This is a genomic window from Agrococcus lahaulensis DSM 17612, from assembly GCF_000425105.1.
Lineage (GTDB): Bacteria > Actinomycetota > Actinomycetes > Actinomycetales > Microbacteriaceae > Agrococcus > Agrococcus lahaulensis.
The window spans coordinates 330830-776521 of sequence record NZ_AULD01000005.1 but is presented as its reverse complement, the minus strand read 5'-3'; the positions used below and the strand labels follow the sequence as shown (position 1 = coordinate 776521).

Annotated in this window: 443 protein-coding genes, 3 tRNA genes, 5 pseudogenes and 1 riboswitch (2 of these 452 only partly in view); of the genes and pseudogenes, 211 read left to right on the top strand and 240 right to left on the bottom strand. The window is 72.2% G+C overall.

What is annotated here, in order from left to right; all coding sequences use genetic code 11:
• The 4 genes in view from lplAB to H508_RS0104335 are tightly spaced (at most 27 nt apart) and all read right to left on the bottom strand, a layout consistent with a single transcriptional unit that may run on beyond the window.
• A protein-coding gene (gene lplAB, locus H508_RS0104350) for a lipoate-protein ligase LplAB (RefSeq protein ID WP_026373170.1) crosses the window boundary here: on the bottom strand, positions 1 to 593 show its 5' portion. Its footprint begins 457 nt before the window's first position; 593 of the gene's 1050 nt are visible here — the first part of the coding sequence; the start codon lies at positions 591 to 593; its stop codon lies beyond the left edge, outside the window.
• 9 nt (positions 594 to 602) lie between these two features.
• Positions 603 to 1625 (bottom strand): alpha/beta hydrolase, encoded by a 1023-nt coding sequence (locus H508_RS0104345; RefSeq protein ID WP_026373169.1) that lies wholly within the window; start codon positions 1623 to 1625, stop codon positions 603 to 605.
• A gap of 9 nt (positions 1626 to 1634) precedes the next feature.
• Positions 1635 to 2522, bottom strand: a complete 888-nt coding sequence (locus H508_RS0104340; protein ID WP_026373168.1) for an alpha/beta hydrolase — start codon at positions 2520 to 2522, stop codon at positions 1635 to 1637.
• A 27-nt stretch (positions 2523 to 2549) separates the two neighbouring features.
• Positions 2550 to 4808 carry an ATP-binding cassette domain-containing protein gene (locus H508_RS0104335; protein WP_026373167.1) on the bottom strand — a complete coding sequence of 753 codons (2259 nt, stop codon included), beginning with the start codon at positions 4806 to 4808 and terminating at the stop codon, positions 2550 to 2552.
• A gap of 297 nt (positions 4809 to 5105) precedes the next feature.
• Here H508_RS0104335 and H508_RS0104330 point away from each other — a divergent pair, with 297 nt between their 5' ends.
• Positions 5106 to 6782 carry a thiamine pyrophosphate-dependent enzyme gene (locus tag H508_RS0104330; protein WP_026373166.1) on the top strand — a complete coding sequence of 559 codons (1677 nt, stop codon included), beginning with the start codon at positions 5106 to 5108 and terminating at the stop codon, positions 6780 to 6782.
• Here the strand turns inward: H508_RS0104330 and H508_RS14490 are convergent.
• The gene (locus H508_RS14490) at positions 6776 to 7294 is read right to left on the bottom strand and encodes a VanZ family protein (RefSeq protein ID WP_051222669.1); all 519 of its coding nucleotides are present in this window, start codon (positions 7292 to 7294) and stop codon (positions 6776 to 6778) included. The two genes, H508_RS0104330 and H508_RS14490, sit on opposite strands and share 7 nt — an antisense overlap.
• Before the next feature lie 106 nt (positions 7295 to 7400).
• Between H508_RS14490 and H508_RS0104320 the strand changes: the two genes are divergently transcribed.
• From H508_RS0104320 to H508_RS16600, 5 genes are all read left to right on the top strand, one after another.
• Positions 7401 to 8717 (top strand): uracil-xanthine permease family protein, encoded by a 1317-nt coding sequence (locus H508_RS0104320; protein WP_026373165.1) that lies wholly within the window; start codon positions 7401 to 7403, stop codon positions 8715 to 8717.
• Positions 8718 to 8879: 162 nt separating this feature from the next.
• On the top strand, positions 8880 to 10061 hold the full coding sequence (locus H508_RS14485) for an LLM class flavin-dependent oxidoreductase (protein ID WP_051222746.1): 1182 nt from the start codon (positions 8880 to 8882) through the stop codon (positions 10059 to 10061).
• Positions 10058 to 10675, top strand: coding sequence for a CE1759 family FMN reductase (locus tag H508_RS0104310; RefSeq protein ID WP_026373164.1), 618 nt, complete (start codon positions 10058 to 10060; stop codon positions 10673 to 10675). Before H508_RS14485 ends, H508_RS0104310 begins: the two co-directional genes overlap by 4 nt.
• Positions 10672 to 11154, top strand: a complete 483-nt coding sequence (locus tag H508_RS14480; protein WP_051222667.1) for a MarR family winged helix-turn-helix transcriptional regulator — start codon at positions 10672 to 10674, stop codon at positions 11152 to 11154. The genes H508_RS0104310 and H508_RS14480 overlap by 4 nt, the downstream gene beginning before the upstream one ends.
• Before the next feature lie 90 nt (positions 11155 to 11244).
• Positions 11245 to 12363 carry a phosphotransferase gene (locus tag H508_RS16600; protein ID WP_026373163.1) on the top strand — a complete coding sequence of 373 codons (1119 nt, stop codon included), beginning with the start codon at positions 11245 to 11247 and terminating at the stop codon, positions 12361 to 12363.
• Between the two features lie 15 nt (positions 12364 to 12378).
• Here the strand turns inward: H508_RS16600 and H508_RS0104295 are convergent, their stop codons facing one another.
• Positions 12379 to 13041 carry a response regulator transcription factor gene (locus tag H508_RS0104295; RefSeq protein ID WP_026373162.1) on the bottom strand — a complete coding sequence of 221 codons (663 nt, stop codon included), beginning with the start codon at positions 13039 to 13041 and terminating at the stop codon, positions 12379 to 12381.
• Positions 13026 to 14588: a sensor histidine kinase gene (locus tag H508_RS14470; protein ID WP_051222665.1), complete on the bottom strand. Its 1563-nt coding sequence runs from the start codon at positions 14586 to 14588 to the stop codon at positions 13026 to 13028. Before H508_RS14470 ends, H508_RS0104295 begins: the two co-directional genes overlap by 16 nt.
• A gap of 100 nt (positions 14589 to 14688) precedes the next feature.
• Here H508_RS14470 and H508_RS0104285 point away from each other — a divergent pair, with 100 nt between their 5' ends.
• From H508_RS0104285 to H508_RS14465, 4 genes are all read left to right on the top strand, one after another.
• Positions 14689 to 15927 (top strand): phosphotransferase family protein, encoded by a 1239-nt coding sequence (locus H508_RS0104285; RefSeq protein WP_026373161.1) that lies wholly within the window; start codon positions 14689 to 14691, stop codon positions 15925 to 15927.
• Between the two features lie 56 nt (positions 15928 to 15983).
• Positions 15984 to 16316 (top strand): hypothetical protein, encoded by a 333-nt coding sequence (locus tag H508_RS0104280; protein ID WP_026373160.1) that lies wholly within the window; start codon positions 15984 to 15986, stop codon positions 16314 to 16316.
• Between the two features lie 76 nt (positions 16317 to 16392).
• Positions 16393 to 16812, top strand: coding sequence for a MarR family winged helix-turn-helix transcriptional regulator (locus H508_RS0104275; protein WP_026373159.1), 420 nt, complete (start codon positions 16393 to 16395; stop codon positions 16810 to 16812).
• Positions 16809 to 18074 (top strand): MFS transporter, encoded by a 1266-nt coding sequence (locus H508_RS14465; RefSeq protein ID WP_051222662.1) that lies wholly within the window; start codon positions 16809 to 16811, stop codon positions 18072 to 18074. Before H508_RS0104275 ends, H508_RS14465 begins: the two co-directional genes overlap by 4 nt.
• Before the next feature lie 17 nt (positions 18075 to 18091).
• Here H508_RS14465 and H508_RS0104265 read toward each other — a convergent pair whose 3' ends face one another.
• From H508_RS0104265 to H508_RS0104240, 6 genes are all read right to left on the bottom strand, one after another.
• Complete coding sequence (locus tag H508_RS0104265) at positions 18092 to 18706, bottom strand: hypothetical protein (protein WP_026373158.1); 615 nt, start codon at positions 18704 to 18706, stop codon at positions 18092 to 18094.
• The gene (locus H508_RS0104260) at positions 18703 to 19497 is read right to left on the bottom strand and encodes a sulfite exporter TauE/SafE family protein (protein ID WP_026373157.1); all 795 of its coding nucleotides are present in this window, start codon (positions 19495 to 19497) and stop codon (positions 18703 to 18705) included. The genes H508_RS0104265 and H508_RS0104260 overlap by 4 nt, the downstream gene beginning before the upstream one ends.
• 35 nt (positions 19498 to 19532) lie before the next feature.
• Entirely contained in the window at positions 19533 to 20348 is an 816-nt protein-coding gene (locus H508_RS0104255) for a hypothetical protein (RefSeq protein ID WP_026373156.1), read from the bottom strand.
• A gap of 90 nt (positions 20349 to 20438) precedes the next feature.
• Complete coding sequence (locus H508_RS17790) at positions 20439 to 21326, bottom strand: cytochrome b/b6 domain-containing protein (RefSeq protein ID WP_026373155.1); 888 nt, start codon at positions 21324 to 21326, stop codon at positions 20439 to 20441.
• A 1085-nt stretch (positions 21327 to 22411) separates the two neighbouring features.
• Positions 22412 to 23377 carry an electron transfer flavoprotein subunit alpha/FixB family protein gene (locus H508_RS0104245; protein WP_026373154.1) on the bottom strand — a complete coding sequence of 322 codons (966 nt, stop codon included), beginning with the start codon at positions 23375 to 23377 and terminating at the stop codon, positions 22412 to 22414.
• Complete coding sequence (locus tag H508_RS0104240) at positions 23374 to 24165, bottom strand: electron transfer flavoprotein subunit beta/FixA family protein (RefSeq protein ID WP_026373153.1); 792 nt, start codon at positions 24163 to 24165, stop codon at positions 23374 to 23376. Before H508_RS0104240 ends, H508_RS0104245 begins: the two co-directional genes overlap by 4 nt.
• Positions 24166 to 24228: 63 nt before the next feature.
• Between H508_RS0104240 and H508_RS0104235 the strand changes: the two genes are divergently transcribed.
• Positions 24229 to 24777 carry a MarR family winged helix-turn-helix transcriptional regulator gene (locus H508_RS0104235; RefSeq protein ID WP_026373152.1) on the top strand — a complete coding sequence of 183 codons (549 nt, stop codon included), beginning with the start codon at positions 24229 to 24231 and terminating at the stop codon, positions 24775 to 24777.
• Positions 24778 to 24885: 108 nt separating this feature from the next.
• On the opposite strand, the gene H508_RS0104230 is transcribed toward H508_RS0104235, so the two are convergent.
• The 3 genes from H508_RS0104230 to H508_RS0104220 are packed head-to-tail and all read right to left on the bottom strand — an operon-like array spanning position 24886 to position 27913.
• Positions 24886 to 25662, bottom strand: coding sequence for an enoyl-CoA hydratase-related protein (locus H508_RS0104230; protein WP_026373151.1), 777 nt, complete (start codon positions 25660 to 25662; stop codon positions 24886 to 24888).
• Entirely contained in the window at positions 25659 to 26723 is a 1065-nt protein-coding gene (locus H508_RS14455; protein WP_035254041.1) for a 3-hydroxyisobutyryl-CoA hydrolase, read from the bottom strand. The genes H508_RS0104230 and H508_RS14455 overlap by 4 nt, the downstream gene beginning before the upstream one ends.
• A gap of 11 nt (positions 26724 to 26734) precedes the next feature.
• Positions 26735 to 27913, bottom strand: coding sequence for an acyl-CoA dehydrogenase family protein (locus tag H508_RS0104220; RefSeq protein ID WP_245569439.1), 1179 nt, complete (start codon positions 27911 to 27913; stop codon positions 26735 to 26737).
• Between the two features lie 184 nt (positions 27914 to 28097).
• Between H508_RS0104220 and H508_RS17645 the strand changes: the two genes are divergently transcribed.
• The 3 genes from H508_RS17645 to H508_RS0104205 are packed head-to-tail and all read left to right on the top strand — an operon-like array spanning position 28098 to position 31235.
• A complete protein-coding gene (locus H508_RS17645; RefSeq protein WP_026373149.1) occupies positions 28098 to 28856 on the top strand; it encodes an SDR family NAD(P)-dependent oxidoreductase in 759 nt (252 codons plus the stop codon).
• 6 nt (positions 28857 to 28862) lie between these two features.
• A complete protein-coding gene (locus H508_RS17640) occupies positions 28863 to 30023 on the top strand; it encodes an acyl-CoA dehydrogenase family protein (protein WP_026373148.1) in 1161 nt (386 codons plus the stop codon).
• Positions 30024 to 30053: 30 nt separating this feature from the next.
• The gene (locus H508_RS0104205) at positions 30054 to 31235 is read left to right on the top strand and encodes a thiolase family protein (protein ID WP_026373147.1); all 1182 of its coding nucleotides are present in this window, start codon (positions 30054 to 30056) and stop codon (positions 31233 to 31235) included.
• 10 nt (positions 31236 to 31245) lie between these two features.
• Here H508_RS0104205 and H508_RS0104200 read toward each other — a convergent pair whose 3' ends face one another.
• The 6 genes from H508_RS0104200 to H508_RS0104175 all read right to left on the bottom strand — a co-directional run bounded on the left by H508_RS0104200 (position 31246) and on the right by H508_RS0104175 (position 36052).
• Positions 31246 to 31725 carry a glutathione peroxidase gene (locus H508_RS0104200; protein WP_026373146.1) on the bottom strand — a complete coding sequence of 160 codons (480 nt, stop codon included), beginning with the start codon at positions 31723 to 31725 and terminating at the stop codon, positions 31246 to 31248.
• 93 nt (positions 31726 to 31818) lie between these two features.
• Positions 31819 to 33114, bottom strand: coding sequence for an MFS transporter (locus H508_RS0104195; RefSeq protein ID WP_026373145.1), 1296 nt, complete (start codon positions 33112 to 33114; stop codon positions 31819 to 31821).
• 84 nt (positions 33115 to 33198) lie between these two features.
• On the bottom strand, positions 33199 to 33828 hold the full coding sequence (locus tag H508_RS16590) for an ArsR/SmtB family transcription factor (protein ID WP_051222653.1): 630 nt from the start codon (positions 33826 to 33828) through the stop codon (positions 33199 to 33201).
• A 2-nt stretch (positions 33829 to 33830) separates the two neighbouring features.
• Complete coding sequence (locus H508_RS17340; RefSeq protein WP_156905978.1) at positions 33831 to 33971, bottom strand: hypothetical protein; 141 nt, start codon at positions 33969 to 33971, stop codon at positions 33831 to 33833.
• 171 nt (positions 33972 to 34142) lie between these two features.
• Positions 34143 to 35207: a 2,3-butanediol dehydrogenase gene (locus tag H508_RS0104180; protein WP_026373144.1), complete on the bottom strand. Its 1065-nt coding sequence runs from the start codon at positions 35205 to 35207 to the stop codon at positions 34143 to 34145.
• Positions 35208 to 35275: 68 nt separating this feature from the next.
• Complete coding sequence (locus H508_RS0104175; RefSeq protein WP_026373143.1) at positions 35276 to 36052, bottom strand: SseB family protein; 777 nt, start codon at positions 36050 to 36052, stop codon at positions 35276 to 35278.
• Between the two features lie 101 nt (positions 36053 to 36153).
• Here H508_RS0104175 and H508_RS0104170 point away from each other — a divergent pair, with 101 nt between their 5' ends.
• Both H508_RS0104170 and H508_RS14445 read left to right on the top strand, forming a co-directional pair.
• Positions 36154 to 36510 (top strand): ArsR/SmtB family transcription factor, encoded by a 357-nt coding sequence (locus H508_RS0104170; RefSeq protein ID WP_021011526.1) that lies wholly within the window; start codon positions 36154 to 36156, stop codon positions 36508 to 36510.
• Positions 36511 to 36512: 2 nt separating this feature from the next.
• The gene (locus tag H508_RS14445) at positions 36513 to 37223 is read left to right on the top strand and encodes an SRPBCC domain-containing protein (RefSeq protein ID WP_051222651.1); all 711 of its coding nucleotides are present in this window, start codon (positions 36513 to 36515) and stop codon (positions 37221 to 37223) included.
• A gap of 67 nt (positions 37224 to 37290) precedes the next feature.
• On the opposite strand, the gene H508_RS14440 is transcribed toward H508_RS14445, so the two are convergent.
• The 4 genes from H508_RS14440 to H508_RS0104145 form a co-directional block, all read right to left on the bottom strand.
• Positions 37291 to 38832, bottom strand: coding sequence for a flotillin family protein (locus H508_RS14440; protein ID WP_021011528.1), 1542 nt, complete (start codon positions 38830 to 38832; stop codon positions 37291 to 37293).
• Between the two features lie 151 nt (positions 38833 to 38983).
• Positions 38984 to 39130 (bottom strand): hypothetical protein, encoded by a 147-nt coding sequence (locus H508_RS17335; protein ID WP_156905977.1) that lies wholly within the window; start codon positions 39128 to 39130, stop codon positions 38984 to 38986.
• A 110-nt stretch (positions 39131 to 39240) separates the two neighbouring features.
• The gene (locus H508_RS0104150) at positions 39241 to 40221 is read right to left on the bottom strand and encodes an NAD(P)H-quinone oxidoreductase (RefSeq protein WP_026373142.1); all 981 of its coding nucleotides are present in this window, start codon (positions 40219 to 40221) and stop codon (positions 39241 to 39243) included.
• Positions 40222 to 40225: 4 nt separating this feature from the next.
• Positions 40226 to 40555: a cupin domain-containing protein gene (locus H508_RS0104145; protein WP_026373141.1), complete on the bottom strand. Its 330-nt coding sequence runs from the start codon at positions 40553 to 40555 to the stop codon at positions 40226 to 40228.
• Between the two features lie 55 nt (positions 40556 to 40610).
• Here H508_RS0104145 and H508_RS0104140 point away from each other — a divergent pair, with 55 nt between their 5' ends.
• Positions 40611 to 41009, top strand: coding sequence for a cupin domain-containing protein (locus H508_RS0104140; protein ID WP_051222649.1), 399 nt, complete (start codon positions 40611 to 40613; stop codon positions 41007 to 41009).
• Between the two features lie 76 nt (positions 41010 to 41085).
• Positions 41086 to 42087, top strand: coding sequence for a citrulline utilization hydrolase CtlX (gene ctlX, locus H508_RS0104135; protein WP_026373139.1), 1002 nt, complete (start codon positions 41086 to 41088; stop codon positions 42085 to 42087).
• Between the two features lie 59 nt (positions 42088 to 42146).
• Here the strand turns inward: ctlX and H508_RS0104130 are convergent, their stop codons facing one another.
• The 5 genes from H508_RS0104130 to H508_RS0104110 form a co-directional block, all read right to left on the bottom strand.
• Positions 42147 to 43124 (bottom strand): NAD-dependent epimerase/dehydratase family protein, encoded by a 978-nt coding sequence (locus tag H508_RS0104130; protein WP_026373138.1) that lies wholly within the window; start codon positions 43122 to 43124, stop codon positions 42147 to 42149.
• The gene (locus H508_RS0104125; protein ID WP_425393443.1) at positions 43121 to 45985 is read right to left on the bottom strand and encodes an alpha/beta fold hydrolase; all 2865 of its coding nucleotides are present in this window, start codon (positions 45983 to 45985) and stop codon (positions 43121 to 43123) included. The genes H508_RS0104130 and H508_RS0104125 overlap by 4 nt, the downstream gene beginning before the upstream one ends.
• The gene (locus H508_RS0104120; RefSeq protein WP_026373136.1) at positions 45982 to 47010 is read right to left on the bottom strand and encodes a 3-oxoacyl-ACP synthase III; all 1029 of its coding nucleotides are present in this window, start codon (positions 47008 to 47010) and stop codon (positions 45982 to 45984) included. Before H508_RS0104120 ends, H508_RS0104125 begins: the two co-directional genes overlap by 4 nt.
• A gap of 102 nt (positions 47011 to 47112) precedes the next feature.
• The gene (locus H508_RS14435; RefSeq protein ID WP_035253761.1) at positions 47113 to 47511 is read right to left on the bottom strand and encodes a VanZ family protein; all 399 of its coding nucleotides are present in this window, start codon (positions 47509 to 47511) and stop codon (positions 47113 to 47115) included.
• A 103-nt stretch (positions 47512 to 47614) separates the two neighbouring features.
• Positions 47615 to 48547 (bottom strand): SDR family oxidoreductase, encoded by a 933-nt coding sequence (locus tag H508_RS0104110; protein WP_026373135.1) that lies wholly within the window; start codon positions 48545 to 48547, stop codon positions 47615 to 47617.
• 150 nt (positions 48548 to 48697) lie between these two features.
• Here H508_RS0104110 and H508_RS0104105 point away from each other — a divergent pair, with 150 nt between their 5' ends.
• The 3 genes from H508_RS0104105 to H508_RS17980 are packed head-to-tail and all read left to right on the top strand — an operon-like array spanning position 48698 to position 49915.
• Positions 48698 to 49345 (top strand): hypothetical protein, encoded by a 648-nt coding sequence (locus H508_RS0104105; RefSeq protein ID WP_026373134.1) that lies wholly within the window; start codon positions 48698 to 48700, stop codon positions 49343 to 49345.
• A 55-nt stretch (positions 49346 to 49400) separates the two neighbouring features.
• On the top strand, positions 49401 to 49661 hold the full coding sequence (locus H508_RS0104100) for a type II toxin-antitoxin system Phd/YefM family antitoxin (protein ID WP_026373133.1): 261 nt from the start codon (positions 49401 to 49403) through the stop codon (positions 49659 to 49661).
• Complete coding sequence (locus H508_RS17980) at positions 49625 to 49915, top strand: type II toxin-antitoxin system RelE family toxin (protein WP_342663253.1); 291 nt, start codon at positions 49625 to 49627, stop codon at positions 49913 to 49915. Before H508_RS0104100 ends, H508_RS17980 begins: the two co-directional genes overlap by 37 nt.
• On the opposite strand, the gene H508_RS0104090 is transcribed toward H508_RS17980, so the two are convergent.
• The 6 genes from H508_RS0104090 to H508_RS0104065 all read right to left on the bottom strand — a co-directional run bounded on the left by H508_RS0104090 (position 49906) and on the right by H508_RS0104065 (position 57304).
• On the bottom strand, positions 49906 to 51024 hold the full coding sequence (locus H508_RS0104090; RefSeq protein WP_169514153.1) for a Wadjet anti-phage system protein JetD domain-containing protein: 1119 nt from the start codon (positions 51022 to 51024) through the stop codon (positions 49906 to 49908). The two genes, H508_RS17980 and H508_RS0104090, sit on opposite strands and share 10 nt — an antisense overlap.
• Positions 51025 to 51050: 26 nt before the next feature.
• The gene (locus tag H508_RS0104085; RefSeq protein ID WP_035254033.1) at positions 51051 to 54374 is read right to left on the bottom strand and encodes an ATP-binding protein; all 3324 of its coding nucleotides are present in this window, start codon (positions 54372 to 54374) and stop codon (positions 51051 to 51053) included.
• A 2-nt stretch (positions 54375 to 54376) separates the two neighbouring features.
• Complete coding sequence (locus tag H508_RS14430) at positions 54377 to 55087, bottom strand: DUF4194 domain-containing protein (RefSeq protein ID WP_051222645.1); 711 nt, start codon at positions 55085 to 55087, stop codon at positions 54377 to 54379.
• Positions 55084 to 56538, bottom strand: coding sequence for a DUF3375 domain-containing protein (locus tag H508_RS0104075; protein ID WP_026373129.1), 1455 nt, complete (start codon positions 56536 to 56538; stop codon positions 55084 to 55086). The genes H508_RS14430 and H508_RS0104075 overlap by 4 nt, the downstream gene beginning before the upstream one ends.
• 89 nt (positions 56539 to 56627) lie before the next feature.
• The gene (locus tag H508_RS0104070) at positions 56628 to 57065 is read right to left on the bottom strand and encodes a type II toxin-antitoxin system VapC family toxin (protein ID WP_026373128.1); all 438 of its coding nucleotides are present in this window, start codon (positions 57063 to 57065) and stop codon (positions 56628 to 56630) included.
• Entirely contained in the window at positions 57062 to 57304 is a 243-nt protein-coding gene (locus H508_RS0104065) for a hypothetical protein (protein WP_021065117.1), read from the bottom strand. The genes H508_RS0104070 and H508_RS0104065 overlap by 4 nt, the downstream gene beginning before the upstream one ends.
• 63 nt (positions 57305 to 57367) lie before the next feature.
• On the opposite strand from H508_RS0104065, the gene H508_RS0104060 reads away from it, so the two are divergent.
• The 5 genes from H508_RS0104060 (at position 57368) to H508_RS0104040 (ending at position 62299) form a co-directional block, all read left to right on the top strand.
• Positions 57368 to 58069, top strand: a complete 702-nt coding sequence (locus tag H508_RS0104060; protein WP_026373127.1) for a FadR/GntR family transcriptional regulator — start codon at positions 57368 to 57370, stop codon at positions 58067 to 58069.
• 125 nt (positions 58070 to 58194) lie between these two features.
• The gene (locus H508_RS0104055; protein ID WP_026373126.1) at positions 58195 to 59526 is read left to right on the top strand and encodes an MFS transporter; all 1332 of its coding nucleotides are present in this window, start codon (positions 58195 to 58197) and stop codon (positions 59524 to 59526) included.
• Positions 59527 to 59573: 47 nt separating this feature from the next.
• Complete coding sequence (locus H508_RS0104050) at positions 59574 to 60833, top strand: alpha-hydroxy acid oxidase (RefSeq protein ID WP_026373125.1); 1260 nt, start codon at positions 59574 to 59576, stop codon at positions 60831 to 60833.
• A gap of 15 nt (positions 60834 to 60848) precedes the next feature.
• Positions 60849 to 61124: a fumarylacetoacetate hydrolase family protein gene (locus H508_RS17910; protein WP_026373124.1), complete on the top strand. Its 276-nt coding sequence runs from the start codon at positions 60849 to 60851 to the stop codon at positions 61122 to 61124.
• Positions 61125 to 61234: 110 nt separating this feature from the next.
• The gene (locus tag H508_RS0104040; RefSeq protein WP_035253759.1) at positions 61235 to 62299 is read left to right on the top strand and encodes a Fic family protein; all 1065 of its coding nucleotides are present in this window, start codon (positions 61235 to 61237) and stop codon (positions 62297 to 62299) included.
• 24 nt (positions 62300 to 62323) lie between these two features.
• Here H508_RS0104040 and H508_RS0104035 read toward each other — a convergent pair whose 3' ends face one another.
• The gene (locus H508_RS0104035; RefSeq protein WP_035253757.1) at positions 62324 to 63220 is read right to left on the bottom strand and encodes a LysR family transcriptional regulator; all 897 of its coding nucleotides are present in this window, start codon (positions 63218 to 63220) and stop codon (positions 62324 to 62326) included.
• Between the two features lie 136 nt (positions 63221 to 63356).
• Here H508_RS0104035 and H508_RS0104030 point away from each other — a divergent pair, with 136 nt between their 5' ends.
• The 4 genes from H508_RS0104030 (at position 63357) to H508_RS17330 (ending at position 67626) form a co-directional block, all read left to right on the top strand.
• Entirely contained in the window at positions 63357 to 64517 is a 1161-nt protein-coding gene (locus tag H508_RS0104030) for an iron-containing alcohol dehydrogenase (protein ID WP_026373121.1), read from the top strand.
• A gap of 90 nt (positions 64518 to 64607) precedes the next feature.
• The gene (locus H508_RS0104025; RefSeq protein ID WP_026373120.1) at positions 64608 to 66122 is read left to right on the top strand and encodes a CoA-acylating methylmalonate-semialdehyde dehydrogenase; all 1515 of its coding nucleotides are present in this window, start codon (positions 64608 to 64610) and stop codon (positions 66120 to 66122) included.
• Between the two features lie 8 nt (positions 66123 to 66130).
• The gene (locus H508_RS14425) at positions 66131 to 66991 is read left to right on the top strand and encodes an SDR family NAD(P)-dependent oxidoreductase (protein WP_084155018.1); all 861 of its coding nucleotides are present in this window, start codon (positions 66131 to 66133) and stop codon (positions 66989 to 66991) included.
• 110 nt (positions 66992 to 67101) lie between these two features.
• Entirely contained in the window at positions 67102 to 67626 is a 525-nt protein-coding gene (locus tag H508_RS17330) for a hypothetical protein (protein WP_156905976.1), read from the top strand.
• A 4-nt stretch (positions 67627 to 67630) separates the two neighbouring features.
• On the opposite strand, the gene H508_RS0104010 is transcribed toward H508_RS17330, so the two are convergent.
• Positions 67631 to 68065 carry a hypothetical protein gene (locus H508_RS0104010; protein ID WP_026373118.1) on the bottom strand — a complete coding sequence of 145 codons (435 nt, stop codon included), beginning with the start codon at positions 68063 to 68065 and terminating at the stop codon, positions 67631 to 67633.
• A 38-nt stretch (positions 68066 to 68103) separates the two neighbouring features.
• A riboswitch (SAM riboswitch) is annotated at positions 68104 to 68218 on the bottom strand.
• 110 nt (positions 68219 to 68328) lie between these two features.
• On the opposite strand from H508_RS0104010, the gene H508_RS0104005 reads away from it, so the two are divergent.
• Together H508_RS0104005 and H508_RS0104000 are read left to right on the top strand one after the other, a co-directional pair.
• Positions 68329 to 68877 (top strand): NYN domain-containing protein, encoded by a 549-nt coding sequence (locus tag H508_RS0104005; protein ID WP_026373117.1) that lies wholly within the window; start codon positions 68329 to 68331, stop codon positions 68875 to 68877.
• Between the two features lie 101 nt (positions 68878 to 68978).
• Entirely contained in the window at positions 68979 to 69362 is a 384-nt protein-coding gene (locus H508_RS0104000; protein ID WP_156905975.1) for a hypothetical protein, read from the top strand.
• 29 nt (positions 69363 to 69391) lie between these two features.
• On the opposite strand, the gene H508_RS14420 is transcribed toward H508_RS0104000, so the two are convergent.
• Positions 69392 to 70666: a hypothetical protein gene (locus tag H508_RS14420; RefSeq protein ID WP_051222641.1), complete on the bottom strand. Its 1275-nt coding sequence runs from the start codon at positions 70664 to 70666 to the stop codon at positions 69392 to 69394.
• Between the two features lie 239 nt (positions 70667 to 70905).
• Here H508_RS14420 and H508_RS0103990 point away from each other — a divergent pair, with 239 nt between their 5' ends.
• Together H508_RS0103990 and H508_RS0103980 are read left to right on the top strand one after the other, a co-directional pair.
• Positions 70906 to 74226 (top strand): DEAD/DEAH box helicase, encoded by a 3321-nt coding sequence (locus tag H508_RS0103990; RefSeq protein WP_026373115.1) that lies wholly within the window; start codon positions 70906 to 70908, stop codon positions 74224 to 74226.
• Positions 74223 to 76208, top strand: a complete 1986-nt coding sequence (locus H508_RS0103980) for a helicase domain-containing protein (protein WP_156905974.1) — start codon at positions 74223 to 74225, stop codon at positions 76206 to 76208. Before H508_RS0103990 ends, H508_RS0103980 begins: the two co-directional genes overlap by 4 nt.
• 234 nt (positions 76209 to 76442) lie before the next feature.
• On the opposite strand, the gene H508_RS14415 is transcribed toward H508_RS0103980, so the two are convergent.
• The 8 genes from H508_RS14415 to H508_RS0103940 form a co-directional block, all read right to left on the bottom strand.
• Entirely contained in the window at positions 76443 to 77090 is a 648-nt protein-coding gene (locus tag H508_RS14415; protein ID WP_051222639.1) for a DUF429 domain-containing protein, read from the bottom strand.
• On the bottom strand, positions 77072 to 77485 hold the full coding sequence (locus tag H508_RS0103970; protein ID WP_026373112.1) for a hypothetical protein: 414 nt from the start codon (positions 77483 to 77485) through the stop codon (positions 77072 to 77074). The genes H508_RS14415 and H508_RS0103970 overlap by 19 nt, the downstream gene beginning before the upstream one ends.
• A gap of 21 nt (positions 77486 to 77506) precedes the next feature.
• Positions 77507 to 78394 carry a hypothetical protein gene (locus H508_RS0103965; RefSeq protein WP_026373111.1) on the bottom strand — a complete coding sequence of 296 codons (888 nt, stop codon included), beginning with the start codon at positions 78392 to 78394 and terminating at the stop codon, positions 77507 to 77509.
• 133 nt (positions 78395 to 78527) lie between these two features.
• Positions 78528 to 79712 (bottom strand): PD-(D/E)XK nuclease family protein, encoded by a 1185-nt coding sequence (locus H508_RS0103960; RefSeq protein WP_169514152.1) that lies wholly within the window; start codon positions 79710 to 79712, stop codon positions 78528 to 78530.
• On the bottom strand, positions 79702 to 81270 hold the full coding sequence (locus tag H508_RS0103955; protein WP_026373109.1) for an SIR2 family NAD-dependent protein deacylase: 1569 nt from the start codon (positions 81268 to 81270) through the stop codon (positions 79702 to 79704). Before H508_RS0103955 ends, H508_RS0103960 begins: the two co-directional genes overlap by 11 nt.
• A gap of 9 nt (positions 81271 to 81279) precedes the next feature.
• Positions 81280 to 82104, bottom strand: a complete 825-nt coding sequence (locus H508_RS14410; RefSeq protein WP_211220833.1) for an N-formylglutamate amidohydrolase — start codon at positions 82102 to 82104, stop codon at positions 81280 to 81282.
• Complete coding sequence (locus H508_RS0103945; protein WP_026373108.1) at positions 82101 to 82820, bottom strand: TY-Chap2 family putative peptide chaperone; 720 nt, start codon at positions 82818 to 82820, stop codon at positions 82101 to 82103. Before H508_RS0103945 ends, H508_RS14410 begins: the two co-directional genes overlap by 4 nt.
• Positions 82817 to 84238 (bottom strand): ADP-ribosylglycohydrolase family protein, encoded by a 1422-nt coding sequence (locus tag H508_RS0103940; RefSeq protein WP_026373107.1) that lies wholly within the window; start codon positions 84236 to 84238, stop codon positions 82817 to 82819. The genes H508_RS0103945 and H508_RS0103940 overlap by 4 nt, the downstream gene beginning before the upstream one ends.
• A gap of 93 nt (positions 84239 to 84331) precedes the next feature.
• Between H508_RS0103940 and H508_RS0103935 the strand changes: the two genes are divergently transcribed.
• The 5 genes from H508_RS0103935 (at position 84332) to H508_RS0103915 (ending at position 91944) form a co-directional block, all read left to right on the top strand.
• Positions 84332 to 84973, top strand: coding sequence for an NUDIX hydrolase (locus H508_RS0103935; protein ID WP_026373106.1), 642 nt, complete (start codon positions 84332 to 84334; stop codon positions 84971 to 84973).
• Between the two features lie 257 nt (positions 84974 to 85230).
• Positions 85231 to 85869 (top strand): N-6 DNA methylase, encoded by a 639-nt coding sequence (locus tag H508_RS0103930; RefSeq protein WP_026373105.1) that lies wholly within the window; start codon positions 85231 to 85233, stop codon positions 85867 to 85869.
• Entirely contained in the window at positions 85866 to 87527 is a 1662-nt protein-coding gene (locus tag H508_RS0103925; RefSeq protein ID WP_026373104.1) for an Eco57I restriction-modification methylase domain-containing protein, read from the top strand. Before H508_RS0103930 ends, H508_RS0103925 begins: the two co-directional genes overlap by 4 nt.
• Entirely contained in the window at positions 87520 to 90069 is a 2550-nt protein-coding gene (locus H508_RS0103920) for a GIY-YIG nuclease family protein (protein WP_026373103.1), read from the top strand. The genes H508_RS0103925 and H508_RS0103920 overlap by 8 nt, the downstream gene beginning before the upstream one ends.
• 81 nt (positions 90070 to 90150) lie before the next feature.
• Positions 90151 to 91944 (top strand): GmrSD restriction endonuclease domain-containing protein, encoded by a 1794-nt coding sequence (locus H508_RS0103915; RefSeq protein ID WP_035253754.1) that lies wholly within the window; start codon positions 90151 to 90153, stop codon positions 91942 to 91944.
• A gap of 1018 nt (positions 91945 to 92962) precedes the next feature.
• On the opposite strand, the gene H508_RS14400 is transcribed toward H508_RS0103915, so the two are convergent.
• Positions 92963 to 94042 carry a LacI family DNA-binding transcriptional regulator gene (locus H508_RS14400; protein WP_035253752.1) on the bottom strand — a complete coding sequence of 360 codons (1080 nt, stop codon included), beginning with the start codon at positions 94040 to 94042 and terminating at the stop codon, positions 92963 to 92965.
• Positions 94043 to 94205: 163 nt separating this feature from the next.
• On the opposite strand from H508_RS14400, the gene H508_RS0103895 reads away from it, so the two are divergent.
• The 5 genes from H508_RS0103895 to H508_RS0103875 all read left to right on the top strand — a co-directional run bounded on the left by H508_RS0103895 (position 94206) and on the right by H508_RS0103875 (position 98932).
• Entirely contained in the window at positions 94206 to 95057 is an 852-nt protein-coding gene (locus H508_RS0103895) for an ABC transporter substrate-binding protein (RefSeq protein ID WP_026373100.1), read from the top strand.
• Between the two features lie 69 nt (positions 95058 to 95126).
• A complete protein-coding gene (locus H508_RS0103890) occupies positions 95127 to 95915 on the top strand; it encodes an amino acid ABC transporter permease (RefSeq protein WP_026373099.1) in 789 nt (262 codons plus the stop codon).
• The gene (locus H508_RS0103885) at positions 95912 to 96682 is read left to right on the top strand and encodes an amino acid ABC transporter ATP-binding protein (protein ID WP_026373098.1); all 771 of its coding nucleotides are present in this window, start codon (positions 95912 to 95914) and stop codon (positions 96680 to 96682) included. The genes H508_RS0103890 and H508_RS0103885 overlap by 4 nt, the downstream gene beginning before the upstream one ends.
• Entirely contained in the window at positions 96682 to 97734 is a 1053-nt protein-coding gene (locus tag H508_RS0103880; RefSeq protein WP_026373097.1) for a Gfo/Idh/MocA family protein, read from the top strand. The genes H508_RS0103885 and H508_RS0103880 overlap by 1 nt, the downstream gene beginning before the upstream one ends.
• A gap of 31 nt (positions 97735 to 97765) precedes the next feature.
• Positions 97766 to 98932 (top strand): NAD(P)/FAD-dependent oxidoreductase, encoded by a 1167-nt coding sequence (locus H508_RS0103875; protein ID WP_026373096.1) that lies wholly within the window; start codon positions 97766 to 97768, stop codon positions 98930 to 98932.
• Between the two features lie 90 nt (positions 98933 to 99022).
• Here the strand turns inward: H508_RS0103875 and H508_RS14395 are convergent, their stop codons facing one another.
• Positions 99023 to 99865, bottom strand: coding sequence for a nitrilase-related carbon-nitrogen hydrolase (locus tag H508_RS14395; protein WP_051222633.1), 843 nt, complete (start codon positions 99863 to 99865; stop codon positions 99023 to 99025).
• A gap of 142 nt (positions 99866 to 100007) precedes the next feature.
• Here H508_RS14395 and H508_RS17510 point away from each other — a divergent pair, with 142 nt between their 5' ends.
• Genes H508_RS17510 through H508_RS14390 form a run of 4 tightly spaced genes read left to right on the top strand, consistent with a single transcriptional unit; the run spans position 100008 to position 103425 of the window.
• Positions 100008 to 100241: a hypothetical protein gene (locus tag H508_RS17510; RefSeq protein WP_026373095.1), complete on the top strand. Its 234-nt coding sequence runs from the start codon at positions 100008 to 100010 to the stop codon at positions 100239 to 100241.
• The gene (locus tag H508_RS0103860) at positions 100238 to 101683 is read left to right on the top strand and encodes a purine-cytosine permease family protein (RefSeq protein WP_026373094.1); all 1446 of its coding nucleotides are present in this window, start codon (positions 100238 to 100240) and stop codon (positions 101681 to 101683) included. Before H508_RS17510 ends, H508_RS0103860 begins: the two co-directional genes overlap by 4 nt.
• Positions 101680 to 102771, top strand: coding sequence for an alcohol dehydrogenase catalytic domain-containing protein (locus tag H508_RS0103855; protein ID WP_026373093.1), 1092 nt, complete (start codon positions 101680 to 101682; stop codon positions 102769 to 102771). The genes H508_RS0103860 and H508_RS0103855 overlap by 4 nt, the downstream gene beginning before the upstream one ends.
• 24 nt (positions 102772 to 102795) lie before the next feature.
• On the top strand, positions 102796 to 103425 hold the full coding sequence (locus H508_RS14390) for a TetR/AcrR family transcriptional regulator (protein ID WP_051222632.1): 630 nt from the start codon (positions 102796 to 102798) through the stop codon (positions 103423 to 103425).
• A 25-nt stretch (positions 103426 to 103450) separates the two neighbouring features.
• Here H508_RS14390 and H508_RS0103845 read toward each other — a convergent pair whose 3' ends face one another.
• The 6 genes from H508_RS0103845 to H508_RS0103820 are packed head-to-tail and all read right to left on the bottom strand — an operon-like array spanning position 103451 to position 110579.
• Positions 103451 to 103756, bottom strand: a complete 306-nt coding sequence (locus H508_RS0103845) for a putative quinol monooxygenase (RefSeq protein WP_035253750.1) — start codon at positions 103754 to 103756, stop codon at positions 103451 to 103453.
• A complete protein-coding gene (locus H508_RS0103840; RefSeq protein WP_084155008.1) occupies positions 103753 to 104349 on the bottom strand; it encodes a glycerol-3-phosphate responsive antiterminator in 597 nt (198 codons plus the stop codon). Before H508_RS0103840 ends, H508_RS0103845 begins: the two co-directional genes overlap by 4 nt.
• A gap of 10 nt (positions 104350 to 104359) precedes the next feature.
• Positions 104360 to 105892: an FAD-binding oxidoreductase gene (locus H508_RS0103835; RefSeq protein WP_026373090.1), complete on the bottom strand. Its 1533-nt coding sequence runs from the start codon at positions 105890 to 105892 to the stop codon at positions 104360 to 104362.
• On the bottom strand, positions 105889 to 107607 hold the full coding sequence (locus H508_RS14385) for a glycerol-3-phosphate dehydrogenase/oxidase (RefSeq protein ID WP_245569437.1): 1719 nt from the start codon (positions 107605 to 107607) through the stop codon (positions 105889 to 105891). Before H508_RS14385 ends, H508_RS0103835 begins: the two co-directional genes overlap by 4 nt.
• Before the next feature lies 1 nt (position 107608).
• On the bottom strand, positions 107609 to 109132 hold the full coding sequence (locus H508_RS0103825; RefSeq protein ID WP_026373089.1) for an FGGY family carbohydrate kinase: 1524 nt from the start codon (positions 109130 to 109132) through the stop codon (positions 107609 to 107611).
• 10 nt (positions 109133 to 109142) lie between these two features.
• Positions 109143 to 110579 (bottom strand): MFS transporter, encoded by a 1437-nt coding sequence (locus H508_RS0103820; RefSeq protein ID WP_026373088.1) that lies wholly within the window; start codon positions 110577 to 110579, stop codon positions 109143 to 109145.
• A 371-nt stretch (positions 110580 to 110950) separates the two neighbouring features.
• Between H508_RS0103820 and H508_RS0103815 the strand changes: the two genes are divergently transcribed.
• Positions 110951 to 111349 carry a GlcG/HbpS family heme-binding protein gene (locus tag H508_RS0103815; protein ID WP_026373087.1) on the top strand — a complete coding sequence of 133 codons (399 nt, stop codon included), beginning with the start codon at positions 110951 to 110953 and terminating at the stop codon, positions 111347 to 111349.
• Between the two features lie 7 nt (positions 111350 to 111356).
• Here H508_RS0103815 and H508_RS14380 read toward each other — a convergent pair whose 3' ends face one another.
• The 7 genes from H508_RS14380 to H508_RS0103785 form a co-directional block, all read right to left on the bottom strand.
• Positions 111357 to 111965, bottom strand: coding sequence for a hypothetical protein (locus tag H508_RS14380; protein WP_051222628.1), 609 nt, complete (start codon positions 111963 to 111965; stop codon positions 111357 to 111359).
• Between the two features lie 46 nt (positions 111966 to 112011).
• Positions 112012 to 112533, bottom strand: a complete 522-nt coding sequence (locus tag H508_RS0103805) for a hypothetical protein (protein WP_026373086.1) — start codon at positions 112531 to 112533, stop codon at positions 112012 to 112014.
• A gap of 249 nt (positions 112534 to 112782) precedes the next feature.
• The gene (locus H508_RS0103800; RefSeq protein ID WP_026373085.1) at positions 112783 to 113379 is read right to left on the bottom strand and encodes a 4Fe-4S single cluster domain-containing protein; all 597 of its coding nucleotides are present in this window, start codon (positions 113377 to 113379) and stop codon (positions 112783 to 112785) included.
• Positions 113376 to 113996 carry a ComEA family DNA-binding protein gene (locus H508_RS0103795; RefSeq protein WP_156905972.1) on the bottom strand — a complete coding sequence of 207 codons (621 nt, stop codon included), beginning with the start codon at positions 113994 to 113996 and terminating at the stop codon, positions 113376 to 113378. The genes H508_RS0103800 and H508_RS0103795 overlap by 4 nt, the downstream gene beginning before the upstream one ends.
• Before the next feature lie 40 nt (positions 113997 to 114036).
• Positions 114037 to 114252, bottom strand: a complete 216-nt coding sequence (locus tag H508_RS14375) for a hypothetical protein (RefSeq protein ID WP_035253742.1) — start codon at positions 114250 to 114252, stop codon at positions 114037 to 114039.
• Between the two features lies 1 nt (position 114253).
• Positions 114254 to 114679: a hypothetical protein gene (locus tag H508_RS0103790; RefSeq protein WP_026373083.1), complete on the bottom strand. Its 426-nt coding sequence runs from the start codon at positions 114677 to 114679 to the stop codon at positions 114254 to 114256.
• A 3-nt stretch (positions 114680 to 114682) separates the two neighbouring features.
• A complete protein-coding gene (locus tag H508_RS0103785) occupies positions 114683 to 116230 on the bottom strand; it encodes an AAA family ATPase (RefSeq protein WP_245569436.1) in 1548 nt (515 codons plus the stop codon).
• A 301-nt stretch (positions 116231 to 116531) separates the two neighbouring features.
• Here H508_RS0103785 and H508_RS14370 point away from each other — a divergent pair, with 301 nt between their 5' ends.
• From H508_RS14370 to H508_RS17325, 5 genes are all read left to right on the top strand, one after another.
• Positions 116532 to 117047, top strand: coding sequence for a hypothetical protein (locus tag H508_RS14370; RefSeq protein ID WP_051222626.1), 516 nt, complete (start codon positions 116532 to 116534; stop codon positions 117045 to 117047).
• 144 nt (positions 117048 to 117191) lie between these two features.
• A complete protein-coding gene (locus H508_RS0103775) occupies positions 117192 to 117956 on the top strand; it encodes an HNH endonuclease family protein (RefSeq protein ID WP_026373081.1) in 765 nt (254 codons plus the stop codon).
• Between the two features lie 149 nt (positions 117957 to 118105).
• A complete protein-coding gene (locus H508_RS14365; protein ID WP_051222621.1) occupies positions 118106 to 119557 on the top strand; it encodes a phytoene desaturase family protein in 1452 nt (483 codons plus the stop codon).
• A 68-nt stretch (positions 119558 to 119625) separates the two neighbouring features.
• The gene (locus H508_RS14360) at positions 119626 to 120867 is read left to right on the top strand and encodes a Fic family protein (protein WP_035253738.1); all 1242 of its coding nucleotides are present in this window, start codon (positions 119626 to 119628) and stop codon (positions 120865 to 120867) included.
• 98 nt (positions 120868 to 120965) lie between these two features.
• Entirely contained in the window at positions 120966 to 122489 is a 1524-nt protein-coding gene (locus tag H508_RS17325) for a lipase maturation factor family protein (protein ID WP_035253736.1), read from the top strand.
• Between the two features lie 110 nt (positions 122490 to 122599).
• Here the strand turns inward: H508_RS17325 and H508_RS17320 are convergent, their stop codons facing one another.
• Both H508_RS17320 and H508_RS0103750 read right to left on the bottom strand, forming a co-directional pair.
• A complete protein-coding gene (locus H508_RS17320; RefSeq protein ID WP_026373079.1) occupies positions 122600 to 123736 on the bottom strand; it encodes an FUSC family protein in 1137 nt (378 codons plus the stop codon).
• 46 nt (positions 123737 to 123782) lie between these two features.
• Positions 123783 to 123998, bottom strand: coding sequence for a hypothetical protein (locus H508_RS0103750; RefSeq protein ID WP_026373078.1), 216 nt, complete (start codon positions 123996 to 123998; stop codon positions 123783 to 123785).
• A gap of 138 nt (positions 123999 to 124136) precedes the next feature.
• On the opposite strand from H508_RS0103750, the gene H508_RS0103745 reads away from it, so the two are divergent.
• Positions 124137 to 124943: a serine hydrolase gene (locus H508_RS0103745; protein WP_026373077.1), complete on the top strand. Its 807-nt coding sequence runs from the start codon at positions 124137 to 124139 to the stop codon at positions 124941 to 124943.
• Between the two features lie 55 nt (positions 124944 to 124998).
• Here H508_RS0103745 and H508_RS0103740 read toward each other — a convergent pair whose 3' ends face one another.
• Positions 124999 to 125190, bottom strand: coding sequence for a hypothetical protein (locus H508_RS0103740; RefSeq protein WP_026373076.1), 192 nt, complete (start codon positions 125188 to 125190; stop codon positions 124999 to 125001).
• Positions 125191 to 125731: 541 nt separating this feature from the next.
• Here H508_RS0103740 and H508_RS0103735 point away from each other — a divergent pair.
• Both H508_RS0103735 and H508_RS14355 read left to right on the top strand, forming a co-directional pair.
• Positions 125732 to 126256 carry a hypothetical protein gene (locus H508_RS0103735; RefSeq protein ID WP_156905971.1) on the top strand — a complete coding sequence of 175 codons (525 nt, stop codon included), beginning with the start codon at positions 125732 to 125734 and terminating at the stop codon, positions 126254 to 126256.
• A 356-nt stretch (positions 126257 to 126612) separates the two neighbouring features.
• On the top strand, positions 126613 to 127083 hold the full coding sequence (locus tag H508_RS14355; RefSeq protein WP_051222619.1) for a hypothetical protein: 471 nt from the start codon (positions 126613 to 126615) through the stop codon (positions 127081 to 127083).
• Here the strand turns inward: H508_RS14355 and H508_RS14350 are convergent.
• Entirely contained in the window at positions 127080 to 127331 is a 252-nt protein-coding gene (locus H508_RS14350; protein ID WP_051222617.1) for a glycine zipper domain-containing protein, read from the bottom strand. The genes H508_RS14355 and H508_RS14350 overlap by 4 nt on opposite strands.
• A gap of 71 nt (positions 127332 to 127402) precedes the next feature.
• Between H508_RS14350 and H508_RS0103720 the strand changes: the two genes are divergently transcribed.
• The gene (locus H508_RS0103720; RefSeq protein WP_026373074.1) at positions 127403 to 128386 is read left to right on the top strand and encodes a Gfo/Idh/MocA family protein; all 984 of its coding nucleotides are present in this window, start codon (positions 127403 to 127405) and stop codon (positions 128384 to 128386) included.
• Between the two features lie 26 nt (positions 128387 to 128412).
• Here the strand turns inward: H508_RS0103720 and H508_RS0103715 are convergent, their stop codons facing one another.
• Positions 128413 to 128697 carry a DUF2277 domain-containing protein gene (locus H508_RS0103715; RefSeq protein WP_026373073.1) on the bottom strand — a complete coding sequence of 95 codons (285 nt, stop codon included), beginning with the start codon at positions 128695 to 128697 and terminating at the stop codon, positions 128413 to 128415.
• Between the two features lie 157 nt (positions 128698 to 128854).
• Here H508_RS0103715 and H508_RS0103710 point away from each other — a divergent pair, with 157 nt between their 5' ends.
• The gene (locus H508_RS0103710) at positions 128855 to 130468 is read left to right on the top strand and encodes an HNH endonuclease signature motif containing protein (RefSeq protein ID WP_026373072.1); all 1614 of its coding nucleotides are present in this window, start codon (positions 128855 to 128857) and stop codon (positions 130466 to 130468) included.
• 28 nt (positions 130469 to 130496) lie between these two features.
• On the opposite strand, the gene H508_RS0103705 is transcribed toward H508_RS0103710, so the two are convergent.
• Genes H508_RS0103705 through H508_RS0103695 form a run of 3 tightly spaced genes read right to left on the bottom strand, consistent with a single transcriptional unit; the run spans position 130497 to position 134001 of the window.
• Positions 130497 to 131342, bottom strand: a complete 846-nt coding sequence (locus tag H508_RS0103705; RefSeq protein ID WP_026373071.1) for a transglutaminase family protein — start codon at positions 131340 to 131342, stop codon at positions 130497 to 130499.
• Positions 131339 to 132268, bottom strand: a complete 930-nt coding sequence (locus H508_RS0103700) for an alpha-E domain-containing protein (protein WP_026373070.1) — start codon at positions 132266 to 132268, stop codon at positions 131339 to 131341. The genes H508_RS0103705 and H508_RS0103700 overlap by 4 nt, the downstream gene beginning before the upstream one ends.
• The gene (locus tag H508_RS0103695) at positions 132268 to 134001 is read right to left on the bottom strand and encodes a circularly permuted type 2 ATP-grasp protein (protein WP_026373069.1); all 1734 of its coding nucleotides are present in this window, start codon (positions 133999 to 134001) and stop codon (positions 132268 to 132270) included. Before H508_RS0103695 ends, H508_RS0103700 begins: the two co-directional genes overlap by 1 nt.
• An 84-nt stretch (positions 134002 to 134085) precedes the next feature.
• On the opposite strand from H508_RS0103695, the gene H508_RS0103690 reads away from it, so the two are divergent.
• Complete coding sequence (locus H508_RS0103690; protein ID WP_026373068.1) at positions 134086 to 134604, top strand: adenine phosphoribosyltransferase; 519 nt, start codon at positions 134086 to 134088, stop codon at positions 134602 to 134604.
• Positions 134605 to 134619: 15 nt separating this feature from the next.
• Here H508_RS0103690 and H508_RS0103685 read toward each other — a convergent pair whose 3' ends face one another.
• The 9 genes from H508_RS0103685 to H508_RS14335 all read right to left on the bottom strand — a co-directional run bounded on the left by H508_RS0103685 (position 134620) and on the right by H508_RS14335 (position 144301).
• Complete coding sequence (locus tag H508_RS0103685; protein WP_026373067.1) at positions 134620 to 136215, bottom strand: xylulokinase; 1596 nt, start codon at positions 136213 to 136215, stop codon at positions 134620 to 134622.
• The gene (locus H508_RS0103680) at positions 136212 to 136934 is read right to left on the bottom strand and encodes an L-ribulose-5-phosphate 4-epimerase (protein ID WP_026373066.1); all 723 of its coding nucleotides are present in this window, start codon (positions 136932 to 136934) and stop codon (positions 136212 to 136214) included. Before H508_RS0103680 ends, H508_RS0103685 begins: the two co-directional genes overlap by 4 nt.
• A 2-nt stretch (positions 136935 to 136936) precedes the next feature.
• Positions 136937 to 137806, bottom strand: a complete 870-nt coding sequence (locus H508_RS0103675; protein ID WP_035253734.1) for a sugar phosphate isomerase/epimerase family protein — start codon at positions 137804 to 137806, stop codon at positions 136937 to 136939.
• A gap of 21 nt (positions 137807 to 137827) precedes the next feature.
• Complete coding sequence (locus H508_RS0103670) at positions 137828 to 138598, bottom strand: class II aldolase/adducin family protein (protein ID WP_026373064.1); 771 nt, start codon at positions 138596 to 138598, stop codon at positions 137828 to 137830.
• Positions 138595 to 139728, bottom strand: a complete 1134-nt coding sequence (locus tag H508_RS14345; protein WP_051222615.1) for an ABC transporter permease — start codon at positions 139726 to 139728, stop codon at positions 138595 to 138597. The genes H508_RS0103670 and H508_RS14345 overlap by 4 nt, the downstream gene beginning before the upstream one ends.
• Entirely contained in the window at positions 139725 to 140738 is a 1014-nt protein-coding gene (locus H508_RS0103660) for an ABC transporter permease (RefSeq protein ID WP_051222613.1), read from the bottom strand. The genes H508_RS14345 and H508_RS0103660 overlap by 4 nt, the downstream gene beginning before the upstream one ends.
• On the bottom strand, positions 140735 to 142294 hold the full coding sequence (locus H508_RS14340; protein ID WP_051222611.1) for a sugar ABC transporter ATP-binding protein: 1560 nt from the start codon (positions 142292 to 142294) through the stop codon (positions 140735 to 140737). Before H508_RS14340 ends, H508_RS0103660 begins: the two co-directional genes overlap by 4 nt.
• A gap of 118 nt (positions 142295 to 142412) precedes the next feature.
• A complete protein-coding gene (locus H508_RS0103650) occupies positions 142413 to 143462 on the bottom strand; it encodes an autoinducer 2 ABC transporter substrate-binding protein (RefSeq protein ID WP_026373062.1) in 1050 nt (349 codons plus the stop codon).
• Positions 143459 to 144301, bottom strand: a complete 843-nt coding sequence (locus H508_RS14335; RefSeq protein WP_051222609.1) for a DeoR/GlpR family DNA-binding transcription regulator — start codon at positions 144299 to 144301, stop codon at positions 143459 to 143461. The genes H508_RS0103650 and H508_RS14335 overlap by 4 nt, the downstream gene beginning before the upstream one ends.
• 176 nt (positions 144302 to 144477) lie before the next feature.
• On the opposite strand from H508_RS14335, the gene H508_RS0103640 reads away from it, so the two are divergent.
• Genes H508_RS0103640 through H508_RS0103615 form a run of 6 tightly spaced genes read left to right on the top strand, consistent with a single transcriptional unit; the run spans position 144478 to position 152290 of the window.
• The gene (locus H508_RS0103640) at positions 144478 to 144864 is read left to right on the top strand and encodes an L-rhamnose mutarotase (protein ID WP_035253732.1); all 387 of its coding nucleotides are present in this window, start codon (positions 144478 to 144480) and stop codon (positions 144862 to 144864) included.
• 1 nt (position 144865) lies between these two features.
• Positions 144866 to 146026: an L-rhamnose isomerase gene (rhaI, locus tag H508_RS0103635; RefSeq protein WP_026373060.1), complete on the top strand. Its 1161-nt coding sequence runs from the start codon at positions 144866 to 144868 to the stop codon at positions 146024 to 146026.
• Positions 146027 to 146059: 33 nt separating this feature from the next.
• The gene (locus tag H508_RS0103630; protein WP_026373059.1) at positions 146060 to 148093 is read left to right on the top strand and encodes a bifunctional rhamnulose-1-phosphate aldolase/short-chain dehydrogenase; all 2034 of its coding nucleotides are present in this window, start codon (positions 146060 to 146062) and stop codon (positions 148091 to 148093) included.
• Positions 148090 to 149511, top strand: a complete 1422-nt coding sequence (locus H508_RS0103625; protein WP_026373058.1) for a rhamnulokinase — start codon at positions 148090 to 148092, stop codon at positions 149509 to 149511. The genes H508_RS0103630 and H508_RS0103625 overlap by 4 nt, the downstream gene beginning before the upstream one ends.
• Before the next feature lie 31 nt (positions 149512 to 149542).
• Positions 149543 to 151549 (top strand): S9 family peptidase, encoded by a 2007-nt coding sequence (locus H508_RS0103620; RefSeq protein WP_026373057.1) that lies wholly within the window; start codon positions 149543 to 149545, stop codon positions 151547 to 151549.
• Between the two features lie 39 nt (positions 151550 to 151588).
• Positions 151589 to 152290 carry a FadR/GntR family transcriptional regulator gene (locus H508_RS0103615; RefSeq protein ID WP_026373056.1) on the top strand — a complete coding sequence of 234 codons (702 nt, stop codon included), beginning with the start codon at positions 151589 to 151591 and terminating at the stop codon, positions 152288 to 152290.
• Between the two features lie 3 nt (positions 152291 to 152293).
• On the opposite strand, the gene H508_RS0103610 is transcribed toward H508_RS0103615, so the two are convergent.
• From H508_RS0103610 to H508_RS0103595, 4 genes are read right to left on the bottom strand one after another with little or no spacing between them, the layout of a single operon-like run.
• Positions 152294 to 152713 carry an RbsD/FucU family protein gene (locus tag H508_RS0103610; RefSeq protein ID WP_026373055.1) on the bottom strand — a complete coding sequence of 140 codons (420 nt, stop codon included), beginning with the start codon at positions 152711 to 152713 and terminating at the stop codon, positions 152294 to 152296.
• 1 nt (position 152714) lies between these two features.
• The gene (locus tag H508_RS14330; RefSeq protein WP_035253731.1) at positions 152715 to 153542 is read right to left on the bottom strand and encodes an amidohydrolase family protein; all 828 of its coding nucleotides are present in this window, start codon (positions 153540 to 153542) and stop codon (positions 152715 to 152717) included.
• Positions 153539 to 154519 carry an aldo/keto reductase gene (locus H508_RS0103600; protein ID WP_026373054.1) on the bottom strand — a complete coding sequence of 327 codons (981 nt, stop codon included), beginning with the start codon at positions 154517 to 154519 and terminating at the stop codon, positions 153539 to 153541. The genes H508_RS14330 and H508_RS0103600 overlap by 4 nt, the downstream gene beginning before the upstream one ends.
• A 4-nt stretch (positions 154520 to 154523) precedes the next feature.
• Positions 154524 to 155831, bottom strand: coding sequence for an L-fuconate dehydratase (locus H508_RS0103595; RefSeq protein WP_026373053.1), 1308 nt, complete (start codon positions 155829 to 155831; stop codon positions 154524 to 154526).
• A 146-nt stretch (positions 155832 to 155977) separates the two neighbouring features.
• Here H508_RS0103595 and H508_RS0103590 point away from each other — a divergent pair, with 146 nt between their 5' ends.
• Both H508_RS0103590 and H508_RS0103585 read left to right on the top strand, forming a co-directional pair.
• Positions 155978 to 156823, top strand: coding sequence for a fumarylacetoacetate hydrolase family protein (locus H508_RS0103590; protein ID WP_026373052.1), 846 nt, complete (start codon positions 155978 to 155980; stop codon positions 156821 to 156823).
• A complete protein-coding gene (locus tag H508_RS0103585) occupies positions 156820 to 157560 on the top strand; it encodes an SDR family NAD(P)-dependent oxidoreductase (RefSeq protein WP_026373051.1) in 741 nt (246 codons plus the stop codon). The genes H508_RS0103590 and H508_RS0103585 overlap by 4 nt, the downstream gene beginning before the upstream one ends.
• A gap of 7 nt (positions 157561 to 157567) precedes the next feature.
• On the opposite strand, the gene H508_RS14325 is transcribed toward H508_RS0103585, so the two are convergent.
• The gene (locus tag H508_RS14325; RefSeq protein ID WP_035253729.1) at positions 157568 to 158221 is read right to left on the bottom strand and encodes a transaldolase family protein; all 654 of its coding nucleotides are present in this window, start codon (positions 158219 to 158221) and stop codon (positions 157568 to 157570) included.
• A 150-nt stretch (positions 158222 to 158371) separates the two neighbouring features.
• Here H508_RS14325 and H508_RS0103575 point away from each other — a divergent pair, with 150 nt between their 5' ends.
• From H508_RS0103575 to H508_RS0103535, 9 genes are all read left to right on the top strand, one after another.
• Entirely contained in the window at positions 158372 to 159295 is a 924-nt protein-coding gene (locus H508_RS0103575; RefSeq protein WP_245569435.1) for a ribokinase, read from the top strand.
• Entirely contained in the window at positions 159295 to 159699 is a 405-nt protein-coding gene (rbsD, locus tag H508_RS0103570; RefSeq protein ID WP_026373049.1) for a D-ribose pyranase, read from the top strand. The genes H508_RS0103575 and rbsD overlap by 1 nt, the downstream gene beginning before the upstream one ends.
• Positions 159699 to 160508, top strand: a complete 810-nt coding sequence (locus H508_RS14320) for a GntR family transcriptional regulator (protein ID WP_211220832.1) — start codon at positions 159699 to 159701, stop codon at positions 160506 to 160508. Before rbsD ends, H508_RS14320 begins: the two co-directional genes overlap by 1 nt.
• A gap of 72 nt (positions 160509 to 160580) precedes the next feature.
• The gene (locus H508_RS0103560) at positions 160581 to 161156 is read left to right on the top strand and encodes a glucose-6-phosphate isomerase family protein (protein ID WP_026373048.1); all 576 of its coding nucleotides are present in this window, start codon (positions 160581 to 160583) and stop codon (positions 161154 to 161156) included.
• A 1-nt stretch (position 161157) separates the two neighbouring features.
• The gene (xylB, locus tag H508_RS0103555; protein ID WP_026373047.1) at positions 161158 to 162654 is read left to right on the top strand and encodes a xylulokinase; all 1497 of its coding nucleotides are present in this window, start codon (positions 161158 to 161160) and stop codon (positions 162652 to 162654) included.
• Positions 162654 to 163643, top strand: coding sequence for an NAD(P)-dependent oxidoreductase (locus H508_RS14315; protein ID WP_051222738.1), 990 nt, complete (start codon positions 162654 to 162656; stop codon positions 163641 to 163643). The genes xylB and H508_RS14315 overlap by 1 nt, the downstream gene beginning before the upstream one ends.
• Entirely contained in the window at positions 163640 to 164293 is a 654-nt protein-coding gene (locus H508_RS0103545) for a bifunctional 4-hydroxy-2-oxoglutarate aldolase/2-dehydro-3-deoxy-phosphogluconate aldolase (RefSeq protein WP_051222602.1), read from the top strand. Before H508_RS14315 ends, H508_RS0103545 begins: the two co-directional genes overlap by 4 nt.
• Complete coding sequence (locus tag H508_RS14310; RefSeq protein ID WP_035253727.1) at positions 164290 to 165198, top strand: shikimate dehydrogenase; 909 nt, start codon at positions 164290 to 164292, stop codon at positions 165196 to 165198. The genes H508_RS0103545 and H508_RS14310 overlap by 4 nt, the downstream gene beginning before the upstream one ends.
• The gene (locus H508_RS0103535; protein WP_026373045.1) at positions 165198 to 166145 is read left to right on the top strand and encodes a phosphotriesterase family protein; all 948 of its coding nucleotides are present in this window, start codon (positions 165198 to 165200) and stop codon (positions 166143 to 166145) included. Before H508_RS14310 ends, H508_RS0103535 begins: the two co-directional genes overlap by 1 nt.
• Before the next feature lie 51 nt (positions 166146 to 166196).
• Here H508_RS0103535 and H508_RS0103530 read toward each other — a convergent pair whose 3' ends face one another.
• The 6 genes from H508_RS0103530 to H508_RS14305 form a co-directional block, all read right to left on the bottom strand.
• Positions 166197 to 167201 carry an ABC transporter substrate-binding protein gene (locus H508_RS0103530; protein WP_026373044.1) on the bottom strand — a complete coding sequence of 335 codons (1005 nt, stop codon included), beginning with the start codon at positions 167199 to 167201 and terminating at the stop codon, positions 166197 to 166199.
• 139 nt (positions 167202 to 167340) lie between these two features.
• The gene (locus tag H508_RS0103525; RefSeq protein ID WP_035253725.1) at positions 167341 to 168363 is read right to left on the bottom strand and encodes an ABC transporter permease; all 1023 of its coding nucleotides are present in this window, start codon (positions 168361 to 168363) and stop codon (positions 167341 to 167343) included.
• Complete coding sequence (locus H508_RS0103520) at positions 168360 to 169877, bottom strand: sugar ABC transporter ATP-binding protein (protein WP_026373042.1); 1518 nt, start codon at positions 169875 to 169877, stop codon at positions 168360 to 168362. Before H508_RS0103520 ends, H508_RS0103525 begins: the two co-directional genes overlap by 4 nt.
• Positions 169878 to 170191: 314 nt before the next feature.
• Positions 170192 to 171829 (bottom strand): fucose isomerase, encoded by a 1638-nt coding sequence (locus tag H508_RS0103515; protein WP_035253724.1) that lies wholly within the window; start codon positions 171827 to 171829, stop codon positions 170192 to 170194.
• 21 nt (positions 171830 to 171850) lie between these two features.
• A complete protein-coding gene (locus H508_RS0103510) occupies positions 171851 to 173323 on the bottom strand; it encodes an FGGY-family carbohydrate kinase (RefSeq protein WP_026373040.1) in 1473 nt (490 codons plus the stop codon).
• A gap of 131 nt (positions 173324 to 173454) precedes the next feature.
• Positions 173455 to 175035 carry a stealth family protein gene (locus H508_RS14305; protein WP_245569454.1) on the bottom strand — a complete coding sequence of 527 codons (1581 nt, stop codon included), beginning with the start codon at positions 175033 to 175035 and terminating at the stop codon, positions 173455 to 173457.
• Positions 175036 to 175309: 274 nt separating this feature from the next.
• On the opposite strand from H508_RS14305, the gene H508_RS0103500 reads away from it, so the two are divergent.
• Positions 175310 to 176200 (top strand): phosphodiesterase, encoded by an 891-nt coding sequence (locus H508_RS0103500; protein WP_026373039.1) that lies wholly within the window; start codon positions 175310 to 175312, stop codon positions 176198 to 176200.
• Between the two features lie 40 nt (positions 176201 to 176240).
• Here H508_RS0103500 and H508_RS0103495 read toward each other — a convergent pair whose 3' ends face one another.
• Complete coding sequence (locus H508_RS0103495) at positions 176241 to 177080, bottom strand: hypothetical protein (RefSeq protein ID WP_026373038.1); 840 nt, start codon at positions 177078 to 177080, stop codon at positions 176241 to 176243.
• Between the two features lie 108 nt (positions 177081 to 177188).
• Here H508_RS0103495 and H508_RS14300 point away from each other — a divergent pair, with 108 nt between their 5' ends.
• Complete coding sequence (locus tag H508_RS14300; RefSeq protein ID WP_084154998.1) at positions 177189 to 177704, top strand: VOC family protein; 516 nt, start codon at positions 177189 to 177191, stop codon at positions 177702 to 177704.
• Positions 177705 to 177893: 189 nt separating this feature from the next.
• Here the strand turns inward: H508_RS14300 and rocD are convergent, their stop codons facing one another.
• Entirely contained in the window at positions 177894 to 179174 is a 1281-nt protein-coding gene (gene rocD, locus H508_RS0103485) for an ornithine--oxo-acid transaminase (RefSeq protein ID WP_026373037.1), read from the bottom strand.
• Positions 179171 to 180061, bottom strand: a complete 891-nt coding sequence (gene ddaH, locus H508_RS0103480; protein WP_084154996.1) for a dimethylargininase — start codon at positions 180059 to 180061, stop codon at positions 179171 to 179173. Before ddaH ends, rocD begins: the two co-directional genes overlap by 4 nt.
• A 91-nt stretch (positions 180062 to 180152) precedes the next feature.
• Here ddaH and H508_RS0103475 point away from each other — a divergent pair, with 91 nt between their 5' ends.
• Complete coding sequence (locus H508_RS0103475; RefSeq protein ID WP_021010510.1) at positions 180153 to 180590, top strand: Lrp/AsnC family transcriptional regulator; 438 nt, start codon at positions 180153 to 180155, stop codon at positions 180588 to 180590.
• Positions 180591 to 180618: 28 nt separating this feature from the next.
• Here H508_RS0103475 and H508_RS0103470 read toward each other — a convergent pair whose 3' ends face one another.
• The 6 genes from H508_RS0103470 to H508_RS0103445 all read right to left on the bottom strand — a co-directional run bounded on the left by H508_RS0103470 (position 180619) and on the right by H508_RS0103445 (position 184251).
• Complete coding sequence (locus tag H508_RS0103470; protein ID WP_021010511.1) at positions 180619 to 181209, bottom strand: hypothetical protein; 591 nt, start codon at positions 181207 to 181209, stop codon at positions 180619 to 180621.
• Positions 181200 to 181805, bottom strand: coding sequence for a hypothetical protein (locus tag H508_RS0103465; protein WP_021010512.1), 606 nt, complete (start codon positions 181803 to 181805; stop codon positions 181200 to 181202). The genes H508_RS0103470 and H508_RS0103465 overlap by 10 nt, the downstream gene beginning before the upstream one ends.
• Positions 181802 to 182293: a hypothetical protein gene (locus H508_RS16580; RefSeq protein ID WP_026373035.1), complete on the bottom strand. Its 492-nt coding sequence runs from the start codon at positions 182291 to 182293 to the stop codon at positions 181802 to 181804. Before H508_RS16580 ends, H508_RS0103465 begins: the two co-directional genes overlap by 4 nt.
• Complete coding sequence (locus H508_RS0103455; RefSeq protein ID WP_026373034.1) at positions 182290 to 183579, bottom strand: hypothetical protein; 1290 nt, start codon at positions 183577 to 183579, stop codon at positions 182290 to 182292. Before H508_RS0103455 ends, H508_RS16580 begins: the two co-directional genes overlap by 4 nt.
• Positions 183576 to 183881, bottom strand: coding sequence for a hypothetical protein (locus H508_RS0103450; protein ID WP_021010515.1), 306 nt, complete (start codon positions 183879 to 183881; stop codon positions 183576 to 183578). Before H508_RS0103450 ends, H508_RS0103455 begins: the two co-directional genes overlap by 4 nt.
• An 82-nt stretch (positions 183882 to 183963) precedes the next feature.
• Complete coding sequence (locus tag H508_RS0103445) at positions 183964 to 184251, bottom strand: WXG100 family type VII secretion target (protein WP_021010516.1); 288 nt, start codon at positions 184249 to 184251, stop codon at positions 183964 to 183966.
• 117 nt (positions 184252 to 184368) lie between these two features.
• Between H508_RS0103445 and H508_RS0103440 the strand changes: the two genes are divergently transcribed.
• A complete protein-coding gene (locus tag H508_RS0103440; RefSeq protein ID WP_026373033.1) occupies positions 184369 to 184851 on the top strand; it encodes a DUF2087 domain-containing protein in 483 nt (160 codons plus the stop codon).
• Positions 184852 to 184873: 22 nt separating this feature from the next.
• Positions 184874 to 185287, top strand: a complete 414-nt coding sequence (locus tag H508_RS0103435) for an NUDIX hydrolase (protein ID WP_026373032.1) — start codon at positions 184874 to 184876, stop codon at positions 185285 to 185287.
• Positions 185288 to 185632: 345 nt separating this feature from the next.
• On the opposite strand, the gene H508_RS0103430 is transcribed toward H508_RS0103435, so the two are convergent.
• Together H508_RS0103430 and H508_RS0103425 are read right to left on the bottom strand one after the other, a co-directional pair.
• Positions 185633 to 186949: an FAD-dependent monooxygenase gene (locus H508_RS0103430; RefSeq protein ID WP_026373031.1), complete on the bottom strand. Its 1317-nt coding sequence runs from the start codon at positions 186947 to 186949 to the stop codon at positions 185633 to 185635.
• A 90-nt stretch (positions 186950 to 187039) separates the two neighbouring features.
• Positions 187040 to 187390: a nucleoside triphosphate pyrophosphohydrolase family protein gene (locus tag H508_RS0103425; RefSeq protein ID WP_021010520.1), complete on the bottom strand. Its 351-nt coding sequence runs from the start codon at positions 187388 to 187390 to the stop codon at positions 187040 to 187042.
• Positions 187391 to 187419: 29 nt separating this feature from the next.
• Between H508_RS0103425 and H508_RS0103420 the strand changes: the two genes are divergently transcribed.
• Together H508_RS0103420 and H508_RS0103415 are read left to right on the top strand one after the other, a co-directional pair.
• Positions 187420 to 187917, top strand: coding sequence for a beta-class carbonic anhydrase (locus H508_RS0103420; protein WP_026373030.1), 498 nt, complete (start codon positions 187420 to 187422; stop codon positions 187915 to 187917).
• A 27-nt stretch (positions 187918 to 187944) separates the two neighbouring features.
• The gene (locus H508_RS0103415) at positions 187945 to 189132 is read left to right on the top strand and encodes a MalY/PatB family protein (RefSeq protein WP_245569434.1); all 1188 of its coding nucleotides are present in this window, start codon (positions 187945 to 187947) and stop codon (positions 189130 to 189132) included.
• A gap of 33 nt (positions 189133 to 189165) precedes the next feature.
• Here the strand turns inward: H508_RS0103415 and H508_RS0103410 are convergent, their stop codons facing one another.
• Entirely contained in the window at positions 189166 to 190113 is a 948-nt protein-coding gene (locus H508_RS0103410) for a nucleoside hydrolase (RefSeq protein ID WP_026373028.1), read from the bottom strand.
• 63 nt (positions 190114 to 190176) lie between these two features.
• On the opposite strand from H508_RS0103410, the gene H508_RS16575 reads away from it, so the two are divergent.
• Complete coding sequence (locus H508_RS16575) at positions 190177 to 190881, top strand: GNAT family N-acetyltransferase (RefSeq protein ID WP_051222600.1); 705 nt, start codon at positions 190177 to 190179, stop codon at positions 190879 to 190881.
• Positions 190882 to 190884: 3 nt separating this feature from the next.
• On the opposite strand, the gene H508_RS0103400 is transcribed toward H508_RS16575, so the two are convergent.
• Both H508_RS0103400 and H508_RS14290 read right to left on the bottom strand, forming a co-directional pair.
• Positions 190885 to 191253 (bottom strand): VOC family protein, encoded by a 369-nt coding sequence (locus tag H508_RS0103400; protein WP_026373027.1) that lies wholly within the window; start codon positions 191251 to 191253, stop codon positions 190885 to 190887.
• Between the two features lie 45 nt (positions 191254 to 191298).
• The gene (locus tag H508_RS14290) at positions 191299 to 192090 is read right to left on the bottom strand and encodes a CPBP family glutamic-type intramembrane protease (RefSeq protein WP_051222734.1); all 792 of its coding nucleotides are present in this window, start codon (positions 192088 to 192090) and stop codon (positions 191299 to 191301) included.
• A 202-nt stretch (positions 192091 to 192292) separates the two neighbouring features.
• Here H508_RS14290 and H508_RS17050 point away from each other — a divergent pair, with 202 nt between their 5' ends.
• Positions 192293 to 193195 carry an ABC transporter ATP-binding protein gene (locus H508_RS17050; RefSeq protein ID WP_156905970.1) on the top strand — a complete coding sequence of 301 codons (903 nt, stop codon included), beginning with the start codon at positions 192293 to 192295 and terminating at the stop codon, positions 193193 to 193195.
• Positions 193174 to 194499, top strand: coding sequence for an FtsX-like permease family protein (locus H508_RS0103385; protein WP_051222598.1), 1326 nt, complete (start codon positions 193174 to 193176; stop codon positions 194497 to 194499). The genes H508_RS17050 and H508_RS0103385 overlap by 22 nt, the downstream gene beginning before the upstream one ends.
• Positions 194500 to 194705: 206 nt before the next feature.
• Here the strand turns inward: H508_RS0103385 and fgd are convergent, their stop codons facing one another.
• Positions 194706 to 195713, bottom strand: coding sequence for a glucose-6-phosphate dehydrogenase (coenzyme-F420) (gene fgd, locus H508_RS0103380; protein ID WP_035253721.1), 1008 nt, complete (start codon positions 195711 to 195713; stop codon positions 194706 to 194708).
• 31 nt (positions 195714 to 195744) lie between these two features.
• On the bottom strand, positions 195745 to 199356 hold the full coding sequence (locus H508_RS14280; protein ID WP_425393448.1) for a proline dehydrogenase family protein: 3612 nt from the start codon (positions 199354 to 199356) through the stop codon (positions 195745 to 195747).
• A 1220-nt stretch (positions 199357 to 200576) separates the two neighbouring features.
• Between H508_RS14280 and H508_RS0103370 the strand changes: the two are divergent.
• Positions 200577 to 202166: pseudogene (locus H508_RS0103370) on the top strand (phytoene desaturase family protein); the annotation flags it as partial.
• A gap of 7 nt (positions 202167 to 202173) precedes the next feature.
• Here H508_RS0103370 and H508_RS0103365 read toward each other — a convergent pair.
• On the bottom strand, positions 202174 to 202743 hold the full coding sequence (locus tag H508_RS0103365) for an acyl-CoA thioesterase (RefSeq protein ID WP_245569452.1): 570 nt from the start codon (positions 202741 to 202743) through the stop codon (positions 202174 to 202176).
• 91 nt (positions 202744 to 202834) lie between these two features.
• Here H508_RS0103365 and H508_RS16570 point away from each other — a divergent pair, with 91 nt between their 5' ends.
• Complete coding sequence (locus tag H508_RS16570; protein WP_051222596.1) at positions 202835 to 203320, top strand: GNAT family N-acetyltransferase; 486 nt, start codon at positions 202835 to 202837, stop codon at positions 203318 to 203320.
• Between the two features lie 159 nt (positions 203321 to 203479).
• Here H508_RS16570 and H508_RS0103355 read toward each other — a convergent pair whose 3' ends face one another.
• The 5 genes from H508_RS0103355 to yczE all read right to left on the bottom strand — a co-directional run bounded on the left by H508_RS0103355 (position 203480) and on the right by yczE (position 208292).
• Positions 203480 to 204268: a histidine phosphatase family protein gene (locus H508_RS0103355; protein WP_026373022.1), complete on the bottom strand. Its 789-nt coding sequence runs from the start codon at positions 204266 to 204268 to the stop codon at positions 203480 to 203482.
• Positions 204265 to 206271, bottom strand: a complete 2007-nt coding sequence (locus H508_RS0103350; RefSeq protein WP_026373021.1) for a bifunctional copper resistance protein CopD/cytochrome c oxidase assembly protein — start codon at positions 206269 to 206271, stop codon at positions 204265 to 204267. The genes H508_RS0103355 and H508_RS0103350 overlap by 4 nt, the downstream gene beginning before the upstream one ends.
• A 22-nt stretch (positions 206272 to 206293) precedes the next feature.
• Positions 206294 to 207049: a hypothetical protein gene (locus tag H508_RS14270; RefSeq protein ID WP_245569432.1), complete on the bottom strand. Its 756-nt coding sequence runs from the start codon at positions 207047 to 207049 to the stop codon at positions 206294 to 206296.
• Between the two features lie 79 nt (positions 207050 to 207128).
• Positions 207129 to 207413 (bottom strand): HU family DNA-binding protein, encoded by a 285-nt coding sequence (locus H508_RS0103340; protein ID WP_021010536.1) that lies wholly within the window; start codon positions 207411 to 207413, stop codon positions 207129 to 207131.
• Positions 207414 to 207608: 195 nt separating this feature from the next.
• Positions 207609 to 208292: a membrane protein YczE gene (yczE, locus tag H508_RS0103335; RefSeq protein WP_245569431.1), complete on the bottom strand. Its 684-nt coding sequence runs from the start codon at positions 208290 to 208292 to the stop codon at positions 207609 to 207611.
• Between the two features lie 113 nt (positions 208293 to 208405).
• Between yczE and H508_RS0103330 the strand changes: the two genes are divergently transcribed.
• From H508_RS0103330 to H508_RS16565, 3 genes are all read left to right on the top strand, one after another.
• Positions 208406 to 209386 (top strand): TIGR03885 family FMN-dependent LLM class oxidoreductase, encoded by a 981-nt coding sequence (locus tag H508_RS0103330; RefSeq protein WP_026373019.1) that lies wholly within the window; start codon positions 208406 to 208408, stop codon positions 209384 to 209386.
• Complete coding sequence (locus H508_RS0103325; RefSeq protein WP_026373018.1) at positions 209383 to 211065, top strand: alpha-amylase family protein; 1683 nt, start codon at positions 209383 to 209385, stop codon at positions 211063 to 211065. The genes H508_RS0103330 and H508_RS0103325 overlap by 4 nt, the downstream gene beginning before the upstream one ends.
• A gap of 74 nt (positions 211066 to 211139) precedes the next feature.
• Positions 211140 to 212693: an HNH endonuclease signature motif containing protein gene (locus H508_RS16565; RefSeq protein WP_051222594.1), complete on the top strand. Its 1554-nt coding sequence runs from the start codon at positions 211140 to 211142 to the stop codon at positions 212691 to 212693.
• A gap of 94 nt (positions 212694 to 212787) precedes the next feature.
• Here H508_RS16565 and rpsN read toward each other — a convergent pair whose 3' ends face one another.
• The 9 genes from rpsN to H508_RS0103275 form a co-directional block, all read right to left on the bottom strand.
• Positions 212788 to 213093: a 30S ribosomal protein S14 gene (rpsN, locus tag H508_RS0103315; RefSeq protein WP_026373017.1), complete on the bottom strand. Its 306-nt coding sequence runs from the start codon at positions 213091 to 213093 to the stop codon at positions 212788 to 212790.
• Positions 213094 to 213264 (bottom strand): 50S ribosomal protein L33, encoded by a 171-nt coding sequence (gene rpmG, locus H508_RS0103310; protein ID WP_021010541.1) that lies wholly within the window; start codon positions 213262 to 213264, stop codon positions 213094 to 213096.
• Positions 213264 to 213500 carry a 50S ribosomal protein L28 gene (rpmB, locus tag H508_RS0103305; RefSeq protein ID WP_026373016.1) on the bottom strand — a complete coding sequence of 79 codons (237 nt, stop codon included), beginning with the start codon at positions 213498 to 213500 and terminating at the stop codon, positions 213264 to 213266. Before rpmB ends, rpmG begins: the two co-directional genes overlap by 1 nt.
• A gap of 178 nt (positions 213501 to 213678) precedes the next feature.
• A complete protein-coding gene (locus tag H508_RS0103300; RefSeq protein ID WP_026373015.1) occupies positions 213679 to 214860 on the bottom strand; it encodes a hypothetical protein in 1182 nt (393 codons plus the stop codon).
• Between the two features lie 81 nt (positions 214861 to 214941).
• On the bottom strand, positions 214942 to 215376 hold the full coding sequence (locus H508_RS0103295) for a Fur family transcriptional regulator (RefSeq protein ID WP_026373014.1): 435 nt from the start codon (positions 215374 to 215376) through the stop codon (positions 214942 to 214944).
• Positions 215358 to 216194, bottom strand: a complete 837-nt coding sequence (locus tag H508_RS14260) for a metal ABC transporter permease (protein WP_051222592.1) — start codon at positions 216192 to 216194, stop codon at positions 215358 to 215360. Before H508_RS14260 ends, H508_RS0103295 begins: the two co-directional genes overlap by 19 nt.
• Positions 216191 to 217087 carry a metal ABC transporter permease gene (locus tag H508_RS14255; protein WP_169514150.1) on the bottom strand — a complete coding sequence of 299 codons (897 nt, stop codon included), beginning with the start codon at positions 217085 to 217087 and terminating at the stop codon, positions 216191 to 216193. Before H508_RS14255 ends, H508_RS14260 begins: the two co-directional genes overlap by 4 nt.
• Complete coding sequence (locus tag H508_RS14250) at positions 217084 to 217893, bottom strand: metal ABC transporter ATP-binding protein (protein WP_084154988.1); 810 nt, start codon at positions 217891 to 217893, stop codon at positions 217084 to 217086. Before H508_RS14250 ends, H508_RS14255 begins: the two co-directional genes overlap by 4 nt.
• Positions 217890 to 218951 carry a metal ABC transporter substrate-binding protein gene (locus tag H508_RS0103275; RefSeq protein WP_035253718.1) on the bottom strand — a complete coding sequence of 354 codons (1062 nt, stop codon included), beginning with the start codon at positions 218949 to 218951 and terminating at the stop codon, positions 217890 to 217892. Before H508_RS0103275 ends, H508_RS14250 begins: the two co-directional genes overlap by 4 nt.
• 126 nt (positions 218952 to 219077) lie before the next feature.
• On the opposite strand from H508_RS0103275, the gene nadE reads away from it, so the two are divergent.
• Positions 219078 to 219935, top strand: a complete 858-nt coding sequence (nadE, locus tag H508_RS0103270; RefSeq protein WP_051222590.1) for an ammonia-dependent NAD(+) synthetase — start codon at positions 219078 to 219080, stop codon at positions 219933 to 219935.
• Between the two features lie 72 nt (positions 219936 to 220007).
• On the opposite strand, the gene H508_RS0103265 is transcribed toward nadE, so the two are convergent.
• The 4 genes from H508_RS0103265 to H508_RS0103250 are packed head-to-tail and all read right to left on the bottom strand — an operon-like array spanning position 220008 to position 224502.
• Entirely contained in the window at positions 220008 to 221330 is a 1323-nt protein-coding gene (locus H508_RS0103265) for a dihydrolipoamide acetyltransferase family protein (protein WP_026373011.1), read from the bottom strand.
• 30 nt (positions 221331 to 221360) lie between these two features.
• The gene (locus H508_RS0103260; protein WP_026373010.1) at positions 221361 to 222341 is read right to left on the bottom strand and encodes an alpha-ketoacid dehydrogenase subunit beta; all 981 of its coding nucleotides are present in this window, start codon (positions 222339 to 222341) and stop codon (positions 221361 to 221363) included.
• Entirely contained in the window at positions 222338 to 223447 is a 1110-nt protein-coding gene (locus tag H508_RS0103255) for a thiamine pyrophosphate-dependent enzyme (protein WP_026373009.1), read from the bottom strand. The genes H508_RS0103260 and H508_RS0103255 overlap by 4 nt, the downstream gene beginning before the upstream one ends.
• Complete coding sequence (locus H508_RS0103250) at positions 223444 to 224502, bottom strand: histidinol-phosphate transaminase (protein WP_026373008.1); 1059 nt, start codon at positions 224500 to 224502, stop codon at positions 223444 to 223446. Before H508_RS0103250 ends, H508_RS0103255 begins: the two co-directional genes overlap by 4 nt.
• Before the next feature lie 60 nt (positions 224503 to 224562).
• Here H508_RS0103250 and H508_RS0103245 point away from each other — a divergent pair, with 60 nt between their 5' ends.
• On the top strand, positions 224563 to 224967 hold the full coding sequence (locus H508_RS0103245; protein WP_021010553.1) for a phage holin family protein: 405 nt from the start codon (positions 224563 to 224565) through the stop codon (positions 224965 to 224967).
• A gap of 93 nt (positions 224968 to 225060) precedes the next feature.
• Here H508_RS0103245 and H508_RS14245 read toward each other — a convergent pair whose 3' ends face one another.
• From H508_RS14245 to H508_RS0103215, 4 genes are read right to left on the bottom strand one after another with little or no spacing between them, the layout of a single operon-like run.
• Complete coding sequence (locus H508_RS14245; RefSeq protein ID WP_035253975.1) at positions 225061 to 227436, bottom strand: glycoside hydrolase family 65 protein; 2376 nt, start codon at positions 227434 to 227436, stop codon at positions 225061 to 225063.
• Positions 227433 to 228365 carry a PfkB family carbohydrate kinase gene (locus H508_RS0103230; RefSeq protein WP_051222588.1) on the bottom strand — a complete coding sequence of 311 codons (933 nt, stop codon included), beginning with the start codon at positions 228363 to 228365 and terminating at the stop codon, positions 227433 to 227435. The genes H508_RS14245 and H508_RS0103230 overlap by 4 nt, the downstream gene beginning before the upstream one ends.
• 48 nt (positions 228366 to 228413) lie before the next feature.
• On the bottom strand, positions 228414 to 229889 hold the full coding sequence (locus H508_RS14240; RefSeq protein ID WP_035253716.1) for a serine/threonine-protein kinase: 1476 nt from the start codon (positions 229887 to 229889) through the stop codon (positions 228414 to 228416).
• Positions 229886 to 230146: a hypothetical protein gene (locus tag H508_RS0103215; protein WP_021010559.1), complete on the bottom strand. Its 261-nt coding sequence runs from the start codon at positions 230144 to 230146 to the stop codon at positions 229886 to 229888. Before H508_RS0103215 ends, H508_RS14240 begins: the two co-directional genes overlap by 4 nt.
• 126 nt (positions 230147 to 230272) lie before the next feature.
• Between H508_RS0103215 and H508_RS0103210 the strand changes: the two genes are divergently transcribed.
• Positions 230273 to 230785: a low molecular weight protein-tyrosine-phosphatase gene (locus H508_RS0103210; RefSeq protein ID WP_021064997.1), complete on the top strand. Its 513-nt coding sequence runs from the start codon at positions 230273 to 230275 to the stop codon at positions 230783 to 230785.
• Between the two features lie 9 nt (positions 230786 to 230794).
• A complete protein-coding gene (purB, locus tag H508_RS0103205; protein ID WP_026373002.1) occupies positions 230795 to 232174 on the top strand; it encodes an adenylosuccinate lyase in 1380 nt (459 codons plus the stop codon).
• 33 nt (positions 232175 to 232207) lie between these two features.
• On the opposite strand, the gene H508_RS0103200 is transcribed toward purB, so the two are convergent.
• The 4 genes from H508_RS0103200 to H508_RS0103185 form a co-directional block, all read right to left on the bottom strand.
• Positions 232208 to 232654 (bottom strand): hypothetical protein, encoded by a 447-nt coding sequence (locus tag H508_RS0103200; protein ID WP_144061053.1) that lies wholly within the window; start codon positions 232652 to 232654, stop codon positions 232208 to 232210.
• A 28-nt stretch (positions 232655 to 232682) separates the two neighbouring features.
• On the bottom strand, positions 232683 to 233177 hold the full coding sequence (locus tag H508_RS16560) for a hypothetical protein (protein ID WP_021010563.1): 495 nt from the start codon (positions 233175 to 233177) through the stop codon (positions 232683 to 232685).
• Positions 233178 to 233202: 25 nt separating this feature from the next.
• Entirely contained in the window at positions 233203 to 233742 is a 540-nt protein-coding gene (locus tag H508_RS14230; protein WP_026373001.1) for a hypothetical protein, read from the bottom strand.
• A gap of 78 nt (positions 233743 to 233820) precedes the next feature.
• Positions 233821 to 234372: a hypothetical protein gene (locus H508_RS0103185; protein WP_156905969.1), complete on the bottom strand. Its 552-nt coding sequence runs from the start codon at positions 234370 to 234372 to the stop codon at positions 233821 to 233823.
• A 10-nt stretch (positions 234373 to 234382) separates the two neighbouring features.
• On the opposite strand from H508_RS0103185, the gene H508_RS0103180 reads away from it, so the two are divergent.
• A complete protein-coding gene (locus H508_RS0103180; RefSeq protein ID WP_156905968.1) occupies positions 234383 to 234931 on the top strand; it encodes a hypothetical protein in 549 nt (182 codons plus the stop codon).
• Positions 234932 to 234977: 46 nt separating this feature from the next.
• The gene (locus H508_RS0103175; RefSeq protein WP_026372998.1) at positions 234978 to 235994 is read left to right on the top strand and encodes a zinc-binding dehydrogenase; all 1017 of its coding nucleotides are present in this window, start codon (positions 234978 to 234980) and stop codon (positions 235992 to 235994) included.
• A 61-nt stretch (positions 235995 to 236055) separates the two neighbouring features.
• Here the strand turns inward: H508_RS0103175 and H508_RS14225 are convergent, their stop codons facing one another.
• The 6 genes from H508_RS14225 to H508_RS0103145 form a co-directional block, all read right to left on the bottom strand.
• Positions 236056 to 237558: a catalase gene (locus tag H508_RS14225; RefSeq protein WP_035253715.1), complete on the bottom strand. Its 1503-nt coding sequence runs from the start codon at positions 237556 to 237558 to the stop codon at positions 236056 to 236058.
• A 107-nt stretch (positions 237559 to 237665) separates the two neighbouring features.
• On the bottom strand, positions 237666 to 238097 hold the full coding sequence (locus H508_RS14220) for a Fur family transcriptional regulator (RefSeq protein ID WP_035253714.1): 432 nt from the start codon (positions 238095 to 238097) through the stop codon (positions 237666 to 237668).
• A gap of 54 nt (positions 238098 to 238151) precedes the next feature.
• Complete coding sequence (locus H508_RS0103160; protein WP_026372997.1) at positions 238152 to 238991, bottom strand: sulfurtransferase; 840 nt, start codon at positions 238989 to 238991, stop codon at positions 238152 to 238154.
• A gap of 37 nt (positions 238992 to 239028) precedes the next feature.
• Positions 239029 to 239589 carry a hypothetical protein gene (locus H508_RS0103155; protein ID WP_026372996.1) on the bottom strand — a complete coding sequence of 187 codons (561 nt, stop codon included), beginning with the start codon at positions 239587 to 239589 and terminating at the stop codon, positions 239029 to 239031.
• Positions 239586 to 239867: a hypothetical protein gene (locus H508_RS14215; protein WP_035253713.1), complete on the bottom strand. Its 282-nt coding sequence runs from the start codon at positions 239865 to 239867 to the stop codon at positions 239586 to 239588. Before H508_RS14215 ends, H508_RS0103155 begins: the two co-directional genes overlap by 4 nt.
• Complete coding sequence (locus H508_RS0103145; RefSeq protein WP_026372995.1) at positions 239864 to 240451, bottom strand: hypothetical protein; 588 nt, start codon at positions 240449 to 240451, stop codon at positions 239864 to 239866. Before H508_RS0103145 ends, H508_RS14215 begins: the two co-directional genes overlap by 4 nt.
• A 74-nt stretch (positions 240452 to 240525) precedes the next feature.
• Here H508_RS0103145 and H508_RS0103140 point away from each other — a divergent pair, with 74 nt between their 5' ends.
• The 3 genes from H508_RS0103140 to H508_RS0103130 all read left to right on the top strand — a co-directional run bounded on the left by H508_RS0103140 (position 240526) and on the right by H508_RS0103130 (position 242811).
• A complete protein-coding gene (locus H508_RS0103140) occupies positions 240526 to 241746 on the top strand; it encodes an amidohydrolase (protein WP_026372994.1) in 1221 nt (406 codons plus the stop codon).
• Positions 241747 to 241872: 126 nt separating this feature from the next.
• Complete coding sequence (locus tag H508_RS0103135; RefSeq protein WP_026372993.1) at positions 241873 to 242448, top strand: NADPH-dependent FMN reductase; 576 nt, start codon at positions 241873 to 241875, stop codon at positions 242446 to 242448.
• Between the two features lie 93 nt (positions 242449 to 242541).
• Complete coding sequence (locus tag H508_RS0103130) at positions 242542 to 242811, top strand: YciI family protein (protein WP_026372992.1); 270 nt, start codon at positions 242542 to 242544, stop codon at positions 242809 to 242811.
• 12 nt (positions 242812 to 242823) lie between these two features.
• On the opposite strand, the gene H508_RS0103125 is transcribed toward H508_RS0103130, so the two are convergent.
• The gene (locus H508_RS0103125; protein WP_026372991.1) at positions 242824 to 243696 is read right to left on the bottom strand and encodes an Fpg/Nei family DNA glycosylase; all 873 of its coding nucleotides are present in this window, start codon (positions 243694 to 243696) and stop codon (positions 242824 to 242826) included.
• Positions 243697 to 243845: 149 nt separating this feature from the next.
• Here H508_RS0103125 and H508_RS0103120 point away from each other — a divergent pair, with 149 nt between their 5' ends.
• Complete coding sequence (locus tag H508_RS0103120; RefSeq protein ID WP_026372990.1) at positions 243846 to 244304, top strand: hypothetical protein; 459 nt, start codon at positions 243846 to 243848, stop codon at positions 244302 to 244304.
• Positions 244305 to 244355: 51 nt separating this feature from the next.
• Here H508_RS0103120 and H508_RS0103115 read toward each other — a convergent pair whose 3' ends face one another.
• The gene (locus H508_RS0103115; protein ID WP_026372989.1) at positions 244356 to 245345 is read right to left on the bottom strand and encodes an NYN domain-containing protein; all 990 of its coding nucleotides are present in this window, start codon (positions 245343 to 245345) and stop codon (positions 244356 to 244358) included.
• A gap of 133 nt (positions 245346 to 245478) precedes the next feature.
• Here H508_RS0103115 and H508_RS0103110 point away from each other — a divergent pair, with 133 nt between their 5' ends.
• The gene (locus H508_RS0103110; RefSeq protein WP_026372988.1) at positions 245479 to 245760 is read left to right on the top strand and encodes a hypothetical protein; all 282 of its coding nucleotides are present in this window, start codon (positions 245479 to 245481) and stop codon (positions 245758 to 245760) included.
• Positions 245761 to 245907: 147 nt separating this feature from the next.
• Here H508_RS0103110 and dnaB read toward each other — a convergent pair.
• The 6 genes and pseudogenes from dnaB to H508_RS0103080 all read right to left on the bottom strand — a co-directional run.
• Positions 245908 to 247257, bottom strand: a pseudogene (dnaB, locus tag H508_RS14210) (replicative DNA helicase); the annotation flags it as partial.
• A 393-nt stretch (positions 247258 to 247650) separates the two neighbouring features.
• Complete coding sequence (rplI, locus tag H508_RS0103100; RefSeq protein WP_026372987.1) at positions 247651 to 248103, bottom strand: 50S ribosomal protein L9; 453 nt, start codon at positions 248101 to 248103, stop codon at positions 247651 to 247653.
• 12 nt (positions 248104 to 248115) lie between these two features.
• Entirely contained in the window at positions 248116 to 248373 is a 258-nt protein-coding gene (rpsR, locus tag H508_RS0103095; protein WP_021010585.1) for a 30S ribosomal protein S18, read from the bottom strand.
• Between the two features lie 56 nt (positions 248374 to 248429).
• The gene (locus H508_RS0103090; RefSeq protein ID WP_026372986.1) at positions 248430 to 248966 is read right to left on the bottom strand and encodes a single-stranded DNA-binding protein; all 537 of its coding nucleotides are present in this window, start codon (positions 248964 to 248966) and stop codon (positions 248430 to 248432) included.
• Between the two features lie 2 nt (positions 248967 to 248968).
• Positions 248969 to 249325 (bottom strand): 30S ribosomal protein S6, encoded by a 357-nt coding sequence (gene rpsF / locus H508_RS0103085; RefSeq protein ID WP_026372985.1) that lies wholly within the window; start codon positions 249323 to 249325, stop codon positions 248969 to 248971.
• A gap of 167 nt (positions 249326 to 249492) precedes the next feature.
• Positions 249493 to 250953, bottom strand: a complete 1461-nt coding sequence (locus tag H508_RS0103080; RefSeq protein ID WP_026372984.1) for a CCA tRNA nucleotidyltransferase — start codon at positions 250951 to 250953, stop codon at positions 249493 to 249495.
• A gap of 77 nt (positions 250954 to 251030) precedes the next feature.
• On the opposite strand from H508_RS0103080, the gene H508_RS0103075 reads away from it, so the two are divergent.
• From H508_RS0103075 to trxA, 5 genes are all read left to right on the top strand, one after another.
• Positions 251031 to 253037: a DUF6049 family protein gene (locus tag H508_RS0103075; RefSeq protein WP_026372983.1), complete on the top strand. Its 2007-nt coding sequence runs from the start codon at positions 251031 to 251033 to the stop codon at positions 253035 to 253037.
• Positions 253034 to 254683, top strand: coding sequence for a murein biosynthesis integral membrane protein MurJ (murJ, locus tag H508_RS0103070; RefSeq protein ID WP_026372982.1), 1650 nt, complete (start codon positions 253034 to 253036; stop codon positions 254681 to 254683). Before H508_RS0103075 ends, murJ begins: the two co-directional genes overlap by 4 nt.
• A gap of 149 nt (positions 254684 to 254832) precedes the next feature.
• Positions 254833 to 255225: a hypothetical protein gene (locus H508_RS0103065; RefSeq protein ID WP_026372981.1), complete on the top strand. Its 393-nt coding sequence runs from the start codon at positions 254833 to 254835 to the stop codon at positions 255223 to 255225.
• Between the two features lie 45 nt (positions 255226 to 255270).
• On the top strand, positions 255271 to 256245 hold the full coding sequence (gene trxB, locus H508_RS0103060) for a thioredoxin-disulfide reductase (RefSeq protein ID WP_026372980.1): 975 nt from the start codon (positions 255271 to 255273) through the stop codon (positions 256243 to 256245).
• Positions 256242 to 256553, top strand: a complete 312-nt coding sequence (gene trxA / locus H508_RS0103055) for a thioredoxin (protein ID WP_021010593.1) — start codon at positions 256242 to 256244, stop codon at positions 256551 to 256553. The genes trxB and trxA overlap by 4 nt, the downstream gene beginning before the upstream one ends.
• Positions 256554 to 256609: 56 nt before the next feature.
• On the opposite strand, the gene H508_RS0103050 is transcribed toward trxA, so the two are convergent.
• The 8 genes from H508_RS0103050 to rpmH all read right to left on the bottom strand — a co-directional run bounded on the left by H508_RS0103050 (position 256610) and on the right by rpmH (position 262735).
• Positions 256610 to 257653, bottom strand: coding sequence for a ParB/RepB/Spo0J family partition protein (locus H508_RS0103050; RefSeq protein ID WP_026372979.1), 1044 nt, complete (start codon positions 257651 to 257653; stop codon positions 256610 to 256612).
• Entirely contained in the window at positions 257650 to 258483 is an 834-nt protein-coding gene (locus H508_RS0103045) for a ParA family protein (RefSeq protein WP_084155086.1), read from the bottom strand. Before H508_RS0103045 ends, H508_RS0103050 begins: the two co-directional genes overlap by 4 nt.
• 1374 nt (positions 258484 to 259857) lie before the next feature.
• Positions 259858 to 260508: a 16S rRNA (guanine(527)-N(7))-methyltransferase RsmG gene (gene rsmG, locus H508_RS0103040; protein ID WP_026372977.1), complete on the bottom strand. Its 651-nt coding sequence runs from the start codon at positions 260506 to 260508 to the stop codon at positions 259858 to 259860.
• Between the two features lie 4 nt (positions 260509 to 260512).
• Complete coding sequence (locus H508_RS0103035) at positions 260513 to 260995, bottom strand: Jag family protein (protein ID WP_035253712.1); 483 nt, start codon at positions 260993 to 260995, stop codon at positions 260513 to 260515.
• Positions 260995 to 261957, bottom strand: a complete 963-nt coding sequence (gene yidC / locus H508_RS0103030; RefSeq protein ID WP_026372975.1) for a membrane protein insertase YidC — start codon at positions 261955 to 261957, stop codon at positions 260995 to 260997. The genes H508_RS0103035 and yidC overlap by 1 nt, the downstream gene beginning before the upstream one ends.
• A gap of 4 nt (positions 261958 to 261961) precedes the next feature.
• Positions 261962 to 262264: a membrane protein insertion efficiency factor YidD gene (gene yidD, locus H508_RS0103025; RefSeq protein WP_026372974.1), complete on the bottom strand. Its 303-nt coding sequence runs from the start codon at positions 262262 to 262264 to the stop codon at positions 261962 to 261964.
• A complete protein-coding gene (gene rnpA, locus H508_RS0103020; RefSeq protein ID WP_026372973.1) occupies positions 262261 to 262587 on the bottom strand; it encodes a ribonuclease P protein component in 327 nt (108 codons plus the stop codon). Before rnpA ends, yidD begins: the two co-directional genes overlap by 4 nt.
• Before the next feature lie 10 nt (positions 262588 to 262597).
• Positions 262598 to 262735, bottom strand: coding sequence for a 50S ribosomal protein L34 (gene rpmH / locus H508_RS0103015; RefSeq protein ID WP_021010601.1), 138 nt, complete (start codon positions 262733 to 262735; stop codon positions 262598 to 262600).
• Positions 262736 to 263071: 336 nt separating this feature from the next.
• Between rpmH and dnaA the strand changes: the two genes are divergently transcribed.
• The 19 genes from dnaA (at position 263072) to H508_RS0102920 (ending at position 284007) form a co-directional block, all read left to right on the top strand.
• The gene (gene dnaA, locus H508_RS0103010; protein ID WP_026372972.1) at positions 263072 to 264481 is read left to right on the top strand and encodes a chromosomal replication initiator protein DnaA; all 1410 of its coding nucleotides are present in this window, start codon (positions 263072 to 263074) and stop codon (positions 264479 to 264481) included.
• 630 nt (positions 264482 to 265111) lie between these two features.
• Complete coding sequence (gene dnaN / locus H508_RS0103005; protein ID WP_026372971.1) at positions 265112 to 266254, top strand: DNA polymerase III subunit beta; 1143 nt, start codon at positions 265112 to 265114, stop codon at positions 266252 to 266254.
• 31 nt (positions 266255 to 266285) lie between these two features.
• A complete protein-coding gene (gene gnd / locus H508_RS0103000; RefSeq protein ID WP_026372970.1) occupies positions 266286 to 267170 on the top strand; it encodes a phosphogluconate dehydrogenase (NAD(+)-dependent, decarboxylating) in 885 nt (294 codons plus the stop codon).
• Positions 267171 to 268262, top strand: coding sequence for a DNA replication/repair protein RecF (recF, locus tag H508_RS0102995; RefSeq protein WP_026372969.1), 1092 nt, complete (start codon positions 267171 to 267173; stop codon positions 268260 to 268262).
• Entirely contained in the window at positions 268255 to 268749 is a 495-nt protein-coding gene (locus H508_RS0102990) for a DciA family protein (protein ID WP_026372968.1), read from the top strand. Before recF ends, H508_RS0102990 begins: the two co-directional genes overlap by 8 nt.
• A gap of 71 nt (positions 268750 to 268820) precedes the next feature.
• Positions 268821 to 269519: a FadR/GntR family transcriptional regulator gene (locus tag H508_RS0102985; RefSeq protein WP_026372967.1), complete on the top strand. Its 699-nt coding sequence runs from the start codon at positions 268821 to 268823 to the stop codon at positions 269517 to 269519.
• A 98-nt stretch (positions 269520 to 269617) separates the two neighbouring features.
• Complete coding sequence (locus H508_RS0102980; protein ID WP_026372966.1) at positions 269618 to 271018, top strand: four-carbon acid sugar kinase family protein; 1401 nt, start codon at positions 269618 to 269620, stop codon at positions 271016 to 271018.
• A gap of 64 nt (positions 271019 to 271082) precedes the next feature.
• Positions 271083 to 271982, top strand: a complete 900-nt coding sequence (locus tag H508_RS0102975; protein WP_026372965.1) for an NAD(P)-dependent oxidoreductase — start codon at positions 271083 to 271085, stop codon at positions 271980 to 271982.
• Positions 271982 to 273412 (top strand): GntP family transporter, encoded by a 1431-nt coding sequence (locus H508_RS0102970; protein WP_035253711.1) that lies wholly within the window; start codon positions 271982 to 271984, stop codon positions 273410 to 273412. Before H508_RS0102975 ends, H508_RS0102970 begins: the two co-directional genes overlap by 1 nt.
• A gap of 276 nt (positions 273413 to 273688) precedes the next feature.
• Positions 273689 to 275728, top strand: a complete 2040-nt coding sequence (gene gyrB / locus H508_RS0102965; protein ID WP_026372963.1) for a DNA topoisomerase (ATP-hydrolyzing) subunit B — start codon at positions 273689 to 273691, stop codon at positions 275726 to 275728.
• Between the two features lie 100 nt (positions 275729 to 275828).
• Positions 275829 to 278492 (top strand): DNA gyrase subunit A, encoded by a 2664-nt coding sequence (gene gyrA / locus H508_RS14205; protein ID WP_051222585.1) that lies wholly within the window; start codon positions 275829 to 275831, stop codon positions 278490 to 278492.
• Positions 278489 to 278896 carry a DUF3566 domain-containing protein gene (locus H508_RS0102955; protein WP_026372962.1) on the top strand — a complete coding sequence of 136 codons (408 nt, stop codon included), beginning with the start codon at positions 278489 to 278491 and terminating at the stop codon, positions 278894 to 278896. The genes gyrA and H508_RS0102955 overlap by 4 nt, the downstream gene beginning before the upstream one ends.
• A 62-nt stretch (positions 278897 to 278958) precedes the next feature.
• Positions 278959 to 279035: transfer RNA gene (locus H508_RS0102950), tRNA-Ile, on the top strand.
• Between the two features lie 32 nt (positions 279036 to 279067).
• A tRNA-Ala gene (locus H508_RS0102945) sits at positions 279068 to 279143 on the top strand.
• 37 nt (positions 279144 to 279180) lie between these two features.
• A complete protein-coding gene (locus H508_RS14200) occupies positions 279181 to 279975 on the top strand; it encodes an SDR family oxidoreductase (RefSeq protein WP_051222583.1) in 795 nt (264 codons plus the stop codon).
• A gap of 42 nt (positions 279976 to 280017) precedes the next feature.
• Positions 280018 to 281409 (top strand): threonine/serine exporter family protein, encoded by a 1392-nt coding sequence (locus tag H508_RS0102935; protein WP_026372961.1) that lies wholly within the window; start codon positions 280018 to 280020, stop codon positions 281407 to 281409.
• 80 nt (positions 281410 to 281489) lie between these two features.
• Positions 281490 to 283349, top strand: a complete 1860-nt coding sequence (locus H508_RS14195) for a BCCT family transporter (RefSeq protein WP_084154980.1) — start codon at positions 281490 to 281492, stop codon at positions 283347 to 283349.
• A 34-nt stretch (positions 283350 to 283383) separates the two neighbouring features.
• Positions 283384 to 283818 carry an NUDIX hydrolase gene (locus H508_RS0102925; RefSeq protein ID WP_026372960.1) on the top strand — a complete coding sequence of 145 codons (435 nt, stop codon included), beginning with the start codon at positions 283384 to 283386 and terminating at the stop codon, positions 283816 to 283818.
• 3 nt (positions 283819 to 283821) lie between these two features.
• Positions 283822 to 284007 carry a hypothetical protein gene (locus tag H508_RS0102920; RefSeq protein WP_026372959.1) on the top strand — a complete coding sequence of 62 codons (186 nt, stop codon included), beginning with the start codon at positions 283822 to 283824 and terminating at the stop codon, positions 284005 to 284007.
• 79 nt (positions 284008 to 284086) lie between these two features.
• Here H508_RS0102920 and H508_RS0102915 read toward each other — a convergent pair whose 3' ends face one another.
• A complete protein-coding gene (locus tag H508_RS0102915) occupies positions 284087 to 284686 on the bottom strand; it encodes a hypothetical protein (RefSeq protein WP_026372958.1) in 600 nt (199 codons plus the stop codon).
• Positions 284687 to 284826: 140 nt separating this feature from the next.
• Between H508_RS0102915 and H508_RS0102910 the strand changes: the two genes are divergently transcribed.
• Positions 284827 to 285366 (top strand): peptidylprolyl isomerase, encoded by a 540-nt coding sequence (locus tag H508_RS0102910; protein WP_026372957.1) that lies wholly within the window; start codon positions 284827 to 284829, stop codon positions 285364 to 285366.
• Between the two features lie 144 nt (positions 285367 to 285510).
• Entirely contained in the window at positions 285511 to 286239 is a 729-nt protein-coding gene (locus H508_RS0102905) for a rhomboid family intramembrane serine protease (protein WP_156905966.1), read from the top strand.
• Between the two features lie 55 nt (positions 286240 to 286294).
• On the opposite strand, the gene H508_RS0102900 is transcribed toward H508_RS0102905, so the two are convergent.
• Positions 286295 to 286555: a cell division protein CrgA gene (locus H508_RS0102900; RefSeq protein ID WP_026372955.1), complete on the bottom strand. Its 261-nt coding sequence runs from the start codon at positions 286553 to 286555 to the stop codon at positions 286295 to 286297.
• Between the two features lie 40 nt (positions 286556 to 286595).
• Here H508_RS0102900 and H508_RS14190 point away from each other — a divergent pair, with 40 nt between their 5' ends.
• The 3 genes from H508_RS14190 to H508_RS0102885 are packed head-to-tail and all read left to right on the top strand — an operon-like array spanning position 286596 to position 288207.
• Positions 286596 to 287354, top strand: a complete 759-nt coding sequence (locus tag H508_RS14190) for a class E sortase (protein WP_051222581.1) — start codon at positions 286596 to 286598, stop codon at positions 287352 to 287354.
• Positions 287351 to 287542, top strand: a complete 192-nt coding sequence (locus H508_RS14185) for a hypothetical protein (RefSeq protein WP_245569430.1) — start codon at positions 287351 to 287353, stop codon at positions 287540 to 287542. Before H508_RS14190 ends, H508_RS14185 begins: the two co-directional genes overlap by 4 nt.
• Positions 287539 to 288207 carry an anthranilate synthase component II gene (locus H508_RS0102885; RefSeq protein WP_026372954.1) on the top strand — a complete coding sequence of 223 codons (669 nt, stop codon included), beginning with the start codon at positions 287539 to 287541 and terminating at the stop codon, positions 288205 to 288207. The genes H508_RS14185 and H508_RS0102885 overlap by 4 nt, the downstream gene beginning before the upstream one ends.
• An 18-nt stretch (positions 288208 to 288225) precedes the next feature.
• Here the strand turns inward: H508_RS0102885 and pknB are convergent, their stop codons facing one another.
• The 7 genes from pknB to H508_RS14170 form a co-directional block, all read right to left on the bottom strand.
• A complete protein-coding gene (pknB, locus tag H508_RS14180; protein ID WP_156905965.1) occupies positions 288226 to 290028 on the bottom strand; it encodes a Stk1 family PASTA domain-containing Ser/Thr kinase in 1803 nt (600 codons plus the stop codon).
• Positions 290029 to 290126: 98 nt separating this feature from the next.
• Positions 290127 to 291866 carry a protein kinase domain-containing protein gene (locus tag H508_RS14175; protein ID WP_051222579.1) on the bottom strand — a complete coding sequence of 580 codons (1740 nt, stop codon included), beginning with the start codon at positions 291864 to 291866 and terminating at the stop codon, positions 290127 to 290129.
• A complete protein-coding gene (locus tag H508_RS0102870; RefSeq protein WP_342663250.1) occupies positions 291863 to 293341 on the bottom strand; it encodes a peptidoglycan D,D-transpeptidase FtsI family protein in 1479 nt (492 codons plus the stop codon). The genes H508_RS14175 and H508_RS0102870 overlap by 4 nt, the downstream gene beginning before the upstream one ends.
• The gene (locus tag H508_RS0102865; protein ID WP_051222577.1) at positions 293338 to 294744 is read right to left on the bottom strand and encodes an FtsW/RodA/SpoVE family cell cycle protein; all 1407 of its coding nucleotides are present in this window, start codon (positions 294742 to 294744) and stop codon (positions 293338 to 293340) included. The genes H508_RS0102870 and H508_RS0102865 overlap by 4 nt, the downstream gene beginning before the upstream one ends.
• Positions 294741 to 295982: a PP2C family protein-serine/threonine phosphatase gene (locus H508_RS0102860; RefSeq protein ID WP_026372951.1), complete on the bottom strand. Its 1242-nt coding sequence runs from the start codon at positions 295980 to 295982 to the stop codon at positions 294741 to 294743. The genes H508_RS0102865 and H508_RS0102860 overlap by 4 nt, the downstream gene beginning before the upstream one ends.
• A gap of 2 nt (positions 295983 to 295984) precedes the next feature.
• On the bottom strand, positions 295985 to 296518 hold the full coding sequence (locus H508_RS0102855; RefSeq protein WP_026372950.1) for an FHA domain-containing protein FhaB/FipA: 534 nt from the start codon (positions 296516 to 296518) through the stop codon (positions 295985 to 295987).
• Positions 296515 to 297195 carry an FHA domain-containing protein gene (locus H508_RS14170; RefSeq protein ID WP_035253700.1) on the bottom strand — a complete coding sequence of 227 codons (681 nt, stop codon included), beginning with the start codon at positions 297193 to 297195 and terminating at the stop codon, positions 296515 to 296517. The genes H508_RS0102855 and H508_RS14170 overlap by 4 nt, the downstream gene beginning before the upstream one ends.
• A gap of 96 nt (positions 297196 to 297291) precedes the next feature.
• On the opposite strand from H508_RS14170, the gene H508_RS0102845 reads away from it, so the two are divergent.
• Positions 297292 to 297375: transfer RNA gene (locus H508_RS0102845), tRNA-Leu, on the top strand.
• A 271-nt stretch (positions 297376 to 297646) separates the two neighbouring features.
• On the opposite strand, the gene H508_RS0102840 is transcribed toward H508_RS0102845, so the two are convergent.
• The 8 genes from H508_RS0102840 to H508_RS0102805 all read right to left on the bottom strand — a co-directional run bounded on the left by H508_RS0102840 (position 297647) and on the right by H508_RS0102805 (position 306827).
• Entirely contained in the window at positions 297647 to 298819 is a 1173-nt protein-coding gene (locus H508_RS0102840; protein WP_026372949.1) for a zinc-dependent alcohol dehydrogenase, read from the bottom strand.
• 73 nt (positions 298820 to 298892) lie between these two features.
• The gene (locus tag H508_RS0102835; RefSeq protein ID WP_026372948.1) at positions 298893 to 299720 is read right to left on the bottom strand and encodes a TIGR03620 family F420-dependent LLM class oxidoreductase; all 828 of its coding nucleotides are present in this window, start codon (positions 299718 to 299720) and stop codon (positions 298893 to 298895) included.
• The gene (locus H508_RS14165) at positions 299717 to 301204 is read right to left on the bottom strand and encodes an MFS transporter (RefSeq protein WP_084154978.1); all 1488 of its coding nucleotides are present in this window, start codon (positions 301202 to 301204) and stop codon (positions 299717 to 299719) included. Before H508_RS14165 ends, H508_RS0102835 begins: the two co-directional genes overlap by 4 nt.
• 121 nt (positions 301205 to 301325) lie before the next feature.
• Complete coding sequence (locus tag H508_RS0102825; protein WP_026372947.1) at positions 301326 to 302525, bottom strand: M20 family metallopeptidase; 1200 nt, start codon at positions 302523 to 302525, stop codon at positions 301326 to 301328.
• Positions 302522 to 303697 carry a M24 family metallopeptidase gene (locus H508_RS0102820; protein ID WP_026372946.1) on the bottom strand — a complete coding sequence of 392 codons (1176 nt, stop codon included), beginning with the start codon at positions 303695 to 303697 and terminating at the stop codon, positions 302522 to 302524. Before H508_RS0102820 ends, H508_RS0102825 begins: the two co-directional genes overlap by 4 nt.
• 47 nt (positions 303698 to 303744) lie before the next feature.
• Positions 303745 to 304326, bottom strand: a complete 582-nt coding sequence (locus H508_RS0102815; RefSeq protein ID WP_026372945.1) for a protein-L-isoaspartate O-methyltransferase family protein — start codon at positions 304324 to 304326, stop codon at positions 303745 to 303747.
• Between the two features lie 196 nt (positions 304327 to 304522).
• Entirely contained in the window at positions 304523 to 305272 is a 750-nt protein-coding gene (locus H508_RS0102810; protein ID WP_245569429.1) for a DUF3159 domain-containing protein, read from the bottom strand.
• 175 nt (positions 305273 to 305447) lie between these two features.
• Positions 305448 to 306827 carry a glucose-6-phosphate dehydrogenase gene (locus tag H508_RS0102805; RefSeq protein WP_026372943.1) on the bottom strand — a complete coding sequence of 460 codons (1380 nt, stop codon included), beginning with the start codon at positions 306825 to 306827 and terminating at the stop codon, positions 305448 to 305450.
• 75 nt (positions 306828 to 306902) lie between these two features.
• On the opposite strand from H508_RS0102805, the gene H508_RS0102800 reads away from it, so the two are divergent.
• Positions 306903 to 307379 carry a hypothetical protein gene (locus tag H508_RS0102800; protein WP_026372942.1) on the top strand — a complete coding sequence of 159 codons (477 nt, stop codon included), beginning with the start codon at positions 306903 to 306905 and terminating at the stop codon, positions 307377 to 307379.
• Between the two features lie 18 nt (positions 307380 to 307397).
• On the opposite strand, the gene H508_RS0102795 is transcribed toward H508_RS0102800, so the two are convergent.
• The gene (locus tag H508_RS0102795; protein ID WP_021010640.1) at positions 307398 to 307652 is read right to left on the bottom strand and encodes a hypothetical protein; all 255 of its coding nucleotides are present in this window, start codon (positions 307650 to 307652) and stop codon (positions 307398 to 307400) included.
• A 263-nt stretch (positions 307653 to 307915) separates the two neighbouring features.
• Here H508_RS0102795 and H508_RS0102790 point away from each other — a divergent pair, with 263 nt between their 5' ends.
• Genes H508_RS0102790 through H508_RS0102780 form a run of 3 tightly spaced genes read left to right on the top strand, consistent with a single transcriptional unit; the run spans position 307916 to position 310086 of the window.
• Complete coding sequence (locus H508_RS0102790; RefSeq protein WP_026372940.1) at positions 307916 to 308488, top strand: HhH-GPD-type base excision DNA repair protein; 573 nt, start codon at positions 307916 to 307918, stop codon at positions 308486 to 308488.
• Positions 308489 to 308513: 25 nt separating this feature from the next.
• The gene (locus H508_RS0102785) at positions 308514 to 309443 is read left to right on the top strand and encodes a hypothetical protein (RefSeq protein ID WP_026372939.1); all 930 of its coding nucleotides are present in this window, start codon (positions 308514 to 308516) and stop codon (positions 309441 to 309443) included.
• A 55-nt stretch (positions 309444 to 309498) separates the two neighbouring features.
• Positions 309499 to 310086: a GNAT family N-acetyltransferase gene (locus tag H508_RS0102780; protein WP_026372938.1), complete on the top strand. Its 588-nt coding sequence runs from the start codon at positions 309499 to 309501 to the stop codon at positions 310084 to 310086.
• Between the two features lie 13 nt (positions 310087 to 310099).
• On the opposite strand, the gene H508_RS0102775 is transcribed toward H508_RS0102780, so the two are convergent.
• Genes H508_RS0102775 through H508_RS14160 form a run of 3 tightly spaced genes read right to left on the bottom strand, consistent with a single transcriptional unit; the run spans position 310100 to position 312698 of the window.
• Complete coding sequence (locus H508_RS0102775; RefSeq protein ID WP_026372937.1) at positions 310100 to 311101, bottom strand: pirin family protein; 1002 nt, start codon at positions 311099 to 311101, stop codon at positions 310100 to 310102.
• 23 nt (positions 311102 to 311124) lie between these two features.
• A complete protein-coding gene (locus tag H508_RS0102770) occupies positions 311125 to 311352 on the bottom strand; it encodes a hypothetical protein (protein WP_035253699.1) in 228 nt (75 codons plus the stop codon).
• On the bottom strand, positions 311352 to 312698 hold the full coding sequence (locus H508_RS14160; RefSeq protein WP_084154976.1) for an inorganic phosphate transporter: 1347 nt from the start codon (positions 312696 to 312698) through the stop codon (positions 311352 to 311354). Before H508_RS14160 ends, H508_RS0102770 begins: the two co-directional genes overlap by 1 nt.
• A gap of 125 nt (positions 312699 to 312823) precedes the next feature.
• On the opposite strand from H508_RS14160, the gene H508_RS0102760 reads away from it, so the two are divergent.
• Genes H508_RS0102760 through H508_RS14155 form a run of 3 tightly spaced genes read left to right on the top strand, consistent with a single transcriptional unit; the run spans position 312824 to position 314975 of the window.
• Positions 312824 to 313525 (top strand): GOLPH3/VPS74 family protein, encoded by a 702-nt coding sequence (locus H508_RS0102760; RefSeq protein ID WP_026372935.1) that lies wholly within the window; start codon positions 312824 to 312826, stop codon positions 313523 to 313525.
• Between the two features lie 50 nt (positions 313526 to 313575).
• Entirely contained in the window at positions 313576 to 314247 is a 672-nt protein-coding gene (locus H508_RS0102755; RefSeq protein WP_026372934.1) for a GOLPH3/VPS74 family protein, read from the top strand.
• Positions 314244 to 314975: a hypothetical protein gene (locus tag H508_RS14155; protein ID WP_051222573.1), complete on the top strand. Its 732-nt coding sequence runs from the start codon at positions 314244 to 314246 to the stop codon at positions 314973 to 314975. Before H508_RS0102755 ends, H508_RS14155 begins: the two co-directional genes overlap by 4 nt.
• 10 nt (positions 314976 to 314985) lie before the next feature.
• On the opposite strand, the gene H508_RS14150 is transcribed toward H508_RS14155, so the two are convergent.
• Positions 314986 to 315993: a LacI family DNA-binding transcriptional regulator gene (locus H508_RS14150; RefSeq protein ID WP_035253698.1), complete on the bottom strand. Its 1008-nt coding sequence runs from the start codon at positions 315991 to 315993 to the stop codon at positions 314986 to 314988.
• Between the two features lie 257 nt (positions 315994 to 316250).
• Between H508_RS14150 and H508_RS0102740 the strand changes: the two genes are divergently transcribed.
• The 3 genes from H508_RS0102740 (at position 316251) to H508_RS14145 (ending at position 320208) form a co-directional block, all read left to right on the top strand.
• Positions 316251 to 317612: an ABC transporter substrate-binding protein gene (locus H508_RS0102740; RefSeq protein ID WP_035253690.1), complete on the top strand. Its 1362-nt coding sequence runs from the start codon at positions 316251 to 316253 to the stop codon at positions 317610 to 317612.
• 731 nt (positions 317613 to 318343) lie between these two features.
• Positions 318344 to 319237 carry a carbohydrate ABC transporter permease gene (locus tag H508_RS17635; protein ID WP_245569451.1) on the top strand — a complete coding sequence of 298 codons (894 nt, stop codon included), beginning with the start codon at positions 318344 to 318346 and terminating at the stop codon, positions 319235 to 319237.
• Positions 319234 to 320208 (top strand): carbohydrate ABC transporter permease, encoded by a 975-nt coding sequence (locus H508_RS14145; protein WP_021010649.1) that lies wholly within the window; start codon positions 319234 to 319236, stop codon positions 320206 to 320208. The genes H508_RS17635 and H508_RS14145 overlap by 4 nt, the downstream gene beginning before the upstream one ends.
• 138 nt (positions 320209 to 320346) lie before the next feature.
• Here the strand turns inward: H508_RS14145 and H508_RS14140 are convergent, their stop codons facing one another.
• From H508_RS14140 to H508_RS14135, 3 genes are all read right to left on the bottom strand, one after another.
• Positions 320347 to 322371 carry a glycogen debranching N-terminal domain-containing protein gene (locus tag H508_RS14140; RefSeq protein ID WP_051222571.1) on the bottom strand — a complete coding sequence of 675 codons (2025 nt, stop codon included), beginning with the start codon at positions 322369 to 322371 and terminating at the stop codon, positions 320347 to 320349.
• Between the two features lie 136 nt (positions 322372 to 322507).
• Positions 322508 to 323935 carry an MFS transporter gene (locus H508_RS0102720; RefSeq protein WP_245569428.1) on the bottom strand — a complete coding sequence of 476 codons (1428 nt, stop codon included), beginning with the start codon at positions 323933 to 323935 and terminating at the stop codon, positions 322508 to 322510.
• Positions 323932 to 325305: a glutamyl-tRNA reductase gene (locus tag H508_RS14135; protein WP_035253681.1), complete on the bottom strand. Its 1374-nt coding sequence runs from the start codon at positions 325303 to 325305 to the stop codon at positions 323932 to 323934. Before H508_RS14135 ends, H508_RS0102720 begins: the two co-directional genes overlap by 4 nt.
• 101 nt (positions 325306 to 325406) lie before the next feature.
• On the opposite strand from H508_RS14135, the gene H508_RS0102710 reads away from it, so the two are divergent.
• The 9 genes from H508_RS0102710 to H508_RS0102670 all read left to right on the top strand — a co-directional run bounded on the left by H508_RS0102710 (position 325407) and on the right by H508_RS0102670 (position 334230).
• Positions 325407 to 326639: a saccharopine dehydrogenase family protein gene (locus H508_RS0102710; RefSeq protein WP_026372930.1), complete on the top strand. Its 1233-nt coding sequence runs from the start codon at positions 325407 to 325409 to the stop codon at positions 326637 to 326639.
• Positions 326636 to 327286 carry an alpha/beta hydrolase gene (locus H508_RS16555; protein ID WP_026372929.1) on the top strand — a complete coding sequence of 217 codons (651 nt, stop codon included), beginning with the start codon at positions 326636 to 326638 and terminating at the stop codon, positions 327284 to 327286. The genes H508_RS0102710 and H508_RS16555 overlap by 4 nt, the downstream gene beginning before the upstream one ends.
• An 83-nt stretch (positions 327287 to 327369) precedes the next feature.
• Positions 327370 to 328482 carry a uroporphyrinogen decarboxylase gene (gene hemE, locus H508_RS0102700; protein WP_026372928.1) on the top strand — a complete coding sequence of 371 codons (1113 nt, stop codon included), beginning with the start codon at positions 327370 to 327372 and terminating at the stop codon, positions 328480 to 328482.
• On the top strand, positions 328479 to 330116 hold the full coding sequence (gene hemG / locus H508_RS14125; RefSeq protein WP_051222569.1) for a protoporphyrinogen oxidase: 1638 nt from the start codon (positions 328479 to 328481) through the stop codon (positions 330114 to 330116). The genes hemE and hemG overlap by 4 nt, the downstream gene beginning before the upstream one ends.
• The gene (gene hemQ / locus H508_RS0102690; protein ID WP_035253680.1) at positions 330113 to 330805 is read left to right on the top strand and encodes a hydrogen peroxide-dependent heme synthase; all 693 of its coding nucleotides are present in this window, start codon (positions 330113 to 330115) and stop codon (positions 330803 to 330805) included. The genes hemG and hemQ overlap by 4 nt, the downstream gene beginning before the upstream one ends.
• A complete protein-coding gene (locus H508_RS17780) occupies positions 330802 to 332100 on the top strand; it encodes a ferrochelatase (RefSeq protein ID WP_245569427.1) in 1299 nt (432 codons plus the stop codon). The genes hemQ and H508_RS17780 overlap by 4 nt, the downstream gene beginning before the upstream one ends.
• Positions 332097 to 333038 carry a hydroxymethylbilane synthase gene (gene hemC / locus H508_RS17775; RefSeq protein ID WP_026372925.1) on the top strand — a complete coding sequence of 314 codons (942 nt, stop codon included), beginning with the start codon at positions 332097 to 332099 and terminating at the stop codon, positions 333036 to 333038. Before H508_RS17780 ends, hemC begins: the two co-directional genes overlap by 4 nt.
• Before the next feature lie 7 nt (positions 333039 to 333045).
• Positions 333046 to 333744, top strand: coding sequence for a uroporphyrinogen-III synthase (locus tag H508_RS14120; RefSeq protein WP_035253679.1), 699 nt, complete (start codon positions 333046 to 333048; stop codon positions 333742 to 333744).
• A gap of 9 nt (positions 333745 to 333753) precedes the next feature.
• Positions 333754 to 334230, top strand: coding sequence for an aminoacyl-tRNA deacylase (locus tag H508_RS0102670; RefSeq protein ID WP_026372924.1), 477 nt, complete (start codon positions 333754 to 333756; stop codon positions 334228 to 334230).
• A gap of 29 nt (positions 334231 to 334259) precedes the next feature.
• Here the strand turns inward: H508_RS0102670 and H508_RS0102665 are convergent, their stop codons facing one another.
• Entirely contained in the window at positions 334260 to 334523 is a 264-nt protein-coding gene (locus tag H508_RS0102665; protein WP_026372923.1) for a hypothetical protein, read from the bottom strand.
• Positions 334524 to 334735: 212 nt separating this feature from the next.
• Between H508_RS0102665 and H508_RS0102660 the strand changes: the two genes are divergently transcribed.
• The 5 genes from H508_RS0102660 (at position 334736) to H508_RS0102640 (ending at position 340695) form a co-directional block, all read left to right on the top strand.
• The gene (locus tag H508_RS0102660) at positions 334736 to 336400 is read left to right on the top strand and encodes an ABC-F family ATP-binding cassette domain-containing protein (RefSeq protein ID WP_026372922.1); all 1665 of its coding nucleotides are present in this window, start codon (positions 334736 to 334738) and stop codon (positions 336398 to 336400) included.
• A gap of 33 nt (positions 336401 to 336433) precedes the next feature.
• Positions 336434 to 337465 (top strand): serine hydrolase domain-containing protein, encoded by a 1032-nt coding sequence (locus tag H508_RS0102655; protein ID WP_026372921.1) that lies wholly within the window; start codon positions 336434 to 336436, stop codon positions 337463 to 337465.
• Positions 337466 to 337563: 98 nt separating this feature from the next.
• Entirely contained in the window at positions 337564 to 338568 is a 1005-nt protein-coding gene (gene hemB, locus H508_RS0102650; RefSeq protein ID WP_084154972.1) for a porphobilinogen synthase, read from the top strand.
• A complete protein-coding gene (gene hemL, locus H508_RS0102645) occupies positions 338565 to 339869 on the top strand; it encodes a glutamate-1-semialdehyde 2,1-aminomutase (RefSeq protein WP_026372919.1) in 1305 nt (434 codons plus the stop codon). Before hemB ends, hemL begins: the two co-directional genes overlap by 4 nt.
• Before the next feature lie 124 nt (positions 339870 to 339993).
• A complete protein-coding gene (locus tag H508_RS0102640; protein ID WP_026372918.1) occupies positions 339994 to 340695 on the top strand; it encodes a hypothetical protein in 702 nt (233 codons plus the stop codon).
• A 40-nt stretch (positions 340696 to 340735) separates the two neighbouring features.
• Here H508_RS0102640 and nucS read toward each other — a convergent pair whose 3' ends face one another.
• Together nucS and H508_RS14115 are read right to left on the bottom strand one after the other, a co-directional pair.
• The gene (gene nucS, locus H508_RS0102635; RefSeq protein ID WP_021009562.1) at positions 340736 to 341431 is read right to left on the bottom strand and encodes an endonuclease NucS; all 696 of its coding nucleotides are present in this window, start codon (positions 341429 to 341431) and stop codon (positions 340736 to 340738) included.
• A complete protein-coding gene (locus H508_RS14115) occupies positions 341428 to 342606 on the bottom strand; it encodes an MFS transporter (protein WP_211220830.1) in 1179 nt (392 codons plus the stop codon). The genes nucS and H508_RS14115 overlap by 4 nt, the downstream gene beginning before the upstream one ends.
• Before the next feature lie 76 nt (positions 342607 to 342682).
• On the opposite strand from H508_RS14115, the pseudogene H508_RS14110 reads away from it, so the two are divergent.
• Both H508_RS14110 and H508_RS14105 read left to right on the top strand, forming a co-directional pair.
• Positions 342683 to 343568, top strand: a pseudogene (locus tag H508_RS14110) (ABC transporter ATP-binding protein); the annotation flags it as partial.
• Between the two features lie 178 nt (positions 343569 to 343746).
• Positions 343747 to 345381, top strand: a complete 1635-nt coding sequence (locus H508_RS14105; protein ID WP_051222564.1) for a hypothetical protein — start codon at positions 343747 to 343749, stop codon at positions 345379 to 345381.
• Positions 345382 to 345528: 147 nt separating this feature from the next.
• Here H508_RS14105 and H508_RS0102615 read toward each other — a convergent pair whose 3' ends face one another.
• Positions 345529 to 346845 (bottom strand): MATE family efflux transporter, encoded by a 1317-nt coding sequence (locus H508_RS0102615; RefSeq protein ID WP_026372917.1) that lies wholly within the window; start codon positions 346843 to 346845, stop codon positions 345529 to 345531.
• A 49-nt stretch (positions 346846 to 346894) separates the two neighbouring features.
• Between H508_RS0102615 and H508_RS0102610 the strand changes: the two genes are divergently transcribed.
• The 4 genes from H508_RS0102610 to H508_RS0102595 all read left to right on the top strand — a co-directional run bounded on the left by H508_RS0102610 (position 346895) and on the right by H508_RS0102595 (position 349967).
• Positions 346895 to 348835, top strand: coding sequence for a M13 family metallopeptidase (locus H508_RS0102610; protein WP_026372916.1), 1941 nt, complete (start codon positions 346895 to 346897; stop codon positions 348833 to 348835).
• Positions 348836 to 348964: 129 nt separating this feature from the next.
• Positions 348965 to 349267 carry a hypothetical protein gene (locus H508_RS14100; protein ID WP_035253675.1) on the top strand — a complete coding sequence of 101 codons (303 nt, stop codon included), beginning with the start codon at positions 348965 to 348967 and terminating at the stop codon, positions 349265 to 349267.
• Positions 349264 to 349752: a phage holin family protein gene (locus H508_RS14095; protein ID WP_051222562.1), complete on the top strand. Its 489-nt coding sequence runs from the start codon at positions 349264 to 349266 to the stop codon at positions 349750 to 349752. Before H508_RS14100 ends, H508_RS14095 begins: the two co-directional genes overlap by 4 nt.
• The gene (locus H508_RS0102595; RefSeq protein WP_021009552.1) at positions 349749 to 349967 is read left to right on the top strand and encodes a DUF3618 domain-containing protein; all 219 of its coding nucleotides are present in this window, start codon (positions 349749 to 349751) and stop codon (positions 349965 to 349967) included. Before H508_RS14095 ends, H508_RS0102595 begins: the two co-directional genes overlap by 4 nt.
• Positions 349968 to 350174: 207 nt before the next feature.
• On the opposite strand, the gene H508_RS0102590 is transcribed toward H508_RS0102595, so the two are convergent.
• Both H508_RS0102590 and H508_RS0102585 read right to left on the bottom strand, forming a co-directional pair.
• Positions 350175 to 350486, bottom strand: coding sequence for a GIY-YIG nuclease family protein (locus H508_RS0102590; RefSeq protein ID WP_026372915.1), 312 nt, complete (start codon positions 350484 to 350486; stop codon positions 350175 to 350177).
• A 194-nt stretch (positions 350487 to 350680) separates the two neighbouring features.
• Positions 350681 to 351493 (bottom strand): class II glutamine amidotransferase, encoded by an 813-nt coding sequence (locus tag H508_RS0102585; protein ID WP_169514149.1) that lies wholly within the window; start codon positions 351491 to 351493, stop codon positions 350681 to 350683.
• Between the two features lie 172 nt (positions 351494 to 351665).
• Here H508_RS0102585 and H508_RS14090 point away from each other — a divergent pair, with 172 nt between their 5' ends.
• A complete protein-coding gene (locus H508_RS14090; protein ID WP_084154970.1) occupies positions 351666 to 353069 on the top strand; it encodes an ATP-dependent DNA helicase in 1404 nt (467 codons plus the stop codon).
• On the opposite strand, the gene H508_RS14085 is transcribed toward H508_RS14090, so the two are convergent.
• Positions 353066 to 353638 (bottom strand): MarR family winged helix-turn-helix transcriptional regulator, encoded by a 573-nt coding sequence (locus tag H508_RS14085; RefSeq protein WP_051222559.1) that lies wholly within the window; start codon positions 353636 to 353638, stop codon positions 353066 to 353068. The two genes, H508_RS14090 and H508_RS14085, sit on opposite strands and share 4 nt — an antisense overlap.
• A gap of 61 nt (positions 353639 to 353699) precedes the next feature.
• Between H508_RS14085 and idi the strand changes: the two genes are divergently transcribed.
• From idi to H508_RS0102530, 9 genes are read left to right on the top strand one after another with little or no spacing between them, the layout of a single operon-like run.
• Positions 353700 to 354248, top strand: a complete 549-nt coding sequence (gene idi / locus H508_RS0102570; protein WP_026372913.1) for an isopentenyl-diphosphate Delta-isomerase — start codon at positions 353700 to 353702, stop codon at positions 354246 to 354248.
• Positions 354245 to 355264 carry a polyprenyl synthetase family protein gene (locus H508_RS14080; protein ID WP_051222557.1) on the top strand — a complete coding sequence of 340 codons (1020 nt, stop codon included), beginning with the start codon at positions 354245 to 354247 and terminating at the stop codon, positions 355262 to 355264. Before idi ends, H508_RS14080 begins: the two co-directional genes overlap by 4 nt.
• A complete protein-coding gene (locus tag H508_RS17505) occupies positions 355261 to 356169 on the top strand; it encodes a phytoene/squalene synthase family protein (RefSeq protein WP_035253673.1) in 909 nt (302 codons plus the stop codon). Before H508_RS14080 ends, H508_RS17505 begins: the two co-directional genes overlap by 4 nt.
• Positions 356166 to 357746 (top strand): phytoene desaturase family protein, encoded by a 1581-nt coding sequence (gene crtI / locus H508_RS17500; RefSeq protein WP_026372912.1) that lies wholly within the window; start codon positions 356166 to 356168, stop codon positions 357744 to 357746. Before H508_RS17505 ends, crtI begins: the two co-directional genes overlap by 4 nt.
• Complete coding sequence (locus H508_RS0102550) at positions 357743 to 358081, top strand: hypothetical protein (RefSeq protein WP_026372911.1); 339 nt, start codon at positions 357743 to 357745, stop codon at positions 358079 to 358081. The genes crtI and H508_RS0102550 overlap by 4 nt, the downstream gene beginning before the upstream one ends.
• Positions 358078 to 358425 carry a lycopene cyclase domain-containing protein gene (locus H508_RS14070; protein ID WP_051222555.1) on the top strand — a complete coding sequence of 116 codons (348 nt, stop codon included), beginning with the start codon at positions 358078 to 358080 and terminating at the stop codon, positions 358423 to 358425. Before H508_RS0102550 ends, H508_RS14070 begins: the two co-directional genes overlap by 4 nt.
• Positions 358418 to 359317 (top strand): prenyltransferase, encoded by a 900-nt coding sequence (locus tag H508_RS0102540; RefSeq protein ID WP_026372910.1) that lies wholly within the window; start codon positions 358418 to 358420, stop codon positions 359315 to 359317. The genes H508_RS14070 and H508_RS0102540 overlap by 8 nt, the downstream gene beginning before the upstream one ends.
• The gene (locus H508_RS0102535; RefSeq protein ID WP_051222553.1) at positions 359314 to 360846 is read left to right on the top strand and encodes an SDR family oxidoreductase; all 1533 of its coding nucleotides are present in this window, start codon (positions 359314 to 359316) and stop codon (positions 360844 to 360846) included. Before H508_RS0102540 ends, H508_RS0102535 begins: the two co-directional genes overlap by 4 nt.
• Positions 360843 to 361262, top strand: a complete 420-nt coding sequence (locus H508_RS0102530; RefSeq protein WP_026372908.1) for a pyrimidine dimer DNA glycosylase/endonuclease V — start codon at positions 360843 to 360845, stop codon at positions 361260 to 361262. The genes H508_RS0102535 and H508_RS0102530 overlap by 4 nt, the downstream gene beginning before the upstream one ends.
• Here H508_RS0102530 and H508_RS14065 read toward each other — a convergent pair.
• The 3 genes from H508_RS14065 to H508_RS14060 form a co-directional block, all read right to left on the bottom strand.
• Entirely contained in the window at positions 361259 to 361849 is a 591-nt protein-coding gene (locus H508_RS14065; RefSeq protein WP_084154968.1) for a MarR family winged helix-turn-helix transcriptional regulator, read from the bottom strand. The genes H508_RS0102530 and H508_RS14065 overlap by 4 nt on opposite strands.
• A 103-nt stretch (positions 361850 to 361952) precedes the next feature.
• On the bottom strand, positions 361953 to 362600 hold the full coding sequence (locus H508_RS0102520) for an NUDIX hydrolase (RefSeq protein ID WP_051222551.1): 648 nt from the start codon (positions 362598 to 362600) through the stop codon (positions 361953 to 361955).
• Between the two features lie 4 nt (positions 362601 to 362604).
• Positions 362605 to 364056, bottom strand: coding sequence for a DNA recombination protein RmuC (locus H508_RS14060; protein WP_051222549.1), 1452 nt, complete (start codon positions 364054 to 364056; stop codon positions 362605 to 362607).
• Positions 364057 to 364106: 50 nt separating this feature from the next.
• Between H508_RS14060 and H508_RS0102510 the strand changes: the two genes are divergently transcribed.
• A complete protein-coding gene (locus H508_RS0102510; protein WP_026372906.1) occupies positions 364107 to 364853 on the top strand; it encodes an MBL fold metallo-hydrolase in 747 nt (248 codons plus the stop codon).
• A gap of 16 nt (positions 364854 to 364869) precedes the next feature.
• On the opposite strand, the gene H508_RS0102505 is transcribed toward H508_RS0102510, so the two are convergent.
• From H508_RS0102505 to H508_RS0102485, 5 genes are all read right to left on the bottom strand, one after another.
• Entirely contained in the window at positions 364870 to 365085 is a 216-nt protein-coding gene (locus H508_RS0102505; protein ID WP_026372905.1) for a DUF5302 domain-containing protein, read from the bottom strand.
• Positions 365082 to 365963: a DUF998 domain-containing protein gene (locus H508_RS0102500; RefSeq protein WP_026372904.1), complete on the bottom strand. Its 882-nt coding sequence runs from the start codon at positions 365961 to 365963 to the stop codon at positions 365082 to 365084. Before H508_RS0102500 ends, H508_RS0102505 begins: the two co-directional genes overlap by 4 nt.
• Positions 365964 to 366201: 238 nt before the next feature.
• Positions 366202 to 367281, bottom strand: coding sequence for a DUF998 domain-containing protein (locus tag H508_RS14055; RefSeq protein WP_156905963.1), 1080 nt, complete (start codon positions 367279 to 367281; stop codon positions 366202 to 366204).
• 42 nt (positions 367282 to 367323) lie between these two features.
• Positions 367324 to 367950 carry a LysE family translocator gene (locus tag H508_RS0102490; RefSeq protein ID WP_026372903.1) on the bottom strand — a complete coding sequence of 209 codons (627 nt, stop codon included), beginning with the start codon at positions 367948 to 367950 and terminating at the stop codon, positions 367324 to 367326.
• An 82-nt stretch (positions 367951 to 368032) separates the two neighbouring features.
• A complete protein-coding gene (locus tag H508_RS0102485) occupies positions 368033 to 368803 on the bottom strand; it encodes a DUF2382 domain-containing protein (RefSeq protein ID WP_026372902.1) in 771 nt (256 codons plus the stop codon).
• A gap of 196 nt (positions 368804 to 368999) precedes the next feature.
• On the opposite strand from H508_RS0102485, the gene H508_RS0102480 reads away from it, so the two are divergent.
• Together H508_RS0102480 and H508_RS0102475 are read left to right on the top strand one after the other, a co-directional pair.
• Positions 369000 to 369479, top strand: coding sequence for a DUF2975 domain-containing protein (locus H508_RS0102480; RefSeq protein WP_026372901.1), 480 nt, complete (start codon positions 369000 to 369002; stop codon positions 369477 to 369479).
• Positions 369479 to 369706, top strand: a complete 228-nt coding sequence (locus tag H508_RS0102475; RefSeq protein ID WP_026372900.1) for a helix-turn-helix domain-containing protein — start codon at positions 369479 to 369481, stop codon at positions 369704 to 369706. Before H508_RS0102480 ends, H508_RS0102475 begins: the two co-directional genes overlap by 1 nt.
• A gap of 14 nt (positions 369707 to 369720) precedes the next feature.
• Here H508_RS0102475 and H508_RS0102465 read toward each other — a convergent pair whose 3' ends face one another.
• Entirely contained in the window at positions 369721 to 370134 is a 414-nt protein-coding gene (locus tag H508_RS0102465; RefSeq protein WP_026372899.1) for a hypothetical protein, read from the bottom strand.
• Complete coding sequence (locus H508_RS0102460) at positions 370131 to 371159, bottom strand: TerC family protein (protein WP_026372898.1); 1029 nt, start codon at positions 371157 to 371159, stop codon at positions 370131 to 370133. The genes H508_RS0102465 and H508_RS0102460 overlap by 4 nt, the downstream gene beginning before the upstream one ends.
• A 244-nt stretch (positions 371160 to 371403) precedes the next feature.
• On the opposite strand from H508_RS0102460, the gene glsA reads away from it, so the two are divergent.
• Positions 371404 to 372615 (top strand): glutaminase A, encoded by a 1212-nt coding sequence (glsA, locus tag H508_RS14050; protein WP_051222547.1) that lies wholly within the window; start codon positions 371404 to 371406, stop codon positions 372613 to 372615.
• 107 nt (positions 372616 to 372722) lie between these two features.
• Here the strand turns inward: glsA and H508_RS0102450 are convergent, their stop codons facing one another.
• The 7 genes from H508_RS0102450 to H508_RS14045 all read right to left on the bottom strand — a co-directional run bounded on the left by H508_RS0102450 (position 372723) and on the right by H508_RS14045 (position 379479).
• Positions 372723 to 373721, bottom strand: a complete 999-nt coding sequence (locus tag H508_RS0102450) for a histidine kinase (RefSeq protein ID WP_156905962.1) — start codon at positions 373719 to 373721, stop codon at positions 372723 to 372725.
• A 140-nt stretch (positions 373722 to 373861) separates the two neighbouring features.
• Positions 373862 to 374479, bottom strand: coding sequence for a hypothetical protein (locus tag H508_RS0102445; RefSeq protein ID WP_156905961.1), 618 nt, complete (start codon positions 374477 to 374479; stop codon positions 373862 to 373864).
• A 26-nt stretch (positions 374480 to 374505) separates the two neighbouring features.
• Entirely contained in the window at positions 374506 to 375621 is a 1116-nt protein-coding gene (gene nrdF / locus H508_RS0102440) for a class 1b ribonucleoside-diphosphate reductase subunit beta (protein WP_084154964.1), read from the bottom strand.
• A 40-nt stretch (positions 375622 to 375661) separates the two neighbouring features.
• Positions 375662 to 377812, bottom strand: a complete 2151-nt coding sequence (gene nrdE / locus H508_RS0102435; RefSeq protein ID WP_169514148.1) for a class 1b ribonucleoside-diphosphate reductase subunit alpha — start codon at positions 377810 to 377812, stop codon at positions 375662 to 375664.
• Positions 377800 to 378198: a class Ib ribonucleoside-diphosphate reductase assembly flavoprotein NrdI gene (gene nrdI / locus H508_RS0102430; protein WP_021009528.1), complete on the bottom strand. Its 399-nt coding sequence runs from the start codon at positions 378196 to 378198 to the stop codon at positions 377800 to 377802. The genes nrdE and nrdI overlap by 13 nt, the downstream gene beginning before the upstream one ends.
• Before the next feature lie 25 nt (positions 378199 to 378223).
• The gene (gene nrdH / locus H508_RS0102425; protein ID WP_021009527.1) at positions 378224 to 378451 is read right to left on the bottom strand and encodes a glutaredoxin-like protein NrdH; all 228 of its coding nucleotides are present in this window, start codon (positions 378449 to 378451) and stop codon (positions 378224 to 378226) included.
• 326 nt (positions 378452 to 378777) lie between these two features.
• Positions 378778 to 379479, bottom strand: coding sequence for a DNA alkylation repair protein (locus H508_RS14045; RefSeq protein ID WP_051222545.1), 702 nt, complete (start codon positions 379477 to 379479; stop codon positions 378778 to 378780).
• Positions 379480 to 379572: 93 nt separating this feature from the next.
• On the opposite strand from H508_RS14045, the gene H508_RS0102415 reads away from it, so the two are divergent.
• Positions 379573 to 380112 (top strand): type 1 glutamine amidotransferase domain-containing protein, encoded by a 540-nt coding sequence (locus tag H508_RS0102415; protein WP_026372893.1) that lies wholly within the window; start codon positions 379573 to 379575, stop codon positions 380110 to 380112.
• Positions 380113 to 380172: 60 nt separating this feature from the next.
• On the opposite strand, the gene H508_RS0102410 is transcribed toward H508_RS0102415, so the two are convergent.
• A complete protein-coding gene (locus H508_RS0102410; RefSeq protein WP_026372892.1) occupies positions 380173 to 381195 on the bottom strand; it encodes an LLM class flavin-dependent oxidoreductase in 1023 nt (340 codons plus the stop codon).
• Positions 381196 to 381371: 176 nt separating this feature from the next.
• Here H508_RS0102410 and H508_RS0102405 point away from each other — a divergent pair, with 176 nt between their 5' ends.
• The 7 genes from H508_RS0102405 (at position 381372) to H508_RS0102375 (ending at position 388185) form a co-directional block, all read left to right on the top strand.
• On the top strand, positions 381372 to 382811 hold the full coding sequence (locus tag H508_RS0102405) for a dicarboxylate/amino acid:cation symporter (protein WP_245569426.1): 1440 nt from the start codon (positions 381372 to 381374) through the stop codon (positions 382809 to 382811).
• Between the two features lie 92 nt (positions 382812 to 382903).
• A complete protein-coding gene (locus H508_RS0102400) occupies positions 382904 to 383350 on the top strand; it encodes an iron chaperone (protein ID WP_026372890.1) in 447 nt (148 codons plus the stop codon).
• 64 nt (positions 383351 to 383414) lie between these two features.
• Entirely contained in the window at positions 383415 to 383636 is a 222-nt protein-coding gene (locus H508_RS0102395) for a hypothetical protein (protein WP_026372889.1), read from the top strand.
• Positions 383633 to 384016 carry a type II toxin-antitoxin system VapC family toxin gene (locus tag H508_RS0102390; RefSeq protein WP_026372888.1) on the top strand — a complete coding sequence of 128 codons (384 nt, stop codon included), beginning with the start codon at positions 383633 to 383635 and terminating at the stop codon, positions 384014 to 384016. The genes H508_RS0102395 and H508_RS0102390 overlap by 4 nt, the downstream gene beginning before the upstream one ends.
• Positions 384017 to 384128: 112 nt before the next feature.
• Positions 384129 to 386636, top strand: coding sequence for an ATP-dependent Clp protease ATP-binding subunit (locus H508_RS0102385; RefSeq protein ID WP_051222543.1), 2508 nt, complete (start codon positions 384129 to 384131; stop codon positions 386634 to 386636).
• A 94-nt stretch (positions 386637 to 386730) separates the two neighbouring features.
• Positions 386731 to 387168 (top strand): SAM-dependent methyltransferase, encoded by a 438-nt coding sequence (locus tag H508_RS0102380; RefSeq protein ID WP_026372886.1) that lies wholly within the window; start codon positions 386731 to 386733, stop codon positions 387166 to 387168.
• Positions 387169 to 387228: 60 nt separating this feature from the next.
• Entirely contained in the window at positions 387229 to 388185 is a 957-nt protein-coding gene (locus tag H508_RS0102375) for an FAD-dependent oxidoreductase (protein WP_026372885.1), read from the top strand.
• Positions 388186 to 388218: 33 nt separating this feature from the next.
• Here H508_RS0102375 and H508_RS14040 read toward each other — a convergent pair whose 3' ends face one another.
• From H508_RS14040 to paaA, 10 genes and pseudogenes are all read right to left on the bottom strand, one after another.
• A complete protein-coding gene (locus H508_RS14040) occupies positions 388219 to 388845 on the bottom strand; it encodes a DUF805 domain-containing protein (protein WP_051222541.1) in 627 nt (208 codons plus the stop codon).
• A 35-nt stretch (positions 388846 to 388880) separates the two neighbouring features.
• Positions 388881 to 389519: pseudogene (locus H508_RS14035) on the bottom strand (maleylpyruvate isomerase family mycothiol-dependent enzyme); the annotation flags it as partial.
• 205 nt (positions 389520 to 389724) lie between these two features.
• A complete protein-coding gene (locus H508_RS0102360; RefSeq protein ID WP_021009516.1) occupies positions 389725 to 390273 on the bottom strand; it encodes a hypothetical protein in 549 nt (182 codons plus the stop codon).
• Positions 390267 to 390671: a hypothetical protein gene (locus H508_RS17310; RefSeq protein ID WP_169514147.1), complete on the bottom strand. Its 405-nt coding sequence runs from the start codon at positions 390669 to 390671 to the stop codon at positions 390267 to 390269. Before H508_RS17310 ends, H508_RS0102360 begins: the two co-directional genes overlap by 7 nt.
• Before the next feature lie 261 nt (positions 390672 to 390932).
• On the bottom strand, positions 390933 to 391706 hold the full coding sequence (locus tag H508_RS0102355) for an enoyl-CoA hydratase/isomerase family protein (RefSeq protein ID WP_026372884.1): 774 nt from the start codon (positions 391704 to 391706) through the stop codon (positions 390933 to 390935).
• Between the two features lie 14 nt (positions 391707 to 391720).
• Positions 391721 to 392863, bottom strand: coding sequence for a 1,2-phenylacetyl-CoA epoxidase subunit PaaE (gene paaE, locus H508_RS0102350; RefSeq protein ID WP_051222539.1), 1143 nt, complete (start codon positions 392861 to 392863; stop codon positions 391721 to 391723).
• Position 392864: 1 nt separating this feature from the next.
• A complete protein-coding gene (paaD, locus tag H508_RS0102345) occupies positions 392865 to 393341 on the bottom strand; it encodes a 1,2-phenylacetyl-CoA epoxidase subunit PaaD (protein ID WP_026372882.1) in 477 nt (158 codons plus the stop codon).
• Positions 393342 to 393448: 107 nt separating this feature from the next.
• A complete protein-coding gene (gene paaC, locus H508_RS0102340; RefSeq protein ID WP_425393447.1) occupies positions 393449 to 394303 on the bottom strand; it encodes a 1,2-phenylacetyl-CoA epoxidase subunit PaaC in 855 nt (284 codons plus the stop codon).
• Positions 394304 to 394389: 86 nt separating this feature from the next.
• Entirely contained in the window at positions 394390 to 394695 is a 306-nt protein-coding gene (paaB, locus tag H508_RS0102335; protein ID WP_026372880.1) for a 1,2-phenylacetyl-CoA epoxidase subunit PaaB, read from the bottom strand.
• A gap of 75 nt (positions 394696 to 394770) precedes the next feature.
• A complete protein-coding gene (paaA, locus tag H508_RS0102330; RefSeq protein ID WP_084154958.1) occupies positions 394771 to 395760 on the bottom strand; it encodes a 1,2-phenylacetyl-CoA epoxidase subunit PaaA in 990 nt (329 codons plus the stop codon).
• A 139-nt stretch (positions 395761 to 395899) separates the two neighbouring features.
• On the opposite strand from paaA, the gene paaI reads away from it, so the two are divergent.
• The 4 genes from paaI to H508_RS0102310 all read left to right on the top strand — a co-directional run bounded on the left by paaI (position 395900) and on the right by H508_RS0102310 (position 399429).
• Complete coding sequence (paaI, locus tag H508_RS0102325) at positions 395900 to 396367, top strand: hydroxyphenylacetyl-CoA thioesterase PaaI (protein WP_026372878.1); 468 nt, start codon at positions 395900 to 395902, stop codon at positions 396365 to 396367.
• 128 nt (positions 396368 to 396495) lie between these two features.
• Positions 396496 to 397803 (top strand): phenylacetate--CoA ligase PaaK, encoded by a 1308-nt coding sequence (gene paaK, locus H508_RS0102320; RefSeq protein ID WP_245569424.1) that lies wholly within the window; start codon positions 396496 to 396498, stop codon positions 397801 to 397803.
• A 103-nt stretch (positions 397804 to 397906) separates the two neighbouring features.
• Positions 397907 to 398518: a TetR/AcrR family transcriptional regulator gene (locus H508_RS0102315; protein WP_026372876.1), complete on the top strand. Its 612-nt coding sequence runs from the start codon at positions 397907 to 397909 to the stop codon at positions 398516 to 398518.
• A 218-nt stretch (positions 398519 to 398736) separates the two neighbouring features.
• Complete coding sequence (locus H508_RS0102310; RefSeq protein ID WP_026372875.1) at positions 398737 to 399429, top strand: transglycosylase family protein; 693 nt, start codon at positions 398737 to 398739, stop codon at positions 399427 to 399429.
• Between the two features lie 76 nt (positions 399430 to 399505).
• Here the strand turns inward: H508_RS0102310 and paaZ are convergent, their stop codons facing one another.
• The 5 genes from paaZ to H508_RS17305 form a co-directional block, all read right to left on the bottom strand.
• On the bottom strand, positions 399506 to 401614 hold the full coding sequence (paaZ, locus tag H508_RS14030; RefSeq protein WP_035253649.1) for a phenylacetic acid degradation bifunctional protein PaaZ: 2109 nt from the start codon (positions 401612 to 401614) through the stop codon (positions 399506 to 399508).
• Positions 401615 to 401740: 126 nt separating this feature from the next.
• Positions 401741 to 402658, bottom strand: a complete 918-nt coding sequence (locus tag H508_RS0102300) for a 3-hydroxyacyl-CoA dehydrogenase family protein (RefSeq protein ID WP_084154956.1) — start codon at positions 402656 to 402658, stop codon at positions 401741 to 401743.
• Entirely contained in the window at positions 402655 to 403419 is a 765-nt protein-coding gene (locus H508_RS0102295) for an enoyl-CoA hydratase/isomerase family protein (protein ID WP_026372873.1), read from the bottom strand. The genes H508_RS0102300 and H508_RS0102295 overlap by 4 nt, the downstream gene beginning before the upstream one ends.
• Positions 403416 to 404600, bottom strand: coding sequence for a thiolase family protein (locus H508_RS0102290; RefSeq protein ID WP_026372872.1), 1185 nt, complete (start codon positions 404598 to 404600; stop codon positions 403416 to 403418). The genes H508_RS0102295 and H508_RS0102290 overlap by 4 nt, the downstream gene beginning before the upstream one ends.
• A 114-nt stretch (positions 404601 to 404714) precedes the next feature.
• On the bottom strand, positions 404715 to 404864 hold the full coding sequence (locus H508_RS17305) for a hypothetical protein (RefSeq protein WP_156905958.1): 150 nt from the start codon (positions 404862 to 404864) through the stop codon (positions 404715 to 404717).
• Positions 404865 to 405031: 167 nt separating this feature from the next.
• Between H508_RS17305 and H508_RS0102280 the strand changes: the two genes are divergently transcribed.
• From H508_RS0102280 to H508_RS17300, 4 genes are all read left to right on the top strand, one after another.
• A complete protein-coding gene (locus H508_RS0102280) occupies positions 405032 to 405268 on the top strand; it encodes a BrnT family toxin (RefSeq protein ID WP_026372871.1) in 237 nt (78 codons plus the stop codon).
• An 11-nt stretch (positions 405269 to 405279) separates the two neighbouring features.
• Positions 405280 to 405519 (top strand): hypothetical protein, encoded by a 240-nt coding sequence (locus H508_RS0102275; RefSeq protein ID WP_026372870.1) that lies wholly within the window; start codon positions 405280 to 405282, stop codon positions 405517 to 405519.
• A gap of 27 nt (positions 405520 to 405546) precedes the next feature.
• Positions 405547 to 406065 carry a DinB family protein gene (locus H508_RS0102270; RefSeq protein ID WP_026372869.1) on the top strand — a complete coding sequence of 173 codons (519 nt, stop codon included), beginning with the start codon at positions 405547 to 405549 and terminating at the stop codon, positions 406063 to 406065.
• 83 nt (positions 406066 to 406148) lie between these two features.
• A complete protein-coding gene (locus H508_RS17300) occupies positions 406149 to 406325 on the top strand; it encodes a hypothetical protein (protein WP_156905957.1) in 177 nt (58 codons plus the stop codon).
• A 169-nt stretch (positions 406326 to 406494) separates the two neighbouring features.
• Here the strand turns inward: H508_RS17300 and H508_RS14025 are convergent, their stop codons facing one another.
• Entirely contained in the window at positions 406495 to 407679 is a 1185-nt protein-coding gene (locus H508_RS14025; RefSeq protein WP_051222537.1) for an RsbRD N-terminal domain-containing protein, read from the bottom strand.
• A 255-nt stretch (positions 407680 to 407934) separates the two neighbouring features.
• Between H508_RS14025 and H508_RS14020 the strand changes: the two genes are divergently transcribed.
• From H508_RS14020 to H508_RS0102230, 6 genes are all read left to right on the top strand, one after another.
• Positions 407935 to 409359: an MFS transporter gene (locus H508_RS14020; protein WP_051222535.1), complete on the top strand. Its 1425-nt coding sequence runs from the start codon at positions 407935 to 407937 to the stop codon at positions 409357 to 409359.
• Positions 409356 to 409760, top strand: coding sequence for a RidA family protein (locus H508_RS0102250; protein ID WP_245569423.1), 405 nt, complete (start codon positions 409356 to 409358; stop codon positions 409758 to 409760). The genes H508_RS14020 and H508_RS0102250 overlap by 4 nt, the downstream gene beginning before the upstream one ends.
• A complete protein-coding gene (locus H508_RS0102245; protein WP_026372867.1) occupies positions 409760 to 410392 on the top strand; it encodes an RraA family protein in 633 nt (210 codons plus the stop codon). Before H508_RS0102250 ends, H508_RS0102245 begins: the two co-directional genes overlap by 1 nt.
• On the top strand, positions 410389 to 412050 hold the full coding sequence (locus H508_RS0102240) for a thiamine pyrophosphate-dependent enzyme (RefSeq protein ID WP_245569422.1): 1662 nt from the start codon (positions 410389 to 410391) through the stop codon (positions 412048 to 412050). Before H508_RS0102245 ends, H508_RS0102240 begins: the two co-directional genes overlap by 4 nt.
• Before the next feature lie 50 nt (positions 412051 to 412100).
• Positions 412101 to 413375, top strand: a complete 1275-nt coding sequence (locus tag H508_RS0102235) for a M20 family metallo-hydrolase (RefSeq protein ID WP_026372865.1) — start codon at positions 412101 to 412103, stop codon at positions 413373 to 413375.
• A 68-nt stretch (positions 413376 to 413443) separates the two neighbouring features.
• Positions 413444 to 414808, top strand: coding sequence for an aldehyde dehydrogenase family protein (locus tag H508_RS0102230; RefSeq protein WP_026372864.1), 1365 nt, complete (start codon positions 413444 to 413446; stop codon positions 414806 to 414808).
• Between the two features lie 65 nt (positions 414809 to 414873).
• On the opposite strand, the gene H508_RS0102225 is transcribed toward H508_RS0102230, so the two are convergent.
• Positions 414874 to 415149 carry a hypothetical protein gene (locus tag H508_RS0102225; RefSeq protein ID WP_026372863.1) on the bottom strand — a complete coding sequence of 92 codons (276 nt, stop codon included), beginning with the start codon at positions 415147 to 415149 and terminating at the stop codon, positions 414874 to 414876.
• Positions 415150 to 415262: 113 nt separating this feature from the next.
• On the opposite strand from H508_RS0102225, the gene H508_RS0102220 reads away from it, so the two are divergent.
• Positions 415263 to 416582: an ArgE/DapE family deacylase gene (locus H508_RS0102220; protein ID WP_051222533.1), complete on the top strand. Its 1320-nt coding sequence runs from the start codon at positions 415263 to 415265 to the stop codon at positions 416580 to 416582.
• Between the two features lie 62 nt (positions 416583 to 416644).
• Here H508_RS0102220 and H508_RS0102215 read toward each other — a convergent pair whose 3' ends face one another.
• The 4 genes from H508_RS0102215 to ku all read right to left on the bottom strand — a co-directional run bounded on the left by H508_RS0102215 (position 416645) and on the right by ku (position 422771).
• Positions 416645 to 417802 carry an acyl-CoA dehydrogenase family protein gene (locus H508_RS0102215; protein WP_026372861.1) on the bottom strand — a complete coding sequence of 386 codons (1158 nt, stop codon included), beginning with the start codon at positions 417800 to 417802 and terminating at the stop codon, positions 416645 to 416647.
• Positions 417799 to 419022: a CaiB/BaiF CoA transferase family protein gene (locus H508_RS0102210; protein WP_026372860.1), complete on the bottom strand. Its 1224-nt coding sequence runs from the start codon at positions 419020 to 419022 to the stop codon at positions 417799 to 417801. Before H508_RS0102210 ends, H508_RS0102215 begins: the two co-directional genes overlap by 4 nt.
• 223 nt (positions 419023 to 419245) lie before the next feature.
• Entirely contained in the window at positions 419246 to 421720 is a 2475-nt protein-coding gene (locus H508_RS0102205; protein WP_026372859.1) for an ATP-dependent DNA ligase, read from the bottom strand.
• A 1-nt stretch (position 421721) separates the two neighbouring features.
• A complete protein-coding gene (gene ku, locus H508_RS0102200) occupies positions 421722 to 422771 on the bottom strand; it encodes a non-homologous end joining protein Ku (protein ID WP_026372858.1) in 1050 nt (349 codons plus the stop codon).
• 109 nt (positions 422772 to 422880) lie between these two features.
• Between ku and H508_RS0102195 the strand changes: the two genes are divergently transcribed.
• The gene (locus H508_RS0102195) at positions 422881 to 423987 is read left to right on the top strand and encodes a carboxylate-amine ligase (RefSeq protein WP_051222531.1); all 1107 of its coding nucleotides are present in this window, start codon (positions 422881 to 422883) and stop codon (positions 423985 to 423987) included.
• Positions 423988 to 423997: 10 nt separating this feature from the next.
• Here H508_RS0102195 and H508_RS0102190 read toward each other — a convergent pair whose 3' ends face one another.
• Together H508_RS0102190 and H508_RS16550 are read right to left on the bottom strand one after the other, a co-directional pair.
• On the bottom strand, positions 423998 to 426631 hold the full coding sequence (locus tag H508_RS0102190) for an ATP-binding protein (RefSeq protein ID WP_026372856.1): 2634 nt from the start codon (positions 426629 to 426631) through the stop codon (positions 423998 to 424000).
• Between the two features lie 90 nt (positions 426632 to 426721).
• Entirely contained in the window at positions 426722 to 427378 is a 657-nt protein-coding gene (locus tag H508_RS16550) for a dienelactone hydrolase family protein (protein WP_026372855.1), read from the bottom strand.
• A 57-nt stretch (positions 427379 to 427435) separates the two neighbouring features.
• Between H508_RS16550 and H508_RS0102180 the strand changes: the two genes are divergently transcribed.
• Positions 427436 to 428281: a DUF1206 domain-containing protein gene (locus tag H508_RS0102180; protein ID WP_051222529.1), complete on the top strand. Its 846-nt coding sequence runs from the start codon at positions 427436 to 427438 to the stop codon at positions 428279 to 428281.
• Between the two features lie 212 nt (positions 428282 to 428493).
• Here H508_RS0102180 and H508_RS0102175 read toward each other — a convergent pair whose 3' ends face one another.
• Positions 428494 to 428988 carry a hypothetical protein gene (locus tag H508_RS0102175; RefSeq protein ID WP_026372853.1) on the bottom strand — a complete coding sequence of 165 codons (495 nt, stop codon included), beginning with the start codon at positions 428986 to 428988 and terminating at the stop codon, positions 428494 to 428496.
• Between the two features lie 86 nt (positions 428989 to 429074).
• On the opposite strand from H508_RS0102175, the gene dcd reads away from it, so the two are divergent.
• Entirely contained in the window at positions 429075 to 429713 is a 639-nt protein-coding gene (gene dcd / locus H508_RS0102170; RefSeq protein WP_026372852.1) for a dCTP deaminase, read from the top strand.
• Between the two features lie 10 nt (positions 429714 to 429723).
• Positions 429724 to 430614 (top strand): hypothetical protein, encoded by an 891-nt coding sequence (locus H508_RS0102165; protein ID WP_026372851.1) that lies wholly within the window; start codon positions 429724 to 429726, stop codon positions 430612 to 430614.
• Between the two features lie 6 nt (positions 430615 to 430620).
• Here the strand turns inward: H508_RS0102165 and H508_RS0102160 are convergent, their stop codons facing one another.
• The 10 genes from H508_RS0102160 to H508_RS16545 all read right to left on the bottom strand — a co-directional run bounded on the left by H508_RS0102160 (position 430621) and on the right by H508_RS16545 (position 439141).
• Positions 430621 to 431151, bottom strand: a complete 531-nt coding sequence (locus H508_RS0102160) for a 2'-5' RNA ligase family protein (protein WP_026372850.1) — start codon at positions 431149 to 431151, stop codon at positions 430621 to 430623.
• A gap of 84 nt (positions 431152 to 431235) precedes the next feature.
• Entirely contained in the window at positions 431236 to 431988 is a 753-nt protein-coding gene (locus H508_RS0102155) for an SDR family NAD(P)-dependent oxidoreductase (RefSeq protein ID WP_026372849.1), read from the bottom strand.
• Between the two features lie 125 nt (positions 431989 to 432113).
• Positions 432114 to 432920 (bottom strand): hypothetical protein, encoded by an 807-nt coding sequence (locus H508_RS0102150; RefSeq protein ID WP_026372848.1) that lies wholly within the window; start codon positions 432918 to 432920, stop codon positions 432114 to 432116.
• Entirely contained in the window at positions 432917 to 433528 is a 612-nt protein-coding gene (locus H508_RS0102145) for a hypothetical protein (protein WP_026372847.1), read from the bottom strand. Before H508_RS0102145 ends, H508_RS0102150 begins: the two co-directional genes overlap by 4 nt.
• Entirely contained in the window at positions 433528 to 434139 is a 612-nt protein-coding gene (locus tag H508_RS0102140; protein ID WP_026372846.1) for a hypothetical protein, read from the bottom strand. The genes H508_RS0102145 and H508_RS0102140 overlap by 1 nt, the downstream gene beginning before the upstream one ends.
• Positions 434140 to 434169: 30 nt before the next feature.
• Positions 434170 to 435402 carry a hypothetical protein gene (locus H508_RS0102135; protein ID WP_156905954.1) on the bottom strand — a complete coding sequence of 411 codons (1233 nt, stop codon included), beginning with the start codon at positions 435400 to 435402 and terminating at the stop codon, positions 434170 to 434172.
• An 8-nt stretch (positions 435403 to 435410) separates the two neighbouring features.
• On the bottom strand, positions 435411 to 435710 hold the full coding sequence (locus tag H508_RS0102130; protein ID WP_026372844.1) for a hypothetical protein: 300 nt from the start codon (positions 435708 to 435710) through the stop codon (positions 435411 to 435413).
• Positions 435711 to 435816: 106 nt separating this feature from the next.
• Positions 435817 to 437259: an MFS transporter gene (locus tag H508_RS14010; RefSeq protein ID WP_084154950.1), complete on the bottom strand. Its 1443-nt coding sequence runs from the start codon at positions 437257 to 437259 to the stop codon at positions 435817 to 435819.
• A 192-nt stretch (positions 437260 to 437451) separates the two neighbouring features.
• On the bottom strand, positions 437452 to 438387 hold the full coding sequence (locus H508_RS0102120) for an endonuclease domain-containing protein (protein WP_035253646.1): 936 nt from the start codon (positions 438385 to 438387) through the stop codon (positions 437452 to 437454).
• Positions 438388 to 438451: 64 nt separating this feature from the next.
• The gene (locus H508_RS16545; protein WP_026372842.1) at positions 438452 to 439141 is read right to left on the bottom strand and encodes a DUF1345 domain-containing protein; all 690 of its coding nucleotides are present in this window, start codon (positions 439139 to 439141) and stop codon (positions 438452 to 438454) included.
• 236 nt (positions 439142 to 439377) lie between these two features.
• Between H508_RS16545 and dnaK the strand changes: the two genes are divergently transcribed.
• The 7 genes and pseudogenes from dnaK to H508_RS18005 form a co-directional block, all read left to right on the top strand.
• Positions 439378 to 441237: a molecular chaperone DnaK gene (dnaK, locus tag H508_RS0102110; protein ID WP_026372841.1), complete on the top strand. Its 1860-nt coding sequence runs from the start codon at positions 439378 to 439380 to the stop codon at positions 441235 to 441237.
• 2 nt (positions 441238 to 441239) lie between these two features.
• The gene (locus tag H508_RS0102105) at positions 441240 to 441917 is read left to right on the top strand and encodes a nucleotide exchange factor GrpE (RefSeq protein WP_026372840.1); all 678 of its coding nucleotides are present in this window, start codon (positions 441240 to 441242) and stop codon (positions 441915 to 441917) included.
• Between the two features lie 54 nt (positions 441918 to 441971).
• On the top strand, positions 441972 to 442937 hold the full coding sequence (locus tag H508_RS0102100) for a DnaJ C-terminal domain-containing protein (RefSeq protein ID WP_026372839.1): 966 nt from the start codon (positions 441972 to 441974) through the stop codon (positions 442935 to 442937).
• Positions 442937 to 443371, top strand: a complete 435-nt coding sequence (locus tag H508_RS0102095; protein ID WP_026372838.1) for a heat shock protein transcriptional repressor HspR — start codon at positions 442937 to 442939, stop codon at positions 443369 to 443371. The genes H508_RS0102100 and H508_RS0102095 overlap by 1 nt, the downstream gene beginning before the upstream one ends.
• A gap of 68 nt (positions 443372 to 443439) precedes the next feature.
• Complete coding sequence (locus H508_RS0102090) at positions 443440 to 444654, top strand: hypothetical protein (protein ID WP_026372837.1); 1215 nt, start codon at positions 443440 to 443442, stop codon at positions 444652 to 444654.
• Positions 444651 to 445250 (top strand): hypothetical protein, encoded by a 600-nt coding sequence (locus H508_RS0102085; RefSeq protein ID WP_026372836.1) that lies wholly within the window; start codon positions 444651 to 444653, stop codon positions 445248 to 445250. Before H508_RS0102090 ends, H508_RS0102085 begins: the two co-directional genes overlap by 4 nt.
• A 27-nt stretch (positions 445251 to 445277) precedes the next feature.
• Positions 445278 to 445692, top strand: a pseudogene (locus tag H508_RS18005) (dihydrofolate reductase family protein); its annotated part runs 167 nt beyond the window's last position; the annotation flags it as partial.

Below are 445692 nucleotides of genomic sequence, written 5' to 3'. Positions count from 1 at the left end.
TGCACGAGGTCGCCCGGCACGTAGAGCGAGTAGGTGATGGCGTTGTCGGGCTCGGAGAACATCGCGCCGCCGCCCGTGATGCGGCGGATGACCGGGATGCCGTGGCGCTCGGCGTTCTCGGGGTCGACCTCGTTGCGGTACGACTGGAACGAGCCGAGGTAGACGGCGGGCCCCGCGAGGTTCCAGAAGCGGAGGGTCGGCCCGCGGGACCCCGCGCCGACGGCCTCGGTGAGCACCTCGTCGAGCGCGACGTGCACGATCGGCAGCCGCGGCTCGTCGTCGATGATGGTCCACTCGTAGTCGCTGAACGAGCTCGCGTGCTGGAGCGCGCGACGGATGGCGACGCCGACCGACTCGGGCGTGAAGCCGAGCAGCACGGCCTCCGGCGGCAGCGCCCGCTTGATCGCCTCGCCGATCTCGGCGGCGGTCGCGGTGACGGGGAGGCCGTTGACAGCCGCGTCGATCGTGCCGAGCGCGTCGTCGGGCTCGAGGAAGAAGTCGCCCGCGAGCCGGAAGCCGGCGATGCGGCCGTCCTGCTCCTCGAGGTCGACCACCACGAGCTTGCCGCCGGGGACCTTGTACTCGCCGTGCATGGCCTCAGCCTAGGCGGATGCGCTGCTCGAGCGCGGGCGGGCGGACGCTCTCCCGCGCAGCGTCGCCGTGGACCACGCGCGCATGACGCGGTACGCCTCGGCCCGCGGCTGCGGCCACGACAGGAAGACGTCGTGGATTGCGCCCTCGATCCGCGCGATCGTGACGAGGGAGCCGATCCTCGTCGCCGCGCGCGCGATGTCGTCGACGGTGAGCACCGAATCGGAGCTCGTGAGCTCGTCGACCCACCGGAACGGCGGCATCGAGCGCGTGGAGAGCAGCACGAGCACGGGGCAGCCGACGTCGACGCCCGCCGCGATCCGCTGGTGTCCCGCGAGCACGGCATTGAGCCATCCGGGGTGGATCGCGAACGCCTCGGCGGGTCGCCAGCGCTCGCGCCCCGCCGCGATGGGGAGGGAGCCGATCTCGGCCTGCGCTCGCGCGTAGGTGCTCAGCTCGATCGCGGGCGGCGCGCTGAGCGGCGCGACCCGCGCGTGCGCCCGCAGCAGCGGCGCGATCGCCTGCCGCGCGAGCGCGCCGGTCTGCAGCTCGAGCCACGGGCTGTTGAGCACGAGCGCGGCGGCGATGCCCGGGTGCCGCGCGGCCCAGAGCGTGAGCGTGAGCCCGCCGGTCGAGTGGCCGAGCAGCACCAGCCGGCGCGAGCGCTCCCCGCCGCCGTGGCCCATCGCGTCGAGGGCCGCGGCGATGTCGGCGTCGTAGGCGTCGAGCGAGTCGACGTAGCCGGGCGTCTGGCCGTCGCGCAGCGAGCGGCCGTACTTGCGCAGGTCGAGGGCGTAGAAGCGCGCCCCGAGGCCGTTCCACGCCTGCGCGAGCTCGGTCTGGAAGAAGTAGTCCGACCAGCCGTGCACGTACAGCACGTCGACGTCGCGGAGCGGCCCGAGCATCCGCTCTCGCCATCCCGGGAGGCTGCGCACGAGCGTCGCGACGAGGTCGCCCTCGGCATCGTCGCCGAGCGGGAGCGTGCGCTGCTCGAACGGGGCGCCGAGCACGTCGGGGATCCACGGCTCGGCCACCCGGACAGCCTAGGCGCCGGGCGTCTCGACCCGCGGCTCGAAGAGGCGCTCGTCGAGCCACGCGACGAGGTCGTCGAGCACCTTCTGGCGGTTGATCTCGTTGTAGATCTCATGCCGCGCGCCGGGATAGATCGTGAGGGTCACGTCGTCGAGCCCGCCGCGCCGACGGTAGGCCTCGGCGAGCCGTCGCATCGACTTCGAGCCGCCGAGCGAGTCGTCGGAGCCGCCCGCGATGAGCAGCGGGATGGGCGGCTGGATGCGCTTGGGCACGCCGTAGAGGCGCGTGCCGTCGGCGACGCCGAAGAGCGGGAGCACCTTCGCGGGGAAGGTGAGCGGGTCGTCGACGAAGGCGCTGATGATCGCGGGATCCCGCGAGAGCCACTCGTAGCCCGTCGTGCCGAGGTGCGCGTGCCGGGCGTTGAGGTCGCCGGCGTTCACCCAGCCCGGCACGCGGTAGGCGGTGCCGCTCAGCACGGCCGCGTCGACGAGGTCGCTGCGGCTGTTGAGCAGGATCTGCGTCGAGAGCGAGCCCCAGGAGTGGCCGACGATCGCGATCGGGATCGTCGGGTGCTCGGCCCGCATGCGCTTCAGCACGTTCACGAGGTCGCCGACGACGGCGCGCATGCCGCCGGGCCCGAGCCGGCCGAGCTTCGTCAGGTCGCCGCCGTGCTGCTCGACACCCGTCGCGCCGTGCCCGCGCTGATCGATCGCCCACACCGCGTAGCCGGCCTGCACGAGCCGCTGCGCGACGTGCTCGTAGCGCAGCGCGTGCTCGCCGAGGCCGTGCGCGATCAGCACCGCCGCCTTCGGCCGGCCCGGCTGCCACTTGTAGAGGTGGATCGTGACGCCCTGGAGGTCGACGAACGTCGACTCGTCGCGGAGGGCGGTGATCTGCATGCCGCGGAGTCTAGCCGCGAGAACTCCTCAGACCGCGGCGAGCCGCTTCGCGAGGTGCTGGCCGGTGAGCGAGTCGCCCGGCTCGGTCGCGAGCGCGATCGGCGTGCCCTCGAACACGACGCGCCCGCCCTGGGCGCCCGCGCCCGGGCCGAGGTCGATGAGCCAGTCGGCGCGCGAGACGACGTCAAGGTTGTGCTCGATGACGATGACCGTGCGCCCGGCGTCGACGATGCGGTCGAGGAGGCCGATGAGGTTGTCGACGTCGGCCATGTGGAGGCCCGTCGTCGGCTCGTCGAGCACGATGACATCGGCGGCCGTGCCCATCTCGATCGCGAGCTTGAGCCGCTGCCGCTCGCCGCCCGAGAGCGAGGTGAGCGTCTGCCCGAGCGTGATGTAGCCGATGCCGACGTCGACGAGCCTGCCGAGCATCGGCTGCACCTGCTTCTCGGTGAAGAAGTCGGCGGCCTCCTCGATCGACATGTCGAGCACGTCGCCGATCGACTTGCCTCGGAGCTCGTACTCGAGCACCTCCGCCGTGAAGCGCCGGCCGCCGCACAGCTCGCACGGCGTCGTGACGCCGGCCATGAAGGCGAGGTCGGAGTAGATGACGCCGAGCCCCTTGCACTCGGGGCACGCGCCTTCGGAGTTCGCCGAGAAGAGCGCGGGCTTCACGCCGTTGGCGGTCGCGAAGGCCTTGCGGATGGGCTCGAGGATGCCGGTGTAGGTCGCCGGGTTCGACCGCCGTGAGCCCTTGATGGCGGATTGGTCGACGAAGGCGACGCCGTCGCGCGGCAGCGAGCCGTGGATGAGCGACGACTTGCCCGAGCCCGCGACCCCCGTGACGGCCACGAGCACGCCCGTGGGCACATCCACGTCGGCGCCCTGCAGGTTGTGCTCGCGCGCGTCGCGGATCTCGAGCCGGCCCGACGGCGTGCGCACCTCGGCCTTGAGCTGCTGCCGGTGCTCGAGGTGCTCGCCCGTGCGCGTGCCCGACGCGCGCAGCTCGTCGAACGTGCCCTCGAACACGACCTGCCCGCCGTGGACGCCCGCGCCGGGGCCGAGATCGAACACGCGGTCGGCGATCGCCATCGCCTCGGGCTTGTGCTCGACGACGAGCACGGTGTTGCCCTTGTCGCGCAGCCGCTGCAGCAGCCCGTTCATGCGCTGCACGTCGTGCGGGTGCAGCCCGGCCGTCGGCTCGTCGAAGACGTAGGTGACGTCGGTGAGCGCCGAGCCCATGTGGCGCACCATCTTCGTGCGCTGCGACTCGCCGCCCGAGAGGCTGCCCGCCGGGCGGTCGAGCGAGAGGTAGCCGAGCCCGATGGCGTCGAAGGTCTCGAGCAGGTCGATGAGCTTCGCCCGCAGCGGCGCGGTCGCGGCGCCGCCCGCGTCCGGCGGGATCGCCGCGACGAAGGCGGCGAGGTCGGTGAGCTGCATCGCGGTCGCCTCGGCGATCGTCACGTCCTGCACGCGCACCTCGCGCGCGGCGGCGTTGAGCCTCGAGCCGCCGCACTCGGGGCACGCCTCGAAGGTCGCGGCGCGCTCGACGATCGCGCGGAGGTTGGGCTTCATCGAGTCGACGTCCTTGACGAAGACGCTCTTGCGGAGCTTCGGGATCAGGCCCTCGTAGGTCATGTTGAAGCCGGCGAAGGCGACCTTCCGCTCCTCGCCGTGCAGGAACGTGTGCAGCTCGTCGTCGGTGTAGTCGGCGATCTTCTTGTCGGGATCGAGCAGCCCCGAGTCGGCGTAGACCTTCCAGTACCAGGTGCCGACGCCGTAGTTGGGGAAGTCGATCGCGCCCTCGTTGAGGCTCTTCGAGCGGTCGACGATGACGTCGACGTCGATCGTCGAGACGCGACCGAGGCCCTCGCACGCCAAGCACATGCCGCGCGGGTCGTTGAAGGAGAACATCACCGACGACTCGAGCCGCGGGGTGCCGGCGCGCGAGTAGAGGATGCGGAGCATCGTGTACGCGTCGGTCGCGGTGCCGACGGTGGAGCGGGAGTTCGCGCCCATCTGCTCCTGGCTGACGAGGATCGCCGCGGTGAGCCCCTCGAGGCTGTCGGCGTCGGGCTGCGGCGACGGCGGCATGAAGCCCTGCACGAACGCGTCGTACGTCTCGTCGATGAGGCGGCGCGACTCCGCCGCGATCGTGCCGAACACGAGGCTCGACTTGCCGGAGCCGGAGACGCCCGTGAAGACGCTCAGCTGCCGCTTGGGGATGTCGACGTCGACGTCGCGCAGGTTGTTCTCGCGCGCGCCGCGCACGCTGATGTGCTCGGTCACGCCTGCGAACCTAGCGCCACCCGCCGACGTCGGTAAGGTCCGACGCTCGCCGCTCAAGGTGCCTACCGTCTTGCTCGCACGTCAAGAGGAGGCGATCTTTCGCTGGCACGCTCCGTCCCGCGTGGCCGAACCCGCGCGTAGCCTCAGGAACGGTTCGGCACCTTCGACCCCTCGGCTCCGCTCGCCACCAGCGAGCAGCACGGCCCTGCGAGCGCCAGCTCAGCGACCCACGCGACGCATCGGCGGCTCTCCCTCGAATCTCTTCTGCCGAAACTTGGAGCTCTCTTGACCCAGCTCATGCCCGCGCCGACGCGCCAGGCTGTCCCCACGCATCCCCGACCGCTCACCGAGACCGCAGGCCACGCGATCGTGCGCGTGCTCGAGGAGCACGGCGTCCGGCGCGCGTTCGTCGTGCCCGGCGAGAGCTACCTCGAGGTGCTCGACGGGCTGCACGACTCGTCGATCGAGACGGTCGTGTGCCGGCACGAGGGCGGCGCGGCCTACATGGCGGAGGCGGAGGGCAAGCTCGGGCCGCTGCCGGGCATCGCGATGGTGACGCGCGGACCGGGCGCGGCGAACGCGCTCGTGGGCGTGCACACCGCGTGGCAGGACTCGACGCCGATGGTGCTGTTCATCGGCCTCATCCCGCTCGCGCACCGGCACAAGGAGGCGTTCCAGGAGTTCGACGTCGACGGCTGGTTCGCCGCCGGCGCGAAGAGCGTCGTGACGCTCGACGTCGCCGAGCGCGCGCAGGAGGTCGTCGCCGATGCGCTCTTCCTCGCCCGCGCCGGACGCCCCGGACCGGTCGTCGTCGGACTGCCGGAGGACGTCATCCGAGAGTCGATCGAGCCCCACCCGCAGCCGCAGCTGCCCGTCGCCGACGGCGGCATGACCGCGCACGACCTCGACGCCCTGCGCGATGCGCTCGCCGGCGCCGAGAAGCCGCTGTTCGTCACCGGCGGCAGCGACTGGGACGCGGAGGCCTCCGCCCGGCTCACCCGCTGGCTCGAGCGGCACCGCCTGCCCGCGGTCGCCGAGTGGCGCACGGAGGGCATCGTGCCGTTCGACTCGCCCTCCTACGCGGGCCCGATCGGCTACGGCCGGCCGAAGCCGACGCTCGACGTGCTCGAGGAGTGCGACCTGCTCGTCTTCGTCGGCACGCTGCCGGGCGACGTGATCACGAACGGCTTCCTCGTGCGGCAGGGCTGGGAGCGGCGCAACTTCCTCGTCTCGATCGACCCGACGCTGCGCGGCCGCTCCGGCGCCGTGAGCCACCACATCCTCGCGCGGCCGAGCGCATTCGCGCGCGACCTCGACCGGATCGAGCTCGCGCCCGACGATCGCCGCGCCGACTGGACCGCGCGGCTGCGCGAGCAGCAGGTCGCCTTCAGCGCCCTCCCCGACCCGCAGCCCGGCACGGGCCGCGCCTCGATGGCGACCGTCATGGCGCACCTCGTGCCGCAGCTCGACCACGACGCGCTCGTCACCTTCGGCGCGGGCGAGCACACGAACTGGGCGCACCGCTACTTCCCGACGCGCGCCTACCCCTCGATGGTCAGCTGCGGCAACGGGTCGATGGGCTACTCGATCCCGTCGGCCGTCGCGGCGTCGCTCCACTTCCCCGAGCGGCAGGTCGTCTCGATCGCCGGCGACGGCGAGTTCCTCATGAACGGGCAGGAGCTCGCGACCGCCGCGCAGGTCGGGGCGACGCCGCTCGTCGTGCTCGTCGACAACCAGGAGTACGGCACGATCCGCACGCACCAGGAGCGCCGCCACCCCGGGCGCGTCTCGGGCACCCAGCTCGAGAACCCCGACTTCGCGATGCTCGCGCGCGCCTACGGCGGCCACGGCATCGCCGTCGACCGCGACGCCGACGTGCCCGCGGCGGTCGAGGAGGCGCTCGGGCTCTGGCGGGAGGGCGAGCGGTTCGTGCTGCTCCACGTCATCACGGAGCAGCGCGAGCAGGCCTACTGAGGCGTGCGGATGCGTCGGCCGGCCGAGCGGTCCGCGCCCGGCCGCGCTCGGCGCGCGATCGCGAGCGCCGCGAAGGCGAGCAGCGCGCCGAGCACGGCGCCGATGCCGTTCGCGAGCGCGTCGTCGACCGCGCACGAGCGGCCGAGCGCCGGCACGAGCGCCTGCAGCGCCTCGATCGCGACCGCGAGCGCCGCCGCGACGGCGGCGCCGAGCGCGGGCCTGCGGCTCGCGACGCCGACGAGCATCGCGAGCGGCACCGTCAGCACGACGTTCGCGAGCGGCTCCGGCGCGGTGAGCCGCGCCTCGACGGCGAGCACGCAGCCGGGTTCGAGCTCTCGACCGCTCGGGCTGAGCGTCGCGGCGAGCACCGCGATCCCCGCGAGGCCCGCGAGCACCCACGCGATCCGAGGCCGACCGGCGAGCCACGCGCCGATGGGCGGCGCAGCCAGTGCGACCGCGGCGAGCGCGGCGGGTGCGAGCCACGGGTGGGCGGCGAGGATCGTCGAGAGCACGTCGTGACGCTAGCCGGGGTCGCCGCTCGCGCGCGTCGGCCGACCGGATGACCGCGGACTACGATCCCAGGGGCGGTCTCCGCCTCCGCTCGACCGAAGGGACCGCATGTTCTCCTGGAGCCTCCGCGACGCGTCGCGGCTCACCGCATCCGACATCGTCCTCCCCGAGGAGCGGCTCGCATGGCCCCGCACGATCGGGCTCGGGATGCAGCACGTCGTGGCGATGTTCGGCGCGACGTTCCTCGTGCCCATCATCACCGGCTTCCCGCCGTCGACGACCCTGCTGTTCTCCGGCATCGGCACCATGCTGTTCCTCCTCGTCACGAAGAACCGGCTGCCGAGCTACCTCGGCTCGTCGTTCGCGTTCCTCGCGCCGATCGGTGCCGCGACCGAGATCGGCGGTCCGGGCTTCGCGCTCTCGGGCGTCATCCTCGTCGGGCTGCTGCTCGCGCTCGTCGGCGCGATCGTGCACTTCGCCGGCAGCCGCTGGATCGCCGCGCTCATGCCGCCCGTCGTCTCGGGCACCATCGTCGCCCTCATCGGCTTCAACCTCGCTCCCGCCGCCCGCGACAACTTCATCGCCGACCCGCTGATCGCCGCGATCACGCTGCTCGCGATCATCCTCACCTCGGTGCTCTTCCGCGGCATGGTCGCTCGCCTCGCGATCCTCGTCGGCGTCGTGCTCGGCTACGTCGTCGCACTGCTGACCCGGCGGGTGGACCAGGAGAAGCTCGACGCCATCGATGACGCCGCGTGGATCGGGCTGCCCACCTTCACGACCCCGACGCTCGACCCGGCGCTGCTGCCGGCGATCCTCATGTTCGTGCCGGTCGTGCTGCCGCTCATCGCCGAGAACCTCGGGCACGTCAAGGGCGTCGGTCAGCTGCTCGACCGCGACCTCGACCCGCTCGCCGGCCGCGCGCTCTTCGCCGACGGCCTCGCCACGACGATCGCCGGCGCGTTCGGCGGCTCGCCGACGACGACGTACGGCGAGAACATCGGCGTCATGAGCGCGACGCGCGTCTTCTCGACCGCCGCGTACTGGATCGCGGCGATCACCGCGGTGCTGCTGGGCCTCTCACCCAAGGTCGGCGCGGTCATCTTCGCGACGCCCGACGGCGTGCTCGGCGGCGTGACGACCGCGCTCTACGGCCTCATCGGCATCATCGGCGTGCGCATCTGGGTCGAGAACGGCGTCGACTTCTCGATCCCCCGCAACCAGTTCGCCGCGGGCGTCGGCCTCATCGTCGCGATCGCCGACTTCACGCTCTCGTCGGGGCAGATCTCCTTCGGGGGCATCGTGCTGGGCACGGTCGCGACGCTCGTGATCTACCACCTGATGGATGCGCTCGAGCGGCTCCGCGGGCGGCCGGCGGCGGTGCGCGACGACCACGCGCCGCCCGCGACCGCACCGACCGACTGACGCGGTGCAGGCTGCCGCGTCGACGCATGAGGACACGCGGGCCGATCCATCGGATTTGAACGAACTGCACCCGCGGGGGAATACGCTGTCCGCACGACCCGTTGCACCAACTGTTCGATTTTGAAAGACGTGCTCGCGACGGAAGGACCCCCAATGAGCAGCATGCAGTTCGGCATCTTCTCGGTGAGCGACATCACCGAGGACCCGACCACCGGCCGCACGCCGACCGAGCACGAGCGCATCCGGGCGTGGGTCGCGATGGCGAAGAAGGCCGAGGAGGTCGGCCTCGACGTCTTCGCCGCCGGCGAGCACCACAACCCGCCGTTCTTCTCCTCGTCGCCCACGACGATCCTCGGCTACATCGCCGCGCAGACCGAGCGGCTCATCCTCTCGACCGCGACGACGCTCATCACGACGAACGACCCGGTGAAAATCGCCGAGGACTTCGCGATGCTGCAGCACCTCGCCGACGGCCGCGTCGACCTCACGCTCGGCCGCGGCAACACCGGCCCGGTCTACCCCTGGTTCGGCAAGGACATCCGCGACGGCATCGAGCTCGCGATCGAGAACTACGCGCTGCTGCACAAGCTGTGGCGCGAGCCGGTCGTCAACTGGCAGGGCAAGCACCGCACGCCGCTCACGGGCTACACCTCGACGCCCGCGCCCCTCGACGGCGTCGCGCCCTTCGTGTGGCACGGCTCGATCCGCTCGCCGCAGATCGCCGAGCAGGCGGCCTACTACGGCGACGGCTTCTTCCACAACAACATCTTCTGGAACAAGGAGCACACGGAGCGGATGGTGCGGCTCTACCGCAACCGCTTCGCGCACTACGGCCACGGCGAGCCCGAGCAGGCGATCGTCGGCCTCGGCGGCCAGGTCTTCATGAAGCCGACCGAGCGCGAGGCGAAGGAGCGGTTCCGCCCGTTCTTCGACGTCGCGCCCGTCTACGGCCACGGCCCCTCGCTCGAGGAGTTCACCGAGGCGACGCCGCTCACCGTGGGCACGCCCGAGCAGGTCATCGAGCGGACGCTCTCGTTCCGCGACTTCGCGGGCGACTACCAGCGCCAGCTCTTCCTCATCGACCACGCCGGCCTCCCGCTCGAGGAGGTGCTCGAGCAGATCGAGATCCTCGGCACGGAGGTCGTGCCGGTGCTGCGGCAGGAGTTCGACCGCGTGCGCCAGCCCGGCGTGCCGGATGCGCCGACGCACGCCGCGCGCGTCGCCGCGGCTCGCGAGGCGGGCACGCGACTCGGCGAGCAGGGCCGCGCGTGGCAGGAGCAGGGCGCGCGCAGCGACCTCGACACGGGCGCGGCGATCGCGCAGCAGGCGGAGGACGCCCGATGAGCTCGCCCCGGATCGCGGTCGTCTCGGCCGGGCTCGGCGAGCCCTCGAGCACGAAGCTGCTCGCCGACCGGCTGCGCGACGCGACGCTCTCGGCGCTCACCGCGCACGGCCAGACCGCCGAGGCCGTCGACGTCGTGCTGCGGCCGCTCGCGCAGGACATCGCCTCGCACATGCTCACGCACAACCCCTCGGAGGCGCTCGCCGCCGCGATCGCGGAGGTCGTTGACGCCGAGGCGATCATCGCCGTGACGCCGACGTTCAACATGTCGTACTCGGGGCTGTTCAAGTCCTTCTTCGACGTCATCGAGGAGGGGCAGCTCGCCTCGATCCCGACGGCGCTCGGCGCGACGGGCGGCTCGGCGCGCCACTCGATGGTGATGGACACCGCGATGCGGCCGATGTTCGCCTACCTCAAGGCGCAGGTCGTGCCCACCGGGGTCTTCGCCGCGAGCGAGGACTGGGGCACCGCCTCCGGCCTCGACCGCCGCATCGCCCGCGAGGGGCAGGAGCTCGCCGACCTCATGGTCGCGCTGCCGCGCCGCCGCGACGCCGATCCGTTCGACGTCGAGAGCGAGGCGTTCGTCTCGTTCGAGCAGATGCTGGGGCACGCGTGAGCCCCGCTCGCGGCACGCCGACGGCGTCGCAGGCCTGGCGCGAGTACTTCGAGGGCTCGAGCCTGCTCGAGAACGAGCTCGAGCGGCGGCTCAAGGACGCCGCCGACATGGACCTCGGCGAGTTCAACATCCTGCTCGTGCTGCACGAGGCCGAGGGCTCGCGGATGCGCATGGGCGACCTCGCGCGCGCGATCGCGTTCGCGCCCGGCCGGCTCACGTACCGCATCGCGGCGCTCGAGCGCTCGGGGCTCGTGCAGCGCGAGCAGAGCACGAGCGACCGCCGCGGCACCGAGGCCGTGCTGACGGATGCGGGGCGGCAGCGGCTGCGGAAGGCGCGTCCCGTGCACGCCCGCCACGTCGAGGAGCTCTTCCTCGGTGGCCTCGACGACGAGGCGATCGCGGTGCTGCACCGCGTGTTCGGCCCGCTGCGCGCGAGCCTGCTCGGCCGCGGCGCCGCCGCGGCCGACGCGGCGGAGTAGCCGCCGCGAGCGCAGGACCGCGCTCGACGCGCCCGGCGCTCGGACCGCATCCGTACCCCGATCGTCGCGCTCGCCTGCGACGATGGGAGCATGCGTGAGCAGGCGCTCCTCGAGAAGGCGATCGGTCGGACCGGTCGCCTGATCGCCGTGGAGCCCTTCGGCCACGGAAGCATCGCGCGCTTCACGATCGACGACGGCGAGTGGGCCGGCGAGTGGTTCGTCGACACCTCGCGGCTGCCGGTGGCGGTCGAGACGGGCTTCGTGGTGCGCACGAGCGACGGCGTCCCGGTCGCCCGCATCTGGAAGCATCCGCTCGACCCGCGCCTGCCGGCGCTGCGCACGGCCGTCGATCCCGAGCGGCTCGCGCGCATCTCCGCCGCGGCAGGCAGCAGCGGCGCGATCGAGGCGCGCGTGCTCGCCTACCGCCCCGGCCGCCGCGCGGTCGTGCGCATCACGCAGCACGGCGTGCACCTGTTCGTGAAGGTCGTGCGGCCGGCCGAGGCCGAGGACCTCGTCGCGATCCACGAGGCGTGCCGCTCGGTGGGCGTGCCCGCGCCCGAGGTCGTGCACTGGTCGCCCTCCGGCGTCGTGGTCGTGCGCGACGCGATCGGCACGCCGGGCCCCGTGACGGCGGCGACGATGCCGGCCGACGACGTCGTCGACGCGGTCGACGCGCTCCGGGAGCGGCTGCTGACCGTGCGGACGCGCCGCATCGCGCGGGCGTCGGTCGCGACGCGCATCGACTGGCACCTCGCGCGCATCGGCGACGCCCTGCCCGACCGCACCGCCGACGTGCGGGCGCTCGCGCCGTTCGTGATCGCGAACGCGCGCCGGGTGGGGCCGCCGCGCGTCATCCACGGCGACCTGCACATCGGCCAGCTCTTCTTCCACGGCAGCGCCGTCTCCTCGGTCATCGACGTCGACACCGCCGGCCTCGGCGACCCTGCCGACGACTGCGCGGCGTTCGTCGGGCACGCGACCGCGAGCGCCGTGCGCAACGACGTCGCGGGCCGCGCGGCCGACGCGGAGCTGCTGCAGGACCTCGCCGACGCCGCCGAGGAGCGCTGGCTCGACTCGGCGCACACGCGAGCGCTCACGGCGCTGCACCTGCTCGGCCACGGCATCCGCGCCGCCGAGCGCTCGCCCGAGGCGGCGAGCCTGCTGCTCGATCGCGCGCTCGAGGTCACGGGGCTCCGGCCCCGCCGCTGAGCCGCGCGCGGCCGCTCAGACGAGGCGGTAGCCCATCCCCCGCACCGTCTCGATGCGCTCCGCGCCGAGCTTGTTGCGGAGGTAGCGGATGTACACGTCGACGACGTTCGAGCCCGGGTCGAAGTCGTAGCCCCACACGCGAGAGAGCAGCTGCTCGCGCGAGAGCACCTGGCCCGCGTGGCGCACGAGCTCCTCGGCGAGCGCGAACTCGCGGCCCGAGAGCTCGACCTCGCGGCCGTCGACGCTCGCGCGCCGGGTGCGGACGTCGAGCGCGAGGCCCTGGTGCGAGAGCTGCGCGACCGGCTGGCCGCTCGGCGCGGCGCTCGCCATCCGCAGCCGCACGCGCGCGAGCAGCTCGTCGAAGCGGAAGGGCTTGGCCATGTAGTCGTCGGCGCCGCCCTCGAGCCCCGCGACGGTGTCGGCACCGCCCGCGCGCGCCGTGAGGATGATGACCGGCATCGTCGAGCCCGAGCCGCGCAGCTGCGCGAGCACCTCGAAGCCGTCCAAGCCCGGCAGCCCGATGTCGAGCACGAGCAGGTCGAACTCGTCCGTGAGCGCGAGGTCGAGCGCCTCGGGGCCCGTCGTCGCGACGCGCGTCGAGAAGCCCGCGGCCGCGAGCCCCTTCTCGATGAACGACGCGATGCGCGCCTCGTCCTCCGCGATCAGGATCGATGCCATGGCTGCTCCTCGCTCTCGGTCTCATGGGGTCGGGCGTCGCGCTCGACCGGGCTCCGGGGCGGATGCGTGCCACCGGCGCTCGGGACGACCGCGCCCGTGAGGGTGAGCCGGAACTCGGAGCCGACGGACGCATCCCGCACGTGCTCCTCCGCCGCAGACGCGTCCGGTCCCGGCGCATCCACCACCGACGCCGAGCCGCCGTGGCGCTCCGCGATGAGGGTCACGATCGCGAGCCCGAGCCCCGAGCCGCCGTCGCCCCGCCCCTCCGCGACGCCGCGGCGGAAGCGCTCGAAGATGACGGCCTTGAGCTCGTCCGGCACGCCCGGTCCGCGGTCGCGCACGAACAGCTGCAGGTCGCGGCCGAGCACGCGCGCGCCGATCGCGATCGGGCCGCGCGCGTGCCGCGCGGCGTTCGCGACGAGCTGCAGCATCGCTTGCGTGATGCGGTCGGGATCGAGCACGGCGACCGCGGCCACCGCCTCGACACCGGGCTCGAGCTCGGCGCCGTCGATCGCGCGCGCCTTCTCGGCGATCTGCTCGAGCAGGGCCGCGACGTCGGTCTGCCGCAGCTCGAAGGCGCCCGGGTCGCGCAGCCGCGCCGCCGCCCGCAGGTCGTCGACGAGCCGCGCCATGCGGTCGAGCTCGTCGATCGCGAGGTCGCGGGTCGCCTCGACGTCGGCCGGGTCGCGCGGGTCGACGAGCTCGAGGTGGCCGCGCACGATCGTGATGGGCGTCTTGAGCTCGTGGCCCACGTCGCGCAGCAGCTCGCGCTGACTGTCGAGCGCGCCGCCGAGCCGGTCGAGCATGCCGTTGACGGTGATCGCGAGCTGCGAGACGTCGTCGCGGCTCGAGCCGACCGGGATGCGCTCCGAGAGGCTCGCGGCCGAGGAGCGCTCGGCGACCTCGCGCATCCGCCGGATCGGGCGCAGCAGCCGGTCCGAGACGAGCAGTCCTACGAGGAACGTCGCGGCGGTCGTGAGGAGCGCCGTGATGCTGAAGACGCGCGCGGCCCCGTCGAGCTCGGCGAGCTCGGCGTCGACGTCGTAGCCGGTGACGAACACCGCGCTGGGCGGCGCGGTCTCGTCGACCTCGCCGACCGCGACGGGCGCCGCGAGGTAGCGCACCGTGCGCGAGCCGCCCGCGTAGGTGCCGACCACGACCTCGTGCTCGGCGGTCTCGGCGACGACGCGCTCGACGAAGCCGGGCAGCCGGTCGAGCGGCACGTCGGTCGCGATGCCCGGCACGAGCGCCGCGCGGCCCTCGACGACGCCGAGCGTGCCCGTGTTGTCGTCGGGCGCGAGGCGCTGCACGACCGCCCGGAGCGCCTGCTCGGCGTCGGCCCACTCGTCGTCGGCGACGATGAAGCTCGCCGACTCGAGCGCGGCGCGCAGGTTCGTCTCGATCTGCTCGAGCGTGCGGGATCGCTCGGCGACGTAGGCGACGCCGCCGGCGACGAACGCCGACACGAGCGCGAGCACCGTCAGCAGCCCGACGATGCGCGAGCGCACCGTCCATGGGCGCAGTCGCCTCCGCTCGGGATCGGCCATGCCCCCATTCAACCGGCCGGGCGCCGGGCGGCGATGAGGCGAGCATGAGAGGCGCCTCACGATCGGCCCGCGGCTCTCGGCGATCTGGTCGAATGGCCGTGTGGATGCAGCGATCGACGGGCGCGCCGTGAGCGCCGAGGAGCAGATGCTGCGCGACGCCCTCGGCGAGCAGCTGGAGGGCGAGCTGCGCATCATCAGCCGCGAGCCCTTCGGCGGCGGCGCGCTCACGGGCTTCGAGGAGCGCGGCCCCCAGGCGCGCTACTGGTACGTCGACACCTCCGGCAAGCGGGTGGAGGCCGAGACGGGCTTCGTGCTCGGCGACCCCGAGCGCCCCGACGCGCGCATCTGGCTCCACCCCGCCGACCCCCGCCTTCCCGCGCTCGCCCCCGCGTCCTTCCCCGCGGCCGCCGCGACCCTCATGGGCCGGCTCGGCGTCTCGATCGACCGCCCGCCCGAGCTGCTCGTCTACCGGCCCGGCAAGCGGGCCATGTTCCGGATGCGCGCGGGCGAGCGGGAGACGTACCTCAAGATCGTGCGGCCCGCGGCCTCCGGCTCGATCGTGGAGCTGCAGGAGAGCCTGCGGGCCGGCGGCGTGCCCGTCCCGCACATCACCGGCTGGTCGGAGCTCGGGATCGTGCTCACCGAGACGGCCGCCGGGGTGCCGCTCGCGTCGCGGCTCGCGGAGCTCGAGCCGGAGCGGCTGCTCGACTCGATCGACGCCCTGCGCGAGCGGATCGCGGCGGTCGACACCGGCCGCGCCGCGCGCGCCTCGCTCGGCCTCCGGCACGAGTGGTACCTCGCCCGCATCGACGCGGCGCTCGCCAGGGCGGAGCAGCCCCGTGCGGCGGCTGCTGACCCCGCGGCGGCTCCCTCGGCGGCGCTCGGCGAGCACCTCGCCGCCGTGACGGGCATCGTGACGGGAGCCGACGCATCCGCCCTCGTCGTCGACGAGGCCAAGCGGCGCACCATCCACGGCGACCTGCACGTCGGGCAGCTGTTCGTCGACCCCGGCGACGCGAGCGCGATCGCGAGCGTCATCGACATCGACACCGCGGGGCTCGGCGACCCGGCCGACGACGAGGCGGCGCTCGTCGGGCACCTCATCGCGTCGATCGCGCTCGCTCGGCGCGACGAGGGTCGCGCGGCGGGCTTCCGGCGGCTGCTCGACGCCGCGGCCGCGCGCTGGCTCGCGCGCGGGCGCCCGGGGCTCGCGCGCGTCGTGCACCGCACGGCCGTCCACGTGCTCGCGCACGCGCTCGCGCCGATCGAGCGCGGCGACCTCGAGACCGCCGAGGTCGAGCTCGCGCTCGGGCGCGAGATCCTGCTGGGCTGCAGATGAGAGCCCTCTCATCTGAGCGTCCTCCTGCCCTCACCGAGACCGGCGAGGCTGGAGGCATGCAGCGGAAGCAGTGGGTGCTCGTCGGCACCGCGGGGGCGCTGACCCTCGCGGGCCTCAGCGTCGGCGCGATGGGGATCGCGAGCGCGATGCAGGTGCAGGATGCGGCCGGTGCGCCCGTCGCGGGCATCGAGCTGCGGGGCGACCGGGCGAGCGCGGGCGCGGGAGCGCCGCCGGAGACGAAGGCCGCCGCGGGCACCATCGTCGCGCCCTCCCCCACCGAGGCGCCCGCGTCCGCCGAGGCGGTGTCGGCTCCCGAGCCCGTGCCGGCCCCCGCGCCGGTCGCGCCCGCCGACTCCGCGAGCGCCGCCTCCGCCGCCTCGAACGGCTGACTCGCTCCCATCCCGCGCGCCGATCGGTGCGCGGACCCGGTCGACCTCTCGGCGGGTCGTTTGGTAGACTAACGAAATGCCGACCATCGCCCTCGCCGACGCCTTCCGGGTCGCTCTCGTGCGCATGGGCAGGCGGATGCGCGCCGAGCGGGTCGACGAGGCGCTCTCGCTCCACCACCTCTCAGCACTCGGCGCCCTGCAGGTCGTCGAGGAGCCCACGCTCGCCCGCATCGCCGCGTGCGAGGGCGTGAAGCCGCCGAGCATGGTCAAGACGCTCCAGCACCTGGAGTCGCTCGGCTACGTCGAGCGCCGCGACCACCCGAGCGACGGCCGCATGGTGCTCTTCACGATCAGCGAGAAGGGCGAGCAGATGATCGCCGAGACGCGCGAGCGCCGCAACCGCGCGCTCGCCGAGGCGATCGAGGCGCTGAGCCCCGAGGACCGCGAGGCGCTCGCGCGGGCCATCCCGATCATCCAGAGGCTCGCCGAACGATGATGTTCCGGTCGCTGCGACTGTTCAACTACCGCACCTGGTTCACCGGCGCCCTCATCTCGAACATCGGCGCGTGGATGCAGTCCACCGCGCTGTCGTGGACCGTGCTCACGGTGCTGACGAACAACGACGCGACCGCGGTCGGCATCAACATGGCGCTGCAGTTCGGGCCGCAGCTGCTGCTCGTGCCGGTCTCGGGCCTCATCGCCGACAAGTACGACCGCCGCAAGGTGCTGCTCGTCACCCAATCGGCGATGGGCGTGCTCGCCCTCATCCTCGGCATCGTCGTCACCGCGGGCGTCGTGGAGCTGTGGCACGTGCAGCTGTTCGCGCTCGCCTTCGGCATCGTGCAGTCGTTCGACAACCCCGCGCGCCAGGCGTTCGTGTCGCAGATCGTCGGGCAGGAGGACATCGCCAACGCGGTCGCCCTCAACTCCGCCTCGTTCCACGGCGCGCGGCTGATCGGACCGGCCGTCGCGGGCCTCCTGATCGCGCTCGTCGCGCCCGGCCCCGTCTTCCTCATCAACGCCGTGACGTTCGTCGCGATGATCGTCGCGCTCCTGCGGCTGCGCACCGACGAGCTGCGGCCGAGCCCGCGCGGCGCGAAGGGGCTCGGCGACATCGTCGCGGGCTTCCGCTACGTGAAGAAGCGCGGCGACCTGCTCATCGTCTTCACGATGGCGTTCATCCTCGGCACGTTCGGGCTCAACTTCCCCATCTACATCTCGACGATGACGAGCGTCGAGTACGAGGCGCAGGCCGACACCTTCGGCATCCTCTCGAGCGCGATGGCGATCGGCTCCGTCTCGGGTGCGCTGCTCGCCGCCCGCGCGGCGCGGCCCCGCTGGACGCTCATCATCGGCGGCCTCGGCCTCTTCGTCCTCGGCTGCCTCGCGGCGGCGGTCTCGCCCCACATCGTGCTGTTCGGCGTCGCGCTCGTCGTCGCCGGCTTCACGGCCCAGCTGTTCATGACGAACGCCAACTCGATGGTGCAGCTCACGAGCGCGCCCGAGATGCGGGGCCGCGTGATGGCGCTCTACGGCGCGGTCTTCATGGGCGGCACCCCGATCGGCGCCCCGATCGTCGGCTGGGTGGCGGATGCGTGGGGTCCCCGAGCGGGACTCCTCGTCGCGGCGGCCACCTGCCTCCTGGCCTTCGCGGTGGGCGCCATCTGGTGGATCCGCGTGCGCCGCTCCGACCGCATGAGCCGCACCGGCACGCTCACGCTGCCGCCGCCCACCGAGCAGATCGACATCGCGAAGTAGCCCTCGCTCGCGGTGCCTCAGCCGCGGCGCCGCCACCCCGACACCGCGAGCGCCTCGTCGAGCGCGTCGTGCACCGCGAGCCGCTCGAGCGTGTCGAGCTCCTCGCGCGCGCCGGCCGACGCGAGCGCCCGACCCGGCGCGCCGACGCGCACGGTCGAGCCACCGCCCTGGCGCAGCATCGCGGTCGGCGTCTCGATGACGTCAGCGTGCTCGAGCTCTCCCCCGCCCGCGTCGCGCAGCTCGCAGCGCTCCTCGCCCCACGAGCCGACGCGCCACCGCACCTCGACGTGCTCGCCCGCGTGATGCACGGCGCACGGGCTGTCGACGAGCCGTCGGGCGAGCTCGCCCGCGACGTCCGCGAGCGCCCAGCGCCCCTCGCCGGTCACCGCCGCGGGCTGAAGCCGCGCCGCCGCGAGCGGCATCGCCCGCCGTCGCCGCTCGCGCAGCATCCCCCGCACCGCGAAGCCGCCGAGCAGCGCGCCGACGACGACGAACGCCGCCGGCACGAGCAGCACGAGCGTCTCGACGTCGAGCGCCCAGCGCCGCCGCCCCGCGAGCATCGCCGCGAGCACGGCCGCGCCGATGCCCGTGAAGAGGGTGCCGATCAGCAGCGGCACGAGCCGGCGCATCATGGCTTGCGGCTCGACTGCACCGCCTCGATCACGAGCCGCACGATGAGCACCGCGAGGAAGACGGCGAAGATGATGGATGCGGTGCGCGGGTCGAGCGCATTGGCGGCGGCCGCGCCGAGCGCGGTCGTGACGCACGCCGAGAGCCCGACGATGAGCGCGGAGCGCAAGTCGACGTTCTTCCGGCGCAGGTTGCCGATCGTGCCCGAGATCGCGGTCGGGATCATCATCGCGAGCGACGTGCCCTTCGCGACGAGGTCGCTCTGGCCGAAGAGCAGGATGAGCATCGGCACGATGATGATGCCGCCGCCGACGCCGAGGATGCCCGAGAGCACGCCCGTGCAGAAGCCGAGCGCGACGAGCCCGATGATCGGCAGCACCGTGAGCTCGAGCTCCGCCTCGCGCGAGGGGACGACGAGGAAGAGGCTCACCGCGACGGCCGCGAGGAAGACGATGAACGCCCAGCGGATGGCGAGCAGCGGCAGCCGGTGCAGCAGGTGGGCTCCGACCTGCGCGCCGGTCACGGAGCCGATCACGAGGATGAGGGCGACGAGCCAGTCGACCTGCTCGAGCGCCGCGTAGCTCGCGACGCCGACGAGCGCGGCGGGCACGATCGCGGCGAGCGAGGTGCCGGCCGCGAGCCGGCGCTCGAAGCCGGCGGCGAGCACGAGGAGCGGCACGATGACGATGCCGCCGCCGATCCCGAACATGCCCGAGAGGAACCCGGCGAAAAGCCCGATCCCGATGAGCGACCAGAGCGGTCGGCGGTGCGGGGTCTCGAGATCGTCGGTCACCCGTCCATCCTGCCGTGACCGGCCGCATCCGCCGTTCAGGTGGTGGCGTCGGCCTCCGGCCGGGCGGGAGCGCGGAGCGCGTGCGCCATCCACCACCAGGCGAAGATGCTCAGGATGATCGGCACGACGAGCGAGGCGAGCGAGCCGAGCGCGACCCACGGCCCTGCGAGGGCGACGAGCTGGCCGGGGTCGGCGATGCGCTCGAGGAGGCTCGGGTCGATCGCACTCGGGTCGAAGTCGCCCGGGTCGCCGCTCCAGCCCTGCGCGCCCCAGTCGGAGTCGCTCGGGTCGAGGTCGAGGTTCGGCCCGCCGAGGAAGGGGAAGCCGCCGAGCATCGGGCCGATCGTGACGGAGCCGAGGCTCCCGAGCACGATGTTCGCGGCCGCGGCGATGCCGAAGCCCGCCCACGTGACGCCGACGGGGCGGTGCACACCCCCGCGGCGCAGCATGCGTGCGCTGATCCAGAGGCCGACGAGCCAGACGACGACGCCGAGCGGGATCGCGGCGATGACGGCGATGCCGCCCGCGGAGCCGAGCCAGTCGCCGAGCTGCGGCCAGACGCCGCCGGTCGCGCTCGGGCCGCCGTCGCTCAGGGCGAAGCCGACGCCGAAGATGACTGCGCCGACGATGAAGGGCAGCGCGAGCAGGAGGATCGCCGCTTGCGAGATGCCGAGGCCGAGCCACGCGATGCCGCCGCCGATGCCGCCGGCGAGGCGGGCGCGGTGGGCGTCGGCCTTCGACAGCGGCGGGCGGGGCGTCGTCGGCTGCGTCGGAGCGAGGGGCGGCACGTACGGCTGCTGGGCCGGAGCCTGCTGCATCGCCTGGCCCTGTGCGGGGTTGGGGACGGTCATGCGAGCAACGCTAGGCGGGAGCGGCTGCCGCGACCACCCGGCCGTCCCGGGATCCGCCTGGGGGATGACCCCCGGCGGACCCCGGGCGGGTCAACGCGAGGAAACGGTGCCGAAGCGCTGCGCGATCGGCACGAGCAGCGACGGCCGCGCGGCGAACCACGCGGCGGCGATGACGAGCAGCGAGGCCGCGAAGAGCGCGAAGCCGAGCCAGTCGTCGGCCTCCCGCGCGGCGTACATGTGGTTGAGGTTGCGCAGCGCCCCGGTCGTGAGCACGAGCAGCACGTGCAGCACGATGAAGACGACGAAGTAGAGCATCACGGGGAAGTGCACGGCGCGCGCCCACTCGACCGGGAGGGCGCGATCGAGGCCGGCCTTGCCCTGCGGCCACCAGCGGCTCATGCGGATGCCCGTGATGATCGCGAGCGGCGCGGCGACGAACACGGTGGTGAAGTAGGCGAGCTGCTGGAGCGCGTTGTAGTTCACCCAGCCGTGCTCGGTCGGCCAGTCGAGCGAGACGTACTGCAGGCCCGCGGAGATTGCGTGCGGGAAGACCTCGAAGCTCGTCGGCACGATCCGCATCCACTGACCGGTCGCGAACAGCAGCACGACGAAGACGAGCCCGTTCACGACCCAGAGCACGTCGAGGCTCGTGTGGAGCCAGACCGAGAGGGACGTCTTCTTCCCGCCGCGCTTAGGGGTCCAGTAGGCGTCGGGCTTCCGCTCGTACCGCACCTGCAGGCCCGAGCGGATGATGAGCACGATGAGCAGCGAGTTGAAGAAGTGCGACCAGTTGAGCCACGGCGGCAGACCGACGGGCGCCCCCTCGGGCAGGTCGTAGGTGCCGGAGTACTGCTGCATGAACGCCGCGACGGGCTCGAGGCCGACGAACCATCGCGCGATCGCGACGACGATCGTGGCGAGGCCGATGATCGCGAGCGCGACGATGACGCCCGTCGCGATCCACTGGCGCGGCGTCACCGGCCGCATCGACGGGGCGGCAGCGGCGGCTGCGGCCGCGGGCTTCGTCGCAGCGGCGGTCGGCTTGGCCGCCGGCGTTGGTCGAGCCGTCGCCGCACCTTCCGCTGGTCGAGTAGCCGCCGCAGGCGGCGTATCGAGACCACTCGCCTCCGTCTCGATACGCGCGCTCTGCGCGCTACTCGACGAACGGGTGGGGGCAGGCGGCTCCACCTCCGCTGGTCGAGTAGCCGCCGCAGGCGCCTCCACCCCCGCTGGTCGAGTAGCCGCCGCAGGCGGCGTATCGAGACCCGCCGGCTCCGTTTCGATACGCGCGCTGCGCGCGCTACTCGACGAACGGGTGGAGGCAGGCGCCTCCACCTCCGCTGGTCGAGTAGCCGCCGCAGGCGGCGTATCGAGACCCGCCGACTCCGTCTCGATACGCGCGCTCTGCGCGCTCCTCGACGCGGCGGCGCCGGCGGGCGGCCACGGCTCACCGCCGCGCACGCGCGGCAACCCGCGGCGGATCGCGGCGCCGGCGTCGTGGGTGGTACCGATGTGCCGCTCGACGGGAGCGGCAGCCGACGAATCGGTACCACCCGACGCGGCGTCAGCAGCAGGGGTGGTACCGATGTGCCGCTCGGCGGGGGCGGCAGGCGACGAATCGATACCACCCAGCGGGGCGGGCCCGCGCGCCGGCTCGGCGGTCGACTGCTCGACGGGCGCCGCGGTGGCCGCGGCCGCACCGGTCACGGGCGGCCACGGCTCCCCGCCAGCGACGCGGGGCAAGCCGCGGCGGATCGACGTGGTTGCCGCCGACTGCGAGGCGACGGGAGCGGGCTCCGGTGCCGCGTCGGCGACGTCCGGGACCGCGGCAGCGGGAGGCGGCGGCGGATCCGTCTCGATACGCGCGCTATGCGCGCTACTCGACGACCGGGAGAGGGCGGGCGCGCTGCTCGACGAGCGAGAGAGGGCGGGCGCGCTGCTCGACGAAGGCGCGGGCGAAGACTCGCCGCCCGCGGCCACGGCGACGTCCGACACCGGCGGCCACGGCTCGCCGCCGGGCACGCGCGGGAGCCCCCGGCGCACCGCCACCGCTCGCTCCACCGTCAGCCCTTCCGCGCCTCGAGCGCCGCGGTGAGCTGCGGCACGATCGTGAACAGGTCGCCCACGACGCCGAGGTCGGCGATCTCGAAGATCGGGGCCGACGCATCCCGGTCGATCGCGACGATCGTCTTCGCCGTCTGCATGCCGGCGCGGTGCTGGATCGCGCCGGAGATGCCGACCGCGAGGTAGAGGTCGGGCGAGACCGACGTGCCGGTCTGCCCGACCTGCGCGCTCGGGTCGACGTAGCCGGCGTCGACCGCGGCGCGCGAGGCGCCGACCGCGGCGCCGAGGGTGTCGGCGAGCTGCTCGATGAGCGCGAACTGCTCCTTCGAGCCGAGCCCGCGACCACCCGAGACGATGCGCTTCGCCGTGCGGAGGTCGGGCCGCGTCGAGACCTGCGTCACCGGCTCGAAGCGCTCGATCGTGGCGGCGCGGCGACCGGATGCGGTGACCTCGAGGGGCTGGACGTCGGGCGTCGCCGCCTCGGCGCGGTCGTCGATCGAGCCGAGCCGCATCGTCGCGATGAGCGGGCCGTAGGTCGCGGCGGACTCGACGTCGTACGCGCCGCCGTAGACGGAGTGGCGGACGACGACGCCCTGCTCGTCGCGCGTGACGCCGACGATGTCGGCGGCGATCGGGGCGCGGAGCCGCGCGGCGAGCCGGCCGGCCGCCTCGCGGCCCTCGACCGTCGCGGGCACGAGCACGAGCTCGGGCTGCACGAGCCGAGCGGCGGCCTCGAACGCATCTGCCGCGGGCGCGCCGAGCTCGGGGCCCTCGACGACCGCGGTGTGCACGCGCACCGCGCCGAAGGACGCGGCCTGCTCGGCGAGCTCCGGCAGCGCATCCGCGGGCCCGGTCACGACCGCGATCGGCGTGCCGATGGAGGCGGCCGCGCCGATCGCCTCGGCGGTGCCGGCGATGAGGCCGCCCGCGGGGGCGGCGGGCAGCAGCACGAGGATGGGGTTCACGCGAGCCTCCGCTCGGCCAGGAAGGCCGCGATGCGCTCGCCCGCGTCGCCCTCGTCGGTGATGATGGTGCCCGCCGAGCGCGGCGGCCGCTCGGCGACCGACAGCATGATCGAGCGCGGCGAGGCCGTCTCGTCGAGCGCCGCACCGACCTCGTCGAGCGGCAGGTCGTCGAGCGTGAGCTGCTCGACCGGCTTCTTCTTCGCGTTCATGATGCCGCGGAGCGCCGGGAAGCGCGGGTCGGGCAGCGCCTCCGTCACCGAGACGACGGCCGGCAGCGCCGCCTGGACGACCATCGACCCGCCGTCGGTCGCGCGCGTGCCGCGCACCGCATCCGCCGTGATCTCGAGCGACTCGAGCCGCGTGATGCCGGGGGCGTCGAGCAGCTCGGCGAGCATCGCCGCCATCACGCCGCCCGTGCCGTCGGTCGACGCGTCGCCCGTGATGACGAGGTCGAAGCCCGTCTTCCGCAGGGCCGCGGCGAGCACCTCGGCGGTGCGCACGTAGTCGGCGCCCGCGAGCCGCTCGTCGGCGACGTGCACCGCCGAGGCGGCGCCCATCGCGAGCCCCTTGCGCAGCGCGGACTGGGAGTCCGCCGGCGCCATCGAGAGCACGACGACCTCGACGTCGCCCGCCTGCTCGGCGTGCCGCAGCGCCGCCTCGAGCGCGCGCTCGCCGATCTCGTCGATGACCGTCTCGCTCGCCGCGCGGTCGGCGAGGCCGGTCTCGAGGTCGAGCACGCGCTGCCCGTACGTGTCGGGGACGGGCTTCAAGAGCACGACGATCTTCATCGAGCGGTTCCCTTCGTGGTGGGGTGCTGAGGCAACGGTACGGTGATCGAGGAGGAGGAGCCGATGCCGCACAGGCCGACGAACAGCAGGCCGATGCCCATGGATCCGATCGCCGAGGCCCGCCGCCAGTGGATCGAGCACGGCTGGACGGATGCCGTCCCGGGCATGACGCTCGTGACCTCGGTGAACCGCGCGCAGCAGCTGCTCGTCGCGCCGGTCGAAGCGACCCTGCGCCCCTTCTCGCTGTCGTTCGCGCGCTTCGAGGTGCTGCGGCTGCTCGCGTTCACGCGCGACGGTCGGCTGCCGATGAAGTCGGCCGTCAAGCGCCTGCAGGTGCACTCGACGAGCGTGACGAGCACGGTCGACCGGCTCGTGCGCGACGGGCTCGTGATGCGCGAGCAGCACCCGACCGACGGTCGGGCGACGGTGCTGGCGATCACGGATGCGGGGCGCGAGCTCGTCGAGCGGGCGACGGTCGCGCTCAACGAGCGCGCCTTCACGGGACTCGACATCGACGACGAGGACGCGGCGGAGCTCGTGCGGCTCATCGCGCGGATGCGCAAGCGCGCGGGCGACTTCGAGGACCCGCGGCCGGTGGCGGAGCCGCTGTAACCCTCACCGTCACCCGCTCGTCGAGCAGCGCCCGCAGGGCGCGCGTCGAGACGGGAGCGAGGGGTCTCGATACGCCGCCTTCGGCGGCTACTCGACCAACGGGTATCGTCAGCGATGCTGGAACCTCGGCTCGCGCTTCTCACTGAACGCCGCCATCCCTTCCTTCTGGTCGGCCGTGTCGAACAGGCCCGTGAAGCGCTCCGCCTCGAACGCGAGGCCCTCGGCGAGCGGCAGCTCGAGGGCCGCGTCCATCGCCGCCTTCGCGGCGCGGAGCGCTGGCAGCGACTTCGCCGCGATGCCTTCGGCGACCTTCCCCGCCTCCTCGAGCAGCGCATCCGCCGCCACGACGCGCGAGACGAGCCCGATGCGCTCGGCCTCCTCGGCACCGACGCGCCGCCCCGTGAGGATGATCTCGGCCGCCTTCGGGTAGCCGACGGCGCGCACGAGCCGCTGCGTGCCGCCGATGCCGGGGATGACGCCGAGGCCCACCTCGGGCAGCCCGAACGTCGCGGTGTCGGCGGCGAGGATGATGTCGCACATGAGCGCGAGCTCGCAGCCGCCGCCGAGCGCGTAGCCCGAGACCGCGGCGATGACCGGCGTCTCGACGCTCGCGAACTCGAGCCACGCGTCGAAGTGGCCGTCGGCGCGCATCTCGGCGGTCGTCTTCGCGGCCATCTCCTTGATGTCGGCGCCGGCGGCGAAGGCGCGCTCCGAGCCGGTCACGACGATCGCGCCGACGCCGTCGTCGGCGTCGAGCTCCTTCGCGACCGCGACGACCTCGCGCATGAGCTGCGCGTTGAGCGCATTGAGCGCCTCGGGCCGGTCGAGGTGGATCCAGGCGACGCGGCCCTGCCGCTCGACGCGGATGGTCTCGTGCTCGCTCATGCGTGCTCCTCGTGCTCGGTGACGGCGGGCAGCTGCAGGTCGCCCTCCGGCGGCGCTGCGAAGCTCGCCTCCACCATGGCAGGCGTCACGCCCGCGAGCGAGGAAGGACGCCACTTCGGCGCGCGATCCTTGTCGATGAGCTGCGCCCGCACCCCCTCGGCGAAGTCGGGCTGCAGCGTCGTCGCGCGCGAGACGCGGTACTCCTCCACGAGCGCCGCCTCGAGGCTCGGCAGGCCGCGCGCGCGGCGCAGCGCCGCGAGCGTCACGGAGACGGCGAAGGGCGAGCGCTTCCGGATCGTGGCAGCGATCGCCTGCCCCTCGGGGCCGGATGCGTCGAGCCGCTCGAGCGCGCCCGTCACGTCGTCGCCCGCGAGCGCCTCGTCGACGACGGCGCGCTCGCCCTCGAGCCGGCCCGCGGGCGGCTCGGCGGCGAAGCGGCCGATCGCCTCGTCGGGCTCCGCGGCCTCGAGCGCCGCGAGGAGCTCGGGGAGCCGGCGCTCTGGCACGTAGGTGTCGGCGAGACCGAGCAGGATCGCGTCGGCGGCGCCGAAGTGGTCGCCGGTGAGCGCGGCGCGCGTGCCGAGCTCGCCGGGCTGCCTAGTGAGCAGCCACGTGGCGCCGACGTCCGGCACGAAGCCGATCGTCACCTCGGGGAAGCCGATGCGCGTCGAGTCGGTGACGACGCGGTGGCTCGCGTGCCCCGAGAGGCCGACGCCGCCGCCGAGCACGATGCCGTGCTGGATCGCGACGATCGGCTTCGGGTAGCGCGCGATCGCGGCGTTGAGCGCGTACTCGTCCCGCCAGAAGCGGCCGGCGCCCTCGCCGCCCGTCGCGCGGATGTCGTCCACGAGCGAGACGACGTCGCCGCCCGCGCAGAGCGCCCGCTCCCCCGCGCCCGTGATCGCCACGCGCTCGACGCGCGCGTCGTCCGCCCACTGCCGCAGCGCATCCGCCACCCCGAGCACCATCTCGTGCGTGAGGGCGTTGAGCGCCGGCTGCCGGTCGAGCACGATGACGCCGAGCGCGCCGCGCAGCTCCGTGCGGACGTGCTCGGTGCGCACGTGCCCGCCCGTCATCGAGCGCCCAGCAGCGAGCGGCCGACGATCATGCGCATCATCTCGTTCGTGCCTTCGAGGATGCGGTGCACGCGCAGGTCGCGCACGACGCGCTCGATGCCGTACTCGTGCAGGTAGCCGTAGCCGCCGTGCAGCTGGAGCGCCTCATCGGCGACCGTGAACGCCGCGTCGGTCGCGAAGCGCTTCGCCATCGCGCACGCGGCGGGCGCGTCGGCCGCCTTCGCGTCGAGCTTCGCCGACGCCTGCACGAGCAGCGCCCGCGCTGCCTGCAGCTCGGTCTCCATGTCGGCGAGCTGGAACATGACGTGCTGCCGCGTCGCGAGCGGGGCACCGAACGTCGAGCGGTCCTTGACGTAGGCGATCGTGCGCTCAAGCGCGAACTGCGCGCCGCCGATCGAGCACGCGGCGATGCCGAGCCTGCCGCCGTTGAGGCCGCGCATCGCGATGCCGAAGCCGTCGCCCTCCACGCCGAGCCGGTTGGCGGCGGGCACGCGCACGCCATCGAGGATGACCTGCTTCGTCGGCTGCGCGTTCCAGCCCATCTTGTGCTCGTCGGGGCCGAACGAGAGGCCGGGCGCATCGGCCGGCACGATGAACGCCGAGATGCCGCGCGGGCCGGCCTCGCCCGTGCGCGCCATGACGACGTAGACGGCCGAGCTGCCCGCGCCCGAGATGAACTGCTTCGTGCCCGTGAGCACGTAGTCGTCGCCGTCGCGCACGGCGCTCGTCGCGAGCGCCGCGGCGTCGGAGCCCGCGCCGGGCTCGGTGAGGCAGTAGCTCGCGAGCTGCTCCATCGAGCACAGCCCCGGCAGCCACGCGCGGCGCTGCTCGTCGGTGCCGAAGGTGTCGATCATCCACGCGACCATGTTGTGGATCGAGATGTAGGCCGCGACCGCGATGTCGCCGCGCGCGAGCTCCTCGTAGATCGCGGATGCGTCGACCCGGGCGAGGCCGGATCCCCCGACGTCCTCCCGCACGACGATCGCGCCGAGGCCGAGCGAGCCCGCCTCGCGGAGCGTCTCGACGGGGAACTCGTGGTCGGCGTCGCGCTGGTTCGCGAACGGCGCGAGGCGCGCGTCGGCGAAGTCGCGCACCGCCTCGACGAGCGCGGCGCGCTCCTCGGCGCTGATCGCCGAGGCCGACTCGGCGGGATGGGTCAGGCTGGCGGTGCTCACGGCACGACCTCCTCGTCGCATGCTTGCGCGTCCAGCCAGTTCGATGGACGTCCACATATCTACCACTGGGGCCGAGCGGCGCGCCACCCCCGGCTGTGACATCCCACAGCGTGTTGAGGAACGGCGGATGCGGTCGCTAGGTTCAGGGGCGATGGTGCCGATGGCGGCGCCGCGAGAGGTGCGCATGGACATCACCGGGCAGGTCGCCCTCGTCACCGGCGGAGCATCGGGGCTGGGCCTCGCGACCACGCGCTCGCTGCTCGCCGCCGGCGCGAAGGTCGTCGTCGCCGACCTCGGCGGCACCCCGCAGGCCGAGGCCGTCGAGCAGCTCGAGGGCGCGCGCTTCGCGGCGACCGACGTGCGCGACGAGGCCGCCGTCGCGGCGGCGCTCGACGTCGCCGCCGAGCTCGGCGACCTGCGCCTCGTCGTGAACTGCGCCGGCGTCGCCGACGCCGCGAAGGTGCTCGGCAAGCGCGGCGTGTTCCCGCTCGACGTGTTCCAGCGCGTCATCGACATCAACCTCGTGGGCACGTTCAACGTCATCCGCCTCGCCACCGAGCGCATGGCCGCGCTCGAGCCGATCGGTGAGGAGCGGGGCGTGATCGTGAGCACCGCATCCGTCGCCGCCTTCGACGGCCAGATCGGGCAGGCCGCCTACTCGGCGTCGAAGGCGGGCGTCGCCGGCATGACGCTGCCGCTCGCGCGCGAGCTCGCGGCGCTGCAGATCCGCGTCATGACGATCGCGCCGGGCCTGTTCGAGACGCCGATGCTCAAGGGGCTCCCCGAGGCGGCGCAGGCCTCGCTCGGCCAGCAGGTGCCGCACCCGGCCCGGCTCGGCAAGCCGGAGGAGTACGCGCTGCTCGTCACGCAGATCGTCGCGAACCCCATGCTCAACGGCGAGACCATCCGGCTCGACGGCTCCATTCGAATGGCAGCGAGGTAGGTCACGATGCGCTCCAGCTTCTACGACGACGAGCACGACGCGTTCCGCGAGAGCGTGCGCGAGTTCACCGCCCGCCACATCGCGCCCCACTACGCCAAGTGGGAGGAGGCGGGCATGATCGGCGACGAGCTCTACCCGCTCATGGGCGAGGCGGGCCTCATCGGCATCGCCGTGCCCGAGGCGCACGGCGGCATGGGCGTCGACGACTACCGCTTCCGCATGGTGATCAGCGAGGAGTTCGCCCGCATCGGCGCAGCCTCGGTCAACGCGACGCTCGGCGTGCACGACGACATCGTGCTCCCCTACCTCATGGACCTCGGCACGCCCGAGCAGCTCGAGCGCTGGCTGCCGCCGATGGCCGCCGGCACCTCAATCGGCGCGATCGGCATGACGGAGCCCGGCGCGGGCAGCGACCTGCAGGGCATCCACTCGAACGCCGTGCGCGACGGCGACGACTGGATCCTCAACGGCTCGAAGACGTTCATCACGAACGGCTTCCACGCCGACAAGGTGCTCGTCTTCGCGCGCACCGACCCCGCCGCCGGCTCGCGCGGCTTCACGCTCTTCCTCGTCGAGAACGGGATGGCAGGCTTCGAGCGCGGCCGCAAGCTCAAGAAGCTCGGCCTGCACGCGCAGGACACCGCGGAGCTGTTCTTCAAGGACGTGCGCATCCCCGCCGAGAACGTCGTCGGCGAGCCGGGCCAGGGCTTCGTCTACCTCATGCAGCGGCTGCCGCGCGAGCGGCTGTCGATCGCCTGCGGCGCGCTGTCGTCGGCCGAGGCCGCCTACGACTGGGGCCGGGAGTACGTCTTCCAGCGGCAGGCGTTCGGCGGCGCGGTCGGCGACCTGCCGACGGTGCGCTTCACGCTCGCCGAGCTCGAGACCGAGCTCGACGTCACGCGAGCCTACGTCGAGCGCTGCATCGTCGCGCTGGGCGAGCAGCACCTCACGACCGTCGACGCGTCGAAGGCGAAGTGGTGGGCGACCGAGCTCGAGCAGCGCGTCATCACGCGCAGCCTGCAGCTGCACGGCGGCTACGGCTTCATGGACGAGTTCCCCATCTCGCGGGCGTTCCGCGACTCGCGCGTGCAGACGATCTACGGCGGCACGACCGAGATCATGAAGGAGATCATCGCGCGCGACATCGCGAAGCGCTCGAAGGCGTAGCGACCGCGGCCACGACGGAGGGGATGACGGATGCGTGAGGCAGTGATCGTCGACGCGGTGCGCACCGCGTCGGGCAAGGGCAAGCCGGGCGGGGCGCTGCACGGCGTGCACCCCGTCGACCTGCTCGCGAGCGTGCTCGAGCAGCTCGTCGCGCGCACGGGCATCGACCCCGCGATCGTCGACGACGTGATCGGCGGCTGCGTGCAGCAGGTCGGCGAGCAGTCGGGCAACGTCACGCGCAACGCCCTGCTCGCCGCGGGCTTCCCCGAGCACGTGCCCGGGACATCCATCGACCGGCAGTGCGGCTCGAGCCAGCAGGCGGCGACGTTCGCCGCGCAGGCGATCATGGCCGGCTCGCAGGACGTCGTCATCGCGTGCGGCGTCGAGTCGATGAGCCGGCTGCCGCTCGGCACGGCCGCGATCGAGCGCGACATCCACGGCTCGAGGCTCGCGGAGCGCTACCCCGACGGGCTCGTGCACCAGGGCATCTCGGCCGAGCTCATCGCGGCGAGGTGGGGCTTCAGCCGCGCCGAGCTCGACGACTTCTCGGCGCGTTCGCACGAGCTCGCCGCCGCGGCCGCCGCCGACGGCCGCTTCGACGGCGAGGTCATGCCGATCGCGACGCCCGCGGGCGAGCACCGGCGCGACGAGACCGTGCGCGCGTCGACGACGCGCGAGGGGCTCGCGGGCCTCGCGCCCTCGTTCGAGCACCCGCGCTACGCGGAGCGGTTCCCTGAGATCGAGTGGAAGATCACGCCCGGCAGCTCGTCGCCGCTCACCGACGGCGCTTCGGCGGCGCTCATCATGTCTCGGGAGAAGGCGGATGCGCTGGGCCTTCGCCCGCGCGCCCGCTTCGTCGCGTTCTCGGTGGTCGGCGACGACCCGATCATGATGCTCACCGGCCCGATCCCGGCGACCGCGAAGGTGCTCGACCGCGCCGGGATGCGCATCGACGAGATCGACGCGTTCGAGGTCAACGAGGCGTTCGCCTCGGTGCCGCTCGCGTGGCTGCGCGAGACGGGCGCCGACCTCGACCGGCTCAACCCGCGCGGCGGCGCGATCGCGCTCGGCCACGCGCTCGGCTCGTCCGGCACGCGGCTGCTCGCGACGCTCGTGAACGAGCTCGAGCACAGCGGCGGTCGCTTCGGCCTGCAGACGATGTGCGAGGGTGCGGGCATGGCGAACGCGACGATCATCGAGCGCCTGGACTGACGCCCCTCAGCTACGCGGCGAGCGCCTGCTCCACCTGCGGCCGCAGCTCGGCGGGCGTCGTCGTCGGGGCGAAGCGCTCGATCACGCGGCCATCCCGGCCGACCAGGAACTTCGTGAAGTTCCACTTGATCGCGCCCCCGAGCATCCCCTTCTTCTCGTCCTTCAGCCACTGGAAGACGGGATGCGTCGACGGTCCGTTGACCTCGATCGGCGCGAACATCGGGAAGCTCACGCCGTAGTTCTTCTGGCACACCTCGGCGATCTGGTCGACCGAGTCGTGCTCCTGCTTGAAGGAGTCGGAGGGGAAGCCGAGCACGACGAGCCCCTCGTCCTGCAGCTCGCGGTAGAGCTGCTCGAGCCCCTCGAACTGGGGCGTGAGCCCGCACTGGCTCGCGGTGTTGACGACCAGCACGACCTTGCCCTCGAAGTCCTTCAGGTCGACCTGCTCGCCCGTGAGGGCCTCTGCCTGGAAGTCGCTGAGCGTCGTCATGCCGCCACTCTGCCGCGCGTTGCTATGCGCGCCCCGAGAGCCGCACGCCCGCCTGCTCCCCGCAGAGTGCCGGAACTCTGCGATCTGGATGCGTCAGGACGACAGAGTGCCGGAACTCTGCGGCACGGAAGGCGCGGGCGGGGCGTCGAGGCGACGGCCCGACCACGCCGCGAGCGCCGCGACGAGCACGCCGGCCGCGGCGGCCGCGACGAGCCAGCGGAAGTCGACGACGGTCAGCAGGGCACTGCCGAGCGCGAGCATGAGCATCTGCGGCACGTTGATCGAGACGTTGAGCGCCGCCGACGTGCGGCCCTGCAGGCGCGGGGGCGTGAGGCGCATGCGCAGCGTCACGACGCCGACGATGATCCACGGCACGCCGAACCCGATGAGCGCCTGCGCCCCGCCCATCGCGCCCCAGCGCATCCACGCCTCAGCGAGCGGCCACTGCACCGCGACGAACGCGACGACCGTGCCGAGCCCGAGGAGCGCGAGCCCCGCGGCGACGAGCCGGCGCTCGCCGAGCCGCCGCAGCACGGCCGCAGAGCAGAGGCCGCCGAGCAGCGCGCCGACGCCCTGGATCGCCTGCGCGGGACCGAGCGCCGCCGGTCCCTCCTGCAGCCCGTGCTCGACGAGCGGGAAGATCGTCGCGTTCAGGAGCCCCGTGATGCCGAAGCCGAGCGCCGTCGCGATCGTCAGCAGCCGCAGCAGCGGGTCGGCGAGCAGCGCGCGGAAGCCGCCCGAGAGCTCGTGCCAGTACGTCTCGCCCTCGAGGCGCGGCTCGGGCTCCGACTCCTTGATGCGGATGGTCGTGAGCAGCACCGCCATCGTCAGGAAGCCAGCCGCGGCCAGCACGACGACCGCGGCGGGACCGGCGGCGACGTAGAGCGCGGCGCCGAGCGCGGGGCTCACGATGCGCATGCCGTTGTCGATCGACGTGAAGATGCCATTGGCGCCGGCGAGCTCCTCGTCGGGCAGCAGGTCGCGCAGGAGCCCCGACTGCGCGGCGGCGGTCAGGTAGGCGGCGAGCCCGTAGCCGAAGGTCACGGCGTAGATGAGCCACACGTGCTCGGCGCGCTGCACCAGCAGGAGCGTCAGCACGACGGCGGCGGTGCCGAGGTTCGTGCCGATGAGCAGCGGCCGGCGGTGCACGCGGTCGGCGAGCTGGCCGGCGAACGGCGCGAGCAGCGCCGGCAGTCCGATGAAGAGGAAGACGAGCGCGCCGGCCGCGTCGGAGCCGGTGAGCTCCCGCACCCAGATCGCGAGCACGAGATAGAGGGCGCTGTCGCCGAGGTTCGTCGCGACCCAGCCGGCCATGAGGCGGCGGTAGGCGGGCCGCCGCATGGGCGACGGCGGCTTGCGGGTGTCGAGGTCGGATGCGGCGGTCGTCATCGCGGGGCTCCTTGCGCGGGCGCGCGCCATCGCGCGCCGGGAGGCGAGTGCGGGCGGGGTGGACTGCTCGACGGGAGCGCGCCGCTACGGCGTCGGCTCGCCGTCGAGGTCGGGGTTCAAGGTGGCGAAGAAGTGCGCCTTGCGGCTGCCGGAGGGGCGGCTCGACTCGTCGTCCTCGCGGCCGTGGAAGCGCTCGGTGAGCTTCGCGATCTCCTCGGCGAGCTCCTTGAGCTCCGCGGGCGTGGCCCAGAAGGCCGAGAGGTTGACGGTCGTGCCCTCGATCCACTCCCCCTCGGCGCCGTGCTTCGTGAAGAAGTCGACGACGCGCGCGGCCTCGTGCTGCACGTAGAGCGCGCCGATCGTGGCGGAGGTGCGGATCGAGGCGGGGTCGGCCGGGTCGGGCCGGAGGTCGCGGCTGCGATGCACGGCGCGCCACGGCTTCGACGTGCCCTGCGCCTCGCCGCGCTCGATGAAGCCGACCTTGGCGAGCGTGCGCAGGTGGAACGAGCAGTTCGAGGGGCTCTCGCCCACGCGCTCCGCGATCTGGGTCGCGGTCGCCTCGCCGAGCTCGTCGATCACGGAGAGGATCTCGACGCGCAGGGGGTGCGCGAGCGCCCGCAGCAGCGCGGGGTCGCTCGAGCGGAGGTCGGGCATGTCCGCCTTCCGCCGAGCGGCCTGCTCGGCCGCTCCCTGCACGTCGGTCTCCTCAGCCACGATCAGATCCAACCACGCTGGCTCATGGCCTCGGCGCGCATGCGCTCGAAGCGTCGCACGGCGCGCTCGGCCTCGAGGCCGGCGCGGTGCCGCTCCTCGACGCGCACGCCGATGCGGTGGCGGATGCGTTCGGTGCGTCCCATGGGGATCCCTCCTCAGTCGGTGTCGGCGGTGCGATCGGTTCCTGTGCCGACATCTGAAACGATACTTTCAAAGCACCCACTTCGCAAGGACTCTTTCGAAAAGGATCCTTCGGCGTGTCGCGGGCATGCAAGAGCCCCCGCCGCACGGGCGGGGGCTTCAAGCGCGCGAGCTCAGCGCATCGAGACGAGGATCTTGACCTCGTGCTCCTTGTTGTCGATGAGCTGCCGGAAGCCCTGCTCGACGATGTCGTCGACGACGATGCGCCCGGTGATGAAGGGGGCGAGGTCGACGGCACCGCTGCGGGCCAGCTCGATCGCCTCGGCGTGGTCGTTCGCGTAGCCGATCGAGGCGCCCATCACGCGGTCCTGCATCGTGAGGCCCGCGGTGATGTCGAGCTCGTACGGCTTCGTGTGGATCGCGACGATCTCGAGCCGGCCGCCCGGGCCGAGCACGTCGAGCAGCTGCGTCACGACGACGGCGACCCCGGCCGCGTCGAACGCGACCTCCGCGCCGCGCCCCTCGGTCTCGGTGCGCACGACCTCGGCGAGGTCCTCCTTCGCGGGGTCGACCACGACATCCGCCACGCCCGTCTCGCGCGCCTTCTCGCGGCGGGCGGTCGACATCTCCGAGACGATCACGCGGAGGCCCTTCGCCTTGAGCACCGCGGCGACGAGCAGGCCGATCGGGCCCGCGCCGCCGACGACGGCGGTCTGCCCCTCCTCCGCGCCCGCGTGCTTGACCGCGTGCAGCGCGACGGCGAGCGGCTCGATGAGCGCCGCCTGGTCGAGCGGCAGGTCGCCGACCGGGTGCACCCAGCGGCGATCCACGACGATGCGCTCGCTCAGCCCGCCGCCGAGCCCCGAGATGCCGATGAAGCCCATCTGCTCGCACAGGTTGTACTTGCCGGCCTGGCAGGCCGGGCACGTGCCGTCGACCATGAGCGGCTCGACGACGACGCGGTCGCCGACCTCGAGGCCGTCGACGCCCTCTCCGAGCTCCTCGACGACGCCCGAGAACTCGTGGCCCATCACGACCGGCAGCGTCTCCTTCGAGAGCGGATGCGGCTGGTCGGTCGAGGGCGCGGGCGGGATCGGACCGTCGTGGTACAGGTGCAGGTCGCTGCCGCAGATGCCGTTGAAGGCGGGTGCGATCTTGACGGTGCCGGGGCGCGTCTCGGGCTCGTCCACCTCCTCGACCCGGATGTCTTCCTTGCCGTAGTACATCGCTGCCTTCATGGCACGACTCCCTTCGTCGGTGGAGCCTCCACCATCCCGCGCGCGCATCAGAGCGCGCTGGACGCACCTCAGCCCGCGGCGACGAGCTCCTCGCGGCTGAGCTCGATCCAGGGCCCCGCGGGGTTGATGACGATCGACGCGAACGGTCCCTGCTGCAGCTGCTCGAGCACGTGCGTCGTGGTGGTCGTGACGATGCCGTCATGCGGGTCGCGCGCGAGGATCTCGGGCGCCGAGGTGAAGGCGAGCAGCGCCATGCTGCCGTCGCCGCGACGCGTCACGCGCAGCTGCGGCGGCTCGTCGTCGCCCTGGCCCTCGGCGCGCTGGCCGGCGAGCAGCAGCGGCCCCTCGGCGACGAGCGCGGTGATCGCCTCGGCGCGCGAGGCCGTCCCGGTCTCGACGGCCGCGATCGCGGCGCTCAGCCGGTCGTTGCGCGGGTGCCGCAGCGCGAAGTCGATGTCGGAGGCCGAGAGCGCCGCGGTCTTCTCCGCCGGATCGATGTAGAGCCAGGCCGCACCCTGGCGCCGCGCGAGCTCGAGCACCGCCGCCGCGGGCTGGGCGATCGACTGGTAGCGCGTGCCCTCCGGGTGGATGCGCGCGATCTCGTCGTTGCTCGTGAAGGCGAGGAGCGCCCGCTGCCCGTCCGGGCCCACGCGCTGGTTGATGCGCAGCTTCGATCCCGTGTGCAGCCGGCCCTCGGAGATGTTGAGCTCGGAGCCCGTCACGTCGAGCAGCAGCTCCCCCGTGAGGCATGCCCGCAGCACGTCGAGCATCGTCTCGTGCTTCGGCTCGGCGGCGAAGGCCGCCACCGCGCGCCGCACCCGGTCGTTGTCCACGAGCTCTGCCATGCGCCCACGCTACCCACGACGCGCTCTCCCCGGGCCGAGAATCTGCAGAAGATGCACACTTCACTCTTGACTTATATAAGCGACGGTGCAACAGTGCTGGCATGCACGCGCTCGACGTCCTCGGCGACCCGGTGCGGCGACGCATCCTCGAGCTGCTCGCCGACGGCGAGTCGAGCGCGGGCGAGCTCGCGCAGGCGATCGGCGAGGAGTTCGGCATCAGCCAGCCGGCGGTGAGCCAGCACTTGCGGGTGCTGCGCGAGCACGGCTTCGCGAGCGTGCGGCCCGAGGGGCGACGGCGCCTCTACGCGGTCGATGCGGCCGGTCCGCGCGAGGCGAGCGAGTGGCTCAGCGCGTTCGACCGCTACTGGGCGCCGCGGCTCGCGGCGCTCGACACCGAGCTCGCGCGAGGGCGCCGGCAGCGGCGGCTCGACGCGGAGCGCGACACGAGTGAGGGATGACCATGGTGGATGTGCAGGCGCAGCTCGGCGCGGTCGAGCGCACGGTGGGGAGCACGGAGGTCGACCGCGCGCCAGCGCGCGTGCAGTCGCTCGCGCAGCGCTACCCCTCCCCGATCGACGACGTGTGGAGCGCCGTGACGGATCCCGCGCGGATCGCGCGGTGGTTCCTGCCGGTCTCGGGGGACCTGCGGCTCGGCGGCCGCTACCAGACCGAGGGCAACGCGGGCGGCGAGATCCTCGAGTGCGATCCGCCCGCGGGCGACCGCGCGCGCTACCGCGTGACGTGGGAGTTCGGCGGCGGCATGTCGTGGCTCGAGGTGCGGCTGACGGGCGAGGGCGACTCGACCCGCTTCGAGCTCGAGCACGTCGCCCGCGAGGCGGATGTGCCGGCGGAGATGTGGGAGACGTTCGGCCCGGGCGCCACGGGCGTCGGCTGGGACGGCGGACTCCTCGGACTCGCGCTGCACCTCTCCGCGCCCGACACGGCGATGACGCCCGAGCAGGGGCAGGCGTGGGCGCTGAGCGACGAGGGCAGGGCCTTCAACCGCGGCGCGGCCGACGCGTGGGCCGAGGCGTCGATCCTCGCCGGCACCGACCGCGAGACCGCGCGTCGGCAAGCCGCCGCGACCTTCGGCTTCTACGCCGGCGAGCCGGGCACGAGCGGCGAGGGCGCCGATCCGACGGGCGGCGACCCGGCGCACGCGGCGGGCTGACGCTCGCCCCAGCGCGCGGAGCGGCCGAGCCGGCGCGGTGCCGGCTCGGCCGCTGTCGTGCTCGGCGCTACGCCGACTCGGGCGCCGAGGGGTGCCCCGGCGCGAGGAGCGGACCGGCCTGCCCCTTCGAGGCCATCGCCGAGCCGGCCGCCTGGCCCTGCGCGGTCGCGTTCACGATCGCCTGCAGGTCGATGCCGGTCGCGTCCTTCATCATCTGCGTCATCGAGGCCATGTTGCCGACCATGTCGCCCGTGAGCTTGCCGGTGCCGTCGGCCGAGACGACCGTGATCTGCGACGACGCGTAGGCCTTGCCGAACGCATCCGCAACCTGGGGCATGACCTTCAGCAGCTCCTGCGCGAGCACGACCTGCGCGTTCTCGGTGAGCGCCTTCGCGCGCGCCTCGATCGCCTGCGCCTCGGCGAGGCCCTTCGCGCCGATCGACTCGGCTTCGGCGCGGCCGCGCGCGGCGGTCGCGACGCCCTCGGCCTCGCCCTCGGCCTTCGCGGCCTCGGCCGCTGCGATGCGCGCGGTGCGCTGCGCGGCGCCGCGCGCCTCGGTGACGGCCGCTTCGGCGTTGCCCTCCGCCTTCACGGCCTCGGCGCGCGCCTCGCGCGCTGCCCGCTCGGCGTTCGCCTCGGTGGCCTTCGCCTTCGCGTTCGCCTCGGCGGTGACCTGGATGCGGTAGGCCTCGGCATCGGCGACCTTGCGCACCTCGGCGTTGAGCTGCTGCTCGCGCAGCTCGGCCTCGCGCTGGGCGGTGATCTCCTCCTGCGCGACGATCGCCTGCCGCTGCACGGCCTCCTCGAGCGGCTGCGCGGCCGCAGCCTGCGCGACGGCCTTGTCGGTCTCGGCCCGCACCGCCGCCTCCTGCAGCTGCAGCACTCGGTTGGCCTCGAGGATCTGCTTCTTCGCCTCGATCGACGCCTGCTCGGCGGCCTTCTGCGCCTCGGTGTTCGCGATCGCCGCGGCGCGCTGCACGGCGGCCGACTCGGGCACGCCGAGGTTCGAGATGTAGTTCTGGTTGTCGTTGATCTCCTGGATCTGCAGCGTGTCGACGACGAGGCCCTGCTTCGTGAGGGCGTCCTCGGCGGCCTGCAGCACCGCATCCGCGAGTGCCTTACGGTCGTGGATGATGTCGAGCACTGTCAGCTGGCCGATGATGCCGCGGAGCGAGCCCGAGAGCACCTCCTGCGTCGACGACTCGATCTCCTCCTGCTGCGAGAGGAAGCGCTGGGCGGCGTTGCGGATCATCTCCTCGGTGCCGCCGACCTTGATCACGGCGACCGCCTGCGCGTGGATCGTGATGCCGTTCTTGGTCTGCGCGGTCGTGTTGAACAGCAGCCGCCGCGAGCGCAGCGAGAGCTTGAACGACTTCTGCACGAACGGCATGACGAAGACGCCGCCGCCCGTGACGACCTTCTGCCCCGAGAGGTCGGTGAAGGAATGGCCGGATGCGTCGACGGTCGTCTTGCCCTTCCGGCCGGTGACGATGATGGCCTCGTCGGGCTCGGCGATGCGGTAGCGGCGGACGCCCGCGGCGATGAGAATCGCGACGACGACGACCGCGACGACGATCAGGATGACGACGGGACTGAGCAGATCGGGCACGGAGGCTCCCTAGGTGCGTGGTGCGTGACACTCGCACCGTACGGGGGCGCGGCGCTCGTGCTCGCACGGCGCGGCGGTCTCGTGAGAAGACCTCAGACCGCGAGGCGCGGCGGGCGGCCCGGCCGCCGCTCGCCGATGGTGTGCCGCGCTGCTAGAGCAGGCCGCGCGTGGCCTGCACCTGCGCTCGCAGTCGGTCGTGCTCGAGCAGCTGGTGCTCGGCCTCCACCGCGACCGTGTGGCGCTGGAGCCACGATGTCTTCGCCGTCCCGAAGCGCGCGCTGCGCTCGCTGCGTGCCATGGTGATGCCTCCTCGAATCGAACCCTTGGGCTCGATCCCACCACCGGCCACCCACATGGGAGAGGCGCTGCGACGCGCCGTCGCGGCGGTGCGGACGGCCCGCGAGGCCCCTACCGCAGGAGCAGGATCTTGCCGCCCGGGGCGTCCGCCGAGCCCATGAGCGCGTGCGCGCGGCCCGCCTCGGCGAGCGGCATCGTCGCGCCGATCACGGGGCGGATCTCGCCGGTCGAGAACAGCGGCCAGACGTGCTCGCGCACCTCGGCCACCGCATCCGCCTTCGAGCCGCGGCCCTCGATCGGGCGCGCGCGGAGCGTCATGGCGCGGAGCGTCACCCGGCGCTGCATGAGCCGTCGCAGGTCGATCTCCGCCCTCGAGCCGCCCTGCACGGCGATGATCGTGAGCGACCCGTCGAGGGCGAGGGCGTCGAGGTTGCGGTCGAGGTAGTCGGCGCCGATGACGTCGAGCACGAGCTCGGCGCCGCGGCCCTCGGTCGCGCCGAGCACCGCTTCGACGAAGTCCTCCGAGCGGTAGTCGATCGCGAGCTCGGCGCCGAGCGATCGCACGAGGTCGTGGTGGCGCGCGCTCGCGGTCGTCGCGACGCGCCAGCCGTGGGCGCGCAGCAGCAGGATCGCCATCGTGCCGATGCCGCCCGAGCCCCCGTGCACGAGCGCGAGGCCGTCGGGCGAGGGCGGCGGCACGTCGCGGATCGCGGTCCAGACGGTGAGGACCGCCTCGGGGAGCGCCGCCGCCTCGTCGAGCGCGATGGCGGCAGGCACGGGCAGCACCTGCGTCGCCGGCACCGCGACCCGCTCGGCGTAGCCGCCGCCTGCGAGCAGCGCGCACACCGGCTCGCCGAGCGTGAATCCCTCCACGCCCTCGCCGAGCGCCGTGATCGTGCCCGAGCACTCGAGCCCGATGATCTCGGAGGCGCCGGGTGGCGGCGGGTACTTGCCGGCGGCCTGCATGACGTCGGCCCGGTTGACGGCGGTCGCGACGACGTCGATGACGACCTCGCCGTGCCCCGCGACGGGATCGGGCGCATCCGCCCACTCGAGCGGCGCGCCCGCCGCGCGCTGCCGGATCGCCTTCACGTCGTCACCGCACCGCGATCGTGAGCAGCAACACCGCGTCGGTGAGCGCATCCACCGCGTGCGTCTCGTCGGGGATGTCGACGAGGTCGCCCGCCGCGAGCTCGAGCGACGCGCTCCCCCACCGCAGCCGCACGCGGCCGACGAGCACGTGCAGCGTGCCCTCGCCGTTCGCGGAGTGGTCGTCCATGCCGTTGCCCTCGGTGAGCGCGAGCACCGTCTGCCGCAGCGAGAGCCCGCGGCCCGAGCGGGTCGACCGCCCGGCGCGGCCGCTCGAGGCCTCGCGCGCGGTCGCGAGCAGCTCGTCGGCGAGGGTGGGCAGGTGCACGGCGTCCATGCCCCCAGCATGCCGGGGATCGCGCCGGGGCTCTAGCCTGGCCGCGGAGGCGGAGATGACGGATGCGGTGGGTCACGAGGGCGCGCTCGGCGCGCCTCGCGTCGTGGCCGACGCAGCCGCGCTCGCCGCGCGCACCGGCGCGGCCGACGAGCGCGGCGCGGTGTGGCGGCTCGCGGAGCCCGAGCGGCACCTCGACGCGAACGTCATCGCGCTCCCGCCGCTCGGGCGCATCGAGCCGCACGACGGGCCGGCCGAGGACGTGCTGTGGCACGTGCTCGCGGGCGCCGGCACGCTCGAGACCGACGGCGAGCCGGTCGCGCTGCGAGCGGGCGCGATCGTGTGGCTGCCGCGCGGCTCGCGGCGCGCGGTGACCGCGGGCGAGGAGGGCCTCCGCTACCTCTCGGTGCACCGGCGGAAGGGCGGCTTGGGCATCGGCGCGCGGCCCGCCGACTGACGCGCGCTCAGCCCTCGATCAAGATCGCTCGCCCGGTGCCCGCCTGGGGCGTCGGCGCGCGCTACATTCGGCTCTCGTGAGCAACGTCGCCCCCTCCGCCGTCATCCTCGTACGCTCGCGCCGGTTCCGCGTGAACCCCGCGACGGCCGCCGACAACGCCTTCCAGGCCGACCCGCCCGCGGTCGACCCCGCGGCCCTGTCGGCGCAGGCGACGCGGGAGATGGACGCAGTCGCCGACGCGCTCCGTGCGGCGGGCGTGACGGTGCACGTCTTCGACGACGACGACCCCACGCGCCCCGACAGCGTCTTCCCCAACAACTGGATCTCGACGCATCCGGGCGGCATGGTCGGGGTCTTCCCGATGTTCGCGCCCAACCGCCGGCACGAGCGCCGCGGCGACGTGCTCGAGATGCTCAAGGCGCACTACCGGGTGCAGACGATCGTCGACTACTCGGGGCTCGAGGCCGACGGCATCTTCCTCGAGGGCACGGGAGCGATGGTGATCGACCACGACTCGCGGGTCGCCTACATGGCGCGCAGCCACCGCGCCGACCAGGTGGCGCTCGAGCGCTTCTGCGCCGACTTCGCGTACGAGCCGATGGCCTTCGACGCGTTCGACTCCGGCGGCCTGCCGGTCTACCACACCAACGTGCTCGGCTGGATCGGCACCCGCATGGCGATGTTCGCGCTCGAGATGGTGCCGGATGCGTCGCGCCGCGAAGCGCTGGGCGAGCGCCTGTCGGTGCACGGTCGCCAGGTCGTCGAGCTGACCGAGCACCAGGTGGGCGAGTTCGCGGGCAACGCGATCGAGCTCACCGGTCGGCACGCCGACGGCAGCTGGCGGCCGATCGTGGCGTTGTCAGGGCGCGCGCGGCGGTCGCTGCGCGACGACCAGGTCGCCGCGATCGAGCGCTCGGCCGAGATCGTCGCGGTCGACATCCCGACGCTCGAGCTCTCGGGCGGCTCGGTGCGCTGCATGATCGCCGGCATCCACCTCGACCCGCGGCCGGGTGTCGCGCCGGGGCACGCTGCGGCCGACGATGCGCTCGCCGCGGAGGGCAGCGGGCTCGTCGCGTAGCCGAGGACCTCTCCGCTGGTCGCGCTTCGCGCGGACCGGCGCAGCCCGCGGGATGGGGCTCAGCCGCCGGCGGAGCGGTAGTGCGCCGCGAGGCGGCGGAGGCCCTCGTCGATCGAGACGCTCGGTGCCCAGTCGAGATCGCGGCGCGTGTCGCGCTGGTCGAACCAGTGCGCGGTCGAGAGCTGCTCGGCGAGGAAGCGCGTCATGGGCGGCTCGTCCTGCCCCGGCCGGATCGCCCAGGCGCGCTCGATGGCGCTGCCCGCGGCCTTCGCGAGGCCGGCCGGCACGCTGAAGCGCGGAGGGCGCACGCCCGCGGCGAGGCAGATGCCGGCCATGAGGTCGCCGATCGCGCGCGGCTCGCCGTTCGTGATGACGTAGGCGTTGCCGTGCGCGGCGTCGGCGCGCTTCAGGGCCGCGACGATCCCGCTCGCGGCGTTGTCGACGTAGGTCGAGTCGATGAGCGCGGTGCCGCCGTCGAGCAGCGGCAGCGTGCCGCGGCGCGCGCGGTCGATGATGCGCTCGGTGAGCTGCGCGTCGCCCGGCCCCCACACGAGGTGCGGCCGCACGGCCACGACGCGCATCGACGCGGAGTCGCGGGACAGGGCGAGCAGCTCGGCCTCGGCCTTCGTGCGCGCGTAGTCGCCGCGCGCGTGCTCGGGCGAGGCGGGCTCGGCGCCGACGCCCGCGAGCGCCGCGCCCGCGTGGGCGACCGAGGGCGACGAGACCTGCACGAAGCGCGAGACGCCCGCGCGCTCGGCGGCGTCGAGCATCGTGCGCGTGCCGTCGACGTTCACGCGGCGGAAGTCCGCCGGGTCGCCCGCGAGCGAGACCTTCGCGGCGAGGTGGACGACGCCCTCGGCGCCGTCGAGGGCGCGCGCGACGAGGGATGCGTCGGTGACGGAGCCCAGGACATCCGTCGCCCCGGGCACCTGCGACGGGCGCCGCTGGAGCGTGCGCACCTCGTGGCCGGCGGCGACGAGCTCGGCGGCGACGGCGCGGCCGAGGAAGCCGGATGCGCCGGTGACGACGACGATCACGGCGCGTTCGGCTTCTCGCCCGCGAGCACGCGCTCGGCCCAGTCGGACAGGCGCGAGCGGTCGATCTTGGAGTTGTGGCGGATGTCGGTCGGCAGCTGCGGCACCGCGAGCACGGCGGCGAGCGGCACCCGGGAGCGCTCGCGCACGGCGGCAGCGAGCTCCGGCTCGGCGAGGCCGGGGCGCGCGACGGGCGGGATGGTCTCGACGACCGCGACGGCTTGCCGCAGCCCGTGCGGGCCGACGCCGACGACGCCCGCGCGGCGCACGACGTCGACCGACTCGGCGTCCTGCTCGAGGCCGACGGGCGCGATCGGGCCGTCGGCGGCGACGATGACATGCTGCGTGCGGCCCTCGATCCACACGCGCCCCTCGGCGTCGAGGTGGCCGAGGTCGCCGGTGCGGTGCCAGCGGGGCGCGTCCGCGTCGACGAGCGCCTCGGTGTCGCGCGCCGCCATGCGGTCGGTGAGCCAGAGGCGGTCGTAGTGGTCCTTGAGGTGCCCCGCGGCGATGACGATCTCGCCGAGCACGCCCGGCTCGGCGCTCGGCGCGCCGGTCGCGCGGCCGTCGGCGTCGAGCGCGCTCACGAGCACGCGATTGTCGCCGATGGGCCTCCCGACGCAGACGCCGGCGTCGGGGGCGGATGCGGCGGCCCGGATGCCCTCGAGCGTCACGTCGGTCACGAGCAGGCACTCGGTCATGCCGTAGGGCGTGTGCGGGGTCGCGTTCGGCATCACCTCGGCGGCCGAGGCGAGCAGGGCCTCGCCGATGGGCGCGCCGGTGGAGAGGAACGTGTGCACGCGCGCGAGCGCGGCGCGCTCGTCGGGACCGAGCGCATCCGCCGTCGCGACGACGTTGAGCACCGCCGCGGGCGAGAGGAACACGATGCCGGCCTCCGACTCGCGGACCGCCGCGGCGACCGCGGTCGCGGTGAGCGTTCGGGGGGCGGAGACGTCCATGTCGGGCGTGGCTGAGCGCGTGCCGAGCGCGGGACCGAGGAGTGCGAACGGTGCGAAGCCCGTGACGAGGCCCGTCTCGGGCGTGATCTCGAGGTGGCGGGCGAGCACGTCGCGGAGGGCGCTCAGCTGGCCGTGGCGGTAGACGACGCCCTTCGCGGGGCCCGTGGAACCGGAGGTGAAGAGGATCGCGGCGTCGTCGTCGGGGCCGGGCTCGGGCGGCGGCGCCTCGCCGCTCGAGCGGATCGCGGCGCCGAGCGCGGCGACCTGGCCGAGGCTGTGCGAGACGTCGAGCGCGGCCTTCGCCGCGTAGGGCAGCCGCTCGGCGGAGATGCGCATGCCCGGCCAGCCGAGCGCGCGGGCAGCGGTGAGGCCGAGCCGCTCGCCGATGACGACGTCGGGCCACGCGCCGCGGACGGCGCGCGTGAGTCCCTTGACGCCGAGGCCCGCGTCGGCGACAACGACGACCGCGCCGATGCGCAGGCACGCGTAGACGACGGCGGTGAGCGTCGGGCCGGGCTGGACGAGGAGCGAGACGCGGTCGCCGCGCTGGACGCCGAGCTCGGACAGGCCCGCGGCGAGGTCGAGCACGCGGTCGTGGAGCTGGCGCCAGGTGACGCGGCGGGCGTGGCCGCGCTTCGTGGCCATGTCGATGACGGCGACGTCGTCGTCGGTGGCGCGGGCGTCGAGGCCGGCCCAGAGGGGGCGGAAGTCCTCCGCTCCCCCGTTGGTCGAGTAGTCGTCCGCAGGTCCCCCGTTGGTCGAGTAGTCGTCCGCCGGTCCCCCGTTGGTCGAGTAGTCGTCCGCCGGTCCCCCGTTGGTCGAGTAGTCGGCCGCCGGTCCCCCGTTGGTCGAGTAGTCGCCCGCAGGGCGACGTATCGAGACCTGTCCCTCCCGTCTCGATACGGCGCCTTCGGCGCCTACTCGACGAGCGGAGGTGGGAGCGGCGCCTTCGGCCGCCAGCCACTGCAGGATCGCCTCGGCGTAGGGGCGCTCCTCGGCGACGAGGTGGTTCGCGCCCTCGAAGCGGTGCACGTCGGCGTGCGGCAGCCGGTCGACGAGGTCGTCGAGGTAGCGGTCGCTGAAGATCGGGTCCTTCGGCCCCCACAGCATGAGCGCCGGCACCTCGAGCGCCGCGACGCCTGCCGCGATGCGGTCGAGCTCGGGACGGCTCTCGTGCGAGTCGTCGACGGGGATGTCGGCGACGAAGCCGCCGATGCCGCCGCGGCGATCGGCCGAGCCGTACGGCGCGCGGTACGCGTCCTTGACCTCCGCCGGCAGCGGCGGGCTCGCGAGCGCGAGCGTCGTGTCGAGGAAGGCGGTCGTCGCGACCGTCGAGGCGGCGAGCACGCCGCGCGCGCCCGCGAGCCGCAGCGGCGCGGGGATCGGCACGCCCTCCGGATGGTGGATCGCCGTGTTGAGCAGCGTCACGCCCGCGAGCAGCTCCGGGTGGTCGACGGCCCAGCCGAGCGAGACGACGCCACCCCAGTCGTGCCCGAGGGTGACGATCGGGCCCTCGAGCTGCAACGCATCCGTCAGTCCCGAGAGGTCGGCGACGCGCTGCGCGAGCGGGCGGTGCATCCCGGTGCGCTGCGAGTAGCCCATCTCGAGCTGGTCGACGGCGATGACGCGCCACGCGGGCTCGCCGACCGACGCGGCCGCGACCGAGGCCGCGAGCATCGACCGCCACAGGTAGCTCCAGGTCGGGTTGCCGTGCACCGCGAGGATCGTGCCGGCGGGCGCCGCTCCGAGGCGCTCGAGCGCACCACCCGTGTCGAGCACGTGCCACGTGCGGGTGCGTCCCGCATCCGCCCCCGCGCCCGGCACGGCGACGAGCCGGCTCCAGTCGGGGTCGAGCCCCGGCAGCCCCGTCGGCGGCAGCGCGGCGGGAGCGGCGGGCGCAGTCACCAGGCGAGCTCCATCATGGCCGTGTTGAGGCCCGAGCCGACGCCCATGAGCAGCACCCGGTCGCCGCGCTGGAGGTGCTTGCGCTCCTCGACGAGGGTGATGGGGATGGATGCGGGGCCGACGTTGCCGAAGCGCGGGAAGGTCGTGGGCACCCGGGCCGGGTCGAGGCCCGCCGCCTTGATGATGGCGTTCGTGTGCACCGAGGAGACCTGGTGCGTGATGTAGCGGTCCATCTTCGACCAGTTCCACTCGGGGGCCGCCTCGCGCCAGGCGGAGACGACGAGGTCGAGGCCGCCCTTCAGCAGCGCCTTCGCGTTCGTGTACATGCCGTCGACGCTGCCGACGCAGAGGTCGTGGAACTGCGTCGCGGCGCGCGTGACGCCGCCGAGGATGCGGTGGCCGTCGGGGTGCTTGTCGGCGCGGCCGAGCACGGCGGCGGCCGAGCCGGAGCCGAGCGTGAGAGTCGCGAACTCGCTGAGGAAGCCGGTGCGGTCGACGTCGTCGCGCAGCAGCCGGTCGATCGTGTTGACCTGGATGTCGTCGGCGTCCTCGCCGTTGACGACGATCGCGTAGTCGATCTGGCCGGCCTCGATCATGCCGCTCGCGAGGCTCATGCCGTTGACGAAGCCGAGGCACGCGTTGGCGACGTCGAAGTTGATGGCGCTCGTCGGCAGGCCGAGCTCGTGGTGCAGGCGCACGGCGACGGAGGGCTCGAGGTGCTTGCGCGTGACGCTCGTGTTGATGAGCAGGCCGACGTGGCCGGGCTCGACCCCCGCTTCCGCGAGCGCGCGACGGCCCGCATCGACGGTCGCGGCGTCCGCCGACTCCCCCGCCGTCGCATCCCAGTTGCGGCGCTCGAGCACGCCCGCGACCCGGCGCAGCAGCCCGCCCTTGAGGCGCAGCCGCGAGAGCGCGTCACCGAGGCGGTGCTCGATGTCCTCGGAGGTCGTCACGCGGCTCGGCAGCGTGCTCGCGACCGACAGCAGGGCGACGTTGTCGAAGCGGGTGGTCGCGTTGCCTGTCATATGGGGTCTCCGTGGAGGGCGGCTGAGCGCGGTTGCGCATCGTCAACGGTATCGACGCGACCTGTGGTCGATCTGCATGGGCGCGTGGGAAACGCCTCGGCTTCAGCGTGCCGGATGCCTTGGGTCGCGATCGCGCGCACCCAGCGTGCCGCTCGCGCTGCGACGCGCGAGCCAGCCGGCCGCGAGGCCGACGGCGACGCCGGCGAGGTCAGCCAACGCATCCCACGCATCGCCCGAGCGGCCGGGCAGCAGCAGGTGCTGCACGACCTCCGACAGCACGGCGTGCGCCGCGAGGGCCGCGCCGAGCCAGAGCGGCCGAAGCCCAGCGAGCACGCCGAGCAGCGCCGGGGCGGCGAAGACCGCGAAGTGGACGAGCTTGTCGGAGCCGGCCGGCGCCGGGATGTCGGACGGCGGGTCGGGCACGTAGAGCACCACGAGCTGCGCGACGAGCGCGAGCGCGAAGAGCACCGCGATGGTCCGCCGCAAGGTCGTCGCACTCATGCGTCGATCGTCGCATCCCGCGAACGGAGGCGACGCAGATGTGTGGCGATCGGCTCCCCCATGGGACGGGAAGCAGCCGATCGCCACACATCTGCAGCTCGCGTCAGGGCGTCGGCATGCCGCCGTTCACGTTGAGCGTCTCGCCGATCACGTAGCTCGACTCGGGCGAGGCGAGGAACACGTAGGCGGGCGCGAGCTCGGTCGGCTGGCCGGCGCGGCCGAGCGGCGTCGACTTGCCGAACTCGGGCAGCTCCTCGGTCGGCTGGCCGTCGGTCGGCTGCAGCGGCGTCCAGATCGGGCCGGGCGCGACCGCGTTGACGCGGATGCCCTTCGGCGCGAGCTGCTGCCCGAGCCCCTTCGTGAAGTTGTTGATCGCCGCCTTCGTCGACGCGTAGTCGAGCAGCACCGGCGGCGCCATGTAGGCGACGACCGAGGTCGTGTTGATGATCGTCGACCCAGGCTGCAGGTGCTTGAGCGCCGCCTTCGTGATGCGGAACATCGCGAGCACGTTCACCGCGTAGGTGTCGACGAGCTGCTCGTCCTCGATGTCCTCGAGCGACTCCTGCGCGATCTGCTTGCCCGCGTTGTTCACGAGGATGTCGAGGCCGCCCAGGCCCTGCACCGCATCCGTCACGAGGGTCTCGCAGAAGGATGCGTCGGTGAGATCGCCGGGGAGGAGCACGGCCGTGCGGCCCTCGGCCTCGATGATCTCCTTGACCCACTGCGCGTCGGACTCCTCGGCGGGCAGGTAGTTGATGGCGACGTCGGCGCCCTCGCGAGCGAACGCGATCGCGACGGCCGCGCCGATGCCGGAGTCGGCGCCGGTGATGAGCGCCTTGCGGCCCTGGAGCCGGCCAGTGCCGCGGTACGAGTGCTCGCCGCGGTCGCTCTTCGGCGTCATCTCGGAGTCGAGGCCCGGCTCCTCCTGGTGCTGCTCGGGCGGCTCGATCGCGGGGTAGCGGTCGACGGGGTTCTGGAACGTCAGCTGGTCGGTGGTCTCGAGGTGCGCGTCGTCGGCGTGCGTCTGGTCGGTCATGACTGGCTCCTTCGCGTCGGGATCAGCACGGTAGCCAGCCGGGCTGAGCGCGGTGTGCGGCTGGTGCACAGCGCATGAGGAGGTGCGCGTTCTCCACAAGCAGTCGTCCTAGCCGCACGAAGCCGTGTCCGCTGCGCGCATCCTGCGGTCATGAGAGCGGATGCGACCCACCGGTTCACCTTCGACGTCGAGGGAGGCGGGTCGTTCGAGTGCATCGCGCGCACGCGCTCCGAGGCCGAGCAGGTCGCGCGGCACGCGGGCGCGCCCGTACGGCCGCGCGAGCAGGCGCGGCTCGGCTCTGCGGAGGGCGACGTCGCAGGCAGGCGGGCGATCACCGGTTCACGACTCGGCAATCCCGTCTGGAAGCGTGACCTCCACGAGCTCGTGCAGGTGCTCGATCACGTGCGCATGCGGGGTGGCGCGGCCTCGGTGCTCCCGGTCGCCGCGCTGCACCCCGACGAGATCGTCGCGCGCGGCATGCGGCCGTGCCCGGAGCACGAGCACGAGCCGGGGCCGGATGGCAGGGTGCCGGTCGATGCGCGCGCCGGAGTCACCATCCACATCGAGGAGGACGGTGGTTGGGAGCTGCGACTGCTGCTCTCTGTACCGCTCCCCGAGTGCTTCGCCCAGCTCGAGTGGGAGCGGTGCGAGCACGGCAACCCAGCGGTCTCGATGGTGCCGGGCTGCTCGGTCTGGACCGTCGCTGCAGAGGTGATGATGGCGCTGCTGCTCTCTGTCGGCATGCGCCCCGGTGAGCTCTCCGCGATGCCGATGACCTCGGACGCCCTCGCGAGCTGACATGGCGCGATCGGGACTTCTTCCCATTCTCGGGCAGCGGCGCTACCCTCGCCGCATGGATCGGGTCACCATCACCGCCGCGCGCGACCGGCTCTCGACGCTCGTCGACCGGGCGCGGAGCGCACCCGTCTACCTCACTCGCCGCGACCGCGATGTCGCCGCGATCGTCGACGCCGACGTCCTGCGACGGCTGCTCGACGACGCGGAAGAGCTCGCGGACATCAGGGCGGCGGCAGCGGCTCAGGACGAGGCCGAGCGGCTCGACGAGGTGCCCGTGCCGTGGGACGAGGTGAGGCGCGACCTCGGCCTGTCGTGAAGCGCTACCGCGTCGAGTTGCTCACCTCGGCAGCACGCGCCCTTCGGAGGCTGCCGCCGGACGGCAAGCGTCGCGTGCAGGCGATGCTCGAGCTGCTCGCCGAGGATCCGCGGCCGCCAGCAGCGAGGAAGCTCACCGGGCGGCCGGAGTGGCGGGTGCGCAGCGGCGACTACCGCGTCGTCTACGCGATCGAGGACGACCGCTTGCTCGTGGTCGTCGTGACCCTGGGCAGGCGCGACGTGCTCTACCGCTGAGCAAGTGCGGCGTCGAGCCGCTCAAGCGCGAATGCCCACGGGATGCGCTCCTGTTCGAGGCGCACGTCGCCCTCGTCGCGCACGCGGTCGAGCGCCGCTTGCTCGAACGGCTCGAGCGTCGGGTAGGCGCCCCGAGCCGGCTTCGGCTCCCGCACCCACAGGTCGCGATGCGCGAGCAGCGCCTCCTCGTCCATGACGACGCTTACCACCGACGGCAGCGCCGACCGCAGCCGGTGGAGGATCGCGAAGCCGTTCGAGTCGAGGTCGCCCCAGTAGCGCACTCGCGCGCCCGTGAGCCACGGGATGCGCGCGAGCTCGGCGGCGGCGTAGCCGGCCCCGTGCACCGCGACGACGCCGGGCATCGGCGGCAGCGCGAGCAGCGTCTCGAGGTTCTCGAGCACGAGCACCGCGTCGGCCTCCACGCGGAGCACCGCGAGCTCATCCACCGACGCGCCGAAGGCCCGCGGAGCGCCCGGGAGCACGCGCTCGTCGAGCAGCCGCACCCGGAACTGCTGCGCATCGCCGACGATGCCGAGCGACTCCCGACCGCTCGCCGCGAGCACGAGCGCCGACACCACCGCGCGGTGCGCGCCGAACCACTTCGAGTCGACGCCGCGGATGGGCAGCTGTCGCGGCCGCATGCCATCGACCGGGTGCTCGGCGAGCCAGCGCGAGACGTCGAGCACCGTCTGGAACTCGTCGTCGCCGTAGGCGGCGAGGGCGGTCGCGTGCGAGCGCGCGGCCGCGGCGACCGCCGCGCCGCCGTCCAGGCCGTCGATCGCCGCCGCGACCCGGTCGCGCACGCGCCCCCATGCATCCGTCGCCTCTCGCCCGGCGAAGCGAGCCAGCGCATCAGCTCCCTCGATCGCGACGCGCACGGGCACCGACTGCGCGCCGAGGCGGCTCCAGCTGCGGGTCGCCCACTCGAGCGCGACGCCCGGCTCGGTCGCGGCACGCGTCCAGGCGTCGCGCCACGCGATCACCGCCGCCTGCCGCTCGAGCGCCTCGCGCTCGCTCGGCGGGTGCAGGGCGATGCGCACGACCGCGCCGGCCGCGGCCGCCGGATCGGCGGCCCAGTCGCGGGCGAGCGCGGCAACCCGCGCTGCCACGCGAGCGCGAGCCTCGTCGACCGGGATCACCGCGATCGCTCGAAGCCGAGCTGGTCGACGGTCGACTGCCGCTGCGTCGGGTTCTGCACCACCGCGACGCCGCCGATGTAGGGCTCGAGCGTCTGCAGCAGCTTGAGCGGGGTGGCGAGCACCATGTGGAAGCCGAACTCGACGAAGATGTCCATCGCCATGCGGGTGTAGCTGCTGTCGGCCTTGTCGAAGGCCTCGTCGAGGATGACCGTGCCGTAGCGAGGCCGCTCCGAGCCCTCTTGCGTGAGCTGGTAGCGCAGCGCCGCCGCGAGGCAGAAGACCACGAGCTTCTGCTGCTGCCCGCCCGAGAGCGACGCGCCGGAGTCGTACGTCTCGAGCACGAGCCCGGCGCGGTCGACGACCTCGGCGAGGAACGAGACGTGCAGCCGGGTGTCGAGGCACAGCTCGCGCCACTTGCGGTCGGCCGGCTCGCTCGAGCCCAAGCGCGCCATGAGCTGCGCGAGCACCTCGAACCGGCGCTCGGCCGACGCGGCGTCCTCGTCGTCCCAACTGCCCTCGGCGATCCGCGCGAGCTCCTGCATGAAGCGCTGCACGACGTCGCCGCGCGTGAGCTTCACCCGGATGCGCAGGAAGCGGTCGCGGTCGAACTGCGACCGCCCGAGCGACTCGTTCACCGGCGCGATGCGCTCCCGCACCTCCTTCGGCGCGTCGAGCAGCTCCTTGCGCAGGAAGCCGACCACGTCGCTCGACTTGGCCCGCAGCAGCCGGCGGAAGCTCTGCTCCTGCGAGGGCAGGTCGTTCGCCTCGATCGTCTCGAGCAGCGCCCGGAAGCCGGCGCGATCGTCGACGCGGGCGACGAGGTCGGCGGATGCGACGGTCCACTTCTCCTTGAAGCTCGTCGCGGCCGCCGCGAAGTCCTGCGCGGCGAGGTCGCGCTCGCCGATCGCGCGCTCGCGCTCTCGGCCGAGCCGCCCCTCGACTTCGCGCGCGGCGGCCGGGAGCTCGGCGAGCGTCATGCGCCGCCGCACCTCGCGGAACCGCGCCTCGAGCTGCTCGACCGGCTCGGACGTGAGCTCGCCCCGGCCGTCGGCCGCGATCGACCGCTCGGCCTCTGCGATCGCGGCGGCCAGGCTCTGCAGCTCGCGCTCGGTGGCGCGGTCTGCGGCGAGCGCCTCATCGGCGGCGGCGCGCGCGGCCGCCGCGGTGGCCCGGGCCTCCTGCTCGGCCGCTGCCGCGCGCTCGAGATCGCCGCTCGCACTCGTGAGCACGACCCGCTGCCGCTGAAGCTGCGCGACGCGCGCGGCCGCGCCGTCAGCGTCGTACTGCTCCCACGACTCGGTCACGAGCTGGCTGAGCTGCTGGCGTCGGCGAGTGCTGAGCGCGACGTCAGCCTGCAGCTGCTCGACCTCGCGGTGCGCGCGCTTCGCGTCGGCATCCGCTTCGGCGCGCTGCGCGAGGAGCGCCTCGTGGCGCGCTTCGCTCGAGCCGAGCAGCCACCGCGTCGGGTCGTCGACCGCGTGCGTGTCGTCCTTCTCGTAGCGCGTGGCGGAGCGCTTCACCTGTCCGCGGATCGTGACGGCGCGCGCGAAGCGGTCGAGCTCGTCGGCGGTCTCGACGCACGCGATGTCGTACTGCTCCGACAGCCGGTGCGCGAGCCAGTCGTGGAAGCCGCCGTCGGCGACCGCGACCTTCCGCACGAGCGACGCGTCGCTCGCGAGCGAGCGCGGCGACGACACGTCCGCCTCCACCGCCTCGAACACGAGCCGCGTCCCCAGCGACTCCGCGTCGATCCAGCGCCGCGCGGCCCCCAGGTGCTCGGCACGCACGAGCAGCGTCGTCGCGAGCGGCCGCAGCACCCGCTCGATCGCGCCCGTCCAGCGGCGCTCGCCCGGCAGCACCTCGAGCAGCTCGCCGGCGAACGGCACCGCCTGCTCGGGCACGCCGAGGTGCTCGGCGAGCCTCGCGCGCACACCCAAGCGCCGCGAGTCGACGTTGCTGCGGGAGTCGCGCAGCGCCTGCAGCTCGGCGTCGATGCGCCGACGCCGCTCGGTGGACTGGGCCAGCCGCTGCACCGCGGGGTGCTCCATGTCGAGCTTCGCCGCCGGTTGCTGGAGCTCGTCGGCAGCGAGCGCCCGCAGCTCGGCGAATTGCGCCTCGTCGCCGGGCGCACGGTCGATGCCGACGTCGGCGAGCTGGCGCGCGAGCCGCTCGAGCCGCGCTTGCCGGTGCCCGACCTCGCGCTCGGCGTCTCGGATGCGGCCGTCGAGCTGCACGAGATCGGCACCGCCTGCGCGATCGAGCGCCTGCTGCGCGATCCGGTGGTCGTCGGCCGCGGCCGCGTCGGCCGCTCGCGCCGCGGCGAGCGCCGCCCCTGCCTGCTGCGCGGCGATCTCGGCCGCCGCGCGCTCCTGCCGGGCGAGCCGCAGCCGCTCGCGCGCCTCGAACGGCCGCACGAGGTCGCGCAGCTCGCCGGCCGCGGTGGCGCGTGCGGATGCGTCGTCGTAGCGGTCGCCGAGGTCGCGCATGACGGTGAGCGCGTCGCGCTGGCGCCGCAGGTCGACGACGTGCCGGTGTGCGGCGTCCAGCTCGCCGAACTGCTGCACCGCGTTGTCAGCGATCGCGAAGGTCGCGGGCCGATCGAGCATGAAGGTGCGGAAGAGATGGTCGAGGCTGCCGAGGTTCTTCGCCGACTGTGTGCGGTGCAGCAGCTGCAGCGCGTTGTCGCCGCCGATGCCGAGCACGCTCTGCAGCCGCGCGTAGAACTTCGCATGCTTGCCGCTCGTCGTCAGCACCGCCTTCGGATGAGCGCGCTGCAGACCGCGGGTGTCGATGCCGTTCGCGCCGCTCGTGACGAAGCCGCGCAGCCGCTCGAGGTCGAGCTCGCCCTGCTCGAGCAGGTAGGCGTCGCGCAAGTCGCCCTTGTCGGTCGACGTGCCCTTCAGGAACATGAGCCGTGCGAGCGTCACCACCGCGTCGGCCCCGTCGTGGTAGCGCAGCAGCACCCCGCTCACGACCGTGCCCGGCCGCAGGAAGCGGCTGACGACGCGATCCTGCTCCTCGTCGGCGGCCTTCGACCACGCGCCGCGCACGTAGCTGACGATGCTGCGGTCGCCGCGCCCGCCGCCCGCGCCCTGCGCGGCCGCGTTGAACTGCAGCATGCCGTCGGGCGTGAGCACGGCGGCGATGCCATCGAGCAGCGACGACTTGCCAGAGCCCGAGCTGCCGGTGATGAGCTGCCCCTTGCGCGCGATCGGCACCCGGTGGAGGCCGTCGAAGGTGCCCCAGTTGAGCAGCTGCACCTCGGCGAGCCGCCACTGCACCGTCGGCTCGAGCAGCTCGAGTCCCTCGATCTCGAGCATCGTCACGGCGTCGGCTCCCGGTCGTCGGCGTCGATGGTGGCGTCCAGGTCGAGCGCCGCATCGCCGCCGCGCTCGAGCACGCGCTCGTACTCGCGGCGCAGCGACTGGACGCGGTCGTCGTCGAAGATGAGCCGCAGCGCGGGCGAGATCTCGACTCGCTCGTCGCTGCCCGCGCGGTGGATGAGGCCGAGCTTGTTCATGAGCTTGGTCCAGGATGCGTTCATGCGGCGCTCGAAGTCGGCCTCGTCGCGCGCGACCCGGTAGGGCGCGAGCTGCTCGAAGACGTCGCTGCGATCGACGAACACGCGCCGCTCGCCGCGAGCGGCGAGCAGGTGCTGGCGCAGCACGAGCAGCATGAGCGTGTCCATGAACGTCAGCGCGCGCGAGCGCACCGCGAGCGGCACCGGGCGCTCGCCCGCGTCGACCGGGCGCACGAACGCGATCTCGTCGTTCCGGTCGATCACGAGCTCGAGGAAGAGCTCGTGCAGCCGCGAGCGGATCTCGTCGGCGTCGGCGAGCAGCGCGACCCACAGCCGGCCGCGGTTGGAGGATGAGAGGTAGGGGCCCTGGATGAGCTCGAGCAGCGCGCGCCGCGAGTCCTCGCGCAGCCGGCCCGAATCCCCCGGCCAGAGCGCGCTCGAGCCGGTCGACGCATCCGCCCTCTCCTCGTCGGGAGCGGCGTGCTCGAGCGCTGCCGCGTGCGGATCGGTCATGTCGGGATCCTCTCGACGAAGCGGTGGCTGCGCACCACGGCGCTGCGGGTCGTGCCGTCGACGCCGGGCCAGACGAGCGTCTCGGTCTCGTCACCCGAGACGCTGCCGTGCTGCATCGCGAGCGTCATGAGGCCGACGACGCTCGCGACGCCCTGCGTGGCGGGCCAGTCGGCGAGCAGCTGCGCGACCGTGAGCGCCTCGGCGCCCCGCAGCCGCGCGTTGACGACGCCGGTGAGCTCCTCGAAGTCGATCTCGGTGTCGCGCGCGAGGGCCTTGAGCTGCTCGTAGTCCGCGAGCCCGGGCTCGTGGGCGACGACGTGCTCGTCGATCGCGAACTCGGATGGGTCGTGGGCGGTGAGCGCGCCGATGCTCGAGAGCTCGACGGAGGTGAGCGGCAGCTCGACGCCGCTCGCGTGGAACGGCTTGACGTGCTCGGCCGCTCGCAGCGCGGTCGCGAGCGCGGCGCGGATGGAGCGCTGGAGCGCGCGGTCGCGCTGGAAGTCCTGCGACTGCACGTAGCGGCGCAAGCCGCGGGCGAACTCGGCGAGCACGCCGTGGATCTCGTGGCTGTGGAGCTTGAGCTCGCGGAGGAAGGTGCGCAGGAACCGGCGCTCGGACATCGACATCGCGTCGCCGAGGTCGCGCTCGAGCAGGCTCGCGATGTCGGCCTCGAAGGCCTCGCTGCGCTCGGCATCGAGCACGAGGGCCGAGAACGCGGCGAACGTGAGCCCCTCGTCGGTCTGCTCGATGAGGTCGACGCCACGGAAGATGTCTTCGAGCACGGTGCGCTGCGACTCGTCGGCGTCGAGGAGGCTCGCCATGAGCTCGTGGTTCAGCTCGTCGAAGCGGAATCGCACGCGCTGAAAGTCGGAGGGCACGTCCTCGGCGAGCCGCAGGATCTCGGCGACCCGCTCCTTCGTGCGCGCCGCATCGAGCGGCTCGAAGCGCCCCTCACCGATCGCTCGGATCTGCGCGTCGATCGCGGCGCGCTCGCGCTCGAGCGCCTCGCGCCGGCGCGCTCCGTCGGGGTCGGTCTCGATCGCGAGGCGCTGCACCTGGTCGCGGATGGTCATGAGCCGCGACTCCGTGGCGGTCGCCCGCGGCTGCTCGAGCTGCTCGAAGACGCGGATCGCCCGCAGCGCCGCCGGCGAGAGCTCGACGGTCTCGGCGCGCGCCTCGGCTGCGGGCCGCCGCACGAGCCAGCCCGCCGCGCGCCACGCCGCCGCGTAGGCCTTGCCGGTCTGCGGCAGCTCGAAGTGCGGTCGCAGCGCATCGAGGTCGGCGTCGACGAGGTCGATGAACTCCTCGGCCGGGCGGCGGCGCACCTCGCCGCCGAGCAGCCGCGAGAGGAGCGCGACGATGATCGGCGCGTGCTCGGCGCGCAGCAGCGCGAGCGCGGGGTCGTCGGCGACGAGCCGCTGCAGGCGCAGCGCGGCGCTGACCGTGGTCATCGTCGAGCCCCCATGACGTCCATTCTGGCGGAGGCCGGTGACGCGCACGCGACGAGCCCGCGAGCCGCGGGATGCGCTCCCGGCGCGCTTCAGCCGATGCCGGCCGCGGCGCGGAAGCCGCTCGCGCCCGGGTCGAGGTGCACCAGGCCCGGGATGCTCGCGAAGCCGCGATCCGCGGAGACGAGCGCTCGCACGTGGTCGCGGCGCTGAGCAACGGCCGCGAGCACGGCATCGAAGGCTCCGAGCGGCTCGTGCTCCCGGAAGAGGCGCAGCCCGGCCGAGAGATCGTCTGCGTCGACGCTGATCAGCGGTGCCAAGGCGGTCGCGTAGCGCTCGGTCAGCGCCGCGGCGTCGTCGCGCCCGCGCCGCCGAGCACGCACATGAGCGAACTCCTGCAGCACCTCCACCGTCGTCGTGGCCGCGAGCGTGCCGTCGCCGACGGCGGCGATGACGGCACGGCACGGCTCGCGCAGCGGATGCTCTGCGCCGACGGCGTAGACGAGCACGCTCGTGTCGAGCAGGATCACGCGCCGCCCCGCAGCTCGTCGAGCTCTGCGCGGAGCGCCGCCGGGTCGCCGACGGCCATGGGCTCGGCCGCGAGGATGTCGGCAGCCGCGGCCGCGCGGCGATCGCCGTGCGGCGGGTACACCAGGTCGATCGCGTCCCTGACCAGGGCAGCCACCGAGACGCCGCGGTCGGCCGCCCGCTGCTCGAGCCGCACCCGCTGCTCGGTCTCGATCAGCACCTGCAGCCGCTCCGATTTCATGAGCATACTGTAGCAGGTGCATGCGCAGCAGGACCGGTCGAGCCGCTGGGATACTCGGGAGCGATGAAGACGCACGAGCGCGTGATGGCGTGGGTGACCGAGGAGCTGCAGAGCGGCAGACTCACGATCGGCGACCACCTGCCGGGCGAGCGCGCGCTCGCCGAGGCGCTCGGCATCTCGCGCGGATCGCTGCGCGAGGCGCTGCGCGTGCTGGAGGCGCTCGGCACCATCCGCACGTCGACCGGCTCCGGCCCGCGCTCCGGCACGATCCTCACCGCCGCGCCCGAGCAGGCGCTCGCGCTCGCGCTCAGCATGCAGCTCGCGACCCGGCATGTCGAGCACCGGCACATCTACGAGGCGCGGCTGCTGCTCGAGACGTGGAGCGCCGAGCACGCCGAGCTCGGCGATCGCGACCTCGCCGCCGCCGAGGCGCTGCTCGACGGCATGGACGATCCCGAGCTCGCGGTGCCCGACTTCCTCGAGCTCGACGCCGAGTTCCACGTCACGATCGCGCGCGCCGCGCACAACCCGCTGCTGTCGACGCTGATGGATGCGCTCCGCACCTCGATCGCGGACCACACGCGGGAGCGCGCCGAGGCCCTCCCCGACTGGGAGGCGACCGCCGTGCGGCTGCGGAACGAGCACCGCGGGATCCTCGAGCGACTGCGGGCAAACGATCGCGACGGCGCCGCCGAGCACATCCAGGCACACATCCGCGGCTACTACCGCGAGACCTCGCAGAGCGCGCCGACGCCCGACGCGTGATCCGCGCGGCGCGCGTGCCGACGCATCCGCTCGCTTGACGGCCGCGACGCCGCTCCCCTACTGTCACTGTGGTTCGACCACATGGTTCGACCACACTCCGTGCACCTTCTCGAGGGAGAGAACTCTTGTCCAGCACGACCACGGCAGCTCCCCAGGAGCGCCTCAACTACCGCGTCCTCATCGGCAGCCTCTCGGGCTCCGTCATCGAGTGGTTCGACTTCCTCGTCTACGGCACCGTCGCGGCGCTCGTCTTCAACAAGACGTTCTTCCCGACCGACGACCCGTTCCTGTCGACGATGCTCGCCTACGCGTCGTTCTCGCTCACCTTCTTCTTCCGCCCCGTCGGCGGCATCGTCTTCGCCCACATCGGCGACCGCATCGGCCGCAAGAAGACGCTCTTCCTGACGCTCATGCTCATGGGCGGCGGCACGGTCGCGATCGGCCTGCTGCCCGACTACGCCGCGATCGGCATCGCGGCGCCAATCCTGCTGCTGCTGTTCCGCATCCTGCAGGGCATCGGCATCGGCGGCGAGTGGGGCGGCGCGCTGCTGCTCGCCTACGAGTACGCGCCGAAGCACCGGCGCGGCCTCTACGGCGCGGTGCCGCAGATGGGCATCTCGCTCGGCCTGCTGCTCGCCTCGGCCGTCGTCGCGCTCCTGACGCTCCTGCCCGAGGACCAGTTCCTCTCGTGGGGCTGGCGCGTGCCGTTCGTCGGCTCGATCGTGCTCGTCTTCATCGGCCTGTGGATCCGCAACGGCCTCGACGAGACGCCCGAGTTCAAGCGCATCCGCGAGACCGGCGCCCGACTGCGCCTGCCGATCAAGGAGGTGCTGACGAAGCACTGGCGCGCCGTGCTCGTCTCGATCGGCGCGAAGGCCGCCGAGACCGGCCCGTTCTACATCTTCGGCACCTACGTGATCGCCTACGCGACGAACATCCTCGACGTGCGGCAGAACACCGTGCTGCTCGCGGTCGCCGCGGCCGCGCTCGTCGCGACGATCTGGATGCCGTTCTTCGGCCACCTCTCCGACAAGGTCGGCCGACCGGTGCTCTACCGCTTCTCGGCGATCACCACGATCGTGCTCGTCGTGCCCTACTACTGGGTGCTCAACATCGGCGAGACGTGGGCGGTCTTCGCCGCGACGATCGTCGCGTTCGGCATCCTGTGGGGCAGCGTCAACGCGATCCTCGGCACGCTCATCGCCGAGAGCTTCAGCCCGGAGGTGCGCTACACCGGCGCGACGCTCGGCTACCAGGTGGGCGCCGCGATCTTCGGCGGCACCGCGCCGCTCATCGCCGCGTGGCTGCTCGAGGCGAGCGGCGGCCAGTGGTGGCCGATCGCGGCCTACGTCGCCGTGTGCGCCGGTCTCTCGGTGATCGCCTCGTTCTTCATCAAGCACGTCGCGCACCGCGAGCCGACCGACTTCGACGTCGCCGCCGAGACCGTCGCTCGCTGAGCGACCCGACGCATCCACTCATCCCAGAAGGAACCAGGAGGCACACCATGGTGAAGCGCCAACTGCCCAAGCCGCTCGAGCTCATGGAGCTCATGCAGTTCAAGAAGCCCGACTTCGACGCGCGCCGCCGGCGCCTCAACGCCGCGCTCACGATCGACGACCTGCGCTCGATCGCGAAGCGCCGCACGCCCGCGGCCGCGTTCGACTACACCGACGGCGCAGCCGACGGCGAGGTCTCGCTCGCCCGCGCGCGGCAGGCGTTCGAGGACGTCGAGTTCCACCCCGACATCCTGCGACCGGCAGAGCGGGTCGACATGTCGACCGAGGTGCTCGGCGGCCCGAGCGCGATGCCGTTCGGCATCGCCCCGACGGGCTTCACGCGCCTCATGCAGACCGAGGGCGAGACGGCGGGCGCCGGCGCCGCGGCTGCCGCGGGCATCCCCTTCACGCTCTCGACGCTCGGCACGACGACGATCGAGGACGTCAAGGCGACGAACCCGCACGGTCGCAACTGGTTCCAGCTCTACGTCATGCGCCAGCGCGAGATCTCCTACGGCCTCGTCGAGCGCGCGGCCGCGGCGGGCTTCGACACCCTCATGTTCACGGTCGACACCCCGATCGCCGGCGCGCGGCTGCGCGACACCCGCAACGGCTTCTCGATCCCGCCGCAGCTGTCGATCAAGACGATCGCGAACGCGATCCCGCGCCCGTGGTGGTGGTTCGACTTCCTCACGACGCCGAAGCTCGAGTTCGCGTCGCTCTCGACGACGGGCGGCACGGTCGGCGAGCTGCTGAACTCGGCGATGGACCCGACCATCTCGTACGAGGATCTGGACGTCATCCGCAGCATGTGGCCCGGCAAGCTCGTCGTGAAGGGCGTGCAGAACGTGCCTGACGCGGTGAAGCTCATCGACCTCGGCGTCGACGGCATCATCCTGTCGAACCACGGCGGCCGCCAGCTCGACCGCGCCCCCGTGCCGTTCCACCTGCTGCCGCAGGTCGTGCGCGAGGTCGGCAAGGACGCGACGGTCATGATCGACACGGGCATCATGAACGGCGCCGACATCGTCGCGTCCGTCGCGCTCGGCGCGAAGTTCACGCTCATCGGCCGCGCCTACCTCTACGGCCTCATGGCCGGCGGCCGCCAGGGCGTCGACCGCACGATCGCGATCCTCCGCTCGGAGATCGCGCGCACCATGGCGCTGCTCGGCGTCTCGTCGCTCGAGGAGCTCGAGCCCCGTCACGTCACGCAGCTGCGCCGGCTGATGCCGGTGCAGGCGGATGCGTCGGTGCCGTCGGTGCGCTGAGTCACCATCACAACAGTGGGGCCGCCCGGTTCGCCGGGCGGCCCTTCTGCGTCTGCCGCGGCGCCGCTCGCCGGAGCGGCATCGCGCACGTCACCAGACGACGTCTTCAGCGTCGCCGACCTCATCGCATTCTGCTCGAGCATCGTGCGGCTGCGCCCCCGCCAGGCCATCGCGACCGGCCCGCCCGGCGGCGTCGGCCATGGCATGCATCCGCCGCGGCACCTGCAGCCTGACCAGCTGCTCGAGACGGAGCTCGGAGGCGTCGAGACGCTGCGCAACCGCATCCGCTGAGGAGAGCGCGGGCGCGTCCCGATCCCTTACGCACCGCGACCCTCCCGCAAACGTGTTAAGTTATCCCGCGTTCGGTTAACACGTCGACGTGTCGTGTGAAGGAAGCAACCATGTCACCGTGGGATCCCCGCGAGGCCTACAACAGCTTGCCCCTACGGCCCCGACGGCTGCAGCCACCCGGCACGCTCTTGCTCGAGGCCGCCAGCGCCCTGGGTCGCGCCGACGAGGCGGCCCGCTCGATGCCGGATCCCGGCGTGCTCGCGGCGGTCGTACCGATCCTCGAAGCCCAGGCGTCGTCAGCCATCGAGAACATCGTCACGACCAGCGACGAGCTGCTGCGAGAAGCCGCTGGTGTCGGGACGCCGACCCCGGCGACGACGGAGGCGATGCGAGCCCGGAGCGCTCTGATCGCTGGTACAGACGCCCTGCGTTCGCGCCCGGTGTCACCCGCTCTTGCGGTCCTGGTCGCCGACGAGCTCATGGGGCACTCGGTGCAGCTCCGGCGAGGAGGCGGGGTCTACATCGGGCGCCCGGACGGCACACGCGTGTACACGCCCCCGGAGGGGCACGAGCGGATCGCGTCGCTGCTCGACGAATGGGCTGCATACGTGCACGACCCAGCGGTCGACCCGCTGACCCGGATGGCACTCGGGCACTACCAGTTCGAAGCGATCCACCCCTTCCACGACGGCAACGGTCGCACCGGCCGCATCCTGAACCAGTTGCTGCTCATCGAGAACGGCCTGATCGAGCAGCCCGTCGTCTATCTCTCCGGCATCATCAACACCCGTCGCAGCGAGTACTACGAACGGCTGCTCGCGGTCACGGCGGAGGACGCTTGGGAGCCGTGGCTCGAGTTCATGCTGCTCGCAGTGCGCGACGGCGCGCGCTGGTCGCTCGACAGAGCTGCCCGAGTCCGTGAAGCGTTCACGAGGGTCGCGGAAGAGGTGGATCGGATCCTGCCGAGCGGCGTCAGCACGAAGTTCGTGGACGCGCTCTTCCGCAATGCGTACGTCACCATCCGCGATGTGGTGGCGGCGTGCGGCGTCTCACGACAGACGGCTTCGAACTGGCTCCGCCGCCTCAGCGATAGCGGCCTGCTGACCGAGATTCCGTCAGGTCGCACGAAGGCCTTCCTCAATCGACCGTTCTTGGCCGCGCTCACCCAGGACTGAACACCGCTGGAGGCAAGCACGCGATCACTCGGCTGCGGCTCTCAGGTGCGGGTGCTCCGCGACGAGCGCCCGGATCGCATCCGTGATCACGCGCACGCGCAGCAGCTCGGTCAGGTCGCGCGGCACGACGAGCCAGTACGTGCGGCTGATGCTGAGCGCCTCGGGCAGCACGCCGACGAGCTCCGGGTCGGCGCCGCCGATGTAGGTCGGCAGGATCGCGACACCGAGGCCCGCGCGAGCGGCGCTGTGCTGGCCGGTGATGTTGTTCGTCTGCAGGCGGGCGTGGCCGCGCGGCAGCAGCTCGTCGAGGATCCGCAGCGGCGCCACGTCGAGCAGCGCCTCGACGTACCAGATGAGGCCGTGGTCGCGTCGCAGCTCGTCGACCGAGCGCGGGGTGCCGTGCCGCTCGAGGTAGTCGCGCGAGGCATAGGCGCGCAGCTCGTAGTCGGCGAGGTGCCGCACCGCCGCCGCGCGCGGCGAGGGCTTCTCGAGCGTCACCGCGACGTCGAAGTCTCGCGCCGTGATGAGGTCGTGGCTCGTCGCGGTGATGACCTCGAGCGACAGGCCGGGGTGCGCGTCGAGCAGCGGCCGCAGTCCCGGCACGAGCACGTTGGCGCCGAAGCCGTCGGGCGCGAGCAGTCGTGCCGTGCCGCTCAGCTCCCCCGGGCGCGAGACGACCGCCTCGAGCGCACGCGCGACGCTCGACTCGACCGCCTCCGCGTGCGGCAGGATCAGCCTCGCCGGGTCTGTGACGCGCCAGCCCTGTGGCGTGCGGTCGAACATGCGCACGCCGAGCTCCTGCTCGAGCCGGCTGATGCGGCGCGACACCGTCGTCTCGTCGACCTCCAGGCGCGCCGCGGCGTCTCGCAGGCGCCCGGTCCGTGCGACCTCGAGCAGGAATCTCAGGTTCTCGGCATCCACGCATCCATTGTGCCCGCCGCCCTGCACTTCTGCAGTCGCGCCTGCGCCCTTGGTCGTTGACGCCTGCATCCGTGCCAGGCGATGCTGGACCCATCCACACCCTCTGACGGGTTCGACCACGAAGGCGTGCAAACCGGTGAGCATCGACATCAACACCCCTCCCATCCTCCGATTCGGCGCGGGCAGCGTCGACAGCATCGGCGAGCTGCTCAAGACCCTCGGGGCGGAGCGGCCGATCGTCGTGACCGACGGCTTCCTCGTCTCGACGGGCGTGGCAGCGAGGGTGTCGGATGCGCTCACGGCGGCGGGCCTGCAGGCGTCGGTCTACGACGGCACGATCCCCGACCCGACGACCGACTCGCTCGAGAACGGGCTGGAGGCGATCCGCGCGCACGAGGCCGACAGCATCGTCGCGCTCGGCGGCGGCAGCCCGATCGACACCGCGAAGGCGCTCTCGGTGCTCGCGGTGCGGGGCTGCCACATGCGCGAGCTCAAGGCTCCGTTCCAGTTCGTCGGCCCGGCGCTGCCGGTCATCGCGGTGCCCACGACGGCCGGCACGGGCTCGGAGGTGACGCAGTTCACGATCATCACCGACAGCGAGACGAACGAGAAGATGCTGTGCGCGGGGCCCGGCTACCTGCCGAAGGCCGCGGTCGTCGACTTCGAGCTCACCGTCTCGATGCCACCGCGCCTCACCGCCGACACCGGCATCGACGCGCTCACGCACGCGATCGAGGCATACGTGAGCCGCAAGGCCAACCCGATCTCCGACACCTACGCGCTCGCCGCGATCTCGCGCATCGGCCGCTACCTGCGCCGCGCCTACCGCGACGGCGGCGACCGCGAGGCGCGCGAGGAGATGATGACCGCGGCGACGCTCGCCGGCATGGCCTTCTCAAACGCGTCCGTCGCGCTCGTGCACGGCATGAGCCGGCCGCTCGGCGCGCACTTCCACATCGCGCACGGCATGGCCAACGCGATGCTCTTCGCCGAGATCACCGCCTTCTCGGTCGAGCACGCGGTCGAGCGCTACGCGACGTGCGCGCGCACGCTCGGGGTCGCCTCCGAGACCGACTCCGACGCCGACGCGGCCGACGCGCTCGTGCAGGAGCTGCGCACCCTCGCCCGCGAGGTCGAGGTGCCGACGCCCGCGACGCGCGGCATCGACCGCGCCGAGTGGGACGAGCGTGTGCCCGTCATGGCGCAGCAGGCGCTCGCCTCCGGCTCGCCGAACAACAACCCGCGCGTGCCGACGGCCGAGGAGATCGAGCAGCTGTACGCCGCGATCTACGAGTGATCACAACCGCTGGCTGAGCCGGTCCGCGCGCGAAGCGCGCAGACCGTGTCGAAGCCCCACCCCACAGACCAACCGCAACCAGGAGCATCCATGACCATCACCGAGCAGTCCACCGAGACCGCCGTCATCCACCACTGGATCGCCGGCGCCGCCCACGAGTCGGGCAGCGGCCGCACCGCGCCCGTCTACGACCCGGCACGCGGTGTCGTGACGAAGCACGTCGCGCTCGCCGACGACGCCGACGTGCGCGCCGCGATCGACGCCGCCCAGGCCGCCTTCCCGGCCTGGCGCGACCTGTCGATCGCCCGCAAGCAGGCGATCATGTTCCGCTTCCGCGAGCTGCTCAACGAGCGCCGCGACGAGCTCGCCGAGATCATCACGAGCGAGCACGGCAAGGTGCTCTCGGATGCGGGCGGCGAGATCGCGCGCGGGCTCGAGGTCGTCGAGCTCGCGACCGCGTTCCCGAACCTGCTGAAGGGCGCGTTCTCGGAGAACGTCTCGACCGGCGTCGACGTCTTCTCGGTCAAGCAGCCGCTCGGCGTCGTGGGCATCATCAGCCCGTTCAACTTCCCCGCGATGGTGCCGCTGTGGTTCTTCCCGGTCGCGATCGCGGCGGGCAACACCGTCGTGTTGAAGCCCTCGGAGAAGGACCCGTCGGCCGCGATGTGGATGGCGGAGCTGCTGCAGGAGGCGGGCCTCCCCGACGGCGTCTTCAACGTGCTGCACGGCGACAAGGTCGCCGTCGACGGGCTGCTGACCGCGCCCGAGGTGCAGGCGCTCTCGTTCGTCGGCTCGACGCCGATCGCGCAGTACATCTACGAGACCGCGGCGAAGCACGGCAAGCGCGTGCAGGCGCTCGGCGGCGCGAAGAACCACATGCTCGTGCTCCCCGACGCCGACCTCGACCTCGTCGCCGACGCGGCCGTCAACGCCGGCTTCGGCTCGGCGGGCGAGCGCTGCATGGCCGTCTCGGTCGTGCTCGCGATCGACTCGGTCGCCGACGCGCTCATCGAGAAGGTGCAGGAGCGCGTCGCGACGCTGCGCATCGGCGACGGCCGCCGCGGCACCGACATGGGCCCGCTCATCACCGGCCAGCACCGCGACAAGGTCGCCGGCTACATCGACATCGCCGAGGCCGACGGCGCGAAGGTCGTCATCGACGGCCGCGGCATCGAGGTCGACGGCGACGCCGACGGCTTCTGGCTCGGCCCGACGCTGCTCGACAACGTGCCGACCTCGTCGAAGGCCTACCAGGAGGAGATCTTCGGACCGGTGCTCTCGGTCGTGCGCATCCAGTCGTTCGAGGAGGGCGTCGAGCTCATCAACACGGGCGTCTTCGGCAACGGCACCGCGATCTTCACGAACGACGGCGGCGCCGCCCGCAAGTTCCAGAACGAGATCCAGGTCGGCATGGTCGGCATCAACGTGCCGATCCCCGTGCCCGTCGCCTACCACTCGTTCGGCGGCTGGAAGCAGTCGCTCTTCGGCTCCTCGAAGGCCTACGGCGCCGCAGGCTTCGACTTCTTCACCCGCGAGAAGGCGATCACGCAGCGCTGGCTCGACCCGAGCCACGGCGGCCTCAACCTCGGCTTCCCCGAGAACTGAGAGAGCGGATGCGTAGGGAACACCTGCGCGGGCGGGGTGCCGTCGTCACCGGTGGTGGCGGCGGCATCGGCCGTTCGATCGCGCTCGCGCTCGCCGGAGCTGAGATGGACGTCGTCGTCGCCGACATCGAGCTCGAGGCAGCCGAGCGCGTGCGCGACGAGCTGAGCGCACTCGGCCGGCACGCCATCAACGTGCGCGCCGACGTGTCGCAGGCGGACGAGCTCGAGGCTCTCGCCGAGACGGCCTACGCGGAGCTCGGCGACATCGCCGTGCTCGCGAACAACGCCGGCGTCACATGGCGGCCGTACCGCGCGAGCTGGGATGCGTCGGTCGGCGACTTCGAATGGATCATGGGCGTGAACTTCTGGGGCGCCTTCCACTGCCACCGGGCGTTCGTGCCCCGCATGGCCGCTTCGCCGCTGCCCGCGCACATCGTCAACACGTCGTCGATCGCGACCCTGAAGCCGACGCCCGGCCACGCGGCGTACACGGCGTCGAAGGCGGCGATCGACGGCTTCTCGCTCGCCACGCGGGCCGAGTATGCGGCGGCCGGGCTCGGCATCGGCGTCACGGTGCTCTATCCCGGTCCGGTGCAGACCGCCTTCGCGACGAGCGAGCGGCTGCGCCCCACGGCCGACCGGGCTGATGCGCGTGGCGTCGTCCCGTGGCAGACGTACACCGACGGCGAGCCGATGCAGGCTGGCGCCGAGACGCCCGGCGCGATCGACCCAGCCGCCGTAGGGCCGGTCGTGCTCGACGCGATCGAGCACGACCGCCCGTACGCGATGACGCATCCGCTGCCGCCGTACGTGCACGAGCGCACCCGCCTGCTCACCGAGCTCTCGCCCACCGCCTTGCCGGCCGAGTAGCCACCGTCCGGCGCTAGTCGAGCAGCCGCCGTTCCCCCGCTGGTCGAGTAGCCGACGAAGTCGGCGTATCGAGACCACTCGCTGTGGGCGGCAGCCGCCAAACTGAGCTCGTGGACATGCACCGCGCAGCACCGCCGACAGGCGTTCCAGTCTTCGCCCGCGAGCTGGGCCAAGAGATTGCAGAGTCACTCGGCCCCGTTCGAGAGACCGAGCTCGACCTCCGCTGGAATCCGCGCGGCCACCACGAGCTCTCGACGCCGATCCTCTCCGGCGACCAGCTGGCAGTCTGGATCGCCCTGCTCGAAGAGGGCGGGTGGGCTGTGCTCGAGCTGCCGGGCGGCGAGGACGAGCGCTGGGGGCAGGTGATGCGGGTCGACGGCGGCTGCATCGTCGAGGTGCACGACGGTACGTCCGGCGACTGGGCAAGCCGAGTGCTGCGCGAGCGCGACGACTGCGCTGACTCGGACGAGGCAGCCGGCCTCTGGCACGAGTTCGACGCCGCCGAGATCCTCTGGGCGTGGTTGCACGGTGCGCTCCCGAGCGGCTGCCGGCGCGAGCGCCTCGCGCGGCGCCGCGCCGGCTCGGTCGGCGATGTCGTCTGGTGCACCGCCGACCTGCCGCACGGGTCTCGCTAGCGCCTCACTGGCCGAGGTAGTTCGCCGGTGTCATGCCGAGCCCGCGCAGTGACCGCATCTCCCGGCCGAACACGCTCACCGCCCACGACGCATCCGCTCGCCGCACGCGCCGCGAGAGCTCGACGAGCGCGAGCACGCCCGGCATCGTCGGCGGCCGCCGGTGGAAGGCGACCGCCCAGGCGAGATCGTCGGATGCGTCGTGCAGGTCGACCTCGGGCAGCGGGCTGAGCGGCAGCACGAGCGCGCACAGCGCGCACACGTCGCGATCGGAGTAGGGATCGGCGGGGCGGCGGACGCCGTCGTGCGGGCAGTCGCGCTGCGCCCGAGCGATCGCCTTGAGCATCGAGATGCCGTAGCCGCGTGCCGGGTCGGGCCAGGCCGGCGGCCGCTGGTGCCGCTTGGAGTGCTCGCCTCCGGCGAGCGGGGGTTGCACGTGCATGGGGAGCTCCATTCCCTCGGCGGGCACGGCGCGCCGCTCCCGCTGACTTGCCCAACGCGAACGCGCCAGGCCGGCTCTTCCCCTGGGGCACCCCGCTCAGCGGAGAGGGTTGCCGTGCAGCCGGCCAGGTACCGATGGCTGCAGCTCTTGAGCCTGCCCCGACGATAGCGCGCCCCGCCGACACGTGCCGTTCCCCCTCCCCCGCTGGTCGAGTAGCCGACGATGTCGGCGTACCGAGACCATCGCGCCGATAGTCTCGCCCCATGCCCGAGCGCACCACCTACCTGCTGATCGACGGCGAGAACATCGACGCCACGCTCGGCGTCTCGATCCTTGACCGCCGCCCGGAGCCGCAGGAGCGCCCGCGCTGGAACAAGGTGCTCGACTTCGCCGAGCGCGCGTGGCAGCAGCCGGTCAAGGGCCTCTTCTTCCTCGCGGTCTCGCACGAGTTGCCGGCGTCGTTCGTGCAGGCGCTCATCGCGATGGGCTACAGGCCGGTGCCGCTGAGCGGTGAGGGCAAGGTCGTCGACATCGCGATCCAGAAGACGGCGGATGCGTTGGCCGAGCGGGCGGACGACGTCATGCTGGTGAGCCACGACCGCGACTTCGCGCTGCAGATGCAGCGCCTCGCCGAGGACGGCGCGCGTCGCGTCGGCATCGTCGGCTTCGGCGAGTTCATGGCCGGCGACCTGCGCGACGTCGACGGCATCGAATTCTTCGACCTGGAGTATGACGTCGCGGCATTCACGAGCCGCCTGCCGCGCGTGCGCATCATCCCGATCGACGAGTTCGACCCGCTCGAGTTCCTTTGACCCTCGAAATCGGCGACTGCCAACGCACGCGTCCGCGCTGCGGTCTGACGCACTCGCTGTAGATTGCGGCTACTCGCACATTCAAGATGACAGGACCCTCAATGGCACCACGAGCCGTCAACGGCGCCAAGATCGCAAGAGTCGCGGTGGACGCGTGGCCGCTCATCCGAGGTCTGATCGAAGCCTTCGACACCCCGGAACGCAGGGAGCAGCTGAGGCGCTGGCTGGCGAGGGCCGACGCGGCCATCAGAAAGCTAACGCCGGAGGGCCGCATCAATGCGCGGATCGCTGTGCTAAGAGCGCACCTCGATCGTCTGGACGGCGATGCCGACAGCAGCCGGGTCTGGAACGAGCAGCTCTCGAAGCTCGAAGCGAAGCGGGCGCTCCTGAAGGGCCCGCTCGATGCTCGCACTCGCCGTGTGCACAACAGGAAGCTAGCCGAGGACCTCGAGTCTCTCTGGGCAGAAGTCTTCGCCGCGATCTGACGACCCGCGCGACCGATCGCGACTCGCTGCTACTCCTGTGAATCAGGCGGCTCGATCTTTTCCACGTCACCAGCGCGACGCCGCGCCTCCCGCTTCTCCTGCACTCGTCGAGCGAGTCGCAGAACGGCATCGTCGCTCCGCTCTTGAACCCCCGCTCCGATGACTTTCGCGCGTGCTGCCACTTCGCCACTGATGGAGCCAACTTGGTCCGCAGCGTCGCCGACGAGCGCCTGCGCGGCTCGATGCCACGCAGTCTTCTCGAGCCTCTGCACGTCGGCGAGCACAAGGTCGGCATGCCGAGCGAACTCCGCAACGATGTCGTTGACAGCGTTGGAGCGCTCGGCGACCCAGCGCGCGCTGAACGGATTCGCCACCCGGTCGCGATTGGTCAGTTGGGAGGAGGCGTGGACGGACGCGTTGATCGCGTCCAGGCTGTCAGCGATGCGCTTGGCTCGTGCGGCCCGAGCAATTGTGATGCCCAACCGATGCTGCTCGAGCTGGTCAGACTCCGCCTCAGCCACGCGTGCGAGCTCTAGGACGTACTGCCGATCCTGCAGCGCGATCGTCCGCGCGAGCACCCCAAGCCAGAACGATACGTCGCCTCTGACCTCCTCCAGCACCGCAGCAGACTTGTCCGTGTCGACCCCACGCTCGTTCACCATCTCGGCCAGCGCACTGAGTTGAGCGACAGCCTCCGCCTGCATCGTCTGCAGGGCGAGTGAGTTTGCCTGCACCTTCGACCACGTGACCGACGAGACAGCGCCGGTCGCTTCGAAGATGGCGTTCGCCTCGTCGATAGCGAACATGACGCCGCCGAGCTGGCCGAGAGCCTCGATCTTGCGCTGCTTGAGCAGCCTGTCGAGCTTGGCGTCGATGACCTCCAGGTACTTCTGGATGTCATCCAGCGCCGCTTCGAGCGACGCTTGAGTCATCACCGACGCTAAGGCGAGTGGTGCCGCCGGCGTCAACAGCGCCGCGTTCTCGAACTTCAAGTGCTTAACGATCTGCCCGCCCTTGGTACGAACGACCCCGGTCATGAGCTTGTCGGCCTTGCTGAGGGACTCGCCGTGCTTCTTGACCAGCTCAGCCGATTCCTTGGTGAGCTTGACCCATCTGCCGCTGCTCGCCTGAACTTCTCCGATCACTCCGAGCGCTTTGCCCGCGGCCGAAAGTGATCGCTGCGCGACTCGACGCGTGTCGAGCCCAGCACGAGACTCGAAGTCTCGCAACGTCGTCTCGTCGCCAAGCAACAGGATCCCGTCGTCGCTCTCGATGATGGCGAGCGCAAGCTCTTCGTGACTCATGTGCTGATTCTGACGGATGCCGACCACTTCGTTGCACTCGCGGCGCAGCACCGTCCGCTGCGGCGGGTTCATAACGCGGAGAGGTCAGCCGCGCCGAGCGCGGACCGAGCGACAAGGAGACTCCCCAGCCGAGTCGGCGCCCTTGTTGTCACAGAGCAGCGATACGGTGAGGACGTCTCAGCGGAGAGAACACTCTCCAGGGCCCCGTCTCGTCTCAGCTCGCCCCCAGGAGTTGCTCTTTGTATCGCTTCGGATATCACCCCATCCCCGATGCCGTACAGGACGTTCTCGACCGCGGGACGTTCGCGCGCGCAATCGTCATCGACGAGCCAGTGAGCGAATTGTTCGACGCTGTCGGGTCAGTCCGGGCCGCGACGGAACCCACCCCCGGACTGCCCTCGGGTCTGTACTGGTTCGACGGGATCGAACAGGCAATCATCCTCCAGGTCGGCTCGGGCCCCGCCGCCGCATCCGACGAACTGCATGTCGAGGCATGGCACGATTGCCCCGAGCACCCGCTGGTTGAAGCATGGCGCTGGGCGGAACACCTTTGGTCGAGCGGTGCGGACGTCCCCGTTCCGCGATTTGAGCTTCGCGAGCGGGTCGTGACCGTGCCGCAGGGCATCGATGTTGAGGTGAGAGAAAGGACCTTCGACCGAGGGAGTTGGGCATACCGCGTGTTCGGCGGCGGCGGCACGCAAGTGGTGCTCGAACACCAGTTGCAACGAGTCGAAGTCACAGACGATCCAGACCGATGGGTGCTGGGCGAACGCGCTTCCGCCGCACGCTTCGGCGCTACCCTCACGCGGACCAAGCTCCGCGGGCGCTTCGCGGACACGATCTATTCGTTCGGCGCGACACGCACCGTGTTCCGCCCATACCAGTTCAAGCCGGTCTTGAAGCTGCTCGAGAGCGGGCGCGCGCGGATCCTCATTGCCGACGAGGTCGGTCTGGGCAAGACAATCGAGGCCGGCCTGATCTGGACTGAGCTGGAAGCGCGTCACGAGGCAGACAACGTGCTTATCGTGTGCCCATCCGGCCTGGTGGACAAGTGGCGCGATGAAATGGTAGAGCGATTCGGGTTCAGCCTGACCCACTTACATAGAGACGAGCTCGCACGCTACCTCGAGCAGCATCGCAGTGGACGGCTGCCGAAGCGCCAAGCATACGTCGTCTCACTCGAAGCGCTCCGCTCGTGGAGCGCACTCCCCGAACTAGTTGAGAACCCGCCGGAGTTCGACCTTGTCATCGTCGACGAGGCCCACGCGATGCGGAACAGCACCACCAAGAGCTATGAGTTGGGGACCTACCTCTCCGAGTGGACGCAAGGCTCCAACATGGTGTTCCTCACCGCGACGCCAATCAACCTGCGCGAGACCGACCTCTTGAACTTGCTCGGATTGCTCGAACCGTCCGACTTCCAGACGCTCGAGGATTTGGAGGCGCGACTCGAGCCCAACGCGGTTCTGAATCAAGTCGCGCGCGTGCTCCCCCAGAAGGACGTGACGCCGCGCGACTTCTCTGAGTTGCTGAGCCAGTTCACGGGCCTCGTCTACGAGAAAACCATCACGATGCGCCCCGAGTTTCAGGAACTCCGTGACGTGGTCTCGAGCACGCCGCTCGCACCGAAGGACATCGCGCGCGCCCGCCATCTGATCGCTGAGCTAAACACGCTGTCGACGGCCGTCACGCGTACCCGCCGCGCAGAGGTGGACGAGCGAAAGGCGTTGCGAGACGCCGAACCGGGCATTGAGATCGTCTGGAGTCCGTTAGAGTCGACGTTTTACTCCGAGTATCTGCAATGGTGCCAGCGGCGAGCTGACCTCGCGGGGACGCCGCTGTACTTCTCCATGCAGATGCCACTCAGACTCGCGAGCACCAGCGTGCACATCGCGGCGCAGCAGGTGCTGCGATTCGATCCTGAGACTTGGACCGGGGATGTTGACACGCCTGTCAGCCAGAGCTGGGTCGAGCCGCACCCCGAACTTGTCGCGGCGGCGAAGCGCGTCATCGAAGTGCCGGACACGAAGCTAGGCCGGCTCGGCGAAGTGCTCGAGGAGTTGCGAGGACTCAACCGGCGGGCTTTGCTATTCACCTGGTCAAAGGCGACGCTGAGATACCTACAGGCGCACTACCGAGATCAGTTCCGCATCGCGGTGCTGAACGGTGACGTTCCGCGCGAGCAGCGCCGCCGAATCATGAAAGAGTTCAGGGCAGGAGGGTACGACTTCGTCTTTGCGAACCGCGTCGCGTCTGAAGGACTCGACTTCGAGTTCTGCTCTGCGGTCATCAACTACGATCTGCCGTGGAACCCGATGGAGGTCGAACAACGGATCGGTCGCATCGACCGCATCGGACAAACCTCCGAGAAGATCCTCATCCGCAACTTCTACAACGATGAGGCAATCGACGCGCGCATCATGTACCGAGTGCTGCAACGCATCGCGATCTTCGAACGCTCAATCGGCGAACTCGAGCCGATCATCGGGCAGCACATGGACGCGCTCCGCTCCGCGATGGACTTTCGTTTGACCCGCGCCCAGCAGGAGGAGAAGTCGCAGCAGTTCCTGACTGCTGTTGAGGCACAGCGCGTGGGCCTTCAAAATGTCGCGGACAGTGCGGCAGGCCTGATCATCTCGAACACCGTTGACGTAGCGGGACTCCAGGACGAGCTCATCAGTAGCGGTCGCTACCTCGGACAGCCGGAACTCGCACACCTGCTTGAGGACTGGGCGCAAGCGGATGGAGGCGACCCGCTTGAATGGCTCGACGACGGCAAGTCCGTCGAAGTGCGTGGGAACTCAGCGATGGCACAGCGGGTGCAGGATCTGGTTCAGCAAGGCCGCCGCACGAGAAGCGAGGTGGGGGACCTCGTCTCCGCGCTTCACAACGGTGCACCAGTTCATCTGGCTGTCGATCAAGAAACGTCGCGGACGAGCGGGGTCGGGCTGCTGTCTGCGAACCATCCCCTAGTGATGGCTGCGACCGAGGTACCGGGATTCCGCCACGCCCGATACGCCGCTCTCCGTACCTTGCAGTCTGACGACGTCACGCCGGGCACATACCTGGTCGTGCTTGCGCTCGCCGAGCACGCAAGTCGAGGAGGCGACGAGATCTGGGGCGCTGCTGTGACCCTGGACGGACGCGCCGTTGAGGGTCCCGCCGACGCGGTGCTTGCAGCCTTAGCTAGGGGAGCACTCCAGGACGCGACTCCGGTGGCGAGCGACACCCTGCCTCGGCTCGCGCGGCGCGCGATGAGGACGCTCGAGCGCAAGCACCGCGAAGTCAGCGAGCGACGCGAGGCGGAAGAGGAAGCGCTCACAGCAGCGCGCCGGGTCACGTTAGCCGACCAACACGAGCGACGCATGCGAGGAATTGCTCGCCGAATGGCGACCAGCCTCGAGCGTGATCGTGGTTCGCGGATCATTCGAATGATCGAGGGCCAACGCCATCGACAGCAGGCTCGATATGAGCGCCTACTCGCAGAACTCGACGCGCGAAAGACGCCGTCCATGACGCTGCGATACCTGGCCGTGTGCACCCTGGAGGTAACTCAGTGAACGAGGCAGAGCGCCGCGGAGTCATCGCTTCCGAGGTGGCGCGTGAACGCGAATACAATGATGGACTTGTCCGTGACGGTGAGGAGCGCCAGCGTCAGGCAAATGCCAACATCATTAACACTTGGACGGAGACCCGCAAGGTCAAGCCGACTCATCGTGGTGAAATCGTCGGGCGCATCGACCTCGGTAGCGCACATGAAGCGATTGATGGACGCCGCGACTTTTACATCGGCACCATCAAGTGGGACGGACCGGATTACGCGATCTACAACTGGATCGCACCAATCGCCGCGTGCACGTATTACCGCCAGCCCGCAGACAGACCGTCCTTAACCGATGTCGCATCCAGCGTGGTCGGTGTGCGCTCCTTCGTGCGGCGCTCCGGTCGCATTGCGGACTTCGCTGATGAAGTCGTCGCTGAAGCACCGCCTGGGGGCCTCTTTCCTCGGCAGCGGCTGCGCGTACCGAAGGCGCCGAGCGGCGGGGCGTCGGTGTCAGCGGGGCTGGCAATCACGGCGCCGATTCCGCCCGCGGTGGATACGTCGACCTATAGCGTCCCTGCAGATCCGCGACGCGCCACCGGCGAGACCCAGCAGCTTCCCGCTCGCGACGCGCCCATTCGTGCTGCCGATCTTCTTCGTCGTGAACTGGCCGCACCGAAATCCGCACAGATGGCAACCGTGCTCGCAACCCTGCAGCCTGACCAGTACGACTTGATCACCAAGCCAGTCGGCGAAAGCCAGATACTCCAGGGGCACCCAGGCACGGGGAAGACCATCATCGCAGCCCATCGGACCGCCTACCTGCTCAACTCCGAGCTTGACCGAGACCTACGGCCGAAGGGCCACGTGCTTCTCCTCGGGCCCACCGAGGAGTATGTCCAGCACGTGCGTGGCGCAATCGCAAAGCTGCTGCCGGGGTCGCGTCACTACTCCGTCATGTCGATACCCACACTGCTGGAGCGCCTCGCAGGGCTGCCAGAGTCCGGCACGCCGACGCATGCGATTGACTATCTCGATGCGGACTCTGAGTTGGCCGAGCTCGCAGATCACGCTGTCGCGCGCGCTCGGAAGTTCGCGCGTCGAGGCACGCGGCCGACGACTGATGACATCTACGCCGAGTTCCAGTACCTCCCGAGCGAACCTCCGCCAGGAGGTTTGAAAGCAGAGTGGAAGGCGTACATCCGGCAGATGCCGGAGACGCTCGCTGAAGCGCGCAGACTGCGCGTGCGCGCCTATCGCGGACTTCTCGCCTACATAGGCATCCGCGCGGCCGATAGTTTGCGGCTTCCGGGCCACGTGATCGTAGATGAAGCGCAGGACATTCATCCGATCGAGTGGCACGTACTAGGTCGACTCGGAAACCTCGGTGGCTGGACGATCCTCGGCGACCTGAACCAGCGCCGCACGGACTATACGTATGCGTCGTGGCAGAGCGTGTCCGATCTTCTTGGCCTAAGCGACGATGAAGGGAGCGCGCCCGTGCAGATGCTCGACCGCGGGTACCGTTCGACTGCGCAGATCATGCGATTCGCGAATCAATTGCTGCCGCGGACCGAAAGGGCGCTATCTTCGCTGCAAATGGACGGCACGACCCCGACCATTACCCGTGCTCATGCCCAGTCGATGCTTATACCGAAAGCAGTCGAGGAGGCCGAGACCCTGCTCACCCGAACCGGCGCGGGCACCGTCGCGGTGATAACCATGGAGGAGCGACCAGTGGAAGCAAGGCTTGTCGCAAAGGGGTGGCAAAGGTCGCGGGCGGAGGGCTCCGTATGGGAGCGCGACGGACAAACGATTCGTGTTCTGCCCCCGGCGCGCGCTCGCGGCCTCGAGTTCGACGGGGTCGTCGTCGTCGAGCCGTCCGCGTTCCCCGAAAATGTTGGGCGCCAGGGCGTGCTCTACACGGCGCTAACGCGCGCCAACCGCTTCCTGACGGTCGTACACCACCAAGCGATGCCGAATAGTCTCCGAACGAGATGAACCGGCGGTCGTCCCTCGCAGGTCCATACCTGAAGGAACTCAGTCACAACTCGGACCACCAGCCTGCGCCGTGTGTTCCGATCTAGCTCCAGTCGTTGAAACCGCGACGGGGCGGATCGAGCGCCGCTGCGATCGCGATGCTCGACTTCGGGATCATGTGGCACGCCAACTCAGCTATGGCGGGGTGCATGGCGAGTCAACAATCGGAAGACGCTCGTCGCTCGTCGCCCACAGTTATGCGAGCCACGCGCAGATGATGCCGTCGGCCTCATCCTGAATCCGATTCAGAGCGCTGTGGCCGGTAGCCTCCTTGGAGATCGCTCGCAGCTCGATCCATCTCGGCACCGCGCTCACTTGCAGCGTCGCCTCCGCCTCGGGCAGATCGAGCAAACGCTCGAACTCCCTCTTGCGAAATGCGAACTCGTACTTCACCTTGTACTTCAGGATCAGATCGAGCTCCCACAGACCGACCATGGCGGGATGCGGATACACCTCGATGGCGACGCGGTCACGCAGGGTGGGGTCTACGGGCAAACCGACCCGCTCGGCGATGACGGCTCCTCGCGGCGGATTCATCTCTGGCTTGCCGAGATTCGTGGAGTGCGGGCTCGCGTCGAAGCGACCGAACGCGGCGTGGATCGCCGAATCGCAGGCTCGGCGCCCGGTTCGGTTCGTGACGATGAGCGGCGCATCGATCGCAATCACGCCCGGTCGTGGCGCGTGCGCATCGATCCAGTCGATGATCTCGTCGTCCGAGCCGGCGCTGCCCGAAGCAAGCAGGCGACCGTCGGCACCGACCGCCGCGAGACCGGTGCGGTTCTTCGGATCCCACGGCAGATCGATGTGCACGGTCGAGGTGAGCGTCAAGGCTTCCACCCGCACCAGTCGCAGCCTGCGAGCGACATGACCTCGCCGCATTGGGGGCAGGGCTCGTTGGCCACCTGGCGGGGGCTGCCGCTCCGCTCGCCACCTCCCGACTGCGCTGATACGGGATGGCGCACGCCCCAGCAACCCGGCAGCCACTCACTCCGGAAGGGCTTGACGTCGCCGACGACCTCCCTCACCTCGTCCTCAGAGCGAAACCCGATGGTCGAACCGTGGTGGACCTGGAGTGCCGGCTCCCCCGAGCGCCGCTCGACGCGGAAGTGGTCGCTGTACCGCAGCAGTGCGGCGGTGTCGACCTTCGCCACGAAGTCGGCGATGAAGCGCTGGCTCTCGAAGGGTGTCCGGTACCCGCGGAACGCGTCCCCGAGCGTGTCGATCGTGCGATCAGTCATGACGCCATCGTGCCTCGGGAATCACGCCAAGGTCAGCAGGTAGTCGCCAAGCCGCTCACTTTTCGCTCCCGGAAGCGCCGTCGCCGCCGCCCTCGACGCCTCCGACCAGTCAGGCAAGTGCGTCTCGGCGAAGAAGTCGTGCTCGGGTCGACCCAGGTGGTGCATCAGCACGAGCCGCTCCGATCGCGCCTGCAATGAGCGGATGCGCTCCGGGCGCAGGTAGGACGCGGCACCGAAGAGCGAGACCACCGTCTCGAAGCGGCGCTCGCCCGGCGCCTGAAGGAACTCCTCGACGGGGAGCACGTGCACGTCGCGGACCCACTGGTGCTTGAACAGGAGCGAGTGCATGAGCCCGCGACCGCTCTCCACGGCGGTGTCCCCGTGCTGCTGGCAGGCGAGGCCGAGGTCGAGCGCGGCGCCCGCGCGCGAGCCGAGATCCGTCACGTGTCGGGCCTCGAGCCCGAGCTGGCGCAGCCGCTCGCCCAGCGCGAGCACTCCGCTCGCCTCGAGGGCGTCGTCGAAGTCGAGGGCGGCGAGATCCCATGGCGAGTCGGAGTCGCTCGCGGTCGCAGGCGCATCCTGGCGGCCGTACTCGGCAGTGACGGGAGCGATGTTGAGGGTCTTGCTGACGCTCGTGCGATGCGACATGAGCCACAGCTTGACGCCACGCTGCACAGGGCGTTGACCGAGCGGCTCCCGGCCGAAGGGCACGTCGACCTGCGGCAGGTGCAGCTCGATGTTCAGGCGCCGGTAGAACTTCCGCGGGGTCCCGGCGCCATGGATGATGCGAGCTGCCCGCTCGTAGGTCGTCTCGTCGATGTGACGACCCTTGATGACGTACGAATGCTCGGCACCGCCCTCGAAGGTCGAGGCCCACTTCCACGCCCACGTCGGCAGTTCACTGATCAACCACCTGAGCTCGGGCTCCAGACTGCGATTCGTACCGCTCACCGCTGCCCCTCGTCGTGCATGGCCCGTTCGCCGTGCGTTGAGAAGGATGCCGTCCCCCGGTGACATCCATCAGCGCGGGACGTGCTCCGGGCTAGCGGGACCGAGACCCGCCTAGCAGTTTGAGGATCGCGTCCCGCAGGCGTGTGTCGTCTGCCGCGATCCCATCGAGCACCTCCGCTATGGCCACACCGGTCGGGCGGACCCTGAGCGGGTTGTCGAGCGTGAGGAAGATCTTGCTGTAGTCCGGCTCGTCACCCGAATATGCGCCTTGCCATGCTGGGTCAGCTTCGATCGCGTGCCACGCCGAGGGCCCGAACTTCAGTTGCGCCCGGGAGACGGGTGAGCCGACCAGGTCGCCGTCGATCGCGATCGTGATCGTCCACAGGTAGAGGCCGGAGTTGCCGACAGAGACGGCTCTCGCCAGTACCTCGCCGGTCGCGTCGTTCAGCTGCGGCACCAGTACTCGCTCCGCGTACGTCTTCAACAGCGAGCGGATGCGCTCCAACAACGCGCGTCCGTCCTCGAAGCGGCGCGCCGCCTGTGCTGCGACGTCGATCGAGAACTGCTCCGCGGCGACGCGATGGGGAGACTTCCCGTACCGGTTCGCCTGGTCGCCCTTGCACATGGCGACGACGAAGTCGAGAACGTCCTGGTCTTCCACGATCTGAGCCTCCTGATCGAACTTCCAGCGCAGTTGCTCGATGAACGAGAACGCATGGGGGTTGAGCGCCTGGTACTGGGCATCGCGCCGCACCGCCTCGTGCAGGCGCATTGCCAGCTGTCGGTATGTGACGACGGCCGCCTGGGACCAGGCCGTGCTGAGCAGTGAGCGATCGACGTCGCGGCAGAGCATGACGACGGCAGCGCGCTTCCCGTGGCGCTGGCCGTACTGGAGGTAGCCGTCGAAGCTGTGCCCGTGCCCGTCCGACGTGAAGTAGTTCTCGATCACGAGCACCGCATCGGCGCTCTCGAGGATCAGATCCGCGATGTCGGCGCCCTCCTCTTGCGACAGCACAGTGTTCTGCTCCTGCCGCACCGAGTAGCCCGTATCGGCGAAGCCCTCCTGCGCGCCGAGGGCGCTGTTCACCTCTTCGATGAAGATGCGCACGAAGCGGTCCCCGAGCCTGTGGGTTCCGTCCCTGTTCAGCAGCCAACGGAAGACATTGGAGATCTGCTTCTCGTGCAGTCCGTGATGCATCACGTCGAAGACGTTGAAGCGAGGCTCCAGCGACCTGCCGAGCACCGGCAGCACGTTGGTGACGAGGTCACCGGCCATCGTCCCACCCGCCGAAGTCATGGAGGAGCTCGAGCACGCGATCGCGCCCTCCTGTGCCGGTGGGAATCTTCTCGACCTCGTCCCGAAGCGTGAGCAGGGCATCACGCAGTCGCAGTTCGCCAGGATTCAGCGACGTCGCGAAGTCGTCGGCGAGGAGGTACGAGTGCGCATCGGTCGCGAGCGCCACCACCACGTCTAGGAAGACCTCGACGGCGCGACCGTCCTTCGGTCCCGAGCCGACGGGCAGCATCCGCACCTGCCCGCGCCAGAGCGTCGACGCGATCGTGTCCTCGGTCAGCGTCAACGCGGTCGCTCGCTCCTCCATCGAGATGTGCGGCGGCAGCGCACGGCGCACGTCGTGCACGATCCGGTGGAAGTGCTCGTCCGAGAGGCCGAAGCCGACGAACAGCAGGTGGTGTGTGAGGAGGTTCGCCTTCACGATCGCCGACAGCGCCTCGCGCTGCGTCGCGTAGCCCAGGTAGTCGTCTCGCGTCAGCACGATCGAGCTCGGTTCATCGACAGATCCGTGCAGCTTCAGCAGCCACGGGCCGCTCTCTGCTCCTGACTCCGAATGCGGGATGGTCACCCGAGGAGTCCCGACATCGGTCGAGGCCGCCTCGAACAGCCCGTCGTAGTTCAGCGTGATCGCCTGCGGCGTCCGCAGGCTCGCGAGCAGTGCCGGCGCGAGCCCATAGCGTCGCACATCTACGAGTTCGACAACGGCTTGCGAGAAGGCTGCCGCGCCCTCCTGCTCGGTGCCGCCCGTGCGCACGTGCTCCGCGATCGCCCGCTGACGCAGGAACGCGGCGCGGTCGAGTTCACCCCAGGCCCTGAGAGCCTCTTGCTCGTCAGCGGTGAGGCCAATGCGCTCGCCCAACCGAACCAGCAGCTGCGACCAGCTGGGCGCCCCGGCGCTGATGCTGGTTCCCGCGCCGAGGAAGGGCACGAGCCTGCCCGCCTTCGCTCGAGCCGCCAGGCGACCGGCCTCCGCGAACTGCTCGACCGTCAGGGCACCGTGCCACCCGTCGCGCCGCTTCCGCAGCTCCTGCATGCGGGCGAAGCTCCGCTCGTCGCGCAGCACGATGGCGAGGTCGACATCATGCGCGCTCGCCATCTCGGCGCAGACGTCGAGCAGCCGCTCGGCGAGCTCACCCCTCAGGTGCGCGCCACCGCCCTTCCCGGTTCCAAAGCTCGGCAGTGCCAGCAGCCGCTTCGACCGCTCGTGACGAGGAGCGGCGGCCATGTGCGCGGCGCACTCCACGAACTCGCGCACCGACGTCTCGATGTGCTCGACGCCGGTTGCGTTGAGCACGCCGTTGAGCGGCACGGTCGCGAGCACGATGGCCGGGCCGTCCCCGCCCGGCGCGAGGGGAACCGCCTGCGCGTCTCCGGCACGCAGACTCGCGACGTCCGTCCGAGCGAGGCGCTCGCGCAGCTCCGGCAGCGCCTCGAACCATCCGGGAGTGATCTCCGGCCGCTCATCCGTGGGCAGCAACCATGCATCGCATTCGAGATGCGTGATGTCGCCCATGGTGATGAACACGTGACCGCCACTCATGGCCGCAATCTATCCGGAGGGGGTAGACGCTCTCGCGAGCCGCGCGATCGCGTCCCCCAACGCATCCACCGCTTCGTCGTCGAGGTCACCTGTGCGCTCATCCATGTACTGATCTCGTCGCAGCTCGAGCATCACCGACTGCACTCGAGCGTCCCGACCGAAGTGTTTGAGCGGCACGTACGCGCCGGCGAACGGCTCGTTGTCCGCCTGCTCGAGATGGCTGAACACCTCGCGCACGCAACTGAGCAGCGACGCCGCCACGTGGCGCTCGTCGTAGCCGACGCAGAGCGGCGGCCGACGGCCATCGGCGTGCAGCTCGTACGGCAGCGCCTGACTCGGGTACGAGTGCACGTCGACGATGACTGCGCGTCCGTGCCGTTCGAGTGCTCGATCGACGAGCCGCTCGACCGCGCTCGAGTAGCCCTCGAAGTGCAGCAGCAGCTCGGCCCGCACCGGCTCGGGCACTTCGCGGATACGCTCTTGCCTCGCGCCGTGCGTGTACAGCACACCCATGCCGACGGCGTTCATCTCCTCCTCGTCGCCGGGGAAGCGCTCGACATCGACGACGAGTCGCGAGACCTCGGCGATCACCGCGGATGCGTCGCACGACTCGAGCGCGCGGCGCACCATGCGGTCGACCGCGTGGTCGGTCAGCGCGAGCAGCTCTCGCCGGAGCGCCGCGTCGTCGATCGCGAAGTGGTCGCGGAACGGTGACGGGATGCGCGTCGATCCGTGCGGCGCGTGCAGGATGACCGGCGAGCGCTCCGTGGCGTCGACGACCGTCGGTTCCAGCTCGCCGACGCCACCCGGCTCCATCGCGTGATCGGCGCTCACCCGCGCGTCGCTCCCGCCAGCTCGAGCACCCGCACCGCGAGCCGGTCGATGTCGCGGCCCAGCTCGTCGTACATCGTGAGCAGGGGCCGCACCCCCACCTGCCGCGTGTGCACGAAGCCATCGGTGTCGAGCACGAACGCGGTCTCGACGTCCCGCGTCATCGCCCACAACCAGGGCCGCACCTGCACCGACCTCGGATCGCCGAAGCGCTTCGCCGCATCGTCGCGATGGTTGTGCACGTCACGGTGCGCGGTCTCGAACTCGAGCAGCAGCGGCTCGTCCTCCGGCTCGACGAGACCGTGGACCATCGGCTGCACCTCGACCGGCACCGGCACCCACGGTCGAGGTGCGTCGAGGTGCATCGCGAGCAGCCGCGCGATCAGCCGGTAGACGATCGATCGGGCCGTCGTGGCCGGCGCACGGTGCGGGATGCCGAGCCCGCTCGTCACCTCGATGCGCTTGAGGGTGTCGTGCGCGCCGGGGCAGTGCAGCACCGTCTCCCACGACCAGTGCGACTCGCTCTCGCCGCGGTAGGCGCGCACGCCGGCCTGCAGGTCGAAGAACACGCGAGCGCCGGCATCCTCGCCCGCTTCCGCTGCGACGAGCACCGGCCCGGTCGAGTGCATGAAGCGCTCGACCCACACCCGCGGGTGCCGGCGGCCGAGCTCACTCGCGAGCCACCACGCCTGCTGCAGCTTGAACCGATCCGCGGTCATCGTGCCGCCTCCGCGGCGAAGCGGCGGACCGCGTCCACCAGGAACGGCTGCGGGTTGTAGCGAGGCATCGCGGTCCGGAGCGAAGCGAACGCGTCCTCGGCATCGGCGCCGCGGTGCCGCACGGCGTACAGCGCCCCGACGGCCGCGGTCCGCGAGCGCGACTCCGCGCAGTGGAGCAGCACCTCGTGACCCTCCGAGCGCAGCATCGCCACCGCATCCGCCGCATCGGTGAGCACGAGATCGAGGTGCGGGTTCTTCCCCGGCTGGTCGATAAGCCGCACCTCGATGTGGTTGACCGCCTCGACCCGCGCCTGCTCGCGGCCGACCCGGCACAGCGAGACGACGGCGGTGACGGATGCGGGGGCGACGTCGAGCGCGCCGAGGTCGCCAAGCCAGACGCCCGGGTCGGCGGGGTGCGGCACGAGCAGCGGCTCGTTCAGCAGCGGCATGCGCTCTGCCATCGGCCAGCCGTAGGAGTCGACGCCGCCGACGGCGAGCGTCGCGAGCTCGATCAGGGTGCGGCGGTCGCCCGTGGCTCCTTCAGCCGACCACCCGTGCAGGTGCCGCGTCAGCGAAGCCGGGATGGCCGACGCGCCGTAGACCGCGCCGGCGAGCGAGCCGGCGATTGTGGCGACCGTGTCGGTGTCCTTGCCGGAGCGCACCGCGAGCTCGAGCACCTCGGCCAGCGTCGCGCCGTGCACGATCGCCGACCACGCCGCCTGGAAGGCGCCGACGACCCAGCCGTTGTTGGCCGTCAGCTCCCAGGGCATCTGCGTCTCCGCCTCGGCGGCGAGGTCCCGCCAGCGCTGCTGCCGCTCGGCGGGCAGCTGCGCGATACCGCGCTCGAGGTCGAGCTCGCCCGTTTCGACCGCGTGGGCGATCGCTACGCTCCAGGCGACGGATGCGTCACCGGCGTCGACGTCGAAGTGCGTGAGATCCGAGATGCCACGGGCCGCACGCGCCGCGCCGGCGTGATCGCCGAGATAGCGGAGCGCGACGGGGCCTGTGCGCATGAGCGAACCGTTGCCGCCCGAGCGGCCGCGCTGCTGGTGCAGCGCTGCGGCCGCCGTGCGAGCCGCACCCGCGGTGTGGTCGGGCAGCGAGCGCAGCACCGCGCCGATCTGGATGCCGACGTCCTTGGCGCCCCGGCGCCACACCGCCCACTCGTCGACGATGTGGTCGAGCGTCGCCTCGTCGTCCAGCGAGCGCCCGTCGGCGAGTGCCCGCAGGATCGGCAGCGCCATTGCCGTGTCGTCGGTCCACTCGCCGAGCTCCCACGCGCCGCCGGCCTTGGTGACGATCGGCTTGGGCGGCAGCACGGCCGGCTGGAACTCGTAGGGCGCGCCCAGAGCGTCGCCGGCGGCGGAGGCGAGGATCGCGCCGAGTGCGCGGTCCTGCTGGAGGGAGGTGGTAGCCATGTCGGCTCCTTCCGTCGAGGGATCGAGCGGTTCGCTCATTTCTGAGCTAACTCGATGCCGCTGACATTAGCGCAGATCTGCTTGAATGGCGAAGTGGCCCCCAACGCTCGCAAGCGCAAGCAGCTGACCGACTACCCGCGCCCCTCGGTCGCGGTCGACACGGCCGTGCTGACCGTCGCCGACGGCCAGCTCTGCGTCGGCCTGCTCACCGACCCCCGCACCGGCAACCACCGCCTGCCAGGCACCTTCCTCCACGAGGGCGAGACGCTGGCCGATGCGGTGCGTCGCTCACTGCGCGAGAAGGCCGGCATCGAGGGGGTTGAGCCCGTGCAGCTGCATGTGTTCGATGCCCCCGATCGCGATGGCCGCGGCTGGGTGCTCTCAGTGGCGCATCTCGCGGTCGTACGGCCCGACGCCCTCGAACTCCTAACGGCGGCTCCGGTGCCAGCAGCCCGCGACCTCGACTTCGACCACGACGTGATCGTGGGGTTGGCCGTCGAGCGACTGCGCGCCGACTACGCGGAGCTCCCGGATCCGGCTGGCCTGCTGCCCGAACATTTCACGATGACCGAGCTGCGGGGCGTGCATGAGGCAATCGATGGCAACCGCCTGCAGCCCGATACGTTTCGACGGCGGATGCTGGCACGGCTTCGCGAGACAGATGAGGCACAGCGGGGGGCGGTGGGGAAACCTGCGACGCTGTTCCGTCGACGCGCAGTGCACGAAGACCATTGACCATACGTGGTTCCCGGCGCAACACCAGGAGCACGGCGGCATGCGTTCCAGTGAGCGATGGTCATGCCCAGCATTCGACCGCCACCGCCCGGCGCACAGCGGGTCGCATCGCCTCACTACCTGCCGCCTCTGCCCGACCTCAGCACCTAGCGACGGGAGGGTTGGCCGCCGACGTCGCCAAGGACACAGCAAGCGGGCACGCCTAGGAATGTCGGAAGCTTCGTCTACTGTTGCGGAAGACCACAAGGAGGCTCCCGATGCCAATCGTCAAGCGCGATGCACCGCTGGTGAAGTCACGCAAGCGGGTAGCCGATCACGGCGAGGTCTTCACCCCCGCTTGGCTTGTCGAAGACATGCTCGATCTGGTCAAGAGCGAGACCGAACGGATCGACTCGCGCTTCCTCGAGCCGGCCTGCGGCTCCGGAAACTTCCTCGTTCCGGTGCTTGAGCGGAAGCTTGCCGCCGTCAGTGTGAAGCACGGACGCAGCGAGTTCGAGAAGCGGCACTACGCGCTGTTCGCGTTGATGTGCATCTACGGCATTGAGCTGCTGCCCGACAACGTCGCCGACTGCCGCGGCAACCTGCGCGAAGTGTTCGCGGCGTTCGTCGGATCGGCGCCGGACGACGAGTGGGCCCGTGCTGCGCGCACCGTGCTCGAGGCGAACGTCGTGCAGGGCGATGCGCTCGCGATGACCGACGCCGCCGGGCAGCCGATCGCGTTCCCTGAGTGGGGCTACCTCGGCAAGGGGCGCTATCAGCGGCGCGACTTCCGCTACGACAACCTGACCCAACGCGCGTCATTCCAGGGCACGCTGTTCGACGCACTAGAGGCGCATGAGGTGTTCACGCCGGTGCGAACCTACCCGGCGGTCTCTGTGAAGGACCTCGCGGCATGACCGGAGCGGTCGTGAAGGCCGAGCTGAAGCTCGTCGTCCACAACCCGGATGTGCTCACCTGCATCGCGAACCTCTCGAACGACGAGGTGTTCACGCCGCCCGAGCTCGCGAACCGGATGCTCGACACCCTCGAGGCCGCCTGGGCCGAGTCGCACGCCGGTGCCAGCATCTGGGCCGACCCCGATGTCACCTTCCTCGACCCATTCACCAAGTCGGGCGTCTTCCTGCGTGAGATCACGCGCCGCCTGACGGACGGGCTGGAGCAGCGGATCCCGGATCTCGCCGAGCGTGTGGATCACATCCTCACGGAGCAGGTCTTCGGCATCGGGATCACGCAGCTCACGGCGCTGCTCGCGCGTCGCAGCCTCTACTGCTCGAAGTACGCGAACGGCCCGCACTCGATCGCGCGATCCTTCGACCAGCCCGACGGCAACATCTGGTTCGAGCGCACGGAGCACACGTGGGCCGGCGGCCGCGTGAATCACGCGCTGCTCGACGCCGCGGGGGAGCCGGTCGTTGAAGGCCGTCGATGCCGCTTCTGCGGCGCCAGCGCGGACGAGTACCGCCGCAGCGACCAGCTCGAGACCCACGCCTACGCGTTCATCCACACCGACGACATCAGGGCTCGCATCGCCGAGCTGTTCGGAGCCGACATGCAGTTCGACGTCATCATCGGGAACCCGCCGTATCAGCTCGCTGATGGTGGTGGCGAAGGGGCGAGTGCGATCCCGCTCTATCATCGCTTCATCGAGCAGGCCAAGGCGCTCGAACCGAAGCAGCTCATGATGGTCGTTCCTGCTCGCTGGTACTCGGGCGGCAAGGGGCTGGACGAGTTCCGCGATTCGATGCTCGGTGATGGGCGCCTGGCCGAGATTCACGACTTTCCCGAGACAGATCTCGTGTTCCCCGGCGTGAACATTCGCGGGGGCGTGTGCTACTTCAGATGGTCCGAGGACCATGAGGGACCAGCGCGTGTTACCAACCACAGGAAGAACGGCCCGTCGCTCACGGCGGTACGCCCGGTGCGGGAGCCCGGAATCACAACGTTCATCCGCTTCAACGAGGCGATCTCGATCCTCAATAAGGTGCGAGCTCACGGAGAGCCGACCTATTCATCACGCGTGCAGTCGAGGAACCCGTTCGGTATTCCCTCGAACTTCGAGAGCTACTCGAAAGTGAAGACGGCCGCCTCCCCAATCCTGTTGTTCCGCAGCCGCCGCGGCTCCTCCGTCGATCGCGAGGTCTACGTGTCGGCAGAACAGGTGGTGACCAACCTTGCATTTAAGGATCGCATCAAGGTGCTCGTGTCGAAGGCGAGTCCTGGCGGCGATGAGTATCCGCACGCCGTCTTCAGCGCTCCCGTGCTCGCTCCTATCGGCTCCGTCGCTACGGAGACCTATCTCATCGTCGACTTTGTCGACACCATGGCGGAGGGCGCGAATCTGATCGGGTACATGAGGACGAGGTTCTTCCGGTTCCTCGTCTCTCTCATCAAGACGACCCAGAACATTTCCAAGGGTTCGTTCGCCTTTGTTCCGGTTCAGGATCTGACTCGCCCATGGAGCGACGCCGAGCTCTACGCGAAGTACGACATCACCCCCGAAGAGCAGGCATTTATCGAGTCAATGATTCGTCCGATGGGTGCCGCAGATGCCTGATCCCGCCCCGGAGCTTTTCGCCCCAAAACCCGACTCCCGCCAGCGTATCTACGCGTACGAGATCTACGACCCCCAGCACGAAGGGTTGCTGAAGGTCGGGCAGACGAACCGCGAGGTGAAGAAGCGCGTCGGCGAGCAGTTGAAGACCGCGGGCATTCAGAACTTCCGCATCGTGCTCGATGTGCCGGCCGAACGGGCGGACGGCAGCGTGTTCCGCGATCACGAGGTGCGAGCGCGCCTGAAGCAGAAGGGCTTCGACAACCCGTTCGGCGAGTGGATGCGCTGCACGCTCGAAGATGTCGAGACCGCGCTCACCGAGCTGCGCACCGGTGCCGTGCACACCGGCACGCACCACCTGGACTTCCCGATGCGCGACGAGCAGGCGGCCGCCGTCATGAAGGCTGAGACGTACATCAGGTCCATCTGGTCGGAAGACGGCGTGCCCGAGTTCCTGTGGAACGCGAAGATGCGGTTCGGCAAGACGTTCACGGCGTATCAGCTCGCGAAGCGCCTCGACGCGAAGCGCGTGCTCGTGATGACGTTCAAACCCGCGGTCGAGGACGCGTGGCGCACCGATCTAGAGAGCCACATCGACTTCGATGGCTGGCAGTACTTCTCACGAACCACTCCGGGAGACCCTCAGGACGCCGATCCGGAGCGCCCCCTCGTCTTCTTCGGGTCGTTCCAGGATCTGATGGGCAAGGACGCAGCCGGCAACTTCAAGTCCAAACACAAGTGGCTGTCCGACCTGACGTGGGATCTCGTGGTGTTCGACGAATACCACTTCGGCGCCTGGCGCGACGCGGCCAAGGAGCTGTTCGAGGGTGAGGAGGCCGAGGCCGCTGAGCTTAAGCAGGAGTTCAATCCTGCGCTCGACACCTTCGCCGAGCAGCTCGAAGTGCTCGAGAACGACGAAGACGGCTTCATCCCGCTGCAGGTCAAGGCATATCTGTACCTGTCGGGCACGCCGTTCAAGGCGCTCGCGACCGGTCGGTTCATCGAGGAGCAGATCTTCAACTGGACCTACACCGACGAGCAACGTGCGAAGCTGGCGTTCGCCGCCGCGCATCCTGGCGAGTGGAACCCGTATGGCGCGCTGCCGGAGATGCGGCTGCTGACGTACCAGATGCCCGACGAGCTGACTGCGATCGCCCACGGCGGCGAGCACGACGAGTTTGACCTCAACGCGTTCTTCGAGGCGACCGGCGAGGATGCCGCCGCCGAGTTCGTGCACAAGCATGACGTGCAGAAGTGGCTCGACATCATCCGGGGCGCGCACTTAGCAACCCAGGTGGATGCGCTGAAGTTGGGTGAGAAGCCGCCGCTTCCGTATTCGGATGTGCGGCTGCTGCCCTACCTGCAGCACTCGATCTGGATGCTGCCGCGCAAGAACTCGTGCGCCGCGATGGCGAAGCTGCTCGCTGAGCCGCAGAACGCGTTCTGGCACGACTATCGCGTCGTCAACGTCTCGGCCTCGGGCGTCGGCACGGGCCTCGACGCGCTGCCTCCCGTGCGCGACGCGATCGGCAACGGGTACGACACGAAGACGATCACGCTCACGGTCGGCAAGCTCACGACGGGCGTGACGATCCCGCACTGGTCGTCGATCCTGATGCTGCGCAACCTCAAGGCTCCCGAGACCTACTTCCAGGCGGCGTTCCGCGTGCAGTCGCCGTGGGCCATCAAGAACCCGAACGGTGACGACCCGAACGAAGAGGCGGTGCTGAAGCCGGTCTGCTTCGTGTTCGACTTCGCGCCCACGCGTGCGCTGCGGCAGATCAGCGAGTACGGCATCGGCCTCGCGCCGGAGAAGAGCAACCCGGAAGAGGCCGTCCGCGACCTCGTGCAGTTCCTGCCAGTTCTGGCGTACGACGGCGCGCACATGACCCAGGTCGACGCCGGCGGCATCCTCGACATCGCGATGGCGGGAACCTCGGCGACGCTGCTGGCGCGCAAGTGGGAGTCGGCCATCCTTGTCAACGTCGACAACGCGACGCTGAAGAGGATTATGGCCAGCCAGGCGGCCATGGATGCGGTGATGAACATCGAGGGTTTTCGGGCCCTCGGGTCGGCCGTCTTCGAGACTGTCGTGAACAAATCCGAGTCCGTCAGCGAAACGAAGAAGCAGAAGCAGGGCGAGGAACTGACGCCCATCGAGAAGAAGCAGCTCAGCGACGAGGAGAAGGAGTACAAGAGCAAGCGGAAACAGATTCAGGAGAAGCTCATCAAGTTTGCCACCCGAATCCCTGCGTTCATGTACCTCACTGACTTCCGAGAGAACACGCTCCAGGACGTCATCACCAAACTCGAGCCCGAGTTGTTCAAGTCCGTGACCGGCCTCGACGTGCAGGACTTCAATTTGTTGGTATCCCTCGGCGTATTTAACTCGGCCCATATGAACCAAGCCGTGTTCGCCTTCCGTCGCTATGAGGACGCGTCACTGAGCTATACGGGCTTGAACTCGCACATTGGGCTGCGAAGCTATGGGTTGTACGACACGGTGGTCGCGGTCGAGGCAACGGTCGATCCGGCCGAAGTCTAGACTTCCGAAGGCATGCGTCGTCAGAGAAGAACAGCGGCCTGAACCGCGCGTGCGCTCCGCCATTCGCTCGAGAGGATTCCGATGACCCACACGGTGACCCAGCACTCGATCAACACCATCCTCGGTTGGGTGCAGGGCGGTCAGATCGCGATTCCCGAGATCCAGCGGCCGTTCGTGTGGTCATCGACGAAGGTGCGCGACCTGATCGACTCGCTCTATCGCGGCTACCCCGTCGGCTACCTCATCACCTGGAACACGCACGACGTAAAACTCAAGGACGGCAGCAGCCCGGTCGCGAAGCAGATCCTGATTGATGGGCAGCAGCGCGTGACCGCGCTCACCACCGCGCTCGTGGGCATGCCCATCGTGGACAAGCAGTATGCGCGCCGCCGCATGCAGATCTCGTTCAATCCGATCGAGGAGAGGTTCGAGACGTACTCGCCGGTGATGCGCAACGACCCGACGTGGATTCTCGACATCGCCGAGATGATGTCTCCTACCGCCGGAATCACGCTCGTACCGCAGTACCTCTCCCGCAACCCGAGCGCCGACCAGGACGTCGTCGTCGCGAACATCGCGAGACTGCTCGAAGTCAAGAACCGCCAGGTGGGTGTCATCAACCTCGACGCGGAGCTCGACATCGAAACGGTCTCCGAGATCTTCGTGCGCATCAACTCCAGTGGTGCGCGCCTCACACCAGCCGACTTCGCGATGAGCCGCATCGCGTCGTACGGCGAGCGCGGCTCGACGCTGCGTAAGCAGATCGACTACTTCTGCCATCTCGCGGTGGCGCCAGCGGCGGCGGACGCAATCGAGCACAACGACGCTGCGTTCACCCGGACCAGCCATTACCGGCGCATCGAGTGGCTCCGTCGTGACTCTAGCGACCTCTACGACCCGAAGTACCAGGACGTTCTGCGCGTCGCCGGCTTGGTGGGCTTCCAGCGTGGCCGTATGGCTGCAGTCGTGAGTGCCCTCTCCGGCACGGATCCAGCGACGAAGCGTCCAGTCGAGGGCCTCGCTGATGAGTCGTTTGATCGTCTCGAGGGTGCACTGGACGCGATCACCAACGAGCACGACTTCAAGCAGTTCCGCATGATCCTGAACTCGGCGGGCTACGTGTCGTCGGGGCTTCTCACGTCAACGAACGCCGTCAACTTCGCCTTCGCGCTCTACTTAGTCCTGCGTCGACAACAGTTGTCGCATCCGGTGATTCAGAGCGTGGTTCGACGCTGGTTCGTCATGTCGATGCTGACTGGCCGTTCGTCTGGGTCGTTCGAGACCCAATGGGATCTGGACCTCCGCCGCATCGAAGAAGTCGGAGCGGAGGTGTACCTCGACTCGATCGAACGGAGCGAACTGAGTGAGGGCTTCTGGGAAGAGGCGCTTCCACTCAGCCTGCGCACCTCCAGCGTGCGGAGCCCATTCTTCACTGCCTTCCTCGCATCTCAGATACGCGAGAACGATCCGGGCTTCCTCTCCGACAGCGTGACTGTCGCCAGCATGCTGGGTGATACCGGTCAGGGCGATATCCACCATGTGTTCCCCAAGGCCTATCTCGTTGCCAACGGTATCAACGACCGCACGCTCGTTAACCAGGTTGCCAACTACGTTGTAGCCGAAACGCCGGTGAACATCCGTATCGGAAAGCTAGCACCGGCCGAGTACATGGCGCGGGTGCGGGATCAGATCGCAAGCGGCACGCTCGATCTCGGCGGGATCGCCTCGGACGAGCAACTGACGCGCAACCTAAATGCGAACGCTTTACCTTCGGATCTGGCAGAGTTCAACGCAGCGTCGTATGCCCGCTTCCTTGACGCCCGACGAAGGCTGATGGCGGAACGGATTCGACGCTCATACGAAGCGCTGCGATAGCGCCTCGCGAATGTCACCCGGTTGAGCGCTGTTGCACGAACGCGCGCAGCGCAGCGGCGTCGACGCCCACCTTCCCACGGAGCACACGTTCGAGCTGCTGATCGTCCCCGGCGATCGCCGCGCTCAGCGGTGCCGGAAGCGGCCTCGCGATCTCGGGCGGCCAACTGGTCTTGACGGCGTCCGCCGGGGCCGCGGCAGCTCCATCTGTCAGAGTCGCCGCGGGCTCCTTCGCCGCTGACGCGGCGGCCTTCCCCACCCTCTCCTAGCGTGCCGTAGGACACCTTGCATTGCTTTACGGCTACGACCCCGAGGAGCCCGAAGAAAAGTTCTTCATCCTTCCGTGGTCAACGCCGGAGCAGCGCTGTCGGCGTCCGCGAAGACGGCAGCATTCGCCGACCTGTCGCGCCTAACGCAAGCGCGGTGCGCGGAAAGACGTGGGAGACGCTCAACCAGTCGATTATCTCGCAGGTCGCCACGCAGTTCGCGAAGGTCTTCAACATTCGGCTGACGAAGATGAGTTTGGGGAAGTTCGTGCCGGCCCCGGGATCGTTCTAGGCGGAGCGCCCAACTGGGCGGCGCTCGAAGGCATCGTCGATACCGCCGACCTGGCGTATCGACGGCGCCTGCTCCTTGAGAAGCACGGCAGCTCGCCGACGACGAGCTCATCACCGTCGAGTTTGTGCGCGTGGACAGTGAAGCATCGGACGAAAGGATCAGCGTGATTGGGGCGATCGCAGAAGCGGTAGGCCCGGACTTACCCTAACGCGCGCCGCGGTGGCTCGGCTGCCTCGAGTCACACGGCGAGCGACAAGCGGGCTAACAGTGGCGTGCGCGTCGACGCGGAAGAAGCACGTTTTCGCGCCGCCGTCTCCAGTCCGGAAGTGGATCGCCGCAGTCGCGGCAGGGAGGTCCGACCGGGACCATCATGGAGCGGCGCGGGCAGGTGGTTAGCTCGTCCCGCTGGAGGTCGAAGCCACTCGCGGACGACATCCTCCTCGCGTAGTTTGAGGACCCGCACTCATCCTGGACTGGCCGGCGGTGCGACCGATTGCCGCTCGACGAGGTGCTGCTTGAGCACCCGCGTCACCGGTGGGCGGCCGTCGCCTCGCACGCGGCGGATGAGCAGCTCCGCCGCCTCGGCGCCGATCTCGTGGATCGGCTGCGCCATCACCGTGATGCCGGGCGTCGCGACGCCCGTCCAGTCCGCGTCGTCGAACGCGACGAGCGAGAGATCGCGCGGGATCTGCAGGCCGAGCTCGCGCGCGGCCCGGAAGACCCCGAGCGCGATGAGGCTGTCGGAGGCGACGATGGCAGTCACCGCTTCAGGGCCCGTGAGCAGCCGTGTCGCCATCCGCTCGACGCCCTCGCGGCGGGCGTTAAGGTGCACGTGCCGCTCGGGGTGCTCGATGCCGCCGGCGGTCAGCGCATCGAGGAAGCCCTCGATGCGCTCGGCGACCGACGACGTCGCTACCACGGCGGACCGGTCGAAGTCGGTCGGGTGCGTCATGGTCGAGATGAAGGCGACCCGCCGGTGCCCGGCGTCGACGAGCAGCGAGGTCAGCTCGCGTGCTCCGCTGCGGTTCGCGGCGATGACGCTATCCACTTCGACGCCCTGCGCCGTGCGGTCGAAGAGCACGAGCGGCCGTCCCGCGTCGACGACGGAGCGCAGGTTCTCGGTCTCGACCGAGGAGGCCGAGGCGACGAGGAGCCCGTCGACGCGCTTCGCCAGCTGGACGCCGATCGCCTTCGCCTCGGTCTCGAGGTCCTCGTCGGAGTTCGAGAGGATCAGGTCGAAGCCGGCCGCCGCCGCCACGTCGGCCGCGCCGCGCGTCGCCTGCGCGAAGAACGGGTTCTCGATGTCGCCGACGACGATGCCGAGCGTGTTCGAGCGGCCGGTGCTCATGGTGCGGGCGAGCGCGTTCGGCCGGTATCCGAGCCGATCGGCGGCGCCCAGCACGCGGTCGCGCACGGCGTCGCTCACCGCGCCGTAGTCGCCGAGCGCGCGGGCGGCGGTCGCCTTCGACACGCCGGCCGCGACCGCGACGTCGCTCACCGTGACCTCCCGCCGCCCGTTGCCCGTGGCTGCCGGTTCGCTCACCGTTCCTCCGATTCGAGTGTTGACGTCTCGCCGTGTCGTGCCGTACTGTCCCAGCAAACGGGTTGAGACCGGTCTCAACATAACCGAGTGAGACCGGTCTCAGCAACGGGACCAACAGCATCCGATGCAGCACCACCGGCGTTGCACCATCGAGAGGACCACCATGAAGCTCCGCCCCAACCACCGCCGCACGGCGATCGCCGCCGTCGCGGCGGCCGCGGCCCTCGCGCTCGCGGCCTGCTCGGGAGGCTCGCCGAGCGCCTCCGAGTCGGCGACCGAGGACAACCCCTACGGTCTCATCACGCCCGGCCAGATCCGCGTCGCGAGCCTGGGCGACGCCCGGCCCTACACGTTCACCGACGAGTCGGGTGAGTTCACCGGCTTCGACGTCGAGCTCTTCACCGATGTCGCCGAGCGCATGGGGGTCGAGGACGTCGTCTTCACCGGCCAGGACTTCTCGGGCCTGCTCGCCGCGGTCGCGAACGGGCAGTTCGACGTCGGCGTCGCCGCGATCGGCATCACCGAGGAGCGCCAGCAGACCGTCGACTTCTCAGACGGCTACCTCGCCGGCTACCTGACCGTCATGGCGAGCCCCGACGCGGGCATCGCCGACGAGGCGGACCTCGCCGGCACGCGCCTCGGCGTCGTGCAGGGCACGCTGCAGGAGGCGTACGCGGTCAACAACTTCACCGACACCGAGCTCGTGCGGTTCCCCGACAACAACGCGGCGATCTCTGCCGTCAACAGCGGCTCGATCGACGCCCACTTCCTCGACTACGAGGCGGCGAAGGAGTACGCCGAGCAGTACGGGCTCGAGAACGCGATCGACATCCCGTCGTTCGACGCGCCGGCCGGCTTCGCGATCGCGAAGAACAAGCCCGAGTTCCAGGCTGCGCTCAACGAGGCGCTCGCCGCCGCGATGGAGGACGGCACCTGGAAGGAGCTCTACGAGAAGTGGTTCCCGGGCTCCCCCATGCCCGAGCAGTACCTCCCGTCGAGCGAGCAGTCCGAGTAATCGAACCCTCGGTGTCCGGTGCGGCCTGACCGCGCCGCACCGGACACCTCAACTGCAACGGAGCACACCATGGACTGGCTCGACAACCTCATCAAGACCTTCCTCGACTTCGAAGCCATGTGGCTGGTCCTCCCCCAGCTACTCGGCGTCGGACTCGTCAACACGCTCGTCATCTCGCTCGCGGCGACCGCCATCGGCGTCGTGCTCGGCATGATCGTGGCGATCATGGGCATCTCGCCCTCGAAGTGGCTGCGGGTCCCGGCTCGCGTCTACACCGACATCTTCCGCGGCCTGCCCGCGATCCTGACGATCCTGCTCATCGGGCAGGGCTTCGCCCGCATCAGCCAGCAGATCTTCGGCCCCTCCCCCTATCCGCTCGGCATCCTCGCCCTCAGCCTCATCGCGAGCGCCTACATCGGCGAGATCTTCCGCGCCGGCATCCAGAGCGTCGACCGCGGGCAGCTCGAGGCCTGCCGCGCCCTCGGCATGAGCTACGGGGCCGCCATGCGCCTCGTCGTCGTGCCACAGGGCATCCGCCGTGTCCTTCCCGCGCTCGTGAACCAGTTCATCGCGATCGTGAAGGACTCGAGCCTCGTCTACTTCCTCGGCCTGCTCGTCACCGAGCGCGAGCTGTTCCGCGTCGGCCAGGACGCGGCGGTGCTGACGGGCAACCTCTCGCCGCTCGTGCTCGCGGGCGTCTTCTACCTCGTGATCACGGTGCCGCTCACGCACCTCGTGAACTACTTCGACGACCGCTTCCGCACGGGCCGCCGCAAGCCCGCACCGCCGAAGAGCGGACTCGACGAGCTCGAGGAGCTCACGCCCACGCCGGCCCTCACCTACGGGAGCAACACGTGACCTACACCACCCCCGTCCCCATCACCGACGGACACTTCTACGCCGGCTCGAGCCTCGAGCTGCGCGACCTGACCATGGCCTACGGCGACATCGAGGTGCTCCGCGAGGTGAGCCTCGAGGTCGCGCCCGGCACGACGACGTGCATCATCGGGCCCTCCGGCTCGGGCAAGTCGACGCTGCTGCGCGGCGTCAACCGGCTGCACGAGCCGAAGTCGGGCGACGTGCTGCTCGCGGGCGAGAGCGTGCTGACCCAGAAGCCGGATGCGGTGCGCAAGCGCATCGGCCTCGTCTTCCAGCACTTCAACCTCTTCCCCGACCACACGGCGCTCGAGAACGTCGCGCTCGCCGTGCGGCACGTGAAGGGCCTCTCGAAGGCCGAGTCGCGGCGCGTGGCCGAGGCTCGGCTCGAGGAGGTCGGGCTCGCCGAGCGCGCCGACCACCGGCCGCGCGACCTCTCCGGCGGCCAGCAGCAGCGCGTCGCGATCGCCCGCGCGCTGGCCATGGAGCCGGAGGTCATGCTCTTCGACGAGGCCACGAGCGCGCTCGACCCCGAGCTCGTCAAGGGCGTGCTCAACCTCATGGCGCAGCTCGCGCAGCGCGGCATGACCATGCTCGTCGTCACCCACGAGATGGGCTTCGCCCGCAAGGTCGCCGACCAGGTCGTCTTCATGGACGAGGGTCGCGTCGTCGAGTCGGGCGCCCCGAGCGACCTCTTCGAGCACCCCAAGAGCCCGCGCCTGCAGCGCTTCCTCTCCGAGGTGCTGTGATGCCGGCGAGCACGCACGCGCCGATCCGCACGGCGATCATCGGCTACGGCACCTCCGGCCGCATCTTCCACGCTCCGTTCCTCGCGGCCGACCCCGACTACTCGCTCGACGTCATCGTGACGGCGAACGACGACCGGCGGGCGGCGGCGGAGGCGCAGCACCCGGGTGCGCGCGTCGTGCCGACTCCGGATGCGCTGTGGGCGCAGGCGGGCGAGCTCGACCTCGTCGTGATCGGCTCCCCGAGCGGCACGCACGCCGAGCTCGCGTCAGCCGCGCTCGACGCGGGGCTCGACGTCGTCGTCGACAAGCCCTTCGCGGCGACCGCCGAGGAGGGCGAGGCGCTCATCGCGCAGGCCGAGCGCCTCGGCCGGCGCATCACCGTCTACCAGAACCGCCGCTGGGACGGCGACTTCCAGACGCTCCGGCGGCTCATCGGGCAGGGCGCGCTCGGCGAGGTGCGACGCTTCGAGTCGCGCTTCGAGTGGTGGCAGCCCGAGCCGCGCGCCGGCTGGAAGTCGGAGGCGACCGTGGCCGAGGCCGGCGGCATCCTCTACGACCTCGGCACCCACCTCATCGACCAGGCGCTGCAGCTCTTCGGCGCGGTCGACGAGGTGTACGCGGAGGTCTTCCGCCGCCGCCCCGGCGCCGCCGCCGACGACGACGTCTTCCTCGCGCTGCAGCACGAGTCGGGCGTCGTGTCGCACCTGTCGATGAACGCGGTCGCGCCGACCTTCGGGCCGCGCTTCCACGTGCTCGGCGCCCGCGCCGCCTACACCTCGTGGGGCCTCGACGGCCAGGAGCCCGCGCTGCTCGCCGGCGCGCGCCCCGAGGACCCGGGCTTCGGCGAGACGCCCGAATCGCGGTGGGGCATCGTCGGCACCGACCGCGACACCCGCCGCGTGCCGACGCTGCGCGGCGACTACGGCGCCTTCTACCGCGGCCTCGCCGAGGCGCTCCGCACCGGCGGGCCACTGCCCGTCGACCCCGCCGACGCCGTCGCCACCCTCCGCATCATCGAGCGGGCGCACGCCACCTCGGCCGCCCTGCTCTGACCTCCCTCTCACCAGAAAGCGAAGCATCCGCATGACCACCTCCCCCTCCCACGTCGTCGTCCTCGGCGGCGGCATCCTCGGCGCCTCGACGGCCGCGCACCTGGCCCGCGCCGGCGCATCCGTCACCCTCGTGACCGCCGGCGCGCTCGCCGACGGCGCTTCGGGCCGCTCGATCGCGTGGCTCAACTCCTCCGGCGACCGCTCGGCCGCCTACCACTACCTGCGCCTCATCGCCCTCGACCGCTACCGCACCTGGAGCGCGCGCCACCCCGAGAGCAGCGCCTACCTGCGCTTCGACGGCGCGCTGAAGTGGGGCAGCGCTGACGAGAGCTTCGCCCAGACGTTCGCCTTCGAGCGGGCGGGCGGCTACGACGCGGTCTGGGTCGACCGCGCCGACGTCGCGGCGATCGCCCCCGACGTCGACCCGGATGCCGTGGCCGACGAGGGCGCGATCTTCAACCCGGGCGAGGGCTGGGTCAACCTGCCCGACCTCATCGCCGCGCTCGTCGACGAGGCGGTCGCGAACGGCGCTCGCGTGATCGAGCAGGCCGGCGACGCGCGGGTCGACGTGCAGGGCGGCACCGCGATCGGCGTCGTGCTCGGCGACGGCACCCGCATCGCTGCCGACCGCGTCGTGCTCGCGACCGGCGGCTCGGTGCCGGTGCACCTCGCGGCGCTCGGCGTGGAGGTGCCGGATGCGACGCCCACCGCGTTCGTGCTCATCACCGAGCCGGTCGACGTCGAGGTGCGGACGGTGCTCAACACGCCGCGCGTCGCCGTGCGCCCGATGCCCGACGGCCGCCTCGTGCTCGACGCGGACTGGGCCGAGAAGTCGATCGTCGTCGGCGACGACGGCTCGATCACGGTGCCCGACGCATCCGTCGAGGGACTGCTCGAGGAGGGCTCGAAGGTGCTCGCGGGCAACCCGAAGCTCACCGCGCAGCGCGTCGCGGCGGGGCTCAAGCCGATCCCGGGCGACGGCGAGCCGGTCGCGGGCCGCGTGCCGACGATCGACGGGCTCTACACGCTCTTCACGCACTCGGGTGCGACGCTCGGCCTCATCCTGGGCGAGCTGCTCGCCGAGGAGATCGTCACGGGCACGCCGTCGCCGGTGCTCGCGCCGTTCACGCTCGACCGGTTCAGCGGCGACGAGGAGCGCGCGGAGGTCGGCACGGGGGCTTGGGCGCCGGTGCGCTGAGCGAAGTCAGCGCCGAGTGACTGAGGGCCCGGGGACGGAGACGATCGGCCCCGGGCTCGCGGCTGCGAGCGTGCCGATGCGAGCGGACGATCAACCTCGCGCGGACAGCCCCTGCCCCCGCTCGAGGTCGTCCAGGTACGTGTTGATCGAGCGTGCTCGAGTGATCGCGTCGCTCGGGACCTGCACGACCGCGACACCCGGCTCGTCACCGAGAAGCACTGCATTGTGCCCGAACGGCGTCGCGATGCAGGAGCCGCCCGTGAAGCCCGGCCCGCAGTGATTCGCGTAGGCGATGACGACGCCGTTCTCAAGCGCGCGTGCTGGCACCTGCAGGGTCGAGATCTGCGTCGCTGAGTAGTGCCACGCATCCCCCATCCCGTCGAAGCCCTCCTCTACGGTCGGCACGGCGGTCGGCACCAGCAAGATGTCAGCGCCCGCGCTGGCGAGCGAGCGGGCGAACTCAGGGAACTCGACGTCGTAGCAGACGCCGATTCCCCAGTTCGAGCCGCTCCAGGCGATGGGTTCACCGTAGGCAGCGCCGGGCGTCATCCACTGCTGCTCCGCGCCGCCGAACAGGTGCCGCTTGTGGATGCGACTGAGTTCCCGTCCGTCGGCGTCGAAGAGCGATGCCGCGATCCGATGCCGCGCGCCCGCGCTGTCGTCGGATCGGTCCGAATCGACGCTCGAGGCGACGACCGCGACACCGTGCGTGCGTGCGATGCCCGCGAGGGCGGTGCGGATCGCCGCGCCGTCGTGCTGCCACGCTCGGTCGGGCGCGTAGCCGGTCGCGTAGAGCTCGGGCGTCACGACGATTTCGGCGCCCTGTCGCTTCGCCTCGCGCACGAGGCTCTCGAGCGTCGTGAGGTTCCGGTCGACGTCGTCGATCACCGCGGCGCCCTGCGCGACGCCGATCGCGTGACTGTTAGTTCTCATCCGCTCATCATCCCTTCGCCCCGCGCCGCTCATGATTTCGCAGTTGACGACGGCGCCCGAGGTGCTCCAGTATGGCGCTAAACCCAATCGGATTCGGTTTAGTCGCTCGCGGCCAGCCGGAAGCATGGCGAAGGAGCCAGCGATGACGTCACCCCAGCAGCGTGCGAGCGCCGCGACCCTGCCGTTCGAGCGCACGCTCGCCGACGGCGGCACCGATCCGGCCGTCGCGGCCGAGCTCGAGCGGCGGATCCGCATCGTCGAGCACGATGAGCGCGACGACGCGTCGCGCCTGCCGATGTCTGCCCGCGAGCTGGTCGGCTACGTCGGCGTCTCGATCGCGGCGGTCGCCCTGGGCATCGTGGTGGTGATCCTGTGAGCGAGGCGACCAAGCGCCAGATCGACGCGAGCACCGACCCGAAGCTCGCTGAGGAGCACGTCTTCGGCACCTTCCCCTTGCTGAAGCGGGAACGCAGCTGGAGCGCGCTCGACTTCACGTGGGTCAACACTGCCCTCGCGATCGCCACCTGGGCCTTCCTCGTCGGCGGTTCGACGGCGCTCCTGGTCGGCTTCCAGGACGGCATCGCAGCGATGATCATCGGCAACGCCATCGGCCTGTGCTTCATGGTGCTCGCCTCGGTCGTCGCCTCGCAGCGCTGGGGCTCCGAGCAGTACACACTGCTGCGCGGCGCTTTCGGGGTCGTCGGCGTCGGCATCATCGTCTTCACCGTCATCCTCGTGACCGAGATGGGCTGGTCGTCGCTACTGGCAGTCATGGCGGGCCGCGCTACGAGCCAGGTGGCGTCCACCGTCGCGGGCACCGACCTTGGCCAGTACGGGCCGGTCGTCACGATCGGCGGTCTGGTCGCGATCGTGATCGCCTGGTGGGTGCTGTCTCGAGGCCCGGTCACGATCGGCCGCTTCAATGCCGTGATCGCGCCGGGCCTCGCCATCATCACGGTCGTGATGATGGTCTTCCTCGTCGCGAACACGTCATGGGACGCCCTCGTCAGCGCCTCTCCCATCGCGCCGTTCGAGGACGAGACGCTCAACTTCATGGTCGCCGTCGAGTTCAACGTCGGCGTGGGCGTCTCCTGGTACCCGGTGATGGGCTCGCTCGCTCGAATGACTCGGAGCCGGAAGGCCGCGCTCTGGCCCGCGTATGGCGGCTTGCTCATCGCGACGCTCATCGCTCAGACCGTCGGCATGGCCGCGGCGCTCACGCTCGGTGACTCCGACCCGACCGTGTGGATGGTGCCGTTCGGCGGTGCAGTGCTCGGCGTCGCCGTGCTCATCTTCATCGCCTTCGCCAACATCACCTCGATGTCGTCGATCGTCTACTCGACGATCCTTGCGATTCGGCAGTCCTCCGGGCGGGCGCTGGCGAAGGTCCCCTGGAAGGTGCTCACCGCCTCTTTCTTCGTGGTGCCGGCGATCATGACCTTCTTCCCCCAGTTCATGTACGAGCAGTTCATGGTGTTCGTGTCGCTCTCAGGCGCCTTCCTCACCGCCATCTGCGGCGTCGCCCTCGCCGACTACTTCGTGCTGCGCAAGCAGCGCGTCGACCTGCGTGAGCTCCACCTCGCCCAGCGCGGGACCCTCTACGCCTATCCAGGCGGGATCAACTGGGCCGGTCTCATCGGGCTCGCGGTCGGCGCCGCCTTCTACCTGTGGCTCTACAACCCGATCACGCTCGAGACGCAGGGCGTCTTCTCGTTCATCACCGCCTCGCTGCCGGCGGCGATCGTCGCGGCGATCGTCTACCTCGCCCTCTCGGCACTCCTGAACCGGAGCCGCACGACCGAGGCGGCGCGCTCATGACCGCGACGCGTGCGGCCGTGTACGACGGCGACTCGCGGCTCGCGATCCGCGAGGTGACGCTCCGCGAGCCGGGACCGGGAGAGGTGCTCGTGCGCGTCGGCGCCTCGGGCGTCTGCGGCTCCGACCGGCATGTGCTCGACGGCGATTGGGAGATGCCGACGCCGACGATCATGGGCCACGAGGGCGCGGGCGTCGTCGAGGCCGTCGGCGAGGGCGTGCGCTCGCTCGAGCCGGGCGACCACGTGATCATGACGTGGTTCTATCCGTGCGGCTCGTGCACGAGCTGCCGCGAGGGCCGCACATGGGTGTGCACCGGCTCGCGCTCGGAGGAGTGCCTGCTGCCCGACGGCTCGACGCCCATGCAGCTCGACGGCACGGTCGCCTACCCGTACCTCGCGGTCGGTTCGATGAGCGAGCACATCATCGTCGCTGAGCAGGCTGCCGTGCGGGTGCCGAAGGAGGTGCCGTTCGAGGTAGCGGCGCTCATCGGCTGCTCGATCGCAACTGGCGTCGGCGCGGTCGTCAACGATGCCGCCGTGAGGCCCGGGCGCTCGGCGCTCGTCATCGGTGCGGGCGGCGTGGGCCTCAGCATCATCATGGGTCTGGCGCTCGCCGGCGCGAGCCCGATCATCGCCGCCGACGTCACCGAGGAGTCGCTCGAGCTCGCGCGGCAGTTCGGCGCGACGCACGTCGTCCGTTCCGGCGACGACCTGCCCGAGCGCGTGCGGGAGATCGTGCCCGAGGGCGCCGACTTCGCTTTCGAAGCGATCGGGCGACCCGAGACGATCGCCCTCATGCCCGCGACCCTCAAGCGCGGCGGCTCGGCCGTGGTCGTCGGGCTGCCCCCGCAGGACCGACCGGTCCCGATCGATGCGCTCGCGCTCGCTGAGGAGGGCAAGTCGCTGCTGGGCTCCAACTACGGCTCCACAGTGCCCGCACGAGACTTCCCGATGCTCGCGCAGCTGTTCCTCGACGGGAAGTTGCCGGTCGACCGGCTCATCACCAACCGCTTCGACCTCAACGGCGTCAACGATGCCTTCGAGCTCATGCGGGCAGGAGCGAAGGGCAGAAGCGTCATCCTGTTCTGAGTCCCGCGACCGGAACGGTGAGTCATGGCCAGGCCGAAGCAGAACATCCTCTCCCAGCGCGCGATCGCACGGGCCGCGCTCCGGCTCGTGGCGACGAAGGGGGACTTCACGATCCCCGGCGTCGCTGCGGCCCTCGGCGTCCATCCGTCGTCGCTCTACCACCACCTGCCCGGCGGCAGGCTGGCGATCGTGCACCGCATGCGCGAGGAGCTCTACAGCGAGATCGACCTCGAGCCGACGCTCGACATCTCGGTGCCGCCGCTCGAGCGTCTCCGTCGCTGGATGCGCAAGTACCGAGACGCTACTGCGCGGATGCCTGCAGTCGTGCCCGTGCTCGTGGGTGCACCCGTGCAGGATGCCCGGACGCTCGCGATCTACGAAGCGCTGTTCGTGATCCTGCGGGACGCCGGCGTGCCAGCGGCGCTGCGGGTCGCCTGCTCGGCGATGGTCGACGCGGTCGTGCTCGGTTCTGCGGTCGACGCGGGCTCGCCGGTGCCGCTGTGGCGCTCCGCAGGCCACGGATTCCGCGAGCTGAGTGAGGTGGCGGCGGCGGGCGATGACGAGGCGAGGGCCGAAGCGGGCTTCGAGCTCGCCGTCGAGGCGGTCGTGGCCGCGGTGGAGCGGGCGGCCAAGAGCGCGACCGAGACTGCCTGAAGGCGACGGCTCGGCAGGCTGACGCTCAGTCGATCGCGCCATCGCCCGAGTAGCCGACGACGTGACGGCTCTCGAGCATCGGGATGATCTGCATCTTGCCGATCGACGCGAAGTGGGCGCTCTCGCGGTGCGCGGTGAACGCATCCGCATCATCATAGACCTCGACGATCGTGAAGACGTTGGGGCGCTCGAGATCACGGGCGATCGAGTAGGAGATGTTGCCCGGCTCCTGCCGGCTTTCGGCCGCGAGCGTCGGCAGCAGCTGCGCGACGCGGTCGGCGGCCTCAGGCTTGGCGATGTAGGTGGCGATGACGATGTAGTGCTGGCTCATGATTGGTTCTTCCTGTAGGTCCAGAGCGTGCGCTCGCTGGTCGAGACGCCGGCCGCTCCACAGGCGATGGCGGCCTCGAGCGAGCGCTCGTTCGCGACGAATCCGCCGGCGATGACGGGCGAGATGCGCATCACCGGTTCGTCGAGGATGTACGGCAATACGGGGGCGGGCATGATCTGCACGAAGCTCGGCTGAGATCCCTCGAGCCCATGGGTCGATCGCGGCAGGTTCAGGCGGTCGGTGATGAAGAGCTTCTGCATCGCGAGCATGCCGTGCTGCTCGATCCGAGCGATCATCGCGGCCCGGGTGGTGACGACCCCGGCGGCACCGATCTTCGCGAGGAAGTCGATGCCGCCGCGATCTGGCGCGAGGCCCGAGACGGTGTCGGCGTTGATGAAGGCGAAGCGGTCAGCCTCCGCCATGCGGGCAACCACCGATTCGAGCCGGAGCAGCTCGCCGTTCGCGACGATGCAGACGGGCGCGTCGGTGTCGAGGAACTCGTCGACATCATCGGGCGAGAAGAGCGACGCGATCGCCGGCCGGGTGCGGAGCTGGGTCGACACCAGCAGCCGGCGACGCGTCAATGCACTCATGCTCGCGATGCTAGCGAGCGAGCCCCAGCTTGCCGGGGTTCAGGACGCCCTGCGGGTCGAGCGCACGCTTGACCGCCTGCAGCACCTCGAAGCCGCCCTGAAGCGACGGCTCCATGAACCGCGCCCGCAGCAGCCCTACGCCGTGGTGGTGGCTGAGCGTCGCGCCGTGGCGGATGATCACCGCGTTCGCCGCATCCCACGCCGCCTGGTACCAGTCGGCGCGGTCCTCGACCGCGACCTCGCCGCGCAGGCTGAAGTAGAGGCAGGCGGAGTCGACGTAGGCGTGCGACTGGTGCGCCGAGCCGGCGAGCGTGCCGGGCACCTGCTGCAGCGCATCGACGACCTCGTCGTAGATGGCCGGCAGGTCCCGCCAGCGGCCGATCATCTCGAGCGTGTCGGCGACGAAGCCGGGGCTCTTCTTGAAGCCCTCGGCGCTCTTGCCGGTCAAGTAGCGGGTGTCGAGCCAGCGCTCGAAGATCGCGTCGCTGTCGAGCTCAGCGCCGCCGACGCGACGGCACACGTCCTCGGCGATCGCCATTCCGGCGTCGACGAGCCCCTGCGGGCCCTCGTCGGCGATGAGCAGCACGTGCCGCTCGGGCTCGTCGAACTGCAGGCCGCTCTCGAGCGCGTCGTAGAGGCGCAGCGCGCCCGGCGTCGCGCCCTCCTGCATGATGAGCCGGCACGCCTCGAGGCCGTCGGAGAAGGAGTCGAAGCCGTAGGCGATCGCGCGGCCGTAGTCGGGCAGCCGCTCAAGCTTGAAGCGGATGCGCGTGACGACGCCGAGCACGCCCTCGGAGCCGATGAACAGCTGCATGAGGTCGGGGCCGACCGCGGCGCGGGCCGTGCCGCCGAGCGTGACCTTCTCGCCGTTCGCGAGCACGACGTCGAGCCCGACGACCATGTCCTCGATCTTCCCGTAGCGGGTCGAGAGCTGTCCGGCGCCGCGGCACGCGACCCAGCCGCCGACCGTGGAGATCGCGTAGGACGAGGGCCAGTGGCCCATCGTCATGCCGAAGTCGCGCTGGATCATCTCCTCGAAGAGGTCGCCGAACATGCCAGCCTCGACCTCGACGATCTGGCTCTGCTCGTCCCACGAGACGAGCTTGTCGAGCCCGCACACGTCGAGCACGATGCCGCCCGCAAGCGGGAGCGCCGCGCCGGTGACGTTCGAGCGGCCCGCCGAGACCGTGACTGGGATCCCGTGCTCGGAGGCGATGCACATCACGCGCTGCACCTGCTCCTCGGTCGAGACCTTCGCGATCACCGCGTCGATGACCGCCGGCGCACCGCTCGTCTCGGCGACCATCGTGCGCGCCCACCAGTCGCGCGTGCCGTGGATGACGCCAGCCTGGTCGGTGATGACCTCATCGGATGCGTCCCGCAGCTGCGCGAGCACCGCCTCCGGCACCGGGGTGGCGGCGAAGGCGAGCGACGCGCGCTCTGCCGGGGCCGGCGTCTCGGGCGCCCACGCCGGCTGCGTGGGCGCGCCGACCGTGTAGTTGCCGCGGTTGTACCCGCGCTTGACGGCTTCCTTGCTGATCATGCTGCTTCTCCGATCGTTGGGGTCTGCATGGCGGGCTCGGACCCGAGGAGGATGGCCTTCTCCTTCGCGGTCGCCGCCTCGTAGTCGTGCACCTGCCGGTCGCGCTCGGCGTCGCTGAAGCCCAGCTCGCGCTGGAGGAGCTCGGCGACGCGGGGCGCCGCGGCAGCGGATGCGTCGCGCGCCTGGATGCGGCTGCGGGTGCGGCGGCTCAGCACGTCGTCGACGCTGCGGGCGAGCTCGTGCCGGGCCGAATAGACGACCTCGGCCTCGAGATAGGGCAGGCCCTCGACGACCGGCGCGCCGAGCGACGGGTCGGCGGCGAGGATCTGGCTGACGAATGCCGACTCGGTGCCGTAGCGCTCGCCGAGGTGCGCGCGCAGGCCGCCGGAGGCGACCACCGCCTCCGGATCGTAGCCCGCAGCGCCGAGCACGTACGCGTCCTTCGTGCGCACGCGGCGGCGCTCGCCGAGGACCCGCTGGGCGGCGTCGATCGTCTGCTCCGCCATGTGGCGGGCGGTGGTGAGCTTGCCGCCGACGACCGTGACCAGCCCGTCCGGGTCGGTGCGGATCTCGTGGTTGCGCTTGACCTCGATCGTCTTGCCGCCGGGCGGGGCGACGAGCGGTCGGGTGCCGGCGATCGAGCCGAGCGCATCCTCGGGCTCGATGTCGACGTTGAGCGCGGTGCGGGCGCCGTCGAGCAGGAAGTCGAGCTCCTCGCGCGTGCAGTGCACGTCGTCGAGGTCGCCCTGGTAGTCCTCGTCGGTCGTGCCGAGGTAGGCGGTGTCGCCCCAGCGCGTGATCGTCGCGCGGCGGTTGCGGCCGGGCACCGGGATGGTGACGGTGCAGTCGTTCTGGATCTTCAGCCACGGCACGGCGACGTGCACGCCCTTCGCCGGGCGGATGTTGGGCGCGTCGACGTCCTTACCGGCGCCGTTCCAGTCGCGCAGCCAGGAGCCGACCGCGATGACGACGGAGCGCCCGCTCACCGCGATCTCCTCGCCGTCGACCTCGGCCGTGACGCCGGTGACCTTGCCGCCGCCACGCCGAACGTCCGTCACCTTCGCGCCGTTGAGCACGACCGCGCCGTGCAGCGCCGCGGTGCGGGCGATCGCGAGCGTGAGCCGCGCGTCGTCGGCGCGCGCGTCGAAGTAGAGGAAGCCGCCGTCGAGGTTCTCGGCCTTGAACGTCGGGCAGTGGGCGAGCACCTCGCTCTTCGAGAGCTTCTGGTGCAGGATGCCCTCGCGCCAGCCGCCGGCGAGGTCGTACGTCCACAGGAGGGACTCGAAGCCGGCAGCGAGGCGGCGGTCGAAGACGCCGTCGACGCTCAGCACGGGGAACAGGAACGGCAGCCGCTGCACGAGGTGGCGCGCGTTCTTCCGCAGCCGCTGGCGCTCGAGCAGCGAGTGCCGCACGAGGGGGAGGTTGCCCTGCTCGATGTAGCGGAGGCCGCCATGGATCATCTTCGACGACTTCGACGACGTGCCCGAGGCGAAGTCGTCCTTCTCGAGCAGCGCCACGCTGTAGCCGCGCAGCGCCGCATCCATGGCGGCGTAGGCGCCGGTGATGCCGCCGCCGACGATGATGATGTCGAAGCGCTCGCTGCGCAGCCGCTCGGCCTGGTCGGCACGCCGCAGCTGGAGCGGCTCGGTGATCGTCATGCGCTCGCGCGCGCGGTCGGTCTTGCGGGCCGGCAGGCCCACCGTCTTCATCTTCATCTCAGTCCCTCAGCTCCTGACCGGCGCGGGCGAGCCGCACCTCGAGTTCCACCCGGGCACGCCAGGCGTGCACCTGCTCGTCGCGCTCCGCGCGCGCGAGCCGCGGTTCGAAGACCGCTTCCTCCTCGAGCAGCGCGACCGCGTGCTCCAGGTCGGGCCACAGCGATCCGACGCCGCCGAGGAAGGCCGCGCCCCGCAGGCTCGCCACCTCGGTCTCGCGCAGCCGCCGCTGCGGCACCTGCGTCAGGTCCGCCTGCATCTGCAGCAGCGGGTCGCTCTGCGACAGCCCACCGCCGACGAGCATGCTCGTGACGTCGACGCCTGCGACCTCGGCGTCGGCCTCGAGGCTCCACGCCACCGAGTGCGCGATGCCCTCGAGCACGGCCGCGGCGACGTCAGCCTTCTTCGTCGAGAAGTCGAAGCCCGTGAGCATGGACTTCACGCGCGGCTCGACCACGGGCATGCGCACCCCGGTCATGGCGGGCATGAACTGCACCTGGCGCCGGCCCGAGGACTCGGCCGCCGCCGCGGAGATCGCCTTCGCGTCATCGAACCAGCCGAGCGAGCCGCAGAGCCAGTCGAGCGCGCTCCCGGTCGCCGCCGTGAACGTCTCGACCGTGAACAGCGAGCGCTGCTGCGCCCGCCACGCCACGAGCGATAGTGCTCCCTCGTAGAGACCGGGACGAGCCGGAGTCGCGTCGCCGATGTTGAGGTCGACGAACGAGCCCGTGCCGTGCACGCACATCGCGTCGCCGGCGGACACGGCCCCGAGGCCCACGAGCCCCGCATGCTGGTCACCCAGCACCGCCGTCACCGGCACCTCGATGCCGAGCACCGCCGGGTCGGACATGCCGAACGCGTCCTGGTCGTCGCGGAGCGCCGGGAGCAGCTCGGCCGGAAAGCCCAGCGCGTCGAGGTACTCCGTCGCGTAGCGGTGCTCGCCGATCACGTACGCGCCGCAGCTCGTCGCGGTCGTCGCGGTCGTCGCGAGCGGCCGGCCCTGCACGTAGTTCCACAGCAGCCAGCTCTCGACCGTGCCGAAGCCGAGCCGCCCGGCGCGGTGCGCCTCGCGCACCCGCTCGTCCGTCTCGATGAGACGGAGCGCTGTGACGTAGGGCGAGCGGACACCTACTGGGCGCCCGACGCGAGGCACGAGCCACGGGTCCCACTCCGGCGCGAGGGTCGCGAGCTCGTCGGCGTGCCGCGTGTCCTGCCAGACGATGGCCGGCACGAGCGGCTCTCCGCTGACCGTGTCCCACAGCACCGTGGTGGCGCGCTGGGTGGCGATCGCCAGGCCGACGATCGCCACCCCCTCTCGGGCCGCGTCCGCGACCGCGTGGTGCACCGCATCCGTCGTCTTCCTCAGGATCTCAGCGGCGTCCTGCTCGACGACGCGGGGGCGCGGCGACGAGACCGCGAGGCGCTCGTAGTGGAGCCCTCCCACGGTGCCGTCGGCCGCGACCCACGCGGCGCGCGTGCCGGTCGTGCCCTCGTCGATCGCGATGATGCCGCGACGGATGCTCATGCTCAGCCCCTCAGCGGACGAGCTCGGCGTCGCGCTCAGCGGCGTCGGCGAACTGCGGCGCGTCGAGCTCCTCGTCGGGGCTCACAGCGGCCTTCGTCGGCTCCCACTTGATGACGCTGCAGATGATGCAGGCGATCAGCGGCACGAGCGCGAGGATGAGGAACGTCGTCCCGAGGCCCAGCTGCTCGCGCAGGATCGGGAACACCATCAGGCCGAGCGCGGCGCCGAGCGAGCCGATGGCGCCGATGATGCCGTTGGCGCCGGCGCGGAGCTCGCTGCGGAACGACAGCGTCGAGAGGCTCTTGCCGTTCGCGCCCGGGCCACCGGAGTGGAACAGGATGAACAGCGACGGCACGATGAAGGCGAGCCACAGCGGCATCGACTCGAAGAACAGCCCGAGGATGACGAGCATCAGGAATACGGCGCCGAATCCGATCGCCGATGCCTTGCGGAGGCCGAGCTTGCCGGCGATGAACGACGACGAGAAGCCGCCGATGATGCCGAAGACGTTGAACACGAGCGTGCCGAGCGTCGCGAGCACGAAGTCGCCCTCGCCGAACAGCGCGATCGAGATGATCGGCAGGTACCAGCCGACGGCGAAGTACTGGATGGACTGCGCCATCTGCACGGTCGACGCGAGGATCGTGCGCGGCAGGTACGTGCCGCGGAAGATGAGCGCGACGTTCCGCACGCCCTTCGTGGCGAGGTTGACCACGGGGACGCGGTCCTCGACGGGAGCCGCTTCGAACTTCTCCTTGTAGATCTTGGTCATCGAGACCGCGGCGCGCTCGAGCCGCTCCTTGCGGGCCAGCCACGTCGGGCTCTCTACCATGAACGTCGCCTGGAGGATGAAGAGCGTGAGCGCGACCACACCGGCAGCACCGACTGCGTAGCGCCAGATCGCGTCGCCGACGTTCCAGTTGTAGAACATGATCGCGAGCAGCAGGTTCGAGCAGACAGCCGTGTACCAGATGCCCTGCCAGGTGTTGAGGCGGCTCTTGAAGCGAGCCGGCGTGAACTCGGCGAGCAGCGCCATCGCGATCGCGAAGTCGATGCCGTAGGCGGCGCCGACGAAGAAGCGGCCGGCGACGACGAGCTCGAAGGTCGGGGCGAAGGCGGCGATGCCGGCGCCCGCGAGTGCGAGCACCTTGGCGAGCAGCAGCAGAGGGATGCGGCCCCAGCGGTCAGCCATCCAGCCACCGATGGGATTGAACGCGAGCGCGACCCACGAGGCCATCGAAGTGAGGATCGCGATCTGCGTCGAGCTCAGCTCCATGTCGCGAGTCATCGGCCCGAGGCCCGCGCTCAGCGCGGAGTTGGAGAACGCGTCGAGGAAGAGCCCGCCGAGCGCGAGCCACCAGATGACGCCCGCCCGCCCTCGGATGCCGGTGCGGGAGTCGATGTAGGAGACGACGTCGGAGACGCCGTGGAGGATTCTCGTTGCCATGGGAAGTTGACCTCTCTGTCAGCCCCGACAGGTGCAACGCCTACATGACAAAAGGGCACACGAAGACTCCTGCCAGGAATCTTCGTCTTGCCCTGTGCGAGCGACCATACACGGCGTTCAGGGCCGATGCAAAAGTCTCGGGCCACGCGATGAAGATCTCCGATCGCCGCGGATCCACGATCCCGTCGCCACTGGGACGGGCCGCCACCCGCGTGAGTCGCTGCAGTACGCGCGTCTTCGGCGGGTGGCCCTCGCCCCCTCGGCGCTGGCGGGTCGACAGGCCGCACTGCTTCACTCAGGCAGACCAGGGAGCGCGACCCGTGCGCCGGGCCGTGCAACGCATCCGTCATCGCCGAAGAAGAGGGAGCACCATGAACGTCACGCTCGAGGACGCCCGCCGCATCATCGCGGCCGCCGAGGCGAGGGCCGATGAGATGGGCCAGCCGATGAACATCGCCGTCGTCGACGCCGGCGGCAACCTCGTCGCCCACGTGCGGCAGGACGGCGCCTGGATCGGCAGCATCGACATCTCGATCAGCAAGGCGTGGACGTCGCGCGCGTTCGACATCACGACGAAGGACCTCGGCGACAACGCGCAGCCGCAGCAGCAGTTCTTCGGCATCCACACGACGAACGGCGGCAAGGTCGCCATCTTCGCCGGCGGCGTGCCGCTCATGCGAGACGGTCAGGTCGTCGGCGCGGTGGGCGTGAGCGGCGGCTCGGGCGAGCAGGACCACTCGGTCGCAGAGGCGGGCGCTGCCGCCTTCTGACGCGGCGTCAGGCCGCGAGCGCACCACCGCAGTCGCGGCAGGTCGGCGCGACAGGCACCACCATGAAGCAGTGCGGGCAGGTGGTCTCACGCATGCCGCTGCTGGCCGCGGGCGCGGCCTTCGGGGTCGTCGCGCGAGTGCGGGCAGGCCGCTCGGCGCGAGCGGGGCGGGCCGCTCGGGCGGCGATGGCCGGCAGCGGCGCGAGCACCGTCGCGGTGCCGCCGTCGTCGGGCATCGCAGCGCCGAAGAATCGGTAGCACTCGAGCCGGTCCTCGGCTGCGATGCGCTCGCGCGTGCGGGCGTCCGTTCCAGCCGGCACGCCGGCATAGTCCTCCGCGACGAGGAGCTCGGCCGTCACGCACAGCGACGTGAGCCGGGGCTCGCCGCGTCGTTCCGCATCCGTCGCCACCGCGCCGAGCACGCGCGGGATCCACTCCTCCGGCGGCTGGTTCGTCGTGATGCCGGTGCGCGCCTGCACGCGGCCGCTCAGCGCCTGGAAGGACATCCACGCTCCGTACTCGCCGGCGGTCTCGATGAGCGCGTCGCGCGCGGCGGGCCACCACCTGCGGATGGCGTCGGCTTGCGAGACGTACTTCCCGTTGGCGAGCTCTGGCATCCCTCAACCGTATCGACGGCGGGCTGGAGGGCGCGCCGAGGTCGCGCTACGGATTGACGACGGGAGGCGCGACGCGCGGCGCATCCTGGCGAGGCCTCGCCATCGCGATCATCCACTCGACGACGAGCGCGAGCCAGCCGGCGAGCCAGGCGATCGCGGCCACTCCCGCGATCGCGTTCGAGATGTCGTTGACCGGCGAGTCGACGCCCGTCTGGCCGGCGACGAGCGCGAGCGTCGAGGCGACGGACTCGCTCGTGTCGCCGCTGTCGACGACGGTGAAGCCGGCGACCATCACGCCGATCGACGTGAGCCACGCCCAGATGATCGCCCTCGTGCGGTGCCCTGGCGCGCGGAGCGCCCCGCGACGGCGCAGCATGCTGACCGCGGCGGTGATGACGGCGGCGTAGCCGAGCAGCCAGATCGGGAACGAGAAGAACATCCCGACGAGCAGCCAGCCGCCGGTCGGCAGCTTGAGCGCGATCGCGACGAGCGGCGCGATGACGGCGACCCAGCCGGCGGCGACGAGCGCCGCATCGGAGCGAGTGGATGCGTGACCCTCGGTGTGCATGCCGCAAGCGTGCCGCATGGACGCTCGAAGGAAGCCGTCGTAGCTCCGCGAGCAGCGTCTCGTCGCGTGCACAGACCGCGAGCAATCCCGAGCGTCGCGTACCCGACTACCTCGCGTCGATCGTGAACTGCTCCGCTTCCCGTTTGATAAGCAGCGCATCTGATCGCGCTCCTATGGCTGGCGGTAGCTTGCTGCCCGACGAGCGCAGTTCTTAGAGCGAAGCGAGCGACGTGCGAGGCAGATCCCGTACTACGGGCGCCGCCGCCGGCCCAACGTGCGTTGCAACGACGCCACGCCCGGTGCGTCGGTGAACCCAGCGACGTCCACCTGACCCGTGATTGCCAAACGAACTTCGATCCGGTTGCGAGTGCTTTCGATGCTGGTGCGATAGCGCTCGGTTAGGTGGATGAACCTCTGGTTGGTCGATCCGACGAGAGGTCTGGATCGTTCGGCGCGGTCCGCAATGTAGGGGCCATCAACGAGGAGGTCGATGTGCTCGATCAGCGAGCGCGCATCGGCGCTCCGAGCTACGAGAGTCTCGTACTCGTAACCGGTAAAGCAGATGACTCCCAATCCTTGTTCGCTTGCGACGCGCGCCAGCGCGGCGGCCGCAGGCGCTTGGTCGAAGGGTTCACCCCCTATGAACGTAAGGCCCTCGTCACCGGCTGCGACTGCACTGGCGACGATGTCGGAGCTATCCACCAGAGCCCCGCCGTCCGCACGAAAGAGGTGCGGGTTCACGCAGCCCCGGCACCTAATGGTGCAGCCCTGGAACCAAACCGCAGTGCGGACGCCCGGCCCCTCAGCGACGGTCGAATTGAGGACTCGCGCTATACGAACCTTCACAGGTCGAGACGCCGACCGGAGGAGGGAGTGGTGGAGCTGCGTGAGTTCCGTCGAAGCGCCACCAGTTGCGTGCGAACCATCGCGAATCGATGGGGAGGCAGGTCAGCACGAGAGATGAGGTCCGTGACCTGCGCGTAGTCCCCGCCCAAGGCGCGCGCCCGAACAACCGCGTCCGCCTCCTCGGCTGCGAGGCCAGCTGCGACGAGGGCGTCCACATCTGCCGAGTTGATGTCAATGGGATCACGCTGACTGATCTCTGTTGCCTTCAACTCGCGTCCAGCGTGCTCCTGAGCCGAGGGTGGCTTGAGCGGCGCCGGCGTAGACGTGCTATCGCTTCTCCTGTACGCGCGATGGCGCAGCCAAGCCTTGTTGGTCAGCGCACTATGAACTACCCCTGCGGCCCAGAAGGCGATGAGCACTCCACCGACCCAGGTGTTTTCCGGCTCCTCCTTGGTACCGGTGGGAACCGCCGACACTAGATACATCAGCGCGATCGTCGCGACAAAGTACGCGACGGCGTACGTCAGCCACAGCTTGCGCTTCGCCCGCAGCCCGATGAACAGGAAGCCAATCCATGTTCCCAGGCCGACTGCGATGACGGGGGCGACCAGCCACACAGAGTGCAACGTCTTCCACCTCGGGCTACACAGTCTTTCCTCAGGCGTCATAACCCTGCACTCCTTCGGTGATGCGCGACTGTTGTTCGACGGATGTCCGCGCGAACTGTTCTGTTGCGCGGGACTCGACCACCAACGCACCGGGCGAGAGACGTCGAGCAGTGTCAATGTGGCCCAAGCACGCCTCGCCCGGCGCATCTTGAATCTCGGTACGAATCGTGCCGTCGGCATCTACAGTCATCACGAATTTCGCCATCTCAAGCCTCCTCAAAGACGAGGCGGACTTGTCCGCCCTCGTCCCGCTGCTCGATCAGGCGCAATCCCATCTCCGTTGCTTGTTGCATCGCACGCTGCACACCTCGCATCTGTGCAATTCGGCCCGCTGCAGCGTCAAACACCTTGATCATTTCGAGCGTCACCTCATCACTCGCCCCGTCGACACGAGCGAGATAGACTTCGCCGATCTGCCGGAACAACGAAGGGCCCCAAGGTGTTCGTGCGCAGACGAACTCATTGCCCTGATCGAGGATCTGCCAGTCGAGCACCGTCAATGCTTCGACGACGAGAGTGCGATCCGCGACGATGGTCGCCCGGCACCTCTCACAGAGCGACGATGCCCGCGCCATCCGGCGCGCGGCCACGGCAGCGATCCCGATCGGGATGAGGACGAGTTCGACGCTCACGGTTCAGAAGTCGATCTGGCGACCGCCGCGCCATTGCGAGATGTCCTCGAGGCGGTCGCCGCTGTAACTATTCCGATGGCTGTTCGCCGTTGCCGATACCGCGCGGCTCGAAGCCCATTCTCGGATTGCGGTGATTTGCTCCGCCTGCGTCACGGATAGCGGAACAGTGGTTTCGATCGCGCGAAGCAGGTCCCCCTGCAGCACGGCCCGGTCTTCCGAGAAGGCATCGAAGCATGCTGAGATCACCGCCTGGGCTATCTCAGCGCCAGAGAAACCCTCTGAGGCCTGCGCCAATAGGTCGACTAGTTCGTTGTCGATGTTGAGCGCTCCGGCGGCTCTCGACGGGGGAGCGAGCCGCTTCTGAAGATGCAGCGACCAGATCGTAAGGCGCTCTTCGAGCGTCGGCAGGTCGACGAAGAACACCTCATCAAACCGGCCTTTGCGTAGGAATTCAGGGGGAAGTCCGTCGATCTTGTTGGCGGTCGCGATGACGAACACCGAGTTCTTCTTTTCTTGCATCCATGTAAGGAACGTGCCGAAGACCCGCGTGCTGGTGCCAGAGTCGCCTCCCCCTTGACTACCGAATCCTTTTTCAATCTCGTCTATCCAAAGGATGGACGGCGAGACAGCTTCGGCGAGCCGCAATGCCTGCCTCATGTTGCTCTCGCTCGAGCCGACGAGGCCTGAGAACATCCGGCCTACATCCATCCGAAGCAGTGGCAGCTGCCAAGCGGTTGCGACGCATGATGCAGTCAGCGATTTGCCACAACCCGGCACGCCAGTGATCAGCGCCCCCTTCGGTGCCGGGATACCCCAGTCTGCCGCCGCGCCCATCCAGGCCCCGTCACGCTTCTTGAGCCAACGCTTCAAGTTCTCCAAGCCGCCAACATCCTCGAGTGAGCCGGCGGGCTCAATCAGCTCGAGGAGCCCGGACTTGCGGATCGTTTGACCCTTCTCCTCCAAGACGACCGCGATGTCGTCCTCATCAAGCCGACGGTCGTTGACGATTGCCCGCGCGAAGGCGTTCTCCGCTTCACCAAGAGTGAGGCCCTGCGCGGCCTGCACGAGTTTGTGGCGGCCCTCAGCGTCAAGCGCAACCTCTATGGCTTGAGCGTTTGCCTCGATCATCCCGTCCAGCACGTCGCGAATCTCACTCGCGTCGGGGAGAGGAAGGTCGACAAGCGTCGCTTCCTTCTCAAGGTCCGCGGGAAGTGCTAGAACGGGCGACACCAAGACGAGCGTGTGTTGGACACGACCGGTGCGAAACGCCTGCGCGGCGTCGAGCAGCGCGCGAACGGTCCTGCCGGATCCAGGCCGACCTTCGGAGCCAAGTTCATGGTGCACGTCAAAGAAGACGTAGATCGTCGGTTCAGTCGCTTTCGCTGCCTGGACGAGCGCCGCCTCAAGGGGTAGGGGCGAGCCGGACTCGCCGGGTGCATGTAGACCGTTCGTCAACGTGAACTGGATGACCCGACGCTGGGTTCTCAGCCCTGGACTGACGGCCACCTTTCCCATGAGAGTGACGACGCGATCGCCCTCCTGCGTCTCCACGACGAGGATCGGGTGGCGAGCTTTGATGTACTCGGCAACATTGCTGAGGAACCGTGATGAGGTGGACAACGTTTGGGAACCGATCTCTTCGCGAGCGTCAAGTCATCGCATGCTATCCACCCGATCGCAAGCAGCGGGCTTTGGCTGACGCGTCGAACCGATCGACCCGAGCACCTTCAGCGGCCGTCTCGTCGCCGAACACGCGAGGCGAGCCAAGACTCCGGTCGCAGGCGCTGTCGCCCTCAGCCGCTCACCAGCCGCCATCGGTACCGTTTCCCTCGAACCGCGACCGGAGGCGACCATGAACGACGCAGCGCGAGCCGACGCATCCGCCGACGCCCACGGAAACCTCTCGACCTACCTGAACGAGCATCTGCTCGCGTCCGAGGGTGGTGTGAAGGCGTTCCACGCGGCGGCGAGGACGTTCGAGGGGACACCGCACGAGCAGGTGCTCGTCGCACTCGCCGAGGAGGTCGATCGCGATCGGCGCGACCTCGCGAAGATCATCCAGCAGCTCGGCTACCGGCCGAAGGGCTGGAAGCGCGCGCTCACGCTGCTGCTCCGCGCCGGCGGGAGCGTCAACCCGGTCAACCTGCTGCGAATGCGGCGCAGCTCGATGACGCAGCTCGAGCTCGACTTCCTCACGGGCGCCGTGCGCGGCAAGCTCTCGATGTGGCAGGCGCTCATCGAGCTGTCGGCGACCGACTCGCGCTTCGACCGGGCGCTGCTCGACGACCTCGTGCGGCGGTCGGAGCACCAGATCGCCGAGGTGCAGCGGATCAGCCACGAGACGGTGCGGGAGCGGTTCGCCGGCTGACGCGCGGCGCGCGGGCCCGCTCGGCCGGTCGCCCGGCGCGCGTGCATACGATGGCGCGGACGGAACAGCCGCCGCGGTCCCCAGCCGCCTGTCGGCGCGACGATCGCTCGTTCGCGCCCGGCGCCGCCTCGAACGGAGATCGCCATGCCGCCAGCCCAACGGCACGCGCCATCGCGCGCGGCGCGCGTTGTTGCCGCCGCAGCCCTGCTCGGCACCGTGCTGCTGACCGGCTGCAGCGCCGCCGGTGCGCTCACCGTCGAGCCGCCGACGCGAGCGACCGCGCTGCCGGCCCCGACGCCGAGCGCCGCCCCGGCGACGCCCGCGGCGACGGCTGCGGCACCCGAGCCGAGCGCTCTGCAGGCGACCGCGGCCGCGCTCGACGTCATCGACGAGTCGATCGAGATCCCGCCCTACCGCCGTGCCGACTTCGGTGACGGATGGGTCGACGTCGACCGCAACGGATGCTCGACGCGGCAGGACATCCTGCAGCGCGATCTCGAGGGCGAGGCGCTCGCCGACGACGGCTGCACCGTGCTGACCGGCACGCTGCCCGCCGACCCGTACACGGGCGCGACGATCGACTTCGCGCACGACCGCATCGGCGGCGACAGCCAAGCGGTGCAGATCGACCACATCATCAGCCTCTCGGCGGCGCACCGCGGCGGCGCGTGGGAGTGGAGCTTCGACGAGCGCGTCGCGTTCGCGAACGATCCGGCGACGCTCCTCGCCGTCGACGGGCCGACGAACTCGACCAAGAGCGATCGCGGGCCGTCGGACTGGATGCCGGAGGATCCGGCGTTCTGGTGCGAGTACGCGGCTCGCTACACGAGCATCGCGCACGACTACGCGCTCGCCGTCTCGAGCGAGGACAAGCGGATGCTCGTGGACGTGCTGGAGGCGTGCGGCTGAGGGTCTCGATACGCCCGCTGCGCGGGCTACTCGACCAACGCGCTGAGGTGGAGGCCGCGTGCGGGTTGTGGGCGTAGCCTGCCCGCGCAAGGCTTGCGACGTGCCCGGCCGGGCCGACGCATCCGCTCGTCACGATCTCGGGAGGCCGCATGACCAGCGCTGTCGTCGTCGGGGCGGGGCCGAACGGCCTCACCGCCGCCGCGGTGCTCGCGCGCGCCGGGCTCGAGGTCACGGTGCTCGAGCGGAATGAGACGATCGGCGGGGCGAGCGCGTCGATCCCGGCGTTCGGCAACCAGGCGATCATCGACCCGGGCGCATCCGGACACCCCTTCGGCATCACGAGCCCGGCCTTCCGCTCGCTCGGGCTCGAGCAGCACGGGCTCGAGTGGGTGCACGCCCACTACCCGATGGCGCATCCGCTGCCGGGCGGTCGAGCGGCGATCCTGCATCGCGACGCCGAGCAGACCGCGCGCGAGCTCGGCGTCGACGCGAAGGCGTGGCTGCGACTGCACGCGCCGGCGACCGAGGATCCGAATGCGACCGCCGAGGCGATCCTCGGGCCGCTGCTGCGGTGGCCGAAGGACCCGGTGCTGCTCGCGCGCTTCGGGCTGCGCGGTGCGTGGCCGGCGACGCTGCTCGCCCGCTCGGTCTTCCGCTCGGGCGCCGCGCAAGCCCTCTTCGCCGGGTCGGTGACGCACGCCACGCTGCCGCTCGGGCATCCGCTCACGAGCGCGTTCGGCGTCGCGTTCGGCGGCGTCGGCCACTCGGCCGGGTGGCCGTTCGCCAGGGGCGGGTCGCAGTCGATCGCGGATGCCCTGGGTCGCGTCATCGAGGCACACGGCGGCCGGATCGAGACCGGCGTCGACGTCGCCGACCTGCGCGACCTGCCGCCGGCCGACCTCGTGCTACTCGACCTCACCCCGCGGCAGCTGCTGCGCGTCGCGCACGGCCGCATCGAGGGGCTCTACGCGAAGCGGATGGAGACGTGGAAGTACGGCCCGGCGGTCTCGAAGCTCGACCTGCTGCTCGACGGACCGGTGCCGTGGGAGGACGAGCGCGTCGGCCGCGCCGGCACCGTGCACCTGAGCGGCACGCTCGCCGAGATCGCGCACGCCGAGCGCGAGGTCGCGCTCGGCCGCATGCCGGAGCAGCCGTTCGTGCTTGCGACGCAACCGAGCGTCGCCGATCCCGAGCGAGCGCCCGCGGGGCGGCACACGCTGTGGGCCTACGCGCACGTGCCGCACGGATGGCCTGGGGACGCATCCGATGCCATCGAGGCGCAGATCGAGCGCTTCGCCCCCGGCTTCCGCGACCGCATCCTCGAGCGTCGGCCGATGACGCCCGCGGCGCTCGAGCTGTGGAACCCGAACCTCATCGGCGGCTCGATCGGCGGCGGCACGCTCGCGGGCACGCAGCAGCTCGCGCGGCCCGTGCTCGCGAACCCCTACCGCGTGCCGATGCCGGGCCGGATCTTCCTGTGCTCGTCGTCGGCACCGCCGGGCGGCGGCGTGCACGGCATGAGCGGGTGGCACGCGGCGCACGCGGCGCTCAAGGAGATCGGCGTGCACGAGACTGTCATGAGCGACGGAACTCTCGGCTAGTTAAGAAACCTTCAACAGGTGGATGACTTATTCAGGGTTTCATGCGAAAACTTTAGTAACGTGGGTGTATGAGCAAGGTTGCCGGCGGAGCCTCGGCCCCACCCATCGCCTCATGGCCCCCTCTCGAGTACGAGACGGCGCGTTGGCAGGTCGATGAAGATTCTGGGCTCTCGCGCCGCCAAGCCGAGCTGAACCGGGGCGACTTCCAGGCTGCGGTCGTGCCTCATGTCTCGGAGCTCGAGGTGCGCCTGCCTGCCGACCTCGCCGCTGACCTCGACGAAGCGACCGGTGCGCTCGTGCGTCTCGATGCACACGCCGATGAGCAGCTTCGAGGCGGAGCAGAGATCGCTCCGCTGCAGTCGATCCTCCTGCGCACCGAGAGTGCGTCGTCGTCGCAGATCGAGGGCCTGACGGCGAGCGCGAGGAAGCTGGCCCTGGCCGAGATCGGTGAGGAGACCGGCACCAACGCGATGCAGGTGCATGGGAACGTCCGCGCCATGGACGCGGCGCTGCGCTTGGCTGAGCGGCCGGGCGTTGCGAGCATCCTGGAGATGCACCGGGCGCTCATGCGGGGACAAGATCGGCACACGCCGGGAGCCTTCCGCGCCGAGCAGGTGTGGATCGGCGGTGGAGCGGGGCCCCGAACCGCATCGTTCGTGCCGCCGCTCCATCAGCGCGTCGCAGCCGACATGCAAGATCTCGCGGCATTCATCGAGCGCAACGACCTCCCTTCACTCGCGCACGCGGCGCTCGCACACGCGCAGTTCGAGACGATCCACCCCTTCACCGACGGCAACGGCAGGACCGGGCGCGCGCTCGTGCATGCGATGCTGCGACGCGCGGGCACCACCCGTCGTGTCGCCACGCCTATCTCTGCCGGGCTGCTGACTGACCCGGAGGGCTACTTCACTGCTCTGACCGCCTTCCGCCAAGGCGACGCTCGACCCATCCTGGAGACCTTTGCTCGCTCTGCCAGGCAAGCGGCATCATTCGGCACGAGTCTGATCGATGGGCTCGCCGAAGCCCGCGCGTCGATGCGGGATCGAACGACTGCACGGTCCCATTCGTCGGCTTGGCCGCTGATCGACCTGCTCATAGGACAGCCGGTCGTGAACACGAAGTTCGTGATGCAGCGGCTTGGGGTGTCCGCCCCCACCGCTGGCGCGGCACTTGCCCGGCTCGAGGAGGACGGCGTGCTGCGACAGACGACGGCCGGTCGCAGGAACCGGGTATGGCAGAGCGACGACGTGCTCGGCGTTCTCGACCGCCTTGCAGAGCGCATACGGCGGGCGTCGTCCGGTCGCGCCTGAGCTCAGCTGTCCGCGAGCAGGCATCGCGCCCACCGGGCTCATTGCCGTCCGGATCGCGAGACGTCACGCTGGTTGTGGTCGCAGGGGAGGAGCGAGTCATGGTCGGGCTGGAGTGGCTGGAGTGGCTCGACGCCCCGCACGCCGAGCTCGCGAGGCAGGTGCTGCAGCGCGGCACCGCAGCGATCTTCGCGATCGCGTTCCTCTCGACGCTCCTCCAGTTCCCCGCGCTGCTCGGCGAGCGCGGCCTGCAGCCCGCCCCGCGCTACATCGCCGCCGGCGGTCTCGAGGGCGTGCCCAGCATCTTCCGGTGGCACTACTCCGACCGGTTCCTGCGCATCCTCTGCCTCGTCGGCATCGCGATCTCGCTCGCCCTCGTCACCGGCTTCCTGCAGTCGGGGCCGCCGTGGGCGCCGATGCTCGCCTTCCTCACGCTCTGGATCGTCTACCTCTCGATCCTGCCGATCGGGCAGACGTTCTACGGCTTCGGCTGGGAGCTGCTGCTGTGCGAAGCGGGCTTCCTCGTCGCGTTCCTCGGCTCCGACGACCACGCTCCCCCGGCGCTCACCATCCTGCTGATCGTGTGGCTCGTCTTCCGCCTCGAGTTCGGCGCGGGCATGATCAAGCTCCGCGGCGGCAGCGAGTGGCGCGACCTCACGGCGCTCATGTACCACCACGAGACGCAGCCGATGCCGGGCCCGCTCAGCCGCCTGGCGCACCTCGCGCCCGCGTGGTGGCACAAGCTCGAGGTGCTGGGCAACCACTTCGCGCAGCTCATCGCGCCGTGGGTGCTCGTCGTCGCGGTGCTCGGTTCGGTGGCCGCCGGCGCGATCGGCCGCGAGGGGCCCGCCGCGGGCATCTCGCTCGCGTTCGCCGCGGTCGCGACCGTCGCCGCTGCGGTGATGATCCTCACGCAGGGCTGGCTCGTCATCACCGGCAACTTCGCATGGCTCAACTGGATCACGATCGTGCTCGGCTTCGCCGCCGTCGACGATCGCGTCGTCGCGCGGTTCGTGCCCGCCTGGCCGTCGACGCGCGAGTACGAGCCGACGCCCGTGTGGTTCGGCATCCTCACCATCGTCCTCTTCGTCGGCTACGCGTGGCTGTCGATCCCCTCGGTGCGCAACCTCTTCTCGCGCCGCCAGCTCATGAACGCGTCGTTCAACCGCTGGCGGCTCGCGAACGCCTACGGCGCCTTCGGCACCGTCACGAAGCAGCGCGACGAGATCGTCATCGAGGGCACGCTCGAGGCGGAGCCGCGCGACGGCGACTGGGTCGAGTACGAGTTCAAGGGCAAGCCGGGCGACGTGCGGCGCGTGCCGGGCTGGTTCGCGCCGTACCACCTGCGGCTCGACTGGCTCATGTGGTTCCTCGCGCTCGGCGCGCGCGGGCCGTGGTTCCGGATGCTGCTCGTGCGCCTGCTGGAAGCCGACCGGCCTACCTTGCGGCTGCTCGCGCGAGATCCGTTCGGCGGACGTCGCCCCACGTGGGTGCGGGCGCGCGTCTACCGCTACCGGTTCGCGACGCGGGAGGAGAAGCGCGCGACGGGGCAGGTGTGGATGCGCGAAGGCGGAGCGCTGCTCGTCGCGCCGATGCGGGGCTCGGCAGTCGTCGGCGACGACTGACGCGTCGCGGCGGCACCCGGGTCAGCAGATGTGTGGCGATCGGCGCTCATCGCCCGCTATTCAGCGCGGATCGCCACACATCTGCGTGCCAGGAACGTGCGCGACGGCGGCTACGGGCTCTGCACCTGCGACGCAGCGGATGCCGCCTCGCGATCGATGCGGCTGCGGATCGCCCGCAGGGCGAACACGACCGCGGCGAGACCCGACTCAGGGCGGGCCCGGGTGACCGCTTCCTCGTAGAGGGCGTCGATCGCCTTGGCCGACGCATCCGACGCCTGCTCGATGCCGTCGAGCTCCTCCCACGCGCGCAAGTGCGCGGCGAGGGCGTCGATCGCGTCGGCGGCGACCTGCCGCTCGGCCTCGTCGATGCTCACCGCGACCGGCTCGGCCCACGCGGCGCTCGAGAGCGCGTCGAGCACATCGATCGCCCGGTGCACCACCGCCCGCAGCGCCGCGACGGCCTCGGCGTCGCGCTCGACGTCGTGCGGGCGGAACTTCGCTCGCGGGTTGAGCCGACGGCTCTCGCGAGCCTCGCGCACGTCGTCGGCGAGCGCATCCACCCAGCCCTCGAGCTCGGCGCCCCAGCCGGCCCAGTCCTCGCGCTCCGGCGGCCACTCGCCGCGGAGCGTGTCGGCGAGCTCCTCGAAGCGCTCGGCGAGCTCGAGCACCGCCGAGTTGATGCGTCGGTGCGCCTCACGGTCCCAGAGCGGCGGCCGCGCGAGCGCATTGACGAGCACGCCGACGACGAGCCCGAGCGTGAACTGGCCGACGTAGCCGGTCGCGTAGCCGTCAGGGTCAGCGCCGCCGAAGAGGATGACGAGCACCGCGACGACCGGCACGACGCTCGCGCCGATGCCGAGCGTCGCCGCGCCCTGCAGCACGACGCCCACCGCGCCGATGATGCCGATCTTCGCGAGCGCCGGGATGTCGATCCACAGCATCGCCATTCCGAGCGCGGCGCCGAGCACGAGACCGAGCGCCTGCTGCAGCGCGGCGCGCGCGATGGTGAAGAACGTGGTGCCGACGGTGATGAAGGCGCCGAGCGGAGCCGCGTACGCGTAGTCCGAGAGCCCGTCCGGCAGCGCCGCGCCGATCGCGAGCGCGACCATCGCCGCGATCGCGGTGCGCACGGCGATCGCGATGCGGTCGGGCGGCAGCCAGCGGTAGAGCGCGCGCTTGGCCTTCGGCGCGATGGATGCGGCGCGGCTCTCCGGCGCGCCGGCAGACGATGACGACGGGCGGGCCATGCGGCCACGGTAGCCGCGCCGCCTGCGGGCGAGCGGAGGGCGCCGGTCAGGCGGCGCCGGTCGCGAGCGCCGACTCGCGCTGCCGGCGCTGTCGGCGCTGCCGCAGGATGACGACGACGGCGGTCGTGACAGCGCCGAGCACGCCGGGCAGCGCGAGCGCGAAGAAGGGGTTGCCCAGCTGCAGCGCGGCGAAGACGGCGCCGCCCACGGCGCCGAGGGCGATGAGGATCATGGCGAGGATGGCGGCGAGTTCGCGGTGCATGACTCCGACGCTACGGAACGGCGCTGCCGAGCGGATCAGGCGGGCGGCGGAGCTGCAGACTCCCCCGGGCGGGTGAGTCGAGGGCGCCGCCCCGGCAGCTGCGCTCGCATCTCGCACTTCTTCGTAGACTCCCGAACGATGACCCAAGCGCATCCGCCCCTCACCGACAGCGCGACCTGGTCGGTGCTCGTGCGCGACGTCGCGAGCGGCGAGGCGCTCCTCTCGCGCTCGCCCGAACTCGAGCTCTCGGCTGCCTCGGCGTCGAAGCTGCTGCTGCTGGTCGCGAGCGCGGTGCTCGCCGAGCGCGGGCAGCTCGACCTCGACGAGCGGCTCGACCGGTCGAGCGTCGAGCCGGTCGGCGACTCCGGGCTGTGGCAGCACCTCGCCCAGCCGACGCTCACCGCCGACGACGCCGCGATGCTCGTCGGATCCGTGAGCGACAACCTCGCGACCAACGTGCTGCTCGAGCGGATCGGGCTGGATGCGGTCGAGAGCGTGCGCGCGGAGCTCGGCATCGCGGGGGTTCACTTGCACGATCGCGTGCGCGACCACCGCGGACCGGGGGATCCCGCCCGGCTCGGCACCGCATCCGCCTCAGGGCTGACGGGGCTCATGGCGCGACTCGCGACCCGGACGCTCGGGTCGGCCGCGGTCAGCGAGCGGGTGCTCGGGTGGCTGCGCCACTCGGTCGACCTCAGCATGGTCGCCGTTGCATTCGGCAAGGATCCGCTCTCGCATGGCGTCGAGGCGGATCTGGCGAGGATCGTGAACAAGACCGGCACAGACGCCGGTGTCCGCGTCGATGCGGGACTCGTGCTCGGCCCCGGCCGCACGCTCGCCTACGCTGCGCTCGCGAACTGGGTGCCCGAGACGGACGCGACCGACGCGGTGCTCGCCTCGATGCGCGGGCTCGGTGCCGAGCTGCGCCGGCTCGTCGCGGCGTAGCGGGGCAACGAGAAGCGGGGCCGACCCCGAAGGGACGGCCCCGCCGTGGCTGCGGTCATCGCAGCAGGGAGCGCGCGAGCGCGTCGAGGGCGAGCTGCTCACGAGCGGCGAGCGCCGCCTCGTAAGCCTCGGCCTCGCGTCGCTGCTCCTCGAGCTGCTGCGCCTTGAGGGCCCAGCGCTCGAGGTGGCGCGATGCGTGGAGTGCGAGCCGGCGCGGAGCCGGCAGCACCAGCGTCGAATTCGACATGGTCGTTCTGCTTTCTGGCATGGCGATATCGCCCCGTCGATGGGCGCGAGATATCGCACGGTGAATTGTGTGGGAATGGCGCGCTCGAAGCACTCGGATGACGAATGCGGATGCGCGGAGTGCGGCGGGAGCAGAGCGGCCGGCAAGTGGTCCGGGCGCCGTGCAGCTGCCGTGATCAGCGTGCGGTGAAGGGAGGAGACGCAGGGCTCAGAAGCCTGCTGTGGCGTGGCAAGTGCGAGTCCATGGTGGACTCGGCAGCCGTCGGCCCGTGCGCTCCGCCGCTAGCAGACCCCGCCAGCGAGGAGGGTCCCAGCGGGAATCATGTCGGTGATGAACATCGCGAGCTCCTCCTTTCAGCTTGGCGTGGAAGTTCGCGGTCACGAAGGTATAACGGTCGAGCCAAGAAGCGCAAGTCCATTCGCGACATTTCTCCGACCGAGTTTCTATTGGGGGACATAAGCGAGTGTCTGACTCCCACCGTCGCCCGTGCGCCTGTGGAGAGCACTGTCGGCGGCGGAGCCGGCTCGCGTACTCTGCCCGCATGCTTCGAAGGCTGGCTGGTGGCGCCGCACTTGTGCTGGCCGCCATCACACTGAGTGGCTGCACCCAGCCCATGCCCGAGGTTTCGGAACCGGCCCCCACCACGACGTCGACAAGTCAGCCTCCGCCGACGACGGAGCAAGCTCAGAGCACCTTCGAAGCCTTCTACGCGGCGGTCGACGCGCAGTTCGCTGCAGGCGTCGCTTCTGCAGACGCGCTCAGCGAGCATGCGACTTCTGACTTAGCCGAGCGATGGGCGGGCTTCATTCGGGAAGACTTGGCGGCAGGTCAGGTGAGTCGCGGAGTTCTCGAAGTGACCGCCATAGAGGCGGAGGAAGTCGTGGTCGACGGCATCCGCGTGCGACTATGCACCGACGGTCGGAACATCGTCACGACCGACCCGCAGGGCTTGCGGATCCCGCCATCCGGTCTGGTCGCGTGGTCCGCCGAGTTCGAAGATTCCGATAGCGGGCTGCTGCTGGCCAACCTGCAGCCGCTGCAAGACCAGTCGATATGCGGGCTCTAGCACTCGCGGTAGGCGCCACGCTGGCGTTGATGTACTCCGCCGGGTCTGGCGGCGGTGCATGCGACGAGCTCGACCTCGCCAACGGCGCGTGCTTCATCGACCCGGCCACAGGCGAGCTCGTTGTCGGCGGATCCTTGATACATCCCGGCATCGGGCCCGCGGAGCCAGGCGCCGGAGAAGGCGAGGCGATCATCGCTGCGCCGAACCCTGAAGCGGAGCGCGCTTGGCGGGCATACCTTCAAGCGCTCCACGACCGATGTATCGATATGGGCGAAGATCCAGCGGAATGCCCGCCACCGCCTCCTCCGCCGGGCGAACCGCTCGACCCGGTAGCTCAGCCGGTTGACCCCATCACGATGAGCGACCTCGCGGCCTTCCGCCCGCTCGTCGGTGAACTGATCGTCGAGCCCGACGGCTGGGGCGTCGTCGGCACACCGACCAACTTCTACGCGACCGCCGAGACGCACACGATGAGCGGCGAGCTGTTCGACGTGCCGATCGAAGTGCGGTGGACGCCGACCTCGTACGTGTTCGACTACGGCGACGGGACCTCGGAGACGAGCGACGCATCCGGAACCCCATGGCGAGGCCCCGAGGAGTCGTGGACGGAGACGAGCACGAGCCACACGTATGCGTCCCGCGACGACGTGACCGCATCTCTCACCGTCGTCTTCACCGCTGAGGTCGACGCGGGCGGCGGCTGGTTCCCGGTGCCCGGCACACTGCCGGTGGCGGCGCCGAGCGTGCCCGTGAAGGTCTTCGAGGTCGGCACGGTGCTCACCGATGGAGACTGCATGGCCAACCCGACGGCGGCCGGCTGCGGCTAACCTCGCGGCGGCACGATGGGGTCATCGGGCGAGTCAGGGGCGTCGTCGCCGCTAGTCGGTTCGTCGCCTCCCGTCTCCTCACCCTTGCCGTCCTGCGCCGCCCCGAAGGCCGCGCCGAACGCGATGCCGATGCCCATGCCGATCGCGATGCCGAGCGCGAGGTTGTCCATGGCGACGCCGATCCCCGCGCCGACGGCGAGGCCGATCGCGATGCCCGCGCCGAACATCCCTGCTCGCTTCTCGTTCATGCACGTCACGCTACGGAGCGGCACCCGCGCGCGCCTCCCTCCACCGTCGGAGATCGCACTAGGGTCTCCGCATGACGACCTCCTCCCCCGGTTGGGGCATCCTCGGCGCCGGGGGCATCGCCGGCGCCTTCGCCCGCGACCTCGCGACCGCAGGCATGCGCACGGTCGCGGTCGGGAGCCGCGACGGCGAGCGCGCCCGCGGATTCGCTGAGCGGCACAGCATCCCGAACGCGCATGCTAGCTATGAGGCGCTCGTCGCCGACCCCGAGGTCGACGTCATCTACGTCGCCACCCCGCACTCCCACCACCGAGAGCACGCGCTGCTCGCGATCGAGGCGGGCAAGCACGTGCTCGTCGAGAAGGCCTTCACGACCAACGGCGACGACGCGCAGGCGGTCGTCGACGCGGCTCGTGCGAAGGGCGTCTTCGCCATGGAGGCGATGTGGACCCGATTCCTCCCCACCATGGTCGCGGTCCGCGAGCGCATCGCCGCCGGGGAGCTCGGCGACGTCCTGAGCGTGCAGGCCGACCACTCGCAGATGCTCGACCTCTCCCCCGGCAGCCGCCTCATCGAGGCGGCGCTCGGCGGCGGCGCGCTGCTCGATCTCGGCGTCTACTGCGTGTCGCTCGCGCATGCGATCCTCGGGCCGGTCACGCGCATCCAGGCCTCGGGCGTCGTCGACGGCTTCGGCGTCGACCACCGCGGCTCGGCGATCCTCGAGCACGCGAACGGCGGCATCTCGACGCACACCTTCTCGATGATGACGCTCGGCTCGAACCGCGCGACCATCGCCGGCACCGACGGCGTCATCGAGCTCGACCCCGCGTTCTACGCGTGGACGCGCTACCGCCGCAGGCACGCATCCGCCCACTCGACCGCTGTGGAGGAGTTCGAGCCGCAGCTCGTCGGGCGTGGGATGCAGTTCCAGGCGGCCGAGGTCGAGCGCTGCATCGGCGAGGGCCGGCTCGAGAGCGAGCTGATGCGGCTCGACGAGACGGTGGCGATCATGCGCGTGATGGACGAGATCACCGAGCGGATGCGTTCGGGCGCGTAGGCGCGGCGCTCACGGCCGCGCGGCGGCTACTCGACGAGCGCCGCCTCGCGCTCCGCGATGCGGGCGCGCACCTCGGGCCGCCGCAGCGGCGGGACGGTCTTCGGCGGCTGTCGTCGATTAGGCAGGTCGTCGAGCAGGTGCTGCGTCATGTGCGCGACCTCAGCGACCGCCCGCTCGAACGCGTCGCGAGTGCGGTCGGTCGGATGCGTGATGCCCGAGACCTTGCGGACGTACTGACGCGCAGCGGCCTCGATCTCCTCGTTGTTCGCGGCGGGCTCGAGGCCGCGGAGCTCGGTGATGTTCCTGCACATGCAGGCAGGGTAGGTCCGGTCGTCGAGCCGCGCCAGAGACCGGTGCTCGGGGACCTCGACGGCGGGCGCTCGAGTTCTCCACAGGCGGCCCCGCACCGACCCGCCGCGTGGGTAGCCTTCGATAGTCTGTGCGGAACAGAGATTCGAGGAGGCAGCGATGTCGACTACCGAGCAGGCCGCGGCAGCGATCCGCGCCGCCCGCGCCGTGCTCGACGACCTCGCCTCCATCTCCCACGCCCCACGCCAGGAGGTCGTCGATCTGCTGAGCCAGACGGCAGAGCTCGCCCGCATCGTCGACGCGCAGCGCGTTCGGCTCGCCGGCGAGATCGAGCAGCGCTCGAAGGGGCCGGAGGAGTCGTCGATCTGCGCGCTGATGGGCAAGCGCAACCCGAAGGAGGCCGTCGCCTCGGTGTTCGGCATCCGTGTGGGTCAGGCGACCGAGCTGCTCACGATAGCCCGGGCGACCAGTCGATCGGTCGGCATCAGCGGTGGCACGGTCGAGGCGCCCTTCCCGCTCGTGGCCGCGGCGCTCGACGCGGGCGCGATCTCGCTCGCGCAGGTCCGTACCATCGTCTCCGAGCTCTCACCAGCGGCCCCGAGGGCAGATCTCGAGCAGCTCGCCTGGGCCGAGCGCGAGCTCGTCGAGGCGGCGACCGACGTCGCAGCGCCGCTCGTCCCAGAGCTGCTCGCCGTCCGCGCGAAGGCGTTCGTCACGGTGCTCGATCCCGACGGCGTGCTGCCGAACGCGGAACGGCAGTACGCGCAGCGCGACCTGCGCATCTGGCAGCGGCAGAACGGCATGTGGCACTTCGAGGGCGACTCCCCGGCGGAGCCCGGCTCGCAGTTCAAGGCCATGCTGGATGCGTACACCGCGCCGCGCGCGAAGGTGCGGTTCGTCGACGACACCGAGGCCGACGATGGAGCCGAGGCCGACATCGACACCCGCTCGCTCGGGCAGAAGCGGCACGACGTGCTCATGGGCCTCGTCGCGGCGCACGCGGCGTTCGACGACGCTCCCCTCGCTGGTGGTGCGCCACCGCGCATCGTCCTCAACGGCACCATCGAGGCGTTCGACGCGTACATGCAGAACGCGGAGCACCGCGATCGCACCCTCACGATCGAGCACACCGGCGACCTCGTGCCCGTCGAGGCGCTCGGGCGACTGCTGTGCGAGGCAGTCGTGCAGCGCGCCGTCGTGGACGAGCGCGGTCACGTGCTCGACCTCGGTCGCGAGCAGCGCCTCTTCACCAAGCCGCAGCGCATGGCACTCGCCGTCCAGTACGAGGGCTGCGCGACGCCTGGCTGCCACATGCCGGTCGCCTGGACCGAGGCGCACCACGTCGTGTGGTGGAGTCGAGGCGGGCCGACCGACACCGAGAACGGGATCCTGCTCTGCACGCACTGCCATCACGAGGTGCACGCGGGCCGGCTCCTCGTCGTCGGCACGCCGGGCGACTGGCGCGTCGTGCCGCAGCTGCGGCCGAGCGATCCCTATGCCCGTGCCGTTCGCACCGGCGAGCCGCTGCGCGCGATCACCACCGGCGCGGCCACCGCACCAGCTGCCGCCGCGGCATCGCTCGCGGTGAAGCTGCCGGACCTGCCGCCGCCTTCTGCGCCCTCGACGGTGGTTCGGCCGCCGCGCGGTGGACGGAGGGCGAGCGCATCGCTCACGGAGCGCAGGCTGCTGCACCGCCTGGGCGACAGGCGCAGGGGCCCGAGGTGCGCCGTCGCCGACTTCCACGGTCGACGCAACCTCGTGCGGCGCACCTGATCGGTGCACGGGCCGAGCCGGCCGGGGCTCAGCTCTCCCTCGTGATCTCCACCGAGACGAACAGCTCGCTCTTGCCCGCTCCGGCGTAGACGCCGCGCAGCGGTGGCACGTCGTTGTAGTCGCGGCCGAGGCCGACCTTCACATGGCGGTCGCCGATGTCGATGAGGTTCGTCGGGTCCCATGCGTTCCACTCACCGGTGAACCACTCGACCCACGCGTGCGACTCGCCCCGGATCGTCTCGCCGATCACCGGCTCGCGCTTCGGGTGCAGGTAGCCCGAGACGTAGCGCGCCGGGATCCCGACCGAGCGCAGCGCCCCGATCGTGATGTGCGCGATGTCCTGGCACACGCCCTTGCGGTTCTCCCATGCCTCGGAGGCCAGCGTGTGCACGTGCGTGACGCCCGACATGTACTCGATCTGCTCGCCGACCATCCGGGCGATCGCCGCCGCCGCGGCGCCCGGCGTCTCGGACGCATCCGCGATCTCCCGCGCCGACGCCACGAGATCGGCCGACGGGCGCGTGCGCCGCGTCTGCCCGAGCTGCTCGACGTACTGCGTCGCTCGCGCCGCGACCTTCTCGAGCTGCTCCCACGAGAGCTCGTGCCCGCCGGTGAGCCGCGGCCGCACCTCGACGAGGCTCGTCGCCGTCAGCTGCAGCTCGGTGTGCGGCGCGAGCACGTCGAACGACACGACTCTCGTGCCCCAGTAGTCGTCGTAGGTGTTGACCGAGGTGCTCGGGCGCACGTCGAGGTTCGAGTAGATGACGAACTGGCCGTCGCTCGTCGACGGCAGCATGCGCGACTCGTTGTAGGAGGCGACGACGGGCCGCTCGTAGCGGTAGCCGGTGGTGTGGCGGATGCGGAGCCGGCTCACGAGGCCTCCCTCGTCCAGGCGGGCAGGTTGTGGGTCGGGAAGTAGCGCTCGCGCACCGCGTGCGACACGGCCGTCGTGGTCGACTGCACCTTGTCCATCACCGTCGGCAGGCGCTCGATGATCTCCTGGATGGGCGTGAACTCGAGCTCCGCGCGGATCTGCCCGAGCATCCGCTGGGCCGGGTCGACGTAGCCGACGCGGTCGTGCCTCGGCTCGATGTCGTGCAGGCAGTCCTCCGCGCCCCGGATCGAGAACAGGATCGAGCGCGGGAACAGGCGGTCGAGCAGCAGGAACTCGGCCGCGTTCGTCGACGAGGGCACGCCGCGGTAGGTGCGCAGGTAGGCCTCGTAGGCGCCGACCGAGCGGAGGATCGTCGTCCACGACGGGCCGGACGCCTCGGTGAGCGCTCGCGTGGCGAGGAGCCGCGCGACCATGTCGGCGCGCTCGATGAAGCGGCCGAGGTTGAGGAAGCTCCACGCGTCGTCGCGGCTCGCGGTCGAGTCGGCCATGCCGCCCGCGAGCGCCGCCCGCTCGCGCACCCAGCCGAACATGACGTGCACCTGCTCGGGGCTCACGCGCCGCGGCATGTTCGCGTAGGTCGCGTTGAGCACCTCCCACAGCTCGGTCGAGATGATCTCGCGCGCGCGCCGCGCGTTCTCGCGGGCCGCGTTGACGGAGTAGGCGATCGACGCCGGCTGCGAGCGGTCGGTCGCGAGCGTGTTGACGACGTCGACGCGCGTCAGCTTCCGCTCGGGCGGGGCGTCGTGCCCCATGACGCCGAGGAGCGCGCGGCACGCGGTGTCCTCGTCGACCGCGACGTCCTCGAGCAGCAGCTGGAGGTAGACGTCGAGGATGCGCGCGGTGCCGTCGGCGCGCTCGATGTACCGGCCGATCCAGAACAGGCTCTCGGCGATGCGGGAGAGCATCATCGGGGGTCACCTCCGTCGACGGGGCGTCTCGATGCGCCGGCTTCGCCGGCTGCTCGACGAGCGGCTGAGGGCTCGTCGCGCTGCGACTGCTGCTGCTGCTCGGCCTGCGTCGACTTCGAGGTCGGCGCATCCTGCGGCGACTGATCCTGCGGGTGCTCCCCCGCCGCCGCGGCCGCGGCGGCAGCCGCCGTGACGAGCGGGATGGGCCGCGTCATCGGCTCGCCCGAGGCGCCGAACTCAGCGTCGTGGTCGATGATCGGCAGCTGCTCGCGCGGCCCGGCGAGCACCCACGTGTCCTTCGAGCCCCCGCCTTGCGAGGAGTTCACGACGAGCTGTCCCTCGGGGAGCGCGACGCGCGTGAGCCCGCCCGGCAGCACCCACACATCCTTGCCGTCGTTGACGGCGAAGGGGCGGAGGTCGACGTGACGCGGCCGCATGCCGTCGTCGACGAGCGTCGGGATGGTCGAGAGCTGCACGACGGGCTGCGCGATCCAGCCGCGCGGGTCATCGAGCAGCCGCTGCTTGAGCGCCTCGAGCTCCTCGGGCGTCGCGTCGGGACCGACGACGAGCCCCTTGCCGCCCGAGCCGTCGACGGGCTTCACGACGAGCTCGTGCAAGCGGTCGATGACCTCCTCGAGCGCGCCCGGATCCTCGAGCCGCCACGTGTCGACGTTCTTGAGGATCGGCTCCTCGGAGAGGTAGTAGCGGATGAGGTCGGGCACGTAGGTGTAGACGAGCTTGTCGTCGGCGATGCCGTTGCCGACCGCGTTCGCGATCGTCACGTTGCCGAGCCGCGCGGCGAGCATGAGGCCGGGGCTCCCCAGCATCGAGTCGGCCCGGAACTGCAGCGGGTCGAGGAAGTCGTCGTCGACGCGGCGGTAGATGACGTCGACGCGCGCAGGCCCCTCGGTCGTGCGCATGTAGACGCGGCCGCCCGACGTGAACAGGTCGCGGCCCTCGACGAGCTCGACGCCCATGAGGCGCGCGAGCAGCGTGTGCTCGAAGTAGGCGGAGTTGTAGACGCCGGGCGTGAGCACGACGACGCGCGGGTCGTCGACGCCCGCGGGGGCGGCGGCGCGCAGCGCGTGCAGCAGCTTGTCGCAGTAGTCGCCGACCGGCCGCACGCGCATCGACGAGAACATCTCGGGCAGCGTCTGCGCGATCACGCGGCGGTTGGAGATGACGTAGCTGACGCCCGACGGCACGCGCACGTTGTCCTCGAGCACGCGCCACTCGCCCTCCTCGTCGCGGATGAGGTCGATCCCCGAGACATGGATGCGCACCCCGTTCGCGCCGACGACGCCGGCGGCCTGGCGGTGGAAGTGCGTGGATGTGCTGATGAGCTTCGCGGGGATGATGCCGTCCTCGACGGCGCGCTGCGGGCCGTACATGTCGGCGAGGAACGCCTCGAGCGCGCGCACGCGCTGCTGCACGCCCGACTCGACGTGCTTCCAGTCCTCCGCGGTGATGATGCGCGGGACCGCGTCGAGCGGGAACGGCCGCTCCTCACCCGCGAAGTCGAACGTCACGCCCTGCGCGAGGTAGGAGGTGGCGAGCGCGTCGGCGCGAGCGCGGAGGTCGTCCTTCGACATCTCCGAGAGCGCGTCGTACAGCGGCTTGTAGGGGCCGCGAGCGTCGCCCTTGCGCTCGAACATCTCGTCCCACGGCGTGCCCTGCCGCTTGCGGGGCACGGCGAAGGGCTTGTCGTAGTCGTCGAAGAGGTCGCCCATGGCGCGAGCCTACTGGCGACGGCGGCTGCGTCCCTGCGAGCGCGGCGGGCGACGAGCCGCGGCGGCTAGCCTCGGACGGTGCCGATACCCACCCCCGACCAGCTCGCCCGCGCCGAGTCGCTCATCGCGCTCACGCCCGACTTCCCGACCCCCGGCGTGCTGTTCCGCGACATCGGTCCGATGCTCGCCGACGCGGATGCGCTCGCGGCCGTCACCGAGGCACTCGCCGCACCGTTCGCGGGCGGCTTCGACCTCGTCGCGGGCGTCGAGGCGCGCGGCTTCCTGCTCGCGGGCACCGTGGCGGCGACCGCTCGGACCGGCCTCCTCCCCGTCCGGAAGGCCGGCAAGACGCCGAGGCCCACCGCATCCGTCGACTACACCCTCGAGTACGGCGTCGCGACGATCGAGGCAGCGGGCGACCTCACCGGCCGGCGCGTGCTGCTCGTCGACGACGTGCTCGCGACCGGCGGCACGCTCGTCGCGGCGGCGCAGCTCATCGAGCAGCTCGGCGGCGAGGTCGCCGGCGTCGCGGTGGTGCTCGAGCTCACGGCGCTCGGCGGGCGCGAGCGCGTGCCGAGCGCGCACGCCGTCTTCACGGCCTGAACCGCACCGCTCCGCTCAGAGCGCCTCGACCGCCGCGGCCTCGACCGCGAGCCCCGCGCGGTAGCGCTCGAGGTAGGCCGCGAAGCCGGCGACGTCGTCGGGATCCGGCTCGAGCGTCGATTGCTCGGCGCCCGCGAAGACGACCTCGTCGAGGTAGCCCGAGAGGCTCCGCGCATCCCCGCCCGCGGCCGCTCGCGCGAACGCCGCGAGCACCGCGATGCCCCACGCGCCGCCCTCAGACGCCGTCTCCCCGACGGACACGGGCGCGCGGAGCGCTCCGGCGAGGAAGCGCTGCGCGACGCCCGCGGTGCGGAACATGCCCCCGTGCGCGAACATCCGGTCGAGCCGCACGCCCTCCTCGTCGAGCACCCGCATGCCGAGCGCGAGCGTGCCGAACGCGCCGTAGAGGTGCGCGCGCATCAGGTTCGCGAGCGTGAGCCGGCTCTCGGGCGTGCGCACGAGCAACGGCCTGCCCTCGTCGAGGCCGGCGATCGGCTCGCCCGCGACGTGGTTGTACACGAGCAGGCCGCCCGCGTCGGCCTCGCCCGCGAGCGCCTCGCGGAAGAGCGCGTCGAAGGCGGCGTCGTCATCGACCGGGGCGCCGGCCGCCGCCGCGAAGCGCGCGAACACCTGCACCCACGCGGCGAGCTCGCTCGCACCGTTGTTGCAGTGCACCATCGCGACGGGGTCGCCCGCGGGCGTCGCGACGAGGTCGAGCTCGGCGTGCACCCGCTCGAGCGGTCGCTCGAGCACGACCATCGCGAAGATGCTCGTGCCGGCGCTCACGTTGCCCGTGCGCGGCGCGACCGCGTTCGTCGCCACCATGCCCGTGCCGGCGTCGCCCTCAGGCGCGCAGAGCGGCACCCCCGGCTGCAGCGCGCCGCTCGGGTCGAGCAGCCGCGCGCCCTCCGCGGTGAGCTCGCCCGCGGGCTCGCCCGCGCGGAGCACCGTCGGCAGCAGCTCGGCGACGCTCGACACCGGCAGCCGGTCGCCGACGAGCGCGTCGTAGCGCGCGACGTGCTCGGCGTCGTAGTCGGCGCCCGCCGCGTCGAGGGGGAACATGCCGGATGCGTCGCCGACGCCGAGCACGGCTCGTCCCGTGAGGGCGCGGTGCACGTAGCCGGCGAGCGTCGTGATCGAGCGCACCCGCGGCACGTGCGGCTCGTCGTCGAGGATCGCCTGGTGGAGGTGCGCGATCGACCACCGCAGCGGGATGTTGACGCCGAACGCCTCGGTGAGCTCCGCCGCGGCGCGACCGGTCGACGTGTTGCGCCAGGTGCGGAAGGGCACGAGCAGCTCGCCCGCCTCGTCGAAGGCGAGGTAGCCGTGCATCATGCCCGAGACGCCGATCGCGCCGACGCTGCGCAGCACCGTGCCGTGGCGCGCCCGCACGTCGTCGCGGAGCGCCGCGAACGCCGCCTGCAGCCCGGCCCACGCGTCGTCGAGCGCGTACGTCCACGTGCGCTCCTCGAAGCGGTTCTCCCACGCGTGGGAGCCGACGGCGAGCACGCGAGCCGGATCGTCGGCGTCGACGAGGCACGCCTTGATGCGGGTCGAGCCGAGCTCGATGCCGAGCGCCGTGCGGCCCGCCTCGATCGCCGCGGCGCTCATCGGTCGCCCTGCGGCTCGGCCGGGCGCTGGCCGTAGACGTGCTGGTAGCGCTCGTGCAGCCGGTCGATGTCGGCCTGCGCGATGGGGATGAGGGGCCCCGCCTCGCGCGCGAGGTGGACCGTGCGGGCGACGTCCTCGACCATGACCGCCGCCTTCACCGCATCCCTCGCCGTCCTGCCGATCGTGAACGGGCCGTGGTTCTGCATGAGCACGGCGCGCGAGCGGTGCTCGCGCAGGGTCTCGACGATGCCGCGGCCGATGGAGTCGTCGCCGATGATCGCGAACGGCCCGACCGGGATCGGCCCGCCGAACTCGTCCGCCATCGCGGTGAGCACGCACGGGATCTCCTCGCCGCGCGCGGCCCATGCGGTCGCGTAGGTCGAGTGGGTGTGCACGACGCCGCCGACCTCGGGCATGTGGCGGTAGACGTACGCGTGCGCGGCGGTGTCGCTCGAGGGGCTCGCGTCGCTCCCGGCGGTGCCGGGCACGACGGCGCCGTCGAGGTCGCACACGATCATCCGCTCGGGCGTCAGGTCGTCGTAGTCGACCCCGGAGGGCTTGATGACGAAGAGGTCGGCGCCCGGCACGCGGCCCGAGACGTTGCCGCCCGTCCACACCACGAGGCCGTAGCGCACGAGCTCGCGATGGAGCCGCGCGACGTCCTCGCGCACGGCGTCGACCGCCGCGAGCGTCGTCGCGTCGAGCCGTGACGTCTGCATGCTCAGTGGAGCGCGATCGTCTCGACGGAGCGCAGCTGGTCGCGGATGAAGCGGTTCGCGTGCGCGGCGAGGTCGTCGGAGTCCTCCCAGAGGTTGCGCCAGATGCCGAGCGTGTTCGAGAGCGACTCGGAGACGACGGCGCTCGAGAACGACTCGAAGACGATCGGGCCGTCGTAGCCGAGCCGCGCGAGGCCGCGGAAGAAGGAGCCGAAGTCGACCGAGCCGGTGCCGAGGTATCCGCGGTGGCTCTCGCCGATGTGCACGTAGCGCAGCCGCTCGCCCGCGTCGAGGACGGGCTCGAGCATCCCCGACTCCTCGATGTTCATGTGGTACGTGTCGAGGTGCAGGTGCACGTTGTCGTGCCCGATCTCCTCGAGGAATCGGAGTCCCCCGCGCGCGGTGTTCGCGATGTTCGTCTCGTAGCGGTTGACGATCTCGAGCGAGAGCGTCACCCCGGCCGCGGCCGCGCGGTCGGCGAGGCGGCGGAGCGCGGCGGCGGAGTTCGCGCGCCCGGCCTCGGTCGCCGGGGTCGTGTACTTCTGCATCGCGGAGTAGATGACGCCGCAGAGGTGCTGCCCGCCCGCCTCGGCGACGACGTCGATCGCCCGCTCGAGGAGCGTCTCGCCCTCGCGGCTCACCGCGGCATCCTCGCTCGAGAGGTCGTGCGCGGCGTCGAGGCCGAGGCTCGAGGTCATCGCGACGCCGTGGTCGTCGAGCATGCGGCGCACGAGCGCGCCGTCGATCGCGAACGGATCCATGAGCGGCAGCTCGAGCAGGTCGAACCCCGCTCGCTGGGTGCCGGCGATGGCGGTCTCGAGACCCGCCTCGTCGAACGTGCCGGTGAAGACGAGGCCGTGGACGCCGATCTGCATGATTGCTCCTTCGCTAGTGGTCTATCGCGCCGCGTCGAGGATCGCGCGACGCACGTGCTCGTCGTCCCGGCCGTCGATGCGGTCGAGGACGTCGTCGGGGAGAAAGGCCGGCTCGCCCACCGAGAGCGCACCGACGAGGATGCGCGCGACCTTGTCGGCCATCTCGGTGATGCGGAGGCACTCGGCGGGAGTCGCGCCGATCGCGAAGATGCCGTGGTTCCGCATCCAGGCGACCTTCGGGAGCGCGCCGTGCCGGTCGGCGAAGGCGCGCAGCTCGTCGCGCATGAGGCGGCCGAGGCTGAGGCCCGGGTCGACGTAGGGCACCAGCAGCGTCCGGGTGCCGAGCACGACGATCTGGTCGGGGAAGAGCGCACCGGCGGCGAGCAGCTCGGCCCGGTCGGAGCACAGCACCGCGTTCGCGGCGATCGGATGCGTGTGGCACGCCGCGCCCGCACCGGTCGAGAGCACGACGGCGTGCAGGAGCGCCTCGACGCTCGGCCGCTTCGCGCCCTGGTCGACGCGCGAGGCCATGAGCGCCTCGGCGACGCGCGCGTCGCCCGCGCCGCCCTCGAACGCGGTCGGGTCGTCGAGCAGCTCGAGGATCGGCGCGAGGCGGCACTCGACGAGGTCGTCGGGCCCCGAAGACGCGAGCGACGACCCCGTGGCCTTCACGAGCATCCGCTCGTCGTCGAGCCTCGCCGAGACGTTGCCCTCCGCGAGGATGACGAGCTCGCGCTGCGGCTCGCCCACGGCGTGCGCGAGCCGCAGCAGCTCGTCGACCGGGTCGGTCACTTCGGCGCCCCGGGCGCGGTCGCCGGCACCGCGAGCCGCCGTGGCGCTCCGGCTTGGCGCCTGCGGATCGTGGCGTTCGAGAGCAGCGAGGCGCCGAGCAGCACGATGCCGAGCGCGAGCAGCTGCGCCTGCGCGCCCTCGTTGCCGGGCACGACGAGCAGGATGGAGGCGTTGAGCCACACGATGAGCAGCGCCGCGAGCAGGATGCCGCTCAGCTTGCCGATGCCGCCCGTGATGGCGACGCCGCCGAGCACGGCGATCGTGATCGCCGGCAGCGCCATGCCGCTGCCGCTCGTGCCCGCGTCGGGGCGGGCGGAGGCGAACTGCGCGACGGTGTAGACGCCGACGAGGCCCGAGATCGCGCCGGCCGTGACGTACGCCATCATCCGCGTGCGGCGCGTGTCGATGCCCGCCCACTGCGCGGCCGTGTCGTTCGTGCCGATCGCGTAGAGCTTGCGGCCGTAGGTCGTGCGGTTGAGCACGAACCAGGCGACGATCGCGACCGGGATGAGGAACGTGAAGACGCCGAGCGGCACGAGCGGCAGCGAGCCGCCGATCACGGGGAGCTCGACGGCCTTCGCCGCGTTGTAGAACTCCGAGATCTCGGGGCCCGAGATCGGCCGCTGCTCGCTGACGACGAGCGCGATCGAGCGGTAGGCGTAGAAGGTCGCGAGCGTCGTGATGAGCGCGGGGTAGCCGAGGTAGGCGGTGAGCACGCCGTTGATCGCGCCGAGGAGCGCGCCGAAGAGCACCGCGAGCACGATCGCGACGAGCAGCGGGAGCCCGGCCTGCTGGTAGAGCATCGCGAAGACGATGCCGGTGAGCGACACCATCGAGCCGACCGAGAGGTCGATGCCGCCGCGGCCCGACGTGATGACGAAGAGCTCCGCGAGCGCGAGGAGCGCGAGCGGCACGTAGGCGATGAGCGTCGAGGCGAGGTAGTCGCTGTTGAACGTGCCGCTCGTGAGCCCGAGGGCGTCGAGGATCGACATCGCGACGAGGAGCACGATGATGAGCGCGAGCAGCAGCACCGCGCGGTCGCGCAGGATGCCCGAGCCGAGCCACTCGCGCACGCGAGAGGTCGGCTCCGCCCGGCGCTCCGGGGCGGGGGTCGTCGTGGTGGCGGTCATGCGCGCGCCCTCCTGGCTCGCTCGCGGATGATGTCGGTGCCGACGGCGATCAGGATGAAGATGCCGACGAAGAGGAAGCCGAGCTGGGTGGGCCAGCCGAGCTGCGTGACGCCCGAGACGACGGTCTGCACGAGGATCGCGCCGAGCAGGGTGCCGACGACGCTGCCCCGGCCGCCGAGGATCGACGTGCCGCCGATGACGACCGCGGCGATCACCTGGAGCTCCTTGCCCGAGCCGACCGACTGGTCGAGGGTCGAGGTGCCCGTCGCGATGATCATGCACGCGGCGAGGCCCGCGAGCGCCCCGGTGATGAGGTAGACCCAGACGAGCCGCGGCTGCACCTTGATGCCCGCGAGCCGCGCGGCGTTCTGGTTGCCGCCGATCGCGTAGAGGTTGCGGCCCGACTTCGCGTAGCGCAGGAACCACCACGCGACGGCGACGGCGAGCACCGCGATCGCGAAGGAGTGGGGCACGCCGAGCGTCGAGCCGGCCGCGCCGCGGCCGAAGAACTCGAGCGTCGACGGGATGCCGTTGACGGTCGACGAGTCGAAGACGCGCAGCCCGAGCCACGTGAAGACGTTGGCGGTGCCGAACGTGATGATGATCGGATGCACGCGGCCGTAGGCGATCAGGATGCCGTTGAGCGCGCCGAGGGCTGCGCCGATGACGATCGCGAGCGCCACCGCGACGATCGCGGGCACGTCGTAGCTCACGAGCACGCGCGCGGTCACGACGGCGGAGACCATGATCATGCCCGCGACCGAGACGTCGATGCCGGCGGTGATGATGACGAACGTCATGCCGACGCCGATGAGCGCGATCGGGGCGACCTGCACGAGCAGCGGGCCGATCGAGCCGGGCGTGAGGAACGCGGGCGTGAAGATGCCGAGCAGCACCCACAGCACGGCGAGCACGACGAGCAGCACGACCTCCTGCCCCGTCACGATCGGGGGCAGGATGCGGCGCATGCTCACCGCCTGCGGCGCGCGGGCTTCGGTCGCGGTGGTCATCGGTCGTCCTCCTGGGTGACGGGCTCGTCCTCGGCGCCGGCGGCGGCCGCGAGCAGCGACGCCTGGCTCGCGCTCGGCGGGAACTCGCGGGCGACGCGCCCCGAGCGGAAGACGAGCACGCGGTCGGCGATGCGCTGGACCTCGGCGAGGTCGGTGGTGATCACGAGCACGGCCGTGCCGCGCGCGGCGAGGTCGGCGATGATCCGGTGGATCTCCTCCTTCGCGCCGACGTCGACGCCCTGCGTCGGCTCGGCGAGCACGAGGAGCTTCGGCTGCTCGACGATCTGGCGGGCGAGCACGACCTTCTGCGCGTTGCCGCCCGACATCGCGCCGAGCGGCTGCCGCGACGTGGGCGTCTTGACCGCGAGGCGGCCGATGAGGTCGTCGGCGATGCGCCGCTCGGCCTTCGGCGACACCCAGCCGGGGAGCTTCCCGAGCAGGCCGAGCGAGCCGACGGTGATGTTGAAGGCGATGCTCTGGAACGAGAAGGAGCCCTGCGACGAGCGGTTCGCGGGCACCATGCGGATGCCGCGGCGCTTCGCGTCGGCGGGCGTGCCGGGCTGCCGGTCGCTGCCGACGGCGCGCATCCGGCCGCTCGTCGCGCGGCGCATCCCGTAGACGACCTCGCCGACCTCGGCCGCGCCGGAGCCGATGAGGCCGTAGAGGCCGAGCACCTCGCCGGCGCGCACCGAGAGCGAGACGTCGGCGAACGCGCCGTCGAGCGTGAGCCCCTCGAGCTCGAGCACGGTCTCGCCGTGCTCGCCGGGCACGTGCTCGCCCTCGTCGATCGCGCCGCCGACCATGCGCTCGGCGATCTCGCGCACCGAGAGCTCGCCGATCGGCTCGGTCGAGACGGTCTCGCCGTCGCGCATGATCGTCACCGCGTCGGCGATGCGGAAGAGCTCGTCGAGGCGGTGGCTGATGTAGATGATGGAGACGCCGTCGGCGGCGAGTCGCCGCACGACGCCGAAGAGCACCTCGATCTCGGCGTCGGTGAGGATGGCGCTCGGCTCGTCGAGGATGAGGATGCTCGCCTGCTCGAGCAGCGCCTTCGCGATCGAGACCTGCTGCTGCTGGGCGATCGAGAGGCCGCCGAGCGGCTGCGAGGCGACGCCGCGGTCGAGGCCGACGGTGTCGAGCAGCTCGAGCATGCGGGGCGCCTGGGCGCGCCAGTCGATCATGGGGCCGCGGGTGATCTCGCGGCCGACGAAGAAGTTCTCGGCGACGGTGAGCTCGGGGAAGAGCTGCGGCTCCTGGTAGACCGTCTGCACGCCGAGGGCGATCGCGTCGGTCGTCGAGCCGATCGAGACGGCCGAGCCGTCGATCGCGATCGTGCCGGTGTCGGCCTGCTCGGCGCCCGCGAGGATCTTGATGAGCGTCGACTTGCCTGCGCCGTTCTCGCCCACGAGCGCGTGGACGGTGCCGGGCATGACGGTGATGTCGGCGTGGCGGATGGCGCGCACGCCGCCGTAGCGCTTCGAGATGTCGCGCATCTCGAGCCGCGGCGTGGAGTCGTGCCCCGGCGTGGGGCGGGCCCGCTGGGCGGTGTCGGTCATGGTGCTCCTCGTCGTCGCCGGCGCGGTGGCCGGCGGGCTGCCTGCGGGCCGGCCCGGGGGCCGGAGGGGGTGCCGGGGCGCGGCGCGAGCCGCGCCCCGGCGTCAGTCGATCAGGCGATCAGTAGTCGTAGTCGCCCGCGTTCTCGGCGGTGAAGACGGTGGGCGGGCCGAGCAGCAGCACGCCCGTCGCCTCGTCGTACTCGACCTCCGAGAGCGCCTCGTTCGACAGGCTCGACGTGTCGCCCAGGTCGCCGTCGGTCGCGAGCTGCACGCCGGCCCAGCCGGTCAGGTAGCCGAGGCCCTCGACGTCCCACAGGATCGACGCGCTCGACGCGCCCGACTCGAGGTACGGGAGCATCGACTGCGGCGTGCCGAGGCCGACGGTGAAGACCTCGCCGATGCGGCCCGCGTCCTGCACGGCCTGCGCGACGCCCGGAGCGCTCGAGGTGCACTCGCCAACGAGGCCCGTGAGGTCGGGGTGGCTGTTCATGAGGTCGGTCGCCATCTGCGTCGCCATCGCCTGGTCCTCGCCGGCGTAGACGATGTCGACGATCTCGGCGTCGGGGTACTCCGAGGCGGTGTAGGCCTCCTGCACCTCGATCCACGCGTTGAGGTTCGCCGCCGTCTCGCCGCACGAGACGATCGCGTACTTGCCGGAGCCGCCCATCGCCTCGAGGAGCGAGTCGGTGAGCTGCTGGCCGATGCCCTCGACCGAGGCCTGGCTCACGAAGACCTCGCGCACCGAGTCGGGCGCGTCGGTGTCGGTCGTGGCGACGTGGATGCCGGCGGCCTGCGCCTCCTCGAGCAGCGGCGCCATCGAGTTGGGGTCGTTCGGGGCGACGAACAGCACGTCGACGCCCTGCTGGATGAACGAGCGCACGATGTCGGCCTGCGCGGCGGCGTCGGCGGTCGTCGGGCCCTGGTAGAGCCACTCGAAGCCGAGCTCCTCGGCCGCCTGCTGGCCGCCCGTGTTCATGGCCTCGAAGTAGGGGATGCCCTGCAGCTTGGGCACGAACGCGATGGTGAGGTCCTCCGCGCTCGCGCCGTCGGTCGCGCCGGGTGCGGCCGACGATCCGGTGTCGGTGTTGCGCGACGTGCAGCCGGCCAGCACGACGGCAGCGGCCGCCGAGAGCGCCAGTGCACCCGCGATCTTGCGTGAGATCTTCATCGATGCTCCTTCAGGGTGAGGCGACGGGAGGCGGTCTCCGCCCGTGCCGAGACCGGCGCCGTGCCGGTCGTCTGAGCGTCGGGGAGCGGCACTCGGGCCACCGGCACGCCGACGGCGCGCCACTCCTCGACGAAGTCGTCGGATGCGTCGGCATCCGTGATGAGGCTCGTCACCTGCTCCGTGCGGGCGAACGAGTGCAGCGCGAAGCCGCCGACCTTGCTCGAGTCGAACAGCCCGTGCACCTCGTCGGTCGACGCGACGAGCGCCTGCTTCGAGACGGCCTCGTCGGTCGCGAGCTCGAGCAGGCCGCGCTCGGGCGAGAGCCCGACGACGCCGACGAACGCCCGGTGCACGCGGCCGCGGCCGACGAGCGCGTCGGTGATCGGGCCGACGAGGCCGGAGCTCTCGCGGCGGAGGGTGCCGCCGGGCATGATGACGCGCGCGTCGGAGCGCTCCATCAGCACGGTCGCGGTCGGGAGCGACTGGGTGATGACCACGAGCCCCTGCCGGTGCAGCAGCTCGAGCGCGAGGTAGTGCGCGGTGCTCGAGGTGTCGAGCGCGATGACGTCGCCGTCCGCGACGAGCTTCGCCGCCTCGACCGCGATCGCGCGCTTCGCGGCCGACTCGCGCTGCAGGCGATCCCGGAAGGCGCCCTCGTCCCCGCGCTCCGGCAGCACGGCGCCGCCGCGCGTGCGGCGCAGCAGCTGCCGGCGCGCGAGCGCGTCGAGGTCCTTGCGGATCGTCACCTCGGAGACGTCGAGGTCGCGGGCGAGCTCGGCGACCTGCACGGAGCCCTGGGCTCCGAGGGCGTCGAGGATGCGCGCCTCACGACTGATCACGGCGTCTCCCTTGTCGGTGATGGTGGCGACAGTACGCATCCGAAAGTCGCTTCGCAAGTCACCGATACCGAATCGCAACACTTGCGCTTGCGTTCGAAACTGCAACGGGGCATGCTGGCGGGGCGCGACTGGCCTCGGCGATCAGTCGCGACCCGTCGAGGAGGACAGGAGCGACTATGGCGAGCACGGCGACGCAGCCCCTGCCCGTGTGCTTCCGCCTGCGCGTGCGGCCCGAGCTCGTCGACGCGTACCGCGAGCGCCACGCCGCGGTCTGGCCCGAGATGCTCGAGGCGCTCGAGGCGACCGGCTGGCTCGACTACCGCATCTTCGTCGCCGACGACGGGACGTGCATCGGCACGTTCCGCACCCTCGACCTCGACGCATCCCTCGCCGGCATGGCCGCGCGCGAGGTGAATGCGCGCTGGCAGGCCGAGATGCAGCCCTTCTTCGAGGGGCTCGAGCGGCCCGCCGACGAGTCCTTCGAGCTCATCCCGCTCGCCTTCGACCTCGACGCGCAGCTCGCGGCGAGCCGAACCGAATCCCGCCCCGAACCGAGGAGCTGACATGGCCGTCACCCCCACCCCCGAGCAGCTCGACCAGCTGCGCATCGAAGTGCCCAGCTGGGCCTACGGCAACTCGGGCACGCGCTTCCGCGTCTTCACGACGCCCGGCACGCCGCGCGACCCGTTCGAGAAGCTCGCCGACGCCGCCGAGGTGCACAAGCACACGGGGCTCGCGCCGACCGTCGCGCTGCACTACCCGTGGGACAAGGTGGACGACTGGCAGGCGCTGCGCGCTCGCGCGGAGGAGCTCGGCGTCGCGCTCGGCACGATCAACTCCAACACCTTCCAGGACGACGACTTCAAGTTCGGCTCGCTCACGCACCCGGATGCGCGCGTGCGCCGGAAGGCGATCGACCACCACTTCGAGTGCATCGACGTCATGCACGAGACGGGCTCGCGCGACCTCAAGGTGTGGCTCGCCGACGGCACGAACTACCCCGGTCAGGACTCGATCCGCGAGCGCCAGGACCGGCTCGCCGAGTCGCTCGCCGAGATCTACGCGCGGCTCGCCGACGACCAGCGCATGGTGCTCGAGTACAAGTTCTTCGAGCCGGCGTTCTACCACACCGACATCCCCGACTGGGGGACGAGCTACGTGCACTGCCTCGCGCTCGGCGAGCGCGCGAAGGTCGTGCTCGACACCGGCCACCACGCGCCGGGCACGAACATCGAGTTCATCGTCGCGCAGCTCCTGCGGCTCGGGAAGCTCGGCGCCTTCGACTTCAACTCGCGCTTCTACGGCGACGACGACCTCATCGTCGGCGCCGCCGACCCGTTCCAGCTCTTCCGCATCATCGTCGAGCTCATCGCGGGCGGCGGCTACGGCGACCGCGACGTGCAGCTCGTGCTCGACCAGTGCCACAACATCGAGGAGAAGGTGCCGGGCCAGATCCGCAGCGTGCTCAACGTGCAGGAGGCCGTCGCGAAGGCGCTCTCGCTCGACACCGAGGCGCTCGCCGTCGCGCGCCGCGAGTGCGACGTGCTGCTCGCGAACGACATCCTCATGGACGCGTTCGCGACCGACGTGCGGCCGCTGCTCGCCGACTACCGCGAGGCGAAGGGCCTGCCCGCCGACCCGATGCGCGCCTTCGTCGCCTCCGGCTACCTCGAGCGCATCGCCGCCGAGCGCGTCGGCGGCACCCAGGCCGGCTGGGGCGCCTGAGCGCCCTCCCCTCGAGAGACTCACGGAGACGACATGAACCAGGCAGTCAGCGACCTGCTCGCGCGCAGCAACGCGCTCGGCAGCGATCCCCGCAACACGAACTACGCCGGTGGCAACACCTCCGCGAAGGGCACCGACGTCGACCCCGCGACGGGCGAGCCCGTCGAGCTGCTGTGGGTCAAGGGCTCCGGCGGCGACCTCGGCACCCTCACGGAGTCCGGGCTCGCGGTGCTGCGGCTCGACCGCGTGCGCGGCCTCGTCGACGTCTACCCCGGCGTGGAGCGCGAGGACGAGATGGTCGCGGCATTCGACTACTGCCTCCACGGCCGCGGCGGCGCCGCGCCGTCGATCGACACGTCGATGCACGCGCTCGTCGACCTCCCGCACGTCGACCACCTGCACCCCGACTCGGGCATCGCGATCGCGACGGCCGTCGACGGCGAGGAGCTCACGCGCCGCATCTTCGGCGACAGGGTCGTGTGGGTCCCGTGGCGCCGCCCCGGCTTCCAGCTCGGGCTCGACATCCGCGACATCCAGCGTGCCAACCCGGATGCGGTCGGCTGCATCCTGGGCGGGCACGGCATCACGGCGTGGGGCGCCTCGAGCGAGGAGTCGGAGCGGAACTCGCTCTGGATCATCCGCACCGCCGCCGAGTACATCGAGCAGCACGGGCGCCCCGACCCGTTCGGCGCCGAGCTCGACGGCTACGCCGCCCTGCCCGAGCACGAGCGGCGTGCGCGAGCGGCGGCGCTCGCCCCGCACATCCGGGCCATCGCCTCGGCCGACCGTCCGATGGTCGGCCACTTCAGCGACGCGGAGGTCGTGACCGACTTCCTCGCGTGCGCCGAGCACCCGCGGCTCGCGGCGCTCGGCACCTCGTGCCCCGACCACTTCCTGCGCACGAAGGTCAAGCCGCTCGTGCTCGACCTCCCCGCCGACGCGCCGCTCGAGCGCGCGATCGAGCGGCTCGGCGAGCTGCACGAGGCGTACCGCGCCGACTACGCCGCCTACTACGAGGCGCACGCGACACCCGAGTCGCCCGCGATGCGCGGCGCCGACCCGGCGATCGTGCTCGTGCCGGGCGTCGGGATGTTCTCGTTCGGCAAGGACAAGCAGACCGCGCGCGTGGCGGGCGAGTTCTACACGAACGCGATCAACGTCATGCGCGGCGCCGAGGCGATCTCGCGCTACCAGCCCATCTCGGACGCCGAGAAGTTCCGCATCGAGTACTGGTCGCTCGAGGAGGCGAAGCTGCAGCGCATGCCGAAGCCGCGCTCGCACGCGGGCCGCATCGCGCTCGTCACCGGCGCCGCGAGCGGCATCGGCAAGGCGATCGCGACGCGCCTCGCGGCCGAGGGGGCGTGCATCGTGATCGCCGACCTCGACCTCGAGAAGGCGCAGGCCGCCGCGGCAGAGCTCGGCTCGACCGACGTCGCGATCGGCGTGCAGTGCGACGTCACGCAGGCCGAGCAGGTGCAGGCCGCGGTCGACGCGGCGCTGCTCGCGTTCGGCGGGCTCGACCTCGTCGTCAACAACGCCGGGCTCTCGCTCTCGAAGTCGCTGCTCGAGACGACCGAGGCCGATTGGGACCTGCAGCACGACGTGATGGCGAAGGGCTCGTTCCTCGTCTCGCGCGCCGCGGCGAAGGCGCTCATCGACCAGGGCCTCGGCGGCGACATCATCTACATCTCCTCGAAGAACGCGGTCTTCGCCGGCCCGAACAACATCGCCTACTCGGCGACGAAGGCCGACCAGGCGCACCAGGTGCGGCTCCTCGCGGCCGAGCTCGGCCAGCACGGCGTGCGCGTCAACGGCATCAACCCCGACGGCGTCGTGCGCGGCTCGGGCATCTTCGCCTCCGGCTGGGGCGCCTCGCGCGCGAAGGTCTACGGGGTGAAGGAGGAGGAGCTCGGCAAGTACTACGCCGGCCGCACGCTGCTCGGCCGCGAGGTGCTCCCCGAGCACGTCGCGAACGCCGTCGCGGTGCTCACGGGCGACGAGCTGACCCACACGACCGGCCTGCACGTGCCGGTCGACTCGGGCGTGGCGGCGGCGTTCCTGCGATGACGGCGACGGTCGCGGCGGTCGACCTCGGCGCGACGAGCGGTCGGGTCGTGCGGGCGGAGGTCGGCCCCGCGACGCTGCGGCTCGAGGAGGTCGCGCGCTTCGAGAACCGGCCCGTGCGCATCGCCGATGGGCTGCACTGGAGCGTGCCCTCGCTCTACGACGAGGCGATGCGCGGCGTCGCGACCGCGTCGAGGATGCCCGGGGATGCGTCGCTCGCGTCGGTCGCGGTCGACTCGTGGGCGGTCGACTACGCCCTCCTGCGGCGCGGCAGCCTGCTCGGCATCCCGTTCTCGTACCGCGACGACCGCACGGCGCGCGGGCTCGAGCTCGTCGACCGCGTCATCGCGCAGCCGCAGCTCTACGAGCGCTGCGGGCTGCAGCGCATGCCGTTCACGACGATCAACCAGCTCATGGTCGACCGCGAGCGCGGCCTCCTCGAGGTCGCCGACCGGCTGCTCATGCTCCCCGACCTCTTCGGCTACTGGATGACGGGCCGCATGGTCGCCGAGCGCACGAACGTGTCGACCACCGGGCTCATGCGGCTCGACGAGCAGTGGGACACCGAGCTCATGGCGATGCTCGGCATCCCGGCCTCGCTGCTCGCGGAGGTCGTCGACCCCGGCACGCGCATCGGCCCGATCGACGCCGCGACGCGCTCGCACTACGGGATCGAGGGCGCGCCCGACGTCTTCGCCGTCGGTTCGCACGACACCGCATCCGCCGTCGTCGCCGTGCCGATGGAACCGGGCGGCGCCTACGTCTCGAGCGGCACGTGGTCGCTCGTCGGCATCGAGACGGCCGCGCCGATCGCGACGCCCGCGGCGCTCGACGCGTCGTTCACGAACGAGGGCGGCGTCGACGGCCGCACGCGCTTCCTCAAGAACGTCATGGGGCTGTGGATCCTGAGCGAGTCGGTGCGCACGTGGCAGGCGGCGGGCGAGCGGCTCGGCCTGCCCGAGCTGCTCGCTGCGGCCGCGGCGGTCGACTGGGCCGTGCCCGTCTTCGACCCGACCGACGACGCCTTCTACCCGCCCGGCGACATGCCCGCGCGCATCCGCTCGTGGTTCGAGGAGCGCGGGCAGCGGCCGCCGCAGGGCAGGGCGGAGGTCGTGCGCTGCATCCTCGAGTCGCTCGCCGAGGGCTATGCCCGGGCGCTCCGCGATGCCGCCGCGATCAGCGGGCAGGCGATCGAGCGCGTGCACGTCGTCGGCGGCGGTGCGCGGAACGCGCTGCTGTGCCAGCTGACGGCCGACCGCACGGGGCTGCCCGTCGTCGCCGGCCCCGTCGAGGCCTCCGCGATCGGCAACGTGCTCGTGCAGGCGCGCGCGCTCGGTGCCGCGCCCGCCTCCCTCGAGGAGTTGCGGGCGCTCGTGCGCGCGACGCACGAACTCGTCGAGTACCGGCCGCGCGCTCGCTGAGCGGCGCGGCGTCCCGCTGTAGCGTCGAAGGATGGACTCCGTACGCTTCGACGACTTCACCGACATCGACGGCCTGCTGCACCTGCCGCGCCTCGCGGGCCTCGCGGCCTCGCCCGGCGGCGAGCGCCTCGTCGCCGCGATCCAGCAGGCGGACGAGCACGGCTCGCGAATGGTCTCGTCGCTCTGGGAGCTCGACCCGGCCGGTGAGCGCGAGGCTCGCCGGCTCACGTGGTCCGACAAGGGCGAGAGCGCGCCGCGCTTCGCCCCCGACGGCTCGCTCCTCTTCTCCTCGGCGCGGCCCGACCCGACCGGCGTCGCCGACGAGGACGTGCCGGCGATCTGGAGGCTGCCCGAGCGCGGCGAGGCGAGCGTCGTCGCCTCGGCGCCCGGCGGGCTGAGCCTGGTCGCGGTCGCCGACGACGGCACGCTCCTCGCATCGACCGAGGTGCTCGCGGGCGGCTCGCTCGACGACGACGCCGAGCGCCGCAAATCGCGGAAGGACGCGAAGCGCACCGGCATCTGGCACACCGGCATGCCCATCCGCTACTGGGACCACGAGGTCGGCGACGTGAGCCCCCGGCTCGTGCTCGTCTCCCCGAGCGGCGAGCTGCGCGACCTCACGCCCGACGCCGACACGGTCGCGCTCGTGAACGCATCCGCCGACCTCGTGCCCGACGGGTCGGCGATCGTCACCACCTGGACCGAGCGCGTCGCGGGCGGTGAGACCCGCTCGTCGATCGCGCTCATCGACACCGCGTCGCTCGAGCGGCGCGAACTGCTGCCGGCGACGGCCGGCGAGCAGTGGAGCAGCCCGGCCGTCTCGCCCGACGGCACGCGCGTCGCCGTCACGCGCCTGACGACCTCGACGCCGACCGACACGACCTACGACTTCCTCGAGCTGCACCGGCTCGACGGCGGCGACCCCGTGACCGTCGAGGTCGGCGACGTCACGATCACCGACTACGCATGGGCGGATGCGTCGAGGCTGATCGTCGTCGGCGACCTGCACTCGCGCGGTGCCGTGCTCGTGGTCGACGGCACGACGGGCGCCGTGCGCACGCTCGTCGATGACGCGCCGCACGCGGCGCTCGCGCCAGCGGCCGAGGCTGGCGCGGTCTTCGCGCTCCGCACCGACATGGCGACGCCGGCGGCGCCCGTGCGGATCTCGCTCGAGGACGGCAGCTCGGCGAGCATCCCGGCGCCGGGCGGCATCGGCGAGCTGCCCGGAGCGCTCGAGTGGGTCGAGGCCGACGTCGACGGCGTGACGGTCGGCGGCTGGCTCTGCACGCCGCACGCCGCGAGCGCCGCCGAGCCCGCGCCCGTCATGCTCTGGATCCACGGCGGCCCGCACGGCTCCTACAATGCGTGGAGCTGGCGCTGGAACCCGTGGCTCGCCGTCGCGCGCGGCTACGCCGTGCTGCTGCCCGACCCGGCGATGTCGACCGGCTACGGGCACACGGGGCTCAACCGCGGCTGGCCGCGCCTCGCCGACGTCGTCTGGCGCGAGTGCGAGGCGCTGCTCGACGCCGTGCTCGAGCGGCCGGAGTTCGACGGCGAGCGCACCGCGGTGCTCGGCGGCTCGTTCGGCGGCTATATGACCAACTGGATCGCCGGGCACACCGAGCGGTTCAAGGCGATCGTCACGCACGCGGGGCTCTGGGCGCTCGACCAGCAGCACGCGACGACGGATGCCGCGGCGCAGAAGGTGCGCGTGCACGGCCACGCCGACGAGCTGCCCGACTGGTACCGCGCGTACTCACCGCACCACCACGCATCCGCCATCACGACCCCGATGCTCGTCACGCACGGCAACCGCGACTACCGCGTGCCGGTGAGCGAGGCGCTGCGGCTGTGGTGGGACCTCGTCTCGGGCTGGCCGGGCTCCCCCGAGTCGATGCCGCACCGCTTCCTGCAGTTCACCGACGAGAACCACTGGGTGCTACGGCCCTCGAACGCGCGCACGTGGAACGAGGCGGTGCTCGGCTTCTGCGATCAGCACGTGCTCGGCGCCGAGCCGGTGCCGGACGCGCTGGCCTGAGGCGGCGCGCAGACGTCGGATCTTTCGTAGGCTGTCGTCGTGGCAGTGACGGACGACGCGATCGGCAAGATCAAGCAGATGATCCAGCAGGGCGAGCTCCGCCCTGGCGATCGACTGCCACCGGAGCAGGAGCTGTCGGAGCGGCTGGGGCTCTCGCGCTCGTCGATGCGCGAGGCGGTCAAGGCGCTGGAGGCCATGCGCATCCTCGATGTTCGCCGCGGAGACGGCACCTACGTCACGAGCCTGCAACCGAGCCTGCTGCTCGAGGCGATGTCGTTCGTGCTCGACTTCCACGAGTCGCACGCCGTGCTCGAGGTCTTCGAGGTGCGTCGCATCGTCGAGCCGGCGTCCGCCGGGCTCGCCGCCCGACGAGCGACGCCTGAGCACATCGACGCCATGCGGCAGCACCTCACGAAGGTCGGTCCCGAGACGCCGAGCGACGAGCTCGTCTCGCACGACGTCGAGTTCCACCGCATGATCGCGAGCGCCACGGGCAACGACTACCTCGTGAGCCTGCTCGAGACGATCTCGAGCCAGACCGCCCGCGCGCGGGTGTGGCGCGCGCTCACGCAGGACGGTGCGGTGCCGCGCACGCTGCACGAGCACGAGCGCATCCTCGATGCCCTCGCAGAGGGCGATGCGGAGCTCGCGCGCGCGGCGATGGTCGTGCACATCGCCGGCGTCGACCACTGGCTGCAGCGCGCGGCGGAGCGCGAGGCCGAGGCGCTCGCGGAGGGCTGAGCCTCAGTCGCCGAAGCCGACGACGCCCTTCCGCAGCAGCGCGTTGCCGTACTTGCGGGTCTCGGCGGTGCGCACGACGACGAAGGCGCCGGCAGCACGCTCGTAGAACGCGAATCGGTCGATCGCGTCGATCCGCCCCTCGGGAGCGCGCGCGGCAGCGCGCAGCTCGGCCCCGACCTCCTCGCCCTCACCGGGCTCGGGCGCCATGAGCGAGATCGACGGGCCCTCGTAGGCGTCGAACGGCACGACCGAGCGGATGGCGCGCAAGACCGCCGGCGCGGCGGCGTGGACGTCGATCACCGGCGCGCCGACCGAGTGCGCCGGATAGTGCGCATCGGCGACCAGCACAGCGTCGCCGTGCCCCATGTGATCGAGCAGGCGGAGCAGGTCCCCGGTGAGCAGCGGGTCGATGCCGGTGAGCACGTCAGACCTCCAGTCGGTAGGCACGGGCCGCGGTGCCCGCTTCGAGATCATGGCGCTCGGCGCGCGAGAGCGAGGCGATCGCCCGCTCCAGCTGCGCCGCGAGCGGCTCGAGGCCGTCGCCGAGGAGCGGCATGGGCCAATCGCTGCCGAGCATGAGCCGCTCGGGACCGAAGGCGTCGAGCGCCGCGTCCCAGACCGCGTCGAAGACCTCGTCCGGCAGCGCGCGACCGCCGTGGTGGAGCCCCGAGACCTTCGCGAAGGTCGTCGACTCGGCCGCGAGCGCGGCGAGCGCCTCGCGCCAGCGCGGCAGCTCATCGAGGTTCGCGGGCGGCTTGCCGAGGTGGTCGAGCACGACGACGAGGCCCTCGAGCTCGGCCGCGGCGCGCGTCGCGGCCGGCAGGTGCGCGGGCCAGGCGTCCGGCACGTCGAGCGGCAGTGAGCGCTCGGCGAGCAGCCGCAGCGTCTCTCGCACGACGGGGCGGTCGAGCAGTCGATCGTCGGGCTGGTCGTGGATGAGGGCGCGCACGCCGACGAGCGGGCGGCCGACGAGCTCGTCGAGCCTTCGCTGCGCCCGCGACGGCTCATCGAGCGGCACCCATCCGACGACACCAGCGATCCACTCGTGGACCTCGGCGAGCGCGAGCAGCTGCTCGGAGTCGGCGTCGCTGTCGGCGGCCTGCACGAGCACCGCGCGGTCGAAGCCGGCTGCCGCGATCGCTTCGCGCGCCTCGGTGGGCGCGAAGCCGCGGTGGATCGGCGCGAGCTCAGCGGTGAGCCAGTCGAGCGCGGCAGGGTCCTGCCACACGTGCAGGTGAGCGTCGATCCTCACGGCCGCTCCGCGCCCGACCGGAGGTCGATGAGCCCGGCGTCCTCGAGGTCGCGCCACAGCGCATCCGGCACCGGGGTCGACGCGCGCGCCGCCGTCTGCTCGACCTGCGCGGCGGAGCTCGCGCTCACCGCGCGCGCCGCGACGGCGGGCAGCCGGAGCGGGAAGGCGATCGCCGCCGTCGGCAGGTCGACGCCGTGCGCCTCGCACGCGTCGGCGATGCGGTGCGCTCGCTCGACGAGCGCCGCATCGGCGCTGCCGTAGTCGTAGCGGGCGTCGGATGCGGGCCGCGGCTTCGCGAGCATGCCCGAGTTGAAGATCGACACCGCGATGGCCTCGACGCCGTGCCGCTCGCACGCGGGCAGCACGCGCTCGGCCGCCGAGGTGTCGAGCAGCGTGATGCGGCTCGACACCATGAGCACATCGACGAGCCCGCTCTCGGCCGACGCCTCGAGCGCGGAGAGCGACTTGGAGCCGATCCCGACCGCGGTCGCGAGCCCCTCGTCGCGGAGCGCCGCGACGGCGGGCAGGCCCGCCTCGAGCGCCGCACGCTCGCCTTCGGGGAAGGCGTCGGGGTCGTGCAGGTAGACGATGTCCACCCGATCGAGGCCGAGGCGCTCGAGCGACTCGTCGAGGCTGCGGCGCACGCCCGCGACCGTCGCGTCATAGCGGCGCTCATGCGTGCGCGGCACGGCGAAGTCGTGCGCCATGTCGTCTCCGTCGACCTCGTCGAGCGGCTCCAGCACGCGACCGACCTTCGTCGAGAGCACGAACTCGTCGCGCGGCTTCGAGCGCAGGAAGGAGCCGAGTCGCCGCTCGGAGAGACCGATGCCGTAGTGCGGAGCAGTGTCGAAGTGGCGGATGCCGGCGTCCCACACCGCCTCGAGAGTCGCGAGGGCCTGCTCGTCGCTGAGCTCCCGGTAGAGGTTGCCGACGGTCGCCGCACCGAAGGCGAGGGGGTGATCGGCGAGGATCGACATCTCGCTAGCCTGCCGCATGCACCGCGCGGTGCGCTCCGGTCCAGGAGTAGTGGCGCACCGACTCCGGCAGCATCTCGGTGCCGGCGCCGGCCGCGGTGGGTGCGAGGTAGGAGCCGCTCTCGATGACCGTCGGGGTGACGAAGTGCTCATGCAGGTGGTCGACGAACTCGATGACCCTGCCTTCGCGCGTGCCCGAGACAGCGACGAAGTCGAACATGGAGAGATGCTGCACGGCTTCGCACAGCCCGACGCCGCCCGCGTGCGGGCACACCGGCAGACCGAACTTCGCCGCGAGCAGCAGGATCGCGACGTTCTCGTTGACGCCGCCGACGCGCGTGGCGTCGATCTGCACGTAGCGCAGCGCGTCGGCCTGCATCAGCTGCTTGAAGACGATGCGGTTCTGGACGTGCTCGCCGGTCGCGACCGGGACGGGCGCGATGCCGCGTGCGATCGCCGCGTGGCCGAGCACGTCGTCGGGGCTCGTCGGCTCCTCGACCCAGTGGGGCCGGAACGGCGCGAGCGCCTGCACCCACTCGATCGCCGACTGCACGTCCCAGCGCTGGTTCGCGTCGATCGCGATCGGGAAGTCGGGGCCGCACACCTCGCGCGCGATGCGGAACCGGCGGATGTCGTCCTTGAGGTCGGCGCCGACCTTGAGCTTGATCTGGGTGAAGCCGTCGGCGATCGCCTCGCGGCACAGCCGGGCGAGCTTCTCGTCCGAGTAGCCGAGCCAGCCCGGCGTCGTCGTGTAGGCGGGATACCCGGTCGCGAGCAGCTGGGCCTCGCGCTCGGCGCGGCCCGGCTCGGCGGCGCGCAGGATGTCGAGCGCCTCGTCGCGCGTCAGCGCGTCGCTCAGGTAGCGGAAGTCGACGAGGTCGACGAGCTCCTCGGGCGACATGCGCGCGAGCAGCTGCCACAGCGGGAGCCCGGCGCGCTTGGCCTTGAGATCCCACAGCGCGTTGAGGACCGCCCCGATCGCCATGTGCATGACGCCCTTCTCGGGACCGAGCCAGCGCAGCTGCGAGTCGCCGATGAGCCACGCCGAGGTGGCGCCCATGTCGTCGAGCAGCGGCTCGAGCTCGCGTCCGCGCACGTGCTCGGCGACCGCGTCGATCGCGGCGAGCTGCACGTCGTTGCCTCGCCCGATCGTGAAGACGAAGCCATGCCCCTCGAGCCCGTCGAGCGCGTCGGTGCGCACCACGAGGTACGCCGCGGAGTAGTCGGGGTCTGGGTTCATCGCATCCGAGCCGTCGAGGCTCTGCGAGGTCGGGAACCGGACATCGGCGACGTCGACGCTGACGATCGTGCTCATAGGTGCTCCTCCGTGCTGGACACTCGCACACTATAGATCGGATGTTTCGACGGCAAGCCGCGCTCGGGCATCCCCCGTGGCCGTATAGTCGGGCTCAGAGTTCGGATGTTCGACATCCGATGGCGATGAGGCGAAGGAGACGACGGATGCGATTGGCGCGGCTCGGACCGGTGGGCGAGGAGATCCCCGTGGTGATCGACGGCGACCGCGCGCTCGACTTGCGAAGCGTGACGCGCGACATCGACGCGGCCTTCCTCGAGCGCGGGCTCGACGCAGTGCGCGAGGCCCTGCCCGCGCTGCCCGAGCTCGACCGCAGCGGCCTGCGCGTCGGCGCCCCGATCGCGCGGCCGGGAGCGGTCGTCTGCATCGGCATGAACTACGCTGCCCACGCCGCCGAGTCGGGCAGCGCGCCGCCCGAGCAGCCTGTCGTCTTCCTCAAGCACCCCAACACGGTCGCGGGCCCCGACGACGACGTCCCGCTGCCGGCCCACGCCGCGAAGCTCGACTGGGAGGTCGAGCTCGCGATCGTGATCGGCCGCTCGTCGTGGAACCTGGGCTCTCGCGAGGAGGCGCTCGAGTGCGTCGCGGGCGTCACGGTCGCCGACGACCTCTCGGAGCGCGCGTGGCAGCTCGAGGTGTCGGGCGGGCAGTGGTCGAAGGGCAAGTGCGCGCCCGGGTCGACACCGCTCGGCCCCGTGCTGGTGACGGCGGATGAGGTCGACCTCGGCGCGCTCCGGCTGCGGAGCCGCGTGAACGGCGAGCCTCGTCAGGACTCGTCGACGGCCGACCTCATCTTCGACGTGGCGACGATCGTGCAGGACCTCAGCCGCTACATGCGGCTCGACCCGGGCGACCTCGTGCTCACGGGCACCCCGGAGGGCGTCGCGCTCTCGGGCCGGTTCCCGTACCTCGCGGACGGCGACGTCGTGGAGATCGAGATCGATGGCATCGGCGCGCAGCGCCACCGGATCGTCGCCGAGGGAGCGGCATGAACGAGTTCGAGGGACTGGTCGCGGTCGTGACCGGCGGCGGCAGCGGGATCGGCGCAGCGGTGGCGACGGAGCTCGCCTCGCGCGGCGCGCGCGTCGCGGTGCTCGATCTCCGCCCCGGTGATGCCCACCTCGGCGTCGAGTGCGACGTGAGCGACGACGCCTCGGTGCGCGCGGCGATCGAGCGGGTCGCGAGCGAGCTCGGGGGCATCGACGTGCTCGTCAACAACGCCGGCATCGGCGCCGCTGGCGCGGTCGACGACAACGACGAGGCCGAGTGGCACCGCGTGTGGGACATCAACGTGGTCGGCATCATGCGCGTGACCCGCGCCGCCCTGCCCTGGCTTCGGCGTTCGAGTGCCGCAGCGGTCGTCAACACCGCCTCGATCGCCGCGACGGCCGGGCTGCCGCAGCGCGCGCTCTACTCCGCGTCGAAGGGCGCGGTGCTGGCGCTCACGCGCGCGATGGCCGCCGACCACCTGCGCGAGGGCATCCGCGTCAACGCGGTCAGCCCCGGCACCGCCGACACGCCGTGGGTGGGCCGGTTGCTCGACGCGGCACCGGATCCGGCGCTCGAGCGGGCGCAGCTCGAGGCGCGGCAGCCGCACGGGCGGCTCGTCGCCCCCGACGAGATCGCGCACGCGGTCGCATACCTCGCCAGCCCGCGCGCCGGCTCGACCACCGGCGTCGGGCTCGCGGTCGACGGCGGCATGCAGGAGCTGCGCCTGCGGAAGGAGTAGCGGCGCGTCAGGCTCGCAGCGAAGGCGACGCCTCGAACGCGTCCGCCGCGTCGACGGTCGCCGGGTGCGCGAGCATCGCCTCGAGCACGGCCGGCGCGGCCGTGAAGGCCGGCACGCGCGCCTCGGCGAGCTCGACGACGTCCTCGGGGCTCCGGAGGCTCGCGGCGAGCACCTCGCTGCCCGAGCCGCCGCACGCCGCCTGCATGCGGGCGATGTCCGAGACCGCGTCGAAGCCGGCGTCGCGCATGCGCCCGAGGTAGGCGGCGAGGTAGCGGATGCCGCTCGAGGCGGCCGCGAGCGCCTGCGCGGGTGTGAACACGGCGGTGAGCAGCACCGGCGCGCCCTCGCGGGCGAGCCGAGCCGCGACTCCGAAGCCGGCGCGAGTCGCCGGCACCTTCACGACCGCTCGGTCGCCGAGCGCCAGGATGGCGCGAGCGCGCTCCTCGAGTGCACTCGCATCGGCGCCCCACGCCTGGAAGAACACCTCGCGCGCGCCCTCCTCGACCCAGCGGGCGTAGAGCTCCGGGATCTCGGCGACCGTGCGACCGGCGCGCTCGAGGATCGTCGGGTTCGTCGTCACGCCGTGGACGAGCGAGTCGGCGAGGAGCGCGGAGACCGCTGCGAGGTCGGCTGAGTCCACGTACAGGCGGGGTGCGATCACGGCGCGGCTCCTCAGGGCATGCGGGCGCCCCGCGGGATCGCTGGGGACGCGGCTAATGTAATGACAGGTGCGCGCGGACGTCAACGAGGATCGCGCGGGAACGGAGGACCCGTGGCCGAACGGCTGGGACGCGTCGCGGACGAGCCCGGCGTGCTGATCGTGGGATCGATCACCGCCGACGTGACGACCTTCTCGAGCAGGCTGCCGAAGCGCGGCGAGACGTTCCTCGGCGATGCGTTCACGCTCGTGCTCGGCGGCAAGGGAGCGAACCAGGCGGTCGCTGCGGGCCGAGCAGGCGCACCGGCTCGCATGGTCGGCTGCGTCGGCGACGACCTCTTCCGCGACCTCGTCTACCACGGGCTCCGCGACGCAGGCGTCGACGTCGGCCACGTCCGCACGGTGCCGGGCCAGACCGGCATCGCCCACATCCGGGTCGACGCGAGCGGCGAGAACGACATCGTCATGGTGCCGCTCGCGAACGCCCACCTCGACGAGGAGCAGATCGATCGCGCCTTCGACGACCTCGGCCCGCGATCCCGCGTCATGCTCACGCAGCTCGAGATCCCGTTCCGCCTCACGATGCACGCCATCCGCCGCGCGCACGAGGCAGGCATCGCGGTGGTCCTCGACCCCGCGCCAGCCCACGAGCTCGACGACGAGATCTGGCCGCTCGTCGACATCGTGACGCCCAACGAGACCGAGGCGAGCCTCCTGGCCGGCATCGAGGTCGACTCGCGCGACGCCGCCGTCGCCGCGGGCCGTTGGTTCGTCGAGCGCGGCGTGCGCGCCGCGCTCGTCACCATGGCCGGCGCGGGCAGCGTGCTCGTCACCGCCGAAGGCATCACCGACCACGCCGCCATCCCGGTCGAGGTCGTCGACACGACCGCGGCGGGCGACGCGTTCGCCGGCTTCCTCGCCGCGGGTCTCGCCGCGGGCCTGTCGCGCGACGCGGCGATCGAGCGCGCGGGCGCCGCCGGCGCCCTCGCTGTCACGAAGCGGGGCGCCTCCCCGAGCCTGCCGACGGCAGCCGAGGTCGACGCCCTGCTCGCCTCGCGGATCCGAGAGGACGCTTGATGCGCCGCAGCGCCACCACCATCCACCCGCAGCTGAGCCGGATCATCTCCGAGACGGGCCATTACGACGAGCTCTTCGTCACCGACGCCGGGCTGCCGATCCCGCCCGGGTCGGAGCGGGTCGACCTCGCCTACCGCAAGGGCGAGCCGCCGTTCCTCGACGTGCTCGACACGGTGCTCGCGGAGATCGTCGTCGAGGGCGCCGTCATGCCCGCCGAGGTCGCCGAGGCGAGCCCGCACGTGCTCGCAGCGGTGCGCGAGCGGCTCGAGCCGCTCGGCATCGAGGTCGAGCTCATCCCGCACGAGGAGTACAAGCGCCGCTCGCGCGGCGCGCGAGCCTTCGTGCGGAGCGGCGAGTACACGCCCTACGCCAACGTCGCGCTCATCGCCGGCGTCGACTACTGATGGGCGAGCCGGCGCGACGCGGCCGGGCCGCGGCGTCGATGCCGTCGATCCGCATCGACCGGCTCTCCGCCGACCCGATGTACGACCAGCTGCGGCGCCAGATCCTCGCGACGATCGCCGACGAGGGCCTCAGCCCCGGCGACCTGCTGCCCGGAGAGCTGCGCATGTGCGAGCAGTACGGCGTCTCCCGCACCGTCGTCCGGCAGGCGCTCGGCCAGCTCGAGCACGACGGCATCATCACGCGAGTGAAGGGAAAGGGCACGTTCGTCGCGCCGCAGAAGACGGCGGAGACGCTCGCGAGCGGGCTCGCGGGGCTCCACGAGGAGGTCGCCGCGCGCGGTGGCACCGTGCGCTCCGAGGTGCTGCGGCTCGAGCGCGAACCGGCCGGCGATCGGGTCGCGGCGGCGCTCGGCTGCGACGTGGGCACGCCGATCGTCGTGCTCGAGCGGCTGCGCTTCGTCGACGACGAGCGCTGGTCGCTCTCGACGACGTGGATGCCCGAGCGCATCGGTGCGCTCGCGTTCGACGCGGAGCTCGAGGAGGGCTCGCTCTACGCGCACCTGCGGGCGCACGGCGTGCGCGCCGCTCGCGGCGTCCGGTCGGTCGAGGCGACCGTGACGGATGCGCGCGAGGGCCAGCTGCTCGGCATCGGGCCCGGCAAGCCCGTGCTGCTGCTGCGCAGCACCGTGCTCGACGATGCCGACCAGCCGATCGAGCACTTCGAGGCGCTGCATCGCGGCGACCGGACCCGCTTCGAGTTCCGGCTCTCGGCCGACGACGCCCACGGGCCCGCATTCCGCACCCGCTGACTGTGGCGTCAACCTGTAATTACAGGTAGGGTCGGAGCGCGCGACGACGCGCGCCATGACCGAGGAGATGCCGTGCCCGACTTCGCCACGCCCCCCATCGCACCCTTCGCGATCCGCTTCGACGCCGGCGCCGCGACCCTGAGCCCCGAGGGGCCGACCCTCGAGCGGCGCATGAGCGACCTCGAGGGGCTCTTCGCCGACACCGATGCCTGGCGCGCCGCCGTCGCCGACGGCGACCCGGTCGTCTACCGCGTGCAGTCGTCCCCGGTGCCCGAGGTCGAGCGCGAGCTGCCGCAGTCGATCACGACGATCGAGCCCGGCACGACGGGCGGCGAGTGCTGGATGACGAAGGGCCATCAGCACCCCGATCACCAGGGCGAGATCTACCTCGCGCTCCACGGCACCGGCGGGCTGCTCATGTTCGACGGCGAGCGCACCGAGTGGCTCGACATGACGCCCGGCACGATCGGCTACATCCCGCCGGGCTGGGCGCACCGCTCCGTCAACGTGGGCGACGAGCCCTACAGCTTCCTCGCCGTCTACCCCGGCGGTGCCGGCCACGACTACGGCTGGGTGCTCGAGCACGGCATGGGGCACCGCATCCACCGCATCGACGGCCGCGTCGAGCGCCGCCCGTACACCGCCTGACATGCTCATCGCGCACGACCTCGGCACGACCGGCGACAAGGCCTCGCTGCACGATGACGACGGGCGCCTCCGCGCGGCCGTCACCGTCTCGTACCCCGCCCGCTTCGCCGACGGCGGCGTCGCCGAGCAGGACCCGCGCGACTGGCATCGCGCAGTGGTGGAGGCGACGCGCGCGCTGCTCGCGCAGACGGCCACCGCTCCCGCCGACGTGCGCGGCGTCGTGATCAGCGGGCAGATGATGGGCGCGGTGCTGCTGGACGCGAGCTTCGAGCCGGTGCGCGACGCGATCATCTGGGCCGACACGCGCGCGCAGCGGCAGGCGGAGCAGCTCGTCGAACGGCTCGGCGAGCGGGAGGCCTACGAGCTCCTCGGCCACCGCCTCAACCCGACGTACTCGATCGCCAAGGTCATGTGGGTGCGCGACCACGAGCCTGAGGTCTTCGCGCGGACGCGCTGGTTCTGCGTCGCGAAGGACTTCGTCGTGCACCGCCTCACCGGCCGTCTCGCGACCGAGCCGAGCGACGCATCCGCCACCAACGCGTTCGACCAGCGCGCCGGCACGTGGTCGCGAGCGGTGCTCGAGGCGGCACAGCTCGATCCGGCGATCTTCCCCGAGATCGTGTCGTCGACGGAGGTCGTCGGCACGATCACCGCCGAAGCCGCCGCCGCGACGGGGCTGCTCGAGGGCACCCGCGTCGTGATGGGCGGCGGCGACGGGCCGATCGCCGCGGTCGGCGCCGGCATCGTCGCGCCCGAGGACGGCGCATACGCGTGCCTCGGCACGTCGTCGTGGATCTCGTTCGCGAGCCGGGCACCGGTGCTCGACGCGAGCATGCGCACGTTCACGTTCGACCACGTCGTGCCTGGCCGCTACGTGCCGACGGCCACGATGCAGGCCGCGGGAGCATCCGTGAGCTGGATCCACGAGGTGCTCGCGCCAGACCCGGACGGGGCGTCGCTCGCAGCGCTCGTCGCCGAGGCCGACACCGACGACGCCGAGACCGGCGGCCTCTACTTCCTGCCCTACCTCCTCGGCGAACGCGCGCCGCGCTGGGATCCCGCCGCCCGCGGCGCGTTCGTCGGCATCGGTCGCCACCACGCCCGGCCGCACCTCGTGCGCGCCGTGCTGGAGGGCGTCGCCTTCAACCTCGCGCTCTGCATCGACGCATTCCGGGAGTCGGGCGCGACGATCGATCGCGTCGACGCGGTCGGCGGGGGCGCGGCGAGCGACGCGTGGCTGCAGATCATGGCGGATGCGTGGGGCGTGCCCGTGCGCCGCCGTTCGGTCGTCGAGGAGGCGAACAGCCTCGGGGCGGCCGTGGTGGGCGCCGTCGGCCTCGGCCTCGTCGACTCCTTCGACGCCGCTCGCTGCCTCTCGGAGGTCACGGCGGAGTTCTCCCCGGATCCCGCCCGCCACGAGACGTACCGGGAGCGGCTCGCGCGGTTCGACGAGGCCTACGCCGCGCTCGCGCCGTGGTTCGCGGGCGGCGCGAGCTGATGGCCTCGATCCTCGCCACGAGCCGCTCGTTCGGCGCCGGCGACCGCGATCTCGTCGCCGAGCTCGAGGCCGCCGGTCACCGCGTCGTGCGGGGCGCGAGCGACCACCCGGTCGAGGGCCTCCGCGACGCGCTCGGCGAGGCCGACGCCTGGATCGCCGGCACCGGGCCGGTGACCGCGGCCCACCTCGACGCGGCACCGCGACTGCGGGTCATCGCCCGCTACGGCGTCGGCGTCGAGGCGGTCGACGTCGCGGCCGCGACCGCGCGCGGCATCGTGGTCGCCAACACACCCGGCGCGAACGCCGACGCCGTCGCCGACCACGCCGTCGCGCTCATGCTCGCCGCGCTGCGCTCGGTCGCCGCCGGCGACCGGCGCGTGCGCGCCGGCGATTGGAGCGCGCTGCGCGGCCGCCAGCTCGGCGCTCTCGCCGTCGGCATCGTGGGGTTCGGGCGCATCGGCCGCGGCGTCGCCGCTCGCCTGCAGGGCTTCGGCCCCCGCATCCTCGCCGCCGATCCCTTGCTCGACGCACCGGACGTGCGGTCGGCGGGGGCCGAGCCGGTCGAGTTCCGCGCCATGGCCGAGCGCTGCGACCTCGTCTCCCTGCACGCGCCCGGCGGGCAGGTGCTCGTCGACGCCGCATGGCTCGATCGCCTCGAGCGGCCGATCGTGCTCGTCAACACCGCCCGCGCCGACCTCGTCGACGAGGCGGCGCTCGCGGCGGCGATCCGCGACGGCCGGGTCGCCGCGTTCGCGGCCGATACGCTCTCGGGCGACACGGCGGCCAGCGCCTCACCGCTCCTCGCCGACGACCTCGCCGACCGGGTGACCGTGACGCCGCACCTCGGCGCGCAGACGGTCGAGGCGGTCGACGCGATGGGGTCGATGGCCGTCGCGAACGCGCTCGCCGTGCTCGAGGGGCGCTCGGCGCCCCACGCCGTCAACCGCATCGACAGCCCGGCCGAGGGCCACGGGAAGGAGCCGCAGTGACCGACCGACTCGCAGCAGGCGCGCTGCAGCGCGTGAGGGAGACCGGCGTGCTCGCCGTCGTCCGCGCGCCGAGCCCCGAGGCCGCCGTCGCGGCCGGCGACGCGCTCGTGCGCGGCGGCGTCACGGGCATCGAGGTGACGTTCTCGACCCCCGGCGCGCTCGAGGCGATCGCGGAGCTGCGGCACCGCCACCCCGACGCGCTCGTCGGAGCGGGCACCGTGACGACCGCGGCCCAGGCGGAGGCCTCCGCCGCCGCGGGCGCCGCCTTCCTGGTCTCGCCCGGCACGCTCCCCGAGCTGGCGCGCGCGATGCTCGCGACCGGGCTCACGACCATGACCGGCGCGATGACGCCGAGCGAGGTCATGGAGGCGATGGCCCTCGGCGCCGACGTCGTGAAGGTCTTCCCCGCCTCGCTCGGCGGGCCGGCGCTCGTCAAGGCGCTGCGCGAGCCCTTCCCCGACGCCGTGCTCATGCCGACCGGCGGCGTCACGGCCGAGAACCTCGCCGACTTCCTCGGCGCCGGCGCCATCGCGGTCGGCGCGGGCGGCGACCTGCTGCCCCGCGCGGCGCTCGAGGCCGGTGACTGGGACGCGATCGAGGCGCGCGCGGTGCGCTACGCCGAGGCGCTGCGGACGGCGAGGGCCGCATGAGCGGCCGGATGGGCTTCGTCGGCGTCTCCACCGGCGCGTCGTCGATCATGCGCATCTTCCCGGTGTGGGCCGAGATCCTCGCCCTCCCGACGCGCCGCCTCGAGGGGCACGACCTGCCGCTCGACGCGACGCCCGCGCAGTACCGCGAGCTCGTCGAGGCCATCCGCGACGACCCCGACCACCGCGGCGCGCTCGTGACGACCCACAAGATGGCGCTCTACGACGCGGCGAGCGACCTCTTCGACGAGCTCGACGAATTCGCGCGGGCCTGCGGCGAGGTCTCGAGCATCGCCAAGCGCGGCGATCGGCTGCTCGGCCATGCGAAGGATCCGCTCACCGCAGGGCTCGCGCTCGACGAGATCGTCGGGCCGCAGTCGTTCGGCGGGGCGCGGGACGCCGTCGTGCTCGGCGCCGGTGGCGCCGGGCTCGCGCTGACGTGGCGCCTCGCCGAGCGGGAGGACGCGCCCCGCCGCATCGTCGTCACCGACACGAGCCGAGTGCGGCTCGCGCACCTCGCCGACGTCCACGCCCGCCGCGGCACGCCGCCGGAGCTGCTCCACCTCGTCGAGGCGGGCCCAGAGGCCACGCGCGCGGCGCTCGCCGACGCGCCCGCGGGCAGTCTCGTCGTCAACGCCTCCGGCCTCGGCAAGGATCGTCCCGGCTCCCCGCTGCCTGACGGCACGCCCTTCCCGGAGCGCGCGATCGCGTGGGAGTTCAACTATCGCGGCTCGCTCGAGTTCCTCCGTCAGGCCGAGGCGCAAGCGACCGAGCGCGACCTCGTGGTCGTCGACGGCTGGCGCTACTTCATCCACGGCTGGACGCAGGTGATCGCGGAGGTCTTCGAGCTCGAGCTGGCGCCAACGCTCGTCGAGCGCCTCGCGGACGCCGCGACCCCGTTCCGCTGATGGCGTGCGTCCGCACGGTGCTGGGCGACGTCGACGCCGCATCGCTCGGGGCGGTCGACGCGCACGAGCACCTCTTCCAGGTCTCGCCCCTCCTGCCCGGCGACGAGCTCGACGACCGGGAGCGGTCGGAGGCGGAGGCGCGAGCCCTGCGCGGCAGCGGCTTCGCGGCGATGCTCGACGCGACGCCCATCGGGCTCGGCAGGCGGCCCCAGGACGTCGCCGCCATCAGCGCCGCCACGGGGCTCGCGGTCGTCGCGAGCACGGGGATCCACCGCGAGGCCCACTACCCCGAGGGGCACCCGCTGCGGGATCTCGACGTCGGGGCGCGCGCGGAGCGCTTCCTCGCGGACCTGCGCGACGGGATGCCGGTGCGCGACGAGCCGGGCGCTCCCGCCGCGCGGCACGACGGCGCGCCGGTGCGGGCGGGCGTCGTCAAGACCGGCATCGGCTACTGGTCGATCTCGGCCTTCGAGCGCGCGACGCTCGAGGCCGCCGCCATCGCGCACGCCGCGACCGGCGCGGCCCTCGTCGTACACCTCGAGCACGGCACCGCCGCGCACGAGGTGCTCGACGAGCTCGAGCGCGCGGGCGTCCGCGCCGAGCGGGTGCTGCTCGCGCACGCCGACCGGCTGCTCGACCCGGGCTTCCACGCCTCGCTCATCGAGCGCGGCGTGACGCTCGGCTACGACGGCATGGCCCGGTGGCGGGAGCACAGCGACCACGAGCTGCTCGAGCTCACGGCCGCGGTCGTCGATCGCGGCCACGACCGCATCGCGCTCGGCGGCGACGTCGCGCGCGCCTCCCGCTACGTCGCGTACGGCGGCATGCCGGGGCTCGCCTACCTCGGCGACCGCTACCTGCCGCGCTTGCGCGAGCGGGTGGGCGACGAGGTCGTGGAGCGCATGCTCGTCGACCACCCGCGCGCGCTGCTCGCCCTGTCGGCATAGCGAGCGCCCCCGGTCCGCGAGGACCGGGGGCGCTGCCGCTGGCTCAGCGGATCACTCGTAGAGGACCGCGGCGATGTCCGGGTCGTCGATGTTCTCGGCGTCGTACCAGTACGAGCCGGTGTCGGTGAAGTCGTCGAGCTCCTCGCCGTTGATCGCGGCGATCGCGTTCTCGACCACCGTGCGGCCGATGCCGATCGGGTCCTGCGTGATCGCGCCCGCCATCGCGCCGCTGCGGATGGCCTCGATCTGCGCGGCGCCGGAGTCGAAGCCGATGACCGTGATCTCGCCGTTCGGGAGGCCGAGCTCGCTCACTGCGTTCACGATGCCGATCGCCGAGCCCTCGTTGGTGCCGTAGAGCCCCACGAGGTCGGGGTGCGCGGCGATCATCGCCTTGGCGATGTCGGCCGAGCGCAGGTGGTCGCCGTCCCCGTACTGGATGTCGACGATCTCGATGTCCGGGTGGTTCTCCTCGATGTACTGCACGAAGCCGTCGCGGCGCTCGACACCGGTCGAGTTGATCTGGCTGTGACCCACGATGCCGATCTGGCCCTCGCCGCCGATGAGCTCGGCCATGTGCTCGGCCGCGAGCGCGCCCGCCGCGATCGAGTCGGTCGCCGCGAGGTTCTGGCTGTAGTCGCTGTCGCACGGCGCGTCGAACTCCACGATCGGGATGCCCGCCGACTCCGCCGTCTCGTACAGCGGGATGCACGCCTGCGGGTCGAGCGCGGCGTAGCCGATCGCGTCGGGTCCGCGGTCGATCGCCGCCTGCAGCATCTGCAGCTGCGCGTCGATCTCCGTCTCGGCGGCGGGGCCCTCGAAGGTCACCTCGACGCCGTGCTCCGCGGCGGCCTCCTCCGCACCCGTCCGCACCGCCTGCCAGAACTGGTGCTGGAAGCCCTTCGACACCAGCGCGATCTGCAGGCCCTCACCGCTGCCCTCTGCACCGGTGCCGCCCTCCGAGGCGGCCGGCGCCGAGCCGCCGCTGGAGCAGCCGACGAGCGCGAGCGCGAACGCCGCGGTTCCGGCGAAGAGCGCCGTCCTCTTGCTGAACTTCATGGAAACTCCGTTGTCTCTCGGAGCCGGTGGCCCGACTCTCTCCTTGGTGCTGTGCCGCTGTCGCCCTCGCGGGCGAGGAGGTGCCGGAGCGCTCCGGCAGCGCGCGACGGTCGGCACGGGGCCGTCGCGCGCAGGCTTCTCAGACGCCCTTGCGGTTGCGCAGGGTGTCGGCGAACACGGCGATGGCGATCACGACGCCGACGACGACGTTCTGCCACTCGGTCTGGATCGACATGATGCGCAGGCCGTTGATGAGCACGCTCATGATGAGCGCGCCGATCAGGGTGCCGACGATGGAGCCGCGGCCACCGAGCAGCGAGGTGCCGCCGATGATGACTGCGGCGATGGCCTGGAGCTCGTAGCCGACGCCGAGCTGGGGCTGCGCCGAGTCGAGGCGAGCGGCCATGACGACCCCCGCGATGCCCGTGAAGACGCCCGCGACGGTGTAGACGGTGACGAGCCAGCGGCGCGTGTTGACGCCGGAGAGCCGCGTCGCCTCCTCGTTCGAGCCGATCGCCACCGTGTAGCGGCCGAAGGACGTCTTCGCGAGCATGACGTAGGCGATCGCCGCGAGCGCGAACATGATGAGCACGGCATTCGGGAGACCCGGGACGAGCGTGCCCGTCGCGATGCCCTTGAACCCCGGGACGCTCGAGAAGTAGATGGGGCGGACGCCCGAGATCACGAGCGCGAGACCCTGCGCGACCATCATCATCGCGAGCGTCGCGATGAACGGCGGCAGGCGCAGGAAGGCGACGTTGACGCCGTTGATGAGGCCCATGAGCGCGCCCGTCGCGATGCCCGCGAGCACGCCGACGACGAGCGGCATGCCGAGGTTGACCGCGAAGATGCCGGTCATCACCGAGGCGAGCGTCATGCCCGTGCCGATCGACAGGTCGATGCCGCCCGTCGTGATGACGAACGTCGTGCCGAGGGCGAGGATGCCGATGACGGCCGTCGCGAGCAGGATGCCCGAGATGTTCGACCAGGTGAAGAAGTTGCTGCTCGCGATCGAGAAGAAGACGAGCAGCACGATGAGCGTGCCGAAGGCGAGGCCCTGCTGCAGGCCCTTGCGCCAGATGTCGGCGCGCTTGCCGCGCTCCCTCGCGACGGCCTCGTCGGAGGGTGCCGGCGCAGGCGTCTGCTGGATGGTGTCGCTCATGCTGCTCCCTGTTCGTCCGCGACCAGGTTCGTCGCGTAGTCCATGATCTTCTGCTGGGTCGCGTCCTCGTTGGCGAGCGTGCCGGTCACCCGGCCGTTGGCCATCACGACGATGCGGTGCGCGAGCCGCAGCACCTCGGGCAGCTCGCTCGAGATGACGATGATCGACTTGCCCTCGTCCGCCAATCGCTGCAGCAGGCGGTAGATCTCCTCCTTCGCGCCGACGTCGATGCCTCGTGTCGGCTCGTCGAAGATCAGGATGTCGCTGTCGCGCGCGAGCCACTTCGCGATGACGACCTTCTGCTGGTTGCCGCCCGAGAGCAGCTTGACGAGCTGCTCGGTCGAGGGCGTCTTGGTGCGCAGGTCCTCGACGTACTGCTGCGCCACGCGCCGGGCCTTCGCCTGCTGCACGAAGCCGAGCGGTCCCGTGAAGCGATCGATCGAGGCGAGCGCGGTGTTGAAGGTCACGCTCTGCTCGAGCATGAGCCCGAGGCGCTTCCGATCCTCGGAGAGGTAGCCGATGCCCGCCCTCACGGCGTCGGCCGGCTGCCGGATGGTCACGGGCTTGCCGTGCACCTCGATGGTGCCGGCCGTGCGGGGGTCGGCACCGATGATCGCGCGGGCGCTCTCCGTGCGCCCAGCGCCCATCAGCCCCGCGAAGCCGAGGATCTCGCCGCGGTGCAGCTCGAAGCTCACGTCGCGCAGGAGGTCTCGGGTCGAGAGCCCGCTCACGCGCAGCACGACGTCATCGCGGGCGTGCTCGCTCGCGCGCGGCCGAGCGCCCTCGTCGATGGCGCGACCGACCATCATCTCGATGATCGTGGGGACATGGATCTCGTCGCGCTCGAGCGTGCCGATGTACTCGCCGTCGCGGAGCACCGTGACGCGGTCGGCGAGGCGCTTGAGCTCCTCCATGCGGTGCGAGATGTAGATGATCCCGGTGCCCTTGGCCCGCAGGCTCTCGATCAGCCCGATGAGCGTCTCGACCTCGGTGTCGGTGAGCGCGGACGTCGGCTCGTCCATGATGAGCACGCGTGCGTTGAACGAGAGCGCCTTCGCGATCTCGACCATCTGCTGCTTCGCGACGGTGAGGTCGCCCACGAGGGCCCTCGCATCGAGCTTGACCCCGAGGTCGTCGAGGAGCTGCTGCGCCTTGCGGTTCAGGCCTCGCTCGTCGAGGAAGGGCCCCTTGCGAGGCTCCCGCCCGATGAAGATGTTCTGCGCGACCGTCAGGTCGGGCATCAGGTTCATCTCCTGGTGGATGATGCTGATCCCGAGCTCCTGCGCCCGCGCGGGCGTCGTGATCTCGACCTCCTGCCCGTCGACGCGGATCGACCCCGTGTCACGCTGGTAGATCCCGGAGAGGATCTTCATCAGCGTCGACTTGCCCGCTCCGTTCTCGCCGACGAGCACGAGCACCTCGCCGGAGTGCAGGGTGAACTGCACCTCGTGGAGCGCCCGGACGCCCGGGAAGCTCTTGCTGATCCCCTCGACCTCGAGGAGGGCTGCTGTCACGTCGAACCTGCTTCGTTGAAGGGATAGTCGTCGCCGACTTGCGTCGGAAAGATCCGACCTATGATGCCCACATCGGATGCGCCGTCGCAAGTTGTATCTGAATGTACCTACCCGGCGGGCCCGCCGCGACCCCGCAAGGTCACGAGCGGATAACCATTTCGCCGGACGGCGCGCGTCCTGCATTGTTGCGCGTCGTCGCGAGGCGGGAAGCGTTGCGGGACGGCGGAGACGCCCGGGCGGACAGGGACGAGCCCCGAGCCGGGCGGGTCGGATGCCTGGGACCGCGCGCCATCAGACATCCGACCGCCCCACGCTCAGAGAGCGATGTCGCCACAGAGGTGGACCTGGATGCCCATCCCGGAGAGCATCGCCGCCTTCGCGGTGAGCGCCCGGTCGGCGGCCTCGGCGTCGGGCGCGTAGGCGACCTGCACGTGGTTGGACTTGTGGCGTGCCATGAGCTGGTCGCGGCTCACGCCGTGCAGCACGGCGTGCATGATCGGCCACTGCGGGTCAGTGGACTCGAGCCGGCGCCGCGTCTCCTCCTCCGGCAGTTCGACGACGTGCGCGCGGCCGATGTCGGCGTGCAGGGCGCCGTCCATCACGAACACGCGCGACCAGACGATCTCACCCGGCTTCGAGACGCCCGCGAGCGTGCCGCCGCCCTTCGGGAAGAACATGGGGACCTGGCGCATCGAGTACGACTTGTCGTAGCCGCCGTTGTGGCTCGCCGGCACCGAGCCCGAGATCTCGAAGACCCAGACGAAGTCGCCGTCGTACTCCTCGCCCCAGCGGATGTCGTGGAGCGTCGTGGCGGGGTCGAAGCCCATCGCGGTCCAGACGCGATTCGTCACGAGCGCGTCGACCGCGACCCCCTCATCGACCTCGTTGAAGTGGGGCAGCGGAGCACCGGGCCACAGCTCACGAGCGCCGTCGCGCGAGCGCACCGGCGGGCGCTCGACGTTGTTGAGCAGGCCCTCGGCGAGATCGGAGGCGGCGCACTGGTCCTTGAGCCCCTGCTGGTACTGGATGCCGATGGCGTCGACGCCGAAGTCGTCGCCGATGCGCAGCGCGGCGACGTACATCCGCATCTGGCTCAGCACCTGGGCTCGCGTGAGCTCGGTCGCCTCGTCCGTGCCCCAGTGGAAGCGCAGCCCTGCATCCTCGAGCCACGCGAGCGCCGCCTCGGCCTCACTCGCGGGCACGCGATCCATCTCGGCGAGCAGTGCGCTCTGCGAGAGCCGCTCCTTGTAGATCCCCGTGGCGTTGAGCATCTCGTCGTCGATGATGGCGTTGTACATGCCCATGCAGCCCTCGTCGAAGATGCCGATGACCGCGTGGTCGTCGCGCAGCTGCTGGGCGAGGGCCGAGCCGAGCTCGGCCTCCGGTCCGTCGGGCAGGGCGCCGAGCGGTCGCACGTGCGACGTATCGTGCTCGATCGCGCCGGTCTCGAGCCACTCGGCGAGCTTGCCGAGCGCCCACTCGTCGGTGAAGTCCTCGCTCCACAGGATCGAGTGCTCGATGCCCGCCTTCGTCAGGCTCGCCGTGAGGTTGAGGAGGCCGACGAGACCCGGGAACTCCCCCGCCCAGTTGGCGACGATCAGGATCGGCCCGCGGTGGGCGCGCAGGCCGGCGAGCACGTGGTGGCTGTACTGCCAGACGGCGTCGACGACGACGACGGGTGCCTCCCGCGGCACCGAGCGGAAGACCTCGATGCCGCGAGCCTGCGAGTCGATGAAGCCATGCCCCGTCTCCGGATCCACGTCGTGCGCGCGCTGCATCGCCCATCCGTGCGACTCGAGGGCCGCGCGCACCTGTGCCTCGAAGGCCTGCTGCGCCGGCCAGCACGTCGTGTTCGCGGCGAGCCGGAGGTCGCCGGACGCGACGGCGTAGACGGTCTTCGGCGCGGCCTCGGGCCACGCGCGGCGGTCGGGGATGGCATAGGCGGTCGTCATGGTGCTCCTCCTGATAGGTGGTCAGCGGCTGCCGGCCGCGAGCGCGTGCGCGATCTCGCGAGTGGCCGGATAGAGGTCGCGGTAGTGGCGGTAGCGCTCGTCGTAGAGCGCGCGCCGCGCGTGATCGGGCTCGACGATGACCGCCGGCGGGTTCCAATCGGCGATGTCGGGATCGCCGACGAGCCCGGCCGCGAGGAACGCGGCACCGAAGCTCGCGCCCACCGTCACGCTCGGCACCGCTTGCGGCAGCCCGGTGACGTCCGAGACGATGCGCGTCCAGAGTCCGCCTGTCGTGCCGCCACCGACCGCGACGACACGGTCGATCCGAGTGCCGGCATCCCGCATCACCTCGACGTTGTGGCGCACGCCGAACGCGGTCGCCTCGAGCGCCGCGCGGTAGAGGTCACCCGCCGTGGTGCCGAGCGTCATGCCGACGAGCACGCCACGCGCGTCCGGATCCTGGATGGGCGTCCGCTCGCCGGCGAAGTACGGCAGCATCAGGAGGCCGCGCGCGCCCGGTCCGCTCTCCTCCGCGAGCCGGCTGAGGGTCGCGTAGTCGGCGCCCGGGAGCAGGTCGCGCAGCCACGTCGTGATGGCGCCGGAAGTCGCCATGCCGCCGGCGAGCGAGTACGAGCCGGCTGCGACGCCGCGCGTGGTCCACATCCCGGGTGCGGCGGGCCGGTCGTCCGTCGTCGTGATGAGGAACATGGTCGTGCCGTACATGAGCATGAGATCGCCGCTGCCCGTCGCGCCGGCGCTCACTGCCTCCGTCCAGGCATCGATCGTGCCGAGCGCGACCGGGATGCCCTCGGGGAGCCCGGTGAGGCGCGCGGCGTCGGCGGTGACGGTGCCCGCGGGGTCGCTCGGCAGCCCGAGCCGCGGCCGCTCGATGCCCGGCGCGATGGCGTCCCACCACGGCTCGTGCCAGCGGCTGCCGTCGAGGTCGTAGAGCGGCCACGACTGGCTCGCGGAGTGGTGGTCCAGCAGCAGCTCGCCCGTCAGGCGGTGCGCGAGGAACGATGCCGGCATCGCGAAGGATCGCGCTCGGGCGAAGGCCTCCGGCTCGTGCTCGCGCACCCAGGCGATCTTCGGCCCCGCGGCCTGCGAGGTGAGCGGGGTGCCTCCGCGCTCGACGATCGGCCGCTCCCCGAGCTCGGCGTTCAGCCGCGCGATCTGCTCACCGGCTCGAGTGTCGACGCCGTAGAGGATCGCGGGCCGCACCGGCGCGCCGTCCGCGTCGAGCAGCACGACGCAGGGACCCATGCCGCTCACACCGACCGCCACGACGTCCACGCGCCCGCTCCCGAGCAGCTCGGCGACGATCTCGACGAGCTCGAGCCACCAGCGCTCGGGATCCATCTCGACGTGGCCCGGGGCCGGACGATCCACCGCGTGCTCGCGCATCGCGCTCGCGAGCACGGAGCCGTCCAGGCTCACCAGGACGCCCTTCGTGCTCGACGTGCCGACGTCGACGCCGATGACCGCTTGACGCATCGGGAACTCCTTCGATCCACCGCCTAGCGTGGCAGAGATCCGATGTTCTGGCGAGCCAACCCGCGGAGTGTCCGCCTGGACCGCCGCTTCGGGGTGTCGAACATCCGACGCTTCCGCGTCGATCCGACCGCTCAGCGCGACGCGGTCACCGCGGCGTCCACTCCCGCGGCGGTCGTCGCCTGCCGCTCCCACGGTGCGGGGATCGGGAAGTACGCCTCGAGGAAGCCGCGCACCGCCGCGGTGCGCTCCTCGACCGAGATCTCGGGGAACGAGCCGTCGTTGAGGCAGAACATGTCCTGGTCGCGCTTCTTCAGCAGGCGAGCCATCGCCGGCAGCGCCTTCTTCAGCGTCGTCTCGATGTACTGCACCTTCGCGTCGCGCTGCTGCACCGCTCGCCCGGTCATGAGCGCGTAGTAGTGGTACAGCGAGTTCGTGACCGAGATGTCGGTCGCCGAGCGGAAGCGCGCGGCAGCCGTGCGGCGGAAGTCCTCGGGGAACTCCGCCTCGAGCTCGGCCATGACGCTCCGCCGCAGCGGCGCCGCGCAGTGCTCGAGGTGGCGCGTCGTGATGGCGCCGAACCGCTCGCGCAGCAGGCGGCGGTTCGTGCGCGCGGCGTTGTCGTGCCCCGAGCGCTTCGCGTGCGTCTCGCCCATGCCGATGCGGGTCGTGGCCTCGACGAACTTCGTGATCCCGCCCGGTGAGAAGAACACATCCGGCTTGAGCGGTCGCCCGAAGAACATGTCGTCGTTCGAGTAGAGGAAGTGCTCGCTGAGGCCCTCGATGCGGTGCAGCTGCGCCTCGACGGCGTGCGAGTTGTGGGTCGGCAGCACCGAGGGGTCGGCGAACATCTCCTCGGCGCGCACGATCGTCACCTTCGGGTGGTCGGCGAGCCACTCGGGCGCCGGCGAGTCGGTCGCGATGAAGATGCGGCGCACCCACGGCGCGTGCATGTGCACCGAGCGCAGCGCGTACTTGAGCTCGTCGATCTGCCGGAAGCGCGCCTCCGAGTCGTCGCCCTCGCCCACGACGTACGCCTGCATGCGCTTCGCGCGCTCGCGCTGGAACTCGTCGCTCGAGCCGTCGACCCACGAGAAGACCATGTCGATGTCGAACGAGACGTCGCTCGCGAGCGGCTCCCACATGTCGCGGATCGTCTGCCACTCGCGGCCGTAGCGCAGCACCGTGTCGACGACCGCCTCGCTCCGCGGCATCGTCGCGCGCATGAGCGCGTTGGGCAGCGGCGCCTTGAGCGTCTCGTCGCCGAAGCGCCACAGCTCGAGCTGCACCGCCGTCTCGCGGCCGTAGCGCAGCCGGCCTGCGGGAGCGACGCGCGGCCGGTAGACGCGCATCGCGCCGGCCTTGCGGTGCCCCGCGAGGCGGCCGTCGGCGAGCAGCACCGCACCGGCGCCGAGCGCCTTCTCGGGGGCGATCGCCTCGGCGTAGAAGGGCTCGTCGGCGAACGCCTCGGCGAGCGCGGCCGCGAGCTCCTTGCGCAGCGCCTTGTCGACCGCGACGATCGGCCGCCCGTCGTCGTCGCGCACGAGCAGGCACGGGATGTCGGCGGCGTCGAGCGCGTCGCGCAGCGCGAGGAGGTCCTCGACCATCGACTCGTGTGGCGTCATGTGGCCGCTCAGCAGCGCGTAGCGGCCCTTCTGCAGCACGACGTCGTCCCGGTCGAAGCGGTCGAAGCGGCCGCCGGACGGCAGGACCACGAGCTCGGGGGCCGCCGAGACGCGGATGCGGGAGACGGGCCGGGCGGGCGTGAAGACGCTGTCCGGGTCGTCGACCTTCCGCTGCTGCTCGTCTGCCACTGGGTGCGCCGCTCCTTCCGTCTCCGACCATCCATGCTACTTCGCCGGAATCCGGTGGCACGGTCCCGCGTTGTGCTTCCATACACGCCGCGTTCACGTCGCGTTCGGGAGCGTGCGCTGGACTAGCCTCCGAGCAAGTTCGACGAAGAGCCGACACCTTGGAACAGGACGAATCGTGACGACCCGATCCGCCGAGCACCCCCGGCCGGACCACTTCCTCCTCCACATCTCCGACACCCACCTCCTCGCCGGCGGCGGCCGCCTCTACGACCGCGTCGCGAGCGAGGACCACCTCCGCCGCCTCTTCGACGAGTTCGAGGCGTCGGGCGCGCGGCCCGAGGCGATCGTCTTCACCGGCGACCTCGCCGACCGCGGCGAGGCGGATGCGTACCGTCGCCTCCGCCGGATCGTCGACCCGGTCGCGGAGGACCTCGGCGCCCAGGTCGTGTGGGTGATGGGCAACCACGACGAGCGACGCGCGTTCCGCACCGAGCTGCTCGGCGAGGCCCCCTCGGACGCGCCGATCGACGCCGTCACGCACGTCGGCGGCCTGCGGATCGTGACGCTCGACTCGACCGTGCCCGGGCACCACCACGGCGAGGTCGGCGACGCGCAGCTCGAGTGGCTGCGCGCCGTGCTCGCGGAGCCCGCCCCGGACGGCACGATCCTCGCGATGCACCACCCGCCGGTGCCGAGCGTGCTCGAGCTCGCGGCGAGCGTCGAGCTGCGCGACCAGCGGAACTTGCAGGAGGCGCTCGTCGGCACCGACGTGCGCTCGATCCTCGCCGGCCACCTCCACTACTCGTCGACCGCGACGTTCGGCGGCATCCCCGTGTCGGTCGCCTCCGCCACCTGCTACACGCAGGACCTCAACGTGCCGGTCGGCGGCACGCGCGGCCGCGACGGCGCCCGGGCGTTCAACCTCGTGCACGTCTACCCGGCGACAGTGCTGCACTCGGTCGTGCCGCTCGGCGCCTTCCCGCACCTCGACTGGATCGACGCCGAGGAGTCCCGCCGCCGCCTCGAGGCGTCGGGGCTGCGGCTCGCGCTCACGCCCGCCGGCTGAGCCGCTGCGCGCCGCAGGCGCCCAGCGTGTCGAAGCGGAGCTAGACCAGCCGCGCCTCGATCGTGACCGCGTCGGTCACGCGCACCTGCACGTCGGCGAGGCTTATGCCCGTCGGCAGCTCGGAGGCGAGGTCGATGCGGCGGCCCTCGTAGCGCTCGATCTTGCCCCGCATCGCACCGAGCATCGCCGAGACGAGCGGGTTGCCGCTGTCGACCTGGATGTCCGAGAGCGTCACGCCCATGCGGTCGTCGATCGACGCGCTCGCGGTGCCGCGCACCGAGGCGCCGAGCAGCCCCTTGCGCACCTTCGCGTCGACCGCGATGCGCAGGTCGCGCGGTCCGGTCGACTCGACGTCGAGCTCAAGCTTGGAGACCGAGACGCCGTGGTCGAGCAGCGCCGACTCGGCGAGGCCGAGCACCGCCTTGCCGATCTGCGCCTTCGGCACCGACACCATCGCGTGCCCGTGCAGCGGGCGATCGGCGGTCAGGCGCGCGAGGTCGACGGCGAGCTCGCCGTGGTCGGTCTCGATCCAGGTGAACGGCACGTCGGTGAGCTGCGCCTCGAGCGTCACGTCGGCGCCGGAGACGTGCATGGGTGCGGCGTGCACGCGCAGGTCGCGCAGCACGGCCGACTCCCAGCGCACGGACGCGCCTTGCGGCTCGAGCCGTGCGCGGTCGCGGTCGACCTCTCCGGCGAGGATGAAGCCGGTGAGGTCGAGGTGGAGCCTCGCGATGTCGGCGCCGTCGAGCTCGGCGTCGATGATCGATGTGCAGGCGATGCCGGCGGGTTCCGCGGCGATCACGACGGTGCGGATGCGCTTCGCGAGCTGGGCGCCGTCGGTCGGCCTGGGTGCGTGCCCGAGGAGGATGCTTTCAGCCACCCCGCGACCATACTCCCCTTCCGCTATGAGTGCAGGCAGACCCGGCGTCGCGTGCGCTGGGCGGCCGGAGCCCTGGTGCGAGCGGCGCTGACCGCGTAGCGTCGCGGCATGAGCAGCCTCGTCGTGCACTTCGAGATCTACGCTTCCGAGCCCCAGCGGCTCATCGACTTCTACAGCGGCCTCTTCGCGTGGCGCTTCGAGCAGTTCGGCGACGTGCCGTACTGGACGATCGAGACCGGCGATGGCTCGATCCAGATGGATGCGCCGGGCATGGGCATCAACGGCGGCCTCGCGCTGCGCGAGGGTCCGGCGCCCGCTGCCGACGCCCCCGTCAACGGCTGCAACGTCGTGATCGGCGTCGACGACGCGGATGCGGCGGTCGCGCGCGCGGTCGAGCTCGGCGGGAGCGAGGCGGTGCCAGCAGAGGACCTGCGCGGCGTCGGCCGGGTGGCCTACCTCCGCGACCCCGACGGCAACTACTTCGGCATCATCGCCGAGACGCTCTCCGACGGCACGTCGGCGTTCGACGACGCGGCTGAGGGGGCGGGCGAGCGCATCGAGCCGACCGACGCGGACGGCGCCGCGGAGGCCGCCGACCCGATGGGCGCGACGCCGGAGCCGTAGGCGCCACGACCCGCTGGTCGCGTAGCCGCCGCAACCTCCGCTGGGCGAGCAGCCGCCGCAATTTCCGCTGGTCGAGCAGCCGCCGCAACCTCCGCTGGTCGAGTAGCCGCCGCAGGCGGCGTATCGAGACCGGACCGGCGGCGTCTCGATACGGGCCTGCGGCCCTACTCGACGAACGGAGGAGCGGCCCTACTCGACGATCGGGGAGGGCGGTGCGCTGACGGCCTCGCGGAACGCGCCGAGCAGCAGCTCGAGGTCCGACTCCTCGATGACGATCGGCGGCGCCAGCCGCACGGTCTGCCCGTGCGTGTCCTTCGCGAGCACGCCGCGCTCGAGCAGCCGCACGCACACGTCGCGGGCGGTGCCGACGGCGGGATCGATGTCGATCCCCGCCCACAGCCCCACGCCGCGCACCTCGGTGACCCCGTGGCCGACGAGCTCCGCGAGGCCCGCGTGCAGTCGCTCGCCGAGCTCGCGGGCGCGAGCCTGCATGTGACCCTCGGAGAGCATCCGCACGACCTCGAGCCCGACCGCCGCCGCGAGCGGATTGCCGCCGAACGTCGAGCCGTGCGAGCCGGGCGTCAGCACGCCGAGCACGTCGGCGTCGGCGACGACCGCCGAGACCGGCACGACGCCGCCGCCGAGCGCCTTGCCGAGCAGGTACACGTCGGGCACGACGCCCTCGTTGTCGCACTGGAAGGTCGCGCCGGTGCGGCCGAGCCCCGACTGGATCTCGTCGGCGATGAGCAGCACGCGCTCGCGCGAGGTGACCTCGCGCACGTGCTGCAGGTAGCCCGCCGGCGGCATCTTGATGCCCGCCTCGCCCTGGATGGGCTCGAGCAGCACCGCAGCGGTGCGCGGCGTGATCGCCGCCTCGAGCGCTGCGGCGTCGCCGAACGGCACGCGCACGAAGCCGGGCGTGAAGGGCGCGTAGCCCGACGTCGCATCCGGGTCGTCCGAGAAGGAGACGATCGTGGTCGTCCGGCCGTGGAAGTTGCCCTCCATCACGATGATCTCGGCCTCGCCCGCGGGCACGCCCTTCACCTCGTAGGCCCAGCGGCGCGCGACCTTGATCGCCGACTCGACCGCCTCGGCGCCCGTGTTCATGGGCAGCACCGTGTCCTTGCCTGCGAGCGCGGCGAGCGCCTCGACGAAGGGGCCGAGCGCCGCGGAGTGGAAGGCGCGGCTCGTGAGGGTGACGCGGTCGAGCTGCGCGTGCGCGACGGCGAGGAGCCGCGGGTTCCCGTGCCCGAAGTTCACCGCGGAGTAGGCGGCGAGGCAGTCGAGGTAGCGCCGGCCGTCGACGTCGGTGACCCACGCGCCCTCCGCGTCCGTCACGACGACGGGCAGGGGGTGGTAGTTGTGGGCGGCGTGCGCCTCGACCTGCTCGATCGCCTCGCGCGTGGCCGGGCTCACGGCGTCGGTGCGCACCGCATCCGTCGACTGGATCATGGTCGCCTTCCCCGTCATCGTCGCAGCTCGAGCGTGCAGCACTTGATGCCGCCGCCGCCCAGCAGCAGCTCGCTCAGGTCGAGCCCCACGGTCTCGTAGCCGCGCTCGCGCAGCTGGCGCTCGAAGCCCGTGGCGCGCTCGGCGATGAGCATCGTGCGGCCGTCGCCGAAGGAGTTGAGGCCGAGCACGGATGCGTCCTGGTCGTCGACGAGGATCGCGTCGGGGTAGCGGCGCTCGAGCTCCGCGCGGCTCGCGTCGTCGAACGCCTTCGGGAGGTAGGCGATGTTCGACTCGTCGAGGATCGCGACGGCGGTGTCGAGGTGGTAGAACGACGGGTCGACGAGGCGCAGGCTCACGACCTCGCGATCGAAGATGCTGCGCAGCTCGTCGTGCGACTCGAGGGTCGTGCGGAAGCCGTGGCCGGCGAGGATCGCGCCGTTCGAGAGCAGGAAGTCGCCCTCGCCCTCGTTGATCGCGCGCGGCTCGTGCACCTCGAAGCCGTTCGCCTCGAACCACGACATGTAGGCGGGGCCCTCGGGCACGCGCTCCTCGTAGGTGAACTTCGCGCCGTAGGCGTGCCCATCGAGCGTGAAGCCGCCGTTCGCGGCGTAGACCATGTCGTTGAGGCCGGGGATGGGCTCGATGAGCTCGACGTCGTAGCCGAGCGAGCGGTAGGCGTCGTGGAGCGACTGCCACTGCTCGACCGCGAGCGGCGTGCTCGTCGGGAGCTCGGGGTTCATCCACGGGTTGATGCGGTAGCTCACGGTGAAGTGGTCGGGGCGGCACATGAGCACGGTCTTGTGCACGGCCGCTCGGGCGTCGGGGCCGAGCGGCGCGGTCGCGGTCTGCGTGCTCGCGGTTTGGGGGTTCGCGGTCTCGGGGCGCGCGTCGGTCGTCTGCTGCATGCATCCAGGGTCGCAACGGATCGACGCAAATGCGCCGGTCTGCACGCTAGTTTCGTGCAAGTCAGCCGGTCGGCACTGTAGATTCGTGCGTATGGATCGAATCGACCACGGCATCATCGACCGCTTGCGACTCAATGCGCGAGCCGGCTACGCGGACATCGGTGCCGAGGTCGGCCTCTCCGCCTCTGCCGTGAAGCGGCGGATCGACCGGCTCGTCGCCGACGGAGTGATCCGCGGCTTCACCGTGCAGGTCGATCCCGCGGTCGAGGGCCTCGCCACGGAGGCGTACGTCGAGCTGTTCTGTCGCGGCACCGTCTCCCCCACCGACCTCAAGCGCATCCTCGCCGGAGTGCCAGAGATCGTCGAGGCCGGCACCGTGACGGGCGAGGCCGACGCGATCGTCATCATGCGGGCGCGCGACGTCATCGCGCTCGAGGACGCGCTCGAGAAGGTGCGGGCGGCCGCGACCGTCGACCACACGCGCTCGGCGATCGTGCTCTCGAAGCTCATCACGCGCACGGCGGGCTGAGCTGCGGCGAGCGCCGCGACCGCCGCCGTCATGCGGCGGGTCCGAGCCGCAGCGACTCGGCGAGGCCGACCGCGGGCTCGAGCAGCCGCGCGGCGACGGAGAGGTCGGCGTCGAGCACCTCGATCACGACGATCATGTCGTCGAGCGCGCCGATCACGCGCAGCACCGCAGCCGCGGCGCCGGGCTCGCCGGGGATGGGCCACAGCGCGCTCGTGCACACGAGCGTGCCGAACACCTCGGATGCGCGCGGCTCGGCCCGCTGGAAGAGCGCCCCCTCGTAGCCGTCCGTCGCCCACTCCTCGATGCGCTCGCGCCAGTCGGGCTCGAACGGCTCGGCGTAGGCGTGCACGACGCGCGAGACGCCCGGCTCGAGCGGCAGGTGCCAGAACCTCGCGACCGGCCCGGGCAGCGGAGTCGGGCTCGACGCGATGACGAGCGCCATGTGCTCGAGGTCGGCGCGCTGCAGGTCGTCGAGTCGCCAGAACGGCGCGAGATCGGCCGCCGCTCGCGCCGCCCACGCCTGCGGCGTCGGCCAGCGCTCGCTTGGGAATCCGAGCGGCACCGGCACCCACACATCCGGGTCGGCGTCGAAGTGCGCGACCGGGTCGCTCAGCTCCACCGGAACGTCTCCACGATCGCGTCGGCGAGCTCGACGAGCGCATCGGCCATGCGATCGGTCTCGTCGGTGCCGAGGTGCAGGATGCCCGCCGTGAGCAGGATGCCGCGCCGCGCGTCGTCGCCCGGCTCCGGATGGACGTACGAGACCGTGCGCGTCAGCACGCCCTCTCGAGTGGATGCGCCGTCGCGGTCCACGACCCACCGGAGGACGGTGCCGTGCGGCATGTCGATGCGCACGACCTCGGCCCCCGCCCGCGCGCGCACGTCGGCCTCGAGCGGCGTGCCCGCCGGGGCGAGCCAGCGAGAGGCGACGACCGACATCGGCATGCCGCTCTCGGCTGTCGCCTCGGCACCAGGCACGTACATCGCGACGCCCCGGCTCTGGCGCAGCCCGTCGAACTGCTCTCGCGCTTTGCGGCGAAGTGCCGCGTCAACATCGGGTCGGCCGACGAGCTTCGCGCGCTCGGCGATGTCGCGCAGGAGCGCGGCGCGGCCGCGATCGTCGACCGGGTAGTGCCGCCAGCCCGGCGGGAACGCGATGCGGAAGCCTCGCGGCGACTCGCGCGTCAGCTCCTCGCGGAGCGACGCCGCGCTCACGACGACCGCCCGGCGCGAGGCGCGCGGCTCGCGCGCGAGGCGCGGACGACGCGGACCACGAGCGCGAGGAGCGTCACGACGAAGACGAGCGACGCGATCCAGTGCCATCCGAGCGCTCCGTCCGGCACGCCCACTCCGGCGTACGCGCGAGCGAGCCCGACCGGGAGCAGGCCGAGCAGGAGCACGCCCGTCGCGAGGTCCTGGAACGCCACGCCCACCTCATCCGTCACCTCGCGCCGCACGGCCATCGCGATGGCCGCCGCTGCCGCGACTGCGCCGATCGCGATCGTGAGCCACGCGGGCACGGCGAGCACCGGCCACTCGGCGAGCGGGTCCCATCGCGGCCACTCCTCGGCGAGGAACTGCCCGCCGGCGAGGAGCCCCATGAAGAACACCCACCCGAACTGCACCGCGGCGGCGACCGTCGCGATGCGGTACGCGCGCTCCCAGGGGGACCGGGCTCGCGCGGGAGCGATCGCGATGCTCACAGGCGCACGAGCGGGTCCGACTTCGGCACGAGGCCGAACTTGTCGCCGAGGTCGAGCCCGGTGCCGACGCTCCAGAGCGAGAACTGCCCGATCTGCGAGGCGACGCTCGGCGTCGCTCGCGCGATCATGTCGTCGATGCCGTTCACGACGCCAGGGTACTGGCGGAGGTTGCTGCGAGCGGTGTTGAGGAACTGCAGCGTGCGCCCCGTCTCGGTGCCGCCGAAGCGGATCGAGTCGAAGCCGTTGACGATCATGCCGGGCCGCGGCGTCGCGGCGCGTGCCTGCCCCCACGCGCTCACGCGGTTCGAGAGCGGCCGGTGCCACGTGAACGGGTTGAGGGTCGGGCCGGGCATGCCCGAGCGGATCGCCGGTCGCGCCGCGGCGCGAGTGGCGCCGATCGCGCCGCTGAGCGTCGGCGCGCCCTTGCTCGCGACCCGAGCGATCGCGCCGCCCGCGCCGAGCGTGACGAGCGCGAAGCCGGCGAGCGCGACGTCCTGCCAGGTCGTGCGGCCCGTCGCGTACTGCGCGATCTTGCCCGCGAGCAGCACGAGCGATCCGACGACCACGAGCGCCATGAGCGCGAGGCCGATCGGCCCCGAGACGAACAGCGCGATGATCGCGAGCCCCGTCACGACCCAGCCGAGGATGTCGAGGAAGTCGGCGAGGCCCTCCCAGAAGCCGTCGTTGTTGCCCGCCGCCTCGATCGCGCCGTCGACGCCGGCGACCGCGTCGTCGTAGGCGTCCGACCAGGTGGAGAAGACGGTCTCGAACGACTCCCAGCGCTCGTCGCGGATCCCCTTGGCCGTCGACTCGGCACCCTCGGCGCTCGACACCGCGCCCTGGGCGGCGGTGAGCTCGGCGTCGGTCGGGTCGTCCTCCCAGGGCATCACCCGCGTGAGGCTGCGCTGCTCACGGCGCGCGTCCTCCGCCGCCTCGACGGCGGCCTCCCAATCCCGCTCGGCCTGCTCGATCGACTCCTGGTGATCGTCGATCCAGTCCTTCGCCTTGCGCAGCTGCGGGGCGTACGCCTGCAGCACCTCGGCGGTGGAGCGGTAGCGCTGCTCAGCCTTGTCGACCTCGGGCTTGGCCTTGAGCGCGAGCTCGGCGAGCGCATCCGTGCCCTTCGACCTGTGCACGTCGGAGGTGCCGATCGCCTGCAGCTCGCTCGAGAGCGCGTCGAGGTCGTCGGCGAGGCGGATGAAGCTCGCGGCGTCGGTCTCGATCTTGTCGGGGTTGCCCGCGAGCGGGCGCAGCGCGTAGCCGGCCGTCGGTGAGCGGTAGGTCATCGGACGGTTCCCGTCGGCTCGAGCTCTGCGGCGGTCTCGGTGTCCCACCGATCCCACTCGGTGATGATGGTGTCGATGCCCTTGTGGATCTCCTCGAGCATCTCGGTGAGGTCGCCGCGGCGACCGTTCCAGTCGGACTCGAAGTCGCTCACCTTGCGACGGAGTGAGCTCCGGTCGTCCGGCTCGGCGACGGCGCGCTCGAGGTCGTTGTTGAACGAGCTCGCGCCCTTGAAGCTCTCGACAGCGCTGCCGAGGCTCGTGCGAGCCTGCTTGAGGCGCTCGAGGTCGAGCATGACGTCCACGGTGATCCTTCCGAGTCGGATTGGGATGGGATGCGAAGAGCCGGCGGGCGCAGCAGCGCGCCCGCCGGCTACAGCGGCACGATCAGCTGCCGGCGAGCTGCTCGTCGAGCGACTGGATCGCCTGCATCATGCCGCGCAGCGCCTCGCCCATCTCGGAGATGCCCTCGATCGCCTTCTCGAGACCCGACGTGAGCTCCTCGTAGCCCTCACCGAACTTGCCCGACGCGTGCTGCGTCTTGAAGTCCTCACCCAGCAGGGTGTCGACCTGGCCCTTCAGGTCCTTCAGGACACCCGAGATGTCCTCCTTGCCCGTGTCGAGCTTGCCCGCCACGGACTCCATCTCTGCATACGATGCGCCGAAATCGCTCATGCGATGATCACTCCCTCGAAGTCTTCGACCGCCGGCCCCGATCGGTGCCGACGCCTCCACCGTAGGAGCGCGACGCTGAAGATGCGATGGGGAGAAGTCCCCTGCCAGCATGAGGACATGACAGATGCGTGGAGGCCGATCGCCGCGACGCTCGCCGATGAGGGCCGACGGCTCGCGTGGGCTCGCATCGTGCTCGGGGCGGCGAACCGCTCCCCCGTGCAGGTCTCGGCGCTCACGGCGCGGGCGCAGCGCGAGGTCCGGGCCCTCGAGCGCGCAGGGCTCGTCACCGTCGTCGACGGCGCCGTCGAGCCCGCCGATCCGTTCACGCCGCTGCTCGGCCATCGCCCCGCGGCGAGCGGGATCGACCGGTTCGTGCGCGAGGGTCGCATCGCGGTGTGGCCGAAGCGCCCCGGCGATCGCGCGGCGCTGCTCGCGTGGGCGATCGACCGCGCGCTGCCCGCCGGGGACGGCGCCTCCGAGGCGGCGGTGACCGAGCGGCTCGCCGCGATCACCGACGACCCCGCGACGCTGCGCCGCGACCTCGTCGACGCCCGCCTCCTCGAGCGCGAGGCTGACGGCAGCGCCTACCGCCGCCCGTAGCCGAGCCGCCTAGCCTGGTCGCATGGGCGTCATCACGGTCTCGGCGATCTGCTTCGAGCGCGCCGACGGCGCGGTGCTGACGGTGCGGAAGCGGGGCACCTCCGCGTGGATGCTGCCGGGCGGCAAGCCCGAGCCCGGCGAGAGCGCGGCGGAGTGCGGCGTGCGCGAGGTGCTCGAGGAGCTCGGCGTCGAGATCGGCCTCGACCGCATCGAGCCGATGGGCGAGTTCGAGACGCGCGCCGCGAACGAGGCGGGGTTCGCGCTGCGAGCGAGCGTGTTCCGCACCCGCGACGCGATCGAGCCGCACGCGCGCGCCGAGATCGAGGCGGTGCGGTGGATCGACCCGGCGATCGGCATCGACGACGAGGCGGAGGCGCCGCTCAACCGCGAGCTCATCTTCCCGATGCTGCTCGCTGAACGCGCGGTGGAGCTCTAGAGCGACGACCCTTTCGGGTCGTCGCCGCGACCCCAGCGCCGACGCCCGTCCCGGGCGTCGGGAACGGCTGCAAACTGCGATGAGCCCGAGAACGAGAGAGGGGGCCCGACCCCAGTCGAGCCCCGCTCTGTGATGTGGACGACCGGCTCTCGCCGAGTCGTGCAACGCCCCGTCCCTGAGGCCCTTGCACTCCGGCGCGATGCGCCGGATCCCTGTCTCGTAGCCCGATTTCCCCTTGCGGGGCCCCAGCCGGGCTACGCCAAACGGTAGCGCCCGTACCTGGGAGAGGACTATGGGGAGAACTACCCATGTCGCCCTCGGGCGTGTCGCCGGACGCGTCCCGCGTCAGCGCTTCGCGCGCGGGCTGCGCCAGTGCAGCATCCAGTCGCCGGCGATCTCGGCGAGCATCGCGGGCATGAGGTTGTAGGCGCCGTTGCGGGCCGCGACGAGCACCGGGCTGCGCGTCTCGGTCGTCGTGTGGGCGAGCCGGTGCGAGAGCTGCTTGAAGCGATCGGTGCGGCGGATGCGCTCGCTGTCGTAGGCGCGGAGGGCCTGCTCGAGCGGGTGGTCGGCGAGCAGGATGCCGAGGGTCGCGGCGTCCTCGAGCGTCAGGTTGCCGCCTTGCCCGAGGGTCGGGAGCATCGCGTGCGCCGCGTCGCCGAGCAGCACGACCCCCGGGCGGTGGAACGACTTCAGCGGCGTCGCGAGCCAGTGCAGGTCGCGGCGCGTGATCGACGCCTGCGGCGTCGCGGCGATGTGGTCGCGCACCTCGGGCGCCCAGGTGTCGAAGCGCTCGCGCGCGGCCTCGAGCTCGTCGGGCGCGCGCCGGCCCATCCGGGCGTGCGCCATGCCCCACCAGTAGACGCGGCCGCCGTCGATCGGCACCATCCCGAACTCGGCGCCGCGCCCGAGGTACTGGCGGGCGCCCGAGGGCGAGTCGGACTCCGCTTGCAGCACCCCGTACCAGCAGGTCGCGCCGGAGTAGTCGGTCGCGGCCTTCGGCCAGAGCGCCTTCCGCACCGCGGAGTCGATGCCGTCGGCCCCGACGATGAGGTCGGCCTCGAGCGTCTCGAAGCGGCTCTCGGCGGCGGACCGCACCTGCCGCTTCGTCGCGCGCCGCTCGGCGCGGCGGTCGATCGGCTCGTCGCCCGGCTCGAGCGCCCGCTGCAGCCGACGGCCCACCTTGATGCCGAGCGAGCGGTCGGCGCGCGCCTGCCGCTCGGCGCGCGCGTCGCGCGAGTCGGGGTCGGCGGCGCCGTGCTCGATCGTGACGCTCGGGCGGCCGCTCGACCCGTCGGCGGCGCCGACGACGCGCATGCCCGTCTCGACCTCCCGACCGTCGCGCAGGATCTCGAGCAGCGTGCCGCGGTGGATCGCGTGCACGGCGCTCGACTCGTGCGCGAAGCCCTGCTGCAGGCGCGAGCCCTGGTCGGTGAAGACACCCTCGGGTCGTGCCTTGACCGCCCGCTCGCGCACCGCATCCCCCACCCCGAGCTCATCGAGCGCCTCGAGCCCGTTGCTCGTGATGCTGATGCCCGCGCCCATGGCCCGCACCTCGGGCGCGGCCTCGAGCACCCGCACGTGCCAACCGGCGCTCTCGAGCGCACGCGCGGCCGCGAGGCCGCCGAGTCCGGCACCGACGATGATGGCGGTCTGCGTCATGGCGGCAGGCTATCGGGGCGACCTCGACGGCGGCACCATGGTCGTCGGATGCCGTGGGCGACGGGGCAGCGCGCGCTCCGTCGCGCTCGTTCAGTCGCGCTCGGGCGCGTCCGCCTCGCCGGCGCGCTGCGAGACGCGCCGGTCCCAGACGAGCCACTTGTCGTCGATCGCCCGCTCGATGTCGACGCCCGTGGCCTCGGCGAGCGCGAGCAGCATGCCCACCGCATCCGCGAGCTCGAGCGCGAAGCGGCGGTCGATCTCCTCGGGGCTGTGGCCCTTGTCGCGCTGCCGGCCCGTCTTCGCGAGCCACGCCTGCACGAGCTCGCCGACCTCTTCCTGCAGCTTGAGCACGAGCCAGTCGGCGTCGCGCTCGAAGCCGTACACCTCGGCGTAGCGGCGCGAGATCGCGTCGATCTGCTGAGCGAGCGCGCGGATCTCCATGGGGTCATGCTCGCACTAGATTCATACCCATGAGCAACGCCTTCGACGACCTCCTCGCGCACAACCGCGAGTTCGCCTCCAACTTCAACCTCCAGGGCTTCGACGGCGTCGCGAAGGCGGGTGTCGCGATGGTCACGTGCATGGACTCGCGCATCGACCCGCTCGGCATGATCGGGCTCGTGCCGGGCGACGCGAAGATCCTGCGCAACCCGGGCGGCCGCGCGACCGAGCGCACGCTCGTCGCGCTCGTGCTCGGCGTCAACCTCCTCGGCGTGAACCGCGTGCTGCTCGTGCAGCACACGCGCTGCGCGATGGCGTCGAAGTCGGAGCGCGAGCTGCTCATGGACATCTCGGAGGCCGCGGGCGTCGACGCGTCGTGGCTCGACCTCGGCGCGATCGAGCAGCAGCGGCTCTCGATCATCGAGGACGTGCACCGCGTGCGCTCGCACCCGCTCATCGGCGACCGCGCCGAGGTCGGCGGCTTCCTCTACGACGTCGACACGGGGCTGCTCGAGCAGGTCGCCTGAATCGGGCGCATCCATCAGGATGGGGTCGTGGTGAACCCCTTCGAGCTCGTGCCCCTCGACCGCCTGCGCGAGCGCACGAGCATCAAGTGGCGCTTCTTCGAGCCCGACGTGCTGCCCATGTGGGTCGCCGAGATGGACGTCGTGCCGGCCGAGCCGATCATCCGCGCCGTCCACGACGCGATGCTGCGGGGCGACACCGGATACCTCCACGGCACGGGGTACGCGGATGCGTTCGCGGGCTTCGCGGCGGAGCGCTGGGGCGCCGAGGCGGTCGTCGACCGCACCGCGCTCGTGAGCGACGTCATGATGGGCGCGTTCGAGCTCATCCGGCAGCTCACGCCCCCGGGCGGCTCGGTGATCGTCAACAGCCCGGTCTACCCGCCGTTTCACGCCTACTCGGTGCACGCCGAGCGGCAGGTCGTCGAGGCGCCGCTCGGCGACGACCTGCGGCTCGACCTCGACGCGCTCGAGGCCGTGTGCGAGCGCGTGGGCGGCGCCGCCCCCGACGCGCGAGCCCGCGCGGTGCTGCTGCTGTGCAACCCGCAGAACCCGACCGGCACGGTCCACTCGCGCGACGAGCTCGAGCGGGTCGCGGCGATCGCCGATCGGCACGGCGTGCGCGTGGTCTCCGACGAGATCCACGCGCCGCTGCTCTTCGACGCGCCCCTCACGCCCTACTGGACGGTGGACCCGCGCGGCTTCTCGCTCACGAGCGCGTCGAAGGCCTTCAACCTCGCGGGGCTCCGCACCGCGCTCATCGTCGGCGGCGAGGAGACGGCGGGCGATCTCGCCTCGATCGCCGAGGTCGTGAGCCACGGCCCCTCCCACCTCGCGTCGATCGCGCACGTCGCGGCCTTCGCCGAGAGCGGCGCGTGGCTCGACGAGGTGCTCGCGGGCCTGCGCGAGAACCGCGCGCTGCTCGGGCGGCTGCTCGCCGAGCACGCGCCATCGATCCGCTGGCGGCCGGGCGAGGCGACCTTCCTCGCGTGGCTCGACTGCCGCGAGTCGCGGGTCGCCGACCCGGCGGCGCGCCCCGACCCCGGCTACATCGGGCTCTCGAGCGGGCCGGCGAAGGCCTTCCTCGAGCAGGCGCGCGTCGGGCTGAGCGCCGGCGAGGCGTTCGGCACCGGCGGCGCGAACCACGTGCGCTTCAACCTCGGCACGCGCCCCGACGTCATCGAGGAGGCGGTCCGGCGGATGGGCGCGATCGCCTGACCGGTCCTTCCCCCGGGGAGGCTGCGAGAGCGGCTACGGCGCGGCTGCGAGCAGGTCGATCATGCGCTCCTCGAACCCCGGCTCGACCTCCATCACGACGCGGTGGCGAGCGCCCTCGGGCTCGGGCCACTCGCCCCACTTGCCCTCGAGCTGCGTGACGGTGCGGCCGCGCGCGGGTCCGTCGGAGCAGTCGACCGTGACGTCGACGATCGGCGAGAGGGTCGTGCGCACGAGCCCGGTCGCGACCGCGAGCGCGAGCGCGTCGTGGTTGCCCGACGCGCGCTCGCCCGTGTAGCCCTCGTAGTAGTCGAGGTAGAAGTCGAGGATGCGGTCGCAGAAGCGGCCGATCTCGCCGCCCGCGCGGAGCCGCTCGCGGTGCGCGTCGGTGATGAGCGACGTCATCGTCACGTCGAGCCCGACCATCGTCAGCTCCCACGGCGCGTCGAAGACGACCTGTGCGGCGTCCGGGTCGTGCCAGATGTTGGCCTCGGCGGTCTCGGAGACGTTGCCGGGCGCGAGCGCCGCGCCGCCCATGATCGTGACCTGGCGGATGCGCTGCGGCAGCTCCGGATCGGCGTCGAGCGCGGCCGCGAGGTTCGTGAGCGGCCCGACCGTGACGATCTCGAGGCTCCCGGCGTGCTCGCGGCTGAGCCGCAGGATGAGCTCGACCGCGCTCTCGGGCGCGAGGTCCGCCACGTAGGTCGTGTCGGCGCATCCGCCCAGCCCGTCGTCGCCGTGCACCTCGGGCGAGAAGGCGGCGCGCGAGCCGTCCCGCGGCCCCGCGGCACCGACCGCGACCGGCACGTCGCCGTGCCCCGCGAGCCGCAGCACCTCGGAGGTGTTGCGGGCGCCCTGGTCGACGTCGACGTTGCCCCACACGACCGAGCAGCCGACGAGGTCGATCTCGTTCGAGAGCGCGGCGGTGAGGATGCAGAGGGCGTCGTCGATGCCGGTGTCGACGTCGAGGAGCACGGTGGTCACCCATCGAGCCTAGGCCGGGCGAGCCTCTCGCACGGCCGACCGGGGCGGGCGAGACTGGAGCGGATGACGGAGATGTCGGATGCGTCGCACCCGCACCGCGCGTCGCTGGCGGCCGCGTGGGCGGAGGCGCTCGGCACCGCGTTCGGCGCGTTCGACCGCGATGGGACGACGCTCGTGCCCCGCGACGACCTCGCCGCGGTGATCGTCGTCGAGCTGGGCGACGCGATGGTCGTGGCGGCGCCCTCGGCAGCCCTCGACGCGCTCGCGGGAAGAGATCGAGCGACGCTGCTCGATGCCGCCGCGGTCTCCGCGGCGCTCCCGGGCTCGAGGCCGCTCGGGTCCGCGCACCTGCTCGTCGCCGGCGCGCGTCCTCCGGCCCCGGCGCATCCCGTCGTCGCGGCGGACGATCGCGACGTGCGACTCGTCCGCGAGGTCGTCGCCGAGGACGAGTGGGAGGAAGCGGGCGTCGAGCCCATGGAGCGGCTATGGGCGGTGCGCATCGGCGGGCGGGCGGTCGCGATCGCGGGGTTCGAGCCGTGGCGGTCGCGGCTCGCGCACATCGGAGTCGTCGCGGCCGGGGCGCAGCGCGGGCGCGGTGTCGCGGCCTCCGCGGCGGCCGCGGTCGTCGGCGCGGCGCTCGATGCGGGACTCGTGCCCCAGTGGCGATGCCGAGTCGGGCACACCGCATCGCTGCGGCTCGCCGAGCGGCTCGGCTTCACCCGGGTCGGCGTGCAGGCGGCGGTGGCGCTGCCCGCCCGCGACCGCTAGCGACTACTCGACGCAGAGGCAGAACGGGTGCCCGGCCGGGTCGAGCATGACGCGGAAGGTCTTGCCCGGCTGGTGCTCGTGCCGAGTCGCACCCAGCTCAACGACCGCCGCCTCCGCCTCGTCGAGGTCGGCGACGCTCACATCGAGGTGCATCTGCTGCGGGTGCTCCTGCCCCGGCCAGTCGGGCGCCGCGTACTGCTCGACCTGCTGGAAGCAGAGCATCTGGCCGTAGTCGGCCTTGATCTCGACCCAGTCGTCGTCGCCGTCGGAGGCCTCCGAGACCTCCCAGTCGAGCATCCGCCCGTAGAACTCCGCGAGCGCCCGCGCATCCGGGCAGTCGATGACGAGCGTGGGACAGCTTGCGATGGCCATGCGCGCGAGGCTACGCCGACGCATCCGCCCGCGCCAGAGGAATCGTCAGAACCCGTGCACGAGCGGGAAGATCGGCAGCGCCTCCGGGTGGTGCGCGTGCACGATCACGAGGAAGACGACCGCGTCGAACAGCAGGTGCACCGTGACGACGTAGAGGAGGTTCTTCGTCCACGAGAAGATCAGGCCCTGCACGAGCGCGAACGGGATCGTCAGGAGCGGCCCCCACGACTGGTAGCCGAGCTCCCACAGGAACGAGACGAAGATCCCCGCCTGCAGGACGTTCGCGAGCCACGGCCGGAAGTGACGCATCAGCAGCGTGTAGACGGTGCAGATGAAGAACAGCTCGTCCCACAGGCCCACGGCGTTCACGCCCATGAAGAGCCGCGCGATCGTGTTCCAGTCCTCGACGGCGGGCCAGTTGCGGTAGACGCCCGAGGTGAGGAAGTAGAAGGGCAGGATCAGGTAGGCGGCGAGCACGACGACGACGATGTACGTCCACATGCGGCGCGTCCAGCGGCCGCCGGCCCACGGGAAGCGCACCGCGTGGTCGCGGTAGAGCCAGCGCGAGATCGAGTACGGGATGAGCACCGCGCCGCCGAGCGCGATCGCGAAGCGCGCGATGCCCGCGTCCGAGAGGTCGGCGTGCAGCGAGATGAAGCTGATCCACGTGAGCGCGATCGCGATGATCGCGAGGTCCTGCCCGAGCTTGCGCGAGAGGCCGGCCCGATCGGTGACGATGCCGCCCGCGACGCCGAGCACGAGCGGCAGGTAGCCCCAGTCGCTCAGCGCCCAGAAGAGCAGCACCGCGGCGCTCGTGACGAGCGCGGCGGGGATCATGGCGAGCGGATGCGTCGTCGTGCCCTCCGCCGCGACCGTCGGTCGGGCGGGCCGTGCGGCGGGCGTCGCTCGATCGGTCGTCACCGCATCAGCCTACGGAAGGCGACCCGGCTCATCCGCCGGGATGATCCTCGTCCCCCGGCCGATGCAAAGGCGCCGGTCGCGCTGGCTCGGGCCGGGTAGCCGGTGCTCCGATGAATCCATGCACACGAACCGACTCGAAGCCATCGGGCTCACCCACACCTACGGACAGGGCAACGCGGCGGCGCCCGCGCTCGCCGACGTCTCGCTCACGATCGGCGCCGACGGGCCCGAGGCGGTCGCGATCATGGGGCCCTCGGGCTCCGGCAAGTCGACCCTCCTGCACGTGCTCGCCGGCATCGTCGCGCCCGCCTCGGGCCGCGTCGCCTGGCGCGGCCGCGACCTCGCGTCGATGCGCGACGGAGAGCGCACGAAGCTGCGCCGCAGCGACTTCGGCTTCGTCTTCCAGTCGGGGCAGCTGCTGCCCGAGCTGCCCGCGATCGAGAACGTCGCGCTGCCGCTCATGCTCGGCGGCACGGCTCGCACGGGCGCCGAGGCTGCGGCCGGCACGCTGCTGCACCGGCTCGGCCTCGGCGAGATGCTCGGCCGCCGTCCGGGCGAGCTCTCGGGCGGCCAGGCGCAGCGCGTCGCGATCGCCCGCGCGCTCGTCGGCTCGCCCGGCATCGTCTTCGCCGACGAGCCGACCGGCGCGCTCGACCGCTCCACGGGCGACGCCGTCATGAGCCTGCTCATCGGCGCGACGCTCGGCCACGGCGCCTCGCTCGTCGTCGTCACGCACGACCCCGAGGTCGCGGCGATGTGCTCGCGCGTCGTGCGGCTGCAGGACGGCCGCATCGTGAGCGACGAGCGCCGCTCGGACGCGCGAGCGGATGCCGTCCCGGCGGCCGTGCAGGGAGCGCCGTCGGGTGCCGGGTCGATGTACGGGATGCCCGGCACCGCATCCGCCCCCGTGCCGCTGCCGCAGCCGCAGCACCCCTCCTACGGCGCCGCGCGCGCCGAGGCGCACGTGCCGAACCCCGTGCGCGACGCCGAGCAGCAGTCGTGGATCGAGGCCTCGCGATGATCACCCTCAAGCTCTGGGCGCGGCTCGCACGTGCCACCGGCCCTCGCGCGACCGACGTGCTGAGCGCGATCGCGTTCGCCTTCGCGACCGCCGCGCTCCTCGCGGTGCTCGGCGGTGTCAACGCCTTCCGCATGCGGCTCGAGGAGGGCCGCGTCGACCCGCTCGACGGCCAGCTCGTGCTCACGCTCTCGTTCGTCGCGGCGGCCCTGCTGCTGCCCGCGGTGTGGACGCTCGCGCAGGCCGCGGTGCGGCTCGCGATCGCGCGCCGCGACGACCGGCTCGCTGCCCTGCGGCTCGCGGGCGCGACGCGCGGCCAGGTGTCGGCGATGGCGGTGCTCGACGCGGTCGCCCAGGCGCTCGTCGGGGTCGTCGTCGGCGCGATGCTCGCGCTCGCGGTGACACCGGGGATCGCCCGCATCGAGTTCCAGGGGCTGCCGTTCACCGTCGCCGAGCTGCTGCCGCCCGCGTGGGTGTGGCTCGCCGCCGCCGGCGCGGTGCTCCTGACCGCGCTCGGCGCCGCGCTCGCCTCGCTGCGGCGCGTGCACGTCACGCCGCTCGGCGTCGCGCAGCGCGTGAGCCCGAAGCGGCTCTCGCTGTGGCGGATCCTCGGCTTCGCGATCGCGGCCGGCGCGTACGTCGCCGTCGTCGTGCTCGACCTCGTCCCGGCGGAGCTGTCGGTCTCGATCGCCCTCATCTCGGTCGTCGTGCTCGCCTACTCGCTCATCGGCCCGCTCATGATCCAGGGCATCGCGTGGCTCGTCGCGAAGGATGCGCGGAGCCCCGCGACGCTGCTCGCCGCCCGGCGCGTGATCGACGACCCGCGCGGGGCGTTCAACATCGTCGGCGCGATGTCAGTCGCGGTCATGGCCGGCGGCTTCGCGTCGCTCGCGCCCGCGGCGGCGGCGCCCGGCGACGCGCTCGCCGTCGACATGGCGACCGGCGCCGCGCTCACGATCGCGATCGCCGGCGTGCTCGGCGCCGTGCTCGCGGGCATCGCGCAGTCGGCGAAGGTGCTCGACCAGCGCCGGGAGCACCAGGCGATGCACCGCATGGGCGTCGAGCTGCCCGTCATGCGCGCGGCGCTCGTGCGCCAGGTCGCGCTCCCGCTCGTCGTGGGCGTCGGCGGTGCGGCCGCGGTCGCGCTGCTGCTCATCCTGCCGTCGTTCATGCTCTGGTGGTCGAGCGCCGGCTCGGTCATCACGTGGGCGCTCATGGCGGTCGGCGCGGTCGCCGTGACGCTCGGCGCGACGGCGGCGGCGCTCCCGCTCGTGAAGCGCGTCGCGACGGAGACCGCGGCCGCGTAGCGACCGCCCCGCCCCGACCCGACCCGACCCGCTCCGTCCGACCCGACCCGCTGCATCCGACTCGACCCGTTCGCGCCGACTCGACCGGCTCGCCACAGCGACTCGACCCCTTCCGCGCCACTCGACCCGTTGCAACGGGTCGAGTGGGCAAGAAGGGGTCGAGTCGTTCCGGGCGACGGGCGGCCAGGCCGGGCCGGCGCCGTTGGTCAGCGCGCCGGCAGCAGCGGCAGCACGTCCTCGGCGAACTGCTCGAGGAAGCGCCGCTGGTCGTGGCCGGGCCCGTGGAAGACGAGGTGGGTGAAGCCGAGCTCCGCGTAGTGCGCGATCTCGCCCGCAACCCGAGCCGCATCCGACCCCACGATCCAGCGCTTCGCGACCTGCTCGATCGGCAGCTCGTCGGCGAGCCGCTGCATCTCGAGCGGGTCGTGCACGTCGTGCTTCTGCTCCTGCGTCAGCGAGAGCGCCGCCCAGAAGCGGGTGTTCTCGAGCGCCGCGTCCGGGTCGCGGTCGTAGGAGACCTTGATCTCGATCATCCGGTCGACCTCGGACGAGTCGCGCTCGGCCTGCGCGAGCCCCTCCTCGAGCGACGCGACGATCGTGTCGCGGTAGTACTTGTCGCCCTTGCCCGAGGTGCAGATGTGGCCGTCGGCGAACCGCGCGGCGTAGCGCGTCGTCGCGGGACCGCCGCCGGCGACGTAGATGGGGATGCGCGAGCCCGGGTCGGCAGGATCCGGCCGGTCGTAGATCGTCGCCCCGTTGAGCGAGTAGTAGTCGCCCTCGAAGTCGACGCGCTCGTCGGTCCAGAGCCGCTTGATGAGCCGCACGGCCTCGCGCAGCCGCGCGAACCGCTCCTTGAGCTCGGGATACTCGACGCCGATCGCCTGCTCGTTGAGCGCCTCGCCGGTGCCGACGCCGAGGATGAGCCGGCCGGGGTGCACCTGCCCGAGCGTCGCGAACTGCTGCGCGACGACCGCCGGGTGGTAGCGCAGCGTCGGCGTGAGCACCGAGGTGCCCAGCACGACGCGCTCGGTGCGCTCGAGCGCCATCCCGAGCCACGCGACCGCGTTCGGCGCGTGCCCGCCCTCGTGCCGCCACGGCTGCAGGTGATCGCTGATGAACGCGCTGTCGAGCCCGACCCGCTCGGCGAGCGCGACGAGGTCGAGCAGCTCGGCGGGCGAGAACTGCTCGGCGCTGGCCTTGTATCCGTACCGCATGGGAGTCAGTCAACCAGCCTTCGGGGCGGTCTCAGACGGGCAGCTCGAGCATCGCGCGGTCGGGCGTGCCGAAGCGGTGCGCCGTGATCGACACCGCTTGCTCGCGCAGGAACGGCAGCAGCTCGACGCGCCCCTCGCGCGTCACGGGTCCGTCGTAGACGGCGACTGAGACGTCGCCCGCGAGCGCCTCCCGCACGCCGGGGTCGCTCCCGACGAGGCGGATGCGTCGCACGGGCTCCGAGGGACGCTCGAGGCCGAGCACGTCGTCGCGCTCGACCGGAGCGAGCGCCTCGCGCGAGCGCAGCCGCGCGTGGAACTCGGCGTCGGACTCCTCGGTGACCTCGAGCAGGCGCAGCGGCGGCAGCGGCCGCCGCGCGAGCTTCACGACGCCGGGCGGCACCTCGACCGCCGACGAGATGCGCACGGCCGAGCGGGCGCGCGCCGCGGCTGCGAGCAACCGCACGAGGTCGACGACGCGGCCGTCCTCGGCGACGCGGAGGAGCACCTCGGCGGGCCGGTAGCGGAGGATGTTGCGCTCGACGCACAAGGGAGGGACGGCCAGCCCGGAGACGTCCTTCGAAACGCCGAACTCCGCCTTCCAGCGCGCCTGGTCGCTCTTGGCGCCGGCGCGCACGGCGTCGAACTCGACGAAGTCGAGCGCGGGCGTCGCCGCCTCGATGACCTCGGCGACGCGCTTGTCGAGCCCCTTGAGCTGCACCGACGCCTTCGGCTCGGCGTGCACCGGCTCCCAGTCGACGAGCGTCGCGAGGTAGTTCGGGCCGCCGGCCTTCGCGCCGGGCCCGACCTGCGAGCGCTTCCAGCCGCCGAAGGGCTGGCGCCGCACGATCGCGCCCGTGATGCTCCGATTGACGTAGAGGTTGCCCGCCTCTACCCCGTCGAGCCAGTGGGCGACCTCCTCCGGGTCGAGCGAGTGGATGCCGGCGGTGAGGCCGAACTCGGTCGCGTTCTGCACCTCGATCGCCTCCTCGAGCGAGTCGACCTCGATGAGCGTGAGGTGCGGACCGAAGAGCTCGGTGACGTGCGAGAAGGTGCCGGGGAGCACGGCGTCGCGGATGCCGGGCGACCAGAGCCGGCCCGACGCATCCAGCCGCCTCGGCTCGAGCAGCCACTCCTCCTCGTCCTCGAGCGTCGTGAGCGCGCGCAGCAGCCTTCCCTGCGCCGGCTCGATGAGCGGGCCGACGTGGGTGCGCGCGTCGAGCGGCGAGCCGACCCGGAGCGCCCGCGCGGCATCGACGAGCTGGCGCCGGAAGCGCTCACTGTCGCCGACCGTGTCGACGAGGATCGCGACCGAGGCGGCCGAGCACTTCTGCCCCGCGTGCAGGAAGGCGCTCCGCACGATGTCGGCCACGGCGAGGTCGAAGTCGGCCGAGGGGGTGACGACGATCGCGTTCTTGCCGCTCGTCTCGGCGAGCAGCGGCAGGTCGGGGCGCCACGACGTGAATCGCTCCGCCGTCTCGGTCGAGCCGGTGAGGATGACGCGGCCGACCGCCGGGTGCGCGACGAGGCGCTGCGAGAGCTCGCCCTCCTCGGCGTCGCACAGCAGCAGCACGTCGCGCGGCACGCCCGCCTCCCAGAGCGCCTCGACGAGCACGGCCGCCGAGCGCCGCGCTTGCGGGGCGGGCTTGAGGATGACCGCCGAGCCCGTCGCGAGCGCCGCCGTCACGCCGCCGCACGGGATCGCGACGGGGAAGTTCCACGGCGGCGTGACGACCGTGAGCGCGACGGGCCGCGGGACCGCCCCCTCGACGCGCTCGAGCTCGATCGCCTGCTCGGCGTAGTAGCGGGCGAAGTCGATCGCCTCCGACACCTCGGGGTCGGCCTCGCCGATCGTCTTGCCCGTCTCGGCCATCATGATCTCGATGAGCCGGCCGCGGTAGACGCCGAGCGCCGTGGCCGCGTCGCGGAGGATCTCGGCCCTCCGCGCGGCACCGAGCCCCGCCCATCCGCCCGCCGCCTGCGCCGCCCGGTCGATGCGCCGCTCGAGCGTCGGCCAGTCGTCGATGCGGTTCATCTCGAGCGTGCGGAGGCCCAGCTGGGTCTCGCCGGCGCGCTGCACGAGCTGCCTCGCCCAGTCGCGGTTGGCCGCGAGCGACGGGTCGGTGTCGGGCTCGTTGGCGAAGCCCTCCGGATGCGTCACCGAGACCGCGAGATCGCCCAGTCGGTCCTGGGTGCGGTTCGGTCGCGGCTCACCCGCAGCGTCGTCGGCGCGCAGCAGCTCGATCGACTCGAGGAAGCGGTCGCGCTCCCGCTGGAAGACGGCCGGCTCGGCGAGGTCGAGCATGCTCGACATGAAGTTCTCGCCCGCCGCGTTCTCCTCGAGCCGGCGGATGAGGTAGGCGACGGCGGCGTCGAACTGGTCGGGTCGCACGACGGGCGTGTAGAGCACGAGGTTCGGGAAGACCTCGCGCACGGCGTCGCGGTGCTCGGCCGCCATGCCGAGCAGCATCTCGGCGTCGACGCGCTGGTGCGTGCCGTGGTGGCGGGCGAGCTCGGCGGCGTAGGCGAGGTCGAAGAGGTTGTGGCTCGCGACGCCGAGGCGCACGGCGAAGGCGTTGTCGGGCAGCAGCGCCTCGCGCAGCACGCGCTTGAAGTTCGCGTCGCTCGCGGCCTTCGAGCCGACGACGGCGAGCGGCCAGCCGTGCATCGCGGCGTCGACGCGCTCCATCGCGAGATTCGCACCCTTCACGAGCCGCACCTTGATGCCGGCGCCGCCGCTCGCGCGTCGCTCCTTCGCGAACGCGGCGAGGCGGCGGTAGGCCCCGAGCGCGTCGGGCAGGTAGGCCTGCAGCACGATGCCGGCTTCGAGCCCGCGCAGCTCGGGCCGCGAGAGGAGGCGCTCGAAGACCGCGATCGTGAGGTCGAGGTCGCGGTACTCCTCCATGTCGAGGTTGATGAACTTCGGCGGCGTCGACTCCGCGGCGAGGCGGTAGAGCGGCAGCAGCCGCTCGACGACGAGCTCGACCGTCTCGTCGAACGCCCACGGCTGCCGCTGCGGCGCGATCGCCGACACCTTGATCGAGACGTAGTCGACGTCGTCGCGGCGCAGCAGCGCCGTCGTGCCCTCGAGGCGGCTCGCGGCCTCCTCCTCCCCGAGCACCGCCTCGCCGAGCAGGTTGACGTTGACGCGCGTGCCGTCCTCGCGGAGCTTCGCGAGCGGCTTCGCGAGCTTCGAGGGGGATGCGTCGATCACGAGGTGCGAGACCATGTCGCGCATCGCGCGCTTCACGACCGGGATGATGAGCTTCGGCACGACGATGCCGAATCCGCCGCCCGCGGTGATGCCGAGCTTGAGGTACCAGTCGAGGAAGCCCGGGATCTCGCGGCTGAGCGCCTCGAGGTTGCGGGCGCTCACCTTCGGGTCCTCGGGGCGGATGACCTTGTCGACGAAGCCGAGCGCGAAGTCGAGGCCCGCGGGGTCCTGCAGGAGTCCCGCGAGGCGCTCGGCCGACTTGTCCTGCTTGTCGCTCGCCGGCCGGTCGAGCCAGCCGCGCACGCGCTCGATCGCGGCGAGCGCGAAGGGGTCGTCGCTCGTCGCGTCGGTGAGCTCGACGAGGGCGGGCGGGAGCGGCGGCTCGGGCGCCGCGGGGTTCGCGACCGCGGTGGGCTCCGGCTCGCGGACGATGGCGGGCGAGGCGGGCGCCGGCTCGGGCGCCGGCTCGGGCTCGACGGGCTGCGCCGGCGGAGCGGCGGCGGGCGGCTCGGTCGGCGCGACGGGGGCCGCGATCGCGGCGGCGATCGGCGCGGCGGCGGCGGGAGCGACCGCCGTGGGCGTCGCGGCCGCGGCAGCGGCGACGATGCGCTCGACCGGCGCCGCGGGCGCGCTCGGCGGCGCAGCCTCCGAGGCGCTCGGCGCCGCGGCCGCGGGCGGCGGCTCCTCGCTCGAGCCCTCGCGGGCTCGGCGCTCGGCCTCGGCCTTCGCGGCCGCCCGGGCGGAGACCGCGGCGGCGAGGCCGCCGATGCGCGGCTGGTCCTGCTCCGGCAGCACGGGGTTCGTCACCACGGGGTTCGAGGCCGCCGGGTTCGAGACCACCGGGTTCGCGAGCGCGGCGCCGGGGAGCATCGGATCCGCGGGCTCGGGGGCATCGCCCTGCAGCGGCTCGTGCACGTCGCCGTGCTGCTCGTCGAGGATCTCGGGCTCCACGTCCTCCACGGCCCCCGCCTGGGCGGCCTGCTCGCGCAGCTCGCGCCGCGACGGCGTCCGCGCGGCGAAGGGATCGTCGGCCGGCTGCTCCGCGTCGACCGGCTCGAGCGCCTCGGCAGCGGCGGCCGCCGAGGCGTCCTCGGCGTCGTCCGTCGACGCATCCGTCGGCTCGACCGGTCGGGCATCGCGCGGCACCGGCACGTGCGAGGCGGCGTCGAGCTCTGCCTGCAGCTCGGCGGCGTCCATCTGAACGGTCGGCTCCTCCTCGCGCTCCTGCGCGAGCGACCAGCCGGAGGCCGGCGCATCGGCGGCGGGAGCGGGGTCCGGCTCCGCGGGGACGGCGCGCTCGCGCGCCGGAGCGGGTGGGGCGGCGCTCGCTGCCGCGGCGAACGTCGCGTCGTCGACCTCGAACGCCGGGCCGCTCAGCCCGAAGCGACCGCCGAGCGGCGCGAGCGGCTCGTCGGGATCGTCCTCGGCGTCCTGCTCGGCGACGACCTCGACCGGCTCCGCCCGGGTCCGCTCGGCGTCGGCGAGCTCGATGCCCTCCGCGATGAGGGCGTCGAAGTCGTCGTCCCTGGACTGGTCGGTCATGCCGCATATCGTATGGGGGTGGGCCCTGGGGCGACCCGGGCCGGGTCGCGGCGCCGGGCGCTCGCGGGCCGGCGCCGACCCCCTCGACCGGCCCGCTCGAGTCGAGGAGGACGAGCATGTCGCGAGTCGCCATCATCGGCGGGGGCCACAACGGGCTCACCGCCGCCGCCTACCTCGCGCGCGCGGGCGTCGACGTCACGGTGCTCGAGCGCCTGCCGCACGTCGGCGGCGCCGCGGTCTCGGCGCAGGCGTTCGAGGGGCTCGACGCCCGCCTGTCGCGCTACAGCTACCTCGTGAGCCTCATGCCGCGGCAGATCATCGACGACCTCGGGCTCGACGTGCGGCTCGCGCGCCGCCGCTACTCCTCCTACACGCCCGTGCCGGGCGGCGACCGCGGGCTCCTCATCGACGCGGGCGACGAGGCGGCGACGCGCGCGTCGTTCGCGGCCATCGGCGCCGCCGACGACGCCGACGGGTTCGCCGCGTTCTACGACCGCACGACGCGCCTCGCGGCCGCGCTCTTCCCGACCCTCACCGAGCCGCTCCCGACGAAGGAGGCCGCGCGCGCGGCCGCCGGGGACGCATCCGCGTGGTCCGAGATCGTCGACGCGCCCATCGCCGACGCGATCGAGCGCGCCGTGCGCAGCGATGTCGCGCGCGGCGTGATCGCGACCGACGCCCTCATCGGCACCTTCGCCTCGCTCGCCGACCCGGGGCTCGAGCAGAACCGCTGCCTGCTGTACCACGTGATCGGCGGCGGGACGGGCGACTGGGACGTGCCGATCGGCGGCATGGGCCGGGTCTCGGGCGAGCTCGAGCTCGCGGCCCGCCAGGCGGGGGCGACGATCCTCACCGGCGTCACCGTCACGCGCGTCACGCCCGACGGAGAGGTGACGTGGAGCGAGCAGGTCGGCGGCCTGCCGACCGACTCGCCCGGCGTGCCGATCGGCACCGAGCTCACCGCGGAGTTCGACCTCGTGCTCTCCGCCGTCGCGCCGCACGTGCTCGCGGGGCTGCTCGAGCCTCCCGGCCCCTCGGTGCCGCGACCCGAGGGCGCGCAGGTGAAGGTGAACATGCTGCTCTCGCGGCTGCCGCGGCTGCGCGACGACATCGCGCCCGAGGCGGCGTTCGGCGGCACCTTCCACATCAACGAGACCTACTCGCAGCTCGAGCGCGCCTACGCCGCCGCGGCGGGCGGCGCCATCCCCGAGCCGCTGCCGTGCGAGATCTACTGCCACTCCCTCACCGACCCGACGATCCTCGGTGACGACCTGCGCGCATCCGGCGCCCACACCCTCACCGTCTTCGGGCTGCACACGCCCGACCGGCTGCTGACCGAGGAGAACAACGAGCGGATGCGGGGCGAGCTCGAGCGCGCGGTGATCGCGTCGCTCGACTCGGTGCTCGCCGAGCCGATCGAGCCGCTGCTCGTCGAGGGGCGAGGCGGCCCCGCGATCGAGACGCGGACGACGCGCGACATCGAGGCGTCGCTCGCGATGCCGGGCGGCCACATCTTCCACGGGCAGCTGTCGTGGCCGTGGCTCGACCACGAGCCGACGTCGGTCGCCGAGGCGTGGGGCGTCGCGACGCCGCACTCGCGGATCCTCATGGCCGGCTCGGGCGCGCGCCGCGGCGGCGCCGTCTCGGGCATCGGCGGCCACAACGCGGCGCACGCGGCGCTCGAGCTGCTGCGGCCGTAGCCGCTCGTCAGCGCGGGACGCGGCCCGCCCAGTCGGAGGGGTGGCTCGCGCGCGACGGCGGCAGCGCGTTCAGCCGCGCCCACTCCGCGACCTGCTCGGGCAGCGCCGGCAGCTCGACGGCGATGCCGGCGGCCTCGAGCACCTCGACCACGCGGGCGATCTTCGCCGTGCCGACGCCCCGCTCGATGAAGCGGCCCTGCACGATGCCGCGCGCGTACACCTCGCCGTCGACGACGAATCGCTGCACGAGGTAGATCGCGCGCTCGTCGCCGCCGAGCACGGCCGTCTCGATGTCGAAGCGCTGCCACAGGTCGAGCGAGCGGCGGTAGACCATCGACGACTGCCCGACGACGGCGTAGATGCCGGCCTTGCCGAGCGCCGCCGACATGCCCGTGCGGTTCGTCATGTCGACGCGCGCGAGGTCCATGTAGGAGGGGTAGCGGCCGTTGTTCATGTGCCCGAGCAGGTCGATGTCCGTCGGCAGCACCCGGAACGTCGTCTTCGCGACGTCGCCGATGCCGAGCTGCGGCTTCCCCCGGCTCTTGAGGTCCATCGCGAGCAACCACTGCAACCACATGTTCACGAGGAGCCATCCTGCCCGACCCGAGCCGCGCATCCGCCGCCGCCTGTGGGATCCTCCATCGAGCGCGCCCGGCTACGCTGGCGCCATGAGCGAGGGCGCGATCACGATCCGGCGGGCGACGACGGCCGACGCCGAGGCGCTGCTGCCGATGTTCGCCGCGCACCGCTCGGTCGACGAGGAGGACGAGAAGGTCGACCGCTACCGCGAGCGCCTCGTCGCGCTCGTCGAGAACCCCGCGCACCACATCGTCGTCGCCGAGCTCGGCGGTCGCGTCGTCGGCTACGCCGCCGCGCAGGACTACGGCCCCGCTCCGCACCGCGACTGGTCGATCGCGCGCATGCACGACCTGTGGGTGTCACCGGATGCGCGGGGTCACGGCGCGGGGACGGCCCTGTTCGAGGCCGTGCGCGACTGGGCGGAGCAGCAGACGAAGATCCGAGTGCTCGAGTGGCAGTCGCTCGACGTCGCGAGGCACTTCTACGAGAAGCTCGGCCTCTCGGGCGAGCACTCGGACGACGCCGACCCGCGGGCGCGCTACGAGATCGCGGTGCACCTGCCGTCGCGGGACTGACCCCCCTCCGTTCGTCGAGTAGGGCCGCTCCCCCGCTCGTCGAGTAGGCCCGCAGGGCCGTATCGAGACGGGGTCGACTGGTCTCGATACGCGGCCTTCGGCCGCTACTCGACCACCGGAGGGGGCGGCCGCCACTCGACCAGCGGAGGGGGGCGGCCGCTACTCGACCACCGGGGTCACCGGCGCGACCTCGCCGAGCCGGTCGAGCTGCCACACCGTCGTGCCGGCGGGGAGCGAGACGGTCGTCATCGAGCAGTTCGGCAGGATGACGTCGGGCGTGAGCTCGGGCACGAGCTGCCGCAGGAGCGACGTGATGAAGCCGCCGTGCGAGACGACGAGCACGTGCACGGTGCCCTCGCCCGGCACCTCGGCCGCGGCGCGGATCATGTGCTCGAGGGCGCTGTCGGCACGCAGGACGGTCGCGGCGGCCTGCTCGGCCTGACCGCTCGAGTCGAGCTGCGCGATCGTGTCGAAGAGCCCGCGCCAGCCGACCTGGTCGGCGATCGCGCCGAGCGCGCTCAGCTCGCGATCGACCTCGAAGCCGTGCTCGACGATGACCTCGCGCCAGACGTCCGAGGCCTTGCGCTCCTCGTGGCCGCCGAAGTTCCACTCGCGCAGCAGCTCGGTGAACTCGATCTCGGGCGCGGGGTCGAGCGCGGCGCGGATGCCCTCGGCGGTCGTGCGAGTGCGCTGCAGGTCGGAGGAGAAGAACAGGTCGAAGCGCTCGCTCGCGAGGTGCCGCGCGACGGCCTCGATCTGGCGCGAGCCGAGCGCGGTGATCGGCGAGTCCGACCAGCCCTGCATGAGGTGGTTGATGTTGTGCTCGGTCTCGGCGTGCCGCACGATCGTGATGCGCAGCTCGCGGCCGCGCGCGAGCGCCGCGAGCTCCTCCGGCAGGCGCTGCTCGGGCTGCTGCGCCGGCGCGGTGTCGGTCGATCGGTCGTTCATCGCTTCCCCATCCTCTCGAGCATGGCGTTGTAGGCGCCGAGCTCGGCATCGCCGTCTCGAGCAGCGGCGCGATCGGTGCGCCGCTGCTCCTTGCGGTCGCTGCGCGACCACTTGATCGTCGTGATGATCGCCATGATCACGGTCGGCACCTCGCCGACCGACCAGGCGATGCCGCCGCCGACCCGCTGATCCTCGAGCGCGTCGATGCCGGTGCCCATCGCGCCGAACCAGTCGGCGAGCATGAGCGCGTCGGTCATCATGATCGAGAGCCCGAAGAAGGCGTGGAAGACCATCGTGCCGAGCAGGAGCGTGAGCCGCAGCGGGTAGGGCGGCCGAGCCGGCCCCGGGTCGACGCCGATGATCGCCTGCACGAAGAGGTAGCCGGCGCCGAGGAAGTGCAGCACCATCCACACGTGCCCGAGGTGGTCGCGCATCGACCACTCGAAGATCGGCGTGAAGTAGAAGATCCACAGGCTCGCGACGAAGATGACCGCGGCGACCACCGGGTGGCCGATGACCTGCAGGTAGCGGGAGTGCACGATCGCGAGGATCCACTCGCGGCCGCCCATCGAGCCGTCGCGGCGCTTGGCGATCGCGCGCATCGCGAGCGTGATGGGCGCGCCCGGCACGAGCAGCACCGGCACCGCCATGCCGATGAGCATGTGGACGAGCATGTGGAGCGAGAACTGGTACTCCTGGTAGGCGTTGAGCGCACCGTTCGTGCACCACCACAGGAGCGCGATGCCCGCGAGCCACGCGAACGTGCGACCGCCCGACCAGCGGTCGCCGCGGCGCGCGAGCCGCACGACGCCCGCGACGTAGAAGAACGCGAGCAGCGCGCAGATGACCGTCCAGAGGGGATCGATGCGCCACTCGGTGAGCAGCCGGATGGGCGAGAACTCGGGCGGCAGCGGCTGCTGCGTGAGGATCTCGGCGGGGCTCGCCTCGGCGCCCGGCGGCACCTCGGGCACGGGCGTCGCCGTGCGCGCGAGGCCCGCGGCGACGCCGGCCGTGACGCCCATCACGACGAGCTCGAGGCCCAGGATGAGCGCGACCGCCCTGCCGGTCACGCGGAGTCCCTGAGCCTGTCGAAGGGAGCGCGACTCGCGCGCGGGCGTGAGGATGCGCATCCGCTGCCACGCGCCGAAGGCGCCGAGCACGACGAGCAGCACGGCCTTCGCGATCGAGAGGATGCCGTACTCGCTGGACCAGTCGCCCTCCATGCGCACCCACGACGAGACGATGCCGGTGAAGGCGACGATGCCGAAGCTGACGAGCGCGAGGCTCGAGTAGCGCAGGAGCACGTCGCCGTAGGCGCTGTTCCGGGGTGCGGATGCGTCGTCACGGCTCTCGTCGTCGCGGCCGCGCACGAGCACCGCGAGGTGGATGAGCCCGCCGAGCCAGATCGAGACGAAGATCAGGTGCAGCAGGAGCGAGGAGACGGCGAGCGCGTGGTTGGCGGTGCCGCCCGCGTGGCCGCCCGAGGCGATGAGCCAGAACGGCACGGCCCAGCCGACGACGGCGAACGCGACGGCGGTCGAGCCGCGCACGACGAGCAGCACGACGGTGAGCACCGCGAGCGAGAGCATCGTGCCGAGCTGCAGCCGGCCGGTCTCGATCTCGACGAAGAACAGCTGCAGGAGGTTGCCGAACTCGTCGTCGGCGGTGACGGGGTTCGAGACGAGCTGGCGGAACGTCCAGAATCCGACGAACGCCTGCAGCACCGTCGCGACGCCCGCCGAGAGGGCGGCGAGGTCGAGCGAGCGGTTCCAGTCGCGGCTGCCGGGCACGAGCGCGAAGCACGCGAGCACGAGGCCGCCGAACGACGCGGCGATCGCGAGGTTGCGGACCATCGTGACGATCGGCAGGCCGTAGCGCACGAGCGGACCGGGATCCTCGATCGCGAGCGGGTCGGCGCCGCCGCCGAACTCGAGCGCCGCCCAGAGCGCGGCGAGGCCCGCGAGGATCGCGAGCGCCGGGGCGAGGAGACGGAGGCGCTGCACCCGTCCAGGGTAGTGACCGACGCTATGGGCGAGCCTCGTCCGGACCGCCTTCGCCGCGCGGCGCGACCGGCTCCTCCTGCCGGCGGAGGAAGAAGGCGCCGAGCGAGCCCGCCACGGCCGCGAACACGCCGACCGAGTAGACGGCGAGCACGAGCTGCACGACCTTCGCGAACGGGTCGTCCGCGGTGATCCCCGCGCCGGTGATCGTGGCCATCGCGGCTTCGTACAGGGCCGTCGTGAAGTCGGAGTGCGACTCCATCGCGTAGAGCAGCTGGCTGGCGGCGAGGATGACGACGAGCGTGACCGCGACCAGCCAGCCGATCCGGCTCGAGAGCAGCCGGCCCGCGGAGCGGGAGCCGCGGACGCCGGCGGAGAGGATCCCGCCGACCCGCGCGAGGCGCGTCAGCCGGAGGAGCCGGACGGCCTGCAGCGCGCGGAAGAACCGCAGGAAGGGGATGGCGAGGAAGATGAGCTGCCACCAGTTGCGGCGCCAGAACGCGGCGCCGAAGCCGCCGACGTACGCCCGCAGCAGGAACTCGGCGACGAAGATCCCCCACAGCACCCAGCCGGCGATCGCGAGGATGCGGGTCCAGCCGGGCTCCGTCACGAGCAGCTGCCCGAGCACGACGAACAGGAACACGACGCCGAGGAATCCCATCGGGCGGTCGAGCCTGGCGGCGAGCAGCTCGGCGGCCTCGGCGCGAGCCGCGGGGGCGTCGCCCCGATCGTCGCCCGCGTCGAGCGGCGCGCCGCGACGACCCCCCTCGGATGCGCTCACGGGCACCACTGTACGGCTGGGACGCGGGAGGGGCGCCGCCTCTCGGCGACGCCCCTCCCGGTGCTGTGTGCGGTGCGAGCTACTTGACGGCAGCCTTGAGCTTCGAGCCGGCGGTCAGCTTGACGCGGTGGCCCGCGGCGATCTGGATCTCCTCGCCCGTCTGCGGGTTGCGGCCCGTGCGGGCGGCCGTCTCGGTGCGCTCGGCGCTGAAGAAGCCGGGGATCGAGACCTTGTCGCCGGCCTTGACGGCCGCCGAGACCTCGTCGAAGAGCGCGTCGAGGACGGCGCTGACCTTGGCCTGCGAGAGGTCGGTCGTCGCGGCGATCTTCGAAGCGAGGGTGGTCTTGTTGATGGTCTCAGCCATGGTGTCCTCCTGGATGTGGCATGTCGGGCCCGCAGGGAGGCGGGCATCCGCCGGGGCCCCCAGGGGCTCCGACCAACCCCGAACGTAGACCCGCGCCCCCGGATCCGCGGCAGGAACACCCCGACACGCCGCGCTTTCCGCGGATTTTCGCAGTCTGCGAACGCGTTCGGGGGACAAAACCGGATGCGTCGGGCGTCACTCCTCGGTCGACGCGGCCAGGCGCGCGGCTCGCAGGCGCGAGGCCTTCCCCGCCCGGCGCCGCTCGAAGAAGGGCAGGAAGAGGCCGATGAGCGGCCCGACGCCGAACGCGAAGATGACGGTGCCGATGCCGACCGGGCCGCCGAGCAGCCAGCCGACGAGCAGCGCCGTGCCCTCGATGAGGGTGCGGATGATCCAGATGCGCCAGCCGGTGATGCGGACGAGCCCCGTCATGAGGCCGTCGCGCGGGCCAGGCCCGAGGGTGGGGGCAATGTAGACGCCGGTCGCGAAGGCGAGCAGCACGATCGAGCCCACGAGCAGCAGCACCTGCTGCCACAGCTCGCTCGTCTCGGGGATGAGCCACAGCCCGAGGTCGGCAGCCGGCCCGACGAGGAAGCCGTTGAGCAGCGTGCCGATGCCGGGGCGCTGCCGCAGCGGGATCCAGAGGAGCAGCACGAGGCACGAGACGACGACCGTCGCGGTGCCGTACGTCATCGGCAAGTGGTTCGCGATGCCGAGCGCGAAGACGTCCCACGGGCCGACGCCGAGGTCGGCGCGCACGAGCATCGCGAGCGAGAGTCCGTAGAGCGCGAGCCCCGCCATGAGCTGCACCACGCGCGCGGTCGTGTCGGCCGGCCCGAGCGCGTCGATGGGCAGCAGCAGTCGTCGGAAGCGTCGCACCGACCCATTCCACTCCATCCGGGCGCCCTTCGACGCATCCGTCGCCCCGTTTCCACGCCCACCTGGACGAACGCCGATTGACCGGATGCGTCGGGGCCGGTTCCGTGGAGGCCATGACGCTCATCGGGTTCCACGCCTCGCACGAGCAGATCGCCCCCTCGGCGCTGCTCGACCACGTGCACCATGCCGAGCAGGCCGGCTTCCAGGCGGCGATGTGCTCCGACCACCACACGCCTTGGAGCACCCGGCAGGCCGAGAGCGGCTTCTCGTGGGCGTGGCTCGGCGCCGCGCTCGCGACCACGTCGTTCTCGCTCGGACTCGTGACCGCGCCGGGCCAGCGCATGCACCCCGCGATCGTCGCGCAGGCGATCGCGACGCTCGAGGAGATGTTCCCGGGCCGCTGCTGGGCGGCGCTCGGCTCGGGCCAGAACATGAACGAGCACATCACGGGCGAACCGTGGCCCGACAAGGCGACGCGCGTGCGGCGCCTCGACGAGTCGGTCGAGGTCATGCGGCGGCTGCTCGTGGGCGAGGAGGTGACGCACTCGGGCGAGATCGTGGTCGATCGCGCGCGCGTGTGGTCGCGCCCCGCCGAACCGCCGCCGCTCTTCGGCGCGGCCGTCACCGCCGAGTCGGCGGCCTCGCACGCGCGGTGGGCGGATGGCCTCATCACGGTCGCCTCGGACGTGCCGACCCTGCGCGACATCCTCGCGCGCTACCGAGACGCGGGCGGTCGCGGCGAGGCGGCGGCGCAGCTGCACCTGTCGTGGGCGCCCGACGAGGACGAGGCGATGGCGATCGCGCGCGACCAGTGGGCGACCGGCACGATCGGCGCGCCGGAGTCGTGGGACCTCGCGACGGCTGAGGAGCTCGAGCGCGCCGCGGCGGGCGCGACCGATGACGAGATCCGGCAGGCGGTGACGGTCTCGAGCGACCTGTCCGTGCACGAGGCGCGGATCGCCGAGATCCTGGAGCTCGGCTTCGACCGCGTCTACCTGCACCACGTGGGCAAGGAGCAGTCGGCGTTCATCGACGCGTTCGGCGAGCGCGTGCTGCCTGCCTTCGGTGCCGGTCCGGGACGGGCCGGCGCGTGAGCCCGCACCCGATCGACTACGCCGACCACTGGTGGCGGAACACCGTCATCTACTGCCTCGACGTGCAGGTCTTCCAGGACTCCGACGGCGACGGCGCGGGAGATCTGCAGGGACTCGTGTCGCGCATCCACGACCTCGCCGACCTCGGGGTGACGTGCCTCTGGCTCATGCCGTTCTTCCCCACCGCCGATCGCGACGACGGCTACGACATCACCGACTTCTTCGCCGTCGACCCGCGGCTCGGCACCCTCGGCGACCTCGTCGAGGTCATCCGCGTGGCGCGGTCGCAGGGCATGCGCGTGATCATCGACTTCGTCATGAACCACACCTCGGCCGAGCACCCGTGGTTCCGCTCGTCGCGCGCTTCGCGCGAGTCGCCGCACCGCGACTGGTACGTGTGGCGCGACGAGCCGCCCGCGAACCCGGATCCGCCCGTCTTCCCCGGCGAGGAGGACTCGACGTGGACGCTCGACGAGCAGACGGGCCAGTACTACCTGCACCACTTCCGCGCCCATCAGCCGGATCTCAACATCGCGCATCCGGCCGTCCGCGAGCAGATCGAGCGCAACCTCGGGCTCTGGCTCGAGCTCGGCGTCTCGGGGTTCCGCGTCGACGCGGTGCCGTTCCTGTTCAGCGATGCCGACCAGCACGGCACGCAGCCCGCTGGCACCGACTACGACGGCGCCGAGCACCTGCGGCGGCTGCAGCGCTTCGCGTCGCGCCGGAACGGCGAGGTCGCGCTGCTCGGCGAGGTCAACCTCACGCACGAGCAGCAGCTCGAGTGGTTCCACGCCGACGGCAAGTCCGCGGGCCTGCAGCTGCAGTTCGACTTCGTCTCGATGCAGCGGCTCTACCTCTCGCTCGCGCGGCGCGACGCCACGCCGCTCGCCCAGGCGCTGCGCGAGCGGCCCGAGCTGCCGGATGCGAGCCAGTGGGCGAACTTCGTGCGCAACCACGACGAGCTCACGCTCGACAAGCTCGAGCCCGACGAGCTCGAGGAGGTCTTCGAGGCGTTCGCGCCCGACGAGGGGATGCGCGTCTACGGTCGCGGGATCCGGCGCCGGCTGCCGACGATGCTCGGCGACGAGCGCGCGGTGCGGCTCGTCTACACGCTCATGTTCTCGCTCCCCGGCTGCCCCGTGCTCTTCTACGGCGAGGAGATCGGGATGGGCGAGGAGCTCTCGGTGCCCGGCCGCTACGCCGTGCGCACGCCGATGCAGTGGGAGCCCGGGCCGGGCGGCGGCTTCTCGAGCGCGCCGGCTTCCAGCCTGACGCGCCCCGTCGTCGAGGGCCCGTTCGGGCCCGAACGGGTGAACGTCGCCGACCAGCGGCGCGATCCGGACTCGCTCTGGCACCACGTGCGCCGGCTCGCCACGCTGTACCGCGACGCCCCGCAGCTCGCGTGGTCGACGCTCGAGGTGCTCGGCGTGCGGCAGCGCGCGGTGCTCGGGCACGTCGCGCGCGGCGACGACTGGACGATGCTCGCGCTCCACAACCTCGGCGACGGCCGCGAGGCGGTGCGGCTCTCGGTGACGACCGACGACGGGCCCGTCACCCTCACCGACCGCTTCGACGAGCGGTCGATCACGATCGACGGCACGCTCGAGCTCGAGCTCGAGCCCTACGGCTGGCGGTGGCTCACGGTGTCACCGGCGGATGCGGTGATCACCCGGGCCTGACCGGGCGAAACGCGTTCTCCACAGGCTCTTCTCCCACGCGTTCGCGTGTCAGTGGCCCGTGGTGGAATGCCCGCATGGATGAGTGGTGGGGCGTCGATGCGGAGGAGTACATCGCGTCGATCCGGGCGGGCGCGATCGACCCGCACGGCCGCACCGCCGAGGAGCTCGAGGAGGAGCTCGCCGCCTACGACCGGGACTGGTCCGAGCGGCTCGCGCGCCTGAGCGACGCGGAGGTCGAGGAGGTCATCGCCGGCCGCATGCAGGTGCCGCCGCTGCCCGGCACGATCGATGCCCGTTCGGAGCACGTGCGCGCCCTCGATGCGGTCGCCGGCCGGATGCGGGCCATCGAGCAGCGCCGAGCGCGCCTCGACGCCGAGGAGCGCGAAGTGCTCGCAGCAGAGCTGCAACGGCTGCGCGACGCGGGCGGTGACACCGGGATGGCGGTCAAGGAGACCGCCTCCAACCTCGCCGCTGAGCTCCGGTTGTCCGACCGCGCCATGGAGCGGAAGCTCACCGGCGCATGGCTGACCGTCACCGACCTCCCCGCCGCGCACGCCTCCCACAAGGCGGGCCGGATCACGGGCACCCACCTGCGCGCGATCGAGCAGGCGACGGAGGCGCTCCGCACCGATCCGTCCGTCGACCCCGACGACCGGGCCCGCGTGGAGGCGGAACTGGTCGAGATCGCCGAGCGGGTCACGCCGTCGCAGCTGCGCTCGCGTGCCCGCCGGATCGTGGACCGGGCGATGACCGAGCCACTCCAGCGCCGCCACGACCGGGCGGTCGAGCAGCGCCGCGCCTGGCTCGACGACCACGACGACGGCATCACGGTGCTCTCCATGGCCGGACCGTCAGCCACGATCCACGGCGCGTTCAACCGCGCCACCGACGCCGCCCGAGCCAAGCCGAAGGACGACCCCCGCACCTTCGACCAGTACCGCTTCGACGCGCTCATGGAGACGCTGCTCACCGGGCAGACGCCGCAGGACCTGCACGGCATCAACCCGATCGCCGCCACCATCACGATCACCATCCCCGCCACCGAGCTGCTCAAGCCGAGCGACGACGAGGACGAGCCGCAGCTGCGGTTCTCCGGCGCGCTCGAGGGCGGAGCGCTCGTCGACGCGGCCACCGTCCGGGCGCTCGCGGCCGAGACGATCACGTGGGAGCGGCTGTTCCTCCACCCCGTCACCGGCGTCCCGGTCGCGGTCGACACGTACAAGCCCAACCGGGCCATGCGGCGCTGGCTGCAGCGCCGCGACGGCCGCTGCCGCTGGCCCGGCTGCACCAACCGCGTCTCCAGAGCCGACGCCGACCACACCATCGCCCACGCCGACGGCGGCCCCACGACGCTCTCGAACCTCGCGCACCTGTGCCGACGGCATCACCTCATGAAGCACGCCACCGCCTGGACCGTCCGGCAGCTCGACCAGGGCGTCCTCGAATGGACCAGCCCGACGGGCAAGATCTACCTCGACGAGCCCGAGCCCGCCGGGCCGGGGTTCGTCGACCGCGGCGTCGACATCTGGGAGCTCTCGAGCGACCAACCCGCCAAGTGCACCGCGAGCGACCCACCATGGGCGCACCTCAAGGACTGCACCTGCGACCTCGAGACCGCGCCCGCCTGACCGAGTGCGCCGTCGCGGCCGTGTGACCGCATCCGGAGACGACGATGGCCCCGACCGCTGGGGTCGGGGCCATCGTGATGCGTGGAGCGGGTGCTTACCAGCTCGACTTGGTCACGCCGGGCAGCTCGCCTCGGTGCGCCATGTCGCGGAAGCGGACGCGCGAGATGCCGTAGTCGCCGACGTGGCCGCGGGGGCGGCCGTCGATCGCGTCGCGGTTGCGGACGCGGACGGGCGAGGCGTTGCGGGGCAGCTTCTGCAGGCCGATGCGGGCGGCCTCGCGCTCCTCGTCGGTGCTCTTCGGGTCGACGAGCGCCTTCTTGAGGGCTGCGCGCTTCTCGGCGTAGCGGGCGACGATGGCCTTCCGCTGCTCGTTCTTGGCGATCATGCTCTTCTTGGCCATTTATCGCTCCTCTCGGAACTCGACGTGCTGACGCACGATGGGGTCGTACTTCTTCAGCACAAGTCGGTCAGGGTTGTTGCGACGGTTCTTCTTCGTCACATACGTGTAGCCGGTGCCCGCGGTCGAGCGGAGCTTGATGATCGGACGGACGTCCTGCGCCTTCTTCGCCATCAGAGCTTCACCCCCCGAGCCTGCATGTCACGGACGACGGCCTCGATGCCACGGGCGTCGATGACCTTCATGCCCTTGGCCGAGACGTTGAGCGTCACGTTGCGCTTGAGCGACGGGACGAAGTAGGTCTTGCGCTGCACGTTCGGGTCGAAGCGACGCTTCGTGCGCCGGTGCGAGTGCGAGATGTTGTGCCCGAAGCCGGGGATGGCTCCGGTCACCTGGCATACGGCTGCCATGGTGCCTCCAATTGGGTACCGCAGACCCGAAGGCCTGCCCAAGATCACTTGCCTGCACACGCCGAAGCCGAGCCTGGTGGGGTTTGGAGGCGACGTGCGCTGCGCGGCCGAAACCGCGCCAAGGGTCAATCGTACGCGATGCCGCCCGCTCGCGGCAATACCGATCCAGATCCCGTCGTCAGCGCTGCGGCGGGAAGACCGGTTGGCCGTCGGGGCCCATCGGGAGCGGCGTGCCGTCGGCGTAGGTCGGCCACGGCAGCATGCCGCCCGGCGCCGGCCGGGGAGTCGGCTGCGCGCCCGGCTGGTGCATCGGTTGCGGCATCGGCTGCGGCATCGGCGGCGCGGCGGCCGCGCCGGGGTGCATCGCGGTCGGGTTCGCGGCGCCGCCGAGCTGCTGAGGCACCGCGCGCCGCTGGTGCTCGCCGCGCGCCTCGGCCTCCTGCCAGTCGATGTTGCGGCGGTTCCAGAAGAGCAGCACCGTCACCGACGCGGCGAGCGCCGTGACGACGATCGCCGCGACCGTCGCGCGCCAGTACCACTCGGTCACCTCGAAGCCGAAGGCCTCGATCGCGAAGTGGAGCGTCAGCAGGATGCCGACGAGCCCAAGCAGCGCCGCCGCGACGAGCCCGATGATGCGCGCCATCTCCGCCCGGCCGCGCTCGCCGAGCGAGATGAGGCCCCACGCGCCGGCCGCGGCAGCGCGCACGACGAGGATCGTCAGCAGCGTGATGCCGAAGAGCTCGCCGAAGAGCCAGTCGTCGTCCCACGGGTCGCCTCCCGTGCCGCGCATCCAGATCGAGATCATGAGCACCGCGAGCAGGTAGATGTTCGCCGCGACGCCGATGATGAGCGGCGTCGACGAGCGCCGCGCGAGCACGAGGTCGAGCGCGAGGAGACCCGTGAACGCGAGGAAGACGACGACCGTCCACACGACGCGCGACGCCTGGCTCTCGAAGTCGCCGACGAAGATGAGCACGACCGTCACGAGCGTGACGATCGCGAGCAGGCAGATGCCGACGAACAGCACCGGCTGGATGCCGAAGATGCGACGCGCCTGGAGCGCTGCCGCAGGCCGCTCGGGCCACGGCGACGGCGAGCTGGGCTGCTCGCGGTAGGGATTCTCGACCGCGCCGGCAGCCGGTCGACCCCCGGCGCCCGAGCCGTAGGGCATGGATGCCTGCGCGAGCGGCTGGTCGTAGGGGCCGGGCTCGGCCTGGCCGCGATCGACCGGCGGATCCTGCGACTGCGCGTGCTGCTGCTCGCGCTGCTGGATCTGCTGCAGGAGCGTCGGCTGCTGGTCGGGGCTCGGTCGGCGCGCACCGAAGGCACTGGATCGGAAAGCACTGGGCTGAGCGGTCACTGGGGCTCCCCTCGGTCTCGTCGAGACAGTCTCACATCGGAAGCGCTCGAGCGCGATGGGCAGGAGTGACCTGGGGACGGATCAGCCGGCGGAGCGTCGCGCGTCGCGCTCGGCGGCGCACTCCGCGCACAGGCCGAAGATGTCGACGACGTGGTCGGGCTCGACGAAGCCGTGCGCGGCGGCGACCTGGCCAGCCCAGCGCTCGACGGCGGCCGCCTCGAGCTCGACGGTGCGGCCGCACGAGCGGCAGATGAGGTGGTGGTGATGGGTCTTGGTGCACGCGCGGTAGAGCAGCTCGCCCGCCGACTGCAGCGCATCCGCCTCGCCGTCCTCCGCGAGCGCCGCGAGCGCCCGGTAGACCGTCGCGAGCCCGACCGTCGAGCCCTCGGCGCGCATCGACTGGTGCAGCGCCTGCGCCGAGACGAACTCGTCGCTCGCCTCGAGCGCCTCGCGCACGGCCTCGCGCTGCTTCGTGCTGCGGCGGGGAGCGGGGGCGGTCACGGTGTCGTCCTCCACGGTGTCCTCGTCTCGATCGTGCCACGCGGGCGGCGGGCGGCCTCGGCCCAGAGCCAGGCGAGGCCGTAGAAGGCGGCGGCCACGAGCGCGATCGCGCCGCCCGCGGCGAGCTCGAGCCAGCGCGACGCCACGAGGCCGAGCACGCCGGAGGCGATCGCGATGAGCGGCGCGACGACGAGCATCGCGCGCCAGTCGCGCACGACGAGCCGGGCGGCCGCGGCGGGCGCGACGATGAGGGCGACGCCGAGGATCGCGCCGACGACCGGCATGATCGCGACGACGGTCGCCGCGATGAGGGCGAGCGCGACCGCCTCGGGGATCCAGGGGCGCATGCCTGCGCGGCGGTAGCCGCCCTCGTCGGCGCTCGAGAAGACGAGGTGCGGGCCAGCGATGGCCCACACGACGATCGCGACCGCGAGCAGCACCGCGGTGAGCGCGATGTCGGCGCCGGTGACGGCGAGCACCTGGCCGATGAGGAACGACTCGACGTCGATCGCGAGCGGGCTGAGCGACTGCAGGAGGGCACCGAGCGCGAAGCCCGCGGTGAGCATGATGCCCGACGCGACGGCGGGGCCCTGCGAGCGGATGCGGCCGATGCCGACCGCGATCGCGACGAGCGCGACCGCCGCGACCGCCGCGCCGAGCGGGATCGAGACGCCGAGCATCGCCGCGGCGACCGCGCCGGGGAAGGTCGCGTGCGTGAGCGACATCGTGAAGAAGGCGCGCTCGCGCAGCACGACGAGCACGCCGACGAGGCCAGCGAGGGCGCCGGCGAGCGTCACCTCGAGGAGCGCGCGGGAGAAGAAGTCGAGCGTCACGACGCCGCTCCCGCCGAGCTCGCGATCGCCGAGTGCCGAGTCGATGTGCCCCGCAGGTGCCCGATCGCGAGCGCAGCGAGGTAGCCGACGATCATCGTGAGGGCCACGGTCGCGCCGGGCGCCACATCCACACCGAGCACCGCGAGCTGCACGACCGCCCAGAGGCCCAGCCAGCCCGTGGCGGCGCCGAACGCGATCGCGACGACGGCCGCTGCCGCGAGCGAGCGCGTGAGGGCGCGCGCCGCCGCCGTCGGCACGATGACGACGGCGAGGGCGAGCAGCGTGCCGACCGAGGCGGATGCGGCGACCACGACGAGCGCGACCGCGACCGTGCCGACGACCTCGAGCACGAGCACCGGGAGCCCCGCGCGGCGCGCACCCGCGGGGTCGAACGCGGCGTAGAGCTGCGGCCTCGCGGTCAGGACGACGAGCAGCACCGCGACGCCGATGAGCGCGAGGGAGAGGCCGAGGTCAGCCCACGTGATCGTGAGCAGCCGGCCGAAGAAGAAGTCGGAGAGGCTGCCCGTCGCTCCCCCGGATCCCGAGACGAGCACGACGCCGAGGGAGAAGAAGGAGGTGAGCACGATCGCGACCGCCGTGTCGCGCGGCTGCCCGCGGCGCGAGATGAGCGCGAGCACGACCGCCGCGACGACGGCCGCGCCGATCGCGCCCGGCATGAGCCCCGCCGCGCCGCCGAGAGTCGCGCCGACCACGAGGCCGGGGAAGACCGCGTGCGTGAGGCCGTCGGTCGAGAACTCGAGCCGCCGGAGGTTCACGAGCACGCCGACCGTGCCCGCCGCGATCGCGAGCGCGACGAGCAGCAGCAGCGGTCGCCCCATGAAGGGCACGGAGAACGGCGTGAACGGGTCGATGAGCGCCGCGGTCGGCGTCATCGGTGCTCGGCGCCCGCGGCGCCGTCGTCCTGCAGCACGTGGTGGTGGTGCGCGCCGTGCGCGGCGGCGTGGTGCTCGGTCGTCGCGAGCGTGTGCCCGTCGATCTCCATCACGTGGCTCGCGAACGCGGCCTCGACGCGCTCGAGCGTGAGGACGCATCCGGTCTCGTCGAAGGCGATCTGCCGCCCGTTGACGAGCAGGGTGCGATCGCACACCGCGCGCGCGAGGTCGAGGTCGTGCGTCGTGATGAGGAGGGCGACGCCCTGCGCCTTGAGGCGCCGCACCGTCTCGAGCAGCGCGTCGCGCGAGCCGTGGTCGAGGCCGTTGAACGGCTCGTCGAGCAGCAGCAGGCGCGGCTCGCCCGCGAGGGCGCGCGCGAGGAGCGCGCGCTGGCGCTGGCCGCCCGAGAGGTCGCCGAAGCGCGTGCCGCGGTGCTCGGTGAGCCCGACCGCCTCGATCGCCTCGGCGACGATGCGCCTGTCGGCCCTGCCGGGCCACTTGAGGCCGAGCCGCGGCGTGCGGCCCATCGCGACGACCTGCTCGAGCGTGACGGGGAACGCCGGGTCGATCTCGCTCGACTGCGGGAGCGTGCCGATCTCGCCGCGCGCGGCCGGCACGCGGAACACGCGCGCCTCGTGCTGCGCGAGCCCGAGCAGCCCCGCGAGCAGGGTCGACTTGCCCGCGCCGTTCGGCCCGATGAGCGCGACCGCCTCGCCCGCGCGCACCTCGAACGAGACGCCCGAGAGCACCGGCGCTCCCCCGTAGCCGAAGGAGGCGTCGGCGATCTCGACGACGGGTTCGCTCATGAGAGCGATCCTGGCACCGGCAGCGGCTCGGCGCCCCACGCGGTGACGATCGCGGTCGTGTTGTGCATCTGCGAGCCGATGTAGGTGCCGGTCGGGCTGCCCTGCGGACCGAGCGCGTCGGCCGCGAGGGCGTCCTCGCCCTGGCGGAGCTCGACGCCCGCCTCGCGGGCGATCGTGGCGGCGAGCTGCGGGTCGATGGCGTTCTCGCTGAACACGACGGGCGTGCCGGTCGCGCGGATCTCGGCGACGAGGCCGTCGATGTGCGCGGCGCTCGCATCGGCGCTGTCGTCGAGGCTCGGCAGCACCGTGCCGACGACCTGCACGTCGAAGGCCCGCTCGAGGTAGCCGAACGTGTCGTGCGTCGTGACGACGAGCCGCTCCTCGACCGGCACCTGCTCGATCGAGCCGCGCATCCACTCCTCGAGCTCGCCGAGCTGCGCGATGTAGGCGTCGGCGGATGCGTCGATGTCGGCCTCGGGGTCGGCCGCCGTGACCGCGTCGCGGATGGCCTGGGCCTGCAGGATCGCGTTCGCGGGGTCGGTCCACACGTGCGGGTCGAACTCGCCGTGCGCGGCGTGCTCCTCGGCCGTCTCGCCCTCGTGGCCCGCCTCGTCGGCGTGCTCGGCCTCGTCGGCGTGCTCCTCGCCCTCCGCCTCGTCGCCGTGGTCGTGCCCCTCGTGCGGGTCGCCCTCGGCGGCGAGCAGCTCGAGGCCCTCCGAGGTGTCGACGACGGTGCCCGCGAAGCCGGAGGCCTCGACGGTGTCGTCGAGCCACTCCTCGAGGCCGGCGCCGTTCACGATCAGCAGGTCGGCGTCGGCGAGCGCGCCGAGCGCCGAGGGGCCCGGGTCGAAGGAGTGCGCGGAGGCGCCCGGCTGCAGCAGGCTCGTCACCTCGGCCGCGTCGCCCACGAGCTCGCTCGTGATGTCGGCGAGCTGGGTGGTGGTCGTCACGATCTCGAGCCGGTCCCCGGCCGAGCCCGCGCCGTTCGCCGTGCCGGCGCATCCGGTCACTGCCAGGGCCATCGCGCCGATCGCGCCGGCCGCTGTGAGGGTTCGCATCTGCAGTCCTTGTCCAGCACGGCACCCTGCCGCGCACATCCACGGTAGGTGCTGTTGAGAACGATTGTCAATTTCACGCAGCCTTCCGCAACACGCCCGACACACGGCGCGCGTAGGCTTCCGGCCATGGAGCGCTCCACTGAAGCAGCCGGCGCCGCGCAGTCCGCGATCATCGCCGCCCTGGGATCCCGACCGACCATCGACCCGCCCGCCGAGCTCGAGCGCCGCGTGCGGTTCCTCGTCGACTACCTCGCGCACACGGGGGCGAAGGGCTTCGTGCTCGGCATCTCCGGCGGGCAGGACTCGACGCTCGCCGGCCGGCTCGCGCAGCTCGCCGTCGAGCGCGTGCGGGCGGCCGGCGGGGAGGCGAGCTTCGTCGGCGTGCGCCTCCCCTACGGCGTGCAGCACGACGAGGACGACGCGCAGCTCGCGCTCGACTTCATCCGCGCCGACCGCGAGGTGACGGTCGACGTCAAGCCGGGCGTCGACGCGCTCGAGGCGTCGATCGAAGCGGGCGTCGGCGAGGTCGACGACTACCACAAGGGCAACGTCAAGGCGCGGGCGCGGATGATCGCGCAGTACGCGATCGGCGGCCAGCTCGGCCTGCTCGTGATCGGCACCGATCACGCGGCCGAGGGCGTCACGGGCTTCTACACGAAGTACGGCGACGGCGGGGCCGACGTGCTGCCGCTCGCCGGCCTCACGAAGCGGCAGGGCAAGCAGCTCCTGCGCGAGCTCGGCGCCGTCGAGCGGCTGTGGCAGAAGGCGCCGACGGCCGACCTGCTCGACGAGCGCCCGGGCCAGACGGACGAGGCCGAGCTCGGCCTCGCCTACGAGCAGATCGACGCCTTCCTCGAGGGGCGCGACGTCGAGCCTGCGGTCGCGGAGCAGATCGTCGACCGGTACACGCGCACCGAGCACAAGCGCCGCATGCCCGTCACGCCCGACGACGAGTGGTGGCGGCCGCAGGCGCGGTGGAGCTAGGGCTCGAGGCCCTTTCGGGCCTCGAGCGCGACCCCAGCGCCGACGCCCGTCCCGGGCGTCGGGAGCGGCTGCTCAGTCGACGAGCAGCGCCGGCTCCTCCAGGACCGACGCGACGTCGGCCACGAAGCGGCTGATGACGTCGCCGTCGACCGCGCGGTGGTCGAACGAGCCGCCGACGGTCGTGACCCAGCGCGGCCGCACCTCGCCGTCGACGACCCACGGCTTCTGCCGGATCGCGCCGAGCGCGATGATGCCGCTCTCGCCCGGGTTGAGGATCGGCGTGCCGGTGTCCATCCCGAAGACGCCGATGTTCGTGATCGTGAAGGTGCCGTGCTGCATGTCGGCCGGCGGCGTGCGGCCCTCGCGCGCCGTGAGCGTGAGCCGCTCGATCGCCCGCGCGAGGTCGACGAGCGAGAGCTCCTGCGCGTCCTTGATGTTGGGCACGAGGAGGCCGCGCGGCGTCGCGGCGGCGATGCCGAGGTTGACGTAGCGGTGCACGACGAGCTCCTCGGGCGTGAACGTGGAGTTCACCTCCGGTGAGCGCTCGATCGCCCACAGGATCGCCTTCGCCATGATGAGCAGCGGCGACACCTTGACGCCCGCGAAGCCGTCGGACGCCTTGAGCCGCTTCACGAGCTCCATCGTGCGCGTCGCATCGACCTCGGTGAAGACCGACACGTGCGGCGCCGTGAACGCCGAGTGCGCCATCGCCTGCGCGGTCGCCCGCCGCACGCCCTTGACGGGGATGCGCTCCTCGCGCCCGCCCGTCCACGCGGTGCGGGCGGCCGGCGCGGCAGCCGGCGTCGCCGCCTGGGCCGCACGCTGCACGTCGTCGCGCGTGACATCGCCGATCGGACCGGTCGCCGGCACCTGCCGCAGGTCGACGCCGAGGTCCTTCGCGAGCTTCCGCACGGGCGGCTTCGCCAGCACCGGGGCGGATGCGTCGCGGTGCTCCGCGGGCGCGACCGGCTCCGCGGCGGCGGGCGCGGGCGCCGCGGGCGCGGGCGCGGCCTGCGTCGGCGGCTGCTGCACCGTGCGGGGCTTCCGGCGGCGGGTCTCGGCACCGCCCCGCACCCCGTAGCCGACGAGCACGGCGCCGCCGGACGCATCCGGCTCGACCGACTGCTCGGTCGGCTTGCCCGACTCGACCTCGCCGGGATCGCCCCCCGCGACGCGGATGATGGGGGTGCCGACCTCGACGGTCTGGCCCTCCTCGACGAGCAGCGCCTCGACGGTGCCCTCGAAGGGGCTCGGCAGCTCGACGAGCGACTTCGCCGTCTCGACCTCGAGCAGCACGTCGTTGACGGCGACGGTGTCGCCGGGGCGCACGCGCCACCGGACGATCTCGGCCTCGGTGAGCCCCTCACCCGGGTCGGGGAGCCTGAACTCCTGCATGGGAGGTCCTTCCGTCTCAGTGGGCCATGGTCAGTGGGCCAGCGCGCGGTCGACGGCCGCGAGCACCCGGTCGGCGTCGGGCAGGTAGACGTCCTCGAGCTGCGCGGGCGGGAACGGGGTGTCGAAGCCCGACACCCGCTGGACGGGCGCCTCGAGCGAGTAGAAGGCGCGCTCGGCGATCGTCGCGGCGATCTCGGAGCCGACCGATGCGTGGCCGGGCGCCTCCTGGGCGACGACGACGCGGCCGGTGCGCTGGGCCGAGGCGACGAGCGGCGCCCAGTCGATCGGCGAGAGCGACCGCACGTCGACGACCTCGCAGCTCGTGCCCTCGCCGGCGGCGATCTCGGCCGCCTGCAGCAGCACGTGCACCATCGCGCCGTGGCCGATGAGCGTCACGTCGGTGCCCTCTCGCGCGACGACCGCGTCGTGGAGCGCGGCGGTCGGCGCGTCGAGCACCTCGCCCTTCGTCCAGTACTTCGCCTTCGGCTCGAGGAAGATCACCGGGTCGTCGCTCTCGATCGCCTGCCGCAGCATCCAGTGCGCGTCGTTCGCCGTCGAGGGGCTCACGACCCGCAGGCCCGCCGTGTGGGCGAAGTACGCCTCGGGGCTCTCCTGGTGGTGCTCGACGGCGCCGATGTGGCCGCCGTACGGGATGCGGATGACGACCGGCATCGAGACGGCGCCGCGGTGGCGGGCGCGCATCTTCGCGAGCTGCGAGACGATCTGGTCGAAGCCGGGGTAGACGAAGCCGTCGAACTGGATCTCGATCACCGGGCGGTAGCCGCGCATCGCGAGCCCGATCGCGGTGCCGATGATGCCCGACTCGGCGAGCGGGGTGTCGAGCACCCGCCCGTCACCGAACTCGGCGTGCAGGCCCTCGGTGATGCGGAAGACGCCGCCGAGCGGGCCGATGTCCTCCCCCATGAGCAGCACCTTCTCGTCGGCGCGCATCGCCTCGCGGAGCGCCGAGTTCAGCGCCTTCGCGATCGGCATGGTCTGGCCGGCGGTCATGCGTCGCTCCCGAACGAGGCCTCGAACTCGGCGAGCGCCGCCTTCTGCTCGGCCATGAGCGGATGCGGGTCGGCGTAGACGTGGTCGAAGATGTCGTCGCTCGCCGCGGCGGGCGCCTCGAGCGTGCGGCGGCGCATGTCGGCGGCCTCGTCGGCGGCCCGCTGCTCCTGCTCGGCGAGCGCGGCGTCGTCGACGCCGAGGGAGCGCAAGTGGGCGGCGAGGCGCGCGATCGGGTCGCGCCGGGCCCACGCCTCCTCCTCGTCGCGCGAGCGGTAGCGGGTCGGGTCGTCGCTCGTCGTGTGGGCGCCCATGCGGTAGGTGTCGGCCTCGACGTAGCCCGGGCGTCCCTGCCTGGCCTCGTCGAGCATCCGCCTCGACACCGCGAAGGAGGCGAGCGGGTCGTTGCCGTCGACCCACGCGGCCTCGAGCCCGAAGCCGCGCGCGCGCTCGTGGAGCGGGAAGCGGCTCTGCCGGGTCGAGGGCACCGAGATCGCCCACTTGTTGTTCTGCACGAAGAACACGATCGGCGCGTCGTAGCTCGCGGCGAAGACGAGCCCCTCGCTCGCGTCGCCCTGGCTCGCCGCACCGTCGCCGTAGAACGCCATGACCGCCTCGTCGACGGACGCGTCGCCCGTGCCGCTCGCGCCGTCGAGGCCGATGCCCATCGCGTAGCCCGTCGCGTGGAGCGCGTGCGTCGCGATCACGAGCGAGTAGATGCGCATGCCGGGGAGCTCCGTCGGGCTCCAGCCGCCGTGCGCGGCGCCGCGGAAGATGTCGATGATCTGCAGCATGTCGACGCCGCGGTGGAGCGCGATGAGGTGCTCGCGGTAGCTCGGGAAGAGCGTGTCCTGCGGGCGAGCCGCCCACGCGGCGCCGACCTGCGCGCCCTCCTGCCCGAGCGAGGGCACCCAGAGGCCGAGCTTGCCCTGCCGCTGCAGGTGGCCGGCCTCGACGTCGAAGCGGCGCGTGCGCAGCATCTCGCCGTGCATCGCGAGCCGGTCGTCGGTCGAGAGCTCGTCGGCGATCGCGCGCCACTGCTCGTTCTCGGCGGTGACGACCGCCTCGCCCGCCTCGTCGAGCAGGCGGATGGGCTCGGTGCCGGTCACTGGAGCGCCTGGATCGCCTTCGCCGCCGCGACGACGTGCTCGTCGGCCTCGGGCTCGCCGATCGAGATGCGTGTGCCCTCGGGGAAGACCTTCGCGACGAGGAGGTGGTCGAAGAGGATCTCGTGGATCGCGTCCTCCTGCCCCGGCTGCGACGGCACCCAGACGAAGTTGCCGTGCGGCCGCGGCACGGGCACGCCCTCGTCGACGAGCCGCTGCCACAGGGCATCGCGGTGCTCGACGACCTGCTGGATGCGGCCGAAGGTCTCGTCGCGGTGGGCGAGGGCAGCGAGCGCCGCGGCGGCGCCGAGCGCCGTCTGCGAGAGCGGCACGCCCGTGAGGTCGGCGCCGCGCAGCACGGAGGGGTCGCCGACGGCGTAGCCGACGCGGAGGCCCGCGAGGCCGTACGCCTTCGAGAAGGTGCGGAGCACGACGACGTTCTCGCGCTCGCGCTGCAGCGCGATGCCGTCGGGGATGGGCTCGCGCACGAACTCGATGTAGGCCTCGTCGAGCATGACGAGCACGTCGTCGGGCACGCGCGCGAGGAAGCGGTCGAGCTCGTCGGGGGTGACGATCGTGCCGGTGGGGTTGTTGGGGCTGCAGACGATCACGGCGCGCGTGCGGTCCGTGATCGCGTCGGCCATCGCGTCGAGGTCGTGGCGGTGCTCGGCGTCGAGCGGCACCTCGACGGGCGTCGCACCGCCGGTGCGGACGAAGAGCGGGTACGCGTCGAAGGAGCGCCAGGCGTAGACGACCTCGTCGCCCGGGCCCGCGACGGCGTGGATGAGCTGCTGCAGGAGCGACGCCGAGCCGTCGCCGATGAGGATGCGCTCGGCGTCGACGCCGAGCTCCTCGGCGAGCTGCTGCTGGAGCTGCGGCGAGCCGGGGCGCGGGTACCGGTTGACCCGCTCGGCCTCGCGCTGCACTGCCTCGACGACCGCCGGCAGCGGCGGGAAGGGGTTCTCGTTGCTCGAGAGCTTGAACCCGCCCTCGGGGGCCGGTCGCCCCTGCTGGTACGGGGGGACGGCAGCAATCTCGGGTCGAAGTCGCACGGTCACCGCCTCAGGCTATTGCGAGCGTCGACGCCCCGCTGGGATATGGGTGGAAGAATCGGCCGCATGCGATTCCTGCTGCGCGTCGTGTTCACCGCCGTCGCCATCTGGCTCGTCACGCTCTTCGTGCCGGGCATCGAGATCGTGCCCTTCGGCGACGAGTGGTGGCACGTGGCGCTCACGACGCTCGGCGTCGCCCTCGTCTTCGCGGTCATCAACGCGACGATCGGCAACCTCATCCGGATCGTCGCGTTCCCGCTCTACATCCTGACGCTCGGGATCGTCGCGCTGTTCGTGAACGCCTTCCTGCTCATGATCGTCCACTGGATCTCCGAGGCCGTGGGCTTCGGCATCCGGGTCGAGTCGTTCTGGTGGGGGATGCTCGCGGCGGTGTGCATCGCGTTCCTCACGTGGCTCATCACGATCGTCATGCGGCCCGTCGTGGGCAAGGAGCGGCCGAGGGAGCGTTGAGTCCGGAGCGCGCAATGCGACGCAGTCGCGTTGCGCGCGCAGGACTCAAGGCCGAGTAGCCGCCGCAGGCGGCGTATCGAGGTCGAGGCGCCGCTACTGCGCGTCGCCGAGCGCCTCGCGGAAGGGCCGCGGCACCCGGTGCCGCGGCTGCGTCGGCCGCTCGCCCCGCACGACGAGCGGCGGGGTCGGAGCGCTGATCGCCTCGCCCGCCGTCAGCTCGAGCTCGTCGCCGAAGTGGCGGATCGACAGCGGCTCGCCGGCCTCGAGCCGGTAGGTCGACCGCTCCGGCTCGATCTCGACGCGCAGCACGCGGCCGTGCACGCGGATGCCGAACGCGATGCGCGTCGTCCCGGGCGGCAGCCGGGGCGCGAACGAGAGCCCGTCCTCACCCTCGCGCATGCCGCCGAAGCCCGCCGTGACCGCGATCCACACGCCCGCGAGCGACGCGAGGTGCACTCCCGCATCCGCATCGCCCTGCAGGTCGTCGAGGTCGATCGTCGCGGCCTCGGCGAGGTAGTCGGCGGCGAGCTCGAGGTGGCCGAGCTCGGCCGCGAGCACCGCTTGGGGCACCGCCGAGAGCGACGAGTCGCGCACGGTGAGCGGCTCGTAGTAGGCGAAGCCGCGCTCCTTCTCGTCGAGCGTGAACGCGTCGTGGGCGAACAGCAGCGCGAGCACGAGGTCGGCCTGCTTCACGACCTGCTTGCGGTAGAGCTCGACGTAGGGGAAGTGCCGCTGGAGGGGGTACTCGTCGGCGCGCGTGCCCTCGAAGTCCCAGCGCGCCTGCTCCGTCCACCGCGCCGACTGCGGGTGCACGCCCCGGCGCTCGTCGAAGGGGACGACCATCGCCGCGGCCGCCGCCTCCCACGCCTCGATCTCGTCGTCGTGCACGCCGAGCCGAGCCGCGACGTCCGGATGCCGGCGGGCGACCGCCGCGGCGCCCTCGAGGTTCCGGCGCGCCATGACGTTCGTGTAGACGTTGTCGTCGACGAGGGCGGAGTACTCGTCGGGCCCCGTCACGCCGTCGAGGTGGAAGCCGCCATCGGGGTCGAGGCGGCCGAGCGAGCGCCACAGCCGCGCCGTCTCGACGAGGATCTCGAGCCCCGCCTCGCGCTCGAAGGCGATGTCGCGCGTCGAGCGCACGTAGTGCAGCACCGCCGCGGCGATGTCGGCGTTGACGTGGAACGCGGCGGTGCTCGCCGGCCAGTAGCCCGAGCTCTCGCGCCCGTCGATCGTGCGCCACGCGAACGTCGCGCCGCCGAGCCGCACGTGCCTCGCGCGCTCCCTCGCTCGGTCGAGCGTCGCGTGCCGCCACCGCAGGGCCTGCGCCGCCGCCTCCGGTAGGGTCGATGTCAGCACGGGCAGCACGAACGCCTCGAAGTCCCAGAAGGTGTGCCCCTCGTAGCCCTTCCCCGTGAGGCCCTTGCCGGGCACGGAGCGCAGCTCGAGCCGCACGGCCGACTGGAAGACGTGGAAGAGCGCGAACCGCACCGTCTGCTGCAGGCGCGGGCTCCCCTCGACCTCGACGTCGACGCACGCCCAGTGCTCGTCGAGCCGAGTGCGCTGCCCCTCGGCGAGGCCCGTCCAGCCGTCGCGCAGCGCGTCGTCGACGGCCGCCTCCGCGCGAGCGCGCAAGGTCGCGGGCGCGAGCTCGGCCGACCACTCGTGGCCGACGAGCTTGACGACCTCGAGCCGCTCCCCCGGCTGCAGCGCTGCGGCGATCGTCGTGCGGGCGAGGTCGGCGGATGCGTCGCTCGAGACCGAGGGCGACGTGACGGCGGTGCTGTGCACGACGTGGTCCATCGCGACGGCGATGCCGAGCCGACTGCGGCGCGTGCGGTGCAGGAGCGTCGCGCCCGCACCGCGCGCGTGGTGCTCGAGCGGCTCGAGCGGCTGCTCGAGCGCGTCCTGCACGCGCGGGTCGGGGTGCACGTCCTCGAGGCCCTCGTTCGCGAGCAGCTCCGACTGCACCGCGATGCGCGCCGGTCCGTCGACGGCCTCGACGACGCAGCGCACCGCGGCGATCGAGCGGTGCGTGAAGGAGACGAGCCGCTCGGTCGTGAACCGGACCGTGCGGCCCGCGGGCGAGGTCCACTCGACCTCGCGGCGCAGCGTGCCCGCGCGCAGGTCGAGCCGCTGCTCGTGCCGCGCGAGCGTGCCCTCGCGGATGTCGAAGGGCTCGTCGTCGACGAGCAGCCGCACGAGCTGGCCGTTCGGCACGTTGACGACGCTCTGGCCGACCTCCGGGTAGCCGTAGCCCTCCTCGGCGTAGGGCATCGGCCGCTCCTCGAACAGTCCGTTGAGGTAGCTGCCGGGCTCGCCGCGCGGGTCGCCCTCGTCGAGGTTGCCGCGCCAGCCGATGTGGCCGTTCGAGAGCGCGAAGAGCGACTCGCGATGCGCGAGCCGGTCGACGTCGACGCCCGTCAGGCCGAGGCTCCAAGGGTCGACGTCGAAGCCGAGCGGCCCCGTCACCCCTCCTCCACCGGCGGCGAGAGCTCCGGGTGGCCGCCGAGGCGCTGCACCGTCGAGCCCGCCGCCTGGGAGGCGATCTCGCCGATCCGCCCCGGCTCGGCCCCGAGGAGCATCCCCGTCACGATGCCGGCGACGAACGCGTCGCCGCCGCCCGTCGGGTCGACGACCCGCTGCTCGACGTGCGGCAGGAAGCGCTCGCCGCCGTGCCAGCAGACGAGGTCGCCCTCGTCGGGCACCGAGAGCGCGACGACGCGGGCGCCGCGGCCGAGCAGCCCCTCGGCGGCGCGGCGCGCGTCGTCGCGCGTCGCGACCTCCACGCCCGCGAGGATCGACGCCTCCTCCGCGTCGGCGCGCACGACCTCGGCGACCGAGAGCAGCTCGTCGCGCTCGTCGCCCTCGATCGCGCCGTCGAGCACGATGCGCGCGCCGCCCTCGAAGGCGATGCGCGCCGCGCGCACGAGCGCGTCCGCGGGCTGCTGGAGCTGCAGCACGACGACATGGGCACCGGCGAGCGCCGCCTCGGCGGCGTCGACGTCGGCGGTCGTGACCTGCGACTCGGGCGTGACGTGCTCGAGCAGGCGCCGCTCCCCCTCGCCGGAGACGAGGTCGACGAGCAGCGCGGTGCCGCCGCGGCGCGCGACGAGCGAGACGTCGATGCCTGCCGCGACCGCTTCCCGCCGCCCGGACTCGCCGGGGGCGTCGTCGCCGAGCACCGCGACGAGCGCGACGGCGGCGCTCGGGTGCAGCTGGCGCACCCCGACGGCGATGTTGGCGCCCTTGCCGCCGAGGCGCTCGATGCGCTCGTCGACGGCGGCGCTGCCGCCGGCGTCGGGCAGGGACCCGGCGCGCAGGACGAGGTCGCGAGCCGCGTGGCCGACCACCACGACGCTCGGCTGCTGGGGGCTCTCGGGCGATCGCTGCTCGTCCACGCGACGACCATAGTGAGCGCGCCCCGACGTCGGCTGGACACGCGAGCCTCACCGCCGCTCGAGCGCGACGTCGTGCGCGGCGACGCCGCGACCGCCCGCGGTCGCCTCGGCGAGGTGCTGCTGCCAGTGCGCGACGACGAAGTCGTCGGTCGTCTTCAGGGTCGTGAGGTACTCGGCGCGCGAGTGCCGGGCGAGCGCACCGGAGCCGTGGCCGCCGGCGCTCTCGAGCAGGATCGTCGTCGGACCCGCCCCGTCGGCGATGCCGTCGCTCGCCGCCACGAGGTCGCCCTCGTGCGCAACGCTCAGCACCGCGACGCCCGGCGGCAGCTCGGCGGTCGCGACCGGCCCCGCGATCAGCAGCGCCGTCTCGACGTTGAAGCGCCCGCTCGCCGCGACGTTCGCGACCGCGCCCGCGCCCTGCGAGTAGCCGAAGACGTCGACCGGGTCGTCGGGCCCGATGCCGGCCGCCTCCATCGCCTCGACGACCGCGCGATCCGAGCCGAGCAGCGCGGCGGGCGTCGACGCGGCGTTCTCGACGTTCGCGAGGTCGTCGAGCCCGATGTCCTGCGTGCCGTCGACGAAGACCTGGAACCGGCGCGAGCCGTCGGGCATGCGGTGCTCGTGGATCGACACCTGCCCGGGCTGATCCCGGATGACTCGCATCGCGGCGGCGGGCGTCGAGACGGGCGCGCGGTGCGGCGTCGCCGGCGTGAGCGCGGCGACCCGCACCGGCCGCAGGCCGCCGCCGACGCGAGTCGCGATGACTGCGCCGCCGACGAGGCCCGCGAGCAGCTCGTCCTGCCCGACGGTCGACTCGATCGCGCGCGCCGTGCCGACCGGCACCCCGAGGAAGCCGGCGAGCGCCTCGTCGCTCGACTCGACCGCGAGCGCGAGCGCCGTCACGAAGGCCGGGTTCGCGAGCAGCTGCTCGCTCGAGCGATCCCAGAACGCCGATGCCTGGGCGAGGAAGGGCTCGACCGCGCGGCCCGCGCGCTCGGCGAGCGCGGTCACCGCGGCGGCCTGCGCGGGATGCAGCGCCGCGAGCCGCGCCGCGAGCGGCACCGCCACGAGGCCGATGAGCAGCGCGCCGCCCACCCCGGCGGCGAGCGCCGGTCCCCACAGCCCGACCGTGCCGAGCGCCGCGCCGAAGGCCGCGCCGACGAGCGCCCGCGCACCGACGCCGGCCGCGTAGGCGGCGCCGCCCACGAGCTCCTCGACCGCCCGGAGCACCGCATCCGACGCGAGCTCGTAGGCTCGGCCGGCGAGTACGGTGTCGTCGTGGAGCCGCTCGAGGTCGGCCACGATGGCCTCGGCGGCGGCGCGCCGCAGCTCGAGCTCTGCCGCGCACGAGCGCAGCGCCGCGACGCTCACGCCGGGGGCGGCCGCGACCCGCAGGTCGGGCGCCGAGCGGAGGGCGAGGGCGGCGCCCCGCACGCGCCACTCGGCCTCGCGGAGCCGCGCGCTCGCGACGCCCGTCACCGTGCTGTCCCACGCGACGGGAGCCGAGGCCTTGGGCGCGGTCACAGCGCTCCCTCGATCGACAGCTCGAGCATCGCGAGCTCGTGCTCCTCGGCCGCGATCCGCTCGCGCAGCCGCCGGCAGCGCTCGTCGAACGCCTCGCGCGCGGGCCCGAGCCAGTCGGCCTGCCCGCGCAGCACGACGACGTCGGCCGCGTCGCGCATCCGCGACCGCGCCCGCCGCACCGCGTGCTGCGCCGCCCGTGCCTCGTCGACCGCGCGAGCGCGCAGCGCCGCAGCCGCCGCAGCCGTCACCACCGTCATCGCCGCTCCCTCCGCCGTGGGCGGCACGATGGCACCGGCGTCGGCCTGCTCGGGCGGCGCGCGGGCGCGCCTGTGGAGAACGAGCGGCCCGCGCGGCTCGAGCACCGCATCCGCCAGAATGGGTCGGTGACGATCGAACGGGAGCTCGCCGATGCGACGCGCTTCCGCGTCTGCTTCGTCTGCACCGGCAACATCTGCCGCTCGCCGATGGCGGCGACGGTCTTCGAGCAGCTCGCGAAGCGGCACGGCGTCGCCGACCGGCTGCTCGTCGCGAGCGCCGGCATCAGCGACTACCACGTGGGCGAGACCGCCGACGCGCGCACGCTCCGCACGCTCGTCGAGGCCGGCTACGACGCCGGCGCCCACCGCGCGAAGGAGTTCAGCGCCGACTGGCTCGACGCCTTCGACCTCGTGATCGCCTTCGACCGCGGGCAGGAGCGCGCGCTGCGCTCGCTCGCGCGCGACGAGGAGCAGCGCTCGAAGATCCGGCTGCTGCTCTCGTTCGACCCCGACGCGACCGTGCCCGACGTGCCAGACCCCTACTACTCGGAGGACGCCTTCTTCGGCACCGTCCTCCGCCAGATCGAGACCGCGGTCGGCCGGCTCTTCCGCCAGATCCAGCCAGCCCTCCGCGCCTGAAGGAGCCCCATGACGATGCCCGCCCAGCCCCTCTCGCCGCTCGACGGCCGCTACCAGCGGCAGGTCGCGGGACTCTCCGAGCACCTCTCGGAGGCCGGCCTCAACCGCGCGCGCGTGCACGTCGAGGTCGAGTGGCTCCTGTGGGTCGCCGAGCACGGGCTCTTCGGCGCGGGCCCGGTCGAGGCGAGCGATGCGGATGCGCTGCGGCAGTGGGCGGCCGGGTTCGGGCAGGCGGAGATCGACTGGCTCGCCGAGAAGGAGGCCGTCACGCGCCACGACGTCAAGGCGGTCGAGTACCTCGTGCGCGACCGGCTCGCGCAGCTCGGGCTCGAGCGGCTCTCGGAGGCGGTGCACATCGCGTGCACGAGCGAGGACATCAACAACCTCTCCTACGCCCTCACGGTGCGCGCGGCCGTGCACGACGTCTGGCTGCCGGCGCTCCGCGCGGTCATCGACCGGCTGCGCGAGCTCGCCCTCGAGCAGCGCGACCGGCCGATGCTCTCGCTCACGCACGGCCAGCCCGCGACGCCGACGACGCTCGGCAAGGAGCTCGCGGTCGTCGCGTGGCGGCTCGAGCGGCAGGCGAAGCGCATCGAGGGCGTCGAGGTGCTCGGCAAGTTCGCGGGCGCGACCGGCACGTTTTCAGCCCACGTCGTCGCCGAGCCCGACGCCGACTGGCCCGCCACCGCATCCGCCTTCGTCGCCTCGCTCGGCCTCACGTGGAACCCGCTCACGACCCAGATCGAGTCGCACGACTGGCAGGCCGAGCTCTTCGGCGCCATCTCGCACGCCGGCCGCATCCTGCACAACCTCGCGACCGACGTGTGGACGTACATCATGCTCGGCGCGTTCACGCAGATCCCCGTCGCGGGCGCGACGGGCTCCTCGACGATGCCGCACAAGATCAACCCCATCCGGTTCGAGAACGCCGAGGCCAACCTCGAGATCGCCTCGGCGCTGCTCGAGTCGCTCTCGGCCACCCTCGTGACGAGCCGGCTGCAGCGCGATCTCACCGACTCGTCGACGCAGCGCAACATCGGCGTCGCGCTCGGCCACTCGCTGCTCGCGCTCGACAACCTCCGCCGCGGCCTCGGCGAGATCGCCGTCTCCGACGCCGCGCTCGACGCCGCGCTCGAGGGCAACTGGGAAGTGCTCGCCGAGGCGATCCAGACCGTCATCCGCGCCGAGGTGCTCGCGGGCCGCTCGAGCATCGACGACCCCTACGCGCAGCTCAAGGAGCTCACGCGCGGCCAGCGGGTCGGGCAGGCCGAGCTCGTCGCGTTCGTCGACGGCCTCGACATCTCGGAGGGCGCGAAGGAGCGGCTGCGCCGCCTCACCCCGCACACCTACACGGGGCTCGCGAGCGAGCTCGTCGACCGGCTGCCGTGAGACGTCAGGGCCGAGCGCCCGCCGGGGCCTCGCTCAGCGCCTGCCGTCGCTGACGGTCACCGCGCGCACGCGCTCGTCGAGGAACGCGACCGTGAGCGTCGCCCCCTCGAGCGCGTACTGCAGCGACGTGCGCCCGCGCTTCGTCGGCGCCCCGAAGCGCGCGACGACGTCGTCGGCGGTCGCCGTGCGCAGGTCGAGTCCGTCGATGAGCTCGTCGGGGTGCGCGGCCGCGTCGAGGTGCGCGCTCCCGGCCACCTCCGCGGAGGCCTTCGCGAGCACGCCGTCGCGGAACTGCAGCCGCACGCCGTCGGCGACGCTCTCGACCACGATCCACTCGGCGCCGCTCGACGGGTCGACGAACGGCTGCTGCTCGCGGAAGTGCGGTGAGCGCTGCAGCAGCTCGAGCACGCGGGGGTCGTCCTTGCGCGCCCCGATCAGCTCCGCGTAGCGGCCGAGCTCACCCTGGATCGTCGTGCTCACGAGCATCCCCTCCGTATCGTCGCGGTCGTCAGACCGGATTGCCCTTGGCGCGCTGCTGCGCGAGGAACCGCTGCATGACGTCGCCCTCGAACGGCGGCTCGTCGGCCGGCGTCGTGAACGCCTCGCCGATCTCGAACTCCTGCAGCAGCGCGAGCGCGGCGTCGCTCACGAGCAGGTCGACGCGGTCCTCGAGCACGACGTCGTCGCCCGCGGCGCGCGAGCCCGTCGGCACGAGCCGCTCCCACCGCTCGGGGAACGGTCGCGGCAGGGGCAGGGCGCCGAACTGCTGCTCGGTCGTCACGACGACCTCGGCGAGCTCGAACCCCGAGAGCGTCGACGCGCGCAGCGCATCGGCGAGCGGCGCGCTCACGATCCAGTAGCCGGAGGTCGTGACGATGTCGTCGCCGAGCCAGCCGTCGAACTCGTAGTGGAGCGGGCCGACGAGCCGCGGCTCGCGGCTCGGGTCGTGGTCGACGCCCGGCCCCAGGCCGCCGGCGACCTCTGCCTCGAAGCGCTGGTACATGCCTACCTCCTCGGTGCGGGCACGATCACCGGATCGGCGGGTCGAACAGGTCGCCGAACGCGTCGTCGATCAACGTAGCGTAGTCGAGCAGCTCCTGACTCGTCGGCGCTCGACCGATGCGGTCGTAGTGGTTGTAGAACTGGTTCCACATGCGTCGGATGCCGCTGAGGTGGAGCGGGCCGTTGACGTCGCGCGGGATGCCGCGGAGGTTCTCGCTCGAGTGCATCTGGCCCGGCGTGATGTCGATGCCGGGGTACCGGCGCCGCACCTGCTGCTCGACGGCGTGGTGGATGACCGAGCTCGCGGCCGCGTCGGCGTTGTCGGGGTCGTCGGCGAAGTTGTTGCGGTAGTCGACGCTGTCGCCGTCGCCGAACTCGGCGGGGCGGCCGCGATGCACCTCCGGCACGTCGAGCCCGTCCGCGCTCGGCGTCGCCGGGTCCGGCGCATCGTGCCGCCGCGGCCGGTCGGGCCGGCGCTGCCGGCTCGCGAGGATCTCGTCGCGGCGGCGCGTCTCCTCCACGATCTCGCGCAGCCGCTTCGCCTGCAGCCGCGATCGGTCGCCCATCGAGTCGGCGAACTCCTCGCCGGCCTTCTCGAGCGCCCGATGACGTCCCGGCCGAGCTTCCTCAACATCGACATCGGCCTACCCCTGGATGATCTGCAGCGAGGCGATCTGCTGCACGTACTGGGCGCCGAGTTGCTCCTGCTCGGCGCCGGTCGACTCGATGTCGCCGGCCGCCTGCTCGAGCGCCGCGAAGTCGGCCTGGAACTCCTTCGCCTCGCCCATCGCGCCCTCGACGAGCGGCGCGTCGGCGATCGCGCCGACGAGGGCGACGGCGCCCTCGGTGAGCGGCTCGATCACCATCGAGAGGATCTGCCCCAGGAGCGCCTCGATCGCGACGTTCGTGGCGATCTTGAGCGCGGCCTTCCGGGCGGCGATGATCGCCGCGTTGGCCGCGGCGCTCAAGCCGAGGGTGAGCGCCGCGGTGGCGATCGCCGCCGCGATCTGCGCCGCGGTGATCACGAGCTCGGCGATCACCTTGACCTTGAGCGCCACCACGGCGTCGGCCATGACGTCGATGCCGGTCGCGGCGGGCTCGAGCAGGTCGACGAGCTGCTGCATGTGCTGCTCGCGCGTGTCGTTCCACGCCGTCGTGTAGCTCCGCGCGGCGCCCGCCTTGAACGCGGCAGGCACGTCGTCGTTGATGCGCGAGCTCGCAGCCTCCTTCGCGGAGCTCGGCGAGCAGTGGGCCGACGGGCTCGTCGCCTGGTCCTCGTGGTCGCCGATCGTCATGGAGGCGCGCGCCGACGGCTTCGTGCTCCGCTCACCGGACTTCGAGGCGGATGCGCGCGAGGACCGCACGGACGACCTCACGATCGCGCTCGAGACGACCGAGGGCATCGTGCGCGTGCTGAACGCCGCAGGGGTCCTGCCGCAGGACGTGCGGTTCGACCAGGAGGTCGAGGCGGTGCGGGGCTGGGAGTCGCATCCCGAGCTCGTGCTCTCGCGCGCCCCCGGGCGCGACGCGCGCGACTCCGGCTGGTTCGTCGACCTCGCGGGCGTCGAGCGGAGCGAGCCGTGGTCGGCCGACGACGTGGTCGACGTGCCCGTCTGGCGCGTGCGGATGGCGCGGCCTGCCGTCGTGCGGGCGCTCGCGCTCCCCGTCGGCGTGAGCGCGTCCGTCGTCGGCGATGCGGTCGAGCTCGTCGTCGACGAGCGCGACGGCGCGATCCTCGCGCGCGGCCCGCTCTGAGCCGCCGCCCGGGGGCGGGCCCAGCCGAGCGTGGCACGCTGGGTGCATGCGAGCGACGATCCTGCATGCCCCTGGCGACATCCGCGTCGAGGAGTGGCCCGATTCGGTCGTCGAGCGCCCGACCGACGCGATCGTGCGCGTCGTCGCGGGCTGCGTGTGCGGCTCGGACCTGTGGTCGTACCGCGGCGTCAACGAGGTCACCGAGCCGCGCACGGTGGGCCACGAGGCGATCGGCGTCGTCGAGGCGGTCGGCGCCGGTGTCGAGCGCGTGCGCGAGGGCGACTTCGTCATCGTGCCCTTCAACCACTGCTGCGGCCGCTGCGTGCACTGCCGCGCGGGGCAGACGCAGGGGTGCGTCGAGCTCGCGATGACGGCGAGCGGCCAGGCCGAGCGCACGCGCGTCACGAACGCCGACGCGACGTGCTTCGTGCTCGACGAGGCGCCGTCGCCCGACCGGCACGCGGCGCTGCTCGCGCTGAGCGACGTGCTGCCGACCGGCTACCACGCGGCCGTCTCGGCCGGCGTGACGCCCGGCTCGACGGCGGTCGTCGTCGGCGACGGTGCCGTGGGCCTCTGCGGCGTGCTCTCGGCCGAGCGGCTCGGCGCGGAGCGCATCATCGCCCTCTCCCGCAACCCCGAGCGGCAGCGGCTCGCGACGGCGTTCGGCGCGACGGACGTCGTCGCCGAGCGCGGCGACGCGGCGGTCGCGGCGGTGCTCGAGCTCACGGACGGCGTCGGGGCGGATGCGGTGCTCGAGTGCGTGGGGACGGAGGAGTCGATGACGACCGCGTTCGAGGCCGCCCGGCCCGGCGCGACGGTCGGCTTCGTCGGCGTCCCGCACGGCGCGGCGGTGCCGTGGCGCGTCGCCTTCCGCGGCAACGTCGGGCTGCGCGGCGGCATGGCGCCGGTGATCCGGTACCTGCCGGAGCTCGTCCCGGCCGTCCTCGCGGGCGAGCTCGACGCATCCGCCGTCTTCGACCTCGAGCTCCCGCTCGACGAGGCCGCCGAGGCCTACTGCGCGATGGACGAGCGCCGCGCTGTCAAGGCGCTGCTGCGACCCTGACGCGGCAGACGCGAGAGGCCCGCGCCGGGCGGAACCGGCGCGGGCCTCTCGAGTGCTGCGGCTAGAAGACCGCGGGCGTGCGCACCGGCTCGGACGCGAGCGACGTGCGCGGCTCGACGATGGGCGTCAGGCCCGCCTCGACGCGCGCGCCGAGGTCGGCGTCGACGTTCCTCCAGTACTGCAGGGCACGCTCGCGGATCTCGGGCACGCGCGTCTTGCCGACGTGGCCGACGATGTTCGCGACGAGGCGCTCGCGCGCGGGCTCGTCGAGCACCTCGCGGTAGAGGGTGCCGGCCTGGCCGAAGTCGTCGTCCTCGGGGTGGAGCGTGATCGCCGAGCGCACGAGCTCGCCGTCCATCTCCCAGCCGCGGTCGTCGCCGGCGGCGGCGGGGTCGGCCGCCGGGCCGCCGAACGAGTTCGGCGCGTACACGGGGGCGGCGGGCGAGCCGAAGCCGTGACGCATCGAGCCCTCCTTGTCGTAGGAGTGCACCTCGGTGCGGGCCCGGTTGACCGGCAGCTCGGCGTGGTTCACGCCGATGCGGTAGCGCTGCGCGTCCGCGTAGCTGAAGATGCGGGCCTGCAGCATCTTGTCGGGGCTCGCCGCGATGCCCGGCACGAAGTGCGCGGGGCTGAACGCCGCCTGCTCGATCTCGGCGAAGTAGTTCTCCGGGTTGCGGTCGAGCGTCATCTGCCCGACCTCGATGAGCGGGTAGTCGGCGTGCGGCCACACCTTCGTGAGGTCGAACGGGTTGAAGCGGTAGGTCGCCGCGTCCTCGTAGGGCATGACCTGCACGAAGAGCGTCCACGACGGGAAGTCGCCGTCCTCGATCGCGCCGTAGAGGTCGCGGATGTGGTGGTCGGCGTCGCTGCCCGCGAGCTGGTCGGCCTCGGCCTGCGAGAGGAACTCGTTGCCCTGGTTGGTCTTGAAGTGGTACTTCACCCAGAAGCGCTCACCCGCGGCGTTGATCCACTGGTAGGTGTGCGATCCGAAGCCGTCCATGTGGCGCCACGTCTTCGGCAGGCCGCGGTCGCCCATGAGCCACGTGACCTGGTGCGCCGACTCGGGGCTCAGGGTCCAGAAGTCCCACTGCATGTCGTTGTCGCGCAGGTGCGAGCCGGGCAGGCGCTTCTGCGAGCGGATGAAGTCGGGGAACTTGATGCCGTCGCGGATGAAGAAGACGGGCGTGTTGTTGCCGACGAGGTCGTAGTTGCCCTCGCTCGTGTAGAACTTCAGCGCGAAGCCGCGCGGGTCGCGCCACGTGTCGGGGCTGCCCTGCTCGCCCGCGACGGTCGAGAAGCGCGCGAGCATCTCGGTCTCGACGCCCGGCTGGAAGAGCGCGGCGCGCGTGTACTGCGACACGTCGTGCGTCGTGACGAAGGTGCCGTAGGCGCCGCCGCCCTTGGCGTGCACCACGCGCTCCGGCACGCGCTCCCGGTTGAAGTGGGCGAGCTTCTCGACCAGGTAGTGGTCGGTGAGCGCGATCACGCCGTTCGGGCCGACGCTCTGCGAGTGCGCGTCGCTCGCGATCGGGGTGCCGACGCTGTTGGTGGTGGGCTTCGTCATGCGGTGTTCCGTCCTTCTCGTCCTGCTGGGGTCATGCGGTCTCTGCGCGCGGGCGTGCCCGCGCGAGCGGTGGGGATGGGCTCCGTCGCCCGGGTGCACGCCTGCCGTCAGGCGGCGGCGCCGTCGGCGCCCGTGCAGTCCGCGCACAGGCCGACGAACGTGACGTCGGCCGACTGCACCGCGAATCCGGGCGGCGCGTCGGCGTGGAGGCACGGCGCCTCCCCCACGACGCAGTCGACGTCCTCGACCTTGCCGCAGCGCGAGCAGACTGCGTGGTGGTGGTTGTCGTCGATGCGCCGCTCGTAGCGCGCGGGCGACCGCTCGGGCTCGAAGCGGCGCAGCACGCCGGCGCCCGTCAGGTCGCCGAGCACGTTGTGCACCGACTGCACCGAGGTGCCGCGGCCCGAGTCGGCGAGCGCGCGGTGCACCGCCTCCGCATCGGCGTGCGGCATGCGCGCGAGCACGTCGAGCACCGCGAGCCGGCCCTGCGTCACCCGCAGGCCGCGCTCGCGCAGCAGCTCGACATCCGTGCCGTTCACGTTCCCCACCGTAGCAGTTATCGTGAATCATTCAAAAGAGTGACGCGCCCGCGGTCAGTCGCCCGTCGCGACCGGGCGGCCCGAGTCGGCCCGGCCCCACTCCGCCCACGACCCGTCGTAGACCGTCGCGTCACGACCGACGACCGTCGCGGCGAGCGCGATGACGGCCGCCGTCACGCCCGAGCCGCAGCTCGCGATGATCCGCTGCTCGCCCGCCGCCTCGCGCAGGCGCTCCGCGAGCTCGCCCTCGGGCAGCAGCCGGCCGCCGGGGGCGAGCGCGGCGTAGTGCAGCGAGCGAGCGCCCGGCATGTGGCCCGCGCGCACCTCGGGCCGCGGATCCAGCTCGGCCCCCGAGAAGCGCGCGGGCGATCGCGCGTCGAGCACCGCAGCGTCGCCCGTCGCGAGCGCCGCCGCCGTGGCGTCGGCGTCGACGAAGGCCGCCGCATCCCATTGCACCGTCACGTCGCCGGTGCGTCCGGTGGACTCGGCGACCGGGGTGAGCGGATGCCCTGCCTCGACCCAGGCGGGCAGGCCCCCGTCGAGCACGGCCGCCTCGATGCCCGCGGCGCGGAGCACCCACCAGGCGCGGGCGCTCGAGAACATGCCCGCGGCGTCGTAGGCGACGACGCGATCGCCGTCGCGGATGCCGATCGCGCGGAGCTCGCGCTCGAGGTCGGCGGGCGCGAGCGCGTCGTGCACGCCGACGGGCCCGAGCCCATCCGCTTCGTCGCGCCTCGAGAATCGACCGTCGATGTCGAAGCGCACCGCGCCCGGGATGCCCTCGGCCGGCAGCGGCTCGTCGGTGCCGGGCGGCGCCATGCTCGCGTCGAGCACGACGAGGCCCCGCCCGCCCAGGTGCTCGGCCAGCCAGTCGACGTCGACGAGATCGCGCATGCGCCCATCGTCGCAGGTGGCCGCTCGTGGGTCGCCGTCAGCGCTGCTCGTCGGGGAAGGCGGTGATGACCTGGCCGGAGCCGAGGCCGACGCCGACCGTGACCATCCAGGAGCGCGTCGCCTCGCCGCCGTCGACGTGCTCGACGAGCACGTCGTAGTTGAGGATGTCCTCGCGGTACTCCTCGACGCGCGTCGGCTGCTCGAGGGCGCGGTCGATCGCGAACCACGCGACGTCCTCCCAGCCGGCGCCGACGAGCTCCGCGAGCTCGCCGAAGTCGCCCGTGTGGCCGTCGGCGATGTGCCGCCAGCCCGCGCCGTCGGCGCTGCCGCAGCGCAGCACCGCGTCGCCCGCCGCCACGCCGAGCTCTGGCCACGCGGCCCGGTCGAGCACCGCGAGCGCCTCGCGGCTCGCGCGCCCCGCGCACTCGGCATCCGGATCGACGTCGAGCGCGACGGGGTCGAAGACGAGGCCCTCGGCACGCAGGTGCGCGCCGTCACCCGGATCGTCGGCGCCGGGCGCGGACACGGCAGGACCGGTCGACGTGCAGCCCGCGAGCAGGACGACGGCGCTGAGCGTGAGCAGCGCCGCGCACCTCACGGCTGGAAGCCGTCGCGCTTGTCGAGGTCGGCCGAGGAGCGGCCCTTGGGCTTCACGGCGAGCATGAGGGTCGCCGTCAGCAGGAGCGTGAGGATGAAGCCGACGCCGCCGAAGACGAGTGCGAGCACGACGTCGCGCACGGTCAGGAAGACGATGAGGCCGATGAAGAGGCCCGCGGCGCCCGCGAACGCGAGGTACTCGAAGGGCTTCAGCCGCTGCTTGCGGGTCGGCTGGACGGGCCCGTCGTGCTGCGGGCCGGAGTGCAGGGGGTCGCTCATGCGTCGCTCCGCTCGGGTTCGGTGGTGGCGCGCGCAGGTCGTGCCGAGAGCGCCGCGAGCGCGAGGTAGACGCCGACGATCACGGCGTAGGCGCCGATGAGGCCGGTGAGGGTGACCGCGTCGCGCGTGAACGCGAAGACCACGCCGAGCACGAGGGTGAGCACGGCGACGGCGCGCCAGTCGCGCGCGAGCCGGAGGGTGCGCGCATCGCCGGCATCGCGCATCCGCCACCAGCCCGAGAGCTCGACCGCGCCCGCCGGGAGCGCCCACGCCGCCACGGCGAGGCCGAACGCGGTCTCGGTGGGCAGCACGACCGCGAGCACGGCGGCGACGACGGCCATCACGGCCGACCAGGCGGCGACGATCGTCGGCCAGCCGCCCGCCGCGGCGGGGACGAGCCGGCGGCCGAGCCAGAGCGCGACGGCGGTGCCGGCGAGCAGCACCGCGAGCGCGATGAGCCCCACGAGCGCCGAGTGCAGCTGCACGAACGGCAGCGGCAGCCCGACGACGAGCGCGGGGACGGCTCGCATCGCAGGGAGGTGCCAGGGGTGCAGTCCCTGCGAGGGCCCGGAAGTCTCGGTCACGGCTCTCCTCACAGCTGCTCCCATCCTACCGGCGGCCGCCCGAGGGGCGCCCGGTGCGCGGCTACGCTGACGCCATGACCCTCGAGCGCCACCGCCCGTTCATCGAAGACCTCTACCGCGAGCTGCACGCGAGCCCCGAGCTCTCGAACCGCGAGCGCCGCACGGCGGCCCGCATGGCGGAGCTGCTGCGCGAGCTCGGCCTCGAGGTGCACGAGGGGGTCGGCGAGTCGACCGGCGTCGTCGGGATCCTCCGCCGAGGTGACGGTCCGACGGTGCTGCTGCGCGCCGACATGGACGGCCTGCCCGTCACCGAGGTCGAGCAGGTGCCCTACCGCTCGACCGCGACCGACGAGTGGGAGGGCCAGGTCACGGGCGTCATGCACGCGTGCGGCCACGACACCCACATGGCGTCGCTGCAGGGGGCGCTGCGCGTGCTCGCCGACCAGGAGGACTGGTCGGGCACGATCGTCGCCGTCTTCCAGCCCGCCGAGGAGCTCATCAACGGCGCCCGAGGCATGCAGGAGGGCCTGCGGGCGCTGCTGCCGGGCGGCATCGACATCGCGCTCGGCCAGCACGTCATGCCCGGCGCGGCCGGCGAGGTGCGCTTGAGCGCCGGCCCGGTCATGGCGGCGAGCGACCACCTCATCGTCACGGTGCACGGTCGCGGCGGCCACGGCTCGCAGCCCGAGAAGACGATCGACCCGATCGTGCTCGCCGCCTCGATGGTCGTGCGGCTGCAGACCATCGTCGCGCGCGAGGTCGCGCCGTCGCACCGCGCGGTCGTCACCGTCGGCACGTTCCACGCGGGCACGAAGCAGAACATCATCCCGGGCTCCGCGCGCTTCGAGGTCAACGTGCGCACCTTCGAGGAGCCCGTGCGCCGTCGCGTGCTCGCCGCGATCGAGCGCATCGTGCAGGGCGAGTGCCAGGTCGCCGGCGCTCCGCCGGCCACGATCGAGCACGGCGACGCCGCGCCGCTCACGATCAACGACGCGGATGCGTCGGCCCGGCTCGCGGAGGCGTTCGACGCGGCGTTCGGGGCGGCGCACGCGCCTGCCGAGCCGCTGCTCGGCTCGGAGGACTTCAGCGACCTGCCCGCGACGTGGGGCGCGCCGTACGTCTACTGGTTCTACGGCGGCTTCGACCCCGCGCTCGTCGCGGCGGCGCGGGAGCACGGCACCTTCGACGTCGACGTGCCCTCGAACCACTCGCCGAACTTCATCCCCGTGATGCAGCCGACGCTCGACACGGCGACGACCGCGATGGTGACCGCCGCGCGCGCGTTCCTCGCCTGAACCGGCTCGATCGGATGCCGTGACCGGCCCGCGAGGCCGGGAATGCGCATCCGCTCGACGGAGTTGTCTGATCACTGGTGCCCGATGGTGTGCGCCGATCCCACACCCCCGACACCGAGGAGAGTCATGTCCGCACGCCCCCAGATCGGCATCATCGTCGGCAGCACGCGCCCCGTGCGCGTCGGCCGACCCGTCGCCGACGAGATCGCCGCCCTCATCGAGGCCGCCGGCGCCGACGCCGTCATGCTCGACCTCGCCGAGCTGCGCCTGCCGCTCCTCGACGAGGCGATGCCCCCGGCCTCGGGCGTGCGCACGAACCCGCACACGATCGCGTGGGCGGAGCGGATCGACGCGCTCGACGGCGTCGTCTTCGTGACCCCCGACTACAACTCCGGCTACCCGGCAGCGCTCAAGAACGCGATCGACTACCTCAAGCACGAGTGGGTCGGCAAGCCCGCCGGGATCGTCTCGTACGGCTGGGCCGGCGGGGCGGCCTCGGCCGCGCAGCTCGCCGCCGTGCTCACCTACATCGGCCTCGCGCTCGACGAGCACGGCGTGCAGATCGGGTTCGCGCAGGGCGACTTCGACGACTCGATGCGGCTCGCCGACCCGGCCGCCTTCGTCGCGCGCTCGGTCGAGCCGCTCCGCGCGCTCGTCGAGCGGGTCGTCGCCGCGTCGAGCGCGGCGCTCGTCGAGGCCTGAGCCGCCCCCGTCGAGGAAGGGCGGATGCGCACCGAGCCCGGTGCCGCATCCGCCCTTCGTCCGTCCGGTCGCGCTCCTGCCTAGGCTGGAGGCATGATCGCCGTCATCGCCTCGTTCACCGACGACCCCGCCCGCCTCGAGCTGCGGCCGCGACACCGCGAGCGGCTCGTCGAGCTGCACGAGCAGGGCCTCGTCATCGCCGCGGGGCCGTTCGGCGACCAGTCGGGCTCGCTCGTGCTCTTCGACACCGACGACGTCGACGAGGTGCGGGCGGCGATCGACGCCGACCCCTACTACTCCGCGCCCGGCGTGACGGTCGAGACCATCCAGCCGTGGAGCATCATCGCGGGCTCGCTCGACTGAGCGACTGACGGCTCAGCGCCGCACGCCGAGGCGCGAGAGCACGCGGTCGGCGAGCGGCTTGCCGCCCGTCTGGCACGTCGCGCAGTACTCGAAGGTGCTGTCGGCGTAGATGACCTGCCGCACGGTGTCGCCGCACACGGGACACGGCTCGCCCTTGCGGCCGTGCACGCGCATCCCCTGCTTCTTCTCCGCCTTGAGCGACGAGGCCTTGACGCCCCGCGCGCGCTCGACCGCCTCACCGAGCACCGCTCGGAGCGCCTCGAACAGGCGGTGCACGTCCTCCGGCGGCATCGAGGCGGGATGGAACGGCGACATGCGCGCCGCGTGCAGGATCTCGTCGGAGTAGGCGTTGCCGATGCCCGCGATGCGCTGCTGGTCGCGCAGCACCCCCTTGATCTGCGCGCGGCCGGCCTTCGCGAGGATGGCGGCGAACCGCTCCTGGGTGAACGACGGCTCGAGCGGCTCGGGACCGAGCGTCGCGATCGACAGCACCTGCTCGGGGTGGTGGACGACGTGGAGCGCGAGCCGCTTCTGCGTCGCCTGCTCGGTGAGGTCGCTGCCGTCGCCGTCGGGCTCGAGCTGCACGCGAGCGGCGAGCGGTCCGCGCCCGCGGCCCGCGGTCGGGCGGGGCGCGGTGTCGCGCCAGCGGATCCAGCCGGAGCGCGCGAGGTGCACGACGAGGTGCAGGCCGGAGTCCACGGAGATCACGAGGTGCTTCCCGCGCCGGTGCACGTCGGTGACGGTCGCGCCCCGGAGGGCGTCGACGGATGGGTCGTAGGTCTTGAGCGCGGCGATCTCGGTCACGTCGACGCGGCGGATGACGCGGCCGACGAGGCGCTCGGCCAGGTCGGTCGCGAGCGCCTCGACCTCGGGCAGCTCCGGCATGCGACCCAGTCTGCACCCGCGCGCCGCGTCGTGAGAGGGCTCTCATCCAGCCTTCCCCTCCGCCTCACCGCCGATGGCGACAGTGGAGGCACAGCGGCGGAGACGGGCACCGCCTCCGCACCCCGGCACATCGACCAGCAGGAGGACACATGAACACCAAGTGGATCGCGATCGGCACGCTCAGCACGCTCGGCATCGGGGCCATCGCCGCGAGCGCCGCGGGCGTCGCGAACGCCGTCGAGCTGCGCGGCGCCGACGGCCGGGTCGTCGAGCAGGCAGCGGTCAAGGGCGACCTGCTCGAGCGCGGCGCCGTCGGCATCACGACGAGCGGCGACCACGCCTCGGTCGTCTCGGCCGCGACGGCCCCCTCGGCGACCGACGCGCCATCCGCGCCGTCGGCGACCCAGGCGCCCGCGACCCAGGCGCCCGCGCCGCAGCCCGCCGCGCCGGCAGCCGTCGACTCGGCGCCCTCGCCCGTGTCCGCGGCGAGCGCGCCCGCAGTGCAGTCGGCGCCCTCGCCGGCCTCGGCGCCGTCGCCCGCCTCGGCGCAGTCGCCGACGTCGCCGATCTCGGCCCCGTCGGCGCCGTCGGCCGCCTCGAACGGCTGACGCGGCCCTCGACCGCGGAGCGTCCCGCCGATCGGCGGGGCGCTCCGTCGCTCAGGAGCGGCGCAGCCGGAGGAGGCGCGCCTGCCCGTCCTCTCGCACCTCGACGAGCTCGTCGCGCGCGGCGAGGAAGTCGGAGAAGGAGCGGTGGCCGAGCGACCTCTCGTTGAACACCGGGTCCATGCGCTTCATCTGCTCCTTGACGACGTTGGCGTGCAGCCACTCGTCGTCGCCCTTCTGCAGCAGGATGCGCAGCGCCCGCTCGAGCAGCCCCGTCGCGGCGTCCGCTCGCTGCTCGGCCGTCGGCTCGACCTCGCGCTCCTGCGCGACCGACTCGCTCGTCGCGCGACGGCGGCGGCGCGCGGGCTTCGACTCGGCGACCTCGACGGCCTCGGCCTCGATCTGCTTCGCCTCCTCGGGCGTCGGCTCGGGCGCGTCGGGCTCGGCGCGCTCCTCGCGGCACGATCGCTCGACCGGCACGACACCCGGCAGCGCGTCGTAGTCGGCGAACTCGTCGCACGCGGCCGCGAGCGACTTCGACGTCGACCCGGCGACGCCGATGCCGACCATGAAGCGGCCGAGCCGCTTCACGCGCTGCGCGAGCGCGATGTAGTCGCTGTCGCCCGCGACGACGACGACGTGCGTGATGTCGTCGAGCCGGAAGAGATCCTCGACGACGTCGATCGAGAGCCGGATGTCGGCGCCGTTCTTCAGCGCCCGAGTGGTGGGGAACATCTGCACGAGGTCGACGGCGCGCGCGAGCAGCTGGTCGCGGTAGGCGGCGTGCGCCGGCACCGACCAGTCGGCGTAGGCGCGGCTCAGCACGATCGAGCCGTAGCTCGAGGCGTAGTCGATGATCGCGCCGAGGTCGACGGTCGCCTCGGCGAAGCGCGTGCGCGCCTTCGACTCGCGGCCGTCGATCGGCAGCGTGCGGACCTTGTCGCTGTGGAAGGCGCCACGGCCGTGCATCTGGTCGTAGCGCGAGATGAGGATGTTGTCGAAGTCGATGTAGACGGCGACGCGCGCCTCGGAGTCGATGGGCATGCCTCCAGTGTGGCAGTGCCCTGCCGGGCAGGGCTCCGGATGCTCCCCCATCGACACGCCCGAGCGCGCCGTCGGGTTGCGAGGGGCTCCGATCATCGGCATCGTGGCCCGCTCGCCAACGGAAGGAGCAGCCATGCTCACCCTGACCGAGAACGCCCAGACCGTCATCGGCGGCATCGTCGAGCACGCGGACGCCGCTGCGACCGGCGGTCTCCGCATCGCGCAGGAGCAGGGCGGCGCCGGGCTCGGCGTCACCGTCGCCACGGCGCCGGAGGCCGACGACCAGGTGGTGGAGGCCGCGGGCGTCCGCGTCTTCCTCGACCCCTCGGCCGCGACCGCGCTCGACGACAAGGTGCTCGACGCATCCGCCTCGCCCGATGGCCGCGTCGACTTCGCGGTCGGCCAGCAGGACTGAGGCCGATCGTCGAGGGCCCGGCCGCGCGGCCGGGCCCTCGACGTCTCAGCCCTCGAAGGGCGGCGGCGGCGCCCCGTAGGGCGCGCCGCCGAACGGCGTGCCGGCGGGCGGCATCGCCGGAGCGCCCGCGTCGCCCGGGCCCATGCCGGGCGCGATGTCGGCGAAGCGCGCGAGGTGGCCGTGGAAGGCGACCGGGATCGTCTTCGTCGGGCCGCCGCGGTGCTTCGCGACGATGATGTCGGCCTCGCCCGGCCGGATGTCGCGGTCGTACGCGTCCTCGCGGTGCAGCAGCATGACGATGTCGGCGTCCTGCTCGATCGAGCCCGACTCTCGGAGGTCGCTGATGGCGGGCTTCTTGTCGCCGCGCTGCTCGGGGCCGCGGTTGAGCTGCGAGAGCGCGATGACCGGCACCTGCAGCTCCTTCGCGAGCAGCTTGAGCGAGCGGGAGAACTCCGAGACCTCCTGCTGGCGCGACTCGACCTTCTTGCCGCTCGTCATGAGCTGCAGGTAGTCGATGACGACCATGCGCAGGCCCGCCTGCTGCTTGAGGCGACGGCACTTCGCCCGGATCTCGACGAGCGTGAGGTTGGGGCTGTCGTCGATGTAGAGCGGCGCGTCGTTGATGCGGCCGCGCACCTGCGCGAGCGTCGTCCAGTCGCGGCCCTCGATCGCACCCTTGCGCAGCTTCTGCAGCAGGATGCTGGACTCGGCCGAGAGGAGCTTCATCGCGATCTCGGTGCGGCCCATCTCGAGCGAGAAGAAGACCGACGGCAGGTCGTTCTTGATCGAGCACGCGCGCACGAGGTCCATCGCGAGCGTCGACTTGCCGATGCCCGGGCGCGCGGCGATGACGATCATCTGGCCCGGATGCAGGCCGTTCGTGAGCTCGTCGAGCTCGCGGAAGCCCGTCGGTACGCCCGTCATGACGCCGTCGAGGCCCTTCGCCGCCTCGATCTCCTCGATCGCCGCCTCGACGGCGAGGCTCAGCGGCACGTAGTCCTCGGCCTGGTCCTCGCCCATGACCGAGTAGATCTCGGCCTGCGCGTGGTTCACGAGGTCGGTGACCTCGCCCTCGGAGGCGTAGCCCATCTGCACGATGCGCGTGCCGGCCTCGACGAGCCGGCGCAGCACGGCCTTCTCGGCGACGATCTCTGCGTAGAAGCCGGCGTTCGCGGCCGTGGGCACCATCGACGTGAGCGAGTGCAGGTACTGCACGCCGCCGGCGCGCGAGAGCATGCCCGTCTTCGTCAGCTCGTCGCTCACGGTGATGACGTCGGTCGGCTCGCCGCGCGAGTAGAGCGAGAGGATCGCCTCGTAGACGATCTCGTGCTTCGGCTGGTAGAAGTCGCCGCCGCGCACGCTCTCGAGGCAGTCGGCGACCGCGTCCTTCGAGAGCAGCATGCCGCCGATGGCGGACTGCTCGGCGAGCAGGTCGTGCGGCGGGGTGCGCTCGCTGTACCGGCTCTCGTCGAGCCCGATCTCTGCCAGGTCGGTCACGCTGCTCCTTCCGGTTCGATCGTCTCGCGGGCGGCCCACACGGACCGGTCGGTCGGAGCCTGCCCCAGGCTAGGAGCGCGTCATCGGCTCAGCGAATCCTGCTGTGGACAACCGTGTGGAGAGCTGGGGACAACGCCGCGACTTGACAGCCTCGACACGCCTCGACCCTGTGCACAGATCTGTGGACTTCGATCATGGAAAGCGTCGAAAACGGCCTTTGACCGGGCATTTTGCTTTGCATAGGACGTGGGGAGAAACCAGGTTGAAGTACACGTTGAGACTTCCAGCCCGTCTTCAGGTTCGCTTGAGAGCCCCGTCCCGCATCCGTCGCCGCCGCGCACGACGAAGGCCCGCATCCATGACGGATGCGGGCCTTCGAGCGGGGTGCGCGACCTACTTGGCCGCGACCACCTTGAGCGTGATCGTCGCGACGATCTCGTCGCGCAGGCGCGCGGTCGCCTGGTGGTCGCCCACCGAGCGGATCGGCGTCGGGATCTCGATGACCCGCTTGTCGATCGAGCCGTGACCGGCCGCCTCGACCGCCTCGGCGATGTCCTTCGTCTGGATCGAGCCGAAGAGGCGGCCCTCGGAGCCGGCCTTCGCCTTCAGCGTGACGACGTTCGCCTCGAGCCGGGCGCGGAGGTCCTGCGCTTCCTCGATCGTGGCGTGCTCGCGCGCGGCGCGAGCTGCCTTGATCTGGTCGACCTGCTTCTCGCCGCCGCGCGACCACGCGACAGCCAGGCCCTGGGGCACGAGGTAGTTGCGGGCGAACCCGTTCTTGACCTCGACGACGTCACCAGCGGAGCCGAGGCCGGAGACCTCGTTCGTGAGAATGAGCTTTGCCATGTGTCAGTCCCCTCAGCGTCCGGCGCCCGAGTAGGGCAGGAGCGCCATCTCGCGAGCGTTCTTGATCGCCTTGGCGATCAGGCGCTGCTCCTGCACCGACACGCCGGTGATGCGGCGGGCGCGGATCTTGCCGCGCTCCGAGATGAACTTCTTGAGCGTCGCGACGTCCTTCCAGTCGATGACGCCGACCTTGATCGCCTTCGCGGGAGCGAGCGGCTTCCCGCCCTTGCCGCCGCGCGGCTTCCGGTTGTTCTGCGGCTTGCCAGCCATGTGTCCTTCTTTCGTGCTCGGGACTGCCGTCCCGGTGATGCTTGCTGCGAGCGCCCCTAGAAGGGGGTCTCGTCGTTGTAGGAGGTGCCGGGCGCTCCCCAGACGTCGCCGCTCGACTGCTGCGCGGCCGGCTGGCCCCACGGCTCGTCGGCGACCTGCTGGGGCTGGCCGAAGCCGCCGCCCTGGCCGAACTGCTGCTGCCCGCCCGAGCTGCGGCCTGCGCCGCCGCCCGTCGTGCGCGTCACCTGCGCGGTCGCGTAGCGGAGCGAGGGGCCGATCTCGTCGACCTCGAGCTCGATGACCGTGCGCTTCTCGCCCTGCTGCGTCTCGAACGAGCGCTGCTTCAAGCGGCCCTGCGCGATGACGCGCGAACCCTTCTGCAGGCTCTGCGAGACGTGCTCGGCGAACTCGCGCCACACCGAGGCGCGGAGGAACAGCGCCTCGCCGTCCTTCCACTCGTTCGCCTGGCGGTCGAACGTGCGGGGGGTCGACGCGATCGTGAAGTTCGCGACCGCGAGGCCGTTCTGCGTGTAGCGCAGCTCCGGGTCGGCAGTCAGGTTGCCGACGACCGTGATGATCGTCTCGCCGGCCATGGCTACTCGGCCTCTGCGGGCGCCTCGGCCTTGGCCTCGCGCTTCGCCGGCTCCTTGCCGGCGCGCGCCACCGCGACGTCGGCGCGGAGCACCTTCGTGCGCATGACGGCCTCCGACAGCTTCAGCTGGCGGTCGAGCTCGTCGCTCGTCGCAGGCTCGGCCGTGAAGTTCACGACGGCGTAGATGCCCTCGGTGCGCTTGTCGATCTCGTACGCGAGGCGACGACGGCCCCAGATGTCGACCTTGTCGATCCTGCCGCCGTCGTTGCGGACGACGCCGAGGAACTTCTCCAGGGACGGGGCGACAGTGCGCTCGTCCACCTCCGGGTCGAGAATCACCATCAGCTCGTACTGCTGCATGCTTCACCCACCTCCTTCGGACTAGAACGGCTGCAGGCGGTCTGCAGCAGGAGGGTATGCATGGTGCGCGGGCCTCGTGCTCGAGGACGGGCAGAGCCCGCACAACCTCTCAACTGTACCGCAGCGCCGCCGTCGGCATCAATGGCGGATCCGGCGTCGTCGCTCGATCAGGCGCCGCGCGCCGCCCACCACTCGCGCAGCACCTGCTCGGCCCGCTCCTCGCCGAGCGGACCGTGCTCGAGCCGCTGCTCGAGCAGCATGCGGTACGCCTCGCCCACCTCGCGGCCCGGGCGGATGCCCAGGATCTCCTGGATGCGGTTGCCGTCGAGGTCGGGGCGCACAGCCTCGAGCTCCTCCTGCTCCGCGAGCTCGGCGATGCGCCGCTCGAGGTCGTCGTAGGCGAAGTCGAGCCGCTCCGCCTTCCGCCGGTTGCGCGTCGTGACGTCGGAGCGCGTGAGGATGTGCAGCCGCTCGAGCAGCGGTCCGGCGTCGCGCACGTAGCGACGCACCGCCGAGTCGCTCCACGCCTGGTCGCCGTAGCCGTAGAAGCGGAGGTGCAGCTCGACGAGCCGCGAGACCGCCTTGACCGTCTCGTTGTCGAAGCGCAGCGCCTTGAGCCGCTGCTTCGCCATCCGCGCGCCCACGAGGTCGTGCTGGTGGAAGGTGACCGTGCGCCCCTCGATGCGCCGGGTCGCGGGCTTGCCGATGTCGTGGAGCAGTCCCGCGAGCCGCGAGACCAGGTCGGGTGCCGCATCCGGGTTCCTCGACGCCTCGAGGTCGATGCCCTGCTGCAGCACCGTGAGGGAGTGCTCGTAGACGTCCTTGTGGTGCGCGTGCTCGTCGGCCTCGAGCCGCAGCGCCGGCACCTCGGGCAGCACGCGATCGAGGATGCCCGTGTCGGTGAGCAGGCGGATGCCCGGCACCGGCCGGCTCGTCAGGAGCAGCTTCGAGAGCTCGTCGCGCACGCGCTCGGCGGAGATGTCGAGGATGCGGTCGGCGAGCGCCGCCATCGCGGCCTGCACGCGCGGCGCGACCTCGAAGCCGAGCTGCGCCGAGAACCGGGCGGCGCGCATCATGCGCAGCGGGTCGTCGTCGAAGGAGCGCTCGGGCGCCTGAGGGGTGTCGATGACGCGCGCCAGCAGGTGCTCGAGCCCGCCGCCGACGTCGACGAGCTGCGGCACCGCATCCGCCTCGCCCGCCTCGCCGCGCGCGGGCGTGACGCGCAGCGCCATCGCGTTGACGGTGAAGTCGCGCCGCTCGAGGTCGTCCTCGAGCGATTCGCCGAACCGGACCTCGGGCTTCCGAGAGACGCCGTCGTACTGGTCGGCGCGGTAGGTCGTGATCTCGACGTCGGCACCGCGGATGCGTGCGGCGATGGTGCCGAACTCGCGACCGACGTCCCACGTCGCGTCGGCGAGCGGGCCCACGAGCCGCTGGATCTCGTCGGGGGTCGCGCTCGTCGTGAAGTCGAGGTCGGTGACGGGGCGGTCGAGGAACGCGTCGCGCACCGGTCCGCCGACGAGCGCGAGCTCCTGGCCCGCGGCCGCGAAGCCCGCCGCGAGGTCGCTCGTCGGGCTCGACGCCACGAGCGCGTGCAGCCGCGCGGTCGCCTCAGCCATGTCGGTCACGAGCGCCCCCAGGTCTGTCACGGACGCCCATTGTGCCGCAGTCCGGGCCCATGAGTGCGTTGCCTACACTTGGGCGCATGCTGTCGGCAGGTCGCCTGGCGCGGCGGAGCGCGTCAGCGTGCGCCGTCGCGGCTGTCGCGACGACGCTCCTCGCGGCTCCCCTCGCGGGCGCGCCCGGAGCCGCCGCGACGGCCCCCGCGGCCGAGGCGCCGACCCTCGAGCTCGCCCCCGTCGACCCGCTGCTGAGCACGGGCGAGGAGCTCTCGCTCGAGGTCGCGCTCGACAACCGATCGAGCTGGATCGCTCCCGCGACGACCGTCGACGTGCTGCTCACCGCCTCCCCCATCGCGACGCGGTACTCGCTCTCGCGGTGGTTCGCGGGCGAGGCGATCGCGGCGAACCGCGTCGTCGCGACAGTCGAGCTGCCGGCCGTCGCCGCCCTCGACGAGCACTCGGTCACGGTGTCGATCGACGCGGATGCGCTGGGTCTCGAGGGCGCGCCGTGGGGCGCCTACGGCCTCGCCGCGACCGCGCCGAGCGTGACGGGCGCGACGAGCGTCGTCGTGCTCGACGAGCCGGGCGAGGCGAGCCCGACGCGGCTCGCGCTCGCCGCGCCGATCGACGCGCCCACGGGGCCCACGGGGCTGCTCGACGCCGAGCAGCTCGAGGCGTCGACGGGCGTCGACGGCGACGCGCGCGCGGCGCTCGACGCGGCGATCGATGCGGGCGCGACGATCGGCGTCGACCCGGCGATCGGCGCCTCCGCCGCCGCGCTCGGCGATGACGCGCCGGAGGCCGCGATCGACTGGCTCGACCGCGCCGACGCCCCCGGCGCCTACCCGTTGCTGTACTCGAACGCCGACCCCATCGCACTCGTGCGTGCCGGCGAGTACCCGATCGAGCCGCTCGGCATCCCCCGTGAGGACGGCCCGCCGCTGCCCGCCTCGGCGGGCGAGGTCGGAGGGCGCGAGCCGGTCATCGACGCGACCGCGGTCGCGGTCGACGACGCGGAGCTGGGGGCGCTCGCCGCGATCGGCACCGTCGTCATGACGACCGCGAGCCTCGACGAGGAGATCGGCGGCCGCACCCCCTCCGCGCACGCCACGATCGACGGCGTCGACGTGCTCGCCGCCGACGGTGAGCTCCAGCGGCTCGTCGCGAGGGCTGCGTCGGTCGACCCGCTCGAGGCCGCGCACGCGCGCGCCGAGGCGATGGCGCTGCTCGCGACCATCACGCGCGAGCGGCCGAGCGATCCCCGCACGCTCGCGGCGGCGCTGCCCGCGACGACGCAGGGGTCGACCGTCGAGCTGCTCGACGACCTCGCCGATGCGGGCTTCGTCGAGACGGTCGGCATCGACGACGCACTCGCGCTCGAGCCGCGCGACGCTCGCCTCGCCGAGCCGGAGGTGCCGCCGAGCACCGAGGGCGCAGAGCTCGTGCAGGCTGCGCTCGCCCAGGAGGCGGACGCCGCGCGCATCGCCGGGATCGTCGGCGACCCCTCGACCCTGCTCGCGTCGCTGCGGCTCTCGCTCCTCGCCGCGCTCCCCGACGCGGGGCTCCCGATCACCGACGCGGACCGGCAGGCGATCGAGGGGCTCGGCGGCAAGCTCGCCGACCTGCGCACGGCGGTCGAGATCGTCGGGGGCAGCGAGATCCACGCGGTGGGCGAGAGCGTCCCCATGCCCGTCACGATCGTCAACCGGCTCGAGGTGCCCGCCGAGGTCGTGCTCTCGCTCCGCGCCTCGAACGCGCTCGTCAACGTCTCGCAGCCGTCGACGACCGTCACGCTCGCGCCCGGCAGCCAGCAGCGCGTGCAGGTGCCCGTCGAGATCGTCGGCACCGGCACCGTGCTCGTCATCGCGCAGCTGCACACGCCCGACGGCGTCGCGCTCGGACAGGTGCAGACGCTGCGTGTCACCGCGCAGCCGACGATCGAGACCGCCGTAGCCTGGGTGCTCGGCAGCGCCATCGCGCTGCTGCTGGTGTTCGGCATCTGGCGTTCGGTGCGCAAGCGCCGCACCGGCCGGGCCCGCGGCGACCTCGACGCCCCAGGATCCAGCGTCACGGCGGAGGAGACCGGGTGAGCACAGGCAAGGCCAGCGCGATCATCGCAGCGGGCACGATGGTCTCGCGGGTGCTGGGCTTCGTGAAGATGGTGCTCCTCGCCGTCGCGATCGGGCAGTCGACGTCGAAGGCGGCCGAGGCGTTCGGCATGGCGAACCAGCTGCCGAACAACGTCTACGCCCTCGTCGCCGGCGGCGTCATGAGCGCTGTGCTCGTGCCGCAGATCGTCAAGGCGTCGAAGGGCGCAGACAACGGCGAGTCGTACGTCTCGAAGATCCTCACGCTCGGCGGCACCGTCTTCCTCGTGCTCACGATCGTGGCGACGATCGCCGCTCCCCTGCTCGTCGACATCTACGCCATCTCCGCGGGCGACGACGGTCGCGGCTTCTCCGACGAGCAGATGGCGCTCGCGGTCGCGCTCGCCTACTGGTGCATGCCGCAGATCCTCTTCTACGCGATCTACACGCTGCTCGGCGAGATCTACAACGCCCGCAGCCAGTTCGGCCCGTACACGTGGGCGCCGGTCGTCAACAACATCGTGTCGATCGCGGGCCTCGGCGCCTTCATCCTGCTGTTCGGCACCGACAGGGTGAACAAGTTCGTCGACGTCTGGGACGCCGACCGCATCACCCTGCTCGGCCTCGTGACCACCGGCGGCGTCGCGGTGCAGGCGCTCGTGCTCGTGCTCTTCTTCCGCAAGACGGGCCTGAGGTTCCGGCTCGACTTCGGCTGGCGCGGCGTCGGCCTCGGCGCGACCGGCAAGGCGGCGCTCTGGCTCTTCGGCATCGTCATCATCGGCCAGGTCAAGGGCATCGTGCAGTCGCGCGTCGCCTCGCTGGGCGAGGGCGCGAACATCGCGACGATGCAGAACTCCTGGTACGTCTTCTCGCTCCCGCACTCGATCATCGCCGTCTCGATCGCGATCGCCTTCTTCACCCGCATGTCGCACCACGCCGCGCGCGACGACCTCTCGGGCATCCGCCAGGACGTCTCGAGCGCGCTGCGCTCGGTCGGCATGCTCACCACCATCTCCGCGTTCGTGCTCGCGGTGATCGCCGTGCCGTTCTCGCGGATGCTCGAGGGCGGCTTCGATCCCACGCTCGCGATGGCGTTCACCATCTGGGCGTTCCTCGTCTGCCTCGTCGCCTTCAGCGCGGAGTTCGTGCTGCAGCGCGTGTTCTTCGCGCTCGGCGACACCCGGACCGCGTTCCTCTACTCGTGCGTCGGCATGTTCATCACGTTCGCGCTGCTGTGGTGGGCCTCCACGCTGCCGGCGGAGTGGGTCATCGCGGGCACGGCCCTCTCGGTCTCGATCGCGAACCTCATCTCGTGCGCGGTGTGGCTCGTGCTCGTGCGGCGCCGCATCGGGCAGTTCGGCTTCAAGCTCATCGGCCTGCGGCACGTGCAGTACCTCGCGTACTCGCTCGTCGCGGCGGCGGCGGGCGTCGCGGTGACGTTCGCGCTCGGCGGCTACCGGGGCGACGGCTTCGGCACGGCGACGGTCGCGAGCGCGGCGATCACGTGCATCATCGCCGGCGCCGTCATGGGCGCCGTCTACTTCGGGCTGCTCTACCTCACGCGCAACCCCGACTTCCGCATGACGGTCGACCTCGTGCTCGCCCGGTTCCGCCGCGGCCGCGGCCAGTCCGACGCAGCCGAGGCCTGACCGGTCGCCCGCGCCCGGCGGCCGCTGGCGCGGTGCAGCCCGCCCCGTGCAGCCCGCCCGGCGTCGGCCGATGCAGGGCGCACGCAGATGCGGGCCGTCTAGCATCGGCTCGAGCGCCGGTGCGCGCGCACCGCGCGGAAGGGGACGCCATGGCTCGATCGCTCATCCGCCTGGCCGCGCCGATCATCGCCGGCGCGCTCGCCGCCGGCGGCGCGATCGTCGGGGCATCGCTCGCTCGCGAGCGGAAGCCGCAGCGGCACGAGCTCGAGCCGCCGACGGCGCCGCTCGCGGTCGAGGGATGGTGGTCGTCGGATGCGTCCTCGTCGCTCGCGCACGCGCATCCGGCCGTGCTCATCATCGACGCCGACTCCGGTCGGCTCGTCGACTCGTGGGACCGCCGCTCGCGCGCGCGCGTCGCGAGCCCCGTCGTGCGACGCACGCCCGAGTGGCCGGCCGCGGGCCTCATCGTCGTCGACGCCGCGACGGGCGACCTGCTGACGGTCGTGGGCGAGCCAGACCGCCCGGGAATGCCCGCCGCCTAGAATCGGTTGTTCCTCACGCATCCCCCATCGATCCCAGGAGACGCAGTGCACGACGTCATCATCATCGGCTCCGGCCCGGCAGGCTTCACCGCCGCGATCTACGCGGCGCGAGCCAACCTGCAGCCGATCGTGCTCGCGTCGAGCGTCGAGCTGGGCGGTGACCTCATGACGACGACCGAGGTCGAGAACTTCCCCGGCTTCCCGAACGGCGTGCAGGGCCCCGAGCTCATGTTCGCGATGCAGCAGCAGGCCGAGCGCTTCGGCGCCGACGTGCGGATGCAGGACGCGACGGAGCTCGAGCTCGACCGCGAGGTCAAGCGCGTGCACGTCGGCGACGAGGTGCTCGAGGCGCGCACCGTCATCTACGCGACCGGCTCCGCCTACCGCAAGCTCGGCATCCCGGGCGAGGAGCGGCTCTCGGGCCACGGCGTCTCGTGGTGCGCGACGTGCGACGGCTTCTTCTTCAAGCAGAAGCAGCTCATCGTCGTCGGCGGCGGCGACTCGGCGATGGAGGAGGCGACGTTCCTCACGAAGTTCGCCGACAAGGTCACGATCGTGCACCGCTCCGAGCGCTTCCGCGCGAGCCAGGTGATGCTCGACCGCGCCCGCGCTGACGAGAAGATCGAGTTCCTGACGAACGCCACGGTCGAGGCGATCACCGGCACCGAGGTGAACGGCACCGAGCAGGTGAGCGGCGTGACGCTGCGCGACACCGTCTCGGGCGAGTCGCGGAGCATGCCCATCGACGGCGTCTTCGTCGCGATCGGCTCGGATCCCCGCACGCACCTCGTGCACGGCAAGCTCGAGCTCACCGACGAGGGCACGATCGCCGTCGAGGGCCGCTCGTCGCGCACGTCGGTGCCCGGCGTCTTCGCCGCGGGCGACGTCACCGACCCCACGTACCGTCAGGCCGTCACGGCCGCCGCGTCCGGCACCGTCGCCGCGCTCGACGCGCAGCACTACCTGGCCGCGCACGCCGTGCCGGCATTCGCCACGAGCCCTGAGGAGGCCGCACTGTGAAGGAAGTCACCACCGCATCGTTCGAGCAGGACGTGCTCAACGCCGACAAGCCCGTGCTCGTCGACTTCTGGGCCGCGTGGTGCGGTCCGTGCCGCGCGGTCAGCCCCATCCTGGAGCAGATCGACGGCGAGACCGACAAGCTCGACGTCGTCAAGGTGAACGTCGACCAGGAGCCCGACCTGGCCATGCGCTACAACATCACGTCGATCCCGGCGATGAAGCTGTTCCAGGGCGGCGAGGTCGTCAAGGAGCTCATCGGCGCCCGGCCGAAGCCGGCGATCGAGCAGGAGCTCGCGGCGTTCCTCTGATCGACTGACGACGAAGGCCCGTGGATGCGTTCCACGGGCTTTCGTCGTCTCTGCCGTCAGGCAGTCGGTGCGGCGCCGTCGAAGCCCTGCTCCCCCAGCTCCGCGAGGATGCGATTGAGGTCGGCGACGGTCGCGAAGTCGATCGTCAGCTGGCCCTTCGACCTGCCGAGCGCGATGCGCACGCGAGTGTCGAGACGGTCCTCGAGGCGACCGGCGATCTCGTCGAGGCCGTGCTGCACGGCGCCCTTCGTGGGCGTGCGTCGCGGGCTGCGCGTCTGGACGAGACCGGCCGCCGCTTCGGCCGCGCGAACTGAGAGATCCTCATTCACGATCTTCGCGGCGAGCTGATCCATGGCCTCCGGCGTCGGCAGCGAGAGGATCGCCCGCGCGTGGCCGGCGGAGAGGACGCCGCTCGCGACGCGGCTCTGGATCGACGGCGGGAGCTTCAGCAGGCGGATCGTGTTGGAGATCTGCGGCCGGCTGCGGCCGATGCGCTTCGAGAGCTCCTCCTGCGTGATGGCGAAGTCCTCCATCAGCTGCTGGTAGGCCGACGCCTCTTCGAGCGGATTGAGCTGCGCGCGGTGCAGGTTCTCGAGCAGCGCGTCGCGGAGCATCGCGTCGTCGGGCGTGTCCTTGACGACCGCGGGGATGGTCTCGAGGCCGGCGCGCTGGCTCGCTCGCCAGCGCCGCTCCCCCATGATGAGCTCGAAGTGGGTGCCGTCCTCGCCCGGAACGACAGGACGGACCACGATCGGCTGCAGCACGCCGAACTCGCGGATGGAGTGCTCGAGCTCAGCGAGGTCGTCCTCGTCGAAGACGGTGCGCGGCTGGTTCGCGTTCGGGCGGATGTCCGTGGGCGCGATGGCGGCGAGGCTCGCGCCGGGGATCTGCCGGAGCTCGGCGTCGTCCTCCTCCTCGCCCGAGAAGAACACGTCGACCGGCCGGCTCCCCGGCTTCGCGGGGCGCCGGGTGCGGCGCGGTGCGGGCGCCGGGCGGCTCGACGGCGCGCCGGGCTCCTCCTCGCTCGACCGCTCTGCGGGCGCGGGACCGGTGGGGATGAGCGCGCCGATGCCGCGCCCGAGTCCTGCCTTCTTGCTCATGCCGCTCCTCTGCGTGCGATCTCCGCCGCGGCCTCGCGATACGACAGCGCGCCGGGCGAGTTGGGGTCATAGGCGATGACGGTCTGGCCGTAGCCGGGCGCCTCCGAGACGCGCACCGAGCGCGGGATGACTGCGTCGAGCGTCTGCTCCTGGAAGTGCGAGCGGACCTCGTCGACGACCTGTCGAGACAGCAGCGTCCGCCCGTCGAACATCGTGAGGAGCACGGTCGACAGCTCGAGCTTGGGGTTCAGGTGCGCCTGGATGCGGCCGATCGTGTCCAGCAGCTGCGAGACGCCCTCGAGCGCGTAGTACTCGCACTGGATGGGCAGCAGCACCTCGGTCGCGGCAGTGAAGGCGTTGATCGTGAGCAGCCCGAGCGACGGCGGGCAGTCGATGAACACGTAGTGCGGGGGCTGCGAGGCGGCACGCAAGTAGGCATCGAGCGCCTCACGCAGCCGATGCTCGCGTCGCTCCATGCCCGCGAGCTCGAGATCGGCGCCGGCGAGGTGGATCGTCGAGGGCACGACATGCAGCCTGTCGCTCTGCGGGCTCGTCGACACCGCCGACTCGAGCGGCTCGCCATCGATGAGCACGTCGTACGTGCTGGTCACGTCAGCGTGGTGATCGATGCCCAGGGCGGTGGATGCGTTCCCCTGCGGATCGAGGTCGATCACGAGCACGCGCGCTCCGGCGACGGCGAGTGCGGCGGCCAGGTTCACCGCCGACGTGGTCTTGCCGACGCCGCCCTTCTGGTTCACGACCGTGAAGATCCGGGTGCGTGCCGGGAGGGGCAGCTCGACCGAGGAGAGTGCTTGACGCCTGCGGGCCATCGCCGCCAGCTCGCGAGCGATCGGCGTCGTGTCGAACTTTCCCGTGGTCACGCGTGCCTTTCCTGTCGATGTTTCACGTGGAACATCACGGCTTGCGGGGTCCGCGCGCAGTGGTGCAAGCCTCCAGTCTGGCCCCGATCGTGCCCGATCGCAAAGTCAGGACACATTCGAGTGAAGCAAAGTTGCGAGCGCTGTTGTCCACAGTTCTCCACAGCACCTTCGACTGTCGAGCCGCTCGCCGAGGGGCCGTGTCGAGCGCTCGACGCCGACATCGGCGGCTCGAGATCCCTGTGATAGCGCGGAATCTGCTGCCGTAGCTCGGCGACGTGCAGTGAAGACGAACAACGCTCACATCGCGTTCTCCACACTTGTCCACAGCCGTGCCCTCCGCCGCGCGTCGCCGTCCTGCTCTGGCGCGTTGGCGCTACGCGCTCGACTCGTGCCTTCCTTCCGCCGAGGAGTGGGGGTTCGCGGGCGTCATGCGGGCGATCGAACGAACAGCACCGCCCAGGCAGGTCAACCGTCAGGTCATGCCGACAGCGGGTGATGATGTGCCACGCGTTTCACGTGAAACACGAGGCGATGCCAGCGGGCCGACGCGTTGCCTGGCCGCTGCAGACAAGAGCGCCCGCGTGTTTGGTCAGGGCCTGACGAGGGTCCGTGGCTCGTTGCACGTGAAACATCCGCCTGCGGTACCGCTCGGCGCTGCACCACACATCAGTGTGTGACCGGCTACCGGCTCCTCGCTGGAAAGTTCGCGACCCCGCGTTTCACGTGAAACGACGAGCGAACCCCGATCCACTGCTTCCTAGCGCGCAGACCAGGCGAGCGAGTGTGCTCGGCGGCTACCGATCGAGGTGCTGACGCGGCCCAGACCACGGATTCCGAAGTGGCGCGCTGATCCAGCAGCGAGTAGTCCGACCGTTCCACGTGGAACACCCTCGCCGTGAGGGCGCACACGCTCGGCCTCCACCGTGGTCGAGCCGGTCGTCGAACGGCTTCGTCGGGTGTGCGCGCCGCTCTGGATGCGCTGGCACCGAGGCCCGACGCCCGACGGTGCACTGCGGCCGCGAGTCGACGCGCCAGACCAACACTGCATGTCGCGCGAAAGTGTCCGATGTTCCACGTGAAACGCAGCGCGGAGCGAGGCGCCATCACGTCAGCGGCGCGACGGCCACCGCTTCGAGAGCAGATCGAGCTGGATACCGGTGGCGGGACACGACGAAGTTCCAGAAGTGAGCCAGCATTCGGAACGCCATAGCCCGGCCGACACCTTTTGGGCTGACAGCCCATCGGGTGAGTCCGGCGTCGTACGCCAACGCGACGCACCTGGTTGCCCTTGTGCCTCAGCGAGGCACAGTGGCGGTGCTCAGCTCAGGGATCGACGACGGCGCGGAGCACGCGCGTCGTCTCGAGGCCCTCCGCTGCACCGAGCTCGAGCACCTCGACATCCCGCAGCCGATGCTTGCGGACCACCTTCTGCGCGGCCGCGAGCTCGTCGGCAACGCGCGCGCCCTTCAGCAGCAGCAGCTCGCCGCCGCTGCGCACGAGCGGGGCGGTGAGCGGGATGAGGGTCCGAAGGGCGGAGACGGCGCGAGCGGTCACCTGGTCGAGCGGATGAAGCTCACCGCTGCCGGCGAGGTCCTCGGCTCGCGCCCGCAGGACGTGCACGTTGTCGAGGCGCATGCGCTCGACCTCGGAGCGCAGCCAGTCCGTGCGCCGCTCCATCGGCTCGATGAGGGTCATCTCGACATCAGGACGTCCGATCGCCAGCACGAGCCCGGGGAGTCCAGCACCCGAGCCCACGTCGCCGACCCGGCCACGGAGCAGGGGAGCGACGAGCGCAGAATTGAGGATGTGTCGAGTCCATAGCTGCGGAAGCTCGCGAGGTCCGATGAGGCCCAGCTCCTCGCCTCGCGCCGCGAGCGACGACACGTAGGAGCGAGCGAGCTCCAACCGGTCGCCGAAGAGCGCGGCCGCGGCCGGCGGCTCCGGCTCGAGCGCCGGGGGAGTGGGCTCCGTCACGGGGTCACGCAGGGAGGATCACGATGTGCCGCTGAGCGCCCTCGCCCTCGGACTCGCTCTCGAGGCCGTGCTGACGCACGAGGTCGTGGACGAGCTTCCGCTCGTACGACGACATCGGGTCGAGCGCGACGCGCGGCGCCCCGCCGGCGATGGCGGCCGCCGCCTCATCGACGACCGATTGCAGAGCCTGCGCCCTCGCGTCGCGCGAACCGGCGACGTCCAGCACGAGTCGCGAGAACTCGCCCGACTGCTGCTGCACCGCGAGGCGCGTGAGATCCTGCAGCGCGGCGACGGCCGTCGGCTCGGCGAGTCCGCCGAGGTCGTCCCCGGCCTCGCCCACCTTGATCGTCAGGCGCGCATCCGTCTGCTCGATCTCGATGTCGCCGTCGAGATCGGCGATGTCGAGCAGGCCCTCGATGTAGTCGGCGGCGATCTCGCCCTCGTCGATCGCCTCGGCGGCGCCGGTCATCGGCTGCTCCTCGGTCATCAGCTGCCCTCTCGCTTGGACTTCGGCTTCTTGCTGCGCGGCTGCTGCCGCTGCGTGCGGAGCTCGATCTCGGCAGCCGTCTCGGCCTCCTCAGCGTCGACCGGGGGGAGGCCCATGCGCTGGCGCTTGCGCGCCATGCGCGCCTCGCGAGCGAGCGCCGCCTCGGAGCCGGGCGTCGGCAGCTTGCTGATGATGATGAGCTGCTGCACGAGCGTGTAGACGTTCGACACGAGCCAGTAGAACATCGTGCCGAGCGGGAAGAGCCAGGCCGAGATGAGCAGGAACACCGGGATGATGTACAGCAGGATCCGCTGCTGCTTGTACATCGGCGACTCCTTCATCGCCGGCGTCTGGTTCTTCGTCATGATCTGCAGCTGTGTGTAGAACTGCGTCGCGCACATGATGAGCGTGAGCGCGATCGCGGTGACGATCACCGGCACGCTGCCCTGCTCGAAGCCCGCCGCCATCGTCATGTGCAGCGGCACGACGCCGAAGAGCGTCGACTCGCTGAAGAGGACCGCGAGCTCCTGCGTCAGGAGACCGACGCCCGCCTTCTGGTTGTTGGCGTCGGTGAGCACCTGCACGAGGCCGAGGAAGATCGGCATCTGGATGAGGAGCGGGAGGCACGACGCGAAGGGGTTCGTCCCGGCCTTGCGGTACGCCTCCATCGTCTCGCGCTGCATCGCCTCGCGCGAGAACTGGTCCTTCTTGCCGCGGTACTTCTTCTGGATGCGCTGGATCTCGGGCTGGATCTCGAGCGACTTCCGCGAGGAGACGATCTGCCGCACGGTGAGCGGGATCATGGCGCTGCGGATCACGAGCACGAGGCCGACGATCGAGAGCACCCACGTGAGGCCGGAGCCGGGGTCGCCGCCGAGCGCGGTGACGATCCAGTGGAATCCGACGAGGATGGCCTCGATGACCCACTTGATGGGCCACATCAGCAGGGCGAAGATGTCCAAGCTGTCACTGCTCCTTGCGAGCGAGGACGAACCCCGCTCTGTTCGTTGCGAGCCGCTCGCGCGGCTCAGGGATGTCGTCGACGCCGCCGGCCGCCCACGGGTGGCAGCGGAGGATGCGCCTGGCGCCCAACCAGATGCCGCGCACGACCCCGTGCTGCTGGATCGCCTGCAGGGTGTAGGCGGAGCAGCTGGGGTAGTAGCGGCACACGTCGCCGTACAGCGGTGAGATCACCGCGCGGTAGGCGACGAGGATCGCGACGCAGATGTTGCGGGGGAGCAGTCCCAGCCTCTTAAGGCTCTGACTCATGACCGTCGCTCCAGCAGCGGCACGATGCCGGCCCTCAGTGTAGCGAAGTCGGCCCTGCCCGCCGCGGGCAGTGCGCGGATGACGATGTCGGCGGGCTCGATCGCGTCGAGCTCCGCGCGCACGATCTCGCTCAAGCGTCGCTTGACGCGGTTGCGCACCACAGCGTTCCCGACCTGCTTCGACACGATGAACCCGAAGCGGGCGACTGCCGCTTCGGGTCTCGCGCGGTGCACCACCGCGACAGCTCCGCCCGCACGGCGACCGGTGCGAACGATGCGACGGAAGTCGTCGCCGCGCACGATCCGGTTCGCCTTCGCGAGCACCTCGGGCGATCTACGCCGAGAGCTCGGTGCGGCCCTTGCGACGACGCGCGGCCAGGATGGCGCGGCCCGCGCGGGTGCGCATGCGGAGGCGGAAGCCGTGCTTCTTGGCGCGGCGGCGGTTGTTCGGCTGGAACGTGCGCTTGCTCATGGTGAATCTCCCGTGGTCCGGCGCGATCGCGCCGCAAGATCGAGGTGGCCGAGCTGCCAGGCTCGACGACGCGCCGCACGACGGATGCGGCAACCTGACAACCATACGCGAGAGACCGCCGGCGGTCAACGAGGACGACCCCGGCTCAGCGCCACGCCGGGGCCAAGGCAGCGGGACTTGCACGCCGTGCGCTATGCGTGCAGACTCTTGGAATCCGCGCCGCGGCAGGTGCCCGGGGAGCACCGCAGCGAGCGGACCCCTCATGCACAGGACCTGTGGATAATGGTGTGGAGACGCATCCCCCACCACCCCGCATCGCAGAGGAACCGCATACCGATGGCCCCGGACGACAGAACCGGACGACTCTGGTCGGCGGTGCTGGCGACCCTCGCGGGCGACCCCCGGATTCCCCCGTCGTTGCGCGGATTCCTGGACCTCGTCGAGCCGCAGGGCGTGCTCGGCGGCGTGCTCTACCTCGAGGTCCCGAACGACCTGACGCGCGACATGCTCGAGCAGCGCCTGCGCGTGCCGATCGTCGAGGGGCTTGTGGAGAACGCTGTGGACATCGCGTCGTTCAAGATCGTGGTGAACCCCCAGCTCGACGACGAGGAGCCGCTGCCGGACGTCGTCGACGACCCCGCCGCCGACCCGGTCGTGACGCCCGTCCAGAGCTACGAGCGCGATCCGGCCGACCTCCCGTCCCGGCGCGTCGACTCGCGCCTGAACCCGAAGTACACCTTCGACAACTTCGTCATCGGCGGCTCGAACCGCTTCGCGCACGCTGCCGCGCTCGCGGTCGCCGAGACGCCGGCGAAGGCGTACAACCCGCTCTTCATCTACGGCGACTCCGGCCTCGGCAAGACGCACCTGCTGCACGCGATCGGTCACTACGCCGAGGGCATGTACCCGGGCATCCGCGTGCGGTACGTCTCGAGCGAGGAGTTCACGAACGACTTCATCAACTCGATCGCGAACAACCTCAACCAGTCGTTCCAGCAGCGCTATCGCGAGGTCGACGTCCTGCTGATCGACGACATCCAGTTCCTGAAGGGCAAGGAGTCGACGCAGGAGGCGTTCTTCCACACCTTCAACACGCTGCACGACCACAACAAGCAGGTCGTGATCACCTCCGACGTCGCGCCCAAGCACCTGCAGGGCTTCGAGGAGCGCATGGTGAGCCGCTTCGAGTGGGGTCTCATCACCGACGTGACCGTCCCGGACGTCGAGACGCGCATCGCAATCCTGCGCAAGAAGGCCGAGGCCGAGCGGATCGAGATCCCGGCCGAGGTGCTCTCGGTCATCGCCGACAAGGTGCAGTCGAACATCCGCGAGCTCGAGGGCACGCTCATCCGCGTCACGGCGTTCGCGAGCCTCAACCGGCTGCCGGTGACGATGGAGCTCGCCCAGACGGTGCTCAAGGACCTCTTCAGCTTCGACGAGGAGGCCGTGGTGTCGCCGAGCGACATCATCAGCCACACCGCCGCGTACTTCCGGCTCACCGTCGAGGACCTGCACGGCTCGTCGCGCTCGCAGACGATCGCGCTCGCGAGGCAGATCGCGATGTACCTGTGCCGCGAGATGACGAGCATGTCGCTGCCGAAGATCGGGCAGCTGTTCGGCAATCGCGACCACACGACCGTGATGTACGCGAACAAGAAGATCGAGAAGCTCATGCAGGAGCGCCGCTCGGTCTACACGCAGGTGACGGAGCTCACCTCCCGCATCCGCCAACGCGCAGGCGCGTAGGCGCGCGGGCGCTGAGAGCCGAGGCCATTTCTGGCCTCGGCGCGCCCGCGCGCCGACGGCCGTCCCGGCCGTCGGTAGCGGCCGAGTCGCGAGACGGCCGTCCCGGCCGTCGGTAGCGGCTGCGGCGCGCCCACTCACAGAGTGCCGGCACTCCGCGCTTCGGACGAGCGCGATCCGCCGAGTCCCGGCACTCTGCGATCCGGGCCCGCTCGCGCGCCTCCATAGCACGAGGAAGTCTCAACGCGTACTTCATGTGATCCGGTTGTGGATGCGCTCGGCGCGCCTGTGGACAACGGCTCCGAAGACTGTGGACGCCATCCGTGACCGCATCCGACTCTCTCCACGACCCGTGGATGGACGTCAACAGCGGCTCAACATCTTCCATCGTTGTAGTTCCCAAGCGCGGAGCCGGAACGACACGATCCATCCCCAGCTTGCACAGCGGTTATGAATGACAAGGATTCCTAGAGAGAAGATGCAGCTCGTCGCCAACCATGACCGGTCGGCGGGCGAAGGATGCCACGGCTCGACCGCGACGCGGCTGTGCCACAATCGACAGCGCTGTGCACCAGCACGGGCGGCTGACGCCGTGCCCCAGCGCCGCAGCTCGCCCAAGAAGGAGGACGCCCGGTGAAGTTCGTCATCAATCGCGATGTCTTCAGTGATGCGGTCTCGTTCGCCGTGAAGCTGCTGCCGCAGCGGCCGACGATGCCGATCCTGAGCGGTGTGCGCATCGAGTCGACCGCGGATGGCGTGATCTTCTCCTCCTTCGACTTCGAGTCGTCGGCACGCACCGCCGTCGCGGCGGACGTCGAGGGCGAGGGCGTCGTGCTCGTGTCGGGCCGGCTGCTGAGCGACATCGCGGCGAAGCTGCCCCAGCGCGAGGTGCGGGTCGAGGACGACGGCTCGAAGGTGCTCGTCCGCTGCGGCAACGCGCAGTTCTCGCTCGCGAAGATGCCGCTCGAGGAGTACCCGACGGTGCCGACCGTCGAGGGCCGCACCGGCGTCGTCGAGGGCAAGGCGTTCGCCGAGGCCATCGGCCAGGTCGCGATCTCCGCGTCGCGCGAGGACGTCACGCCCGTCATCACCGGCGTCCAGCTCGAGGCGAGCGACCACACGCTCACGCTCATCGCGACCGACCGCTACCGCGTCTCGGTGCGGAGCATCCCGTGGGATGCGGGCGACGTGACCGAGCCGCTCACCTCCCTCGTGCCGGCGCGCACGCTCGTCGAGGTGGGTCGCACGTTCGGCAGCGCCGAGCGCATCGAGATCACCATGAGCGAGGCGGGGGAGCGGCAGCAGATCGCCTTCTCGACCGCCGACCGCACCGTGACGAGCCTGCTCATCAAGGGCAACTACCCGCCGGTGCGGCGCCTGTTCCCCGAGCAGGTCGACCACCACGCCGTGCTGAACACCGCGGAGCTCGTCGACGCGACGCGTCGAGTGCAGCTCGTGCTCGATGCTGAGGCCGCGATCCGCTACACCTTCAGCGAGGGCCAGGTGCAGCTCGAGGCGATCGGCTCCGAGCAGGCGCAGGCGTCCGAGATCATCGACGCCGTGCTCGAGGGCGACGACATCGTGCTCTCGATCAAGCCGCAGCTGCTCATCGACGGCATCCAGGCGACGCACTCGGAGTTCGTGCGCGTCTCGTTCACGCACTCCGAGAACACGAACAAGCCGGGCCCCATGCTCATCCGCGGCCAGACGTCGCGCGACGACGCCGAGGCGAGCGACTTCAAGTACCTGCTGCAGCCCAACCTGCTGCTGCGCTGACCGAGATCCCGGCCCTGAGACGAGGAGCACCATGACGCACATCGGACTCATCGGCCTCGGACGGATGGGCGGCAACATGCGCTCGCGGCTCCGGTCGGCCGGCATCGAGGTCACCGGCTACGACCACAACCCCGAGCTCACCGACGTCGCGAGCGTCGACGCGCTCGTCGAGGCGCTGCCGACGCCGCGCATCGTGTGGGTGATGGTGCCGGCCGGCGCGATCACGGATGCGGTGATCACCGAGCTCGCGGCGAAGCTCTCCGAGGGCGATCTCGTCATCGACGGCGGCAACACGCGGTTCACGGAGGACGACCGGCACGCCGCGATGCTCGGCGAGCGCGGCATCCGGTTCGTCGATGTCGGCGTCTCGGGCGGGATCTGGGGGCTCGAGAACGGCTACGGGCTCATGGTCGGCGGCGACCGCGCCGACGTCGAGGAGCTCATGCCCGTCTTCGACGCGCTCCGGCCCGAGGGCCCGCGCGAGGAGGGATTCGTGCACGCGGGCCCGATCGGTGCCGGCCACTACGTGAAGATGGTGCACAACGGCATCGAGTACGGCCTCATGCAGGCCTACGCCGAGGGCTTCGAGCTGCTCGAGCGCGCCGAGCGCGTGCACGACGTCGCCGGCAGCTTCCGCGCGTGGCAGCGCGGCACGGTCGTGCGCTCGTGGCTGCTCGACCTCATGGTGCGCGCGCTCGACGAGGACGCCGACCTCTCGGAGATCGAGGGATACGTCGACGATTCGGGCGAGGGCCGCTGGACGGTCGAGGAGGCGATCGCGAACGCGGTGCCGATGCCGGCGATCTCGGCCTCGCTCTTCGCGCGCTTCGAGTCGCGCCAGGACGACAGCCCGGCGATGAAGGCCGTCGCCGCGCTCCGCAACCAGTTCGGCGGCCACTCCATCAAGAAGGCATAGGTGCGGGTCAGCCGACTCGCCCTCACCGACTTCCGCAACTACCGCGCCGCGGACGTCGAGCTCGTCGGCGGCCCGAACCTGCTCGTGGGTCGCAACGGGCAGGGCAAGACCAACATGGTCGAGTCGCTCGTGTGGATCGCGACCGGTTCGAGCCACCGCGTGCCGAACGACTTCGCGCTCATCCGCGCGGGGCAGGAGCGCGCGATCGTGCGCTGCACGGTCACGAACGACGAGCGCAGCTTCCAGCTCGACGTCGAGCTCAACGCCCGCGGCGCCAACCGCGCGCAGGCGAACAGCCAGTCCGTGCGCATCCGCGACCTCCCGCGCTACCTCCAGGCGGTGCTGTTCAGCCCCGAGGACCTGCAGCTCGTGCGCGGCGACCCCGGTGGCCGGCGCCGGTTCTTCGACGAGCTCTCGGTCATGCGCGCACCTCGCCTCGCGGGCGTGCACAGCGATCTCGACCGCGTGCTCAAGCAGCGCAACTCGCTGCTGAAGAGCGCCCGCGCCGCGCGACTGCGGCCCGACGACCTCACGACGCTCGAGGTCTGGGACGGTCGGCTCGTCGAGCTCGGGCTCGAGGTCATGCGCACGCGCCGTGCGCTCGTCGCCGACCTCGCGCCGCACGTCGACGCGGCCTATCGGCTCGTCGCGGGCGACGAGCACGAGGCGCGCATCGGGCTGACGACGAACGTGCCCGACTCGGCGGAGGCGTTCCACGCGATCCTCGCCGAGCGGCGCCGCGACGAGCTCGACCGCGGCGTGAGCCTCGTCGGCCCGCACCGCGACGACGTCGACCTGCAGCTCAACGACCTGCTCGCGCGGCACTACGCGAGCCACGGCGAGTCGTGGTCGTTCGCGCTCGCGCTCCGGCTCGGCTCCGCCGAGCTGCTGCGCGACGGCTCGGGCGGCGACCCGGTGATGATCCTCGACGACGTGTTCGCCGAGCTCGACGCCGGTCGCCGGCAGCGGCTCGCCGAGGCCGCCGGCCGCTTCGAGCAAGTGCTCATCACCGCGGCGGTGGAGGAGGACGTGCCCGACGCGCTCCGCCACCACCGCATCCGCATCGATCGCGGGGAGGTGCTGGATGCGTGAGCTCGCGCCGACCGAGCCGGAGCGGGTGTGGCTGCGCCTCAAGGCCAAGTTCGGCGACCCGGAGAAGGTCACGCGCGACGGCCGCCGGCGCTCGCGGCGCGACCCCGAGGCATCCGTGCCCTTCGGGAAGGGCCGCGACCCGCGCGCGCTCGGCGACGTGCTCGGGGGCTTCGCCGAGGATCGCGGCTGGACGACGACGCTCGCTCGCGCCGACGTCATGGCGCACTGGTCCGAGCTCGTCGGCGCCGAGAACGCCGACCGCACGGATCCGATCTCGTTCGAGGACGGCGTGCTGACGGTGCGCTGCGCCTCGACCGCATGGACGCAGCAGATGCGCATCCTGCGCGCCGAGACCACGACGCGCATCCTCGCCCGCTTCCCCGACTGCGGGCTGGAGTCGGTGCGCTTCATCGGACCCGACCTGCCGAGCTTCAACCGCGGGCGCCGGTCGGTGCCGGGCCGCGGTCCGCGCGACACCTGGGGCTGAGCGAGCGGCGCTGGGCGAGCGGGCTCGGATCCGCGGCTAGGGTGTCAGATACCAGGTCTCGAGGAGGAGCCATGCCCCGCCCATCGCGCACGCACGACGCCGTCGAGCGACTGCTCGACGCGATCATCGAGGGTCGACTGACGGCGGGCGAGCAGCTGCCGCCCGAGGGCCAGCTCGCCGTCGAGTTCGGCATCTCGCGCCTCACGATGCGCGAGGCGGTGCGCCTGCTGCAGGCGCAGGGCGTCATCGTGCAGGTGCCCGGCAGCCGGCACCTCATCGCTCCGGTGTCGGAGTGGACGGGCATGGATGCCGTGGTGCGGCACGCACGGAGCGCTGGGCAGCGCAGGCAGTCGTCGCTCGAGCTGCTCGAGGTGCGCATGATGATCGAGACCGGCGCCGCGGAGCTCGCGGCGGAGCGCCGCTCCGACGAGCACCTCGCGGCGCTCGAGGCGGCGCTCGCCCGCATGCGCGAGCACCACGGCGAGGGCGACGTCGACGCGTTCGTCGAGGCCGACCTCGAGTTCCACGACGTCGTCATGCGGGCCGCCGACAACCGCATCCTCGTCGCGGCGCTCCGGCCGCTCACCTCGATGCTCGCCGAGACGCGCGGCGAGACGAGCGCGGTCGAGGAGATCAGGGCGCACGCGATCGAGCAGCACCAGGCGGTGCTCGACGCGATCCGCTCGGGCGTGCCCATCGCCGCGCGCGACGCGATGGCGAGCCACATGCGGCAGACGCGCGACGACCTCGTCGCGCTCGTGCGCGACTGAACCCGCGGAGGGCTTGACAGCCCGCGACGCGTGATCGAAGATATCTGACATCAGATTCGGGCAGCGCCTGCGCCGATCCCGCGGACAAGGGAGTTCTCGTGCACCTCGACGGCCTGCTGGCAGCCCTGCCGGCCCCGCTCGACATCACGGCGGCAGAGGTCGCCGCCGCTCGCAGCCGTGATCTCGTGCTCGTCGTCCTCGACGACGACCCGACCGGCACGCAATCGGTCGCCGACCTGCCGGTGCTCGCGCGCTGGGAGGCCGAGGACCTCGACTGGGCGCTCGCCCAGGACGCCGCCGCGGTCTACGTGCTCACGAACTCCCGCTCGCTCGACGAGCAGGAGGCCGCGGCGCGCAACCTCGAGGTCGTCGACGTCGCCCTCGCCGCGGCCGAGCGCGCCGGCAAGCGCGTCTCGTTCGTGAGCCGCGGCGACTCGACGCTCCGCGGCCACTTCCCGCTCGAGACGGATGTGCTCCGCGACGCGATCGCGGCGCGCGGCGAGGCGCCCCGGCTCACGATGCTCATCCCCGCCTTCCCCGACGCGGGGCGCATCACGGTCGACTCGGTGCACTACTGGGTCGTCGACGGCGAGGCGACGCCGGTGGGGGAGACGGCGTTCGCGCAGGACGCGACGTTCGGCTACCGCGCCTCCGATCTGCGCGACTGGGTCGCCGAGAAGACCGCCGGCCGGATCGCGCGCGACGGCGTCGCCGCGCTCACGATCGACGTGATCCGCGCCGGCACCGACGCGGTCGCCTCGTTCCTGCGCGAGCTGGCACCCGGCACGGTCGTCGCCGTCGACGCCGTCGACGAGCACGACATGCGCCAGGTCGCGCTCGCGCTCCACGCGCTCGACCGCGAGGGCATCGACGCGCTGCTGCGCATCGGACCGCCCTACGTGCGCGCCCACATCGGGCAGGAGATCGCGGCCCCCGTCACCGCGAGCGACATCGCGGCGCAGCACGAGCGCGGCGGCCTCGTCGTCGTCGGCAGCCACGTGCCGCTCACGACCGCGCAGCTCGAGGCGCTCCGCGCCGACCGGCCCGGCACGGCGACGGTCGAGCTCGACGTGCGCGCGCTCATCGACGACCGGCGCGAGGCACACCTGGCGGAGCAGGCGGATGCGGTGGCTCGCGCCATCGAGTCGGGCACCGTCATCGTGCACACGAGCCGCGAGCTCGTCACGGGCCGCGACGGCGCGGAGAGCCTCGAGATCGCGCGCCGCGTCTCCGCCGGGCTCGTCGACCTCGTCGCGCGCGTACTCGAGCTCGCGCCGCCCCGCTTCGTGATCGCGAAGGGCGGCATCACCTCGAGCGACGTCGCGACGGAGGCGCTGCGCATCCGCCGCGCGCGCGTCGTCGGGCCGATGCTGCCGGGCATCGTCTCGCTCTGGCAGCCGCAGTCGGGGCCCGCCGAGGGCATCCCCTTCGTCGTCTTCGCCGGCAACGTCGGCGACACCGACTCGCTCGCGCGCGTCGTCCGCACGCTCGCCGACTGACTCGAGACCGAGGCCGCCTCGCCCGGGCGGCCGCACGCATCCACCCGCACAGATAGGAACAGCCATGACCAGCACCGTCGCCGTCATCGGGCTCGGCGCCATGGGACTCCCCATGGCGACGCGGCTCGCCGCGCGCTTCGACGTCCGCGGATTCGACATCGCGGCCGAGCGCCTCGCCCTTGCCGAGCAGCAGGGCGTCGCGCCCGCCGCGTCGGCCGCCGACGCCGTCGCGGGCGCCGACGCCGTCCTCGTCGCCGTGCGCACGGGCGAGCAGCTGCGCGAGCTGCTCTTCGGCGACACGGGCCTCGCCGAGCACCTCGCCGACGGCGCCGTCGTCATCCTCACGAGCACCGTCGGCACCGACGGCATCGCCGACGTCGCCGAGCGGCTCGCCGCCTCCGGCGCCCACCTCGTCGACGCGCCGCTCTCGGGCGGCCCCGTGCGGGCGGGCGAGGGCGACCTGCTCATCGTCGTCGGCGCCGAGCCCGCCGCGCTCGAGACGGCGCGGCCCGTGCTCGAGCAGCTCGCCTCGACCCTTTCGATCGTCGGCGACAAGCCCGGCGACGGGCAGGCGCTCAAGACGGTCAACCAGCTGCTGTGCGGCGTGCACATCGCCGCGGCTGCCGAGGCGCTCGCCCTCGCCGACGCGCTCGGGCTCGACCGCGAGCGCACGCTCGAGGCGCTCACCGCGGGCGCGGCGAACTCCTTCATGCTCGGCAACCGCGGGCCGCGCGCCCTGCAGGCCTACGACGAGGGCGGCGCCGAGGTGCTCAGCCGGCTCGACATCTTCGTGAAAGACCTCGGCATCGTCGGCGCCGCGGCGCGCGCGCACCACCTCGCCGCGCCCGTGGCGGCCGCCGCCGAGCAGCTCTTCCTGCTCGGCGAGGCGCAGGGCCTCGGCCACCTCGACGACTCCGCGGTCATCCGCGTCGTCGCCCCGACGCTGCGAGGGGAGGCGCGCTGATGGAGTACCCCCTCGGCGTCCTGATCGCCATCGGCCTCGGCGGCATCGGCCTCCTGCTCCTGCTCATCATCAAGTTCAAGGTGCAGGCGTTCTACGCGCTGCTGCTCACCTCGATCGTCGTCGGCATCGCCGCGGGCCTGCCGCTCACAACGATCCCCGCGACCGACGACGCCCCCGAGCGGCTCGGCGTCATCCAAGCGATCATCGCCGGCGTCGGCGGCACGCTCGGCTCGGTCGCGGTGCTCGTCGCGCTCGGCTCGATGCTCGGCAAGATCATCGAGATCTCCGGCGGCGCGGAGTCGCTCGCCGGCAGGTTCACGAGCTGGCTCGGGCCGAAGCGCGTCGCGGTCGCGCTCACCGCGGCGGCGGGCATCCTCGCGATCCCCGTCTTCTTCGACGCGGGCTTCATCATCCTCATCCCCATCGTCTACGCCTTCTCGAAGGCGGCGGGGCTCAGCCCGGTGAAGTACGGCCTGCCGATCGCCGGCATCATGCTCGCCGTGCACGTCGCGGTGCCCCCGCACCCCGGCATCGTCGGCGGTGCGACGATCCTCGGCGCCGACATCGGCTGGGTCACGATCCTCTCGCTCGCGATCTCCGTGCCGCTCGCCTTCGCCTCGTACTTCGTCGCGAAGCGCATGAACCGGCGCGAGCTCGCGATGCTGCCGGCGACGAAGGCGATGTTCGACGCCTTCGGCACCGAGACCGACACCGTGGGCGGCGGCAGCGCGCTCGCCGAGGGCGAGAAGGCGCCGAGCGCCTGGACGATCCTCGCGATCATCATCCTGCCGCTCGCGCTCATCATGGTCGGCACGACCATCGCCCCCTCGATGGAGGTCGGCAGCTTCTGGCACGGCTTCCTCTCGATGATCGGCCAGCCGATCTTCGCCCTCATGGTCGCGATCGGCGTCGCGATGATCGCGCTCGGCGTGCGCCGCGGCTGGTCGGCGAGCCACCTGGGCGAGGTCATGGAGTCGGCGCTGCCGGCCGCCGCGGTCATCATCCTCGTCACGGGAGCGGGCGGCGCGTTCGGCCGCATCCTCACCGAGACGGGCATCGGCGGCGCGGTCGCCGACGTCATGGCCGCGTCGGGGATGCCGGTGCTGCTGCTCGGCTTCCTCATCTCGCTCATCATGCGCGCCGCGCAGGGCTCGGCGACGGTCGCGATCACGACCGCCTCTGGGCTCCTCATCCCCGCGGTCGCGGGGCTCGGCCTCGACCCGATCCACCTCGCGCTCTTCGCGGTCGCGATCGGCTACGGCGCGCTCGGGCTCAGCCACGTGAACGACTCCGGCTTCTGGATCGTCACGCGCTACCTCGGCCTCTCGGTCAAGGACGGCCTGCGCACCTGGACGGTGCTCACGACCGTCCTCGGCGTGCTGGGCTTCCTCCTCACCTGGCTCCTCTGGGTCGCCATCCCGATGGGCTGAGGCGAGCACGGCGGATGCCCTCCGGCGGCCCGGGACCGAGAGGTCCCGGGCCGCTCGGCGTTCGGAGGCGGGTATCGACCCCGGTTCGCGATCGGCCCGGGAAGCCCGCTCCGAGCGTCCAGGGCCGCAGAACGCGCTTTCGGGGGACTGTTCTCTCGCGGCGCACCGCATTCGCCCACGAGAGGCGCGCGTTGACGAGCCTTCCTCGCGCATCCGGGGTAGAATCGGAGGGTTGCGCCGCCGCATGGCGGTCGCGCGAGACGGACCGGGAGAAGCATGGCGAACGAGCACGAGACGCAGCCCGACGACCAGACGGCGAAGCCGTCGCAGCCTCCCACCCAGGGCGACTACGGCGCCGACCAGATCCAGATCCTCGAGGGACTCGAGGCGGTGCGCAAGCGCCCGGGCATGTACATCGGCTCGACCGGGCCGCGCGGCCTCCACCACCTCGTCTACGAGATCGTCGACAACGCGGTCGACGAGGCGCTCGCCGGTCACTGCGACAGCATCGACGTCGTGATCCTGCCCGACGGCGGCGTGCGCGTCACCGACAACGGGCGCGGCATCCCCGTCGACCCGCACTCGTCCGACCCCTCGAAGTCGACCGTCGAGGTCGTGCTGACCGTGCTCCACGCGGGCGGCAAGTTCGGCGGCGGCGGCTACGCGGTCTCCGGCGGCCTGCACGGCGTCGGGTCGTCGGTCGTCAACGCGCTGTCGTCGCGGCTCGAGGTCGAGATCAAGCGGCAGGGCCGCGTGCACCGGCAGTCGTTCCGCATCGGCGAGCCCGAGGGGCCGCTCGAGGTGGGGGAGGAGACCGACGAGACCGGCACGGCGCTGACCTTCTGGCCGAACCCCGAGATCTTCGAGACCGTCGAGTTCGACTACGAGACGCTCGCGAAGCGCTTCCAGCAGATGGCGTTCCTCAACAAGGGGCTGCGCATCGCGATCGAGGACCGCCGGCCCGAGGCGCTCATCGAGCCCGACGCCGACGAGGAGGCCGCCGAGCCGCGGCAGCGCTCGGACGAGTTCCTCTACGAGCAGGGCCTCAAGGACTACGTCGCCTACCTCAACGAGTCGAAGAAGGCCGAGGCGGTGCATCCCGAGATCATCGACTTCGAGTCGGAGGACACCGAGCGCCGCATCTCGGTCGAGATCGCGATGCAGTGGACGACCTCCTACCAGGAGGCGGTCTACACCTACGCCAACACGATCAACACGCACGAGGGCGGCACGCACGAGGAGGGCTTCCGCGCGGCGCTCACGACGCTCGTGAACAAGTACGCCCGGCAGTCGAACCTGCTCAAGGAGAAGGACGAGAACCTCTCGGGCGACGACGTGCGCGAGGGCCTCACCGCGATCGTGTCCGTCAAGCTCGGCGAGCCGCAGTTCGAGGGCCAGACGAAGACGAAGCTCGGCAACACCGAGGCGAAGTCGTTCGTGCAGCGCGTGACGGGCGAGGAGCTCGGCCACTGGTTCGAGTCGAACCCCGCGATGGCGAAGGAGATCGTGCGGAAGGCGATCGGCGCGGCGACCGCGCGCATCGCCGCGCGCAAGGCGCGCGAGCAGACCCGTCGCAAGGGGCTGCTCGAGTCGGGCGGCATGCCCGGCAAGCTCAAGGACTGCCAGTCGAAGGACCCGGCCATCTCCGAGATCTTCCTCGTCGAGGGCAACTCGGCCGGCGGGTCGGCCGTGCAGGGCCGCAACCCCTACACGCAGGCGATCCTGCCGCTGCGCGGCAAGGTGCTCAACGTCGAGAAGGCGCGGCTCGACCGCGCGCTCGGCAACGCCGAGATCCAGTCGATGATCACCGCGTTCGGCGCGGGGCTCGGCGAGGACTTCGACCCGTCGAGGGCGCGGTACCACAAGATCGTGCTCATGGCCGATGCCGACGTCGACGGCCAGCACATCACGACCCTGCTGCTCACGCTGCTGTTCCGCTACATGCGACCGCTCATCGACATGGGCTACGTCTACCTCGCCGCGCCGCCGCTCTACAAGATCAAGTGGACGAACGCCGACCACGAGTACGCGTACAGCGACCGCGAGCGCGACGCGCTCATCGCCGACGGCCAGGCGAGCGGCAAGCGCATCCCGAAGGACAACGGCGTGCAGCGCTACAAGGGCCTCGGCGAGATGAACTACAGCGAGCTGTGGGAGACGACGATGGATCCCGAGACCCGCACGCTCAAGCAGGTGACGCTCGACGACGCGGCCGTGGCCGACGCGATCTTCTCGACCCTCATGGGCGAGGACGTCGAGGCCCGCCGATCCTTCATCCAGAAGAACGCGCGCGACGTGCGCTTCCTGGACATTTGAGTCCGAAGCGCTCAATGCGACGCAGTCGTGTTGAGCGCGAAGGACTCAAGGTCGAGTAGCCGGCGAAGCCGGCGTACCGAGACCCGAACCGAGAGAGACGATGACTGACGAGACGACCCCCGCGGAGCCCTTCGACCGCGACGCCCCGAACCACGGCGCGATCGAGCAGGTCGACCTGCAGCTCGAGATGCAGCGCTCCTACCTCGACTACGCGATGAGCGTCATCGTCGGGCGAGCGCTCCCCGAGGTGCGCGACGGCCTCAAGCCCGTGCACCGCCGCGTGATCTACGCGATGTACGACGGCGGCTATCGGCCCGACAAGGCCTTCTCGAAGTGCTCGCGCGTCGTCGGCGACGTCATGGGGCAGTACCACCCGCACGGCGACTCCGCGATCTACGACACCCTCGTGCGCCTCGTGCAGCCGTGGAGCCTCCGCTACCCCCTCGCGCTCGGCCAGGGCAACTTCGGCTCGGCGGGCGACGACGAGGCGGCCGCGCCTCGGTACACCGAGACGAAGATGTCGCAGCTCGCCATGGAGATGGTGCGCGACATCGACGAGGACACCGTCGACTTCCAGGACAACTACGACGGCCGCACGCAGGAGCCGTCCGTGCTGCCGTCGCGCTTCCCCAACCTGCTCGTCAACGGCTCCGTCGGCATCGCGGTCGGCATGGCCACGAACATCCCGCCGCACAACCTCCGCGAGGTCGCCGACGGCGCGATCTGGCACCTCGAGCACCCGGAGGCGTCGAAGGAGGAGCTGCTCGAGGCCCTCATGGAGCGCATCAAGGGCCCCGACTTCCCGACCGGCGCGCAGATCCTCGGCACGAAGGGCATCGAGGAGGCCTACCGGACGGGCCGCGGCTCGATCACGATGCGCGCGGTCGTCACGGTCGAGGAGGTGCAGGGCCGCACGGCCCTCGTCATCACCGAGCTGCCCTACCAGGTGAACCCCGACCGGCTCGCGGTGCGCATCGCCGATCTCGTGAAGGACGGCAAGCTGCAGGGCATCGCGAACATCGAGGACCAGACCTCGGGCCGCACGGGTCAGCGCCTCGTCATCACGCTCAAGCGCGACGCCGTGGCGAAGGTCGTGCTCAACAACCTCTACAAGCAGACGCAACTCCAGGAGAACTTCGGCGCGAACATGCTCGCGATCGTCGACGGCGTGCCGCGCACGCTCTCGCTCGACGGCTTCGTCACGCACTGGGCCGACCACCAGGTCGAGGTCATCGTGCGCCGCACGCAGTTCCGGCTCGCGCGCGAAGAGGACCGGATGCACATCCTCGAGGGCTACCTCAAGGCCCTCGACGCCCTCGACGAGGTCATCGCGCTCATCCGCCGCTCGCCGACGCCCGACGACGCCCGCACGGGCCTCATGGAGCTGCTCGCGGTCGACGAGAAGCAGGCGAACGCGATCCTCGAGCTGCAGCTGCGCCGGCTCGCCGCGCTCGAGCGGCAGAAGATCCAGGATCAGGCGGAGGAGCTCCGTCGCCTCATCGCCGACTACAAGGACATCCTCGCGAAGCCCGAGCGGCAGCGGCAGATCATCGTCGACGAGCTGCGCGAGATCGTCGCGCGCCACGGCGACGACCGCCGCACCGAGATCATGCACGGCTACGGCGGCGACGTCTCGATGGAGGACCTCATCCCCGAGGAGCAGGTCGTGATGAGCCTCACGACCGGCGGCTACATCAAGCGCACCCGCATCGACCAGTACCGCGCGCAGCACCGCGGTGGCAAGGGCGTGCGCGGCGCCCAGCTGCGCAGCGATGACGTCGTCGAGCACTTCGGCGTCACGTCGACGCACGACTGGCTGCTGTTCTTCACGAACTTCGGCCGCGTCTACCGCATGAAGGCGTACGAGATCGCCGAGGCCGGCCGCGACGCGAAGGGCCAGCACGTCGCCAACCTGCTCGCGTTCCAGCCCGACGAGCGCGTGCAGACGGTGCTGCAGCTGCGCCGCTACGACCAGGCCGACTACCTCGTGCTCGCGACGCAGCAGGGCCAGGTCAAGAAGACGAGGCTCGAGCTGTTCGACACGAACCGCTCGGGCGGCATCATCGCGATCAACCTCGCCCCCGAGGATCGCGTCATCTCGGCGATGCTCGCGAACTCGGACGACGAGATCCTCGTGATCAGCAAGCAGGGCCGCGCGGCGCGCTTCGCGGCGACCGACGAGGCGCTGCGGCCCATGGGCCGGGCGACGGGCGGCGTGCGCGGCATCCGCCTCAGGGACGGCGACGAGGCGCTCGCGGCGATGGTCATCGGCGACGACGGCTACGTCTTCGTCGTCACGGAGCAGGGCTTCGGGAAGAAGACGCCCGTCGCCGACTACCCCTCGAAGGGCCGCGGCACGCAGGGCGTGCTCACGTTCTCGTCGGGCGACCACGACCGTGGCGCGCTCGTCGGCGCGACGATCGTGCACGACGGCGACGAGCTGCTGCTCATCCGCAGCTCGGGCAAGGTCATCCGCTCGAGCGTCGACGAGGTGCGCGCGACCGGCCGCACCACGATGGGCGTGCAGTTCGCCGAGAAGTCGACGACCGACCTCGTGATCTCGATCGCGCGCAACGTCGAGGAGGAGGTCGAGGAGGCCGTCGAGGAGGCAGCGGCCGAGCCGGCGACGTCGCCCGCGCAGGACGCGCAGACGGGCGTCGCCCAGGTCACGATCGCGGAGGCGGAGGACGCTATCGTGGACGCCACGGACTCGGCGGACGCCGATTCGACCGACGACGAGCCCACCGAGGAGACCGAAGCATGAGCATCGCCGAGAAGCTGCAGAGCAAGACGCCTCGGCGCAGCGGCTCGAGCAAGCAGGTGAGGCTGCGCCTCGTGCACATCGACTTCTGGTCGGCCATGAAGGTCTCGGCGGTGCTCGGGCTCGTGCTCGGCATCGTCCAGGTCGTCGTGGTGTTCGTGATGTGGAGCCTGCTGCAGGTCGTCGGCCTGTTCGGCAAGGTCGACGAGGTGATGCGCGACATCCTCGCCGACCCCGAGTTCGCCATCACGTCGCTCCTGTCGCTGCCGCAGGTCATGATGTTCACGCTGCTCGTCGCGGTGCTGAACTTCGTCGTCATCACGGTGCTCGGCGCGGTCGTCGCCGTGCTCTACAACCTCTCGGTGCGGCTGACGGGCGGCCTGCAGGTCGGCTTCGCCAACCAGTGAGCCGAGCGCGCGCCGTGGTCCCGAGCATGCCGGCGCGCGTGGTAGCATCGATGATTGTGCTCGGGGCTATAGCTCAGGCGGTTAGAGCGCTTCGCTGATAACGAAGAGGTCCCTGGTTCGAGTCCAGGTAGCCCCACCACGCACAACTCCCACGGCCGGCCCGCCGGCCTCGGGGCCTTAGCTCAGTTGGTAGAGCGCCTGCTTTGCAAGCAGGATGTCGGGAGTTCGATTCTCCCAGGCTCCACCACTGGTTCCCAGCGCCCCGCGCGATTACGGTGCTCGCCATGGACACCGCGCGCACCGCGATCGTCACCGGCTCCGACTCCGGCATCGGCCGCGCGACGGCCGTCGCCCTCGCGGAAGCGGGCCTCGACGTCGGCATCACGTGGCACACCGACGAGGCGGGTGCCGAGCGCACGGCCGAGGAGGTGCGCTGGCACGGTCGCCGCGCCGAGGTCGCGCGCCTCGACACGACCGACCTCGCCGGAGCCGCGGTCGTCGTCGACGACCTCGCCGCCCGGCTCGGCGGCCTCGACGTGTTCGTGAACAACTCCGGCACCGGCTCGAGCACCCCCTTCCTCGAGCTCTCGCTCGACGAGTGGCGCGAGATCGTCGCGACCGACCTCGACGGCGCGTTCGTGTGCCTCCAGGCCGCCGCCCGGCACATGGTCGCCGCGGGTCGCGGCGGCCGCCTCATCGCGGTCACGAGCGTGCACGAGCACCAGCCGCGCGTCGGTTCGAGCGCGTACGACGCCGCGAAGCACGGGCTCGGCGGCCTCGTCAAGACGATCGCGCTCGAGCTCGGCCAGCACGGCATCACCGCGAACTGCGTCGCGCCGGGCGAGATCGCCACGCCCATGACGGGCCAGGAGGACGAGGACCCGCGCGGCACGCGCCGGCCCGGCGTGCCGCTCGGCCGCCCCGGCGACGCGCGCGAGGTCGCCGCGGTCATCGCCTTCCTCGCCTCGCCGGAGGCGGGCTACGTCACCGGCGCCTCGTGGGTCGTCGACGGCGGCATGCTGCAGATGGGCCCGCAGGCCGGCTCGCACCTCGAGGGCGACGACTGGCGCGAGGCGTGACGGTCCCCTCCCGACATCCCAGCGAATGGGAGGATGGGAGGGATGGACGGACGGCAGGACTGGCGGCAGCGCATCGCGCGCGCGATCCGCACCGACCCCGCGTCGCGGCCGATGACCGAGGCCCTCCTGACGATCGACGAGGTGCATGCGCGCAAGGTCATCGACCTCGCGATGCGCATCGCCGAGGCGCTCCTCGCGGTCGGCGCGTCGGCGAACGACGTGACGCTCGCGACGACGCGCGTCGCCGCCGCGCTCGGCATCCGGCCCGTGCACGTCGACGTCACCTACAACTCGATCGGGGTCTCGTACCACCGCAACCACGACGACCTGCCGATCACGCTCATCCGGGTCGTGCGCGCGCCCGTGCCCGACCACGCGAAGCTGCAGCGGCTCCAGGCGCTCGTCGCCGACATCGAGGCGGGGCTCGACCTCGAGCACGCCCGCGCCCGCTTCCACGCCATCCGCCGCACGCCCTTCCTGTACCGGCCGGCGATCGTCGTGCTCGCCCAGGGCATGCTCGCGGTCGGCGTCACGCTGCTCTTCGGGGCCTCGTGGATCATCGGCCTCATCGCGTTCCTCGCCTCGTGCGCCGCGGCGGTCGCGCAGCGGGGGATGGCTCGGCTGCGCGTGCCGTTCTTCTTCTCGCAGATCGTCGGGGCACTCGTCGTGACGATGGCCGCGACCGCGACGAGCGCGCTCGCGAGCCTCGGCGTGCCGCTGCTCGCCGACGTGCGGCCCTCGATCATCGTCGCGGCCGGCATCGTGCTCATGCTGGCGGGGCTCTCGGTCGTCGGCGCCGCGCAGGACGCGATCGACGGCTTCTCGCTCACCGCGGGCGGACGCATCCTCGACCTCGTGCTCTCGACCCTCGGGGTCGTCATCGGCATCCTCGGCGGGCTCTCGCTCGCGCGCACCCTCGGAGCGGGCTTCGTCGTCACGAGCGAGGCGCCATCCCTCGGACCGCTGCCGCTGCAGCTGACGGGCGCGGTGATCATCGCGATCGCGGTCGCGATCATGAACGGCGCCCGCCTCCGCACGACGCTCGTGAGCGCCGTGCTCGGCGGGCTCGCCTGGATCGGCTTCACGATCGGGGCGGGCGCCGGGGCCGGCACGCCCGTCGCGAGCGGCATCGGCGCGCTCGTCGCGAGCCTCATCGGCATCATCATCGGGCACCGGCTGCACGTGCCCTCGATCGCGGTGACGACCGCCGCGATCGTGCCGCTCGTGCCCGGCTATGCCGTCTTCCGCGGGCTGCTCCAGCTCGTCGAGTCCGACGGGTCGCCCTCGAGCCTCGTGCTCGGCGTCGCGACGCTCATCGGCGCCGGCGCGATCGGCCTCGCGCTCGCCTCCGGCGCCTCGCTCGGGCTCTTCCTCGGCGCGCCGCTGCGCGACTCCGTCGAGAGCCGCATGCGCGGGCGGGCGCGCCCGCGCTGACGTCGCTTCCAGCGGGCGGGACTACGGTGTCGAGGTCACGGATGCGCAGCCTGCGCAGCGGCGGAAGCACTGGAGGAAGCATGGGCGAGCACGACGACGCCGGCACCGGCTCCGCGAGGCGGCCATGGCAGCCGCGCCGGCAGAAGCCGCTGCACCCTGCGCTCGACGTGCCGCCGCGCGAGACGGAGTCGCCCGAGCGCCGACCGCTGGATCGCGTCGTGTTCGGCGTCGCCGCGGCGGTCGCGCTCGCGTTCGTGATCTGGGGCGCCGTCGGCACCGAGTCGCTCGCGACCGCATCGTCGGCGGGGCTCGACTGGGTCGTCGGGAGCACGGGCTGGCTCTTCGCGCTCGCGGCCTCGGGCTTCGTCGTCTTCGTGATCTGGATCGCGGCGAGCCGCTTCGGCCGCATCCCGCTCGGCGACGACAGCGAGGAGCCGGAGTTCAGCACCGTCTCCTGGATCGCGATGATGTTCTCGGCAGGGATGGGCATCGGCCTCGTCTTCTTCGGCGTGACCGAGCCGGTGAGCCACCTCGTGGCGCCGCCGCCCGGCACCGGCGGCGGCGACGACGCCCTCGCGGTGCGGACGGCGATGGCCACGACCATGTTCCACTGGTCGCTGCACCCGTGGGCGATCTACTCGGTCGTCGGGCTCGCGCTCGCCTACAGCGTCTTCCGGAAGCGGCGGGCGCTCACCGTCTCGGCTGCCTTCACGAGCCTGCTGGGCCGCCGCACCGTCGAGGGGCCCATCGGTCGCGCGATCGACGTGTTCGCGATCTTCGCGACGCTCTTCGGGTCGGCGACCTCGCTCGGGATCGGCGCGCTGCAGATCGGCTCGGGCATCGAGATCGTGGCCGGGCTGGGAGCGGTCGGCAACGGCCTGCTCGTCGCGGTGATCGCCGTGCTCACGCTCGCCTTCGTCGTCTCGGCGGTCTCGGGCATCTCGCGCGGCATCAAGTGGCTCTCGAACATCAACATGGTGCTCGCGGGCGTCCTCGCGCTGTTCGTGTTCGTCGTCGGACCCACCGTCTTCATCCTCAACCTGCTGCCGACGACGATCGGCGGCTACGTCGAGCAGCTCGCGGTCATGTCGGCGCGCACCGAGGCGGCCGGCGGCCCCGAGGTCGCGGCCTGGCTCTCGGGCTGGACGATCTTCTACTGGGCGTGGTGGGTCAGCTGGACGCCGTTCGTCGGCATGTTCATCGCCCGCATCTCGCGCGGCCGCACCATCCGGCAGTTCGTCACCGGCGTGCTCGTCGCGCCCACGCTCGTGTCGCTCGTGTGGTTCGCGATCTTCGGCGGCCTCGGCATCGACCTCGAGCTCGGCGGCACAGACCTCGGCAGCAGCGGCACGCCGGAGTCGACGCTGTTCCAGGCGCTCGCCGAGCTGCCGCTCGCGCAGGTGTCGGCCATCGTCGTCATGGTGCTCGTCGCGATCTTCTTCATCTCGGGCGCCGACGCCGCCTCGGTCGTGATGGGCACCCTCTCGCACCGCGGCTCCCTCCAGCCGGCCAGGCGCACCGTGATCTTCTGGGGCGTCGCGACGGGCGCCGTCGCCGCGATCATGCTGCTGCTCGGCGGCGAGGATGCGCTCACCGGCCTCCAGCAGGTGACCGTCATCGCCGCCCTCCCGTTCGTCGTCGTGATGATCGGGCTCGCCGCGGCGCTCGCGAAGGACCTCGCGCTCGATCCGATGGTCGTGCGACGGCGGTACGCCGTCGCGGCGGTCGAGCAAGCCGTGGTCGCGGGCGTCACGGAGCACGGCGACGACTTCCAGCTCTCGGTCGAGCAGACGGCGCCTGGGGAGGGCGTCGGCGAGCTCGTGCCGACGCAGTCGGTCGATCCGACGCTCGCGCCGTCCGACGAGCACCGGCCGGACGAGCACTGGCGCCGGGCCGCGGAGGACGGCGACGACGGCGTCGAGCGACCGACGGCGCCCTGAGGCTCCGCTCGGGGCGGCACCGTAGGATGGCCGGATGCGCATGCGAGTGGCCGCCTACGCCCTGATCACGAGGGGCGACGGCGACGACCGCGAGATCCTGCTGCCGCACTGGAACGAGGGCGACATGTCGGGCTGGACGCTCCCGGGCGGCGGCGTCGAGCCCGGCGAGCATCCCGCGGACGGCGCCGTCCGCGAGGTGCGCGAGGAGACCGGCTACGACGTGCGGCTCACGAGCCTGCTCGGCGTCGACTCCGCGGTGCTGCCGACGACCGCGCGCGGCGACGAGATGCAGGCCCTGCGCATCCTCTACCGCGCCGAGATCACCGGCGGCGAGCTCGCGGTCGAGGTCGACGGCACGACCGACGACGTGGCGTGGCACCGGCTCGCCGACGTGCCGGCGCTTCGGCACGTCCACGCGGTCGACTGGGCGATCCGGCACATCGACGACCTCGGCTCGCCGCTGCGCTGACCCATGCATCCCCTCATCGTGCTCGGCATCGGCCTCATGGTCGTCTCGTGCGTCATCAGCGGCATCGACTCCGTGCGCACCATGCGCCAAGGTCGCGAGCCCGAGCGCCGCATCCGCTCGTTCATGCTCGCGGGCGGCATGCTCGTCGCCGGCGGCATCCTCGTCGCGATCGGGGCCGCGCTGTCCTGATCGGCTGACGACGGGGCCTGATCCGCGGACGACGAAGGGCCCCCGCGGACGGGGGCCCCTCGATCGGGGCTCAGACGGCTCAGGCCTGGGGGGCGCCGGCCTCGGGGCCGTCGGCGATCCCGCCGGACGGCTGGTCGAACGGGCGCGCGGGGGCGTCGACCGCGGAGTCCTCTGCGTCGGGGATCCACAGGTCGTCGTCGGCCCGCAGGGTCTGCCACGCGGCGTAGGCGGCGCTCACGACGGCGACGGAGCCGACGCCGATGAGGATCCACTGCCAGGCGTTGGGGCCCGACTTCACGGGCTTCGCGGGGGCGAGGTCGGGCACGGTCGCGTAGCGGCGGACGTTCTCGATCGCGCTCTGCACGCGCTCGTCCTTGCCGATGGATGCGAGGGCGGCGACGGAGCCGAGGCCCGTCGCGAGGGCGGGCACGACGCTCGAGTTCCAGCCGCGCGCGGCCTTCGAGAGACGTTCGATGCCTGCTTCCTTGCCTCGGTGCACGACGCGCTCGGCGGCGGGGCGGAGCGTCTCGGCGCCGTAGGCACGAGCCTGCTCGCGCGCCTCGCGGGCGAGCGCTGCCGCGTGGTAGTTCACCGCGCGCTGCTCGGCCATGAGCTTGTCGGCCTGCTTGCGGAGCTTCTTGACCTGCTTCGCGCGCTTGCGCGTCAGTTCGAGCGACATGTCCGTCCTTCCGTCGTGGAGCCTGCGCGTCATCCTTGCAGGTTTTCCTGGACGCGTCACCCACGCTCCGAGGTTTCGCTGTCGCCGAAATCAGGGCTCCCCGAGCGATCCGATCAGGCCCGCTGTGGGAGGATCGGGGCATGGCTCATCACACCGCTGTCGCGACCATCCGCACGAATCTCGGCGAGATCAAGGTCAACCTCCTCGGCGACCACGCCCCGAAGACCGTGCAGAACTTCGTCGAGCTCGCCACCGGCAAGCGCGAGTGGACGCACCCCGGCACGGGCAAGACCTCGACCGACCCGCTCTACGACGGCGTCGTCTTCCACCGCATCATCCCCGACTTCATGATCCAGGGCGGCGACCCGCTCGGCCAGGGCGTCGGCGGCCCCGGCTACCAGTTCGACGACGAGATCCACCCCGACCTCGACTTCAACGCGCCCTACGTGCTCGCGATGGCCAACGCCGGCAAGATCGCCGGGCGCGGCACGAACGGCTCGCAGTTCTTCATCACGACCGTCGCGACGCCGTGGCTGCAGGGCAAGCACACCATCTTCGGGCTCGTCGAGGACGAGGCGTCGCGCGGCGTCGTCGACAAGATCCAGGCCGTGGCGACCGACGGCCGCGACCGCCCGCTCGAGGACGTCGTGATCGAGACGATCGAGATCGCCGAGGCCTGACCCGAGGTGTCATCCTCAGCGCCGGCGGACCGCTGCTACCGGCACCCGGACCGCGTCAGCTGGGTGCTGTGCCAGCGGTGCGGGCGCACGGTGTGCGGCGAGTGCCAGCAGCCGTCGCCGGTCGGCGTGCGCTGCCCGGAGTGCGTGCGCGAGCTCGCCGCCGAGCAGCGCACGCTGCAGCGGCAGGTGCGGGCGGCGAGCGGGGCGCCCCGCAGCGCCGTCGGCCGGCGTGCGCGCAGCTGGTTCGCCCAGCCGGCGCCCGTGACGATGTCGATCATCGCCGTCACGGCGATCGTCGGCGCGCTCCAGCTGCTGCCGGGTGACGTCGCTGCGTCGCTGCTGTTCTTCCTGCCCTACTCGCTCCTCGAGCCGTGGCGCTTCGTCAGCTACGCGCTCGTGCACGCGGGCGTGCTGCACCTCGGCTTCAACATGCTCATCCTGTGGCTCGTGGGCCCGTCGATCGAGGAGCGCATCGGCAGGCTGCCCTTCCTCGCGGCCTATCTCGTGAGCGCGGCGGGCGCCGCGGTCGCGATCTCGTGGCTCACGCCGCTCTCGGCGGTCGTGGGCGCGTCGGGCGCGATCTACGCGCTCTTCGGCATGGTCATCGGCATGCAGCGCATGGTCGGCCGAGTGCAGCCGAGCATCCTCATCATCGTCGCCATCAACCTCGTGCTGACGTTCGTCATCAGCAACGTCTCGTGGGCGGCGCACGTCGGCGGTCTCGTGATCGGGCTCGCGCTCGGCTTCGGCATCGGCGCCGTGCACAAGCGGCTGCGCGGCGATCAGGCGGCGAAGGCGGCGTGGCTCGTCATCGGCGCGATCGCGGTCGTGCTCGCCGCGCTCTTCGCGCTGCGCCTCGCGATGATCCTCTGAGACGGTTCTCCACAGCTCTCTCCACAGCTGGGGAGAACTACAGCGGTGTGATTCGCTACTTCCAGCGCGTCGTCATGATGAAGCCGATGAACATCACGCCGAAGCCGATGACGATGTTCCACGAGCCGAGCTGCGCGATCGGGAGCGTCGTGCCCGAGACGTAGTAGACGATGACCCAGAGGAAGCCGACGATCATGAAGCCGAACATCACCGGCTTGAACCACGCCGCGTTCTGCTGCTCGTCGTGCGGCGAGCGCTCCTTCGCCGACCGGTTCCGGTCGGCCTTGGCCCTCTCGACGGACTTCTCGCTGCTCATGGCACCCCATGCTAGTGCAGGCGCCGCCTAGGATTGAGCGGTGGCCGCCTCCGATGCTCGCGCCCGTCGATCGGCGCGCCCCCGGCGTCGGGCGACCGTCTCGAGCGTGCTCGGCGAGCTGCTCCTGACCGCCGGGGTGCTCGCGCTCGGCTACGCCGGCTGGCAGGTGTGGCTCTCCGACGCCGTGCTCGGCGAGCAGCAGCAGCAGGCGGCGCGCGCCTTCGCCGCCGAGCTCGTGCCGGGAGCACCCGCCGTCGCCGACGCATCCGCCGCTCTCCGCACCGACGAGCCGCCGGTGGAGGACCGGGCGGCCGACCGCGAGTCGTTCGCGGTCATGCACATCCCGCGGCTCGACGAGTTCGAGCGCGTGGTGGGGGAGGGGACGAGCCGAGCCGTGCTCGACAGCCTCGAGCAGGGGCTCGCGCACTACCGCGAGTCGGCCATGCCCGGCGGGCTCGGCAACTTCGCGGTCGCCGGGCACCGCAACGGTCAGGGCGGGCCGTTCACGCACCTCGACGAGATGCGCATCGGCGACCGCATCTACGTGCAGACGGCGAGCGCGTGGCACGTCTACGCGTTCCGCAACCACGAGTACGTGCCGCCGACGGCCGTCGGCGTCGTCGCGCCCGTGCCGCAGATGCCGCACGTGCCGGCCGACGGCCGCTACCTCACCCTCACGACGTGCAACCCCGAGTGGTCGGCTGCCGGCCGGCTGATCGCGTACGCGACCTGGGTGGGCTGGCAGAGCGCCGAGGACGGCATGCCGCTCGAGCTCGCCGCGACGCTCGGGAGGGCATGATGTACGCGGCCCTCTGGCGAGCGCTGCCGGGCCCGTGGCCCGTGCGGCTCGCGATCGTGCTCGCGCTCCTGGTCCTCACCGCCTACCTGCTGATCTTCCACGTGTACCCGTGGGTGATGCAGACCTTCTTCCCGACCCCCGATCCGACCTTCGCCGGATCCGACCGCAGATCGAGTGCCATCGCATGACCCGCATCCTCGTCGTCGACAACTTCGACAGCTTCGTCTACACCCTCGCCGGCTACCTGCAGGAGCTCGGCGCCGACGTCTCGGTCGTGCGCAACGACCGGGTCGACGCCCGCGGCATCGCCGAGTGGGACGCGGTGCTGCTCTCGCCGGGGCCGGGCACGCCCGCCGAGGCGGGCGTCTCGATCCCCATGGTGCACGCCGCGATCGACGCCGGCACGCCGCTGCTCGGCGTCTGCCTCGGGCACCAGGCGATCGCCGAGGCGCTCGGCGCGGTGGTGACCCACGCACCCGAGCTCATGCACGGCAAGACGAGCCTCGTCGAGCACGACGGCTCGACCGTCTTCGAGGGGCTGCCGAGCCCGCTCACCGCGACGCGCTACCACTCGCTCGCGGTCGTCGACGGGACGGTGCCGGATGCGCTGCGCGTGACCGCGCGGACGGTGCCGGACCCCGAGGGCGAGAGCGCAGCCGGCGGCGTCATCATGGCGCTCGAGCACCGCGACGCGCCCGTGTGGGGCGTGCAGTTCCACCCCGAGTCGGTGCTGACCGAGGGCGGCTACCGCATGCTCGGGAACTGGCTCGAGTCGGCGGGGCTCGACGGCGCCGCCGCGCTCGCCGCCGGCCGCGCGCCGCTCGTCACGCTCGCCCCGCCGCCGCAGCGCTGAGGGCTCGCGCGAGGCGGTTCAGCCGTCGCCCTCGCCGTCGTCGCCGCCGTCGCCCTCGCTGTCGCCCGGGTCGGCCGGGGGCGGCGGCGGGGTGCTCTGGCGCGGCGGCGCGGGCGGGGCCGCGCGCCGCACGCAGTACGTCACCGTGACGCTGCTGCCCTGCGCGACGTCGGTCTCGGCCGCGACCGACTGCGCGGTCACGAGGTTCGCGGCGCTGCACGCCCTCGTCGTCACCCGACGCACCGAGAGCCCGAGCCCCTCGAGCTGCGTCTGCGCGCTCGAGAGCGACTGGCCCACGACGTCGGGCACCGTCACTCGCCCGTTCGAGAGCTGGATGTCGATGGTCTCGCCGCGCGAGACGTTCGTGCCGGCGCTCGGGTCGGTGCTGATGACCCGGTCGATCGCGACGGTCGGCGAGCTCGCGCGCGTGACCTCGCCGACGACGTAGCCCGCGGCCTCGAGCGCCTGCCGGGCCTGCTGCTCCGTGAGGTTCGCGACGCTGATGAGCGGTGTCGGCGGCGGTCCGTTCGAGACGACGATCGTCACGGGGCTGCCGGGGGAGAGCCGCACGCCCGGCTCCGGCTCGGAGCGCAGCACCGTGCCGACCTCCGCCTCGTCGATCATCCGCCGCACCTCCGCCTCGAGGTCGGCGGCCTCGACGGCGGCGACCGCCTCGTCCTCGGTGAGGCCGGCGACCTCCGGCACGTTCGTCGAGAGGCCGGCGATCGGCAGGTTGAAGAAGTTGGAGGCCCACGCGACGGCGACGACGACGAGCACCGCGATGAGCGCTGCGGCGCCCCACAGCCACGCGACCGGCGGACGGCGGTCGCGCTGCGCGGCGACCGGCTCGGCCTCCGGCTCGAGCTCCGGCTCGTCGGCGGCGAGGGCGGCGAACATCGTCGTCGCCGCGCCGATCTCGATCGGCGCGGTCTCGGTCCGCTCGAAGGGCACGAGCACGCCCGCGAGGGCGTCGTCGAGCGCCTGCTTGAACTCGGTCGCCGACTGGAAGCGGCCCTCGCGCGGCTTCTCGAGCGCCTTCGCGACGATCGAGTCCATCTCGGGCGTGATGCCCGGCGTGATCGACGACGCGGTCGGCGGCTCCTCCGCGACGTGCTGGTACGCGACGCCGACCGGGGTGTCGGCCTCGAAGGGAGCACGACCGGTGAGGAGCTCGAACAGGATGACGCCGGTCGAGTACAGGTCGGTGCGCGCGTCGACCGCCTCGCCGCGCGCCTGCTCGGGGGAGAAGTACTGCGCCGTGCCGAGGATCATCCCGGTCTGGGCGACGTTCGCGCTCGTCTCGGAGACGGCGCGGGCGATGCCGAAGTCCATCACCTTGATCTGCCCGCCGGGCGTGACCATGACGTTGCCGGGCTTGATGTCGCGGTGCACGATGCCGGCCCGGTGCGAGTACTCGAGGGCCGTCAGGATGCCCTTCGTGATCCGCACGGCCTCCGACTCGGGGAGCGGGCCCTCGGCGATGATGTCCTTCACCATCCGGCCGTCGACGTACTCCATGACGATGTACGGCACGGCCGCCGGCTGTCCGCTCGCGTCGACCGCGGGCTCCTCGCCCGCGTCGAAGACGCGCACGACGGTCGGGTGCGACATGCGCGCCGCCGACTGCGCCTCCTGCCGGAACCGGGTGCGGAACTCCGGGTCGCGCGAGAGCTCCGGCTTGAGCAGTTTCACCGCGACCTGGCGGTCGAGCCGGGTGTCGCGCGCGAGGTGCACCTCGGCCATCCCGCCCTGGCCGATGAGCTCGCCGATCTCGTAGCGGTCGCCGAGGGTCCGCAGCGACGCGATGATGCTGTCGGTCATCGCGGCTCCTCTCCTCGTGCGTGGCCCGCGCCGAGCCCCGGGGACCGGGGATCGGTCGATTCTACGTCAGGGCCGCTCGACGACCCCGCCGGGGCGCCTCACGGCTCGGTCGTGGGCTCCGGCGTCGGGGTCGGGGTGGGCGTCGGCGTCGGGGTGGGCTCCGGCTCCGGCTCCTCCTCGGGGACCGCCGTGATCTCGAGCGCGGGCGACGATCCGCTCGTGAGCGGCTGCCCGCCCTCGATCTCGCAGCTGAACGTGTAGGTCACGCTCGTCGTGCCGGCGCCGAGCCCGGGCGCGAGGATGTCGAAGCCCTCGACGGGCGTCACCTGGTCCTGCACCCGGCCGTCGGGCCACGTGATGGTCGCGACGTAGTCGCCGAGCGAGTAGCCGGCCGGGCACGTCGCGGCATCCCACACGATCGACGGGGTCGCGCCCACCTGCTGCGCGGTCGGGTCGGAGCCGTCGCCGAGCCGCGGTGCGGCCGTCGGATCCTCGATCTGGGCGACCGCGCTGTGGATCGTGCCCGTGATCGTCGAGCCCTCCGGCACCGGGCCGGTGGGTGCGACGGCGTAGATCCGCCCGACGAGCCCGGGATCGGTGGCCGGCGCGCCGGTCTCGACCGCGGGCACGAGGTTCAGCGCCTCGACCGCGTCGCGGAACTCCTGCTCGTCCATCCCCTCGAACTGCTCGAGCGAGATGTCGACGAGCGCCGCCGACTGGCTCTCGGAGCCGGGCGTCGTCGCGGCCGGATCGGGCCGCTGCTGGTTGAAGAGCATGATCGCGATCGCGACGCCCGCGGCGACGAGCAGCACGGCGAGGATGACGACGGGCCAGATCCACGGGTTGGTGCGGCGCTTCCGCTCCTCGACGGCCGTCGTCGCGCTCGTCACCGGCAGCGCGGCCGTCGCCGGCGACGACTGCGTCGTGATGACGCGCGTCGCCGCCTGGGTGGGCGAGTCGATCGTCGCGAACGAGTCGGTCGACGCGATGCCCGGCACGATCGCGGCGGCGCCGGCGATGTCGCCGCGGCGCAGCATCGTGGCCGCGCGCGAGAGGTGCGCAGCGGACGTCGGCCGATCTGCCGGCGTCTTCGCGATGCACGAGAGCACGAGGTTGCGCACGGGCTCCGGGATGGTGCCGGGGAGGTCCGGCGGCGCGTCGTTGATGTGCGCCATCGCGATCGCGACCTGCGACTCGCCCGTGAACGGCCGGCGGCCGGCGAGCGCCTCGTAGGCGACGATGCCGAGCGAGTAGATGTCGGTCGACGGGGCCGCCGGCTGCCCCGAGGCCTGCTCGGGGGAGAGGTACTGCACCGTGCCCATCACCTGGCCGGTCGCGGTGAGCGGCACCTGGTCGGCGATGCGCGCGATGCCGAAGTCGGTGATCTTCACGCGCCCCTCGGGCGTGATGAGCAGGTTGCCGGGCTTGACGTCGCGGTGCACGAGCCCCGCCTGGTGCGCCGCGTGCAGGGCCGCCGAGGTCTGCGCGACGATGTCGAGCACCTTGTCGGCCGAGAGCGTGCGGTCGCGGTCGAGGATCGCGCTGAGCGGCTCCCCGGGCACGAGCTCCATCACGAGGAAGGCGCTGCCGTCCTCCTCGCCGTAGTCGAAGACATTCGCGATGCCCTCGTGGTTGACGAGCGCCGCGTGCCGGGCCTCGGCGCGGAAGCGCTCGAGGAACCCGGGATCGCCCATGTACTCGTCCTTGAGGATCTTCAGCGCGACGGTGCGCCCGATCACCTGATCGGTCGCCTGCCAGACCTCGCCCATGCCGCCGATGGCGATCCGGCTGGTCAGCTGGTATCGCCCACCGAAGGTGAGTCCGCTGGATGGTCTCATGAGTTCAGCACCGCCTCGATCACTGCTCTCCCGATAGGTGCGGCGATCACGTTTGAAGTATCACCGACGATGTTCTCACTAGGCACGACCACGACGGCGACTGCCACGCTCCGGTCGCCGAGCTCCCCGTACCCCGTGAACCACAGATTGAACGGCTCACCGCGCTCGCCCGTCTCGGCGGTGCCCGTCTTCCCGCCCACGGTCACGCCCGGGATCGCCGCGTTCGACGCGAGCCCCTCGGTCACGCCGCGCTCCATAGCCCCGCGCAGCGCCGCCGCCGTCGCGGCCGAGATCGGGTTGCCGAGGATCTCGGCCTCCGGGTCGTCGACGACGTCGAGGTTGGGTGCGAGCACGCGGTCGATCATCTGCGGGCGCAGCATCGTGCCGTCGTTGTTGATGGCGGCGGAGACCATCGCCATCTGCAGCGGGGTCACGCGCACGTCGTACTGCCCGAAGCCGGTGAGCATGAGGTTCGGCTCGTTGAGCTCGGCCGGGTACTGGCTCGGCGTGACCCGCAGCGGGATCTCGAGCTGCTCGCCGAAGCCGAACGCGGCGGCCTGCTGGCGCAGCGCCTCGGCGCCGAGCTCCTGCGCGAGCAGGGCGAACTGGATGTTGCACGAGAGCACGATCGCGGTCTCGAGCGTCGCGGTCTCGCCGGGCCCGCACGGCCCGCGCGTCGCATTGCGCACGACGGCCGTCGATTGCGGCAGCTGCAGCTCGACGGGGTTCTCGAACTCGGACTGCAGCGTGTAGCGGCCGGACTCGAGCGCCGCGGCAGCGGTGATGAGCTTGAAGACCGAGCCGGGGTAGTAGAGGTCGCCGGCGATCGTGCGGTTGACGAGCGGGTCGCCCGGGTCGTTCAGCAGCTGGTCGTAGACCTCGCGCACGGCGGCGATGTCGTGCGAGGCGAAGGCGTTGGGGTCGAAGGTCGGGCTCGAGTGCATCGCGAGCACCTCGCCCGTCTCGGGCTCGATCGCGATGACGGCGCCCTCGCGGTCGCCGAGCCCGTCGGCCGCCGCCTGCTGCGCGGCGCTGTCGATCGTGAGCTCGACCGAGGCGCCCGAGGGGTCCTGACCGGTGAGGGTCGCGAGCACCTGCTCGAGGAACTGGCTGTTCGCCGTGCCGGTGAGCTCGGCGTTCATCGCCTCCTCGATGCCGCTGTTGCCCTGGCCCAGGGTGTTGTACCCGGTGACGGATGCGTAGAGCGGGCCGAGCGGGTACTGCCGCTGCCACTCGTACTCGTCGTCCGACGGGGTCGAGAGCGCGACCGGCACGCCGTCGACGACGATCGAGCCGCGTTCGACCGAGAAGGAGTCGAGGAGCGTGCGGGTGTTGCGCGCATCCGTGTGCAGCGCATCCGCCTGCACTGCCTGGATCATCGTCGACGAGCCGAACAGCGCGACGAACATCACCATCAGCAGCATGCTCACGCGGCGGATCGGCCGGCGCATGCTCTGCTCTCGCTCGGAGCTCAAGCGATCCCCCTTCCGCGCACGGAGTCGCTCAGCCGCAGCAGCAGCGCCACGATGAGCCAGTTCGCGAGCAGCGACGAGCCTCCCGCCGCGAGGAACGGCGTCGTGAGGCCCGTGAGCGGGATGAGCCGCGTGACGCCGCCGACGACGATGAAGACCTGCAGGCCGATCGTGAAGGCGAGCCCGACCCCGAGCAGCTTCGTGAAGTCGTCAGGGCCCTGGAAGCCGATCCGGATGCCGCGCGAGACGAGGATGAGGTAGAGCCCGAGGATCGCGAAGATGCCCACGAGCCCGAGCTCCTCGCCGAGCGAGGGGATGATGTAGTCGCTGTTGGCGTAGGGCGTGATGTCGGGCCTGCCGAGCCCGAGGCCCGTGCCGAGCAGGCCGCCGTGCGCCATCCCGAAGACGCCCTGCACGATCTGGTACGAGCCGCCCTGCGCGTCGTAGACGCTCTGGTCGAACGCGTGGATCCATGCGCCGATGCGCCGCTGCACGTAGCCGAGCGTGAAGTAGGCGGCGATCCCGCCGAGCGCGACGAGGCCGAGGCCGATGACCATCCACGAGCGGCGGCCGGTCGCGACGTAGATCATCACGAGGAAGAGGCCGAAGTAGAGCAGCGAGGTGCCGAGGTCGCGCTGGAAGACGAGCACGAGCAGGCACATCGCCCACACGATGAGGATCGGCCCGAGGTCGCGCACGCGCGGGAAGCGGATGCCGAGCACCTTGCGCCCGACGACCGAGAGCGAGTCGCGCGCGGTCATGAGGTAGCCGGCGAAGAAGATCGCGAGCGCGATCTTCGCGAGCTCGCCCGGCTGCAGCGAGAGCACGCTGCCGATGCCGATCCAGACGGTCGCGCCGTTGATCGTCCGGCCGAGGCCGGGCACGAGCGGCAGCACGAGCAGGATGATCGCGACCGCCATGGCGAGGAAGCGGTAGCGCGCGAGCACCCGGTGGTTGCGGATGACGACGATCGTCGCGATCGCGATGAGCAGCGCGATGCCCGTCCAGGCGATCTGCCGCATCGAGGCGGCATCCCAGCCGGTCGCGCCCTCCGCGATGTCGATGCGGTAGATCATCGCGATGCCGAGGCCGTTGAGCACGGTCACGACCGGGAGGATGATCGCGTCGGCCTCGCGGGCGACGATGCGGAGCGCGATGTGGAGCGCGAGCGTGAGGATGCCGAGGAGCCCCGCGAGCTGCAGCGGCATCATGTCGACGCGCTGGAGCGCGCCGAGCTGCACGAGCACCATCGCGCCGCCCGCGAGCACCCAGGCGATCACGAGCAGGAAGAGCTCGAGGTTGCGCAGCTTCGCGGGGTTGCGGATGCGCACCTTGATCGCCTCGGTGACGTCGCGCAGCTGCACGATGCCCGTCTGGAGCGCGGTGGGAGCGGTGCGGTCGGTCATGGCGATCGCTCCAATCGCTCGACGATGGCGCGCGCGTCGGCGAGCGACTCGGCCGAGATGGTCTGCTCGACGCTGCGCTGGTTGAAGGGCGTGAGCTCCTCGAGCTCGATCTCGGTCGGCTCGACCTCGGTCGCGAGCACGAAGGGCCCGATCTGCTGCTGGATGCCCTGGTAGATCGCCACCTGGCCCGCGTCGTTGACGCCGACGAAGAAGCGGTCCTGGGTCCAGCTGTAGAACATCGCGCTCAGCGTCACCGCGATCGCGATCGCGAGCACCGCGCCGATCGACCAGCTGATGCGTCGGTTGCGGCGCATGCGGCGCTGCTCGGCGAGCAGCTCCTGCAGGAACTCCTCGCTCTCGGGCTCGAAGTGCTCGAACGCCGGCTGCATGCGGGCTTGCCGCGGGTGCAGCAGCAGCTGCGAGAGGCTCAGCGACGTCCGCTCGGGCTCGACCGCCTCGTAGCTGATGGGCGCGGCGGCGGAGCCGACGGTCGTCGGCTCGACCGACGAGGGCAGCCGCTCGTCGATGTCGACGACGACGACCGTCACGTTGTCGGGCGCGCCGCGCGAGAGCGACTCGTTCACGAGCCGCTGCACGGTCGAGGGCGTGTCGAGCCGCTGCTCGAGGATCGCGCGGATGCGGTCCTCGTCGACGTAGGACGAGAGGCCGTCCGAGCACACGAGGTAGCGGTCGCCCGGCAGCGCGTCCTCGACCCACGTGTCGATCTCGGGGTCGGTCTCGATGTTGCCGAGCACGCGCATCACGACGTTGCGGCGCGGGTGGTGCTCCGCCTCCTCGCGCGTGATGCGGCCGGCGTCGACGAGCCGCTGCACGAACGTGTGGTCGGTCGAGAGCTGCTCGAGCGCACCGACGCGGTAGCGGTAGATGCGGCTGTCGCCGATGTGGGCGAGGCCGATGCGGTCGCCGACGCGGATGATCCCCGACGCCGTCGTGCCCATGCCCGAGAGCTCGGGGTGCTCGAGCATCGCCTGCTGCAGCGCCTCGTTGCCCGCCCGCAGCGCGTCGGCGAGCGCTTGCGCCGCCTCCTCCGCGCTCGCGTACTCGACGTCGGCCTCGCGCACCTTGCGGGTGACGATGGCGCTCGCGACGTCGCCGCCCGCGTGCCCGCCCATGCCGTCGGCGACGAAGCTCAAGTGGGCGCCCGTGTAGCCCGAGTCCTGGTTCTCGGTGCGGATGCGGCCGACATGGCTGATGGCGGCCGCGAGCGGTGCGCTCAAGCTCAGCGCCTCAGCTCGAACGTCGTCGTGCCGATGCGCACCGAGCTGCCGACCCGCACGGGCGTCGACTGGGTGATCCGCTTCCCGTCGACGAAGGTGCCGTTCGTCGAGTCGAGGTCCTGCACGACCCACTCGTCACGCCAGCGCACGATCTTCGCGTGCGAGTTCGACGTGTAGTCGTCCTTGATCTGCAGGCCGGCGCTGCTCGAGCGGCCGATCGTGAGCCCCGTCTCGGGCAGCTCGATCTCGGTGCCCGTGCGCGGCCCCGAGGTGATGACGACGCGACGGGCGAGGCCGGATGCGGTCCCGGCGCTCGCGCGCTCGGTCACGGTGGTCGGGGCGTCGCCGGCCGCCGCCGGCGCCGCCTGCGCGGCCGCCTCCGCGCGCGAGCGCTGGCTCTGCACCGCGACGCGCTGCAGGGGCGTGAGCTTCGGCCCGAACAGGTCGCTGCGCAGCGAGTAGAGCACGATGAAGACGAACAGCCACAGCAGGGCGAGGAAGCCGATCCGGATGATGATGAGGGTCAGCTCGCTCATGCTCGGCGCTCCTTCGACTGCGCGAGCACCCGGTAGACGATGCGCGTCGCGCCGATGTCGATGATCGAGTCCGGCTCGAGCAGCGCCGTCCCGAGCGCCCGGCCGTTGAGGGTCGTGCCGTTCGTCGAGCCGAGGTCGCTCACCTGGGCGCGCGTGCCGTCCCAGACGATCTCGGCGTGCTTCCGGGAGGCGCCCGCGTCGTCGACGGTGATGTCGGCGTCCGATCCGCGGCCGATGACGGTGCGTCCCTTCCGCAACTGGTGGCGCTTGCCCTTGATGTCGACGACCGCGGTCCACACGACCTCGCCCGCCTCCGTGTCGGACTGCACCTCGAGCATCCCGGTCGACATCGCCTCGTCGGGCTCGAAGCCGAGGTCGACGGGACCGGGGAAGGAGTAGCCCGACCGGCGCGCGTGGTCCTGCACCGTCGAGGTCAGCTCGTCGAGCAGCGGCTCGCCGAGGCGGCGGAGCCGCTGGAAGTCGGCGGGCGCGAGGCGCACGGTGAGCCGGTTCGGCACGAGGATGCGGTCGCGGGAGACGACCGACGCGCTCGTGTCGAGCTCACGCTTGAGCGCGCTCGCGATCTCGACCGGCTCCACGCCGGAGCGGAACGTCTTCGCGAAGGCGCCGTTGACGGCACGCTCGAGACCGCGCTCGATCGCGTCAAGGAATCCCACTGCCGTCATCACCGCCCTTCATCGCCGCCGACAGCGTACCCGCCGTCGCTCTGAACCTGATATTCTCGTGTGGTTGCCCGGGCTGCCCCGGGCGTCGCGCGAGTGGCGGAATTGGCAGACGCGCTGGCTTCAGGTGCCAGTGTCCGTACGGACGTGGGGGTTCAAGTCCCCCCTCGCGCACGGGAAGGCCCCGGGCTCCACCCCGGGGCCTTTTCTCGTCCCGCGCCCCCGCTGGTCGAGCAGCGGCCGCGTCACCAGCCCGTTGGTCGAGCGGCGGCCGCGCCGCGCGCCCGTTGGTCGAGTAGCGCCGGGATCACCCCCCGTTGGTCGAGTAGCGCCCGTAGGGTGCGTATCGAGACCGTCGGGGTCTCGATACGGCGGCCCGCGGCCGCCTACTCGACCTTGAGGCCTCCGGGCGCAACGCGACTGCGTCGCATTGCGCCCTCCGGCCTCAAGGCTGCAACACCACCTTGATGCAGTCGTCCTCCTTCTTCTGGAAGATCTCGTAGTACTCGGGCGCCTGCTCGAGCGGCACGAGGTGCGTCGTGAGGTCGCCGGTGCCGAGCGGGTCGGCCGGGTCCTCGACGAGCGGCATGAGCTCGTCGCGCCACGACTGCACGTTGCACTGGCCCATCCGCAGCGTGATCTGCTTGTCGAACAGCGTCATCATCGGCATGGGGTCGGCGGAGCCGACGTAGACCCCGCTGAGCGAGACCGTGCCGCCGCGCCGCACCGCGTCGAAGGCCGTGTGGAGGGCCGAGAGCCGGTCGAGCCCCGCGTGCCGCATCATCGGCTTCGCGAGCAGGTCGGGGAGCGCGCCGACGAGCTGCTGCGCCGTCGCGGCGCCGGGCGCGCCGTGCGCCTCCATGCCGACGGCGTCGACGATCGCGTCGGGCCCGCGGCCGTCCGTCAGGTCCTTGAGCGCGTCCGCCGCATCCGGCATGTCGAGCGTCTCGACGCCGTAGCGCTCCGCCATCGCGCGGCGCTCCGCGACCGGCTCGACGGCGATCACGCGGTGGCCGAGGTGCTTGCCGATGCGTGCGACGAACTGGCCGACCGGGCCGAGCCCCATGACGCCGAGCGTCTGGCCCGGCTCGAGGCCGGCGTAGGCGACGCCCTGCCACGCGGTCGGCAGGATGTCGCTCAGGAAGAGGTAGCGGTCGTCGGCGAGCTCCTTGCCGACCTTCGTCGCGTTGAAGTCGGCGTAGGGCACGCGCAGCCGCTCCGCCTGGCCGCCGGGCACCGAGCCATAGAGCGACGTGTAGCCGTAGAGCGACGCGCCGGTGCCGGAGTGGCGGTTCTGGGTCGTCTCGCACTGGGTCGTCAGGCCCTTCTGGCACATGAAGCAGCTGCCGCACGCGACGACGAAGGGGATGACGACGCGGTCGCCGACCTGCAGGTTCGAGACCGCCGAGCCGACCTCCTCGACGATGCCCATCGGCTCGTGGCCGAGGATGTCGCCCTTCTTGAGGAAGGGCGCGAAGAGCTCGTAGAGGTGCAGGTCGGAGCCGCAGATCGCGGTGGACGTGACGCGGATGACCGCATCGGTCGGATCCTGGATGACGGGGTCGGGGACCTCCTCGACCGAGACCTTGCGCTTGCCTTGCCAAGTGAGTGCTCGCATGCCCTCGACCGTATGCACCGGCACCCCCGAGCAGGCTGGATTCGGAGCGAACGGTCAGCAGATGCCGAGGAGGTCAGCGGATGCCGAGCTCGGCCGAGAGCGCCTCGAGCGCAGGCAGCGGGTCGTCCTTCGCCGGCAGGGTCTGCACGCACACGTGGTCGGCGCCCGCGTCGAGGTGCCCGCGCACCGCCTCGGCGAGCCGGGCCGGTGCGCCGTGCGGCGCGAGCGCATCCACCGCCTCGTCCGTCGCGCCGTCGTCGAGCTCGGCGGCGGTGAAGCCGTGCGACTCGAGCGTGCGGCGGTAGTTCGACAGCGCCAGGTAGCGCTCGAGGAAGCGGCGCGCCGCCTCGCGCGCGGGCCCCGGCTCGAGGCCCGGCACGAGCCGCTGCTCGGGCGCCACGAGGCGCTCCGGGCCGACGATGCCGCGCGCGAAGCGCGTGTGCGCGGGCGTCGTCATGTAGGGATGCGTGCCTGCGGCGCGCTCGGCGGCGAGCGCGAGCGTGCGTGGGCCGAGCGCCGAGATCACCCGGCGGCCCGGCGGCACGCCCGCGCCGTCGAGCTCGTCGAGGTAGGCGACGAGCGCCGAGTACGGCCGCCGGTAGCGCTCGCCGATCGCCTCGGGGTGGCCGATGCCGATGCCGAGCGTGAAGCGGCCAGGATGCGCTGCCTCGAGCCGGTGGAACGACGCCGCGACCTCGGCCGCGGGTGCCGTCCAGATGTTGACGATGCCCGTCGCGACGCGGATGCGCTCGGTCGCCTCGAGCAGGCGCTCGGCGATCCCGAGGTCGGCGGGCGGCGAGCCGCCGATCCAGACGGTGTCGAAGCCGAGCCGCTCGGTCGCGGCGGCGAGCTCGGGCGTCAGGAGCGCGCCGCCGCGCCACAGGCCGATGCTCGTGCTCACGCAGAGCCGCCGGTCGGCGCCGGCCCCGTCCGCGGCGGCAGCTTCCCGTCGACGAGCTCGTGCTCGGGGTCGTGCACCTTGCCGATGAGGTCCTCGCCGATCGCGATGCGGTCGACGTCGTCGTCACCCGGCACGATGTCGCCGCGCAGGCTGCGGCCGGCCGTCTCGTTGAAGGTCAGGATCGCGAGCAGGCCGATGATGCCCGCGACCGTCATGTAGAAGCCGGGCACGAGCGTCGAGCCGGTCTCGCCGATGAGCCACTCGTTGATGAGGCCGGCCGGCCCGCCGAGGAGCGAGGTCGCGACGTTGTAGCCGAGCGCGAAGCCCGCGTAGCGCACCGTGGTGGGGAAGAGCGCCGGCAGCGTCGCCGAGATGTTGCACAGCAGCATCACGAGGAAGAGCCCGAAGATCGCGAGCCCGAGCACCTGGAGCACGACGTTGCCCGTCTGCAGCAGCATGATCGCCGGGATCGAGAAGAGCGTGAAGCCGACCGCCGCAGTGAGCAGCACCGGGCGCCGCCCGATCCGGTCGGTGAGCGCGCCCATCGGGATGATGACCGCCATCATGACGAGCTGCACCGCCACGAGCATGAGGCCGGCCTGCGTCGCGCCCATGTCGAGCGACGTCGTGAGGAAGGTCGGCATGTAGGTGAGCACGAGGTAGAACGCCGTGTTGATGAGGATCGTGATGCCCATGATCTTCAGCAGCTGCTTCGGCTGCTTCACGACGACGTCGCGCAGCGTCTCCCACGCGCTCGAGCGGGTGTCCTGCTCCTTCGCCTCGATGAACGTCTCCGAGTCGTGGAGTCGCGAGCGCATGAGGAGGGCGACGATGCCGAGCGGCAGCGTCAGCAGGAACGGCAGCCGCCACCAGCCCTCGGCCATGCCCTCGGGGCCGACGATGAGCTCGAGGCCCGTGACGAGGATCGCCGCCATCGAGAAGCCGAGCAGCGTGCCGAACTCGAGGAACGAGCCCCAGAAGCCGCGGCGGTCGTCGGGCGCGTGCTCGGCCATGTAGACGGCGGCGCCGGCGTACTCGCCGCCCGCCGAGAAGCCCTGGATGATGCGGAGCGTGAACAGCAGCACGGGCGCGAGCCAGCCGACCATGTCGAAGGTCGGCAGCACGCCGATCGCCGCGGTCGCGATCGAGATCATCAGGATGGTGAAGACGAGCACCTTCTGGCGCCCGATGCGGTCGCCGAGCGGCCCGAGCACGGCGCCGCCGATCGGCCGGATGAGGAACGAGACGGCGAAGCCGAAAAGCGTCCAGAGGATCGCCTCCTCAGAGCCGCCGAAGATCTGCTGCGACAGGTGCACGGCGAGGTAGCCGTAGATGCCGTAGTCGAACCACTCGATGGCGTTGCCCGCCATGGCGCCCATGACCGACTTCCTGACGGTCTTGCGCTGCACGGGGGAGAGGTCGAGCTCCCTCGTGATGGGTGCGGGCTCGCGCGGGTGCCGCCGCGGTGCTGTCTGCTCGGTCATGGCCGTGTCCCTTCGGTCGGTGCAGGGGTGTCCTGGTGGTGCAGTGTCCTGGTCGTGCTCGGGGGTCGTGCTGGTCGTGCTGGTTGTGCGGTCGGGGCGGATGCGTTCGGGGCGGATGCGGTCAGGGATCGAGGGCGAGGAGGAGCCGCGCGTAGGCGCGCGCGGCCGCGGAGAGGTCGGCGATGCGCACGCGCTCGTCGGGCTGGTGGGCCTGGCCGGTGATGTCGCCCGGGCCGAGGATGATCGTCGGGCAGCCGTGGTGGCGGGCGATGTAGCCGCCCTCGCACGCGGCCGTCCACGCCTCGATGCGCGCCTCGCGGCCCTCGGCCTCGAGCGCGCCCGCGGCGGCGGTGACGAGCGGATGCGCGGGGTCGGTCTCGAAGCCCGGCATCTCCATCAGGAGCGACGCGCTCGCCTCGCAGCCCTCGTGCCCGAGCACGCGGGCGATCCCCGCCTCGAGCTCGCCGAGCGCCTGCGCGCCGGTCTCCCCCGGCATCAGCCGCCGGTCGACGAGCAGCGTGCAGCGGTCGGGCACGATCGAGGTGCCGTGGCCGCCCTCGATGCGGCCGACGCTCCAGGTCCCCGAGCCGAGCAGGCCCGACGCGCCCCGACGCATCCGCTCGTGGTCGTCGGCGATCCAGCCCGCGATGCGCGCGGCGGTCGTGATGGCGCTCGCGCCGTCCTCCGGGCGGCCCGCGTGCGCCGCGCGGCCGCGCACCTCGACCTCGAGGTTCGCGGCGCCGCGGCACGCGACGACGACCGCGAGGTCGGTCGGCTCGGCGACGATGCACGCTCGGTAGGGCATCGGCGGCTCGTCGAGGTGGGCCTGGATGCCGGTCGCGAGGTCCTCCTCGTCGACGGTGACGAGCAGCTCGAGCGGCAGCTCGGGGCGCACGCGGTGCACCGCGGCCATCGCCTGCAGCGCGGCGGCGAGGCCGCCCTTCATGTCGGTCGCGCCGCGGCCGGTGAGCCACCCGTCGCGCACGCGCGGGCTGAACGGGTCGGCGCTCCAGCCCTCGCCGGCCGGCACGACGTCGGAGTGGCCGAGCATGAGGACGCCGGGCACGGCCGCGGAGGGATCGGGGCCGAAGCGGATGGCGATGTTGGGCCTGCCGGGCGCGACGGGCGAGCGGCGGCCGCGGCCGCCGAGGCGGGAGGCGATCGTCTCGAGCACGCGCACGGCGATGAGCTCGGTGCCTCCCGGGTTCTCGCTCGCGGCGAGGATGAGTGACGAGGCGTCGGCGACGATCGTCGCCTCGTCGACGAGGGCGATGGCCCGGTCGACGTCCGCGCGCCGGTCGTCCGTGTGCCGGGCCGTCATGCCGCCTCCACCGCGATGAGCTCGCGCGGCGCGTCGGTGAGCAGTTCGGCGCCGCCCTCGCCGATCGCGACCGATTCGCTCAGCTCGCAGCCGTAGCCGTCCATCCACATGCCGGCGATGATGTGCAGGCACATGCCGGGCTCGATGACGGTGAGGTCGTCCTCGCGGATCGAGACGGTGCGCTCGCCCCAGTCGGGCGGGTAGCCGATGCCGATCGAGTAGCCGAGCCGCGAGGGCTTCTCGATCGCGTGCCGCGCGAGGTGCTCGCGCCAGATGCCGTGCACGTCGGCGACGACGCGGCCCGGCTGCAGCCCGTCGAGCACGGACTGGAGCCCCTCGGCGGCGATGTCGGCGAGGCCCGCGAGGCGCGCGTCGGGTCGGCCGACGGCGACGGTGCGGGCGAGCGGCGCGTGGTAGCGGCGGTGGGCGCCGGCGAGCTCGATCGAGACGGCCTCGCCGTGCTGCACGCGCCGGGCGCTGAAGGTGAGGTGCGGGGTGTCGGCCGACTCGCCGGTCGGCAACATCGGCACGATCGCCGGGTAGTCGCCCTCGGCGCCCTCGACGCCCGTCGCCTGCGCGAACTGGATCGCGGCGGCGACGTCGTTGAGCCGCACGCCGTCGCCGAGCGCCTCGATGCCCGCGCGCATCGCGGCCGAGGCGATGCGGCCGGCGCCACGCATGAGCTCGAGCTCGAAGGGGCTCTTCACGAGCCGCACCCAGTTGACGAGGTCGTGCGCGTCGACGAGCTGCCACTCCGGCAGGCCGCGCTCGAGCGCGTGGAACGAGCGCACGGTGAAGAAGTGCGCCTCGGCCTCGTACCCGATGCGGCCGCGCTGGGCGAAGCCGTGCTCCCGCAGCCGCTCGGCCACCCAGTCGAAGGGATGCGCGCCGCGCTGGTGCACGAGCGACTCGGGGTAGCCGAGGATCCGCTCGGGCGGCGTGCTCGCCGTGCGGTGCGCGCCGTCGGCGTCCATCTGCCGCATGATGAGCAGCGGCTCGCCCGTGAGGGGCACGAACAGCAGCTGCGGCATGTAGAACGACCACGCGTCGTAGCCGGTCAGGTAGTGCAGGTTGGCAGGATCGACGACCACGAGGCCGTCGAGCCCGGCGCGCTGCATGCGAGCGCGGGTGCGCGCGAGCCGCTCTGCGAGCTCCTCGGGTCTCGGCTGCATGCCAGCCACCATAGTCAGCGCGCGCCGAGGATCAGCCCCGACGGCGCTCAGCCGATCAGCGGCACGAATGCGTAGCGCCCGCCATCCGCGCGCACGCGCGGCTCGCCGACGATCAGATCGACGACCGTCATCGCGCCCGCGATCGGCGCAACCATGCGCCCGCCGTCGGCGAGCTGCGCGACGAGCGCGTCGGGCATGCGGCCGAAGTCGGCCGAGACGAGGATGCGGTCCCACGGCCCCTCGTCGGGCAGGCCCAGGATGCGCGGGGTCGCCTGTCGCACGCGCGCGGGGCTCCCGTGCGCTGCGAGGTTGGCGTTCGCGAACTCGACGAGGGCGGGCACGAGCTCCACGCCCACCGTCTCGGCGCCGAGCTCCGCGAGGATCGCCGTCGTCCAGCCCGAGCCCGCGCCGACGTCGAGCACGCGCTGGCCCGGGCCCGCATCGAGCAGCTCGAGCATGCGTGCGACGGTCGAGGGCTGCGAGTTCGTCGCCTCCCAGCCGATACCGATGGGGCGGTCGACGGGCGCGAGGTGGCGCACGCTCGCAGGCAGGAACGCGGCCCGGTCGGCCGCGCGCATGGCCGTCCGCACGCGCTCGCGCACCGCATCCGCCACCGGGATCTCCCGCATGGCGGGCACGCTACTCCGCGCTGCGGGCGAGTGACACCCACGGGGCATGGAGCAGCGGTGCGGACTGGCGCTCGGCGCTTGCTCTGCTCGCGAGTATCGGTGGAGGCGCCTGGTCTGTCCGCACCGCTTGCTTGCCGAGACTGTACGCCGAGGCCGAGCCCCACGCAACGGTGCGGCGCGGAGCTGGGGAGAGCGATCAGTCGCCGGGGCGCGGGAGCGGCTTGCGGATGCCCGGGTGCGACTTCGGGATCGACGCGAAGAGCACCCATCCCGAGATCGCGATGCACGCGATGATGAGCGGATAGGTGAGGGCGGCGCGCATGATCGCGAGCCACGTCGTCTCGTCGAGCCACCACAGCACGCTGAAGACGACGACCCGGATGACGTACTGCAGCACCCAGATCCACGACGCGCGGCGGTAGGCGCGCAGGAGCACCGGATCGTGGCGCCACCGGGTCCTGGTGCCGATGAGCCCGCCGACGATGATGCCGAGGAACGGCCAGCCGATGACGATCGAGACGATCCAGGCGAGGGCGCTCGCCGCGTTCGAGAGCAGCTGGATGAGGAAGAAGTTGCGCGCCTCGCCCGTGTAGTAGGCGATCATCGCCGCGATGACGGTCATGAGCATGCCGATCACGACGGCCTTGGGCCGGCGTCGCTGCACGATCGCGGGCACGAGCGTCACGGCGCTCGCGATGAGCGACCAGACGACGGCCGTGAGCAGCTCGCCGCCGCTCGCGAGCCACGCGATGAGGAACGCCACGGGCGGCACGCTGCCCTCGATCGCCGCACGGCTGCCGCCCAGCACGCGCGCGAGCGACTCCTCGCGCGTCGGGTCGCCGTCGGCGTCGAAGCGCTCGTCCGGCGCGGGCGGCGGCACGAGGTCGGCCGAGGCGTCCTCGCCCGGGGTCGGCACGGCGCCGGTGCGGGGCGCGTCCACGGTCACGCCCCGAGCGCGTCCGGGCGCACGCGAGGAGCAGTGGAACGAGGCACCCGTCCAGGATATTGGGGCTGCGGTCGACTTCTCCAGCGCGGGCGCGACCGGGGCGGTTCCGCCCACCAGGGGCAGGCACGCCGGCCCCGCTCAGGCGGCACTGCCCCTCTCGAGGGATGCGCGCGATCTAGGAGCCGCTCGACGCCCAGTCGCGTGGACCTCGGGAGCCGGCCTCGTACTCCTCCAGGGGCACCGCATCCGCTCGCCACGCCTCGAGCACCGGCTCGACGATGCGCCAGCACTCCTCGGCGGCGTCGCCCCGCACCGCGAGCCGCGGGTCGGCGTCGAGGATGGCGCCGAGCACCTCGCCGTAGGGCAGGAGCTGACCGCCGCCGAGCTCGCCGCGCAGCACGGTCTGCTCGAGCGTGAAGGGCTCGCCCTTGCCGTTGGTGGTGAGGTGCAGCTCGAAGCCGTCGGGCTTGAAGTCGATGACGAAGCGGTCGGCGGTGTCGTGCCCCTGGAAGCCCTCCGGCACGTGCGCGGGCGGCCGCCAGTGCACGATCGCGCGCTTGCGCACGCCGCCGAGCGACTTCCCCGAGCGGAGCACGAACGGCACTCCCGCCCACCGGGCGTTGGCGATCTCGACCTCGATCTCGGCGAGCGTCTCGGTGCCGCGCGCCGGGTCGACGCCGGGCTCTGCGGTGTAGTCGGGCACGGGCCGGCCCTCGACGCTCCCGGCCGTGTAGCGGGCCCGGCGCGAGTGGCGGACGGGGTCGACCACGCGCGCGGCGCGCAGCACGGTCGAGATCGCGTCGCGAAGGTCGCGCTCGCCGACGCTCGCGACGGGCTCCATCGCGATGAGCGCCATGATCTGCAGCAGGTGCGACTGGATCATGTCGCGGAGCGCCCCGTTGCGGTCGTAGTAGCCGGCGCGATCCTCGAGCGTGACGGTCTCGTCGTAGAGCACCTCGACCCGCTCGATGCTGCTGCGATCCCACGAGGCCTGCAGCAGCCGGTTCGTGAAGCGGAGACCGAGGAGGTTGAGCACCGTGTGGAGCCCGAGGAAGTGGTCGATGCGGAAGACCTGCTGCTCGGGCACGACGCGGGTGACGAGCGCGTTGAGCTCGCGCGCGCTGCCGAGGCTGTCGCCGAACGGCTTCTCGATCGCGAGGATCGTGCCGCTCGGCACGCCGACGCGCTCGAGCGTCTCGCACACGAGCCGCGTCACGTGCGGGGGGAGCGCGAAGTAGATGACGAGCCGCTCGCACTCGAGCGACGCGATGAGGGCTCGGAGCGCATCGCCGTCGGTCGCGTCGGCGGCGACGTAGCGGGTGTGCTCGAGCACCGCTGCGGCCGCCGCGGGGCTCACCTCGGCGGCGTCGAGCGCCGTCTGCACGCGGCCGCGCCAGTCCGCCGCGTCGAGCTCGCGCACGTCGGCGCCCACGACGCGCAGCCGCCGCTCGGGTTCCGCGCGCAGCAGCGTCGAGACGCCCGGCAGCAGCAGCCGCGCGGTGAGGTCGCCGGAGGCGCCGAGGATGAGCAGGGTCGTGGTCGGCTGCGGGGCCATGCCCTGATCCTGGCACCCGCGCGCGAGCGGCGGCTGGACGGCGGCGGCTGGACAGGCGCGGCGTACCGTAGAGGCATGCTCGCCCGCGCCGCCCGATTCGTGCTCCCCGCCGTCTGGCTCGGCCTCATCGTCGGCATCTCCCTCATCGAGGCGCCGCTCAAGTTCCAGGCGCCAGGCATCACCGTGCCGCTCGGCCTCGGCATCGGCCGGCTCGTCTTCGCGGCGATGAACGTCGCGGAGGCGGTGCTCGCGGCGCTGCTCGTGATCGCGTCCTTCGCGTCCCGCGCGCCGCGGGCCGAGCGCATCCTCTCGCTCGTCCTCACCGCCGTGCTCGCGGTGAAGGCGCTCGTCATCCGGCCGATGATGCACGCGACGACCGACGCGGTGATCGCGGGCGAGAGCGAGGGCGGCTCGGGCCTGCACTACCTCTACATCGCCGCCGACGGGCTGCTCATCGTCGGCCTCGTCGCGCTGCTGTGGCTCGCCGCGCGGAGCCTGCTCGGCCGCGCGGCCGAGGCCGGCGCGGACGCCCGGCGCTCGCGCGTCGGCTGACCGTCGCGCGCGGCGGCATCACCAGATGACGCCACCGCCGATCGAGATGCCGCCGTAGGTCAGCAGCACGAACACGATCGCCACGACCGCCGGCGCGATGCCGCGGCCGCCCGCGTGCCGCGACTTGAACAAGCCGATGACCGCGAGGATCGCCGCGATCGCGGCGAGGCCGCCGCCGAGGATGAGGCCGACGAACAGGGGGATGGGCATGAGGACGAGCCCGAGGAGGCCGATCCAGAAGGCCCACCAGGACCACGGGTTGCTGCGCTTCATGCGCTCATCCTCCCAGCCGGGCATGCGAGCGGACTGAGCCGGAGGCCGCAAGCAGCAGGGCAACCTGAAGATGCGATCAAGGAATGGAAACACCGTTGCAAAACGGCGTCGTGGGGGCTTTGCTGTCCTCAGGCGCACGATCGGCTCCCCGAGCAGGGCGAGCGCCGGCGATCACCGCGTCCCCGCCTGTCGTGACCAGGCGGGGGCGCGGCTCGTCGTTGCGGGACGAGCATCGCACGCCGGGGCCGTGCCAGGCTGGAGCCATGACTCGCGACCTCCACATCACGGGCGACGAGGCCGCCGACCGCCTCCTCTCCGACGACGACTTCGCGCTGCTCGTCGGCATGCTGCTCGACCAGCAGGTGCCGATGGAGACGGCGTTCGCGGGGCCGGCGAAGCTGCGCGATCGGCTCGGATCGCTCGACGCGGCGGCCATCGCGCGCATGGATCCCGACGCGTTCCAGGCGGCGTTCGCCGAGAAGCCCGCGGTGCACCGGTTCCCGGGCTCGATGGCGAAGCGCGTGCAGCAGCTCGCCGCCGTCGTCGCCGACGAGTGGGGCGGCGACGCCGGTGCGATCTGGCGGCAGGGCGAGCCCGACGGGCCCGAGGTGCTGCGGCGGCTGCAGGCGCTCCCGGGCTTCGGCGACCAGAAGGCGCGCATCTTCCTCGCGCTGCTCGGCAAGCGGGCCGGCTTCGACGGCGCGGGGTGGGTGGATGCGTCGGCTCCCTACGGCGAGGAGGGCGCGAAGCGCTCGGTCGCCGACATCGTCGACGCGGCGTCCCTCGCCGAGGTGCGGGCGACGAAGCAGGAGGCGAAGCGCGCCGCGAAGGGTTGACGCGGTCTGGGGCCAGCGTGAGCGCATGAGCGCAGTCGCCAATGCCCTGGCCGCCGTCACGCCGCGGCCGACGCCGCGCGAGCCCGCAGCCTTCGCTGCGCTGCAGGGCGAGCGGGCGCGGAGCGCGCACGGCTGGCTCGCGGGCGGGGTCATCGGCGCGCACTTCGCCGCGATGGCCGCTGGGGCAGCGCTCGCGGCCGTCGGGAGCGCGAGGCCGTGGGAGTGGTCGGCGGTCGCCGCCGCGTCGCTCGCGCTCGCCGCGCCGCTCGGCATGCTCGGCGTCGGCGGCGGGCAGCTCGCGCTCCTCGCGCGGGCCGAGCCGAGACGGTGGGCGGCTGCCGCGGTGCCCGCGACGCTCGTCGTGCTCGGGCTGCTCGCCGCACCCCTCGCGCCCTTCCTCGCGATCGTGGGCGCGCCGCTCCACCTGGTGCTGCCGCTCGTGGTCGTGGGCCACGGCATCGGGCTGCTGCTGCTCGACCCGAGCATGCGCGCCGGCGCCCCGCGGCCGGTGCGCGGCGTCGCGCTCGGGCTCGTCGCAGCGATCGCCGTGCTCGCGCTCGGGGTGCTCGACGCGCTCGTGCTGCTGCCGCTGACCCTCGCGCCCGGCGTGCCGCTCGACGAGCTGTGGTCGGGCATGGCGGCGGTCGGGGAAGCGGGCGGATGGGTCGTGCCGGTGCTGTGGGCCGGGGCGTGGGCGGTCGCCATCCTGGTCCTCGCGCTCGGACTGCTGCGCGCCCGGCGCGGCGGTCGGGGCTCGCTCGGGCTGCTGCTCGGCGCGGCGGCGCTCGCGGTCGGCGGGCTGCCGGTCGCCGAGTTCTCGATCGGGATGGGCGTCGCCGACACGTTCGCCACCGGCGGCGGCATGTCGGCCGCCTACCCGGCGATCGCGCTGCTCGCGACCGCGCTCGTCGCCGCGGCGATCGCGCTCCTCATCGGCGCCCGCCGCTCCGGCTGACGCTCGCGGCGAGTCGGGCCTTGTCGATGCCGACGCGCGGGTCTACCGTCGCCCCATGCCGCAGGTCGACATCCGCCCCGCGACGCCCGATCGCTTCGACGACGCCCAGCGGGCGCTCGGCGGCGGAGGCGACGGGCGATCGTGCCAGTGCCAGTGGTGGACGATCACGAACGCCGAATTCCAGCGCTCGGCGGTGGAGGAGCGCCGAGAGCTGCTCCGCGCCGAGATGGAGGGGGAGCTCCCGCCGGCGCTCATCGTCTACGTCGACGGCGAGGCGGCCGGCTGGGTGCGCGTCGGCCCTCACACCAGGCAGATCCGGTTGAGCCGGACGAAGCAGCTCGTCTCCGCCACCGAGGAGCCGTGGGACGACGAGTCGGTGTGGGCGGTGTCGTGCTTCGTCGTGCGCAGCGAGCACCGCGGCAGCGGACTCACCGATCGCCTGCTCCGGGCAGCCATCGACTTCGCCGCCTCGCACGGCGCTCGAGTGCTCGAGGGCTACCCGGTCGATCCGGCCGAGGGGAGGAGGAAGGCGTCGAACGAGCTCTACCGCGGCGTCGTCTCGACATTCGCCAAGGCCCGTTTCCGAGAGGTGGCGAGGCCCACGCCCGACCGCGCGGTCTTCGCGCTCGACCTCAGCGCCTGACGCCCGACCCGGTTCAGGTCCGCCGCTTCGCGCGCCCGCGCGGCAGCAGCTCGACCGACGGCAGCCGCGGGCTCGGCAGGGGCGCCGATGCATCGTCGACGACCGAGCCGAAGCGCGGGCGCGCGTCCGTGCCCGACTCGCGCTCGCGCATCCACTGCTCCCGCGCCGCCGCGACCTCGTCGTGGTCGGTGCCGATGAAGTTCCAGAACATCACGACCTCCTCCTCGAACGGCTCCCCGCCGAGCAGGATCGCGATCGCGTCGCGCTCGGCCGAGACCACGAGCGCCTCGCGCCGCGGCGCCGCGTACGCCATCGCGCCGCGCTGCACCGCCACGTCATCGACGCGCACGCCGTCGGTGAGCGCGAGCACCCCGTGCTCGAACCCCTCGCGCAGCTCGAGCACCGCCTCGGTGCCCGCGAGGAGCCGCAGCTCGGCGCCGAGCAGCGGCGAGTACGCGCCGACGCCGCTCGAGGCGCCCGCGAGCTCGCCGACGAGGACGCTCGCCGTCACGCCGCCGCCGAGCGAGACCGTCGGCACGGCGTCGAGCCCGTCGAACCACGGCTCGCGCCCGCGCTCGTGGCTCGGGAGCACCGTCCACAGCTGCACGCCGTGCAGCACGTCGGTGTCGGCGGTCGAGTACTCGCTGTGCGCGATGCCGCCGCCCGCGGTCATGATGTTGAGCCCGCCCGGTCGCACGGTGTGGGCGAAGCCGGCCGAGTCGCGGTGCTCGATCGCGCCGTCGACGAGCCAGCTCCAGGTCTGCAGGCCCGTGTGCGGATGCGGTGGCACGTCCATGCCCGGACCCCCGCGCATCGACGTGGGCCCGAAGGCGTCGGCGAAGCACCACGCGCCGACGAAGTGCCGGTGCTTGTTGGGCAGCACGCGCAGCACCGGCATCGCGCGCGGTCCGCCGAGCGGCACCTCGCGCGGCAGCAGCAGCTCGAGCCCCGCCGCTCGCGCCTCGTCGACGCACGCCTCCGCGCTCTCGAGCAGCAGGGCCTCGTCGTTGCTCATGCCGCCACGCTACGCGGCGCGCGTCAGATGCCGAAGAGCTGCTTGCCGAAGACGATCACGACGATGCCCGCGAGCGCGAGCAGCACGCACAGGCCGAGGAGCGACCGGCCGAGCAGCGTCGAGCCGGCTCGCTCGCTCTCGAGCGAGCGGATGCCGATCGCGTAGATGAGCGGGATGCCGGCGCCGAGCAGCAGCCCGACGCCGAGCACGGAGGCGATCGCGATCGCGAGCGCGCCGAAGTCGATGCCCATCAGGCCGTCCCCCCGTGGTCGTGCGGTGCTCGCTCGTCGCGCGGCGCCTGCTGCTCGGGGAGCGCCTCCTGCTGGCGCAGTGCCTCCTGCTCGCGCGCCTCCCGCTCCCGCGCCTCGCGCTCGCGCTTGCGCTTCTTCCGCTTGCGCGGCCGCGAGACGGGCGCGACGTGCGAGGCGACCGCGCTCAGCTCGCGGTCGATCTCGCGCTTGCGCTCCTTCTTCGGCTGCTCCCACTCCTCGGTGACGTTGTGCGAGCCGACGTGGCTCAGGCGCGAGCGCAGCCACATCGCGGCGCACGCGGCGATGAGCAGCGCCGTCACGACGATCGAGCCCCACAGGTGGCCGAAGAGCCCCGCGATGACGAAGCACAGCGCACCGATCGCGCCCGACGCCGGGAGCGTGATGAGCCACGCGATGAGCATGCGGCGCGCGACCGACCAGCGCACCTTCGCGTCGGTGCGCGCGAGCCCCGAGCCGATGACCGAGCCCGACGCGACGTGCGTCGTCGAGAGCGGCAGGCCGAGGTGGCTCGAGGTGAGGATGATGGATGCGCTCGAGAAGTCGGCGGACATCCCCTGCCTGGGCGAGATGTCGACGATGCCCTTCCCGAGCGTGCGGATGACGCGCCAGCCGCCCATGTAGGTGCCCGCCGCGATCGCGACGGCGCACACGACGCGCACCCACAGCGGCATGTCGGCGTCCGGGTCGAGCGAGCCGTGCGCGACGAGCGCGAGGAAGATGACGCCCATCGTCTTCTGCGCGTCGTTCGTGCCGTGCGCGAGCGACATGAGCGACGCCGCGCCGATCTGGCCCATGCGGAAGCCGCGCTTCTCGCCGCGCTCGCTCAGATTCGCGGTCACGCGCTGCACGAGCCAAGTGCCGCAGAAGGCGACGAGCCCGGCGATGACGGGCGCGAGCAGCGCGGGGATGAGGATCTTCTGCGCGACGCCGCCCCACAGCACGCCCGTCACGCCGAGCGCCGCGATCGTCGCGCCGATGAGTCCGCCGAAGAGCGCGTGGCTCGACGACGACGGCAGCCCGAAGAGCCACGTCAGCACATTCCAGACGATCGCGCCCGTGAGCCCGCACAGCACGATGAGCATGAGGCTCTCGCCGTCGACGCCCGTGAGGTCGACGATCCCCGAGCCGACGGTCTTCGCCACCTCGATCGAGAGGAAGGCGCCCACGAGGTTGAGCGAGGCGGAGAGCGCGACGGCCGGCTTCGGCTTGAGCGCACCGGTCGCGACCGACGGCGCCATGGCGTTGGCGGTGTCGTGGAAGCCGTTGGTGAAGTCGAACGCGAGGGCGACGATGACGACGATCGCGAGGATCGCGAGTTCCTGCATCGTGCCAGTCTCCACCACAGGCGCCGTGCGCTCCAAGACGAGCGGGCGCGGCGCGCCCGGATCCCCCGCGCGACGACCCTCGGTCGGGGGATGCGTCGGGCTGCGTCGCGACGTAGCGTCGGGGCATGGACATCACCATCCCGGAGGCCGTGCTGCTGCTCGCGCTCGACGACGAGCGCGGCACCTCGCTCATCGACGACTCGGCGCTCGGCGCGGCGCTCGCGGGCGGCGCTCTCGCGCAGCTGCTGCTCGACGGCCGCGTGCGCATCGCGGGCGAGGGGGAGCAAGGCGCGAAGCCCGGCCGGCTCGTCGCCGCGGGCGGCTCGACCGACGAGCGCCTGGAGCTGCTCGTCGCCCGCATCGAGGGCAAGAAGCCCAAGGACGCGCTCTCGACGATCGCGGGCCTCGGCGGCGACAGCGGCAAGCTCAAGCGGCAGCTGCTCGACGACTTCGCCGCGGCCGGCGTCGTCGCTCGCGACGAGGACCGCTTCCTCGGCCTCACGTGGCGCACGCGCTGGGAGCGGGGCGAGCGGCGCGAGCTCGAGGACGCGCTGCAGCAGCGCGCGCGAGCGCTCGTGACAGGCGACGGCCCCGCCGCTCAGGAGGATCTCGAGGTCGAGGCGGCGCTCGCGATCCTGCACGGCGCCGGCGCGCTGCCGCAGGTGTTCCCCGACCTGCCGAAGGACGCGCTCAAGCGCCGCGGCGACGCGCTCGCCGAGGCGTCGTGGGGCAGCCGCGAGGTGCGCGAGGCGATCGCGTCCGTGCAGGCGGCGATGACGGCGGTGCTCATCGCGACCGTCATCGTGCCGTCGTCGAGCAGCAGCTGACGACGCCGGCGACGGGTGCGCACGGCGGGCGGACGGCGTACCGTGGGGCCATGGCGCTGACGATCCCCGAGGCGGTGCTGCTGCTCGCCATCGACGACGACGAGGGCTCGCCCCTCATCGAGGACTCGTCGCTCGGGATCGCGATGGCGGGGGCCGCCCTCGCGCAGCTCGTGGTGGACGGGCGGATGCGCGTGGTCGCGCCCGGCGAGCCGGGAGCCGATCCGGGCGTGCTCGTCGCCGCGAGCGGCACGACGAACCCGCACCTCGAGCCGCTCGTCGATCGGATCGACGGCGCGACGCCGTCGCAGGCGCTCAGCATCGTCGCCGGCTGGGGCGGCCGCAGCGCCCCCACGAGCCGCGTGCGCCGGGAACTGCTCGAGGACTTCGCGGCAGCCGGCGTGCTCGCTCGGGAGGAGGACCGCTTCCTCGGCATCCGCTGGCGGGAGCGCTGGGAGCGCGGCGAGCGCCGCGACGTCGAGGACGCCCTGCAGGCCCGCGCGCTCGAGGTGCTCGACGGCGCCGACGACCCGACGGTCGGCGCGGCGCTCGCGATCCTGCACGGGGCCGAGGCGCTGCCGCCGATCTTCCCCGACGTGCCGCGCGAGCGGCTGCTCGCGCGCGGCGCGGAGCTCGCGGAGCGATCGTGGGCGAGCCGCGAGGTGCACCGCTCGATCGAGGCCGTGCAGGCCGCGATGATGAGCCTGATGCTGTCGTCGACGTGACCGCTCCGATCCCGTCGCCGCCTCGGTCGACCGGCGAGGCCGCCGCGGCGACGGTCGCGGGCGTCGCCGGGCGCGCGCTCGGCGCGGCCTTCGCGACGCTCGCGGCGGTGCGGCGGCCGCACCCCGTGCACCCGCACGGCGTCGTGCTGCACGGCGAGATCCGCCGCACCGGGAGCCCCCTCCGCACGGGCATCGCATGGATCGACGACGCGCACCCGGGGCCGTTGCCCGTGCTCGCTCGCGCCTCCCGCTCGGCGGGAGTGCCGGCGCCGCTGCCCGACGTCATCGGCCTCGCGGTGCGCTTCGACGGGCCGGAGGGGCCCGCGGACCTCGAGCTCGCCTCGACCGGCGCTGGCTGGCCGTGGCGCTTCGTCCTCCGCGCGCACCGCTCGCCGTCGCGCGCCCACCTCCACGCGATCCTGCCGTACCGCTCCCCGAGCGGGCCGGTGCTGCTCGCGGCCCGCACGGTCGCACCCGCGGACCTGCCGCCGTACCCGGAGGAGCTCGCCGAGCGGCTCGCCGCCGAGCCGTGGCGGCTCGAGCTGCTCGTCGCGCGGCCGCGCGGCGCATGGCATCGGTTCGGCGAGCTCGAGCTGCGGCGTCGCCCCGGTCCGCTCGATCCGCTGCTGCGCTTCGACGCCGGCCGCCGGCTGCTGCCCGGAGCGCGCGAGTACGAGTGGGCGCACCGGCTGCGGCAGCCGGCCTACGACCGCGTGCAGGGGGAGTAGCGCCGACGCGTCAGCTCGGCGGGGCGGTCGAGGAGCGCACGATCAGCACCGGCGAGTACGCCGTGTGGCTGCGATCCGGCTCGTCGTCCGGGTCGTCGAGCGCCGCCATGATCCACGCGACGACGTCCTCGCCGTGCTGCGCCGGGTCCTGGCGGATCGTCGTGAGGCCGAACGCCGCGGCGGCCGGCACGTCGTCGACGCCGATGACCGAGAGCTCCTCGGGCACGCGGATGCCGAGCTGGTGCGCGGCGAGCAGCGCGGCCATCGCGACCTCGTCGGTGCCGGCGACGATGCCCGTCGGGCGGTCGGCGCGGCCGATGACCTCGCGCACGACGCCGTGCGCGCCCTCGAGCGTCGTCGGCACCGTCAGGGCCGGTCGCATGCGCAGGCCGTGCCGGGCCGACACGCGCTCGAACGCCCGCTCGCGGCGATCGGACGAGGAGGCCTCGAAGGGCTGCACCTCGGGCTCGGCGGCGATGTGCAGGAGGTCGGTGTGGCCGAGCCGCACGAGGTGCTCGGCGGCCTGCTCGCCCGCCGCGTCGTCGTCGAGCGCGAACGAGCGCGTGTGCCGCGTGGGCTCGCCGACGGTCGCGACCGGGATGCCGAGGTCGGCGAGGCGCGTGAGGTCGCCGCCCACGAGGCTCCACGTGATCGTGACGAGGCCGTCGACCTCCCCACGCGTCATGAATCGCTCGAACTTCTCGTGCCCGCCCCGCCCGAACGCGCCGAGGTCGTAGAGCAGCACGTCGTGGTCGTGCGCGTCGGCGGCGTGCGCGATGCCGTGGAGCACGCTGCCGAAGTACCAGCGGTTGACGGACGGGGTGAGCACGCCGATCGTGCGGGTCATGCCCGTCGCGAGCCGTCGCGCGGCGCCGGACACCCGGAACCCGAGCTCGTCGGCGGTGCGCTGCACCCGCTCGCGAGTGCTCGCCGCGACACCGGATGCGCCCGAGAGCGCGCGGGACGCGGTCGCCTTCGAGACGCCCGCGGCACGGGCGACGTCGTCGAGCCTCGGCACGGCCGCCTCCTCGCGCCCGGGCGGATGACCGCCCTCCCAATCATCGGAACCGGTTCCGACCATAGCCTTGTGGAGGGCTTCCGCCAACGAGCGGCCGTGAGGATCGTTGCCGAATCGAAACATCGTTGCTGAGTGCATCCGGCGGCCGCGTGCGCTACGGTCGCTCGAAGTGGAACCGGTTCCGGTTTCGAGCACGCCGCCGTGCGCGTCGTTTCGCGGCACGTGCTCATCCGCTGAGTTTGAGCGAAGGAGTTCACGTGAAGCACGCACGCAGGATCGCGGTGCCGCTCGGCATCGCGGGCGTCGCGGCACTCGCCCTCACCGGCTGTGTCGGCGACGCAGAGCCCGGCGCGTCGGAGGCGCCCGGCAGCACCGGCGCTGCCGCCGAGGGCTGCGAGGCCTACGCCGACTACGGCACCTTCGACGGCGCCGAGGTCAACGTCTACGGCACGATCCTCGACGAGGAGGCGAACCGCCTCAACGAGTCCTGGGCCGAGTTCGAGGAGTGCACCGGCATCGACGTCGTCTACGAGGGCTCCGCGGAGTTCGAGGCGCAGATCAACGTCCGCGTGCAGGGCGGCAACCCGCCCGACCTCGCAATCTTCCCGCAGCCGGGCCTGCTCGCGTCGATCGCCGGCACCGGCAGCCTCCTGCCGGCGCCCGAGAGCGTCGCCGCGAACGCGGAGGAGTTCTGGACCGAGGACTGGCGCAACTACGGCACGGTCGACGGCACCTTCTACGCGGCACCGCTCATGGCGTCGGTGAAGGGCTACGTCTGGTACCAGCCGGCGCTCTGGGAGGAGAACGGCTGGGAGGTGCCGACGACGCTCGACGAGCTCGACGAGCTCACCGCGACGATCGCCGAGTCGGGCACGACGCCGTGGTGCGTGGGCTTCGGCTCCGGCGAGGCGACGGGCTGGCCCGGCACGGACTGGATCGAGGACTACGTCCTGCGCCTGCACGGCCCGGACGTCTACGACCAGTGGATCGCGCACGAGATCCCGTTCGACGACCCGCAGATCGCTGAGGCGATGGACCGCGTCGGCGACCTGATCAAGAACCCCGAGTACGTCAACGGCGGCATCGGCGACGTGTCGACGATCGCGACGACCGACTTCGGCGAGGCCGGCCTGCCGGTGCTCGACGGCGAGTGCGCGATGCACCACCAGGCCTCGTTCTACGAGGGCTTCTGGAGCGATGACAACTCCGTCACGGTTGCCGAGGACGGCGACGTCTGGGCCTTCGTGCTCCCGGGCACCGAGGCCGACGCGGCCGCGGTCACGGGCGGCGGCGAGTTCGTCGGCGCGTTCAGCGACGACGAGGAGGTCGTGGCGGTGCAGACGTTCCTCTCGAGCGACACGTGGGCCAACAGCCGCGTCTCGCTCGGCGGCGTCATCTCCGCCAACTCGGGCCTCGACCCCGCGAACGCGAGCAGCCCGCTGCTGCAGTCCGCGGTCGAGACGCTGCAGGACCCGGAGACGACGTTCCGGTTCGACGGCTCCGACCTCATGCCGGGCGCAGTCGGCGCCGGCACGTTCTGGAGCGGCCTGGTCGACTGGGTGTCGGGCGCCGACACGGCGACCGTGCTCTCGCAGATCGAGCAGAGCTGGCCGCAGTAGTCGCATGACGCGCGTGCGGGGGTCGCGACGCGGCCCCCGCACCGCATCATCGGCACGTCTCACGAACGGATGGGGTGCGCATGACCTCGATGGATCTCGTCGGCAAGCTGCTGCAGGTGCTCGTGGGCCTGGTGGCCTTCGGCGCCGTGGTGGCGCTGCTCCTCGCCTTCCTCGACCGACCAGAGGACAAGCCGCGTGCGGCGAGCTGGCGCACGGGGCTGCGGCCGCGCATCATCCTGATCGCGGCGTTCGCGCTCATCGCGCTCCTCGCGCGCCTGCTCTACGGCCTGGTCCCGTGGATGACGCAGGCGCTCACGAACGCGGCGATCGCCGTCGGGGTCGCGGGCATCGCGATCGTCGTCCTCCAGTGGCTGCTCGACCGCCTGCTCCAGCCGGCGAGCCCCGCGGTGCGCAGCGCGGTGCTGCGCGGCGTCGGCGCCGCCATCGTCGTCGCGGTCGTGCTCGCCGCCCAGTCGGCCGAGCGCATCCCGGCGCTCGACTGGGTCACGCCCGCCCTCGTGCTCGCCGCCACGATCGTGGGCTGGCCGCTCGTCGGCGCGCTCGTCGCGACCGCGGCCATCGCGTTCCTGCCCGATCGCATCCGCCGCAGCGCCCGGCTCGTCGCGTGGCTGCTCGCCGCGGCGGCGGTCGTGGTCGTCGCACTCGTGCTCGAGGGCGGCCAGGAGCAGCCCGTTGGCGTGTGGCCGTGGGCCGCAGCAGCTGCGCTCAGCATCGTCGGGCTGCTCGGCTACCTCGCCGACAAGGACGACGACTCGAAGCCCATGCTCGTCTTCCTGCTGCCCTCGGCGCTGCTCCTCACGATCGGCCTGGTCTACCCGGCGATCCGCACGACGCTGCTCGCCTTCACCGACAAGACCGGCGCGTTCAACGGGCTCGACAACTTCGTCTGGATGTTCACGCAGCCCGAGGCGCTCGTGACGCTCGCCAACACGGTCGTGTGGGTCATCCTCGTGCCGCTGCTGTCGACGGCCATCGGGCTCGCGTACGCGGTCTTCATCGACAAGAGCCGCGGTGAGCGCGTCTACAAGATGCTCGTCTTCATGCCGATGGCCATCTCGATGGTCGGCGCGAGCATCATCTGGCGCTTCATGTACGCCTACCGCGGCCCCGAGCAGGAGCAGATCGGCCTCGTGAACCAGATCCTCGTCTGGTTCGGCGGGGAGCCGCAGCAGATCCTGCAGAACAGCCCGTGGAACACCCTCGCGCTCATCGTCGTGATGATCTGGATCCAGACGGGCTTCGCGATGGTCGTGCTCTCGGCCGCCATCAAGGGCGTGCCGACCGAGCAGCTCGAGGCCGCCGAGATCGACGGCGCGAACCCGTGGCAGCGGTTCGCGAACGTCACGGTGCCCGGCATCCGCACGTCGCTCGTCGTCGTCGTCACGACGATCTCGATCGCGACGCTCAAGGTGTTCGACATCGTCCGCACCATGACCGCGGGCAACTTCAACACCTCCGTCGTCGCCAACGAGATGTACACGCAGGCGTTCCGCTCGGGCGAGCCGGGCCGAGGCGCGGCGCTCGCGCTCATCCTGTTCATCATGGTGATGCCGATCGTCATCTACAACATCCGCGTCCTGAACCAGCAGAAGGCGATCCGATGAGCTCCGTCGCATTCACCCCCGACCCCGAGGTCACCCCCGACGAGGTCGCGCCGGCGGTGCGGACCCGCGCCGATCGCGTGAAGCGGCGCCTGACGAGCCCGTGGGCGACGATCGCCGCGCTCGTCATCGCGGTCGTCTGGACGATCCCGACGTTCGGCCTACTGCTGTCGTCCTTCCGCCCCGCCGATCAGATCCAGACGACCGGCTGGTGGACGTTCTTCTCCGACCCGCAGCTGACGCTCGCCAACTACAGCGAGGTGCTGTTCTCGTCGTCGGCGTCGTCTCCGCAGCTCGGCGAGTACTTCGTCAACTCGCTCGCGATCGCGATCCCGGGCACGCTCATCCCGCTCGTGCTCGCGTGCCTCGCGGCCTACGCGTTCGCGTGGGTGAAGTTCAAGGGCTCGTCGACGCTGTTCGTGATCGTCTTCGCGCTCCAGATCGTGCCGCTGCAGATGGCGCTCATCCCGCTGCTGCAGCTGTTCGTGACGTTCCTGCAGCCGTTCCAGACGGCGCTGCACGAGGCCGTGCCGTTCATCAGCGAGCGGCAGTACCTGCCGGTGTGGATCGCGCACGCGATCTTCGGCCTGCCGCTCGCGATCTTCCTGCTGCACAACTTCATCTCCGCCATCCCCGCCGACGTCATCGAGGCGGCGCGCGTCGACGGCGCGGGCCACGGGCAGATCTTCTTCCGCATCATCCTGCCGCTCGCGATGCCGGCGATCGCGTCGTTCGCGATCTTCCAGTTCCTCTGGGTCTGGAACGACCTGCTCGTCGCGCTCGTCTTCTCGACCGGTACACCGGATACCGCGCCATTGACGCAACGATTGGCCGAGCTCGCGGGATCGCGAGGGGAGAACTGGGAGCGGCTCACCGCGGGCGCCTTCGTGTCGCTCATCATCCCGCTCATCGTGTTCTTCAGCCTGCAGCGCTACTTCGTGAGAGGCCTGCTGGCGGGCTCCGCGAAGGGTTGAGCGCGCAGGACGGAAGGCGGCACCGCCGCCTTCCGTCCTGCGCGCTCAAGATCGAGTAGTGAATGGGAGCGGCCGCAGCCGCCCCCATTCACGTATCGAGATCTCCACGCTCGGCAGGTGTCGCGCGAGGCCCCGCCCTCAGATCGACGGCGGCCAGCCGCCGTCGATGAGCCGCACGTGCGCGCGACGCGGCGACGCGCCGCCGATGCTGCTGAAGCGAGCCTCACCCGACGTCGCCTCTCTCGGGACGATGGTCAGCGGCTCGACGGCGTGCAGGTGGCGCTCGCGGCGCGGCGCGTGGTCGGGGCGCTGGGCGCCGAGCGCCTGCCAGGCGGGCGCGACCGCCGCGGCGCTCCGGGCGTTGGGCGCGCCCGCGCCCGGGAGCGGCACGGGAACGCTCGCATCGGCGAGGCCGTAGCCCGCGTAGCGCTCGGGCAGCGAGCCGTCGAACGCCTCCGCCGCCCGCTCGAGCTGCCCCGCGAGCCGGCGTGCCACGTCGTCGAGCCCCGCTCGCAGGAGGCCCTCGATCGCGACGGCCGTGTCGTGCGGCCGGATCGCGCCGCCGTTCCACGCGAGCGGCCAGTAGCCGGGGGCGTCGACCGCGATCGAGCGCAGGCCGAACCCGGATGACAGGCGCTCGTCGAGCAGCAGCCCTGCCACCGTGCGCTCCTCGTCGCGCGAGAGCAGCGTCGAGCCGATGAGGTGCGCGAGATCGGCCGAGAGCCAGTCGAGCCGCCCGCCGGTTCCGTCGATCGCCATCGCGGGATGGCGATCGTCGCCGCGAACCACCCAGAACGCGGCACGGAACCGGCGGCGGAGTCTCTCGGCCCACTCGAGCCACGGCGCGCCGTCGTCGCCGAGCGCCTCGAGCAGCGCGGCGCCGCCCACCGCGGCGCGGCACGCGAGGGCCTGGAGCCGGGCGGTCGCGACGGGACCCTCGGCGGGCTCGCCCTCGGCGTCGCGCGGCAGCTCGGGGCCGTCGCCGACCGCGACGTCGCCGCCCGGCAGGGTGAGGAACCCGTCGCCCACCTGCTGCCCCAGCCAGCCGAGCGCGGCGTGCAGCGCGGTGCGCAGCTCGCGCACCGCCTCGAGCGGCAGGCCCGCGCGCCAGGCGTCGTGGAGCAGCACGATCCACAGCGGCGTCGCGTCGATCGAGTCGGTGAAGGTCGGGGGCAGCTCGGCGCCGGCGCGGACGCCCGCGGGACGGTGCGGCGAGAGCTCGTGCATCATGCGTCCCGGCTGCTCGCCCGTGCGGCCGTCGTGCTGCACGCCCTGACGCGCAGCGAGCGTGCGGAGCGTGGCCTCCGCGAGCGACGTGCCGAGCGGCAGCAGCAGTCGCGCCGCGCTCAGCGCGTCGCGCGCCACCATCATCAGCCGCCACGGCGCACCGGCGGCGAGCACGGGGCCGCTGCCGACGTCGAGCAGGAGATCCTCGAGATCGGCGACCGCCCGCTCGCCCCAGCGATCGAGCGCCGGGCGGCCGGTCGGCTCGAGGCCGCGGCTCGGCGCGTCGACGATCGCGCCCTCGACCGCGAGGGACGCGTCGTCGAGCAGCAGCTCGACCGAGAGCCCGCACCAGTCATTGGGCTGCACGATCGCGCGGTGGCTCACGACGACGCGGCCGTCGACGAGCTCGACGGCACCGCCGCGGCTGCGCACGCGGAGGGTGCGGATGCCGTCGGTCGCGACCGCATCGGCGCCCTCGATCGCGAGGTGCACGGGCACGGGGTCGCCGCGGCCGTCGCGCACGCGCTCGATGGGGCAGAAGGCGATGTCGACCGCGAGCTCGATGCGCACGTCGATCGGCAGCTCGCGGCCGTTCACGACCGTCGCCCGCTCGAGCACCGCGCCCGGGGTGACCTCCCGCATCCGCTCGACCGCGATGCGCGCGTCGCCCGGCTCCGAGTCGAGCGCTCGGGCGATGCCGCGGATGAGCGCCCAGTCGCCCGCGCTCGACGTGGCGAGGTGCTCGACCGGCGCGCCGTCGACGCGCAGCTCGACCCGGCGCGCGAAGCGCCAGTCGCCGTGGAAGAGGCCGTGGATGGGGTGGTCGTCCATGGTGCCGTCGCGGTGCGACCAGGCCTGGGTCGGCGCCGAGACCGACGCGAGCTGGTCGTGGAGCAGGGGCGGCGGCTCGACCTGCTGAGCCTGCTCGTGACGCATGGGACCCCGACCTCGTGAATGCCCTTCGCCGTCACGGTAACGCTGTCTGCAACGGTCGGCGCGCAAGGCCGCCTGAGGCTTCGCGCATCCCAACCTCAGCGTCCGGGTGTCGTTCCGAGTCGCGCGGCGCCGAGCCCTACGGCGTCGGGGTGCGCGCGTCGTAGGCGAGGAACGAGCGCTGCGCGCGCGTCACGACCGCGATGAGCACGACGATGAGGAGGCCGCCGAACAGCGGCGGCGCCCACAGCGCGACGAGGCTCGCGACGGCGCCGGCGTAGAGGTCGCCGAGGCGCGGCCCGCCCGCGACGACGACCTGGAAGAGGCCCTGCGTGCGGCCGCGCATGTCGTCGGGCGTCGCCGTGAGCATCATCGTCGAGCGGAAGATCGCGCTGATCTCGTCGCTCGCGCCCATGCCGGCCATCCCGATCGCGGCGACGATGAGCGCGGGCCACGACACCCGCGTCCAGTCGGGGCCGACCTCGCCGCCCAGGCCGAGCGTCATCGCGAGGATGACGGCGCCGACGAGCCCGACGAAGCATCCGTAGACCGTGATCGCGCGGGCGATCGCGATGCCGTGCCGGTGCACGTGCGCGACCGGGCCGGAGAAGAGGCTCGCGAGCAGCGTGCCGATCGCGGCGGCCGCCGTGAGCACGCCGACCGTGACCGGGCCGCCGCCGATCGCGAGGGCGCCGACCGCCGGCAGGAGCGCGAAGGGGCGACCGAACGTCATCGCGATGATGTCGACGAGGAACGACATGCGGATGTTGGGTGCGTGCTCGAGGAATCGCCAGCCCTCGCGCAGCGACTCGAGGCCCGGCTTCGACACCGCGCCGAGCGGAGGCAGCTTCGGCAGCCCGATGATGCCGAGGAAGCCGGCGGTGAAGAGCACCGCGTCGATCGCGAAGGTGATCGGCAGCCCGACGGTCGCGACGAGCACGCCGGCCGCGGCCGGCCCGACCGTGAGCATCGTGCCGAACGAGATGCCGTTGAGCGCCGCCGCGCGCGAGATGAGGTGCGCGGGCAGGATGCGCGGGGTCACGGCAGAGCGGGTCGCGCCCGAGATCGTGGCGGCGACCGTGTTGATGGTCGTGAGCACGTAGAAGGGCCACACGTGGGCGCGCTCGCCCGCCGCGACGAGCGACGCGTCCCACGCCGAGAGCGCGACGAGGCCCAGCACGGCCGCCCAGCCGGTGAGGCTCGACGCGATGAGCAGCGTGCGGCGGTCGAAGGCGTCGGCGAGCATGCCGCCCCAGAGGCCCGCGACGATCATCGGCACGAGCGCGATGCCGCCGACGAGCGCGACCATCATGGTGCTGCCGGTCATGTCGAAGATCTGCAGGCCGACCGCGACGATCGTCATCTGCGCGCCGATGCCGCTGATCGCGGTGCCGATCCACAGCCGCGCGAAGGCGCGGCTCGCCTTCAGGGGCGCGAGGTCGACGAGGCGGCGACGCCGCTCGGGAGCCTCGCCCGCGGTGTCGCGCGGATCGGTCTCGACGCCCGCGGGCGGCAGGATGCCGTGGGAGCCCGTCGTCGGCTCGTCGCCCGACTCAAGGCGGGTCACGCGGCGGAGTCGTCGCCGAGCAGCGCGTCGATCGCCGAGAGGAGGTCGTCGTGGCGGCCCTCGGCCGCGAGCCGGCGGGCGCGCACGGTCGGCTTGTGCAGCACGACGCCCGCGAAGTGGCGCAGCGCCTGCTCGGCGAGCTTGCGCTCGGCCTCGGTGCCGCGCTTGCCGATGCGCGCGAGCTCCGCCTCGAGCGCATCCTCGACGTGCTCGCGCAGCGTCGCGATCGCCGAGCCCACCTGGTGCTCGGCGGTGCCGCGCTCGAAGCGGCGCGCGGCCTTGCGCACGAGGTCGCGCGCGTCCTCGGTCGCGGTGAGGTGCTCGAGCGGCGCGTGGATGCGGATCGTCTCGAGGTCGAGCACCTCGACGCCCGGCACGGTCGCGACGTCGGGGTCGACGTTGCGCGGCATGCCCATGTCGACCACGAGCTGCGCGGCGCGGCCGTGCTCGACGGGGCACTCGTGCGAGCTCGAGTGACCGGTCGAGTGCACCGGGCAGGAGGCGGCCGAGTCGTGACCGATCGGGCACACGGATGCGTCGTGCGCGTGCTCGGCGGCGCCCGGGAAGGCGTGGGTCGCGGCGAGCCGCTCGCGGCCCGCGCGCAGCAGGGCCGCGTCGACGACGTGCTGGTCGGAGCTCGTGCAGGTCACGATGACGTCGGCGCTCGCGGCGGCGAGCGCCGCGTCGCGCGGGTCGACGTAGCCGATCGCGTGGCTGCGCGCGAAGCCCTCCCCGCGGTTCGAGGGGCTCCACACCTCGATGTGCTTCGCGCTGCGGCGGCGCAGCTCGGCGAGCGAGACGCCGGCGAAGCGACCGGTGCCGACGAGCAGCACGCGCGCGCCGGCGAGGTCGACCCGAGCGCTCGCGAGGTCGAGCGCGAGGCGCACGATCGAGCGACCCGCCTCGCCGATGCCGGTGCGGTTCTTGATGCTGCGCTGCGTCTCGGAGGCACGCTGGAAGAGGCGCTCGAGGTGCGGAGAGGTCGTGCCCGCCTCCTGCGCCGAGGCGAGCGCGCGCCGCACCTGACCGGCGATCTCGCCCTCGCCGATGACGACCGACTCGAGGCCAGCGGCGACCGAGAAGAGGTGCTCGGCGGCGCGGGTGTCGACGAGCGGCTCGAGGGTCTCGGGCTGGTGGAAGCCGAGCGCGTCGGCGGCGGCACCCTGCGCGATGCCGGCCGCCTCCTCGTGCTCGTCGGCGTCGACGTCGAGGTAGACCTCGAAGCGGTTGCACGTCGAGATGACGACGGCGCCCTCGACCGCGGGGTGGGCGGCGAAGGAGCTGGGGAGGGCGGAGGCGTCGGCGGACGACAGCGCCTCGAGGGCGTTGAAGTCGGCGTTCTTGTGACTCGCCGTCAGGCAGATGAGCACCAGAGCATCCTACCGCGCCCGTGTACCCCGCTCCGAGCCCTCGCCGTCCGCCGTCAGCGATCGCACAGCGCACGGGGAGGCGGCGAGGTCACGCTGTCGGCATGCGCGAGCTCGACCTCATCCTCTACGGCGCGACCGGCTTCGTCGGCCGGCTCGTCGCCGAGCACCTCGCGGCGGCGGCACCTGCCGACCTGCGCGTCGGTCTCTCGGGCCGCTCGATCGAGCGGCTCGAGCGCGTGCGGGCGGGCCTCGGCCCCGCGGCCTCGGAGTGGCTGCTCGCCCTCGCCGACAGCGGCGACCCCGCGAGCCTGCGCTCGCTCGCGGAGCGCTCGCGCGTCGTCGTGAGCACCGTCGGGCCGTACCTCCGGCACGGACTGCCGCTCGCGGAGGCGTGCGCCGACGCCGGCACCGACTACCTCGACCTCACCGGGGAGGTGCTGTTCGTGCGCGAGCTCGTCGAGCGCTGCCACGAGCGGGCGGAGGCGAGCGGCGCGCGGCTCGTCGTCTCCTGCGGCTTCGACTCGGTGCCATCCGACCTCTCGGTGCACGTGCTCGCGGCGCTCGCGGACGAGCGGGGCGCGGGCGGCCTCACCGACACGACGCTGCGCGTGCGCGAGCTCGCGGGCGGCATCAGCGGCGGCACGATCGACTCGCTCCGCGCGCAGCTCGAGCGCGCGCAGGGCGACCCGCGGCTGCGCGAGATCCTCGCCGACCCGGGCGCGCTCACGGGCGGCGTGCCGGTGCGCGAGGCGGCGGATGCGTCCCGCCACTTCCGCGACGCCGAGACGGGGGAGTGGGCGGCGCCGTTCGTGATGGCCTCCTATAACACGCGCCTCGTGCTGCGCTCGCACGCGCTGCGGGGCCACGGCTGCGGGGACCGCTTCCGCTACCGCGAGATCGTGCCGACCGGCCGCGGCGTCGGCGGCAGGCTGCGCGCCGCGGGGCTCGCGGCCGGCGTCGCGGCGCTCGCGGCCGCGATGGCGACGCCGGGGCTCCGCCGCCTCGTCGACGCCGCGCTGCCCGCGCCCGGCGAGGGCCCGTCGGAGGAGGTGCGGGAGCGCGGGTACTTCCGGATGGTGACCTCGACCCGCACCGAGCGCGGCGACCGCCTGGAGGCGACCTTCGCCGCGCAGGGCGACCCCGGCTATGCCGCGACGTCGGTCATGCTCGGCGAGGCGGCGCTCGCGCTCGCGGTCGACGGCGAGCGCTGCAGCCCGCGGGGCGGCGTGCTCACGCCCGCGACCGCGCTCGGCCACGTGCTCGTCGAGCGCCTCCGCGCGCAGGGCTTCGAGATCGAGGCCGCCCCGGTGCGCGAGCCGACGGGAGCCGCGTGAGCGTCGCCGACGGCTCCCGCGCGATCGCCATCGACGCGGATGCGGCGGTGTGGCGTGCGGGCACGCGCGGCGACGCCCGGCCCGTCGTCGTCCTGCTGCACGGCCGCGGCGGCGACGAGCGGGACTGGACTGCCCACTTCGCGCGAGTCCCGGATGCTGTAGGCGCGGTCTCGCTGCGCGGCCCGCTGCCGCGGGGCGAGCGCTGGCAGTGGGTGGGCGAGCCCGAGGAGGCGACCGGCTCGCCGTCGGCGGTCGCGGCCGGGATCCTCGCGTGGCTCGACGACGAGCTGCCGGGGCGCCGCATCGCGCTCGTCGGCTGGTCGCAGGGCGCGATGATGGCGCTGCACGTCGCGCGGCAGGAGCCGGCGCGCGTGGCGGCGGTCGCGATGGTCGCGGGCTTCGTGCTCGGCGACGGCGCACCCCCGAGCGCCTCGCTCGCAGCGCTGCCGGTCTGGTTCGGCATCGGCGACGCGGACGACGTCATCCCCGCGGGGTCGGTCGCGGCCGCCATCGACTGGCTGCGGGCGCACGCGGTGCTGCAGGAGCGCACCTACTCGGGCGTCGGGCACGAGCTCCCGTCCGACATGGCGAGCGATGCGCTCGCGTTCGCCGCGCGCCACCTCGGCGCAGGCTCCGGCACCGGCTGAGCCGCACGGCACCGACCGCACGCTCATGGCTGGCGCACAGCCGGCGCCAGGTCGGCGAGCCGCCCGCGTGGGACAATGGGAGAGTGACCGCCCTGCCCGAGAACCACCCGCTCAACGCGCGCACCGGCGCCTCGCCGCTCGTCCGCGCGTACCGCGGCGACAGACCCGAGACGACCCCGGTGTGGTTCATGCGGCAGGCGGGTCGCTCGCTGCCGGAGTACCGCGAGCTGCGAGCGCGCACCGACGGCCCCGACCGCGACATGCTCGACACGTGCCTCGTGCCCGAGCTCGCGAGCGAGATCACCCTCCAGCCGGTCCGCCGCCACGGCGTCGACGCGGCGATCTTCTTCAGCGACATCATGGTGCCGCTCAAGCTCGCGGGCGTGGACGTGAAGATCGCACCCGGCGTCGGCCCGGTCGTCGCCGAGCCCATCCGCACGCCCGACGACGTCGCGCGGCTCGTCGCGAACGACCCCGCGGTGCTCGACGCCGCGCTCGACCCGGTGCGCGAGGGCGTGCGGCGGACGATCGCCGGGCTCGCCGAGATCGGTGACGGCTCGACCCCGCTCATCGGCTTCGCCGGCGCGCCCTTCACGCTCGCCGCCTACCTCGTCGCGGGCCGCCCCTCGAAGGACCACCTCGAGGCGCGCACCCTCATGCGCGCCCACCCCGACGCGTGGGACGCGCTCACCCGCTGGGCCGCCGACGTCACCGGCCGGTTCCTGCGCGCCCAGGTCGAGGAGGGCGCGAGCGCCGCGCAGCTGTTCGACTCGTGGGCGGGCTCCCTGCCGCTCGAGCAGTACCGCGAGCACGTCGCCCCCGCGTCGCGCCTCGCGCTCGACCGCGTGCGCGACCTGACCGACGCATCCGGCGCCCGCGTGCCGCTCGTGCACTTCGGCGTCGGCGCGGGCGAGCTCTACTCGGCGATGAACCTCGACGTCGACGCCGTCGGCGTCGACTGGCGCGTGCCGCTCGACGCCGCGCTCGAGCGGATCGACGGCGACGTCACGGTGCAGGGCAACCTCGACCCCGCCGTGCTCGGCGCGCCGTGGGAGATCATCGTCGCCGCGATCGACCACGTCATGCTCGCCGGCTCCGTCGCCCGCGCGCACGTGTTCAACCTCGGCCACGGCGTGCCGCCGACGACCGACCCAGAGGTGCTCACGCGCATCGTGCAGGCGGTGCACGCTCGGTGACCGACGACCTCGCTCGGCCCTCGTCGGCGGCGGATGCGTCCGCCGGCCGGAGCGCGCCGACCCACGACACGATCGTGCTCGGCGCGGGCGTCGCCGGGCTCACGGTCGCGCACGACCTCGCGGGCCGCGGCTACCGCGTGCTCGTGCTCGAGGCGAGCGAGCGGCTCGGCGGCGTCGCGAGCGGCATCGAGGTCGACGGGCTCGCGCTCGACGCGGGCGCCGAGTCGTTCGCGACCCGCGGCGGCGCGGTCGCCGAGCTCGCGACCGAGCTGGGCCTCGCCGACGACATCGTCGACCCGAACCCCGCCGGCGCGTGGCTCCAGTTGCCGGGCCGCGCGGTGCCGCTGCCGAAGCAGACGCTGCTCGGCATCCCCGCCGTGCCGCTCGCGCGCGACGTCATCGACGCGCTCGGCTGGGGCGGGGCGCTGCGCGCCTACGCCGACCGGCTCATGCCCGTGCTCAAGATCGGCAAGGACGAGGCGCTCGGCCCGCTCGTGCGCCGCCGCATGGGGCAGAAGGCGCTCGACCGGCTCGTCGCGCCGCTCGCGGGGGGCGTCTACTCCGCCGACCCCGACCTGCTCGACATCGCGGTCGTCGCACCCGGGCTCAACAACGCCATCACGCGCGCCGGCTCGCTCTCGGGCGCCGTCGCGCTCGTGCTCGAGGAGCGCGCCGGCGCCGCGAAGCAGGTCGGCAGGCCGGGCTCTGCCGTGCAGGGCATCCGCGGCGGCATCCACCGCATCACCGCCGCGCTCGCCGAGCGCGCGCGCGAGCACCGCGCCGAGCTGCGCACGGGCGTGCGCGCCCTGTCGGCCGCGAAGACCGCGACCGGCTGGCGCGTGCAGACGGATGCGGGCCGCTTCGACGCGTCGTCGCTCGTCGTCGCGCTCCCCGACCGCGAGGCGCGCCGCGTGCTCGGCTCCATCCGCTCGTCGAGCAGCGACCAGAGGTCGCGCATCGAGACGGATCTCGATGCGCCCGACTCCGTCGGGCTGCTCGATCAACGGGAGGGCGGCGTCACCGTCGAGCTCGTCACGCTCGTCTTCCCCGCCGGCGCGATCGAGGGCGACCCGCGCGGCACGGGCGTGCTCGTCGCCGCCGACGCGACGGGCGTGCGCGCGAAGGCGATGACGCATTCGAGCGCGAAGTGGCCGTGGCTGCGCGAGGCCGCCGCGGGCCGCGAGGTCGTGCGGCTCTCCTACGGCTCGGGCACTGCCGCCCCGGCGACCGAGGGGCTCGACGACGCTGCAGCCGCGGCGCTCGCGCTCGAGGACGCGAAGGCGATCCTCGGCATCGACCTGCCGCAGCCGCTCGCGAGCGCCCGCGTGCGCTGGGAGCAGGGCCAGCCCTCGTCGATCGTGGGCGCGAAGCGCCGCCAGCAGGCGCTCCGCGACGCCGCGGCCGAGCACGAGAACCTCGAGGTCGTCGGCGCCGCCGTCGCCGGCACGGGCCTCGCGCAAGTCGTGCCCGACGCGCGCGAGGCGGCCCTCCGCATCCGCCGGGAGCGCTTCGCGATCGCCGGCACCCCCTGGACCGAGGACCTCGACGACGAGGCCGCCGCGACCGAGCCGGAGGACGCATCCGGCACCCCGGTGCACGGCACCGTGGAACCGAGAGGACGAGGAGAGGCATGAGCGAGCAGGCATCGCCCCAGGCAGGAGCGCTGGGCGACGGGTTCACCATCTGGAGCGTGCACCGCCGCGGCGGCGCCGGCACCGGCGGAGCGCCGCTCGCCGAGGAGATCGCGGCGCTCGAGGCCGAGGGCGTCACGACGCGCGGCATCTACGACGTCTCGGGCATGCGCGCCGACGCCGACGTGCTCGTGTGGATGCACGGCACGCCTGGCGCCGGCACGGGCGCCGAGGCGCTCCAGGCCGCGGTGCGTCGCGTGCGCCGCTCGCGCGAGCTCTCGGGCACGACGCAGTCGTGGGGCGCGATGGGCGTGCACCGCGACGCGGAGTTCAACAAGTCGCACGTGCCCGGGTTCCTCCGCGGCATCGAGCCGAAGCAGTGGGTGACGGTCTACCCGTTCAACCGCTCCTACGAGTGGTACCTGCTCGACCCCGCCGAGCGCTCCCGCATGCTCGCCGAGCACGGCCGCGCGGGCGCCGCCTACCGCGGCGTGGTCGCGAACACCGTCGCGGCGTTCGCGCTCGGCGACTACGAGTGGATCCTGCCGCTCGAATCCGACGAGCTCGTCGAGCTCGTCGACATGATGCGCGAGCTGCGGGCCGTGGATGCGCGCCTGCACGTGCGCGAGGAGATCCCGTTCTTCACGGGCCGACGGATCACGATCGACGAGATCGAGGAGGTGCTCGCATGAGCGAGTCGACACAGGCACAGGGCGGTTGCTGCGGCGGCGGGTGCTGCGGGGGCGCCGTCCAGGCGCAGCCCGAGCAGCAGCAGGCGGCGCAGCAGGGCCGCCGCGAGACGAAGGCGCCCGCCGCGACCGGCGTGCACCTCGAGCCCGGCGCCGCGGTGCCGAGCGCGACCGAGCCCGCGCAGGCCGGCCCGGAGCACGTCGAGGAGCCCGTCGCCTACGACGGCATCCTGCTGTCGGGCTTCGGCGGCCCGGAGGGGCAGGACGACGTGCTGCCGTTCCTCCGCAACGTCACGCGCGGCCGGGGCATCCCCGACGAGCGGCTCGAGGAGGTCGCGACCCACTACCGCCACTTCGGCGGCGTGAGCCCGATCAACGACCAGAACCGCGAGCTCAAGGCCGCGCTCGAGGCGGCGCTCGCCGAGGCCGGCCTCGACCTGCCCGTCTACTGGGGCAACCGCAACTGGGCGCCCTACCTCGACGAGGCGCTGCAGCAGGCCGCCGACGCGGGCGCCTCGAAGCTGCTCGCGATCCCGACCTCCGCCTACTCGTCCTACTCCTCGTGCCGCCAGTACCGCGAGGACTGGGCCGACGCGCTCGAGGCGACGGGCCTCCAGTCGTCGATGCAGATCGACAAGGTGCGGCAGTTCTTCAACCACCCGGGCTTCCTCGCCCCGTTCGTCGACGGCGTGCGCGCGAGCCTCGCCGAGGCGCGCGAGGCGGGCTTCGCCGAGGCCGAGGTCGAGGTGCTCTTCGCGACCCACAGCATCCCCACCGCCGACGCCGAGCGCTCGGGCGCGCCCGACCTGCACCAGTGGGGGCCGGGCGGCGGCTACGAGGCGCAGCACCTCGCGGCGGCCGAGTACGTCATGGCCGAGGCGGCGCCGGGCGTCGCGTGGCAGCTCGTCTACCAGTCGCGCTCGGGGCCCGCGTCGCAGCCGTGGCTCGAGCCCGACATCAACGACGCGATCGAGGCACTGGAGGGCCGGAAGGCCGTCGTGATCGTGCCGCTCGGCTTCGTGAGCGACCACATGGAGGTCATGTGGGACCTCGACGAGGAGGCGATCGAGACGGCGACCGAGGCGGGGCTGTGGGTGCGCCGCGCGCCGACGCCCGGCGTCGACCCGCAGTACGTCGGCGCGCTCGTCGACCTCGTGCAGGAGCGGCTCGAGGGCCGGCCGGTCGCCGAGCGCAAGGCCGTCACCTCGATCCACCCCTGGTACGACGTGTGCCGCCCCGGCTGCTGCGAGAACCCGCGGCTCGGGTTCCGGCCGGCGATCGCGGGGCTGCAGCCGTGACCGCGCTCAAGGTCGGCACGCGCGGCTCCGAGCTCGCGATGGCCCAGTGCGCGGCGCTCGCCGAGCGGTTCGACGCCGAGGTCGAGCTCGTGCCGATCACGACGCAGGGCGACACCGACCGCTCGTCGCTCCAGCAGATCGGCGGCACGGGCGTGTTCGTCTCGGCCCTGCGGGATGCGCTGCTCGAGGGCCGCGTCGACGTCGCGGTGCACTCGATGAAGGACCTCCCGACGGCACCCGCCGAGGGCATCGAGCTCGCCGCGGTCTCGAAGCGCGAGGACGCCCGCGACGCGCTATGCGCGCGCGACGGGCTCACCTTCGCCGAGCTGCCCGAGGGCGCGAAGGTCGGCACCGGCTCGCCGCGGCGCATGGCGCAGCTGCGGCTCGCCCGCCCCGACCTCGACGTCGTCGACCTGCGCGGCAACGTGCCGACGCGGCTCGCGCGGGCGCAGGGACCGGACGCCGACCTCGACGCGGTCGTGCTCGCGCTCGCGGGCCTCAAGCGGCTCGGGCTCGAGGACCGCGCGACCGAGGTGCTCGATGTGATCGACTTCCCGACCGCGCCGGCACAGGGCGCGCTCGCGGTCGAGATCCGCGCGGGCGACGAGGCGGCGCGGAAGGCCGTCGCGCCGACCGACCACGCGTCGACCCGGGCCGCGGCCGACGCCGAGCGGCGCGTGCTCGCCGGCCTCGAGGCCGGCTGCGCGGCACCGCTCGCGGCGCACGCGGAGGTCGCCGACGGCATGCTCTTCCTCACCGCCTCGGCGTACGCGACCGACGGCTCGAGGAAGCTCACGGCCTCCCACGCCTACACGCTCGACTCGACGAAGCCCGGCGAGCTGGCGGAGGCGGCGCGCGACGTCGCCGAGCGCGCGGTCGCCGAGCTGCTCGAGGGCGGCGCAGCCGGGCTCGTGCACGAGGCGCGCTCGGGCAGCTGAGCCGACGATGCGCGTCCTGATCCCGCGCGGCGGCAGCTGGGGCGACGAGGTCGCGCGCCTCGTGGCCGCGGCCGGGTTCGAGCCCGTGGTGCGCCCGCTCGTGCGGACGGTGCCGGCGGAGGATCAGGATGCGCTCGGGCGCGAGCTCGCGCGGCTCGCGGACGGCGGCTTCGACTGGCTCGTCGTGACGAGCCGCTCGACCGTGCCGGTGCTGCCGCCGGTGCCCGGCTCCGTGCGCGTCGCGGCCGTCGGCGCCGCGACCGCCGCGGCGCTCCGGGAGCGGGGCGTGCCGGTCGACTTCGTGCCGGCGCGGCAATCGGCGGCCGGGCTCGTCGCGGAGTGGCCGGTCCGCGAGGGCAGCGCGTTCTGGCCGCGGGCGCTCGACGCGCGGCCGACGGTCGCCGAGGGCCTCCGGCGGCACGGGATGCGCGTGACCGACGTCGTCGCCTACCGCACCGTGCCGGTCGACGCCCCCGCGCTCGAGCGCGGCGAGCCGCCGATCGACGCGGCGCTCGTCACCTCGGGCTCGATCGCGCGGCAGGTGGCGCGGCTCGGCCTGCCGGCCGGCGCGCGCGTCATCGCGATCGGCGAGCAGACCGCCGAGGACTGCCGCGCCCTCGGGCTGCCGGTCGCGGGCGTCGCCGCGCAGCCGAGCCCCGCCGCGCTCGTCGAGGCGCTGAGGGCGAGCGCGAGCGAGGGCGCGTAGCCTCGGGTCATGGCCGAGTCGAACCCCGCGCTCGAGGCGCTCGCCGCCTCCGGGCTCGAGCACGAGATCACCCGCCACGGCCGCGTGGGCTCGCTCGCCGAGGCCGCCGCAGCGCGCGGCGTCGAGCCCGGCGACATCGTCAAGACGATGGTCGTGCGGCGCGGCGAGGGCGACCACCTGCTCGTGCTCGTGCCGGGCGACCGCGCGATCGCGTGGCCGAAGCTGCGCGAGCTGCTCGGCGTCAACCGGCTCTCGATGCCCGACGCCGACGCCGCGTTCGAGGTCACGGGCTTCCGCCGCGGCAGCATCACGCCGTTCGGCACGACGCGCCAGCTCCCCGTGATCGCCGACGAGCGGATCCTCGGCCGTCGCGTCTCGATCGGCGCGGGCGACCACGGCGTCGCCGCGACCGTCGACGGCGATGCGCTCGTCGCGCACCTCGGCGCCCGGGTCGCCGACGTGACCGATCCCGAGCCGCCGCGCTGACGCATCCGCCGCGCCCGGCAGCGCAGCGCTCAGCGCTCGGGCAGCGCCCGCAGCAGCTCGAGCACCCGCTCGGCGGGCATCTCGCACGGCTTCAGCACCGTGCCGCCGCTCGTGCGCCATACGTTCGCGCTCATGCGCGCGCGGCCGCCGAGCTCCTCGCCGTCGATCGTGCTCGAGCGACCGTCCGCGCGGTCGACGCGCGTGATGCTCCACGTGCGCCCCTCGATCTCGTGCCGGCTCTCGCCGAGCGGCACGCGGTCGACGAGGGCGTCGAGCTCCTCGCCGGCGGTCATGGCGACCACGGTAGCCCGGGAGACCGTTGCCGCGGCCGGGAGGATCCTGTACCGTCGCCTGCGCAATCGTCGGCGGTGTCAGCGCCGGCGCACTTCGCCCGAGGAGACCAGAGCATGACCGACAGCACGGGAGCCGCGATCCCGCGCTGACCCGACGGCACACGCACCGTCGACGCATCCGTCAGCGCATCCACGCTCTCGGAGGTCTCCTCGTGGCACACGCCGCCATCGCGCTCTCGCGCGTCTCGCTCACCTGGCCCGACGGCACCGTCGCGCTCGACGCCGTCACCGGCGCGCTCGGCCACGGCCGCACGGGCCTCGTGGGCCGCAACGGCTCCGGCAAGTCCACGCTCCTCCGGCTCATCGCCGGGGAGCTCTCGCCGACGACCGGCGAGCTCGTCGTGCACGGCACCGTCGCGACGCTGCGGCAGCAGCTCGCGCTCGGCCCGGGCAGCGTCGCCGACGCGCTCGGCATCGCGCCCGTGCTCGACGCGATCGCCGCGATCGAGCGCGGCGACGTCGACGAGCACCGCTTCGACGCCGTCGGCGACCGGTGGGGGATCGAGGCGGATGCGCTCGGCGAGCTCGCCGCGCTCGGCCTCGCGGGCGACGCCGACCTGCTGCGGCGGCCCGTTTCGTCGCTCTCGGGCGGCGAGGCGATGCTCGTCGGGCTCGCGGCCATCCGGCTGCAGCGCGCCGACATCGCCCTGCTCGACGAGCCGACGAACGACCTCGACGCGCGCGCTCGCGCGCGGCTGCACGACGCGATCGGCGCCTGGCGCGGCACGCTCGTCGTCGTCAGCCACGACGTCGCGCTGCTCGAGCGCGTCGACCGCATCGCCGAGCTGCACGGTGCGGCGCCGGTCGAGGGCTCGAGCCTGCGCACCTTCGACGGCCCCTACTCGACCTACCGCGCGGCGATCGACGCCGAGCAGGCGGCGGCCGAGCGCGCTGTTCGCGACGCCGAGCAGCAGCTGCGCCGCGAGCGACGCGATCGCGTCGAGGCCGAGCTGCAACTCGCCGGCCGATCCCGCATCGCGCGGAAGGCCTACGCCGAGAAGCGCGAACCGCGCGCCGTCATGAAGCTGAAGGCCCGGTCGGCGCAGGTCTCCGCCGCGAAGCACCGCGACCTGCACGACGACCGGCGCCGGCGAGCGGAGTCGGCGCTCGAGGATGCGCAGGCGCAGCTGCGCGCGGACCGCGCGATCCGCATCGAGCTGCCCGGCACGGTCGTGCCCGCTGGCCGTGACGTGCTCGCGCTCCGCGACGCGCACGGCGAGCTGCTCGTGCGCGGTCCCGAGCGCATCGCCCTGACCGGTCCCAACGGCGCCGGCAAGACGACGCTGCTCGAGGCGATCGCCGGCGACGCCCGGGACGGCGCCTCAGGGCCGGCCGACGGCGCGCCGACGCCCGTCGCCGAGGTGACCCACCGCATCCGGGAGACCGCGATCCTGCCGCAGCGCATCCGCTTCGATGACGAGGAGGCGACGCTCGTCGACGCGGTGCGCGAGAGGGCGCCGGGTCGCTCGCCGCAGCACGTGCGGGCGCAGCTCGCCCGGTTCCTCTTCCGTGGCGCTCGCGCGGAGCAGCGGGTGCGCGAGCTCTCGGGCGGCGAGCGGTTCCGGCTCGCGCTCGCGAGGGTGCTGCTCGCCGAGCCGGCGCCGCAGCTGCTGCTGCTCGACGAGCCGACGAACTCGCTCGACCTCGACTCGATCGATCGGCTCGTCGAAGCGCTCGCAGCGCATCGCGGAGCGCTCGTCGTCGTGAGCCACGACGAGGCGTTCCTCGAGCGGCTCGGCCTCACGCGCCGCTGGTCGATCGACGACGGGCGGCTGCTCGACCGCCCGATCGACGCCGTCGGCACGGCGCGCGGGTAGCCTGGGCGGCTGGACACACGCAGGAGGCACACGATGCACATCGATCAGGCAGCGCTCGACGAGGCGGTCGCGAAGGGATCGTTCACCGGCGTCGCGACGATCGACGTCGGCGACGAGCGCACGCTCGAGCTCGTCGCGGGCCACCTGCACCGCGCGCTCGGGGTGCCGATGCGCGCCGACGCGCGCATCGCGATCGCGAGCGGCGGCAAGGGCTTCACGGCGCTCGCGATCATGAGGCTCGTCGAGCAGGGCGAGCTGCGGCTCGACCAGCCCGTGCGCGAGCTGCTCGGCGACGACCTCCCGCTCATCGACGAGCGCGTGACGATCGAGCAGCTGCTCGGCCACACCTCCGGGATCGGCGACTACCTCGACGAGGACTCCGACTGGGAGCCGGCCGACTACGTGCTCGAGGTGCCGGCGCACCGGCTCACGAGCGCAGAGGCGTTCCTGCCGATGCTCGAGGGGCACGCGAAGAAGCTCCCGCCCGGCGAGCGCTTCGCCTACTGCAACGGCGGCTACATGGTGCTCGCGATCGTGCTCGAGCGGGTCACGGGCGAGGGCTACCACGACGCGGTGCGCCGGCTCGTGCTCGAGCCCGCGGGCCTCGAGCGCACCGGCTTCCTGCCGCTCAACGCGCTGCCCGCCGACGCCGCGCGCGGCTACATCGACGACGAGGGCGACCTCGTCAACACGCTGCACCTGCCGATCCTCGGCAACGGCGACGGCGGCATCTTCACGACCGCCGACGACCTGCACCGCTTCTGGCTCGCGCTGCTCGACGGGCGGATCGTCTCGCGCGCGACGGTCGACGAGATGATCCGCCCGCGCAACGACGTGCCGGAGGAGGAGAAGCGCTACGGGCTCGGCTTCTGGCTGCACGGCACGCACGACGCCCTCATCCTCGAGGGTTGGGACGCGGGCGCCTCCTTCCGCTCGACGCACGTCGTGGCGACCCGCACGACCGCGAGCGTGCTCGGCAACAGCTCGGAGGGCGGCTGGCGCGTCATCGGCGTGCTCGAGGAGGCGATCGACGCGGCTCTGGCAGCGGGGACCGCCCACGGCTGACACGTGTGTCAGGGGCTGGGCCTGCTGGCCTGATCCTTGCGCTCTCAGCGCAAGCGGCCCGAGGGGCGAGGGCAAACGGCGAGAGTACCCTGGAGGGGATGTCCCCCACGATCCGCCCCCGCCGGCTGCGGCAGAGCGCTCCCATGCGCCGCCTCATGGCCGAGACCCGCATCCACCCCGCGCAGCTCGTGCTGCCGATGTTCGTCGCCGAGGGGCTGAGCGAGCCCCGGCCCATCGGCTCGATGCCCGGCCAGGTGCAGCACACGCTCGACTCGGCCGCGCAGGAGGTCGAGCGCGCGATCGAGGCGGGCGTCGGCGGCGTCATGCTCTTCGGCGTGCCGCAGGAGAAGGATGCGGTGGGCTCGGGCGCGACGGATCCCGACGGCATCCTCAACCGGGCCACCGCCTTCCTCGCCGAGCGCTTCGGCGACGCGACCGTGGTGCAGACCGACCTGTGCCTCGACGAGTTCACCGACCACGGCCACTGCGGCGTGCTCGCGGCCGACGGCTCGGTCGACAACGACGCGACGCTCGAGCGCTACGCCGCGATGGCGATCGCGCAAGCGGAGGCAGGCTCGCAGATCCTCGGGCTCAGCGGCATGATGGACGGCCAGATCGAGCGCGTGCGCGCGGCGCTCGACGAGGCGGGCCACGAGTCGACCGCGATCCTCGCCTACTCCGCGAAGTACGCGACCGCCCTCTACGGGCCCTTCCGCGAGGCCGTCGACTCGAGCCTCACGGGCGACCGCAAGACCTACCAGCAGGATCCCGCGAACCGCCGCGAGGGCCTCCGCGAGGCGCTGCTCGACATCGCCGAGGGCGCCGACATCGTGATGGTGAAGCCCGCGAGCCTCTACCTCGACGTGCTCGCCGACGTCGCCGCCGCATCCGACGTGCCCGTGTGGGCCTACCAGGTGTCGGGGGAGTACGCGATGGTCGAGGCCGCCGCCGCGAACGGCTGGATCGACCGCGACCGGATGATCGCCGAGAGCCTCACGAGCATCGTGCGCGCGGGCGCCGACGTCGTGCTGACCTACTGGGCGATCGAGCAGGCGCAGCTGCTCGGCACGATGGGCCTGGGCGCGATGGGAGGCCGCTCGTGAGCACGAACGCCGAGCTGTTCGAGCGGGCGAAGCTCGCGATCCCCGGCGGCGTCAACAGCCCCGTGCGGGCCTTCGGCTCGGTCGGCGGCACGCCCTCGTTCCTCGTGCGCGCGCACGGCGCGTACGTCACGGATGCCGAGGGCCGCGACCTCGTCGACCTCGTCGCGAGCTGGGGCCCCGCGATCCTCGGCCACGCGCACCCCGAGGTGATCGAGGCGGTGCAGGACGCCTCGAGCCACGGCCTCTCCTTCGGCGCCTCGACGCCCGCCGAGGCGCTGCTCGCCGAGGAGGTCGAGCGCCGCGTCGGCCCGGTCGAGCGACTCCGGCTCGTCTCGACCGGCACCGAGGCGACGATGACCGCGATCCGCATCGCGCGCGGCGCGACGGGCCGCGACCTGCTCGTGAAGTTCGACGGGCACTACCACGGCCACTCCGACGGCCTGCTCGTCGCGGCGGGCTCCGGCCTCGCGACGCTCGCGATGCCCGGCTCGGCCGGCATCCCCGAGGCCGTCGCGGCGACGACGCTCGTCGTGCCCTACAACGACCGCGACGCGATCGAGGCGGTCTTCGCCGAGCACGGCGAGCGCATTGCGGCCGTGATCGTCGAGGCCGCCGCCGCCAACATGGGCGTCGTCGAGCCCGACGGCGACTTCAACGGCTTCCTCGCCCGCACCGCGCACGCGCACGGCGCGCTGCTCATCAGCGACGAGGTGCTCACGGGCTTCCGCGTCGACGCGGCCGGCATGTGGGGCATCGAGCGCTGGAGCGGCGACGAGGCGCCCGACCTCCTCACGTTCGGCAAGGTCATCGGCGGCGGCATGCCGCTCGCCGCGGTCGGCGGCCGGCGCGACCTCATGGAGCTGCTCGCGCCGCTCGGCCCCGTCTACCAGGCCGGCACGCTCTCGGGGAACCCGGTCGCGGTCGCGGCCGGCCTCACGACCCTGCGGCTCGCGACCGACGATGTCTACCGCAGGCTCGACGCGGCGGCCGACACGATCACCGCGGCGCTCACCGACGCCCTGCGCGCCGAGGGCGTCGCCCACGCGATCAGCCGCGTCGGCAGCCTCTTCTCGGTGGCGTTCTCCGAGACCGCGCCCCGCAGCTTCGACGAGGTGCGGCAGCAGGAGGCGTTCCGCTACCCGCCGTTCTTCCACGCGATGCGCGAGGCGGGCGTGAGCCTGCCGCCGAGCGTGTTCGAGGCGTGGTTCGTCACCGCCGCGCACGGCGACGAGCCGCTCGCGCGCATCGTCGAGGCGCTCCCCGCCGCCGCGAAGGCCGCCGCCGCCGCGACAATCGCGTAGCGCCCGGCCAGCCTCCCGCGGAGTGGCGGCACTCTGCGGTCTCGACCGCCGTCCGAGCGCAGAGTGCCGGAACTCTGCGCTCGCGAGGGTGGTGTGGGCTGCGGTCGCGGGCTACCGTGTGCGCATGGCGAAGGCGTCGGCGTGCCCGGAGTGCGGCACCGCCATGCTCGAGATCGTCTGGGGCTACGGCACGATCGCCGATGTGGGCGACGCGGGCGACGTCGTGATCGGCGGATGCGTCGTCGACGTCGACGAGGACGGCCGCGTCGCCGCCCTCCAGTGCCCCGCGTGCGGCACGCGCACCGACGCCGCCGGCATGCGGCTCGAGCGGCCGGAGCCCGCGGGACCGGCCGAGCACCCGCTCGCCGTCAGCTTCAGCAGTCCGCCACCGGAGCCGTGGGAGGTCACCGTGCCGCAATCCGATGCAGCCCAGCAGCGCGAGCCGCAGGAGCCGTTCGGCGAGGCGGGGCAGGCCTTCGCCGTGCCGTCGTCGGCACCGTTCGTCGACGAGGACTTCGGCGGCACCCCGCCCGCCGCCGGCTGGCGCGACCGGGTCGAGCCCTACTCGTCGCACGACGACGCGCTGCCTGCCGGCTCCGCTCCCGCGCCCGAGCGCGTGGCGCCCTACGCGTCGCGCGAGGATGCGCTGCCCGAGCCGGGCGGCCGGATGCCCGACCACGTGTCGCCCTACGCGTCGCGCGAGGATCCCGTGCCCGCCGCATCCGCCCCCGCGCCCGATCGCGTCGACCCGTACGCGTCGCGCGATGACGAGCCGCCGCAGAGCCCCGCCGGCTGGCGCGAGCGCATCGACCCCTACTCGGCGTAGCCCCTCCGCCAGCTGAGCCGCTCCGGGCCCGCCCGGGACGTCAGAAGAGCCGCGCGTGCCCCGAGTCGATGCCGCGCATCTCGTCGTAGTCGAGCACGACGCAGCGGATGCCGCGGTCCTCGGCGAGCGTCCTCGCCTGCGGCTTGATCTCCTGCGCCGCGAACACGCCCGTGACGGGCGCGATGCGCGGATCGCGGTTGAGCAGCTCGAGGTAGCGCGTGAGCTGCTCGACGCCGTCGATCTCGCCGCGCCGCTTGATCTCGACGGCGACGGTCGCGCCCTCCGCGTCGCGCGCGAGGATGTCGACCGGCCCGATCGGCGTCATGTACTCCCGCCGCCACAGCTCGAAGCCGTCGCCGAGGCGCTCGATCTGCTCGGCGAGCAGCACCTGCAGGTGCGCCTCGACGCCGTCCTTCACGAGCCCGGGGTCGACGCCCAGCTCGTGCGACGCATCCGAGAGCACCTCGTGCACCGACACGATGAGCGAGTCGCCGGTCTTCCTGTGCGTCACCGTCCACACCTCGGTGATGCCGGCCGCGCGCTGCTCGTCGTCGGGCTCGGATGCGGTGAACACCGCGGGCGGGCTCATCCAGTTGAGCGGCTTGTACGAGCCGCCGTCGGAGTGGACGAGGATCGAGCCGTCAGCCTTGAGCATGAGCACGCGCGGTGCGAGCGGGAGGTGGGCCGAGAGCCGGCCGGCGTAGTCGACGGAGCAGCGGGCGACGACGATCCTCATCGGGTCTCCTCGGGGGTCGGGGTGCGCTCACGGGCCACGTGGCTGGTGAGCAGCGAGAGCAGCACGAAGACGAGCACGGCGAGCATCGCGAGGCGGAGCCCCACGAGGTCGCCGAGCAGGCCGAGCAGCGGCGGCCCGGCGAGGAAGGCGATGTAGCCGATCGCCGAGACGGTGCCGACGCGCGCGGCGGCGAGGCGCGGCTCGTCGGCGGCGGCGCTCATGCCGACCGGGAAGCCGAGGCTCGCGCCGACGCCCCACAGCAGCACGCCGGCGATGACGAGCGCCGGGTGGTCGGCGAAGATGACGAGCAGCAGGCCGATCGCGGCGAGCGCGGCGGTGCCGCGGAGCACCGGCACGCGGCCGAAGCGCTCGAGCAGCATGACGCCGAGCAGCCGTCCGCCGGTCATCGCGGTGAGGAAGAGCGCGAGCATGACGGCGCCGCCCTCGTTCGAGAAGCCGTGGCCGTCGACCATGGTGAGGGCGAGCCAGTCGTTCGCGGAGCCCTCGGTGAGCGACATGCCGAGCACGAGCAGGCCGAGCAGGAGCGTGCGCGGGTCCTTCCAGACCGCGAGCCGCTCGCGGAGCGTCACGGGCTCCTCGTGCTCGGCGACCGTGTCGGCCGGGAGGTAGCGGTAGATCGTGATGCCGAGCGCGGCGGTCAGGATCGCGACGCCCGTCGCCTGCCAGCCGACGCCGATGCCGAGCGCTTCGCACAGCGCGCCGAGGCCCGCGCCCGCGACCGTGCCGAACGAGAAGAAGGCGTGGAAGATCGGCATGATGGGCTTGCCGACGGCGCGCTCGTTCGCGGCGCCCGAGATGTTCATCGCGACATCGGTCATGCCGGTGAGGCTGCCGCCGAGGATGAAGCCCCCGACGACGAGCCACGCCGTGCCGGCGTCGGCCGCCCAGCCGGCGACCGAGAGGCCCACCGAGACCGAGATCATGCCGATCGAGACGACGAGCCGGGTGCCGAGTGCGTGGATGACGTGGCTCGCGACGAGCAGGCCCGTCACCGAGCCGATCGAGATGCCGAGCAGCAGCATGCCCATCTCGCCGGTCGAGACGTCGAGCATGTCGCGCACGTGCGGCACTCGGGCCATCCAGCTCGCGTAGCCGAACCCCATCGCGAAGAAGGCGGCGAAGACGGCGTTGCGCCAGGCGGTCACGGAGTGCACTCGCCCCATTCTGCCGTGCCCGGCCGCGCCCTGCCCGCCCGTGACGGTCGCGCCGCGGGGGAGTAGCGTCGGCGCCATGCCGGAGGCGGTGGTCGAGACGAGGGGCCTCGAGAAGCGATTCGGGCGCGTGCGCGCGCTCGACGGGCTCGACCTCGTCGTCGAGCGCGGTCAGGTGCACGGCTTCCTCGGCCCGAACGGCGCGGGCAAGTCGACCGCGATCCGCGTGCTGCTCGGCATGCTGCGCGCGACGGGCGGCGAGGCGAGCGTGTTCGGCATGCACCCCTGGCGCGACGCCGTCGCGATCCACCGGCGCGTCGCGACCGTGCCCGGCGACGTGACCCTGTGGCCAGGCCTCACGGGCGGCGAGGCGATCGACACCCTCACGCGCCTCCGCGGTCACCGAGCCCCCGCATCCGACCGCGCCCGGCTCATCGAGGCCTTCGATCTCGACCCGCGCCGGCGCGCGAAGGCCTACTCGAAGGGCAACCGGCAGAAGGTCGCGCTCATCGCCGCCTTCGCGAGCGAGGCCGACCTCTACATCCTCGACGAGCCGACGAGCGGGCTCGACCCGCTCATGGAGAGCGTCTTCCAGGCCGAGATCCGCCGGGTCGCCGAGCGCGGCGCGACCGTGCTGCTCTCAAGCCACATCCTCAGCGAGGTCGAGCAGCTGTGCGACGTCGTCTCGATCATCCGCGACGGCCGGGTCGTCGAGAGCGGCTCGCTCGACGCGCTGCGGCACCTCCGGCACGCGGTCGTCGCCTACCGCGGCCCCGCACCGGTGGGCGTGCCGATCGTCGACGTCGCCGTCGACGGCGACCGCGTGCGCGGCTCGGTCGCCGCCGAGGACGTGCCGTCGGTGCTGCGCTGGCTCGGCGAGCACGAGGCGCAGGCGGTCACGCTCACGCCCCCGAGCCCTCGAGGAGCTGTTCCTCCGCCACTACGGCGACGCGGAGCGCGTCGATCGCGCGCGCTCGGAGCGCGCGAAGGGCGAGCGGCACGGCGAGGAGCTGCTCGCGCCCGACGTCGACGCGCTCACCGAGCCGGAGGAGCTCACCAGCCCGATCGCCTCGACGGGCGTGCTGCCGGCGGCCGCGCCGGAGCGAGGCGAGCGCCGCCGCGGCCGCCACGCGGAGTGAGGCCATGGACGGCACCCGCCTGCTGCTCGGCGCGGCCCTCCGCCGCGACCGGCTGAGCATCCTGCTCTGGGCGCTCGGGGTCGCCGGGCTCTGGGCCGCGGTGGTCGGCGGCGTCGGCGCGGCGTTCGACGAGGAGTCGCGGCGCGGCCTCGTCGCCCTGCTCTCGGCCCAGCCGGCGCTGCTGCTGCTGCGCGGCGCGCCCGCCGGCGTGGGCCTCAGCGCGGTGATGTTCGTCTCGACCTACGCCTACCTCGCCGTGATGGTCGGCCTCATGATGACCTTCTTCGCGGTGCGGCACTCCCGCGGCGACGAGGACGCCGGCCGGGCCGAGCTCGTGCGGGGCACGGCGGTCGGCCGCTGGGCGCCGCTCGCGGCGACCGTGCTCGCGGGCGCCATCGAGCTCGCCCTCGTGTGCGGCCTCACCGCCGCGGTGTCGATCGCCCTCGGCCTCGACGCGACGGGCTCGCTGCTGATGGCCGCGGCGCTCGCGGGCGTCGGGGCGCCCGCGCTGCTCGTCGGCCTGCTCGCCGCGCAGGCGCTGCCGACGTCGCGCGCGGCGAACGGCGCCGCGGCGATCGTGGTGGGCGCGTGGTTCCTCGTGCGCGGGATCGGGGATGCGCTCGGCGAGCCGAGCGCCGACCTCACGCGCGTCGAGGCGGCCTGGCCGGTCTGGTTCTCGCCGATCGGCTGGGGCGCGCAGGCGCATCCGTTCGCCGACCCGCCGTGGTCGCCGGATGCGACGCCGCTCCTGCTGCTGCCCCCGACGGCGCTCGTGCTCGCCGCGCTCGTCGTGCTCCTCGAGTCGCGCCGCGAGCTCGGCGGATCGCTCCTGCCCGAGCGCGGCGGTCGCGCGAGCGCGGGGGCGCTCCTCGGCGCGATGCCCTGGAGCGCGCCGCTCGGGCTCAGCGCGCGGCTGCTCTCGGGCGCCGCGCTCGCCTGGATGCTCGTCGCCGCTGCGATCGGTGCGATCGCGGGCCGGCTCGCGCCCGTCGTCGCGGGTGCGCTCGCCGACAACGCCGGCCTGGCCCGCATCGTCGCGACGCTCGGCGCGGAGGGCGCCGACACCGAGGGCGTCTTCCTCACTGCGCTCGCCGCGTTCATCGGCCTCATGGCGAGCGCCGCCGCGATGCAGGCGGCGCTGCGGCTCCGTCACGAGGAGCTCGCGCACGGCGAGCTCGTGCTCTCCGCCCCGGTGCGCCGCTCGGGCTGGCTCGCGAGCCACCTGCTCGTGGGCGTCGTCGCCGGGCTCGCGACCCTCGCCTCCTTCACGGCGGTCGCGGGAGCCTCGCTCAGCGCGGCCGGCGACGACCGCTGGGACCAGCTCGTCGCGATCGCCGGCGCCCACGTGCCGCTCGTCGCCGTCTACCTCGCGGTCGGTGCGGCGATCGTCGCGTTCCTGCCCGGAGCCGTGGCCTGGCTCGGCTGGGTGCTGCTCATCGGCCTCATGCTCGCGGGCGACTTCGCGCCCCTGCTCGGCGAGCAGTGGGAGTGGATCGAGAACCTGAGCCCCTTCCACTGGGTCGCGAACCCGCTCGACCCCGATCCCGACTGGACCGGCACGTGGTGGCTGCTCGCGATCGCCGCGACCCTCCTCGTCGCTGCGGCGCTGCGCTTCTCGCGCCGCGACGCGGTCGTCTGAAGCTGGTCGGCACCCCGCTTCCCCGTGCACAACGCAAGCCGCGTCGGCGGGTCGCGCGGCGGATCGGGGAGGTGCCCCGGGCTCGCCGCTGCTGCTCGCCCGCGGGCTTGCGTTGTGCACGGAGGCTGCGCGAGAGGGGCGGATGCGTCAGCGGCGCCCCGTGCGGAGCCAGGCGTCCGAGCGTGCCCGGAGGCCGAGCGTCGTCGCCCGCGCGCCGAGGTAGCCGAAGGAGAAGGCCGCCCAGATCACGGCGAGCGCGTCGACGCCCGGCAGGAGCGCGAGGAGCAGCAGCGGCAGGTAGACCGCGAGGTTGAGCACGCCCGTGAGCGCGAGGTAGCGCGCGTCGCCCGCGCCGATGAGCACGCCGTCGAGCACGAAGACGAACCCGGCGATCGGCTGCGCGAGCGCGAGCAGCACGAGCGCGATCGGCAGCGCGTCGAGCACCGCCGGGTCGGAGGTGAAGACGCCGCCGAGCACCCACGCGACCGCGAGCAGCAGGGCGCCCACGACGCATCCGAACCCCACGCCCCACACCTGCAGCCGCCGGGTGACCGCCCGCGCCTCGGCCACGTCGCCCGCGCCGAGCGCCTTGCCGAGCATCGCCTGCCCGGCGATCGCGAGCGCGTCGAGCGCGAAGGCGAGCGTCGAGAAGAGCGTGAAGGCGATCTGCGTCGCGGCGAGGGTCGCGGTGCCGGCCTGCGTCGCGACGACCGTCGTCGCGAGCAGCGCCGCGCGCAGCGAGAGGGTGCGGACGAAGAGCCAGCCGCCCGTCGACGCCGTGCGCCCGAGGTCGCCCCAGCGGATGCCGAGCGGCACGTCCTCCCGGCGCGCCTCCCGCACCGCGAACCACACGAAGAACGCCGCCATGCCCCACTGCGCGATGACGGTGCCGAGCGCCGCGCCGGCGACGCCGAGGCCGACGCCGTAGATGAGCAGCGCGTTGAGCACCGCGTTCGCGGCGAAGCCGATCGTCGCGACGACGAGCGGGGTGCGGGTGTCCTGCAGCCCGCGCATGAGTCCCGTGGCGGCGAGCACGATGAGCATCGCGGGCAGCCCCAGGATCGAGATGCCGAGGTAGGTCGCCGCGTGCTCGGTGACGGCGGATGCGGCCCCGAAGAGCCCGACGACCGGCCCGGCGAGCGGCGTGGCAGCGACGAGCACCGCACCCGCGACGATCGCGAGCCAGATGCCGTCGAGCCCGGCGCGGATCGCCGCGGGCCGGTCGCCGGCGCCGAGCAGCCTCGCGACGGCGGGCGTCGTGCCGTAGGCGAGGAAGATGAGCAGGCCCACCGCGGTCGAGAGCACGGCCGCCCCGATGCCGACGCCCGCGAGCTGCTCGGCGCCGAGGTGCCCGACGAGCGCCGTGTCGACGAGCAGGAACGCGGGCTCGGCCATGAGCGCGCCGAGCGCAGGGACCGCGAGCCGCAGGATCTCCCGATCGAGCGCATCCGCCTTCACTCGCACCCGCCCACGCTAGCGGCGACCGCTCGAGGGCGGCCGTAGGCTGGAGCGCATGACGACCCTGCCCTCAGGCCTGCCCGTCGACGACTTCAGCGACGAGGTCCGGCCGCAGGACGACCTGTTCATGCATGTCCACTCGCGCTGGCTCGAGCGCACCGAGATCCCGGCCGACAAGGCCCGCTGGGGCTCGTTCGCGGTGCTCGCCGAGGAGGCGGAGGCAGCGGTGCGCGAGATCGTGATCGAGATGCAGGACGCCGAGCCGGGCACCGACGCCCGCAAGGTCGGCGACCTCTACGCATCTTTCCTCGACGAGGCCGCGGCTGACGCGAAGGGCATCGAGCCCATCCGGCCGCTGCTCGAGCGCGCCGACGCCGTCTCGAGCATCGACGAGCTGCTCGCGCTGCTCGGCGAGCTCGAGTCGATCGGCGGCCCCGGCTTCACGGGCGTCTGGGTCGACACCGACCCGGGCGACCCCACGCGCTACCTCGTGCACATGAACCAGGGCGGCCTCGGCATGCCCGACGAGTCGTACTACCGCGAGGAGTCCTTCGCCGAGGTGCGCGAGGCCTACCTCGCCCACCTGACGACGATGTTCGGCCACCTCGGCGCCGCCCAGCCCGACGCCGACGCGGCCGCCGTCTTCGCGCTCGAGACCGAGCTCGCATCCCACCACTGGGACCGCGTCGCGTCCCGCGACGACGAGAAGACCTACAACCTGCAGCGCCCGGTCGAGCGCTACGAGCGCCTGCGGCCCTGGCTGCGGGCGATCCACGCGCCCGATGGCACGTTCGACGAGGCGGTCGTGCGGCAGCCGAGCTTCTTCGAGGGGCTCGAGTCGATGCTCGTCGACGAGCGGCTGCCGGAGTGGCGCACGTGGCTGCGCATGGGCATCCTGCGCTCGTTCGCGAGCTACCTCACGACCGAGATCTCGAAGGACCAGTTCGACTTCTACGGCCGCACGCTCACGGGCGCGCCGGAGCAGCGCGAGCGCTGGAAGCGCGGCGTCTCGCTCGTCGAGGGCCTGCTCGGCGATGCCGTCGGCAGGATCTACGTCGAGCGGCACTACCCGCCGGAGGCGAAGGCCGCGATGGACGTGCTCATCGAGCACCTCGTGATCGCCTACCGCGAGTCGATCGAGGGGCTCGAGTGGATGGGGCCCGAGACGCGCCGCCGGGCGATCGAGAAGCTCGAGAAGTTCACGCCCAAGATCGGCTACCCGGCGACGTGGCGCGACTACTCGGCGCTCGAGATCGGCGACGACCTCGTCGCGAACGTGCAGGCGGCGACGCGGTTCGAGCACGACCGCGAGCTCGCGAAGATCGGCAAGCCGATCGACCGCGACGAGTGGTTCATGAACCCGCAGACCGTCAACGCCTACTACAACCCGGGCTTCAACGAGATCGTCTTCCCCGCGGCCATCCTGCAGCCGCCCTTCTTCGACGCGGGGCGGGATGCGGCGGCGAACTACGGCGCGATCGGCGCCGTCATCGGGCACGAGATCGGGCACGGCTTCGACGACCAGGGCTCGAAGTACGACGGCGACGGCCGCTTGATCGACTGGTGGACGGACGACGACCGGAAGGCCTTCGAGCTGCGCACCGGCTCGCTCATCGCGCAGTACGACGCGCTCGAGCCCGTCGCCGCGCCGGGGCACAAGGTGAACGGCGCGCTCACGATCGGCGAGAACATCGGCGACCTGGGCGGCCTCGGCATCGCGTGGCGCGCCTACCTGCACTCGCTCGGTGGCCAGGAGCCGCCCGTCATCGACGGGCTCACCGGCGCCCAGCGCTTCTTCCTCTCGTGGGCGCAGGCCTGGCAGATGAAGATCCGCCCGGAGGAGGCCGTGCGGCTCGTGTCGATCGATCCGCACTCGCCGAACGAGCACCGCACGAATCAGGTCGTGAAGAACCTGGATGCGTTCGTCGAGGCCTTCGACGTGCGGCCCGGCGACGGGCTGTGGCTCGACCCGGAGGCACGCGTCACCATCTGGTGATCGCGCGGCGGCGCGGGGGCTTCCTCCGCGTCGCCCGAGCGGAACCTGGGAGCGCGGATCCGGCGTTGCTGGGTATCGTGAACAGGCACGAGGCCAGCACCGCTGGCACCCCCAACGGCAGGAGCGAACATGCGCGGCAGGATCCTTCTCGTCATCGGCTTCGGGGCCGGGTACGTGCTCGGCGCGAAGGCCGGTCGCCAGCGCTACGAGCAGATCGCCAGCGCGGCCGACAAGGTCTGGAACAACCCGACCGTCAAGAAGCAGCGCCACGAGGTGCAGCACATGGTCGAGACGCAGGCGCCGAAGCTCGTCGAGCAGGCGAAGGGCGTCGCGGGCGACGCCATGAGCAAGGTCACGAAGGGCGGCAAGGGCAAGGGCGGCCGCGGCAACGGCGGCACGACCGAGATCGCGCGCCCCGAGGACGTGTCATGACGCCGCGCAAGTCGCTCGGCGATCTCCTGGCGGAGACGCCGCAGATGATCGTCGACCTCGCCAAGGCGGAGGTGCGGCACCTCAAGGAGGAGCTCTCCGAGAAGGCGAAGGGCGTCGGCATCGGCGGAGCGCTGCTCGCGGCGGCCGGCGTGGTGGGCATCTTCCTGTTCAGCTGGCTGCTCTATGCGGGCTACCAGGGCCTCAACGAGGTGTTCGCGCCGTGGCTCTCGGCGCTCATCGTCTCGGCCGTGCTGCTCGTGATCGTGGCGATCCTCGCGCTCGTGGGGATCCAGCTCATCAAGAAGAACAAGGACTTCGGCGACCTCGAGGCCGTCGACAGCATCAAGGACGACGTGAACATGGTGCGCGGCCTCGGGCACGCGGCCGACGGCACCGACCCGCTCGACGACCTGCCGGCCGCGGTGGCGCCGCGGACGACGACGGGCGCGGGCGGAGCGACGAGGGTCGAGGGAGACGTGCGATGACCGAGCAGCGCGAGATCGATCGTCAGCGCGAGCAGCTGCGACAGCACCTCAACGAGATCGAGGACCGGGTCAACCCGAAGAAGGTCGCCGACCGCGTCGTCGGGCGAGCGCAGGACTCCTACAACGAGGACCCGACGCCGTGGATCGCCGCGGCGGCCGGCGTCGCCGTGCTCATCGTCGGCGGCATCGCCCTCGCGATCTTCGGCCGCCGCTAGCCTTCCCGCTGGCTGAGCCGCTCCGTCGCCGAAGGCGACAGAGCGTGTCGAAGTCCGACCACGCTGGTTGCCCTTCGACTCGGCGTGCGCCTCCGGCACGCGCCGGCTCAGGAGCCGCCGGTTGAAGCCTCTCCGCTGGCTGAGCCGGTCCGCGCGCGCAGCACGCTGACCGTGTCGAAGCCTCCCAGGACGAGTGGACCGGGTGATTCAGCGGTCTCTGAAGCGCGCCGACACCTTCTTGACGCCCCGCCGCCGCGCGAGCGACCGGATCTGCTCCCAGTCGCCGGCGATGAGCGCCTCCTTCTTCGCGCGGCTCCATCCGTGGATCCGTCGCTCCATGGCGTACGCCTCCGCGAGGCCGTCGAGCTCCTCTGCCCAGACGAGCTCCACTGGAAGCCGCCGCTTCGTGTACTCGGCGCCCTTGCCGTCGGCGTGCTCCTGCAGGCGCTGCTCGATCACACCGGTGCTGCCGACGTAGTAGGAGCCGTCGCTGCAGAGGAGCATGTAGACCCAGGCCATGGCGGGAGGATGGCAGGAGTCGGTCGAGCGCCGCGGAGTCCGCTGTCAGCCTGTGGACGGGGCTTCGACACGCTCGGCGCCCTGCGGGCGCGGAGCGGCTCAGCCAGCGGAGGGGCGGGCGCGGAGCTGGGAACCGGCTGCCGATCCGTGGACGGGGGCTTCGAGGCGCTGTGCACCTGCGGGCGCGGAGCGGCTCAGCCGGCGGGGACCGCCGCGACCTCGTGCAGCTCGCGGCGCTCGACGTGCAGCGTGGAGAGGTCGATGCGCACGGCCGTCTCGGGCAGCATGCGGTTCCAGCCGTCGCCCGTCAGGCCGCTCGAGGTCACCGCGATCGCGCCATCCTCCGAGCGCCGCCACGACAGCTGGTAGTAGTGGTCGACGTGGTCGACCGGCAGGTCGTCGCCGAGGCCGGACTCCTCGAAGAGCTCGAGCGGGATCGGCGCACCCTGGTTGGCGTGCACCGCGATGAGCTCGTCGGGGCTCAGCACGAGCAGGTTGAGGGCCGACGTCGGGAACTCCTCGCGCAGCTGCGAGACCGTCGCCGTCACGGCGTCGAAGAGCGGCACGCCGGCGTCGACCTGCCGCAGGATGAGCGCGAAGACGACCGCGGTGTCGGTCTCTCCGCCCACGCGCTCGAGCTCCGCATCCGTCACCTTCGCCCGCAGCGGCGCGAAGGGCACCACCGAGCCGTTGTGAGCGAGCGCGATGTCGCCGACCCGGAACGGGTGCGTGTTCTGCACGCGCGTCGCGAAGCCCTCGGTCGCGAGGCGCAGGTGCGTGAGCCGAGCGCGCGAGGGCGTGTCGCCGAGCGCGTCGGTGAGGTCGGGATTGTCGAGTCCGCGGCGCGCGTCGCGGTAGCGGCGCACCTCGTCGCCGTCGAGCCACGCCGTGCCCCAGCCGTCGGTGTGCAGCCGGCCGAGGCGCTGCCACTCGCGGCAGCTCGCGTCACCCAGCACGCTCTGCGTCGTGACAGGCGTGGGGGAGACGTGCGCGAGCAATCGGCACATGCGCATCCCCCTTTCCTGTCCGGATCCATGATGGCGCACGCGAGCGCGCGGTGTGCGGATGCGGCGTCACACGGGGTAACACCGTGTCGCGCCCCGCTGTTCCACGGCGGCGTGTCAACAGCCGACCGCGGGTGCGCTCGCCGACGGCGGGCCGGTGCGGGAGGATGGAGGGATGGACGTCGAGCTGACCCCCGAGCAGCTGGCGATCTTCCGGCGCATCGAGGACGGCGACGGGCACCTGTTCATCACCGGCCGCGCGGGCACCGGCAAGTCGACGCTGCTGCGGCACCTCACCGAGCACTCGCGCAAGCAGATCATCGTGTGCGCGCCGACGGGCGTCGCGGCGCTCAACGTCGGCGGGCAGACGATCCACTCGCTGCTCAAGCTGCCGCTCGGCGTCATCGCGGACGCGCCGCTGCGGCAGCGCACCGAGCTCAAGCAGATGCTGAACTCGCTCGACCTGCTCGTGATCGACGAGATCTCGATGGTGAACGCCGACCTCATGGATGCGATCGACCGGTCGCTGCGGCAGGCGCGCGGTGTGCGGTCGGTGCCGTTCGGCGGCGTGCAGGTGGTGATGTTCGGCGACCCGTACCAGCTCGCGCCCGTGCCGGGGGATGCCGAGGAGCGCGCCTACTTCGCCGACCACTACGAGTCGATGTGGTTCTTCGACGCCCGCGTGTGGCGCGAGGAGGCGGAGCTCGAGGTCGTCGAGCTCGTGCACATCCACCGCCAGACCGATCTCGAGTTCAAGATGGCGCTCAACGCGGTGCGGCACGGCACCGTGACCGCCGAGATCGCGCAGCTGCTCAACGACGCGGGCGCACGCACGCCCAGTGCCGACGTGCTGACGCTCGCGAGCCGCAACGACACGGTCACGCGCATCAACGGCCGGGCGCTCGCGCAGCTGCCCGGGAAGTCGAAGACGGCCGTCGCCGAGGTCTCGGGCGACTACGGCGGCCGCCAGTACCCGGCCGACGTCGAGCTGCAGCTGAAGCTCGGCGCGCAGGTGATGTTCCTGCGCAACGACGCCGAGGGGCGGTGGGTCAACGGCTCGCTCGGCAAGGTCGTCGACATCGGCGGCACCGTGTGGGTCGAGGTCGACGGCGAGCAGCACGAGGTCGAGCCCGCGGTGTGGGAGCAGTACCGCTACTCCTACTCGCCGACGACCAAGGAGATCAAGCGCAACGTCGTCGCGGAGTTCACGCAGTTCCCGCTCCGCCTCGCGTGGGCGGTCACGATCCACAAGGCGCAGGGCAAGACCTTCGACGAGGCGGTCGTCGACCTCGGCTCGCGCGCATTCGCGCCCGGCCAGACCTACGTGGCGCTGTCGCGCCTGACCTCGCTCGAGGGCCTCTACCTCTCGCGGCCGCTGCGTCCGGGCGACATCATCGTCGACCAGCGCGTGCGCCGCTTCATCCACGAGGTGCGCGCTCGCGACGCCGCTCGCGCGGCGGCGACCGACCTGCGCGACGCCCCGGCTGCGGGAGCGGAGCCCGCCGAGACAGCGGCGGACGAGCACGGCCGTGACCGCGCCGTGGCGGCGTTCGCGCCCGACGGGCCGCTGCCCTTCTAGCCTGGCTGCGGCGCCTCGGCGCCCGGCTCGAGCAGCGGCACCTCGGCGAGCCGGCGCAGGAACGCGGTCACGGTGCGGCGATCGGCGCTCGACATCTCGCACGCGACCTGGAAGCGGCGCAGGTGGTAGCGGCCCACGGTCGCGTTCGCGGTCTCCTGGGTGCTCTCGGAGACGACGAGCGAGAGCGCCCGGCGGTCGGTGGGGTGCGCCTCGCGACGGATGTGGCCGCCCCGCTCGAGCCGGTCCAGCATCTTCGTCACGGAGGGCCCGGTGATGCCGAGGTGCTCCGCCAGCATGGTCGAGGTGACGATGCGCTGCTCGCGGGTCGTCGCCATGATGAAGCGGATCGCGCGCATGTCGTTCTCGCTCAGCTTCATGTAGCGCCGACTCGCCTCGCTCTGCGCCTCCGACGCGCGGTGCCAGCCGCGCAGCGCGTCGAACAGGTCGATGACCTCTTCCACCTCGCCGTCGCTCAAGCCATACTCGGAGACGAGCGACGAGGACACGTCGTAGCGGCGCGGATCGAGCATCTCGCGCTCGTGCGGACCCTCGTTCGGCGTCTGCGGCATGCGCTCATTCTATTGCCACAACTCATAGTTGCAATGGCTAAGTGTTTGCTACCCTCGGGGCATGACGAACCCGGCGCTCAACGACGACGAGCTGGTCGTGCTGCTCGACGACGACGGCACGCCCATCGGCTCGGCACCGAAGGCGACCGTGCACACCGACTCGACGCCGCTGCACCTCGCGTTCTCGTGCTACCTGCTCGACGACGAGGGGCGGCTGCTCATCACGCGCCGCTCGCTCGAGAAGCAGGCGTGGCCGGGCGTCTGGACGAACAGCTGCTGCGGCCACCCGGCGCCGGGCGAGGCGTTCGAGGACGCCGTGCAGCGCCGGCTCCGGCAGGAGCTCGGCACGAGCGCGAGCGACCTGCGGCTCGTGCTGCCCGACTTCGAGTACCGCGCGGTCGACGCGAGCGGCATCGTCGAGCACGAGCGCTGCCCCGTCTTCGTCGGCCGCATTGCCGGCCCGCTCGAGCCCGAGCCCAGCGAGGTCGCCGAGTGGCAGTGGGTCGATCCCGACGACCTCCGCACGGGCGTGCTCGCCACGCCGTGGGCCTTCAGCCCCTGGCTCGTGCTGCAGGCGGAGCAGCTGCACGCGCTCGCGGGTGCGTCGTGACCGCCGTCGACGCGCCGACGCTGCTCGCCGAGGTCGAGCGGCGCATCGCGCAGCTCGCCGCGCCGACCGGTCCGCACCCCGTGCAGGCCGCTGCGGCCCGCGCCGCGGTCGGCGGCAAGCTCCTCCGCCCGCGCCTCGTGATGGCGGCGGCCGGCCGGAGCGCCGATCGCGAGGCCGTCGTCGCCGTCGCGGCGGCGATCGAGCTGCTGCACGCCGCGCTGCTCGTGCACGACGACGTCATCGACGGCGACGAGGAGCGCCGCGGCGAGCCGTCGGTCGCGCGCGAGGCGCGCGACCTCGCCGCCGAGGCGGGCCTCGCGCCCACGCGGGCCGAGCGGCTCGGCCTCACCGCCGCGATCGTCACGGGCGACGCGCTGCTCGTGCGGGCCATCGCCTCGCTCGGGTCGCTCGACGCGCCCGCCGCGGTGCGCGCCCGCGTGCTCGGCATCGTCACGCGGGCGATGGTGCGCGCTGCGGAGGGGGAGCACGACGACGTCCTGCTCGCCGGCGCGACGCCCGATCGCGCCGCGATCGACCGCATCCTCGAGGGCAAGACCGCCGACTACTCCTTCCGCGCCCCGCTCGAGCTCGGCGCCGTGCTCGGCGGCCGCGACGAGGCGACGATCGCCGCACTCGGCGACATCGGCCTGCGCATGGGCGTCGTCTACCAGCTGCGCGACGACGTGCTCGGCGTCTTCGGCGACGAGGCGGCCACCGGCAAGAGCGTCCTGAGCGACATCCGCGCCGGTGCCCCGACCCTGCTGTCGGCGCTCGCGAGCCGCGACGCAGCCTGGGCGAGCGTCGCGCACCACTACGGCGACCCGGGTGCCGACGAGGGCGCGGCTGCGCGCGTGCGGCACGTCATGCGCGGCAGCGGTGCGCTCGGCGAGGTCGAGCGCCGCATCGCCGAAGGAGCCGACGAGGTGCGCGCGCTGCTCGCCGCTGCCCCGGTCGAGCAGCCGGTGCGCGACGACCTGCTGCAGATCCTCGCCCGCTGCGTGGAGCGGGGACGATGACGGGCCTCGACCTCTACACCCGCACCGCCCGGCGCGCGAGCGCGACGGTCATCGAGGCGTACTCGACGTCGTTCGCGCTCGCGAGCCGGCTGCTGCCGCCCGTCATGCGTGGCGACATCGCGAGCGTCTACGCGCTCGTGCGCGTCGCCGACGAGATCGTCGACGGGCCCGGCGCCGAGTCGGGCCTCGACTCCCGCTCGTGCCGCGAGGTGCTCGACGCGCTCGAGCGGGAGGTCGAACGCGCGGTGGCGACCGGCTTCAGCGCCGACCTCGTCGTGCACGCGTTCGCCGAGACGGCCCGCCGCGTCGGCATCACCGCCGACCAGACCGCCCCGTTCTTCGCGGCCATGCGGCGCGACCTCGAGCCGGTCGCGTTCCGCGACGAGCGCGAGCTGCGCAGCTACGTCTACGGCTCCGCCGAGGTCGTCGGCCTGATGTGCGTGCGCTGCTTCCTCGGCGGCCGGCGGCTGCCCGACGCCGAGGCCCGGCGCGTCGACCGCGGCGCCCGCGCGCTCGGCTCCGCCTTCCAGGTCGTGAACTTCCTGCGCGACATCGGCGCCGACGCCGACGGCCTCGGCCGCGCCTACCTGCCCGGCGTCGACCCGGCGCACCCGACGGCGGAGGCGGTCGGCCGCGTGCTCGACCGGCTCGAGGGCGAGCTGCGCATCGCGCGCGACACCGTGCCGCTGCTGCCGCGCGACGCCCGACCGGCCGTGCTCGCCGCGCACGGCCTCTTCGCGGCGCTCGCCAGGCGCATCCGCGCGACCCCCGCCGACGAGCTCCCGCGCCGCCGCATCAGCGTGCCGAGCACCGAGAAGGCCGCGATCGTCGCCCGGGCCGCGCTCGGCGCGAGCGTCGCGCGCGCGACCGGCTCGCGCGAGGCGCGGCTGGAGCCGGCCCGATGAGCCGCATCGTCGTGATCGGCGGTGGCGTCGCGGGTCTCGCGAGCGCGGGCCTGCTCGCGCGCGACGGCCATGAGGTCGTGCTCGTCGAGCAGGGCGCGGCGCTCGGCGGCCGCGCCGGCACCTGGCGCTCGAAGGGCTTCACGTTCGACACCGGCCCCTCCTGGATGCTCATGCGCGAGCCCTACGAGCACGCGTTCCGGATGCTCGGGTCGAGCCTCGAGGCGGAGGCCGACATCGTGCGCCTCGACCCGGCCTACAAGGTGCTCTACGAGGGCGTCGACGAGCCGCTCGAGGTGTCCGGCGACCTCGACGCGACGGTTGCGGCCTTCGACCGCATCGAGCCCGGGGCGGGGGAGCAGCTGCGGCGCTACCTCCGCTCGGCCAGCGAGACCGCCGAGCTCGCCACCTCGGGGCTGCTCTCGAACCGCTTCGACTCGCCGAGCGCGTTCGCCGGACTCGGCGTCGGCACCCGCGTGCCGACGCTCGCGCGGCTGCTCGTCGAGACGCTGCACGCGCGCGTCGCGCGCTCGTTCCGCGACCTGCGGCTGCGGCAGGCGCTCGGCTACCCCGCGGTGTTCCTGGGCACCGAGCCGAGGTCGGCGCCCTCGATGTACCACCTCATGAGCCACTTCGACCTCGTCGAGGGCGTCTGGTACCCGCAGGGCGGCTTCGGCGTGCTCGTCGACGCGATGGCGCGGCTCGCGCGCGAGGCGGGCGCCGAGCTGCGCACCGGTGCTCGCGTGCGCCGGATCGTCGTCGAGCAGGGCGCCGCGCGCGGCGTGCTGCTCGAGACCGGCGAGCGCATCGACGCCGACCTGGTGGTCTCGGCCGCCGACGGCCACGCGACCGACACGAAGCTGCTCGCGCACGTGCCGGGCGTCGCGGCGCGCGGCCGCCGCCGCTGGGCGAAGCGCGTCGCGGGCCCGTCGGCCGTGCTCGTCATGCTCGGCGTCGAGGGCGAGCTGCCCGAGCTCGAGCACCACACGCTCCTCTTCACGCGCGACTGGGAGGACGGCTTCGGGCGCATCTTCGGCCCGCCCGCCGCCGACCCGGCCGACGGCGTCACCGACCCCGCCTCGCTCTACGTCAGCCGGACATCCGCGACCGACCCCTCGGTCGCGCCCGTCGGCCACGAGGCGCTCTTCGTGCTCGTGCCGGTGCCGGCCGACCCGCGGCTCGGCCGCGGCGGCATCGACGGCGCCGGCGACGCGGCGGTCGAGGCGATCGCCGATCGGGCGATCGCGCAGATCGCCGAGTGGGCGGGCATCGAGCGGCTCGCCGAGCGCGTCGTGACCCGCCGCACGGTCGGGCCCGCCGACTTCGCGGTCGACCTCGACGCGTGGCGCGGCACCGCGCTCGGTCCCGCGCACACGCTCCGCCAGTCGGCGTTCCTGCGCGGCTCGACGAAGCACCCGGCGGTGCGCGACCTCCTGCTGGCCGGCTCGACGACCGTGCCCGGCATCGGCGTGCCGATGTGCCTCATCTCGGCCGAGCTCGTCGTCAAGCACGTGCGCGGCGACCGCTCGACCGGCCCGCTGCAGCCGCTCGAGCCCGAGCGAGCGGGGCAGTCGCGGTGAGCTTCGTCTACCTCGCCGCGATCGTCGTCTCGGGCGTGTGCGTCGGCCTCCTCGACGCGCGCTGGCGGCTCGCGCTCTTCGCCGACCCGCTGCGCGCGCTCGGCGCGATCGCCGGCACCGCCGCGGTGCTGCTCATCACCGACCTCGCGTGCATCGCGACCGGCAACTTCCGGCTCGGCGCCTCGCCCTGGATGACGGGCTTCGAGGTGCTCCCGCACCTGCCGATCGAGGAGCTCTTCTTCATCACGTTCCTCGCCTACGTCTCGCTCGTCGCCTTCGCGGCAGGCGAGCGGCTGCTCGCGAGCCGCCGCGCCAGGGCCGAGGAGCACGCGTGAGCTACATTCTCGTGCTCGCGCCGCTGCTGGCCGCCTCGATCGTCGCGGCGGTGCTCGCGCTGCGCCGGGATCGCCGCCGCTGGGGAGCGCTCGCGATCGCCGCGGCCATCGTGCTCGCGCTCACGATCGTGTTCGACTCGCTCATGATCGCGGCCGACCTCTTCCGCTACGACGACGGGAAGCTCCTCGGGCCGCGCGTCGGCCTCGCCCCGGTCGAGGACCTCGGCTACGCGCTCATCGCCGTGCTGCTGGCCGCCGCGATCTGGACGCTGCTGCCGAGCCGGGTCGCGCGCGGCCGCGACGGCGCGCCTGCCGCGCCCGCGTCGGAGGCGACGGATGCGTGAGGTCGCCCAGGGCGCGGTCACCGGCCCCGGCCTCGCCCGCCGGCTGCTGCTGGCCTCCCGCCCCGTGAGCTGGATCAACACGGCCTTCCCGTTCGCCGCCGCGATGGTGCTCACGACCGGCACGGTCGACGTCCGCACGATCATCGGCACCCTCTTCTTCCTCGTGCCGTACAACCTCGCGATGTACGGCATCAACGACGTCTTCGACTACGCATCCGATGCGAAGAACCCGCGGAAGGGCGGCGTCGAGGGCGCGCTGCTGCCGCCGGAGACGCACCGCGCGACGCTCGCGTGGTCGGTCGGGCTCGCGCTGCCGTTCGTGGTCGCGCTCGTGGCGATGGGCGACCCGGCGTCGTGGGCGGTGCTCGCGGTGAGCCTGTTCGCGGTCGTCGCCTACTCCGCGCGGGGCCTGCGCTTCAAGGAGGTGCCGGTGCTCGACTCGATCACCTCGAGCACCCACTTCGTGAGCCCTGCCGTCTACGGCCTCGTGCTCGCGGGCACCGAATGGACGCCGCAGCTCGTCGCGATCCTCGTCGCGTTCTTCTCCTGGGGCATGGCGAGCCACGCCTTCGGCGCCGTGCAGGATGTCGTGCCCGACCGCGAGGGCGGCATCGCGTCGGTCGCGACCGTGCTCGGCGCCCGCGCGACCGTGCGGCTCGCGATCGCGCTGTGGGCGCTCGCGGGGGCGCTCATGCTGCTCGCGCCGTGGCCCGCCTCGCTCGGGGCGCTCGTCGCCGTGCCGTACATCGCGCTCGCGGCGCCGTTCTGGCGCATCACCGACGCGTCGAGCGCCGCGGCGAACCGCGGCTGGCGCCGCTTCCTCTGGGTCAACTACGGCTGCGGGTTCCTCGTCACGATGCTGTGCATCGCGTGGGGGATGCTCGCCCGATGACCGCGCGCGAGCACGCGGGCGGAGTCCCGCCCGAGCCGCCGGTCGAGCGGCTGCCGGCGTCGGAGCGCCGCTCGGTGCTCGTCACCGGGGCGACCGGCTACGTCGGCGGGCGCCTCATCCCGCGGCTCGCCCTCGCTGGGCACCGGGTCCGCGCGCTCGCGCGGGATCCCCGCCGACTCGCCGACGCATCCTGGGCAGCCGAGGTCGAGGTCGTGCGCGGCGACCTCGAGGACCCGTCGACCCTCGCGGCGGCGTTCGCGGGGCAGGAGGTCGTCTTCCACCTCGTGCACGCGATGAGCGCGGGCGGCGACTTCGAGGCGGCGGAGCTCGCGCAGGCGCGGAACGTCGCGGCCGCGGCGCGGGCCGCGGGAGTCGGGCGCATCGTCTACCTCTCGGGCCTCCACCCGGAGGGCGAGCGGCTCTCGAAGCACCTCGCCTCGCGCGTCGCGGTGGGGGAGGCGCTGCTCGCCTCGGGGGTGCCGACGATCGTGCTCGAGGCGGGCATCGTGATCGGATCCGGCTCTGCCTCCTTCGAGATGATCCGCCACCTCACCGAGGTGCTGCCGTACATGCCGGCGCCGCGCTGGGTGCGCAACTTCGTGCAGCCGATCGCGGTGCGCGACGTGCTGCACTACCTCGTGCGCGCTGCGACCGTGCCGAGCGAGGTGCACGGCGCCTTCGACATCGGCGGCCCGGACGTGCTGCGCTACGGTCAGGTGATGAACGGCTACGCGCTCGAGGCGGGCCTGCCGCAGCGGCCGATCGCGCCGCTGCCGGTGCTCACGCCGTGGCTCGCTTCGCAGTGGGTCAACCTCGTCACGCCTGTGCCCCGGGCGATCGCCGTGCCCCTCATCGGCTCCCTGCTGCACGACTGCGTCGTCGAGGAGCGCCGGATCGACGCGGTCATCCCTCCACCCGCGGCGGGGCTCACGGGCTATCGCCAAGCCGTGCGGCTCGCGCTCGCGCGGGAGCGCTCGGGCGACATCGAGTCGAGCTGGCGCTCGGCGAGCCCCGCGGGCGCCCCGTCCGATCCGCTGCCGAGCGATCCGAGCTGGTCGGGATCGACGGTCTTCGAAGATGCGCGCGAGCGGTCGACGGATGCGTCTCCCGAGGCGGTCTGGCGCGTCCTGGAGTCGATCGGGGGCGACCGCGGCTGGTACTCGGTGCCGCTGCTGTGGAGCATCCGCGGCCTCGCCGACCGCCTGGTCGGGGGCGTCGGGCTGCGCCGCGGGCGGCGCGACCCGGACGCGCTCCGCGAGGGCGACGTCGTCGACTGGTGGCGCGTCGAGCGCATCGAGCGCGGGCGCCTGCTGCGGCTGCGTGCCGAGATGCGCGTGCCCGGGCGCGCCTGGCTCGAGCTCGAGGTCACCCCGCGGGGCAGCGGCGCGCACTACCGCCAGCGCGCCGTGTTCCTGCCGAGCGGGCTGAGCGGCCGCCTCTACTGGTGGTCGCTCGTGCCCGCGCACCAGGTGATCTTCGAGGTCATGGCGAGCCGCATCGTCGCGGCCGCGGAGGCGGCGGGCTCGTGAGGATCTGGTCGCTCCACCCCGGGCTCCTCGATCGGCCGGGGCTCACCGCGTGCTGGCGCGAGGCCCTCCTCGCGCAAGCGGTGCTCGCCGGCCGCACGCGCGGCTACACGCGGCACCCGCAGCTGCAGCGCTTCCGCGAGCAGCCCGATCCCATCGCCGCGATCGGCGCCTACCTCGTCGGCGTCGCCGACGCCGCGGAGGCGCGCGGCTACCGCTTCGACCGCTCGCGCATCGACGTGCCGGGACCGGCGCCGCGGATGGTCGTCACCGACGGCCAGCTCGAGTACGAATGGGCGCACCTGCGGGCGAAGCTCGCGCGCCGCACGCCCGAGCGGCTCCGATACGCCCGACGCCCGGTCCCGCATCCGCTCTTCACGGTCGAGCCGGGCTCGGTCGCGGAGTGGGAGCGACCCTAGTCCGCTCCGTGCGCGGGCCGCGCCGCCGCATCCGCCTCGGTGGCGAGGTGCTCGGCGACCGGGAGGTCGGCGAGCATGCTCAGGAACTTCGTCGCCGCCCGCCGCTCCTCGGGCGAGAGCGCCGCGGCGACGGCGTAGCGCCGCGCGTGATCGGCGCCGACCGACGCCGTCGCCTGCGCGCGGGTCTCGTCGGTCACGACGATCGAGAGCGAGCGGCGGTCGCGCGGATGCCGCTCGCGACGGATGTGGCCGGCGTGCTCGAGGCGATCGAGCAGCTTCGTCACCGACGGCCCCGTGATCCCGAGGTGCTCGGCGATCATCGTGGAGGTGACGATCCCGCCGTCGCGGCCGGCCGACATCACGTAGCGGATCGCGCGCATGTCGTTCTCGCCGAGCCTCATGTAGCGGCGGCTCGCCTCGCTGTGTGCGGCCGACGTGCGATGCCATCGGCGCAGCGCGTGGAAGAGGTCGGTGATCTCATCGACCTCCGCGCCGCTGAGACCCTGCTCGCGCACGAGCAGAGCTGATGCGTCGAGGCGGCGGGGATCGACGAGGGCGCGATCGTCATCGCGCACTGCCTCACTCATGAGCCGATGCTACAACCACGGCTCATAGTTCGCCCGGCTTAGCATCTGCTCAAGACGCGCTCCCCGGCGATCGAGTCGGCCGACGACGTCGGCCGTGTCGAGATCAGCGGTGCTCGAACCGCCAGGGCAGCGCCCCGACGTGCAGCCGATGTCGCGGACCCTCCTCGGAGTCGGCACTCCCGTCGTACGCCTCGTCGCCCTCCCAGAGCGCGAGCGCCCGAGCGGGGTCCTGCTTCGTCGCGTAGCGCTGCGGCTCGCGGGCGGCGATCGCCGTGAGCGCCGCGTCGACGGTCGGGAACGGCAGCAGGGTGTCGAGCGTCACCCACGTGGGCGGGAACAATCGCAGGTCGCCCTTCCCGTGCCGCTTGAGCGCATCCGCCGGTCGGATCCAGGTCGCGTCGATCGCCTCGGCCTGCTGCAGGCGCAGCTCGCCCTCGGGAGCCCGGGCGACGAAGAACCAGGTGTGGAACTTCGTCGCGAGCTGCTCGGGCGGGATCCACTGCGACAGCGGCACGAGCGCCGCGGGGTCGACGACGAGCGCGCTCTCCTCGGCCGTCTCGCGCACCGCGGCGTTCCGCGCCGTGGTCTCCTCGTCGGCCGCCTCGTCGACCGGCTCGACGCGGCCGCCGGGGAAGACCCAGCCGCCGGGGAAGGAGCCGCGGTCGGGCCGCTGCAGCATCAGCACCTCGATGGCGCCGGCGTGCCCGTCGCGCACCAGTACGAGGGTCGCGGCGACGGGGATCTCGGTCACGCGCTCACGCTACCGCCGAGGGCCCCGCTTCGGCGGCATCTCGCACCGCCTCGCGCGCCATGTCGCGGATCGCGTCGTCGGCGTGCACGTCGGGCTTCTGCGCGGCGACCGCGAGCACCTCGAGCGGCGGGTGGCGCTCGAGCGAGGGCTCGAGTCCCTGCAGGCTCGAGAAGCGCCGGGCCTGGGTCACGACGTTGCGGTCGAGGGATGCGTTGAAGGCGTTGTACGCCTCGACCGTGCGGTTGAGGCTGCTGCCGAGCTTCGTCAGGTGGGTGCCCATCGTGCCGAGCCGCTTGTGCAGCTCGCGCCCCACTTCGAGCACCTGCAGCGCCTCGCCGGCGAGCTGCTCCTGCCGCCAGGTGTAGCCGACGGTGCGGAGGAGGGCGACGAGCGTCGCGGGCGTCGCGAGCACGACGTTGCGCTCGAAGGCGCGCTCGAAGAGCGTCGGGTCGCGCTCGAGCGCGGCGTTGAGGAACGGCTCGGCGGGCACGAACATCACGACGAACTCGGGGCTGCCCGGCACCGCCTCCCAGTAGGCCTTCGAGCCGAGCTGGTCGATGTGGTCGCGGAGGTGCCGCGCGTGCGCATCGAGCCGCTTGTCGCGCGTCGCGTCGTCGCTCGCCTCCATCGCCTCGAGGTAGCCCGCGAAGGCGACCTTCGCGTCGACGATCACCTGCTTGTCGCCCGGCAGGTGCACGAGCATGTCGGGGCGCAGCGCGCCGTCGTCGGTGGCGTGGTGCGCCTGCTCGGTGAAGTCGACGTGCTGCAGCATGCCGGCGGCCTCGACGACGCGCCGCAGCTGCAGCTCGCCCCAGCGGCCCCGCACCTGCGGCGCCCGCAGCGCCGTGACGAGCTGGCGGGTCTCGGTCGAGAGCCGCTCGGAGCTCGAGCGCATGAGCTGCAGCTGCTCGGCGAGCGCGGCGTTCGCCTCGGCGCGCGCCTTCTCGGCCGCCGTGACCTCGGAGCGCACCGACTCGAGCGACTTCGAGAGCGGCTCGACGAGCTGCTGCACGGCCTGCTCTCGCTTCGCGAGCTCGGCCGCGCCCTCGCTCTGCGAGCGGCGGAGGCGCTCCTCCGCCTGCTCGAGGAAGAGCGCCGAGTTGCGCTCGAGCGCGGCGCTCGAGAGCTTGGCGAACTCGTCGGCTCGTCGCTGCGCGTCCTGCTGCAGCTCGGCGATCGCCTCGCGGCCGCGCTCGCGCTCCTCGGCGAGCCGCTGCGCCGCCTCGGCGCGCACCTCCTCGAGCTGCGCTGCGTGGCGGCGCTCGGCCACGTCGCGCTCGCGGGCGCGCTCGCCCTCGATGAGCTCGAGCCGGCTGCGCGCGACCTGCAGCTCGCCGATGCTCGCCGCGTGCTCCGCGTCGGCGCGGGCGCGACCGGCGCGCGAGCCGAGCAGCGCGCCGAGCGCGCCCGCGAGGAGCATCCCGAGCAGGGCGACGACGACCAGGAGCGGATCCATGGCTCCATGTCACCAGATGCCGGTGACATGCCGGGGCTACCCTCGGTCGCATGGTGGAGATCCAGCGCATCCTCGCACCGAACCCCGGTCCGATGACCCTCGACGGCACGAACACCTACGTGATCGGCGGCGAGATCGTCGTCGACCCCGGGCCCGCCGACGCCGAGCACGTCGAGCGGCTCGTCGATCTCGCCCCGCGGCTCATCCTCGTCACCCACAAGCACACCGACCACACGGAGTCGGCGCGCGAGCTCGCCCGCTCGACCGGCGCGGTGCTGCGCGGCCTCGACCCCGATGAGTGCCACGGCGGCTCGCCGCTCGTCGACGGCGAGTGGATCCCGGTCGGCGACGCCGAGCTGCAGATCCTCGCGACCCCCGGCCACACGCACGACTCGGTCAGCATCGTCGTGCCGGACCGCGCGGTGCTCACGGGCGACACGATCCTCGGCCGCGGCACCACCGTGATCATGCACCCCGACGGCGCGATCGCGCCGTACCTCGCGAGCCTCGACAAGCTCGAGGAGCTCGGCGACCTCGAGGTGCTGCCGGGCCACGGCGATCCGCTGCCCTCGGTCGCGGCCATCGCGCGGCAGTACCGCGCGCACCGGCTCGAGCGGCTCGAGCAGGTGCGGCAGGCGCTGCGCGATCTCGGCGCGAGCGCCGCCGAGGCGACGGTCGGCGACGTCGTCGACCTGGTCTACGCCGACCTCGCCGACGACGTGCGGTTCGCCGCCGAGGCGTCGACCGCGGCGCAGCTCAGCTACCTCGCGGAGGCGGACGCGCCCCCGCGAGACTGACGCGCGGCGACCGGGATCAGCCGCTCTTGCGCCGGTGCACGCGCTTCTGCACCGCGGGGCCGGAATGCGCGCCCTGCACGCCGCCCTGGGGTGCCATGCCCTGGCCGTGGTGGCCGAGCTTCTTCTTGTCGAGCGCCTCGCGGAACTTGCGGCGCTGCGCCTCCGCAGGGCTCTCGACGCCCTCTGGCGTGTCCTGCGGCGTCTCTGCCTCTGCCGGTTCGTTCTCGCTCATGACCCCACCTTGCCGCCTGGCGGCATCGATGTCGAGTCGGCCTGCGCACCCGGTCGGCCCACCGCATCCGCCCGGTCCTCCCGCACGGCCGCGAGCGCCCTGATGAAGGCGCTGAGCCAGACGAAGATGAAGCCGCACGCGGCGAACTCGAAGCCCGTGAAGCTGTAGTAGCCGACCGGCTCCCACAGCAGGAGCGCACCGATCGTCGCGACCACCATCGCGATCGAGACGACGTGGATGGACTTCGGCAGTCGCGGCGCGAACCACGGCAGGCCCGTGCAGAGCACGCAGAAGAGCAGCACCATGCTCGAGCCGAAGACCATGTGGAGCCACTCGGCGATGTCGATGCGGACGAGCCCGGTGAAGACCATCGACACGCCGATGCCGGCGATGAGCCGTCCGACCCAGCGCGAGCCGGTGCTCGCGCGCCCCGTCGCGGCCTCGAGGTCGCCGCGCGCGTACGCGCCCATCGTCGCGACGAGCACGCCCGACAGCACGAGCGTCATGTTGAAGGCGAAGCCCGAGATGCCGCCGCCGACCCCGAGCTGCGAGAAGTGCAGTTGCCACCAGTCCTCCTGCGAGGCGGTGAGCATCGAGAAGATCACGCCGACGACGAGGAACGACGGCACGAGCACGCCGAGCGTGCGGGTGCCGATGTCGTGGCCGAGCGGATGCGTCAGGTACGCGGCCGCGGCACCCGCGAGGCCGCACGCGAGGGCTCCCGCGAACGGGTCGAGCTGCAGGCCGAGGAACCCGGCCTGCATGATCTCGCCCGCCGAGAGCGCCCCGAGGTAGCCGAGGCCGAAGCACACGAGCGTGATCGCGATGGTGCTGACGACGCGGACCGTGCGGCTCCAGCGGCCGCCGAGGCGCGGCACGGGCGTCGTCGAGCGCAGGTTGGCGACGAGGAACGAGAGCGCCGCGGCGATGCCGGTCGTGAGCGCGGCGATGCGGGCGACGGATGCGCTGCCGCCGATCGGCGCAGGCCCTCGCCCATGAGCGCGAGGCCGAGCGCGAAGGTCGCGACGCCGGCGACGACCGCCGCGACCACCGCGTGCAGCTCCTGCCGGGCGCGCGGACCCTGCGCGGGGGCGTTCGTCGGCACGGACCGCAGCCTCACGCGTCCACCCTGGCACGCAGCAGGTGCGGCACGGCAGAGGGGCGGGATGCGTCAGGGGAGAACGCGCCGATCGTGCGCACGAGCGTCGTGAGCCACACGAAGGCGATGCCGACCGCCACGGCCTCGAGCCCAGCGGCGGAGTAGACAGCGAGCGGGTGCCACAGCAGGAGCGCGACGACGATCGCGACCGCGGCGCCGGCGGTCGTGAGCACGAGCGCTCGGGGCGGTCGCGGCATGACGAGCATCACGGCGCCCGCGGCGGCGCCGAAGAGGCCGAGCGCCCCGAACGCGGCGATGTTGTGGAGCAGCGGCGCCGAGGGCACGGGGAAGAGGCCGACGCACGCGAGCGCGAGTCCGGTGAGCGCGAAGAGCACCACGACCCACGCGATGCCGGGCAGCGCCGCATCGCCGAGCCAGCGGTGCAGGTCGCGGCCGAGGTACGAGCCGATCGTCGCCAGGAGCAGCCCCGCGATCACGACCGTGCCGTTGAACGCCCAGGAGCCGGCGCCGCTGCCCGCGCCGAGGTCGGAGAAGTGCCGCTCCCACCAGCGCGGGTCGGCGGCGGTGAGCATAGCGAAGACCGTGCCGATCGTCAGGAACCCGAACAGCAGCGTCGCGAGGTCGCGCGTCGAGAGCTCGATCCCGGCGCGGAAGGCGAGCCAGCCGGCGGCGGCGCTCGCGATGCCCGTCAGCAGCGCGCCGCCGATCGCCGGCGCCTCGAGCCCCTGCAGCCCGCGGGCGAGGATCTCCGCGCCCGTGAGCGTGCCGAGATAGGCGACGGCGGCGAGGCCGACGGCGAGCGCGACCGTCGAGACGCGCGAGACCGCGCGCTGCCACGGCGGCATCGGGCCCGCCTCGTCGCGGCGGTGCAGGAGCGTGCTCAGCGCGAAGGCCCCTGCGGTGACGAGCGCGACGATGCCCGCCGCGGGCAGGGCGACGGAGCCCTCACCAGCGATCGGCCTCGGCTCACCCCACAGCGCCACGAGCGCGAACGCCGTCCCCATCGCGAACGAGGCCCAGGCCGCGGCGATCGCGCGCGCCTCGCGACGCAGCTCGACGCTCGAGACGGCCTCCACGCATCCGATCGAACCACGCCCGGCTGACGACTGCGCGAGGCGTCAACGCTGCGCGGCGGGGGCGACTCCGAAGCCCGTGATCGCGGCGCCCGCGACGCCGTCGATGGACCGCTGCACGCGCGGGCGAGCGAGCCAGCGACGCATCGTGCGGACGAGCAGCACGAGCGCGCCGAGCCACACGAGCCCGAGCAGCGCGTGCATGCCGGCGAGAGCGGCGCCCCACGCGAGCGGCGAGCCGGTGGCCGGCACGAACTGGGGCAGCACGGCGAGGTAGAACGCGGCGATCTTCGGGTTGAGCAGGTTGGTCACGAGGCCCTGCCGCAGCCCCGTGAGGAAGCTCGTGCCGCTCGTCGGCGGCAGCGCGGCATCGCGGGCGCTCGAGCGCAGCGCCGACCACAGCAGGCGCCCGCCGACCCAGATGAGGTAGGCGGCGCCGGCGAGCCGCACGGCGCCCATCACCGCCGGCGCCGCAGCGAGCAGCGCGCTCACCCCGGCCGCGGACACCGTGCCCCAGAGCAGCACGCCGAGCTGCACGCCGATCGCGACGCCCCAGCCCCTGCGCGGAGCGAGCGCCGCGGCGCGGAGCGTGAGCGCAGTGTCGACGCCCGGCGTGAGGGTCACGAGCAGGGCGACGGCCGCGAAGGCCCACAGCGGTGCGAGGTCGATCATGTGCCCATCCTCCGCGCTGACCGACCGCAGCGCGGAACGGCCCGCCGGGCGTACGCCGGCGGGCCGTTCCGCGTGCTCCGCGTCAGCGTCGCGTGTCGCCCTCGCGGTCGATGTCGATCTCCTCGCGCGCGACGTCGGCCTGCACGGTCTCGTTGTCGACGACCGTGCGGCGGTCGACGCCGATGCGCTCCGCGTCGACGACCCGCTTGTCGACGACCGGCCGCTCTTCGGTGAGCGTGACCTCGATCTCGTCGTCGCCGAGGTCGCCGCGGGTGCCGGTGCTCGTGCCGTCGAGCGGCTCGCGAACGATCTCGACCTCTTCGCGCTCGACCGGGACGGTGACCGTCTCGTGGTCGGTCACGACGTGCTTGCGGATGCGCAGGCGGCCGGACTCGACGCGCTCGGTGCCGACGTGCAGCTCCTCCTCGCGACGGACGATCGACTCGTGGTCGCTGTCGACCGCGTCGGTGCCCGTGCCCATCGAGCCGGTGCCCGCCGAGCCCGTGCCCACGGAGTCGGTGCCCGTGGTGCCGGTGCCGCCCTGGTAGTCGTAGTAGCGGAAGAGCTCTGCCTCCTCCGCCTCGCTCACGTGCGCGTCTGCGTCGATGTTGGGAGCGTCCTTGATCTTGTCCTTCGTGTGCGGCACGTGGATCTCGCCGCCTCGGACGGTCGCGTCGCGGAGCGGCACGAAGCTCTCGCGCGTGCCGAACCAGCCGGTGCTCACCGTCGCGAACGCAGGCTGGCCCGTCGCGTCGTCGAGGTAGACGCTCGACACGGTGCCGACCTTGTCGCCCGTCGAGTCGTAGACGGTGCCGCCCTGCACCTGGTCGATGGAGAGATTGCCGTTGCTCATGGTCGTGCCTCATTCCTGTTCGGGGTTTGTGGTCTGCTTCCACCATGGGGGTCGCGCCTGGAGGTGCGGTCACCGGCGGCTGTGCGTCCGCGATATACCCCACCGGAATGTGCCTGCTAAGCGCGCGGGGCCACCGCGCTCGTTGTTTCGATCGAATCCGATTGACTATCGAGAGATGCGCTGTCATGCTCGACGCATGCTCCGCTCCCGATGGATCGTCCTCCTCCTCCGCGTGGCGCTCGCGGCCGCCGCCGCCTGGCTGCTCGTGATCATGCTGCTGTCGCTGCCCGGCGAACTGGCCGACGAGGCGCCGTGGTTCCGCGTGGGCGCGCAGGCCTTGCTCTCGCTCGTGATCATCGCGGTGCTCGCGGTGATCGTCTGCATCTGGCGGCTGCTCACGCTCGTGCAGCGCGACCGCATCTTCAGCCACGAGGCCCAACGCTGGGTCGACGCGATCGTGTGGGCGCTCGCGATCGGTTGGGCGCTCTTCGCCGCCGGCGCGCTCACGGTCGCGGCCGTGATCTTCTTCACCCCCGAGCTCCGCGACCCGGGCATCCCGATGGCGCTCTTCGGGCCGGTCGTGCTCTCGCTCCTGCCGCTGCTGCTCATGGTCGTCATGCGCGGACTGCTGCAGCAGGCGAGCGGCTACCGCGCCGAGCTCGACGAGGTGATCTGATGCCGATCGTCGTGCGGATCGACGTCGAGCTCGCCAAGCGCAAGCTGAGCGTGGGCGAGTTCGCCGAGCGCGTCGGGCTGAGCCCCGCGAACGTCGCGGTGCTCAAGAACGGCCGCGCGAAGGCGGTGCGCTTCTCGACGCTCGACGCGATGTGCCGGGTGCTCGGCTGCCAGCCGGGCGACCTGCTCGAGTGGGTCGACGACGACGGGGCGGATGCGTCGACCTGAGCCGCGCGGGCGGCTCACGATCGCTCGGTCGAACCGGGCCGCTGCCGGCTCACCGCGATCCGCTCGACCACGACTGCGCCCGTGTCGTCCCGGTGGACGAGCGCGGTGGCCCCGAGGGCGCGCGCGAGCCGCCGGGCGCGCCGGGCGGTGCGGAGCAGCGCCGCTGAGCGGGCGGCGAGGCTGCGCCGCCGCAACGCGAGTGGAGCCGGCGCGAGCTCTCGCGCCATCTCGGCGAGGTGCTCGACGAGCGCCTCGCGACGCAGCGCGTGCCGGTCGGCGAGCGCCGCATCGGTCGTGAAGCCGAGGCGGCGCACCGCGGCGACCACGACGAGGCCGTCGAGCGGCTCGGCGAGGGCGCGGGCCATGAGTTCGAGCGGGCGCTCATCCGCCTCGTCGACCAGCACCGCGACGGTGTGGGCGACAGTCACCGGCGGCTCCGCTCGCGCGCGCCGCGGCGGCTCAGCAGCGGCTCGAGCTCGGCGAGCTCAGCCGCTGTCGCCACGCGGAAGGAGCCCGCGGGCGCTGTCTCGACGGCGCGGCGCTCCTGCCCTCGCGTCGCCGCGAGCGACACCGCGATCGAGATGCCGATGATGAGCGCGACGACAGTGAGGGAGACGAGCGTGGGGATGTACAGCACGTCCAGCAGCGCCATCTTCGCGCCGACCCAGATCAGCACGAGCGAGAGTCCGACCTTGAGGTAGACGAAGCGGTGGATGAGATCGGCGAGCAGGAAGTACATCGCTCGCAGCCCGAGGATCGCGAACGCGTTCGCGGTGAAGACGAGGAACGGCTCGGAGGTGACCGCGAAGATCGCCGGGATTGAGTCGACCGCGAAGACGATGTCCGTCACCTCGACCAGCACGAGCACCGCGAGCAGCGGCGTCGCCACCACGACTCCCGCCTTCCGCACGAGGAAGCGCTGCCCGTGGTACGCATCCGTCATCGGCACGACGCGCCGGAAGAGCCTGAGCACTCGCGAGCGCTCGGGGTGCACGTGCTCGTTGCGAGTGCGCAGCATCTGGATGCCCGTGACGATGAGGAATGCGGCGAAGACGTAGAGGATCCAGGCGAAGCTCTCGATGAGCGCAGCCCCGACCGCGATGAAGATGCCGCGGAAGACGAGCGCGCCGAGCACACCGAGGAACAGCACTCGGTGCTGGAGCTCGCGCGGCACCGAGAACGCGGCGAAGATGATCGCCCAGACGAAGACGTTGTCGACCGCGAGCGACTTCTCGATCAGGTAGCCGGCGAAGTACTGCTGGCCGAGCTCGGCGCCCCACAGGTTCCAGACGACGATCCCGAAGCTGATGCCCGAGAGCACCCAGACGATCGACCAGGCGAGCGCCTCGCGCACGCCGATGACGTGTGCCCGCCGATGTGCGAAGAGATCGATCGCGAGCATGACGACGATCGCCGCGAGCACGGCGAGCCAGGCATAGAAAGGTACATCCATCGTGTCCTCCAGTTGACGGTGCAACTGGAGGTCTCGTCCGAGACCCGAAGGCCTCCAAGCGCCGGAGCCCGATGGCGAGCACGAAATGACGACGCGTGGCCGGGGGACTACTCCCCTCCGCAAGCATCATACATGCGCAGACGCTGCGGCCGGAACCGATCGAGGTGCTCTCCTTGCGAGGCCACAGCGGATGCCGCGGTTCGCCGTACGGATGGCCCTCAGCCGAGCATCGCTAGCCTCGAGCATGCGCAATCCCATCCCGGAGCTGCTCGACGAGATGCTGCGCGAGTGCGCCGACGACGACGGCGGGGAGCTGCACGACGAGATCCCCGAGCTCGCCGAGGCGGACCCCGACCGCTTCGCGATCGCGCTCTGCACGGCCGACGGCACCGTCTACGCGACGGGCGACGCCGAGCACCGCTTCACGATCCAGTCGATCTCGAAGCCGCTGGTCTACGCGCTCGCGCTCGCCGACCGTGGGCTCGAGAAGGTGCTCGAGCACGTCGGCGTCGAGCCCTCGGGCGACGCCTTCCATGAGATCTCGCTCGAACCCAGCGGCCGGCCGCGCAACCCGATGATCAACGTCGGCGCCGTCACGACGCACTCCCTCGTCGGCGACCCCGCGTGGACCCTGGCCGAGCGCGACGAGCGCGTCCGGGCGGGGCTCTCGGCCTTCGCCGGCCGCGAGCTCGAGATCGACGAGGCCGTGTTCGAGTCGGAGCGCTCGGTCGCGAGCCACACGCTCGCGCTCGCCTACCTGTCGCACTCGCAGGGCAAGCTCGACGGCGAGCCGCACGACGCCGTCGACGGCTACATCCGCCAGTGCTCGATGCTCGTCGACGTGCGCGACCTCGCGGTGATGGCGATGACGCTCGCGAACGGCGGCAGGAATCCGATCACCGGCGCGCAGGTCGTGCCCGTCTGGGCGTGCACGCAAGCGCTGAGCGTCATGGCGACGTGCGGCATGTACGACGCCGCGGGGGACTGGATGAGCCGGGTCGGCATCCCGGCGAAGAGCGGCGTCGCGGGCGGCGTGCTCGGGGCGCTTCCCGGCCAGATCGGCGCCGGCGCGTTCTCGCCGCGGCTCGACGACGTCGGCACGAGCGTGCGTGGCGCGCGAGCGTTCGCGCGCATGTCGACCGAGCTCGGCCTCCACCTCATGCACGCGCCCGAGGTCGCGACGCACGTGCTCTACGGCGTGGTCGAGCCCGACACCGACGGCGACGGCGTGCGCGAGGTGCAGCTGCAGGGCACGATGCACTTCGCCGCGGCCGAGGCGGCGCTGCGCGAGCTCGAGGGGCTCCCCGACGATCGCTCGCCCGTCGTGCTGGACCTGACGCGCGTCGTCTCGGCGAGCGCGATCGGCCGTCGCCTGCTGACCGAGGCCGTCGAGCGGATGCGCGCCGACGGCCGGGAGGTGCTGGTCACCGACCCCGACGGCGTGCTCGGCGCATGACGCGGTGCCGCTCGCGCGACGCCGCCCCGCGATCGCGCGGGACTAGAAGTCCCAGTCCTCGTCCTAGGTCACCTCCGCACCTGGAAGGCAGCAGTAAGCAGCTTCACCTAGGGCCCGACCGCGTCCAACTCTACTGAGAACGTAGTCAAGTAGTGCGCGGGGAAACGTTGATCAGGATCGTCAGCCTGTTCAACAGACACGCGTCCGCTGACCGCGTCCAGCACGCTCCGCACGGTGCCGAGTCCGATGCCCTGACCGAGCGGTTCCAGCTCACGAGCGACCTTTCCCCGGAACCCTGGCAGCCAGATCTTGGAATCCTCGCCAGCCATCAATCGGGGCCCGAGCGAGGAGAACCCGATCCTGACGCGTTGCGGTGTGACATCAAAGCGCACCGTCGCCCGTGACCGAGCGGGAGCGTACTTAATCATGTTGTCTAGAAGGCCTTGGATCACGGCACCGATAGCGTCATTGCGGTATCGAACACGCTCTCGGCACTCACCCTCAAGACGAAGATCCAGCTCCTTCTGCCGAGCCTGCCAGTCGTAAATTCTGACGTACTTCAGCACCAGAGGGTGAATCTCGAACAGTCCGGTTTCCTCGAGCGCACGCGCGGGGTCCTCGACATAAACGAGCGCGTCGACCTTCAAGCGCATCAGCTCCGAGGCGAAGTAGATCGCGCCCTCCGAGAAGTGTTTCTCTGCGGCGTGATGAACATCCATCGTTGGCTCCCGAAGCCGGAGCAGAGTCTCAGCATGGCCGCGAATCTGATTCAGCAACTGCAGGAAGTCGTGACTCTGCGAGAGGTTCTGATCGAAATCTTTCCGAAGCTTCTCCAGCGCTGCGTGCATAGCCGCCGGATTCGTTCCGAGCTGCCGGATCGCCTCCGCTTCCTGAATCTCGAGACTTTCGACGAAGCCGACGCCGAGCGCCCGGGCGGCCTCTACCGCGCGCGTAACTTCCTCGGCTCTCACCCTCTCCGATGGGGAGTTGCGATACCGATGGCGGAGCTTACTGTTCGGCGAGGGTAGCTGCGGGATGAGCCCCATCGTCACGCGTTCATCGTCGACACGGCTGAAGCCATATCCGAAGCGACATTGGTCGAGCACGCCGGCAGGCTTGCTCGATTCCGCGCATTCGCGGACACGGCACCGACGACAGTCCATCGGTGCACTCCGAATCGATCCGTCCGTAACGGACCCGTCGGCCATCGTGGGATACGGAAAGATGGCCCAAGGAGACTGCTCCATCAGGAGAACGCATCCCAGCTCGAGACGTACAGGTCGAGCAACGAGACCGCCAGTTCAATCTTCGCCGCATCGGCTCCTACGCCTCGAGCGGCGTCTCGAAGCCGAGAGGGGTCCTTGCGAGCAAGCGCCCACTCAACCTCCCTGCGCAGCCGGTCAGGCGCCTGCCCGGCAGGGTCCAACCCAGCGAGAATCTGCGCCATGTAGAAAGCCGGATCCGCCTGCCTTTTCAGCAGCTCGTCGACCGCAAGCTTGAAATCGATGTATGACTGCCGCTTATCGAGAGCGCGGTCCGCCAACTGAACCAGCCCGGTATGCGACAACTGATGCTTGCGTGACGAATATAGAATCACCGCTTGCCCTGGCTTCGTATTCTTGACAGCTTGCAGGATGCCCAAGCCCTGCAGGGCGGCATCCGACTCCACAGCCACTCCATGGATGTCGAGAAGAATGACTGTGTACCGGCCGTCAGTCAATTGGGAAAGGTCGGTAATCGATGGCCAACGCTCGATGTGGTATCCGTCCCGACGAAAGAGATCCATGTAGACGAAGTCATTGTCGTCGACCACGAGCAAGCGCGCGCGCTTCTGAACCTCTTCGAGAGGGATTGCCTTCGGCAAAGTGGGACGGAACCACCTGAGCATGATTAGAAGTCCCAGTCCTCGTCCTCGGTCGCCTCGGCCTTGCCGATGACGTACGAGGAGCCGGAGCCCGAGAAGAAGTCGTGGTTCTCGTCGGCGTTCGGCGACAGGGCCGACAGGATCGCCGGGTTGACGTCGGTGACGGTCGACGGGAACAGCGGCTCGAAGCCCAGGTTCATCAGCGCCTTGTTGGCGTTGTAGTGCAGGAACTTCTTGACGTCCTCGGTGAGGCCCACGGGGTCGTAGAGCTCGGCCGAGTACTTCGCCTCGTTCTCGTAGAGCTCGTAGAGCAGCGAGTACGTGTAGTCCTTGATCTCGGCCTGCTTCTCGGGCGTGAGCTTCTCGTAGCCCTTCTGGAACTTGTAGCCGATGTAGTAGCCGTGCACGGCCTCGTCGCGGATGATGAGGCGGATCATGTCGGCCGTGTTCGTGAGCTTCGCGCGGCTCGACCAGTGCATCGGCAGGTAGAAGCCCGAGTAGAACATGAACGACTCGAGCAGCGTCGAGGCGACCTTGCGCTTGAGCGGGTCGTCGCCCTCGTAGTAGCCGATGATGATCTCGGCCTTGCGCTGCAGGTACGGGTTCTCCGTCGACCAGCGGAAGGCGTCGTCGATCTCCTTCGTCGACGCGAGCGTCGAGAAGATCGACGAGTACGACTTCGCGTGCACGCTCTCCATGAAGGCGATGTTCGTGAGCACCGCCTCCTCGTGCGGCGTCACCGCATCCGGGATGAGCGAGACGGCGCCGACCGTGCCCTGGATCGTGTCGAGCAGCGTGAGGCCGGTGAAGACGCGCATCGTGAGCAGCTTCTCGTCGTCGGTGAGCGTCGCCCACGACTGGATGTCGTTCGACAGCGGCACCTTCTCGGGCAGCCAGAAGTTGTTCACGAGGCGGTTCCACACCTCGAGGTCCTTCTCGTCCTCGATGCGGTTCCAGTTGATCGCGCGCACGAGGTGGTTGTGGCGGTGCTGGCGCTTCTGCGCCTCGGTCTGCACGCCGCCGTCGAGCGCCTCCTGGATCTCGGCGCGGTCGGCCTCGATCGCCGGACCGGCCTCCTCCGCGAGCGTCGGAGCGTCGATGGCGTCATCGAAGACCGACGCCTGCGTCTCTTGGGTGTCCATGTCCTGTTCCTTCATCGTTGTCGCGCTAAAAGTGAGGAAATTACAGCATGCATGAGACGCAGCCATCCACTTCCGTACCCTCGAGCGCCAGCTGGCGCAGTCGCACGTAGTAGATCGTCTTGATGCCCTTGCGCCACGCGTAGATCTGCGCGCGGTTGATGTCGCGGGTCGTCGCGGTGTCCTTGAAGAACAGCGTGAGCGAGAGGCCCTGGTCGACGTGCTGCGTCGCCGCGGCGTAGGTGTCGATGATCTTCTCGGGGCCGATCTCGTAGGCGTCCTGGAAGTACTCGAGGTTGTCGTTCGTCATGAACGGCGCCGGGTAGTAGACGCGCCCGAGCTTGCCCTCCTTGCGGATCTCGATCTTCGCCGCGATCGGGTGGATCGACGACGTCGAGTTGTTGATGTACGAGATCGAGCCGGTCGGGGGCACCGCCTGCAGGTTCTGGTTGTAGATGCCGTGCTGCTGCACGAGCGCCTTCAGCTCACGCCAGTCGTCCTGCGTCGGGATGTGGATCTCCGACTTGTCGAAGAGCTCCTGCACGCGGGCGGTCGCCGGCTTCCACTCCTGCTCGGTGTACTTGTCGAAGAACTCGCCGGTCGCGTACTTCGAGCGCTCGAATCCCTCGAACGTGCGGCCCTTCTCCTGCGCGATGCGGTTGGAGGCCCGCAGCGCGTGGAACAGCACCGTGTAGAAGTAGATGTTGGTGAAGTCGATGCCCTCCTCGGAGCCGTAGAAGATCCGCTCGCGGCCGAGGTAGCCGTGGAGGTTCATCTGGCCGAGGCCGATCGCGTGGCTCATGTCGTTGCCGCGCGCGATCGACGGCACGGAGCCGATGTTCGACTGGTCGGAGACCGCGGTGAGCGCCCGGATGGCCGTCTCGACGGTCTTGCCGAAGTCGGGCGAGTCCATCGACAGCGCGATGTTCATCGAGCCGAGGTTGCAGGAGATGTCCTTGCCGACCTCGACGTAGTCGAGGTCGTCGTCGTAGGTCGACGGGGTGTTGACCTGCAGGATCTCGCTGCAGAGGTTCGACATGTTGATGCGGCCGTCGATCGGGTTCGCCCGGTTCACCGTGTCCTCGAACATGATGTACGGGTAGCCCGACTCGAACTGGATCTCGGCGAGCGTCTGGAAGAACTCGCGCGCGTTGATCTTCGTCTTCGTGATGCGCGCGTCGTCGACCATCTCGTGGTACTTCTCGGTCACCGAGATGTCGCTGAAGGGCACGCCGTAGACGCGCTCGACGTCGTACGGCGAGAACAGGTACATGTCCTCGCCCTTCTTCGCGAGCTCGAACGTGATGTCGGGCACCACGACGCCGAGCGAGAGCGTCTTGATGCGGATCTTCTCGTCGGCGTTCTCGCGCTTCGTGTCGAGGAACCGCATGATGTCGGGGTGGTGCGCCTGGAGGTACACCGCGCCAGCGCCCTGACGCGCGCCGAGCTGGTTCGCGTACGAGAAGCTGTCTTCGAAGAGCTTCATCACGGGGATGACGCCGGAGGACTGGTTCTGGATCTGCTTGATCGGAGCGCCGTACTCGCGGATGTTCGTGAGGTTGAACGCTACGCCGCCGCCGCGCTTCGAGAGCTGCAGGGCCGAGTTGATCGAGCGGCCGATCGACTCCATGTTGTCCTCGATGCGCAGCAGGAAGCACGAGACGAGCTCGCCGCGCTGCTTCTTGCCGGCGTTGAGGAAGGTCGGGGTGGCCGGCTGGAAGCGGCCGTTCACGACCTCGTCGACGATGTGCTCGGCGAGCGTCTCGTCACCCGCGGCGAGCGCGAGCGCGACGTTCACGACGCGGTCCTCGTAGCGCTCGAGGTAGCGCTTCCCGTCGAAAGTCTTGAGCGTGTACGACGTGTAGTACTTGAAGGCGCCGAGGAACGTCGGGAAGCGGAACTTGTAGCCGTACGCGCGCTTCATGAGCGACTTGATGAACTCGAAGGAGTACTGGTCGAGCACTTCCTTCTCGTAGTAGTCGTTCTCGACGAGGTAGTCGAGCTTCTCCTTGAGCGAGTGGAAGAAGACGGTGTTCTGGTTGACGTGCTGCAGGAAGTACTGGTTCGCCGCCTCGCGGTCCTTCTCGAACTGGATCTTGCCGTCCGGTCCGTAGAGGTTGAGCATCGCGTTGAGCGCGTGGTAGTCCATCGCCGACGTCTTGCCCGTCGTCATCTCGGGCGTCACTGTCGCCATAGTCCATCCAATCCGTCGTTGACGACGCGCACGTCGTCGGGGGTTCCGAAGAGTTCGAAGCGGTAGAGGTGCGGCACGTCGCACTTGCGCGCGATGATGTCGCCCGCGAGTCCGTAGCCCGCACCGAAGTTGGTGTTGCCGGCGCTGATGACGCCTCGCAGGTGCTTGCGGTTCTCCTCGTCGTTGAGGAACCGGATCACCTGCTTCGGGACGGCGCCCTTGCCGTCGCCGCCGCCGTAGGTCGGCACGATGAGCACGTAGGGCTCTCGCTGCTCGAGCGGCGGGTCGGAGGCGTAGAGGGGGATGCGCGAGGCCGGCCGGCCGAGCTTCTCCACGAAGCGGGCGGTGTTGCCCGACACGCTCGAGAAGTAGACGACCTGGTTCACGGCGCCCTCCGGCCGGCGGCGCGGCTCAAGCCGCGATGATCGCCTTGATGCGGTCGGGCTGGAAGCCCGACCAGTGCTGCTCGTCGGCGATCACGACGGGTGCCTGCATATAGCCGAGCTCCTTGACCGTCTGCAGCGCCTTGTCGTCGGCGGTCACGTCGAAGATCTCGTACTCGATGCCCTGCGCGTCGAGCGCGCGGGTGGTCATCGTGCACTGCACGCAGGCGGGCTTCGAATAGACGGTGACGGTCATGGCCGCTCTCCTCGGTGTGGTTCGGGTGCTGGGGTCTCGTGATCCGGCCGTGGCCGGGCTCCCACTATATGTGGGGTCTGGCGGCGATCAAGGACACAAGATGGTGTGTTTCTCCACACCTGAGTGAACAAGAACTCCACAGGTGTCATTCCCGCCGCGCAACGACGCGGAAAAGCCTGTGGAGAGTCGGCGCCGACCCTGTGGGGAGTCGGCGACAAGATCTCCGCGACACGCCGAGACGGACTTACAGCGGTGTGGTTCGACGTCGGCATCGGGCACCTCCGGGGCTTCGAGGGGCACGCTACGCCGGGCCGCCCACATGCCGCTCAGCGCGTCCGCAGGGCCCGCAGCCGCTCGCGCTCGGCCGGCTCGAGCCGCTCGGTCGCGAAGCGCAGGGCGATCGCGGTCATGCGCGGCGCCTCCCGCTCCAGCACGCCGGTCAGCAGCTCCCGATCGACCTTGCCGACCTCGCGCAGCACCGCGCCGATCGTCCGCTGCAGCTGCGTCGCGGAGGAGCCGAGCATCCCGACGGCGAGTCGCACCGCATCCGTCGCGCGCCCCCGCCGCACGAGCGCGAGCGATCCCATGAGGGCGCTCCGCTGCCGGAGCGGATCGCCGGAGGCGGCGAGGCCGTCGAGCATGGCGGTGCCGGCCTCGACCGCGGCGCGCCCGAGCACGGAGGGCGCCGCGAGGTCGACGAGATCCCAGGAGACGATCCGGTCGTGCTCGGCGACGTAGAGCGCAGCGGCCTCGGCGAGCCACGGATCGCCGTGCTTTGCGCGCTTCGCGCCCTGCCCGAGGATGCTCAGGGCGAGCACCCGCGCCTCGTGCTCGGGGCGTCGCAGCAGCACCCGCACGTCGTCGAGCGACGCGTCGAGGTGCTCGCGCGCGAGCGCGAACACCGCGCCCATGCGCACGCCGAGGATCTCGGTCTCGGTGCGGTCGGCGAGCGCGCGCTCGAGGGGTGCGCGCTGCGCGGGAGTCGCGAGCCCGCGCAGGTGCGCGACGAGCTCCTCCGGCGCGACCACGGCCCCAGGCTGGCAGGCGTCCAGGCGGCGCACAAGGTGCGCCCAGTCCGGCTCCGTAGCGTCGCCCGCACACCCGATGGAGAAGGAGGCAGCATGGCTGACATCACCGGCAAGAAGGTCGCGTTCGTCCTCACGGACGGCTTCGAGGACTCCGAGCTCACGAGCCCGTGGGAGGCGGTGCAGGCCGCGGGCGGCACGCCGACCCTCGTCTCGCCCAAGGAGGGCTCGATCGAGGGCAAGAACGGGCACGAGCAGGCCGTGGATGCCGCACCCGGCTCCGTGAGCGCATCCGACTTCGACGCCCTCGTGCTCCCGGGCGGCGTGGTGAACGCCGACCACCTGCGGATGGACGAGGCGTCCGTCGCGCTCGTCAAGGGCTTCGCCGATGCGGGGAAGCCGATCGGCGTCATCTGCCACGGCGCGTGGATCCTCATCGAGGCGGGTGCCGTCGACGGCCGCCGCATGACGAGCTACCCGAGCCTCAAGACGGACCTGCGGAACGCGGGTGCCGAGTGGGTCGACGAGGAGGTCGTCACGGACAATGGGCTCGTCTCGAGCCGCACGCCCGACGACCTGCCGGCGTTCAATGCGAAGATCGTCGAGGAGTTCGCCGAGGGCACGCACGCGCGCTGATTCGAGCGGTGAGGAGCCGGCTGTCCGCTGCGGCAGCCGGTTCCTGCCATATGGGGAGGGTCAGTCCTCCCGCCACCCGAGATCGCGCGCGACCGCGACGAGCGAGCCGAGCAGGTGCACGTTGTAGTCCAGCCCGAGCTGGCTCGGGAGCGCGAAGAGCACCGTGTCCGCCGCTTGCACCGCCTCGTCGGCGAGCAGCCGCCGGGCGACGTGCTCGGGCTCGCCGGCGTAGGTGGGGCCGCCGCGCACCGCGCCGCCCTCGAGCCACCCGACGCCGTCGTGCTGCTCGTCGGCGAGCCCGAAGTAGCGGCGGTCGTCGTCGGAGAAGAACGGGAAGGCGCTGCGGGTGACGGCCGTGCGGGGCGGCACCTCGTGCCCGGCCTCGGCGTAGGCGTCGAGGTGGCCGCGCACCTGGTCTGCCTGCTGCACGTGGAAGGGACGGCCGTCGTCCTGCGTCAGGAGCGTCGACGAGAGCAGGTGGTAGCCGTGCTCGCCGGCCCACACGCCCGAGGTGTGGTTGCCGGCGCCCCACCACAAGCGGTCCGCGAGCCCGGCCGAGCGCGGCTCGACCGGCAGGTCGGGGCCCTGTCCGAGCTGCGCCGCCCGCTCCGAGCGGGCTTGGGGCTCGCCCCGGAGCGCGCGGCGGAAGTGCGCTGCGCGCTCGCGCGCGACATCCGACCAGCGCTCGCCCAGCTCGAGGCCGAGCCCGAAGCGCTCCTGGCCGTCGACCGCCGGCTCGGGGGAGCCGCGCGAGATGCCGAGCTGCAGCCGGCCGCCCGAAAGCAGGTCGGCGGCGCTCGCGAGCTCGGTCATCGCGAGCGGCTGCTCGTAGCGGAGGTCGACGACGCCCGTGCCGAGCTCGAGCGTCGAGGTGCGCGCGCCCATCGCCGCGAGCAGGGGGTAGGGCGCGGCGAGCGACTTGTCGAAGTGGTGGACGCGCACCCAGGCGCCGTCCATCCCCGCCTCCTCGGCGGCGACGGCGAGCTCGACGTGCATGCGGAGCGAGTCGCCCGCCGTCGGCACGCGCGAGCCGACGAGCTGCCGGTAGTGGCCGAAGGAGAGGAAGCCGATCCGCTTGCGCATGCCGGGGAGAACCCCGGCGCGCGCACGCGCATTCCGGAGGAACCGCCCGCCAGGACCCTCCGCGTGACGCTATCTGACACGCGGCGTGACAACCGGGCCTTATTGCCGCTATAACTGTATCTGCGCACGAGCCGCTCTGGCCCGCGCGACCCCCTCACCGCATCCCTAGGAGCACCGTGCCCACCACTGCCGCGCCTGCGCCCTCGCGCGCTCGCCGGATCCTCGGATCCTTCGGCTTCCAGATCTCCGCCGCGCTCGTGCTCGGCGTCGTGCTCGGCCTCGTCGCGCTGCAGCTCGGCCCCGGCGCCGAGGGCGCCGACAACCCGCTCGCCGAGACGCTCGCGACGATCGGCTCGAGCTACGTCGCGCTGCTGAAGACGGCCGTCGTGCCGCTCATCCTCACCGCGATCATCGCCTCGATCGCGCGCCTCGGCCGCGTGCAGAACGCCGCGCGACTCGCGGGCCAGACGCTGCTGTGGTTCGCGATCACCGCCGCGATCGCCGTCACGATCGGCATCGCGCTCGGCGTGACGCTCCAGCCCGGCTCCCGCGTCGACGGCTCCGGCCTCGAGGCAGAGGCACCGAGCCGCGTCGGCGGCTGGTGGGACTTCCTCATCGGCCTCGTGCCGCAGAACTTCCTCGGCCTCACCGTCACGACCCGCGAGTCGGCCGAGGGCGTCGTCAGCTCGACCGTCGGCTTCAACGTGCTGCAGGTCATCGTCGTCGCGACGGTCGTCGGCATCGCCGCGCTCAAGCTCGGCCGCAAGGCGCAGCCCTTCCTCGACTTCACCGAGTCGACCCTCAAGGTCATCCAGAAGGCCCTGTGGTGGATCATCCGCATCGCCCCGATCGGCACGGTCGGCCTGCTGGGCAACGCGGTCGTGCAGTACGGCTGGGAGAAGCTCGGCACCCTCGCGTGGTTCGTCGGCGCGATCTACCTCGGCCTCGCGCTCGTGCTCTTCGTCGTCTACCCCGTGCTGATCAAGGCGCACGGCCTCTCGATCCGCCAGTACTTCTCGGGCGTGTGGCCCGCGGTGCAGCTCGGGTTCGTGAGCCGCTCGTCGATGGGCACGCTGCCGCTCACGCAGCGCGTCACGGAGCGCAACCTCGGCGTGCCGCGCGAGTACGCGTCGTTCGCCGTGCCGTTCGGCTCGACGACGAAGATGGACGGCTGCGCCGCGATCTACCCCGCGATCGCCGCGATCTTCGTCGCGCAGTTCTTCGGCATCGAGCTCTCGCTCATCCAGTACGTGCTCATCGCGGTCGTCTCGATCGTCGGCTCCGCCGCGACCGCCGGCACGACCGGCGCGACCGTCATGCTCACGCTGACGCTCTCGACGCTCGGCCTCCCGCTCGAGGGCGTGGGCCTGCTGCTCGCGGTCGACCCGATCGTCGACATGGGCCGCACGGCGGTCAACGTCGCCGGCCAGGCGCTCGTCCCGACGATCGTGGCGAAGCGCGAGGGCATCCTCGACCGCGCGATCTACGACGGCCCCCGGGGCGACGGCCCGTTCGTCGACGACTCGGACGAGGCGGATGCGTCGAGCGAGGCGGATGCGTCCACGGGCTCGGGCGCGGAGCCCGACGAGCGCCGGGAGCCCGTCCCGACGCGCTGACGCCGGGCAGGATCGGAGAAGCGAGCCGCGATGCGCGCGGGCATGATGGTGCGCATCGCGGCTCGCGCGATCGACGACGATCGGAGGATCCCATGGCGAAGACCGAGGCGAAGGCGGAGGGCGGCACCCTGTCGAAGGAGGAGCGCGAGGCGCTCAAGGCGCGCACCGCCGAGCTCCGCCGCCAGTCGAAGGGCGGCAACAAGAAGGAGCGCGATCGGCAGGACGTGCTCGACGCGATCGAGGGGCTCCCGGAGCCCGACAAGTCGCTCGCGCAGATGGTGCACGAGGTCGTCTCCGAGACCGCGCCCGACCTCGACCCGAAGACCTGGTACGGCTTCCCGTCCTACGCGCGCGACGGCAAGGTGCTCGTCTTCTTCCAGCAGGCGTCGAAGTTCGACGAGCGCTACTCGACCCTCGGCTTCCAGACGATCGCGAACCTCGACGACGGCGACATGTGGGCGACGTCCTACGCCGTGGTCGCCGACACCCCCGCGGTGCGGCAGCAGATCGCGGAGCTCGTTGCGAAGGCGGTCAGTTGACCTGACCTGAGCCGCGACCCCGCGTCTGTCGACGACTGCGACACGCTTGCTAGCATTCTGCGACATGAAGACGCTCTACTTGCGCAACGTGCCGGACGAGGTCGCGCGCCGCCTGCAGCGGCTCGCGGATCGCGACGGGATGTCGGTCGGTGCGGTCGCCGTCCGTGAGCTCGCCGAGGCGTCGCGCCGTGCCGACAACGCGGCACTCCTCGACGCGCTGCCCGACCTCGGCATCGGGCCGACCCCGGTGGTCGCGGCGCTCGACGACGAACGAGAGGCTCGGTGATCGTCCTCGATGCCTCGGCCGCGGTCTCCGCCCTGCTCGACGACGGCGCAGCGAGGTCGTTGCTCGGCACAGAGGCGGCGCACGCGCCCCACCTGATCGATCTCGAGGTCGCGAGCGTCCTGCGGCGCATCGTCGCGTCCGGGCGCATCGCGGCCGACGACGGCTGGGCGGCGATCGACGCCTGGCGCCGCATCGGCGTCACGCGGTACGCGGTGACCGGGCTCCTGCCGCGCATCTGGGAGCTGCGCGACAACCTGTCCGCGTACGACGCCGGCTACGTCGCGCTGGCCGAGGCCCTCGAGTGCCCGCTCGCGACGATCGACGCGCGGATCAGCCGGGCACCGGGGCTCCGATGCCCCATCACGGTCCTGCCCGGGTAGCAGGCAGCAAGGAAGCGATCGCCGCAGGCGGGAATGCGCATCGACGGTGTGCGTTGTCTAAACTTGAGTCGGGCACACTCAAGTCCGACACGACGACTCCAGGGAGATGCACATGGCCGCGATCTACGGGCCGACCTACGGGTTCGGCGGCGACGGATCCTTCGATGACTTCATCGCGCGGATCCTGCAAGGACAGCGCGTCCCGGCGCAGCGCTCGATCGACCTCTCGCGCCTCGTCTCGAGGCGCATGAGCTCGGTCATGGCGAGCGCCGTCGAGTACGCGCGCGAGCACCGGCACGCGGAGGTCGACGCGCTGCACCTGCTGCACGCGCTCCTCGAGCTGCCGCCGGTCGGCGCGACCGTCGCGGGCGTCGGCGTCGACACGGATGCGCTGCGCACCACGGTCGAGGAGCGGATGCCGGCCGACGGGGATCGTGAGATGGCCACTCCGCCGTCGCTCACCGCATCCGCCCAACGTGCACTGCGCGACGCCTACCAGATCGCGCGCGCCAACGGCTCGAGCTACATCGACCCCGAGCACCTCTTCTTCGCCTTCATCGTCGCGGGCGACAGCGCCGTCGGAGCGCTCCTGCAGGAGGCGGGCATCACGCCCGACGCGCTGCAGCGCGCCGCCGTGCAGGCGCAGCGCGACGCGATCGAGGCGCAGCAGCGCCCGTCGAAGGCCGTCGACCCGAGCTCGACCACGCCGACCCTCGACGAGTTCGGCACCGACCTCACCGAGCGCGCCCGCGCGGGCGAGCTCGACCCCGTGATCGGGCGCGCCGACGAGATCGAGCAGACGATCGAGATCCTCTCGCGCCGCACGAAGAACAACCCCGTGCTCATCGGCGAGGCGGGCGTCGGCAAGACGGCGATCGTCGAGGGGCTCGCGCGCGCGATCGTCGAGGGCGACGTGCCGAAGTCGCTCACCGGCAAGCGCGTCGTGGCGCTCGACATGACCGCGATGGTGGCCGGCACCCGCTATCGCGGCGACTTCGAGGAGCGCATCACGAAGGCGATGGAGGAGATCAGCGCCCACAAGGACGAGCTCATCGTCTTCATCGACGAGCTGCACTCGATCCTCGGCGCGGGCGGCGGGGGCGAGGGCGGCATGGACGCGGCGAACATCCTCAAGCCGCGCCTCGCGCGCGGCGAGCTGCACATGATCGGCGCGACGACGCTCGCGGAGTTCCGCCGCATCGAGAAGGACGCCGCGCTCACCCGCCGCTTCCAGCCCGTGCTCGTGGCCGAGCCGAGCGTCGACGACGCCGTGCAGATCCTCGAGGGGCTCGCGCCCGCCTACGCCGAGCACCACCGCGTGACGTACACGCCCGAGGCGATCCGCGCCGCGGTCGAGCTCTCGCACCGCTACATCAGCGACCGCTTCCTGCCCGACAAGGCGATCGACCTCATCGACCAGGCGGGGGCGCGGCTGCGCCTGCGGCTCGGCACCAAGGTCGACGTCGACGCGCTCGTCAAGGAGCGCGAGCACCTCGAGGATCAGAAGCGGCAGGCCGTCGAGGCTGAGGAGTTCGAGGAGGCGACCCGCATCCGCGACCGCATCACCGCGATCCAGGCGGCGATCGACTCCGGCTCCGGCGAGGACGGCACGGTCGACGAGGAGGAGATCGCCGAGGTCGTCGCGCGCGCGACCGGCATCCCGGCGTCGCGGCTCACCGAGGGCGACCGCGAGCGGCTCGCCCGCCTCGAGGATGAGCTGCACGAGCGGGTCGTCGGGCAGACGGATGCGGTGACCGCGATCGCGAAGGCCGTCCGCCGGTCGCGCTCGGGGCTCGGCGACGCGTCGCGGCCCATCGGCTCGTTCCTCTTCCTCGGCCCGACGGGTGTCGGCAAGACCGAGCTCGCGAAGGCGCTCGCGGCGAGCCTGTTCGGCTCCGAGGGCGCGCTCGTGCGCTTCGACATGTCGGAGTTCGGCGAGCGCCACACGGTCGCGCGCCTCATCGGCGCCCCTCCCGGGTACGTCGGCTACGACGAGGCGGGCCAGCTCACCGAGAAGGTGCGGCGCCAGCCCTACTCGGTCGTGCTGCTCGACGAGATCGAGAAGGCGCATCCGGATGTCTTCAACCTGCTGCTGCAGGTGCTCGAGGACGGCCGGCTCACCGACGGCCAGGGCCGCACGGTCGACTTCCGCAACACGGTCGTCATCATGACCTCCAACCTCGGCAGCGAGTTCCTCGCGTCGAAGGCCGGCCCGATCGGCTTCCAGGCCGGCGACGGCACGGGTTCGAGCGACGAGCTGCGCGCGAAGGTCATGGGCAAGCTGCGCGAGCAGATGCGGCCGGAGCTCATCAACCGCATCGACGAGATCGTGCTGTTCCAGAAGCTCGAGCCGGAGGAGCTGCGGCAGATCGTGACGCTGCTGCTCGATCGCGTGCGCGAGCGGCTCGCGGCGCAGGAGCTCGAGCTCGAGGTGACGGATGCGGCCCTCGGCTGGCTCGCGGAGCACGGGTACGAGCCCGAGTTCGGTGCGCGGCCGCTGCGCCGGCTCATCCAGCGCGAGGTCGAGGACCGCGTCGCCGACCTCATCGTCGGCGGCCTCGAGCGCGGCACGGTGCGCGTCGACGTCGAGGGCGACGCCCTCGCCGTCACCGCCGCCTGACCCGCGCGGGCCGGCGGCGGGCCGCTTCCACAGCGGATAGGGCTTGCCCCGCGGCGTGTCCCCCGCCATGCTCTCCTGACACGAAGGAGGCGCCATGGCCGCTCTCTCCGCCCGGCTCGCCGCGGTGCTCGACGCGCTGCCGCTGCGACCTGGCATGCGCGTCCTCGAGCTCGGCTGCGGCCCCGGCGCCCTCGCGCGAGCGATCGCCGAGCGCGTCGGGCCCGAGGGCTTCGTGCTCGGCGTCGACCGCTCGATGATGGCCGTGCAGGCCGCGGAGCGGCAGTCCGACGCCGGCAACCTCAAGTTCCGCGTCGTGAACGCCGAGGGCTTCCACCTCAAGGCGGGCGAGGAGCCCTTCGACCTCGTCGTCGCGATCCGCGTCGGCGCGCTCGACGGCCGCCACCCCGAGCTCGAGGCCGCGGCGATGGAGCGGCTCCGCGCCGCGACCGTGCCCGGTGCCTCGCTCTTCATCGACCGCGGCGACCCGCTCGAGGAGATCGCCCTCCACGGCGAGCCCGCCCCGACGGCGTGAGGCGAGCGGCGCCCGGGTATCGTCGACCCGAATCCGTCGGAGGGCCTCGGGGAGCGCAGCATGAGCGATCGCGTCGCGGTCATCGGCGCGGGCGTCATCGGCCTCTCGATCGCTCACGAGCTCGCGGCCGTGGGACGCGACGTCACGGTGCTCGCCGATGCCGACCCGCTCGAGACGACCTCGGCGGTCGCCGGCGCCGTCTGGTTCCCCTACGCGGCTGAGCGCTCCGCCGCGGTCGACGCGATGCTCGCCGCGACGCTCGAGCGCTTCCGCGGCATCGCCGCCGAGCAGCCCGAGGCGGGCATCGACCTCCGCTCCGGCGTCATCGTCGAGCGCTCGCCGGAGCCCGACCGATCGTGGACCGCGTGGGTCGACGCGACGGAGGTCGACGCATCCGGGCTCTCCGGGCTCCGGCTGCCCGAGGGCGCGACGGGCCTCCGCACCACCGTGCCGCTCGCGACGATGTCGCTCTACCTGCCGTGGCTGCGCGAGCGCTGCGTCGGGCTCGGCGTGCGGTTCGAGCGATGCGCGATCGACGACGTGGATGCGCTCGCGCGCGCCTTCGACGTCGCCGTCGTCGCCGCGGGGGTGCGGTCGGGCTCGCTGCTCGGCGACGATGCGAGCGTCGTGCCGATCCGCGGGCAGGTCGTGCGGGTCGAGAACCCCGGGGTGACCGAGTTCGTGATCGACGACGAGGACCCCGCGGGCCTCACGTACGTGCTGCCGCGCCGCGACTGCCTCGTGCTCGGCGGCACGCACGAGCTCGGTGCGACGTCGCTCGAGCCCGACCCCGCGACGGAAGCGGCGATCCTCGAGCGCTGCGCGCGGCTCGTGCCCGCCGTCGCGGGGCAGCGGATCGTGTCGCGCGGCGTCGGCCTGAGGCCGGGCCGGGAGCGGCTCCGGGTCGAGGAGGTGCCCGGCCGCGCGCTGCGCACCATCGCGGCCTACGGCCATGGCGGCTCGGGCATGACGCTCTCGTGGGGCACCGCCGAGCGCGTCGCTGCGCTGCTCGCGTGAGCGCAGTCCGGCTCAGGGCTGCGGCGGTCTGCGCTATCCCTGCGCCGGCGGCGGGCCGTAGCCCCGGCCCGGCTGCTGATGTCCGTACGGCTCCTGTCCGTACGGCTCCTGTCCGTACAGCTGCTGCCCGGGCTGCCAGGGCTGGGCGTAGCCCTGCCCGTACATCGCCCGGTAGGCAGGGTCGTACTGCACGCCCGCCGGGTTGGAGGGGAGGATGCACATGATGAGCGGCACGATGCCGAAGCCGACGATGCTCAGCAGCGCGAACGCGCCGTGGAAGTTCGCGTCCTGCAGCCGCCGCCACATGGCCGCGTAGGTCGGCAGCAGCAGCGCGAGCCCGACGACGAGCAGGAGGGCGAGCCAGCCGAGCATCGCGCCGAGCGGTCCCGCGACCTGGTCCGCGCTCGCGGTCACGCCGCGCTCCTGCAGCTCGATCGTGCGCACGATGAGCTGCACGTACGCGATCCAGAAGGGGATCTGCGCGACGAGCGAGACGAGGCCCGTGAACAGCATCGCCCACCAGAACTCGCTGCGGCTCGCACGGCCCGAGAACTGCACGTAGCCCTGGAAGAAGCGCTTGATCGCCTGGCCGAAGGAGGCGCCGTGCAGCGGCTGGCCGACCGGCGGGAGGCCCGCGGTGCTCGTGGTGGTGCTCGTCACGCAGCCATCATGGCGCACGAGGGCTGCCGTCGCGCCTACGGCGTGAGCCCTTGCTCGAGCACGGCCGCGGCGAGCGAGCGGTCGCCGCGCACGCCGACGCCCGGTGCGTCGAGCGGGAGGCGGCCCCACGCGAGCAGCGCGAGCGACTTCGACGACCCGGCGATCGTGACCGCCTCGGCGCCCTCGGGCGCTCCCGCGAGCGCGAGGGATGCTCCCGCGCCTTCCGGCTGGAAGGCGATGGCAGCCGAGGGCGGCGCGACGCGCTCGAGGCGCACTTGCCGGGGATGCATGACGGTCACGACCTCGTGCAGGCAGTCGAGCCAGCGCTCCGGCGGCGCCGCGACATCCTCGCCGATCGCGGCGCGCAGGTCCCAGAGGTGCACGAGCGTCTCGTGCGCCTGCCGGCGGTGCCAGAACCGCACGGTGCCGGTGCGCTCGGCGCGAGGAACGCCGTCGTCGAGGAGCGCCCACGAGGGCGCGTCGGGGTCGAGCGCCGCGAGCGTCTCGCGCAGCTCGGCGGCGCACTCGGCGTACAGCGCCGGCAGGTCGAACGGCCCGCGGCCGAGCGGCGTCTCCTGCTCGCGCCGCGCCTGACCCGCGGCCCAGTGGTGGATGCGCGCGAGGTGCACGACGAGCTGCTCGACCTTCCACCGCCCGAGCCAGGGCAGGGGCGTCGCGGGATCCGCGCGCTACGCCGTCTCGAGGAACTGCTCCTGCAGGTCGGCGAGGGCGCTCAAGTGGTCCATGGCCGCACGCTACGCGACAGTGCACACGCCGTTCGGCTGCCGACGCGGTCCAGGTTCGAACGGTGGAGACGAGCCAATGCTGGTGAAAGCGTCGAGGCGGACGCGGCGTTCGAGAGCGGCGCTAGACGCGAGCTCATCGGCCGAACGCGTCGATCGCTTCTTGGAAGGCGCTCGGTTCGGTGCGCAGTGTGCGGCTGACGAGCAGTACCCCGTGATCGCGCGTTTCGAACCAGGGCTGAGATGAAGGCACGATGAGGATGCGCGTCAGTCCCCGAGCCTGTGCCGCCCGTACCGCCTCTCTCGCCAGCCACTCCGGCGCCCGCCGCAACGGCGGAGGCGGCCACGTCGTCAGGGCGTCTCTCCAGCGGTGCACCGCATCGATGTCGATCCCGGCGCTGCCGAAGCGGTCCTGCCATGTGCTGCCGAACCGGTCGCGCATGGCACCGTATCGATGGAAGGACTTCCAGACGCTCCACCAGCGCTCGTCCCATAGCGAGGAGTTCTCGGGGGTCAGCGCGCGAACCCTTGTCGTATCTGGCGCCGGGTCCGCCATCGGTACTTGGCGGTCTCCGAGGCCCCACGCGTGCCGCACGTAGAACAGCACGATGACGTCAGGACAGCGCTCGTCCACTGTTAGCGGCTCACCGCTCCCGCGCGGACCGACTGCAATCTTGGTCACCATGTGTCGTATGGAGGTGGATCATAGATGTAGCACTGAGCGCCATTCCACAGTTGAACGTACGAGTTTGTTGCGACTTCGCCGAAGCCATGCGCGGCCCCGTAAGTGAACTGGTAGTAGTGGGTTGCAGTCCATGTCGTCGAAGCGTTGAGTCCGCTGAAGGGCTCGGTGAAAGTGCCGGTGCTGCTTGCTCCCGCGACATTCCAGCGGTGATACACGGAGGTTGCGTAAACGCCGTATCCCGTGGTGATGCGTATCTTGCTTCCAGTATTCCGCGCGATCACCAGAGAGGCCGTGCCGCAAAACGAATTCAGGGCCATCGACGAGGTCGCGTCGGCGCCTGCGGCAGAATCCGTGCTTGAGCGAGCAGAAACGAGCGTGCCATTCTCCTCGCGTATCACGAAGCCATGATCCGCGGCGACCTCCCGGTCGAAGCCACGAACAACCATCGGTGTTGTAGTCGAACGAGTACCAACATCCGCAACACCGGCTGGATCGGCAGTAGGCGCGAGGGCGCCTCCGGTGAGAAGCAAAAGCAACACTGCAGAGCCCGCGAAGACGCTTACAACACGACGACGACGCACAATAGCCCCTTTGCTCGGTGTGGTGAGCCTAAACCCGAATCGTACCGGAGGCAACGGAACGTTCGGCCGGTCTGCGCCTCAGTCGCGGCCGGTGAACGTCGGCGTGCGCTTCTGCTGGAACGCCGCGAAGCCCTCGCGGTAGTCGGCGGTCTGCGCGAGCGCCGCTTGCGCCGCGCTCTCGCCGCCCATCGATTGCCACAGGCCCAGCCGCTCGTCGCGCAGACCCCGGATGAGCTCCTTCGAGGCGATGTAGGCGAGCGTCGGGCCCTGTGCCGCGTGCGCGGCCGCCGCGCGCGTCGCCTCGAGCACGGCGTCGTCGGGGAAGACCTGCGAGAAGAGACCCGCGGCGACCGCCTCGGCGCCGGTCATGAGCCGGCCGGAGTAGATGAGGTCGAGCGTGCGGTGCGCGCCGAGCCGCTCGAAGAGCAGCGCGTGGCCGCCGGAGTCGAGCGTCGCGCCGAGCGCCGCGAAAGGGCTGCCGATCTTCGTCGACTCGGCGAGGTAGACGACGTCGGTCGCGACGAGGAGGCCGAGGCCGACGCCGAGCGCGGCGCCGTGCGCGGCCGCGAACGTGGGCGCGGGGAACGCCGACATCCGCTGCAGCAGCGGCTGCACCTGCTGGTGCAGGAACCCGTCGACGTCGTCGGTGCGCGGGTCGACGCCCGAGATGTCGCGGCCGGCGCAGAAGACCTTCCCCTCGCCGCGGAGGACGAGCGCTCGCACGCCCGCGCGCTCGGCCTCGGCGTACGCGTCCGAGAGCTCCGAGAGCGCGGATGGGTCGAGGGCGTTGCGCTTCGCGGGCGCGTTCAGCACGACCTCGGCGATGTCGTCGGTGATCTGCAGCTCGATCATGGGGGTCCTCCCGGTCACACGTCGTAGTCGACCACGACGCGCGCGGTGTCGGGCTGCGGGTGCGACTGGCACGTGAGCACGTAGCCGCGCTCGAGCTCGTCCGGTTCGAGCGCGTAGTTCTCGGTCATGTGCACGCTGCCCGAGACGACCTTCGCTCGGCACGTGCCGCACACGCCGCCCGCGCACGCGAACGGCACGTCGGGTCGCACGCGCAGCGCCGCGTTGAGGATCGACTCGCGCGCCGCGATCGGGCTCTCGACTTGCGTCGACTGCCCGTCGAGCGTGAAGTCGAGCGTCCACGTCTGCTCGCCTGCCTCGACCTGCACGGGCCGGCCGCGGTCGCCGCCGGCGTCGTCCGGGCGACCGGTCGTGAACAGCTCGAAGCGCACGTGCGCCGCATCGACCCCCTTCGCCTCGAGCACGTCGCGGCACAGCTGCACGAGCTCGAACGGCCCGCACAGGAACCACTCGTCGACGCTCTCGGGTCGGATGAGGTCGGTCAGGATGCGCTCGAGCCGCTCCTGATCGATGCGGCCCGACATGAGCGGCGCGGCGCGCTGCTCGCGCGAGAGCACGTGGTGCAGTGCGAGCCGAGCGGGGTAGCGATCCTTGAGGTCGGCGAGCTCCTCGATGAACATCACGTCGAGCGTCGACCGGTTGGAGAACACGAGCGAGAACGTCGACGTCTCCGAGCGCCCGAGCACCTCGTGCGCGAGCGCCATCATCGGCGTGATGCCCGAGCCGGCCGCGATGCCGACGACGTGCGCGCCGTCGACGCGCTCGAGCGCCGAGGTGAACGTGCCCTGCGGCACCATGACGTCGACGCGATCGCCCGGGCGCAGCTCGCTGTTGGCCCACGTCGAGAAGCGGCCGCCCAGGTCGCGCTTGATCGCGACCGCGATCGAGCCGGGGGTCGGCGGGCGGCAGATCGAGTACGAGCGCCGCAGCTCCTGCCCGTCGATCGTCTTGCGCAGCGCGAGGTGCTGGCCGGCGACGTAGCCGAAGTCGTCGTGCAGCGCGTCGGGCACCGCGAACGTCACCTCGACCGAGTCGGCCGTGAGCGGTCGCACCTCGGCGACCTCGAGCTCGTGGAAGCGGGCGCGCTTGCGCGAGGTCGACGAGCCCAGCCCCGTCGAGCCCAGGTTGATCGCCGCCACGTCAGTGCACCTTGAAGTGGTCGAAGGGCTCGAGGCACGCGAGGCACTCGAAGTGGCTCTTGCACGCGGTCGAGCCGAAGCGCGACACCTCGCGCGTGCGCAAGCTGCGGCAGCGCGGGCACTGCACCCCGAGCGAGAGCGGGATCGGGCCGGAGCGCTCGCCCGCGCGGTGCGTCGGCGGCGCGATGCCGTACTCCTCGAGCTTCGCCTTGCCGGCCTCGCTCATCCAGTCGGTGGTCCAGGCGGGGGAGAGCGTGAAGTCGACCCGCACGTCGCCGAAGCCCTCCGCGGTGAGCGAGAGCAGCACGTCGTCGCGCATCTGGTCGATCGCGGGGCAGCCGGAGTAGGTGGGCGTGAGGGTCACGACGATCGTGCCGCCCTCGAGCCGCACGTCGCGCAGCACGCCGAGGTCGTCGATCGTGAGCACCGGCACCTCGGGGTCGACGACGGCCGCGGCGACGCGGCGCGCCTCTTCCACTCGGTGATCGAGTGGCCGGCCGGAGGCCGGCGTATCGAGATCGGGCGCGGCAGGCGTCTCGATGCGGCCCTGCGGGCCTGCTCGACGAGCGGGGGAGGGGGCCATCGTCACCACGTCGCTCCCGGGTGGCGGCGCGCGAGCACCTGCATCTCGGCGAGGATCGGGCCGAGGTGCGTCGAGTGGTTGCCGAAGCGGCCGCCGCCCGAGGAGTGCCCGACCTTCGGGTTGACGTAGTCGCGCTCGGCGATCTCTGCCTCGGCGAGCACGGCGCTCCACACCTCGTCGAAGCCTGCGCGCAGGCTCGAGGGCAGCGGCGCGACGTCGCCGAGCCGCTCGTGCAGCTCGTCGTCGCGGAAGAGCTCGTCGATGTAGGGCCACGTGTCGGTGAGCGCGACGAGCATCCGCGCGCGCGACTCCTCCGTGCCGCCCGCGAGCCGCAGCGTCCACTGCACGGCGTGGTCGCGGTGGTAGGCGACCTCCTTGACCGACTTCGCCGCGATCGCCGCGAGCGACGCATCCGTCGACGCCGAGAGCGCGGTGTAGAGCTCCTGCATGTAGATCGCGGCGATGAGGCCGCGCGCGATCGTGTGCGCGAAGTCGCCGTTCGGCTGCTCGAAGAGCCACGCGCAGCGGAACTCGTGCTCGTCGCGCCAGTAGGCGAGGTCGTCCTCGGAGCGACCGGTCGCGGTGCCGGCGTAGTGCAGGAGGCTCCGCGCGTGCCCGAGCAGGTCGAGCGCGATGTTGGCGAGGGCCATGTCCTCCTCGAGCTCGGGGGCGCGCGAGATCCACCAGCCGAGCCGCTGGGAGAGGATGAGCGCGTCGTCGCCGAGCCGCATCGCGTACTCCGCGACGTCCGGGCTCGCCGTCGTGGACGCATCCGCCCCCGTCAGCTCGGCCGCGAGGTCGACGTCGTCGACCGAGACGTGCACGTCGGCGGCCTCGGCATCGTGCAGCGCGGCGATCGAGGCGGCGTCGCGCCTCGTCGTCGCCGGTGCGGCCTCGGTCGCCTTCGCCGACTCGGCGAGCTCCGCGTCGTTCAGCTGGGCGTTCACAGGTGCGGCACCTCCGCGCTCTTCTCGTAGTACTTGGCGTGGCGGTAGTTCTTGCCGGCGGGGCTCTCGAAGAACGCGCCCTTCATGTCGGGGTCGCTCGTCGTGATCGCGCTCGAGCGCACGACCCACACCGAGACGCCCTCGTTGCGGCGGGTGTAGAGGTCGCGCGCGTTGCGCAGCGCCATGTCGTCGTCGGGCGCGTGCAGCGAGCCGACGTGCACGTGGCTCAGGCCTCGGTTGGCGCGCACGAACACCTCGTACAGCGGCCAGCCCTCGCCTGCCACGTCTCCGGGTGTGGACATCGTCGTCTCCTCTGTCAGTCAGGACGGTCTCGATGCGCCGGCCTGCGGCCGGCTACTCGACCAACGGAAATCCGGTCAGGCGGCCTGGCGCTCGCGCGCCGCCTGCTTCTCCGCATACGCGGCGGCGGCCTCGCGCACCCACGCGCCCTGCTCGTGCGCGTCGCGGCGGTGCTGGATGCGCTGCGCGTTCGCCGGACCGCGGCCCGCGAGCACCTCGTGGAACTCGGTCCAGTCGATCTCCGACATGTCCCACTGACCGGTCTCCTCGTTCCAGCGCAGGTTCGGGTCGGGCAGCGTGAGCCCGAGCACCTCCGCCTGCGGCACGAGCATGCCGACGAAGCGCTGGCGCAGCTCGTCGTTCGAGAAGCGCTTGATCTTCCACGCCATCGACTGCGCCGAGTTGGGCGACTCGTCGTCGGGCGGGCCGAACATCATGAGCGACGGCCAGTACCAGCGGTTGACCGCGTCCTGCGCCATCTCGTGCTGCTCGGGGGTGCCCTGGCTCAGCTCGAGCAGGATCTCGAAGCCCTGCCGCTGGTGGAACGACTCCTCCTTGCAGATGCGCACCATCGCGCGCCCGTACGGGCCGTAGGAGGCGCGGCACAGCGGCACCTGGTTGCAGATCGCGGCGCCGTCGACGAGCCAGCCGATCGCGCCCATGTCGGCCCACGTCGGCGTCGGGTAGTTGAAGATCGAGGAGTAGCGGGCGCGCGAGGTGATGAGCTGCTCGGTCATCTCGTCGCGGCTGATGCCGAGCGTCTGCGCGGCGGAGTAGAGGTAGAGCCCGTGGCCGGCCTCGTCCTGCACCTTCGCCATCAGGATCGCCTTGCGCTTGAGGCTCGGGGCGCGCGAGATCCAGTTGCCCTCGGGCTGCATGCCGATGATCTCGGAGTGCGCGTGCTGCGAGATCTGCCGGATGAGCGTCTTGCGGTACGCCTCGGGCATCCAGTCGCGCGGCTCGATGCGTTGGTCGGCCTCGATGATCGCGTCGAAGCGAGCCTGCAGCTCGGCGACGTCGTCGCCGTCGGGGTGCAGGGCGGATGCGTCGGGTGCGGTGAGCGTCATCGTCGACTCCGTCTCGTCGGTTCGTTCCCGGCCGGTTCGATCCGAATTAGTGACCGAACGTTCAGTAAGTATAGACTCGGGTGCGGCGGACCTGCAACGGGTGCGCCGGACAGTGCCCGGACGACGCAACGGAGCGCGCATGCTGGAGACGCGGAACCCCGAGATCACGCGGGACGAGACGTGGCTCGCCACGATCATGGCCGAGACCGATCGCGCCAAGGAGGCGTTCGGCATCGAGATCGTCGAGCTCGAGCGCGGCCGCGCGGTGCTGACGATGGAGATCACCGACGCGATGGTGAACGGCTTCGGCATCACCCACGGCGGCCTCGTCTTCACGCTCGCCGACACCGCGTTCGCCTACGCGTGCAACGAGGATGCGACGGTGACGGTCGCCTCCGGCGCCGACATCACCTTCGCGAAGGCGACGCACGCGGGCCAGACGCTCACCGCGACCGCCGAGCGCCGCTGGCGCTCCGGGCGCAACGGCCTCTACGACGTCTCGATCGTCGACGAGACCGGTGAGACCGTCGCCGAGTTCCGCGGCCGCTCGTTCGGCACCTCCCGCCCCGCGCCCTCGACGCCCGCGGGCGCCGGCGGCCCTGCCTGAACCCACCTCCACCCCCCACCTATCCCGTGGTCGAGGAGCCGGCCGCAGGCCGGCGTATCGAGACCAGACCAGCTGATCATCTCGATACGGCCCTTCGGGCCTACTCGATGACCGAGAGGAGAGCAACGATGCTCGACCAGACCACCGCATCCGCCGACCTCCGCGACGCGGGCGAGCGCCTCTCGCTCGACGAGCTGCGCGCGCTGCAGCTCGAGCGGCTGCAGCACACCGTGCGGCACGCGTACGACAACGTGCCGACCTACCGCGCGAAGCTCGACGCCGCCGGCGTGAGCCCCGACGACATCCGCTCGCTCGACGACCTGCCGAAGCTGCCCTTCACGACGAAGGAGGACCTGCGGCAGGCCTACCCCTTCGGCATGTTCGCGGTGCCGATGGAGCAGGTCGTGCGCATCCACGCCTCCTCCGGCACGACCGGCCGGCCGACGGTCGTCGGCTACACGCAGGAGGACCTCGACCACTGGGCGGAGGTCGTCGCGCGGAGCCTCCGCGCCGCGGGGGTGCAGCCCGGCTGGAAGGTGCACAACGCCTACGGCTACGGCCTCTTCACCGGCGGGCTCGGCGCGCACTCGGGCATCGAGCGGCTCGGCTGCACCGTCATCCCGGTATCCGGCGGGCAGACGGCGCGCCAGGTGCAGCTCATCCGCGACTTCGAGCCCGACGCGATCATGTGCACGCCGTCGTACCTGCTGACGATCGCGGATGCGTTCGAGGAGGCGGGGCTCGACCCTCGCGAGACGACGCTCAAGGTCGCGATCTGCGGCGCCGAGCCGTGGACGAACGAGATGCGGCACGAGCTCGAGCGGCGGATGGGCATCGACGCCGTCGACATCTACGGCCTCTCGGAGGTCATGGGGCCGGGCGTCGGCAGCGAGTTCGCGTCGACGAAGGACGGGCCGACGATCTGGGAGGACCACTTCCTGCCCGAGATCGTCGACGCCGAGACGGCCGAGCCGGTCGCCGACGGCGAGATGGGCGAGCTCGTCTTCACGTCGCTCACGAAGACGGCCTTCCCGGTCATCCGCTACCGCACGCGCGACCTCACGCGGCTGCTGCCCGGCTCGGCCGCGCCGACGATGCGCCGCATCGAGAAGATCACCGGCCGCAACGACGACATGATCATCCTGCGCGGCGTCAACCTCTTCCCGACGCAGATCGAGGAGATCGTGCTCGCGATCGAGCACCTCACGCCGCACTTCATCCTCGAGCTGACGAAGGCCGGGCACATGGATGCGCTGACGGTGAAGATCGAGTGCATGCCCGACGTCGGCGCGGAGGCGTCGAAGGCCGCCGCGGCGATCCTGCGCGAGCGCGTGAAGGAGCACATCGGCACCTCGGTCGGCGTCGAGGTCGTGCCGGCCGGCTCGCTCCCGCGCTCGGAGGGCAAGTACAAGCGCGTCTACGATTTGCGCGCGTAGGGCTCACGACCGTGAGCCCGCAGCGCGCAAGGTCGAGTAGCGGGCGGGCGCAGCCCGCTCGCGTACCGAGACCCTGTCCGGTTCGCGCTGAGAGACTGGTGAGATGACCACCGCCACCGAGCCCGCCCGCCGCGGCCGCCCCGGCTACGACCGCGACTCGATGCTCGAGGTCGTCGTCGAGGTCTTCAACGAGCGCGGCTACGACGCCGCCTCGCTCGGCTCGATCGCCGAGAAGCTCGGGCTGTCGAAGTCGGCGATCTACCACCACTTCGCGTCGAAGGAGCAGATGCTCGAGGTCGCGCTCGGCCGCGCGCTCGATGCGCTCGAGGCCGTCTTCGACTCCCCGGAGGCGACGACGGGGCCGGTCGTCAGCCGCATCCGTCACGTCGTGCGCGGCGCGGTGCTCGTGCTGTGCGAGCAGATGCCGTTCGTGACGCTGCTGCTGCGGCTGCGCGGCAACACGCCGATCGAGCTCGAGGCGATGCGCCGGCGGCGCGAGTTCGACCGCAAGCTGCGCGCGCTGTTCGAGCTCTCGCGCGACGAGGGCACGCTGCGCGCCGACATGGATCCGCGGATCGCGGAGCGGCTCACCTTCGGCATGGTCAACTCGATCGTCGAGTGGTACCGCCCGGGCGGGCCGATCACGCCCGAGCAGCTCGCCGACTCGGTGCTCGAGCTCGTGCGGACGGGCCTGCGCGACCCGGCGTCGCTCTAGCAAGCGCGCCTGGATGAACCGCGACACGAGCTCGAGCACTGGCGTTCGCGGTCAGCGGAATTCGTTATCAAACCGTGATCTTCGCGTAGTGTCGTCCCTCGAACCGCGAAGGGCAGCCGTCGTGTCCGCCCCGAGAGCCCTCGCGCCATCGAATCCAAGTGCACCGGTCGGGCGGTCGCGCGCCTCGAGCGCCGTGAGACGGGACCGCGGAGTTCATCGTGACCAAGCAGCACACCACCACTCGCGCGCGCCGATCGAAGAGGGCCATCGGCGGGATCGTCGCCACCGGCATCGCGACCGTCGCGGGCGCCGTCCTCGTGCCGACCGCGGCGAACGCGGCATCCGACTCGACCTGGGACGCCCTCGCGCAGTGCGAGTCGGGCGGCAACTGGTCGATCGACACGGGCAACGGCTACTACGGCGGCCTGCAGTTCTCGCTCTCGACCTGGCAGGCCTACGGCGGCACGGGCAACCCGGCCGACGCATCGCGCGCGGAGCAGATCCGCGTGGCCGAGAACACGCTCGCCGGCCAGGGCTGGGGCGCGTGGCCGACGTGCTCGGCGCGCATCGGCGCGAGCGGTGCGGCCGAGCCGCGCGCGGCTGCCCCGCAGCCCGCGCAGCAGGCACAGCCCGCGCAGCAGGCCCAGGCGGCGCCCGCCCCGGCGCCCGCCCAGCAGGCGTCGGCCGCGCAGCCGGCTCCCGCGCAGGCGGCGCCCGCCGCGCTGCGGCTGCCCGACGTGCAGCCGGGCGACGAGACCTACGAGGTCGTGCCGGGCGACACGCTCTTCGAGATCGCCGAGGCGCAGGGCGTCGAGAGCGGCTGGCTCGGCATCTTCGCCGTGAACCAGGACACGCTCTCGGACCCCGACCTCATCATGGCCGGCCAGCAGCTCGTGCTGCCCGCCGAGTAGCAGCGGCTCGAGCGCCGCAGCGACACGGGAGCGCCCCAGCACGCGATGTGCTGGGGCGCTCTGCGCGTCCGCGCGGTCAGGCGGAGGCGACCGGCGGGATCGAGGCGTCCTCCTGCGTCTTCGCGACGTAGGTGAGCAGGTCGTACTGCGCGACGACCTCGTCGTCCTGGTTCGTGAGCACCGCATCCCACCGCACCTCGCCGTACGGGTCGGTCTCGCGCGGCGTGATCTGCTTCGCCGTGAGCGTCACCCGCAGCGAGTCGCCGGGGGAGACGGGCGTCATGAAGCGCAGGTTGTCGAGGCCCGTGTTCGCGAGCACGGGGCCCGGCGCCGGCTCGACGAAGAGGCCCGCAGCGAACGACAGCAGCAGGTAGCCGTGCGCGACCCGGCCGGGGAAGAACGGGTTCGCCTCGGCCGCCGCCTGATCCATGTGCGCGTAGAACCTGTCGCCCGTGAACTCGGCGAAGTGCTCGATGTCCTCGAGCGAGATCTCGCGCCGCTCCGAGATGACCTGGTCGCCGACCTTCAGCTCGGCGAGCGACTTCCGGAACGGATGCGGGGCCTCGGTCGACGCGGGAGCCCCCTGGTGCCAGACACCGGTGAGCGCCGTCAGCATGGTCGGCGAGCCCTGGACCGCGGTGCGCTGCATGTAGTGGAGCACCGAGCGGATGCCGCCGAGCTCCTCGCCCCCGCCCGCGCGGCCGGGGCCGCCGTGCACGAGCATCGGCAGCGGCGAGCCGTGGCCCGTCGAGGCGCGCATGTCGTCGCGGTCGAGCAGCAGCACGCGGCCGTTGTGCGGCGCGATGCGGCGCGTGAGCTCGGCGACGAAGACCGGGTCGTGCGAGGCGACCGACGTGACGAGCGAGCCGCCGCCGCGCGCGACGATCTCGGCGGCCTGCTCGGGCGAGCCGTACTCGACGAGCGACGAGACCGGGCCGAACGCCTCGATGTCGTGCAGCGCGTCCGCCTCGGCGTCGCGGAACGCGAGCAGCGTCGGCGCGACGAACGCGCCGCCCTCCGCGACGCCCAGCGAGCCGTCGGCGAGGCGCACCTCGCCCGCGTCACCGCCGACGACGATCTGGCCGCCGCCCTCGCGCAGCTTCATGACCTGCCCGAGCACCTCGTCGCGCTGCTCGAGCGAGGCGAGCGGACCCATCGTCACGCCCTCGGCGCGCGGGTCGCCGACGACCACCTTCGCGACGATCCGCTCGCGCACCGCCTCGGCCACCGCATCCGTCATGCCGGAGGGCACGAGCGCGCGACGGATGGCCGTGCACTTCTGGCCGGCCTTCGAGGTCATCTCGCTCACGAGGCCGCGCACGAACGCGTCGAACTCGGGGCTCCCGGGCTCGGCGTCGGGGCCGAGCACGGATGCGTTGATCGAGTCGGTCTCGACCGTGAAGCGCACGCCGCCCGTCTGCACGGCGTCGTGCAGCCGCAGGCTCGCGGCCGTCGCGGCCGAGCCGGTGAAGCTCACGGTGTCGCCGAGCCGCAGGTGGTCGAGCAGGTCGCGCGCCGAGCCCGAGACGAGCTGGATCGCGCCCGCCGGGACGAGGCCCGACTCGACGAGGATGCGCACCATGTGCTCGGTGACGTAGCCCGTCGGCGTCGCGGGCTTGATGACCGTCGGCATGCCGGCGAGGAACGCGGGCGCGAGCTTCTCGAGCGGGCCCCAGACGGGGAAGTTGAACGCGTTGATCTGCACCGCGACGCCCGGGAGCGTCGTGCAGATGTGGCGGGCGAGGAAGGAGCCGTCCTTCGAGAGCTGCTCGACCGGCCCGTCGAGGTAGATCGTCGACTGCGGCATCTCGCGGCGGCCCTTCGACGAGTAGGTGAAGAGCACGCCGATGCCGCCGTCGATGTCGACCCACGAGTCGTGCTTCGTCGCGCCGGTGCGGCTCGAGAGCTCGTAGAGCTCGCTCTTCCGCTCGGTGAGCGCGAGCGCCATCTGCTTGAGCAGGATCGCGCGCTCGTGGAAGGTGAGCGGTGCGAGCGAGTGCTGGCCGACGGTGCGGGCGTGCTCGAGCGCGCCCGGCAGGTCGAGGCCGGCGGTCGAGACGCGCGCGACCTCCTCACCGGTGGATGCGTCGCGCACCACGGTCGCGCCCTCGTCGCTCGCGGGCTCCCACCAGGCGTCTTGCACGTAGCTCGGCAGCAGGCGGGTGCGGGTCATCGTGTCGGTCATCGTCGATCCTCTCCTCCCCGTTCGTCGAGTAGGCCCGAAGGGCCGCATCGAGACGGAGTGCAGTGTGTTCGGTTGTCGCGGGTGGTCTCGATGCGCCGCCTGCGGCGGCTACTCGACCAGCGGGGGTCAGGTCCAGTCGTAGAAGCCGCGGCCGCTCTTCTTGCCGAGCCGGCCCTCGGCGACCATGTCGCGCAGCAGCTGCGGCGGCGCGAAGCGCTCCCCGAGCTCGCGGTGCAGCTGCTCGGCGATGCCGAGCCGCACGTCGAGGCCGACGATGTCGGTCGTGCGCAGCGGCCCGACGGGGTGCTTGTAGCCGAGCTCCATCGCGAGGTCGATGTCGCCAGGGCTCGCGACGCCCTCCTCGACCATGCGGATCGCCTCGAGCCCGATCGCGACGCCGAGCCTGCTCGACGCGAAGCCGGGCGCGTCGTGCACCGTCACGGGGGTCTTCCCGATCGCCTCGACCCACGCGCGGGCGTCGTTCGCGAGCGCGGCGTCGGTGCGCTCGCCGAGCACGATCTCGACCAGGGCGGATGCGGGCACCGGGTTGAAGAAGTGGAGCCCGAGGAAGCGCTCGGGGCGCGAGAGCGCCGCTGCGAGACGGTCGATCGAGATCGACGACGTGTTGCTCGCGAGCGACGCGGAGGGCGACAGGACGGCCTCGACGCGCGCGAGCGCATCCGCCTTGAGCGCCTCGTCCTCGGGCACCGCCTCGATCACGAGGCCGCAGTCGACGAACGCGCTCGCCTCGACCGCGACGCGCACGCGCCCCTCGAGCTCCTGCAGCGGCTCGGCCCAGCCGCGCTCGACGCTCTTGCGCAGGCTCGCCACGACGCGGTCCTGGGCGGCGCTCGCGGCGGCCGGGTCGCGCTCGACCACGATGACGTCGCTGCCCGCGAGCACGAAGGCGTGGGCGATGCCCGCCCCCATGCGGCCGCCGCCGAGCACGCCGACGCGCTCGGGCGCGCCCGCGCCGACCTGCGCGTCGGTGTCGTCGGGCCCCGGTCGCCCATCGGGGGCGACCGCTTCGGTCACGTCGGTCATCGGGACTCCTCCGTCGCTCGCTTCGCGCCGCGGCGCTCGAGGAACTCGGTCATGCGCCGCTGCTTCTCGGGGCTCTCGAACAGCACCGCCTGCTCGGCGAGCTCGATCTCGGGGTGGGCGCTCGCGGGGGCCAGCAGCGCGCGCTTCGTCGCCTGCGTCGCGGCGGGGTCGAGCGCGGCGATGCGCTCGGCGAGGGACGCGGCGTGCTCGAGCGCGGCGTGCGACTCGACGACCGTGCTCACGAGGCCCGCGGCGAGCGCCTCGTCGGCGCCGAGGATACGACCGGTGAGCAGCATCTCGGTCGCGAGCGCGTCGCCGACGATCTCCTTGAGCCGCCAGGTCGCGCCGGCGGCGGCGATGATGCCGAGGCCGGTCTCGGGGTTGCCGATCTTGAGGCTCGGGGTGCCGATGCGGATGTCGGCCGCGTAGGCGAGCTCGGCGCCGCCGCCGAGCGCGTAGCCGTCGAGCACGGCGATGACCGGCATCGGCAGGGCGCGGATGCGCTGGAAGCAGCGGGTGTTGATGCCCTTGAGCGCGTCGGTCGCGCGCCGCTCGCGCAGCTGCGCGATGTCGGCGCCGGCCGCGAACGTGCCCCCGGAGCCGGTGATCACGAGCGTGCGGCGCTCGACCTCGAGCCGCGCGCACAGCGCGTGGAGGGCATCCACGAGGTCCTGGTCGATCGCGTTGCGCTTCTCGGACCGGTCGAGGGTCGCGAGCACGAAGGCGCCGCGGTCCTCGACCCTCAGCGACTCGCCGCTCACGCGCGCTCCAGCAGGATCGAGGTGCCCTGGCCCACGCCGACGCACATCGTCGCGAGGCCGATCTCGGCCTGCTCGCGCTCCATGCGGCCGAGCAGCGTCACGATGAGCCGCGTGCCGGAGGAGCCGAGCGCGTGGCCGAGCGCGATCGCGCCGCCGTCGGCGTTGACGATCGCGTCGTCGAGGCCGAGCCGCCGGATGGTGCCGATCGACTGGGTCGCGAACGCCTCGTTGAGCTCGATCGCGCCGATGTCGTCGATCGCGTAGCCGGTGCGGGCGAGCAGCTTCTCGGTCGCGGGCACGGGGCCGAGGCCCATGATCTCGGGGGCGATGCCGGCGCTCGCGCCGCCGACGATGCGCGCGCGGGGCGCGAGCCCGAAGCGCTCGACCGCGGCCTCGCTCGCGACCACGATCGCCGAGGCGCCGTCGTTGAGCGACGAGCTGTTGCCGGCGGTGACGACCGAGCCGCCGCCGACGACGGGCTTGAGGGCCGCGAGCCGCTCGAGGCTCGTGTCGCGGCGCGGCTGCTCGTCGACGGTGACCTCGCCGCCGCGCGTGGGCACGGCGACGATCTCGGCCTCGAAGCGGCCCTCGTCGATCGCGGCGATCGCGCGCTGCTGCGAGCGGAGCGCGAACTCGTCGGCCTCCTCGCGCGTGATGCCGTCGACGCGCGCGACCTCCTCGGCCGTCTCGGGCATCGCGAAGGTCGCCTTGTCGCGCGCGACGAGCTTCGGGTTCGGGAACCGCCAGCCGATCGACGTGTCGTACGCCTCGCCGGGCTTCGCCCACGCGCGCTCGGGCTTCGCCTGCACCCACGGCGCGCGCGTCATCGACTCGACGCCGCCCGCGACGACGATGTCGGCGTCGCCCGCCTTCACCATCTGCGAGGCCATGATGACGGCCGACATGCCGGATGCGCACAAGCGGTTGACCGTGATGCCCGGGATGTCGTCGGGGAGGCCCGCGAGCAGCACCGACATGCGGGCGACGTTGCGGTTGTCCTCGCCGGCCTGGTTCGCGCCGCCCAGGATGACCTCGTCGATCGCGTGGGCGGGGATGTCGGCTCGCGCGATCGCCTCGGCGACGACGAGCGCCGCGAGGTCGTCGGGCCGCACACCTGCGAGCGCACCGCCGTAGCGGCCGACCGGGGTGCGGGCACCGCCGATGAGGAAGGCCTCGGGCAATGGGGGCTCCTGACTCCGTCGTCGTGACACCGGATGCGGCCATGAATTAGTGACCGATCGTTCAGGAATACCTTACGGGGCCGTTCGAGGCCCCGCAACATCGGCGCGCTGCCGTCAGGAGCGTCGAGCGCGGCGGACCAGCTCGCCGGCGCCCCACGCGGTCACGATGATGGCGCCGCCGACCGCGAGGATCGTGGCGGCGGCGATCGCGAGGGCGGCGAGCGCGAGGTCGGCGGCGACGAACAGCAGGTCGAAGATCTCCATGCTCCGACGCTAGGAATCGGAGCGCATCCGCCGCGTCCGTCGGAGGGCGACGGATGGTCATTCCTCGGGATGATCCCCTTGGGGCGCGGCTGAGACTGCCGCTGGCGCCGTCGCCGCGCTGTCAAGTTGGTCTTGACAGCAGCGATGCTCCACGGGATGGTGGACGAGTGGAGATCCGACCGTCGGCTCGCAAGCACGGGGTCGACGACGCGGACATCGAACATGCGTGGAGGAACGCGATTCGCCTGGTCGAGTACGACTACAAGGGTGAGGATCGCCTGCTGGCGATCGGCCCCGACCGTCACGGCGGGCTTCTCGAGCTTGTCGCGCTCCCCGTGGAGGCGCCCGCACGCATCATCCATGCCGACAGGCTCCGGCCGAAGTTCTACGACTACTTGAGATGAGGTGACCGACGATGAGCATCCGAACCGACCCGGACCGATCCGGACTGGACGCACTGGATCCGGACAAGACACCCGCCCGCGACGCCGTCCACTTCCGGCGCATCCTGGCCGCCCGTGCCAAGCTTGCCGCGGCCGAGGCCGAGCTGCGCGAAGCCGTCAGCGCCGCTCGCGATGCCGGTGACTCCTGGACCATCATCGGCGCAGCGCTCGACACGAGTCGACAGGCTGCGCAGCAGCGATTCGGGGGCTGAACGACCGCGAGGTGGCATGCTCGACCCATGCCGATCGAGCCCGACACGAAGGACTGGACGTGGGTGCTGCGCGAGCGGTGCCCCGAGTGCGGCTTCGACCCCGCGCTCGCCGAGCGGGGAGAGCTCGGCCCGCGCATCCGCGATGCCGCCGCCGCGATGCACGCGCGGCTCCACGGCGACGCCGTGACCGAGCGGCCCGACGACGCGACGTGGTCGCCGCTCGAGTACGCCGCGCACGTGCGCGACGTCTGCACGGTGATGCGCTCGCGGCTCGACCAGATGCTGACCGAGGACGACCCGGAGTTCGCGAGCTGGGATCAGGATCAGGCCGCGATCGACGGCGACTACGCGAGCCAGGAGCCCGAGCACGTCGCGGTCGAGCTCGACCTCGCGGCTGCCGAGCTCGCCAACGCGGCGGATGCGGTGCCCTCCGATGCGTGGGACCGTGCCGGGACCCGCTCCAACGGGTCGGCGTTCACGGTCGAGACGCTGCTCGTCTACGCGCTGCACGACCTCGAGCACCACGTGCAGGACGTGCAGCGCTGAGCGGCGAGCATCCGGGGCACGACGCCTCGGGCGAGAGCGCGATCGCGCTCGGGATCGTCGCGGTCGCGTGCCTCGCGCTGCCGATGGTGGGCGACGTCGTCTCGCTGCTCGTGGCGCTCGCGGCGGTCGGCATCGGCCTGCTCGGCATCCGGCGGCACGCGCGCGGCCGCGCGAAGCGCGTCTGGCCCGCGCTGCTCGGCACGATCGTCGGCGGAGTCGTCGCGCTCGCCGCGGCAGTGCTCCTGCTCGCCTCGCTCTGACGAATCCTCCACCGCTGGTCGAGCAGCTCCGCCCGCTCTGCCGATGGCCGCTCCAACGATGGCTGAGCCGGTCCGCGCGCACAGCGCGCTGACCGTGTCGAAGCCGCCGGGCGGGAGTACGTCGCGCAGCGGCTTCGACGCGGTCAGCCGCCTTCGGCGGCGGACCGGCTCAACCAGCGGCGTGGCCCAGCCCCGCAAGGCCGATGTGCCCGTGAGACGCCCCGCGCGGCTCCTGCGCGCCCGCAAGGCCGAGCAGCGCGAGTGCGGCCTGCTCGGGGACCGAGATGTCGAGCCCGGTGACCTCGCGGAAGACCGCGAGCCGGTTGACGACCGTGTTGCGATGCACGAACTGCGCCCCCGCCGTCTCCTTGATCGAGCCTGTCCGGCACACATGCAGGACGGTGCCGACGACGCGCTCACGCTCGGCGTCGGGCAGATCTCGGAGTACATCCTGCACGCGAGCGACGCTCGGCAGGACGGGGGAAAGCCGTTGGTGAGCGAGCGACATCCATGAGCTCGCCTCCGTGGCAAGCCCTTCCCCTGGCAGGGCCGCGATCTCGCGCAGCAGCGTCGCGACGGCGGGCAGGCTCGCGAGGCCATTGGCCGCGGGCTCGTAGGCACCGCGTGTGCCCTCCAGCGCCGAGCGCAGCCGGTGCCCGTGGCCGCGCGGTGCCACGAAGACCGCGCCGGCATCGATGTCCCACGACACGGCAGACGGTCCTCCGATGGCCGCGACAGCTCGACGGGCCCTGTCTGCGTCTCCCTCCAGCACGAAGGCGACCTCGAACACCCCGTCGATCGCTAGCTGCAGGCGGGGCTGTTCGGCGAGCGCGACGCGCGCGGCCTCTCGACCCGCGGCCAGGAGGCGGCCGAGTGCGCGGCCGCGGTCGATCTGCGTGTTCCGGGCGAGCGCCGCCTGCTCGTCGAGGAACGCGACCTGCACGTCGCCGATGTAGCGCTCCACGACCTCCAGCACCTCTTCGGCGTGCAGCACGAGCAGGTCCGCGGGCGCGTCGCCGAGCGCGCGCTGCAACCCAGCCCAGATGACGCGGAAGTCGAGCCGCACCGCCTCCAGCACGTGCTCGCGCTCAACGCCTTGCCTCGCGCGGCGCGCGCCCAGTCGGGCCGGCAGCGTTCGGAGCTCCTGCGGCAGGGGCGATCCAGCGAGCTGAGCGATGAGCATGTCCATGGTCTCGCCGGCCGTGCGCCGGAGCTCGCCTTCCGTCACGAGCTCGGCCCTGTAGCTCCCGAGGGCCGCAAGACGCTGCAAGAAGTCGTCGACGAGCGCGTCGTGGTCCGCCGCGAGCCGCTCGAGCAGTCGCCCCCACGCGGCGGCCGTCTCGCCTCGCTCCACCGTGCCCTCCCGTCTGGATGTCGGCACAGGCTACCGTTGGGGGCACCGACCGCGGCGCCGATCAAGGTGGGCTCATCGGTGAACTTTCATCGGCATCGCCGTGGCCCGACGCCCGCCCTCGTCATCCACCACCGAGCGTGCGGATGTGCAGATGCACAGCCCCAAGCGGGATGCGTAGGCGATTGACGATTGTCGTCGGTGTGCTCGGAGGCGCAGGCTGTACGCAACACAACCCGCGCAGCAGGGAGCACGACTATGGCAGTCACAGATCAGGCGGCGGCGAGCTCGGCTCGACTCGACGCCACCAAGATGCGGAAGATCGCCTCGGCGAGCGTCATCGGCACCACCGTCGAGTGGTACGACCTCTTCCTCTTCGGCACCGCATCCGCCCTCGTCTTCAACGAGGTGTTCTTCCCCGACGTGCCGCCCGCGGTCGGCACGATCCTGGCGTTCCTCACGTTCGCGTCGGCCTATCTCGCCCGCATCATCGGCGCGATCGCCTTCGGTCACTTCGGCGACCGCATCGGGCGCAAGTCCATGCTGCTGATCTCTCTGATCACCATGGGCGTGGCGACGCTCGGCATCGGCCTCATCCCCGACGCGAACACGATCGGCCTGGCGGCGCCGTTCCTGCTGCTCGGGCTGCGCGTCGTTCAGGGCCTTGCGCTCGGCGGCGAGTGGGGCGGCGCGGTGCTCATGACGGTCGAGCACGCCCCGGCGCACCGCCGCGGCTGGTACGGCTCGCTCGTGCAGGTGGGTGTGCCCGCCGGAACGCTGATCGCCAACCTGGTCTTCCTCATCGTCACCTCGGCAGTCGACCGCGAAGCGCTCCTCACGTGGGGTTGGCGCGTGCCGTTCATCGCGTCGATCGTGCTGGTCGCCGTGGGCATCTACATCCGCCTCAACATCGAGGAGACCCCGTCGTTCCAGCAGGTGCGCGAGCAGGGCGCGAAGGCGAAGCTGCCCTTCGCCTACCTGATGAAGAAGTACTGGAAGCAGGTCATCCTCGGCGGCGTCGCGACGCTCTCGACGGGCTCCACCTTCACGCTCCTCGTCGCGTCGGGCGTCTCCTACGGCACCTCGGAGCAGGGTCACTCCGATTCGGTGATGCTCTGGGCCGTGCTGATCGCGTGCATCATCGCTCTCGTAGGCATCCCGTTCTTCGGCCGCCTCTCCGACCGCATCGGGCGCAAGAAGATCATCGCCGCCGGCATCGCGGGCGAAGTGCTGCTCGCTTTCCCGTTCTTCTGGCTCATCGACACCGGCACGATCTGGGGCGTGTTCCTCGCCTACTCGCTCATGATGCTCGCGTTCTCGGCGAACTACGGGCCGATCGCGACCTTCCTGGCCGAGCTCTTCGGCAGCAAGATCCGGTACTCGGGTCTCTCGGTCGCCTACATGCTCTCCGGTCTGCTCGGTTCGGCGATCACCCCGGCCATCACGGTGTGGCTGCTGACGCTCACGGGCCAGTCGTCGTCCATCGCCTGGTACGTCGGCCTCGCCGCGCTCGTCTCGCTCGTGGCGCTCTGGCTGCTGGCCGAGAACCGGCTGGTGAGCATCGACACGGTCGACTCCCGCCAGGTCGACCCGGGCGCGGACGTCGCTCCGGCTGAGTCGGGCGTCGACGACCGCGGCCGCGCCACGACCGAGCACGGCGGCTCGGTGACGGTGCAGGCGTGACCATCCAGCGGATCCGAACGGTCGACGGGCTCGCGGAGCCCGTCGGCCCGTTCTCCCACGGCGTGGTGGCCGACGGACTGGTGTTCACGAGCGGTCAGCTGCCCGTCGACTCGAATGGCGCCCAGCCAGAGGCCTTCGAGGATCAGGTGCAGGCGGCGATCGACAACCTGCACCGGGTGCTCGAAGCTGCGGGCAGCGGCCTCGACCAGGTGCTCAGCGTCCGCACCTTCCTCACCGACCCGGCGCAGCTCGAGCCCTACAATCGCGTCTACCAGCGCTCCTTCGGCGAGCACCCTCCGGTGCGCACGACGGTGTGCGCGACCTTGTGGGGCGCGTCGCTCGAGATCGACTGCATCGCGCGAGTGCGGGATGCCGCCGACGAGCCGGGCGGAGCTCGCTGATGCGGTCCGACGCTCTCGTCGCCGCGCTCGCCGATGTCGAGCTGCCTACCCTCGGTCACACCCTCGAGAAGGGCTTCTGCGGCCCGGGCATTCGCGCGGTCGGCGACGTGCGTCGCACCGCTGGCATCGCGCGCACGCTCGAGCTGGCCGAGCCGGACGCGCTCGCGGTCAACGAGGCACTGCTCGCGCTGCAGCCCGGCGACATGCTCGTCATCGCTGTGGCATCCGGGGTGCACGCACCCGTGGGCGCCGTCACGACGGCTGGCGCTCGCGCACAAGGCGCCGTCGGCATCGTGGTCGACGGACCAGTCACCGATGTGCGCGTGCTCGCTGACAGAGCCCGAGACCTGCCGGTCTGGTCGACCGGCACCACTGCCCGCACCACCAAGCGGCTCGGCCGTCCCGTGCGCCTCGACGTGCCCGTCTCGATCGGCGATGCGACGGTGCGCCCCGGCGACGTCGTCGCGGGCGACGAGCACGGAGTGCTGGTGCTGCGGCCCGAGGAGGTCGAGCAACGGCTGCTCGATGAAGCCCGGGCCTCCGATGAGGCTGAACCGACCCTGCTCGCCCGTATCGCCGCGGGCGAACCCCTCGAGACCCTGATAGCGCGCACCCCCACGGAGATCCGATGACCATCACCGAGAGCACGCCGGTTGCCCCGATGACCAAGACCGACCGCTCCGCCGGCCACCTGATCGTGGCGCAGCTGGAGCACGAGGGCGTCGAGCGCGTGTACTGCGTGCCGGGCGAGAGCTACCTCGACGTGCTCGACGGCCTGCACGACTCTTCGATCAGCACAGTCGTCACGCGACACGAGGGAGGCGCCGGCTTCATGGCGCTCGCCGAGGGCCGCCTGACGGGACGACCCGGCGTGGTGCTCGTGACCCGCGGTCCAGGTGCCGCCAACGCGTTCATCGCCGTGCACACAGCCCATCAGGATGCCACCCCGCTCGTGCTCATGGTGGGCCTGATCCCGGTCGCCGACCGAGGCCGCGAGGCCTTCCAGGAGTTCGACCTCACGAGCTGGTTCGGCAGCACGGCCAAGCACGTCGTGACGCTCGACGACCCCTCATCGGCCGCGCGAGTCGTCGCCGAGAGCATGCGCATCGCCCGCAGCGGCCGCCCTGGGCCCGTGGTGATCGGCCTGCCCGAGGACGTCATCCGGCTCTCGGCGCAGGGCGCCGATGTGCTCGACCCCTCGCGTGCGGCCACCGGCGCGCCCTCCGACGCCGTCATGGCCGAGCTCGACGAGCGCCTCGAGCGCGCGCAGCGACCGCTCATCGTGGTGGGCGGCGACGGCTGGTCTGCCGAGGCCGGACGCTCGCTCGCCGATTGGGCCGGCGCTCAGGGCATCCCCATCGCGGCCGACTTCCGGGCGTGGGATGCGGTACCGCATGACAGCGATGCCTATGTCGGTTCGCTCGGCTACGGTCGCGCGGACTCGCTCGCCGCGCTCGTCGCCGAGACCGACCTGGTCTTGCACGTCGGCTGCCCGCGCACCGATGTGCAGAGCGACGGCTACCGGCTCCTGCAGGCCGCCGAGACGGTCGTCGCGATGGCGGGCGAGCCGCTTGGGCACTCGGGCAGGCTGGATCAGCTGATCGGTGCCGATCCAGTCGCCTTCGCGGCCGCGCTCCTCGAGACGCGGCATCGCTTCGACCTCGAGCGGCTGCGGACCGCCCGCGCGGAGCACCTGCGCTTCTCGACGCCGTCGGCTGAGCCGGGCGCATCCGGGGACTACGTCGACCTGACCGCGGTGATGGCCGTGCTGCGCGACGAGCTCAGCGAGGATGCGGTCATCACTTTCGGGGCCGGCAACCACGCGATCTGGCCCTCGCGCTACCTGCCGCACCGCGTGCCCGGGACGCTGCTGGCACCGCGCAACGGCGCCATGGGTATGGGAGTTCCGGCCGCTGTCGCCGCCTCGCTCGTCGACCCCAAGCGCGAGGTCGTCTCGATCGCAGGCGACGGCTGCTTCCTCATGAACGGGCAAGAGGTCGCGACCGCGATCGGCTACGGTGCCCGGTTCATCGCGATCATCGTCGACAACGGCGTGTACGCGACCATCCGCGAGCACCAGGAGACGCACTACCCTGAGCGGCCCTCAGGCACGCACCTCACGAACCCTGATTTCGCGGCGCTCGCGCGCTCGTTCGGCGCTTTCGGCGCCACGGTGACGAGCACCGAGCAGTTCGGGGACGCGTTCCGCGCTGCACGGGTGAGCGGATTGCCCGCGGTGCTGCACCTGCGTCAGGACCCTACCGCTCGCGCGCCCCGCACTGATCGATGACCGCCGATCGAAGGCCCGCATTCCCGGATGCCGCCGACAGAGGAGACCAGATGACGCTCGACGAGAAGACCCAGCCGGCGACGCTCGATCCGGTGCGCGCACAGGCGTTCCTGGCCGATTTCGCCACCATGAGCGCGTTCGGCGCCACGATTCACGGCGGCGTCGACCGGCAGGCCGCGAGCCCGGCAGACATCGAGCAGCGCCGCTGGTTGCAGGGACTGCTCGAGCAGCACGGGCTGCGCGTGCAGTACGACCGCATCGGCAATCAGTTCGGCCTGCTCGAGCTGAACCCGGGTGCCCCCTACGTGGTGGTCGGCTCGCACATGGACTCGCAGCCCACGGCGGGCCGCTACGACGGCGCGTACGGGGTGCTGGCTGCCGCGCACGCGATCTTCCGCATCGCTGACGAGCTCCGCGAGACCGGTGAGCAGCCGGCGCTCAACCTCGCTGTCGTCAACTGGTTCAACGAGGAGGGCTCGCGGTTCGTGCCCTCCATGATGGGCTCGTCGGTCTACACGGGCCTCATGCCGCTCGAGGAGGCGCTCGCAGTCGAGGACCCGGCCGGAATCAGCGTGCGCGAAGCGCTCGAGCCGACCGGCTTCCTCGGCGAGGGCGACGGCCCAGTGGCGGCTTGCTGCGCGGAGATCCACATCGAGCAGGGACGACTGCTGGAGGACGCCGGGACCACCATCGGCCTCGTGACCGCGAGCTGGGCGGCGAGCAAGTACGTCGTCACCGTGGAAGGCGAGCAGTCGCACTCGGGTGCGACGGTGATGGCCGACCGGCGTGATGCGCTGCTCGGAGCCTCGCAGCTCGTCGTCTTCGCGCGCGAGCTCGCTGACCGATTCCCGGGGGTGCTGCACACCGCGGTAGGCAAGCTCGACGTCTACCCGAACTCGCCCGTCGTGGTTGCCTCGCGCGTGCGGCTGCTGCTCGACCTGCGCTGCGCCGATGAAGCCGTGCTTGCCGAGGCGAACGCGCTCCTGCAGGCGGAGCTGCCGCGCATCGAGGAGCGCGTGAACGTCGCGCTCTCGGTCGAGAAGTCGCACGAGTGGGGCATCAACCCGTACCAGCCGGAGGGCGTCGAGCTCGCCAGGTCGGTCGCCGCGCGGCTCGGCTACGCGCACGACGAGATCAAGACCGTCGCCGGTCACGACTCGATCAACATGAAGGAACGCGTGCCTACCGTCATGCTCTTCGTCCCATCGGTCCAGGGCGTCTCGCACAACGAGGGCGAGTACACCGAGGACCGAGACGCGCTGGCGGGCCTCGATGTGCTGACCGGCGTCGTGCGCAGGCTCGCCTCTGGCGAGCTCCGGGCCTGACGCGCTGCCGGCATCCACCACCCGCAGTCCGGCCCTGACCCCGCGGCCGACACGATCCCAGGAGAGCCATGTCCTACCGCTCCGTTGACCCCACGACTGGCGAGCTGCTCGCCGAGTACCCCCACGCCACGGACGCCGAGCTCGAGGCGGTGCTCGCGGCCGCCGACGCCGCCGCTGCGTCGATGCCGGTGCTGATGGACCGCATCGCGGCCATGCGCGAGATCGCGGCGGCGTTCCGCGAGCAGGAGCGCGAGCTGGCCGAGATCATCGCGCGCGAGATGGGCAAGCCGGTCGGTGAGGGCATCGGTGAGGTGCGACTCGTCGCCGAGATCTGGGAGTGGTACGCCGATCGGCCGCAGCTGCTTGATGATCGCGAGCTCGACACGGTGCTCGGCGGCACGCGGGCTCGCGTGCAGCTGCGGCCGACGGGGCCGGTGCTCGGCATCATGCCGTGGAACTTCCCTTACTACCAGGTGGCGAGGCTCGCTGCTCCCAACCTGCTCCTGGGCAACCCGGTGATCATCAAGCATGCAGGCAGCTGCACGGGCGCGGCGCTCGCGATGCAGGCGATGGCCGACGCGACCGAGCTGCCGCTGGGCGCGTACCAGACGGTGCTCGCCACCAACGAGCAGATCGCGGCGGCAGTGGCCGACCCGCGTGTCCAAGGGGTCTCCCTCACCGGCAGCGAGCGGGCTGGAGCGGCGGTCGCAGAAGCCGCCGGGCGCGCGCTCAAGCGCTGCGTGCTTGAGCTGGGAGGTTCCGACCCCTTCATCGTGCTCGGGGTCGACGACCTCGACGCGATCGTGGCGACCGCGATAGAGGCGCGCACTCGCAACTGCGGTCAGGCCTGCACCTCGGCCAAACGCTTCATCGTGCATGAGTCTCTGCACGACGCCTTCGTCGAAAAGCTCGTCGCCGGACTTGACGCGCTGCGCGTGGGCTCGCCCTTCGACCGCGACGTGCAGGTCGGGCCGATGTCCAGCGAGAGCGCAGCCGACGCGCTGGTCCGGCAGGTTGAGGCAGCGGTGGCTCAGGGTGCGACGCTGGTCACTGGCGGTCGCCGCCGCCCCGGCCCAGGAGCTTTCGTGGAGCCCGGCGTGTTGGTGGGGGTTGACCGCACGATGGCGACGTGGCACGAGGAGCTCTTCGGGCCGGTCGCGATGGTCGTGCCGGTGCGCGACGCAGAGGAGGCCGTGCGCGTTGCGAACGACTCGCCGTTCGGCCTGGGTGCCAACGTCTTCGACACTGACGCCGAGCGCGCTGCCTGGGTGGCCGAGCGGCTGCAGGCGGGCATGGTCTCGATCGGCGCCGTCGGCGTCACGAGGCCGGAGCTGCCCTTCGGAGGCGTTAAGCGCTCGGGCTTCGGGCGCGAGCTCGGGCCGGATGCCGTGCTGGAGTTCGCGAACCGGAGGCTGGTGACCGAGACGGTCTGACCCGCAGCTCGTGCGACCGGGCATGCTGCGCCGCCGAATGACGCTGCCGCCGCAACGTGCAGCGCCTACTCGAGATCGCGCAGCAGCAAACGGCGCGACGCCCTGCCGGGCACGGCGCCGGCCGATGCTGTCGGAAGGCGCGCCCAGCTGGTGCTGCACGTCGCCCGCAGCCGCATCAGCAGATCGAGTGCGTCGTGGGCCGTGCGATAGAGCTCGTCGTCGGCGACTGCCGCGACGGAGTAGCTGGGCAGCAGCGTGACCGCCCGGGGGTACTCCTCCGTGGTCCGATCGAGGTCGAAGTGGCAGCGGGATGCGATCTCGGCGAGAACCGAGGTGTGCATCTGCACATGGTAGGGCCGGGAACACGGTGCGCCGCGTCCTTGTCGGGGCCGGCGGCGGTCCCGAGGATGGAAGGGGCAAGGCAGATGAGCCGCCCCAGGACCGAGGAGAACCCATGCCCCGTGCGCCGCAGCGTGTCAGCCCAGCAACCCTCGACGCGAGCACCCAGGAGCGCATCCTCCGCGCGGTCGACGCTCGGTTCGACGAGCAGCTCGCCTTCACGCAGGAGGTGGTGCGCCATCCATCGCTGCGCACGCAGGAGGCCAGTGCACAAGACCTGCTGCAGCGTGCGATGGAAGAGCGCGGCCTGCAGATCGACCGCTGGGAGCTCGACCCCGTGGCGCTCGCCTCGCACCCGGGTGCTGGGATCGTTGACGTCTCCTACGACGAGGTTGACAACGTCGTCGGCACCTATCTGCCGTCGGTCGAGGCGGGTCGGTCGCTCATCTTGAACGGGCACATAGACGTCGTGCCCACCGGCCCCGAGAGCCAGTGGTCGGCGTCTCCCTGGGACTCCCGCATCGAGGGCGACTGGCTGTACGGCCGCGGCAGTGGCGACATGAAGGCGGGTCTGGTCGCCAACCTCTTCGCGTTCGACGCGCTGCGCGCGGCGGGACTCGAGCCCACTGCGCGCATCCACATCCAGTCGGTGGTCGAGGAGGAATGCACCGGCAACGGATCCCTCTCGGCACTGCAGCGGGGCTACACGGCGGATGCGGTGCTGATCCCTGAACCGGAGGAGGACATGCTCGTCCGTGCGAACGTGGGCGTGATCTGGTGCAAAGTCCGCGTCCAGGGCAGTCCCACGCATCCGCGTGAGATGCGATCAGGCTTCAACGCGATTGACGCCGCCCACTATGTGATCGGCCGCTTACGCGAGCTCGAGGAGGCATGGAACGCCGAACGCGCCGAGCACCGCTACTTCGAGGATCTCGAGCACCCGATCAACCTCAACCTCGGCATGATCCAGGGCGGCGACTGGGCATCGAGCGTGCCGGCATGGTGCGAGATGGATCTGCGGATCGCGCTCTACCCGGGCGTGACGGCCGAGGAAGCCTGGGCGCAGATCGAGGCACGGCTCGCGAGCGTCACCGCTGACGAGGCGGGGAACCCGATCCGGGCGATCGCGAGGCGCAACGGCTTCTTCGCACAGGGCTACGTGCTCGAGGAGGGCAGCGACGCCGAGGCCACCCTGCGCGACTCGCACCGCGAGGTCTTCGGTGCCGAGCTCAAGACCTTCACGACACCCGGCTACCTCGACGGCAGGGTGTTCACGCAGTACGCAGGTATCCCTTCGCTCGTCTACGGCCCCATCTCCGAGGCGATCCACGGCTACGACGAGCGCGTCAGCATCGAGTCGGTGCGCCGCATCACGAAGTCGATCGCATTGTTCATCGCCGGCTGGTGCGGTGTGCAGGAGTCGTCGCCGCGCTGAGACGACACGGCGGGCACGACACGAGTGGGCGGTGCTCGGATGCTCGCGGTCGTCCCTGCGCGTCAGCCGCGGAACGCGCTGATGCCCGTGAGCGCCTGCCCGATCACGAGCGTGTGCACCTCGTCGGTGCCCTCGTAGGTGCGCACGCTCTCGAGGTTGGCGGCGTGCCGCATCGGCGAGTGCTCGAGCGAGACTCCGTTGCCGCCGAGGAGCGCCCGCGCCTCCCGCGCGACGTCGATCGCCGCGCGCACCGAGGCGAGCTTGCCCATCGAGATCTCGTGCGGGCGGAGCACCCCGGCCTCCTTGCGCCGCCCGAGGTGCACCGCGAGCAGCTGCGCCTGCTGCAGCGCGAGCGCCATCTCGGCGAGCCGCGCCTGCGTCAGCTGCATCGCCGCGAGCGGCCTGCCGAACACCTCGCGCTCCGCGGCGTAGCCGAGCGCCTGCTCGAGCGCGTCGCGGCCCGCGCCGAGCGCGCCCCACGCGATGCCGAACCGCGCCTCGTTCAGGCACTCGAACGGCGCCCGCAGCCCGCGCGCCTCGGGCAGCCGCATCGACTCCGGCACCCGCACCCCCTCGAGCGCGATGTCGCACTGGATCGACGCGCGCATCGAGAGCTTCGGCTCGATCGGCGTCGCCGTGAAGCCGGGCGAGGAGGTCTCGACGAGGAAGCCGCGCACGCCCTCCTCCGTCTGCGCCCAGATGATGGCGACGTCGGCGATCGAGGCGAGCCCGATCCAGCGCTTCGCGCCGTCGATGATCCAGTCGTCGCCGTCGCGCCGCGCGAAGGTGCGCATCGCGCCCGGATCGCTCCCTGCATCCGGCTCGGTGAGGCCGAAGCAGCCGATCGCCTCGCCGCGCGCCATGCGCGGCAGCCACGCCTCGCGCTGCGCCTCGGAGCCGTGCTTCGCGATCGCCGACATCGCGAGCGAGCCCTGCACCGAGACGAAGGTGCGGATGCCGCTGTCGCCCGCCTCGAGCTCCTGCATCGCGATGCCGTACTCGACGGCGCCGCGGCCGGCGCAGCCGTAGCCGCTCAGGTGCATGCCGAGCAGGCCCGCCTCGGCGAGCACGGGCACGAGCTCGCGCGGGAAGACGGCCCGCTCGAACCACTCCGCGATGTGCGGCCGGACCTCGCGATCGACGAGGGCTCGCACCCGCGCGCGGGTCGCGCGCTCCTCGTCGGTGAGCAGCGACTCGATGTCGAGCAGGTCGGTCGTCATGGGTCTCCTTCGTCGGTCGCGGGGTGCGAGAGCCAGGCTCGCACGGATGCGTCGTGCTCCCCGAGCAGGGGCGGTGCGGTCGTCGCGGTGCGGGCGACGCCGTCGATGCGGATCGGCGAGGCGAGCTGGCGGCCGACGCCCGCGGCGCCGCGCACCTCGCGGATGGGCTCGAGGCCGACCTCGGCGGCGAGCTCGAGGCCCCCGCCGATCGTGCGCACGCGGCTCGCGACGAGCCCGGCGGCGAGCAGCCGCTCCTCCCACGCGAGGGCGCCGTCGACGGCGAGCGCCGCCTCGAGCAGCGGCACGAGCGCCTCGCGGTGCGCGACGCGCAGCGCGTTCGTGGCGAAGCGCGCGTCGTCGGCGAGCTCGGGCACGCAGAGCAGCGCCGCGAACGCGCGGAACTGCGCGTCGGTGCCGATCGCGACCGCGAGCGGCCCGTCGGCGGTCTCGAGCAGCTGGTACGGCACGATCGACGGATGCGCGCTGCCGGCGCGGCGCGGCTCGACCGGCTCGGAGGGCGGCTGGCTCTCGACCGACTCCGGCACGATCGGCCCGAGCACCGACTGCAGCTGGTTGACGAGCGCCGCCTGGATGCTCGAGAGCAGCGCGACCTCGACGAGCCCGCCGCGGCCCGTGCGCTCGCGGCGGAGGAGGGCCGCGAGGATGCCCGCGAGCGCGTCCTTCGCGGTGAGCACGTCGACGAGCGCGACGCCCGCCTTCGTCGGCGGGCCGTCGACGTCGCCCGTGATGTGCATGAGCCCGCTCGCGGCCTGCAGCACGAAGTCGTAGCCCGCGCGCTCGGCGCCGCCGGGCTGCGAGCCGTAGCCCGTGATCGAGCACCACACGAGCCGCGGGTGCTCCGCGACCAGGGCGTCGCGGTCGAGGCCGAGGCGCGCGGCGGCGCCCGGGCGGAAGTTCTCGATCACGACGTCTGCGCGCGCGACGAGCTCGCGCGCGAGGGCGGCATCGCCCGCGTCGGCGAGGTCGAGCGCGACCGACTCCTTGCCGCGGTTCGCGCTGTCGAAGTACGTCGAGCCGGTCGCGGAGGCGGGCGGCGACCACGAGCGCGTGCCGTCGCCGCCGCCGGGCTGCTCGACCTTGATGACGCGCGCCCCGAGGTCGGCGAGCGTCGCGCCGACGAGCGGTCCGGCGAGCACGCGCGAGAGGTCGGCGACGACGAGCCCTGCGAGCGGGGCGTCGTCGGCAGGAAGGGCGGGCATGCTCCTCAGCATGCCGGATGCGACCGCCCCCGGTCGGCCGCGAAGAGCGGTCTTCTGGGCGGCGGGTCGCGAGGAGCGGTGCGATTCGCGGCGGTGCACCGACGGAGCCGCTGCTCCAAGCAGCGGGGCTTCGACTCGCTGTGCGCCTGCGGCGCGCAGCGGCGGTTCCTGAGCCGGTGCGCGCCGGAGGCGCTCACCGAGTCGAAGGGCAGGCGGTGAACAGCTACGGGTTCAGGTCGGCGAGCGCCTTGTCGGGGCGCAGCCCCTTCCACACCGGGTGGCGCAGCGCGCCCGACGTCGTCTGCTCCGTGTGCTCGACCTCGGCAACGGCCGCGCGCACCCAGCGCACCTTGCGCGCGACGTCGTTCGGGAGCCCCTCGATCGCGGGCGCCGTCCGCCGCGGTCGCAGCTCGTCGCGCAAGCGGTCGCGCTCCTTGCCCGAGAAGCCCGTGCCCACCCGGCCGGCGTAGCGCATCCGTCCGCCCTCTCCGGGGAGCGCGAGCACGAGCGAGCCGACGGTGCCCGAGAGCGAGCCGTTGCCCTCGAGCCAGCCGACCACGACGACCTCCTGCGACTGCTGGTGCTTGAGCTTGCGCCAGTCGTCGCTGCGCTTGCCGGGCCGGTAGCGGCTGTCGTGCCGCTTCGCCATGACCCCCTCGAGGCCGCGCTCGCGCGTCACCTCGAGGATCCGCGCGAGCGAACCCCGCAGCGGCTTCGAGATCTTCACCCGTCGGCTCTCGTGCACGAGCTCGTCGAGCCGCGACTGCCGGTCGTCGAGGCGCTCGTCGACGAGCCGCTCGCCGCCCTCCTCGAGCAGGTCGAACAGCACGAGCGTTGCCGGGCTTGCCTTCGCGGCGCGCGCCGCTTGGCGCCCGGAGAGGCCGCCGCGGTCCTGCAGCGCCTCGAAGTCGGCGGCGCCGCGCTTCAGCATGACGACCTCGCCGTCGAGCACGGCATCGACCTCGATCGCGGCCGGCACCGCCTCGACGAGCTCGGGGAACGCCCCCGAGAGGTCGCGCCCGTTGCGGCTCAGCAGCCGCACCGCGTCGCCGCGCCGCTCGACGAGCACGCGCCAGCCATCCCACTTCACCTCGAACGACCACTCGCGCTCGTCGTCGATGGCGGATGCGTCGCTCTGCGTCGCGAGCATCGGGCGCAGGTCGGTCGGGCGGTCGCCCTTGTTGCGCGCGGCAGCGCCACCGAGCCGCTTGCCGAGCCGCCGCTTCGGCGCCGCGGCGGGCGCATCGGCCGACTCCGCGTCGTCGCCCCCGCCGCGCGCCGCCCGCGCGGCCGCCGCCTTCGACGGCGCGTAGCCCTTCAGCCGTGCGTCGCGCTCGGCGTCCTGCTCCTTCATGCGGTGCACGAGCCACTGCCGCTTGTCGGCGTCGGTGCGGATGAGCGCGAAGCGGTACGGCTCGCCGCCGAGCCCGCCGTCGGGCCGCCCGTGCAGCGTCGCGATCACCTCGTCGTCGCGCCACTTCTCGAGCTCGTAGGTGCCCGCATCCCAGATCTCGACGACGCCCGCGCCGTACTCGCCCTTCGGGATCGTGCCCTCGAACGAGCCGTACTCGAGCGGGTGGTCCTCGGTCTGCACGCCGAGCCGGTTCTGCTTCGGCGTCGACGGCAGCCCCTTCGGCACGGCCCACGAGACGAGCACGCCGTCCTGCTCGAGCCGGAAGTCGTAGTGCAGCCGGCTCGCCCGGTGCTTCTGGATCACGAACGACCGCCCGTCGCTCGGCGTCGGCGGCTCGGCCGGCACGGGCTCGGGCGTGCGCGCCGCCGAGCGCATGCCGCGGTACTTCGCGAGCCGGTCGGGCGGCGGGTCGAGCGAGGCGATGAGGTCGCCGTCGCGCTCGAGCCGCTCGAGCACCTCGGGATACTCGAGCTGCTCGAGCCCGCCCGCTTCGATCTCGTCCCACGTGCGCGGCGCGGCCACGGTCGGCCGCAGCCGTCCGCGCAGCGAGTAGGGCGCGACGGTCGTCTTCGAGCCGGAGTTCTGGCTCCAGTCGAGCAGCACCTTGTTCGTGCGCAGCGACTTCTTCATGTCGCTCACGATGAGGTCGGGGTGCATCTGCTCGAGCGAGCGCGCGAGCGTGTGCGCGACCTCGCTCGCCTGCTCGCTCGTGACGGTGCCGTCGAGGCGCGCGTAGAGGTGGATGCCCTTCGAGCCGCTCGTGAGCGGCACGGGGTGCAGGCCGATGTCCTCGAGCAGCTCGCGCACCCACAGCGCGACGCGCGCGCAGTCGTCGAGGTCGGCGCCGGGGCCGGGGTCGAGGTCGAGCACGAGCCGGTCGGGGTTCTGCCGGTCGCCGTCGATCATCCGCCACTGCGGCACGTGCAGCTCGAGCGCCCCCATCTGCGCCATCCACGCGAGCACCGCGGGCTCGGTGAGCACCGGGTACTGCTTCGGCCCCGTGGAGTGCTGCAGCTCGACCGTCTGCACCCAGTCGGGCGCGCCCTTCTCGAGCGTCTTCTGGAAGAAGACCTGCCCCGGCTTCCGCTCCGTGCCGACGCCCTCGGTCCAGCGCTTGCGGGTGACGGGGCGGCCGCCCGCGTGGGCGATGATGGGCTCGGATGCGCGGAGCACGTACTCGAGCACGTCGCGCTTCGTCGTCCCGGTCGACGGGTACAGCACCTTGTCGGGGTTCGAGAAGCGAAGGCTCCGCCCGCCGACGACGATCCGATCGGCCGCCGCCACGTCAGGCGGACTTCCGCTTGCTCGCCGCGGTCGACTTCGACTTCGAGGCCGTCGACTTCGCGGCGGGCTTCTTCGCGGTCGACTTCGAGCCCGACTCCGCGGCGGGCTTCTCCGCCGCCGTGCCCTTCGACGCCGTGCTCTTGGACGCCGAGCCGCTCTTCGTCGTGCGCTTCGCCGCGCCCTTCGACGCCGAGGCGGCGGTCTTCGAGCCGCTCGACCTCGAGCCGGAGCCCTTCGCGCCCGAGTCCTCCGACGCATCCGACCCCGAGCCCTTCCGCTTCTCGACCGAGCGCTGCAGCGCCTCGAGCAGGTCGATGACCTCGGCGCCCTCGTCGTCGTCGGTCTCGCCGAAGGTCGCGGCCGTGTCGAGCGCGTCGCCCTGCTCGAGCTTCGCCTCGACGAGCTTGTGCAGCTGCTCCTGGTACTCGTCGACGTACTGCTCGGGCTCGAAGTCGGCCTCGAGGTCGCGCACGATCGAGCGCGCGAGGTCCAGCTCGCGCTTGCCGACCGTGACGTCGTCGCCGAGCGAGTCGAACTCCGCGGCGCGCACCTCGTCCGCCCAGCGGATCGTCTGCACGAGCAGCACGTCGTCGCGCACGCGCATCGTCGCGAGCCGCGTGCGCTGCCGCAGCGAGATGCGCACGATCGCGGTGCGCTCGGTCTCCTCGAGCACGCGCTGCAGCAGCACGTACGCCTTCGGGCTCTTCGAGTCGGGCTCGAGGTAGTAGGAGCGCTCGAACAGGATCGGGTCGATCTGCTCGTTCGGCACGAACTCGAGCACCTCGATCTCGCGGGAGCGCTCCGCCGGGAGCGCCTCGAGGTCCTCGCCCGTCAGCACGACGGTCCGGTCGCCGTCGTCGTACGCCTTGTCGATGTGCGAGAACTCGACCTTCCTGCCGCACACCTCGCACTTGCGCTGGTAGCGGATGCGCCCGCCGTCGGCGTCGTGCACCTGGTGCAGCTGCAGGTCGTGCTCCTCGGTGGCCGAGTAGAGCTTCACCGGGACGTTCACGAGCCCGAAGGTGATCGAGCCCTTCCAGATCGCGCGCATGGCATCACTGTCCACCATGGGTGCGCGCTCCACCATCTGCGACTTCTCAGGAAATGAGGGATGCGTCAGGTACGACGGGCCCGGAGGCGAGCGTGCGACAATCCCCGCCATGACGGCATCGCGGCCGGCCGGACCGCCTCCGCGCTCCTTCGGGATCGAGGAGGAGGTCGTGCTGCTCGACCCCGCGACCCTCGACCCCGTCGACGTCGCGGGGGAGGTCATCGCCGAGGTGTGCGCGGCCGACCCGGCGGCCCGCGTCGACCACGAGTTCCTGCAGGCGCAGCTCGAGTTCGCCTCGCCCGTGCTCGAGGAGGCGGGGGCGGCCGAGCGGGCGGTGCGCGGCTTCCGCCGCGCGGTCGGCGCGGCCGCCGAGCGGCGCGGACTCGTCGCGGCGAGCATCGGCACGCCCGTCGGCGCGCGCGTCTCGGCGCTCACGCCCGACGAGCGCTACACGCGCTTCGACGCGCTGCTCGGCGGCGCCCGGCCCGACCACCGCATCCAGGGGCTGCACGTGCACGTCGCGGTCGACTCCCGCGACGAGGGCGTCGCGGTGCTGCGCGCGCTGCGGCCCTGGCTCGCGCCGCTGCTCGCGGTCTCGGCGAACTCGCCGTGCTTCGGCGCGCACGACACGGGCTTCGCGAGCTGGCGCACGATGGTCGGCCGTCGCTTCACGACCGCGTCGGTGCCGCCGGACTTCGCCGACGCCGCCGACTACGACCGCCGCGTCGCGGCGATCGTCGGGCTCGGCGCGACGATCGACCAGCACTCGCTGTTCTGGATGGCGCGGCTCTCCGAGACCTATCCGACCGTCGAGGTGCGCGTGTTCGACGCCCAGCTCTCGGCCGACGACACGGTCGCGCTCGCGCTGCTGACGCGCGCGCTCGTCGCGGCCGCGGCGGCGGGCGAGCTGTCGCACGCGCCGGGTGCCGCGCACCAGGAGCTCCTCGACGCCGCGGTGTGGCACGCGGCCCGGCACGGCGCGGGCGCCGACCTCGTCGACCCGACGACCGCATCCGTCGTCCCCGCGTGGGACGCGATCGAGCGGATGCTCGAGGTCGCCTCTGGCGCGCTCGAGGCGGCGGGGGACCGTGCCCGAGTTGCGTCGTTCGTCGAGCGGGTGCGCGCCTCGGGCACGGGCGCCGACCGGCAGCGGGCCGCCTTCGAGCGCGGCCTGCCGGCGCTCGCGGGGCTGCTGCGCGACAGCTTCACGGCGTGAGCCGCGGCGATCACCAGCGGGCGAGCTCCGGCGCGATCCGCTCGCGCTCGGCGTCGGGCAGCGCGAGCTCGATCGCCTCGGGGACGCTCAGCTCCGCCCCGCGCCGCTCGCCTGCCGCCATGCCCTCGGGGTCGGCCGCGCGGATGGCGTCGAGCTGCGGCACGTGCACCGTGAACGCCTCCGCGTCGAAGACGCCGATGCGATGGCGGATGCCGTCGGCGGCGGCCGCGAGCGCTCCTGCCCGCTCGGCATCGCCGCGCGCCGCAGCGACCGCGCACAGCCCCTCGAGACCGTAGGCGACGCCCTCCTCGAAGTGCAGGCGCACCGAGACGAGCAGCGTGCGGATGCAGCCGGCCTCCGCCTGGTCGATCTCGCCGCGCACGAGCTGCAGCCGCGCCTGGTGGTTGCCGGCGACCGAGAGGGTGAAGAGGTCGCCGCCCGCCTCGGCGACCTGCGTCGCGCGGTCGAAGCGCGTCTGCGCCTCGTCGGTGTCGCCGCGCAGCCACGCGAGCCGGCCGCGGGAGACCTCGGTGATCGCCTCCGCCCACGTGTTGCCGAGCTCGCGCAGCTGGTCGACCGCCTCCGCGAGCTCCCGCTCGGCGGTCGCGAGGTCGGGCATCGGCAGCTGCAGGCGCGCCGTCGCGCGCGCGGCGGTCGCCATCGCCGCGGCATCGTCGTCGCCGCTCTCGCGGAAGAGCCGCACGCACTCGGCGAGGCCGGCGACCACGCCCTCGTTCGGCCGCTGCCACATCTCGCTCCAGAGGGCGAAGAACCACGCGACCGCGCGCGTGTGCGGCGTGATCGGCTGCTCCTTGCCGAGCAGCTCGAGCATCCACACCCGCACCTCCCCGAAGAACCCCGCGACCCACCAGTAGATGAGCAGCCGCCACGCGAAGTCGCCGGCGTCGTCGAGCCGGTCGGTGTGCACGAGGTGCCGCACGGCCGCACGGAGGTTCGGCAGCTCCGCGCCGAGCTGCACGACGGCGCTGCCCTGGCCCGCCCCCCGCAGCTCCGGCGCGACCCGCTCGACGAGGGCGCTGTAGTAGTCCGCGTGGGCGGCGCGCATCCGCCCAGCCTCGCCCTTCGCCTTCAGCTGCCCGAGCGCGTACTCGCGCACGATCGCGAGCAGCGAGAGCACCGAGTCGCCGCCGATCTCCGTCTGGCGCACGAGCGAGCCGTCGATGAGGGCCGCGATGCCGTCCATCGCCCGCCCCTCCCACGGTCGTCCTGTCCCGAGCGCCTCGACGGCATCGAGCGAGAACTGGCGCGCGAAGACGCCGAGGTCCTCGAGCAGCGACCGCTGCCAGTCGGGGAGCAGGCTCACGCTCCAGTCGATCGTCGCGCGCATCGTGCGATGCCGGTCGGGGAGGTCGCGCTGCGCGCCGGTGAGGAGCGGCAGCGACTGCTCGAGCCGCTCGGCGATGCCCTGCGGCGTGAGCAGCCGCACCTTCGCCGCGGCGAGCTCGATCGCGAGCGGCAGCCCGTCGAGGCGGCGGCAGATGTCGGCGATCGCGCTCGCGTTCGCGTCGGTGAGCTCGAAGCCGGGCTTGACCGCCTGCGCGCGGTCGACGAAGAGCGCGCACGCCGCGGCACGGCCGACGCGCGCCGCGCCGCCGCGCGCGGCCTCTTCCGGCACCGGCAGCGCGCCGACCTCGACGACGCGCTCGCCGCGCACGCGCAGCACGACGCGGCTCGTGACGAGCAGCCCCGTCGCGGGCGCGCCGGCGTAGAGGCGCGCGAGCATCGGCGCGGCATCGACGATCTGCTCGAAGTTGTCGAGCACGAGCAGCACGCGGCGATCGGCGAGGGCGCGCGCGATGCGCTCCTCGAGCGCCGCCTCGCCCGTGTCGCGGATGCCGAGCACGTACGCGATCGTCGGCAGCAGCAGCCCGGGCTCGAGCACCCCCTCGAGCGGCACGAAGTAGCGGCCGTCGGGGAAGAGGTGCTCGGCCGCGCGCGCGACCTCCGCGGCGAGCCTGCTCTTGCCGATCCCGCCGGGCCCGATGAGGCTCACGATAGGGTCGCCGCCACGCTCGAGCAGCGCGAGCACCTCGGCGATCTCCCGCTCGCGGCCGATCGTGGCGGAGTAGGGGACGGGGATGCGCGAGGCCGGCGTGGGCGGGATCTCGTCCGGCCCGCCGGCCTCCTGCGCCTGGATGCGCGACTCGTCGAACCGCTCGGCGAGCAGCGTCGCGAGGTCGTTCGCGATCTGCTCCTCGAGCTGCTCGGCTGTGCGGAACGGCAGGTAGGCGACGGTGTCGTCGGCCTGGATGCGCGCGATGAGCTCGCGCAGCCGCGGCTCGCGCGACTCGGACTCGCGGATGTAGATGAGCTTCGGCATCGTCGCGGGAGCGAGGCGGTACTCGTCCTCGAGCCCGGAGATCTCCTCCTCCGGCGCGACCCAGCCGTAGCTGTCGCCGTAGATGCCGACGAACACGTCGCTCTGCGCGAGGTACGAGCGGTAGAGCGCGCGCGGCGGGTGCGGGCGCGCGCCGAGCTCGAACATGACGGGCGCGAGGCGGAGCCGCTCGATCGCGGTCCGCGCGGCGCGCCGCTCGTCGGCGAGCTCGCGCAGGGTCGAGCTCACGAACACGCGGATCCGCTGGTCGGGCGTGCGGATCGCGGGCCGGTGCGCCCCTGTCATGGGGCACATCCTGCCGCGCGCGGGGCGCGAGTGCTAGGACATCATGAGCATCGATCAGCGCAAGATCGGCTCAGGCGGCGCGAGGCGCGCTCAGGGCTCCCGGCTCAGCCTGGAGCGGAGGAACTGCTTCGTCTCCGCCCAGGCCGCCTCCGACGCATCCCGGCTGTACTTCGACACATCCGCGTTCTGGAACCCGTGGATCGAACCCGGGTACGAGCGCACGTGCACGTCGTCGTAGCCCTCGGCCTCGAGCCGCGCGCGGTAGTCCTCGGGCGCCTCGCGGCCGCTCCAGTCGTCGCTCTCGGCGAGCTGGAAGAGCACCGGCACGCGCGGGCCCGACTCGATGCCCGGGAACGGGGCGCCGTAGTAGGCGACGATCCCGTCGAGCGTCGGCTGCTGCGCCGCGTACATGAGCGCGATCGTCGAGCCCATCGAGAAGCCCACGACGCCCGCGCGACGGCTGCCTTCCGCGCGCGCCTCGCCGAGCGTCTCGCTCAGGATGTGGAGCGCGCCCTCGAGGTCGGCGTAGCGCTCCTGCAGCAGCTCGCCCGCCTCGTCGTCCTCGCGCGTCGAGCGGCCGGCGTAGAAGTCGGGCACGGCGACGCGGAAGCCCTCGTCGGAGAGGCGCCGGCCGAACGCGTCGATCCACGGCAGCCGGCCGTTCCAGTCGTGGGCGAGCACCACCACGGGGTCGCCCTCCGCGCCGTACCAGCGGGTCGCGGTGTCGTCGGTCGTCTCGATCGCCATGCTGCGCTCCTTCGCTCTCTCCAGGGAAACGGTAGCCCAGCCACGTACGGTGCCCCCATGGCAGACGGAGACACCTCGCGCATCCACCCCTCGAGGGCGGCGGGCGCCGCCGGTCGCGCGGGCGACAAGGCGCAGGACGCGGCGGGGCGCGCGAAGCGCCACCCCGCCGCCTCGATCGCGCAGGGCGTCGGCCAGGTCGCGAACGGGATCGTGCACCTCATCATCGGCGGCATCGCCCTCGGGATCGCGTTCGGCGCGGGCGGCTCGGCCGACCAGTCGGGCGCGATGCGGGCGCTGCAGCAGACCCCGCTCGGCGGGGTCGCCATCTGGTTCGTCGGCATCGCGCTCGCGGCGCTCGCCGTGCACTCCGCCGTGACAGCGATCGCCGAGTCGCGCCGGGGCTGGAAGGAGGCGGTGCGGCCCGGCGGTCGCGCGGTCGCCTACGCGGCGGTGTCGGTCACGGCCCTCGGCTTCGCGATCGGCAGCGGCAGCGACAGCGAGCAGGGCGCGCAGTCGATCTCGGCGCAGCTGCTCGCGACGCCCTTCGGGCCGTGGCTCGTCGGGCTCCTCGGGCTCGCGATCGTCGCGGTCGGCGTCGCGTTCATCGTCCGCGGCGCGCGGCGCGAGTTCCGCGAGGACGTGTCGCCGCCGGCGCGCTACCGGAAGGCCGTCGACGTGCTCGGCACCGCCGGCTACCTCGCGAAGGGCGGAGCGGTCGCGATCGTCGGCGTGCTGTTCGTCACCGCCGCCTTCCAGCGCGATCCGGAGGAGGCGGGCGGCCTCGACGGGGCGCTGCAGTCGCTCACCACCGTGCCCGGCGGCGTGATCGTGCTCGTCGCGATCGCGCTCGGCCTCATGCTCTACGGCGTCTACTGCTTCGCCCGCGGCGCCTGGTCGCGCTGACGCGCGCGCGATCCGCCGCGCGCTGCGCAGCGCCGGGCGCGCGCCGCTCGACTCGACCGCTTCCCGCCGACTCGACCCGTTGCAGCGGGTCGACTCGCCGAGAAGGGGTCAGCGCGCCGCGGGAACGGGTCGAGTCGCCGCGACCGGGTCGAGACGCGAGCGGGATCGGGTCGAGTCGCCGAGCTGGGTGACGAGCCGCTCTGGCGCACGCCTCAGCGCGCGCCGGGGCGCGTGCGCGGGTGCGGCAGGATCGGGTTCCGCAGCCGCAGCAGCTCCTTCGCGACCTCGGCGGGCGTCTTGCCGCCGCGCTCCCGAGGCGGCAGGTCGTCGAGCGTGGGCTCGGGGTTCCGGCCGGATGCGTCGTCGTCGCCGAGCGCGAACCCGGGCTTCCCCCGCGGCGCGTGCGACGCATCCGCCGCCTCGTGCTCCGCGCGCCCGGCGTCCTCCGGCGCCTCGGGCACGTGCGGGTGCGGCTCGACGTGGCCGCGCAGGCGCGCGTCGAGCCGCGAGAGGTCGGGACTCGTCGCCTGCAGGTCGCGGCCCATCGTGCGCAGCACGCGCACGGTCGTCTCGTAGTCCTCGTCGGAGACCGAGCGCTCGACGCGGCGCGAGACCTCCTCGTCGCCGAGCGAGCGGCGGGCTCGCTCGACGGCTGCGGCGGCGAGCTCGACCCAGTCCTCGAGTCGTCGACCCCGGTGCACGGCCATGGCGACCTCCTTCACCCCATCGTGCTCCCTTCGGCTGGGAACCGCACGCGCCGGCCCGGCGCGGCGCGGGCGATACGCTCGGGCTCGTGCTGCTCAGCGATCGCGACATCCGCGCCCGGCTCGCATCGGGCGACCTCGGCCTCGACCCGCTCGACCTGCAGATGGTGCAGCCCTCGAGCGTCGACGTGCGGCTCGACCGAGCGTTCCGGCTCTTCGACAACCACAAGTACCCGTTCATCGATCCCGCCGAGGACCAGCCGGAGCTCACCCGGCTCGTCGAGGTCGGGCCCGACGAGGCGTTCATCCTGCACCCGGGGGAGTTCGTGCTCGGCGCGACCTACGAGCGCGTGACGCTGCCCGACGACGTCGCCGCGCGGCTCGAGGGCAAGTCGTCGCTCGGGCGCCTCGGCCTGCTGACGCACTCGACGGCCGGGTTCATCGACCCCGGCTTCTCGGGCCACGTCACGCTCGAGCTCTCGAACGTCTCGACGCTCCCGATCAAGCTGTGGCCGGGCATGAAGATCGGGCAGGTCTGCTACTTCCAGCTCTCGTCGCCCGCCGAGACGCCCTACGGCAAGGGCGGCAACCTCAACCGCTACCAGGGGCAGCGCGGCCCGACCGCGTCGCGCTCGGCGCAGTCGTTCCACCGCACGCGCATCGAGTCGCCGATCGCCGCAGGCGACGTGCCTGCCGTGCCGGCCGAGGTCGAGCAGGCGGAGCCGTGAGCCGCCGCTGATGGCCGGTCCGCTGCGGGTCGAGCGCGACGTCTCCGTCGCGGCGTGGCTCGCCGACGCGCTCGCGTGGGATGCCTCGACCGCGACGATCGTGCCGCCCATCTTCGACGCCTACGCGCGCATCCTGCACCCCGCGACGCTCGAGACGCCCACGGGCGAGACGGATGCGTGGGGCACCCCGCAGTACGCCGACCGCCCACTGCGATGGGACGAGGCGGCGCAGCTGCTCGGCGAGCGCATGCGCGAGCCGATCGAGCCCGCACATGCGGCGTGGGACGCGCGGTTCGGCCAGTCCCCGTTCGAGCTGCCCGACGGCCGCCGCGTCATCGAGCCGCAGCTCGGCGACATCCCCGTCGCGACGCTCGCCGACCTCGCCACGCTGCTGCTCGACGAGCACGGCGACACCGAGGTGCTCGCCGCCGTGTGGGAGGGCAGCGGCCTCGACCCTCGCGGCGTCGGCTTCATGTTCTGGGCGGGCCCCGGTGAGCCGCCCCTCACCGACGCCGACCATCGGCGCCTCGAGCGCGAGCGGCGGGCAGAGCTCGAGGCGTCGATCGACCCCGAGGTGCGCGCGGCGATGGCGGATCGCGCGCTGCTGCCGCTGCCCGAGGGCACCGGCCGCGACCACGTGCTGCTGCGGGGCCGGCTCGAGTCGCTCGCCGACCCGGCGTGGGAGCGCACGGCCGGGCTCGGCTGGCAGCCCGGCGGTCGCGGCCGCACGCCGAACGCCCTCTGGCCCGCGGAGCCGCAGGGCACCCCCGCGTGGCTCGTCGCGACCGACATCGACCTCGACGTGACGCACGTCGGCGGCAGCGCGCACCTCATCGGCCGCGTGCTCGGGCATCCCGCGATCGAGGCCGAGCGCATCCGCCCCACCGACCCGCTGCTCTGACCCGCGTCACGGCGCGACGTGCGTGACGACGCGGGTCGACGCATCCCATCGCCGCACCGCGACCCCGCGGCCCTCGATCGCCGGTCCGAGGAGCGCGAGCGCCGCCGGCAGGTCGACGACGCGCAGCCGGCGGGCGAGGGTGACGTGCGGCATCCAGCGGTCCGGCAGCAGGTGCGGCGGGTCGTCGCCCTCGCCTGCCGCGCGCAGCACCGCCGCGTGCAGCGCGAGGAGCGCCGCCGAGGGCACGACCGCGCGCGCGAGCACGCGGCGCTCGCCCGAGCCGAACAGCAGCGGCGGCCCGAGCTCGATCGGGAGCGGCAGGGCGGCGTCGATCGAGAGCGGATGCGGCACCGGGCTCGAGCGCACCGCGAGCGTCACGTGCGGGCGGTTGCTCGCCGCCGCATGGCCGGCGAGGCTCGAGAATCCGGCTGCGGCGAGGGCGTCCCACTCGCGGCGCACGGCGGCCTCGGCGTCGTCGTCGAGCAGCAGCTCGAGGCTCGTGATCGCCTTCGCGCCGCCCGGCTCGCCCGCGTCCATGCGGACATCCTCACGCATCCGCCCGGAGGACGACCGAGGGCCGGCCCGTCACGCGGGCCGACCCTCGAGCGCTGCTGCGTGGCGCTACTGCGCGGTGTAGCCGCCGTCGACGAGGTGCTGCGAGCCCGTGATGTAGCTCGCCTTGTCCGAGAGCAGGAAGAGCACGAGCTCGGCGACCTCCTCGGCGCGACCGAGGCGGCCGATGGGGTGCTTGCCGACGAGGCCGTCGTAGAGGTCCTGCGGCAGCCCGCTCAGCAGCGGGGTGTCGATGTAGCCGGGGTGCACCGAGTTGATGCGCACGCCCTTGTCGGCGTAGCTGAGCGCGGCGGCCTTCGTCATGCCGGCGACGCCGTGCTTGGCCGCGACGTAGGGCAGCGCGTTGGCGTCGCCCACGACGCCGAGGATCGACGAGGTGTTGACGATGGCGCCGCCGCCGGCGGCGACGATCTGCGGCAGCTGGAAGTGCATGCCGTAGAAGACGGAGTGGAGGTTGACGTCCATGAGCTGCTGGTAGCCCTCGATGTCGATGTCCTCCGCGAGGCCCTGCGGGCCGCCGATGCCCGCGTTGTTGAAGGCGAGGTGGAGCGCGCCGTACTCCTCGACCGCCTTGTCGACGGCCGCCTTGACGTCGTCGGGCCTGCCGACGTCGCCGGCGATCGCGACCGCCGTGCCGCCGGCCGCGGTGATCTCGTCGACGACCGACTGGGCGACCTCGAGCTTCAGGTCGTTCACCACGACGTTGGCGCCCTCGGCGGTGAGCCGGATCGCGACGGCCTTGCCGATCCCCGATCCGCCACCGGTCACGACTGCGGTCTTGCCTGCGAACTGTCCACTCATGCTCATCACTCCTTCGCGCCCCTCGCAGGGCATCGTCCGAGGCCGGCCGGAACGACCGGTCACCGAAGCCAACAGCCCGGCGGCGGGATCTATTCGGCCGGTCGGTTCATCTCAGGCGGTTCGGCTCAAGCGGTCGCGCGCTCGGGCGCCATCGTCGCGGCGAGCGCGCCGAGCTCTGCGGCGCGAGCGCGGCGCGCCGCGGTCGCGTCGATCGCGCCCGCCTGCTCGAGGATGTCGATCGCTGCTCGCAGATCGCGCGCGATCTCATCCCGGCGCGCCGGGGGCAGCGCGTCGACCGCGTCGGCGAGCCGAGCGACGGAGCGATCGCTCCGCAGCGCCGGTGCGGAGCGCGAGCCGCGGCGGGCGAGCACGACGAGCGCCACGCTCAGCAGGGCGTCGGCGACCATGGGGACGACCCACGCGCCCGTGACAGGGATGCCCGACCCGACGAGCGAGTCGTCGACCTCGGCACCGGAGGCGAGCCAGGCGATCGCGCCGATCGCGCCGAGCACCGCCGGCACACCTCGCACGATCCAGACACCGGGCCCGCCGCGGTCGGCGCCGCGCGAGCGCAGCTCCTCGACGAGGGCGGGGATGCCGAGCAGCGTCGAGATGGTCGCGATGATGCCGAAGCTGCCGACCGCGAGCCCGCCGCCCTCGCCGAGGAGGATCCACGCGAAGACGGGCAGTCCCCAGACGAACGTGAGGGCGAGCCCGCCGATGATGAGCGCGACCTTGGGCACGCTGAGCGCGCGCTGCCACCCGGGCGCTCCGCGTCGCTCGCCGCGCAGCATGAGCGCCAGGTGGCGCGGCGCCGTCATCGCGAGCGCGTCGCGCACGCGATCCTCGCCGCGGAACGCTGCCGCCTCCATCCGCCACCAGTCGTCGGCCGCGAAGCTCGAGCGGTGAGCGGCATACCCGGCGGCGCTCACGCGTTCCAGCTCTCGACCGGCGGCACGACCTCGACGAGCCGCGAGCGCTGCTCGAGCCACGGCACGCCGTCGAGCTCGAGCCCGATGGGGCGCGCGCCGCCGACGACGGCCTCGGCGTAGGGCCGGAACGCCTCGATGCCCTGCGGCGGGAGCGGGCCGAGCGAGGCGATCACCGAGCCGCCCTCGCGCACCGCGAGCCACTGCACGAGCGAGTACGGCTCGCCGGCGCGCTCGGCGAGCACCTGCATGCGCAGCGCCTCGCCGAGGCCCGCGAGCTCGACGACGTCGTGCCGGGGCGGAAGCGTCGCGGGCGGCTCGAGGATCGTGCGCTGCGCGTCGTCGGGCAGCGCTCCCTCGATCACGTCGAAGCGCAGCACCGCGAGCGCGCTCACTTGCGGCGAGCGCACCGCGAGCGTGTACGTCGCGGTCGGGGCGACCCCGCCGCGCACGGCGTCGAGCCAGCGCACCACGCCCTCGCGATCCTCGAGCAGCCCCGGATCGTGCGCGCCGAGGCGCTCGAGCTCGGCGTGCGCCCAGCCGGGGGAGGGCTGCTCGCGCGGCACCTCGACGGTGAGCGTCGGGTCGAAGTCGACTTCGATGCCGTGCATCAGGGCTCCCAGGCGAAGGTCGCGACGTGGGCGTCGATGAGTGCGATCCACTGCTCGAGCACGTCGTCGTCGGCGGGCAGGTCGGTCGGATGCGTGATGACGGCCGTGAGCTGCAGGGCACGGCGCCGCCCGGTGCCGGGCACGGCGATCACGTAGACGATCGAGGTCGTCGCGCTCGACTCGCCGTCGAGCTCGACGTCCCGCCGCTCGAGCCAGCGGACGATGACGCCCCGGTCGTCGAGCGGCTTCGCGCCCTTGCGCCGGATGGCGTCGACGACGACCTCGCGCACGGGCGCGTCGGGCGTGCTGACTCGCTCGACGGCGGTGATCGTCGCGGGCAGGAAGAGCGACTGAGGCGCTTCCTCCCCCGGCATCATCACGAGGATCGCCCGCTGCTCGCGCAGCTGGCTGAAGGCGGTCGCGGCGTGCCGGCGCAGCTGCACGAGCAGATCCGGCCGGCCGGCGGTCGCGAGCCGCTTCGCGGCGGCCGCGAGCAGCTCCTCCTGCGACTGCTCGTCGGGGCTATACGAGACCCACCCCTGCGGCAGCAGCATGCGGAACGCGGGCACCGTGTCGTCGCCGCCGCGCAGCAGCGTGCGCAGATCAGTCATCCGGCCACCTCCGCGGCCAGGCTATCGGGGTCAATACGTCGGCCAGCGCAGCTGCTCGTAGGTGCCAGGGATGCCGGTGAAGAGGCCGACGGTGTCGCGCACGACGCCCGGCAGCACGCCGAAGTAGTTGCCGGCGAGGTCGCCGATGTGGGCCGCGGTCCACGGCAGGTGGTCGAGGTCGCCGAGCGCCTCCCACGTGTCGTCGCCGTGCGTCGACAGGAACTCCCCGATCATCTCGAAGCTCTCGCCGGCCAGGTACCCGGCCTCGGGCGCGAGGCCGCGCATGTTGGCGACCCAGGTCTTCGGGTTCAGTCCGGAACCGGTCGCGGACAGGCTCCATCGGGCCGCGTCGTCGCCGAACGACGTGCCCGACGCGCCGACCCAGCTCTTCATGCCGGTCTTGATGCCGCCGGAGGCGAAGTCGCCGAGCGAGCCGATCGGCAGCACGCCGACGATCGCGAAGCCGAGGTCCCAGCCGCTCGCGTCGCCGCGCGCGAACTGGTAGATCGTCAGGCCGAGCGCGACGACGCCGACGATGAGCGCGAGGAGCCCGACGATCGGGCCGCCGACGATGAGCGCGAGCGCGGCGAGCACGAGCCCGGCGACCGAGAGCACCGTCTGCACGAACTCGACGAGGCCGTCGAGGTTGTCGAGCCAGCTGTCCTCGAGGCCCTTGCCGTTCTGCGTCTCGATGCCCTTGTACGCCTCCTCGAACTCCTCCCACCACGCGTCGTACGCGGTGTCGTAGTCCTTCGCCTCGGTCTCCCAGTTCTCGTAGGCGGTGTCCCTCGCGAGCCTGGCCGCGTCGATCGCCTCCGTCCGGGCCTGCTCCGCCTGCGTCCGCGCCGCCGGGTCATCAGCGTCCTCGCCCGTCGGGCAGGAGACAGGTCTCGCGACGGCCTCCTCGTAGGCCTCGAGCTTCGTCTCGTAGATCTCCCAGAGCCGCTCGCACTCGGGCACGATGCGCTTCATCTTCGACTGCGCGGTCGAGAGCGCGGTGCCGTAGTCGCGCACGTACGGCCCGACGCGCATGTAGAAGGTGCCGGCCTTGTCCAGCTCCTCGTAGACCTCCTTCGAGACCTCCGTGAGCTTGTCGACCCACTGCCCCTCCTGCTCGGCGCCATCGGTGACAAGCGTCTCCATCGTCGAGGCGGCCAGGGTCATCTTGACCCCGAGGCTCACGATGTCGCTGCCGCGCTGCCAGATGTCGGACGCGTCGCCCTCGAGCACGTGGATGTCGTGCTTCCCGGGGGACTGCTCCATCGCGGCCACTACTGCTCCTCGCTCTGCATGCCGTCGGCGAGCTCCTTGTCGCCCGTCTGCCACCCCTCGCGCAGCTTCGTCGCGCTCTCGAGCACGGCGTCGAGCCCCTCGCGCAGCTGCTTCCGGCGGTCGTCCCACTGGCCCTCGAAGTCGTGCACGCGCGACTGCAGGTCGGCGTGCCCGTCGGGGCGGCCGACAGCGGCGACGAGATCCTCGCGGCGCGAGGAGGCCTGCTCGAACTCCTCGATGATCTCTGCGACGCGCGACTCGAGGCGCTCGAGCATCGCGTAGTTGACCTTGATGTTCACGGGGCTTCCGGGTCGGGGGACGGGGACGCCTCTGACGATATGCACTCGACCCTGGAGCCGCGATGGGGACTACTCCCCGCCGCGGCGAGCGCGGGCCCGAGCCGCCTCAGTCGCGGTCGTCGATCGTCGTCGGCTTCGGGTGCACGGGCAGCACGAGCAGCAGGCCTGCCGCGAGCACGAGCACGATGCCGAGGATGCCGAAGCGCGTGTCGCCGGCGAGCGAGACGAAGACCCCGAACAGGGTCGCGGTGAGGAACGAGACCGAGCGCCCGGTCGTCGCGTGGAGGCCGAACATCTCGCCCTCGCGCCCCTCGGGCGTGATGCGCGCCATGAAGCTGCGGGATGCCGACTGCACCGGGCCGACGAACGTCGCGAGCGCGAGCCCGCACAGCCAGAACATGCCCTTGCCGTCGACGAAGATGACGGCCGAGCCCGAGACCACGAGCACGGCGAGCGACACGATGATGACGACCTTGGGCCCGAAGCGGTCGTCGGCCCAGCCGCCGACGAACGTGCCGATGCCCGCGGTGACGTTCGCGGCGATCGCGAAGAGGATGACCTCGGTCGAGCTGAAGCCGAAGACCTGGGCCGCGATGATGGCGCCGAAGGTGAAGACGCCCGAGAGCCCGTCGCGGAAGATGGCGGAGGCGAGCAGGAAGAGCAGCGTCTTGGGTGCGCGGCGGCCGATGCGCCCGATGGTGCGGAAGAGGATGCGGTACGACTCGAGGATGCCGACGCGCTTGGGCGCGGCACCGGTCGGCGGCACCTCCGGCACGCGCACGAGCAGGGGGATCGCGAACGCGAGGAACCACACGGCGCTCGCGAGCACCGCGAGGCGCACGTCGAGGCCCGCGCCCTCGCGACCCGCGGGCACGTCGAGGATGCCGTTGCCCTCGCCGCCCATGTCGAAGATGAACAGCACGAGCAGCAGGCCGAGCAGCACGATGCCGCCGACGTAGCCCATGCCCCAGCCGAAGCCCGACGTGCGCCCGAGCGCCTGCTTCGTCGAGACCTGGTGGAGCATCGCGTTGTAGTTGACGCTCGCGAACTCGAAGAACAGGTTGCCCGCCGCGAGCAGCGCCGCGCCGAGCCAGATGCCGCCCGGCACGGGGGTGACGAAGAACATCCCCACCATCGCGATGATCGTGAGCCCGGTGTTGACGCCCACCCACAGCTTGCGACGGCCGCCGCCGTCGGAGCGCTGCCCGACGATCGGGGCGAGCAGCGCGACGAGCACGCCCGCGATCGCGACGGCCCACGCGACGATCGACGCGTTGTCGGCGAGTGCGCGCGTGAGCGGCTCTCCGCCGGCCTCGGCGACGTCGGCGTCGACGAAGAGGCTCGAGGCGAGGTAGGTGCTGAAGATGAACGTCGTGACCACGGCGTTGAACGACGCGGAGCCCCAGTCCCACAGCGCCCACGCGCGCGCTCGGCGGCCGAGCTCCCGGCGCGAGACGGGCGCGACGCCCGCTTGCGAGGGCTGCACGAGGTCGTCGGGCGACGGCTGGGGGGTGACGGATGCCTCTGCGGGCTCCTGCGACACGCTCATGGCCCGAGCGTAGGCGAGCCGGGCGAACGGGAGGTGTCGCGCCACGGTCGCGCGGTGCGAGTTCACGAGGGTGGTACCGCTTCGCCGCCTGGAGCCGGGCTCGAGCGACCATTCGGTACCACCCCGCGGCGAGGGTGGTACCGATTTGCCGCCTGGAGCCGAGCCCGAGCGGCCATTCGGTACCACCCGGCCTCAGGCAACGCCGAGGCGTCGCGCGCGGGCGGCGCGCACTCGCGCGACGAGCGAGCGGCCGCCGTCGCGCAGATCCGCCTTCGTCACCCGGATCACGATCCAGCCGAGCGCCTCGAGCTCCTCCTGGCGCCGGATGTCCTTCGCCCACTGCTCCGCGTCGGTGCGGTGGTGGTCGCCCTCGTACTCGATCGCGATGCGCAGCTCGGGGTAGGCGAGGTCGAGCTCCGCGACGAGCCGGCCCTCGTGCCAGACGGGGTGCTGCACGACGGGCTCCGGCAGCCCGGCCGCGACGATCGCGAGGCGAGATCGCGTCTCGCGCGGCGAGTCGACGCCGACCCTCGCAGCCGCGATCGCGGCGAGCAGGGCGGCCGAGCCGGGGCCGCGCCGGTACTGCTCGACGGCCGTCGAGAGCTCGTCGAGCGTCGCGTACGGCCGCTCGAACCGCAGGTCTCGGTACCGCGTCGACGGCGTGACGAGCGCATCGGCGAGCTGCACGAGCTGCTCGTGCCCGGCGCTGCGCCCCATCGTGACGAAGGCGCCGATCGGCCCGAGCGTCGGCAGTCCGTCGACCTCGCCGACGCCGAGCCTCGAGCTGGCGAACTGCAGGGATCGCACCCCGGCGGCTCGAGTCCGCGCCATGCCGCCGGGCACGCCGATGACGAGCGGCTCGTCGGTGCGCCACGCCGCCTCGACCGGCAGCCCCCACAAGCGGGCCGCGGTGATGCCCGCGAACACGTGCCCGTCGCGCATCCGCGGCGCGAAGGCGAGCGCGAGCGCCAGCACCGAGTCGGGCGGGGCGTCGGCGCGCACGCCGTGGAACGGGCGCTCGAGATCGGCCGCGCGGAGCCGCCGACGCGACACGCCGAGCCTCAGCGCCTCCGCGGTCGAGAAGGCGCCGCTCGCGAGCGGCTCTGGCAGCGGAGCGGGGGAGGGCATGCGCGCATGGTGCGGCGTCCCGGGTGCCGACGGGACGCATCCGCCCGCCGGTGTGGAGAGCGCGTCAGGCGGCGAGCGAGATGAGCAGCGACGCGAAGACGGCGATGATGACCGTGCTGTAGGCGAAGCCGACGATCGACTGCACCGTGACGAGGCGCCGAGCCGACCGGGTGGTGAGGGCGACGTCGGCCGATGAGAACGTCGCGGAGAGCTGCACCGAGAGGTAGACGAAGTCGGAGAAGTCGCGCTCCTCCTCGCCGGGGAACTCGAGCCCGCCGCGCTCTGCCCAGCCGCGCATGTGCTCGACGGCGAACACCGCGACGAGCAGCACCCACGTGCCCCCGACACCCAGCACGCACGACGCGATGAGCCAGAGGTCGATCGAGTCGCCGCTCGTCGCGAGCAGCACGACCGAGATGACCCCGACCACGACGATGAGCACCGCCCACGATGTCGGCCCGCCGCCGTAGAGCACGCGCACGATCGCGCTCAGCTCCTCCGAGCGGCGCAGCCGCGCGCGGAGCCGATCGCCCGAGAGCGAGCGGAAGGCGAGGTGCGAGAGCCACAGGAACGCCGGCCCGTAGGCGCCGAACGCGAGCGTCAGCACGCTCGCGAGCGACGACCGCATCGAGAGGTCGACGCCGCCGAGCGCGCTCATGCCGAGCACCGCGAGCGCGGCGGAGGCGCCCGCGATGAGCGACGCCAGGGTGTGCCGGGTGCTCTCGCGGTGGAGCCTCCGGTTGCCTCTCGCCACGGCGTCAACGCTACCGGCGGCCACCGAGACTCTCGGCCGATGCACAGCCGCGAAAGTTGACATGCTTCGACTCAAGGTGAGAAACTTGAGCCATCGCGACTCAAGTCAGCAGCGCCCGCCGGGCGCGGTCGCAGCCGGGGTTCCGGGAGACGGGCCCACCGCCGAGCACGTCGGCGGGCTCGTCTGCCGGAATCAGGCAATGAGCGCAGCGCGAGCTGCGAACAGGAGGCAAGCACATGGCACGAGCAGTCGGCATCGACCTCGGCACCACCAACTCCGTCGTCGCGTTCCTCGACGGCGGCGAGCCCACCGTCATCGCGAACGCCGAAGGATTCCGCACCACCCCTTCGGTCGTCGCGTTCGTCAAGGATGGCGAGACCCTCGTCGGCGAGCCGGCGAAGCGACAGGCGGTCACGAACGTCGATCGCACCATCACGTCGGTCAAGCGCCACATGGGCACCGACTGGAAGAAGGAGATCGACGGCAAGCAGTACACGCCGCAGGAGATCTCGGCGCGCATCCTCGGCAAGCTCAAGCGCGACGCCGAGACCTACCTCGGCGAGAAGGTGACGGATGCGGTCATCACCGTGCCCGCGTACTTCAACGACGCCGAGCGCCAGGCGACGAAGGAGGCCGGCGAGATCGCGGGCCTCAACGTGCTCCGCATCATCAACGAGCCCACCGCGGCGGCGCTCGCGTACGGCCTCGACAAGGGCAAGGAGGATGAGCTCATCCTCGTCTTCGACCTCGGTGGCGGCACGTTCGACGTCTCCCTCCTCGAGGTGGGCAAGGACGACGACTTCTCCACCATCCAGGTTCGCGCGACCGCCGGCGACAACCGCCTCGGCGGCGACGACTGGGACGACCGCGTCGTCGAGTGGCTCAAGCAGCGCTTCAAGGAGCAGTCGGGCGTCGACGTCTCGAACGACAAGATCGCGATGCGCCGCCTGAAGGAGGCCGCCGAGCAGGCGAAGAAGGAGCTCTCGTCGTCGTCGACCACGAGCATCCAGCTGCCCTACTTCTCGCTCACCGAGAACGGCCCCGCCAACCTCGAGGAGACGCTCACCCGCGCGCAGTTCGAGAACATGACGAAGGACCTGCTCGAGCGCACCCGCAAGCCCTTCGAGGACGTTATCCGCGAGGCGGGCATCAAGGTCGACGACATCGCGCACGTCGTGCTCGTCGGCGGCTCGACCCGCATGCCCGCGGTCACCGAGCTCGTCAAGCAGCTCACCGGCGGCAAGGAGCCCAACAAGGGCGTCAACCCGGATGAGGTCGTCGCCGTCGGCGCCGCCCTGCAGGCCGGCGTGCTGCGCGGCGAGCGCAAGGACGTGCTGCTCATCGACGTCACCCCGCTCTCGCTCGGCATCGAGACCAAGGGCGGCATGATGACGAAGCTCATCGAGCGCAACACCGCCATCCCGACGAAGCGCTCCGAGACCTTCACGACCGCCGAGGACAACCAGCCCTCGGTCGCGATCCAGGTCTTCCAGGGCGAGCGCGACTTCACGCGCGACAACAAGCCGCTCGGCACGTTCGAGCTCACCGGCATCGCGCCGGCGCCGCGCGGCGTGCCGCAGATCGAGGTCACCTTCGACATCGACGCGAACGGCATCGTGCACGTGTCCGCGAAGGACAAGGGCACGGGCAAGGAGCAGTCGATGACGATCACGGGCGGCTCGAGCCTCTCGAAGGAGGACATCGACCGCATGGTCAAGGACGCCGAGGCGAACGCGGCGGCCGACAAGGCGCGCCGCGAGGCCGCCGAGCTGCGCAACACCGGCGAGACGCTCGTCTACTCGGTCGAGAAGGTGCTGACCGACAACGCCGAGCAGCTGCCCGACGACGTGAAGAACGACGTGCAGGCGGATGTCGACGCGGTGAAGTCGGCCCTCGCGGGCGACGACGACGAGGCGGTGAAGACCGCGGTCGAGAAGCTGCAGCAGTCGCAGTCGAAGCTCGGCGAGGCGATCTACGCGCAGTCCCAGGCCCAGGCGCAGGCGGATGCGTCGGGTGACGAGCCGCAGGCCGCCCCGGCGGAGGACGACGACGTCGTCGATGCCGAGGTCGTCGACGACGAGGACGAGAAGAAGTAGCCATGACGAGTCACGAGGACGACAAGCGCGACGAGGCCGAGGGCCGCGAGGAGCCCAAGGTGCACGACAAGCGCCGCATCGACCCCGTGACGGGAGAGCCCCGCGAGCCGGCAGCAGACGCCGCCGGCTCCGGGGCCGCCCCGTCGGAGGGCACGGCGGATGCGTCGGCCGAGGGCCAGCAGAGCGATGACCTGAGCGAGGCCGACCGGGCCCTGCTCGAGGGCGAGGCCGCGGCGATCGAGGCGGAGCGCGCCGCGCTGCAGGCGAAGTCCGAGCAGCAGCAGGACGAGCTCGCGCGGCTCAAGGCCGAGTACGTCAACTACCGCAACCGCACCGAGCGGGAGCGCGCGGGCGACCGCGACGCGACCATCGCATCCGTCATCGCCTCGATGCTGCCGGCGCTCGACGACCTCGATCTGGCCGACAAGCACGGCGATCTGGTCGAGGGCCCGCTCGCGATCGTGGCGCAGAAGCTGCGCGCCTCGTTCGAGCAGCTCGGCGTCGTGAAGCTCGGGGAGGTCGGCGAGGCGTTCGACATCGACAAGCACGAGGCCGTCGCCCAGCTGCCCAACCCGGAGGTGACCGAGATGGTCGTCGCCGACGTCGTGCAGGCGGGCTACCGCGTGGGCGAGCGCGTGCTGCGCGCGGCCAAGGTCGCGGTGTTCGTCCCGGCGGAGTGATGCCGGCGCGAGAGGGGAGCGGCGTGAGCCGCGAGCGTCTGAGGGAGGTGGAGCATGGCTAGCAACGACTGGTTCGACAAGGACTTCTACGCCGTGCTCGGCGTGCCCAAGGACGTCTCCGAGGCCGACCTCAAGAAGACCTACCGGAAGCTCGCCCGGCAGTACCACCCGGACTCCAACCCGGGTGACGCATCCGCCGAGGCGAAGTTCAAGGAGATCTCCGAGGCGCACGCCGTGCTCTCGGACCCGAAGCAGCGGCAGGAGTACGACGCCGTCCGCGCGATGGCGGGCGGCAGGCCGCGCTTCGCCCCCGGCGGCTCCGGCGGCTTCGAGGACATCTTCGGCGGCTTCGGGGGCGGTGGCGGCGGCCCGCGCGTGCAGTACTCGCAAGGCGACTTCGAGGACCTGCTCGGCGGCATGTTCGGCGGCCAGAGCGGGTTCGGCGGGGGCTTCGGCGCCCGTCGGCCCGCGAAGGGCCGCGACGTCACCGCGCGCGCGGCGCTCGACTTCACCTCGGCGGTGCAGGGCGACACGCTCAAGCTCACGGTCGGCGGGAAGACCATGACCGTCAAGATCCCGGCCGGCGTGCACGACGGGCAGAAGATCAAGCTGCGAGGCAAGGGCGACCCCTCGCCCTCCGGCGGCGAGCCGGGCGACCTCATCCTCACGGTGCAGGTGCGCCCGCACCCGGTCTTCACGATGGACGGCCTCAACCTGCGCGTCGACGTGCCGGTGACGTTCGCCGAGGCGGCGCTCGGCGCGACGATCGAGGTGCCGACGCTCGGCGGCAGCCCGGTGCGGCTCAAGGTCGCCCCCGGCACCCCCTCGGGTCGCGTGCTGCGCGTCAAGGGGCGCGGCGTCGCCGGCAAGCAGGGCACGGGCGATCTGCTCGCGACCATCCAGGTCGTGGTGCCGAGCCACCTCACGAAGGCGCAGGTCGAGCACCTCGAGGCGTTCGTCGAGGCGGGCCCGAAGGAGTCGCCGCGCGCCGAGCTGCTCGCGAAGGCGAAGGCGTCGTGATGCGTGCAGCGCCGTCGGGCTTCGACGAGACGTCGCCGATCTTCTCGATCGCGGCGGCCGCCGAGCTCGCCGGCCTGCACGCGCAGACGCTGCGCCAGTACGACCGGCTCGGGCTCGTCGAGCCCGCCCGCACCGCGGGCAACACGCGCCGCTACTCGATGCGCGACGTCGGGCGGCTCAAGCAGGTGCAGCTGCTCTCGAGCGAGGGCGTCTCGCTCGAGGGCATCCGCCGCATCCTCGCGATGAGCGACGAGAACCGCGAGCTGCGCGCGCGGGTGCGACATCTCGAGGCGGCACTGGCGGATGCGGTGATGCAGCAGCACGGACGCCGCGTGTTCGCGGCGGGCTCGGCGGGCATCACGACGCTCCGCGCGGGCGCACGCCCCTCGAAGCCCGGCTCCGTCGTGCTCTGGGGCCCGCAGCCGCGCGGCTGAGCGGCAACCCCGCGTCGGTCGCGCCGCCGCAGGCGGCGCATCGAGACCCCGATGCGATGATGGTGCCCGTGGACGACCCGGCACGCCGCGACCGCGCAGAGCGCGGCGCTCGCGACGAGCCCGGGCCCGCCCGGCCGGATCCCGCCGCGCCGCCGCTGCCCGGCACCGCGACGCCCGTCCCGGTCGACGCGGCGGCGCGGGCGGCCGCTGCCGGCAGAGCACACGCTGTGCGCGCCGAATCCGCGCCGGCTCGCGATGCGCTCGTCCCGACGACCGCGCTGCAGACCCGCGCGGCCGAGCGGGAGCGCCGACGCCGCGAGCGCGAGCGCGCCGCGATGCCCGCGTACGCGCCGCCGCCCATGCACGAGCCCCCGCACTCCGCCGCCCCGCCGGTCGCCCCTTCCTTCCCGCCGCAGAGTGTCGGCACTCTGCTGTCCGGCGGCCCCGCAGCAGCAGAGTTCCGGCACTCTGCGCCGGCCGCAGCGGCGCTGCCCGGCTATGCGCCTGCGCCGGGCTACGGCCCGCCCGCGGGCTACGCCGTGCCGATGCACCCGGCGGCGCCGTACGCATCCGCAACTCCGTACCCCTACGCGGCCTACCCGCCCCCGCCGCCCCCGCGCCTGCCGTGGACGCGGCGGCAGACGCGCGCCGCCGTGCTGAGCTCGTGGCTCGGGCAGACCGTCATGGCGCTCGCGACGCACTTCCTCGTCACCTACTTCTCGATCGTCGGCTTCGCGTGGCTGCTGCACGCCACCGGCGAGCCGATCGGCACGATCGAGGCCGACTCGCTCACCTCGACCGTCGCGCTCTGGACGATGCCCGACCGCGTCGTGGCCACCGCGATCATCGGGGCGATCGTCGGCGGCGGGCTGCTCGCGCTCGGCGCGATCCTCAGCCGCCAGTGGGGCAGGGCCGCGGGGCTCGCGAAGCCGCACCGCTCGGCATGGCTCGCGTGGCTCTGCACGACCGGCGTGACGGGGCTCTTCGGCTTCGCCTACTGGCCGGGGGCGATCGTGGTCGCCTTCGTCGCGACCGTCGCGAGCTCATCGGCGTCGCTCACGCTCGGCTCGATGTGGGCGACGCTCTTCGGGCTGCTCGCGATGGCGGTCGTGCTCACGGGCGGGGTGGGGCTGCTGTTCGGCTGGCTCTTCCTCTCGACCTCGCGCCCGCGCGTCGACCCGCGCGCGATCGCCGCGGCGCAGGAGGCGGCCGCCGAGGCCGCCGCGCGCGCTCGCGACGAGGCGGAGCTCACGCAGGTGCGGCCGCGCGGAGCGCGCCCGTGAGCCGAGCCGCGGCCCGCGCGCAGCACCCCGACGTGCTCGACCAGGCGCAGCGCGCGGCGGTGCGATCGGCGGGCGGCGTGGGGCTCTCGCTCGTGGCCGGGGGTGCCTCGCTCATCTGGGGCATGCTCGCGGCAGCGCTCGTCGTCATCGTGCTGCGCGCCGCGATCATCGACCTGTTCGACGGCGTCGAGTGGGGGCTCGCGGTCGTCGACTGGATCGAGCGGCTCGACGCGTCGTGGCTCGTGCCCGTCGTGCTCGTGCTCGTCGTGCTCGCCGTCGCCGCGGGCGCCCTCGGCTGCTGGCTCTCCACCCGTCGCATGCGGCGGGCGGGCGTGGTCGCGCCGGCGGCGGTGACCCTCCGGGGCGCCGCGCTCGGCACGGCGCTGCAAGCGGCGCTCTCGACGCTCTCGAGCTGGCTGCTCGGGCTGCTGACGCTCTTGACCGGCACGCTCGGCTTCTGGCTCGCCGCGGGCATCTGGGTGCTCGCCTCCATCGCCGTCTCGACGCTCATCGGCTGGCTCGCCGGCCCTCACACGTGGCTCGCGATCGCGCGCCGTGAGGCGCGGCGAGCGCAGGAGGCCAGCGCGCTCTCCTGACCCTTGCGCGCCCGCACGCCGCCGAGCATGCTCGGAGCCGCGGCGGCGCGCGCGCCGCGCGTCGCCAGGAGCGAGGAGGCACGGATGCGACTGGTCGCGCACGAGTTCATGACCCTCGACGGCGTCATGCAGGGCCCCGGCCGCCGTGACGAGGACACCGAGGGCGGCTTCCGCTGGGGCGGCTGGGTCGCGCCGAGCTTCGACGAGGCGGTCGGCGAGGTCGTCTCGGGCTGGTTCGAGCGCACCGACGCGCTGCTCTTCGGCCGCCGCACCTACGACATGATGGCCGGCTACTGGCCGCAGGTGACCGACGACGGCGATCCCGTCGCGCAGCGGCTCAGCACCGCACCGAAGCACGTCGTCTCCACGACGCTGCGGCTCGACGAGGCGCCCTGGGCCGTCACCGAGTCGGTCATCGCCGACGACGTGCCCGAGCGCATCC

Bases quoted from the DNA above. Each gene is read 5' to 3' on its own strand.
- H508_RS0104340 (WP_026373168.1), bottom strand. From the start codon at position 2,522: ATGCAGATCACCGCCCTCCGCGACGAGTCGACGTTCGTCGACCTCCAG.
- H508_RS0104330 (WP_026373166.1), top strand. From the start codon at position 5,106: ATGCCCGCGCCGACGCGCCAGGCTGTCCCCACGCATCCCCGACCGCTC.
- H508_RS0104320 (WP_026373165.1), top strand. From the start codon at position 7,401: ATGTTCTCCTGGAGCCTCCGCGACGCGTCGCGGCTCACCGCATCCGAC.
- H508_RS14485 (WP_051222746.1), top strand. From the start codon at position 8,880: ATGCAGTTCGGCATCTTCTCGGTGAGCGACATCACCGAGGACCCGACC.
- H508_RS0104310 (WP_026373164.1), top strand. From the start codon at position 10,058: ATGAGCTCGCCCCGGATCGCGGTCGTCTCGGCCGGGCTCGGCGAGCCC.
- H508_RS16600 (WP_026373163.1), top strand. From the start codon at position 11,245: ATGCGTGAGCAGGCGCTCCTCGAGAAGGCGATCGGTCGGACCGGTCGC.
- H508_RS0104295 (WP_026373162.1), bottom strand. From the start codon at position 13,041: ATGGCATCGATCCTGATCGCGGAGGACGAGGCGCGCATCGCGTCGTTC.
- H508_RS14470 (WP_051222665.1), bottom strand. From the start codon at position 14,588: ATGGCCGATCCCGAGCGGAGGCGACTGCGCCCATGGACGGTGCGCTCG.
- H508_RS0104280 (WP_026373160.1), top strand. From the start codon at position 15,984: ATGCAGCGGAAGCAGTGGGTGCTCGTCGGCACCGCGGGGGCGCTGACC.
- H508_RS0104275 (WP_026373159.1), top strand. From the start codon at position 16,393: ATGCCGACCATCGCCCTCGCCGACGCCTTCCGGGTCGCTCTCGTGCGC.
- H508_RS14465 (WP_051222662.1), top strand. From the start codon at position 16,809: ATGATGTTCCGGTCGCTGCGACTGTTCAACTACCGCACCTGGTTCACC.
- H508_RS0104265 (WP_026373158.1), bottom strand. From the start codon at position 18,706: ATGATGCGCCGGCTCGTGCCGCTGCTGATCGGCACCCTCTTCACGGGC.
- H508_RS0104255 (WP_026373156.1), bottom strand. From the start codon at position 20,348: ATGACCGTCCCCAACCCCGCACAGGGCCAGGCGATGCAGCAGGCTCCG.
- H508_RS0104240 (WP_026373153.1), bottom strand. From the start codon at position 24,165: ATGAAGATCGTCGTGCTCTTGAAGCCCGTCCCCGACACGTACGGGCAG.
- H508_RS0104235 (WP_026373152.1), top strand. From the start codon at position 24,229: ATGCCGCACAGGCCGACGAACAGCAGGCCGATGCCCATGGATCCGATC.
- H508_RS0104230 (WP_026373151.1), bottom strand. From the start codon at position 25,662: ATGAGCGAGCACGAGACCATCCGCGTCGAGCGGCAGGGCCGCGTCGCC.
- H508_RS17645 (WP_026373149.1), top strand. From the start codon at position 28,098: ATGGACATCACCGGGCAGGTCGCCCTCGTCACCGGCGGAGCATCGGGG.
- H508_RS17640 (WP_026373148.1), top strand. From the start codon at position 28,863: ATGCGCTCCAGCTTCTACGACGACGAGCACGACGCGTTCCGCGAGAGC.
- H508_RS0104205 (WP_026373147.1), top strand. From the start codon at position 30,054: ATGCGTGAGGCAGTGATCGTCGACGCGGTGCGCACCGCGTCGGGCAAG.
- H508_RS0104200 (WP_026373146.1), bottom strand. From the start codon at position 31,725: ATGACGACGCTCAGCGACTTCCAGGCAGAGGCCCTCACGGGCGAGCAG.
- H508_RS0104195 (WP_026373145.1), bottom strand. From the start codon at position 33,114: ATGACGACCGCCGCATCCGACCTCGACACCCGCAAGCCGCCGTCGCCC.
- H508_RS17340 (WP_156905978.1), bottom strand. From the start codon at position 33,971: ATGGGACGCACCGAACGCATCCGCCACCGCATCGGCGTGCGCGTCGAG.
- H508_RS0104180 (WP_026373144.1), bottom strand. From the start codon at position 35,207: ATGAAGGCAGCGATGTACTACGGCAAGGAAGACATCCGGGTCGAGGAG.
- H508_RS0104175 (WP_026373143.1), bottom strand. From the start codon at position 36,052: ATGGCAGAGCTCGTGGACAACGACCGGGTGCGGCGCGCGGTGGCGGCC.
- H508_RS0104170 (WP_021011526.1), top strand. From the start codon at position 36,154: ATGCACGCGCTCGACGTCCTCGGCGACCCGGTGCGGCGACGCATCCTC.
- H508_RS14445 (WP_051222651.1), top strand. From the start codon at position 36,513: ATGGTGGATGTGCAGGCGCAGCTCGGCGCGGTCGAGCGCACGGTGGGG.
- H508_RS17335 (WP_156905977.1), bottom strand. From the start codon at position 39,130: ATGGCACGCAGCGAGCGCAGCGCGCGCTTCGGGACGGCGAAGACATCG.
- H508_RS0104145 (WP_026373141.1), bottom strand. From the start codon at position 40,555: ATGGACGCCGTGCACCTGCCCACCCTCGCCGACGAGCTGCTCGCGACC.
- H508_RS0104140 (WP_051222649.1), top strand. From the start codon at position 40,611: ATGACGGATGCGGTGGGTCACGAGGGCGCGCTCGGCGCGCCTCGCGTC.
- H508_RS0104120 (WP_026373136.1), bottom strand. From the start codon at position 47,010: ATGACAGGCAACGCGACCACCCGCTTCGACAACGTCGCCCTGCTGTCG.
- H508_RS14435 (WP_035253761.1), bottom strand. From the start codon at position 47,511: ATGAGTGCGACGACCTTGCGGCGGACCATCGCGGTGCTCTTCGCGCTC.
- H508_RS0104110 (WP_026373135.1), bottom strand. From the start codon at position 48,547: ATGACCGACCAGACGCACGCCGACGACGCGCACCTCGAGACCACCGAC.
- H508_RS0104105 (WP_026373134.1), top strand. From the start codon at position 48,698: ATGAGAGCGGATGCGACCCACCGGTTCACCTTCGACGTCGAGGGAGGC.
- H508_RS0104100 (WP_026373133.1), top strand. From the start codon at position 49,401: ATGGATCGGGTCACCATCACCGCCGCGCGCGACCGGCTCTCGACGCTC.
- H508_RS0104085 (WP_035254033.1), bottom strand. From the start codon at position 54,374: ATGCTCGAGATCGAGGGACTCGAGCTGCTCGAGCCGACGGTGCAGTGG.
- H508_RS14430 (WP_051222645.1), bottom strand. From the start codon at position 55,087: ATGACCGATCCGCACGCGGCAGCGCTCGAGCACGCCGCTCCCGACGAG.
- H508_RS0104075 (WP_026373129.1), bottom strand. From the start codon at position 56,538: ATGACCACGGTCAGCGCCGCGCTGCGCCTGCAGCGGCTCGTCGCCGAC.
- H508_RS0104065 (WP_021065117.1), bottom strand. From the start codon at position 57,304: ATGAAATCGGAGCGGCTGCAGGTGCTGATCGAGACCGAGCAGCGGGTG.
- H508_RS0104060 (WP_026373127.1), top strand. From the start codon at position 57,368: ATGAAGACGCACGAGCGCGTGATGGCGTGGGTGACCGAGGAGCTGCAG.
- H508_RS0104050 (WP_026373125.1), top strand. From the start codon at position 59,574: ATGGTGAAGCGCCAACTGCCCAAGCCGCTCGAGCTCATGGAGCTCATG.
- H508_RS0104040 (WP_035253759.1), top strand. From the start codon at position 61,235: ATGTCACCGTGGGATCCCCGCGAGGCCTACAACAGCTTGCCCCTACGG.
- H508_RS0104025 (WP_026373120.1), top strand. From the start codon at position 64,608: ATGACCATCACCGAGCAGTCCACCGAGACCGCCGTCATCCACCACTGG.
- H508_RS14425 (WP_084155018.1), top strand. From the start codon at position 66,131: ATGCGTAGGGAACACCTGCGCGGGCGGGGTGCCGTCGTCACCGGTGGT.
- H508_RS0104010 (WP_026373118.1), bottom strand. From the start codon at position 68,065: ATGCACGTGCAACCCCCGCTCGCCGGAGGCGAGCACTCCAAGCGGCAC.
- H508_RS0104005 (WP_026373117.1), top strand. From the start codon at position 68,329: ATGCCCGAGCGCACCACCTACCTGCTGATCGACGGCGAGAACATCGAC.
- H508_RS0104000 (WP_156905975.1), top strand. From the start codon at position 68,979: ATGGCACCACGAGCCGTCAACGGCGCCAAGATCGCAAGAGTCGCGGTG.
- H508_RS14420 (WP_051222641.1), bottom strand. From the start codon at position 70,666: ATGAGTCACGAAGAGCTTGCGCTCGCCATCATCGAGAGCGACGACGGG.
- H508_RS0103970 (WP_026373112.1), bottom strand. From the start codon at position 77,485: ATGACTGATCGCACGATCGACACGCTCGGGGACGCGTTCCGCGGGTAC.
- H508_RS0103960 (WP_169514152.1), bottom strand. From the start codon at position 79,712: ATGGCCGGTGACCTCGTCACCAACGTGCTGCCGGTGCTCGGCAGGTCG.
- H508_RS0103955 (WP_026373109.1), bottom strand. From the start codon at position 81,270: ATGAGTGGCGGTCACGTGTTCATCACCATGGGCGACATCACGCATCTC.
- H508_RS0103945 (WP_026373108.1), bottom strand. From the start codon at position 82,820: ATGACCGCGGATCGGTTCAAGCTGCAGCAGGCGTGGTGGCTCGCGAGT.
- H508_RS0103940 (WP_026373107.1), bottom strand. From the start codon at position 84,238: ATGGCTACCACCTCCCTCCAGCAGGACCGCGCACTCGGCGCGATCCTC.
- H508_RS0103930 (WP_026373105.1), top strand. From the start codon at position 85,231: ATGCCAATCGTCAAGCGCGATGCACCGCTGGTGAAGTCACGCAAGCGG.
- H508_RS0103925 (WP_026373104.1), top strand. From the start codon at position 85,866: ATGACCGGAGCGGTCGTGAAGGCCGAGCTGAAGCTCGTCGTCCACAAC.
- H508_RS0103920 (WP_026373103.1), top strand. From the start codon at position 87,520: ATGCCTGATCCCGCCCCGGAGCTTTTCGCCCCAAAACCCGACTCCCGC.
- H508_RS0103915 (WP_035253754.1), top strand. From the start codon at position 90,151: ATGACCCACACGGTGACCCAGCACTCGATCAACACCATCCTCGGTTGG.
- H508_RS0103895 (WP_026373100.1), top strand. From the start codon at position 94,206: ATGAAGCTCCGCCCCAACCACCGCCGCACGGCGATCGCCGCCGTCGCG.
- H508_RS0103890 (WP_026373099.1), top strand. From the start codon at position 95,127: ATGGACTGGCTCGACAACCTCATCAAGACCTTCCTCGACTTCGAAGCC.
- H508_RS0103880 (WP_026373097.1), top strand. From the start codon at position 96,682: ATGCCGGCGAGCACGCACGCGCCGATCCGCACGGCGATCATCGGCTAC.
- H508_RS0103875 (WP_026373096.1), top strand. From the start codon at position 97,766: ATGACCACCTCCCCCTCCCACGTCGTCGTCCTCGGCGGCGGCATCCTC.
- H508_RS14395 (WP_051222633.1), bottom strand. From the start codon at position 99,865: ATGAGAACTAACAGTCACGCGATCGGCGTCGCGCAGGGCGCCGCGGTG.
- H508_RS17510 (WP_026373095.1), top strand. From the start codon at position 100,008: ATGACGTCACCCCAGCAGCGTGCGAGCGCCGCGACCCTGCCGTTCGAG.
- H508_RS0103855 (WP_026373093.1), top strand. From the start codon at position 101,680: ATGACCGCGACGCGTGCGGCCGTGTACGACGGCGACTCGCGGCTCGCG.
- H508_RS14390 (WP_051222632.1), top strand. From the start codon at position 102,796: ATGGCCAGGCCGAAGCAGAACATCCTCTCCCAGCGCGCGATCGCACGG.
- H508_RS0103845 (WP_035253750.1), bottom strand. From the start codon at position 103,756: ATGAGCCAGCACTACATCGTCATCGCCACCTACATCGCCAAGCCTGAG.
- H508_RS0103840 (WP_084155008.1), bottom strand. From the start codon at position 104,349: ATGAGTGCATTGACGCGTCGCCGGCTGCTGGTGTCGACCCAGCTCCGC.
- H508_RS0103835 (WP_026373090.1), bottom strand. From the start codon at position 105,892: ATGATCAGCAAGGAAGCCGTCAAGCGCGGGTACAACCGCGGCAACTAC.
- H508_RS14385 (WP_245569437.1), bottom strand. From the start codon at position 107,607: ATGAAGATGAAGACGGTGGGCCTGCCGGCCCGCAAGACCGACCGCGCG.
- H508_RS0103825 (WP_026373089.1), bottom strand. From the start codon at position 109,132: ATGAGCATCCGTCGCGGCATCATCGCGATCGACGAGGGCACGACCGGC.
- H508_RS0103820 (WP_026373088.1), bottom strand. From the start codon at position 110,579: ATGGCAACGAGAATCCTCCACGGCGTCTCCGACGTCGTCTCCTACATC.
- H508_RS0103815 (WP_026373087.1), top strand. From the start codon at position 110,951: ATGAACGTCACGCTCGAGGACGCCCGCCGCATCATCGCGGCCGCCGAG.
- H508_RS14380 (WP_051222628.1), bottom strand. From the start codon at position 111,965: ATGCCAGAGCTCGCCAACGGGAAGTACGTCTCGCAAGCCGACGCCATC.
- H508_RS0103805 (WP_026373086.1), bottom strand. From the start codon at position 112,533: ATGCACACCGAGGGTCACGCATCCACTCGCTCCGATGCGGCGCTCGTC.
- H508_RS14375 (WP_035253742.1), bottom strand. From the start codon at position 114,252: ATGGCGAAATTCGTGATGACTGTAGATGCCGACGGCACGATTCGTACC.
- H508_RS14370 (WP_051222626.1), top strand. From the start codon at position 116,532: ATGAACGACGCAGCGCGAGCCGACGCATCCGCCGACGCCCACGGAAAC.
- H508_RS0103775 (WP_026373081.1), top strand. From the start codon at position 117,192: ATGCCGCCAGCCCAACGGCACGCGCCATCGCGCGCGGCGCGCGTTGTT.
- H508_RS14365 (WP_051222621.1), top strand. From the start codon at position 118,106: ATGACCAGCGCTGTCGTCGTCGGGGCGGGGCCGAACGGCCTCACCGCC.
- H508_RS14360 (WP_035253738.1), top strand. From the start codon at position 119,626: ATGAGCAAGGTTGCCGGCGGAGCCTCGGCCCCACCCATCGCCTCATGG.
- H508_RS17325 (WP_035253736.1), top strand. From the start codon at position 120,966: ATGGTCGGGCTGGAGTGGCTGGAGTGGCTCGACGCCCCGCACGCCGAG.
- H508_RS17320 (WP_026373079.1), bottom strand. From the start codon at position 123,736: ATGGCCCGCCCGTCGTCATCGTCTGCCGGCGCGCCGGAGAGCCGCGCC.
- H508_RS0103750 (WP_026373078.1), bottom strand. From the start codon at position 123,998: ATGCACCGCGAACTCGCCGCCATCCTCGCCATGATCCTCATCGCCCTC.
- H508_RS0103745 (WP_026373077.1), top strand. From the start codon at position 124,137: ATGACCCAAGCGCATCCGCCCCTCACCGACAGCGCGACCTGGTCGGTG.
- H508_RS0103740 (WP_026373076.1), bottom strand. From the start codon at position 125,190: ATGTCGAATTCGACGCTGGTGCTGCCGGCTCCGCGCCGGCTCGCACTC.
- H508_RS0103735 (WP_156905971.1), top strand. From the start codon at position 125,732: ATGCTTCGAAGGCTGGCTGGTGGCGCCGCACTTGTGCTGGCCGCCATC.
- H508_RS14355 (WP_051222619.1), top strand. From the start codon at position 126,613: ATGAGCGACCTCGCGGCCTTCCGCCCGCTCGTCGGTGAACTGATCGTC.
- H508_RS14350 (WP_051222617.1), bottom strand. From the start codon at position 127,331: ATGAACGAGAAGCGAGCAGGGATGTTCGGCGCGGGCATCGCGATCGGC.
- H508_RS0103720 (WP_026373074.1), top strand. From the start codon at position 127,403: ATGACGACCTCCTCCCCCGGTTGGGGCATCCTCGGCGCCGGGGGCATC.
- H508_RS0103715 (WP_026373073.1), bottom strand. From the start codon at position 128,697: ATGTGCAGGAACATCACCGAGCTCCGCGGCCTCGAGCCCGCCGCGAAC.
- H508_RS0103710 (WP_026373072.1), top strand. From the start codon at position 128,855: ATGTCGACTACCGAGCAGGCCGCGGCAGCGATCCGCGCCGCCCGCGCC.
- H508_RS0103700 (WP_026373070.1), bottom strand. From the start codon at position 132,268: ATGCTCTCCCGCATCGCCGAGAGCCTGTTCTGGATCGGCCGGTACATC.
- H508_RS0103695 (WP_026373069.1), bottom strand. From the start codon at position 134,001: ATGGGCGACCTCTTCGACGACTACGACAAGCCCTTCGCCGTGCCCCGC.
- H508_RS0103685 (WP_026373067.1), bottom strand. From the start codon at position 136,215: ATGAGCGCCGCGGCGATCGAGGCGGGCCGCACGGCGCTCGGCATCGAG.
- H508_RS0103680 (WP_026373066.1), bottom strand. From the start codon at position 136,934: ATGCAGACGTCACGGCTCGACGCGACGACGCTCGCGGCGGTCGACGCC.
- H508_RS0103675 (WP_035253734.1), bottom strand. From the start codon at position 137,806: ATGCAGATCGGCGTCCACGGCCTCGTCTTCACCGGCACGTTCGACGAG.
- H508_RS14345 (WP_051222615.1), bottom strand. From the start codon at position 139,728: ATGACCGCCACCACGACGACCCCCGCCCCGGAGCGCCGGGCGGAGCCG.
- H508_RS0103660 (WP_051222613.1), bottom strand. From the start codon at position 140,738: ATGACCACCGCGACCGAAGCCCGCGCGCCGCAGGCGGTGAGCATGCGC.
- H508_RS14340 (WP_051222611.1), bottom strand. From the start codon at position 142,294: ATGACCGACACCGCCCAGCGGGCCCGCCCCACGCCGGGGCACGACTCC.
- H508_RS0103650 (WP_026373062.1), bottom strand. From the start codon at position 143,462: ATGAAGATCTCACGCAAGATCGCGGGTGCACTGGCGCTCTCGGCGGCC.
- H508_RS0103640 (WP_035253732.1), top strand. From the start codon at position 144,478: ATGGCGAGCACGGCGACGCAGCCCCTGCCCGTGTGCTTCCGCCTGCGC.
- rhaI (WP_026373060.1), top strand. From the start codon at position 144,866: ATGGCCGTCACCCCCACCCCCGAGCAGCTCGACCAGCTGCGCATCGAA.
- H508_RS0103630 (WP_026373059.1), top strand. From the start codon at position 146,060: ATGAACCAGGCAGTCAGCGACCTGCTCGCGCGCAGCAACGCGCTCGGC.
- H508_RS0103625 (WP_026373058.1), top strand. From the start codon at position 148,090: ATGACGGCGACGGTCGCGGCGGTCGACCTCGGCGCGACGAGCGGTCGG.
- H508_RS0103620 (WP_026373057.1), top strand. From the start codon at position 149,543: ATGGACTCCGTACGCTTCGACGACTTCACCGACATCGACGGCCTGCTG.
- H508_RS0103600 (WP_026373054.1), bottom strand. From the start codon at position 154,519: ATGTCGATCCTCGCCGATCACCCCCTCGCCTTCGGTGCGGCGACCGTC.
- H508_RS0103595 (WP_026373053.1), bottom strand. From the start codon at position 155,831: ATGAGCACGATCGTCAGCGTCGACGTCGCCGATGTCCGGTTCCCGACC.
- H508_RS0103590 (WP_026373052.1), top strand. From the start codon at position 155,978: ATGCGATTGGCGCGGCTCGGACCGGTGGGCGAGGAGATCCCCGTGGTG.
- H508_RS0103585 (WP_026373051.1), top strand. From the start codon at position 156,820: ATGAACGAGTTCGAGGGACTGGTCGCGGTCGTGACCGGCGGCGGCAGC.
- rbsD (WP_026373049.1), top strand. From the start codon at position 159,295: ATGCGCCGCAGCGCCACCACCATCCACCCGCAGCTGAGCCGGATCATC.
- H508_RS14320 (WP_211220832.1), top strand. From the start codon at position 159,699: ATGGGCGAGCCGGCGCGACGCGGCCGGGCCGCGGCGTCGATGCCGTCG.
- xylB (WP_026373047.1), top strand. From the start codon at position 161,158: ATGCTCATCGCGCACGACCTCGGCACGACCGGCGACAAGGCCTCGCTG.
- H508_RS14315 (WP_051222738.1), top strand. From the start codon at position 162,654: ATGGCCTCGATCCTCGCCACGAGCCGCTCGTTCGGCGCCGGCGACCGC.
- H508_RS14310 (WP_035253727.1), top strand. From the start codon at position 164,290: ATGAGCGGCCGGATGGGCTTCGTCGGCGTCTCCACCGGCGCGTCGTCG.
- H508_RS0103535 (WP_026373045.1), top strand. From the start codon at position 165,198: ATGGCGTGCGTCCGCACGGTGCTGGGCGACGTCGACGCCGCATCGCTC.
- H508_RS0103530 (WP_026373044.1), bottom strand. From the start codon at position 167,201: ATGAAGTTCAGCAAGAGGACGGCGCTCTTCGCCGGAACCGCGGCGTTC.
- H508_RS0103525 (WP_035253725.1), bottom strand. From the start codon at position 168,363: ATGAGCGACACCATCCAGCAGACGCCTGCGCCGGCACCCTCCGACGAG.
- H508_RS0103515 (WP_035253724.1), bottom strand. From the start codon at position 171,829: ATGACGACCGCCTATGCCATCCCCGACCGCCGCGCGTGGCCCGAGGCC.
- H508_RS0103510 (WP_026373040.1), bottom strand. From the start codon at position 173,323: ATGCGTCAAGCGGTCATCGGCGTCGACGTCGGCACGTCGAGCACGAAG.
- H508_RS14300 (WP_084154998.1), top strand. From the start codon at position 177,189: ATGAGCAGCCTCGTCGTGCACTTCGAGATCTACGCTTCCGAGCCCCAG.
- rocD (WP_026373037.1), bottom strand. From the start codon at position 179,174: ATGACGGGGAAGGCGACCATGATCCAGTCGACGGATGCGGTGCGCACC.
- ddaH (WP_084154996.1), bottom strand. From the start codon at position 180,061: ATGCAGCAGACGACCGACGCGCGCCCCGAGACCGCGAACCCCCAAACC.
- H508_RS0103475 (WP_021010510.1), top strand. From the start codon at position 180,153: ATGGATCGAATCGACCACGGCATCATCGACCGCTTGCGACTCAATGCG.
- H508_RS0103455 (WP_026373034.1), bottom strand. From the start codon at position 183,579: ATGACCTACCGCTCACCGACGGCCGGCTACGCGCTGCGCCCGCTCGCG.
- H508_RS0103445 (WP_021010516.1), bottom strand. From the start codon at position 184,251: ATGAGCGATTTCGGCGCATCGTATGCAGAGATGGAGTCCGTGGCGGGC.
- H508_RS0103440 (WP_026373033.1), top strand. From the start codon at position 184,369: ATGACAGATGCGTGGAGGCCGATCGCCGCGACGCTCGCCGATGAGGGC.
- H508_RS0103435 (WP_026373032.1), top strand. From the start codon at position 184,874: ATGGGCGTCATCACGGTCTCGGCGATCTGCTTCGAGCGCGCCGACGGC.
- H508_RS0103430 (WP_026373031.1), bottom strand. From the start codon at position 186,949: ATGACGCAGACCGCCATCATCGTCGGTGCCGGACTCGGCGGCCTCGCG.
- H508_RS0103425 (WP_021010520.1), bottom strand. From the start codon at position 187,390: ATGGAGATCCGCGCGCTCGCTCAGCAGATCGACGCGATCTCGCGCCGC.
- H508_RS0103420 (WP_026373030.1), top strand. From the start codon at position 187,420: ATGAGCAACGCCTTCGACGACCTCCTCGCGCACAACCGCGAGTTCGCC.
- H508_RS16575 (WP_051222600.1), top strand. From the start codon at position 190,177: ATGACGGAGATGTCGGATGCGTCGCACCCGCACCGCGCGTCGCTGGCG.
- H508_RS0103400 (WP_026373027.1), bottom strand. From the start codon at position 191,253: ATGGCCATCGCAAGCTGTCCCACGCTCGTCATCGACTGCCCGGATGCG.
- H508_RS14290 (WP_051222734.1), bottom strand. From the start codon at position 192,090: ATGATCCCCGCCGCGCTCGTCACGAGCGCCGCGGTGCTGCTCTTCTGG.
- H508_RS17050 (WP_156905970.1), top strand. From the start codon at position 192,293: ATGCACACGAACCGACTCGAAGCCATCGGGCTCACCCACACCTACGGA.
- fgd (WP_035253721.1), bottom strand. From the start codon at position 195,713: ATGCGGTACGGATACAAGGCCAGCGCCGAGCAGTTCTCGCCCGCCGAG.
- H508_RS0103365 (WP_245569452.1), bottom strand. From the start codon at position 202,743: ATGTGGTTGCAGTGGTTGCTCGCGATGGACCTCAAGAGCCGGGGGAAG.
- H508_RS16570 (WP_051222596.1), top strand. From the start codon at position 202,835: ATGAGCGAGGGCGCGATCACGATCCGGCGGGCGACGACGGCCGACGCC.
- H508_RS0103355 (WP_026373022.1), bottom strand. From the start codon at position 204,268: ATGAACGACCGATCGACCGACACCGCGCCGGCGCAGCAGCCCGAGCAG.
- H508_RS0103340 (WP_021010536.1), bottom strand. From the start codon at position 207,413: ATGGCTGAGACCATCAACAAGACCACCCTCGCTTCGAAGATCGCCGCG.
- H508_RS0103330 (WP_026373019.1), top strand. From the start codon at position 208,406: ATGACGCTCATCGGGTTCCACGCCTCGCACGAGCAGATCGCCCCCTCG.
- H508_RS16565 (WP_051222594.1), top strand. From the start codon at position 211,140: ATGGATGAGTGGTGGGGCGTCGATGCGGAGGAGTACATCGCGTCGATC.
- rpsN (WP_026373017.1), bottom strand. From the start codon at position 213,093: ATGGCCAAGAAGAGCATGATCGCCAAGAACGAGCAGCGGAAGGCCATC.
- rpmG (WP_021010541.1), bottom strand. From the start codon at position 213,264: ATGGCGAAGAAGGCGCAGGACGTCCGTCCGATCATCAAGCTCCGCTCG.
- rpmB (WP_026373016.1), bottom strand. From the start codon at position 213,500: ATGGCAGCCGTATGCCAGGTGACCGGAGCCATCCCCGGCTTCGGGCAC.
- H508_RS14255 (WP_169514150.1), bottom strand. From the start codon at position 217,087: ATGACGCCGACCGCGGCGCTCATCGACCCGTTCACGCCGTTCTCCGTG.
- H508_RS14250 (WP_084154988.1), bottom strand. From the start codon at position 217,893: ATGAGCGAACCCGTCGTCGAGATCGCCGACGCCTCCTTCGGCTACGGG.
- H508_RS0103275 (WP_035253718.1), bottom strand. From the start codon at position 218,951: ATGCGAACCCTCACAGCGGCCGGCGCGATCGGCGCGATGGCCCTGGCA.
- nadE (WP_051222590.1), top strand. From the start codon at position 219,078: ATGGAGCGCTCCACTGAAGCAGCCGGCGCCGCGCAGTCCGCGATCATC.
- H508_RS0103265 (WP_026373011.1), bottom strand. From the start codon at position 221,330: ATGCAGGAGTTCAGGCTCCCCGACCCGGGTGAGGGGCTCACCGAGGCC.
- H508_RS0103260 (WP_026373010.1), bottom strand. From the start codon at position 222,341: ATGACCGCCGGCCAGACCATGCCGATCGCGAAGGCGCTGAACTCGGCG.
- H508_RS0103245 (WP_021010553.1), top strand. From the start codon at position 224,563: ATGCGATTCCTGCTGCGCGTCGTGTTCACCGCCGTCGCCATCTGGCTC.
- H508_RS0103215 (WP_021010559.1), bottom strand. From the start codon at position 230,146: ATGACGGTGGTGACGGCTGCGGCGGCTGCGGCGCTGCGCGCTCGCGCG.
- purB (WP_026373002.1), top strand. From the start codon at position 230,795: ATGACGATGCCCGCCCAGCCCCTCTCGCCGCTCGACGGCCGCTACCAG.
- H508_RS16560 (WP_021010563.1), bottom strand. From the start codon at position 233,177: ATGTACCAGCGCTTCGAGGCAGAGGTCGCCGGCGGCCTGGGGCCGGGC.
- H508_RS14230 (WP_026373001.1), bottom strand. From the start codon at position 233,742: ATGGGCGACCGATCGCGGCTGCAGGCGAAGCGGCTGCGCGAGATCGTG.
- H508_RS0103180 (WP_156905968.1), top strand. From the start codon at position 234,383: ATGCGCGAGCTCGCAGCCTCCTTCGCGGAGCTCGGCGAGCAGTGGGCC.
- H508_RS0103175 (WP_026372998.1), top strand. From the start codon at position 234,978: ATGCGAGCGACGATCCTGCATGCCCCTGGCGACATCCGCGTCGAGGAG.
- H508_RS14225 (WP_035253715.1), bottom strand. From the start codon at position 237,558: ATGACGAAGCCCACCACCAACAGCGTCGGCACCCCGATCGCGAGCGAC.
- H508_RS0103160 (WP_026372997.1), bottom strand. From the start codon at position 238,991: ATGCGCGATCTCGTCGACGTCGACTGGCTGGCCGAGCACCTGGGCGGG.
- H508_RS14215 (WP_035253713.1), bottom strand. From the start codon at position 239,867: ATGAGCGACCCCCTGCACTCCGGCCCGCAGCACGACGGGCCCGTCCAG.
- H508_RS0103140 (WP_026372994.1), top strand. From the start codon at position 240,526: ATGACCCTCGAGCGCCACCGCCCGTTCATCGAAGACCTCTACCGCGAG.
- H508_RS0103135 (WP_026372993.1), top strand. From the start codon at position 241,873: ATGTCCGCACGCCCCCAGATCGGCATCATCGTCGGCAGCACGCGCCCC.
- H508_RS0103130 (WP_026372992.1), top strand. From the start codon at position 242,542: ATGATCGCCGTCATCGCCTCGTTCACCGACGACCCCGCCCGCCTCGAG.
- H508_RS0103125 (WP_026372991.1), bottom strand. From the start codon at position 243,696: ATGCCGGAGCTGCCCGAGGTCGAGGCGCTCGCGACCGACCTGGCCGAG.
- H508_RS0103120 (WP_026372990.1), top strand. From the start codon at position 243,846: ATGAACACCAAGTGGATCGCGATCGGCACGCTCAGCACGCTCGGCATC.
- H508_RS0103115 (WP_026372989.1), bottom strand. From the start codon at position 245,345: ATGCCCATCGACTCCGAGGCGCGCGTCGCCGTCTACATCGACTTCGAC.
- H508_RS0103110 (WP_026372988.1), top strand. From the start codon at position 245,479: ATGCTCACCCTGACCGAGAACGCCCAGACCGTCATCGGCGGCATCGTC.
- rplI (WP_026372987.1), bottom strand. From the start codon at position 248,103: ATGGCAAAGCTCATTCTCACGAACGAGGTCTCCGGCCTCGGCTCCGCT.
- rpsR (WP_021010585.1), bottom strand. From the start codon at position 248,373: ATGGCTGGCAAGCCGCAGAACAACCGGAAGCCGCGCGGCGGCAAGGGC.
- H508_RS0103090 (WP_026372986.1), bottom strand. From the start codon at position 248,966: ATGGCCGGCGAGACGATCATCACGGTCGTCGGCAACCTGACTGCCGAC.
- rpsF (WP_026372985.1), bottom strand. From the start codon at position 249,325: ATGCAGCAGTACGAGCTGATGGTGATTCTCGACCCGGAGGTGGACGAG.
- H508_RS0103075 (WP_026372983.1), top strand. From the start codon at position 251,031: ATGCTGTCGGCAGGTCGCCTGGCGCGGCGGAGCGCGTCAGCGTGCGCC.
- H508_RS0103065 (WP_026372981.1), top strand. From the start codon at position 254,833: ATGGCTCGATCGCTCATCCGCCTGGCCGCGCCGATCATCGCCGGCGCG.
- H508_RS0103050 (WP_026372979.1), bottom strand. From the start codon at position 257,653: ATGAGCAAGAAGGCAGGACTCGGGCGCGGCATCGGCGCGCTCATCCCC.
- H508_RS0103045 (WP_084155086.1), bottom strand. From the start codon at position 258,483: ATGGCCCGCAGGCGTCAAGCACTCTCCTCGGTCGAGCTGCCCCTCCCG.
- H508_RS0103035 (WP_035253712.1), bottom strand. From the start codon at position 260,995: ATGACCGAGGAGCAGCCGATGACCGGCGCCGCCGAGGCGATCGACGAG.
- yidD (WP_026372974.1), bottom strand. From the start codon at position 262,264: ATGAGTCAGAGCCTTAAGAGGCTGGGACTGCTCCCCCGCAACATCTGC.
- rpmH (WP_021010601.1), bottom strand. From the start codon at position 262,735: ATGAGCAAGCGCACGTTCCAGCCGAACAACCGCCGCCGCGCCAAGAAG.
- dnaA (WP_026372972.1), top strand. From the start codon at position 263,072: ATGGCCCCGGACGACAGAACCGGACGACTCTGGTCGGCGGTGCTGGCG.
- gnd (WP_026372970.1), top strand. From the start codon at position 266,286: ATGACGCACATCGGACTCATCGGCCTCGGACGGATGGGCGGCAACATG.
- H508_RS0102990 (WP_026372968.1), top strand. From the start codon at position 268,255: ATGCGTGAGCTCGCGCCGACCGAGCCGGAGCGGGTGTGGCTGCGCCTC.
- H508_RS0102985 (WP_026372967.1), top strand. From the start codon at position 268,821: ATGCCCCGCCCATCGCGCACGCACGACGCCGTCGAGCGACTGCTCGAC.
- H508_RS0102975 (WP_026372965.1), top strand. From the start codon at position 271,083: ATGACCAGCACCGTCGCCGTCATCGGGCTCGGCGCCATGGGACTCCCC.
- H508_RS0102970 (WP_035253711.1), top strand. From the start codon at position 271,982: ATGGAGTACCCCCTCGGCGTCCTGATCGCCATCGGCCTCGGCGGCATC.
- gyrB (WP_026372963.1), top strand. From the start codon at position 273,689: ATGGCGAACGAGCACGAGACGCAGCCCGACGACCAGACGGCGAAGCCG.
- gyrA (WP_051222585.1), top strand. From the start codon at position 275,829: ATGACTGACGAGACGACCCCCGCGGAGCCCTTCGACCGCGACGCCCCG.
- H508_RS0102955 (WP_026372962.1), top strand. From the start codon at position 278,489: ATGAGCATCGCCGAGAAGCTGCAGAGCAAGACGCCTCGGCGCAGCGGC.
- H508_RS14200 (WP_051222583.1), top strand. From the start codon at position 279,181: ATGGACACCGCGCGCACCGCGATCGTCACCGGCTCCGACTCCGGCATC.
- H508_RS0102935 (WP_026372961.1), top strand. From the start codon at position 280,018: ATGGACGGACGGCAGGACTGGCGGCAGCGCATCGCGCGCGCGATCCGC.
- H508_RS14195 (WP_084154980.1), top strand. From the start codon at position 281,490: ATGGGCGAGCACGACGACGCCGGCACCGGCTCCGCGAGGCGGCCATGG.
- H508_RS0102925 (WP_026372960.1), top strand. From the start codon at position 283,384: ATGCGCATGCGAGTGGCCGCCTACGCCCTGATCACGAGGGGCGACGGC.
- H508_RS0102920 (WP_026372959.1), top strand. From the start codon at position 283,822: ATGCATCCCCTCATCGTGCTCGGCATCGGCCTCATGGTCGTCTCGTGC.
- H508_RS0102915 (WP_026372958.1), bottom strand. From the start codon at position 284,686: ATGTCGCTCGAACTGACGCGCAAGCGCGCGAAGCAGGTCAAGAAGCTC.
- H508_RS0102910 (WP_026372957.1), top strand. From the start codon at position 284,827: ATGGCTCATCACACCGCTGTCGCGACCATCCGCACGAATCTCGGCGAG.
- H508_RS0102900 (WP_026372955.1), bottom strand. From the start codon at position 286,555: ATGAGCAGCGAGAAGTCCGTCGAGAGGGCCAAGGCCGACCGGAACCGG.
- H508_RS14185 (WP_245569430.1), top strand. From the start codon at position 287,351: ATGATGTACGCGGCCCTCTGGCGAGCGCTGCCGGGCCCGTGGCCCGTG.
- H508_RS0102885 (WP_026372954.1), top strand. From the start codon at position 287,539: ATGACCCGCATCCTCGTCGTCGACAACTTCGACAGCTTCGTCTACACC.
- pknB (WP_156905965.1), bottom strand. From the start codon at position 290,028: ATGACCGACAGCATCATCGCGTCGCTGCGGACCCTCGGCGACCGCTAC.
- H508_RS14175 (WP_051222579.1), bottom strand. From the start codon at position 291,866: ATGAGACCATCCAGCGGACTCACCTTCGGTGGGCGATACCAGCTGACC.
- H508_RS0102865 (WP_051222577.1), bottom strand. From the start codon at position 294,744: ATGACCGACCGCACCGCTCCCACCGCGCTCCAGACGGGCATCGTGCAG.
- H508_RS0102855 (WP_026372950.1), bottom strand. From the start codon at position 296,518: ATGAGCGAGCTGACCCTCATCATCATCCGGATCGGCTTCCTCGCCCTG.
- H508_RS0102840 (WP_026372949.1), bottom strand. From the start codon at position 298,819: ATGCGAGCACTCACTTGGCAAGGCAAGCGCAAGGTCTCGGTCGAGGAG.
- H508_RS14165 (WP_084154978.1), bottom strand. From the start codon at position 301,204: ATGACCGAGCAGACAGCACCGCGGCGGCACCCGCGCGAGCCCGCACCC.
- H508_RS0102825 (WP_026372947.1), bottom strand. From the start codon at position 302,525: ATGACGGCCCGGCACACGGACGACCGGCGCGCGGACGTCGACCGGGCC.
- H508_RS0102820 (WP_026372946.1), bottom strand. From the start codon at position 303,697: ATGCAGCCGAGACCCGAGGAGCTCGCAGAGCGGCTCGCGCGCACCCGC.
- H508_RS0102815 (WP_026372945.1), bottom strand. From the start codon at position 304,326: ATGCGGGAGATCCCGGTGGCGGATGCGGTGCGCGAGCGCGTGCGGACG.
- H508_RS0102805 (WP_026372943.1), bottom strand. From the start codon at position 306,827: ATGGCCCCGCAGCCGACCACGACCCTGCTCATCCTCGGCGCCTCCGGC.
- H508_RS0102800 (WP_026372942.1), top strand. From the start codon at position 306,903: ATGCTCGCCCGCGCCGCCCGATTCGTGCTCCCCGCCGTCTGGCTCGGC.
- H508_RS0102795 (WP_021010640.1), bottom strand. From the start codon at position 307,652: ATGAAGCGCAGCAACCCGTGGTCCTGGTGGGCCTTCTGGATCGGCCTC.
- H508_RS0102790 (WP_026372940.1), top strand. From the start codon at position 307,916: ATGACTCGCGACCTCCACATCACGGGCGACGAGGCCGCCGACCGCCTC.
- H508_RS0102785 (WP_026372939.1), top strand. From the start codon at position 308,514: ATGAGCGCAGTCGCCAATGCCCTGGCCGCCGTCACGCCGCGGCCGACG.
- H508_RS0102780 (WP_026372938.1), top strand. From the start codon at position 309,499: ATGCCGCAGGTCGACATCCGCCCCGCGACGCCCGATCGCTTCGACGAC.
- H508_RS0102775 (WP_026372937.1), bottom strand. From the start codon at position 311,101: ATGAGCAACGACGAGGCCCTGCTGCTCGAGAGCGCGGAGGCGTGCGTC.
- H508_RS0102770 (WP_035253699.1), bottom strand. From the start codon at position 311,352: ATGGGCATCGACTTCGGCGCGCTCGCGATCGCGATCGCCTCCGTGCTC.
- H508_RS14160 (WP_084154976.1), bottom strand. From the start codon at position 312,698: ATGCAGGAACTCGCGATCCTCGCGATCGTCGTCATCGTCGCCCTCGCG.
- H508_RS0102760 (WP_026372935.1), top strand. From the start codon at position 312,824: ATGGACATCACCATCCCGGAGGCCGTGCTGCTGCTCGCGCTCGACGAC.
- H508_RS0102755 (WP_026372934.1), top strand. From the start codon at position 313,576: ATGGCGCTGACGATCCCCGAGGCGGTGCTGCTGCTCGCCATCGACGAC.
- H508_RS14145 (WP_021010649.1), top strand. From the start codon at position 319,234: ATGAGCTCCGTCGCATTCACCCCCGACCCCGAGGTCACCCCCGACGAG.
- H508_RS14140 (WP_051222571.1), bottom strand. From the start codon at position 322,371: ATGCGTCACGAGCAGGCTCAGCAGGTCGAGCCGCCGCCCCTGCTCCAC.
- H508_RS0102710 (WP_026372930.1), top strand. From the start codon at position 325,407: ATGCGCGAGCTCGACCTCATCCTCTACGGCGCGACCGGCTTCGTCGGC.
- hemQ (WP_035253680.1), top strand. From the start codon at position 330,113: ATGAGCGAGCAGGCATCGCCCCAGGCAGGAGCGCTGGGCGACGGGTTC.
- H508_RS17780 (WP_245569427.1), top strand. From the start codon at position 330,802: ATGAGCGAGTCGACACAGGCACAGGGCGGTTGCTGCGGCGGCGGGTGC.
- H508_RS14120 (WP_035253679.1), top strand. From the start codon at position 333,046: ATGCGCGTCCTGATCCCGCGCGGCGGCAGCTGGGGCGACGAGGTCGCG.
- H508_RS0102670 (WP_026372924.1), top strand. From the start codon at position 333,754: ATGGCCGAGTCGAACCCCGCGCTCGAGGCGCTCGCCGCCTCCGGGCTC.
- H508_RS0102665 (WP_026372923.1), bottom strand. From the start codon at position 334,523: ATGACCGCCGGCGAGGAGCTCGACGCCCTCGTCGACCGCGTGCCGCTC.
- H508_RS0102655 (WP_026372921.1), top strand. From the start codon at position 336,434: ATGCACATCGATCAGGCAGCGCTCGACGAGGCGGTCGCGAAGGGATCG.
- hemB (WP_084154972.1), top strand. From the start codon at position 337,564: ATGTCCCCCACGATCCGCCCCCGCCGGCTGCGGCAGAGCGCTCCCATG.
- H508_RS0102640 (WP_026372918.1), top strand. From the start codon at position 339,994: ATGGCGAAGGCGTCGGCGTGCCCGGAGTGCGGCACCGCCATGCTCGAG.
- nucS (WP_021009562.1), bottom strand. From the start codon at position 341,431: ATGAGGATCGTCGTCGCCCGCTGCTCCGTCGACTACGCCGGCCGGCTC.
- H508_RS14105 (WP_051222564.1), top strand. From the start codon at position 343,747: ATGGACGGCACCCGCCTGCTGCTCGGCGCGGCCCTCCGCCGCGACCGG.
- H508_RS0102610 (WP_026372916.1), top strand. From the start codon at position 346,895: ATGACGACCCTGCCCTCAGGCCTGCCCGTCGACGACTTCAGCGACGAG.
- H508_RS14100 (WP_035253675.1), top strand. From the start codon at position 348,965: ATGCGCGGCAGGATCCTTCTCGTCATCGGCTTCGGGGCCGGGTACGTG.
- H508_RS14095 (WP_051222562.1), top strand. From the start codon at position 349,264: ATGACGCCGCGCAAGTCGCTCGGCGATCTCCTGGCGGAGACGCCGCAG.
- H508_RS0102595 (WP_021009552.1), top strand. From the start codon at position 349,749: ATGACCGAGCAGCGCGAGATCGATCGTCAGCGCGAGCAGCTGCGACAG.
- H508_RS0102590 (WP_026372915.1), bottom strand. From the start codon at position 350,486: ATGGCCTGGGTCTACATGCTCCTCTGCAGCGACGGCTCCTACTACGTC.
- H508_RS0102585 (WP_169514149.1), bottom strand. From the start codon at position 351,493: ATGTGCCGATTGCTCGCGCACGTCTCCCCCACGCCTGTCACGACGCAG.
- H508_RS14090 (WP_084154970.1), top strand. From the start codon at position 351,666: ATGGACGTCGAGCTGACCCCCGAGCAGCTGGCGATCTTCCGGCGCATC.
- H508_RS14085 (WP_051222559.1), bottom strand. From the start codon at position 353,638: ATGCCGCAGACGCCGAACGAGGGTCCGCACGAGCGCGAGATGCTCGAT.
- idi (WP_026372913.1), top strand. From the start codon at position 353,700: ATGACGAACCCGGCGCTCAACGACGACGAGCTGGTCGTGCTGCTCGAC.
- H508_RS17505 (WP_035253673.1), top strand. From the start codon at position 355,261: ATGACGGGCCTCGACCTCTACACCCGCACCGCCCGGCGCGCGAGCGCG.
- crtI (WP_026372912.1), top strand. From the start codon at position 356,166: ATGAGCCGCATCGTCGTGATCGGCGGTGGCGTCGCGGGTCTCGCGAGC.
- H508_RS0102540 (WP_026372910.1), top strand. From the start codon at position 358,418: ATGCGTGAGGTCGCCCAGGGCGCGGTCACCGGCCCCGGCCTCGCCCGC.
- H508_RS0102535 (WP_051222553.1), top strand. From the start codon at position 359,314: ATGACCGCGCGCGAGCACGCGGGCGGAGTCCCGCCCGAGCCGCCGGTC.
- H508_RS14065 (WP_084154968.1), bottom strand. From the start codon at position 361,849: ATGAGTGAGGCAGTGCGCGATGACGATCGCGCCCTCGTCGATCCCCGC.
- H508_RS14060 (WP_051222549.1), bottom strand. From the start codon at position 364,056: ATGGATCCGCTCCTGGTCGTCGTCGCCCTGCTCGGGATGCTCCTCGCG.
- H508_RS0102510 (WP_026372906.1), top strand. From the start codon at position 364,107: ATGGTGGAGATCCAGCGCATCCTCGCACCGAACCCCGGTCCGATGACC.
- H508_RS0102505 (WP_026372905.1), bottom strand. From the start codon at position 365,085: ATGAGCGAGAACGAACCGGCAGAGGCAGAGACGCCGCAGGACACGCCA.
- H508_RS0102490 (WP_026372903.1), bottom strand. From the start codon at position 367,950: ATGATCGACCTCGCACCGCTGTGGGCCTTCGCGGCCGTCGCCCTGCTC.
- H508_RS0102485 (WP_026372902.1), bottom strand. From the start codon at position 368,803: ATGAGCAACGGCAATCTCTCCATCGACCAGGTGCAGGGCGGCACCGTC.
- H508_RS0102480 (WP_026372901.1), top strand. From the start codon at position 369,000: ATGCTCCGCTCCCGATGGATCGTCCTCCTCCTCCGCGTGGCGCTCGCG.
- H508_RS0102475 (WP_026372900.1), top strand. From the start codon at position 369,479: ATGCCGATCGTCGTGCGGATCGACGTCGAGCTCGCCAAGCGCAAGCTG.
- H508_RS0102460 (WP_026372898.1), bottom strand. From the start codon at position 371,159: ATGGATGTACCTTTCTATGCCTGGCTCGCCGTGCTCGCGGCGATCGTC.
- glsA (WP_051222547.1), top strand. From the start codon at position 371,404: ATGCGCAATCCCATCCCGGAGCTGCTCGACGAGATGCTGCGCGAGTGC.
- nrdF (WP_084154964.1), bottom strand. From the start codon at position 375,621: ATGGACACCCAAGAGACGCAGGCGTCGGTCTTCGATGACGCCATCGAC.
- nrdE (WP_169514148.1), bottom strand. From the start codon at position 377,812: ATGGCGACAGTGACGCCCGAGATGACGACGGGCAAGACGTCGGCGATG.
- nrdH (WP_021009527.1), bottom strand. From the start codon at position 378,451: ATGACCGTCACCGTCTATTCGAAGCCCGCCTGCGTGCAGTGCACGATG.
- H508_RS0102415 (WP_026372893.1), top strand. From the start codon at position 379,573: ATGGCTGACATCACCGGCAAGAAGGTCGCGTTCGTCCTCACGGACGGC.
- H508_RS0102410 (WP_026372892.1), bottom strand. From the start codon at position 381,195: ATGCGCAAGCGGATCGGCTTCCTCTCCTTCGGCCACTACCGGCAGCTC.
- H508_RS0102400 (WP_026372890.1), top strand. From the start codon at position 382,904: ATGGCGAAGACCGAGGCGAAGGCGGAGGGCGGCACCCTGTCGAAGGAG.
- H508_RS0102395 (WP_026372889.1), top strand. From the start codon at position 383,415: ATGAAGACGCTCTACTTGCGCAACGTGCCGGACGAGGTCGCGCGCCGC.
- H508_RS0102385 (WP_051222543.1), top strand. From the start codon at position 384,129: ATGGCCGCGATCTACGGGCCGACCTACGGGTTCGGCGGCGACGGATCC.
- H508_RS0102380 (WP_026372886.1), top strand. From the start codon at position 386,731: ATGGCCGCTCTCTCCGCCCGGCTCGCCGCGGTGCTCGACGCGCTGCCG.
- H508_RS0102375 (WP_026372885.1), top strand. From the start codon at position 387,229: ATGAGCGATCGCGTCGCGGTCATCGGCGCGGGCGTCATCGGCCTCTCG.
- H508_RS0102360 (WP_021009516.1), bottom strand. From the start codon at position 390,273: ATGGTGACCAAGATTGCAGTCGGTCCGCGCGGGAGCGGTGAGCCGCTA.
- H508_RS0102355 (WP_026372884.1), bottom strand. From the start codon at position 391,706: ATGATCGAGCTGCAGATCACCGACGACATCGCCGAGGTCGTGCTGAAC.
- paaB (WP_026372880.1), bottom strand. From the start codon at position 394,695: ATGTCCACACCCGGAGACGTGGCAGGCGAGGGCTGGCCGCTGTACGAG.
- paaA (WP_084154958.1), bottom strand. From the start codon at position 395,760: ATGACGCTCACCGCACCCGACGCATCCGCCCTGCACCCCGACGGCGAC.
- paaI (WP_026372878.1), top strand. From the start codon at position 395,900: ATGCTGGAGACGCGGAACCCCGAGATCACGCGGGACGAGACGTGGCTC.
- paaK (WP_245569424.1), top strand. From the start codon at position 396,496: ATGCTCGACCAGACCACCGCATCCGCCGACCTCCGCGACGCGGGCGAG.
- H508_RS0102315 (WP_026372876.1), top strand. From the start codon at position 397,907: ATGACCACCGCCACCGAGCCCGCCCGCCGCGGCCGCCCCGGCTACGAC.
- paaZ (WP_035253649.1), bottom strand. From the start codon at position 401,614: ATGACCGACACGATGACCCGCACCCGCCTGCTGCCGAGCTACGTGCAA.
- H508_RS0102300 (WP_084154956.1), bottom strand. From the start codon at position 402,658: ATGACCGACGTGACCGAAGCGGTCGCCCCCGATGGGCGACCGGGGCCC.
- H508_RS17305 (WP_156905958.1), bottom strand. From the start codon at position 404,864: ATGGAGATCTTCGACCTGCTGTTCGTCGCCGCCGACCTCGCGCTCGCC.
- H508_RS0102275 (WP_026372870.1), top strand. From the start codon at position 405,280: ATGAGCATCCGAACCGACCCGGACCGATCCGGACTGGACGCACTGGAT.
- H508_RS0102270 (WP_026372869.1), top strand. From the start codon at position 405,547: ATGCCGATCGAGCCCGACACGAAGGACTGGACGTGGGTGCTGCGCGAG.
- H508_RS17300 (WP_156905957.1), top strand. From the start codon at position 406,149: ATGGTGGGCGACGTCGTCTCGCTGCTCGTGGCGCTCGCGGCGGTCGGC.
- H508_RS14020 (WP_051222535.1), top strand. From the start codon at position 407,935: ATGGCAGTCACAGATCAGGCGGCGGCGAGCTCGGCTCGACTCGACGCC.
- H508_RS0102245 (WP_026372867.1), top strand. From the start codon at position 409,760: ATGCGGTCCGACGCTCTCGTCGCCGCGCTCGCCGATGTCGAGCTGCCT.
- H508_RS0102240 (WP_245569422.1), top strand. From the start codon at position 410,389: ATGACCATCACCGAGAGCACGCCGGTTGCCCCGATGACCAAGACCGAC.
- H508_RS0102235 (WP_026372865.1), top strand. From the start codon at position 412,101: ATGACGCTCGACGAGAAGACCCAGCCGGCGACGCTCGATCCGGTGCGC.
- H508_RS0102230 (WP_026372864.1), top strand. From the start codon at position 413,444: ATGTCCTACCGCTCCGTTGACCCCACGACTGGCGAGCTGCTCGCCGAG.
- H508_RS0102225 (WP_026372863.1), bottom strand. From the start codon at position 415,149: ATGCACACCTCGGTTCTCGCCGAGATCGCATCCCGCTGCCACTTCGAC.
- H508_RS0102220 (WP_051222533.1), top strand. From the start codon at position 415,263: ATGCCCCGTGCGCCGCAGCGTGTCAGCCCAGCAACCCTCGACGCGAGC.
- H508_RS0102215 (WP_026372861.1), bottom strand. From the start codon at position 417,802: ATGACGACCGACCTGCTCGACATCGAGTCGCTGCTCACCGACGAGGAG.
- H508_RS0102210 (WP_026372860.1), bottom strand. From the start codon at position 419,022: ATGCCCGCCCTTCCTGCCGACGACGCCCCGCTCGCAGGGCTCGTCGTC.
- ku (WP_026372858.1), bottom strand. From the start codon at position 422,771: ATGCGCGCGATCTGGAAGGGCTCGATCACCTTCGGGCTCGTGAACGTC.
- H508_RS0102195 (WP_051222531.1), top strand. From the start codon at position 422,881: ATGACGGCATCGCGGCCGGCCGGACCGCCTCCGCGCTCCTTCGGGATC.
- H508_RS0102190 (WP_026372856.1), bottom strand. From the start codon at position 426,631: ATGACAGGGGCGCACCGGCCCGCGATCCGCACGCCCGACCAGCGGATC.
- H508_RS16550 (WP_026372855.1), bottom strand. From the start codon at position 427,378: ATGGCGATCGAGACGACCGACGACACCGCGACCCGCTGGTACGGCGCG.
- H508_RS0102180 (WP_051222529.1), top strand. From the start codon at position 427,436: ATGGCAGACGGAGACACCTCGCGCATCCACCCCTCGAGGGCGGCGGGC.
- H508_RS0102175 (WP_026372853.1), bottom strand. From the start codon at position 428,988: ATGGCCGTGCACCGGGGTCGACGACTCGAGGACTGGGTCGAGCTCGCC.
- H508_RS0102165 (WP_026372851.1), top strand. From the start codon at position 429,724: ATGGCCGGTCCGCTGCGGGTCGAGCGCGACGTCTCCGTCGCGGCGTGG.
- H508_RS0102160 (WP_026372850.1), bottom strand. From the start codon at position 431,151: ATGGACGCGGGCGAGCCGGGCGGCGCGAAGGCGATCACGAGCCTCGAG.
- H508_RS0102155 (WP_026372849.1), bottom strand. From the start codon at position 431,988: ATGAGTGGACAGTTCGCAGGCAAGACCGCAGTCGTGACCGGTGGCGGA.
- H508_RS0102145 (WP_026372847.1), bottom strand. From the start codon at position 433,528: ATGCACGGCATCGAAGTCGACTTCGACCCGACGCTCACCGTCGAGGTG.
- H508_RS0102140 (WP_026372846.1), bottom strand. From the start codon at position 434,139: ATGACTGATCTGCGCACGCTGCTGCGCGGCGGCGACGACACGGTGCCC.
- H508_RS0102135 (WP_156905954.1), bottom strand. From the start codon at position 435,402: ATGGAGCAGTCCCCCGGGAAGCACGACATCCACGTGCTCGAGGGCGAC.
- H508_RS14010 (WP_084154950.1), bottom strand. From the start codon at position 437,259: ATGAGCGTGTCGCAGGAGCCCGCAGAGGCATCCGTCACCCCCCAGCCG.
- H508_RS0102120 (WP_035253646.1), bottom strand. From the start codon at position 438,387: ATGCCCTCCCCCGCTCCGCTGCCAGAGCCGCTCGCGAGCGGCGCCTTC.
- dnaK (WP_026372841.1), top strand. From the start codon at position 439,378: ATGGCACGAGCAGTCGGCATCGACCTCGGCACCACCAACTCCGTCGTC.
- H508_RS0102105 (WP_026372840.1), top strand. From the start codon at position 441,240: ATGACGAGTCACGAGGACGACAAGCGCGACGAGGCCGAGGGCCGCGAG.
- H508_RS0102100 (WP_026372839.1), top strand. From the start codon at position 441,972: ATGGCTAGCAACGACTGGTTCGACAAGGACTTCTACGCCGTGCTCGGC.
- H508_RS0102095 (WP_026372838.1), top strand. From the start codon at position 442,937: ATGCGTGCAGCGCCGTCGGGCTTCGACGAGACGTCGCCGATCTTCTCG.